At 42.6% G+C, this 461,373-nt stretch carries 468 protein-coding genes, 5 tRNA genes and 1 pseudogene (2 of these 474 only partly in view); 307 read left to right on the top strand and 167 right to left on the bottom strand.

From position 1 onward, the window contains the following. The 14 genes from B649_RS09300 to dxs all read left to right on the top strand — a co-directional run. Positions 1–1,349 carry the 3' portion of a DUF4105 domain-containing protein gene (locus tag B649_RS09300; protein WP_015654272.1) on the top strand. The gene continues 445 nt to the left of window position 1, outside the view, so 1,349 of the gene's 1,794 nt are visible here — the last part of the coding sequence; its start codon lies beyond the left edge, outside the window; it ends in the stop codon at positions 1,347–1,349. Positions 1,350–1,397: 48 nt separating this feature from the next. Next, positions 1,398–2,375, top strand: coding sequence for a transaldolase (locus tag B649_RS09295; protein WP_015654271.1), 978 nt, complete (start codon positions 1,398–1,400; stop codon positions 2,373–2,375). Between the two features lie 3 nt (positions 2,376–2,378). Next, positions 2,379–3,584: a PilT/PilU family type 4a pilus ATPase gene (locus tag B649_RS09290; protein WP_015654270.1), complete on the top strand. Its 1,206-nt coding sequence runs from the start codon at positions 2,379–2,381 to the stop codon at positions 3,582–3,584. 71 nt (positions 3,585–3,655) lie between these two features. Continuing rightward, positions 3,656–4,192: a 50S ribosomal protein L25/general stress protein Ctc gene (locus tag B649_RS09285; protein WP_015654269.1), complete on the top strand. Its 537-nt coding sequence runs from the start codon at positions 3,656–3,658 to the stop codon at positions 4,190–4,192. A 2-nt stretch (positions 4,193–4,194) separates the two neighbouring features. Beyond that, positions 4,195–4,743 (top strand): aminoacyl-tRNA hydrolase, encoded by a 549-nt coding sequence (gene pth / locus B649_RS09280; RefSeq protein WP_015654268.1) that lies wholly within the window; start codon positions 4,195–4,197, stop codon positions 4,741–4,743. 58 nt (positions 4,744–4,801) lie between these two features. Further along, entirely contained in the window at positions 4,802–5,890 is a 1,089-nt protein-coding gene (locus B649_RS09275) for an LptF/LptG family permease (protein WP_015654267.1), read from the top strand. Positions 5,891–5,906: 16 nt separating this feature from the next. Then, positions 5,907–7,109 carry a diaminopimelate decarboxylase gene (gene lysA, locus B649_RS09270; protein ID WP_015654266.1) on the top strand — a complete coding sequence of 401 codons (1,203 nt, stop codon included), beginning with the start codon at positions 5,907–5,909 and terminating at the stop codon, positions 7,107–7,109. 9 nt (positions 7,110–7,118) lie between these two features. Beyond that, the gene (locus B649_RS09265; RefSeq protein ID WP_015654265.1) at positions 7,119–7,898 is read left to right on the top strand and encodes an HAD-IIA family hydrolase; all 780 of its coding nucleotides are present in this window, start codon (positions 7,119–7,121) and stop codon (positions 7,896–7,898) included. Then, the gene (gene pheA / locus B649_RS09260; protein WP_015654264.1) at positions 7,895–8,977 is read left to right on the top strand and encodes a prephenate dehydratase; all 1,083 of its coding nucleotides are present in this window, start codon (positions 7,895–7,897) and stop codon (positions 8,975–8,977) included. The genes B649_RS09265 and pheA overlap by 4 nt, the downstream gene beginning before the upstream one ends. Next, entirely contained in the window at positions 8,974–10,068 is a 1,095-nt protein-coding gene (gene hisC, locus B649_RS09255) for a histidinol-phosphate transaminase (protein WP_015654263.1), read from the top strand. The genes pheA and hisC overlap by 4 nt, the downstream gene beginning before the upstream one ends. 12 nt (positions 10,069–10,080) lie before the next feature. Continuing rightward, a complete protein-coding gene (gene fliF / locus B649_RS09250) occupies positions 10,081–11,802 on the top strand; it encodes a flagellar basal-body MS-ring/collar protein FliF (RefSeq protein ID WP_015654262.1) in 1,722 nt (573 codons plus the stop codon). A gap of 9 nt (positions 11,803–11,811) precedes the next feature. After that, positions 11,812–12,837, top strand: coding sequence for a flagellar motor switch protein FliG (gene fliG / locus B649_RS09245; protein ID WP_015654261.1), 1,026 nt, complete (start codon positions 11,812–11,814; stop codon positions 12,835–12,837). A 5-nt stretch (positions 12,838–12,842) separates the two neighbouring features. Continuing rightward, a complete protein-coding gene (gene fliH, locus B649_RS09240) occupies positions 12,843–13,619 on the top strand; it encodes a flagellar assembly protein FliH (RefSeq protein WP_015654260.1) in 777 nt (258 codons plus the stop codon). A 73-nt stretch (positions 13,620–13,692) separates the two neighbouring features. Further along, a complete protein-coding gene (dxs, locus tag B649_RS09235) occupies positions 13,693–15,510 on the top strand; it encodes a 1-deoxy-D-xylulose-5-phosphate synthase (protein WP_015654259.1) in 1,818 nt (605 codons plus the stop codon). On the opposite strand, the gene pgeF is transcribed toward dxs, so the two are convergent. After that, positions 15,497–16,252 (bottom strand): peptidoglycan editing factor PgeF, encoded by a 756-nt coding sequence (gene pgeF, locus B649_RS09230; protein WP_015654258.1) that lies wholly within the window; start codon positions 16,250–16,252, stop codon positions 15,497–15,499. The genes dxs and pgeF overlap by 14 nt on opposite strands. Before the next feature lie 132 nt (positions 16,253–16,384). On the opposite strand from pgeF, the gene B649_RS09225 reads away from it, so the two are divergent. The 5 genes from B649_RS09225 to B649_RS09205 all read left to right on the top strand — a co-directional run bounded on the left by B649_RS09225 (position 16,385) and on the right by B649_RS09205 (position 22,080). Further along, positions 16,385–17,389, top strand: a complete 1,005-nt coding sequence (locus B649_RS09225) for a DUF4760 domain-containing protein (protein ID WP_015654257.1) — start codon at positions 16,385–16,387, stop codon at positions 17,387–17,389. Positions 17,390–17,520: 131 nt separating this feature from the next. Then, positions 17,521–19,005: a sensor domain-containing diguanylate cyclase gene (locus tag B649_RS12310; RefSeq protein ID WP_291750885.1), complete on the top strand. Its 1,485-nt coding sequence runs from the start codon at positions 17,521–17,523 to the stop codon at positions 19,003–19,005. A 100-nt stretch (positions 19,006–19,105) separates the two neighbouring features. Further along, positions 19,106–20,524: a 5-histidylcysteine sulfoxide synthase gene (gene ovoA / locus B649_RS09215; RefSeq protein ID WP_291750884.1), complete on the top strand. Its 1,419-nt coding sequence runs from the start codon at positions 19,106–19,108 to the stop codon at positions 20,522–20,524. Continuing rightward, on the top strand, positions 20,517–21,680 hold the full coding sequence (locus tag B649_RS09210; protein ID WP_015654254.1) for a pyridoxal phosphate-dependent aminotransferase: 1,164 nt from the start codon (positions 20,517–20,519) through the stop codon (positions 21,678–21,680). The genes ovoA and B649_RS09210 overlap by 8 nt, the downstream gene beginning before the upstream one ends. Then, positions 21,673–22,080, top strand: coding sequence for a pyridoxamine 5'-phosphate oxidase-like protein (locus tag B649_RS09205; protein ID WP_015654253.1), 408 nt, complete (start codon positions 21,673–21,675; stop codon positions 22,078–22,080). Before B649_RS09210 ends, B649_RS09205 begins: the two co-directional genes overlap by 8 nt. On the opposite strand, the gene B649_RS12620 is transcribed toward B649_RS09205, so the two are convergent. Further along, entirely contained in the window at positions 22,058–22,234 is a 177-nt protein-coding gene (locus B649_RS12620; protein WP_291750883.1) for a uracil-DNA glycosylase, read from the bottom strand. The two genes, B649_RS09205 and B649_RS12620, sit on opposite strands and share 23 nt — an antisense overlap. A gap of 45 nt (positions 22,235–22,279) precedes the next feature. Between B649_RS12620 and B649_RS09200 the strand changes: the two genes are divergently transcribed. Beyond that, positions 22,280–22,966, top strand: coding sequence for a dUTP diphosphatase (locus tag B649_RS09200; RefSeq protein ID WP_015654252.1), 687 nt, complete (start codon positions 22,280–22,282; stop codon positions 22,964–22,966). Here B649_RS09200 and B649_RS09195 read toward each other — a convergent pair. Together B649_RS09195 and waaC are read right to left on the bottom strand one after the other, a co-directional pair. After that, positions 22,954–23,835 carry a lipid A biosynthesis lauroyl acyltransferase gene (locus B649_RS09195; protein WP_015654251.1) on the bottom strand — a complete coding sequence of 294 codons (882 nt, stop codon included), beginning with the start codon at positions 23,833–23,835 and terminating at the stop codon, positions 22,954–22,956. The two genes, B649_RS09200 and B649_RS09195, sit on opposite strands and share 13 nt — an antisense overlap. Further along, positions 23,835–24,827, bottom strand: a complete 993-nt coding sequence (waaC, locus tag B649_RS09190) for a lipopolysaccharide heptosyltransferase I (protein ID WP_015654250.1) — start codon at positions 24,825–24,827, stop codon at positions 23,835–23,837. The genes B649_RS09195 and waaC overlap by 1 nt, the downstream gene beginning before the upstream one ends. A 140-nt stretch (positions 24,828–24,967) precedes the next feature. Between waaC and B649_RS09185 the strand changes: the two genes are divergently transcribed. The 8 genes from B649_RS09185 to pssA all read left to right on the top strand — a co-directional run bounded on the left by B649_RS09185 (position 24,968) and on the right by pssA (position 31,820). Then, entirely contained in the window at positions 24,968–25,876 is a 909-nt protein-coding gene (locus tag B649_RS09185) for a PDC sensor domain-containing protein (protein WP_015654249.1), read from the top strand. After that, positions 25,873–26,484: an imidazole glycerol phosphate synthase subunit HisH gene (hisH, locus tag B649_RS09180; protein ID WP_015654248.1), complete on the top strand. Its 612-nt coding sequence runs from the start codon at positions 25,873–25,875 to the stop codon at positions 26,482–26,484. The genes B649_RS09185 and hisH (B649_RS09180) overlap by 4 nt, the downstream gene beginning before the upstream one ends. Positions 26,485–26,497: 13 nt before the next feature. Further along, positions 26,498–27,196 (top strand): 1-(5-phosphoribosyl)-5-[(5-phosphoribosylamino)methylideneamino]imidazole-4-carboxamide isomerase, encoded by a 699-nt coding sequence (gene hisA, locus B649_RS09175; RefSeq protein WP_015654247.1) that lies wholly within the window; start codon positions 26,498–26,500, stop codon positions 27,194–27,196. Between the two features lie 74 nt (positions 27,197–27,270). Next, positions 27,271–27,645, top strand: a complete 375-nt coding sequence (locus B649_RS09170) for a chemotaxis response regulator CheY (protein ID WP_015654246.1) — start codon at positions 27,271–27,273, stop codon at positions 27,643–27,645. Next, positions 27,645–28,481 carry a 50S ribosomal protein L11 methyltransferase gene (locus B649_RS09165; protein ID WP_015654245.1) on the top strand — a complete coding sequence of 279 codons (837 nt, stop codon included), beginning with the start codon at positions 27,645–27,647 and terminating at the stop codon, positions 28,479–28,481. Before B649_RS09170 ends, B649_RS09165 begins: the two co-directional genes overlap by 1 nt. 1 nt (position 28,482) lies before the next feature. Then, positions 28,483–30,435 carry an ATP-dependent zinc metalloprotease FtsH gene (ftsH, locus tag B649_RS09160; RefSeq protein WP_015654244.1) on the top strand — a complete coding sequence of 651 codons (1,953 nt, stop codon included), beginning with the start codon at positions 28,483–28,485 and terminating at the stop codon, positions 30,433–30,435. A gap of 10 nt (positions 30,436–30,445) precedes the next feature. Continuing rightward, positions 30,446–31,093 carry a phosphatidylserine decarboxylase gene (locus B649_RS09155; protein WP_015654243.1) on the top strand — a complete coding sequence of 216 codons (648 nt, stop codon included), beginning with the start codon at positions 30,446–30,448 and terminating at the stop codon, positions 31,091–31,093. A gap of 4 nt (positions 31,094–31,097) precedes the next feature. Continuing rightward, a complete protein-coding gene (gene pssA, locus B649_RS09150; protein ID WP_015654242.1) occupies positions 31,098–31,820 on the top strand; it encodes a CDP-diacylglycerol--serine O-phosphatidyltransferase in 723 nt (240 codons plus the stop codon). On the opposite strand, the gene B649_RS09145 is transcribed toward pssA, so the two are convergent. After that, entirely contained in the window at positions 31,808–34,156 is a 2,349-nt protein-coding gene (locus B649_RS09145) for a tetratricopeptide repeat protein (RefSeq protein WP_015654241.1), read from the bottom strand. The genes pssA and B649_RS09145 overlap by 13 nt on opposite strands. 18 nt (positions 34,157–34,174) lie before the next feature. Beyond that, complete coding sequence (gene serS, locus B649_RS09140) at positions 34,175–35,419, bottom strand: serine--tRNA ligase (RefSeq protein WP_015654240.1); 1,245 nt, start codon at positions 35,417–35,419, stop codon at positions 34,175–34,177. 222 nt (positions 35,420–35,641) lie between these two features. Here serS and B649_RS09135 point away from each other — a divergent pair, with 222 nt between their 5' ends. From B649_RS09135 to B649_RS09125, 3 genes are all read left to right on the top strand, one after another. Further along, the gene (locus tag B649_RS09135) at positions 35,642–36,046 is read left to right on the top strand and encodes a hypothetical protein (protein ID WP_015654239.1); all 405 of its coding nucleotides are present in this window, start codon (positions 35,642–35,644) and stop codon (positions 36,044–36,046) included. A gap of 81 nt (positions 36,047–36,127) precedes the next feature. Beyond that, entirely contained in the window at positions 36,128–36,379 is a 252-nt protein-coding gene (locus B649_RS09130) for a type II toxin-antitoxin system prevent-host-death family antitoxin (RefSeq protein ID WP_015654238.1), read from the top strand. Continuing rightward, positions 36,379–36,630 (top strand): Txe/YoeB family addiction module toxin, encoded by a 252-nt coding sequence (locus tag B649_RS09125; RefSeq protein WP_015654237.1) that lies wholly within the window; start codon positions 36,379–36,381, stop codon positions 36,628–36,630. The genes B649_RS09130 and B649_RS09125 overlap by 1 nt, the downstream gene beginning before the upstream one ends. Here B649_RS09125 and B649_RS12615 read toward each other — a convergent pair. Further along, positions 36,599–36,772 (bottom strand): hypothetical protein, encoded by a 174-nt coding sequence (locus B649_RS12615; RefSeq protein WP_291750882.1) that lies wholly within the window; start codon positions 36,770–36,772, stop codon positions 36,599–36,601. The two genes, B649_RS09125 and B649_RS12615, sit on opposite strands and share 32 nt — an antisense overlap. Before the next feature lie 79 nt (positions 36,773–36,851). After that, positions 36,852–37,754, bottom strand: coding sequence for a methylenetetrahydrofolate reductase (locus tag B649_RS09120; RefSeq protein ID WP_015654236.1), 903 nt, complete (start codon positions 37,752–37,754; stop codon positions 36,852–36,854). 53 nt (positions 37,755–37,807) lie between these two features. Between B649_RS09120 and serB the strand changes: the two genes are divergently transcribed. The 3 genes from serB (at position 37,808) to B649_RS09105 (ending at position 39,163) form a co-directional block, all read left to right on the top strand. Continuing rightward, positions 37,808–38,434 carry a phosphoserine phosphatase SerB gene (gene serB, locus B649_RS09115; protein ID WP_015654235.1) on the top strand — a complete coding sequence of 209 codons (627 nt, stop codon included), beginning with the start codon at positions 37,808–37,810 and terminating at the stop codon, positions 38,432–38,434. Further along, the gene (locus tag B649_RS09110) at positions 38,434–38,769 is read left to right on the top strand and encodes a hypothetical protein (protein ID WP_015654234.1); all 336 of its coding nucleotides are present in this window, start codon (positions 38,434–38,436) and stop codon (positions 38,767–38,769) included. Before serB ends, B649_RS09110 begins: the two co-directional genes overlap by 1 nt. Positions 38,770–38,833: 64 nt before the next feature. Continuing rightward, the gene (locus tag B649_RS09105; protein ID WP_015654233.1) at positions 38,834–39,163 is read left to right on the top strand and encodes a c-type cytochrome; all 330 of its coding nucleotides are present in this window, start codon (positions 38,834–38,836) and stop codon (positions 39,161–39,163) included. A 37-nt stretch (positions 39,164–39,200) separates the two neighbouring features. On the opposite strand, the gene B649_RS09100 is transcribed toward B649_RS09105, so the two are convergent. Further along, the gene (locus tag B649_RS09100; protein WP_015654232.1) at positions 39,201–39,524 is read right to left on the bottom strand and encodes a hypothetical protein; all 324 of its coding nucleotides are present in this window, start codon (positions 39,522–39,524) and stop codon (positions 39,201–39,203) included. Positions 39,525–39,628: 104 nt separating this feature from the next. Between B649_RS09100 and B649_RS09095 the strand changes: the two genes are divergently transcribed. Next, a complete protein-coding gene (locus B649_RS09095; RefSeq protein ID WP_015654231.1) occupies positions 39,629–40,492 on the top strand; it encodes a TIGR01777 family oxidoreductase in 864 nt (287 codons plus the stop codon). Here the strand turns inward: B649_RS09095 and B649_RS09090 are convergent. From B649_RS09090 to B649_RS12610, 9 genes are all read right to left on the bottom strand, one after another. After that, positions 40,446–41,450: a 6-phosphofructokinase gene (locus B649_RS09090; protein ID WP_291750881.1), complete on the bottom strand. Its 1,005-nt coding sequence runs from the start codon at positions 41,448–41,450 to the stop codon at positions 40,446–40,448. The two genes, B649_RS09095 and B649_RS09090, sit on opposite strands and share 47 nt — an antisense overlap. Continuing rightward, positions 41,423–42,019: an ABC-type transport auxiliary lipoprotein family protein gene (locus B649_RS09085; RefSeq protein ID WP_015654229.1), complete on the bottom strand. Its 597-nt coding sequence runs from the start codon at positions 42,017–42,019 to the stop codon at positions 41,423–41,425. Before B649_RS09085 ends, B649_RS09090 begins: the two co-directional genes overlap by 28 nt. Positions 42,020–42,021: 2 nt before the next feature. Beyond that, positions 42,022–42,990, bottom strand: a complete 969-nt coding sequence (locus B649_RS12305) for an MlaD family protein (protein ID WP_015654228.1) — start codon at positions 42,988–42,990, stop codon at positions 42,022–42,024. Continuing rightward, a complete protein-coding gene (locus B649_RS09075; protein ID WP_015654227.1) occupies positions 42,974–43,729 on the bottom strand; it encodes an ATP-binding cassette domain-containing protein in 756 nt (251 codons plus the stop codon). The genes B649_RS12305 and B649_RS09075 overlap by 17 nt, the downstream gene beginning before the upstream one ends. After that, positions 43,726–44,844 (bottom strand): MlaE family lipid ABC transporter permease subunit, encoded by a 1,119-nt coding sequence (locus B649_RS09070; RefSeq protein WP_015654226.1) that lies wholly within the window; start codon positions 44,842–44,844, stop codon positions 43,726–43,728. Before B649_RS09070 ends, B649_RS09075 begins: the two co-directional genes overlap by 4 nt. Positions 44,845–44,850: 6 nt before the next feature. Further along, on the bottom strand, positions 44,851–45,606 hold the full coding sequence (locus tag B649_RS09065) for a metal ABC transporter permease (RefSeq protein WP_015654225.1): 756 nt from the start codon (positions 45,604–45,606) through the stop codon (positions 44,851–44,853). Beyond that, positions 45,603–46,475, bottom strand: a complete 873-nt coding sequence (locus B649_RS09060) for a zinc ABC transporter substrate-binding protein (RefSeq protein ID WP_015654224.1) — start codon at positions 46,473–46,475, stop codon at positions 45,603–45,605. Before B649_RS09060 ends, B649_RS09065 begins: the two co-directional genes overlap by 4 nt. A gap of 115 nt (positions 46,476–46,590) precedes the next feature. Continuing rightward, complete coding sequence (locus tag B649_RS09055) at positions 46,591–48,018, bottom strand: hypothetical protein (protein WP_015654223.1); 1,428 nt, start codon at positions 48,016–48,018, stop codon at positions 46,591–46,593. Positions 48,019–48,067: 49 nt separating this feature from the next. Further along, positions 48,068–48,325, bottom strand: coding sequence for a hypothetical protein (locus B649_RS12610; protein WP_291750880.1), 258 nt, complete (start codon positions 48,323–48,325; stop codon positions 48,068–48,070). Between the two features lie 102 nt (positions 48,326–48,427). On the opposite strand from B649_RS12610, the gene B649_RS09045 reads away from it, so the two are divergent. Next, positions 48,428–49,228, top strand: coding sequence for a serine hydrolase (locus tag B649_RS09045; protein WP_015654221.1), 801 nt, complete (start codon positions 48,428–48,430; stop codon positions 49,226–49,228). A 3-nt stretch (positions 49,229–49,231) separates the two neighbouring features. Here B649_RS09045 and B649_RS09040 read toward each other — a convergent pair whose 3' ends face one another. The 4 genes from B649_RS09040 to B649_RS12300 all read right to left on the bottom strand — a co-directional run bounded on the left by B649_RS09040 (position 49,232) and on the right by B649_RS12300 (position 52,415). After that, positions 49,232–49,747 carry a DNA-deoxyinosine glycosylase gene (locus tag B649_RS09040; RefSeq protein WP_015654220.1) on the bottom strand — a complete coding sequence of 172 codons (516 nt, stop codon included), beginning with the start codon at positions 49,745–49,747 and terminating at the stop codon, positions 49,232–49,234. Between the two features lie 89 nt (positions 49,748–49,836). Continuing rightward, a complete protein-coding gene (locus tag B649_RS09035) occupies positions 49,837–50,208 on the bottom strand; it encodes a DUF1987 domain-containing protein (protein WP_015654219.1) in 372 nt (123 codons plus the stop codon). An 18-nt stretch (positions 50,209–50,226) separates the two neighbouring features. Continuing rightward, on the bottom strand, positions 50,227–50,772 hold the full coding sequence (locus B649_RS09030) for a SiaB family protein kinase (protein WP_015654218.1): 546 nt from the start codon (positions 50,770–50,772) through the stop codon (positions 50,227–50,229). 23 nt (positions 50,773–50,795) lie between these two features. Further along, positions 50,796–52,415 carry a SpoIIE family protein phosphatase gene (locus tag B649_RS12300; protein WP_015654217.1) on the bottom strand — a complete coding sequence of 540 codons (1,620 nt, stop codon included), beginning with the start codon at positions 52,413–52,415 and terminating at the stop codon, positions 50,796–50,798. A gap of 211 nt (positions 52,416–52,626) precedes the next feature. Here B649_RS12300 and purH point away from each other — a divergent pair, with 211 nt between their 5' ends. From purH to ung, 4 genes are all read left to right on the top strand, one after another. After that, positions 52,627–54,162: a bifunctional phosphoribosylaminoimidazolecarboxamide formyltransferase/IMP cyclohydrolase gene (purH, locus tag B649_RS09020; RefSeq protein WP_015654216.1), complete on the top strand. Its 1,536-nt coding sequence runs from the start codon at positions 52,627–52,629 to the stop codon at positions 54,160–54,162. A 147-nt stretch (positions 54,163–54,309) separates the two neighbouring features. Continuing rightward, complete coding sequence (locus B649_RS09015) at positions 54,310–55,194, top strand: DnaJ C-terminal domain-containing protein (RefSeq protein ID WP_015654215.1); 885 nt, start codon at positions 54,310–54,312, stop codon at positions 55,192–55,194. Positions 55,195–55,197: 3 nt separating this feature from the next. Next, positions 55,198–55,584: a helix-turn-helix transcriptional regulator gene (locus tag B649_RS09010; RefSeq protein WP_015654214.1), complete on the top strand. Its 387-nt coding sequence runs from the start codon at positions 55,198–55,200 to the stop codon at positions 55,582–55,584. A 4-nt stretch (positions 55,585–55,588) separates the two neighbouring features. Beyond that, on the top strand, positions 55,589–56,263 hold the full coding sequence (gene ung, locus B649_RS09005) for a uracil-DNA glycosylase (protein WP_015654213.1): 675 nt from the start codon (positions 55,589–55,591) through the stop codon (positions 56,261–56,263). On the opposite strand, the gene B649_RS09000 is transcribed toward ung, so the two are convergent. The 3 genes from B649_RS09000 to B649_RS08990 are packed head-to-tail and all read right to left on the bottom strand — an operon-like array spanning position 56,223 to position 59,968. After that, complete coding sequence (locus B649_RS09000) at positions 56,223–56,984, bottom strand: CHAD domain-containing protein (RefSeq protein ID WP_015654212.1); 762 nt, start codon at positions 56,982–56,984, stop codon at positions 56,223–56,225. The genes ung and B649_RS09000 overlap by 41 nt on opposite strands. A 23-nt stretch (positions 56,985–57,007) precedes the next feature. Beyond that, the gene (locus B649_RS08995) at positions 57,008–58,015 is read right to left on the bottom strand and encodes an endonuclease/exonuclease/phosphatase family protein (protein WP_015654211.1); all 1,008 of its coding nucleotides are present in this window, start codon (positions 58,013–58,015) and stop codon (positions 57,008–57,010) included. Further along, positions 58,016–59,968 (bottom strand): M3 family metallopeptidase, encoded by a 1,953-nt coding sequence (locus B649_RS08990; RefSeq protein ID WP_015654210.1) that lies wholly within the window; start codon positions 59,966–59,968, stop codon positions 58,016–58,018. A 90-nt stretch (positions 59,969–60,058) separates the two neighbouring features. On the opposite strand from B649_RS08990, the gene B649_RS08985 reads away from it, so the two are divergent. Then, on the top strand, positions 60,059–60,676 hold the full coding sequence (locus tag B649_RS08985; RefSeq protein WP_015654209.1) for a DUF502 domain-containing protein: 618 nt from the start codon (positions 60,059–60,061) through the stop codon (positions 60,674–60,676). A gap of 52 nt (positions 60,677–60,728) precedes the next feature. On the opposite strand, the gene B649_RS08980 is transcribed toward B649_RS08985, so the two are convergent. Both B649_RS08980 and B649_RS08975 read right to left on the bottom strand, forming a co-directional pair. After that, a complete protein-coding gene (locus tag B649_RS08980) occupies positions 60,729–61,826 on the bottom strand; it encodes a trypsin-like peptidase domain-containing protein (RefSeq protein ID WP_015654208.1) in 1,098 nt (365 codons plus the stop codon). Between the two features lie 2 nt (positions 61,827–61,828). After that, complete coding sequence (locus B649_RS08975; protein ID WP_041192434.1) at positions 61,829–63,151, bottom strand: hypothetical protein; 1,323 nt, start codon at positions 63,149–63,151, stop codon at positions 61,829–61,831. A gap of 123 nt (positions 63,152–63,274) precedes the next feature. Between B649_RS08975 and pyrH the strand changes: the two genes are divergently transcribed. The 7 genes from pyrH (at position 63,275) to B649_RS08940 (ending at position 71,033) form a co-directional block, all read left to right on the top strand. Next, positions 63,275–63,985 (top strand): UMP kinase, encoded by a 711-nt coding sequence (pyrH, locus tag B649_RS08970; protein ID WP_015654206.1) that lies wholly within the window; start codon positions 63,275–63,277, stop codon positions 63,983–63,985. 19 nt (positions 63,986–64,004) lie between these two features. Beyond that, a complete protein-coding gene (locus B649_RS08965; RefSeq protein ID WP_015654205.1) occupies positions 64,005–64,220 on the top strand; it encodes a DNA-directed RNA polymerase subunit omega in 216 nt (71 codons plus the stop codon). A 21-nt stretch (positions 64,221–64,241) separates the two neighbouring features. Next, a complete protein-coding gene (locus B649_RS08960) occupies positions 64,242–66,401 on the top strand; it encodes a RelA/SpoT family protein (RefSeq protein WP_015654204.1) in 2,160 nt (719 codons plus the stop codon). Between the two features lie 3 nt (positions 66,402–66,404). Further along, the gene (tyrS, locus tag B649_RS08955; RefSeq protein ID WP_015654203.1) at positions 66,405–67,607 is read left to right on the top strand and encodes a tyrosine--tRNA ligase; all 1,203 of its coding nucleotides are present in this window, start codon (positions 66,405–66,407) and stop codon (positions 67,605–67,607) included. Further along, positions 67,604–68,695, top strand: coding sequence for a nitronate monooxygenase family protein (locus tag B649_RS08950; protein ID WP_015654202.1), 1,092 nt, complete (start codon positions 67,604–67,606; stop codon positions 68,693–68,695). The genes tyrS and B649_RS08950 overlap by 4 nt, the downstream gene beginning before the upstream one ends. A gap of 8 nt (positions 68,696–68,703) precedes the next feature. Next, positions 68,704–70,281 (top strand): N-acetylmuramoyl-L-alanine amidase, encoded by a 1,578-nt coding sequence (locus B649_RS08945; RefSeq protein WP_015654201.1) that lies wholly within the window; start codon positions 68,704–68,706, stop codon positions 70,279–70,281. Between the two features lie 86 nt (positions 70,282–70,367). After that, positions 70,368–71,033, top strand: a complete 666-nt coding sequence (locus B649_RS08940) for a hypothetical protein (RefSeq protein WP_015654200.1) — start codon at positions 70,368–70,370, stop codon at positions 71,031–71,033. A gap of 6 nt (positions 71,034–71,039) precedes the next feature. Here the strand turns inward: B649_RS08940 and B649_RS08935 are convergent, their stop codons facing one another. After that, positions 71,040–71,567 carry a hypothetical protein gene (locus B649_RS08935; protein WP_015654199.1) on the bottom strand — a complete coding sequence of 176 codons (528 nt, stop codon included), beginning with the start codon at positions 71,565–71,567 and terminating at the stop codon, positions 71,040–71,042. A gap of 20 nt (positions 71,568–71,587) precedes the next feature. Further along, positions 71,588–71,998: a hypothetical protein gene (locus B649_RS08930; protein WP_015654198.1), complete on the bottom strand. Its 411-nt coding sequence runs from the start codon at positions 71,996–71,998 to the stop codon at positions 71,588–71,590. Between the two features lie 573 nt (positions 71,999–72,571). Here B649_RS08930 and B649_RS12295 point away from each other — a divergent pair. Next, entirely contained in the window at positions 72,572–73,897 is a 1,326-nt protein-coding gene (locus tag B649_RS12295; protein WP_015654197.1) for a helix-hairpin-helix domain-containing protein, read from the top strand. A gap of 594 nt (positions 73,898–74,491) precedes the next feature. Here B649_RS12295 and B649_RS08915 read toward each other — a convergent pair. The 9 genes from B649_RS08915 to pyrF form a co-directional block, all read right to left on the bottom strand. Then, positions 74,492–74,911 carry a hypothetical protein gene (locus B649_RS08915; protein ID WP_015654195.1) on the bottom strand — a complete coding sequence of 140 codons (420 nt, stop codon included), beginning with the start codon at positions 74,909–74,911 and terminating at the stop codon, positions 74,492–74,494. Further along, on the bottom strand, positions 74,901–75,038 hold the full coding sequence (locus tag B649_RS12605) for a hypothetical protein (RefSeq protein WP_291750878.1): 138 nt from the start codon (positions 75,036–75,038) through the stop codon (positions 74,901–74,903). Before B649_RS12605 ends, B649_RS08915 begins: the two co-directional genes overlap by 11 nt. Beyond that, positions 75,031–75,684, bottom strand: coding sequence for a hypothetical protein (locus tag B649_RS08910; RefSeq protein ID WP_015654194.1), 654 nt, complete (start codon positions 75,682–75,684; stop codon positions 75,031–75,033). Before B649_RS08910 ends, B649_RS12605 begins: the two co-directional genes overlap by 8 nt. 515 nt (positions 75,685–76,199) lie before the next feature. Further along, on the bottom strand, positions 76,200–76,391 hold the full coding sequence (locus B649_RS08900; RefSeq protein ID WP_015654192.1) for a helix-turn-helix domain-containing protein: 192 nt from the start codon (positions 76,389–76,391) through the stop codon (positions 76,200–76,202). Positions 76,392–76,515: 124 nt separating this feature from the next. Further along, positions 76,516–77,094, bottom strand: coding sequence for a hypothetical protein (locus B649_RS08895; RefSeq protein WP_015654191.1), 579 nt, complete (start codon positions 77,092–77,094; stop codon positions 76,516–76,518). Then, positions 77,091–78,341 carry an integrase arm-type DNA-binding domain-containing protein gene (locus B649_RS08890; RefSeq protein ID WP_015654190.1) on the bottom strand — a complete coding sequence of 417 codons (1,251 nt, stop codon included), beginning with the start codon at positions 78,339–78,341 and terminating at the stop codon, positions 77,091–77,093. The genes B649_RS08895 and B649_RS08890 overlap by 4 nt, the downstream gene beginning before the upstream one ends. 200 nt (positions 78,342–78,541) lie before the next feature. Then, positions 78,542–78,631, bottom strand: a tRNA-Ser gene (locus B649_RS08885). Positions 78,632–78,699: 68 nt separating this feature from the next. Then, a complete protein-coding gene (locus B649_RS12600; RefSeq protein ID WP_291750876.1) occupies positions 78,700–78,846 on the bottom strand; it encodes a hypothetical protein in 147 nt (48 codons plus the stop codon). 49 nt (positions 78,847–78,895) lie between these two features. Continuing rightward, on the bottom strand, positions 78,896–79,579 hold the full coding sequence (gene pyrF, locus B649_RS08880) for an orotidine-5'-phosphate decarboxylase (protein WP_015654189.1): 684 nt from the start codon (positions 79,577–79,579) through the stop codon (positions 78,896–78,898). Between the two features lie 123 nt (positions 79,580–79,702). On the opposite strand from pyrF, the gene B649_RS08875 reads away from it, so the two are divergent. Beyond that, positions 79,703–80,269, top strand: coding sequence for a YceI family protein (locus B649_RS08875; protein ID WP_015654188.1), 567 nt, complete (start codon positions 79,703–79,705; stop codon positions 80,267–80,269). On the opposite strand, the gene B649_RS08870 is transcribed toward B649_RS08875, so the two are convergent. Together B649_RS08870 and B649_RS08865 are read right to left on the bottom strand one after the other, a co-directional pair. Next, complete coding sequence (locus B649_RS08870) at positions 80,270–80,671, bottom strand: hypothetical protein (protein ID WP_015654187.1); 402 nt, start codon at positions 80,669–80,671, stop codon at positions 80,270–80,272. Position 80,672: 1 nt separating this feature from the next. Next, positions 80,673–83,291 (bottom strand): valine--tRNA ligase, encoded by a 2,619-nt coding sequence (locus B649_RS08865; protein ID WP_015654186.1) that lies wholly within the window; start codon positions 83,289–83,291, stop codon positions 80,673–80,675. Positions 83,292–83,391: 100 nt separating this feature from the next. On the opposite strand from B649_RS08865, the gene fliW reads away from it, so the two are divergent. Together fliW and B649_RS08855 are read left to right on the top strand one after the other, a co-directional pair. Beyond that, a complete protein-coding gene (fliW, locus tag B649_RS08860) occupies positions 83,392–83,772 on the top strand; it encodes a flagellar assembly protein FliW (protein WP_015654185.1) in 381 nt (126 codons plus the stop codon). Between the two features lie 34 nt (positions 83,773–83,806). Further along, on the top strand, positions 83,807–85,885 hold the full coding sequence (locus tag B649_RS08855; protein WP_015654184.1) for an ATP-dependent helicase: 2,079 nt from the start codon (positions 83,807–83,809) through the stop codon (positions 85,883–85,885). Positions 85,886–85,894: 9 nt separating this feature from the next. On the opposite strand, the gene B649_RS08850 is transcribed toward B649_RS08855, so the two are convergent. The 18 genes from B649_RS08850 to B649_RS08765 all read right to left on the bottom strand — a co-directional run bounded on the left by B649_RS08850 (position 85,895) and on the right by B649_RS08765 (position 101,941). Then, the gene (locus B649_RS08850) at positions 85,895–87,142 is read right to left on the bottom strand and encodes a type II secretion system F family protein (RefSeq protein WP_015654183.1); all 1,248 of its coding nucleotides are present in this window, start codon (positions 87,140–87,142) and stop codon (positions 85,895–85,897) included. Further along, complete coding sequence (locus B649_RS08845; protein ID WP_015654182.1) at positions 87,139–88,875, bottom strand: GspE/PulE family protein; 1,737 nt, start codon at positions 88,873–88,875, stop codon at positions 87,139–87,141. Before B649_RS08845 ends, B649_RS08850 begins: the two co-directional genes overlap by 4 nt. Before the next feature lie 14 nt (positions 88,876–88,889). After that, the gene (locus B649_RS08840) at positions 88,890–89,429 is read right to left on the bottom strand and encodes a hypothetical protein (protein WP_015654181.1); all 540 of its coding nucleotides are present in this window, start codon (positions 89,427–89,429) and stop codon (positions 88,890–88,892) included. Continuing rightward, positions 89,426–90,172: a CDC27 family protein gene (locus B649_RS08835; protein ID WP_015654180.1), complete on the bottom strand. Its 747-nt coding sequence runs from the start codon at positions 90,170–90,172 to the stop codon at positions 89,426–89,428. Before B649_RS08835 ends, B649_RS08840 begins: the two co-directional genes overlap by 4 nt. Continuing rightward, the gene (locus B649_RS08830; protein WP_015654179.1) at positions 90,165–90,974 is read right to left on the bottom strand and encodes an ATP-binding protein; all 810 of its coding nucleotides are present in this window, start codon (positions 90,972–90,974) and stop codon (positions 90,165–90,167) included. Before B649_RS08830 ends, B649_RS08835 begins: the two co-directional genes overlap by 8 nt. A gap of 3 nt (positions 90,975–90,977) precedes the next feature. Next, the gene (mshL, locus tag B649_RS08825) at positions 90,978–92,552 is read right to left on the bottom strand and encodes a pilus (MSHA type) biogenesis protein MshL (RefSeq protein WP_015654178.1); all 1,575 of its coding nucleotides are present in this window, start codon (positions 92,550–92,552) and stop codon (positions 90,978–90,980) included. Positions 92,553–92,561: 9 nt separating this feature from the next. Next, on the bottom strand, positions 92,562–93,068 hold the full coding sequence (locus B649_RS08820) for a hypothetical protein (RefSeq protein WP_015654177.1): 507 nt from the start codon (positions 93,066–93,068) through the stop codon (positions 92,562–92,564). Continuing rightward, a complete protein-coding gene (locus B649_RS08815) occupies positions 93,065–93,700 on the bottom strand; it encodes a hypothetical protein (RefSeq protein ID WP_015654176.1) in 636 nt (211 codons plus the stop codon). Before B649_RS08815 ends, B649_RS08820 begins: the two co-directional genes overlap by 4 nt. Next, positions 93,697–95,232 (bottom strand): hypothetical protein, encoded by a 1,536-nt coding sequence (locus B649_RS08810; protein WP_015654175.1) that lies wholly within the window; start codon positions 95,230–95,232, stop codon positions 93,697–93,699. The genes B649_RS08815 and B649_RS08810 overlap by 4 nt, the downstream gene beginning before the upstream one ends. 8 nt (positions 95,233–95,240) lie before the next feature. Further along, positions 95,241–96,491 (bottom strand): M99 family carboxypeptidase catalytic domain-containing protein, encoded by a 1,251-nt coding sequence (locus B649_RS08805; protein ID WP_291750875.1) that lies wholly within the window; start codon positions 96,489–96,491, stop codon positions 95,241–95,243. A 48-nt stretch (positions 96,492–96,539) separates the two neighbouring features. Then, positions 96,540–97,493, bottom strand: a complete 954-nt coding sequence (locus B649_RS08800; RefSeq protein ID WP_015654173.1) for a L,D-transpeptidase family protein — start codon at positions 97,491–97,493, stop codon at positions 96,540–96,542. After that, positions 97,487–98,365: a GTPase Era gene (gene era / locus B649_RS08795; protein ID WP_015654172.1), complete on the bottom strand. Its 879-nt coding sequence runs from the start codon at positions 98,363–98,365 to the stop codon at positions 97,487–97,489. The genes B649_RS08800 and era overlap by 7 nt, the downstream gene beginning before the upstream one ends. Further along, positions 98,358–98,804 (bottom strand): 50S ribosomal protein L9, encoded by a 447-nt coding sequence (gene rplI, locus B649_RS08790; RefSeq protein ID WP_015654171.1) that lies wholly within the window; start codon positions 98,802–98,804, stop codon positions 98,358–98,360. The genes era and rplI overlap by 8 nt, the downstream gene beginning before the upstream one ends. Positions 98,805–98,817: 13 nt before the next feature. Next, positions 98,818–99,558, bottom strand: a complete 741-nt coding sequence (locus tag B649_RS08785) for a ferredoxin-thioredoxin reductase catalytic domain-containing protein (RefSeq protein WP_015654170.1) — start codon at positions 99,556–99,558, stop codon at positions 98,818–98,820. Between the two features lie 12 nt (positions 99,559–99,570). Next, complete coding sequence (locus B649_RS08780) at positions 99,571–100,788, bottom strand: argininosuccinate synthase (protein ID WP_015654169.1); 1,218 nt, start codon at positions 100,786–100,788, stop codon at positions 99,571–99,573. Between the two features lie 86 nt (positions 100,789–100,874). Next, positions 100,875–101,129 carry a hypothetical protein gene (locus B649_RS08775; protein ID WP_015654168.1) on the bottom strand — a complete coding sequence of 85 codons (255 nt, stop codon included), beginning with the start codon at positions 101,127–101,129 and terminating at the stop codon, positions 100,875–100,877. Next, complete coding sequence (gene fliS, locus B649_RS08770) at positions 101,110–101,490, bottom strand: flagellar export chaperone FliS (protein WP_015654167.1); 381 nt, start codon at positions 101,488–101,490, stop codon at positions 101,110–101,112. The genes B649_RS08775 and fliS overlap by 20 nt, the downstream gene beginning before the upstream one ends. 55 nt (positions 101,491–101,545) lie before the next feature. Continuing rightward, positions 101,546–101,941: a flagellar protein FlaG gene (locus B649_RS08765; protein ID WP_015654166.1), complete on the bottom strand. Its 396-nt coding sequence runs from the start codon at positions 101,939–101,941 to the stop codon at positions 101,546–101,548. Between the two features lie 95 nt (positions 101,942–102,036). On the opposite strand from B649_RS08765, the gene B649_RS08760 reads away from it, so the two are divergent. The 3 genes from B649_RS08760 to B649_RS08750 are packed head-to-tail and all read left to right on the top strand — an operon-like array spanning position 102,037 to position 104,840. Then, a complete protein-coding gene (locus B649_RS08760) occupies positions 102,037–103,239 on the top strand; it encodes an MFS transporter (protein ID WP_015654165.1) in 1,203 nt (400 codons plus the stop codon). After that, on the top strand, positions 103,240–103,524 hold the full coding sequence (locus B649_RS08755; RefSeq protein WP_015654164.1) for a hypothetical protein: 285 nt from the start codon (positions 103,240–103,242) through the stop codon (positions 103,522–103,524). Between the two features lie 5 nt (positions 103,525–103,529). Then, positions 103,530–104,840 carry an MATE family efflux transporter gene (locus tag B649_RS08750; RefSeq protein ID WP_291750873.1) on the top strand — a complete coding sequence of 437 codons (1,311 nt, stop codon included), beginning with the start codon at positions 103,530–103,532 and terminating at the stop codon, positions 104,838–104,840. On the opposite strand, the gene B649_RS08745 is transcribed toward B649_RS08750, so the two are convergent. Continuing rightward, positions 104,837–105,256, bottom strand: coding sequence for a PAS sensor domain-containing protein (locus tag B649_RS08745; RefSeq protein ID WP_015654162.1), 420 nt, complete (start codon positions 105,254–105,256; stop codon positions 104,837–104,839). The two genes, B649_RS08750 and B649_RS08745, sit on opposite strands and share 4 nt — an antisense overlap. 137 nt (positions 105,257–105,393) lie before the next feature. Here B649_RS08745 and B649_RS12290 point away from each other — a divergent pair, with 137 nt between their 5' ends. The 57 genes and pseudogenes from B649_RS12290 to B649_RS08460 all read left to right on the top strand — a co-directional run bounded on the left by B649_RS12290 (position 105,394) and on the right by B649_RS08460 (position 158,824). Further along, a complete protein-coding gene (locus B649_RS12290) occupies positions 105,394–107,424 on the top strand; it encodes a DNA mismatch repair protein muts domain-containing protein (protein ID WP_015654161.1) in 2,031 nt (676 codons plus the stop codon). After that, positions 107,425–108,522, top strand: a complete 1,098-nt coding sequence (gene dapE / locus B649_RS08735) for a succinyl-diaminopimelate desuccinylase (protein WP_015654160.1) — start codon at positions 107,425–107,427, stop codon at positions 108,520–108,522. It abuts the gene before it with no gap. A 26-nt stretch (positions 108,523–108,548) separates the two neighbouring features. After that, positions 108,549–108,944, top strand: coding sequence for a thioredoxin family protein (locus B649_RS12285; RefSeq protein ID WP_015654159.1), 396 nt, complete (start codon positions 108,549–108,551; stop codon positions 108,942–108,944). Between the two features lie 21 nt (positions 108,945–108,965). Further along, on the top strand, positions 108,966–109,337 hold the full coding sequence (locus B649_RS08725; protein ID WP_041192694.1) for a RidA family protein: 372 nt from the start codon (positions 108,966–108,968) through the stop codon (positions 109,335–109,337). 50 nt (positions 109,338–109,387) lie between these two features. Then, positions 109,388–110,074, top strand: a complete 687-nt coding sequence (gene uppS, locus B649_RS08720) for a polyprenyl diphosphate synthase (RefSeq protein ID WP_041192432.1) — start codon at positions 109,388–109,390, stop codon at positions 110,072–110,074. After that, a complete protein-coding gene (gene galE, locus B649_RS08715) occupies positions 110,071–111,084 on the top strand; it encodes a UDP-glucose 4-epimerase GalE (protein ID WP_015654156.1) in 1,014 nt (337 codons plus the stop codon). Before uppS ends, galE begins: the two co-directional genes overlap by 4 nt. A 47-nt stretch (positions 111,085–111,131) precedes the next feature. Further along, a pseudogene (locus B649_RS08710) lies at positions 111,132–111,452 on the top strand (sugar phosphate nucleotidyltransferase); the annotation flags it as partial. Positions 111,453–111,509: 57 nt separating this feature from the next. Continuing rightward, the gene (locus B649_RS08705; RefSeq protein ID WP_051013658.1) at positions 111,510–111,962 is read left to right on the top strand and encodes a GDP-mannose mannosyl hydrolase; all 453 of its coding nucleotides are present in this window, start codon (positions 111,510–111,512) and stop codon (positions 111,960–111,962) included. Beyond that, a complete protein-coding gene (gene gmd / locus B649_RS08700; RefSeq protein ID WP_041192431.1) occupies positions 111,962–113,083 on the top strand; it encodes a GDP-mannose 4,6-dehydratase in 1,122 nt (373 codons plus the stop codon). The genes B649_RS08705 and gmd overlap by 1 nt, the downstream gene beginning before the upstream one ends. Before the next feature lie 2 nt (positions 113,084–113,085). Next, positions 113,086–114,132, top strand: a complete 1,047-nt coding sequence (locus tag B649_RS08695; protein WP_015654152.1) for a GDP-L-fucose synthase — start codon at positions 113,086–113,088, stop codon at positions 114,130–114,132. After that, positions 114,129–115,040, top strand: a complete 912-nt coding sequence (cysD, locus tag B649_RS08690) for a sulfate adenylyltransferase subunit CysD (protein ID WP_015654151.1) — start codon at positions 114,129–114,131, stop codon at positions 115,038–115,040. Before B649_RS08695 ends, cysD begins: the two co-directional genes overlap by 4 nt. Beyond that, positions 115,040–116,452, top strand: coding sequence for a sulfate adenylyltransferase subunit CysN (gene cysN, locus B649_RS08685; protein WP_015654150.1), 1,413 nt, complete (start codon positions 115,040–115,042; stop codon positions 116,450–116,452). Before cysD ends, cysN begins: the two co-directional genes overlap by 1 nt. A 17-nt stretch (positions 116,453–116,469) precedes the next feature. Beyond that, positions 116,470–117,261 (top strand): sulfite exporter TauE/SafE family protein, encoded by a 792-nt coding sequence (locus B649_RS08680; RefSeq protein ID WP_015654149.1) that lies wholly within the window; start codon positions 116,470–116,472, stop codon positions 117,259–117,261. A gap of 9 nt (positions 117,262–117,270) precedes the next feature. Further along, the gene (gene cysC, locus B649_RS08675; protein ID WP_015654148.1) at positions 117,271–117,879 is read left to right on the top strand and encodes an adenylyl-sulfate kinase; all 609 of its coding nucleotides are present in this window, start codon (positions 117,271–117,273) and stop codon (positions 117,877–117,879) included. After that, the gene (gene cysQ / locus B649_RS08670; RefSeq protein WP_015654147.1) at positions 117,863–118,636 is read left to right on the top strand and encodes a 3'(2'),5'-bisphosphate nucleotidase CysQ; all 774 of its coding nucleotides are present in this window, start codon (positions 117,863–117,865) and stop codon (positions 118,634–118,636) included. Before cysC ends, cysQ begins: the two co-directional genes overlap by 17 nt. Then, the gene (locus tag B649_RS08665; protein WP_015654146.1) at positions 118,633–119,823 is read left to right on the top strand and encodes a UDP-N-acetylglucosamine 4,6-dehydratase; all 1,191 of its coding nucleotides are present in this window, start codon (positions 118,633–118,635) and stop codon (positions 119,821–119,823) included. The genes cysQ and B649_RS08665 overlap by 4 nt, the downstream gene beginning before the upstream one ends. Further along, positions 119,824–120,963: a LegC family aminotransferase gene (locus B649_RS08660; RefSeq protein ID WP_015654145.1), complete on the top strand. Its 1,140-nt coding sequence runs from the start codon at positions 119,824–119,826 to the stop codon at positions 120,961–120,963. Next, positions 120,960–121,541: a NeuD/PglB/VioB family sugar acetyltransferase gene (locus B649_RS08655; RefSeq protein WP_015654144.1), complete on the top strand. Its 582-nt coding sequence runs from the start codon at positions 120,960–120,962 to the stop codon at positions 121,539–121,541. Before B649_RS08660 ends, B649_RS08655 begins: the two co-directional genes overlap by 4 nt. Continuing rightward, a complete protein-coding gene (gene neuB, locus B649_RS08650; RefSeq protein WP_015654143.1) occupies positions 121,538–122,533 on the top strand; it encodes an N-acetylneuraminate synthase in 996 nt (331 codons plus the stop codon). Before B649_RS08655 ends, neuB begins: the two co-directional genes overlap by 4 nt. A 23-nt stretch (positions 122,534–122,556) precedes the next feature. Beyond that, positions 122,557–122,850, top strand: coding sequence for a nucleotidyltransferase family protein (locus tag B649_RS08645; RefSeq protein ID WP_015654142.1), 294 nt, complete (start codon positions 122,557–122,559; stop codon positions 122,848–122,850). Then, complete coding sequence (locus B649_RS08640) at positions 122,843–123,193, top strand: DUF86 domain-containing protein (RefSeq protein WP_015654141.1); 351 nt, start codon at positions 122,843–122,845, stop codon at positions 123,191–123,193. Before B649_RS08645 ends, B649_RS08640 begins: the two co-directional genes overlap by 8 nt. Continuing rightward, the gene (gene neuC, locus B649_RS08635) at positions 123,186–124,355 is read left to right on the top strand and encodes a UDP-N-acetylglucosamine 2-epimerase (RefSeq protein WP_015654140.1); all 1,170 of its coding nucleotides are present in this window, start codon (positions 123,186–123,188) and stop codon (positions 124,353–124,355) included. Before B649_RS08640 ends, neuC begins: the two co-directional genes overlap by 8 nt. Positions 124,356–124,494: 139 nt before the next feature. Then, positions 124,495–125,163, top strand: a complete 669-nt coding sequence (locus B649_RS08630; protein ID WP_291750871.1) for a DUF1016 N-terminal domain-containing protein — start codon at positions 124,495–124,497, stop codon at positions 125,161–125,163. Further along, on the top strand, positions 125,076–125,489 hold the full coding sequence (locus B649_RS12595) for a PDDEXK nuclease domain-containing protein (protein WP_291750870.1): 414 nt from the start codon (positions 125,076–125,078) through the stop codon (positions 125,487–125,489). The genes B649_RS08630 and B649_RS12595 overlap by 88 nt, the downstream gene beginning before the upstream one ends. Before the next feature lie 103 nt (positions 125,490–125,592). After that, positions 125,593–126,642 carry a nucleotidyltransferase family protein gene (locus B649_RS08625; protein WP_015654137.1) on the top strand — a complete coding sequence of 350 codons (1,050 nt, stop codon included), beginning with the start codon at positions 125,593–125,595 and terminating at the stop codon, positions 126,640–126,642. Beyond that, complete coding sequence (locus tag B649_RS08620) at positions 126,639–127,550, top strand: Gfo/Idh/MocA family oxidoreductase (protein ID WP_015654136.1); 912 nt, start codon at positions 126,639–126,641, stop codon at positions 127,548–127,550. Before B649_RS08625 ends, B649_RS08620 begins: the two co-directional genes overlap by 4 nt. After that, positions 127,543–128,244 carry an acylneuraminate cytidylyltransferase family protein gene (locus B649_RS08615; RefSeq protein ID WP_015654135.1) on the top strand — a complete coding sequence of 234 codons (702 nt, stop codon included), beginning with the start codon at positions 127,543–127,545 and terminating at the stop codon, positions 128,242–128,244. Before B649_RS08620 ends, B649_RS08615 begins: the two co-directional genes overlap by 8 nt. Further along, complete coding sequence (locus B649_RS08610; protein ID WP_015654134.1) at positions 128,237–129,007, top strand: oxidoreductase; 771 nt, start codon at positions 128,237–128,239, stop codon at positions 129,005–129,007. The genes B649_RS08615 and B649_RS08610 overlap by 8 nt, the downstream gene beginning before the upstream one ends. 9 nt (positions 129,008–129,016) lie before the next feature. Then, a complete protein-coding gene (locus B649_RS08605; RefSeq protein WP_015654133.1) occupies positions 129,017–130,162 on the top strand; it encodes an N-acetyl sugar amidotransferase in 1,146 nt (381 codons plus the stop codon). After that, positions 130,159–130,770, top strand: coding sequence for an imidazole glycerol phosphate synthase subunit HisH (gene hisH / locus B649_RS08600; protein ID WP_015654132.1), 612 nt, complete (start codon positions 130,159–130,161; stop codon positions 130,768–130,770). Before B649_RS08605 ends, hisH (B649_RS08600) begins: the two co-directional genes overlap by 4 nt. After that, complete coding sequence (locus tag B649_RS08595) at positions 130,770–131,534, top strand: HisA/HisF-related TIM barrel protein (protein WP_015654131.1); 765 nt, start codon at positions 130,770–130,772, stop codon at positions 131,532–131,534. The genes hisH (B649_RS08600) and B649_RS08595 overlap by 1 nt, the downstream gene beginning before the upstream one ends. Positions 131,535–131,538: 4 nt before the next feature. Then, complete coding sequence (locus B649_RS08590) at positions 131,539–132,081, top strand: acyltransferase (protein WP_041192691.1); 543 nt, start codon at positions 131,539–131,541, stop codon at positions 132,079–132,081. Continuing rightward, positions 132,078–133,268: a hypothetical protein gene (locus B649_RS08585; protein WP_015654129.1), complete on the top strand. Its 1,191-nt coding sequence runs from the start codon at positions 132,078–132,080 to the stop codon at positions 133,266–133,268. The genes B649_RS08590 and B649_RS08585 overlap by 4 nt, the downstream gene beginning before the upstream one ends. Next, positions 133,255–134,325, top strand: a complete 1,071-nt coding sequence (locus B649_RS08580) for a glycosyltransferase family 4 protein (protein ID WP_015654128.1) — start codon at positions 133,255–133,257, stop codon at positions 134,323–134,325. The genes B649_RS08585 and B649_RS08580 overlap by 14 nt, the downstream gene beginning before the upstream one ends. 26 nt (positions 134,326–134,351) lie before the next feature. Further along, positions 134,352–135,275, top strand: coding sequence for a glycosyltransferase family 2 protein (locus B649_RS08575; RefSeq protein ID WP_041192690.1), 924 nt, complete (start codon positions 134,352–134,354; stop codon positions 135,273–135,275). Next, entirely contained in the window at positions 135,272–136,147 is an 876-nt protein-coding gene (locus B649_RS08570; RefSeq protein ID WP_015654126.1) for a formyltransferase family protein, read from the top strand. The genes B649_RS08575 and B649_RS08570 overlap by 4 nt, the downstream gene beginning before the upstream one ends. Continuing rightward, on the top strand, positions 136,144–136,512 hold the full coding sequence (locus tag B649_RS08565) for an EamA family transporter (RefSeq protein ID WP_015654125.1): 369 nt from the start codon (positions 136,144–136,146) through the stop codon (positions 136,510–136,512). The genes B649_RS08570 and B649_RS08565 overlap by 4 nt, the downstream gene beginning before the upstream one ends. After that, the gene (gene rffA, locus B649_RS08560; RefSeq protein WP_015654124.1) at positions 136,513–137,643 is read left to right on the top strand and encodes a dTDP-4-amino-4,6-dideoxygalactose transaminase; all 1,131 of its coding nucleotides are present in this window, start codon (positions 136,513–136,515) and stop codon (positions 137,641–137,643) included. Continuing rightward, positions 137,636–139,348 (top strand): DUF6044 family protein, encoded by a 1,713-nt coding sequence (locus B649_RS08555; RefSeq protein ID WP_015654123.1) that lies wholly within the window; start codon positions 137,636–137,638, stop codon positions 139,346–139,348. Before rffA ends, B649_RS08555 begins: the two co-directional genes overlap by 8 nt. A 12-nt stretch (positions 139,349–139,360) precedes the next feature. Beyond that, entirely contained in the window at positions 139,361–140,080 is a 720-nt protein-coding gene (locus B649_RS08550; RefSeq protein ID WP_291750868.1) for a sulfotransferase family 2 domain-containing protein, read from the top strand. A 37-nt stretch (positions 140,081–140,117) separates the two neighbouring features. After that, positions 140,118–141,584: a polysaccharide biosynthesis C-terminal domain-containing protein gene (locus B649_RS08545; RefSeq protein WP_015654121.1), complete on the top strand. Its 1,467-nt coding sequence runs from the start codon at positions 140,118–140,120 to the stop codon at positions 141,582–141,584. 69 nt (positions 141,585–141,653) lie between these two features. Next, entirely contained in the window at positions 141,654–142,298 is a 645-nt protein-coding gene (locus B649_RS08540; protein WP_015654120.1) for an SGNH/GDSL hydrolase family protein, read from the top strand. A 24-nt stretch (positions 142,299–142,322) separates the two neighbouring features. Then, positions 142,323–143,474, top strand: a complete 1,152-nt coding sequence (locus B649_RS08535) for a glycosyltransferase (RefSeq protein ID WP_015654119.1) — start codon at positions 142,323–142,325, stop codon at positions 143,472–143,474. After that, positions 143,471–144,622: an O-antigen ligase family protein gene (locus tag B649_RS08530; protein WP_015654118.1), complete on the top strand. Its 1,152-nt coding sequence runs from the start codon at positions 143,471–143,473 to the stop codon at positions 144,620–144,622. The genes B649_RS08535 and B649_RS08530 overlap by 4 nt, the downstream gene beginning before the upstream one ends. Beyond that, positions 144,612–145,763 carry a glycosyltransferase family 4 protein gene (locus B649_RS08525; protein ID WP_015654117.1) on the top strand — a complete coding sequence of 384 codons (1,152 nt, stop codon included), beginning with the start codon at positions 144,612–144,614 and terminating at the stop codon, positions 145,761–145,763. Before B649_RS08530 ends, B649_RS08525 begins: the two co-directional genes overlap by 11 nt. 5 nt (positions 145,764–145,768) lie before the next feature. Continuing rightward, positions 145,769–146,497 carry a polysaccharide deacetylase family protein gene (locus B649_RS08520; RefSeq protein ID WP_015654116.1) on the top strand — a complete coding sequence of 243 codons (729 nt, stop codon included), beginning with the start codon at positions 145,769–145,771 and terminating at the stop codon, positions 146,495–146,497. Position 146,498: 1 nt separating this feature from the next. After that, positions 146,499–147,662 carry a glycosyltransferase gene (locus B649_RS08515; RefSeq protein ID WP_015654115.1) on the top strand — a complete coding sequence of 388 codons (1,164 nt, stop codon included), beginning with the start codon at positions 146,499–146,501 and terminating at the stop codon, positions 147,660–147,662. Next, positions 147,659–148,576, top strand: a complete 918-nt coding sequence (locus tag B649_RS08510; RefSeq protein WP_015654114.1) for a glycosyltransferase — start codon at positions 147,659–147,661, stop codon at positions 148,574–148,576. Before B649_RS08515 ends, B649_RS08510 begins: the two co-directional genes overlap by 4 nt. Continuing rightward, the gene (locus B649_RS08505) at positions 148,563–149,111 is read left to right on the top strand and encodes a WcaF family extracellular polysaccharide biosynthesis acetyltransferase (protein ID WP_041192687.1); all 549 of its coding nucleotides are present in this window, start codon (positions 148,563–148,565) and stop codon (positions 149,109–149,111) included. Before B649_RS08510 ends, B649_RS08505 begins: the two co-directional genes overlap by 14 nt. Further along, a complete protein-coding gene (locus B649_RS08500) occupies positions 149,108–149,854 on the top strand; it encodes a glycosyltransferase family 2 protein (RefSeq protein ID WP_015654112.1) in 747 nt (248 codons plus the stop codon). The genes B649_RS08505 and B649_RS08500 overlap by 4 nt, the downstream gene beginning before the upstream one ends. A 24-nt stretch (positions 149,855–149,878) precedes the next feature. Further along, the gene (locus tag B649_RS08495; protein WP_015654111.1) at positions 149,879–151,438 is read left to right on the top strand and encodes a hypothetical protein; all 1,560 of its coding nucleotides are present in this window, start codon (positions 149,879–149,881) and stop codon (positions 151,436–151,438) included. A 309-nt stretch (positions 151,439–151,747) separates the two neighbouring features. Then, positions 151,748–152,910, top strand: a protein-coding gene (locus B649_RS08485; protein WP_291750865.1) for an IS3 family transposase whose coding sequence is annotated in 2 segments (ribosomal slippage) — positions 151,748–151,985 and positions 151,985–152,910 — 1,164 coding nt in all. Because the reading frame shifts where the segments join, the coding sequence is not laid out codon by codon here. Positions 152,911–153,155: 245 nt separating this feature from the next. Then, positions 153,156–153,842 carry a polysaccharide biosynthesis/export family protein gene (locus B649_RS12280; protein ID WP_291750863.1) on the top strand — a complete coding sequence of 229 codons (687 nt, stop codon included), beginning with the start codon at positions 153,156–153,158 and terminating at the stop codon, positions 153,840–153,842. Between the two features lie 14 nt (positions 153,843–153,856). Further along, complete coding sequence (locus B649_RS08475; RefSeq protein ID WP_015654109.1) at positions 153,857–156,256, top strand: polysaccharide biosynthesis tyrosine autokinase; 2,400 nt, start codon at positions 153,857–153,859, stop codon at positions 156,254–156,256. Continuing rightward, a complete protein-coding gene (locus tag B649_RS08470; RefSeq protein WP_051013656.1) occupies positions 156,241–156,999 on the top strand; it encodes a CpsB/CapC family capsule biosynthesis tyrosine phosphatase in 759 nt (252 codons plus the stop codon). The genes B649_RS08475 and B649_RS08470 overlap by 16 nt, the downstream gene beginning before the upstream one ends. 84 nt (positions 157,000–157,083) lie before the next feature. Continuing rightward, entirely contained in the window at positions 157,084–158,187 is a 1,104-nt protein-coding gene (locus B649_RS08465) for an NAD(P)/FAD-dependent oxidoreductase (RefSeq protein WP_015654107.1), read from the top strand. A 22-nt stretch (positions 158,188–158,209) separates the two neighbouring features. Further along, entirely contained in the window at positions 158,210–158,824 is a 615-nt protein-coding gene (locus B649_RS08460) for a hypothetical protein (protein WP_015654106.1), read from the top strand. 58 nt (positions 158,825–158,882) lie between these two features. Here the strand turns inward: B649_RS08460 and B649_RS08455 are convergent, their stop codons facing one another. Continuing rightward, positions 158,883–159,938, bottom strand: a complete 1,056-nt coding sequence (locus B649_RS08455; RefSeq protein ID WP_015654105.1) for an MraY family glycosyltransferase — start codon at positions 159,936–159,938, stop codon at positions 158,883–158,885. 252 nt (positions 159,939–160,190) lie between these two features. On the opposite strand from B649_RS08455, the gene rplU reads away from it, so the two are divergent. The 27 genes from rplU to B649_RS08320 all read left to right on the top strand — a co-directional run bounded on the left by rplU (position 160,191) and on the right by B649_RS08320 (position 180,773). Next, the gene (rplU, locus tag B649_RS08450; protein WP_015654104.1) at positions 160,191–160,499 is read left to right on the top strand and encodes a 50S ribosomal protein L21; all 309 of its coding nucleotides are present in this window, start codon (positions 160,191–160,193) and stop codon (positions 160,497–160,499) included. A 23-nt stretch (positions 160,500–160,522) separates the two neighbouring features. Next, positions 160,523–160,780: a 50S ribosomal protein L27 gene (gene rpmA / locus B649_RS08445; RefSeq protein WP_015654103.1), complete on the top strand. Its 258-nt coding sequence runs from the start codon at positions 160,523–160,525 to the stop codon at positions 160,778–160,780. 148 nt (positions 160,781–160,928) lie between these two features. Beyond that, complete coding sequence (gene obgE, locus B649_RS08440) at positions 160,929–162,026, top strand: GTPase ObgE (RefSeq protein ID WP_015654102.1); 1,098 nt, start codon at positions 160,929–160,931, stop codon at positions 162,024–162,026. Further along, on the top strand, positions 162,023–162,793 hold the full coding sequence (gene proB / locus B649_RS08435; RefSeq protein ID WP_015654101.1) for a glutamate 5-kinase: 771 nt from the start codon (positions 162,023–162,025) through the stop codon (positions 162,791–162,793). Before obgE ends, proB begins: the two co-directional genes overlap by 4 nt. Beyond that, positions 162,793–163,704, top strand: coding sequence for a methionyl-tRNA formyltransferase (fmt, locus tag B649_RS08430; RefSeq protein WP_015654100.1), 912 nt, complete (start codon positions 162,793–162,795; stop codon positions 163,702–163,704). Before proB ends, fmt begins: the two co-directional genes overlap by 1 nt. Further along, entirely contained in the window at positions 163,685–164,320 is a 636-nt protein-coding gene (locus tag B649_RS08425) for a biotin--[acetyl-CoA-carboxylase] ligase (protein ID WP_015654099.1), read from the top strand. Before fmt ends, B649_RS08425 begins: the two co-directional genes overlap by 20 nt. Continuing rightward, positions 164,317–165,102, top strand: a complete 786-nt coding sequence (locus B649_RS08420) for an AAA family ATPase (protein ID WP_015654098.1) — start codon at positions 164,317–164,319, stop codon at positions 165,100–165,102. Before B649_RS08425 ends, B649_RS08420 begins: the two co-directional genes overlap by 4 nt. 9 nt (positions 165,103–165,111) lie before the next feature. Next, a complete protein-coding gene (locus B649_RS08415; RefSeq protein ID WP_015654097.1) occupies positions 165,112–165,954 on the top strand; it encodes a ParB/RepB/Spo0J family partition protein in 843 nt (280 codons plus the stop codon). Positions 165,955–166,022: 68 nt separating this feature from the next. Further along, positions 166,023–166,445, top strand: coding sequence for a hypothetical protein (locus B649_RS08410; RefSeq protein ID WP_015654096.1), 423 nt, complete (start codon positions 166,023–166,025; stop codon positions 166,443–166,445). 8 nt (positions 166,446–166,453) lie between these two features. After that, a complete protein-coding gene (locus B649_RS08405) occupies positions 166,454–166,969 on the top strand; it encodes a F0F1 ATP synthase subunit B (RefSeq protein ID WP_015654095.1) in 516 nt (171 codons plus the stop codon). Further along, positions 166,970–167,506, top strand: a complete 537-nt coding sequence (locus tag B649_RS08400) for a F0F1 ATP synthase subunit delta (protein WP_015654094.1) — start codon at positions 166,970–166,972, stop codon at positions 167,504–167,506. Between the two features lie 20 nt (positions 167,507–167,526). Then, positions 167,527–169,044, top strand: a complete 1,518-nt coding sequence (gene atpA, locus B649_RS08395) for a F0F1 ATP synthase subunit alpha (protein ID WP_015654093.1) — start codon at positions 167,527–167,529, stop codon at positions 169,042–169,044. Between the two features lie 8 nt (positions 169,045–169,052). Next, entirely contained in the window at positions 169,053–169,940 is an 888-nt protein-coding gene (gene atpG, locus B649_RS08390) for an ATP synthase F1 subunit gamma (RefSeq protein ID WP_015654092.1), read from the top strand. A 14-nt stretch (positions 169,941–169,954) separates the two neighbouring features. After that, positions 169,955–171,355: a F0F1 ATP synthase subunit beta gene (gene atpD, locus B649_RS08385; protein ID WP_015654091.1), complete on the top strand. Its 1,401-nt coding sequence runs from the start codon at positions 169,955–169,957 to the stop codon at positions 171,353–171,355. Positions 171,356–171,382: 27 nt separating this feature from the next. Continuing rightward, positions 171,383–171,775 (top strand): ATP synthase F1 subunit epsilon, encoded by a 393-nt coding sequence (atpC, locus tag B649_RS08380; RefSeq protein WP_015654090.1) that lies wholly within the window; start codon positions 171,383–171,385, stop codon positions 171,773–171,775. A gap of 3 nt (positions 171,776–171,778) precedes the next feature. After that, entirely contained in the window at positions 171,779–172,345 is a 567-nt protein-coding gene (locus tag B649_RS08375) for a MotA/TolQ/ExbB proton channel family protein (RefSeq protein ID WP_015654089.1), read from the top strand. A gap of 2 nt (positions 172,346–172,347) precedes the next feature. Beyond that, the gene (locus B649_RS08370; RefSeq protein ID WP_015654088.1) at positions 172,348–172,737 is read left to right on the top strand and encodes a biopolymer transporter ExbD; all 390 of its coding nucleotides are present in this window, start codon (positions 172,348–172,350) and stop codon (positions 172,735–172,737) included. A gap of 40 nt (positions 172,738–172,777) precedes the next feature. Next, a complete protein-coding gene (locus tag B649_RS08365; RefSeq protein ID WP_015654087.1) occupies positions 172,778–173,524 on the top strand; it encodes a TonB C-terminal domain-containing protein in 747 nt (248 codons plus the stop codon). A gap of 4 nt (positions 173,525–173,528) precedes the next feature. Next, on the top strand, positions 173,529–174,776 hold the full coding sequence (tolB, locus tag B649_RS08360; RefSeq protein WP_015654086.1) for a Tol-Pal system protein TolB: 1,248 nt from the start codon (positions 173,529–173,531) through the stop codon (positions 174,774–174,776). Positions 174,777–174,830: 54 nt separating this feature from the next. Further along, the gene (locus B649_RS08355) at positions 174,831–175,382 is read left to right on the top strand and encodes an OmpA family protein (RefSeq protein WP_015654085.1); all 552 of its coding nucleotides are present in this window, start codon (positions 174,831–174,833) and stop codon (positions 175,380–175,382) included. Continuing rightward, positions 175,383–176,264, top strand: a complete 882-nt coding sequence (locus tag B649_RS08350; RefSeq protein ID WP_015654084.1) for a tetratricopeptide repeat protein — start codon at positions 175,383–175,385, stop codon at positions 176,262–176,264. A gap of 84 nt (positions 176,265–176,348) precedes the next feature. Further along, positions 176,349–176,870: a peptidylprolyl isomerase gene (locus B649_RS08345; protein ID WP_015654083.1), complete on the top strand. Its 522-nt coding sequence runs from the start codon at positions 176,349–176,351 to the stop codon at positions 176,868–176,870. After that, entirely contained in the window at positions 176,818–177,627 is an 810-nt protein-coding gene (locus B649_RS08340; RefSeq protein ID WP_291750861.1) for a helix-turn-helix domain-containing protein, read from the top strand. The genes B649_RS08345 and B649_RS08340 overlap by 53 nt, the downstream gene beginning before the upstream one ends. Then, complete coding sequence (gene fabD / locus B649_RS08335; protein ID WP_015654081.1) at positions 177,627–178,562, top strand: ACP S-malonyltransferase; 936 nt, start codon at positions 177,627–177,629, stop codon at positions 178,560–178,562. Before B649_RS08340 ends, fabD begins: the two co-directional genes overlap by 1 nt. After that, a complete protein-coding gene (locus tag B649_RS08330) occupies positions 178,559–179,317 on the top strand; it encodes a nitrilase-related carbon-nitrogen hydrolase (RefSeq protein ID WP_015654080.1) in 759 nt (252 codons plus the stop codon). The genes fabD and B649_RS08330 overlap by 4 nt, the downstream gene beginning before the upstream one ends. 15 nt (positions 179,318–179,332) lie before the next feature. Next, positions 179,333–180,025, top strand: coding sequence for a 5'-methylthioadenosine/adenosylhomocysteine nucleosidase (locus tag B649_RS08325; RefSeq protein WP_015654079.1), 693 nt, complete (start codon positions 179,333–179,335; stop codon positions 180,023–180,025). 16 nt (positions 180,026–180,041) lie between these two features. Next, positions 180,042–180,773, top strand: coding sequence for an ATP-binding protein (locus B649_RS08320; RefSeq protein WP_015654078.1), 732 nt, complete (start codon positions 180,042–180,044; stop codon positions 180,771–180,773). Here B649_RS08320 and B649_RS08315 read toward each other — a convergent pair. Together B649_RS08315 and B649_RS12590 are read right to left on the bottom strand one after the other, a co-directional pair. Continuing rightward, the gene (locus B649_RS08315) at positions 180,754–181,710 is read right to left on the bottom strand and encodes an A/G-specific adenine glycosylase (protein ID WP_015654077.1); all 957 of its coding nucleotides are present in this window, start codon (positions 181,708–181,710) and stop codon (positions 180,754–180,756) included. The two genes, B649_RS08320 and B649_RS08315, sit on opposite strands and share 20 nt — an antisense overlap. A gap of 7 nt (positions 181,711–181,717) precedes the next feature. Further along, complete coding sequence (locus tag B649_RS12590; RefSeq protein ID WP_291750860.1) at positions 181,718–181,885, bottom strand: hypothetical protein; 168 nt, start codon at positions 181,883–181,885, stop codon at positions 181,718–181,720. Positions 181,886–181,936: 51 nt separating this feature from the next. On the opposite strand from B649_RS12590, the gene B649_RS08310 reads away from it, so the two are divergent. From B649_RS08310 to B649_RS08300, 3 genes are all read left to right on the top strand, one after another. Then, a complete protein-coding gene (locus B649_RS08310; RefSeq protein ID WP_015654076.1) occupies positions 181,937–182,512 on the top strand; it encodes a YigZ family protein in 576 nt (191 codons plus the stop codon). A 64-nt stretch (positions 182,513–182,576) separates the two neighbouring features. Then, entirely contained in the window at positions 182,577–182,804 is a 228-nt protein-coding gene (locus tag B649_RS08305) for a type II toxin-antitoxin system Phd/YefM family antitoxin (protein WP_015654075.1), read from the top strand. Further along, positions 182,786–183,172 carry a PIN domain-containing protein gene (locus tag B649_RS08300; protein ID WP_015654074.1) on the top strand — a complete coding sequence of 129 codons (387 nt, stop codon included), beginning with the start codon at positions 182,786–182,788 and terminating at the stop codon, positions 183,170–183,172. The genes B649_RS08305 and B649_RS08300 overlap by 19 nt, the downstream gene beginning before the upstream one ends. On the opposite strand, the gene B649_RS08295 is transcribed toward B649_RS08300, so the two are convergent. The 3 genes from B649_RS08295 to B649_RS08285 are packed head-to-tail and all read right to left on the bottom strand — an operon-like array spanning position 183,169 to position 185,440. Then, a complete protein-coding gene (locus tag B649_RS08295) occupies positions 183,169–183,918 on the bottom strand; it encodes a hypothetical protein (RefSeq protein WP_015654073.1) in 750 nt (249 codons plus the stop codon). The two genes, B649_RS08300 and B649_RS08295, sit on opposite strands and share 4 nt — an antisense overlap. A gap of 2 nt (positions 183,919–183,920) precedes the next feature. Further along, positions 183,921–184,886 (bottom strand): DUF3137 domain-containing protein, encoded by a 966-nt coding sequence (locus tag B649_RS08290; RefSeq protein ID WP_015654072.1) that lies wholly within the window; start codon positions 184,884–184,886, stop codon positions 183,921–183,923. Further along, a complete protein-coding gene (locus B649_RS08285; protein ID WP_015654071.1) occupies positions 184,883–185,440 on the bottom strand; it encodes a LemA family protein in 558 nt (185 codons plus the stop codon). The genes B649_RS08290 and B649_RS08285 overlap by 4 nt, the downstream gene beginning before the upstream one ends. Before the next feature lie 109 nt (positions 185,441–185,549). Between B649_RS08285 and B649_RS08280 the strand changes: the two genes are divergently transcribed. Both B649_RS08280 and B649_RS08275 read left to right on the top strand, forming a co-directional pair. Continuing rightward, complete coding sequence (locus B649_RS08280) at positions 185,550–185,984, top strand: glycine zipper 2TM domain-containing protein (protein WP_015654070.1); 435 nt, start codon at positions 185,550–185,552, stop codon at positions 185,982–185,984. Between the two features lie 14 nt (positions 185,985–185,998). Continuing rightward, positions 185,999–186,361 (top strand): hypothetical protein, encoded by a 363-nt coding sequence (locus tag B649_RS08275; protein ID WP_015654069.1) that lies wholly within the window; start codon positions 185,999–186,001, stop codon positions 186,359–186,361. On the opposite strand, the gene B649_RS08270 is transcribed toward B649_RS08275, so the two are convergent. The 6 genes from B649_RS08270 to B649_RS08245 all read right to left on the bottom strand — a co-directional run bounded on the left by B649_RS08270 (position 186,358) and on the right by B649_RS08245 (position 188,542). After that, positions 186,358–186,942, bottom strand: a complete 585-nt coding sequence (locus B649_RS08270) for a DUF2238 domain-containing protein (protein WP_015654068.1) — start codon at positions 186,940–186,942, stop codon at positions 186,358–186,360. The two genes, B649_RS08275 and B649_RS08270, sit on opposite strands and share 4 nt — an antisense overlap. Positions 186,943–187,000: 58 nt before the next feature. Then, positions 187,001–187,077, bottom strand: a tRNA-Asp gene (locus tag B649_RS08265). Positions 187,078–187,091: 14 nt separating this feature from the next. Continuing rightward, positions 187,092–187,167: transfer RNA gene (locus tag B649_RS08260), tRNA-Val, on the bottom strand. A gap of 37 nt (positions 187,168–187,204) precedes the next feature. Beyond that, positions 187,205–187,280: transfer RNA gene (locus B649_RS08255), tRNA-Glu, on the bottom strand. A gap of 13 nt (positions 187,281–187,293) precedes the next feature. Then, positions 187,294–187,369 (bottom strand) — tRNA-Lys (locus B649_RS08250). An 81-nt stretch (positions 187,370–187,450) separates the two neighbouring features. After that, entirely contained in the window at positions 187,451–188,542 is a 1,092-nt protein-coding gene (locus tag B649_RS08245) for a CinA family protein (RefSeq protein ID WP_041192428.1), read from the bottom strand. 98 nt (positions 188,543–188,640) lie between these two features. Here B649_RS08245 and ileS point away from each other — a divergent pair, with 98 nt between their 5' ends. From ileS to B649_RS08200, 10 genes are all read left to right on the top strand, one after another. Continuing rightward, positions 188,641–191,397: an isoleucine--tRNA ligase gene (gene ileS, locus B649_RS08240; protein WP_015654066.1), complete on the top strand. Its 2,757-nt coding sequence runs from the start codon at positions 188,641–188,643 to the stop codon at positions 191,395–191,397. Next, on the top strand, positions 191,397–191,522 hold the full coding sequence (locus tag B649_RS12585; protein WP_291750858.1) for a hypothetical protein: 126 nt from the start codon (positions 191,397–191,399) through the stop codon (positions 191,520–191,522). Before ileS ends, B649_RS12585 begins: the two co-directional genes overlap by 1 nt. Then, the gene (gene gatA, locus B649_RS08235) at positions 191,519–192,859 is read left to right on the top strand and encodes an Asp-tRNA(Asn)/Glu-tRNA(Gln) amidotransferase subunit GatA (RefSeq protein WP_015654065.1); all 1,341 of its coding nucleotides are present in this window, start codon (positions 191,519–191,521) and stop codon (positions 192,857–192,859) included. Before B649_RS12585 ends, gatA begins: the two co-directional genes overlap by 4 nt. Before the next feature lie 5 nt (positions 192,860–192,864). After that, positions 192,865–194,310: an IMP dehydrogenase gene (gene guaB, locus B649_RS08230; protein WP_015654064.1), complete on the top strand. Its 1,446-nt coding sequence runs from the start codon at positions 192,865–192,867 to the stop codon at positions 194,308–194,310. A 101-nt stretch (positions 194,311–194,411) separates the two neighbouring features. Next, entirely contained in the window at positions 194,412–195,677 is a 1,266-nt protein-coding gene (locus B649_RS08225; protein WP_015654063.1) for an O-acetylhomoserine aminocarboxypropyltransferase/cysteine synthase family protein, read from the top strand. A gap of 8 nt (positions 195,678–195,685) precedes the next feature. After that, the gene (locus tag B649_RS08220) at positions 195,686–196,783 is read left to right on the top strand and encodes a homoserine O-acetyltransferase (RefSeq protein ID WP_015654062.1); all 1,098 of its coding nucleotides are present in this window, start codon (positions 195,686–195,688) and stop codon (positions 196,781–196,783) included. Next, on the top strand, positions 196,780–196,974 hold the full coding sequence (gene xseB, locus B649_RS08215) for an exodeoxyribonuclease VII small subunit (protein WP_015654061.1): 195 nt from the start codon (positions 196,780–196,782) through the stop codon (positions 196,972–196,974). The genes B649_RS08220 and xseB overlap by 4 nt, the downstream gene beginning before the upstream one ends. Beyond that, positions 196,974–197,765, top strand: a complete 792-nt coding sequence (locus B649_RS08210; RefSeq protein WP_015654060.1) for a carbon-nitrogen hydrolase family protein — start codon at positions 196,974–196,976, stop codon at positions 197,763–197,765. The genes xseB and B649_RS08210 overlap by 1 nt, the downstream gene beginning before the upstream one ends. Position 197,766: 1 nt before the next feature. Further along, positions 197,767–199,740: a sensor histidine kinase gene (locus B649_RS08205; RefSeq protein ID WP_015654059.1), complete on the top strand. Its 1,974-nt coding sequence runs from the start codon at positions 197,767–197,769 to the stop codon at positions 199,738–199,740. 57 nt (positions 199,741–199,797) lie between these two features. Continuing rightward, positions 199,798–200,475 carry a ThiF family adenylyltransferase gene (locus B649_RS08200; RefSeq protein ID WP_015654058.1) on the top strand — a complete coding sequence of 226 codons (678 nt, stop codon included), beginning with the start codon at positions 199,798–199,800 and terminating at the stop codon, positions 200,473–200,475. Here B649_RS08200 and B649_RS12580 read toward each other — a convergent pair. The 6 genes from B649_RS12580 to B649_RS08170 form a co-directional block, all read right to left on the bottom strand. Further along, positions 200,472–200,963, bottom strand: a complete 492-nt coding sequence (locus B649_RS12580; RefSeq protein WP_015654057.1) for a c-type cytochrome — start codon at positions 200,961–200,963, stop codon at positions 200,472–200,474. The two genes, B649_RS08200 and B649_RS12580, sit on opposite strands and share 4 nt — an antisense overlap. Before the next feature lie 125 nt (positions 200,964–201,088). Beyond that, the gene (locus B649_RS08190) at positions 201,089–201,295 is read right to left on the bottom strand and encodes a hypothetical protein (RefSeq protein ID WP_015654056.1); all 207 of its coding nucleotides are present in this window, start codon (positions 201,293–201,295) and stop codon (positions 201,089–201,091) included. 285 nt (positions 201,296–201,580) lie between these two features. Continuing rightward, positions 201,581–203,020, bottom strand: coding sequence for an efflux transporter outer membrane subunit (locus tag B649_RS08185; protein WP_015654055.1), 1,440 nt, complete (start codon positions 203,018–203,020; stop codon positions 201,581–201,583). Continuing rightward, positions 203,013–206,144, bottom strand: coding sequence for a multidrug efflux RND transporter permease subunit (locus B649_RS08180; protein ID WP_015654054.1), 3,132 nt, complete (start codon positions 206,142–206,144; stop codon positions 203,013–203,015). Before B649_RS08180 ends, B649_RS08185 begins: the two co-directional genes overlap by 8 nt. After that, the gene (locus tag B649_RS08175; protein ID WP_015654053.1) at positions 206,144–207,274 is read right to left on the bottom strand and encodes an efflux RND transporter periplasmic adaptor subunit; all 1,131 of its coding nucleotides are present in this window, start codon (positions 207,272–207,274) and stop codon (positions 206,144–206,146) included. Before B649_RS08175 ends, B649_RS08180 begins: the two co-directional genes overlap by 1 nt. Beyond that, positions 207,271–207,732 carry a MarR family winged helix-turn-helix transcriptional regulator gene (locus tag B649_RS08170; protein ID WP_015654052.1) on the bottom strand — a complete coding sequence of 154 codons (462 nt, stop codon included), beginning with the start codon at positions 207,730–207,732 and terminating at the stop codon, positions 207,271–207,273. Before B649_RS08170 ends, B649_RS08175 begins: the two co-directional genes overlap by 4 nt. A gap of 153 nt (positions 207,733–207,885) precedes the next feature. Here B649_RS08170 and B649_RS08165 point away from each other — a divergent pair, with 153 nt between their 5' ends. The 13 genes from B649_RS08165 to ligA all read left to right on the top strand — a co-directional run bounded on the left by B649_RS08165 (position 207,886) and on the right by ligA (position 222,581). Continuing rightward, positions 207,886–208,680, top strand: coding sequence for a polysaccharide deacetylase family protein (locus B649_RS08165; protein ID WP_015654051.1), 795 nt, complete (start codon positions 207,886–207,888; stop codon positions 208,678–208,680). 68 nt (positions 208,681–208,748) lie between these two features. Beyond that, positions 208,749–209,132: a helix-turn-helix domain-containing protein gene (locus tag B649_RS12275; RefSeq protein WP_015654050.1), complete on the top strand. Its 384-nt coding sequence runs from the start codon at positions 208,749–208,751 to the stop codon at positions 209,130–209,132. Beyond that, complete coding sequence (locus tag B649_RS08155) at positions 209,125–209,826, top strand: nucleotidyl transferase AbiEii/AbiGii toxin family protein (protein ID WP_015654049.1); 702 nt, start codon at positions 209,125–209,127, stop codon at positions 209,824–209,826. Before B649_RS12275 ends, B649_RS08155 begins: the two co-directional genes overlap by 8 nt. Before the next feature lie 141 nt (positions 209,827–209,967). Beyond that, positions 209,968–210,837, top strand: coding sequence for a hypothetical protein (locus tag B649_RS08150; RefSeq protein ID WP_015654048.1), 870 nt, complete (start codon positions 209,968–209,970; stop codon positions 210,835–210,837). A 229-nt stretch (positions 210,838–211,066) separates the two neighbouring features. Further along, positions 211,067–213,037: a bifunctional diguanylate cyclase/phosphodiesterase gene (locus B649_RS12270; protein WP_015654047.1), complete on the top strand. Its 1,971-nt coding sequence runs from the start codon at positions 211,067–211,069 to the stop codon at positions 213,035–213,037. Between the two features lie 104 nt (positions 213,038–213,141). Further along, positions 213,142–214,278, top strand: coding sequence for a succinyldiaminopimelate transaminase (locus B649_RS08140; protein ID WP_015654046.1), 1,137 nt, complete (start codon positions 213,142–213,144; stop codon positions 214,276–214,278). Next, positions 214,275–214,739, top strand: a complete 465-nt coding sequence (locus B649_RS08135; RefSeq protein WP_015654045.1) for a hypothetical protein — start codon at positions 214,275–214,277, stop codon at positions 214,737–214,739. Before B649_RS08140 ends, B649_RS08135 begins: the two co-directional genes overlap by 4 nt. Next, a complete protein-coding gene (murC, locus tag B649_RS08130) occupies positions 214,736–216,046 on the top strand; it encodes a UDP-N-acetylmuramate--L-alanine ligase (protein WP_015654044.1) in 1,311 nt (436 codons plus the stop codon). Before B649_RS08135 ends, murC begins: the two co-directional genes overlap by 4 nt. 3 nt (positions 216,047–216,049) lie before the next feature. Further along, a complete protein-coding gene (locus B649_RS08125; RefSeq protein ID WP_015654043.1) occupies positions 216,050–216,379 on the top strand; it encodes a hypothetical protein in 330 nt (109 codons plus the stop codon). Then, positions 216,376–218,595 (top strand): endonuclease MutS2, encoded by a 2,220-nt coding sequence (locus B649_RS08120; RefSeq protein WP_015654042.1) that lies wholly within the window; start codon positions 216,376–216,378, stop codon positions 218,593–218,595. The genes B649_RS08125 and B649_RS08120 overlap by 4 nt, the downstream gene beginning before the upstream one ends. A 30-nt stretch (positions 218,596–218,625) precedes the next feature. Next, complete coding sequence (locus B649_RS08115) at positions 218,626–219,630, top strand: hypothetical protein (protein WP_015654041.1); 1,005 nt, start codon at positions 218,626–218,628, stop codon at positions 219,628–219,630. Positions 219,631–219,860: 230 nt separating this feature from the next. After that, positions 219,861–220,289 carry a hypothetical protein gene (locus tag B649_RS08110; protein ID WP_015654040.1) on the top strand — a complete coding sequence of 143 codons (429 nt, stop codon included), beginning with the start codon at positions 219,861–219,863 and terminating at the stop codon, positions 220,287–220,289. Positions 220,290–220,568: 279 nt separating this feature from the next. Continuing rightward, on the top strand, positions 220,569–222,581 hold the full coding sequence (gene ligA, locus B649_RS08105; protein ID WP_015654039.1) for an NAD-dependent DNA ligase LigA: 2,013 nt from the start codon (positions 220,569–220,571) through the stop codon (positions 222,579–222,581). Here ligA and B649_RS08100 read toward each other — a convergent pair. Further along, positions 222,507–223,700, bottom strand: a complete 1,194-nt coding sequence (locus B649_RS08100) for an FAD-dependent oxidoreductase (protein ID WP_015654038.1) — start codon at positions 223,698–223,700, stop codon at positions 222,507–222,509. The two genes, ligA and B649_RS08100, sit on opposite strands and share 75 nt — an antisense overlap. Positions 223,701–223,786: 86 nt before the next feature. Between B649_RS08100 and B649_RS08095 the strand changes: the two genes are divergently transcribed. From B649_RS08095 to B649_RS08040, 12 genes are all read left to right on the top strand, one after another. Next, positions 223,787–224,497 (top strand): TlyA family RNA methyltransferase, encoded by a 711-nt coding sequence (locus B649_RS08095; protein WP_015654037.1) that lies wholly within the window; start codon positions 223,787–223,789, stop codon positions 224,495–224,497. Then, entirely contained in the window at positions 224,478–225,305 is an 828-nt protein-coding gene (locus B649_RS08090) for a bifunctional riboflavin kinase/FAD synthetase (protein ID WP_015654036.1), read from the top strand. The genes B649_RS08095 and B649_RS08090 overlap by 20 nt, the downstream gene beginning before the upstream one ends. 63 nt (positions 225,306–225,368) lie before the next feature. After that, positions 225,369–225,785, top strand: a complete 417-nt coding sequence (locus B649_RS08085) for a c-type cytochrome (RefSeq protein WP_015654035.1) — start codon at positions 225,369–225,371, stop codon at positions 225,783–225,785. A gap of 202 nt (positions 225,786–225,987) precedes the next feature. Beyond that, positions 225,988–226,665: a F0F1 ATP synthase subunit A gene (locus B649_RS08080; protein ID WP_015654034.1), complete on the top strand. Its 678-nt coding sequence runs from the start codon at positions 225,988–225,990 to the stop codon at positions 226,663–226,665. A gap of 132 nt (positions 226,666–226,797) precedes the next feature. Beyond that, positions 226,798–226,953 carry a hypothetical protein gene (locus B649_RS12575; protein ID WP_291750857.1) on the top strand — a complete coding sequence of 52 codons (156 nt, stop codon included), beginning with the start codon at positions 226,798–226,800 and terminating at the stop codon, positions 226,951–226,953. Beyond that, the gene (locus B649_RS08070; RefSeq protein ID WP_015654032.1) at positions 226,950–227,501 is read left to right on the top strand and encodes a thiamine phosphate synthase; all 552 of its coding nucleotides are present in this window, start codon (positions 226,950–226,952) and stop codon (positions 227,499–227,501) included. Before B649_RS12575 ends, B649_RS08070 begins: the two co-directional genes overlap by 4 nt. Before the next feature lie 17 nt (positions 227,502–227,518). After that, entirely contained in the window at positions 227,519–228,949 is a 1,431-nt protein-coding gene (gatB, locus tag B649_RS08065; RefSeq protein WP_015654031.1) for an Asp-tRNA(Asn)/Glu-tRNA(Gln) amidotransferase subunit GatB, read from the top strand. Between the two features lie 9 nt (positions 228,950–228,958). Continuing rightward, positions 228,959–230,515, top strand: a complete 1,557-nt coding sequence (locus tag B649_RS08060) for an ion transporter (RefSeq protein ID WP_015654030.1) — start codon at positions 228,959–228,961, stop codon at positions 230,513–230,515. Beyond that, positions 230,515–231,210, top strand: coding sequence for an NAD-binding protein (locus B649_RS08055; RefSeq protein WP_015654029.1), 696 nt, complete (start codon positions 230,515–230,517; stop codon positions 231,208–231,210). The genes B649_RS08060 and B649_RS08055 overlap by 1 nt, the downstream gene beginning before the upstream one ends. A 5-nt stretch (positions 231,211–231,215) precedes the next feature. Next, a complete protein-coding gene (locus B649_RS08050) occupies positions 231,216–232,103 on the top strand; it encodes an NAD(P)H-dependent glycerol-3-phosphate dehydrogenase (RefSeq protein ID WP_015654028.1) in 888 nt (295 codons plus the stop codon). Between the two features lie 7 nt (positions 232,104–232,110). Beyond that, complete coding sequence (locus B649_RS08045; protein WP_015654027.1) at positions 232,111–232,401, top strand: Dabb family protein; 291 nt, start codon at positions 232,111–232,113, stop codon at positions 232,399–232,401. Between the two features lie 8 nt (positions 232,402–232,409). Continuing rightward, the gene (locus tag B649_RS08040; RefSeq protein WP_015654026.1) at positions 232,410–233,468 is read left to right on the top strand and encodes a hypothetical protein; all 1,059 of its coding nucleotides are present in this window, start codon (positions 232,410–232,412) and stop codon (positions 233,466–233,468) included. Positions 233,469–233,487: 19 nt separating this feature from the next. Here the strand turns inward: B649_RS08040 and B649_RS08035 are convergent, their stop codons facing one another. Both B649_RS08035 and B649_RS08030 read right to left on the bottom strand, forming a co-directional pair. Next, positions 233,488–234,915 carry a methyl-accepting chemotaxis protein gene (locus B649_RS08035; RefSeq protein WP_015654025.1) on the bottom strand — a complete coding sequence of 476 codons (1,428 nt, stop codon included), beginning with the start codon at positions 234,913–234,915 and terminating at the stop codon, positions 233,488–233,490. After that, the gene (locus B649_RS08030) at positions 234,890–235,372 is read right to left on the bottom strand and encodes a PAS domain-containing protein (protein WP_015654024.1); all 483 of its coding nucleotides are present in this window, start codon (positions 235,370–235,372) and stop codon (positions 234,890–234,892) included. Before B649_RS08030 ends, B649_RS08035 begins: the two co-directional genes overlap by 26 nt. 112 nt (positions 235,373–235,484) lie before the next feature. Between B649_RS08030 and B649_RS08025 the strand changes: the two genes are divergently transcribed. The 3 genes from B649_RS08025 (at position 235,485) to B649_RS08015 (ending at position 237,785) form a co-directional block, all read left to right on the top strand. Continuing rightward, positions 235,485–236,159, top strand: a complete 675-nt coding sequence (locus B649_RS08025; protein ID WP_015654023.1) for a response regulator transcription factor — start codon at positions 235,485–235,487, stop codon at positions 236,157–236,159. Further along, a complete protein-coding gene (locus B649_RS08020) occupies positions 236,156–237,256 on the top strand; it encodes an ATP-binding protein (RefSeq protein ID WP_015654022.1) in 1,101 nt (366 codons plus the stop codon). The genes B649_RS08025 and B649_RS08020 overlap by 4 nt, the downstream gene beginning before the upstream one ends. A gap of 91 nt (positions 237,257–237,347) precedes the next feature. After that, positions 237,348–237,785, top strand: a complete 438-nt coding sequence (locus B649_RS08015) for a hypothetical protein (RefSeq protein ID WP_015654021.1) — start codon at positions 237,348–237,350, stop codon at positions 237,783–237,785. A gap of 31 nt (positions 237,786–237,816) precedes the next feature. On the opposite strand, the gene abc-f is transcribed toward B649_RS08015, so the two are convergent. Genes abc-f through B649_RS08000 form a run of 3 tightly spaced genes read right to left on the bottom strand, consistent with a single transcriptional unit; the run spans position 237,817 to position 240,956 of the window. Continuing rightward, positions 237,817–239,775, bottom strand: a complete 1,959-nt coding sequence (gene abc-f, locus B649_RS08010; RefSeq protein WP_015654020.1) for a ribosomal protection-like ABC-F family protein — start codon at positions 239,773–239,775, stop codon at positions 237,817–237,819. 6 nt (positions 239,776–239,781) lie between these two features. Next, the gene (locus B649_RS08005; protein ID WP_041192427.1) at positions 239,782–240,099 is read right to left on the bottom strand and encodes a hypothetical protein; all 318 of its coding nucleotides are present in this window, start codon (positions 240,097–240,099) and stop codon (positions 239,782–239,784) included. 26 nt (positions 240,100–240,125) lie between these two features. Continuing rightward, on the bottom strand, positions 240,126–240,956 hold the full coding sequence (locus tag B649_RS08000) for a serine hydrolase (RefSeq protein ID WP_015654018.1): 831 nt from the start codon (positions 240,954–240,956) through the stop codon (positions 240,126–240,128). Between the two features lie 204 nt (positions 240,957–241,160). On the opposite strand from B649_RS08000, the gene mscL reads away from it, so the two are divergent. Beyond that, complete coding sequence (gene mscL, locus B649_RS07995; RefSeq protein ID WP_015654017.1) at positions 241,161–241,598, top strand: large conductance mechanosensitive channel protein MscL; 438 nt, start codon at positions 241,161–241,163, stop codon at positions 241,596–241,598. Between the two features lie 30 nt (positions 241,599–241,628). On the opposite strand, the gene B649_RS07990 is transcribed toward mscL, so the two are convergent. Genes B649_RS07990 through B649_RS07970 form a run of 5 tightly spaced genes read right to left on the bottom strand, consistent with a single transcriptional unit; the run spans position 241,629 to position 246,557 of the window. Further along, positions 241,629–242,192 (bottom strand): hypothetical protein, encoded by a 564-nt coding sequence (locus B649_RS07990; RefSeq protein ID WP_015654016.1) that lies wholly within the window; start codon positions 242,190–242,192, stop codon positions 241,629–241,631. Positions 242,193–242,231: 39 nt separating this feature from the next. Beyond that, positions 242,232–243,443 (bottom strand): ABC transporter permease, encoded by a 1,212-nt coding sequence (locus tag B649_RS07985; RefSeq protein WP_015654015.1) that lies wholly within the window; start codon positions 243,441–243,443, stop codon positions 242,232–242,234. Then, the gene (locus B649_RS07980; protein WP_291750855.1) at positions 243,440–244,129 is read right to left on the bottom strand and encodes an ABC transporter ATP-binding protein; all 690 of its coding nucleotides are present in this window, start codon (positions 244,127–244,129) and stop codon (positions 243,440–243,442) included. Before B649_RS07980 ends, B649_RS07985 begins: the two co-directional genes overlap by 4 nt. Before the next feature lie 2 nt (positions 244,130–244,131). After that, complete coding sequence (locus B649_RS07975) at positions 244,132–245,352, bottom strand: efflux RND transporter periplasmic adaptor subunit (protein ID WP_015654013.1); 1,221 nt, start codon at positions 245,350–245,352, stop codon at positions 244,132–244,134. After that, positions 245,349–246,557, bottom strand: a complete 1,209-nt coding sequence (locus B649_RS07970; RefSeq protein ID WP_015654012.1) for a TolC family protein — start codon at positions 246,555–246,557, stop codon at positions 245,349–245,351. Before B649_RS07970 ends, B649_RS07975 begins: the two co-directional genes overlap by 4 nt. 137 nt (positions 246,558–246,694) lie before the next feature. Between B649_RS07970 and B649_RS07965 the strand changes: the two genes are divergently transcribed. Both B649_RS07965 and B649_RS07960 read left to right on the top strand, forming a co-directional pair. Further along, on the top strand, positions 246,695–247,579 hold the full coding sequence (locus B649_RS07965) for a rhodanese-like domain-containing protein (RefSeq protein WP_015654011.1): 885 nt from the start codon (positions 246,695–246,697) through the stop codon (positions 247,577–247,579). A gap of 272 nt (positions 247,580–247,851) precedes the next feature. Then, entirely contained in the window at positions 247,852–249,180 is a 1,329-nt protein-coding gene (locus B649_RS07960) for a hypothetical protein (RefSeq protein WP_015654010.1), read from the top strand. Between the two features lie 324 nt (positions 249,181–249,504). Here the strand turns inward: B649_RS07960 and B649_RS07955 are convergent, their stop codons facing one another. From B649_RS07955 to B649_RS07945, 4 genes are all read right to left on the bottom strand, one after another. Then, on the bottom strand, positions 249,505–249,771 hold the full coding sequence (locus tag B649_RS07955; RefSeq protein WP_015654009.1) for a type II toxin-antitoxin system YafQ family toxin: 267 nt from the start codon (positions 249,769–249,771) through the stop codon (positions 249,505–249,507). Further along, entirely contained in the window at positions 249,752–250,012 is a 261-nt protein-coding gene (locus B649_RS07950; RefSeq protein ID WP_015654008.1) for a type II toxin-antitoxin system RelB/DinJ family antitoxin, read from the bottom strand. Before B649_RS07950 ends, B649_RS07955 begins: the two co-directional genes overlap by 20 nt. Positions 250,013–250,062: 50 nt before the next feature. Then, a complete protein-coding gene (locus B649_RS12570) occupies positions 250,063–250,227 on the bottom strand; it encodes a hypothetical protein (protein WP_291750853.1) in 165 nt (54 codons plus the stop codon). A gap of 100 nt (positions 250,228–250,327) precedes the next feature. Continuing rightward, complete coding sequence (locus tag B649_RS07945; protein WP_015654007.1) at positions 250,328–250,975, bottom strand: ferritin family protein; 648 nt, start codon at positions 250,973–250,975, stop codon at positions 250,328–250,330. 153 nt (positions 250,976–251,128) lie between these two features. On the opposite strand from B649_RS07945, the gene B649_RS07940 reads away from it, so the two are divergent. The 16 genes from B649_RS07940 (at position 251,129) to B649_RS07870 (ending at position 264,450) form a co-directional block, all read left to right on the top strand. Further along, positions 251,129–251,461, top strand: coding sequence for a DUF2325 domain-containing protein (locus B649_RS07940; RefSeq protein ID WP_015654006.1), 333 nt, complete (start codon positions 251,129–251,131; stop codon positions 251,459–251,461). A 79-nt stretch (positions 251,462–251,540) separates the two neighbouring features. Beyond that, a complete protein-coding gene (gene ftnA / locus B649_RS07935; protein ID WP_015654005.1) occupies positions 251,541–252,038 on the top strand; it encodes a non-heme ferritin in 498 nt (165 codons plus the stop codon). A 381-nt stretch (positions 252,039–252,419) separates the two neighbouring features. Continuing rightward, positions 252,420–253,202, top strand: coding sequence for a hypothetical protein (locus B649_RS07930; protein ID WP_015654004.1), 783 nt, complete (start codon positions 252,420–252,422; stop codon positions 253,200–253,202). Then, positions 253,195–253,701 carry a flavodoxin gene (locus B649_RS07925; protein WP_015654003.1) on the top strand — a complete coding sequence of 169 codons (507 nt, stop codon included), beginning with the start codon at positions 253,195–253,197 and terminating at the stop codon, positions 253,699–253,701. Before B649_RS07930 ends, B649_RS07925 begins: the two co-directional genes overlap by 8 nt. A gap of 81 nt (positions 253,702–253,782) precedes the next feature. After that, the gene (locus B649_RS12685) at positions 253,783–253,953 is read left to right on the top strand and encodes a hemin uptake protein HemP (RefSeq protein ID WP_015654002.1); all 171 of its coding nucleotides are present in this window, start codon (positions 253,783–253,785) and stop codon (positions 253,951–253,953) included. Between the two features lie 76 nt (positions 253,954–254,029). Beyond that, positions 254,030–256,015: a TonB-dependent receptor gene (locus B649_RS07920; RefSeq protein ID WP_291750852.1), complete on the top strand. Its 1,986-nt coding sequence runs from the start codon at positions 254,030–254,032 to the stop codon at positions 256,013–256,015. A gap of 222 nt (positions 256,016–256,237) precedes the next feature. Then, positions 256,238–258,535: a TonB-dependent siderophore receptor gene (locus tag B649_RS07915; protein ID WP_015654000.1), complete on the top strand. Its 2,298-nt coding sequence runs from the start codon at positions 256,238–256,240 to the stop codon at positions 258,533–258,535. Positions 258,536–258,615: 80 nt separating this feature from the next. Next, positions 258,616–259,299 carry a Fe2+-dependent dioxygenase gene (locus B649_RS07910; RefSeq protein ID WP_015653999.1) on the top strand — a complete coding sequence of 228 codons (684 nt, stop codon included), beginning with the start codon at positions 258,616–258,618 and terminating at the stop codon, positions 259,297–259,299. 28 nt (positions 259,300–259,327) lie between these two features. Further along, the gene (exbB, locus tag B649_RS07905) at positions 259,328–259,750 is read left to right on the top strand and encodes a TonB-system energizer ExbB (protein ID WP_015653998.1); all 423 of its coding nucleotides are present in this window, start codon (positions 259,328–259,330) and stop codon (positions 259,748–259,750) included. After that, a complete protein-coding gene (locus B649_RS07900; protein WP_015653997.1) occupies positions 259,737–260,120 on the top strand; it encodes a biopolymer transporter ExbD in 384 nt (127 codons plus the stop codon). Before exbB ends, B649_RS07900 begins: the two co-directional genes overlap by 14 nt. After that, the gene (locus B649_RS07895; RefSeq protein ID WP_015653996.1) at positions 260,117–260,794 is read left to right on the top strand and encodes a TonB family protein; all 678 of its coding nucleotides are present in this window, start codon (positions 260,117–260,119) and stop codon (positions 260,792–260,794) included. Before B649_RS07900 ends, B649_RS07895 begins: the two co-directional genes overlap by 4 nt. A 107-nt stretch (positions 260,795–260,901) precedes the next feature. After that, on the top strand, positions 260,902–261,099 hold the full coding sequence (locus B649_RS07890; protein WP_015653995.1) for a hypothetical protein: 198 nt from the start codon (positions 260,902–260,904) through the stop codon (positions 261,097–261,099). A 67-nt stretch (positions 261,100–261,166) separates the two neighbouring features. After that, complete coding sequence (locus tag B649_RS07885; RefSeq protein ID WP_015653994.1) at positions 261,167–262,411, top strand: M48 family metallopeptidase; 1,245 nt, start codon at positions 261,167–261,169, stop codon at positions 262,409–262,411. Then, positions 262,396–263,229: a peptide chain release factor N(5)-glutamine methyltransferase gene (gene prmC, locus B649_RS07880; protein WP_015653993.1), complete on the top strand. Its 834-nt coding sequence runs from the start codon at positions 262,396–262,398 to the stop codon at positions 263,227–263,229. The genes B649_RS07885 and prmC overlap by 16 nt, the downstream gene beginning before the upstream one ends. After that, complete coding sequence (locus B649_RS07875) at positions 263,222–263,701, top strand: DUF4149 domain-containing protein (RefSeq protein WP_015653992.1); 480 nt, start codon at positions 263,222–263,224, stop codon at positions 263,699–263,701. Before prmC ends, B649_RS07875 begins: the two co-directional genes overlap by 8 nt. Then, the gene (locus B649_RS07870) at positions 263,698–264,450 is read left to right on the top strand and encodes an ABC transporter ATP-binding protein (protein WP_015653991.1); all 753 of its coding nucleotides are present in this window, start codon (positions 263,698–263,700) and stop codon (positions 264,448–264,450) included. The genes B649_RS07875 and B649_RS07870 overlap by 4 nt, the downstream gene beginning before the upstream one ends. Here B649_RS07870 and B649_RS07865 read toward each other — a convergent pair. The 4 genes from B649_RS07865 to B649_RS07850 are packed head-to-tail and all read right to left on the bottom strand — an operon-like array spanning position 264,447 to position 268,787. Further along, positions 264,447–264,737: a J domain-containing protein gene (locus tag B649_RS07865; protein WP_015653990.1), complete on the bottom strand. Its 291-nt coding sequence runs from the start codon at positions 264,735–264,737 to the stop codon at positions 264,447–264,449. The genes B649_RS07870 and B649_RS07865 overlap by 4 nt on opposite strands. A gap of 11 nt (positions 264,738–264,748) precedes the next feature. Then, positions 264,749–265,885: a cell division protein FtsZ gene (gene ftsZ / locus B649_RS07860; protein WP_015653989.1), complete on the bottom strand. Its 1,137-nt coding sequence runs from the start codon at positions 265,883–265,885 to the stop codon at positions 264,749–264,751. An 18-nt stretch (positions 265,886–265,903) separates the two neighbouring features. Further along, a complete protein-coding gene (gene ftsA, locus B649_RS07855; protein ID WP_015653988.1) occupies positions 265,904–267,319 on the bottom strand; it encodes a cell division protein FtsA in 1,416 nt (471 codons plus the stop codon). A gap of 1 nt (position 267,320) precedes the next feature. Next, a complete protein-coding gene (locus B649_RS07850; protein ID WP_015653987.1) occupies positions 267,321–268,787 on the bottom strand; it encodes a peptidylprolyl isomerase in 1,467 nt (488 codons plus the stop codon). 118 nt (positions 268,788–268,905) lie between these two features. Between B649_RS07850 and B649_RS07845 the strand changes: the two genes are divergently transcribed. From B649_RS07845 to B649_RS07780, 14 genes are all read left to right on the top strand, one after another. Then, complete coding sequence (locus tag B649_RS07845; RefSeq protein ID WP_015653986.1) at positions 268,906–270,201, top strand: adenosylmethionine--8-amino-7-oxononanoate transaminase; 1,296 nt, start codon at positions 268,906–268,908, stop codon at positions 270,199–270,201. Between the two features lie 56 nt (positions 270,202–270,257). Beyond that, positions 270,258–271,181: a 16S rRNA (cytosine(1402)-N(4))-methyltransferase RsmH gene (rsmH, locus tag B649_RS07840; RefSeq protein ID WP_015653985.1), complete on the top strand. Its 924-nt coding sequence runs from the start codon at positions 270,258–270,260 to the stop codon at positions 271,179–271,181. Next, the gene (locus tag B649_RS07835) at positions 271,144–271,464 is read left to right on the top strand and encodes a hypothetical protein (RefSeq protein ID WP_291750850.1); all 321 of its coding nucleotides are present in this window, start codon (positions 271,144–271,146) and stop codon (positions 271,462–271,464) included. The genes rsmH and B649_RS07835 overlap by 38 nt, the downstream gene beginning before the upstream one ends. Before the next feature lie 155 nt (positions 271,465–271,619). Then, entirely contained in the window at positions 271,620–272,030 is a 411-nt protein-coding gene (locus B649_RS07830; RefSeq protein ID WP_015653983.1) for a hypothetical protein, read from the top strand. Beyond that, positions 272,030–272,929, top strand: a complete 900-nt coding sequence (locus B649_RS07825) for a polyprenyl synthetase family protein (RefSeq protein WP_291750849.1) — start codon at positions 272,030–272,032, stop codon at positions 272,927–272,929. The genes B649_RS07830 and B649_RS07825 overlap by 1 nt, the downstream gene beginning before the upstream one ends. Then, positions 272,929–274,221, top strand: coding sequence for a glutamyl-tRNA reductase (gene hemA / locus B649_RS07820; RefSeq protein WP_015653981.1), 1,293 nt, complete (start codon positions 272,929–272,931; stop codon positions 274,219–274,221). The genes B649_RS07825 and hemA overlap by 1 nt, the downstream gene beginning before the upstream one ends. Beyond that, positions 274,221–275,924, top strand: a complete 1,704-nt coding sequence (locus B649_RS07815; protein WP_015653980.1) for a proline--tRNA ligase — start codon at positions 274,221–274,223, stop codon at positions 275,922–275,924. Before hemA ends, B649_RS07815 begins: the two co-directional genes overlap by 1 nt. Continuing rightward, on the top strand, positions 275,921–276,340 hold the full coding sequence (locus B649_RS07810; RefSeq protein WP_015653979.1) for an FxsA family protein: 420 nt from the start codon (positions 275,921–275,923) through the stop codon (positions 276,338–276,340). The genes B649_RS07815 and B649_RS07810 overlap by 4 nt, the downstream gene beginning before the upstream one ends. Next, entirely contained in the window at positions 276,294–277,130 is an 837-nt protein-coding gene (locus B649_RS07805) for a DsbA family protein (RefSeq protein WP_015653978.1), read from the top strand. Before B649_RS07810 ends, B649_RS07805 begins: the two co-directional genes overlap by 47 nt. 3 nt (positions 277,131–277,133) lie before the next feature. Then, positions 277,134–278,075 (top strand): hydroxymethylbilane synthase, encoded by a 942-nt coding sequence (hemC, locus tag B649_RS07800; protein WP_015653977.1) that lies wholly within the window; start codon positions 277,134–277,136, stop codon positions 278,073–278,075. Between the two features lie 3 nt (positions 278,076–278,078). Beyond that, positions 278,079–279,902 carry a menaquinone biosynthesis decarboxylase gene (locus tag B649_RS07795; protein ID WP_015653976.1) on the top strand — a complete coding sequence of 608 codons (1,824 nt, stop codon included), beginning with the start codon at positions 278,079–278,081 and terminating at the stop codon, positions 279,900–279,902. 104 nt (positions 279,903–280,006) lie between these two features. Next, positions 280,007–280,342, top strand: a complete 336-nt coding sequence (locus B649_RS07790) for a hypothetical protein (RefSeq protein WP_015653975.1) — start codon at positions 280,007–280,009, stop codon at positions 280,340–280,342. A 179-nt stretch (positions 280,343–280,521) separates the two neighbouring features. After that, positions 280,522–281,907, top strand: coding sequence for an argininosuccinate lyase (gene argH, locus B649_RS07785; protein WP_015653974.1), 1,386 nt, complete (start codon positions 280,522–280,524; stop codon positions 281,905–281,907). Further along, the gene (locus tag B649_RS07780) at positions 281,904–282,368 is read left to right on the top strand and encodes an OsmC family protein (protein WP_015653973.1); all 465 of its coding nucleotides are present in this window, start codon (positions 281,904–281,906) and stop codon (positions 282,366–282,368) included. The genes argH and B649_RS07780 overlap by 4 nt, the downstream gene beginning before the upstream one ends. A gap of 113 nt (positions 282,369–282,481) precedes the next feature. Here B649_RS07780 and B649_RS07775 read toward each other — a convergent pair whose 3' ends face one another. Further along, on the bottom strand, positions 282,482–282,838 hold the full coding sequence (locus B649_RS07775) for a histidine triad nucleotide-binding protein (RefSeq protein WP_015653972.1): 357 nt from the start codon (positions 282,836–282,838) through the stop codon (positions 282,482–282,484). 160 nt (positions 282,839–282,998) lie between these two features. On the opposite strand from B649_RS07775, the gene pheS reads away from it, so the two are divergent. The 13 genes from pheS to B649_RS07710 all read left to right on the top strand — a co-directional run bounded on the left by pheS (position 282,999) and on the right by B649_RS07710 (position 299,067). Continuing rightward, on the top strand, positions 282,999–283,991 hold the full coding sequence (gene pheS, locus B649_RS07770) for a phenylalanine--tRNA ligase subunit alpha (protein WP_015653971.1): 993 nt from the start codon (positions 282,999–283,001) through the stop codon (positions 283,989–283,991). Then, positions 283,988–286,318, top strand: a complete 2,331-nt coding sequence (pheT, locus tag B649_RS07765; RefSeq protein WP_015653970.1) for a phenylalanine--tRNA ligase subunit beta — start codon at positions 283,988–283,990, stop codon at positions 286,316–286,318. Before pheS ends, pheT begins: the two co-directional genes overlap by 4 nt. Then, on the top strand, positions 286,315–287,592 hold the full coding sequence (aroA, locus tag B649_RS07760; protein ID WP_015653969.1) for a 3-phosphoshikimate 1-carboxyvinyltransferase: 1,278 nt from the start codon (positions 286,315–286,317) through the stop codon (positions 287,590–287,592). Before pheT ends, aroA begins: the two co-directional genes overlap by 4 nt. Further along, positions 287,589–288,422, top strand: coding sequence for a 4-hydroxy-3-methylbut-2-enyl diphosphate reductase (locus B649_RS07755; protein WP_015653968.1), 834 nt, complete (start codon positions 287,589–287,591; stop codon positions 288,420–288,422). The genes aroA and B649_RS07755 overlap by 4 nt, the downstream gene beginning before the upstream one ends. A gap of 73 nt (positions 288,423–288,495) precedes the next feature. Further along, complete coding sequence (locus tag B649_RS07750) at positions 288,496–290,151, top strand: 30S ribosomal protein S1 (RefSeq protein ID WP_015653967.1); 1,656 nt, start codon at positions 288,496–288,498, stop codon at positions 290,149–290,151. Positions 290,152–290,156: 5 nt separating this feature from the next. Beyond that, the gene (locus B649_RS07745) at positions 290,157–290,456 is read left to right on the top strand and encodes a hypothetical protein (protein WP_015653966.1); all 300 of its coding nucleotides are present in this window, start codon (positions 290,157–290,159) and stop codon (positions 290,454–290,456) included. A gap of 58 nt (positions 290,457–290,514) precedes the next feature. Next, complete coding sequence (gene serA / locus B649_RS07740; protein WP_015653965.1) at positions 290,515–292,104, top strand: phosphoglycerate dehydrogenase; 1,590 nt, start codon at positions 290,515–290,517, stop codon at positions 292,102–292,104. A gap of 402 nt (positions 292,105–292,506) precedes the next feature. Continuing rightward, a complete protein-coding gene (locus tag B649_RS07735) occupies positions 292,507–293,466 on the top strand; it encodes an Abi family protein (RefSeq protein WP_291750847.1) in 960 nt (319 codons plus the stop codon). A 381-nt stretch (positions 293,467–293,847) separates the two neighbouring features. Next, positions 293,848–294,297, top strand: a complete 450-nt coding sequence (locus B649_RS07730; protein WP_015653963.1) for a MarR family transcriptional regulator — start codon at positions 293,848–293,850, stop codon at positions 294,295–294,297. A 120-nt stretch (positions 294,298–294,417) separates the two neighbouring features. Then, on the top strand, positions 294,418–295,125 hold the full coding sequence (locus B649_RS07725) for a pirin family protein (protein ID WP_015653962.1): 708 nt from the start codon (positions 294,418–294,420) through the stop codon (positions 295,123–295,125). A gap of 31 nt (positions 295,126–295,156) precedes the next feature. Continuing rightward, positions 295,157–295,729 carry a YceI family protein gene (locus tag B649_RS07720; RefSeq protein WP_015653961.1) on the top strand — a complete coding sequence of 191 codons (573 nt, stop codon included), beginning with the start codon at positions 295,157–295,159 and terminating at the stop codon, positions 295,727–295,729. 34 nt (positions 295,730–295,763) lie between these two features. Further along, positions 295,764–295,979: a CDGSH iron-sulfur domain-containing protein gene (locus tag B649_RS07715; RefSeq protein ID WP_015653960.1), complete on the top strand. Its 216-nt coding sequence runs from the start codon at positions 295,764–295,766 to the stop codon at positions 295,977–295,979. Positions 295,980–296,136: 157 nt separating this feature from the next. Further along, positions 296,137–299,067, top strand: a complete 2,931-nt coding sequence (locus tag B649_RS07710) for an HNH endonuclease (RefSeq protein ID WP_015653959.1) — start codon at positions 296,137–296,139, stop codon at positions 299,065–299,067. A 3-nt stretch (positions 299,068–299,070) separates the two neighbouring features. Here B649_RS07710 and B649_RS07705 read toward each other — a convergent pair whose 3' ends face one another. The 7 genes from B649_RS07705 to B649_RS07675 all read right to left on the bottom strand — a co-directional run bounded on the left by B649_RS07705 (position 299,071) and on the right by B649_RS07675 (position 310,604). Next, positions 299,071–301,650, bottom strand: a complete 2,580-nt coding sequence (locus tag B649_RS07705) for a chemotaxis protein CheW (RefSeq protein ID WP_015653958.1) — start codon at positions 301,648–301,650, stop codon at positions 299,071–299,073. A 175-nt stretch (positions 301,651–301,825) separates the two neighbouring features. After that, positions 301,826–303,262, bottom strand: coding sequence for a protein adenylyltransferase SelO (locus B649_RS07700; protein ID WP_015653957.1), 1,437 nt, complete (start codon positions 303,260–303,262; stop codon positions 301,826–301,828). A gap of 61 nt (positions 303,263–303,323) precedes the next feature. Continuing rightward, positions 303,324–305,093 (bottom strand): flagellar assembly protein A, encoded by a 1,770-nt coding sequence (locus B649_RS07695; protein ID WP_291750845.1) that lies wholly within the window; start codon positions 305,091–305,093, stop codon positions 303,324–303,326. Between the two features lie 42 nt (positions 305,094–305,135). Next, positions 305,136–306,845, bottom strand: coding sequence for an efflux RND transporter permease subunit (locus B649_RS07690; RefSeq protein ID WP_015653955.1), 1,710 nt, complete (start codon positions 306,843–306,845; stop codon positions 305,136–305,138). Next, positions 306,845–308,434: an efflux RND transporter permease subunit gene (locus tag B649_RS07685; protein ID WP_015653954.1), complete on the bottom strand. Its 1,590-nt coding sequence runs from the start codon at positions 308,432–308,434 to the stop codon at positions 306,845–306,847. The genes B649_RS07690 and B649_RS07685 overlap by 1 nt, the downstream gene beginning before the upstream one ends. 8 nt (positions 308,435–308,442) lie before the next feature. Further along, entirely contained in the window at positions 308,443–309,228 is a 786-nt protein-coding gene (locus B649_RS07680) for an efflux RND transporter periplasmic adaptor subunit (RefSeq protein ID WP_015653953.1), read from the bottom strand. Continuing rightward, the gene (locus tag B649_RS07675) at positions 309,228–310,604 is read right to left on the bottom strand and encodes a TolC family protein (RefSeq protein ID WP_015653952.1); all 1,377 of its coding nucleotides are present in this window, start codon (positions 310,602–310,604) and stop codon (positions 309,228–309,230) included. Before B649_RS07675 ends, B649_RS07680 begins: the two co-directional genes overlap by 1 nt. Before the next feature lie 202 nt (positions 310,605–310,806). Here B649_RS07675 and efp point away from each other — a divergent pair, with 202 nt between their 5' ends. From efp to B649_RS07595, 16 genes are all read left to right on the top strand, one after another. Then, positions 310,807–311,373 (top strand): elongation factor P, encoded by a 567-nt coding sequence (gene efp / locus B649_RS07670; protein WP_015653951.1) that lies wholly within the window; start codon positions 310,807–310,809, stop codon positions 311,371–311,373. Between the two features lie 127 nt (positions 311,374–311,500). Then, positions 311,501–312,067, top strand: coding sequence for a DJ-1 family glyoxalase III (locus B649_RS07665; RefSeq protein ID WP_015653950.1), 567 nt, complete (start codon positions 311,501–311,503; stop codon positions 312,065–312,067). Then, positions 312,033–312,803, top strand: a complete 771-nt coding sequence (locus tag B649_RS07660) for a DUF1566 domain-containing protein (RefSeq protein ID WP_291750843.1) — start codon at positions 312,033–312,035, stop codon at positions 312,801–312,803. Before B649_RS07665 ends, B649_RS07660 begins: the two co-directional genes overlap by 35 nt. Continuing rightward, the gene (locus B649_RS07655) at positions 312,804–313,250 is read left to right on the top strand and encodes a YaiI/YqxD family protein (protein ID WP_015653948.1); all 447 of its coding nucleotides are present in this window, start codon (positions 312,804–312,806) and stop codon (positions 313,248–313,250) included. Positions 313,251–313,310: 60 nt separating this feature from the next. Continuing rightward, positions 313,311–316,850 carry a DNA polymerase III subunit alpha gene (dnaE, locus tag B649_RS07650; protein ID WP_015653947.1) on the top strand — a complete coding sequence of 1,180 codons (3,540 nt, stop codon included), beginning with the start codon at positions 313,311–313,313 and terminating at the stop codon, positions 316,848–316,850. A gap of 3 nt (positions 316,851–316,853) precedes the next feature. Then, positions 316,854–317,267, top strand: coding sequence for a hypothetical protein (locus B649_RS07645; protein ID WP_015653946.1), 414 nt, complete (start codon positions 316,854–316,856; stop codon positions 317,265–317,267). Between the two features lie 273 nt (positions 317,268–317,540). Beyond that, a complete protein-coding gene (locus B649_RS07640) occupies positions 317,541–317,837 on the top strand; it encodes a chorismate mutase (RefSeq protein WP_015653945.1) in 297 nt (98 codons plus the stop codon). Then, the gene (locus tag B649_RS07635; protein ID WP_015653944.1) at positions 317,821–318,978 is read left to right on the top strand and encodes a DNA adenine methylase; all 1,158 of its coding nucleotides are present in this window, start codon (positions 317,821–317,823) and stop codon (positions 318,976–318,978) included. Before B649_RS07640 ends, B649_RS07635 begins: the two co-directional genes overlap by 17 nt. Then, a complete protein-coding gene (locus B649_RS07630; RefSeq protein WP_015653943.1) occupies positions 318,975–319,703 on the top strand; it encodes a hypothetical protein in 729 nt (242 codons plus the stop codon). Before B649_RS07635 ends, B649_RS07630 begins: the two co-directional genes overlap by 4 nt. Further along, positions 319,687–320,664 (top strand): beta-ribofuranosylaminobenzene 5'-phosphate synthase family protein, encoded by a 978-nt coding sequence (locus B649_RS07625; RefSeq protein WP_015653942.1) that lies wholly within the window; start codon positions 319,687–319,689, stop codon positions 320,662–320,664. Before B649_RS07630 ends, B649_RS07625 begins: the two co-directional genes overlap by 17 nt. Continuing rightward, entirely contained in the window at positions 320,657–322,228 is a 1,572-nt protein-coding gene (locus B649_RS07620; protein WP_015653941.1) for a non-canonical purine NTP pyrophosphatase, read from the top strand. Before B649_RS07625 ends, B649_RS07620 begins: the two co-directional genes overlap by 8 nt. Before the next feature lie 59 nt (positions 322,229–322,287). After that, entirely contained in the window at positions 322,288–322,533 is a 246-nt protein-coding gene (locus B649_RS07615; protein ID WP_015653940.1) for a type II toxin-antitoxin system Phd/YefM family antitoxin, read from the top strand. Beyond that, complete coding sequence (locus B649_RS07610; protein ID WP_015653939.1) at positions 322,527–322,796, top strand: Txe/YoeB family addiction module toxin; 270 nt, start codon at positions 322,527–322,529, stop codon at positions 322,794–322,796. Before B649_RS07615 ends, B649_RS07610 begins: the two co-directional genes overlap by 7 nt. A 77-nt stretch (positions 322,797–322,873) precedes the next feature. Next, complete coding sequence (locus B649_RS07605; protein ID WP_015653938.1) at positions 322,874–323,872, top strand: virulence RhuM family protein; 999 nt, start codon at positions 322,874–322,876, stop codon at positions 323,870–323,872. Positions 323,873–323,874: 2 nt separating this feature from the next. After that, on the top strand, positions 323,875–325,113 hold the full coding sequence (locus tag B649_RS07600; protein WP_015653937.1) for a M18 family aminopeptidase: 1,239 nt from the start codon (positions 323,875–323,877) through the stop codon (positions 325,111–325,113). Beyond that, entirely contained in the window at positions 325,113–326,099 is a 987-nt protein-coding gene (locus tag B649_RS07595) for a HAMP domain-containing sensor histidine kinase (RefSeq protein WP_015653936.1), read from the top strand. The genes B649_RS07600 and B649_RS07595 overlap by 1 nt, the downstream gene beginning before the upstream one ends. Here the strand turns inward: B649_RS07595 and B649_RS12265 are convergent. From B649_RS12265 to murJ, 11 genes are all read right to left on the bottom strand, one after another. Continuing rightward, positions 326,096–328,318: an EAL domain-containing protein gene (locus B649_RS12265; protein ID WP_015653935.1), complete on the bottom strand. Its 2,223-nt coding sequence runs from the start codon at positions 328,316–328,318 to the stop codon at positions 326,096–326,098. The genes B649_RS07595 and B649_RS12265 overlap by 4 nt on opposite strands. Before the next feature lie 83 nt (positions 328,319–328,401). Continuing rightward, the gene (locus tag B649_RS07585) at positions 328,402–329,079 is read right to left on the bottom strand and encodes a YggS family pyridoxal phosphate-dependent enzyme (protein WP_015653934.1); all 678 of its coding nucleotides are present in this window, start codon (positions 329,077–329,079) and stop codon (positions 328,402–328,404) included. Continuing rightward, positions 329,076–330,128 carry an RIP metalloprotease RseP gene (gene rseP / locus B649_RS07580; protein WP_015653933.1) on the bottom strand — a complete coding sequence of 351 codons (1,053 nt, stop codon included), beginning with the start codon at positions 330,126–330,128 and terminating at the stop codon, positions 329,076–329,078. Before rseP ends, B649_RS07585 begins: the two co-directional genes overlap by 4 nt. Position 330,129: 1 nt before the next feature. Next, positions 330,130–330,678, bottom strand: coding sequence for a CDP-diacylglycerol--glycerol-3-phosphate 3-phosphatidyltransferase (pgsA, locus tag B649_RS07575; RefSeq protein ID WP_015653932.1), 549 nt, complete (start codon positions 330,676–330,678; stop codon positions 330,130–330,132). Continuing rightward, the gene (locus B649_RS07570) at positions 330,675–331,451 is read right to left on the bottom strand and encodes an enoyl-ACP reductase (RefSeq protein ID WP_015653931.1); all 777 of its coding nucleotides are present in this window, start codon (positions 331,449–331,451) and stop codon (positions 330,675–330,677) included. The genes pgsA and B649_RS07570 overlap by 4 nt, the downstream gene beginning before the upstream one ends. A 3-nt stretch (positions 331,452–331,454) precedes the next feature. Further along, entirely contained in the window at positions 331,455–332,348 is an 894-nt protein-coding gene (gene dapA, locus B649_RS07565) for a 4-hydroxy-tetrahydrodipicolinate synthase (RefSeq protein ID WP_015653930.1), read from the bottom strand. After that, positions 332,345–333,646 (bottom strand): pitrilysin family protein, encoded by a 1,302-nt coding sequence (locus B649_RS07560; protein WP_291750842.1) that lies wholly within the window; start codon positions 333,644–333,646, stop codon positions 332,345–332,347. Before B649_RS07560 ends, dapA begins: the two co-directional genes overlap by 4 nt. Then, complete coding sequence (locus B649_RS07555; protein WP_015653928.1) at positions 333,643–334,701, bottom strand: quinone-dependent dihydroorotate dehydrogenase; 1,059 nt, start codon at positions 334,699–334,701, stop codon at positions 333,643–333,645. Before B649_RS07555 ends, B649_RS07560 begins: the two co-directional genes overlap by 4 nt. A gap of 62 nt (positions 334,702–334,763) precedes the next feature. Further along, the gene (locus B649_RS07550; protein ID WP_015653927.1) at positions 334,764–336,479 is read right to left on the bottom strand and encodes an ABC transporter transmembrane domain-containing protein; all 1,716 of its coding nucleotides are present in this window, start codon (positions 336,477–336,479) and stop codon (positions 334,764–334,766) included. Beyond that, positions 336,476–337,873: a cysteine--tRNA ligase gene (gene cysS / locus B649_RS07545; RefSeq protein WP_015653926.1), complete on the bottom strand. Its 1,398-nt coding sequence runs from the start codon at positions 337,871–337,873 to the stop codon at positions 336,476–336,478. The genes B649_RS07550 and cysS overlap by 4 nt, the downstream gene beginning before the upstream one ends. 15 nt (positions 337,874–337,888) lie before the next feature. Then, the gene (gene murJ, locus B649_RS07540) at positions 337,889–339,292 is read right to left on the bottom strand and encodes a murein biosynthesis integral membrane protein MurJ (RefSeq protein WP_015653925.1); all 1,404 of its coding nucleotides are present in this window, start codon (positions 339,290–339,292) and stop codon (positions 337,889–337,891) included. A gap of 83 nt (positions 339,293–339,375) precedes the next feature. Between murJ and B649_RS07535 the strand changes: the two genes are divergently transcribed. The 6 genes from B649_RS07535 to B649_RS07510 all read left to right on the top strand — a co-directional run bounded on the left by B649_RS07535 (position 339,376) and on the right by B649_RS07510 (position 345,659). Next, positions 339,376–341,277: a flagellar assembly protein A gene (locus B649_RS07535; protein ID WP_015653924.1), complete on the top strand. Its 1,902-nt coding sequence runs from the start codon at positions 339,376–339,378 to the stop codon at positions 341,275–341,277. Then, positions 341,274–341,837, top strand: coding sequence for a Holliday junction branch migration protein RuvA (gene ruvA / locus B649_RS07530; protein ID WP_015653923.1), 564 nt, complete (start codon positions 341,274–341,276; stop codon positions 341,835–341,837). The genes B649_RS07535 and ruvA overlap by 4 nt, the downstream gene beginning before the upstream one ends. A gap of 11 nt (positions 341,838–341,848) precedes the next feature. Beyond that, on the top strand, positions 341,849–342,889 hold the full coding sequence (locus B649_RS07525) for a D-alanine--D-alanine ligase (RefSeq protein WP_015653922.1): 1,041 nt from the start codon (positions 341,849–341,851) through the stop codon (positions 342,887–342,889). A gap of 2 nt (positions 342,890–342,891) precedes the next feature. Further along, entirely contained in the window at positions 342,892–343,626 is a 735-nt protein-coding gene (locus B649_RS07520) for an alpha/beta hydrolase (RefSeq protein ID WP_015653921.1), read from the top strand. Between the two features lie 9 nt (positions 343,627–343,635). Beyond that, positions 343,636–345,075, top strand: coding sequence for a UDP-N-acetylmuramoyl-tripeptide--D-alanyl-D-alanine ligase (murF, locus tag B649_RS07515; RefSeq protein WP_015653920.1), 1,440 nt, complete (start codon positions 343,636–343,638; stop codon positions 345,073–345,075). An 86-nt stretch (positions 345,076–345,161) separates the two neighbouring features. Continuing rightward, entirely contained in the window at positions 345,162–345,659 is a 498-nt protein-coding gene (locus B649_RS07510; RefSeq protein WP_015653919.1) for an HIT domain-containing protein, read from the top strand. 33 nt (positions 345,660–345,692) lie between these two features. Here B649_RS07510 and B649_RS12260 read toward each other — a convergent pair whose 3' ends face one another. Next, positions 345,693–346,343, bottom strand: a complete 651-nt coding sequence (locus B649_RS12260) for an OmpA family protein (RefSeq protein ID WP_015653918.1) — start codon at positions 346,341–346,343, stop codon at positions 345,693–345,695. Between the two features lie 186 nt (positions 346,344–346,529). Here B649_RS12260 and B649_RS07500 point away from each other — a divergent pair, with 186 nt between their 5' ends. After that, positions 346,530–347,207, top strand: a complete 678-nt coding sequence (locus tag B649_RS07500; RefSeq protein ID WP_015653917.1) for a response regulator — start codon at positions 346,530–346,532, stop codon at positions 347,205–347,207. 3 nt (positions 347,208–347,210) lie between these two features. On the opposite strand, the gene B649_RS07495 is transcribed toward B649_RS07500, so the two are convergent. After that, entirely contained in the window at positions 347,211–349,643 is a 2,433-nt protein-coding gene (locus B649_RS07495) for an ABC transporter substrate-binding protein (protein WP_015653916.1), read from the bottom strand. A 348-nt stretch (positions 349,644–349,991) separates the two neighbouring features. Between B649_RS07495 and B649_RS07490 the strand changes: the two genes are divergently transcribed. From B649_RS07490 to B649_RS07425, 14 genes are all read left to right on the top strand, one after another. Then, positions 349,992–351,407, top strand: coding sequence for a TolC family outer membrane protein (locus B649_RS07490; protein ID WP_015653915.1), 1,416 nt, complete (start codon positions 349,992–349,994; stop codon positions 351,405–351,407). A 64-nt stretch (positions 351,408–351,471) separates the two neighbouring features. Continuing rightward, the gene (locus tag B649_RS07485; protein WP_015653914.1) at positions 351,472–353,652 is read left to right on the top strand and encodes a type I secretion system permease/ATPase; all 2,181 of its coding nucleotides are present in this window, start codon (positions 351,472–351,474) and stop codon (positions 353,650–353,652) included. After that, a complete protein-coding gene (locus tag B649_RS07480) occupies positions 353,649–354,986 on the top strand; it encodes an HlyD family type I secretion periplasmic adaptor subunit (protein WP_015653913.1) in 1,338 nt (445 codons plus the stop codon). The genes B649_RS07485 and B649_RS07480 overlap by 4 nt, the downstream gene beginning before the upstream one ends. Then, positions 354,987–355,577: a LuxR C-terminal-related transcriptional regulator gene (locus B649_RS07475; RefSeq protein WP_015653912.1), complete on the top strand. Its 591-nt coding sequence runs from the start codon at positions 354,987–354,989 to the stop codon at positions 355,575–355,577. Between the two features lie 95 nt (positions 355,578–355,672). Then, complete coding sequence (locus B649_RS07470) at positions 355,673–363,433, top strand: Calx-beta domain-containing protein (protein WP_015653911.1); 7,761 nt, start codon at positions 355,673–355,675, stop codon at positions 363,431–363,433. Positions 363,434–363,451: 18 nt separating this feature from the next. Continuing rightward, positions 363,452–364,087 (top strand): transglutaminase-like cysteine peptidase, encoded by a 636-nt coding sequence (locus B649_RS07465; protein ID WP_015653910.1) that lies wholly within the window; start codon positions 363,452–363,454, stop codon positions 364,085–364,087. A gap of 11 nt (positions 364,088–364,098) precedes the next feature. After that, positions 364,099–366,060, top strand: a complete 1,962-nt coding sequence (locus B649_RS07460) for a LapD/MoxY N-terminal periplasmic domain-containing protein (protein ID WP_015653909.1) — start codon at positions 364,099–364,101, stop codon at positions 366,058–366,060. A gap of 327 nt (positions 366,061–366,387) precedes the next feature. Then, positions 366,388–368,127: a YgiQ family radical SAM protein gene (locus B649_RS07455; RefSeq protein ID WP_291750840.1), complete on the top strand. Its 1,740-nt coding sequence runs from the start codon at positions 366,388–366,390 to the stop codon at positions 368,125–368,127. Positions 368,128–368,354: 227 nt separating this feature from the next. After that, positions 368,355–368,603, top strand: a complete 249-nt coding sequence (locus tag B649_RS07450; RefSeq protein WP_015653907.1) for an RNA-binding S4 domain-containing protein — start codon at positions 368,355–368,357, stop codon at positions 368,601–368,603. Next, positions 368,600–369,580, top strand: a complete 981-nt coding sequence (gene trpD, locus B649_RS07445) for an anthranilate phosphoribosyltransferase (protein WP_015653906.1) — start codon at positions 368,600–368,602, stop codon at positions 369,578–369,580. Before B649_RS07450 ends, trpD begins: the two co-directional genes overlap by 4 nt. After that, the gene (gene tsaE / locus B649_RS07440) at positions 369,577–369,987 is read left to right on the top strand and encodes a tRNA (adenosine(37)-N6)-threonylcarbamoyltransferase complex ATPase subunit type 1 TsaE (protein WP_015653905.1); all 411 of its coding nucleotides are present in this window, start codon (positions 369,577–369,579) and stop codon (positions 369,985–369,987) included. The genes trpD and tsaE overlap by 4 nt, the downstream gene beginning before the upstream one ends. Beyond that, positions 369,980–370,702 (top strand): LPS export ABC transporter ATP-binding protein, encoded by a 723-nt coding sequence (gene lptB / locus B649_RS07435; protein WP_015653904.1) that lies wholly within the window; start codon positions 369,980–369,982, stop codon positions 370,700–370,702. The genes tsaE and lptB overlap by 8 nt, the downstream gene beginning before the upstream one ends. A 6-nt stretch (positions 370,703–370,708) precedes the next feature. Then, a complete protein-coding gene (locus B649_RS07430) occupies positions 370,709–371,974 on the top strand; it encodes an RNA polymerase factor sigma-54 (protein ID WP_015653903.1) in 1,266 nt (421 codons plus the stop codon). Beyond that, positions 371,974–372,717, top strand: a complete 744-nt coding sequence (locus tag B649_RS07425) for a TIGR02757 family protein (protein WP_015653902.1) — start codon at positions 371,974–371,976, stop codon at positions 372,715–372,717. The genes B649_RS07430 and B649_RS07425 overlap by 1 nt, the downstream gene beginning before the upstream one ends. On the opposite strand, the gene B649_RS07420 is transcribed toward B649_RS07425, so the two are convergent. Further along, entirely contained in the window at positions 372,714–374,711 is a 1,998-nt protein-coding gene (locus tag B649_RS07420) for a GGDEF domain-containing phosphodiesterase (protein WP_291750839.1), read from the bottom strand. The two genes, B649_RS07425 and B649_RS07420, sit on opposite strands and share 4 nt — an antisense overlap. A 111-nt stretch (positions 374,712–374,822) precedes the next feature. Here B649_RS07420 and B649_RS07415 point away from each other — a divergent pair, with 111 nt between their 5' ends. The 8 genes from B649_RS07415 (at position 374,823) to B649_RS12255 (ending at position 384,122) form a co-directional block, all read left to right on the top strand. Beyond that, positions 374,823–376,229: a TrkA C-terminal domain-containing protein gene (locus B649_RS07415; protein WP_015653900.1), complete on the top strand. Its 1,407-nt coding sequence runs from the start codon at positions 374,823–374,825 to the stop codon at positions 376,227–376,229. A gap of 92 nt (positions 376,230–376,321) precedes the next feature. After that, positions 376,322–377,377, top strand: coding sequence for a 3-dehydroquinate synthase (gene aroB, locus B649_RS07410; protein ID WP_015653899.1), 1,056 nt, complete (start codon positions 376,322–376,324; stop codon positions 377,375–377,377). Next, complete coding sequence (locus B649_RS07405) at positions 377,374–378,996, top strand: mechanosensitive ion channel domain-containing protein (protein ID WP_015653898.1); 1,623 nt, start codon at positions 377,374–377,376, stop codon at positions 378,994–378,996. The genes aroB and B649_RS07405 overlap by 4 nt, the downstream gene beginning before the upstream one ends. Then, entirely contained in the window at positions 378,993–380,240 is a 1,248-nt protein-coding gene (mtaB, locus tag B649_RS07400; protein WP_015653897.1) for a tRNA (N(6)-L-threonylcarbamoyladenosine(37)-C(2))-methylthiotransferase MtaB, read from the top strand. The genes B649_RS07405 and mtaB overlap by 4 nt, the downstream gene beginning before the upstream one ends. Then, positions 380,215–381,882, top strand: coding sequence for an AAA family ATPase (locus B649_RS07395; RefSeq protein WP_015653896.1), 1,668 nt, complete (start codon positions 380,215–380,217; stop codon positions 381,880–381,882). The genes mtaB and B649_RS07395 overlap by 26 nt, the downstream gene beginning before the upstream one ends. Further along, positions 381,869–382,387, top strand: coding sequence for a pimelyl-ACP methyl ester esterase BioV (gene bioV, locus B649_RS07390; protein ID WP_015653895.1), 519 nt, complete (start codon positions 381,869–381,871; stop codon positions 382,385–382,387). Before B649_RS07395 ends, bioV begins: the two co-directional genes overlap by 14 nt. Further along, a complete protein-coding gene (mog, locus tag B649_RS07385) occupies positions 382,384–382,908 on the top strand; it encodes a molybdopterin adenylyltransferase (RefSeq protein WP_015653894.1) in 525 nt (174 codons plus the stop codon). Before bioV ends, mog begins: the two co-directional genes overlap by 4 nt. 131 nt (positions 382,909–383,039) lie before the next feature. Beyond that, positions 383,040–384,122 carry a GGDEF domain-containing protein gene (locus tag B649_RS12255; protein ID WP_015653893.1) on the top strand — a complete coding sequence of 361 codons (1,083 nt, stop codon included), beginning with the start codon at positions 383,040–383,042 and terminating at the stop codon, positions 384,120–384,122. A 27-nt stretch (positions 384,123–384,149) separates the two neighbouring features. Here the strand turns inward: B649_RS12255 and B649_RS07375 are convergent, their stop codons facing one another. From B649_RS07375 to B649_RS07360, 4 genes are all read right to left on the bottom strand, one after another. Next, complete coding sequence (locus B649_RS07375) at positions 384,150–385,028, bottom strand: heterodisulfide reductase-related iron-sulfur binding cluster (RefSeq protein ID WP_015653892.1); 879 nt, start codon at positions 385,026–385,028, stop codon at positions 384,150–384,152. Positions 385,029–385,037: 9 nt separating this feature from the next. Then, positions 385,038–386,015 carry a succinate dehydrogenase iron-sulfur subunit gene (sdhB, locus tag B649_RS07370; RefSeq protein ID WP_015653891.1) on the bottom strand — a complete coding sequence of 326 codons (978 nt, stop codon included), beginning with the start codon at positions 386,013–386,015 and terminating at the stop codon, positions 385,038–385,040. Positions 386,016–386,025: 10 nt separating this feature from the next. Beyond that, on the bottom strand, positions 386,026–387,738 hold the full coding sequence (locus B649_RS07365; protein ID WP_015653890.1) for an FAD-dependent oxidoreductase: 1,713 nt from the start codon (positions 387,736–387,738) through the stop codon (positions 386,026–386,028). A gap of 177 nt (positions 387,739–387,915) precedes the next feature. Beyond that, positions 387,916–389,109 (bottom strand): diguanylate cyclase, encoded by a 1,194-nt coding sequence (locus B649_RS07360; protein ID WP_015653889.1) that lies wholly within the window; start codon positions 389,107–389,109, stop codon positions 387,916–387,918. A gap of 133 nt (positions 389,110–389,242) precedes the next feature. On the opposite strand from B649_RS07360, the gene B649_RS07355 reads away from it, so the two are divergent. The 3 genes from B649_RS07355 to B649_RS07345 are packed head-to-tail and all read left to right on the top strand — an operon-like array spanning position 389,243 to position 392,005. After that, positions 389,243–390,085, top strand: a complete 843-nt coding sequence (locus B649_RS07355; protein WP_015653888.1) for a thiamine-phosphate kinase — start codon at positions 389,243–389,245, stop codon at positions 390,083–390,085. A gap of 7 nt (positions 390,086–390,092) precedes the next feature. Beyond that, entirely contained in the window at positions 390,093–391,184 is a 1,092-nt protein-coding gene (truD, locus tag B649_RS07350; RefSeq protein ID WP_015653887.1) for a tRNA pseudouridine(13) synthase TruD, read from the top strand. A gap of 2 nt (positions 391,185–391,186) precedes the next feature. Next, the gene (locus tag B649_RS07345) at positions 391,187–392,005 is read left to right on the top strand and encodes a phosphatidylserine decarboxylase (protein WP_015653886.1); all 819 of its coding nucleotides are present in this window, start codon (positions 391,187–391,189) and stop codon (positions 392,003–392,005) included. Here B649_RS07345 and B649_RS07340 read toward each other — a convergent pair. The 11 genes from B649_RS07340 to folD form a co-directional block, all read right to left on the bottom strand. Beyond that, positions 391,995–392,597, bottom strand: coding sequence for a hypothetical protein (locus tag B649_RS07340; protein ID WP_015653885.1), 603 nt, complete (start codon positions 392,595–392,597; stop codon positions 391,995–391,997). The two genes, B649_RS07345 and B649_RS07340, sit on opposite strands and share 11 nt — an antisense overlap. 53 nt (positions 392,598–392,650) lie before the next feature. Further along, complete coding sequence (ychF, locus tag B649_RS07335) at positions 392,651–393,751, bottom strand: redox-regulated ATPase YchF (protein WP_015653884.1); 1,101 nt, start codon at positions 393,749–393,751, stop codon at positions 392,651–392,653. A 169-nt stretch (positions 393,752–393,920) separates the two neighbouring features. After that, entirely contained in the window at positions 393,921–395,357 is a 1,437-nt protein-coding gene (locus tag B649_RS07330; protein WP_015653883.1) for a leucyl aminopeptidase, read from the bottom strand. After that, positions 395,338–395,931: a DedA family protein gene (locus tag B649_RS07325; protein ID WP_015653882.1), complete on the bottom strand. Its 594-nt coding sequence runs from the start codon at positions 395,929–395,931 to the stop codon at positions 395,338–395,340. The genes B649_RS07330 and B649_RS07325 overlap by 20 nt, the downstream gene beginning before the upstream one ends. Positions 395,932–395,939: 8 nt before the next feature. After that, positions 395,940–397,139 (bottom strand): tryptophan synthase subunit beta, encoded by a 1,200-nt coding sequence (gene trpB / locus B649_RS07320; RefSeq protein ID WP_015653881.1) that lies wholly within the window; start codon positions 397,137–397,139, stop codon positions 395,940–395,942. Further along, entirely contained in the window at positions 397,139–397,687 is a 549-nt protein-coding gene (locus B649_RS07315; RefSeq protein ID WP_015653880.1) for an adenine phosphoribosyltransferase, read from the bottom strand. The genes trpB and B649_RS07315 overlap by 1 nt, the downstream gene beginning before the upstream one ends. Positions 397,688–397,707: 20 nt before the next feature. Beyond that, positions 397,708–398,040, bottom strand: coding sequence for a membrane protein (locus B649_RS07310; protein WP_013460422.1), 333 nt, complete (start codon positions 398,038–398,040; stop codon positions 397,708–397,710). Between the two features lie 3 nt (positions 398,041–398,043). Next, positions 398,044–398,481 (bottom strand): ribose 5-phosphate isomerase B, encoded by a 438-nt coding sequence (rpiB, locus tag B649_RS07305; protein WP_015653879.1) that lies wholly within the window; start codon positions 398,479–398,481, stop codon positions 398,044–398,046. An 8-nt stretch (positions 398,482–398,489) separates the two neighbouring features. Beyond that, complete coding sequence (locus B649_RS07300; protein WP_015653878.1) at positions 398,490–399,167, bottom strand: site-2 protease family protein; 678 nt, start codon at positions 399,165–399,167, stop codon at positions 398,490–398,492. After that, a complete protein-coding gene (gene lepB / locus B649_RS07295; RefSeq protein ID WP_291750971.1) occupies positions 399,154–399,978 on the bottom strand; it encodes a signal peptidase I in 825 nt (274 codons plus the stop codon). The genes B649_RS07300 and lepB overlap by 14 nt, the downstream gene beginning before the upstream one ends. Next, a complete protein-coding gene (gene folD / locus B649_RS07290; protein ID WP_015653876.1) occupies positions 399,975–400,832 on the bottom strand; it encodes a bifunctional methylenetetrahydrofolate dehydrogenase/methenyltetrahydrofolate cyclohydrolase FolD in 858 nt (285 codons plus the stop codon). The genes lepB and folD overlap by 4 nt, the downstream gene beginning before the upstream one ends. Before the next feature lie 68 nt (positions 400,833–400,900). Here folD and B649_RS07285 point away from each other — a divergent pair, with 68 nt between their 5' ends. The 3 genes from B649_RS07285 (at position 400,901) to dinD (ending at position 403,093) form a co-directional block, all read left to right on the top strand. Further along, positions 400,901–401,263, top strand: a complete 363-nt coding sequence (locus B649_RS07285; protein WP_015653875.1) for a hypothetical protein — start codon at positions 400,901–400,903, stop codon at positions 401,261–401,263. Beyond that, positions 401,232–402,164 carry an aldolase/citrate lyase family protein gene (locus B649_RS07280; RefSeq protein WP_015653874.1) on the top strand — a complete coding sequence of 311 codons (933 nt, stop codon included), beginning with the start codon at positions 401,232–401,234 and terminating at the stop codon, positions 402,162–402,164. Before B649_RS07285 ends, B649_RS07280 begins: the two co-directional genes overlap by 32 nt. A gap of 74 nt (positions 402,165–402,238) precedes the next feature. After that, on the top strand, positions 402,239–403,093 hold the full coding sequence (gene dinD / locus B649_RS07275) for a DNA damage-inducible protein D (protein WP_015653873.1): 855 nt from the start codon (positions 402,239–402,241) through the stop codon (positions 403,091–403,093). Between the two features lie 162 nt (positions 403,094–403,255). On the opposite strand, the gene B649_RS07270 is transcribed toward dinD, so the two are convergent. Together B649_RS07270 and B649_RS07265 are read right to left on the bottom strand one after the other, a co-directional pair. After that, a complete protein-coding gene (locus tag B649_RS07270; protein ID WP_015653872.1) occupies positions 403,256–403,924 on the bottom strand; it encodes an energy transducer TonB in 669 nt (222 codons plus the stop codon). 60 nt (positions 403,925–403,984) lie between these two features. Next, positions 403,985–404,767 carry a TonB C-terminal domain-containing protein gene (locus B649_RS07265; RefSeq protein ID WP_041192652.1) on the bottom strand — a complete coding sequence of 261 codons (783 nt, stop codon included), beginning with the start codon at positions 404,765–404,767 and terminating at the stop codon, positions 403,985–403,987. Positions 404,768–405,016: 249 nt separating this feature from the next. Here B649_RS07265 and B649_RS07260 point away from each other — a divergent pair, with 249 nt between their 5' ends. Further along, positions 405,017–405,286 carry a hypothetical protein gene (locus tag B649_RS07260; RefSeq protein ID WP_015653870.1) on the top strand — a complete coding sequence of 90 codons (270 nt, stop codon included), beginning with the start codon at positions 405,017–405,019 and terminating at the stop codon, positions 405,284–405,286. A 7-nt stretch (positions 405,287–405,293) separates the two neighbouring features. Here B649_RS07260 and B649_RS07255 read toward each other — a convergent pair whose 3' ends face one another. The 3 genes from B649_RS07255 to B649_RS07245 form a co-directional block, all read right to left on the bottom strand. Continuing rightward, positions 405,294–406,169, bottom strand: coding sequence for a DMT family transporter (locus B649_RS07255; RefSeq protein WP_041192424.1), 876 nt, complete (start codon positions 406,167–406,169; stop codon positions 405,294–405,296). 14 nt (positions 406,170–406,183) lie between these two features. Next, a complete protein-coding gene (locus B649_RS07250) occupies positions 406,184–406,954 on the bottom strand; it encodes a GGDEF domain-containing protein (protein WP_015653868.1) in 771 nt (256 codons plus the stop codon). A gap of 149 nt (positions 406,955–407,103) precedes the next feature. After that, positions 407,104–408,678: an EAL domain-containing protein gene (locus B649_RS07245; protein ID WP_015653867.1), complete on the bottom strand. Its 1,575-nt coding sequence runs from the start codon at positions 408,676–408,678 to the stop codon at positions 407,104–407,106. A gap of 138 nt (positions 408,679–408,816) precedes the next feature. On the opposite strand from B649_RS07245, the gene B649_RS07240 reads away from it, so the two are divergent. Next, positions 408,817–409,047, top strand: a complete 231-nt coding sequence (locus tag B649_RS07240) for a hypothetical protein (RefSeq protein ID WP_015653866.1) — start codon at positions 408,817–408,819, stop codon at positions 409,045–409,047. Between the two features lie 12 nt (positions 409,048–409,059). Continuing rightward, positions 409,060–409,272 (top strand): hypothetical protein, encoded by a 213-nt coding sequence (locus B649_RS07235; protein WP_015653865.1) that lies wholly within the window; start codon positions 409,060–409,062, stop codon positions 409,270–409,272. A 6-nt stretch (positions 409,273–409,278) separates the two neighbouring features. Here the strand turns inward: B649_RS07235 and B649_RS07230 are convergent, their stop codons facing one another. The 3 genes from B649_RS07230 to B649_RS07220 are packed head-to-tail and all read right to left on the bottom strand — an operon-like array spanning position 409,279 to position 410,728. Beyond that, entirely contained in the window at positions 409,279–410,037 is a 759-nt protein-coding gene (locus tag B649_RS07230; protein WP_015653864.1) for a TerB family tellurite resistance protein, read from the bottom strand. Between the two features lie 58 nt (positions 410,038–410,095). After that, complete coding sequence (locus B649_RS07225) at positions 410,096–410,353, bottom strand: GIY-YIG nuclease family protein (RefSeq protein ID WP_291750837.1); 258 nt, start codon at positions 410,351–410,353, stop codon at positions 410,096–410,098. A gap of 6 nt (positions 410,354–410,359) precedes the next feature. Further along, positions 410,360–410,728: a hypothetical protein gene (locus tag B649_RS07220; RefSeq protein WP_015653862.1), complete on the bottom strand. Its 369-nt coding sequence runs from the start codon at positions 410,726–410,728 to the stop codon at positions 410,360–410,362. Between the two features lie 151 nt (positions 410,729–410,879). Here B649_RS07220 and B649_RS07215 point away from each other — a divergent pair, with 151 nt between their 5' ends. Beyond that, entirely contained in the window at positions 410,880–411,503 is a 624-nt protein-coding gene (locus B649_RS07215; RefSeq protein WP_015653861.1) for a hypothetical protein, read from the top strand. Beyond that, on the top strand, positions 411,500–411,907 hold the full coding sequence (locus B649_RS12250; protein ID WP_015653860.1) for a c-type cytochrome: 408 nt from the start codon (positions 411,500–411,502) through the stop codon (positions 411,905–411,907). Before B649_RS07215 ends, B649_RS12250 begins: the two co-directional genes overlap by 4 nt. On the opposite strand, the gene B649_RS07205 is transcribed toward B649_RS12250, so the two are convergent. From B649_RS07205 to cobA, 4 genes are all read right to left on the bottom strand, one after another. Continuing rightward, the gene (locus B649_RS07205) at positions 411,900–414,194 is read right to left on the bottom strand and encodes a nitrate reductase (protein WP_015653859.1); all 2,295 of its coding nucleotides are present in this window, start codon (positions 414,192–414,194) and stop codon (positions 411,900–411,902) included. The genes B649_RS12250 and B649_RS07205 overlap by 8 nt on opposite strands. A gap of 86 nt (positions 414,195–414,280) precedes the next feature. Then, complete coding sequence (locus B649_RS07200) at positions 414,281–415,846, bottom strand: DmsC/YnfH family molybdoenzyme membrane anchor subunit (protein ID WP_015653858.1); 1,566 nt, start codon at positions 415,844–415,846, stop codon at positions 414,281–414,283. Then, entirely contained in the window at positions 415,846–417,753 is a 1,908-nt protein-coding gene (locus tag B649_RS07195) for a hypothetical protein (protein WP_015653857.1), read from the bottom strand. The genes B649_RS07200 and B649_RS07195 overlap by 1 nt, the downstream gene beginning before the upstream one ends. Continuing rightward, the gene (gene cobA / locus B649_RS07190) at positions 417,731–418,507 is read right to left on the bottom strand and encodes a uroporphyrinogen-III C-methyltransferase (RefSeq protein ID WP_015653856.1); all 777 of its coding nucleotides are present in this window, start codon (positions 418,505–418,507) and stop codon (positions 417,731–417,733) included. The genes B649_RS07195 and cobA overlap by 23 nt, the downstream gene beginning before the upstream one ends. A gap of 110 nt (positions 418,508–418,617) precedes the next feature. Between cobA and B649_RS07185 the strand changes: the two genes are divergently transcribed. Further along, positions 418,618–419,193, top strand: coding sequence for a bifunctional precorrin-2 dehydrogenase/sirohydrochlorin ferrochelatase (locus tag B649_RS07185; RefSeq protein WP_015653855.1), 576 nt, complete (start codon positions 418,618–418,620; stop codon positions 419,191–419,193). 92 nt (positions 419,194–419,285) lie between these two features. Here B649_RS07185 and B649_RS07180 read toward each other — a convergent pair whose 3' ends face one another. From B649_RS07180 to B649_RS07160, 6 genes are all read right to left on the bottom strand, one after another. Further along, positions 419,286–420,578: a hypothetical protein gene (locus tag B649_RS07180; protein WP_015653854.1), complete on the bottom strand. Its 1,293-nt coding sequence runs from the start codon at positions 420,576–420,578 to the stop codon at positions 419,286–419,288. Between the two features lie 52 nt (positions 420,579–420,630). Beyond that, positions 420,631–421,431, bottom strand: a complete 801-nt coding sequence (locus B649_RS07175; protein WP_015653853.1) for an ABC transporter ATP-binding protein — start codon at positions 421,429–421,431, stop codon at positions 420,631–420,633. After that, entirely contained in the window at positions 421,428–422,210 is a 783-nt protein-coding gene (gene ntrB, locus B649_RS07170; RefSeq protein WP_015653852.1) for a nitrate ABC transporter permease, read from the bottom strand. The genes B649_RS07175 and ntrB overlap by 4 nt, the downstream gene beginning before the upstream one ends. A 93-nt stretch (positions 422,211–422,303) precedes the next feature. Beyond that, positions 422,304–423,581, bottom strand: coding sequence for a CmpA/NrtA family ABC transporter substrate-binding protein (locus B649_RS07165; protein WP_015653851.1), 1,278 nt, complete (start codon positions 423,579–423,581; stop codon positions 422,304–422,306). Between the two features lie 549 nt (positions 423,582–424,130). Next, a complete protein-coding gene (locus B649_RS12565; protein WP_015653850.1) occupies positions 424,131–424,583 on the bottom strand; it encodes a hypothetical protein in 453 nt (150 codons plus the stop codon). Beyond that, on the bottom strand, positions 424,576–426,018 hold the full coding sequence (locus B649_RS07160) for a DUF255 domain-containing protein (protein WP_015653849.1): 1,443 nt from the start codon (positions 426,016–426,018) through the stop codon (positions 424,576–424,578). The genes B649_RS12565 and B649_RS07160 overlap by 8 nt, the downstream gene beginning before the upstream one ends. Positions 426,019–426,088: 70 nt before the next feature. Between B649_RS07160 and B649_RS07150 the strand changes: the two genes are divergently transcribed. Beyond that, positions 426,089–427,257, top strand: a protein-coding gene (locus tag B649_RS07150; protein WP_291750835.1) for an IS3 family transposase whose coding sequence is annotated in 2 segments (ribosomal slippage) — positions 426,089–426,323 and positions 426,323–427,257 — 1,170 coding nt in all. Because the reading frame shifts where the segments join, the coding sequence is not laid out codon by codon here. Positions 427,258–427,330: 73 nt separating this feature from the next. On the opposite strand, the gene B649_RS07145 is transcribed toward B649_RS07150, so the two are convergent. The 9 genes from B649_RS07145 to B649_RS07115 all read right to left on the bottom strand — a co-directional run bounded on the left by B649_RS07145 (position 427,331) and on the right by B649_RS07115 (position 438,595). Further along, positions 427,331–427,756, bottom strand: a complete 426-nt coding sequence (locus B649_RS07145; RefSeq protein ID WP_015653846.1) for an Rrf2 family transcriptional regulator — start codon at positions 427,754–427,756, stop codon at positions 427,331–427,333. Positions 427,757–427,759: 3 nt separating this feature from the next. Next, positions 427,760–427,945: a hypothetical protein gene (locus tag B649_RS07140; protein WP_015653845.1), complete on the bottom strand. Its 186-nt coding sequence runs from the start codon at positions 427,943–427,945 to the stop codon at positions 427,760–427,762. Further along, positions 427,942–428,091: a hypothetical protein gene (locus B649_RS12560; protein ID WP_291750833.1), complete on the bottom strand. Its 150-nt coding sequence runs from the start codon at positions 428,089–428,091 to the stop codon at positions 427,942–427,944. Before B649_RS12560 ends, B649_RS07140 begins: the two co-directional genes overlap by 4 nt. Next, on the bottom strand, positions 428,088–428,648 hold the full coding sequence (locus tag B649_RS07135) for an AAA family ATPase (protein ID WP_015653844.1): 561 nt from the start codon (positions 428,646–428,648) through the stop codon (positions 428,088–428,090). The genes B649_RS12560 and B649_RS07135 overlap by 4 nt, the downstream gene beginning before the upstream one ends. Next, positions 428,648–432,196, bottom strand: a complete 3,549-nt coding sequence (locus B649_RS07130; RefSeq protein ID WP_366216287.1) for a hypothetical protein — start codon at positions 432,194–432,196, stop codon at positions 428,648–428,650. The genes B649_RS07135 and B649_RS07130 overlap by 1 nt, the downstream gene beginning before the upstream one ends. Positions 432,197–432,469: 273 nt before the next feature. Continuing rightward, a complete protein-coding gene (locus B649_RS12245) occupies positions 432,470–432,766 on the bottom strand; it encodes an EAL domain-containing protein (protein ID WP_015653842.1) in 297 nt (98 codons plus the stop codon). Continuing rightward, positions 432,708–435,428, bottom strand: a complete 2,721-nt coding sequence (locus B649_RS12240) for a diguanylate cyclase (protein ID WP_015653841.1) — start codon at positions 435,426–435,428, stop codon at positions 432,708–432,710. Before B649_RS12240 ends, B649_RS12245 begins: the two co-directional genes overlap by 59 nt. Positions 435,429–435,708: 280 nt before the next feature. Beyond that, entirely contained in the window at positions 435,709–437,193 is a 1,485-nt protein-coding gene (locus B649_RS07120; RefSeq protein ID WP_051013654.1) for a bifunctional protein-serine/threonine kinase/phosphatase, read from the bottom strand. A 124-nt stretch (positions 437,194–437,317) separates the two neighbouring features. Further along, positions 437,318–438,595, bottom strand: coding sequence for a nitrate/nitrite transporter (locus B649_RS07115; RefSeq protein ID WP_015653840.1), 1,278 nt, complete (start codon positions 438,593–438,595; stop codon positions 437,318–437,320). A gap of 145 nt (positions 438,596–438,740) precedes the next feature. Here B649_RS07115 and nifE point away from each other — a divergent pair, with 145 nt between their 5' ends. Together nifE and B649_RS07105 are read left to right on the top strand one after the other, a co-directional pair. After that, positions 438,741–440,099 carry a nitrogenase iron-molybdenum cofactor biosynthesis protein NifE gene (gene nifE, locus B649_RS07110; RefSeq protein WP_015653839.1) on the top strand — a complete coding sequence of 453 codons (1,359 nt, stop codon included), beginning with the start codon at positions 438,741–438,743 and terminating at the stop codon, positions 440,097–440,099. 40 nt (positions 440,100–440,139) lie between these two features. Further along, a complete protein-coding gene (locus B649_RS07105) occupies positions 440,140–440,964 on the top strand; it encodes a mechanosensitive ion channel family protein (protein WP_015653838.1) in 825 nt (274 codons plus the stop codon). A 129-nt stretch (positions 440,965–441,093) separates the two neighbouring features. On the opposite strand, the gene B649_RS12235 is transcribed toward B649_RS07105, so the two are convergent. Together B649_RS12235 and B649_RS07095 are read right to left on the bottom strand one after the other, a co-directional pair. Next, entirely contained in the window at positions 441,094–441,519 is a 426-nt protein-coding gene (locus B649_RS12235) for a HepT-like ribonuclease domain-containing protein (RefSeq protein ID WP_015653837.1), read from the bottom strand. Next, entirely contained in the window at positions 441,512–441,808 is a 297-nt protein-coding gene (locus B649_RS07095; RefSeq protein WP_015653836.1) for a nucleotidyltransferase domain-containing protein, read from the bottom strand. Before B649_RS07095 ends, B649_RS12235 begins: the two co-directional genes overlap by 8 nt. Positions 441,809–441,930: 122 nt before the next feature. Between B649_RS07095 and nifN the strand changes: the two genes are divergently transcribed. The 8 genes from nifN to rpoN all read left to right on the top strand — a co-directional run bounded on the left by nifN (position 441,931) and on the right by rpoN (position 447,424). Then, the gene (gene nifN, locus B649_RS07090) at positions 441,931–443,229 is read left to right on the top strand and encodes a nitrogenase iron-molybdenum cofactor biosynthesis protein NifN (protein ID WP_015653835.1); all 1,299 of its coding nucleotides are present in this window, start codon (positions 441,931–441,933) and stop codon (positions 443,227–443,229) included. Positions 443,230–443,331: 102 nt separating this feature from the next. After that, the gene (gene nifX, locus B649_RS07085; RefSeq protein ID WP_015653834.1) at positions 443,332–443,784 is read left to right on the top strand and encodes a nitrogen fixation protein NifX; all 453 of its coding nucleotides are present in this window, start codon (positions 443,332–443,334) and stop codon (positions 443,782–443,784) included. A gap of 5 nt (positions 443,785–443,789) precedes the next feature. Beyond that, positions 443,790–444,236: a NifX-associated nitrogen fixation protein gene (locus tag B649_RS07080; RefSeq protein WP_015653833.1), complete on the top strand. Its 447-nt coding sequence runs from the start codon at positions 443,790–443,792 to the stop codon at positions 444,234–444,236. 17 nt (positions 444,237–444,253) lie between these two features. Continuing rightward, a complete protein-coding gene (locus tag B649_RS07075; RefSeq protein WP_015653832.1) occupies positions 444,254–444,769 on the top strand; it encodes a flavodoxin in 516 nt (171 codons plus the stop codon). A 38-nt stretch (positions 444,770–444,807) separates the two neighbouring features. Continuing rightward, entirely contained in the window at positions 444,808–445,182 is a 375-nt protein-coding gene (locus tag B649_RS07070) for a nitrogenase-stabilizing/protective protein NifW (RefSeq protein WP_015653831.1), read from the top strand. Then, the gene (locus B649_RS12555) at positions 445,139–445,585 is read left to right on the top strand and encodes a nitrogen fixation protein NifZ (RefSeq protein ID WP_291750831.1); all 447 of its coding nucleotides are present in this window, start codon (positions 445,139–445,141) and stop codon (positions 445,583–445,585) included. The genes B649_RS07070 and B649_RS12555 overlap by 44 nt, the downstream gene beginning before the upstream one ends. 82 nt (positions 445,586–445,667) lie before the next feature. After that, positions 445,668–445,958, top strand: a complete 291-nt coding sequence (locus tag B649_RS07060) for a 2Fe-2S iron-sulfur cluster binding domain-containing protein (RefSeq protein ID WP_015653829.1) — start codon at positions 445,668–445,670, stop codon at positions 445,956–445,958. A 200-nt stretch (positions 445,959–446,158) separates the two neighbouring features. After that, a complete protein-coding gene (gene rpoN / locus B649_RS07055; protein WP_015653828.1) occupies positions 446,159–447,424 on the top strand; it encodes an RNA polymerase factor sigma-54 in 1,266 nt (421 codons plus the stop codon). Positions 447,425–447,426: 2 nt separating this feature from the next. Here the strand turns inward: rpoN and B649_RS07050 are convergent, their stop codons facing one another. Together B649_RS07050 and B649_RS07045 are read right to left on the bottom strand one after the other, a co-directional pair. Further along, positions 447,427–448,350: a 5'-nucleotidase gene (locus tag B649_RS07050; protein WP_015653827.1), complete on the bottom strand. Its 924-nt coding sequence runs from the start codon at positions 448,348–448,350 to the stop codon at positions 447,427–447,429. A 43-nt stretch (positions 448,351–448,393) separates the two neighbouring features. Continuing rightward, positions 448,394–448,789, bottom strand: coding sequence for a P-II family nitrogen regulator (locus tag B649_RS07045; protein ID WP_015653826.1), 396 nt, complete (start codon positions 448,787–448,789; stop codon positions 448,394–448,396). Positions 448,790–448,995: 206 nt separating this feature from the next. Between B649_RS07045 and B649_RS07040 the strand changes: the two genes are divergently transcribed. The 6 genes from B649_RS07040 (at position 448,996) to B649_RS12230 (ending at position 454,970) form a co-directional block, all read left to right on the top strand. Then, positions 448,996–449,973, top strand: a complete 978-nt coding sequence (locus B649_RS07040) for an iron-sulfur cluster assembly scaffold protein (protein ID WP_015653825.1) — start codon at positions 448,996–448,998, stop codon at positions 449,971–449,973. 2 nt (positions 449,974–449,975) lie between these two features. Then, the gene (locus B649_RS07035; RefSeq protein ID WP_015653824.1) at positions 449,976–451,097 is read left to right on the top strand and encodes an aldo/keto reductase; all 1,122 of its coding nucleotides are present in this window, start codon (positions 449,976–449,978) and stop codon (positions 451,095–451,097) included. Beyond that, positions 451,087–452,745, top strand: a complete 1,659-nt coding sequence (locus B649_RS07030) for an FAD-dependent oxidoreductase (protein WP_015653823.1) — start codon at positions 451,087–451,089, stop codon at positions 452,743–452,745. The genes B649_RS07035 and B649_RS07030 overlap by 11 nt, the downstream gene beginning before the upstream one ends. A gap of 38 nt (positions 452,746–452,783) precedes the next feature. After that, a complete protein-coding gene (gene nifT / locus B649_RS07025; RefSeq protein ID WP_015653822.1) occupies positions 452,784–452,996 on the top strand; it encodes a putative nitrogen fixation protein NifT in 213 nt (70 codons plus the stop codon). Positions 452,997–453,161: 165 nt separating this feature from the next. Then, the gene (locus B649_RS07020; protein WP_015653821.1) at positions 453,162–453,986 is read left to right on the top strand and encodes an AraC family transcriptional regulator; all 825 of its coding nucleotides are present in this window, start codon (positions 453,162–453,164) and stop codon (positions 453,984–453,986) included. Between the two features lie 9 nt (positions 453,987–453,995). Next, positions 453,996–454,970, top strand: a complete 975-nt coding sequence (locus B649_RS12230) for a diguanylate cyclase (RefSeq protein WP_015653820.1) — start codon at positions 453,996–453,998, stop codon at positions 454,968–454,970. Here the strand turns inward: B649_RS12230 and nifA are convergent. Further along, a complete protein-coding gene (gene nifA, locus B649_RS07010; protein WP_015653819.1) occupies positions 454,967–456,601 on the bottom strand; it encodes a nif-specific transcriptional activator NifA in 1,635 nt (544 codons plus the stop codon). The two genes, B649_RS12230 and nifA, sit on opposite strands and share 4 nt — an antisense overlap. A gap of 140 nt (positions 456,602–456,741) precedes the next feature. Between nifA and B649_RS07005 the strand changes: the two genes are divergently transcribed. From B649_RS07005 to B649_RS06985, 5 genes are read left to right on the top strand one after another with little or no spacing between them, the layout of a single operon-like run. Next, positions 456,742–457,290: a redoxin family protein gene (locus B649_RS07005; RefSeq protein WP_015653818.1), complete on the top strand. Its 549-nt coding sequence runs from the start codon at positions 456,742–456,744 to the stop codon at positions 457,288–457,290. A gap of 23 nt (positions 457,291–457,313) precedes the next feature. Then, positions 457,314–457,748: an ankyrin repeat domain-containing protein gene (locus tag B649_RS07000; RefSeq protein ID WP_015653817.1), complete on the top strand. Its 435-nt coding sequence runs from the start codon at positions 457,314–457,316 to the stop codon at positions 457,746–457,748. After that, on the top strand, positions 457,741–458,943 hold the full coding sequence (locus B649_RS06995) for a nitroreductase family protein (protein ID WP_015653816.1): 1,203 nt from the start codon (positions 457,741–457,743) through the stop codon (positions 458,941–458,943). The genes B649_RS07000 and B649_RS06995 overlap by 8 nt, the downstream gene beginning before the upstream one ends. Beyond that, the gene (gene ald, locus B649_RS06990; protein WP_015653815.1) at positions 458,940–460,037 is read left to right on the top strand and encodes an alanine dehydrogenase; all 1,098 of its coding nucleotides are present in this window, start codon (positions 458,940–458,942) and stop codon (positions 460,035–460,037) included. Before B649_RS06995 ends, ald begins: the two co-directional genes overlap by 4 nt. Beyond that, positions 460,034–460,351, top strand: coding sequence for a hypothetical protein (locus tag B649_RS06985; protein ID WP_015653814.1), 318 nt, complete (start codon positions 460,034–460,036; stop codon positions 460,349–460,351). The genes ald and B649_RS06985 overlap by 4 nt, the downstream gene beginning before the upstream one ends. 18 nt (positions 460,352–460,369) lie before the next feature. On the opposite strand, the gene B649_RS06980 is transcribed toward B649_RS06985, so the two are convergent. After that, on the bottom strand, positions 460,370–460,678 hold the full coding sequence (locus B649_RS06980) for a nucleotidyltransferase domain-containing protein (RefSeq protein WP_015653813.1): 309 nt from the start codon (positions 460,676–460,678) through the stop codon (positions 460,370–460,372). 54 nt (positions 460,679–460,732) lie between these two features. After that, a protein-coding gene (locus B649_RS06975) for a hypothetical protein (protein WP_015653812.1) crosses the window boundary here: on the bottom strand, positions 460,733–461,373 show its 3' portion. The gene runs 391 nt beyond the window's last position; the window shows 641 of its 1,032 coding nt (coding positions 392–1,032); its start codon lies off the right edge, out of view — the gene reads right to left on this strand; its stop codon occupies positions 460,733–460,735.

Here is a 461,373-nt window from a genome sequence, read left to right as displayed (position 1 = left end):
ATTCATCCATGGAATCAAAATTGATGTCCTATGCGATCAATTATGCGGCGCATACGGATGAGACCAATGGGTTACTTTTTGCCTATAAAGGTTTATTCGGCGGGTATTACGGATATTACTCGATGCTCCCTTATTATGAGAAACTTAAAGAGTACCGTGACAGTGAATCCCGAGATGTATGGGAATATGATCTGAACCTCACCCATGATGAGGTGATGGCAATGGTGCGCCATATCTGGGAATTGCAGCGGATTAACTCGTGGTACTACTTTTTCGATGAAAATTGCTCCTATCACATGTTGTGGCTCACCGAGATTGCCCGTCCGAGTGTTCACTTGAGGGATCATTTTTTCTACTACGTCATTCCTCCCGATACGGTACGAGCTTTTGAGGAGGAAGATTTGGTGGTGCAAAAACACTACCGACCCTCTAAACGGACGAAATTATTGGCGTATGAAGGGCAGCTTTCTCCTCAAGCACTCCATGCGGTTAAATCGCTGAGTGCAGGGGAGATAAATTCTGCCTCATTGAATAGCATGAATTTATCAGACCAAGAACGTCGTTTTACACTTGAAGCAGCAGCAGAATTGGCGGAATATGACTACATTGAAGGAAAAATCACTAAAGACGTTTATGCCGAGCGTTATCATTCTCTCCTTTCCGGTCGTGCTGCTTTAGGTTCAGGCGAGACGCTCAATGTGCCCTCAAAATCCAATCCCGATTCTGCTCATCGTTCTGCGAGGATCGATGTATCTCAAGGGTGGTTTGAAAATCGTGCTCCTTTGCTGATCGGGTGGCGACCTGCTTTTCATGATTTGAGAGAAAATGATACAGGGCATCTCTCCGGAGCCCAGATTGAGTTTTTGGATACTCTTGTCGGGGTTGATCATGACAACGTTACGCTTGAAAAATTGACCATTCTCTCCTTGGCCTCCATTGCTCCGGTGAGCCATTTTTTTAAACCCTTTTCTTGGCGAATGAAAAGCGGTTGGGATCGCGAGTACGAAGGAGACAGACTAAGCTTTGTTACCCGCGTGGGAGCAGGTGCATCTATCGGAGATGAACGGATGTACGGATATATTTTGAGTGAGCCTGAGGTGAGATTCGGATTTAATGCCGATGTTGGATTGGGGTTCACTGCAGGTACTGCGATCAACTGGGGTAATCGGATGAAGAGCCATATAGAAACAGGTCATATCTTCTATTTGGATGGTAGCGATCGAAGCCGAGTCATGGTTTCTCAAGGGTGGCAATGGAGTCCTCTGGGGGGAGTGCAGTGCAGTTATGAAGGAATTGATCAGGATTACAGAGAAGATCGCTACAAACTTGGGGTGAACCTCTATTTTTAATTATTTTTTGGCATAATAGTTACACTTTTTAGGACGGAGTTTTTACCAATGTATATAGCGGAAGCGCGTTTTGCCCTTTGGGCCGATTTTATTGAACGGACATTTTTGGATGAGGGATTTAAAGAACTTATTGCGAAAGGGATTATTAACGGTGCTACCTCGAATCCCGCAATTTTTAAAAATGCCATTTTGACCTCTCCTGCCTATAAAGAACAACTCTCAACACTGAGTGGATTGTCACCCAAAGAAAAATATGAAGCATTGGCTATTTACGATATCCAAAAAGCCGCTGATATCTTGCGCCCGTTATTTGAAGCGGGAGATGACGGATATGTGAGTATCGAAGTGGATCCTTATTTATGCGATGATGCAGAGGCGACGATTAGTGAGGGGGTAGGGCTTCATGCCTCGATCAACCGTCCCAATGTTATGATCAAAGTCCCGGCTACGGAAGCAGGATACATCGCGATGGAAGCACTGGCATCTGAGGGGATCGCAGTTAATGCGACATTGATCTTTTCGGTTGAGCAGGCTCTTAAATGTGCGGAAGCATTTGAACGTGCGTCGAAAAAATCATCTGTAGATACTGTAATCAGTGTATTTGTCAGTCGAATTGATCGTGCAATCGATGAAACACTTCGCACTAACGGGGTTGAAACGGGTAAAATGGGTATTCTTAATGCCGCTGATATTTATAACAGAGTTGAAGCGCTTAATGTTCCAAAATGCCGTGTTTTGTTTGCCAGTACGGGTGTGAAAGGTGATGAATTCCGAGGATCGTATTATATCGATGAGCTTTTAGCACCGAACAGTGTTAATACGGCTCCGATCGCTACGATTGACGCTTTTGTACAAGGCGGAGATACGGTATTGAAACTACCGATAGGAAGTGATATCATCGAAGATCACCAAACTAAAGTTGCAAATGCGGGGATTGATATGGAAATGATTATTGATCAACAGATTCGTGAAGGATTGGAAGCGTTTAAGGTCGCTTTTGGCGAAATTTTGAGTGAATTGGAGTAAAAAATGAATTCAAATATTCAGCAAAGTATTCAGCAACCTGATTTGGGAGACCTCAATTTTGAGGTATTGAAAAAAATTCGCGGTTATCTTCGGCGCATGATCGATGCGGGAGGAAGTGACTTGCATATCAAAGCCAATGCGGTTGTTCGTGCACGAATCAATGGAGAAATTATTCCCCTTTCAGGTGAAATCTTTTCTAAGGATGATGCCCTTGTTTTTGCCAAAGAACTCCTTCGTACCCGTTTTCCTGAATTGGTCGAGAAAAAAGAGTTGGACTTGGTTTATCCGTTTGATGAAAATACCCGTTTTCGTATCAACATTTTTTTCCAAATGGAGGGGATATCAGCTGTTTTCCGTCTGATCCCCGTCAAAATCTTAACGGTAGATGAATTACTATTACCCGAAATCGTCCATAGTTTTGCGGAGATGGAGCGGGGATTGGTTCTCGTGACCGGTGTTACCGGAAGCGGTAAATCAACCACCTTGGCCGCATTGATCAATGAGATTAATTGGAAACGGCGTAAGCATATTATTACTATTGAAGATCCGATTGAGTTTGTCCATAAAGACCGTAAATGCATCGTCAATCAGCGCAGTATCGGTCAAGATACGCATACCTTCGGATCAGCATTGCGTGCAGCATTGCGAGAAGACCCTGATATTATTTTGGTTGGAGAGATGCGGGACATGGAGACAATCGAAATTGCGCTTCATGCGGCAGATACCGGGCATTTGGTTTTCTCAACACTTCATACGCTTGATGCAAAAGAGACGGTTAACCGGATTATCTCCGTATTTCCGACGGGTGAACAGAATCGTGTCCGTATGACTCTGTCCTCTGTCCTCAAAGGGGTGATTTCACAGCGGCTGATTCCAACCGTGGATGGAAAACGGACTGCTGCACTGGAAATTCTGATTCGCACCCCCCGTATTGAACAGTTAATCGCAGAAAATAGAGATATTGAGATCCCTGATACAATCGCAGAAGGGAAAGAACTCTATAAATCCCAGACGTTTGATCAGGGAATTTTAGATTTATATCTTAATGGGCGTATTTCTCGGGAGGATGCCTTGGCCTTTGCAACGTCACCATCGGATTTAAAACTTAAAATGGAAGGGCTCAGTGCTACCATTGATAAAGGAAAATTGGGAGTGGATGACGGTCCGAAAGAGTTTAAAGAAGAAGAGTTCATCGGCTTGAAAGGATAAAGTGGGTTTAGAATAGTTTAAACTATTTTTAAGTATAATTCGCCCCATTTTATTTACGAAGGACATGACACATGTTAGAAGGTATTTTAAGAGAGAGTATTGGCAAACGTTCAACAAAAGCGTACCGCCGTGATGGTTATCTTATTGCTAACATCTACGGAAAAGGGCTTGAAAATATTCACGCTGCGTTCAAAATGAACGATTTTATCCGTACTGTGCGCAACAAAGAAACCGTAGCATTTGCTGTAAACGTAGCGGGTAACGAGATGAACCTTGTTGTTCAAGGGTATGAGTCTCATCCAGTTTCAGGCAACTTGTTGCACGTTGATTTGATGGTTGCACAAGCAGGTGTTGTCACTCACTATCATGTACCGGTTAATACGGTAGGAACTCCTGTCGGTTTGAAAAACAAAGGTATGTTGTTCGTTGCTAAAAAACGTCTTCGCGTTAAAGCGGCAATTGAAAACTTGCCGGCAAATATCACTGTTGATGTTGCTCCACTCGATTTGGGTGATTCTGTATTGGTTCGTGATCTTCCACGTGTTGAAAACGTTACGTTTACTGATTCAGACCGTGTATCGGTTCTTAGTATCATTAAAGCGAAATAAGGATGCTGATCGTCGGACTGGGAAACCCCGGCTCGGCGTATGCATCAACCCGTCACAATGTCGGGTTTATGGTGATCGATGAACTTTGTCACCGTCGCAGTGTTCAAAACATTTCAAAGAGCTCCTTCGAAGGGGAGTTGTTTAAAATGGGGTCACACTTCCTGCTCAAACCTACAACCTTTATGAATCTTTCCGGTCGCTCTGTCCTTGCCGTTAAAAATTTTTATAAAATCGATGAGGTCATTGTTATTCATGATGATTTGGACCTTCCTTTTGGGGCATTACGCTTTAAAAGCGGAGGCGGTCATGGCGGACATAACGGACTCAAATCAACCGATGCCGCGATAACGCCTGAGTATATTCGTGTTCGTATGGGGATCGGAAAACCGGAACATAAATCGCAGGTGGCCGATTATGTATTGCACCCCTTTAGTGCAGAAGAACAATCTAAACTATCCAACTGGATTTCTGCCGCAGCGGATGCGGTAGAAATGCTTTTAACGCAAAGTTGCAGTGATGTTGCCGCGAAATGCTCCGTAAAAGGGGTGTAAAAATCTCGCAGGTTTAATTGGGTACAATAAACTTCAATATTTTTTATTTTAGGCTCTTATGCTCGCATTTAATACTTTATCATTCACGTATCTACGCTATTTCTCGATCGTATTGATTGCGTTAACCAGCTTTATGGTCGGATTCGATCTGATGGACAATGCCTCAGAACTTCCAAACTCCGCTAACCTTGTTTTGATTTATATCATGTATAAATATTTTTATGCGGTTGATATGATGTTGCCGATCTCCTTGATTTTTGCAATCATAGCTTCTTTGGTAGAACTGATCCGCTCCAATGCGTTGGCGGCATATTACGCACTCGGGTACTCAAAAATACGTATTATGGCCCCTTTTCTGAGTGTGGCTAGCGGGCTGATAATTATCTATATTTCCCTTCATGCGACCAATTTTGCCCGTTCAAACGAATTTGCCAACAACTTACGTGAAACCTCTCAGTTTATCCGTCCGACCAGTAATCTTTTTTTTACCCATGAAGGAAATTACATCTATTTCGGAAATCTTTATCCTTTGAGTAAGCGGGCGGAAGATATTCGAATCTTTACCTTTGAACAAGGCCATTTAAAAGAGGCTTTGAGTGCCAAAGAAGCAGTGTACGAGAATGGTTATTGGAATATTCAAAAAGCTCATTTAATACGTCCTCCCGAAGGGTTTGATCTACACGCTTCAGGGATCGTAACGGAAGATCGAAATAATCTTAAAGTACTGCGTGATTTTAAACCCAAAATTTTGGATCAGGTATATGAGGGGAAAGCCAACTTTACGATTGGCGACGGATTGGACGCGCTTAAGCTGCTTGAAAATCAAAATGTCGATGTGGCTAAAATTACGAGTGCCATGTACCGTATTTTTGTTTCACCATGGTTTGCACCGGTTTTGATGGTGATTTTTTTCACGTACGCCCCGGTGAGTGCCCGTTTCTTAAATCTCTCCTTATTTAGTTTTAGTGCCATTTTGGTAACCCTGATTGTATGGGGAGTGCTCTTTATGATGGGAGAGCTCTCAAACAATAAAACCTTATCACCTGAAATCGGGATAATCGTTCCGATTATGGTACTCGGCGGAGTAATGTTATGGCGACTTGGAAATCCCCTAAGGAGAGTTAGGGTAAAATCGCGACAAAACTAATCAATGAGGATTATGAGTGATCGATTTTAAAGCTCTGGCGCAGACCTACGGAACACCTTTGTATGTTTATGATTTTGATGCGATGAAAACGCAATTTGAATCTTTAAAAGAGGCGTTTCGCGGGCGTAAATCTATTTTAGCGTATGCCGTCAAAGCCAACTCAAATCTCAGCGTTGTAAAACATTTTGCGCAGCAAGGCTCAGGTGCGGATTGCGTATCGATTGGCGAGGTGCGTCGTGCTCTCATGGCGGGAGTACCAAAATATCGTGTTATTTTCAGCGGTGTCGGTAAACGTGATGATGAGATTCGTGAAGCGATCGAATCGGATATTCTCTACATCAACGTGGAGAGTGAAGCAGAACTTGGGCGAGTTGAAATGATCGCTCGGGAGCTGGGTGCCAAAGCCCGTATCAGTGTCCGTGTCAATCCGAATATCGATCCGAAAACTCATCCGTATATTTCAACCGGTTTACATGATAATAAATTCGGTGTGGAGATTGTTGCGGCAAAACGGATGTACATCCAAGCGAAAAACTCGCCTAATCTTGACCCCGTAGGTATCCATTTTCATATCGGAAGTCAGTTGACCGATTTGGAGCCGATTTACGAAGCGGCAGTCATCGTAGCCGATTTATTACGCTCCCTTCAAGCAATCGATATCGAGCTAAAATTCTTTGATATCGGCGGAGGGTTAGGGGTTCGTTACGACAATGAGACAACGATTGAGCCTTACGATTACGCACAAGCGATTCTTTCTGCACTCAAAGGAATCGATGTTACGATTATCATGGAGCCGGGACGATTTTTGACGGCGAATGCGGGATACTTTTTGACCAAAGTACTCTACGAGAAAAACAATGGTGAAAAACGTTTCGTAATGGTAGATGGGGCCATGAACGATCTTATCCGTCCGAGTTTGTACAAAGCGTATCACCGTGTTGAAGCGTTGGATAAAACGGGTGATGCAACTCCAGCCGATGTGGTTGGACCGGTATGTGAGAGCGGTGACTTTTTAGCCAAAAACTACCCGCTTCCACCGATGGAACACAATGATTTATTGGTTATTCACAGTGCAGGAGCCTACGGTTTCGGGATGGGAAGTAACTACAATACCCGTGGTCGCTCAGCCGAGATTGCCATCGAAGCAGCTAATGTACGTCTGATTCGACGTCGCGAAACGTTTGATGATGTTATCGCGTTAGAACGCGACTATCTGTAGGCTATAAACATGTATTTTGTGGATGTGCAAGGGACGCTAATCGAAGATAATACCAAACTTCCCACTCGTGGGGCGGTTGCTTTTATCGATTACCTTAATGCGCATCAGATTCCTTATATGGTCATTACCAACAGTACCAAAAATCCGAGTGATGAGTTCTTGGGATATCTTAATAGTATCGGGTTGAATATTCCTCGGGAACATTATCTCGATCCGTTGATGATGTTGGAGAGTCATATTGACAAAACCCGTAAAGTTGCGGCGTATGGATCTGCTCCTTTTTTACATGTTTTACAGGCGATGGGCTATACGTTGGATTTTTTAAATCCTGATGTTGTTTTAGTGGCCATCAAAGATGATTTCGTGAGCGATGAATATGCACAAATAATCGAATTTCTCCTTGGTGGTGCACAACTGATCGGGATGCATGAAACCACGCTGTATGCCAAGAATCACAAACGTTATCCCGGCGTGGGGGCAATTTTAAAAATGTTGGAATTTGCTACCTCGGTTTCCTATACGGTGGTCGGTAAACCGAGCATCGCTTTTTTCGAAGAAGCTTTATCTCGTCTTTCCCTGCAAAAAGCCGGGATAAAGTTCAGTGATATTACGATTATCAGTGATGATGTCAAAGGGGATCTTATCGGCGCGCAATCGTTGGGGATGAAAGGGGTATTCGTCCTTAGCGGCAAATATCGATCAGCGGATGAGATTATCCCCTCGCTAAAACCTCACGAGCGACCGGCGGAAATTTATGCCGATATGCAAGCAATATTGGAGCGTTTATGAATACTTTAGAAGAGTGCAGAGCACGAATTGATGAGATCGATAATGAGATCGTCGGCCTTTTGAACCGCCGCATGGAAGTGGTGCGTCGTGTCGGTGAGATTAAGCATGAAAGTAACACGGCAATTTATCGTCCAGAGAGAGAAAAATCCATTATTGATCGGTTGACTCAGATCAGTGAATCTTCCGGCGGACTTTTGAATACGGCTGCAATCGAAGCAGTATTTTTAGAGATTTTTGCGGTTGCCCGTAATCTTGAACTCCCTGAACGGATTGCCTATTTGGGGCCGGAGGGGAGTTTCACCCATCAGGCGGCAGAATCACGTTTTGGGGCAATGAGCGATTATCTTTCTCTTGGTTCGATCGAAGCTGTATTTAAAACGCTCGAAGCATCGCGTGCAAAATTCGGTGTAGTACCGATCGAAAATAGCCGTGATGGCGTCGTGGGAGAAACCCTTGATCTATTGGGCAAAAGCAGCGTTAAAATTGTTGCCGAACTTTATATGCCGATTCATATGGCATTTGCCACCAAAGCGGAGAAAATTCACCATATCAAGCGGATCTATTCGAAAGACAAAGGGTTTGGGCAATGTCGGGAATTTTTAGCGGAACACGGCTTGGATACGATCGAACACATACCGGTTGAATCGACTGCAAAAGCGGCTATTTTGGCTTCTAAAGATCCTGAAGCGGCCGCTATCTGCTCCCATATCGCGGCAAAACTGTACGGTGTTCCGACATTGTTTGAAAACATCGAAGATGCCCATAACAATGCAACGAGATTTTTTATCCTCAGCGATTTTAAAAACGGTATCAGCGGTGAGGATAAAACCTCGATTCTGGTACGCTTAAAAGATGCTCAGAAAGCGGGAGCCTTGGTTCATTTCTTGGAAGATTTTAACAATGCCGACATCAATCTTAGCAAAATCGAAAGTCGGCCGTCGCGGGATAATGATGGTTTCGGATATTGGTTTTTTATCGATTTCTTCGGTCATATTGATGAACCTAAAATTCAATCATTGGTCCAGAAACATGTCGATGAAGTGACATGGTTGGGAAGTTACGTAAAGGGAGAATTATGAAATTTAATGAAGCGTTAGAGTCTATTAAAACCTACGAAGCAGGTAAGCCGATCGAGTTGGTTGTCCGTGAGTATGGGATCGATAAAGATTCGATCGTGAAACTTGCCAGTAATGAGAATCCGTTTGGATGTTCACCGAAAGTAAAAGATGCCGTTCGCTTAATCATCGATAATATGGCCCTTTATCCTGATGACTCGATGGTCAAACTTAAAACCGCTTTATCGGGTAAATACGGCATTAAAAGTAACGAATTGGTAATTGGTGCCGGAAGTGATCAAGTGATCGAATTCGCAATCCATGCGAAAGCGCATGGCGGTTCGAAAGTGCTTATGAACAGTGTCACTTTTGCGATGTATGAGATTTATGCGAAGCAAGTGGGGGCGCACATCATCCGAACCGCATCGCGCGAGCATGATATGGACGAATTTTATGCACTTTATTGTGAACACAAACCCTCGATCATCTTTTTGTGTACGCCGAACAATCCGACCGGGGATGCTCTCAATGCAGCATCGATGCTCGCTTTTATCGAAAAAATTGATAATGACACCCTTGTGATCGTCGATGGTGCTTACATGGAGTATGCCCGTTTCAAAGACCCTTCCTATGCGGTTGAACCGCGTGAATTGATTGAACGGTTTGAGAATGTCCTTTTCTTGGGGACTTTTTCAAAAGCGTATGGATTGGGAGGAATGCGCGTCGGGTATGGAATTGCTCAGGCACCTATTATTGAAGCTCTTTATAAAGTACGCCCGCCGTTTAATATTACGACGCTCTCCTTGGAAGCGGCATCGGTAGCATTGGAAGATGAACCGTTTGTTCAAGAATGTATTCGTGATAATTTTGCGCAGATGAGCCGTTATGAGGAATTTGCACGCGCTAAGGGGATCGATGTGATTGACAGTTATACCAATTTCGTCACTTTATCGCTTCCTGAAGAAAAAAATTCATCAAAAATTGCGCAAGAACTCTTAAAAAAGGGTATGATTGTACGTGATTTAAGCAGTTACGGATTGAACGCGATTCGTGTTACAATCGGAACCCGAATTCAAAATGATCGTTTCTTTGAACTCACCGATCCTTTATTATAAAAATAGGTAACAATGGATTTTAAGGCCCTTTTTTCGCAACTTGTCGTTTTTTTCGGAAAGCTCACTCAGGCACAAAAAACTATTATCGGTGCAGCAGTTGCTGGAATTGTCGCATTTTTAGTATTTTTGGTTGTTTATACCTCTGATGGGACTGCCGGCGGTGACAAAAGTTATCAAGTTCTTTTTGATCAACTAAGCAGCGAAGATGCCGCAAAAGTGGTGGAACAGCTCGAAAAAGACAAAATTCCCTACCGTATTCCCCGTGATAATGTTATTGAAGTTCCGAAAGATGTCGTCTATAAAGAGCGTATTACAATCGCTTCTATGGGGATACCGAAAGAGGGGCATGTCGGATTTGAACTTTTTGACAAACAAGAATTCGGTTCGACCAATTTTGACCAAGAGATTAAGTTTCGTCGAGCGTTAGAAGGGGAACTTGCCCGATCAATTGACTCACTTGGACCGGTCGAAAAATCAAGTGTTTCTCTTGCTCTTCCTAAAGAAACCCTTTTTGTCTCCGAAGCGGTACCCCCGTCTGCTTCCGTTATGGTTCAGCTCTCCGAGGGTGGAAAACTTTCCCCTAAACAAATACGCGGGATCAAAAAGCTGGTTGCAGCAGCTGTGCCGAAATTGACTCCAGAAAATGTGACATTGATTGATTCAGAGGGCGAGGCCCTTGGAGATGATGATGCGGCGGCGGCGATGGGTGAGCTCTCATCCATGCAACAGCAATACAAAAGCAAAGAAGAGAAAAAGCAAGAAGAGAAAATTGTTAATGTACTTGCCCCATTTATCGGCGGTAAAGATCGAATCGTTGCCAAAGTAACGATTGAGTACGATTTCTCTGAGCAAAGCTCTACGTCTGAAAAGTTTGATCCTGAAAGTGTTGTTCGCAGTGAACAGTCCTCGGAAGAAAAACGTGAAGGGGGTGCTCCCGCAGCGGCTCCCGGAGGTGTTCCGGGTGCTGTCAGTAACGTAGGACCGGTTGAGGGCCTTGCAAGCGGCGGAAGCGGAGAGAAATACGAGAAAACCACCGGAACCACAAATTACGAAATTTCCAAAACGGTTTCAACGACCAAAATGGAGTTTGCCCGTATTAAACGTATGACAGCAGCAGTCGTTGTGGATGGTAAATATGAACCGAAAAAAGATGCGGCAGGCGAAGCGACGGAAGAAGTAGAATACATCGCTTTGGATGAAACACAATTGCAGGCAATTGATGCATTGGTTAAACAATCTATCGGAGTGGATGAACAGCGCGGAGATCAGGTCAGTATCCGTAATTTTGAGTTTCAAACCACAAAAGCGGGAATGGAACCAAAAGATGCCGCATCCAAAACCACGGCGTTCGTAGATACCTATCTTGCTCCGTTTGCTCCGTTGTTTAAATATCTTTTTGTCGCGCTTATTCTCTTTATTGCCTACAAAAAAATCATTATCCCTTTTGCCGAGCGGATGCTTGAATTCAGCCGTGAAGAAGAGGCGTTTGAAAAACCGAATCTTGAAATTGCCGATGATGAAGATGAAGATTTGGTGGAAAAAGTACAGCAGATGCGTAAAAAAGTGGAAAATCAACTTGGGCTTGGGGATAATTTCAACGAAGACGAGCTTAAATATGATGTATTGCTTGAAAAAGTGCGTGAGATAGCAGAAGAACACCCTGAAGAGATTGCTTCGTTAATCCAGACCTTGATTGATGAAGAGAGTACTCCGAACGATGCAAACAAGCGATAGGAGAGAGGTATGAACTTATCACCTTCCCAGCAATCCAATTTCGAAGAAATGAGCATGACCCAAAAGATTGCCATTCTTTTGGTGCAGCTTGGGGAAGAGGTTACAGCGACTATTTTTTCACGAATGAATGTAGAAGCGATTACGGAAATATCCAAATACATTGCCAACAACCGCTCCATTGAGAAAAATCTCGGTGCGGCAGTTTTAGAAGAGTTTTACGCGATTGTCCAATCCAATCAATACTTAAACACAGGCGGTCTTGAATACGCCCGGGAGATTTTGTACAAAGCGCTGGGGCCGGATGAAGCGAAAAAAGTATTGGAACGTCTCAATAAAACGATGCAAAATACTCAGAATTTTTCTTATTTGGCCAAAATCAAGCCTCAGCAACTGGCCGATTTTATTATGACGGAACATCCGCAGACGGTTGCATTGATCTTAGCCCATATGGACCCTTCCGCTGCGGCTGAAACACTCTATATCTTCCCCGATGAACTGCGCGCTGAAGTGGCAATGCGTATGGCAAAACTGGGGGATATTTCTCCCTCTATCATCAAGCGCGTCAGTGCCGTACTCGAATCCAAACTTGAAGCGCTCGCTTCTTACAAAGTCGAGGTGGGCGGGCCGCGTTCTGTTGCCGACGTATTCAACCGTTTGGGTACGAAAGTCTCCAAAGCGACCTTGTCACAAATCGAGCAGTTGGATCAAGAACTGGCTTCATCGATCAAAGAGATGATGTTTACCTTCGAAGATATTGTCGACCTCGACGGTGCCGGTATTCGCGAGATCCTCAAATCATCCGATAAAAATGATCTGATGCTGGCTCTGAAAAATGCGGCCGAAGAGCTCAAAGAGAAATTCTTTGCCAATATGTCCCAACGTGCCAAAGACGCTTTTATCGAAGAACTCCAATTTTTAGGTGCAGTTAAAATGAAAGAGGTTGAATCTGCTCAGCGCAAAATTGTCGATGTGGTACAAGCCTTGGCGGAACAAGGTGTCTTGCAACTCGGTGAATCTGAAGAGATGGTGGAATAATTACTATGGATGTGGTCATTCAAAACAATTCACACGGTGCCCACGCCATTAGCAAGTACCAGTTTAAAATTCTTTCTTCTCTTTCGGGGATGAGTGTCGGTGATGCGACGCATGAAATACATCATACCCTTCAAGAAGAGCCTGTTGTTGAACGTCGCAGGGAGAGCGGTACATCGTCCAAAGATGAGTTGATTGAATCATTGCTTAAAAAAGCAGACGAGATGAGTTCCAATGTGATTAAGATGCAAATGCGGATCGAATCAATGCAAGAAGAGCATCTAGCTGCACTTGAAGAGGCTAAGAGAGTTGGATTTGAGGAAGGGGTAGAGGCAGGTGTCGCACAAGAACAGGCTAAAAATTCGGGCCAGAGTGCACAATCGCATGAACAACTTTCGCAGTCGGTTAAAACCCTTGAAAAAGCAGCGGCTGACTTTGTCGTTGCACTAGAGTCGATTCAAAAAGAGCTTACCCATACGGCTTTGGATATTGCCAAAGAGGTCATTGGCATTGAGACCGGAGAACATAGTTCCAAAATAGCGGCTAAACTCTCGAATGATTTGATCGAAGAGCTTAAAGATGCCTCTAAAATTACCCTTCGAGTGAATCCTGCCGATCATGGATTTATCTCTGAAAAAGTAGGTTCCCTAACGCATGTAGAAGTATTGTCCGATCGTGCTATCAGCCCCGGCGGTGTTGTTGCCATCAGTGATGCGGGAAATATCGATTCAGAAATTAAAAAGCGCTATGAGCGACTTAAACGTTCACTTTTACTTGAATCGTAAAGCATTTTCGCAAACATTCACTTTTATACTATAGTATTCGTACAATAATAATTTTTTAGGACAGTGCATTATAATGGATATCAAAAATTTTACTTTGCCTCAATTGGAAGATCTTTCTCAAAAAATACGAGACCGTATTTTAGAGGTAGTGAGTACCAACGGAGGGCATTTGAGTTCTACTTTGGGAGCGACAGAAATTATTGTTGCGATGCACAAAGTATTTAACTCCACCAAAGACCCTTTTATTTTTGATGTTTCTCATCAGTCTTATGCCCATAAACTTCTAACCGATCGATGGGAAGAATTTGCAACACTGCGTCAGTTTAATGGATTAAGTGGTTACACAAAGCCCTCAGAGTCGAAAAGCGATTATTTTGTGGCAGGGCACAGTTCCACCTCTATTTCCCTCGGCGTCGGTGCGGCAAAAGCGATAGCCCTTAAAAATGAGCAGGAGAGCCGTATCCCCGTTGTGGTGATCGGGGATGGGGCAATGTCAGCGGGGATGGCATATGAGGCGATGAATGAGCTGGGGGATCGCAAATATCCGATGGTGATTATTCTCAATGACAATGAGATGAGCATCGCCAAACCGATCGGCGCGATTAGCCGTATGCTGAGTTCCGCAATGGCAAGCCCCTTTTATCAACGGTTTAAACGTAAAACGGAGCAGTTTGTTGATAACTTCGGTGAAGGGGCCCATTATCTTGCCAAACGGTTTGAGGAGTCGTTTAAACTGATTACTCCCGGGATTATGTTCGAAGAGATGGGTATTGAGTACATTGGACCCATTGACGGACATGATCTAAAATCGCTGATCGAGACGTTTGAGATTGCTAAAGGGATGGGTAAGCCGGTTTTAGTCCATATTCAGACGATTAAAGGCAAAGGGTATGAGATCGCTGAGGGGAAACACGAAAAATGGCATGGGGTCTCACCGTTTGATCTCAAAAGCGGAACGGCAAATAGTAAAAGTTCCCTTATAAGTGCCACGCAAATTTACGCGGATGCCCTGATGAATCAAGCCGACAAGAATGAAAAAATTGTAGGGGTTACGGCTGCGATGCCAAGCGGAACAGGCTTAAGCGCATTAATGGAAAAATACCCGGAACGTTTTTGGGATGTGGCAATCGCAGAACAGCATGCCGTTACGTCGATGGGGGCATTGGCAAAAGAGGGGTTTAAACCGTTTTGTACGATTTACTCCACTTTCTTGCAACGAGGATTTGACCAAGTGATCCACGATGTATGTTTGATGGATTTACCGGTGGTCTTTGCCCTCGATCGTGCCGGAATCGTCGGAGAAGACGGTGAAACCCATCAAGGGGCGTACGATATCAGCTTTTTACGGCTGATCCCCAACATGACCCTCTGTGCTCCACGTGATGAACTCTCTTTTCATCAGATTGTCGATTTTGCGTCGACGTATGCACATCCATGTGCCATTCGTTACCCAAGGGGTGCGTTTGCAGAAGCGGATCTCCCCTCATCGATCCCTTATGAGAGAGGAAAAGCTCAATTGCTTATTTCCAACGACTCCAATCGGCTCTTTATCGGATACGGCAACGGGGTCGGACGTGCGGCGCAAACGATGGCATTTATGGAGGAGAAACCTTCATTGCTCGATTTACGCTTTGTAAAACCTCTGGATTCTGAGATGTTACGCCAAATGGCACAAAAGCATAAGCAATGGTATGTTTTTAGTGATTCATCCCGTATGGGCGGGGTAGGAAGTGCATTGCTGGAATGGTTGTCGGAAGCGAAAATTACCGATGTAGGGGTGGTGAGTTTCGAATACGATGATGAATTTATCAAGCACGGTAATACCAAGCTCGTCGAAGAGTCTTTGGGATTGCTCCCTGAACAATTAGCCCTACGCGTTATCGGAGAATAATTACCCCGGCGATACGTCCCGTCTGCTGTAAATCAGCACGATAGGAAAAATACTCTTCATGAGAGCATGAGGTGCAGTGATTACTCACTTCAATGTGTTCGCTCATGATCCCCAATACCTCTAATTGTTTCAAAAGAATCGTATTCACCTCTAAAAATACTCTCTCTTCGATTCTTTTCAGCGCACTAAGATACCCTTGTTCTTCTGTCTCTTTTGCAATCTTTTGGTTGATTTCATAGCAGCATCCGTGGATGGATGGACCTAACACTACCCGCAGATTTTCACAATCACAGCCAAATTGTTCTTTCATCGTTTGAATCGTTTTGGGCAAGATTTCATTGAATGCTCCCGCCCGACCTGCATGGACTGCCGCAGCAACATGACGGATAGGGTCGTAGATCAGTATGGGAGTACAATCGGCACTCATAACCATAAGAGGTGTATTGAGGCGGTTGGTGATCAGAGCATCGCATTCGGGCGGTGTATCAAAGGTTAACTCCTCATGGACGATGATGATCCGATCTGAGTGAATTTGACGCATGTGGACGAGAGCATGACGATTGTAATTGAGTGTCTGGGCTAGAGCATCGTGATTGGCTACAACATGATCGGGGTTGTCCCCGACATGAAATGCGAGATTCGCACTGGTGTAGGGGATAGTAGAGCTACCGCCATGGCGCGTGGTAAAACAGGCGGTGATCGTCGGATACGATGATAAGAGCATTGATGATACGGTTTTCATGTCGGTGAGTATACCGCTGAAGCGTTTTAGTTGAAATTAAACGGCTGGAATGACCCAATTCTACTGCACATTTTCAGTATTCTCTGATTATACTACTTCTGATTTTTACCTATATTTAGTCAAAGGGTTTGAATGGATACAGATACATTAGGGGTTGTCGTATCATTGATAGGGGCGGCATTCGTTGCTCGCCAGACATACGCCCATTTTATCCGAAATCGGGCGTTTGCTTATATCGAACGGTTTAATCATAAAGATTTTATGGAGCTTCGAATCGCTATCGAACAGTGGATTAGTGAAAATCCAAATCCATCCAGTCTTTCGACATTGTTAAAATCAAAAGCTTTAGAGGATATTGCGATGTCGGTACAGATACGTACCTATTTGAATCTATTTCAGGAACTTGCCGTCGCATTTGAGAAAGGGATGGTCGATAAACATATTTTTTACCGAAATTTTGACTTTCTGATCGTTTCAAACTGGGAGCGATTTGCCGATTTTATTTATACCATACGGGCATTGAGCGGTGATTTTACCATCTATAAACGGTTTGAACTGATGGCAAAAGAGGTTAAATCGGCTAAAAAAACGGACAGTGTAGAGGGTAAAATTTATGTGTTTGGGTACGGTTCTTTGATGCTTGAGGAGAGTATTCATAAAACACTTCAGCGTCCAGACGGAAGATACCCTCTTTTTGATGCAACGTTACAAGGATACATACGGGGATGGGATATTGTAATCGATATCTTTTCCGATACGCTTCAACGACCGCTCAAGGCATTGTTTTTAAATGTACGCAAGCAGCCTGAGGGGTCAGCGGACGGTATGATTTTCAGTGTCACGTTGGACGAATTGAATCGCCTCAAAGAGCGTGAAGTCAATTATGATTGTATCGAAGTGACGCCGCGTGTCTCGTCATTAATTCTTCAATCTTCCGATGTGGTTGTGACCTTTGTCGGACAAAGCGAACATTTGCTGGATCAGTGCCGTGAAACGTGCTATGTGATGCAACGCTATCTCAATGTTTTGGAAAAAATCAAACCGCTGTATCCCCGACAATATCAACTCATGCAAGAATCTGCCTCATTTGAAGCGGAAGTGTTGGAGGGGACCTATTCATTTCCGGCTAAGGGATGAGAGCAATTTGCTGCATTTTTTGTGCTATGAAGTGATTTTATAATAGTTTTGACATTTTTATCGTATATAATGCTTAATTAAAGGTAAACTGGAGAGCGATCAATATGTATGCCAAACTCATAAAAGTAAAGATGCTTTGGACATTATTGGTTGTAGCTTTAATACCGATGGCACTTATTTCTCTGTACAGTTATTACAATATAAAGCAACAAATTATCTCTTCGCAGCTATCGCATTTGGAAGCAATCTCCCAGCTGAAATCGCTACAGATTGAACATTTTTATAATGACATCACAAATGATCTCCATATCATTCATGCTTCACCCTATACTAAAAATTTAATTCTAAATAAATCGTCTGATTTGGCGGGAGCGAAAAAATTATTTGAACAACAACTGAGTCAATATATGTTTGATGATGAAATTAATAAAATCTATATCATAGGATTGGACGGAAATATTATTGCAAGCTCACAAAAGCGAGCCAGTGATAACGTTGCTGCCTATAATAAAATCGCATTTGAAGAAGGTAAGCGAACAATGTACTTTTCCGATATTTACCTATCGGATGTGTCATTAGGGAAAGACAAAAGGTATCTGTTTAATGCGTCTGTCCCTATTTTTGACTATGAAAATAAAGTGATCGGGGTAGTCGTCGGTGAATTTACGGCAGATGCTTTTTTTAATCAAATACAAGATTATTCAGGATTGGGAGAGAGCGGCGAAACACTGTTGGGTAAGAAATCGAAAGATAAAGTCATTTTTTTGAATCCGTTAAGGCATGATCAGAATGCTGGAATGAAAAGAAGTGCACGTATAGACGGTCATATAGGGAGACCTGCTGTTTTGGGCGCAACGGGGCACAACGGAAATGGACTATCGATTGATTATCGGGGGGTAGAAGTTCTTGCCGCATGGAAATATGTTCCGACAACCGGTTGGGGGATAGTGGCCAAAATCGATCAAACTGAAGCGTTTAAACCTTTGGAAGCCATCAGAAACAGTATTGCCCTTACGGCCCTTATATTATTGATCCTTGGTGTGAGTGTTTCGTTAAAAATGAGTGACGACATCGCAGCTCCTGTGGATAATCTGGAAGAGGAAGCGCATCGGGATGCATTGACGGGATTGCCGAACAGAATGATGTTGATGGAACTTTTGGAACAGGTTATCAATAAGGCAAAACTAAAAGATACGATTGTCGCTGTTATGTTTTTAGACCTTGACGGCTTCAAATGTGTCAATGATACCTACGGGCATGAAGTTGGAGATATATTGCTGAAAAATGTCGCTTTGAGACTTACCAATTGCATTAGACAAAGCGATACAGTAGCGAGATTGGGCGGTGATGAATTTGTCATATTACTGTGCGGTGCTCAGGATATAAAAAATATAGAAAAAATAGCGGCAAATATCATCCAAGCATTGAGTAAAGAATTTTCAATCGGAGGATCGATAGCAAGGATCGGAGTGAGTATCGGCATAAGTATTTTTCCCATAAATACAATAAATGCAGATGAAATAATCAAACAAGCGGATAAGGCGATGTACGAAGCAAAAAAATCGGGAAAAAATAATTTTAAATTCACGGATGAATTTCACAGCGTGATAATTTAAAGCATTTTGATTTGAAGCAGTAGTTGAGTACTATTCTAATGATTTGCATAAGGCAATAAATAGGATAAAATACCTCAAAAATGGGACGAAGGATAGTGTGGTGCTGCAAAGACAAATGAAATCGGTACGATTGGACGGAGTGGATACAACCCTAAAACGCTCCGAGCTTCAAGTGTATTTCCATCAAAGTTTCAATCTTTTTGAGTCATTGTTTGAACTGTTGAAAAGCGATGATGTTTATTATCTTCAATCCGAACCGACACGTCATCCGATGATTTTTTATTTTGGACATACGGCGATTTTTTATATTAATAAACTGGTGGCATCGGGTGCGTTAAAAGAGCGGATTAATCCCCATTTCGAAGAGCTGTTTGCTGTCGGTGTCGATGAAATGACGTGGGATGCCAGTAGTGATTCACTCAAATGGCCGAGTGTCGATGAGGTGAGGGGGTATCGGCAAAAAGTTCGCCTTCTTGTGGATGAGATGATTATGACGTTACCGATGAAGCTTCCAATAATGAAAGAAGATCCATTATGGGCAATATGGATGGGGATCGAGCACGAGCGTATCCACATTGAAACTTCTAGTGTTCTGCATCGTCAAATGGCGTTGGAATTTATCCTTCCTCACGAAGATTTTCTGCTGTGTCCCGTTCAGGGGGATACTCCTGAAAATGCTCTGGTCTCTTTTTCCGCATCAAAAGTGTCAATGGGGAAAGGCTCAGCGGATCAGGGGCTTTACGGGTGGGATAATGAATACGGACATGCACAGGTGAGCGTAGAAGCGTTTCAAGCCTCCCGCTATCTGGTCAGTAACGGCGAGTTTATGGATTTTGTGATGGCAAATGGATACAAAGTGAGTCGATGGTGGGATGAAGAGGGGCTTCGCTATCTCCAAATCCGTAAAGCGACGTGTCCTCCGTTTTGGATTCCGCAAGAGGAGGGCACCTATAAATACCGCTCACTCACTCACGAGATCGATATGCCCTATAATTGGCCGGTAGAGGTAAATGCCCTCGAAGCGGAAGCGTTTTGCCGCTGGAAAAGTGCTCAAGAGGGGATGGCCTATCGTCTCCCAACGGAGGCAGAGTGGAGGGTGATGGTAGAAGCGGGTGGTATAGATGAAGAGATATTTGATGATGAGCGTGCCAACATCAATCTTGCCCATTTTGCCTCTTCTGTCCCTGTAGATACGTTCGCCCACGGTGAGCTCTATGATGTCGCGGGAAATGTGTGGCAATGGACCCAAACGCAGATGGATGGATTTGATGGGTTTGTGACCCATCCGTGGTACGATGATTTTTCAGAACCGACGTTTGATGGAAGACACAACCTTATCAAAGGGGGATCATGGATATCTACCGGTAATGAGATACTCCTAGAGTCTCGTTACGCATTTCGCCGCCATTTTATCCAACATGCCGGATTTCGATACGTGGTCGGTGAGGGTGCAAACGAGAGTGATAAATACGCCAACATCGATCAGATGTATGCGCGATGGGTAAAACGGTATGGATGAGTTTCGCTTTATTGACCGCAGTGACTCAAATGCCGAAAAATATACCCTTCGGCAAAAGCTTTTTCATACCCAAGAGGTTCAGCCCCTTTGGGTCGCCGATATGGACATCGCTACCCCTGAGTGTGTTATCCACGCGGTTCAAAAGAGACTTCTTCATCCGATACTCGGGTATGAGATCATGAGCGATAGCGCCTACGAAGCGCAGATCGAGTGGGTGCGGGAGCATCACGGCTTTACGATACAACGTGAATGGCTGAGCTACTCCCCCTCGGTCGTCGCCTCGATCGGGTGTGCGATCCGTGCATTCAGTGAAGAAGGCGATGAGGTGATCGTCATGGACCCCGTCTATCCTCCGTTTTATGGCATGGTGAGGGATAATAGCCGCTCTTTGCTTCTTCATCCGTTGAAACAAGACAATACAGGAGTCTACCGTTTTAATATCGAGCGCCTTTGTACTCAAATTACACCGAAAACTAAACTGCTATTGCTCTGCTCTCCCCACAATCCGATCGGGCGGGTATGGAGCCGTGATGAGCTTTTAGCGTTGGGGGAATTGTGTTTGGAACACGGTATTGTGATTATCAGCGATGAGATTCACTCTGATATTGTTTTTGCCCCTCATGCGCATATCCCGACCGCATCATTATCTTTGGAATTGTTAAACAATACGGTGACACTGATAGGACCGGGGAAAACCTTTAATATGGCGGGATTTTCGATTTCTACCGTTTGTATCGCTTCGGATGAACTACGCGCACTCTATGAAAAAGAGGCGCATCGTGTCCACTTCGGTGATGGTGCGGCGCTCTCTCATGTAGCGTTTGAAACCGCTTACACCGAGGGTGGCGGGTGGCATAAAAAACTTTTAGCACATCTAAACGCGAATGCTCAACTCATTGAGACGTGGGTGGCAGAACACCCTGTGATTCAATGTCGAATTCCAGAAGCAACCTATTTGGCATGGCTCGATTGCAGAGCTTTAGGGTTGAGTGATCGAGAGCTACGGGAGTTTTTTGTCCAAAAAGCGGGACTTGGGCTTAGCCCGGGACTCAGCTTTGGTAAAGAGGGATCAGGGTTTATGCGGCTCAATTTTGCCGTCTCTTCATCGGTACTCATGGATGCGTTGGATCAGTTGGATAAGGCTTTGAATGATTGAAAAAATCGAGCGTTTTATCCACGAGCATCACCTCCTGTCCTTGGCGAGTATGGGGGATCGGCTATGGTGCTGTTCGATGTTTTATGCGTATGACCCGCAGAGTATCTCATTGATCGTGGCCTCAGATGAGACGAGTGAGCATATGAAAAACGTGGCTCAAAATTTCCATGTCGCCGGAACGGTAGCGCTGGAGACCAAAACGGTAGGGAAAATACAGGGGATACAGTTTGTCGGGGTAATGGATAAAGCGGAAAAAAAAGCGCATGAACTTTATTTCGAAGCGTTCCCGTATGCGCGGATTATGAACCCGACCTTATGGGTTATACGCCTCGATGCGGTCAAAATGACCGATAACACCTTGGGCTTCGGAAAAAAGGTTACTTGGAAACGGGAGTTTTAGGGGTAAAATAACTGCACGGCGCTCCGCTGGAGTTTTGAACGACCATTGAGGGGATCATCTTTGCTTTAAAGCCATACGCTTTGCACCCGTGCGGTTGATGGGCTTCCCATGTGACAAAATAGTAGATACATCGATGACAGTTAATCTTTTGCATAGGTGGAATATTAGCGTATAATTGCACAGATTAAAAAGGATAACGATGAATAAACTGCTTTCAATGTTACAGCTTCAACAACAGCTAAATGATGCCACCAACGGAATCGGATGGGAACGCGGGACGACTAAAGAGGGAAAACGGATTAATTGGCGTCGTTGTATTTATATGGAGAGCGCTGAGATGATCGATTCGTTCGGTTGGAAACATTGGAAAAGTATTGCTCAGCCGACTGATTATGCAAACCTTCAAATCGAGATTGTCGATGTGTGGCATTTTGTGATGAGTTTGGTACTCGAAGACGGTATTTACCGTGAAAATGAAACGCATGAGCAGATGGTAACTTGGATGGCTGAAACCAAAGGGTATGAAATGCTTTGTACACAAAGTGCACCTGCTTTTGCATCGGATGAAGCGTTGATGTTGAAAATCGAGACCATTATGCGACGCTCACTGGAACCGGCGATCAATGGAGATTTGGAAAAAATGGTCGATGATTTTTTCCGTCTTTCGGTGATGGGTGCGTTGAATCTCGATGAGTTGTACCGTCTTTATGTCGGAAAAAATATCCTCAACCAATTCCGTCAGGATCATGGGTACAAAGAGGGGAGCTATATCAAAATCTGGAATGGCTTAGAGGATAATGCGGTGATGAAAAGTGCGTGGGAAACGAATCCCGATATGTCACCTTCTGAGCTGTACAGTGTTCTAAAAGAATCCTATCCTTCATAAATTTCTTTATATTCACCTTTCCACCGTTTATGGCACCAGAACCAAAGTTTCGGGTGCTCTTTAATCACCCGCTCCATTGCATTGACTTGTTGGATTGTCGCTTCTAAAATTGCCTCTTCATTAATCCCCTCAACGTCGATCGGGTCTTCAAATGAAACGGTGTAATGCTTTTCATCCTCACTGATGATATAAACCCCGACGATGGGGACTTGAAATTTACTGGCTAAATGGGCTGCTGTGGAAGAGTGATAAGCGCTATGGCTGAAGAAATCACCTTTCACCCCGTATTTCGCGTTACTGGCCTGATCGATCATCAGTAAAACGGAACCGTTCTTTTTGAGGGTTTTGGCCATATGTTTGAGCGCACCGTTTTTTTCTGCCAATTCCATCCGATGGTGGGAACGTGCTTCAAACAAATAGGGATCGAACTCACGACGGCTGAACCCTTTGTAAATCGAAGCAACGGGGGTGATAAGTGAGGAGAGTGCGGCACCGCCGAGCTCCCAATTTCCAAAATGGGCAGAGACAAAAATAATCCCTCTCCCTTGCGCTAAAACAGCATCCACTTTTTCGCGATTTTTGAACGTGACAACGGAAGCGATATCTTCGGCACTGTTTCGGCGATTCTCCATGGTTTGGAGCAGATTTAGAGCAAGATTTCGATAGCAATATCGCTCAATTTCCCCTTTTTCCGTATCGCTCAGGTTGTTGTTAAAGGCAAAGGCAAGATTTTGTTGAATAACTTGATTGCGTTTTGGTGCGAGTCGATGGGCGAGCGCGGACAAAGAGGTAAATACCCCTTTTCGCCATGACCTTGGTAATGCCATCAAAAAACTGTCCAAGAGTAGAAAGAGACGATATAGGAGCATTACAACAGTTCCTTGGCTTTTTGAAGTATGATCGAGGGGTCAATCTCTCGGATCGAAAAATCGTTGCGGTTAATCTTTAAAATATTGACCGATGAGGGGGATTTGATTCCGATATTGAGTGCGGTCGGGAAAATCATCCGTTCATTCGTAGGGCCGAAGAGGGTAATGGAGGCTTTGTTCATTCCCCAAGCCATATGGGTCGGACCCGTATCGTTTCCGATCGTGAGATCGCAATGTCCGATGAAGCTAACCAGCTCACGCAGTGACATTTTTGGAGCTATGAACGCATTCGTGGAATTCGCAGCGATCCATTGGGCATCATGGTATTCTGCTTCACTCCCCCAAATCAGATGACATGGATAGGGTAAGTTCTCACAGAGGGTTAAAAAATGCTCTTTGGGGTAACATTTACTCGGCCAGGAAGCTCCGATAACGCAGGCGATGTTTTTTTCACCCTTTAGGCACTCAGGTTTACCCTGGAGGGCGAAAAGGGGCTTTTTATCCAAAATGTCGTTTTCATCGTAAGTAATCTTGAGTGCTTCCGTAATGACGAGTACATTGCGTTTGATAACATTCATCTCATAAGCGATTGCAGAGGTTGTATCGTAAAAACTTGTGGCAAATTTTTCTCGTACACTGTTGCGATCGAAGCCGTGTACCCTCCCTTGGATAAAAGAGGTCACAATGGCCGATTTTAGGAGTCCCTGCGCATCGATGATATGATCATAGGTTTGACGTGATCGAAGGTTGCGGATGGTCTCTCTAAGGAGTAAAAAACTTTTTGTTTTTTTGATCCGTTTTATGGGAACACTGATCACTTCATGGAGAAGGGGATGGTTGTTTAAAATGGGTGCAAATGCCTCTTCGATGTACCAATCGATAAGCGCATCGGGATAATGTTTATGGATGATTTGTAAGACTACTGCAGTGTTGACAATATCGCCAAGCGCGCTAAGTCGAACAATAGCGATACGGATTTGAGGTGAATTCATAAGCGTAACTATAGCGCAACTAAGCTACAATATACTCTATTTTATACACTAAATGGAACAAAGCCTCCTTTGGTTACGCATGAGAGTATGGCACTAAAGTTGCCTCAAATGAGGCACGATTTTTAAGAGGAGATTAGAGTATGGTCATACAAGATATTCAGCAATATGCAGAAATCCGCCCGAAAGCGCGAGCCTATTTTTGTTATCTGTTTCACAAAAATCTTCCCAATCATCTCCCCTCCGTTTCGGTTGAGACATTAACGGCACGTTTACTTAAAATCCGAGGTGATTTAAAAGGGCTTGAAGCAGCCTATTTGCTAGATGCCAAAGGGAATCAAGTTTCTCCTACCTATCTCAAAAATGGGAAAACAGAGGAAGATATTGGAGAAAATCGCTCAACCCGTGCCTATTATTACCGTGCGATGCATGAGCGCCGATGTACGATTACTGATCCTTATCCATCCCTTTTAAACGATGAACTTACGGTTACTGCGTCTGAACCGATTTTTGATGAGAATGGTGAAATTGTTTATGTCGCCTGTATCGATCTTCCTCTTTCGGAAGTGCTTCGTATCGCCCATCCGCTTGCTTCTGAAACGGCTGCAGGGCGATTTTTTAAAATTGTTTACGCTATTTTCTCAATCGCATTGGCGTTTGTTGCATTGCTTCTTTTTGTCAAAGGGATTGAAGGATTTTTAGCGTATGGTTTGGGTCACTATGAGAGAATCGAAATAAAAGATATTTTTGAAGCGACTATTCTCTTGACCCTTTCGTTAGCGATATTTGATTTGGTCAAAACTCTTTTTGAAGAAGAGGTTCTGGGGAGAAGCAAAAAAGATCCTGCATCCGACATTCATAAAACGATGGTGCGGTTCTTGGGTTCGATCATCATCGCCCTCTCCATTGAGGCATTGATGCTGGTTTTTAAATTTGCGATGACTGCACCGGAGATGCTCATTAATGCAATTTATATTATTGGAGGGGTAGCTATTCTTATCATCAGTTTAGCGATTTATATCCGCTTTACCCACGAAAAGGAGCGTTTATGATAGCCATTGTTGACTACAACATGGGAAATTTAGCGAGTGTTAAAAATGCATTCAATCTTCTCGGAGAAGAAGTGGTCGTTGAATCCGATCCACACAAACTTAAAAATTACGATCGGATTATTCTCCCGGGTGTCGGAGCCTTTGGGGATGCTATGGAACATCTCAAAGATCGCGGGATGGATCAGGCCGTGAGCGAATATGCACAAAGCGGCAAATATTTATTGGGCATTTGTCTGGGGATGCAGTTATTGTTTGAATCGAGTGAAGAGTTCGGTATCTCTGAGGGGCTAGGGCTGATAGAAGGTCGCGTCGTTGCTTTTGATACCAGCCGTTTTCATACACCGCTGAAAGTTCCCCACATGGGATGGAATCGGATGTTTACTCAAGAGCATCCTCTTTTTCAAGGGTTGGATGAAGCTCATTATCTTTATTTCGTTCACTCCTATCATGCATTATGTTCGAATGAAGCGGATAGTATCGGGGAATCGGTTTACGGATACCGTTTCAGTAGTGCAGTTGCTCATGATAATGTGATGGGGATACAGCCTCACCCTGAAAAAAGCCATCAAAACGGCTTGAATATTCTCAAAAATTTTATTAACCTCTAAAGGATTTTATTTTATGACTATTTTTCCGGCAATTGATCTTAAAGACGGCAAAGCGGTACGTTTGACCAAAGGGCTTATGGAGAGTGCAAAAATCTACTCCGACACACCATGGGAATTGGTGAAAACATTTGAAGAGATGGGTGCCACATGGGTTCATCTGGTCGATCTTAATGGCGCATTTGCGGGAGAACCGAAAAATTTGGATCAAATTCGTGCCATTCGCGAAAATTGTAATGTGAAACTTCAGCTCGGCGGCGGTATTCGTGATGAGGCAACCATACAACGTTATTTGGATTTGGGGATCGATCGTCTTATTTTAGGCTCTATCGCGTTGCGTGATCCCGAATTCGTTAAATCAATGGCGGCTAAATATCCTATCGTTGTCGGGATCGATGCGATCGATGGGTATGTAGCGGTTGAAGGATGGGGTGAAGTGAGCACCATGAAAGCGACCGATTTAGCCCGTGCTTTTGCGGATGCGGGTGTGGAAGCGATTATTTGCACCGATGTCGGACGGGACGGGACCCTGAGCGGGGTGAACGTTGAATTTACTCTTGAGATAGCGAGAGCTTCAGGAATACCGACGATTGCCAGCGGCGGGGTTAAAGACGGCAGTGATATTGAAGCGTTGCTTCAAAGCGGTGAAGTTGCGGGCGTGATTATTGGAAAGGCCTTTTATGAGGGGAGAATAGACCTCAAAAAATTTCTTTAAACTTACCGCAAAGATGGATAGGTTATCATTGGGATATTTATTCTGTTTAGTAAGAATTGACAAAAGGACGTACTTTGAAATTATTGGTTGTAGATGATAGTTCGACAATGCGCCGTATCATCAAAAATACACTTTCACGACTTGGTTATGAAGATGTTTTGGAAGGTGAAGACGGACTTCAGGGATGGGGTGTTCTTGATGCTAACGCTGATATAGGAATGTTGATTACCGACTGGAATATGCCAGAGATGAATGGATTGGAATTGGTTAAGAAAGTACGTGCTGATTCACGTTTCGCAGACCTTCCGATTATTATGGTTACCACAGAAGGGGGGAAAGCAGAAGTTATTACTGCCCTTAAAGCAGGGGTTAACAACTATATTGTTAAACCGTTCACTCCTCAAGTTTTGAAAGAGAAACTTGCAGCTGTTCTTGGTACTGAGGGTTAATGCAAGATCACTATTACATGTTGGTGGTGAAGCCATCATCGCATATAGAACTTTTTAGCGATTTTTTAGTTGACGTTCTTCCGGTTGGTTTTGAAGAGATTGATGAGGGATTTATCATCCGTAGCGAAGAAGACCTTGAAACGGTTATGTGGGGAATCGGGCAGTTCGCTGAAGCCCTCCAGCGGGCATTAGGTGAAGTTATTGATGTCGAAATGGAACTCAGCAAAGAGAAAAACGATGATTGGATCGCGCAATATCAGCAAGGGATTACTCCGATCGAAATAGAACCGTTTTATATCCATCCAACATGGGAAGAGCCTCGTGAGGGGATGTTGAACATCGCAATCGATCCGGCTTTGGCATTTGGAACCGGTCATCACCCGACTACCGCTTCGTGCCTGCGAGGAGTTGCTAAATACGTCAAAGAAGGCGATATCGTTATGGATGTCGGATGCGGCAGCGGGATTTTAGCGATTGCGGCGATTAAAAAAGGTGCCGTTGTCGATGCGTGTGATACCGATCCTTTATCCGTTGAAAATGCCATCGTCAATGCCGAACAAAACTCTATTGCTTACCGCCGTTTGTGGGAAGGTCCAGTCCAAGAGAGTGATGAAAAATATGATGTTATAATCGCTAATATCGTTGCAGATGTCCTCGTTTTTATTGCGAGTGATCTTAAAAAACGGTTACGCGAAGGGGGAGTTTTGATTCTCTCAGGGATAATGGACAAATATGAAGATAAAGTTTTACGTGCATACAAAAGCTTTGATTTGACAGAGCGTCTTGTGGAAAACGAATGGGTAACGCTTGTCGTAACCCAAAAAGGAAATGAATAATATGGCTCAAAACGAATCGAATCCGAATCCCGATAAAAACGGTAATTTTTTTAACAAAAATCCTTTAATCACTTTTGCTATTTTTTCAATTGCGGTTATTATCCTTTTTAAAGCGGTTATTGGGGATGAAAATGAATTGGCCGGGAAAATTAACGGTCAAAACGTTACCCGTACTCAAGAGATAAGTTATGCTGATCTCAAACGTCTTATCCAAGACAAACAAGTTGAGAAAGTATCGATCGGACAAACCTATATCCGAGCTATCGGCAGTGACGGAGAAGGAAAAGTCGCCTATACGACCCGTATTGTCGGGCCGGATACGACGCTTATTCCGCTTCTTGATGAAAAACAGATCAACTATGTCGGATTTTCGGAGAGCAATTGGTTTACCGAGATGTTCGGATGGTTATTCCCCTTTTTAATCATCATTGCTATTTGGATGTTTTTTGCGGGACGAATGCAAAAGAGCATGGGTGGCGGCATTTTGGGTATGGGTAATTCCAAAAAATTGATTAATTCTGAAAAGCCTAAAACCAAATTTGATGATGTTGCGGGCGCTCAAGAAGCAAAAGAAGAGGTGTTGGAAATCGTTGATTTCTTGAAGTCACCGGATCGCTACGTTGAGCTCGGAGCTAAAATCCCTAAAGGGGTATTGCTCGTCGGTAGTCCGGGTACGGGTAAAACATTATTGGCCAAAGCGGTAGCGGGAGAAGCGGAAGTACCGTTTTTCTCTGTATCGGGATCAAGCTTTATCGAAATGTTTGTGGGTGTCGGTGCGGCGCGTGTTCGTGATTTGTTTGAACAGGCGAAAAAAGATGCGCCCTCTATTATCTTTATCGATGAGATTGATGCCATCGGTAAAAGCCGTGCGGCCGGAGGAATGATGGGGGGAAATGATGAGCGTGAACAAACCCTCAATCAACTTCTTGCCGAGATGGACGGTTTTGGAACCGATACACCGATCATTATTTTAGCGGCTACGAACCGTCCTGAGATTCTCGACCCTGCATTGCTGCGTCCGGGTCGATTTGACCGACAGGTTTTGGTCGATAAACCCGATTTCCAAGGGCGTATTGATATCCTCAATGTCCATGCAAAAGGGGTTAAGCAAGACGCCGATGTCGATCTCGAAGAGATTGCCCGGTTAACCGCAGGTCTTGCCGGAGCTGATTTAGCCAATATCATCAATGAAGCGGCATTGTTAGCCGGACGTAAAAGCCAAAAAACGGTACGTCAAGCCGATATGCGTGAAGCGGTAGAACGTGCGATTGCAGGACTGTCGAAAAAGAGCCGCCGTATTGATGAAAAAGAGAAACGTATCGTTGCTTATCATGAAAGCGGACATGCGTTGCTGGCTGAGACGACGAGAGGAGCCAAAAAGGTTTCTAAAGTTTCGATCGTCCCTCGTGGTTTAGCGGCATTAGGCTATACGCTCAATACTCCGGAAGAGAACAAATATCTCATGCAACGTCATGAACTAATCGCTGAAATCGACGTATTGCTCGGAGGACGTGCGGCAGAAGAGGTCTTTATCGGTGAAATCTCTACGGGTGCTGCAAACGATTTGGAGCGTGCTACGGACATTCTCAAAGCAATGGTACAGATGTACGGTATGAGCGATGTTGCAGGATTGATGGTATTAGAACGTCAACGCAGTACTTTCTTGGGCGGCGGAATGACTCAGGCCAAAGAATACAGTGATAAAATGGCTGAAGAGATGGATAACTTCATCAAAACAACATTGGCTGAGCGTTACATTGCGGTCAAAAATCGCTTGGAAGAGTATCATGATGCCATCGAGAAAATCGTGGAACTTTTGTATGCAAAAGAGAATATTAGCGGTGATCAAGTTCGTGCAATAATTGAAACTTTTGAAATCGAGCATAATGTCGAAACGAAACTCGAACCGCGTAAAGAGATACCTTCGAGTAAAAAAATTGTTATTGACGAATAAGGAGTACTAGATGAGCGTTCAAACCGATACCTTTATCCTCTCAAGCCGAGGTTGGCTACTTACCGGCGTAATTGGCGCTCTTTTTTTATTCTTTACGATGACTGCTTTACACTTGTTCCAATTTATTACCGGGGGCTTACTGCTTGCAGTCTTGGTAATTTTTCGTAATCCTGAGCGCAATACGTCTGAAACAGAACAAGACAGTGTTATCAGCAGCGTTGATGGTATTGTGCTATCGATTGAAGAGACAATTGTTGATGAGCAAAAGATGACGAAAGTAACCATTATGAATTCGTTGTGGGACGTCTCGATGCTTCGTGCTCCGTTTGATGGTGTGGTGGAAGGTTTTAAGATTCGTCACGGTGCTTCTTTACCGCTTTATAATCCCCTTTCCGATACGCTGAATGAAAAAGCGGTCATCTCATTTCGATCCACAAAAGGGGACGAAATCTATATTGAGCATCTTAGTGAGCAAAGCTGTTTCCCTATCGGGATTGAGTTGGAAAAAAGCCAAAAATTCAAAGAGGGTGCTCGTTATGGTTTTTTAGCCAAAGGGCGCAGCGTTATTTATCTTCCTGAAAATACCCGTATCTCGGTGAATGCCGGTACTTCTGTTCGAGCCGGTGAGAGTGTTATCGGATATCTAAACGCCGCGTAATCCGATGCGCCAAGCTCCTCCGCCCATCGCCTATCTTCTCCCGAATCTTTTTACCGCTGCTTCTATTTTTACCGGATTTTATGCGATTGCATTAGGGCTTGAAGGCTCTTTTGTTTCTGCCGCCTGGTTTATCTTTTTAGCGTTGATTTTTGACGGTCTAGACGGACGTGTAGCGAGAATGACGAATACGGCAAGCCATTTCGGTGTCGAATTTGATTCGTTGGCGGATATTGTCGCATTTGGGGTTGCCCCTGCATTGCTCCTTTACTTGTACGTTGGTGAGAGTTATGGAAGAACAGGGATAGTTGTCAGTGCACTGTTTATTATTTTCGGTGCGGTGCGTCTTGCCCGATTTAACGTAACAACCTCACGAATTGAACCGAGTGTTTTTATCGGTCTTCCGATCCCGACAGCTGCCATTATGATTTCTATTGCTGTTATATTATTAGAACAATACCCTGCTTTTGTTGGATTGAAAGTTTTTACTCTGCCGTTAGCTGTTGTTTTATCGATTTTGATGGTGAGTAATATCCGCTATCCCAGCTTTAAAAAAATGAATTTTAAAACATTTCATTTCATGCGCTTTCTTGTAGGTTTGATTGTTGTCGCTTTGGGGGTATTTATCTATCCGATTGAGGCTTTGGCAATATTAGCGGCAGGGTATTTGATGTATGGCCCGCTGCGCGCCTCTTTTTATCTGCTAAGACGTCTTATTTACAGAGGGTGATATTTAAGGGGCTCATTTGCGAGTTTTTCGGTATCAATCCCAAAATCAAAATAGCGAGAGACAAATCCCGTATTTCCCATTTTACTGAGATGGACGATTGCTCCGGGGTTGTTTCGGATTTGCATGTATAAAATTGAGAGGGCATAGCGGCTCTCTAAATAGGCAGGATTTTTCATTTTAGCGAGTTCCAGAAGGGTGATCGCATTTTCATAATGTTCTGCTCCGATAGAAGCACATGCACCCATAAAGAAAATATGTTCATCGCGGATTTTATGGGTATCGATTAACTGATTGTACAGGGTGTAAGATTTTTCAAAATCTTGATTGTAGAAATAGGCTTGAGCAAGGGCTTCTATAATATCAACCGTATGATCGGTCGTGGTTTGAAGTTTATCTTCAAGGCGTTGAATAAGAGGGGTTAGTTGACCGGTCATGGCGGCCATAAGAACAGCTTTGTCACGGGTTATTTGCGGGCCGAAATAGAGATCATCATAACGAAATGACTGCTTTTTTAGATAGTTCATTGCCGATGATGCGAATGCTTTTGGTTTTTGTTCTTTAAAATGGGTATCGATTACCATAAGGTGAGGGAGAATATCATGCGGTTGGAGAATAGCTAGCCGTTTGGCATCCTTACGGGCAATATCGTCTCTTCCGACTTCGGGTGCGATTGCGATTTGAAGCGCAAGATAAAGAGGGCGTTCTTTATAGGTGTTCTCTAGCCATTTACCGGCTCCTTGGAAATTATTCTGGGTAATTTCGAGCATGGTACGATAGAGTGTAAACTCTTCCTTTTCCGGTTCTTGTGCCAGATTATCTTTCAGGATAGCAATGAGCTTTGGATTGCTTTTTCCGATCATTTCTGCACTCATAATTGCAAAAAGACCGGACATATAATTGTTTGCATCGAGATGATAAGAACGTAGAAAGTGCTCATACGCTTTTGCATTATTACCAAGCTGTGCATAGGTTAAAGCCAAATTGTAGTGTAAAATCGAGTGCTGAGGATTACGTTTTAAGAGTTCTTGAAGTTGTTCATTGGAGTCACGAAGACGAGAACTGAGCGCTTTTTGGATTGCAAGGGCAATGCCGTAATCGACGCTCGAAGCACGGCTGCTTTTTTGGAGGTACTCTTTGGCACTGCTAATGTCATCGATATAAATATTGGCATTCCCTTTACGGATATAGTTGATGGTTTGATCTGCATTGTATATTTTATAAGGGGCAAAATAAAAGAGATTTTGATAGATTTTAGCGCGATTACTCTGTGTGCGATCGCGATAAAAGTGCTGAATATCGTCGGGATTAAAGAGAGATGATTTTAGGAATACATGGAGGGGATAAGGGGTATAAACCTCTTTAGGGTAGGTATCGGTAGTTTGTCTGATCAAGTTCCCGGCACTTTCATGTTGACCGGATTTTAGATAAACAAAGGACAAAGCAAGCTGTTCTTGAATCGGCTTATTGCTCTGAATAATCGCATCACTCAAATATTTTTGAGCCGAGGCTAAATCACCGATATTGGCATACATAAGCCCTAAAGAAAAAGAGTCATCTTCTTCAAATGAATTTCTTACGGAATTGATCGCATCTTCAAAACTTCCAAAAAGAGCATTGATCTTAGCGCGTAATTTGTTTTGTGTCCCGATATATTCATCGGTCGTCGGATGTTTTAGAGAACTCAGTGCTTCGAGGTAATTGCCTTTGTAATAGTTGATAAGAGAATAATAATACGAATACATCGGCGAATTGCTCTCTTGCGGGAGATACGTTTGTGCCATATTGATGTAGGTATTGAAATCAGATTCTTGTTTTAGATAGAGACAACATACTGCGGCATTGATCGCACTGACACATCGGTTTTCACCGTTCTCAATCGAGCGTTTGAAATTTTCCAGAGCCCCTTCAAATTCCCCCTCTTTGAGTTGGACAACACCGAGATTGTATTGGGAGATAGCTTCGGAATAAAGGGCGATTTTTTCATACAGTTTGAGTGCTTCATTTTGATTGCCGTTGGCGTAGAGATAGTTAGCCCGTTCAATCATATTTTCAAGTTCACTGGGTTCCATAAGAGGTTCTTCTTCCGGAATATGTCCGGCAATAGGCTTTTCGAGAGTGGCATTGGTATCCTCCGAATGTCCGGAGAAGACAAAAACCAATCCCCCCCCGATTGAGAGGAGGAGAACTAGAGCACCTGCGGCAATAATGATAAGCTTTTTATTTTTTAAAAAACTTGGTTTTTCATCCGAAGGTGTTTCAGACGCATCAGACGTTTTTTCGACGCCGGCAGCATCCGATTCTTCGATGATGATTATCTCTTCTTGCTCTTCAGCCATAGCCTCTCTTTGTTTCGGTTAGAGATATTTTTGGAGTACAGCAGGGATGATGATACTGCCGTCTTCTTGTTGGAAATTTTCCATGATAGCTATCATCGTCCGTCCGACCGCTAAACTTGAACCGTTGAGGGTATGGGCGAGGATATTTTTCCCCTCTTCTTTGTAGCGGATCTTCGCACGGCGGGCTTGGAAGTCCCGTGTGTTGGAAACAGAGCTGATTTCACGGTAGGTATTTTGTCCCGGAAGCCATACTTCGAGATCCACGGTACGCGCCGCACCGAAACCGAGATCACCGGTACAGAGGGTAACGAGACGGTGAGGAAGACCGAGCGCCGCGAGAAGATCAGAGGCACACGCCACCATCTCTTCAAACACCGCGTCACTTTGATCGGCGCGGGTGATGGAGACAAGTTCGACTTTGTGAAACTGATGCTGACGGATCATCCCACGCACGTCGCGTCCGCCGCTTCCCGCTTCTTTACGGAAACATGAGGTGTATCCCGTCATTTTGATTGGCAACTCGGCACCGTTTAGGATTTCGTCTTGGTAGAGGTTGGTGAGAGGTACTTCCGCCGTCGGGATCAAATACAACTCTTCATCCTCGACTTTGAACAAATCATCTTCGAATTTCGGAAGCTGACCCGTCCCCTCCAACGCACGGCGATTCACGAGCATCGGAACGCTGTACTCTTCAAATCCGCGCTCGCGGTTGAAATCGAGCATAAAGTTGATAAGGGCACGCTCTAAACGGGCACCCATCCCCCCAACAACGCTGAAACGGCTTTTGGCGAGTTTGACACCTTTCTCGAAATCGATCCAGCCGTTAGCTTCGGCGAGTTCCCAGTGCTCTTTTGGGGTAAAGGTAAAGGTCGGAGGAGTGAGTACTTTGCGAATTTCGATATTATCGTTTTCGTCTTCACCGTCGGGAACATCCGCATCGGGGATATTCGGGACGCGCATGATGATCGCATCGAGAGCTTCTTCGGCGGAGCGTTGCGTATCGAGAAGATCGTTAAGGGTTACTTTGTTCGCATCGACTTCGATTTTCAACTCGTCGGTGCTTTTTCCCTCTTTTTTGTATTGACCGAAAAGGCGGCTCAATTCGTTTTGTTTGGCTTGCAGCGTTTCGTAAGCGAGTTTGGCACTTTTGAGGGTTTCGTTAGCGGATTTGAGTTCAGCAATTATTTCAGATGATACTTTTTTGCGCATCAGCGCTGTTGCGGTTTCGTCAAAATTTTTCTGGAGAAGTTTTACATCGATCATAAAGGGTCATTCCTGCGATTAAATAATGATCGATTATAGCCAAAAGAGGCTGAAATTAGGTCAAAATCATACTCTAGCTACCTCCGTTCGCCCTGAGCCTGTCGAAGGGTGAGTTCATGGTTCGACAAGCTCACCACGAACGGAAAAAATATTGCATAAATTGACTAGGAATAGCTATGATTAGTTGTAAAATAACTAAATTTAATGAGATTAAGGTGAAAAATGCAAGTTCTTATAGTACCAAAAGAGGTGATATGGGCAACAAGGCTTTTGTGGTTAAGTGTCATTATCCCTTTAATATTGATATTTATCGTAGCTGGAATGTACGGGACAGAAAGTTTCTTTATTCTTGATATTATTTATGCTATTGGGCGTAAAATAGTAACAATTTTAACTGGGCTATTTTTGATTTTTGGAATAAATTATTTTTTATTGAAAGGGAATAAATGGGCGATGTGGTTAGTAGTCATCATATTTGGTTTCACAGCTTTTATGAATACAATTACAATAACCGCCTATTTTGCAGAAAATAGTGCAATATTGGAGAGAATAATCTATCTGCTCAAGATAGTCTTTTATATTCCAATTATATATTTACTTCTAAAGCAGAGGGCTTTTTTTAAATAAGATTTCTAATATGACAATATCTTGACAAAATTAGTTTTATCCGATATTATGACAACATATTGACAAAATAAGGAGTTTGCGATGCAAGCCATGTTTTATTCTGCGGCACGTAATAATCTGCGAAGTATGATTGACAGCGTGTGCAACGACTGTGAAGAGTACATCATCACGACCAAAGATAACCAAAGCGCCGTGTTGATCTCCTATGAAGAGTATGCGTCGATGAAAGAGACGATGTATCTGCTCTCGTCTAAAACAAATCGTGATCGTTTGATGGATTCAATCGAAGAGATCGAAAAAGGGGAATTCACCATTCGAGAGATAGCGAGTTGATGATCGCGTTTTCGACAAAGGGATGGGAAGACTATCTCTATTGGCAACACAACGACAAAAAGATTCTAAAGAGGATCAATACACTCTTAGAAGACATCCGCCGAAATCCTGATGAGGGGTTGGGAAAACCTGAGCGGTTGAAAGAGAATTTATCGGGGTATCTGTCCCGACGGATTACCGCTGAACATCGCCTCATCTATACGATCAAAAATGATCTTATTATTGTGGCGCAGTGTCGGTATCATTATTAAGATTTATCGTTTCGGTTGCAGCAGTATTTAGTAATTGTTTGAAGGGTTCTAACTCATCTTTCGGGAGTGAAACATATTCACCGTTTTCCACCGCGTTTACGATGGCTAGCTCTTCATCGGTATCGATTATTTTAGTAGTCATCGCTTACTCCTTAGATGGGGATGGATCCCGTATCAAGTACGGGATGACGGGAATGACGAGCGAGTGAAAGAATCTGAAATTAACTCAAAATCGCCTTGGCTAACTCGAACTGATTGGCGGTCATGATATGAATTTTCGGATGGAGGGCCTTGAGCTCTTCGAAAAGGGTTTTACTCAGCTCAAATCCGACGCGATACTCCTCCTCAGGGCTGATAAGGGATGCGGCTTCGAGGGCTTCGACCCATGCAATCGGAACATAAATTCCCGGGACATTTTCATCCAAAAAGCGGGCGGTACGGAGTTTGGTAATCGGGAAATAGCCCAAAACCAGTACACAAGAGCCATTATTTTCACGGTTGGCTTCGCTCATCATATCCAGCAGTTTTTTAGCATTTTCGAGATCATAAACGGGTTGAGAGATGATACTGATTGCTCCGTGAGCCACTTTTTTGGTCATTTTTTTCTGTAATGTCGCGGCGCTTTTGGCATACGCATCAATGACCGCAAATGGGAAAATTTCCTGCACAGGTGCGATCAGTTTTTGCTCCGCCAAATCGGTTCCGTTGTTTAGTGTCGTGATAATATCGAGGAGGAGTTTGCTGTTCCCCTCGAATACCCCTTTGGCATGAGGCTGATCGGAATAGTGGGCGCTGTCACCTGTGAGGGCGAGGATCGCTCGTACATTGGCTTCGTTGGCACCGAGGAGATCGGATTGGAGTGCGATACGGTTACGGTCGCGCATACTCATCGTCGCTAACGTCGGGAGTCCGAAGCGGTCTTGGAGTTTCATCGCGGCGAAGAGGGCGTTGTATTTGAGTTTGGCGAGAGGATTGTCAGTCGTGCTGAATCCGTCGACGAGTTTATCAAGACCTAATGCCGCGATTTTTTCAATCGTCGGCGCAAACTGGGCAGAGCGAGAGGGGGTGGTCTCTAGGGTGATATAGGTTCCGTGACGGAGTTTATGAATAAATGATTCGAACAAAAGCTACCCTTGGATATAATTGCGTCATTATAACAAAATGTGGGAAATCTATTTTGATAAAATTAGCAGTATTTGATTTTGATTCAACTCTAATGGATGGGGAGACAATCGATTTTTTCGCGGAAGCGCTCGGAATCGGTGCGCAGGTGAGTGCGATCACCGAGAGGGCGATGAATGGGGAACTCGATTTTTTCGAGTCTTTACAACAACGTGTTACTCTTTTAAAAGGGCTTGAGTTTGGTTTGGTCGAAGAGATTTGCCAAAACTTGCCATACATGAACGGTGCGGTGGAGACGATTGCGGCATTGAAAGAACGGGGAATTAAAGTGGTCTGCTTCAGCGGCGGATTTCGCACGGCGACCTCGTATGCGAAAGATATCCTCGGATACGATGCCGATTTCTCGAATGTGCTTCATGCAAAAGAGGGAAAACTCACGGGGCTTGTCGGCGGCGATATGATGTTCGATTTCTCGAAAGGGGATATGCTGTTGCGTCTGCAAGGACTGTTTGGTATCTCTGAAGAAGAGACGATGGTAGTCGGAGACGGAGCAAATGATCGATCGATGTTTGCTCATGCCGGAACCCGTGTCGCTTTTTGCGCGAAAGAGATTCTTAAAAAAGAGGCAAACGTTATTGTAGATACGAAAGACCTCACACAGATTATTACAAAGGTGTTTTAATGTTAGAAAATTCATTGTGGCTTCGCTACAACCCGACGAAAACCATTCGCGAAGTATTGGCACGGCTTTATGAGTGCAGTGCGGTAGAGATCGGTGATGATGAGCGTGAATTATACGCATCTCTCAAGCGGCATTTGACGAAAAAAGAGTTTCGTATGGTTATGATGAACGAAGCGGGACTCTCTCCGCAAGAGATTGGTGCAGAAGTAGGCCTTGAGGGTGAAGAACTCACCAAGGCACAATACAAGGCATATCGTAAAGTTCGTCAAGATAAAATTCGTTTAGAAGTTCGTGCGAGCAAAGCAAAAGAAGTCGTTGAAGAAGCTATAGATTAATAGACCCTTCATCAAACTTAAGATAGTATTATTAGATTTTTAAATAGTAAGGAAACAGTATAGGATGAAGTCAGTTTCATTTTTTCTTTCAATGGTTGTATTTGCAGGAATCAGCTCGACTACATTGTCAGCAGATGTCGCAAGCGGACAAAAGTGGTACACTAAAGGGTGTAAAAGTTGTCATGGTAACGGTACTAAAGGTGCTGCGATGCATACGCAAGACGAGTGGGATGAGCTTTTTGCGGACGGCGGGGCCGGAATGATCAAAAAACATGCCGGAACCCCAGCAGAACCGTATTTTAATAGTGATAATTTTAAAAGTAAGTCAAAAGATATCCGAGATTTCTTGTTTGAATACGGTTCAGATTCAGGCAACGTCCCTTCTTGCGGCTAATGCAATAATACCTCTTTCGGAGGTATTTCCTCTTTTGTTAAAAATCTTCAATCGTTTTAATTTCTATTACCCCATATGCCGGTTCTTCGTACGGATGGACTTCTTTTAATCGTTTCAATACCTCTTTGATTTTGTGGCATTCGCAGATCATCTCAATTTTTATCTCTTCAACTTTTTCCAGTGTATCGAGTGATCCCACAAAAGGGTTTGAGTGTTCAAGCGGTCTAAATTGTCCTATTCCACTACTCTCCCAACTGCATTGATCATACTTTTCATAGTGACCGGCACCGGCCTCAAAAAGGGCACTTTTTATTTTTTCAGAAGCACTGAGGGGAACATACACAAAAAGGTGGTAAAGCATTTGATCTCCTCTATTAGATTTGGATTAAAGATGCGTATCAATTATATCTTTAATCCTCATATGCGCCCTTTAAGCTACAATTAACCCGAATTAAAGGGATGAGCATGAAAATAGTAATATGCGGAATAAGTGGTTTTGTCGGAAGTGCATTGAAGCGTTTTTTTGAAGAGCGAGGGGATGTTGTGATCTCTTTGAGTATACGCAGTGGCTTTGGAGTTGAATCGATTGCTCAAAGGTTAAATGGATGCGATGTTTTGATTAATCTTGCCGGTGCTAATATTTTGGGACGATGGAGTAAAAGCTATAAAGCGTTTTTACGTCAAAGCCGTTTGGAAACGACCGATAAGATTGTGGCTGCATTAACCCTCTGCGATGAACCTCCTCATATTCTTTTGAATGCCTCTGCCGTAGGTATTTATGATGCGTATCATCAGCATGATGAGTTTTCCCGCCATTTTGGAGACGATTTTTTAGCTGCCTTGGTTCAAGATTGGGAGCATGCGGCAAATCGTGCCCAATCCGAGCTTACCCGTGTGTGTACAATGCGCTTTGGTGTGGTATACGGTAAAGGCGGTGGTGCGATGGCTAAAATGCTACCACCCTTCAAACTCGGTTTTGGGGGGAAAATGGGTGACGGATTTCAGATGATTTCCTGGATTCATTTGGAAGATTTGGTACGTGCGGCTGCATTTTTAATCGATCATTCTGAGATTCGAGGTGCACTGAATTTTACCTCTCCTGAACCGATCACGAACTTGGAGCAGACCAAAGCAATGGGGCGTATTTTAGATCGCCCTACATTTTTTGATCTCCCGGACTGGATGGTGAAACTTGCATTCGGTGAAGGTTCTATCGCGATGCTCGAATCCAAAGAGGTTTATCCGAGAATCTTACAAGAAGCAGGGTTCGAGTTTCGTTACCCTACATTTGACAGTGCGATGGAAGAAATTGCTCACGGCCAAGTTTGAGAAGTTCTTCATCAAGACGGTAAGGATGCAATGCCACCTCGTCGATGGTTTTAACGTTAAAATGGCTTTTCGTGTAACAGATAACGGAGTGACTTTTCCCCTCTAACAAAGCATCTATGGCATACGTTACGAACTTATAGGCCATTAATCGGTCGTATACGCTGGGATTTCCTCCTCTTTGGATATGTCCTAAGACGGAAACACGTGATTCAAATCCAAGCTCGCTCTCAAACCACTCGGCCACTTCAGTACTGTTGAGTGCTTCAGAGACGACCGCGATAAAATAGTCACGCCCTTTAGTGATTTGGGATTGAAAACACCCCTTGTACTCATGTATATCCATCGGTATCTCAGGAATTAAACACACCTCGGCACCTGATGTGATAGCAGAGACAAGTGCGAGATAACCGCAATTGCGGCCCATCGTCTCAATCACAAATGCCCGCCGAAACGAGGATGCGGTATCGCGTATCTGATCGATGGCATCTTTGATCACACCCAATGCCGTGTCTACTCCCAGACAATAGTCGGTACCGTTGATGTCATTATCAATCGTAGAGGGGATGCCGCAAAAGGCGATCCCGCTCTCATAATAAAACCGCTCCATTCCGCGAAAGCTTCCATCTCCCCCCAATACAATGAGTCTGTCTATCTCCAACGCTTTTAAATTCTCAGCAGCGATAGCGCGAAAAGAGGGTTCCATAAATCTTTTTGATCGGGAAGAGCCGATTTTGGTCCCTCCTCGGGTTATGATACCTGCGACATCATGATAATCAGCGGGCGCAATATGATTGTCGATGAGCCCTTCATAGCCGTTTCGGACAAAGTAGGGCTGCATACCGTTCGCATACGTATACTCGACAAATCGCTTTAAGGCGGGATTCATTCCCGAAACATCTCCTCCTGAGCAGAGGATGGCAATATTTTTACTCATTGTACGACCTTCTCTTGTATCCATAGTGTGCATTGTTTACTCAGCTCTTGTGTTGCTTCGGTGAGGGCTTTTATTCCCCCCATCCCATCTTCGCTCGGGGCATCTTTGGTCATTAAAAACCGTTTGGAAGCGATTGGGAGTTTTGTATGGGTATCAATCAGGCGGTACGTGATCTCAATTATCCCTTTGCTTTTTTCTCCCGGTTCAAAACGGTGATAGAACGCGTGCAGGTCCGATTCGAGGAGTATATCTGCTTGCGCGGAGGAGGTTGACGTAATTACAGCGCTGAAGAGTCCCTGCTCTTGGAGGGAATGATTAAGTGAGCGTTCGATTAACAGACTCGGGGTATCACTCCAACGGGTGTAAAGATAGTTGCCGCTTTCGCCGTCTAAACGGAGATAGGTGAGACTCTTAGACTCCAATGAGGGTATCGTCCGTGTGGACGCTAAACGGAGCGCTTTTGATGAATGCACTGGCGAGACTTTCATCGATGCTGAGGGATAAATCGTGTATTCATTGACCGCTGGGGCCGTAGCGGAAGAACATCCCGCTATTATCAATGCTACAGGGATGATGAGGGTATAGAAACGCATCGTTATTCTCCTGGTCCGGATTTAGGGGTGGTTTTTTTAAACAACAAGTCAGATGGGCTTTCCCGAAGTGTTTTCAGGGTATTTTCCATCTCCAGAGTAAGCCCTTGGCTGCGTTGAATGAGATTACTCAGTTCAGCTGTTGTAGGTTGTACCATGGTATGGACATCATAATCGCCGCGATCAAGCGAGGCTTCGAGCTTACGGATAAGGGTATGGCTCTCTTTGGATGTTTCGGCGAGTGATGCGAGGGTAGAGGCCATTTTGGTTTGTACAAGGGTGTTGAAATTCCCAGAGGTATTTTTAACGCTTCCTGCGGCTTCCTTCATGGCGCTGAGTGATTCGGTGGCATTGGCCTCAAGCGCTATACTTCGATCTAATAAGGTTTGAATTTCATTTTGATAGCCATCGATTTGGGCGGTGAGTGAGCGTAAGTTTTCCAACGATTGGGCGATATTATCGACATTTTTATCACTGAAAATCCGATCGGCACGATCAAGAGTGGTCGAGAGTTTGGAAGCAACGTTGCTCAACGATTCATCGAGCCGTTTAATCAGCGAGGGGGAAGAGGGAATGGTGCTGAATGTATGAGCGTTCGTAGTCAGTAACGGTGCATCTTTGGAGCCGCCGATGATTTCGATAAAGGCCAGACCGGTGATTCCGTAGAATTTGAGCACGGCACTGGAGTCGGTTTTAATCGGGGTCTCTTTTTCAATTTTGAGGGTGAGCTCTACCTCTTCACTATTTTTTGGATTGATGCGGATGGATTCAACTTTTCCGACATCGACACCGTTAAATTTGACTGCCGCTTCGGGAGATAGCCCGGAGACCGATTCGGTGATGTAAAGATGATAGTTATGGTAATTGCCATCATCTTGGTTGTATTTGCCGAGCCAAAATGCAAAGGCTATCAGCGATGAAGCAAAGATAAGGACAAAGATACCTACGGCGGTATAGTTAACCTTGGATTCCATGAGACCCCTTTTGGAAGAAATAATCGACAAGCGGATGATCGATTTGGAGCACTTCATTTAGCGTCCCCTCGGCGATGACCTTTTTGTCACCCAGCAGTGCAAACCGATCGATACTGTGATGTATAGTATCTAAATCATGGGTTACCATCACGATAGTAAGTCCAAGTAAATCACGTAATTGTTGTATCAGGGCATCGAACTGTCGTGAACTGAGCGGATCGAGCCCCGATGTCGGTTCATCCAAAAAAAGGAGTTTTGGATCAAGGGCGAGAGCACGGGCAAGTGCGGCACGTTTAATCATACCGCCGCTGAGCTCGCTTGGGTAGAGATATCGTGCATGTTGAGGCAAACCGACGAGATCGATTTTCAGCGCGACGAGCTCGTCGATCAGCTTCGGAGAGAGATCGGTATATTCACGGTAGAGCATAGCGATATTTTCCCCCACACTCAGCGAAGAGTAGAGTGCCCCGGATTGAAATAACACTCCCCATTGACGCCGAAGATTTTGCGCATCGAGGGGGGTAATGGATTTTAGATCATATCCGAGGAGATTGAGGCTGCCGCTTTGGAAAGATTGCAGAAGAATCATTTCTCGAAGAAGGGTAGATTTACCCGATCCGCTTCCCCCTAAAAGAGCATAGATTTCGTTTTTATACACGGTACAGCTGACGTGATCGTGGATGAGGTTATCGCCGAACGCAGTCACAATATCGCGTGCCTCGATGATAATAGGGTTCATAATTTCAGCTCGGTCAGGAGGATTGAGAATAACGCGTCACATGCGATGACCAAGAAAATCGCATTCACGACACTTTTGGTAGTATAGTGCCCGATACTTTCGGTATTGGAGGATACTTGAAATCCTCGGTAGGTACTTACCATCGCGATTAAAAAGGCAAAAAACGGCCCCTTGATAATCCCTATGAGGTAGTGCTTAATCTCCAATGCTCCCTGAAGGCGGTGAGTAAATTCACTGAAACTCAGATGCGACTGTGCATTCGCAATGACCATTCCTCCAAATATCCCCACGAGATCGGCAAAAAAGATCAGTAGCGGCATAACAATCATAAGGGCAAAAACACGGGGCCAGACTAAAAAGATGAACGGATCAAAGCCCATTGTTTTCATGGCATCGATCTCTTGGGTCATTTTCATCGCACCGATTTGGGCGGTAAATGCCGAACCGCTTCGTCCGGCAACGACGATGGCTGTAATGAGAGGAGCAAGTTCACGGGTGAGAGATATCCCGATCGTATCGACAATAAAAATATCAGCTCCGAATTTTTGGAGTTGAACGATGCTCTGATACGCGATGACAACCCCGATTAGAAAGGCACTGATAGCGATGATCGGCAGTGCCTGTGCTCCACTGGTAAAGATATGGGAAACGATAGAGCGATATCGGATTGTTGAGGGGTGAAAGAGGGTATAAAATAATAAAACAAACGCTTCTCCCAAAAAAGCTAAAAAGTGTCCAATTCCTTGAATGTTTTGATGTGTATCTTCTCCTAGGGTATATAGCCATGAGGGGCGAGCGGGAGGAGAGAAGGTGTTATGTCTGCCGGAATAAAGGAGAGCATAGAGTTTCGAGTGGTTTTCATTGACACCGATGAGTTCAGAGGAGATTCCATCTTTTTCGAAGGTACGATGGTAAAGCTGCCACAATGCTATCCCTGCCGAATCGATTTCAGTTACGTGTGAAATATCCCAAATGATAGAAGATTTGGGATGAAGTGTTTTGAGATTCGATTCAATTTCAGCCAGATTTGGAATTGTCCAAGAACCGCTGCATTGAAGCAGTGTATGGAAGCGTTCACTAATGATGTCAAGATGGGCTGTAGATGAACTTTGCATCCTTTATTATAACGAGATTGCATCTTTTTTGGGAGACAAAATGAGAATACAGCTCAGTGATATCAAGCCTCCAAAGGCCGAGATTGTATATCCAGTCGGTAAATCAGCCCAAAAGGAGATTAGGATTGCGATAATGGAAAAACTCCATCCGAAGGCAAGCGCAAAAGGGTATAAAGGGAATTTTTTTTGCATTGATGCTATGAGGGCAGGAGCGACAAGGAGAACAAAAACAACCAAAACGCCGGCAAGTTGAACGGATGAGGTCACGGTAAGTGATAGGAGACTAAAAAAGAGTATTTCTCGAATCAATCCAGAGGTTTTTGGGTAAATTTTCCATGCTATCAATCCAATAAAAGAATAAAGGGCAAGCGTTTGAAAAAATAACTCTTGTGTCGTAAACAGCAGATCATTGGCAAGTAGCGATTTAAAATGTTCCATCCCCTCAGCACTGTGCGCTAGAACCATCAAAATACCGCTTGCTCCTAGCACATAAATGAGCCCGATAAATGCCTCCAGCTGTAATGTGCGAGTAGTAGCATAGGCAATCAGAAGCCCAGTGAATAGAGCAAATACAAGGGCAAAAAGATAGAGGTATTCCCCATGAAAATACCCTAGACTAATTGCCGAACCCAGTGCTGCCATTTGGGCGATAGCCAGATCGGTAAAAATAATGCCTCGAGACAAAATTCCTATACCAAACCATGCGTGAATCAGGACTAAAAGCAACGAAAGTGCTATCGGAATAAGGAATAAATCAATCATCTTAGAGCCTGAATGATTGATGCAAAGAGACTGTAAAGCTCAGTCGCGCTAGAGGTAGCTCCCACATCATGGGGAAGTATCGCCAACTTTATGCCCGTCTTATCCGATATAAACTCACCTGTTTTGGTAGGGTGATAGACATCGTGCATAATACAAAACGGTTTTTTCTCATTCATCAAAGCAATGAGTTGCATCGTATGCGAAGACGAAGGGGGAATCCCAGCCAACGGTTCGATTGTCCCGATGCTTTTCATCCCATATGCACGGATAAAATAGTTGAATACGGGATGATACTGAACAATATTTTTACCTCTAAGCGGTGCCATCTGACTGTCCCAATGTTTGAGATGGATTGTCCATTGCTGTTTAAACACCGTGAGATTTTTGCGATATTGGGATGCGTTGAGAGGATCTTTTTGACTCAAAAATACGGAAACAGCCTCCGCAAGAAGGGGAATGTTGTGGGGATCGAGATGAAAATGCGGGTTACCGTCAGCGTGGACATCACCATTTTCTCGCCCCATACTTTTGGGCACATCGATCAGTGCCACTTTACGAGAAAGATCCAGCACATTAGCTGATTGATTTAAACGGCTATTGCTCGCTTTTTCAAGAAGTGGCGGCAACCATCCGATTTCAAGATCACCTCCATTGATAATCAGCGCATCCGCATTGCGTAATTTGACAATCAACGAAGGTTTGGGAGAGACGAAATGGGGATCCCAATTACCTTGTGCCAAGGTGTTAATATCAACGTTATCGCCCCCGATACTATCAACAAGCGAGGCGATATAGGGATAGCTCACGGCAACCGTTATTTTGGCGTACGAAAACGTAAAAATAAGTGTTAAAAAAAGTAAAAATTTCATCATTATTCCTTGTGTTTTTAATTCTCCAGCATATATGCTGGTCGCTTTAGGGGGTTGCAAGGGAGCAATTTGTCCCTGCCACTAAAAGGGGCTTTGCTCATTTTAGTGTATAGCATCAAAATGAGTGTGCGCCGTGTTTGCCGAGGGCAAGATTAATCGAAAACATTATTGAATCGAGGTTTTGGCGTTCAAGCGCTTCATTAAACAAAGCATTGGAATGGAGATATTCTAAGCGTAATCGTGCAAATTCGCTACTATGAAATTCTACCATAGCGGTATATTGGTCAAAGTTATCAGGCAAATCCTGTTTTACATCGCCTGTGAAGACATCGTTTTGATACATATTTTCATAGCGGATTCCCGTACGCCATGTTTGGTTTGGGGCGTAGACGAGCTCTGTATAATATCCGGCTTGTTTTTTGCGTGATCCATTTGATGTGATCGTATCCAATGCATTATCCGGGTCTGCAATTAAATTTTCATTATTAAATTGAGTCCCTTTCATATCACGATAGAGCCATTCGCTTTGCCATGTGAGAGAACTATAGCTATCAAAAGCGTGTTTTAGCGTCATATCAATACCGTACAACGTGCTTTTTCCACTAAACGCATACGGTGTTTCATCACTAAAATGGTCAAGTCGACTGTGACCGCTAGCGATACTTGCACCCGCCAAAAGTGTGGTGTCACCAAAATCAACAGAAGTTTTGACGTATCCGACATAAAGTGAGGGTTGAGCAGCGGAACCCACCAAAGAGCTTTCTTCATCGTAAGGATCGCCAATCGCTGCTTCTCCAAACATCGCCTCATTTTTTCCTTGTAATGCTTCGATTCCGAACATCAGATAGGTATCTGTTGGAGCAACCCATTGTGTCTGTACCCCTATTTCTTGTATCCCATGATCTCCTAAAAAAGCGCTGTAAAGCAAAGGGGTGGTGGAAAAATTACGAAAATGTTGATGTTGAGCGTTGATACGGCCAAAATCACTCAAAAATTTCCCCCCTTTAATTCGAATATTATAGGGAATTTCTCGTGTGGTGAAATAGGCCTCTTCGATTTCAAAGCCCTCGTTGGTCAGATGAAAGATAGCGGTGGCATCAAACATCGGATCAACCGTGGCACTAAATCCAAGCTCAGCATAGTTGAGATTAAAACCGTTTTGAGCATTGTATCCAGGCTCACTTTGCCCGCCATGATCGTGAACCCCAAATACCGTTTCAGTAATTCCGGGAAGTCCCATATGGGCGATTTTTTCATCGGCAATGTTGCGATTGACATACGACATATCGATCATCAATGAAGGGTTAAGGATAGAAGCGGTTTTATTGATTTTATCCACAATGGTTGGATTGGCAACAATGAGTGTTTCGTTTGCTGGTGCAGAGACTACAGGCATTGTTGTTTTTTCAAGAGTCTCTATTTTTTCTTGCATACTTCGCATCATCTGCGACATTTGTTCCATTTGTGTTTTGAGCATTTGAAGCTCAGAATCGTTGGCATAAAGGGATGCGGCAGCCATGGTTGATAATAATAATTTTTTCATAGAAATATCCTAATTGTTTAAAATAAAATGGTTTGTTTTATGGTAAAAATTAGACTAGAGGAGGGGAACGGCTTTGTGCGGGGATAAAGGATACAAAGTGCAACGGTGGGATGCGAATATCAAAAATAACAGTTGCACAATCAATCTTTGGCAAAGTAAAAGTGTCATTCAAAATGAGTGGAGAATGGGCAAACAAACATATTTCACACGAACTGTCTTGATGATAGGAATGCTCTATTTCATGAACAGCACCCACAAAAATCGAGAGGATAAACAGCAGTGAAAAAAAACGTCTAAATCGTTGCATCATTCCCCTTTCTATTAAGACGAATTTTACCATAATAAAGGTGTTTTGGCATAAGATTTGCTTTGTTCCGACATAGTGATGAAATTAAAATGAGGTAGCTTTATGATAAAAAAACTAATTGCATTATGTTTAATAGGTTCCGTAAGTTTATTTGCCGAGATCAATAAAACAGAGCTGGGCAAACTGGAAGTAGAAGCATTGATCGTTAAAGACCTTACCGCAAAGCAGACGCTCTATTCCAAAGAACCGTTCAAAGAGGTTCAACCCGCCAGCCTCACCAAAGTAATGACCGTTATGCTGGCGATTGAGCGAGGGAATCTGGGTGAACCGATTACAATTACTCGGGAAATGACAAAAGTTGAACCTACGATAGCCGGGTATCGCAGGGGTGATGTCATCCGCCTCGAAGATCTTCTCAAAGCCGCAATGATCAAGTCGGATAACGATGCGGCTAAAGCGATCGCAATTACCGTTGGGGGGAGTGAAGAACGCTTTATTCAAATGATGAATGCCAAAGCCAAAGCCATCGGGATGGGGCATACTCATTTCACCAATCCATGCGGATACGATGATAAACAACATTATTCTACCCCAAAAGACCTCCTGAAAATGACCGAATATGCGATCAAAAACCGTAAATTCAATGAGATTAGTAGGATCAATGAATACCGATACCGTGCTTTGAACAAAAATCGCGAATTCTATGCCTACACCCATAACCGTCTACTCAATCGTTATGAATATGCGGTCGGGGTAAAAACAGGTTATACCGCTAAAGCAGGTGCGTGTCTGATCGCACGGGCTAAAAAAGATGGGAAAGATTGCGTCATCGTGATGATGAACGCCAAAGGGGATCGCTGGAAGACGGCGAAGAATATTTTTGAGCAGGTTTTAAACAGTTAGATACTATCTCTTCTCCGTCATTCCCGCGTAGGCAGGAATCCAGCTTTTCAAAATTTTTTCGTAAATCTCTTTTTTCTCCTCAAATTTCATCGCCGCATAAGCCGGCGAGGTGGAGGGTAGAAGCACTTTTTCCACCTTCAAATTCTTATAAAATTTCATAAAAAGATCATGACTTTTTTTCCCCGTAAAGCCGAGAACCCGGATATTGGGATAATCCCGCAATAGCTTTTCAAAATCATTCGGTATACAGTTTTTGAGATTAGTATCGCTCGAATTGCTCCGCTCGCAACTACCTATCACATCCCACAACCCGATCCCATTTTCGATACAAAACGCTTTTTTCGCGTCATTCGATTCCAATCGCACCTCGAAAATTGATTCGATGATTGGCCAGAATGCATTTCGGGGATGGGCATAGTAAAAAGCTTGTTCGAATGACGCGATACTGGGGAAACTGCCCAAAAAGAGGATGCGGGTGTTTTGGTTGAGGATAGGGGGGAATGGGTGTGAAAAGAGCATCTGTACTACCTCCCCTGTAGTTTTGAGGGGATAGTGTTCCCCCCTTTTAATCCGTATGATAGTATGAAGGGGAGCGCAGTGTCAAGATCTCAAATGGCAATAAAGTTGAAGCGGACATTATCAAGATCTTCTTTGAACTCCTGACCAAATTCTTCAGCCGTATCGTCTTCTTCATGATGTTTCCAGTTTACGGTAACACTGTTAAATTCACTAATTTCTTCAAGAAGAGCAAAAAGGTTAAAAAAAACTTTGGTGCTGGCGCTGTTGAAATAGGTCAAAAAGAAATCAAACTGAATATCGCTATCTTGCAGATTATTCAAATGAGTTTTCAGAGGAGTTATAATGGGATCAAAAAACGCATTAACATCTTCGGGATAGGACTCCCCTTCGAAACTGAAGAGATTATTTTGGGTGTCCAAAACGATTTTTGGTGTGGTTACTGTTGCTGGGATGGTTGTCATCGGGTTTTCCTTTATATATTAAATTACGACTTTGAGTGTAAAAGTGTCGTATGTTTCATCGTCTTCAAGAAAATCAAATTCGATAGGTTCGCTTGATTTTCGTGCCATTTCTATAAATCCTACACTTGCCCCTTTGCTCCCCTCTTCAGCCTCTGATCGCATTTTCTCTTTGTACAGAGCTTTCAGTTCATCGGGGCTCATGGAGGAGATCACATCAAGCTTTTCTTTGAGTGCGGCAACTTTGGTTTTTTCGATTCGGTTGGAACACATGATGTAAAATTTATCATCTTCTGTCCCGATAGCAACCGATCCGTAACTCATACTGGCTTGGTCCGGATTTTGTATTTGATCGGGAGAGTAACGGGTGATGTTTTGGGCCTGCTCTACAAACATGTACAAAACTTTTTGGCTTATCCCCATTTTTGTTTCATCGGAACTCAATTTTCCTTTAATCATCGAGCTAACCGCTACAATGATCTCTTGCGATAAATATCCGTTGTAACAAAAAATAACATTTTTGGATTCAATCATCTCTTTCAATGTTCGAAAGTCGTTGAAAGTCATCTCTTTTTCCTTGTAATTAAAATTTAGATTTGAAAAGCAATCATCGTATTGTCATCGCGCTGTGATTCGTCTCCCTTGTAATGGTTGTATTTTTCTAAAATGATGGCTTGTTGTTCGTGCATCGGTTTTTGATGGTTGTCAAAAATAATTTCCATAAGCCGTTTTTTACCGAACGCAATTCGTTTACTGCCGCCGATCTGGTCAATGATTCCATCGGTTGTGAGATAAAAATGCATCCCCTCTTTGAGTTGTAACGTCTGATTGGTAAAGGTCAGATCCAGATCACTGTGAACATAGCCGATACTGTGTTTATCGGGTTTGACATGATGCATGTGATTGTCCTCAACATACAGAAGCGGCGTATTGGCTCCGGCGAAGGTTAATTGTTTATTTTCAAGATCGACGTAACAAAATGCTCCGTCCATCCCATCATTGGATTCGCTTGTTTCATCGTATTGCCCTAAGGTCTCTTTTACCAGACGGTTCATTTGGCTTAAGAGTGCGGCAGGATCGTCCAGGTGTCTTTGTTGAGACAGCAACCGGTCAAGAATCGAAATCACGACAAAAGTCATTAAGGCACCCGGAACACCATGTCCCGTACAATCGATGATGGCAACAAAGAACCCTTTGTCGGTTTTATCGATCCAATAGCAGTCTCCGCCGATAACGTCTTTCGGTTTCCAAATAACAAAAGCGTCATTGGTAAAACGATCGAGCATATCCGGCTCCGGCAAAAAGGAACGCTGAATACGGCTGGCGTAATTAATGCTGCTGCGAACCAATGTATTGATCTGCTCTAATTCTTTATTATTATCTTGGATCAGTTGAAATGAGTGATGGAGTGCTTGTCGGGAGAGTTCAAAACTTTTTCCGACTTGTCCTATCTCATCGGTACGTTTCCACACAAACGGTTCGTCAAATTTTTGGTTTGCCAACGCTTTGGATTGGGACAAGAGTTCGCCAAAGGGGTGCGTAATGTCGGAAACCACCCTTTTAACCATCTTTGCCACATAGATTGCGCCGGCAATACTGATGAGAATAACGAGTGCCAAAATGGCAAAAAACTGAATTTGCGTGGTGGAATAAATATTTTGGGCGTTGAGAATTTGTACCTGCATGAGCTTATTGAGCAAAGGGGTCAGCTCGATAATGGTGTAGGGGGCATCATCCGTCGTCCAGGCGATGATATCCATCAACTTTTTCTCTTTGACGAGGAGAATCAAATTATCCAAACTTCGGACAGATAAATTAAAATATTTTTCGGTATCGGGTAATAATGCCGTTTCCTCTTCGGTTAAATGACCGTTTTTATAGGCGTTCCACTCGGTCACGATACTCTCTTTTTCACGGTTGAGCGTGGTGTACGCCTGTGTGTAATCCGTGACTTCACCGTGAGCGATGTTTTGAGCCGTAACCAGTACTTTTTGTTCGTAGGATTCTTTGATTAATCGCAGGTGACCCAGAGGCTCCAGAGCATTTTCATTGAGCGCCCGAATGGAAAAATTGGAGATAAGCATCCCGATGATACCGGCAATAATAGCACTTATGGCAAGCAGTTGCGTTAGCTTGACTAAATAGTTTACCTTATCGTTTACGCTTGTGTTTTCGAGTACTTCCGGCATAAACTTTGTCATTAATCCCATTGTTTTCCTTTGTAAAATCGGTATGAAAGGTGCGACTTTGCAGAAGTATATAGACGTTTTATTACGAATACGAAACGAAATAATGGCCGTTTTTAGTCGTAATAAGAGGTTCGTCATTCTCTCAAACGAAGCGATTTACCTTCCCCTAAAGCACTTTTTGTTACAATTCCACCATTAATTTATGGGCATACGACCCAATCAAAGGAACTGCATGAAGCGTGCATTGCTCAGTGTCAGCGATAAAAGCAACATCGTTGAGTTTGCCAAATCTCTTATCGGTTTGGATTATCAGATTATCTCTACGGGCGGAACATACAAAATGCTCACGGATGCGGGTGTGAGTGCCATCGAGATCGATGAAGTGACTAAATTCCCTGAGTGTTTTGAAGGGCGTGTTAAAACTCTCAATCCGTACATCCACGGCGGGATTTTACACCGACGCGACAAACAATCTCACCTCGACCAAGCGGTAGAACTCGGTGTTGAAGCGATTGATTTGGTATGTGTCAACCTCTATCCGTTTAAAGCGACGATTGAGAAAACCGATGATTTCGAAGAGATCATCGAAAACATCGACATCGGCGGCCCTGCGATGGTTCGCTCTGCGGCGAAAAACTTTGACAGCGTTATCATCCTTACCGATCCATCGGATTATTCCCTCGTTCTCAATGCAATTGCTAACGGTGAAAACACAATGGAGTTCCGCCGTGATCTGATGATTAAAGCGTATGAGCACACTGCGGCGTATGATTCTATGATCGCCAACTACATGAACAAACGGTTCAACAACTGTATGGGCTCTAAACAGTTCATCGTCGGCAATAAGGTAATGGATACCCGTTACGGCGAAAACCCGCACCAAAAGGGCGGTTTATATGAGTTTGACACTTTCTTCAGCAAAAACTTTAAAACCCTCAAAGGGGAAGCGAGTTTCAACAACCTCACCGACATCAGCGGTGCGGTGAAAATCGCGGCGGCATTTGGGGATGAGAATGCAATCTGTATCGTCAAACACGGTAATCCGTGTGGTTTCGCGATTCGTGAAAATCTCCTCGATGCATACACTGAAGCGCTCAAATGTGATCCAATCTCCGCGTTCGGCGGTGTCGTTGCGGTAAACGGTGTCGTGACCAAAGAGCTTGCCGAGAAAATGAACGAGATGTTCCTCGAAGTGATTATTGCCGGACGTATCGATGAGGAAGCACGCGCCGTGTTCGAGCCGAAAAAACGTCTCAAACTTTTCGAATACGGAAGTGATCGTATTGCTCTTAGCAACGACGCGATCGATTTCAAACACATCGACGGCGGATTCGTATTCCAAGACGCTGACCGTGTAACTCACGAGGAAGTTGCTAATGCTGCGCTCGTCACCAAACACGTTGCGAGTGATGCCGCTTTGAGAGATGCGGAAATCGCTTATAAGGTCGCTTCCCTCACTAAATCAAACTGTGTTGTCTACGTCAAAGATGCGGCGATGGTAGCGGTCGGTATGGGGATGACCTCACGTGTCGATGCGGCGCGCTGTGCATTGCGCAAAGCTGAAGAGATGGGTCTGGATGTCAGCGGTTCTGCATTGGCGTCTGAAGCATTCTTCCCATTCCGTGATTCTATCGACGCGGCGGCGGGTGCGGGTGTTAAAACGGTTATTCAGCCGGGCGGTTCGGTACGTGATGAAGAGGTCATTGCCGCCGCTGATGAACACGGTATGGCACTTTACTTCACCGGAGTTCGTCACTTCCTTCACTAAGAATAGTTGCGTCTTCCAGGCGCAATTCTAAAAACTTCTTATTCCCCTGTTTTACGAGTTCTTCTTTTTAACCTTGATTGACATTGACTCAAACTTAGTGCTATAATTTTGTAAAATATTTAACGATAATTTTAATAGGATACAACTATGTCAAAAAGTTTATACACTACTCTCGAAATAGCCCCCGGAGCCAGCGAAGCGGAGATCAAAAAAGCGTATCGAAAACTGGCGCGCCAATATCACCCGGATGTGAACAAAGATCCCGCAGCCGAAGAGAAATTTAAAGAGATCAATGCGGCGTATGAAGTGCTTAGTGACAAAGAGAAACGGGCAAAATACGATCAGTACGGGGATTCGATGTTCGGCGGTCAGAATTTCCATGATTTTGCCCGTGGTCAGGGTGGAAATGTCGATTTGGATGAAATTTTACGCAGTATGTTCGGTGGCGGAGGTTCTGGCGGATTCGGCGGGGGCGGTTTCGGCGGCTTCGGAGGCGGATCAGGCTTCGGCGGTGGTTTTGGCGGAGGGATGAACCTCGATATCGATGCTAATGTTACCGTTCCGTTTGCCGTTGCGGTATTGGGTGGAAAACACTCGATCAGCCTCTCGGGGGAGAGTTTTGACATTAAAATTCCTGCCGGGATAAAAAGCGGTGAAAAACTTCGTGTTCGAGGCAAAGGGAAACGTGCCGGAAATCAAGCGGGTGATTTGTATTTACGAATCGATGTGGCCGCTAACCCTGAATATGAGCGTGAGGGAGACAACCTCGTCAAAACGTTTAATGTTCCTCTCTATGCCGCACTCTTCGGCGGCAAAGTGGCTATTCAAACACTGGAAAAAGAGGTGACGCTAAAGGTGCCTGAAAACACCAAAAACGGCCAACGTTTCCGTCTCAAAGAGATGGGGGTGATGAACCGACAAACCTCCGTTCGCGGTGATTTGTATCTCAAAGCGAATATTGTATTGCCTGCTGTTGAGAAACTGGATTCTGATTTAGTCGATGTGATGAAAAAATCACTTCCACAGGAGTAAGAGATGCACCATTTTGACGAACCGGTTTATATGATCAGTATTGTTGCCAAAATTTTGGATATTCATCCACAAACCCTTCGTCAATATGAGCGGGAAAATCTAATCGCACCTTCGCGTTCGGACGGGCGTATCCGTCTTTATTCTCAGCGGGATATTGAGAAAATTAAAATGATTTTGCGTCTTACCCGTGAAGTGGGAGTAAATCTTGCCGGTGTCGATGTGGTGATGCGTCTTAAAGAAAAAATGGAGGCGATGGAGCAAGAGATGATCGAACTTCGTGCTGAAATCTCTCGTATGCGAAATTCCAGCGGTGTACCTCCCGAAAAATCGCTTGTAACCAAACGTAGTATTTATGAAATGGTTATTTTTGACGATGATATTTTAAAGTAGCCCGATGAGTGTTTCTCCGGTTATTCATGAAAGTTGGAAAGAGGCATTAAAGGCTGAATTTACCCATCCCTATATGGAAGAACTCAAAGCTTTTTTGGTCGAAGAGAAGAAAAATTATACAATTTTTCCCCATGGAAGCCATATTTTTAATGCATTTAACTCCACCCCGTTTGAAAAGGTCAAAGTCGTCATCTTAGGGCAAGATCCTTATCACGGAGCAGGTCAGGCACACGGTTTATCATTTTCGGTACAACACGGTGTAGCGCTTCCCCCATCGCTCCAAAATATTTTTAAAGAGCTGGTATCTGATATCGGGTGTGATTATCCTAAAAGCGGTGATTTGAGCCACTGGGCGCAGGAAGGTGTATTGCTACTGAACACCCTTCTCACCGTCCGTTCCGGAGAGCCGTTTTCCCATAAAGAGCGTGGATGGGAACGGTTTAGTGATCAAGTGATTAAAACACTCAGTGAACAGCGTGAGCATATTATCTTTATCCTCTGGGGCGCTCCGGCGGGGAAGAAAGCTTCATTGATAGACGGAACTAAACACCTGATCCTCAAAGCACCCCATCCCTCACCCCTTTCATCGTATCGAGGGTTTTTCGGGTCGAAGCCGTTTAGTCAAACGAATGATTACCTTATATCGATGAAGATAACTCCGATCGAGTGGTGTCTTTGAGTTTTTGAAGTACTTTTTTTTGTTTTTGCAAAAGCTCTTTTGTTTCCGATAAAGGGTATTGTTGATAGATTTTTTTGAGCAGATCGATTTGATTGACGGTGTCTTGAATCGCTCCTAAAGTATTTTGGAGCTGTTTACAATGAGCGATAACTTCTTTGCAGTGATGCAGATCTGAAATCTCCAAAAATTCAAAACCGTAACGAGCATCTTTGAACTCAATGCGTAGACGATGAAGTGTTTTAGAATCGGCATCGTTTTCAAGGGCTAGATAGGAATCTAAGCAATGTTGGTAGTGGGTAAGCACTTTTTGTATCAGAATTTCGGAGAGAAAATCAGGATTACTGTGAGAAAGAAGATGTGAATAATCATCAATCAGTGCGAGTGTTTTATCTCTATACTTGGGTGTAAAAAGGGTTTTAACCCGCTCTTTTCGGAGTTTGAAGAGATATTTGTAAAGTTTAGGATATTTGGAGCGTGAGAGCGAACGGATAAGTACATCGAGCTCGCGAATCGAATTGCTCTCTTGCATGGCGGCCTTGAGCGGTTTTGGAAAAGGGAGTGACCCGACTAAAAAGAGTTTAACGAGTGAGCGGATCCGGCGAAGGGTGACTCGGAATTCATGGATTTCCTCCTCTTTCGCACTGTAGTGGAGCGAATGGAGAAGCACTCGTGCATGATAGAGCTGATAGCATAAATATTGGGTTAGTTTGCTTGGTTCCATTTGGTCATTATAGCCAATCTGCATTACATTCGAAACAGGGCATAAATTGGAAGGTGATCGGAATATCCTTCACCTAAATGGTGTTTGGGATGCTTACGACTTTGTTGCCAGCGGTATACTTTTCCTTTGTAAAACAAAAAATCGGGATCATATCGGTTAAAACTTCCCCGAACGTATTCTAGTCCCTCTCCATCGGCAAGTGCGGGAGAGATAATGATATTATCCAATCCTTCCCCTTTTCCTCGATACTGATGACTCCATCGTTTCTCAGGACTCACTTCATACCAAAGGTTGTAGAGGTGTTCATTGTTTTCTTTAAGTGATGCATACGTGATTGGATTCCCCTCATCATCAATGGTATGCAGGATATGATTGATCCCTGTAATACCTTCTGTATCATTGTGCTTACGGCTTTTGAGGAAGGTTTTATACTCTTCATAGTGGGAATTAAAGTCCCCCAACAGTACGTACGGTTCATTTTCTGAGAGCTCAGCCAAGCGCTGAGATAGACGTTTGGCACTTAGGATTCGCTTACTTTCAGGACCGCTTTTCGATTTCCAGTGATTGACAAATACCCGTAAAGATTGACCGTTGATATCGATTTTTGCTTCGAGAATATCACGATAACGTCCATTATACGTGATTGGATGTCTAAGTCCACTTTGGATGGGGTATCGGCTCAGTAATGCGGTATTGACCGAAGAGTTTTTATTTCGTGCAAATACATAATATCGATAATAGAGCCCTTGGCGTTTGAGCTCGGTCTTGAGGGCTTTGAGGGCAGTTTCAGATTCAATCTCCTGCAAACCGATAATATCGGCATTGATTCCACGGATAACAGCAGCGGTATTGTTGAGCTTAATCTTATACATTGTCTCAGTCCACCCCCAATCGCCGTTGGGGATATACTCTTCATATTCGTTGCCATCACGGTTCATATCAAAAAGGTTTTCGACGTTATAGCTTGCAATTTTCACTTCCACCCCTCCCAAAAATGAGATTAGTAATCCCAAAATCAACGCAATACGCATTTATTCGATCCCGCTAAGACGGAGGAGATTTTTAGATTCACATTCTCGTCCCATCATCTCCACAAACAGCTCCTGCATACTCTGTGATCCACCTTTGGCTAAAACGATCTCTTTGTATTTACGAGCAAGTTCAGAGCCAAATACACCCTCATCAACGATAGCATAATAGGCATCGGCACTCAATACTTCTGCCCACTTATAGCTGTAATATCCTGCACTGTACCCGCCGCTGAAAATGTGGCTAAATCCATTTTGAAATTTATTGTAAGCAGGCGGCTTAATCAAAGCAGTACGCTCACGGATCGAATCTAAAAGGTTCTGAAGCTCATCGCCTTGATAGAGTTTAGAGTGAAGCTCGAAATCAAAGAGAGAAAACTCGATTTGTCGAAGCATAAACATACCGCTTTGGAAATTTTTGGCACGGATCAGTTTGGCAATCATTTCATCGCTTAACACCTCTGCGCTCTCAAAATGTTTGGCGAAAAGTTTTAGCACTTTTGGCTCATAAGCGAAGTTTTCCAAAAATTGGGATGGGAATTCTACCGCATCCCACTCGACACCGTTCACGCCGCTTACGCCGTGCTCTTTTACACGACTGAGCAAATGGTGAATGGTATGTCCCATCTCATGAAAGAGGGTGACGACATCATCGTGTCGAAGCAATGAGGGTGAACTCTCCGAGGATGGGGGAAAGTTACAGACGACAAAGGCACTGGAGAGATGAGTACACCCTGCCGTATCTTCGCAATGGGTTTGGAAATTGTGCATCCAAGCACCGCCTCGTTTGTTTTTACGGGCTTCGAGATCGAAGTAGACACGCGCAGTGAGTTTTTCATCCTCATAGATGTCATAAACGCTTGCTTTTTCATCCCAAAGATCAATGTTTTGGCGGACAAATTGAATACCAAAGAGCTCATACAAAAACGTAAACATCCCCTCCATCACGCTGTGTTGTTCGAAGTAGGGACGATATTCCTCTTCGTCGATATCGTATTGGTCTTTTTTGAGGATTTCTCCATAGTAGGCGCTGTCATAACTTTGCAGGTCGATATTTGGAGCGATGGCACGAAGCTCTTCGAGTTCACGCATCCCTTGTTTACGAGAAGCTTCGATAAGTTCATCCAGAAATTTTAAAACGCTTTCCGTACTCGGTGCCATTTTGGAAGCGAGGGAATATTCGGCGTAATTTTCAAAGCCTAGAAGTACGGCACTCTCTTGACGCAGACGCATCAGTTCATCGATGATAGCTCCGTTTTGAGGCGCTCGGGTGGTGTAGGCACGATATATCTCCTCACGGATACTTCGGTTCGGACCATAGGTCATGTAGGCGATGTAGGATGGCATTTGTAGAGTAAAACGGTATTTTGTGATACCATCTTCTTCGAAACGGGCATTTTCCAAATCGCTTTCGGGAATCCCTTCGACATCGATTTCATTGGTAATGATTTTCTCATAAGCGTTGGTAGCGTCCAGGACATTTTGCGAAAAGTCGTTGGTGAGGGTGCTTTTTCGAAGATTGATTTCCGATAGCCGTTGTTTTGACATTTCATCCAGATGGGCTCCCGCGAGTTCAAAATGGAGGATGTTGAGATCCAGAATACGGCATTGTTCGGTATTCAATGAATCGTATTCGTTGGTTTTGACAGCTTTAAATGCTTCGTAGATCTCAAGATTTTGTCCGACAAAAGTCGAGTAATCGGTGAGAATAGGGAGGGCATCGGCGTACACTTTTTGAGATTCTTCGGAGTTTTTAACGGCGTTAATATGGGATAACGGAGTAAACAAAAGCTCTAAATCTTCTTCCATTAGATCAAAGGGACGGACAAAGTTGGCATAGGTTTTGTTGGGTGTGGCTAACAAATCGGTAATAGTTTTGTGGTTAATTTCGATAAGGGCATTCAGATCAGAGATAAAAGTCTCTAAATTCAGTTTAAAATCGGCAAATGGCTGCATGGTCTCTCCTCTAGTTGTGTTATTGTAGTAAAGTGTTTCAAAAAGTATTCTATAATTGCGCAATTTGTTATAATAAAAAGGTTTTACTCAATGGCTACAAAAATCAGATTTTTACTTCGTTATATTTTTGTCGGGGCATTGTCTCTTTTTCCCCTGATTTTGGTCATCGTTGTGGTTAATTATTTGAAAAACCTTGGGGTAAGTGCTTATTCTTCACTTCATGATTACACGAATTCTTTTGGGGTGACATTGGCGCTGATGGCAGGTGTTATCGCCATTTTTGCACTACTTGGGTTTTCGATCGAGAAATACGGACGCTCTATTTTTGTCTCGATGATTGACAGTACCTTTGAGAAAATCCCCGCTATTCGTTCTGTCTATTCGGTTTCTAAAAAACTCGCGGCAATGCTAAGCGGCGGAGAAGACGGGACAAAAAAAGAGGTGGTGTTGGTCGAGTATCCCAAAGAGGGGTTATGGGTACCGGCTTATTTACTGAATCGACACGAAAATATTTGTGTCGTATTTATCCCGACTTCTCCCAATCCTACGAGCGGTTATACAGTACTAGTGGATGAATCACTGATTAAAAAAACCTCTTTGAGTCTTCAGGAAGCATCGTCCTTTATCATCAGCATGGGGGCCGATTTCCCTCAAAAAGAGGCAGTTTCCATGTTGATTCAGAACGCAAATGAAATAAAATCCCATTAGCTACGCTTGCCGCTTTGGCACTAAAGCTTGCCTCATTCGAGGCATAATTGGCTTATTCAAACTCATCAAACTTCGGTTCCAGCGCTTTAAACTGACTAAGCAATAGAGCTTGATATCGGGGTGCATTGTCAAAAAGTTTGCGTAATGCAGCAGTGCCGTATTCTTCGCTCAAAGAAGAATCGACGATGATGTAGGAGAGATAGACCGTATTTTCGTTGATCGAGAATTGGAGCCGCTCTAGAACACTGTTCTCAGAGAGTAAAAAATCGTATAGCTCTTCGATATTTTCCTGCGGGATACGGCAGAGGGCTGAATCGGCGATGATGATTCCGTTATCGTAGTAGTTGATATCGATTCGGGTAGTCCCCATCTCAAATCGCCAGCTTCTTTGACTCCGTCGAGCAAGTGTAACATTGATCTCCAAAGCTTTCAGAATCTTCTCAATCAACGCTACGACACCGGAGGGTTTATACCCTTCGCGTCGGCGTTTGGCTACTTCGAGTTTTGTGCCGCATTTAGGGCAATAATCATTTTTGATAGAGGTTTCATGGATCAAATTTTTGCACGAACCGCATCGAATAACATCTTCGGTTTTTAGAGCATTAAACTGATTGAGGGCTTCTTTGAGGGTATATGCGGGGAGGGCAAATCCCAAATTGTTCGAATTTTGGATGATAAACGTATTGACTCCGATCACCTCTGCTGATTCATTCAGAAGCGGTCCACCGCTGTTTCCGGGATTAATCGCCGCGTCAAATTGGATGTATTCCACTTCTCCTTGCAGCCTTGTAGCTTTGGACACAATCCCCTCGGTTGTGGAGTAGTTGAGACCATAGGGGTGCCCGATGGCGATAACGTTGTCTCCATCTTGTACACTTTGCGAGGAGAGGATCAACGGATTTTTATGCTCAATCAGGATTGGGGATCGGATAAAGGCCAAATCGAAAGCGGGATCGTCATAGATAACGGTTCCGATTGTTTTCGGGAGTGTTTTGGTACTGATAAGCACCTCTTTAAGACCGCTTACTACGTGGGAATTGGTGATGATAAGACCGTCAATGAGAAATCCGCTTCCGCTTCCGTAAGGATTGGTAATTTGGACGATACTCTCGATCGTTTGTTCGACCATTTTTTGGGTGGCACTGTTCACATTTACACTTCCGTATAATCGAGATTTTTGATTTGGAGATAAAAACTTTGGCTGAAATGGTTTAAATCACTGTAATTGAGATGTTCGGCAAAACTCTGAAGCCCTTTGTAGCGGTCGGCATACGGCTCTATCGATTCACGGACACGTTGCGCAATCAGATTTTGTTTGAACGTTTGGGTACGCGGATCGTACAACGGCGTTTCTCCTGCAGTTTTGAAAAAATCAGAGGCGTAGATTTCGACATGCAAATGAAACAGTGCACGCAGTGAGGGGTGCAGACCGTAGTTGTAGAGAATATAGAGGGAGATATAACGATAAATGACGGTTATAACGTAGTTGGATCGGTTATTTTTGTACCAGCGGACTTTGTTTAGCGATTCGTCTATAAAGGCGGCAATCTCATCGTGCATCGCTTGATCGAACGGGGAAAAGGTGTAGGCACAATGGTAAAACTGGGTTGTGAAAGATTCAATATCCATTGATTCAAGCTCGCTCAAATATTGTTCCAAATCAGCATTTTTATCTTCGGTCAGCTTCTCATCATCCATAAAGTAGCCGTTTATTCTTTCACTGATATTTTTGGCCATTTTTTTATGAGGGAGGAAGAGATAATCGATTTGAAGCAATAAGGCAAGATAGCTAAAGGAGACCATGCCCGTATTATCATTCGATAAAAGACCTATCAGACTTTGTCTTGTTTCTTTGATCCACTGGTGCATAAAAGTATAATTCGATTTGATTCTATTCTGCGAGATCGGGAGGAGATGTTCGGTGTCCAACAGTGCGGACTCATCAAATTCACCGGCAATAAACTCTTTTTCAAAATCGGCATTCAAGGCAATTTCTCGAAGCGGAAAAAAGATTTTTTGGGGAGTGATTGTACCATTGTCGAGACGAATGGAGAGTTTTATGATCCCCTCGCTGTGACTAAAACGGCAGTAAGTAAGTTGAAAATCACGTTCTAAAAAACGGCGTTTAATCGCTACATGCAGTTTCTCGCTCAGAGCAATATCGGCATACGCTTCCAGCGAGGTCGGAGTAACGGTTCCTTTGATCAGTGCATATCCTTGATAAAGGCTAAAACGGATCATTTCATCGGTACGCTCAATACTTAGGTGCGGTATGGAAAAAGGATCATTTTGGTGGATCAAGGAAGAGAGAAAAAATGTATATCCGCTCAAAATATCACCCTGAATAAACGCTTCAGACGCCCGATCAAACAGCTCTTTTTCATTGTGATTAGGGAGAGCATGCGTCCCTCGTCCATACTGTGGTGCGCGATGCATCCGGGTTGGACTTAACCATGCTCTAATCGTATCGAACACCTTCACCCCTATTTTTCCTTCTCTTATGATTTGCTTAGTGTAATCAAAGCAACCTTAAAGCGACAATAAAGTATAATACGCGTAATTTAAAGGGCACATCTGAGATGCTTTGTAGGGAGTTGTATGGGCTATAAACGTGTTTTGGTAAAATTCTCCGGTGAGGCATTGGCGGGTGAGAACGGTCACGGTATCGATACGAAAATTCTCAAATTTATTGCGGGTGAGATTAAAACACTCGTTGATGCAGGGATAGAAGTAGGGATCGTTATCGGTGGCGGTAATATCATTCGCGGTGTTACGGCAGCAGCAGATGGAATTATCCGTAGAACTTCAGGTGATTATATGGGAATGCTGGCAACGGTAATCAATGCAATCGCTATGCAAGAAGCATGTGAACATGAAGGGATGCTGGTTCGTGTTCAAAGCGCGATCAAGATGGAACAAATTGCCGAAGCGTTTATCGTCCGTCGTGCAACCCGTCATTTGGAACGCGGTCGTGTGGTGATTTTCGCCGCAGGAACCGGGAATCCGTTTTTTACTACCGATACTGCCGCGACTCTTCGTGCGATTGAAATTGGAGCTGAAGTTATTATCAAAGCGACCAAAGTAGACGGTGTTTATAACAAAGATCCTAAGAAGTTTGATGATGCGATCAAACTTCCTGCTCTAGGATATGAGGAAGCATTACAAGATCATATCAAAGTAATGGACGATACCTCTATCGCATTGGCGAAAGAAAACAAGTTGCCGATCATCGTATGTGATATGTTCACACCGGGCAATCTTCTCGAAATTAGTCAGGGTAACTTGTCACGTTGCTCTATCGTAAAATAAACCTAAAAGGACATCAACCATGAGACTCGAACAACTCACTGCAAAAGCACTTGAAACTGCTAATATCGACCGTTACCAATTGGCTATCGCTGTCGCAAAACGCTCCGAAGAACTTCTAAACGGAGCGACGACAAAATTAAACGTGGATGTTAAAAAAGCTAAAACAGCGGATATCGCTTTGATGGAAATTGCTGAAGGGCTTATTTCTATCAAAGGTTTCGTACCACGAGACTAATTTTCACTTAAAGCGGCATCATTGAATACCATCGACATAGAAAAAGTAACCGGAATCAATGATGTTGAGGGTGCAGTAGCACACCTCTATAAACATATCAACCCCTCTATTGCGATTCAAAACGCACTCACCTTTTCAAAACAAGCTCATCATAATCAATTTCGTAAAAGCGGTGAGCCCTACATTGTCCATCCGGTTTTAGTCGCCTCAATAGTTGCCAATATGACCGGTGATGAAGCGATGGTCATCGCTGCGCTGCTGCATGACGTGGTGGAAGACACCCATATTACGATCGAAGAAATCTCACGTGATTATGGGGACGATGTTGCCCATTTGGTAGAGGGATTGACGAAGATCGATACGATTCGTGATGCCCAGCTGATTCCGTCGAACTCTGATGAAAAACTGGTCGTTTCGGCACTGTCGTTTCGAAAAATGCTCATCGCATCGATCGAAGATGTTCGTGTATTGGTCGTAAAGTTGTGCGATCGCCTTCACAACATGCTGACTTTAGGGGCTTTGGCTCCAGCGAAACAGCATCGTATCGCCGAAGAAACTCTTGTTGTTTACTCCCCGATTGCGAGCCGTTTAGGAATCTCTTTTCTCAAAAATTTGTTGGAAGATTTGAGTTTTCAGTATCTTTTTAGCGAAGAAAAACAGGCTATTGATATGTATATGGAGGAGAACTTCCGCTCTATCAATACGCGTTTGAGTGATTTTTGCGAAAAACTGACCAAGATGATGCTGGAAAACGGGTTTAATGAAGACGATTTTGAGATAATAAGCCGTGTCAAACACCACTACTCGATTTATCTTAAAATGCAGCGTAAAGGGATCAGTATCGATGAAATTCTTGATCTCTTGGCGATCCGTATATTGGTCAAAAAGCCGATTGACTGCTACCGTGTTTTAGGATTGGTTCATCTGAATTTTCAGCCGCTATCTTCACGTTTTAAAGACTATATTTCGATTCCAAAAGAGAACGGATATCAGACATTGCATACGAGTGTATTTGACTCGACCGCAATTTTCGAAGTGCAGATTCGTACGTACGAGATGCATAAAACGGCAGAACTCGGTGTTGCGGCACACTGGAAGTACAAAAGTGGCGGGAACAACCCGATCAGTCTCGATTGGCTCCATAATCTTCAGTATCAAAACGAATCGGTCGAAGCGTTCTACGAACTGATCAAAAATGATCTTTTCAGCGAAGATATCAGTGTTTTTTCTCCGAAAGGAAAACCCTTTACTCTTCCTCGCGGAGCGGTGGCACTCGATTTTGCGTATGCGGTACATACCGAGATCGGTGATAGTGCCGAGGGGTGTTTGATCAATAAAGAAAAAGCATCGCTTCTGAGTGAATTGCATAACGGCGATATCGTTAAAATTACGACGGGATCGAAAAAAATCAACCGATGCAGTTGGATCGATGCCGTTAAAACCTCTCGAGCCAAAGCAAGTATGCGGGCCAATTGCAATCAGCGTATTCGTGCGATTGATACTGAATCGGGGATCAATATTTTGAGCACTATTTTTAATATGGATCCTGTTCGTATTGAGGAGTTGTTCAGTGAAACGCATTTGGAAGAACAGCGTCATCGTATCCCGAGCGAGCTCGATTTACTCAAAGAGACGGTGAACCGTTTTACCCAAGAATTGGGTGAAAACAACCGCTTTAGTGCCTTTTTATCCCGTAATCGCTTTAGAGTTAAACCGTATGTGTTTGCATCATTGGAAGTCTACTCTAACAATAACGTAAGTGACGCAGTATTTGATTATTGCTGTCATCCAAAAACAGGGGATGAAATTGTTGCATTTTTGCAAGATGGAAAAGCCCATATTCACCATAAAATGTGTAAAAATGCCGCAGGGATGATCGATCGCAGAGAGCCGATGGTGTTTGTGCGCTGGAAGGCACAGCATTATTTTCGTTACCACCTTATTATAAGCATGCAAAGTGCAAAAGGGGTCCTCGCCGATTTGCTCACCTATATGGCAAAAATGGGGGCGGATATCAACAGTATCGAACTGGGTAAGGAAAAATCGGAACATACGCAGTACTGTGAAATGGAATTCCAAACCCTTGAGGCAGATATCAATCGCCTGCGCTCCAAATTGGAGAAAAAAGGGAAAATCATACAATTTTTTCGGACGGATGATGCGTACCGAAGCCAAGGATAAATCATGATTCAAACAGCATTACGAGAAATTAGACGCGGCACTGCCGAAATTATCGATGAAGTACGACTCGAAACACTCCTCAAAAACTATTTTGAAAAAGGGGAAACCTATACGGTCAAAGCAGGATTTGATCCGACCGCACCCGATTTGCATTTGGGACATACGGTTCTTCTTCAAAAACTCGCGGCGTTTCAAAAATTTGGAGGGCATATTCAGTTTTTGATCGGTGATTTTACGGCGCAGATCGGTGACCCAACGGGGAAAAGTGAAACCCGAAAGAAACTGCTTCCGGCTCAGATTCAAGAAAATGCCCAAAGCTATAAAACTCAAGTGTTTAAAATTCTCGATCCTGAAAAAACGACGGTTGTTTTTAACGCTGATTGGATTAATCCTCTCGGTGCGGCGGGAATGTTGGAACTCACTACCACCTATAACGTTGCACGGATGTTGGAACGCGATGATTTTGACAAACGCCACAAAGCAGGAATTTCGATCTCCATTAGCGAATTTTTATATCCGTTGCTCCAAGGGTATGACAGTGTTCATCTGCGCAGTGACATCGAGATCGGTGGAACAGATCAGAAATTCAACTTGCTTATGGGCCGCCATTTGCAACGGGTGTATGAGATCGGTAAAGAACAAGCGGTACTCATGATGCCGATTTTAGAAGGTCTTGACGGTGTTCAAAAGATGTCTAAATCACTGGGGAACTACATTGCGGTAGCGGATGAACCGAATGAGATGTTTGGAAAAATACTCAGTGTTAGCGATACATTAATGTGGCGTTATTATGAACTTTTGAGTACTCAAAGCCTTGATGAGATTGAAGCGCTTAAAACCGGAGTAGAAAACGGCTCGCTTCATCCGAAAAAAGTGAAAGAGGCGTTGGCTCTGGAAATTACGGAGCGTTTCCACTCTAACGAAGCCGCTTTGGGTGCTCAAGCTGAGTTTGAACGGGTTCATGCACAGAGCGAAATTCCGAGTGAAATGGATGAATTTACTCTTCAAGGGCCGATTTGGATTGCAAAAGCTTTGGTCGATTGTGCTCTAAGTCCATCTACTTCTCAAGCCCGTCGGGAGATTAAGCAAGGCTCTGTTAAAATCGATCAAAACAAACTAAGCGATGAGCAATACCAACTTGAACTGGGTGAGTACATCCTTCAAGTCGGAAAACGAAAATTTGCGCGATTAAAGGTAACCCAATGAGCTTCAAACCAATTCAAATCGGCAAGCACACCATTAAAATTCCTATCGTTCAAGGTGGAATGGGTGTCGGTATCAGCTGGGATAAACTTGCCGGAGCCGTCTCTTTTGAAGGGGGGCTTGGGGTAATCAGTTCGGTTGGAACAGGATATTATGAAAATAAAGTACATGCGGATAAATTAATTGCTAATCGTCCGTTGGATGCCGAGAATTTTTATTCCAAAAAAGGGCTGCATGCAATTGTTAAAAATGCCCGTAAAATCTGCGGAGATGCTCCGTTGGCATGCAATATTTTGTATGCGATCAACGATTACGGCCGTGTGGTAACCGATGCGTGTGAAGCAGGAGTCGATATCATTATTACCGGTGCCGGTCTTCCGACCAATATGCCTGAGTTTACAGCCGATTATCCCGATGTTGCATTGGTTCCGATCGTCTCCTCTCCAAAAGCACTTTCGATTATCTGTAAACGTTGGCAAAAGCGTTATAACCGTCTTCCTGATGCGGTTATTCTTGAAGGTCCTCTCAGCGGCGGACACCAAGGTTTTACGTATGAGCAATGTGCAATGGAAGAGTATCAACTCGAAAACCTTGTCGCTCCAGTAGTGGAAGAAGCGGCTTTATGGGGCGGTATGCCGGTTATTGCTGCCGGTGGAATCTGGGATAAGAACGATATTGATGCAATGATGGCATTGGGTGCAGCGGGTGTTCAAATGGGGACTCGTTTTATCGGAACCTTTGAGTGCGATGCCCATGAGAATTTCAAAGAGGTTCTCCTCGCTGCTAAAAAAGAGGATATCACTTTAATGAAATCCCCGGTCGGATATCCAGCACGCGGCGTTCGTACTCATTTACGCGATCTTATTGATACTCGAACCGGTCCTTCTATCAAATGTATCTCTAACTGTGTCGCACCGTGTAATCGCGGTGTTGAAGCTAAAGAGGTAGGGTTTTGTATTGCAGACCGTTTGAGTGACGCCTATTTGGGAGATAAAGAGCTTGGATTGTTCTTCTCGGGAAGCAATGGATATCGTATCGATAAAATCATCTCCGTCAAAGAATTGATGGAAAAACTTACTCACGGGGAGTAAGTGAGCGCGTGCTGAGTCGTATTGTTTTTCTCGCTTTATTGATTTTTACTTTGCTGGGTGCAAACGATAATGCACGTCTGGAATCGGCCAAAAAGGCACTTCAAAGCAGTGATGAGATTGAACAGTTCCGAGGGTACAATGAGTTTAAAACCATTTATCTTCGAGCGACGTTGGATAAAAACAGTGTGGTAGCCAATGAAGCTTTAGAGGGGATTGTTGCGGGGGGAGAAAAGCTTGGCATTGATGTGAGCAAATACCAAACGGATTTGGCGAAGATTAAAAAGTCAGTCAAAAAAGCTGAGCCTCTTATAAAAACACAAGCTATTGCCGAAATTCCGAAACACTCGGTAGACGTTCCTTCGGTGATTTATGACAAAACATTCAAACCCGCATTGGTAGCGAGTAAATTCAATACCCCTGAACCTGAAAAAATGATCAAGCTTGAACCGATTCAGCGCACAGATGAAATATCTCTCACCATGCGTCACCGCCTTTTGAATGCGCAGTGGAAAGACAAAGGGCTGGAGCTTCTTTTTGATACTCCGATACAATCGTCGGAAGTTCGAATGTCCAAAATCATCGAAGCCGATAAACAGCGGTTCCGATACATTATCGATATCGATTCATCTACGCTCTCCAAAACTCAAACGCTAGAACACCAAAGTATTAATCGCATTAAGATGGCTCAGTTTGATTCTAAAACACTACGTCTGGTTATTGAACATAATCAAGCGATTTCGATCAAACCTATCGCTAAAGGGACGTCCCTTTATATCGATCTCTCCGTAGAGACTTCTAAAACGACTCCTCCTCTTGCAACGCCTGTTGTTGCTAAACCTGAGGTACAAGAACCTCCATTGGTTGCCGCACTTCCTCCATTGATCAGTGTAACTCCGAGAGACCGAAGCAAAAAAATTATTGTCATTGATCCAGGGCATGGTGGAAAAGACAGCGGAGCTATCGGAAACGGTTTTATGGAAAAAGAGGTTGTTTTGCAGATATCGAACCAGCTCAGTGAAAAACTTCGTGCACTTGGTTATACCGTTTATATGACTCGGACAAATGATACGTTTATTGAACTCAAAGACCGTACAAAATTTGCAAACAACAAAGAAGCGGATCTCTTTATCTCGGTTCATGCCAATTCTATTCCTAAAACGTCTGATCCAAACGGAGCACAAGGAATTGAAACCTACTTTCTTTCACCGACACGAAGTGAGCGCTCCATGCGGGTTGCGGCGCTCGAGAACTCCGAAGAGATGGAAGAGATGGGTCAATATGGAAAACTCAGCTTTTTGAGTTTTTTGAACAAAGAAAAAATTATTGCTTCGAATAAAATGGCGATAGACTTACAAAAAGGGATGCTTGGCAGTTTGAGAAAGCAGTTTCCTTATGTTCACGACAACGGTGTCCGTGAAGCCCCTTTTTGGGTTTTGGTCGGTGCACAAATGCCGGCAGTACTGTTGGAAGTGGGTTATATAAGTCATCCTGATGAATCCGCACGCATTGCGGATGAAAAATATCAACGTTGGATGGTTGATGGTTTGGTGGAAGGCGTTGGCCGCTATTTTGTCAACAATATTTAAAATCCATCGCTCTACAACTCTTTAGTATTCACTATTAATACACAAATAACTGTTACAATACTCCTATTACACTCAAAGGAGTCATTATGAAAACAACAGCGTATGCTTTTATGTTAGCCGGAACCCTTCTTTTCGGAGCAAATTTTGATATAGGGGTTTCAGGTTCGGATAGAGGAATTGATGGATTTTCCCTTTCCATTGGAGACTATTACCGTGTCCCTTATCAGGAGGTGATCGTAGTTGAACGACGAATTCCGCGAGAAGAGGTAGGGGTAGCCTATTATCTTGCACGGCATGCGCATCGGGATGTTGGATTTATCATTGATTTACGATTACGAGGTCAGAGTTGGTGGGATATTACCATTCGTCTTGGGCTTGATCCTCGAAGTATTTATGTTGTAGATACCCGTCGAGCGTACGGTCCACCATACGGTAAAGCCTATGGATATCATAAAAAACACCGTTTACATGACCGTGAGATTGTAGATTTGGTCAATGTCCACTTTCTCTCCGATTATCATCGTATCAGCCCTGATGAGGTGATTGAGCGTCGTCGTGGCGGCGATCATTATGATCGTATCGATCGACATTACCGTGACAATCGCAAAGAGATTCGTGAAGACCGCAGAGAGATTCGTGAGGATCGACGTGAACTGAAAGAGGATCGCAGAGAATTGAGAGAAGATCGTAAAGATTCACGGGACGATCGTGGAAATGGAAACAAAGGCCACGGTAATCCGCACGATCGTTAATGATTTTTAAATATCTTCGATCAAACGTAATGATGCGGGATTTTCCCGCACAAAAGTTTGCGCTTCTTCCGTAATAGGACGGTTGGTAGCGTAGATACGTATAACTGATCGGCTTTTTAACATTGGATTATGATCGATATATACGCTGCATTCTGAAATAAATAGTTGCAAATCGAGTTTTTTTACCTCTTTGAGAATATTTTCACTTCGTATAAGCAATAGCTCTTTCTCTTTTACTCCGATTAGATCTATCCCTTTCGCTTTCGGTGATTCTGTTAGTGAATAACCTTGCTCCATGAAATACGTACTCACTTTTTGACGGAAATCTTCATGCGCTATGGGCTGGAATGTTTGCGATTTTAGGGGTGATACAACAGAAGGTGTTTCAGCTTTTAGGAGGGATTGGGTCTCTTTTAGAAATTGTTCTTTTTGCAGGAATTCTTTATTCGCTAATTCCCGCTTTTTACGAGAAATGATCATCATGACCCAATACCCTACAGCGACAATGACGAAGAGGGCAAGCAGGTTAGCCATGATTTCTCTTTATACCCTTTTTATCGGTCGAGGATATCTTCAGTTTCGATTCGAATAAAAGGATTCTTACGGGTTTCAGCTAAAATCTGCATCAATCGGTTTATAACGCTTAACGGAGATTTTGTCGGATTAAACGTATCGAGTGCAATGCAGGTAGTGGCAGCATTAAAATGGTTATCCAAATTGTGAATGATATTTTGAGATGCTTTGTATGCATTGTCTTGCGTGGTAAATGCAAAAATAATAAAGTAGTGATTCTCATCTAACTGTATCAAGTGATCAGAAATTCTAACATAGTTTGACAGTTCTACAAGACTTAAAGAGTTTGCATGGTAGAGAATTGCAAACGTTGAATTGACTTGAAATCGTTCATAATGATAGTAAGTTTTTTTTATGAGTACGTTGATTCGATTGGTTATAGGATCGCTCATAGTTGTCCAGAAAATAATTTTTGTTAGTATAGCTTACTTTTAGAACGTTATTAATCTATTGTTTAAAAAGAGGAATATGAGTGATATGAATGTGATAGGATGAAAGTTCTTCTCGTGTGAAGTTTGTTATAGAGGATCTCTGTGGCCGAGGAGAGATTCGTAATATCCCTATTTTACGATGTTTTAAAGGTGTCAATAAAAAATAGGTACATTAAAAGGTACATTAGCTAAAAAGCGACTCTAAAAATTCACCCTTTTGATAGTCTCATTATATCGGCTCATAACTTAATCATATCACCTCAATACTTCTTTTTTGCCGTTCTCAATTTTGTGATTCGTTCCCCGCTTCCCTCTAAGGAATACTTTAGGCTCAAATTTGAGCGCATCATCATGATATTAATATTCTAATATTTTGCTATTGAACGGATTTAAAAATCAATGTTTTACTTACCTCCATAACGACGGTGTAGTATTTAATAAAAAATACACCTTTCACCTCATCGATAACAATTTTACACTTATCAAATCATTAGTAAGATATGATTGTTAGACTACTTAGAAAAAGGTTTATCCATGAGCTATGTTCTCTTAACGGCTTTTCTTCTATTCATCATATTCCTATTTGTGAAATTTCAAAATAAAAATACCAATAGTACCGCCTCTAATAATCTGAATGACAATACAATCATCAAAGCACAAAAAAATATTAACCCAAATGCTTTTAAGATGAATGATAAAGTCTTAGCTCCTCATAATTTTGTGCCTATAAAAATCATCGATAATGACAATGAGTTAGAAAAGATAGTTCCCGATTTTGAGCATCGAAAGGAAGACGTAACCAGTGAATTAATTTCTCGGTTAGGTGGTGCATTGCCTAATGATGTGATTTGGGGTCTTTTACAACAATTATATTTAGAGTTTTTTATTAAGGATCATAAAATATTTTTGAACACTGCATATCAAGAAGGTTTACTTCTACAAAAAGAAAAAAAATATAAACAAGCAATATCTCATTATTCATACGGTTTATATTATCTTATGAATTTTTATAATGCTCCACTTAACCCTACTGCCCACTTAATCGATTTTGTCTCAAATGAAACTCAATTAATAGAAATGGCACAACAAAAGTTTATCAATAAAATACAACTTTGCATGGAATATGAAAATCTCAATCTTGAGGAAGTTAAGGATTTGTCTCTCAGTTTAATAAATAGAAGTCCGTTGCCAAATTTATCTTCTCAGCAGTTCATTATGAAAATTCAGACTCACTTTCATATCAGAGGGAAGAATGAAAATAAGGGTGTACAAGCTCAAGGATTTCAAGATTTAGTTACTTCTTCAAACTATTCTGACCTTTTTAAAGGATTAGAATTTAATGCAACCATACAGTTTAGGACTCCGTTGGAAGTACTAAAACATCATGGAGAAATTTATAAAGGTAGTGGAGAGCCTCCAAAATATGCTAAAGAACAATGGCATGGTATGTGGTTGCCAGTGTTAAAAGAAAAATATGACCTATTCACTCATACAACTATATCTACAGATTTAGGTGCTTTATCTTTCGATGAAGTTAATCTTTACTTAGATTTTTTAATCAAATTTCATACAATTGCTGAAAGCGAATTAGACGTAGAAGAAAAAATAGTGCAGATTAATAAACTCAATAAAAATGATTCAAATTTTAACAAATATTATAAATTTTTTGATAGTAAAGAATTTTTAGAGTCATATTTCAATCTATTAATCAAGAATATCCTCCCTGCTAAAGCTACAAAAAGCTTAAATGATGCAGGTTATAGAACATTGAAAGATTTAAAAGGAGCTAATCCTAAAGAGCTGTTAAAATTAGATGGTGTAGGGAAAGCAACAATTGATAAGTTATCTAATTATCTTTAAAGTTTTGTATAAATTTTAATATCATGGAAATAGACGTTTCGCGGGTATTGAATTGTTTTAACGTAGTATTGAATTTAAAGCGATACATCCCCATGATGTTGGGGCATTGTCGGGGTGTGTCCAAACTTGGACGGACTATTGATCTATCTTTGAATGTTAAGTTTTATTAAGTTTTCTATGGGATTTTTAGGGGATTTTTTAGTGTGTCCTTTTATCGACAAAGTACCGTATCAAGGGGGTTTTACTGTGTCCTTTTTGCTTCCTTTTTCTCTCAAATTTTACCCACTTTATTTAAGTCACTTTATCCTCATTGATTGCTTGATAGCTTTGTATTCCCTTTTAGAGATAAAGACGTGATTATCCATTGTCTTAAAGAGTTTCCCCACCATACTCAAACGATGATCTACAATAGCGTTTAATTGAGCACTTGGGGGATTATCTTCAAGTAGTAAGAACGACTTATAGTTTATGTCTGCTATAAGACATAAAATATCAATATCACTCACCCCTATCTCTATTTTAGTTTTGGAGCGATTGAGAGACTTTAACGGTTTAATCTTGGGTACGCTTTGGAGTAAAGAGAGTGTTTCCAGTTTATTCAATCTCATTGAGTTTGACCGTTACCGCTTCTTTTTTACCCGTGTATTCGCACGTAGAAACTAAACCCGTATCAATGAATGAGGTTTGTTTCTCTATCCGCTCCAGTTGTCCTATGATGTCGTTTCTTACTGTTGCAAGGTCTTTGAGTGTCGCACCAGTAAAGTCAAAATTCTCTATCGCTTCATCGATCTTGGAGAGGTGTTTGAGTAGTTGTTCATATTTTGCCCGTGTCGTGTATTGATACTCTTCTTTGAGTGATGCAAGGGATTGAAATCTCATATCACTTAAATCATCTTTGAACAGTCGTCCCCATTGTATCAATGTCTTTTTAGTCGTCTTTAGCTCAATGGCTATTTTGTCGAAACTCATCCCCGACGCTCTGAGCTGTAAAAACTTCTTTTGTTTATCGTTCATTTTCTCCCCTTGGATTTTTAAACGTGATTGTTATCGCCGTATCTTTTAATAATGGATATTGTCTCATTATCGCCTTGATCTTCTTTTTCGCTTTTGCTTCGAGTGCTTTGCGTTGCTTCTTATCCATGTGTCCCTCTTGTTAGGTCTATGATCTCTTTCATATTGTGAAGCGGTATCGCTAAATATCGGGCGTTGGGTATTGTCACCTTAAACTCTATGCGCCATAATGGAGTATTTAAACCGTTCTTTAGTGCCTTATTGTAGATGATGACTTTTTCGATCATTTGAATGTTTGGCGTGTTGATGTAACGGCTGTCTTTGTAAGGTGTGAGGTTAAACCGCTTTGATAGCTCCTCAAGGTTTGGCGGTGTCGGTGTATCGTAACATACGTCAATCTCTGAAACGTCCTTGAGAATGCTTAAAATGCTTTTTACGGTGTGATTGTTTGGAGCGGATGAGGTGTATTGCTTCATTCCGAAAATGACCATAACGGCACGGCGATATTTCGGCGGTGTTGATGAATTGAAATAATAAATGTTTTCACGCTCAAACTGATAGGCACTTGTTATCTCATCATCATTGAGCCTCTTTTTCAGTTTTGCCGAAATGTTAGAGGAGGGTGTAATTTTATTCCAGTGACCCAAACAATCCAAAGCCTCTTTTTTGTGTTGCTTTGAGAACTCTATCCGTATGGTGTCAATCGCAAAATCTGTTCCGTGATCTTGGTTAAAATCATCGAGATAATTTTCAATCTTTTCGAGTAATTCGTTCATAATCAACCCGCTTTTTTTCTTGGCTCATTTATTAGATTTTAGAATAGTAATACCACTACACTACGGGGGCGATTTCTTAAAGTGCATCATTTAGGCACTTTTACCAAACCAAACAAAGCCCCGCCCCGCTGTGGATTGAGGCTTGTTTTTGTGTATCTCTTTACCCCTTTGACCTCATCGCCTCATTAGACGGTATTAGTCTCTATGGTAAGGGGTGTTTTTTTCAACCTTAAGAGGCGTTTTTCACATTTTTAAGTGCGTTTTTTTTGGCTTGTATTTCTTCCTACAATCATATTGTGGATTATCTTCGAGTAGCTGATTTTTAATTCTACTTACCGTAGAGAGAACACTATAAAATCTTGGCTCTAACTGTATAACGTGACTGTCCGCATGAAACTCATTTGCGTATTCGTGCATGATGTTTGCGTTACTATTGTCACTACCAAACTTTTGAGGGTTTGATTTAATTTTCTCAAGCGTCCAAACGTCGAGTTGTTTTTTAAAGAACTTATCCATTACACTACCGCCATACGTGAAGCGATAAACGCATCTAAATCGGACTTCGCCCATACCGTCACACGGTCGCTTAACTTGATTGCTTTGATCTTCCCTTGCTTGGTAAATAACCAAACAGTTGAGACACCTATCCCCATGTATTGAGCCGTTTGTTTTGCTCTTTTGTATTCTTCGAATTGTGATGTATCCATTGTGATAATCCTTGGAAAAAGATTACCGCCACGCGCTTTGGTATGTGTTATTGTATGGGCTTAGAGGGTTTTAGTCCAACACAGAAAAATACAATAATCAGCATTTTTATGGGAGGGTGATCTATTAAAATTTGGCTATAAACTCTCTAACAGATAAAAAATCAATGGGAAGAGAATGACGTCTTAGTATTTCGATAACCATATTTTCAATATCTTTTTTTGTAGTTTCATTGTCAAAATATGCTCTTTTTCTAACTAAAATCATTTTATCTTTATCTGTTGCTTTTTTCATATTATTTAAATCGTGTAATATGCTTTCGGAGGTGCCTATAAATGTTTTTACATTTTCTTTGAAAATATCATTAAGCTCATCGCTGTCAGGTTCACCAACGTGTTTAAAATTATCTCTATCTCTCAATCTATTTATAAACTCTAAAAATCTTTCAACCGTCTCAATGTCCCTTTTGATAACGCGTTTAGGCGTTTTTGATTGGGTGGTATAGTCATAAGTATTACAATTTATGAATGCATAAATTTGATGAAAAATATTGAATGTCTCCATATTTTTATAATCATCGGGGATACCGTCTAAAAAACTGGTATGGTGTTGTAGTGTATCTGAGTGATGCAATATAAATCTTTGCATCCATGAACCTTGATTGCTTTCTTTTTCAAACTTTTTTATATGTTCCCAAAACGTCATTTTTTCACCTCATCGAGATAATCCGCCCACCATTGCATAAGCCCTAAACGCTCTTGAGCGTATTGAGCATGATTGTATGCCCCCTTAACCTTGTTTCCCTCGACGTGTGCTAAACATCGCTCTATTACGTCGGTGTGGTAGCCGTGTACGGTTATGTTTTCGTTTGCTATGGTGCTAAACATTGCTCTAAACCCGTGAGATACTATCTCCTCTTTAGTGTACCCCAAACGTCTTAATGCTTGATTCATTGTGTTTTCGCTGATAGGTTTAATAGAGGTGTGGAGAGAATGAAACAAGTATTTACTTTTGTGTTGAGTGTGTGGGCGTAGGGTTTCTATTACTTCTTTTACTTGCTTCGTGATCGGTACGATATGGGGGCGTTTCATTTTCATTTTTTCAGCGGGGATAATCCACTCATTTTTTTCTAAATCAAATTCGTCCCATTCAGCAAAGCGGATATTATAGGGGCGTTGAGCGGTGAGGGTTGCTAACTGTAAAGCACTCTTTACGATTATTTCCCCGTGGTAGTCGTCTATCGCATTTAAAAGTATTCCTACCTTTTTAGGGTCGGTGATTGTCGCCATATTTTTACGCTCTATTTTTCCGATTACAAAGCGTTTATCAATATCGGCGGTGATGTTGTGCGGGGTGATTTCACGGGTTACGGCGTAGCGGTACACTTGGGAAATAATATTGAGGGTTCTTAGTGCCGTATCGGCTTTGTTTACAGCTTTTAATCTATCCAAACACTCGATTATCATCATACGGGTTACGTCGTTGATCGGTTTGTCTCCTATGTAGGGGAAGATATGATTTTCAAGTCGTGCCAGTTTAAGAGAGTGATAGCGGGGTACAAGTTCGCCCGTGATACTGTCGATAAACTCCCGTGATACTTTTTCAAAGGTGTTTAACAATATGGTGGTTTCGGCTTTGGCTTCTTCCGCTTCGATACGCTTTTGTTCTTTTTGCGCTTGTTTCTCTTTGATCGGGTCGATACCGTTTATAACTTTCGCTTTGAGTTCGTCACGCTTTGCTCTTGCTTTGGATAATGACGTGGCGGGGTAGGCTCCCCCCGTTGTCTTTTTCGCTTTCCCCTCAACGGTGTAACGTATCTCCCAAACTTTTCTGCCATCGGGTTTTATATTCAGCTGTAAGCCGTTTCCATCGGGTAGGGTGTACTCTTTATCTTTGGGTTTAGCGTTCTTTATAGCGGTATCGGTGAGTGATGTAACCTGTCTATTCGCCATAATGTACCCCTCGTTAATGTACCTTTTTTAGGTATTGATAAGGTACATTATACGAAAGTACATTAAAAGGTACATTAAGAACGTAGATGTTGTTAGATTGAATAAAGATGTATTAGAGGCTAAATAGTGTTAAAAGTGCCTATTTAAGGGGTTTTAGTTTGTCTTTTTGGATTGTATTAGAGGGGATTAAATTGATGTGGTGGCGGACGAGGAGAGATTCGAACTCTCGGTACCGTTGCCAGTACGTCTCCTTAGCAGGGAGGTGGATTCAGCCGCTTTCCTACTCGTCCATTTACAAAGAGGGCGTAATTATAAGCAGGTGTAGATAACAAGCACCTTAAATTGGTGCTTGTTTAGGTTAAATTGCCGGGGAGTTTTTTGGATTAGAGATTATTTGATCCAAAAGGGATTGTAATTGAATGGCAAGAGCTTCATTGGAAGCTTTTGCTTCAGCAATTTTTTCTTTTAATTTCACAATTAACTCGATTTTATCCATAAATTTCATACGGTCTCCTTGCAAGTATTTAAAGAAATAAAGCAAAGAATATGCCAATTTATAAAACAGCGAGTATTTTTTCCACTACTTCAGCAGGATTTTCAGCAGTATAAATCGGGCGACCGACGACGATAAAATCAACTTTTTCATTTTGTGCTACTTCTATTGTCGCAACACGCTCCTGATCTCCCGCATCTTCACCAAACGGGCGGATGCCCGGTGTTAGAGTGATGAATCCTTTTGAGGTAAGAGATTTGATCGAAGCACTTTCGTAAGCACTGCATACGACACCGTCCAATCCCGCTTCATGCGCATCTTTTGCAAAACAATCCGCTTTGGTTGCTATATTTTCATTATAGACATGGTTGAACTCACTTTCTTCGAACGATGTGAGGGCAGTAACGGCAAGGACTAAAGGGCGATTTTCATACGGTTCGAGGCGCTTCATCACTTCTCGCATTGCTTTTCGGCCGGCGGAAGCGTGAACATTGAACATATCAACACCTAAGCCCATGATCGATTCCGCAGCGTCAGCCATCGTATTAGGGATATCATAAAGTTTGAGATCCAAAAAGATTTTAAAATCGGGATTGATGGTTTTGATTGCATCTATAAAGGGTTTTCCGTCACGAATGTAAGAGCGCAAACCTACTTTGAGCCAAATAGGATAGTCTTTGATTTTTGTAACGAGAGCTAAATTGTCTTCCTGATTTGGAAGATCAAGTGCAACGCATAAGTGCATGAGAAACCTTTGGAAATTGATAGCAAAAGTATAGCTTAAAAAGTATCATCATTATTCTTACGTTAATAATTCATTGAGAAAAACAATCTACAATATGCACAGATTAACCCAAAAGGATAGACGATGAAAAAGAATATTTTAGCAACAGTAATGGTAGGCTTATTGCTCGGTTCAACGGCGCTCTCGGCTGCTCTCTATAAAGTGGATCCATCCCATTCAAACGTAGGGTTTAAAGTCAAACATATGATGATCAGTACAGTAAGCGGAAAATTCACTAATTTCAGCGGGATTTATGATTTAGAGAAGGGGCAGTTTAAATCATTGAGCGGTTCAATGAAAGCGGATTCTATCGATACGGGGATTGTGAAGCGTGATGATCATTTACGAAGCTCGGATTTCTTTGATGCGGCAAAATTTGGGGATATTTCATTTGTGATGACAAGTACATCAAAAAGTAAAATGACGGGAAATTTGACGATTCGAGGCATTACGAAAAAAGTTGTTTTGGATATCGACATGGGCGGAGTTGTGGAAGATCCGTGGGGTAATCAACGTTCTGGATTTGTGTTGAGTGGTCAAGTTAACCGTAAAGATTATGGTTTGAATTGGAACAAAGCGATAGAAGCTGGCGGTGTGGTTGTCGGAGATGAAGTGAAACTTATTGTAGAAATCGAAGGGATCGCGGAATAATTAAAAGGTTTTGATAAATCCGTCTCGTTTGGGACGGAACCCTCCCAAATGATTGATTGACAACCCCTGTTGTTTTCCCCAGATTAAAATACTTTGACAGTTGTGCATTTTGGCGTAATCACCCAAATAATCGATCATCTCTAGACTCAGATACTCATACCCAAGATGGGTAATAAAATCATCAACGATTAAGTGCCGTCCTAACTCTAAATTCTCCCGTATACTCACACCTGCATATATCCGTAACGCTCCCCTCTCATAGGCGCCGATAGGACGGTAATCTTTGGGATAGTGAGACGTGATAAACGTTTCAAATTGATCATTTGAGAGTTCGGTGCGGAGTGCTGAGAGGAGAGTGTACCCCTCGCTCAGCTCAGTTGAGGAGAGTTCCCGAAATTGCACGTTAGTTGCCTAACGCACCGAGCTGAGCATCGATTTTGGATACTTTATCTTCCGCATCGGCTAATCCTTCACGGTTTTGGATGATGACCGCTTCAGGAGCATTGGCTACAAAACGCTCATTGGAGAGCATCCCTTGTAGTTTGTCAGCCTCTTTTTGGAGTTTTTCACGCTGTTTCGTGAGTCGGTCGATGATCGGGCTCAAATCAATCGCGTCGGTTGGAAGGTAAACCTCAACCGATTCTCCGATATCGCTAATCGCATTGTCGATTTTAGAATCGGTAAAATGAAGTGTTTCTACTTTGGCTAGGCGGATAATGAATGGTGCCATCGTCTCTTGATCGCCATTGCATTTAAGGTAAGCGAGATCGATTTTTTGGTTCCCCAAATCAACAAGGGTTTTAGCCCGGCGAATAGTTACAATGGCATCCATGATGATGGCAAATTCTGCTTCGATCGCTTCATTCACCGTCACCTCTTCAGGATACGACATTACCATAATCGAATTACCCTCTTCGAGCGAGGTGCCGGAGAGTTCATGATAAAGGTACTCGGTGATAAAAGGCATAAACGGATGGAGAAGTTTCATTGACTCTTTGAAGATGCTTCCCAGTTCGTTAACGCTCTCTTTGGACGCTTTCCCTAACTCGATACCCCAGTCGCAGAACTCATTCCACAAGAAGCGGTAAAGTACCGTTGCCGCATCGTTAAAACGGTATTCGTCTAAGAATGCTCTCGTCTCAGCTGTCGCGCGGTGAAAACGGCTCAACATATAGCGGCCCAGCGGAGTGGTGATTTCCTGATCCGCTAAATCTTTGAATGTAGACACGTTCATTTGCAAGAATTTTGAAGCATTAAAAAGTTTGTTGGTAAAGTTTCGACTTTGCTCTAATCGGTCGTTACTGAGCCGAATGTCGCGTCCTTGAACTGCAAGGACAGCTAAGGTGAAACGCAATGCATCGGCACTGTATTTTTCGACCATATCGAGCGGATCGATGACATTCCCTTTGGATTTGGACATTTTTTGACCGTGCTCATCCCGTACCAATGCATGAAGGTAGATATGTTTAAACGGTAACTCTCCCGTAAAACTCTCACCCATCATCATCATACGCGCAACCCAGAAGAAAAGAATATCAAATCCGGTGATAAGAAGAGTGTTAGGATAGAAACGAGCCATATCTTCGCTTTGGAAGAGTTGATCTTGAGCGGTATCGCCGTTCCCCCATCCGAGTGTTGAGAACGGCCAGAGTGCGGAGCTGAACCATGTATCGAGAACATCAGGGTCTTGAGTGAAATTTTTACTCGCACAATGAGGGCATGAAGACGGATGTTCTTCCAAACTAGCCCACTCATGAGCGCAAGAGTCGCAGTAAAATACCGGAATACGATGTCCCCACCAAAGCTGGCGTGAGATACACCAATCGCGTAATTCACCCATCCAAGCATTGTAGCTGTTGATCCAGTGAGGAGGGAAAAATTGGGTCAATCCCTCATTGGTTTTATCAATAGAACCGCGTGCAACCTCTTTGCGGACAAACCACTGTTTGGAAATATACGGTTCAACGATATTTTTACAGCGGTAACAATGCCCCACTTGGTGGGTGTGCTCTTCGATTTTCTCGATAAATCCCGCCTCTTCGAGACGTTTGACGATAACAGCGCGTGCTTCGAGACGCTCTAATCCTTCAAACTCTCCGGCGTGCTGGTTCAATATCCCTTTTTCGTCAAACACGGTGATGAATTCCAGATCGTGTCGTTTTCCCACTTCGTAGTCATTCGTATCATGCGCAGGAGTGACTTTTACGACACCGGTTCCAAACTCACGATCGACATGACTGTCGGCAATGATTTTAATGTCGCGGTTTATAAGCGGAAGGGTGACACTTTGTCCGATGAGGTGAAGGTAACGCTCATCATCAGGATGAACCATAATGGCAGTATCACCGAAGTAGGTTTCAGGACGGGTGGTAGCAACAACAATATGACCGCTGCCGTCACTGAACGGATAGCGCATGTGGTAGAAATTGCCCTGGTGTTCTTCGTGCTCTACTTCGATATCGCTCAATGCACCATCATGAGTACACCAGTTGACCATGTAGTTGCCGCGTACGATGAGATTTTGGTTGTAGAGGTGGACGAATGCCTCTTTAACGGAGGACTTTAGCCCCTCATCCATCGTAAAGCGTTCACGACTCCATGCGGGAGAGACACCGAGTTTCCGGAGTTGTCCGACCATAATCCCGCCGCTCTCCTCTTTCCACTCCCAAACACGCTCTAAAAACGCTTCGCGTCCGAGTTCTTCTTTGGTTTTCCCCTCAGCAAGGAGCTGTTTTTCCACGACGTTTTGAGTAGCAATTCCGGCATGGTCGGTTCCCGGTTGCCAAAGGGTCATATAACCGTCCATCCGTTTGTAGCGGACGATAATGTCTTGGAGGGTGAAGGTTAGACCGTGTCCGATATGAAGCCTACCCGTGACATTCGGCGGAGGCATCATAATGGCAAAATGTTTATCCGGCTTTGTAATCGATTTATTTCCGTCGATTTCAAAATAACCCCGCTCTTCCCAAATGGGATAGTAAGTCTCTTCAATATTTTTGGGATCGTAATGGGTAGCTGACATAACAAGGCCTTGGGTACAAAAAATATCGCGAATTATACCAAAATTCGGAGGAACGCGATTTGCTTTTAGTGAGGAAATACTGTAGTTTAAAGGATCATTAATGCAATTTCAAGTTAAATCGACAATATTAGGATTTGAAAGTATTGGATGTGTAGAGTTGCATGAGATTGATGAATTGTTTTCAACGCTTCAAAGTTGTGACGGGAGTATTAGTTTTACCTTGGCAAATCCATATGTTTTGCGTGAATATTCATTTGATTTGCCAACAGCAATACGAGTATTACTCGACATTAATGAAGATTCAAAGGTAGTGGTATATAATATCGCCGTAATTCAAGACCCGCTCGATGAATCGTGCATAAACTTCCTAGCCCCGCTTATTTTTAATCAAGACAATGCGACCATGGCGCAAGCGGTATTAGATGTGAAAAATCATCCCGGTTTAGGCTTGGCTGAACCTATCAAAAATTTTAAATCATAATGTAGCTCCTATACTTGGGGCTTCAAGGAGCCTCTTGCCACTTTCCCGCCTCAACGTTCAACAATATACTGCCGCAACTGCTCCGTATGGACATAATCTTATTATAGCTTCAGCCGGTACGGGAAAAACTTCGACGATTGTTGGGCGTATTGCTTATCTTATCTCTCAAAATGTAAAACCTGAAGAGATTTTACTCCTTACTTTTACCAACAAAGCCGCCGCTGAGATGGTGGAGAGGGTAGCGGCATTTTTCGGTCGGGAGATCGCTTCTAAGATCGATGCCGGGACATTTCATGCGGTGAGTTATCGCTGGCTCAAACGCAAAGAGGGAAAAGTCGTTCTCAAACAGCCCAGAGAACTCAAAACTCTTTTCCGCAGTGTGTATGAAAAACGGACATTCAGCCACATTGATTGTGCGACATCGGCATACGGTGCCAATTATCTGTATGATGTGTATTCTTTTTACCAAAATACAGAACTGAACGTTAATTTTGAAGAGTGGATTTTAACAAGGCAAGATGAACACGCTGTGTATGCGGCGATTTATGCCGATATTATTGATGAATTTGAAGCGCTGAAAAAAGAGTATGGCTTCGTAAATTTTAATGATTTGCTTCTTCATATGCGTGATCTTGCACAGCAGAGTGATTTGGGGTATAAAGAGGTATTGATTGACGAGTACCAAGATACGAATGCCCTTCAGGGGACGCTGATCAACGCTATGCGCCCTCCGTCACTTTTTTGTGTGGGAGATTATGATCAGAGTATTTATGCTTTTAACGGGGCTGATATCTCTATTATTGGGTCATTTACGACCAATTTCCCCGATGCTGAGGTCTATACTCTTAATAAAAACTACCGTTCAACCGTTCCGATCCTCTCTTTGGCCAATACGGTTATCGCCTATAATGAACGGATATACCCAAAAGCTTTGGAAGTAACCCGAACGGCAGAAGCGCAAAGCCCCTCCTTGCTTATCTATGATGAACTGTTTGACCAGTATCATGGTATTGCTCAAAAAATCGGTGATTCTTCTACGAATCGAGAAGAAATCGCTGTAATCTTTCGAAATAATGCCTCGGCAGATGGTATTGAAGCGACCTTACGTGAAATGGGAATAGCGTGTCGGCGGCGCGGGGGAACCAGTTTTTTTGATTCGAAAGAGATCAAAGCCCTTTTGGATATGTATACTCTGCTTGTCAATGAATCGGATATGATGGCCTTTATCCATTTGTTTGATTATGCCAAAGGGGTAGGAAGTGCAATTGCAAAAGAGCTGTTTGTGGCATTGCAAAAACTGGGTCGCGGTTCGTTTTTGCGTGGATTGTATTCACCGGATTCTGAAATCTCTAACCCGTTTGAAAAACGGCGTCTTAATCATCAGTTAGGGCTGTTCGATGATTATGCTGAGCTTGGGAGTGCAGGGCGATTTGCAAAGCTTGGATTGGACCCTAACTTTATGGGGAATCCGATTCTGAAGCACGCTAAACTCACAAAAGATTCGGCTACCTTTTTGCATGATCTATTTATTTTATTCCGTCAATTGAGAGATATCAAAGAACCAAAAGCTGCGGTTCAAAAGATTGCACTTTCAGCGTTATACGGGCACGTTGTTGAGATGCTTTCCACAAGGCGGGCTATGACCGAAAATGGATCGATTGATGAGCGGGCTAAAAGTGAATCACAAGAGAGAATTCGTCGAAAATGCACTCTTTTGTTTGAACTTTCACGCCCGTATAAAGATCATGAACGTTTCTTGAATGCCATGGTTTTGGGCTCACAGGATTTGACGCAGGGGGAAGGGGTTCATCTGCTCAGTATTCATGCCTCCAAAGGGTTGGAATACCAAGAAGTGTATGTCATTGATTTAATGGATGGACGGTTTCCAAACCGAAAACTGATGTCTCGAAGCGGAAGTATTGAAGAGGAGAGACGACTTTTCTATGTATCGGTAACACGGGCAAAAGATCGTCTCTTTCTGAGCTATGCTAAATATGACAAAATCAAGAAAACCAATTTTGTCCCGTCGCAATTTTTATTTGAGGCTGGGCTGATTCCTAAAGATGAAACGTATAATGCTTTAGTCTCAAAAGGGTCAAGTGAAGAGGCTTAAAGCCTCTTTTTAGCGGCGGCCTTGGACCGCATTCCCCATTTCCCACATTGGTAAGAAAATACCCAGTGCCAATAATACAACCATACAAGCGATCAGTAAAAGCATAACCGGTTCAATCGCTTCGGAAAGACCGTCGATAATTGCATCGAACTTCATTTTATAATATTCCATGACTTTTTGCATCATGGCATCGAGCTGACCACTTGCTTCCCCTGCAGAGATCATTTGGATGATCATATTTTCAAAAAGCCCTGTTTCGGCTAAACCGTTATGGAGGGTTCCCCCTTTTTCAACGGTTTGCCGTACCGTCAGCAACTTTTCTTGAAGCGGGAGATTATCAATCATTGCAATAGATGTTTCCAGCGCTTCTGCAATGGGAATACCGGCACGTACAAGTTCGGAAAAGACAAGGGTAAACCGGTTAAGTGTTGCATACATAATGATATTTTTGATAAGGTAGGTTTTAAGAAGAAATTGATGCCATTTGTAACGAAATTCTCGATTGTGATTAAGCATATAGCGAAAAGCAACAACAAAAACAAAAATTCCTGCTAATACATATAAACCGTAAGTATTAAATAGATGTTCTAAAAACAATAAAATTTTTGTTGGCATAGGAAGCTCAGCATCTAGCTGTTCGAAGATCGTTTTAAATTGAGGTACAACGTAAGAGATAAGAACCGTAAATGCGATGGCCATGGCAATCATAACATTACGCGGATAAGCCATCGCCTTTTTGAATTTGATAATATTACGGCGGATCTCTTCGAGCATGTCCGCAAGCTTATGGAGGGCTTCAGCCATATTACCGGTTTTTTCACCGAGTTCAATCATTGCTAAAGAGAGATTTCCAAGCTCGTAGGAAAATTTTGCCGCAGATTGAGAAAGGCTGTGCCCGGCATTGATATCCTCTGCTATTGTTCCTAAAACCAATTGCAATGTTTTATCCGTTGTAGCATCGGCAATTTCTTTGAGTGAATCATGAATCGAAATTCCTGCATTGGTCATAACGGCCAGTTGGCGTATGGCTGCAATAAGGGCATCTTGTTTAAGCTTTCGTTTTTGTATGTTAGAGAATAGGCTCTCTTTTAATCGGCGAAGCTGATCCTCAATCGGCGCTGAAGTCTCATTGACTTTTAATATCATCCCGGAAAATTTGATTTTAGCCAAATAATGGGCTTCTTTTTTATTTTCGGCATACAAACCTTGTTCCGTTTTTTTCCCTTTGGTGAGAATTGTTACTATAAAATATTTCATCCTTTTGCCACCCTTAGTATTTCATCTAATGTTGTAACTCCATGCACGGCTTTTGCCATACCATTTTCAAACATACCTACAAACCCTTCACGCTTTGCTTCTTTGAGAAGGTCATCTTTTGATGCCCCTCTTGCAATCATACTGGAAATATTTTCAGTCATAGGGAGCACTTCACAAATCATTTCACGCCCCATATAACCGGATCCATTGCACTCTTTACATCCAGCTCCTTCATAAAAAACCGTATGAGGTGGAATGAGTGCACTGTACTCTTGAAGCAGTGTCTGCGGTATATCAACCTCTTTTTTACAGTGGGTACAAATCCTTCGTACAAGTCGCTGTGCTTGAACTGCAACTAAAGCACCGCTAATCAGATAAGGCTCAATCCCCATGTCAGACATACGGGGAATAGCGCTGATTGCATCATTGGTATGAAGCGTTGATATTACCAAGTGCCCTGTAAGAGCTGCTTTAATAGCAATTTCCAGAGTCTCATGGTCACGAATCTCTCCAATCATGATTTTATCCGGGTCTTGACGGAGAATGGAGCGTAGAGCGTCGGCGAAAGAGAGCCCAACCTTTGGATTGACTTGAACCTGTTGAATCAAATTCATACGATACTCAACCGGATCTTCTACGGTGATGACTTTATCTTCAACATTACGGAGTTCGTTTAACGCACCGTAAAGAGTCGTTGTTTTACCGCTTCCGGTAGGACCGGTAACTAAGATAATACCAAAAGGAGACTGAAGCCCTTTAATGAGTTTTTGGTAACTTGCACTGTCCATCCCTGAATCTTCAAGCTTGACCAACGCTTTGGTTTTATCCAAAATACGCATTACGATGGACTCTCCATAAATAATCGGGAGAGTAGAGAGACGAAAATCAAATTCGGCGTCCATAACCATCGCAGAAAAACGACCATCTTGAGGTTTACGGCGTTCTGCGATATCAAGATTGGCTAAGAGTTTAATTCGTGACGCCAAAGGGGGATAAATATCACGGTCGAAAATAAAGATTTCAGCCAATTTTCCATCCACCCGTCCACGTACAACACAGTTACGCTCGGTCGGTTCAATATGGATGTCACTGGCACGTCCTTTTATGCAGGCTTTTAGAATAACATCAATAAGTTGGAGAATGGAGGAAGCTTCTTGCTGTTCTTCAATGGTTCCGATATTGCGTAATTCGTTGCGAATATTGCTAACGAGTTCTTTAACACTGTCTTTCAGCTCCATTTTGAATAAATAGGCTTGAATCTGCTTCTCTGTGGCAACGGAAATTTTGAGTGATTTACGAGGGAAAAGACGTTGAATCGACTCTTGCGCTTCCATATTTAAAGGGTCAGAAAACGCAACAACAACGTACATGTCATCTTGAGAAATAGGGAGGGCATTGTAACGTTTAAGTTGCGCCGTCGGTATTTTTTCAACGAGTCGATAATCCATATCAATGGAGTCAAGATCGATAAACGGAACTTCGATAACTTCAGCTAAATGGGATAGTATCGATGCTTCATCTAAAAAATGGTAATTTTTGATAATGGAGAATTCATATCGGCCGAGTCGGATTTGTTCAACAATAAATCGTTTGATAAAATTGATCGATACAGCACCCACTTTCGTAAGTGTCTCTAAAACGGTATCGTCCTGAACTCCTCTGGATGTGAGACGATCAATTTGCTGTTGGGTGATATGGCGTTTTTCAAGTAAATCGTGGGTAATCCGATCCATATCCTAATCCTTATTCAATATACGTGATGAATAGTTAATATTTTATCATAATATTCATCTATCGCTATACTCTTTTTCCCATTTACCTGCGTTGTGTAGAGTTTAAAACTTTGTCTTGGAGCAGCAGGGTCTTGATATTCTTTAATGATATCATTGTTCTTTGGATTTTTGACATAAAGATCAAAGATTTTTGAAAGTAAATGACCGCTGGTAGGAAAATTCATATTACGGATAGGTTTATTATCATACAACGCTTGCATTAAGAGTTTTTTTTGCATAACAATAAGTGCAAAATAAGCACTGTTGGCACGTGCATCTGCAGTCTCTGATAAAGCTGACATCACTGGTGAAAGGCGATCAATATGATCGGCTTTTAAACAGGAAAATCCAATCAAAGAGATAAAGGAATCATTGGAAGAATTGCGTGAAAAATACGTGTATCCAAATGTACAAGCTTCTGAATACATACCTTTCTGATATAAGTCAAAAAGTTTTTGGTTTACCTCTGCAGATAAACTACAGGAAAAAAAAATTAAAACAGCAATGATTTTCATTTAAAATTTCCTCTTTCAATAGTGTCTAACAGAGCTCTTGCTGCTTCTGAATTGGATTGCGAAATATAAAGCTGAAGGGTTTTTTTTGCTTGATCGGTTCTACCAAGTTTTACCAATGATTTTGAAAAAAGGATCCAGCTTTCATCGATTCGATTATTAAGATTATTGGTTTTTAAAGCATAGTTATAAGCTTCATCGTAATTTCCATGATCATAATAATAGCGGGCAATAAAAAGACCAAGATTAGCATTAGAAGTCTCTTTAAATCGACGTTGTAGATCATTTATATCGAGTTTAGACTCATTATTTCGATTGATCGAAAGTGATCCTTCATGATTATTGGATTTCATAACGGGAGGAGGAACATACTCTGGTATATTCAAGGTTTTTGGTGTCGATGTTACAGACAGCGGGATAGATTTGGTTTTTGCCGAAGTGGAGGTTAGTGATGTTTGATTAGGACTTGGAGTGTTCTGAAAGGATTGAATAAAATCCATGGATGGTTCTAAAACAGTAGTGTTGTCTTCAACTGTCGGAGTAAGAGGCGATAGGGCAGTTGTTTTTTTAGAGGAAATACTAATTGGATTTTTTACAATAGCGATCTGGATAGGTTTTTCAGCTTTAAGCCATAAAAAAGTACCAACAATCAATGATATCAATAGAAAAAAAACAATAAAATAAGGGGCAAAAGATTTGAGTTTGTATTTTAACCAGCGACGTTCCAATTTTTTAATATCAAGCATGTATTAATCCTGTATGAATAGCGGCCATTTCAATCCATTTAGGTTTGATCGTATTGTATTTAATAAGTGTTGGATTATTTTCTTCATACCAACAATACAAGCTAAAAAGAGAAAAGAGCAATTTATTGGTCTCACGATAGTTCCCTCTTGTTAAGGAGGCAATTAATTTCATATTTTTATCATTAAACATATTGGCAACATCAAAACAGTTAGCTTTGAGAAGCTTTTTTTGAACGTATATTTTGAGTTCTTCAGCTGAGGCATTTTGTAATTCAATACTCTCCCATATACGCGTTTGAAAATGTTCTTTTGCAATAATGTCTTCTTGATCTGTTTTATGAAGAGTAATCACAAATTTGATGGCTCTCGCATCGGATATAAGACGAATTTTTTCCATTAATGCAGGGGAATACAACTGCGCTTCATCTAATAAAACAATGGGTATCGTACTCAGCGAGAGAGCCGAAGAGATTTCCAAAAAACGGTTAAGAGTCATTACTTCACGAGGTGCATGGCCAAAAATATTTTGGGCAAGAACACGTAAAAAATCATCTTCATCCACTATCGGAGTTGAAACCATTAAAACTTTTTGATGCTTGGAGAGGTCGTGATGTAATTTATGCAACAGCATACTTTTGCCGGTCCCTGGTCTGCCATACAACAAGATCATTTTTAATGGCTTTTGAACCGAATTTTTCAATGATTGATACATATGTGAAACACTGTCAATTTGAACATAATCTCTTGGATTGACAATGTCTAAAAAAAGGTCACGCGGCTTCGAGAAAAGGGAGTTCTCCATCCGCTATTTACTTTCTTTCTTTACTTCTTCTTCAATTTGTTTTCCGAGACGCGTATAGCCTAAGTCGCCTAAACTAAGTGAATCTTTTTCTTTTTTTACAATATGCGGCTCAATAATAATTACAATTTCTTCGGTTCGTTTACTCATACCTTCGCGTTTGAAGAGATATCCAAGAACTGGGATATCCCCTAATAAAGGTACTTTATTGTCATCTTGAATATTTTTAGTATTTATGAGTCCTCCAAGAATAACTCGGCTACCATCTTTCACGCTAATTACTGATGACATTTGACGACGACTTAGATCGGGCGGCATACTCCGTGTTGCATTATCGACAGATAATTGGCTTGCTGTTTCAGAAATAGAAGGATTGATTCGTAACGTAATACTGCCATCATTCGAAATTTCAGGAGTGATGTCCAGTAAAACCCCAGAAAAAACGGAGCTGACTACTTCAGTAGTCGCCTGTTCTCCTGTCGTTCCACCTGCCAATGTTGAAGTGTTTTTGGTTTTGTAAAAATATTCAGTACCTGCTGTAATTAAGGCAGGTTGATTATTTAAAGTTAAAATTTTTGGATTTGAGATGGAGTAGACATCACCTTGCGTTTTCAAGAATTTGATAACTTCATTAAGACTGCCTTGTGCCCCAAGCTGGAAAATGCTTCCGATATTACGAGGATTTGTGCCTCCCGTCACTGTTTCAATCTCACCGATGATATTATTTTTGGCCGTACCGGTAAACGTATCAATGTTTTTTGTATTGTAAACGTTAAAGCCTAGTCCAATATTTTGTAATGCATAGAGTTGAGACCAGTCAATACCCGTTGACGTTGCATCGCTGAATACGACACTGTACATTTTTACATCCATTAAAACTTGTGTCTGCATTTTCTTTTGAAGGTCGTCTAAATAAGTATCCAGACGTTTTAATTGAGAACTGGTTGCCGTTACAGTAATTAAACCTGCATTTTTGTTGATCAGTGGCAGTTTTGCAGTATAGGCATCTTCAGGACGGTTAAGAATACCTTCTATTTCCTTATCAAGAATTTCCCAAAATTGTACTTCATCACTTGACGTTATTTTTATCCCTGATTCAGAAGATGCACCACTTTGCTGCCCGCTTGCAGATGTTGCAGATGATGTAGTAGCTGAAGTGCTAGTATTTGAACTTAACGTGATATTTGCACTTCCGGTGCCTTTACGTTGTGAAATAATATAATCAATATTATATGTTTTAGTTGCTAGATATGAAATCTTCAAAACATTATTATTTAATGTATATTGAAGACTATTTTCTTTAATGATCAAATCAAGCACTTCATTGATTGTAAGATTTTTTAAAAAGGTTTTATTCATCCCTTTTGTAAGAATTTTTTCTGCTTCACTGTCTGTTACAATGATGCTTATTCCACATTCATCACTGAGTTGGTCAACGAATTCTCCTACACTTGTCCCTTTTACGGAAGAGATATTGAAAAGCTCATAGCTACAATCTGCCTGTAAAGTTGGAGATAGAAGGGCAGCCGTGGCAACGGATAACATAAACGCTCGTGCATGGTGTTTAATTACAGATGTCATGATACTTTCCTATTTGGTGATGATTTTAATATTATTATTTTGTTTGGTTAAAAACAAAATAAGTTTTTGATCTTTTTTCCCGGTTAGTAAAACAGAGTTTTGTTTTACTTCAGAAAGGGTAAAGTTTCGAACACTATCCCCTATTTTATACCATTTACCAGTGATTAAGACACTTTTGTTCATAACAGCTAAAAGGCGTAGAGGTTCTTCCACAACTTTTGGTTGGCTTAGAACGGCGATACTACTTCCTAATCTTGGAGGAGCAAGGAGTTTTGAGCCATTAGTTGCAAGCGAAAGAGGCTTTTTCATTTTCATTGGATCACGCAATGAATTGATAAAACCCTCCGGTACACCCACACGAGAGGGTAAAATAGCTTGAATTTGTTCATCTACCCATGCCAGTTCTTTATCATCATGCGGTTGAACTGTAGTGATATTCTCCGTGCTTGTGGGGATAATTACAGCGCCATTCAGTGCAAAAGCACTGATTAATCCTAAAAGTAGGTATTTTTTCATTGTCGTACAATCCCCCATACTGAGATATTGAGGTCACTTTTTAGCTTCTCATCAGCGGAAACATTAAAATTGTGAAGATCAACGACCAAGTGGCTTTGTTCAAGGGCATTAATAAATTTAAGGGTGTTTTTATAGGGTCCTTCAGATGCAATCCTAATATCTAAAACGTGCCCGAAAGAGCTATTGTCCGTTTGAAGCGTATTGCCAAATTGTGCTAATTTCACATTGTAAGTCCGTGCATAACGAGATACAGAATCAAGATATGCTCCCCATACTCTTTCATCATAATACAAAGATGAGATTTGCTCTAACTGCTCTTTAATATAAGTATTATATTGAATGTATAGGGTATGCTGTCTCTCAATTTCCATGGTCTCTTGTTCAATTTGAGTAATCCGTTCTGGTGGGTTTGCCGCCAAATATTGCTTATCTATGTTGAGGTCATTTTCCACTTTGAGCGCTTTTTCATGAGAAACTTTAAAGCTTGCTTCTGAGCTTTCCCAAAACAATAAGTAGGAAAATGCAAACAAAGAAGCAAAAATCATGACATAAAGCATCATTTTATCACGATCGCTCTTTTGTGCAAGGGATTGATCTAGGGAATAAAGGTAGTCTTCGATTTGTAATTTCATTTGATTACCGCCTTGAGCTCACTGAGATAAGATTTCTCTTCTTCATTGTAAGAAATCAATTCAAGATTAAAATCGTATTGATTACGTTTAGAATCGGTTAAATGTTTTAAGAGCGCAGTAATGTCTTGAGTTTTTGTTGATGTAAGCCCAAAAGTAAAAGTTTTACTGATGTTGTCTTCACTATAGGCTATTGTTTTTAACTGTACACGATACTGATTGAAACTGCGCGTAAAATCAGCCATGATTTTAGCTTTCATAGGGTAATCCACTTTTTTCTCGTGAACTTGTACAAGAGTATCTTGTTTTTGCTTGTAAGCCGTTTTCTGTTCATCTAAAAGGGCTTGAGCCGCGTTTTTATTGGCTGTTTTAAGATTGATAATTGCTTCTCTCTCATTTCTGTCTATGTGCACTTGTGCATACTCGTCTGTTAATACGGCATGGTGAAACTCTTCAACATAGGATAATCCCCAATACACACCGGGATAGAGAAGTGCTCCGGCTAGTGAAGCCGCAACCACTAAAATTAATTTTCCGCTTTCACGTTTTGCAAATGGCGGAGGCCGATGAAATATCGTAAAATTACAATTGTACCGCTCTTCCGCCTGAAGACGTCCATACAAGTGCATCAATTGATGAATCTGATCTACGTTCGCCCCATTGGTATTGAAACCGTACTCAAAATTGAAGGGAGCTGTTTTTAGTCCTAAATAGGTTTGTGCGTATTCATCTAAGCCGAGGATACTTCCTATACTTGTGCCGATGAAAATTTCATCAAATCGTTTGATATCATAAGCTCTTTTCGCATAAGCCATAATATCGCTGATATGAAGAAAAATTTCCCCAAACAACTTGATAAGATTTTTCTGGTAATCAGGGGTAGAGATATTTAGCCCGTCACTCGCGAGCATTGTCGTAAATGTATTGAAGTCAATTTGTTCACCTAAGAGCTCACAAAATCGTTCATGCATCTGTAAAAGAGAAAATTTTAACGATTTTGCATAGATAAACTCTTGCTCATTATAAATACAGAAAAATGCATCATTGTCTTGAAAATAAATGAAACAATGCACATCGGAAGAATCAATCAACTCTTTGACATAAAGTGATTTTAATAACAATGGTACTGGAATAATCTGGTCAATGTATTTTATGGTATCAATTACTTTGACATACTCCTGCTCTAGCGTTAACGGATCAACGACAAAAACATGAAAATAGCGGTCTCCTTCTGTACTCCTGTGGATCGCTTCAACATAGTGTATATGGTATTCAACGGCCATATCCAACGCTAGTTCTTCATATACTTTATTTTCTAGGGCATCATAAACATCATCATCCGGGATATTTTTACTAATACCGATGAGAGCTGATATAAATCCTTTGGTATTTAAAAAAGAGACAGTGTATTGCTCTTTTGAAAAAGAAGGAGAAGTAGTACTCGATATCGTATTAAATGTTCCACTGTAGTAGTCCCCTTTGTAAGGGTTTGCTGATACGATGGTTGAATAGGTTTGTTGTTGGTTGTTACTCATCCTCTTTCCTATTTAAAATGTACAAGAACCATTCCGCAGAAGCAGTTTTGCCGGTAAAACTCTATTCGATAACTTTTACGAAAAGTATCAATAGCGTATTTTGAATCCAAATCTTTTAATGTAATACGTACGTTACTTTCATCCTTGGCTCCTTTTTTCGTAAAGCCAATGATATTAACCCTCGTATTAGGATCATGATTAACGATTTTAAAATCGGCCGTTGCAAAAAAATCTTTAGCAAATGTCATCTGCTCATATTTTCCGTCAATTAAAACAGTAATAAGATCAGAACACTTCTCTTTCGGATAATAACTTGGAATAAGAGTACTTATCTTTTGGTTACCGATAAAAAGATCATAATGTTGCTGATTTCTCCGAACACTCCCAAGCGGATGGGAAAACTCAAAATCGTTCTGTTTCGATTGTAGCGGAATGAAACTTAAACTGTTTTTTAAATCTTTCAAATTTAAATAAAGATTATTGTTAATGGTTAAAGACCCATGATTTTGAAGAATCTTCTCGATGATATCAGGGTTTAATTCGAGAGAAGACTCGAATTCAATTCCCATGATTTTCATATAGCCTTCAATAGCCTGCAGCTGATAAAAAACTTTATGATGAAGGGTCGGTAGGTTTTTACTGGTTTCAATAGCAAATGCGGGTTTATTATGGGTAACGGCAAAGTAGGTCAGAGAGTGTTTCATGGCTTCATCATCGAAACGGGTATTGGTATTACGGACATCAAATAAATGGTAGTTCTCTATTAAATTTCCATTGAGTCTATGACGCACCTTGGAAGCAATTTCATTGAGATTGCCAAATGGATGAGTGTCATCGAGAGTATTTTGATCAATGACGCATGTTTGTCCCCATGCATTAGGATTAAAAATGGTATTTTGGTACTCTTTACGGTAAAACCCATGTCCATCATGAAGATTTAAAATAAGTCCGACTTGAGGTTCTCTGATGATAGTTTGAATCTCTTTGACGATGCTATAATCAGGATCACGTGGATCAATCTCGGCGAATTTTCGGTTCAAATCACCATTTACGCCACGGCTATTGTTTTGGATGCTCAGTTGATTTAGGTCGGGGACGATCCAAAGGTTCCCTTTTTTGATCGTATAATATTGTGAGAGTAATGCGGTTGCGAAATAACTTCCGGGCTCATTTCCATGAATACCTCCTATAACCAGAAGGGTAGGTGTGTGAAGAATATCCGTTTCTTTTTTGATAAGGGTGAAAGGGTATGCATTCAAGTTACACCACAAAAAAACAGCAATGACTATTTTGCCAAAAGTCATAATCTATTCTTCGGTTAAAATAGATACGGATTGATCACCGTTTAATCGGATTAAAAGAGATTTTTCTCCCTCATATCGGTGGCTTTCACTAAGATAGAGTTGATTAAATGTCACCCAAAAAAGATTTCGTTTTTCTCCGGGGTAGGGGATAATGTTGATATCATTGAAAACGATACTTTTGCTTTCATCTTTGGCAAAGATACGCTCTTTGTAGGATCTGAATTGATTGAAATTCATCCCGTCAGCACGTCGAAAAGAAGAATCATAAAAAGAAAGGTAAGTGTCAAGATCGTTATATGCCCATGCCGATTTCCATTGATAGAGTGACGCTAAAATAGCAGAATATGCAGTAGGGCTTACCCATTGCTTCAAAGAAGAGTCGATTATTAACAGGGTATTTGAGGGATTAATACTTTTATCAAGTTGTAAAAGATCATTATTGTTGATAGCTATGCATCCCTTGGTAAATGGATCACGTGAGCCATTCAAGGGAACGCCGTGTACCCAGATGCCATCCCCGCTCTTACCACGGATACGGTCATACAAATTAGGATATGAAGTTACAAATGCCATGGGCCCATAAAAAGGATCAACGGTTTTTTTCTTTTCGGTAAGGGTATAAATACCGATAGGCGTTTTTAAATCACCTTCAATGTATTTATCTCCTCCATTTTTACCCGTGAAGGCACTGTAGCGTTTTTTTAGTGAAAATTGTTGTCGTGTATTTGGGGTATAGAGTTCCAAAGAACCTTTTTCTTTGCTAACGGTTAAGAGTGAGAAAGCACGTTCAAAATAGCCGAAGCGAAGGTCTTTATTAAAAAGAGAGCCTGCCCAATAAGATGGGCTGTTCATCTCATTTTCGAGTAGTTTTTTCCCACCGCTTTTATAGAGCATAAGCGCATCTGCTGAAAAGAGCAGGGTGGTGGATACTATCGAAATGAGAATTGCTTTTACCATTCGTATCCTAGATCACTTAAGAATTTTTTATCGGTGGTCCATCCCTTTTTAACTGAAACAAAAAGTTCAAGGTAAACCGGTTTGGAGGCTAAGCGTTCAATTTTCTCTCGGGCATTTTGTCCGATCCGTTTGATGGCTGCTCCCCCTTTGCCGATGATGATCCCTTTTTGGGAATCTTTTTCGACAATAATAGTTGCACGAATATGTTCTACCGGAGCATCTTCATCAATTTTATCGATTATAACATCCGACTCATAAGGGATTTCGTCACTGATATTGTCAAAAATTGCTTCACGTATGAACTCTTTATAGATGGTACGTATCATTTCGGTTGTAATGTTTTCAGGATCGTATAGATAAGGAGATTCATCGAGATGTTTGACAATGGTGTCGAGCAGGTCTTTTTTTCCGACATTTTTATTGACAGACATCGGAATAAGGGCTAGAAAATGGTCACTAAAACGGTTGTACTCACCGATTTTTTTGAGGAGTTCAGCTTGCGAAATTTGATCAATTTTACTCAAAACAATAATATGCTTACGTTTATCGGAGTTGATTTCCAAAAATTTTTCATAATGGATTGTTTTATCGGATGCCGGTGCCAGATAAACGACAACGTCACAATCCCCGATGGCTTTAAGTGCCTCTTCAAGCATGTACTGATTGAGGAGCTTTTCAGCCTGATGGAGCCCGGGAGTATCAACAAAAATAATCTGATCGTCATTGTGCATAACGATAGCGTTGGAACGTTTACGGGTTGCATTGGCTTTTTGGCTGACAAGAGCAATTTTTTCACCCAAAATCCAGTTCATGAGAGTGCTTTTTCCCGCATTTGGGCGCCCTACGAGAGCAACAAAGCCAGCTTTACTCACCTTTGATCTCAAGATGAAGTGTTGCATGAATACCGTGACCGAGTTTTAGATCAAGTTCATGTAATCCGGTTGTTTTAATTCCGTGTTTTGCATCAAGCTCTTTCTTGTCGATTTGGATATGGTGTTGAGAATTTAATGCGTCTGCAATTTCATCTTTAGTGACTGAACCAAAAATATGACCGGTATTGCCAAGTTTTTTGGTGATAACCACTTTAATATCAGCCAACTGAGTTTTAATTGTGTTAAGACGTTCAATTTCAGCCGCTTCATGGGCAGCTTTTTTCTTTTGATCCGACTCATATTTTTTTAAAACTTCATTGGTAGCGGCAAGGGCGAGCCCTTTTCCGATTAAAAAGTTTTTACCGTATCCGTCGGCTACATCTTTGATCTCACCGGTTTTTCCGACCCCTTTGACATCTTTGGTCAATAATACTTTCATTTATAATCCTTAATTAACCGCGAACGATTACGCCGCCGTAAGAGACGATACCGTGTGCAAGATTGGAAACTTTGCTATAGCCCATATCGTGCAATATACGTTGACAGTGAGCACTTCGGCTACCAACGTGACAATAAACAATAATATTTTCATCTTTTTCTAATTTAGATTCTGTGAGTGTTTGGAAGAAACTGCTGGTTGGAACCAATACATCGGCACCGGCAATACGTCCCATTTTCCACTCCATCCATTCGCGAACGTCAACCACTTTAAATTTGACCATACCAAGCTCACGTGCTTCGAAAAGAGAAGTGAGTTCATCGCTGTCAATATCACTTTTGGTCAATAGCATTTCACACTCTTCTTTCGTCAAGCCGCGTGAATGTTGATGGGTAACCTCTTCGATTCCCATTTCCATACGTTTTGCTGCCGCATATTCAGGCGTACAAAAAATTTGACAGTGGCATACCCCTTCTTCAGGCAGCTCTTTTTCAATAGCCGTTGTACAAGGACAGAGTCTATTATCGGTACTTTGATATTTCCCATCCACTTCTTCAACCATATAACAAGGACAAAAACGTTTGCTGTACATCATTTTATTACGAGCAAGCCCAAGTTGTACCCCTTCGTTGATCTCTTCTTGAGGATTGTAAGCCCAATTGAATTGGCTGATTACTTTATCGGTAAATTTGATCGTTTTTTCGAGTTCCGCTTGGAATTCATCGGAATTCATATCTATTTTAATGATGCTCATACTCGAATTTCCTTATTTGTTTTTTCGTGCTTTACCGGCAATGATAAAGCGTAGAGCGTTGAGTTTGATAAATCCACCCGCATCTTTTTGATCATAAACAGAGTCTTCTTCAAAGGTACAATATTCAGGGTTGAATAATGAGAGGTCTGAACTGCGTCCGACAACCATTATGTTTCCTTTATAGAGTTTCAATCGAACACTGCCGCGAACATTTTGCTGCGTTTTATCGATAGCCGCTTGCAACATTTCACGCTCAGGTGCAAACCAAAAACCGTTATAAATAAGTTTCGCGTAGCGCGGCATCAACTCATCTTTTAGATGAGCTTCTTCACGGTCAAGTGTGAGTGATTCGATGGCACGGTGAGCTTTAATCATGATGGTTCCACCCGGAGTTTCGTAACATCCACGGCTTTTCATTCCGACAAAGCGGTTTTCAACGATATCGGCACGTCCGATACCGTGGCGTCCTGCAATGATATTGAGCTGTTCTAGCATTACGGCAGGTGAAAGTGCTTTACCGTTTAAGCTGACAGGATCCCCTTTTTCATAGCCGATTTCGATGTATTCAGCCTCATCCGGTGCATTTTGAGGAGATACCGTCCAGCGCCACATACTCTCTTCCGGCTCAGATGCCGGATCTTCAAGAATCCCCCCCTCATACGAGATATGAAGAAGATTGGCATCCATTGAATACGGGGATTTTTTACCGCTCATTTCAATTTTGATCCCATGTTCGGCAGCATATGCAAGGAGCTTTTCTCGTGAGTTCAAATCCCATTCTCTCCATGGGGCAATAATGGTCAACGCACTGTTTTGACCTAAATATCCCATCTCAAAGCGGACTTGGTCGTTTCCTTTCCCTGTTGCACCGTGACTGACTGCATCGGCACCTGTAATACGAGCAATTTCGGCTTGGCGTTTTGCAATCAAAGGACGTGCAATAGAAGTTCCTAAAAGATATTCTCCTTCATAAATCGCATTGGCACGGAACATTGGGAATACATAGTCACGTACAAATTCTTCACGTAAATCTTCGATATAGATATTTTCAGGTTTAATTCCAAGACTGATCGCTTTGGCACGAGCAGGTTCTACCTCTTCGCCTTGACCGATATCGGCGGTAAAAGTGACAACTTCACATTTGTACTCATCTTGGAGCCATTTTAAAATAACACTTGTGTCCAATCCGCCGGAATAGGCGAGAACTACTTTTTTAACCTCTTTTTTCATACATGCATCCTTATCATTGATACCCATACTCCACTATGGTGTAGAGTGAATGACGCGATTTTATCAAAAAAAGGGTGAGAAAAGGGTTAAAATTTGAGATTTAGGGAAGATGGAGGTTCTTCTTGGGTAGATTTGAGAAAATCAAGTGCATTTTTGAGTTGTTGAAGTGTTTGAGCTGTTTGCATTTTCTTTTCTTCCAAGAGCGTTTTACTTTGTTGAAGAAGGAATGCCGCCTCTTCCATTTGTTCAATAGTGTCAAATTGAGGCATCTCATCAAGCAAAGTTGAGATGCGATCAGTCTCTTCAAGAACCAAAGCTGTTTTAAGCTTGGTTAACCACATTGGTACTCTCTTTCCATGCTTCTAAAAGCCCTTTGAATACTTGATTAACTTCATCTAGTTTAGTGCTGTCATTGTAGAGATTCGCTTCAGTTAGAAGACGAAGCTGATAGGTATAAAGAGCTGAAAGATAATGAGAAATTTCACCTTGATTGTAATCCAAAATATTTATTAATTCTGTTAGAACGGCATTGGATCGGTTGATCCAGTATGTACGTCTCTCAATATCATGATCGCTGATAGAGCGTTTAGCCTGCATGTTGAAGCGTAATACTCCCTCATACATCATTTGAATCAATTTTTCAGGTGACTCAACCCCGATATTGTTTTGAGTATAAGCATTGTAAGCAAGATTGGTATGCATAAAAATCCCTTTGATTTAATCGAATAAATAATTAATAAATAGAGTTTGAGGCTGATTAGCCTTTTTGATCAAACAATAATCCGTTAACTTCTTGCATTTTTGGTAAGAGTTGCTCTGCCTGTTCAATCGGAAATCGTCTGAGCATACGGTTACTTTTAGTTTCAATAACGGAGACATAAAAATCTTCCGATGAGTTGTCAAAACCAAATTTTAAAGAGGTATTGAACGGATCAAGTGAACGATTCAGTTGATCAATCAGTTTATCCATTTGTTCTTGAGAATCAACTTTTGTTGTTTTCTCATTAGTGTTGATTTCAGCAACTTTGTCTTGATTAATTTGTGCTTTCTGTATTTGCTGAATACTTTGAGTACTTTGCAACTCTGTTGCGGCAGGTTTTGGCATGGAGGTTTGACTTTGCTGCATTTTGGCAGTTGTTTGTAAAATTTCCATTTGAATTCTCCTAATGAAAGATATGAGACAATTACTACCCCTAAATCGTCAACGAAAATAAAAACTTTAATGACTCGCATGATAATCTTGCGATTATGAAACGCTATTTAACCCTTTTGCGCCATGAACCGCTTTTACGACGTCTCTCTTTAATCCAATTGCTTGCATATTTTGGAGCGTGGTTTAGTAACGTTGCTATCTATACCCTCTTGATCGAAATGGGTGCTGACGCAGCGACGATAGCATTGGTGGCAGCTCTGCATTTTTTACCCGGAGTCTTTCAAGCACCCTTAAGCGGTGTTATTCTCGATCGCATTCACCCCAAACGATTAATGATCATTTTGACTATAATAGAGATTGTATGTACTCTTTCGTTGATTAGCATCGATAATGTAGAGATGTTATGGTTTCTTTATGCTTTAGTATTTATTCGAATGGGGGCTTCGAGTTTTCATTTTACCGTTGAAATGTCGTTATTGCCACGTATTTTGGAAGGAAAATCACTTCAAACTGCCAATGAAATCCACTCGATTATTTGGTCTTTGTCCTACACGTTTGGGATGGCTTTAAGCGGATTAGTTGTTTATTGGGTGGGGACAACCACCGCTTTTTTACTTGATGCCGGATTATTCGCTATAGTACTTATTTTGGCTTCTACGATTAAGATAGAGATTGAATTGTCGAAAAATAGTGACAAATTAAGTGCCATGATGAAAGAAGCATTTATCTATATACGTGCTCATCCTATTGTTTTGCATTTGATGATACTTCATGCTATTCTCGGGGTTACTGCTTTTGATGCTTTGGTGGCATTGGCCGCGAAACATTTCTATTCTCAAATCATAGCAGTATCTTTAGGGATCGGTTTGCTTAATGCTGCTCGTGCATTGGGATTGGTGATCGGTCCGATGGTATTGGGGCATTGGATTAATAATAGACGTTTGGGATGGCTATTTGTCGCTGAAGCAGTTGCCATTATTTTTTGGGCTATCGTCATTGACAATTTTTATCTCTCGATCATTGCTTCCGTCGGTGTCGGATTCGTGACGACAACACTGTGGTCGTATACGTATACTTTATTGCAACACCATACCCATAGTGATTTTTATGGGCGTGTTATTGCGTATAACGACATGATTTTTTTAGGGGTAGGGGCTTTTGTATCCTTGTTAATCGGTTATTTAGCTGTTTTAGGTCTCTCTTTAGGGATGATTACAACTCTTTTAGGTTCTGTTTTTGCATTAGCCGCTCTATATTACAGATGGATACGACGTACGTATATTTTAAAGGATATCTAGATGAAAAATGAGATGATATTTGAATCAAACAATTATAAAATTGATTTAAAGAAAATTACCCGTCTTTATCCTGCCGCCTTGATCCATGCTGGAGGTGAATCCGCATCAGTATCCTTGGAATGGGCAGAATTGAAAGCGGATCAAATAACGCTTGAATCGTACGTCTTGATTTGCGATTTTGATCCTGTAGGAGAAGTTCCAATTAACCGCATTGAACTTCGTTATTCTACCAAAGAAGAGTTATTTACGGTGATGCAAGAGATTGCCCAAAAGCTTCAAAACTGAGAACCATGATGATGAAACAGCGAGTGTTGCGGCTGGCAATTCCTGCTGCATTAAAACATCTTCTGGATATTGTTCAAATTCTCATTGACATGTTGATGGTGGGGGTATTGGGTGTTGCAGCCTTAGCAGCGGTTGGATTGTCGATGCAGTTTATGATGGTAATCCAAGCATTTATGAGTGTTTATGCTATCGGCTCAAGTGCATTGATTTCCCGTTATATTGGAAGCGGAAGACGACATCGTGCGTCTGCGGTAGTCTTTGTCGGGTTATGGGTCGCTTTAGCGGGTTCCTTGATTATCGGTATGATTGGATGGACATTTTCGGCTGACTTTTTTCGCTGGATGGGATCAAGTGATGAGGTCGTGATTCTCGGAAGCGGGTATTTTGGGATACTTTCGTTAGGGATGGGATTGATCTTTCTCGATACTTTGGCTTATAGTGCCCTCTCTGCTGCCGGTGACACACGAAGTTCGCTTGTCATAAAAATCGCTTCGGCATTTCTAAACGGTGGTTTAAATTATCTTTTTATTTTCGGTCATGGCGGATTTGAGGCTATGGGAGTAGGGGGAGCAGCGTATGCGACGGTGTGTGCCTATGGGTTCAGTGTTCTGATCTATGGGTGGCTTTTAATCCGAAAAGGGGGAGTGCTGGGGATCTATCCGATCTTTACTCGGGTTGATCTGAAAAAAATGCTTTCCATCGGTACGCCTGCCGCAATTGAGAAAGTGCTAGGGGTTGGATCATTTTTACTGTTTGTTATGATGATCGCTTCACAAGGGACAGAGGCATTGGCAGGATATCAAATCGGACTCCGGATAGAAGCGTTAGCGTTTATGCCGGGATTTGGATTCTCGGTTGCAGCAATGGTATTAGCCGGACAGTATATTGGTGCCAAACAATATGATGATGCGTATGAATCGGGGATTCTCAGCGCAAAAATCGCGATGATTTTTATGGGAAGCGTCGGGATTGTTTTGGTTGCTTTTCCAGAACTAATGATCCGATTTTTTACTCAAGATCCTGAGACAATTGAACAAGCTGCACTTTATCTTCGTCTTGTCGGTATTGCACAAATTCCACTGGCTTTAACCTTTGTTTTGAGTGGTGCATTACGAGGTGCCGGAGCTACAAACTTAAGCATGCGAATTTCGATCGGTTCCCTTTGGCTTTTTAGAATTGTACCATCCTATATTGTTCTGATACTAGGAGGTGGAATTGTTGGGATTTATATCGCTATGACGATAGAAACATTTATTAAGGGATGGTGGTTTTGGAGAGTGTATCGGAAAAAGATATGGTTAAACCAAAAGGTTTAACCCTTTTTTTCTGCAGCCAGTAATTCGGCGTATTGCTGCTCAACAATTTTCAGACGATTTCGATCCGGCATTTTACGTGAAGCAATATATCCGATGATCTCTCCTGCCTCATTGAGTTTCGGGACAATATGGACAACAACCCAATAAAATTTTCCGTCTTTACGAAGGTTTTTGACGTAACCTTCCCAAATTTTCCCGCTTTCGATTATTTTCCACATCCCCTCGAAGCCTGCTTTAGGCATATCGGGATGGCGTAAGAGACTATGGGGCTGTCCGACGGCTTCGACTGCCGTGTATCCTGTCATCTCCGTAAATTTGCGGTTGACATAGGTGATAATACCTTTGGTATCGGTTTCAGAAATCAAACTTCGTCCATCGAATAAAACTTCTTCATTTACCGGGGTAGGGCGTTTCATTTAGCATGTCCTAAACTTAGATTAGAATATAAGCTTGCGATTATAACCCGATTATTACTAAAATAAAAGTTAAATTTTTTATTTTTGTCCCTTATAGATATAATATATTTGATGAATTTGAAAAGTGTGGTACAAAAATGATTAGAAACGCGCAAGCATCTATTTTTATTAGCCGTAATCGCAGTGGATACTCAATCGGCTTGGCTATGTTTGAGCCTTATGGTTTAAAAGGGTGGATTTGCGAAATTGAAGCCGAACCGTCGCATCCTTATAGCGCTATTGATCGTTTATTGCATTTACTGTTTGTGACAAATAGTACACACTTGATTATCGGGGCATCTTCAAAAGAAGTTTTTGATGAAATAGCGAGTAATTTTACAACCTTTACGGTCACTTATGATGATCGAAAGTTCGAGCTCGCCGAACAAAATAGGCTCTTTCAAACGATGTTCAATATGCATTCGCTTTTAAGTCCCATTGAACATTTAAGTTTGGAGATGCGACCCTTTTGTGCTCAGGCTTTGGCATTGATGGCGGATTATCTAAATGACCAAGAAATAACCATTAGATATTCTCTTCCTACACTTTTGGAAACGGGAGAGTTGATGGAACTTGGTAATAACGCATTAGAACAGCTTGAAATTATGAGTACTGATTCACGCGCTCCAAGTATTGCAAAACTTTTTTTAACGATGTCTACCCCGATGGGGAAGCGGTTGGGCCGTTTTCGACTTTTTTTGCCCATTAGAGACTCGCAGGAAATTTTACAACGCTTTGAATGGATTGAAAGAGTTAATCCTCATGCTCTGTGGCTTCAGGAGAGATTGCTCCGTATTGGAGATATAGAGTTTTTATGGTGGACGCTTCAAAATCGTCAAAAAGATGCATTTAACGATTTTTTTAATGCACTTGCGTCTATTATTGAAATTCAATCGTATTGTGTGCAACATAAACTGAATTCTATTCTCCCATCAGATACGCTTTTAGAAGGGTGGGAGATTGAACTTAAAAACAATTTTCATAATCGTCAATGGCTGCAGCATCAAACCCTTTTTGTTCACCGTACCATGGATTGGATCGCTCAAGTCGATGTGGCAGTATCCTCTGCGATCAATGCCCAAAAATATGCTCTTACACGTCCGGTTCTTGTGGAATCAAGTGAAGAAAACTTCTTGCAGATGAGCGGTTTACGCCATTTGTTAGTGGAAGCACAAGGTATCATGTATGTCCCCAATGATATTGTAATGGGGAATCGTGATTATCTCGATTTACCTTATCCCGACACGGTTATGTTAGATTCCAAAGTGCATGATGGAGCCAATATCCGGGGTGTATTACTTTATGGAATTAACTCCAGCGGGAAATCTTCACTGATGAAAAGTATCGGTATCGCTGTAACTTTGGCCCAAGCTGGCTTTTTTATTCCGGCGAAGGCAATGAAATTTTCACTGTTTGATGGGGTCTATACCCGTATCCAATCGCGTGATAATGTGGCGAAGTCACTCTCCACATTCGGAGTAGAGATGTTGGAACTTAACACGATTTTTAGCCGAGCAACTTCCCGTTCACTTGTTCTGGGTGATGAGATCAGTCACGGTACCGAAACTCTCTCTGCGGTTGCTATTGTTGCAAGTACTATTATGGAACTCTCACAAAAAGGGTGTCTATTCTTAATGACGACCCACCTGCATCAGCTCTCTATGATTAGTGAGCTTAGCCGTTTGCGTGAAGTCGTACATCTGCATTTGAGCGTCCGGTATGATGAGGGAAGGGATCGGTTGGTTTATGATCGAATCCTAAAATCCGGGCGGGGAAGCAGTGTTTATGGGTTGGAATTCGCCGAATCACTGCATATGAACCCCCACTTTTTACACAATGCTGCGCGGTTACGAGAAAATTTGGCAAAAGAGTATGATGTACTGGAGCTGGGAAATCAAAAAGAGTACATTAAACGCTACCGTGAAGTAGTCGCTTCTGAATGTGTGATATGCGGAGCGCTGGTACGAAATCTCCAAAAAAGTCCTATTTCAAAAGAACATCACCATCTTATAGCTTTATGTGAAATACATTCTCAGGCTATTTCACAAGGCAAAATCAAACTCAGAGGTTTTATAATGACGCCTCAAGGTTTACGTCTGGAATATGAGACGCAGTTGGAAGGAAAATAATTGAACGTTATTGAATTATTTAAAAAGCTTTTGGAATCACCCAGTGTCACACCGGAAGATGGTGGTATATTTGATTATTTGGAAGATTATTTGGAAGGATTTACCACCGTTCGCATTGACTGTGAAGGGGTAAAAAATCTTTTTGCTTATCGCCGTTTTGGAGAAGGAAAACATCTTTGTTTTGCGGGACATGTGGATGTCGTCCCAGCCGGGGAAGGGTGGCAGACCGATCCTTTTGTTGCGACTGAAATAGACGGATATATCTATGCACGCGGCGCACAGGATATGAAAAGCGGTGTAGCAGCATTTACCCAAGCACTTAAAGAAGTACGTGAATTTGAGGGGACACTGTCAATTTTACTCACTTCCGATGAAGAGGGGCCGGCGAAATTCGGGACGGTTGAAGTGTTAGCGTATCTCAAAGAGCATCATCTCCTCCCCGATGCCGTTGTCGTTGCCGAACCGACGTGCGAACAACAATTCGGCGATGCGATTAAAGTAGGCCGTCGTGGGTCGATTAACGGTATTATCGAAATCATCGGGAAACAAGGGCATGCCGCTTATCCCGAAAAAGCGATCAATCCGGTCCATCAAATTGCCCCGGTATTATCAAATATCGCCGGTGCATTTTTGGACGAGGGGGATGAATATTTTGCCCCGAGTCAGCTGGTAATTACCGATATCCGCGCAGGGATCGAGACGACCAATGTTTCACCGGGTAAGCTCAAAATGATGTTCAATGTCCGAAATTCAACTCGTACCGATAAAGAGACAATTGCTTCATTTATAGCCAAACAGTTGGAGGGCTTGGATTACACGCTGAATCTTGATCAATCGGCCTATCCGTTTGTCACTGATGCTAATACCCCTATTGTCCAAACACTTTCAAATACCATTCATGAAATATGTGGAATTACACCTAAAAACTCTACAGCAGGGGGCACATCCGATGCCCGTTTTATAGCCTTATACGGAATCGATGTAATCGAGTTTGGAGTCATTAATGATACGATTCATGCTCCGAATGAGCGGACATCGATTGATGAGGTCAATCATCTTTATGCTGTTTTTATAAAGTTGATCGATAATTTTCGGTAAAATTCCGTTTTACTAAAAGGTTAAGAATGAAAAAAACAGTTTTGCTGGTATTGTTAATGGCTAATCTTTTTGGCGCTGAGATTATATGGCAGGATACATTTGCTCACGCGCAAGCCAAAGCAAAAAAAGAGTCTAAGCCTATGTTGGTAATTATTACGACAGAGCAGTGCCGATGGTGCCGAAAGTTAGAGGCTACAACTCTTTCAGATGATGATATTATCTCTAAAATCAATAGCTCTTTCATTCCTGTTCATGTAACCCGTGATAAAAGTGTCTATCCGAAAACACTTTCAGCGAATATGGTACCGATGAGCTATTTTTTAGACGGTAATGGAAAAGTACTTTATGCGATGCCTGGATATTGGCCTACAGAGGACTATCAATCGATTCTTGACGATGCATTGCGAAAAGCTAAGAAATAAATTCTATAAGGAAAAACAGTGATTAAAAACGTACAAACGCCTAATGCTCCCGCAGCTATTGGGCCTTATTCTCAAGCAATGATCGCAAACGGTATGGTATTTACTTCAGGGCAAATTGCGCTAACTCCTGCGGGTGAAATGAACAATGGAACCGTAAGTGAACAATGTGCTCAAGTGATCGTAAATCTCAAAGCTGTATTAGAAGCATCCGGAAGCTCATTCGATAAAGTGATCAAAACGACTATCTTTTTGGCGGATATGGAGGATTTCTCAGCAGTCAATGCGATTTATGGTGAAGCGTTTGGTAACCACAAGCCTGCACGTTCTACAGTAGCCGTGAAAACATTGCCAAAAAATGCACTTGTTGAGATTGATGCTATCGCTTTAGCATGATTTAATCGATTAAATACTACAATAGAATTAAAATCGTGTAAAGCTGTTAAATGAAATCATCCTGTCGGCATATTGGTATTATTATGGACGGAAATGGCCGATGGGCAGCGCAGCGCGGACAAAATCGCTCTGCCGGACATGAAGCGGGAGCGATCAAAGTCCGTGAAACAACCCGCCTTTGCTTTGATTACGGGCTCACTCATCTGACTCTCTACGCATTCAGTACTGAGAACTGGAAACGTCCCGCTCTTGAAATCGCTTTTTTGATGAAACTGATGACGAAATATATGAAAAACGAGCTCTCTCATATGATCGAAAACAACATCCGTTTTGAAACGATTGGTGATTTAACTCCATTCTCAGCATCTCTGAAAAAGCAGATCCGAGTGACTAAAGAGGCAACTGCACATCATACTGGACTGACACAGGTACTTGCTCTCAACTACGGAGCACATGATGAGATGATTCGTGCCATCAACCGACTTCGAGAATATGATATTACGCCTACACCTGAACAGCTAGAAAAGCATCTTGATACCGCAGCATTTCCAAGTGTGGATATGATTATTCGTACTGGTGGGGATATGCGACTTTCGAACTTTTTGTTATGGCAAGCCGCCTATGCGGAGCTTTTTTTTACACCGACACTATGGCCTGATTTTTCAGCTGAGGAATTTGATACGATATTAAAAGAATTTGAAAAACGAGAACGCCGTTTCGGGGGATTAAACGGATGAGTAAGAGAGGCCGTATTTTTGTAGCGGGTGGAGCCGGATATATTGGAACCCACACCTGTGTTGAGCTTTTGAATGAGGGATATGAGGTAGTCGTCTATGATAACTTCTCCAACAGCAGCGCCGAAGCACTCAAGCGTGTTGAGACCATTACGGGTAAAGTAATCACATTGATTGTTGGAGATATACGGGATGAGGGAGCGATGCGTGAGGCGATGGCCGGCTGTGATGTGGTGATACATTTTGCAGGGCTAAAAGCGGTGGGGGAATCGGTTGCTAAACCGCTCGATTATTATGATAACAACGTTCATGGGACATTGTGCTTATTACGTGCCATGGATACGAATAACATGAAAACACTTGTATTCAGCTCATCGGCTACGGTCTACGGCGATCCGGAGTATCTTCCCCTAAACGAATCACATCCTTTACGAACCACCAACCCCTACGGTCGAACTAAACTCGTTATCGAAGAGATTTTACGTGATCTGTACACCTCTGATCCCACATGGAAGATTATGATTTTACGCTATTTTAACCCAGTAGGGGCACATAAGAGCGGACTGATAGGCGAAGATCCACAGGGGATTCCGAATAATTTGATGCCGTTTGTCGCTCAGACAGCGGTTGGGCGAAGAGAGAAGTTGCGTGTGTTCGGTGCCGACTACTCGACCCATGATGGGACGGGGGTACGTGATTACATCCATGTCGTTGATCTGGCTCAGGGGCATCTTAAAGCGCTCCAGGCATTAAATACCCCCCAATGCACCGCACTTAATCTCGGGACAGGAATAGGATACAGTGTTATGGATGTGGTGAAGGCGTTTGAGAAAGCATCGGAACGCCGTGTTCCTTATACGATCGCCCCTCGTCGGGAGGGTGATATCGCCGTATGCTATGCCGATTCTCTCTTCTCTAACTCTCTTCTAGGATGGAGAGCCTCTCGGACGTTAGAGGATATGTGCCGTGATACATGGCATTTCCAATCCAAAAATCCGAATGGATATCTGTAAATGTATAGAGTGGTTATCGGTTCGAGAATAATTACCAAGGGATCGAAATGACAAACATCATTTTATGCGGAGGAAGCGGTACCCTTCTTTGGCCGATAAGTCGTACCCTTATACCAAAACAGTTTGTAAAACTATTTGATGCCTCAGGGCAACCTCTCTTTCCAAGTAATTTACCTTCTAATAAATCACTTTTTCAGCTTACCGTCGAGAGAAATACAAAAATGTGCGATACCCATTTTATCGTCTCCAATGCGGAACAATATTTTTTAGCGCTCGACCAATTAGAAGAAAATCCACGCTTGGATATGCAGCATGTGAAATTTCTGTTGGAGCCTGTAGGGCGTAACACAGCTCCTGCAATTGCACTGTACATCGTCCATGGGGAACCTATACAATACTCGAAGATGATATTGTGCGGATAGATGATGATTTCAGACAATAAGTTTAAAATGGTCGTGGAAAATGCTCCCCTTATCTCGATTGATTTTATCATCAAAAACACGCAAGGCAATTTTTTACTCGGTAAGCGAGTTAACAAACCGGCACGAGGCTTTTGGTTTACTCTGGGTGGTCGGATCTTTAAAAATGAGACCTTGGATGAGGCGATCAAACGCCTCTCAAAAAAAGAGTTTAATCTTGAAACAACACAAGAGATGTTAGTATTTCACGGAGTATATGAGCATTTTTATGATGACAGCTTTTTTGAGGATACCATCAGTACCCATTATGTAGTATTGGTGTACCGTTTAAAAATCAATCATGAGCTCACATTGCCCCAAAAGGAGCATACTGAATATCGCTATTTTTCAAAAGAGGAACTTTTGGAGAATAGCAATGTTCACGCGTATGTAAAAAACTATTTCAAAGGATCACTCTAATGTTGGAACAGAAAGTTGCACTTATAACCGGTATCACAGGACAGGATGGGAGCTATCTCGCCGAATTTCTCCTCAAAAAAGGGTACATTGTCCACGGGATTAAGCGACGGACTTCTCTTTTTAACACCGATCGTATCGATCATCTGTACCAAGACCCCCATGTTGATAACCGCAACCTCTTTTTACATTATGGGGATATGACTGATTCGATGAACCTTACCCGTATTATCCAAGAGGTACAACCGGATGAGATCTATAACCTCGCCGCGATGAGCCATGTTGCCGTCTCATTTGAAACACCTGAGTATGTAGCCAATGCCGATGGGACAGGAACACTTCGTATTCTCGAAGCCGTAAAACTTTTGGGACTTGCCCACAAAACGAAAATCTATCAGGCTTCCACCAGCGAACTATACGGTAAAGTCCAAGAGACTCCTCAATCTGAAACCACACCGTTTTATCCGCGTTCTCCGTATGCAGTGGCTAAAATGTATGCTTACTGGATCACCGTCAACTACCGTGAAGCCTATGGGATGTTTGCGTGTAACGGAATCCTTTTCAACCACGAAAGCCCTGTACGCGGTGAAACGTTTGTTACCCGTAAAATCACCCGTGCGGCTTCTAAAATCGCCCTTGGATTACAAGATAAACTCTACCTCGGTAACCTCGATGCCAAACGTGACTGGGGTCATGCAAAAGACTATGTACGGATGATGTGGATGATCCTCCAAGCCGAACAGCCAGAAGACTGGGTTATTGCAACAGGACAAACCACTACAGTACGTGACTTTGTCCGTATGGCATTTACCTATGCCGGAATTACGTTAGAGTTCCGTGGAGAAGGCGTCGATGAAAAAGGATACGTCATATTCTGCAGTAATTCTGAGTATCAAGTCGACATCGGCCGTGAAGTCGTTGCCGTCGATCCTCGCTACTTCCGTCCGACTGAAGTTGATCTCTTGTTAGGTGATCCGACCAAAGCAGAACAAAAACTGGGTTGGACTAGAGAATACCGACTCCAAGAGCTAGTTGACGATATGATGAAATCGGACCTCAAGCTAATGACAAAAGATGTCTATCTCCAAGAGGGCGGCTATAAAACAATGAGCTATTACGAGTAAACATGGATAAAAATAGCAAAATTTATGTAGCCGGTCACCGTGGACTTGTCGGCAGTGCCATCATCAAAAACCTTCACTTCAAAGGGTACAGCAATATCATGACCCGTACCCATAGTGAACTTGACTTAACAAGTCAGCAAGCTGTTGCTGACTTCTTTTTAGCCGAAAAACCGGAATACGTCTTTTTGGCTGCAGCCAAAGTAGGCGGGATCGTAGCCAATAACACTTACCGGGGTGAGTTTATTTATGAAAACGTGATGATCCAGAACAACATCATCCATCAGAGCTTTCTCAACGGTGTCAAAAAACTGATGTTTTTGGGAAGTACCTGCATCTACCCGAAAAATGCCCCTCAGCCGATGCCGGAGCATTGTCTCCTCACAGATACATTGGAATATACCAACGAACCTTACGCGATTGCCAAAATCGCCGGTATTAAAATGTGTGAGAGCTATAATCTACAGTACGGCACCAACTATATCAGTGTTATGCCGACCAATCTCTATGGACCTAACGATAACTTCGATTTGGAAAAATCGCACGTCCTCCCTGCCATGATTCGTAAAATCCATTTGGCCAAACTCCTGAGTGAAAATAATACTCAAGCAGTATTGGATGATTTAAAAATGGATGACATTGAAACCGCATTGGGGTATCTCAAAGGTTTCGGTGTGAGCGGTGAACGGGTAGAAATTTGGGGGAGCGGTAAACCGATGCGTGAATTTCTCTGGTCCGAGGACATGGCAGATGCCTGTGTATTTCTAATGGAAAATCGTGATTTCAAAGACACTTTTAGCACGACAAACGAAATCCGTAATACTCACATAAACATCGGAACCGGAATCGATATCAGCATCCATGACCTAGCACATCTGATACGTGAAATCGTTGGATTTAGCGGTGAGCTTTATTTCAATGTCGATAAACCTGACGGAACGATGAAAAAGCTTACAAATGTTTCTAAGCTACATGCCCTCGGTTGGAAACATACGGTAGAGTTAAAAAGTGGAATAGAAATGATATACAATTGGTATAAGGAAGTACATTGATAGCGCAAGAACGATTAACTCACCTTAAACAACTTGAAGCCGAATCGATTCACATTTTACGTGAAGTAGCTGCTGAATTTAGTAATCCTGTAATGATGTACTCTGTAGGCAAAGATTCATCTGTAATGTTGCATTTAGCTATAAAAGCATTTGCCCCGAGCAAACTCCCTTTTCCTCTTTTGCATGTTGATACCCTTTGGAAGTTTAAAGAGATGATAGAGTTTCGTGACCAACGTGCTAAAGATCTCGGATTTGATCTTATCGTGTACTCCAATCCTGAAGGGGTGGCAATGGATATATCTCCATTTGAACATGGCAGTAAAGTACATACAGATATCATGAAAACTGAAGGGCTGAAACAAGCACTCAATAAAGGGGGCTATGATGCCATTATCGGAGGAGCGCGCCGTGATGAGGAAAAAAGCCGTGCCAAAGAGCGTATCTTTTCATTTCGAGATAAACATCACCGATGGAATCCAAAAAATCAGCGTCCTGAACTCTGGAACCTTTATAATACAGCTATTCAAAAGGGGGAAAGTGTTCGTGTCTTTCCTATCTCTAACTGGACAGAACTTGATATTTGGCAATACATTTATTTGGAAGGGATTTCTATCCCTTCTCTGTACTTTGCTAAAGAACAGTCGGTAGTCGAGATAGACGGTGTCAAGATTATGGTGGATGATGAGCGTATGCCAGATGAGCTTCGCCGTACTGCTAAAAAAGAGATGGTACGATTTCGTACGCTCGGGTGCTACCCACTGACTGGAGCGATTAATTCAACCGCAACAACATTACCAGAGATAATTAAGGAGATGATTCTTTCAACAAGTAGCGAACGTGAAGGGCGTCTGATCGATAAAGACCAAGAGGGTGCTATGGAATTGAAAAAAGTAGAGGGATACTTTTAATGGATATACTCAACTATTTAAAAGAACACGAAAACAAAGATATGCTCCGTTTTTTAACCTGTGGATCTGTTGATGATGGTAAAAGCACACTGATTGGACGAATGTTGTATGACTCAAAAATGATATTTGACGATCAGCTTTCAGCCGCTGAAAGTGAAAGTAAAAAGTACGGTACTACCGGTGAAAAAATTGATATGGCACTTTTGGTGGATGGTCTTCAGAGTGAAAGAGAACAGGGTATTACTATCGATGTAGCCTACCGTTTTTTTGCTACGGATAACCGTAAGTTTATTATCGCAGATACACCAGGACATGAACAATACACTCGGAATATGGTTACCGGCGCATCTACTGCTGATGTAGCTATCATCCTCATCGATGCTCGTAAGGGTATTTTGACACAAACCCGCCGTCATAGTTTTATAGTTTCATTATTAGGTATAGAGCATGTCATAGTCGCTATTAACAAGATGGATCTGGTAGATTTTTGTGAAGATACATACACCGAGATTAGCAAGGCTTATGGAGCTTTAGCAGATGAATTAGGTATCAAAAATACCTATTATATCCCTTTGAGTGCATTAGATGGTGATAATGTCGTAATGGTGAGCAAACATACTCCTTGGTATGATGGGGAAACTCTTTTAAGTTTACTGGATACGATGGATATTTCAAAAGAACAAAAATCGGAAAGTTTTAGATTTCCTGTACAGTATGTAAACCGTCCAAACCTTGACTTTAGAGGATTTTGCGGGACTATAGCAGCTGGCAGTGTAAAAGTTGGTGATGAGATTATGGTTTTACCATCAGGAAAGACGACGAAGGTCAAGAGTATCATTAATGCTGGAGATATCACAGAAGCCGACCGAGGTGTAACGACTGAAGAAGCGTATGCACAAATGGCTATAACGATTATAACAGAAGATGAAGTTGATATTAGCCGTGGCGATATGATTGTTCATACACATTCTCTCCCGAGTGTCTCAAATAATCTTAATGTTATGTTGGTTTGGATGGATGAAAAATTAATGATTTTGGGACGCACGTATGATATTAAATGTGCAACATCCATGATCTCTGGAAGTTTTGAAAAGATAAATTACAAAGTAGATGTTAATAGCTTTGAACGAACACAGGTTGAAGTATTGGCGCTTAATGATATCGCCTCATGCAGAATGATTCTTACCCGACCAATGGCCTCAGATACTTATACTGTAAATCGTCTAACAGGTAGTTTTATCGTGGTAGATCGTATGACAAATAATACGGTGGGTGCTGGAATGATCATGGGATCAAGCCAAAGCAATCAAGGAGCACTAGCGAAAAAGTATACTAAGGCTGAAATGGAACTTAATGTCTATATCCGTAACAATTTCCCCGAATGGGGATGCATTAAGATAGATACAATTTAAGAGAACGGAGAACTCGAATGGATTTTATGTTGGTGGTCGCAGGAGCCTTAACTGGGTTACTCGTCGGCCTGAGCGGTGTGGGTGGAGGTGCTTTAATGACACCGATGCTGTTACTGATATTCGGTGTTGCACCATTAGCGGCGATTGGAACCGATCTGTGGTTTGCCGCTATTACAAAAACATTTGCTAGTAGAGTACATCAAAGGCACGGTTTGATTGATTGGCAAGTGGTTAAGCGATTGTGGATCGGAAGCTTGAGTGCTTCAGTTTTAACAATAGCATGGATGAAAATTCATCCTGTTAATGACACATCGGTCGAGTTGTTGAAAATATCGATTGCGATTGCGGTATTGATTACAGCCGTTGGGATGATTTTTCAAAACCCTTTACATTCTTTAGGCAGACGATTGCGTATAACCGAAGGGGAGAACTTCAAGATTTGGCAAATGCCTCTGACAATTTTAGCGGGAGCATTGTTAGGTTTTTTGGTCTCGTTAACATCAGTCGGAGCGGGGGCGCTAGGCGCCGTATTTTTAGCTTATTTATACCCTTTAAGATTGACTCCTTCTCGTCTTATTGCAACAGATATAGCTCATGCAATCCCTTTGGCATTGTTTGCTGGAATAGGGCACCTTTTGATCGGGAATGTGAATTTTGGATTGTTAGGAAACTTATTAATCGGTTCTATTCCTGCTGTTATTTTGGGAGCTTTTTTGTCATCGCGTCTACCACATGCACTGTTACGGGGGATTTTATCGTTCGTATTATTGGCGATAGGGATAAAACTGTGGCTCTCTGTGGTTACTTAAGGGGAAAGAATGCGTAAGAATATTGTATGGCATGGACATAATATATCAAAAAAAGTGCGTGGGGATGGAAAGGAACAATATCCTTGTATCATTTGGTTTACCGGTTTGAGTGGTTCAGGAAAATCTACGATAGCTAATGCTCTAGAAAGTAAACTAAGCGAAATAGGCAAACATACCTATTTACTTGATGGGGATAACATTCGTCACGGGTTAAATAAAGACTTAGGGTTTAGTGATAATGATCGGATGGAAAATATTCGTCGGATCGGAGAAGTTAGCAAGCTGTTTATTGATGCAGGATTGATTGTGATCAGTGCATTCATTTCACCATTTCGTTTGGATCGGAAGCAAGCTCGCATGTTGGTTGAAGAGAGGGAATTTATCGAAGTCTTCATTGATACACCGTTAGAAATTTGTGAACAACGGGATCCTAAAGGGCTTTACAAAAAAGCTCGAAAAGGGGAGGTTCCTACATTTACCGGTATAAGTTCTCCATATGAAATCCCTGAAACTCCTGAAATTCATATTCAAACAGATAAGCTGAGTATTGAAGAATCGGTGAACGTTATTCTCAAGTATTTACATCAAAAAGGATATTTTCATGCTTCAACACATTGATATTAATGACATTATCACTGTTGCCCAAAGGGCTGGCGAAGGGATTATGGAGATTTACGCAAAAGATTTTAATGTCGAATACAAAGATGATAAAAGTCCACTTACTGAAGCTGATCAGAGGGCTAATGAAATTATTATTGATGGGTTAAACGCACTATCGGTCCAATTTCCTATCCTTTCTGAAGAAGGGAAAGAGATACCCTACGAAGAACGGAAGGACTGGGAATACTTTTGGATAGTTGATCCTCTAGACGGAACCAAAGAATTTATCAAAAAAAATGACGAGTTTACGGTCAATATTGCTTTAATTTACAAAAATACTCCCATACTCGGGGTAGTTTATGCCCCTGCTTTGGATGAAATGTATTGGGCAAAACGAGGAGAAGGCGCGTTTAAAAATGGAGAGCGTTTGCCTCTGAAAATGAATAATACACCAGACAAAATACTTACCGTTGTAGCATCAAAGTCTCATCTTTCAGAAGAAACAAAAGTGTTTATCGATCATTTAAAATCCACTACCCAACATTTGATATTCGTATCGAAAGGTAGTTCTTTAAAACTTTGTATGGTAGCAGATGGAAGTGCCGATATCTATCCGCGTTTAGCACCTACTATGGAATGGGATACGGCAGCTGCACAGGTTATTGTGACAGAAGCAGAAAAAGCGGTTATTCACAATATTACCGGTGAAATATTAGTATATAATAAAAGAAATCTTACAAATCCATACTTTATTGTACAAGGGACACGTGTATGAGTCGAATATTGAATTTTATTGGACGTGAAAAAGAACTTTTTTTCCAAGATATCAACCAACATGAAATTAAGTTGTCTAATATCGTTTCATCTTCTACCTTTTTAGTGATTGGCGGAGCCGGTTCGATCGGGCAGGCCGTTACCAAAGAGATATTTAAACGTAACCCGAAAAAATTGCACGTTGTTGATATCAGCGAAAATAATATGGTCGAATTGGTACGGGATATCCGAAGCTCGTTCGGCTACATCGACGGAGATTTTCAAACGTTTGCGCTCGATATTGGGTCTATAGAATACGATGCGTTTATCGAGGCAGATGGGAAATACGATTACGTCCTTAATCTTTCGGCGCTCAAGCATGTTCGAAGTGAAAAAGATCCATTTACCCTTATGCGCATGATTGATGTTAATGTTTTTAATACGGATAAAACACTACAGCAATCGATCCGAAATGGGACGAAAAAATATTTTTGCGTATCCACCGACAAAGCAGCCAATCCGGTCAATATGATGGGAGCTAGCAAACGGATTATGGAGATGTTTTTAATGCGAAGAAGTAAAGATATCTCTATTTCAACGGCACGTTTTGCCAACGTTGCATTTAGCGACGGCTCACTGTTGCATGGGTTCAACCAGCGTATTCAAAAACGCCAGCCGATCGTGGCCCCCAATGATATCAAACGCTATTTTGTTACACCGCAGGAATCGGGAGAATTGTGTCTGATGTCGTGTATTTTCGGCGAAAACCGCGACATCTTTTTTCCGAAACTTAGTGAGGCACTTCATCTGATTACGTTTGCCGATATCGCTGTGAAATATCTCGAAAATCTGGGATACCAACCTTATCTGTGTGAAAGCGAAGATGAAGCGAGAGCCTTAGCCGCGACATTACCGGCTCAGGGAGAATGGCCGTGCCTCTTTACCGCCAGCGATACGACAGGTGAAAAAGATTTTGAGGAGTTTTTTACCGACAATGAGACGCTTGATATGGAGCGGTTCCATAATCTCGGAGTGATAAAAAACGAACCGGTCTATGACGAATCGAAGCTTAACCACTTTAGGGAAACGATTGATCGGATGAAAGCGGCGCGTGCATGGACAAAAGATCAGATAGTCGAGTTGTTTTTTGAGATGATCCCCAATTTCGGTCACAAAGAGACCGGAAAATATCTCGACGGGAAAATGTAAATGATCAGTGAAACCGTAAAATTTATCCAAAACCTTTATCGGACAGAAGAATTTATCCCTCTGCATGAGCCTCGTTTTAACGGCAATGAAAAAGCGTATCTAAACGAGTGTATCGACAGTACGTTCGTTTCGAGCGTAGGCAAGTTTGTCGACCGGTTTGAAGCGGAATTTGCGCGCACCGTCGGAGCCAAATATGCCGTTGCTACGGTCAATGGAACGGCAGCATTGCATATTTCCCTCATTTTGGCAGGGGTAGAACGGGATGATGAAGTGATCACTCAGCCGCTTACGTTTATCGCCACGGCGAACGCGATCAGCTATATCGGGGCAAAACCGGTCTTTCTGGATGTGGATTTGGAGACGATGGGGTTAAGTCCGGATGCGCTTAAGTACTTTTTGGAACAAGAATGTGTACTTAGCGATGGCCGATGCCTGAATCGTTCCACCGGAAAAACGATCAAAGCGTGCGTACCGATGCACACGTTCGGTCATCCCTGCCGCATCGATGAGATCAAAGTGGTATGTGATGCATGGCATATTGTATTAGTCGAAGATGCGGCAGAGTCTCTGGGCAGTTACTACAAAGCAAAACACACCGGAACTTTTGGAACTCTCGGTGTATTTAGTTTCAACGGCAACAAGATCATCACGAGCGGCGGCGGCGGTGTTATTGTCACCGATGATGAGGTTTTGGCTAAACGAGCCAAACATATCACGACGACTGCGAAGATCCCTCATAAATGGGAATACGTCCATGATGAAATTGGTTATAACTATCGTCTCCCGAATCTTAATGCAGCACTGTTATGCGCACAGCTTGAACAACTGGAAAGTTTTTTGGAGAACAAACGGTTGTTGGCTAATGAGTACAAAGAGTTTCTTGCATCTCAAAATATTCTATTCATAGAAGAACCGGAAAACGCCCGATCCAACTACTGGCTGAATGCTGTCTTGTTAGACGATTTACAACAGCGTGACGAATTTTTAGACTATACAAATAATAACGGTGTTATGACACGACCGATTTGGGCATTGATGAATAAACTTGAAATTTTTAAATCGTGTCAGCACGATGCACTCACAAACTCCCTCTTTTTGGAAGAGCGTGTCGTCAATATTCCAAGCAGTGTCCGGCTATGAAACCGAAAATCCTCTTGATCGGTGGCGGTGGACACTGCAAATCGGTGATAGATGTGATTGAGATGGAAGGTTCGTTTTCGATTGCAGGAATTATCGATCAAAAAGAACTAGTTGGGAAAAAAGTGCTTGGATACGAGGTGGTCGGTTGTGATGACGATTTAGAAGAGCTTTTTGCAGGTTTTACACATGCGATCATAACCGTCGGGCAAATTAAATCTCCTGATGTGCGGATAAAGCTTTTTAATCGATTGAAAACGATCGGTTATGAAATTCCGTCGATCATTTCTCCAAAGGCGTATGTATCCAAACATGCTACGGTTGATGAGGGAACCGTTGTGATGCACGATGCCCTTATTAATGCCAATGCAACGGTAGGAAAAAATTGCATTATCAACTCTAAAGCATTGATAGAACATGACAGTATTGTCGGCGATCATTGTCATATCTCGACGGGAGCCATCCTCAACGGAGGAACAGTTGTGAGTGAGGGGACATTTTTTGGAAGCAATACCGTATCCAAAGAGTACGCAATTATTGCGGAGAAATCGTTTATCAAAGCGGGGAGTGTGGTGAAATGAGTGTTTTTATTATCGCTGAAGCAGGGGTAAATCACAATGGCAGTCTCGAATTGGCTAAACGATTGATTGACATTGCCGCCGTAGCTGGGGCTGATGCCGTTAAATTTCAAACCTTCAGAGCCGATAAGCTCGTCTCTAAAACCGCTCAAAAAGCCGAGTACCAGCAACAGACAACCGATGCTAAAGAATCTCAGTATGAGATGATTAAAAGATTGGAGCTGGATGAAACCGCCCATCATGAATTGATTAGTTATTGCAAAACTAAAAATATCCTTTTTCTTTCTACCCCTTTCGACCATGATAGTATTGAATTACTCAATAATTTAGGAATGAATATTTTTAAAATTCCCAGCGGAGAAATTACCAATCTCCCCTATCTTTGCCACATTGGGTCGTTTCGAAAAGAGGTCATTCTCTCGACTGGAATGGCAGATCTGGGCGAAATCGAAGATGCCTTGGATATTTTAATCGCATCGGGAACACCGAAAGAGCAGATCACTGTTTTGCATGCGACGACGGAGTACCCATGTCCTATAGAAGATGTTAATCTGCGGGCGATGCAGACCATAGCGGTAGCCTTCGGGGTAAAGGCAGGTTATTCGGATCATACCAACGGTATCGAAGTACCTATTGCCGCTGTAGCGATGGGAGCATCAGTGATTGAAAAACATTTTACTCTGGATTGTACGATGGATGGACCTGATCATAAAGCGAGCTTGGAACCAGATGAGCTGATAGCTATGGTTAAAGCAATCCGAAATATCGAAAAAGCATTAGGAACAGGGATTAAAAAACCAAGCCCAAGTGAAGCAAAAAACATGAGCGTTGCTCGTAAAAGTATCGTTGCATCACGATCAATTGTAAAAGGTGAGCGTTTATGTGCTGAAAACATCACTGTAAAACGTCCAGGGAATGGTATCAATCCGATGCGATGGGATGAGATTATCGGAACGATTGCACTTCAAGATTATCAGGAAGACGAGTTGATATAATACATTATAGAGAGGGACTCAAAATGACTAAGGCTTTTATACTAGACTTTTTAACGCAACATAAAAAAGAGCTAAATGAAAAATATGGTGTTGTTAAAATAGGTTTATTTGGCAGTTATGCCAGAGATGAGCAAAGAGAAGATAGTGATATTGATATAGCTGTTGAAATAGTAAAAGAAAGAAAAAATATCCATACTTTTTTAAATCTCAAGCGAGAGATGGAAAAAGCATTTGAGAAAAAAGTTGATCTAGGCATAGAAAGCACCCTTAAACCGTTGGCAAAAATTTATATTGCAAAAGAAATCATCTATGTCTAAACGAGACGAAAAACTTTTTATTAATGATATTAAAGAATCAGTAGATGCGATTTTGGAGTATGTTGAGGGAATGAGCTTTGATGAGTTTATCACTGATCGAAAAACCTACAGTGCTGTTATTAGAGAATTTGAGATAATAGGAGAGGCAAGTAAGCATTTATCGAATGAACTGCTTGAAAAATATTATGATGTTGATTGGAGAGATATTAAAGATTTTAGAAATTTGTTAATTCATGAATACTTTGGCGTAGATTTTGAAATTGTCTGGAATACGTTGCATCAGGATTTGCCTAGTTTAAAGTCTGTAATTGAAGAGATGTCAAAAGAGCAGCCTAATGACTAACCGTAAAGTCTGTATTGTTACCGGAACCCGAGCTGAGTATGGGCTTTTGTATTGGTTAATGAAAGAGATAGAAGCCGATAGTGATTTAGACCTTCAAATCATAGTAACAGGAATGCACTTAAGCCCTGAATTTGGTTTGACATATAAAGAGATTGAAAAAGATTTTACGATTACTAAAAAAATCGAAATGCTCCTTTCCAGCGATACCTCTGTAGGGATTTCCAAATCGATGGGACTTGCACAGATCTCTTTTGCGGAAGCCTATGAAGAGTTAAAACCAGACATAGTTGTAGTACTTGGAGATCGATATGAGATATTCAGTGCCGTGAGTGCTGCTATGATAGCCCGTATCCCTATCGCGCATCTACACGGTGGTGAAACGACGGAGGGGGCGTTTGATGAGTCGATACGCCACAGCATAACCAAAATGGCCCATCTGCATTTTACCGCTGCCGAAGAGTACCGAAACCGTGTGATACAGCTGGGCGAACATCCTGAGCGTGTGTATAATGTCGGAGGGATGGGGATAGAAAATATCAAACGGCTCAAACTCTTGGATAGAGAAGCGTTTGAAGAAAGTATCGGTTTCACGCTTGGCAAAAAAAATCTACTCGTTACTTTTCACCCTGTAACATTGGAAAGTTCTACATCCTCGTCACAGTTTCAAGAACTTCTTAATGCTATCGATGAATTAGGGGAAACTCATATCATTTTTACCAAAGCCAACAGTGATACGGACGGCCGTATTATCAATGAGATGATCGATGAATACGTTTCCAAAAATCCTTATAAATCCGTAAGCTTTGCCTCCTTGGGGCAGTTACGCTACCTCAGTGCGTTGCAATACGTCGATGCGGTATTAGGTAACAGTTCCAGCGGTCTTGCAGAAGCCCCAAGTTTTAAGATTGGAACCATCAATATCGGTGATCGTCAAAAAGGGCGCTTAAAAGCTGTAAGTGTCATTGATTGTGAGCCGAACAAAAATGATATCAAAAAAGCATTTGAAAAACTTTATTCACAAGAGTTTCAAGCAAATTTAAAAGATGTACAAAATCCTTATGGTAATGGATGTGCGAGTCTTAAAATAATTGAGGTTTTGAAAAAGATTGATTTAAATAATATCTTAAAAAAATCGTTTTTTGATTTGGAGTTCCAATTATGAACATCTTCAAAAGTGAAATGGCCCAGCACCACTTTCCTAGAAGCGAAAGAAATATAAGAGCCTTAGCAATACTCAGAGGTGTAACTTGTGGGGTTGAATATGCTGAGAGTTTTATGCTTTTGAAGGAAATCTTGTGAGCATGGAAATAGCTGTAGAAAAAAACTATACAGAACTTATCGATCAAATAGGTGATTTGCTTGTTCTGGGTAGACAAAAAGCGGTTCAAAATGTCAATACTATTTTGGTGCAAACATACTGGGAAATAGGTAGATATATTGTAGAATTTGAGCAAAATGGAAATGAGAAAGCCGAGTACGGCACGGCACTTTTTGAGAAGCTCTCAAAAGATTTGACTACGGCTTATGGAAAAGGTTTTGGTCGGTCAAATTTACTTTATATGAGAAAGCTTTATTTGACATTTCAAATAAGTGGGACACTGTCCCACAAATTGACGTGGAGTCATTATTATGAGATATTAAAAGCAGATTCGGATCTTGAAATCGGCTTTTATGCCAAGCAAACTGAAAAAGAGAAATGGAGTGTGCGAGAGTTAAAACGACAAATGAAAAGTATGTTATTTCACCGTTTGGCACTAAGTACTGATAAAGAAGGTGTGCTAAGATTAGCTAGTGAGGGTCATGAAATAGAACAGCCCGAAGATTTGATAAAAGACCCTTTTGTGTTAGAGTTTTTAAACAATACCAATACCTTGAAAGTGATTTGGAAGAGCGACTCATCTCAAATCTTCAACAATTTTTACTTGAACTTGGGAAAGGCTGTGCATTTATTGGCAGACAATATCGTATGAGTATCGGTGGAAAACATTTTAGGGTTGATTTGCTTTTTTACCATCGAATCTTAAAATGTTTTGTGCTGATTGATTTAAAACGAGGTGAAATAGACCATCAAGATGTAGGGCAAATGAATCTGTATCTCAACTATTTCAAAAAAAAGGAAGCAACAGAGGGTGATAATGAGCCAGTGGACATTATTTTGGGGGCATATAAAAATCATATTTTGGTAGAATATGCAACAGATAGCATTGCAAATAAAATACTCCTCGCAAAATATCAGCTTTATCTTCCGGATAAACAACAACTTGAAAATGCATTAAATAGGTTATTAGAGCTATGAAGCATTTGAAAAATTGTATTCCGATGAATTTCAAAAGAGTCTTAAAAAGTATCGATTTGTCAAATATCTTAAAAAAATCATTTTATGATTTAGGAAATGTCTTATGAAATCAGTAGACAACATCAAAATAACCTCCCTATCAACCATACGTGAAGCCCTTAAAATCATCGATACCGGAGCGATGCAGATCGCTATCGTCGTCGATGAGAACGACAGATTGGTCGGTACACTTACCGATGGTGATATTCGCAGAGGATTGTTAAACAATCTCACCTTAGATGATTGCATCGAAAGTATCATTTTTAAGACACCCACCATTGCGACGCTGAGCGATACCAAAGAAGATATTTTTAAAAAAGCATTGGGAAAAAAACTCCATCAGATACCGATCGTGGATGATGAATATCGGGTAATCGGTATCAAAGAGATCGAGGAACTGATCAGGCCTCGTGTTAAATCGAATAAAGTAGTCCTGATGGTGGGCGGATTGGGCACGAGACTTTATCCTCTTACGGAAAATACCCCCAAACCGATGCTAAAAGTGGGCAACAAACCGATCCTGCAGACCATTGTCGAAAAATTCGCAGAGTATGGATTTGTAAATATCGTGATGTGTGTAAACTATAAATCACATATTATTCAGGACTATTTCGGAGACGGAAGTGCATTTGGCATCAATATCGAGTATATTTTAGAAGAGCAGCGGATGGGGACGGCAGGAGCACTGAGTTTGCTCCGTTCCGTTCCCTCTGAGCCCATTTTTGTGATGAACGGGGATCTGCTTACCAATGTCAACTTTGAACATCTTTTGGATTACCATATTTCTCAAAATTCTATGGCTACAATGGGTGTGCGTGAGTATGATTTTCAGGTTCCTTATGGCGTTGTCAATATCGAAGGGAGCCGTATCCTTTCGATCCAGGAAAAGCCTATTCACAAGTTTTTTGTCAGTGCCGGAATTTATATGCTCAGCCCCGAAACACTCAGTATGATTCCACAAAACGAATTTTACGATATGCCGACCTTGTTTGAGGTACTGATTAAAAATGATAAAAGAACGATCTCTTTTCCGATCCGTGAGTATTGGCTCGACATCGGACGGATGGAAGAGTATGAACGGGCAAATAGCGAGTATAGCGGAGTATTTAGTTGAAAGTATTGTTAATCGGATACGGATCGATCGGTAAGCGCCATTATGAAGTACTCAGTGAGATTGATCGGGTCACACAAATTGATATAGTAACCGCTCAGACACTTTCAGAACTGACAACGTATAAGACGATTGATCAAGTCGAAAATTTGGAGAGTTACGACTACATAGTCATTGCATCAGAGACGTACAAACATTTTGATCAAATCGACTATTTGGAAAAAAATACAAAAAATAAAATTATTTTGTGCGAAAAACCGCTCTTTGATACGTATCGGAATATTGAAGTTAAAAACAACTCTGTGTATGTAGGCTATGTTTTGCGATTTCATCTTCTTCTTCAAAAAATACGTGTTCTTTTGAAAGGAGAAGAACTTTTATTTGCGCAAATAAAATGCGGTTCTTATCTGCCATCTTGGAGACCCGGAATTGACTATAGAAAAAGTTACAGTGCTTCAAAAGAGCAAGGAGGAGGGGTATTGCTGGACTTGAGCCATGAAATCGATTATACGCAATGGCTCTTTGGAACGGTGAATACCATTTCCTCCATTCAGTCAAAAATATCAGATTTGGAAATTGATTCGGATGATATAGTTATGGCAGTTGGGAAAACGGATAAAAATGCAGCTTTTAGCATCTCTATGGATTATATTAGTAAAATTTCAATGCGAGAAATAACTGTTCATACAAATGAAAAAACCATACAAGCAGATTTAATCAAAAATACATTGCAGGTCGGTACAAAAGAAGGTGGTGTCGAAACGGTTGAAATCGAAAGTTTTGATCGAAATGATCTTTTCCGGAAAATGCACCTTTCGGCTTTAGGGGAAAAAGAAAATTTGTGTACGCTGGAAGAGGGCTTATCCGTGATGAAAACGATATCTATGATTCAGGAACAAAATAATGGTTAAAGTATTGTGCACGATTTGTGCTCGGGGCGGCTCAAAAGGGGTCAAAAACAAGAATGTCAGACTGCTTCACGGGAAACCTTTGATTGCTTATACTATCGAGCAGGCAAAAGAGTCCGGTTTGTTTGAACACATCGTCATCAGTACCGATTCGGATCTGATTGCGACGGTTGCACAGGAATATGGGGCAGAGGTATTTTTCAAACGTTCCGAAGAGATGGCATCCGATACCGCCGGAAAATTGGACGTTATCAAAGATGCCTTTCTCCGATCCGAAGCCCATTATCAAACAACCTTTGATTATCTGATCGATTTGGATGCCACGGCACCGCTGCGAAATGTTCAGGATATTATTGACTCGTATCAGCAGTTTTTAAAAGATGACAATGACAACCTGATTACCGCGATGCCCTCACGCCGAAGCCCCTATTTTAATTTGGTCGAAGTGGATGGTGCGGGTAAAGTAGCATTGTCCAAAAAATTGGAGAGCGGGATCGTACGAAGACAGGATGCCCCCAAAAGCTATGATATGAATGCATCGATTTATATTTGGAAGCGTAATACCCTTTTGGATGAAAGTACCCTTTTTCTCGAAAAAACAGGTCTTTATGTAATGCCGGAAGAACGCTCCATTGATATCGATACAGAACTTGATTTTGAATTTGTAGAGTTTTTGATGAGGAAACAAAATGCTTAAAAACAAAGTAGTCGTTATCACCGGCGGAGCAGGGTTGATCGGTAAAGAGTTCGTCAGTGCCGTCGTTGAACAGAACGGTATCGCTGTTATTGCAGATATCCATGAGGAAACAGGCAATACGGTAAAAAATCTTTTGTCGAAAGAGTTAGAGACGCAAAATATCGATTTTGTAAAGTTGGATATCACATCTAAAGAGTCTTTACTGCAAGTAATCGCATATTTGGATCAAAAATATGGGAAAATTGACGCTCTGGTCAATAATGCCTATCCCCGTAATAAAAATTATGGGAAACATTTTTTTGATGTTGAGTATGCTGATTTTGCGGAAAATGTGAGTCTGAATCTCGGAGGATACTTTTTAGCTTCCCAGCAATTTGCACAGTATTTTCATACGCAAGGATATGGCAATATTGTAAATATTTCCTCTATCTATGGTGTTATAGCTCCAAAATTTGAGATTTACGCAGATACCCCTATGACAATGCCGGTAGAGTATGCCGCGATCAAATCCGGATTGCTTCGTTTAACACAATATATGGCAAAATATTTTAAAGGGATGAATATTCGGGTTAATGCTCTTAGTCCGGGGGGGATTTTTGATCATCAACCTGAACTTTTTTTAGAAAGTTACAAAAAGCAGTGCCTTAATAAAGGGATGCTGGATAAAAGCGACCTCAAAGGCACTTTGGTTTATTTGCTGAGCGATATGAGCCAATATGTCAACGGACAAAATATCATCATAGATGATGGGTTTAGTATATAAGGAGATAAAATGGTTAAAAAAAAGATTTTTTGGTGCAAAAATTGTTTAAATATGTCGACAAGACCTCGGATCGATTTTGATGAAAGAGGCTGGTGTAACGCATGCCAATGGATGGAAGAGAAAAAAGTGATGGATTGGGCTCCAAGAGAAAAAGAGCTGGTTGAATTGCTGGATAAATACCGTTCAAACAATGGCAATTTTGATTGTATCGTCCCCGTAAGCGGAGGTAAAGACGGGTCCTATGTTGCTCATACTTTAAAGCATAAATACAAAATGAATCCATTGGCAATTACGGTGAGACCTGCGTTAGCACTGGAAATAGGGGATACTAATCTTTATAATTTTATCCATTCCGGATACAATCATATTCATATATCGACTAATCCAATAGTTTTGGATCGATTAAATAAATATGGATTTATCGAAAAAGGGTTTCCTTATTATGGCTGGTTGATTGCAATCATGACAGCAGTCATTAAAACAGCGGCAAACTTTAAAATCCCCCTTATTTTTTATGGTGAAGATGGTGAGACGGAGTACGGCGGATCGACAGAGAGTAAAAATAAAGCACTGTATAATATCGAATATATGAAAAGGGTCTATCTAGAAGGTGGGCATGAAAAAGTATTTGAGCGAATCAAACAAGATGGTGACATTAGTGAGTCCGATCTCTCATTTTTCACTTTTCCTTCAGATGATGAGATTTCAGAAGTGGGATTATCTTTTACCCATTGGTCCTACTTTGAAGCATGGGATTCGTATCGAAACTATATTGTTGCAAAAGAACATTGCGGTTTGATTGAAAAAGAAGAGGGTAATCTGGATACTTTTACAAACTTTGCCCAAAATGATCAAGCGTTATATGCACTTCATGCTTATCTTATGTATTTAAAATTTGGGTTTGGACGAGCTACGCAAGATGCCGGTATCGAGATTAGAAGAGGTGCTATGACACGGGATCAGGCACTAAATTTGGTCCGTATGTATGATAATGCTTACCCTTATGAACTTATTGATACGTATTTAGAATACTATCAAATGACGAAAGAAGAATTTGATGCCGTATTGGATAAATATGCGAATCAGGATCTTTTTGAAAAAATCGATGGAATTTGGCAACCTAAATTTGAAGCAGGGACAGAGTTTACTGTATGAATGTAGCTATTATTGATTACGGAATGGGGAATATAAAATCGGTAGTGAGTGCTTTGAAATACATCGGAGTCACAAATATAACTCTTTCCAATCAATATGACGTTTTAGATACAGCTGATAAACTCATATTACCCGGAGTAGGTTCGTTCAAGCAAGCTATGGAGACGATCAAAAGAATAGGGTTGGATCAATCTTTGCATGAGTTGGTAATCAACCGGCAAAAACCTATTCTGGGGATATGTTTAGGGATGCAATTAATGACCCGATCGAGCACTGAAGAAGCATTTACGGCAGGACTTGGTTTTATTGATGCAGAGGTAACCCGATTCGAACAGCATTCAGTCAGAATTCCGCATGTCGGTTTTAATCAAGTACGTGTCAATCCGGCTCTTAATCTTTACCATGAGATGGAAGGTGAGATTGATTTTTATTTTACGCACAGTTATAAAGCTTTAAGTGCACAACAAATCAATCAGTGTATGTGTGATTATGATGGTGAATTTATCGCCAGTTATGAACAAAACAATATTGCCGGTGTCCAATTCCACCCTGAATTAAGCCAAAATAACGGTTTGAAGTTATTGCAAAACTTCATCGAGAGGTTTTAATGTTAAGAAAACGGATCATTTTTACCTTGATTTACAGTAACGGTCATTTTATGCAAAGCCGTAATTTTAGATTGCAAAAAGTCGGCGACATTAATTGGCTCGAAAAAAATTATAAATTTCAGTCAATTGCTTTTGCTCTGGATGAATTAATCGTTTTAGATGCTACAAAAACTGAAAAATCAATAGCAACGTTCGCGCAAATTGTCAACCGCTTGGTCGATGATGTCTTTATCCCCATCGCGGCAGGTGGGGGGATCCGAAGTATCGAAGATGCTGAACTGCTTTTTAACAACGGTGCAGATAAAATTGTACTCAACACGCCTCTCGTAGAAGATCAATTGCTGGTTCGGGAACTGGTAAAAAAGTATGGGTCTCAAAGTATCATTGCATCGGTAGATTATAAAAAAGTGAATGGCATTTGTGAAGTTTACATTAAAAATGGAACCGAACGGATAGAGCACTCTCTCGTCGATTACCTCAAATATCTTGAAACTCTACAAGTTGGCGAAATCTATCTTAACTCCATTAATCAAGACGGGACCGGATTCGGATACGACTTTGAAACGATCTGCGAGGTTGTGGATACGATTAATACTCCATTAATCATAGCCGGTGGCGCCGGTAATGAAAAACATTTGAATGAAGGTTTGGAGATGAGTGGGATCAGTGCGGTTGCCACGGCAAATTTGTTCAACTTTATTGGGGATGGACTACCGCAAGCAAGGGGTAAAATCTTTAATAATGGTAAAAATATACGAAAGTAGTGCAATGATATTTGAAATAATCAATAAAATAAAATTTTGTATTTATGCTGACCGTATCGGACCGGATATGCCGTTTACACACTGGTTATTGCATTACAAATCCTCAATGAAGAAACTGTGTAAAAAGAAATTTTTACATTTTGGCGACAATGCTGAATTTCGGGTAGGGGGATATGCGGTTTTTTGTTCTCAAATAGAAATTGGCAATAATGTTATTATCCGGCCTAATACAATGTTGTTTGCAGATGAATACGCAAAAATTATCATAAGCGATAATGTTATGATTGGCTCAGGTGCCCACTTTTATGTCAATAATCATAAATATGATGATACCACTATCCCGATAATAGAGCAGGGTTATTACCCGTCGAAAGATATTCTTGTAAAAGAAGGGGCTTGGATAGGGGCTAATGCCATTATTTTGCCCGGTGTAATTATCGGTAAAAACAGTGTCATCGGGGCCGGAAGTATTGTGACAAAATCTCTTCCGGATGGGGTTGTCGCCGCAGGAAATCCAGCCAGAATTATTAAGACCATAGCTGTATGAAATTAATCTATTTATTTCGGTCCTTTTTCTTTTTTCTTTTTCTCAAAAAAAAGCATTATGATATTATTTTTTATTATCCTGCCCATTTTAATCGGGGAGAGGGTGGAAAAAATGTTTTTTTCGAGCCCTTATACGCTTTGTGTAAAAAAAACAATCTTTGCTTCCTGATACTGGAAGAGCCGGAACTTTTTCAAAACAGCTCTCTCCGCAATGCAGAAGCTGTTCCCTTTGATGCTATCCTCATTCTTATCCTGATTTTACGGAAGTTGATACCTCTGAGACTGTTTCACACCTTTGAACACAGAGAATGGTTTATTGCAAAAATCCTCAAGCCTTTATTTTTCCGAAAAATAAGTTTTAGCAACTACATTGTTTTATCCAACAGTATGCTGGGTTTTTTCAGAGGGTTGAATCCTGATGCAAAATTGTACGATTATCAGCATGGTTTGATTATGTCTGAACATTTGGGGTATGTTGACAATGATCATATGACCGCACCCTGGATAAAACTCAATGAAGCGAATGTTTTAGTCTATGGAAAAGGATTTCAGGAGCTGTTAAAACACGCAACAGCCGATCGATATTATCAGGAACATTGTTTTGTTCTTGGTCAAAATCTGACAAGCTGTTTACGCCATAATTATGGAAAACGGACGATTTTATTTTCGTTGCAGTTCGCAGATCCCGATCCCGTTTTTAATACGAAAATACGTGACATAATCGAAGGTTTTTTCAAAAAATACCAGAACTTTTTTCGCACAAATAATATAAAAATTTTACTGAAACATCATCCGAGATTTCAGAATGATATTGATCCTAGCCCTTTATTTTGTTTTGACTTTACCGAGCTGTATACGGGAGATTTGCAAACAGCCATGGAGCAATGTGATGTTCATATGACATTTGACTCCACAACGACTTTTGAAATGGCATCGGCCGGGATACCGACATTATTAATAAAAAATGAGCTGATGAGTCCTGAATATTATGTCAGAGACTATCACTATCCGCTCGGCACCCAAAGTGACGAGGGGATGATTGAAGTGCTAACCCAATACCTCAATACTCCTGCTGCGTATCATGAAGATTCCCATAATGTTTACCGTTGGTATAAGTCGTATTATGAAGAGATCGACGATCGTTTATTTATATCATTAATGAAAGAGACTATCAGTGAAGAAGATTAGGATATTTTTAGGCGCTTACATCAACAGTACAAATGCACAAAATCTGAATTGTCTCGCGTTGGCCAGACATCTTGATAAAGAAAAATTTGATGTTTATGCACTCGAGCTCTATTCGGGAAATCTCGACAATCCCCCTATATATGGTGTGAAAACATTTCGCTGTTTTTATCCTCACAAGATTTCAAAATATCTTGGGTATCTGTGGGGAATTTATCATTGCGATGTGGCATATCTGCCAAAGGGAGAAGTCGATTTATGGAACCATTTTTGGCTAAAACGGCTTGGCAAAAAAAGTTTCAACACCGTGGAAGGAATTTTGGACTCCTTGGCTATTGAAAGTGCCGGCGGGGAAAAAGTTGCGGTGAATCGGTATAAAGCATTTGAAAAACTCTATTCGATAACAAATTTCATGCGTACCTATAATCAGCAAAAATACAGCATTGCTTCTGAAGAAAAGATCCTTTATTTGGGAACAGATATCGACACTTTTTTAAATGAAACGAAACAAGCCAGCCAGCTTAAGCATATCGTTTTGATCGGTAACGACTTGATTCGCAAAGGGATCAGCGATTATTTGACATTGGCGCACTGTTTTCCAATGCTAACGTTCCATATCGTTGGTACCGGAAACGGGCAGATTGATGTTACGCAGGAAATCCGAAAAAGGAATCTTGAAAATATCGTTTACCATGGAGGATTGACACACGCCAGTCTTGTGGAACTATTGAAAACCATCGATCTTCATCTTTTTCCGTCTCGTTCAGAAGGATTTCCGAAAGTCACGCTGGAAACGGCTGCGGCAGGTGTCCCCTCATTGGTGTATTCCGATTACGGTGCAAGCGAATGGATTACACATCGGCATGATGGATTCGTGGTCGACACGATAGATCAAATGCAAGAGATAATCGATGAACTCATACATTCTCCCGCGCTCTTACAGACAACTTCTCGTAACGCTATTGAATTGGCCAAAAGATTTGACTGGAAAGTCCTGATCAAGGATTGGGAACATATCATAGAAAAATTGGCGGAAGAGGGACTTTTAGATGAAGAATGAAATTAAATGTAATTCGGAGAAAAATAATGGATAATATACATATTTCTATTGTCACACCTGTTTATGGATGTTGTGGAAGTTTGAATGATCTCTATTTAAGACTGGAAAAAACATTATCATCCATTACAAATGATTTTGAAATCATTATGATTAATGATGCAAGTCCTGATAATGCATGGAAGGGTATAAAAGAGTTGGCAAGTAAAGATTCGCGGGTAAAAGGGATCGATCTATCCCGCAATTTTGGTCAGCATTATGCGATAACAGCCGGCTTGGATTATGCAAAAGGTGATTGGGTAGTTGTAATGGATTGTGACCTTCAAGATCAACCCGAAGAGATCATCAAATTGTATAATAAAGCGCAAGAGGGCTATGATATTGTTTTTGCCAGTAGAGTTGAAAGGCAAGATAATTATTTTAAAAGATTAGGGTCAAAATTTTTCTATAATCTATTGAGTTATTTAACAGATACACAACAAGATGCATCTGTGGCAAATTTTGGAGTTTATAGCAGGCAATCAATCGATGCTATTTTGTCAATGAAAGACCAAATAAAATATTTCCCAGTTATGACAAAATGGGTAGGATTCAATACGGTAACAATTCCAATTAAACATGCGAAAAGAACTTTTGGCACTTCTTCTTATTCACTTCGTAAACTTTTATCCTTATCTATAGATATTATGTTGTCATTTTCTGATAAACCTTTAAAAATAACAGTAAAAACAGGCTTCTTTATTTCAAGTATATCTTTTATGATCGCCTGTATAGTGTTAATGAAATCACTACTAACTGGATATCAAGTGCCAGGGTGGGCAAGTATGATGATGTCACTATGGTTTTTAGGAGGATTAATAATCATGGTATTGGGTATTATTGGTATTTATATCGGTAAAACATTCGATCAAACAAAAAATAGACCTGTATATATTATAAAAGATGTAATATGAAAATAATATTGTTTTTAATGAATGAAAAAGGAAAAAAAGTTTTAGAAGCGATATGTACAAGATATGCTCCTGCAATGGTAGAATACGTGGTAGGCAGTAAAGACCAAAATGTACAAAACGATTACTACGAAGATATTGTATCTATTTGTAAACAAAACAATATTGTTTTGTTTGACCGAAATGAATATGATGAAAATAATAAAACGAATTTGTACAAATTTGCTATCGGTTGGCGTTGGCTAATCAAAGATAGTGAAAATTTAATTGTATTACATGATTCTATTTTGCCTAAGTACAGAGGTTTCGCCCCTTTGGTTAATGCACTGATCAATCAAGAAAATGAGGTAGGGGTTTCTGCTATATTTGCTAATTCGGAATTTGATAAAGGTGACATATTAGGACAAAAAAAAATAACGATTACCTATCCACTAACGATAGGTGAAGCTATAGCTGAAGTTTCAAAATTATATCAACAACTGGTAATTGAAGTAATTGACAATATTGATAACCATACATTTGTCCCCTTGGTGCAAACTGAAAGTGAAGCAAGCTATAGTATATGGAGAGATGAAGAAGATTATCATATAGAGTGGAATAATCATGCAAGTGATATCATACGCTTTATTAATGCAGTCGGATTTCCTTATTCGGGGGCATTTTCCATTATTGATAATAAAAAAGTTAGAATATTAGAAGTTTCTGAATTTGGTGATGTTGTTATAGAAAACAGAGATGTCGGGAAAATGATTTTCATTGATCAAGGGAGCCCAGTGGTTATATGTAAAAACGGATTAATAAAAGTTGAAAAAATGGTAAGTGAAGAAGGCGATAATTTATTACCAATGACAAAATATAGGGTTAGATTTAAATGATAGGTTATTTATATATTGTAGGAACTATTTTTTTTACTGTTTACGGACAGTTGATACTTAAATGGCGAATTACTACCTACGGAGCATTGCCTGAGCTTTTTTCCGATAAATTGATTTTTTTGATTAAGCTGCTTTTTGATCCTTGGATATTCAGCGGTTTTGCATCAGCATTTATTGCTTCTTTTTTTTGGATGGCGACGATGACAAAATTTGAGCTGAGTTTTGCCTATCCTTTTATGAGCGGTGCATTTGTATTAGTTTTTTTATTTTCGGTTTTTTTCTTGAATGAACCTGCAACTTGGCAAAAAGTTGCAGGTTTAATTTTAATTGTTACTGGAATTATTGTGACGAGCAGGAGTATTTAAATGGTCCCATTCAATAAACCGCCTTTAACCGGCAACGAAGAACAGTATGTATTAGAAGCTATGAAAAGCTTTAAAATATCGGGAGATGGTCCTTTTACAAAAAAATGTCATACTTGGTTCGAAGAGAACTTGAAGTGTCAAAAAGCACTCTTAACTACCTCGTGTACACACGCTCTTGAAATGGCTGCGATTTTGATTGATATACAGCCTGGAGACGAAGTCATTATGCCAAGTTATACTTTTGTATCTACCGCAAATGCCTTTGTCCTTAGGGGAGCTAAAATTGTCTTTGTCGATATTCGGCCAGATACCATGAACATAAATGAAACCCTTATCGAAGCTGCTATAACCAAGCAGACAAAAGCGATCGTTCCTGTCCATTATGCAGGGGTGGCTTGTGAGATGGACACCATAATGGAACTAGCAGACAAATACAATCTCTATGTTATTGAAGATGCTGCCCAAGGAATGATGAGCAGTTATAAGGGCAAAGCACTTGGAACCATTGGACACTTGGGATCCTTTAGTTTTCATGAAACAAAAAACTATACCAGTGGCGGCGAAGGAGGCTTGTTAATTATCAATGATAAATGCTTTAGCGAACGCGCAGAGGTTATTCGTGAGAAAGGGACAAATCGTAGTCAGTTTTTTCGCGGAATGGTTGATAAATACAGCTGGGTAGATATAGGCAGCAGTTATTTGCCAAATGAGTTAAGTGCTGCTTATCTTTGGGGGCAACTCGAAAAAGTTGATGAGATACATAGTAATAGACTCCATTCTTGGGAATTATATTATTCCGGTTTAAAAGAGCTGGAAAATAAAGGCTTCATTGAACTACCAAAAATGCCAGATGAATGTACTCACAATGCACATATGTTCTATATTAAAGTTCAAGATTTAGAAAAGAGAACTGAGATTCTGGAACATTTAAAACAAAATGGTATTTTGGCTGTTTTTCATTATATTCCACTCCATAGCGCTGTAGCGGGCTTGACGTTTGGAGAGTTTATAGGCAATGATGATTTTACAACACAAGAAAGTGAACGGCTGATACGATTGCCTATCTACTATGGTTTGACAATAGAAGATTTGGAATTAATCATCAAATCAATAGTGGATTTTTATGAATAAATTAGGATTCTTACATCTAATTTCAAGTATGAAGTTTCATATTGTTTCTTTACTTGTAATCATTTTATATATCGCGCCATGGTTCATATTTGGGGAAGATGCTTATATGCGGATTGGCGATCATTTAGATTCCAATGTTATTTGGCACAAAATATTGATAGATAATAATCTCATATTCGCCTCTTCGTCCACAATAATTAATACTATGATGAATGGGATTCCACGCATAGCATTCGGAAATGAATTAGATATGGTACTGTGGCTAAATGTTTGGTTCGGAGTTGTCTATGCTCATGCTATCAATCAATTGCTTATGCGCGTAGTTGCGTATGTCGGTATGTTTTTTTTATTAAAAAAATATATTATTGTCGATCAATTATCCACTGCAAATAAAATAATTATACACGGTGTTGCACTGTCATTTGCTCTATTGCCTTTTTGGCCTTCAGCCGGCTTGTCTGTCGCTGGTCTGCCTTTGGTGTTATTCGCATTTTTAAATATTTATAAAAATAGAGACACATGGATTGAGTGGCTCATCATCGCATTTATCCCTTTTTACAGTTCTCTTGTTTTAGTTCATTTCTTTTTTCTATTATTGGCCTTTTCTTTTTTTATTTATGATCTAATACAAACCAGAACACTGCATCGCAAATTATTTTTTGCCATTACTTTTTTAACATTTATTTCTTTAATCATCAATTATCGATTGGTATTTGGCATGTTATTACCCAGTGATTTTGTATCCCATAGGAGCGAGATGTCAATTGCAAAAGCAATGAATGGTGATGTAAATAATATTTATTTATACTTAAAATCAATTTCCACCTATTTGGTTTATGGACATCATGCTCATGTTGAAACTTTTCATACCTATTTTATAGGTTTATCACTTTTTTTAGCAACGATGATCACACTAAAAAAATGGGATAAAGATTATCTTTTAATCCTAAAATTGATCATATTGCTTATCATATTTTCTTTTATTTTAAAATTGTGGTATTACCCTCCCTTTGATTATGTTAAAGAACAGGTTCTATTATTCAAAGAGTTTAATATGAGTAGAATCGCATGGCTTAATCCAATGCTATGGTATATTGTTTTCGCTCTGGCTTTAAGTATTATTGCCAGATATTTTAAATATTCCATTTATATTGTATCGATTTTACTACTATTGCAGATAGGCTATCTCTTTTCTAAGAGTGATTATTATGTTGGACAAAAGGCTGATCAGCCCTCATTTCAAGAATTTTATTCGCCAGAATTATTCTATGACATAAAAACGTATTTGAATTACGATGCAAACAAATCAACGGTGGCTTGTTTAGGATTTTTCCCTGCTGTTGCCCAATACAATGGAATGCAAACAATCGGAGGATATAGCGCAAATTATCCCTTAAGCTATAAATATGAATTTAGAAAAATTATTGAAAAAACTTTGAGTAGTAATTCTGATTTAAAAAAGGAATTTGATTATTGGGGAAGCAATTGTTATTTGCAAGTTTCACAATTGAAATCTGTATATATGGGAAATAAGCCTGAAGCCAAAATCATAAATGTGTCAGAACTTAATTTTCAGCAAATGAAAAAACTGAGTGTCACGTATCTGCTTTCTGCTTATGAACTGGAAAAGAATCCAGAAATCAGATTGCTGAAGGTCTTCCAAAATAAAGAGTATTTTTGGAAAATTTATGTGTATGAAATATAAAATTATTGTGGGATGGAAAAATTAATGAAAAGATTATATAGGGGATTAGTGCCAGAATTCGTCCGTCGAACTATAAAAGATCGTGAGACTTACCGTGAGTACGAAAATCTCAGAAAAACCCCTAAGCATACCTATTATCGATTTGATGAAACAAAAAGTATTTTTATACATATTCCCAAAGCTGGCGGAATTTCTATTATTAAAAGTCTTTATGGCGAAGAAGCAAACGGATTTGGCCATCCAACCTATGAAAGATTTTTACGCATGTATGGAAAGAGACGGTACGAAAGTTATTTTAAATTTACATTTGTACGAAATCCATGGGATAGATTGCTATCGGCCTATAATTTTTTAAAAAATGGGGGGATGAACCATTTGGATAAACAGTTTTCAGACGATGTGCTGAAAAACTATGATTCGTTTGAATCCTTTGTAATGGAGGGTATGAATGAAGCCAATATCGAAACATGGACTCATTTTATCCCCCAATATCGTTATATTTATGATGCACAGATGAATCTTGTTGTTGATTATGTCGGACGTTTTGAACATTTTGAGTTTGATTTTGAACATATCCGTTCGGTCCTGCAGCAAGGGTCATCACTGCAACACCGGAATAAAACAGGTGAGAGTAAAGAGGAAAATTACCGTGCGGCCTACACCCCTGAAATGATACAAAAGGTCGCAGAGTTGTATCAAAATGACATCCGGATGTTTGGATATGAGTTTTGATGAGATACTTTAAGGTGTTTAAGGAGCAAGGCTTTTTATGCTGACCAAGGTGATTAACCAAGCTAGCTGGAGCATGCTGGGATCGATATTCGGTTTTGCCGTCGGGTTTTTCGTAAAAATGTATCTGATCCGGGCTGTAGGAATGGATGATTTTGGAAAATATATCATTGGTCAGACCGTCGTTAGCACTGTCACGGTATTCATCGCCCTGGCCGTACCTCAGATATTGCTACGGTATTTGCCGGCGCTGCTCGCAAAAGGAAAACAGGAACAAGCTGATCATCTGGCGTCGTTTGGTCTGCAATATTCATTGGGGATCGGTGCTCTGTCTGCCGTAGTAGTAATGTTATTTCACTATCAGATTGCAGGTATATTTGCTGAGGCTGATCAAACGCTGAAAGAGATAGTGTTCTATTCAGCATTGTATATTCCTCTGACATTATACATGTCTACTCTCTATGCTGCCTACCGTTCTTTGTTAAAGATCAGGGAAATTGTATTTTACGGAACATTTGTCATTATTTCTGTCCGGGCGATTTTGACCTTTGTTGTTTTTACCTTTACGGATGATATCCGTTATTTTGTATGGATTGAAGTATTGACGCTTATATTTGTCGTCATTATTATGACCTTCAAATTTGACCGCTCAAAACTCTCTATATTGGTTCCGTTTCCTATTCGGCAGGTGTTTGAACATTTGGAAACCATACGGTTTGGAAAAAAAATGTATTTTTACGCTTTGGTCGGGTTTGGCGAAGGGTATGCGATTCTCCTGATTATGAGCACTTCGCTTCCGGCTTCGGATATCGGCGTTTATACGATTTTGACGACTATCGCAGGATTATCGGCATTTTTACTGGTAAATCTAAATTCTGTTTTTGCCCCTCTCATCTCAAAACTGAGTGCCGTGGGGGAGATGGAGAAACTCGAGTACCTCTTTAAAGACTCGACGTTTATCGTTAATATCATCACTGCTCCATTCATCGTTTTGCTGATGTTGTTTGCAAAAGATATTTTAGCCTTGTACGGGGATAATGTTGCGATGTTTGTCACCCCTCTTGCTATTTTGGTTTTTGGCAGTTATATCAATTTATTTGTTGGTAATTCCGGTATGCTGTTATTGATGGGAGGTAGGGAGAATGATGAAATCTATATTAAAGTAGGCAATGTTATTTTGATGCTGGGGTTGTCTCTTTGGCTGATCCCGCGCTTTGGACTGGAAGCGGCTGTTTGGCTTAATACCTCTTCTCTGATTTTGATCAATCTTCTGCATGTTTTTTTTGTGAAAAAAAGGTACGGATTCACACCGTGGACGGTGTCATCATTGTGGCTCTTGGTCATGACGCTTGGAGTGATCGGTGTGACGGGGTATTATAGACCGGACTATGTCGGGCAAGTCAGCGATTATCTTTTATACACTGTTATTATTCTGGCCGTTTACTGGTTGCCATTTTATAAAAAAATCATGTCGGTCGTGCAGATGATCAAGCATGAACGACAGTAGGAGCTTGGGATGGTGTCACTTCGTAGTAGCATAACAAATTTTTTCAGGGACTTCCATCAAAGGTTCTCGTTGGAGAAAATTCTGGTGATAGGCGATTCGCATGTCGAAGTCTTTTCCCATCGAAATTTTATCCAGGCTTTTCCGTTGACCTACTTTCGAGTTTGTTCTGTAGGCGGGGCAACCGCGTCCGGTCTTGAAAACCCGAATTCGACGACACAGGCATTCAAAAAATTTGATGAGGCTCTTCATCAAAAAGATTATGATAAAATCCTTGTGATGCTTGGAGAAGTTGATACAGGGTTTGTCATCTGGTATCGAGCCAAAAAGTATCAGGCTGATGTGAATGAGATGTTGAAAGAAACTGTCGATACGTACATCGGATTTATCAAAACATTACAAGCTTTTGGTCCGGTAGTGGTGATTAGTACCCCTTTGCCGACCATTGATGATAGCTCCAGAGGTGAGGTGGCTAATGCGCGGAGAGAAGTTGAAGCGACTCAAAGGGAAAGGACAGTGCTAACGCTTGAATTTAACCGTCAAATTTTGCAATTTTGCCAAGACCAAAATATCAATTACCTCGATTTGGATGAAGAGTGTCTGGGAGAAGATGATCTTGTCCGTTCAGATCTGAAACATAAGGATCCTGGGGATCATCATTATGATATTGGTAAATATTCAAAGATGCTAATTGATCGTTTAAAAGCATGTATTTAAGATAATTATATTTTATGGATGATGATGAAAAAAAAATATCTGCAACTGACCCCATTTTTTCCTACAGAAGAGAGCTTCCGAGGGCCTTATATTTTTGATCAGGTCAAAGCGATCACGAGAAACAGTGATTATGACGTTATCGTGATAAAATTGATGTCATTTTACGATAAAAACAGTGTCGTTAATTATGAGTATCAGGGTGTGAAGGTTTATAACTTTAAAGTGTTAGATTTTCCATCGTCTGTATTGCCTGGGTTATTTCAGGCTATCAACCTTTATAGATTAAAAGAGTTTATTCAAAAGACAATCGGTATTTCCATGTCTGATGTAGCCATAATACATTCACATGTTATCTATCCAGCGGGTGTTTTGAGCGTAGCTCTTGGTAATGAGTTTGGCATCAAAAATTTTATTCAGCATCATGGTTTGGATGTTTTTCAAACAGAGAACGGCAGGATATTAAAGGGTAAACTACGAGAACTTAATAGGAGCTATATGCATCGCAAGTTCATTGATATCGTCAATACAACAGATCTTAATGTCGGGGTGAGTCAAAAAGTGATCGATGCATTAGGGGCAATCAAAGGTTTTTGCAATCCTAATGCTTATATTTTGTATAATGGTGTTGATACGGGGAAATTTTATGAATTGGAAGAAGTGGAGCAATCCGATATTTTTACAATCGGGTGTATCGGCAACTTTTGGCCGCTAAAAGATCATCTAACACTGTTGAAAGCATTGAAAATAGTGGTGGAAAGCGGTAAAACACTTATAATCAAATTTATCGGGAGCGGACCGACACTGATTGAAGCAAAGGCTTTTATTGCAAAGCATAAGCTTGAGTCTTATGTTGAGTTTCATGCGGAAATTGATCATACTGAACTAAATATATTTTACAACTCGTTGGATTTGTTTGTCCTTCCCTCATATTATGAGGCATTGGGGTGTGTTTATACCGAAGCACTGCAAGTGGGCATACCGGTTATTGCCGTTAAAGGACAAGGAATTGAAGAATTGATCAAAAAAGAAGAACGAACATATTCTCTGATAGAACCGCACGATGAGAGAAGACTGGCTGAATTGATACATTTTAGAATGACAGAACGTAGAACATCGGTTTATCATTTGGATATTGATCTATTTGTCCTTGACTTTATGCAAAAGAGTTTATTATGAAACACAGATTACTAAAAACGATCATTCTCCTACTTACGCTTTTAATGCTGTTTTCACTGATGAATAGATTTCATTTTATTACCGACTATGTGCTGTACACTTTCTATATTATAACAATCTTCTATGGCTTTTTTTTGGTAGTGATCAAACCGAGGCTCTATACATATAAAGCTTTTCTCCCTTATGTTGTAATCTTATGTGCAAATTTTGTCGCTTTGATCGCAAATCCTTCTTTTAGTGCGTTGCAATATATGATCGTCAAATTCGGTCTATTATCAATTTCCATGGGTGGAATCTATTATTATCGGGATTACTTTATAGATCAATTTCCAAAGATATTAAAAAACGGTTTGCTTTTGACTCTTGCTTTGAGTGTTATATTGGAACCAAGTTTGCTCGGAGTTGCTGAAGGATATGCGGGTATTTTCGGGACTCGAAATGAATTGGGGCTTGTGGCTGCAATGGCGTTTGGGCTTATACTGATAGAAAAAAGCTTTTCCAAAAGAAATATTTTATTACTGATTTTTACCATTATTTTGGTATTGCTCAGTACTTCCCGAGCTGCAGTTGTTGGTGTGCTAGTTGGATTTTTAATTGCCGGTTTCTCGTGGCGAAAGATTTTGGCTCTCGGGATTGTGGCTTTGGCAAGTCTATATATCGTTTCAGATCTTCATATTATAAGCGGTTTGGACCGATTGTCTGCAGAATCGGCAACAGCAGGGAGGGATCAGGAATTTTTTTATGGGCTTGCTACCTTTCAGCAGTACCCTTGGTTCGGCTGGGGATTGGACAAGTATGCTTTTATCGATGAGAGCGTTGTACCGCTATTTTTATTGGAGCAGCATTTTGTTTTAAATCCGCATAATTCTTACCTTGCCATGTATATCCAATACGGCGCTGTTTTGGCAACATTGATTTTTATTATGTTGCTCTATTTTTCAGGAAAAGTTCTTTTTAATACCAAGATAGATAAAAATATCAGATTTATGCTTTCGTTTATACTGGTGAATGCCATTGTTGAATCTTATCTTTTCTCGATTAGCGGGTTACCTGGCTTTTTGTTTTGGTTTTATCTCGGTTTGGGGCTAACGGTATTAAGTGATCTAAAAAAAGAACAACACAAGGCATACAATCACAATGCTAAATAAGAGAGAGACGATTCCTGTAAAAATTTGTATTTGGGAGAATATTGCATCTCCTCACCAAAGTTATTTTTTTCAAGCGCTAACTGATCATCCGAAAATTGACCTTCAAGTTCGTTATTTTGAGCGCTTCCATGATGAAAGAACTGCTCTTGGTTGGAAAGATAATGACAATCTTCCTGAAAATGAACAATATGTGATTGCTGAGGTTGATGATGCCTTGGATACTGTTGAAGCGTGGGAAGAAAGGATTCATATTGTTCCCGGATTATCATACGAATTCACAAAAGAACTTTTAAATAAATTGATAAAATATGATCTCAAATGGATTCACTGGAGCGAAAGAAGCGGCATTGGCCTGGCGCGAAAACTTCATTATAATGTTTGGATGTTTAATCTATTGCAACCATTTGCCTCTAGAATCTTAAAAAGTGATTACGCCAATAAAATAAACAAGTATGCAATGGGTGTTTTTGCACAGGGTCATTTGGCTAAACAGGATTTTATAGGTTGGGGAGTTCAAAAAAACAAGATTGAGCACCTGTTTTATACAATAGATAAAATGAGAAAGTCTGAAAAATTACCTGATGATCTTAAAAAGCATGAAAAAAAATTGATGTTCTTATATGCTGGTTCTTTGGATGACCGCAAAGGGATAACCGTATTATTAAATGCATTTTCAAAACTACAAAATAGTCACAATTGGCTTTTAATTCTTGTTGGACAGGACAAATCTGATGGAGGCTATGTGCGTATGGCTATAAATCTTGGGATTAACGTTGTTTTTACCGGATCGAAGTCTATTGAGATAGTACCTCAATATATATGTTCTGCTGATGTATTTGTGTTGCCTACATTATTTGATGGTTGGGGGGCTGTTATAAATGAAGCGGCTGCATTGGGAAAACCGATGATTTCAACTGATCAATGTGGCGCGGCTTTTCATCTTATTCAAGAAAATAAAAATGGTTTTAGGGTTCAAGCCGGTAATAGCAAGGCACTTGCTAAAGCAATGCAGTTCTATATTGACAATCCTAATATGATAGATGAACATGGAAAGAACTCTGAAAAAATTTATCATGATGAATTTACGCCGGAAAAAAATGTTCAGCGGTTTTTAGATGCGCTGCAAAAATGGCAAAGGTAGTGGAAATGGCGCTGAAACAAATCATTAAATCAACTCTCATGAAGTGTTCGTCGGTTATTTACCGTAATGATGAAAGTAAGGTCATCTATTATCACGATGTCCATAGTAATGACTCCTATACCTCTATGTCAACGCCTTTAGAACTGTTTAAAAAGCATATTGATATCATACAGGAGCAAGGGTATAAGATTGTCGATAAAATAACACATCCTGAGCGAGAGGTGTTGATTACTTTTGATGATGGTTTTCGTGGATTATATGAAAATTTTTCTTATTTTGTAGAAAATCAAATCCCTGTTAAAATTTTCTTAATTGTAGAATACATGGGTGGAAAAAATTATTTATCAAAAGCTGAAGTGTTTGAACTGTTAAATACAGGATTGGTCACTATCGGCTCGCATACTCTCACTCACCGTAATCTGGATGAATTAACAGATGATGAAATTGCTAAAGAGCTCAAAGAATCCAAACAACGTCTCGAAGAGATGTTTGGTATAGAAATAAATGAGTTTTGTTATCCACGGGGACGATTTAACGATAAAGTAGTCGAACTAAGTAGAAAAAGTGGTTATACATTACAGTATTCTTGTCTCCCCGGAAGCTTTTCAGAATCTAATGATATTGTAAAACGGAATTTTGTCCAACATGAAAGCTCCAAAGATTTTTTATATCATCTTCAAGGTGGCGGAGAAATTTTTTATCGTCGATATTTGAAACAACAGGTCCGGGGATAAGATGCGTCTTAGTGTCGTGATCCCCTCCTTTTATCCGGCTGTAAAATACGGCGGTCCTATCTATGCAACTTTAAACCTATCAGAAGCATTGGCAGTGCTCGGGATCGACGTTTATGTTTCAACGACTAATGCGCATGTGGATCAGAAATTGGATGTTATTCCCAACAAATTTATTGCTATGCAAAAGCATTTTAGTGTTAAATATTACAATGAAACAAGGATCAACCGCTTTTCTTTATCCTTATTATTGAACCTTTGGAAGGATATTTTAGCGGCGGATTTGGTTCATATTCAGTCGATATTTTCGGTATCTACCCCGATTGCATTGCTGTACTCGAGATTGTTTGGGAAAAAGATACTCCTCTCGCCTAGAGGGAGTTTATGCGAGTGGTGTTTAAAAGAGCGTGAAAGCTTTAAACGAGGCTGGATTAAATGGTTCATACGTCCTTTTGTCGGGTCTGTTGTGTGGCATGTAACCTCCGAAAAAGAAGCTGATGAAGTCAAAATTCTTTTTACCGGTGCCCAAACGGTTCTAATCACAGATGGCATTAATCTGAACGAATTTAGCAATCCGAAAAGATTTACTAAGAATGAATATGTCAAAAAATTTACCTCTCTAGACCTTCAGGTTAGTCATACAATCATCTCATTGGGGCGGCTTCATAAAGTCAAAGGGTTTGATATTTTGATTGAAGCTTTTAGTCTCCTCGTTCAAGAAGATTCCGATGCCGTTTTGATGATAGCTGGGAATGATGAAGGGGAAAGAGATAATCTTGTACGGCAGATTGCGGCAAAAGGGCTTGAAAAAAGAGTTTTCCTGATTGGTCCGATCTACGGCGAAGATAAAGTAACCTTTCTCGCCAATGCTGATTTATTTGTAATGCCCTCCCATACGGAAAATTTTGGGATTGCGTTTGCCGAAAGTTTAGCGGCAGGGACACCGGGGATAGCCAGTAATCAAACACCATGGGAAGGGATAGAAGAAGCAGGTTGCGGTAAATGGGTTGCTAATGAGCAGGACTCTATCGTCAATGCGATGAGATACATACTGCAGCAGGATAAAGCAACGATGAGCGCAAATGCAATCTCATTCGTGTCACAATACGATTGGTCAAAGATCGCATATGAGTTTTATAAATTATTTCGAAAGATGAGTGACAAATGAAATCCTGTATATCCGTGATTATCCTGACCTTTAACGAGGAAAAGCATATAGGCCGCTGTATCGAGTCTCTTTTGCCAATCACTCAAAATATTTTTATTGTTGACTCATTTTCGACCGATCGTACGGTAGAAATTGCTACAGCTTTGGGAGCAAAAGTATTTCAAAACAGATGGCCCGGAAATCATGCTATTCAGTTCCAGTGGGGATTGGAACATTGCCCTATCACAACGGAGTGGGTCATGAAAATGGACTCGGATGAATATTTACTGCCCGAATTAGCCAATGAAATAAATGAAAAAATGAACATGCTGAGTGATGATGTGTCGGGTATTTACATCAAACGGCGTGTTTATTTTATGGAAAGATGGATTAAGCATGGTGGGTATTACCCAATATGGCTGTTACGTATTTGGAAATATGACAAAGGTATGATGGAACAGCGCTGGATGGATGAACATATCAAACTTAGTTCCGGAACAACCGTACAATTTGAGCATGATCTTGTTGATGATAACAAAAACAATCTCACATGGTGGACAGAGAAGCACAACAACTATGCCACCAGAGAGGCAGTCGATATACTCAATATTATTCACGGGTTTAGTAAATATGATGAAGTAGAAGCAAATATTTTTGGCACACAGGAACAGCGTAAACGATGGCTTAAAATACGCTATGCTTCACTACCTCTGTTTGTGCGTCCACTTCTTTACTTCCATTGGCGTTATTTCGTTAAACTCGGTTTATTAGACGGAAGGCAGGGGATTATCTGGCATTTTTTGCAGGGATTTTGGTACCGGTTTTTGGTCGATGCCAAGATTTATCAGATGAATCATATCGCCCGTAAAGAGAATAAATCTCTTAAACAGGTTATTAAAGATACTTTTGGGATTGATCTCGATGCAGCACGTTAATTTATCCTTGTATACCAATACTCGTTACTCTCCCGGTAAGCCACTTAATCGGATGGTGTGGTATTTTATTGACATGATATTTTTTAAAACGCTTCTTCCCTTTCCGTCAGGATTTAAAATGTCACTATTGCGCTTTTTTGGATCGAAAATAGGAACGGGGGTTGTCATTAAACCCAATGTTCATATTAAATACCCATGGTTTTTAACTATCGGTGATCATTGCTGGATCGGTGAGGGTGTGTGGATCGATAATCTTGCACAGGTCACGATCGGTGCAAACGTTTGTCTTTCTCAGGGATCCTATCTGCTCACGGGAAGCCATGATTATAAAAAAAATACTTTTGATTTGATTACCCGTCCGATAACAGTCGAAGAAGGGACATGGATCGGAGCAAAAGCGATCGTTTGTCCCGGTGTTACATGTCATAATCACAGTGTTCTTGCCGTTGGTTCGGTTGCGGTATCCAATCTCGAAGCGTATGGTATCTATCAAGGTAATCCGGCAGTCAAAAAACGAAAAAGAGCCATTGAATGAAAATTTCTATTATCACATCTGTCTACAATAATCATGATACCATCGCTGAGGCAATAGAATCAGTTCTATCGCAAACCTATGATAACATCGAGTATATTATTGTAGATGGTGGCAGTAGTGATGGAACTGTCGATATAGTACGAAGTTATGGTGAGCGGATTACGAAGTTCGTTAGTGAACCGGATAAAGGGATTTATGATGGTCTCAATAAAGGGGTTTCCCTCTCTTCTGGTGATGTGGTGGCATTTTTACACAGTGATGATATCTATTCGGATGAACGTGTTGTTGAATATATTGTAGAATTTTTTCTTTCAAAAGGATCGGATGGCGTGTATGGGGATCTGATTTACACCCCTAAAAATGATACCTCAAAAGTACTCCGATACTGGAAAAGTCAACCGTTTGAGATGAAAATGCTTAAGTTAGGTTGGATGCCGGCGCATCCAACACTGTTTTTAAAACGATCCATATATGAAAAATTTGGTGAGTTTGATTTGAGCTTTAAGATTGCGGCAGATTATGATTTTATGTTGAGAGTGTTAAGTGGTGGTACAAAAGTATCTTATATTCCGCGTGTGCTCTACAAAATGCGTATCGGTGGTGAAAGTAATAAAAGTATCCGTAATATTATCCGAAAAAGCAGGGAAGATTGGAGAGCTTTACGGAAAAATAAGATCGGCGGTATCAGTACGTTAGCATTAAAAAATTTGAGTAAAATTACTCAGTTTATTCAAAAAAAATAATTTGATGAGAAAGGACTAAAAGCAATGATACGAAAACAACCCGTTGCCATCTCAATAGTATGTAGTATCGCACTTACCGTGTGGGCTGATCCGATACCGGTAAGTCTCGATCAAAATAATCTTCGCATGACTTATGAGACACTTGCAATGCCGGGTAATGAATCGATGGGGTTGATTGGGTTGAATTATCAGCAGATGTTTGGCTCGTACTGGTATGGTGGGTTGGGTATTTATGGTGCAGCCGCCGGAGAGAGAGGAGGATTTTTTACCGGAGGATTCGAAGGGGGACTTCGGTATCCATTGATAGGAGGTCTCGAAGCTGAGGGGGGAGTGTTTATTGGCGGAGGTGGCGGAGGTGCAGCGCATCAGGGGGGAGGACTCATGCTCCGCCCTCATGTTGGGGTAACCTACGGAAATTCGGATATACGTGCAGGCTTACAGCTCTCTAGAATCGAATTCCCCAATGGAGAGATACGTAGTACGCAAATCGCCGGTGTTGTCGATATTCCGTTCGAGTCGTTTCGATTAGATGGAGGATATGGGGGATCATTGGATTCTCTTCCGTATGATGTCGCGGGGATTTTTCAGCGCTCATTGGAGCTAAAAGAGGGTGCATTTGGAGTCGAAATACAGCATTACACCCAAATAAGCGATTCTTTAAAAACCGATGGCACGCTTTTGATCGAACCGTTTGAGACGGTAGGCATTCGATACACGAACTTCTTGTCACGTAATGTCGCGTGGTATATCACGACTGCTGGGGCGATGGGTGGCGGCGCAGACGGGTATGCGGAAATCTTTGCAGGAATGGGATGGCGATACGGAGTGTTAGACAACATAAAAACGAAAAGTAGAGTCTTTTTGAATCTTGAAGGTGCCGTAGGTATGGGCGGAGGAGGAGAGGTTGCTACGGGTGGAGGTGCTATGGGTAAAGTATCTGCGGGGTTGTCGTATCAGCTTAGCCCCGAATGGTCGCTGGATGCCCGAAGTGGGTATACGCAGGCAGTCGATGGAGATTTCAAAGCTCGTACGTTAATCTTTTCACTCAATCATACGCTTGTAACGCTCAGCCCGTCTAAGGGAATGTCCGTGGGCAACATCAACGGCGAAACATTGATTCGTCGAGTTTGGCGAGTACGTCCACTTCATGAGACTTATATCTCGGCACAGCGTAAATCGGCAGATGCAGAGGAAATATCTTTGGTGGGGATGCAGATTGATGCTCTTTCCTCGGGCGCGGGATATTTGTACGCTAGAGCTTTAGGGGCCTATAGCGGTGGTGCAGGAGGTTATGCTTCTGGTACGTTGGGATTGGGGGTAAATTACCCATTGCCGCTTCAAATTCCATTAGAATTATACGTTCAAGCAGGTGTTGGTGCCGGCGGTGGTGGTGGAATAGATGTTGGTACGGGGGCTATTGTGGAGGTTGAAACTGGAGTCTTATACAAGATCGCTCCTAATACTGATGCGATATTGGGTGTGGGCACCACGCGAAGTCTATCGGATGGATTGGAAACACCGACGCTACAACTAGGTCTTTCCTACCGTTTTGGGACGTTTGGAAGCAGACACACAAGCTATTGAGGTAATAGCCGATGTTTATTTTCTGGACCGTTGTCACCCATAAAAATCTTTGCTGGATTCTAGTTAAAGAGGATAAATGTGCAATAAAACAAGGTCGTTCAAGACAAGCAGATCTGACACCATAATACTTACTAAGTATTAATTTTAGAATTAAGACGGTATCCATATATTATTACTTTCTTGATTGGAATATAATGATAGGAATTATATTTAAGACGTATGCCTGGAATGACCCCAAAACAGTAGACACTTTTTTATTCGTTAATTTCGTCGATAATAATCGACAAGGAATACGATTAGGAGAGAAAAATGCCCCCAAGATACACAGATGAGTTCAAAGAAGAAGCTGCAAAGCAGGTAATCAATAACAATTACCCGATCAAAGAGGTTGCTGATCGGCTGGGAGTACATCCTGATTCATTGAAAAAGTGGGTGAGCCAGTATAAAAGTCCCAAGGAGTTTGGACAGCAACAAGCATCTAATGATGAGATACGACGGCTAAAGTCAGAACTCAAGCGCGTTACCGAGGAGCGTGACATCCTAAAAAAGGCCGCCGCGTACTTTGCCAGAAACCAAGGATAAAGTACGCATTTATTCAGGTTCATGAACCCCTATATGGGATTAGACGATTGTGCAAAGCAATGCAAGTTCATCCGAGCGGATATTACGCTTGGGTGAAAGCGCCATTGTCTGATCGGGCAAAGGCAAATGAAGTGCTGAGTGTTCAGATCAAAGAGGCGTATGCACAGAGTCACAATGCCTACGGCTATCGGAATATCCACAAAGACCTAATCGAATCGGGAATCACCGTCAATCGCAAACGTGTGGCACGATTGATGAAGATTATTGGATTGTACGGTGCCGGAACTCTCAAGAAGAAACCTCGCCATAAAGCTGGCAGTATCCATAAAGCCCATCCGAATCATCTCAAGCAGTGCTTTAACGTCGAGAAACCTAATGAAGCATGGGTGACCGATATCACCTATATCCGAACTTATGAGGGATGGCTCTATTTGGCGGTGGTGCTCGATCTCTTCAGCCGTAAAGTGATTGGATGGGGGATGAGCCATCGGATGACAACATCCGTGGCTATGGATGCACTAAGAATGGCTACAATGCGGCAGCGTCCGAAACAAAGCGTGATACTTCATTCCGATCAAGGATCGCAGTTTAGCTCCTATGAATGGCAAAGTATGCTAAAACACTCCAACATCATCCCCAGTATGAGCAGACGAGGGAACTGTTATGACAATGCCGTCGTGGAAAGCTTCTTTAAAACCTTGAAACGTGAATGTGTCAGGAAAGAGATATTTGTAACGAGAGAGTATGCAAAATCCAAAATATTTCACTATATAGAGATGTTCTATAACCCTAAAAGACGGCATAGTTATCTGGGTTATCTATCTCCAAACGAATTTGAGGTACGATACTTTTTGGAATCAACGAAAAATGAGGTGTTAGCGGAAAACTAATGTGTCTATAAAACGGGGGTCATTCCAGCCATATGTAAACTTTAAGTTATGAAAAACTGTTTTAAGATATTACAAGCCATTCCTACACAATAAAAATTTTGCTTTTGAACACATTGGTTACTCGTGAAACCCCGTGATTCTGTGCTATAATCCAAATTTTAAATATCATAAAAATACAACATGAAAATCAGACTCGTAAAAGATGGAGATACTTAATGATAAAGAAAATTTTAATACTGCCGGTGGTGTTACTATTGTCTGGATGTGCAACCAAGCAGGATATGTCGTTATTTCAGGAAAATTCTGTTAAAACTCAGCCGGTTTATCAGCAACCGGTTCAAATTGAATATAAAATTTCGCCTCGGGATAAACTCTCTGTTCAGGTGTTTAATCATCCGGAACTCACTACCCGTGCTGAGGCAGGGTTGTCGGTTTCAGCAGACGGAACTGTGATGCTGGCATTGCTCGGACGTGTTAAGATGAGTGGTCTGACGAAAGAAGAAGCCTCAGAGCTACTTCGAGAAAAATATGCCAAGTATCTTAAAGAACCGCAGGTAACTGTTGAGCTTGTGAATCAGAGAATATATGTGATGGGAGAGGTAAACCGCCCAGGCATAGTGCCCCTCACCAATGATACTATGAGTCTCATAGAAGCGATTGCACAAGCAGGTGATTTTAATGTTTATGGCGAAAGAACATCGGTTAAAATTTTGCGTGGTGATCACAATAATCCAACCATCTCTACGGTTGATATGACGAATCTTGCCTCACTTAATACCAGCGATCTTATACTGCATCAGGGAAATGTTGTCTATGTTGAGCCAAATACCATGAGAGTAACCAATGTTAATGTTAATGAATACCTTCCTGTGCTCCAGTTGATCAACTCGCTGATTTCACCGTTCGTATCTATTCAATATTTGACCAAATAAGGAGCAATGTATATATGGCACGTGATATCAATAATACTATTTCTGAAGACGAAATCAATATAAAACAGATTTTTGAACGCCTCATTGAGAGAAAAGTTTCCATCATTATTGTCTTTTTAATTACATTCAGTGTTGGGATTGTCAATACGTATTTTATGCCGCCTGTTTATGAGACCTCTACCACATTGCGGATTAAAAAAGAAGCTAAAAATGGGCAAAATGATATGCTTCAAATGGCTATGGGAGGAGTTTCCAATAATGAAATCGAAACAGAAATCGGTGTTTTGAAATCGTATTCATTAATTGAAGATGCTCTTCGGGAAGTCCCATTTTCGGTGCGTTATTTTGTTAAATCCAATTTGAAAACACAAGAGCTATTCCACAGTGAAGCACCGTTTATCGTTAGCGATTTCAACATTCTTGATAAACGATTTATGGGGCGTCAATTTATAGTTAAACCGGAAAATGATGGTACTTTTGTGTTGAACATTAATTTGTCATGGAAAGAGAAAATCGGTTTAGGTGATGGAGTCAGATATAGTGGGCGTCATCGCTATGGTGAGATGATACAGACAAAATACTTTGTTATGAAAATTACAAAACGTAGTGGCTATGAGTCTGATAAATGTATGTTTTCGATAACGGATACACGTTCGCTTATTGAAGGAATGATTTTACCGAATATTCAAATTAAGCAACCTGAAAAGACCAGTTCCCTGGTCAATATTGTGTATCAAGACAATGTTCCTCAGCGAGCACAGATATTTACCGATACTTTGGCCAATGCATATATTCAGCAAAATATTAATTTTAATACGGAAGAAGCATCCAAAACACTTGAATTTATTGAAAAACAGCTTGATGAGGTTAAGAAAAATCTTGAAACCTCTGCAGTGAATGTCGAAAATTTCAAACAAACTCATGAGATGATGGATATTGCAGCTGAAACAGAGTCTTCCATTCAAAAACTTTCTGTATACGATCAGCAGCTTGCTCAAATCGAGATTGAAGAAGACCAGGCTAAACGGGTTACCGAATTGGTAAAAAAAGGAGATTTTACGGCACTTTCGATCGCTCCTCTGGAAATTTCAGATTCATTGATTAGCTCTTTAATCCTATCATTGAGTGAAGCAGAACGAAAGAAAAAAGCGTTGATGGTAGAATACACGGATAACCATCCAGAAGTACTTCAGCAAGCAGTTCAGATCGATAAACTAAAAAAAGAGATTAATTCAAATCTAATGAGTCTTCGGCAGGGGATCAGTCAGCGAAAAAGTTCCATTCAAAAAGTGATTGATAGAAATGAAGCACATTTTCAAAAACTTCCTGCGACGGAACGTCAATACATAGATTTAGAACGAAGTTTTGTGGTCAACGAAAAAATATATTCGTATTTACTCGAAAAACAATCCGAAGCATCGATTGTAAAAGCATCTACGGTTTCAAATAATCGTATTGTCGATAAAGCATTGCCTCCGTTGGCCCCGATCAAACCGAATAAATCGTTATTATTAATGATATGGGCTTTGGTGGGTGCAATCATTGGAATTATGATAGCGTTTCTACGTGATTTCTTTGATGATACAATCAAAGGATTCGATGATGTAAGCAAAGAGACCAATATCCCGGTTATCGGGTCAATCCCTTTTATTAAAGAAGCAATCGATAGCCGTCACTTAGTGATGGATAATCCCAAATCGGTTTATGCAGAGTCATTTCGTTCTATGCGGACAAATTTACAGTTTATGGCAACCTATGCCAACCATAAAGTGATCATGGTTACTTCCACGATTCCGGGTGAGGGGAAAACAACGACTGCATCAAATCTCGGGTCAATCCTTGCGTTGAGTGACAAAAAAGTTATTATCATCAATCTTGACCTTCGTTTGCCGACACTTCATCAGGTATTCGGTTTGAAAAATGAAAAAGGAATGAGTAATTACCTCTCCGGACATGCCGAATTGGAAGAAATTATCCAGCACTCATCGATTGATAATCTGGATATTATCTCATCGGGTGCCGTGCCTCCGAACCCTTCAGAATTGATTATGTCCGAACGGATGAAAGAGGTACTTGCAACGCTGAAAACAAACTATGATTATGTCATTCTGGATACTCCACCGGTAGGTCTGGTCACAGATGGATTGATTCTCGCTAATGAAGCCGATATTACGCTCTTTGTTCTTCGGGTGAATTATGCAAAACGAGGGTTTGCCGTCCGTTTTGACCGAACGGTGAGTGCGCATAACATCAAAAATACAGGGATTATCCTCAGTGCAGTTCCGCCGAAAAAATCCTCAGGCGGATACGGATATGGATATGGATATGGATATGGATATGGATATGGATATGGTGGATACGGTAATGAGGAAGTGGAAGTCAAAGCATGGTACAAACGATGGCTTGGTCGCTAAAAGATCTTTTCTCCCAATCGGCGGCTGAGCCGATCACTAAAGCGACTTTTGCTGACCTAACGGTCGATCTTCATTCCCATCTTATTCCCGGAATCGATGACGGTTCCAAGAGTATGGAAGAATCGATTGAACTGATACAGGCTCTTAAGGATCTAGGATATCAAAAGCTTATCACTACCCCGCATATTATGCATGATGCTTATCGCAATACACCAGAAATCATCCTTAACGGGCTAAATGATGTACGTACGCAACTCCAAAACAGAGGAATTACGATAGAAATTGAAGCGGCTGCCGAATATTATTTGGATGAATATTTTCTTACGTTGCTGGAAGCAAAGGAGATTCTGACGTTCGGTGAGAATTATGTTTTATTTGAAACCTCTTATAATATACGCCCATATGCTTTTCATGATCATATTTATGCGATTAAAGCTCACGGCTATCAGCCTATACTTGCGCATCCTGAGCGATATAGTTATCTGCATGATAACATGGGAGAGTATCAGCAGATTAAACAAATGGGCGTATTGTTCCAGATCAATATCAATTCCCTTGCAGGTTATTATTCGAATCCAGTAAAAAAAGCGGCTGAATGGATAATCGATCATGGTTTGGTTGATTTTGTAGGGAGTGATACCCATAAAATGCGCCATATCGATTCGCTATCAAAAGCAAAACACTCCCCCCATTTTCAAAAACTCTTCGAGAAAAATAGGCTCCTCAACGCTGATTTGCACTAAGAAAGAGGCAAGAGTGGGCGTTTATTGTTTCCAAAGGATGCACTTTATATCATAGAAGTTGTAACGATAAAGATAATTTATTGTATGGTTCCATTTATGGTAAAAAATTATGATGTATTAATTGTTGGTGGTGGTCCAGCGGGAGCAACAGCAGCACGATTTTTAGCACAAAAAAAATACAAGGTATTATTGGTACAAAAAAGTTTTACTTTTGAAAAACCGTGTGGCGGTGGTATGGTATTAAAAGCTTTTGATGAATTTGCCTTAGATAAAGCGAAAATTTCTCATTACGTAAATACTATAAAGTTTGTAACACCAAGTCTTTTCGGTGTTGATGTGAGTCTTGAAAAAGAACCTTTGGCCATTGTAAATCGATTAGAATTTGATACTTACTTGCGAACATTGGCTCAAAATGAAGGTGCAGAAGTAATAGAAGGTTATTTTAAATCGTATGATGGTCTATTTGCTTACATAAAATCCAATTCCTTAGAGTTTCGTATACAAGCAAAATACATTATAGCTGCTGATGGTGTGAATTCTACTGTCCGAAAAGCAGTAACAGGAACTTTGCCAAGAAGAGTATTGACACTCTACGCTAAAGTACAACAGCCATTAACCAGTAAATGTGAATTTTGGTTTGGTAAGGATATTGCTCAAGGTTATTATGCATGGTCTTTTATTCACAACGAAGGAACACATATTGGACTTGCGTGTGAAGATGAATCAAATGTCCATAAGTGTTTTGGACTCTTTTGTGAAAAATTAGGATTAAATTATGTACCAAAAGCGAGAGGGTACTATATCCCTGTCTGGAAAGATGACCTCTATCGTAAAGATAATATTTTGTTTGTCGGAGATGCTGCCGGACAAGTTTCCCCTTTCACGTATGAAGGAATTTATTATGCCATGTGTTCAGCACGCTATGCCGTTGAAGCAATCGTGGATGGTGATCTTGATCAATATAAACAGCTATGGCAAAAGAATTTACAAAAACGTTTTAAAGCGATGGAACTACTACAAAAACTTTTGCTACGATGGGATTGGATCATTGAGCGAGTTGTTAAACTGCTAACGAATACAACAGTACATCAGGCTGCATTGCGTTTTTGGAGTGGCAAAAGTACTCCAAAATCTGCACTGCAAATAATACGAAAAATTTTAAAGCTTCTTAGTCAAAAGACGTTATAAGCCAATAGAGGGAACACAACAAATGTTTGAGATCAATGTTTTAAATACTATTCTGTATAGTGTTGGAGTAATCGTACTCTTTTATGCTTTCTTCTGTATTGTTACTAAACGGTTATTACGCCCTGATTGGAAAAAATTAGTTTACATTGTCTTTGTATTTTCATTATTGGGTGTAATAGGGGAAGACTTTGTCAATACCCTGTATTCCATAATCTTTGGGGCTCCTTTATGGGAGTACCGTCTCTACCCGGTTCACGGTGGGAATATTAGTTATTTTTTCCCGTTTGTATGGGGTACGCTTGGTTTTTATACCTATTGGCGGAGTGTTGTTTTTTTGCACAATTCACAAATGAGTACATTAAGATTAGGATTATTACTGGGCACCGAAGCAATTTTTATCGAATTGATTGTCAACATCCCTTACCATATGTTATTCGGTGATTACATTTTTTACTATTTACCGGCGAATCTTGGCCCATTTTCACACTTTTCGTGTTTACAGGTCATACCTTTTTATATGCTTGTAGGAATTACTACTGCCAATATGCTTGAACAACAAGAAAAAATGGATTACAAACATTTTCGTACAACTATATTTTTGTATTTGATGATTATGGTGACGTTTGTTTATTTGTAAAAAAATGACCCCCGCTTATTTATGAAAAAAGGGTTGATGCTCGTGAAAATAGCATCAATTATTTGAAGGATTTGTTTTTTTTATGACGTTTGCGAAGTGCAAAGGGGTGTTGTTTGCTGATCATGGCATTGAGCAAAATGTAGAGAATCGCCAAATTTAGTAGAAAAAAGATGATGATATAGCGTTGATTCGGGTAATTGCTGAGATTATATCCCAGAATTGAATAGAAGGCTTGTAGCAAAACGATAAAGATAACGGTTTTTTTGACGTTGCCGTTGAAAAAGCCCAGAAGAAGATGGTGCATGTGGAATTTGTCCGCAGAAAACATCGATTTGCCGTTCCGTTTGCGCCGAATCATGACGATGAGGGTATCCATTACAGGAATAGCAGCCAGAAACAAGATGACGGTAGGTTGAATATACGGAAGCGCTTTGATCCATAAAACACCGATCACAAAGCCCAGTGTCAGTGAGCCGCTATCGCCCATAAAAATTTTTGCCGGGTTCCAGTTGAACAGCAAAAATGCACTCATAGCGGTCATGAACGACAGCGACAGATAGATCAAAAAAGGATCGTGGTTTTCGAATCCGATCACTGCAAATGCTGAGAGAATGACGATCCCCATCCCTGCGGCTAAACCATCCAGCCCATCGGCCAGATTCATCGCGTTGGTCAATCCCGCTATCGCAAAGATCGTATAAGGAATTGCAAACCATCCCAAATCAAAATCAATACCGAAAATAGTCCCCAGCGAATCGATGCACAGACCGTCCATGTAGAGGAGTAAAATTGCGACGATGATGACGAAGAATTTCGTTTTCGGGGTGGTGTCTCGGTGGTCGTCCAGTACACCGACGGCAAAAATCAAAAAGATAGCGATGAACGAGATAAGATGGGTAAAAACGATTTCGTTCCAAAGGAGAACATCTGAGAGGATGATGGCCAGCATCATCGCGATACCTGCTCCTCTAGGGGTGACATTTTGATGGACGCTGCGGTGATTTGGGATATCGACCAATCCCAGTGTCGGAGCGTAGCGGATGAGGAGTTTGATTAAAAAGAGTGATGCCCCAAAGACGATCACTAATTTGATAAGGAGAAGCGTATCAATCACAAAAACATACCTATATAATAAAATCAGAAGAATTATGACTGTTTATCACTTAAAAACACCTATAGTTGTTATATATTAACGAATAAGGTGTGGTGTAGGTTGGTGCAATTTTCCGATCAAGATAAAAATAAACGGCAGTTATTGTCAGGCATTGTACGAGATTCCACTCTCAACTCTACATTTTAAACCAAGCTTAAATATACGTTGGCTATAATTCGCCACTTTTTGTAGACTTGTAAGTAAGGAACGCTAATGTACGCAATTATCAAAAACGGCGGAAAACAGTATAAAGTTCAAGAGGGTGATATCCTTTTGTTCGATAAAATGGGACTAGATCCTAAAACCACCGTCGAAATCAAAGAAGTTCTTGCCGTTAATAACGGTGAACTTAAAACCGGTACTCCATTCGTAGAGGGTGCTGTTGTTACTGCTGAGGTTATCAATGAAGGTCGTGACCGTAAAGTCGTGATCTACAAAAAACGTCGTCGTAAAGACAGTAAATTGAAGCGTGGTTTCAGAAGAGATCACACACGCGTTCGCATCGTTAAGATCGCTGCGTAATTATTTAAAAGTAGGAGGACAGCATGGCTCATAAGAAAGGTCAGGGTAGTACACAGAATAACCGCGACTCAGCGGGACGTAGACTCGGTGTCAAGAAATACGGTGGTGAATTCGTAAGAGCGGGTAATATCGTTATCCGTCAACGCGGAACAAAAGTTCACCCGGGTAAAAACATGGGAATGGGTAAAGACCATACTTTGTATGCTTTAGTTGACGGTGTCGTTGCATTCGAACGTAAAGACAAAAAACGTAAACAAGTCTCTATCATCCCTGCCGCTTAATTTTCACTTACATCGGGCTTTCGCCCGATTTTGAATCCATTTCCTAAATTATCTTTTTAATCGTGTACTTGAGAATCGAAGTGCAGAGTTAAGCAAATAATAGTTGTCTCATTAGAGGCAAATGTTCAAAATAACTTTAAGGACATCCATGTTTAGTGATAGTGTAGAAATTACCGTCTCCTCTGGAAAAGGGGGAGCAGGGTGTGTTGCTTTTAGACGGGAGAAATATGTCCTTCAAGGTGGTCCAAACGGTGGCGATGGCGGTCGCGGTGGTGATGTTTATTTCAAAGTAGACAACAACACCCATACGCTTGCACACTTTCAAGGGAACAAAAACCTCAAAGCCGATAAAGGTCAACCGGGTGCTGGCTCCAATATGGCGGGTAAAGCCGGTAAACGCCTTGTTGTCGTTGTCCCTCCGGGAACGCAAGTTGTGGATGTCGAAACAGGCGATATTTTACTGGATCTATTAGAAGACGGTAAAGAGGTTCTCTTTTTAGAGGGGGGACGAGGTGGTCTTGGAAACGTTCACTTTAAGTCCTCTACCAATCAAAAACCGATGTATGCTCAACCAGGTGAACCTGCGATTACCCGCGTTCTCCGACTTGATCTTAAACTCATCGCGGATGTTGGTTTGGTCGGATTTCCGAATGTCGGTAAATCAACATTGATCTCTACCGTTTCGAATGCACGTCCTGAAGTAGCAAACTACGAGTTTACAACATTGACTCCGAAGCTTGGGCAAATCAATATTGGTGAGTTTGATTCGTATATCATGGCGGATATCCCGGGTATTATCGGTGGAGCATCTGAGGGAAAAGGGCTTGGGCTTAAATTCCTTCGTCATATTGAGCGGACGAAAACATTATTATTTATGATCGATTTGGCATCATACCATGAGCTTGAATATCAATACGAAACTCTCAAACAAGAGCTTGAAAAATTCTCACCTCTTTTAGCGGAACGTAATTTTGCGATCGCATTGACCCGTGCGGATGCGATGAGTCCTGAAGAAGCGATAGAAAAAACGAATGCATTTTTGAAATTGGTCAATCTTGATCCCGTTAAAAAAAGCCGCTTTGCTTTTAGCGAAGAGTATCCGGTCTATGAGCAAGCTGATTTTGATAAAGCATTTTATGAGCGGTCTAAACCGGCATTTATCGCACCGATTTCATCAGCGATCAATCTTAATATCAAACCATTAACGTATGCACTCTATCAAATGGTCGTAACGGAGCGCGCATGAAGCGGATCGTCGTCAAAGTCGGAAGTGCGGTTCTAAGCGACCATGACCGGATCGCAAAAGATCGGATGCAGCGTTTGGTCGATTTTATTGCAGAACTCAAAAAAAGTTATGAAGTTATCCTTGTCTCTTCGGGGGCAGTTGCAGCAGGATATACCGAACTCAAACTCGATAAAAAGATTTTGGCGAACAAACAAGCCCTTGCTTCCATCGGTCAGCCAATTTTGATGAATAAATACCGCAAGATGTTCGAACAGCATAATATCCTCCCCTCGCAAGTTTTAGTAACAGCGGCTAATTTTAATACGGCAGAAGAGTCTCAAAAAGCAAAAGATACGATTGAAACACTCCTCAAACACAATGTTGTCCCGATTATCAATGAAAACGATGCAACGGCGACGGAAGAGTTGATTTTGGGAGATAACGATCAGCTTTCAGCGTACGCAGCATACCATTTCGGAGCAGATCTTTTGGTGATTTTATCGGATATCGATGCGTATTATGATAAAGACCCACGTAGTCATGATGACGCGAAAGTTCGTGCTCGGATTGAGAATATTACTCCGGAAGAACTTTCTTTGGAAGTGACTCCAAATCATAATTTTGCGACGGGAGGGATCGTGACGAAACTCAAAGCGGCCGATTTTCTCCTCAAACGCGGCGGAGCGATGTTTTTAGCCAGCGGATTTGATCTTAGCGATGCAAAAAGTTTTTTGATCGAAGGTTCACATCGCGGAGGCAGTTTTTTTAAAGCTGTAGAGACACTTTAATGACCCGTATTATTTTTATGGGGACACCTGATTATGCGGCATCTATTTTAGAGGCATTGATTACGGCTACTGATATTGAGGTTGTTTCGGTTTACACTCAACCCGACAAACCGGTAGGCCGAAAAGCTCTTTTGACCCCTCCCATTGTAAAAGTAATAGCGGAAAAAGGCAATATTCCCGTGATACAGCCTCCTCGCTTACGAGATGAAGCCGTGGTAGATGGGATATTAGAAACTTCGTGCGATATGATTATTGTTGCGGCATATGGTCAGATTCTCCCTAAAGCAATTTTGGATCATGCCCCGTGTGTCAATCTCCATGCCTCTATCCTTCCACAATATCGCGGTGCCAGTCCGATTCAACAAAGTCTATTGAACAATGACCCCCAAAGCGGCGTTACTGCCATGTGGATGGATGAGGGACTTGATACCGGAGCCATTATTAAAATTGAAACACTCCCTATCGGTGCAGACGAAATGGTAGAGTCATTGTATGCGCGACTCACCGATACAGCGGTACATTTGACACTTGACATTATCCGAAGTTGGGATCGAAAAAATGCACTCAAGCAAAATGATCCTGAGGCTACCCACTGTAAAAAGATACTTAAATCCGACGGTTTGATTGATTTTTCCGATGCACGTGAAATGTATAACCGCTATCGAGCTTACACTCCATGGCCGGGGATATTCACTGAATCGGGATTAAAAATTAAATCAATGCTGTTAGAAGAAGAGAACAGCAACGGAGAAGCGGGAATAATCACCCAAATTGAGAAAGAGAGTATTCTTATTCAGTGTAAAAAAGGTTCACTTCGTATAATAAAGGTTCAGGCTCCTTCCAAGCAAGAGACTTCAGTCGTTGATTATCTCAACGGAAAACGGATCGGGTGTGGACATCCATTGGTTTGAGTCGCTTGAGTCGACTCAAAGCTACCTCTTGGACGAACTGAAAGCTTCAAGGTTACACACTCCCGTCTGTGTCGGTGCGCTCACTCAAACGACGGGTAAAGGTTCACGAGGAAATAACTGGATAGGGGTAGAGGGGAACCTTTTTATCTCGGTGGGCGTGGAACGCTCAATGTTGCCTTCTGATTTAAAACTTGAATCGTCATCGATCTATTTGGCTTTTTTAATGAAAGAACTTTTAGGTTCTATCGGCTCGAAGGTATGGCTCAAATGGCCGAATGATTTTTATTTAGGTAATAAAAAAATCGGCGGTGTTATCACGAATCTTGTCGGTGAAACACTGGTATGCGGGATTGGCATTAATTTGGTTTCTGCACCTGAATATTTTGAAAAAATCGATATTGAAATCAATGCATATGATTTAACGAAATCTTATAGTGAATTGTTTAAAAATTTACCATCGTGGAAGCTGATTTTTAGTAATTACCAGATAGAATTTGAAAACAGTAGAGAATTTTTTACCCACAACAATAATGAAAAAGTTGCATTAGAAAAGGCCGTTTTGCTTGAAGACGGATCGTTAGAATGCGACGGCCAAAGGATATTTAGTTTACGATGAGTGAAGTTATTGTTATCGCCAATCAAAAAGGGGGAGTGGGTAAAACCACAACCGCCGTCAATTTAGCCGCATCTTTGGCCGTTGCTGAAAAAAAAGTATTGTTGATCGATGCCGATCCACAAGCCAACGCAACAACCTCATTAGGGTATCATCGCAATAACTATGAGTTTAATATCTATCATGTATTGATCGGCGCGAAAAAATTACGAGAAATAATCTTAAAAACATCCTTGCCGAAACTTTTTCTGGCTCCATCCAATATTGGTCTTGTCGGAGTTGAAAAAGAGTATTACGATACAGATAATGCAAAAGGGCGTGAGCTTATTTTGAAACGTGCCATTGCTCAGGTTAAAGATGAATATGATTATGTCATTATTGATTCTCCTCCGGCACTTGGACCGATGACTATCAATGCACTTTCTGCATCTAATTCAGTTATTATCCCTATTCAATGTGAGTTTTTTGCTTTGGAAGGGTTGGCACAGTTACTTAATACCGTCAAATTGGTACGCAAAACGATTAATCCGAAATTGACAATCAAAGGTTTCTTGCCGACGATGTACAGTGCTCAAAACAACCTTTCTCGTCAAGTATTTGCCGATTTACGTCAACATTTTCCGGCTAAGTTGTTTAAATCAGGAGGGAGTGATGATTATATTGTCATCCCACGTAACGTTAAATTGGCAGAATCTCCGAGTTTTGGAAAACCGGCCATTTTGTATGATGTAAAATCAAGCGGCTCCATGGCGTACCAAGATTTGGCACACGCTATTATCGCCTAAAGGAAAAATATGGCGAAAGCATCTGCATTAGGTCGAGGTCTTGGCGCACTGTTAAGCGAAATCGAAGAGGCATATGATAATGAGCTTCCCAAGAAAGGGGGAGTCGAAGAAATTGCTGTTAGTAAAATCCGTCCTAACCCGTATCAACCCCGTAAGCATTTTGATCCTGAATCTTTAGCTGAACTTTCTGAGTCCATTAAAGTACATGGTTTACTGCAACCAATCGTTATCAAAGAAGATTTAGACGGTTATATCCTTATTGCAGGAGAACGACGCCTTCGTGCGAGTAAACTGGCTAAAAATAAAACGATCAAAGCGATTGTTGTGTCAGTAAGTGACGAGCAGATGCGTGAGCAGGCCTTGATCGAAAATATTCAGCGTGATGAACTAAATGTTATTGATTTAGCACAAGCCTATCAAGAATTGATTGATATTCATGAGCTTACGCATGAACAACTTTCTCAAACCGTTCATAAAAGCCGTACTCAGATCACTAATACCTTACGCCTTTTGCAACTGAGTGAAAAAGGGCGAAAAGCTCTTGTCGATGGAAAAATCAGTGCGGGTCATGCGAAGGTGATTTTGGGGCTTGAAGCGGGTGAACAAGCGATGATGATCGATTCGATTATCGGCCAAAAGTTGAGTGTTCGTGATGTGGAAAGTATGGTTAAAAAAATTAAACTTCCTTCAACGCTTCACACAGCCTCTCATGAAGTTGATGAATTAAATTTTACTCTATTGAAAAAACATTTGTCTTCTCTTGGTTATAAATGTAGCACAAAAGGTTACAAATTAACCCTTGAATTTGAAGATAATGGACAAATTGAATCATTTTTAGACCTACTTTCTTAATATCTCTTGACGTTTAACTGTCCCTTCAATTTATAAGTTGTATAATCACGCAACTTTTAGGAGGTGGTATGTTAGATATAAGTCCGATGCTGCTTGGCAGCACACTGATTGTCTTCCTTGTCCTTATTGCCCTACTAAACAGTTTGCTTTACAAACCTCTTTTCAGTTACATGGAAAAACGGGATGCGGATATTAAAAAAGATTTGGAACAAGTTGGCAACAACGATTCTGAAATCGCCGCGTTTCACGCCAAAGCTGAGAAGATTATGAGTGATGCTAAACTGGAAGCAGCGGCATTAAGAGAAAAAGTTATTGCTGAGGCCAAAGCGCTGGCAAATAGCAGAATAGAGACAAAACGTGCTGAATTAGCACTTGAGTACGCAACGTTCGAAGGCGAACTGTCGCAAGAGAGAACACGGTTGATTGCTGCGCTTCAAGATGAAGTGCCTGCATTCCAAACGGCTGTATCAGCAAAACTAAGTCAGATATAAGGGACGCAATGAGTAAAATAATCGTTACAGTATTACTGCTCAGCGCGTATCTATTTGGATCGGATGCTGGTGCAGAGGGCTCTACGGACATCGTTCAACGAACGATTAACTTCCTGATTTTTGCCGGAATTTTGTTTTATATTTTGGCTGAACCGGTTAAGAGCTATTTTAACGGAAGAAGTACGGGTATTGCCGATGAACTTGAAAAAGTTCAAGAGCGTCTTCGTGAGTCAAAACGTCTAAAAGAAGCGGCCGAGCACAAAATCGAAGAAGCGGAACATTTTGCGAATGAATTGAGTGAATCAAGTAAAAAAGAAAACAAAATTTTGTCTGACAAAATTTTGGCTCAATCTGAACAAGATCTTGAGATTATTACAAAGCAAAATGTTGCATTAATGGAACTTGAGAAACGTAAAATGGTTCGTGAAGTGGTTTCTGAAGTAATGAATGATGTTATGAACAGTAGCAATGATGCTTTAGGTAAAGAAGCGATGACCGAAATCTTGAAAAAGAAGGTGGCCTAAATGCGACATGAACTAATTGCAAAACGTTACATTAAACCTTTGATGGATACATGTGATCAATCATCATTAGATAATTTAGCGCTACTTCTCAACAGTGTTGCTAAAGCTTATGAAAATGAAAAATTCATTCTTATTATGAACAACAATGAGATCACTCTCGATGCTAAACGCCAACTAATCTTAGATATGGTTGCTTCGGCAAACAGCTCTACGGTTAACAATCTTATTAAACTATTGGCTGAAAATGGGCGTCTTTTATTGATTCCTACCCTTGCAGACCAATTGACACGTGAGATCGCACGGGCAAAACGTACTTTTAGTGGACGTATTTATAGCAACAGTGTTGTCGATCAGGCATCAGTCGAAACGATTGGACGTGATTTGGGTACAAAAATGGGAGCAACGATCTCTTTGAGTTATGTTGCTTCTGATTTTGACGGAGTCCGTGTTGAAGTTGATGATTTGAATGTTGAAATCAATTTTTCAAAAAGCCGCCTCAATGCTCAATTAGTTGAGCACATTTTAAAAGCAATTTAACCCTCGGGAAAGGAGAAATAGTGGTAGCAAAAGTACAAGCAGACGAAATCAGTTCAATCATTAAAGAACGAATTGAAAATTTCGAACTTAATGTAGATATTAATGAAACCGGAAAAATCGTCTCATACGGAGATGGAATCGCTCAAGTTTATGGCTTGAACAATGTTATGGCCGGAGAGATGGTAGAATTTGAAGACGGTTCACGCGGTCTGGTTATGAACCTTGAGGAGAGCAGCGTCGGTGTTGTTATTCTTGGTAAAGGTAAAGATCTTCGCGAAGGTATGTCAGTAAAACGTCTTGGACGTCTTTTACGTGTTCCTGTCGGTAATGCACTTCTTGGGCGTGTTGTAAACGCTCTTGGTGAGCCAATTGATGGAAAAGGACCAATCGAAACAACAGAAATCCGTTTTGTTGAAGAGAAAGCTCCAGGGATTATGGCTCGTAAGTCGGTTCATGAACCGATGGCAACCGGTATTAAAGCGATTGACGCTCTTGTTCCGATCGGACGTGGTCAACGTGAACTTATCATCGGTGACCGTCAAACCGGTAAAACTACCGTTGCTTTGGATACGATCATCAACCAAAAAGGGAACGGTGTAGTCTGTGTTTACGTTGCGATTGGTCAAAAAGAATCGACGGTAGCACAAGTTATCCGTCGTCTTGAAGAACACGGTGCGCTTGAATACACTATTATCGTTTCTGCTCCTGCTTCTGAAGCGGCAGCTCTCCAATTCCTTGCTCCGTATACCGGTGTAACGATGGGTGAGTATTTCCGTGACAACGCGCGTCATGGTTTGATCGTTTATGATGATCTCTCTAAACACGCGGTAGCTTACCGTGAAATGTCATTGATCCTTCGCCGTCCTCCGGGCCGTGAAGCATATCCGGGTGACGTTTTCTATCTACACTCTCGTCTTTTAGAGCGTGCAGCGAAATTGAACGATGAGTTGGGTGCGGGTTCATTGACAGCACTTCCGATCATCGAAACTCAAGCGGGTGACGTTGCGGCGTATATCCCAACTAACGTTATTTCGATCACTGACGGTCAAATTTTCTTGGAAACTGACTTGTTCAACTCAGGTATCCGCCCTGCGATCAACGTAGGTCTTTCTGTATCACGTGTCGGTGGTGCTGCACAAATCAAAGCAACAAAACAAGTTGCAGGAACATTGCGTCTTGATTTGGCACAATACCGTGAGCTTCAAGCGTTTGCCCAATTTGCTTCTGATTTGGATGAAGTAAGCCGCAAACAACTTGAGCGTGGTCAACGTATGGTTGAAGTATTGAAACAGCCTCCATATTCACCACTCGGTGCTGAAAAACAAGCATTGGTTATTTTCGCGGGTAATGAAGGGTATCTTGATGATATTTCTGCAGATTCAGTCGTTAAATTTGAAGCGGATTTGTATCCGTTTATTGAAGCGTCTTATCCACAAATTCTTGAAAACATCCGTAGTACATCAAAAATCGATGATGAAACGATGGCAATGATGAAAAAAGCACTCGAAGAGTTTAAATCTACTTTCGTTGCTGAATAAGGATCTTTATGGCTAACTTGAAAGAGATTCAAAGACAGATCAAAAGTGTTTCGAACACGCAAAAAACTACGCGTGCAATGAAGCTTGTTTCAACGGCGAAACTTCGCCGTGCGGAAGAGCTTGCGAAACGCTCACGTCTGTTTGCACAAAAAACGAATCAAGTGATAGCTGAAATCGCAGGACGTATTAAATGCAATAAAGTGGGCGGGATTGAAAACCGCTGCTTCATTGAGAATGATGCACCTGAAATGATCGACATTATTTTTGTAACAGCGGACAAAGGGCTCTGCGGCGGTTTCAACATGCAAACCATCAAAGCGGTTAAACGTCTAATGAGTGAATACAAAAATAAAAAAGTCAAAATCCGCCTTCGCGGTATCGGGAAAAAAGGGATTGAGTTTTTCAATTATAATGAAGTAGAGATGCTTGATGCAGTGAAAAACTTGAGTTCTGCTCCTGATATGCAACGCTCCAGCGAGTTTATGACGAGATCAATTAATGATTTCAAAGAGGGTAAAATTGATGCGGTTTATCTTGTGTACAACGGATATAAAAACGTCATTACCCAAGAGTTGCATGTTAATCGTGTATTGCCGGTCAATGTAGAGAGTTACGATTGTGAAAAAGCTCAAAACACTATGTTAGAGCTTGAAGCACAAGATGAAGAGAAAATGCTTGATTCATTAGTAACAAAATACGCTGAATACAATATGTATTATGCTCTGATCGATTCTGTTGCGGCAGAGCACAGTGCACGTATGCAGGCAATGGATGCTGCAACCAACAACGCTAAAGAGATGGTTAACTCGTTGAAAGTCAAGTTTAACAAAGCGAGACAAGAATCGATTACAACCGAACTTATCGAGATTATCAGCGGCGTCGAGTCGATGAAATAATTATGGAGGAAAGAATGATTGGTAAAATTGCTCAAGTAATTGGTCCGGTTGTTGACGTTGATTTTGAAGGGTATTTACCTGCAATCAATGATGCAATCGAAGTAAATGTAAGTGTAGAAGGGAATACGACTCGTCTTATTCTTGAAGTAGCATCTCACCTTGGAAACGGTCGTGTACGTACGATCGCTATGGATATGTCAGAAGGTCTTGTTCGCGGAATGGCGGCTCGTGCAACTGGTGCTCCGATCAAAGTTCCGGTTGGAGAAAAAGTTCTCGGACGTATCTTCAACGTAATCGGTGAAACTATCGATGGCGGCGATCAAGTAACAGATTGTGATACATGGTCAATTCACCGTGATCCTCCACCACTTGTTGACCAAAGTACAAAAACTGAGATGTTCGAAACGGGTATCAAAGTTGTTGACCTTTTGGCTCCATACGCTAAGGGTGGTAAAGTTGGTCTTTTCGGTGGTGCCGGTGTCGGTAAAACCGTTATTATCATGGAACTTATCCATAACGTCGCACACGGGCATGACGGTCTATCTGTTTTCGCCGGTGTCGGTGAGCGTACTCGTGAGGGGAATGACCTTTACCACGAGATGAAAGAATCAAGCGTTTTGGACAAAGTAGCACTGTGCTACGGTCAAATGTCTGAACCGCCGGGAGCACGTAACCGTATCGCTCTTACAGGTCTTACTATGGCGGAGTACTTCCGTGATGAAAAAGGACTTGACGTATTGATGTTTATCGATAACATCTTCCGTTTTGCACAATCGGGTTCTGAGATGTCAGCACTTCTTGGACGTATCCCATCAGCCGTTGGTTACCAACCGACATTGGCTCGTGAAATGGGTGCTCTCCAAGACCGTATTACATCAACCAAAAAAGGTTCAATCACTTCGGTTCAAGCGGTATACGTACCTGCGGATGACTTGACTGACCCGGCTCCGGCTTCGGTATTTGCTCACCTTGATGCGACTACGGTTCTTAACCGTAAAATCGCTGAAAAAGGGATCTATCCTGCGGTTGACCCATTGGATTCAACCTCTCGTTTGCTTGATCCGCAAATCATCGGTGAAGAGCACTACGGTGTTGCTCGCGGTGTTCAAAAAACATTGCAAAAATACAAAGACTTGCAAGATATCATTGCAATTCTCGGTATGGATGAGCTTTCAGAAGATGATAAATCAACTGTTGAGCGCGCACGTAAAATCGAGAAATTCCTTTCTCAACCGTTCTTCGTTGCGGAAGTATTTACCGGTTCTCCAGGAAAATACGTTTCACTTGAAAACACTATCAAAGGGTTCAAAGGAATTCTTGAGGGTGAATTCGACCATATGCCAGAAGGCGCGTTCTACATGGTTGGTGATATGAATGAGGCGATTGAAAAAGCTGCTAAAATGAAAAGCAAGTAATTGCTTCTCGCCTTATAAGGAAACACGATGGAAACACTCCTCTTAGAAGTGCTAACCCCAAGCGGTCCGATTTATAACGGGCCGGCTAAAAGCGTCACCCTTCCGGGTGAAGAGGGAGAATTTGGTGTTCTCCCTGAACACGTCTCTTTGACTACATTGCTCCAAGCTGGAGTAATAGATATTCAAAAAGAGAACGGTAAAACAGAATCAATCGTCGTGAATTGGGGTGTAGTCCAAATCACCCAAAACAAAGTAGTTGTTTTGGTAGACGGTGCGGTTGCTATTCGTGGAGATAATGAAGGAGATATCGCTAAGGCACTTGATGAAGCGAAATCTTTGATCAGCAGTGTTGGCGATTCCAATGCTATGATCGCATCAGTATCCGCACGTATCGAATCTGCGGCACATCATTTAGTCTAAAAAATGTTTCAGACATTTGCCGATTTTTATGACAAAAGCCATCCGGTAACACTCATTGTGTTACTGGTTCTCTCTTTCTACTTTATTGCCGTTAATTGGGTCTTTTTTTACCGTTTCTTTTCACTAAATCAATGGATTGGTACTGAAAATCAATCGCTTGAGTCCTTGTTATTAGGGTCTAAGCAGATTCCAGACTATGCCTATTTAAGCCATTTTATTAAATCTTCATCCCGTCTTTCTGTTTCACTGTTTGATATGGCTTCTTACGCTGCTACCAAAGAGTCGACAAAAGGGTTGATGTTTCTTTCCGTTGTTGCATCAACTACCCCGTTTATAGGCCTTTTTGGTACGGTTGTTTCTATCTTGGATACGTTTGATCATATCGGTCAGGCCAGTGGGACGATGAGCATTATAGCTTCGGGTGTATCGGATGCTCTTGTCGCAACGGCGTCAGGTATCTTTGTCGCAATATTCGCTTATACCTATCATCAAATTCTTAAACGTAAAGCGTTTGAATTATCAGGTCTGATTCGTATGCAAGGCGATGCACTCCTTTCAAAAGAAGTGTAAGCGTGTTTGATTGGGATGAAAAACCGGAACTGAACATTACTCCGCTAGTGGATGTAATGCTCGTTTTGCTGGCCATTTTAATGGTTATTTCTCCCAATATTGTTTATGAAGAGTTGATCCGTCTCCCGAAAGGTTCTGCTCAAAAAGAGATCACAGAAAAAAAAGAGATTGAAATTATAATTTCTGATGAGCGAAAAATCAACATTGGTCAAGATCAATTTCAACTTGAAACTTTTGCCGATAATTTTATCCGTTTGGCTCCTTCTTACCCAGCTGATTCTACGGTACGTATTAGTGCTGACGGACGTTTGAATTACAGTGAAGTTATGAATGTTTTAGCCGTCGTTAAAAAAGCCGGTTTTCAAAATGTCTCTCTTGTCACTGCACCATAAACAATCTATTTTCAAAGTTTTTAGTATGAGGACTTTGTAAATGGGTTCGAATCAAGAACGCTACTTTTTTTTGAGCGGGTTAATCTCATTTTCTCTTTTCATCGCTCTAGTCGTTTTAGCAGGGTATTCTCTTCTCCTCACCCCTAAAATCGAACAGTTTGCTATGATGCAAAGTAATGTGATCAATGTTTCTATTGCAATTTCCGAGACAAAAGCTACGGAACAAAGTGATCCTGAACCCTCCGTGACCCCTACAGAACCTGAAGTTGCTCAAGAACCAAATGAGGTTGTAAAATCCGAACCCATACCTGAAATATCCGATCTTTTTTCTCAGGTCAAAACTGAAAAGTCTCCTAAAAAAAGGGAGGATGATAGTAAGCGCCGAGATGATTTGAATGCATTGGAAAAAGAGCTTTTAGAAAAAAAAGAGACGCCCCGTTTTTCGGATAAAGTGAATAAAGTTACCCTTGCTAAACCTTTTGTAAAAGTGATTCCGCAAGGGGGATCGACGGGGCCGCTCGTTAACGAATACCATGCTAAGATTCAAGGTTTGGTTTATACCTATTTTCGTCCACCCTCAGGGAGTGCAGGTGAAGTGGCACGGGTACGCATGAGTATCAGTGCATCGGGGAAACTGATCTCTTACCGTATTCTCAGTTATTCAAGAAACAGTTCTTTTAACAGTGAAATTGATTGGCTGAAAGAGCGCCTTAATTCGATCCATTTTCCCGAACATCCAGATGGCAAAGATGCAGTATTGGAATTTATTTTAACGGCTAAGGAGTAGTCATTTGAAAATTATCTTTTTTTGGTTATGTTTGATTCAACTTTTATGGGGTGCGGATGCGACCATAGAAGTGGTTAAAGGGGTAGCGAGATTAACACCGTTAGCCATTGAAGACTCATCGCCCCAAAGCACGGAGATGTCTCAAAAATTCTCACAAATGTTAGCGGCAGATATGAATGTCGTTTCGATGTTTAGTGTCGATGAGAGCTATGCTATGGCTGGATTTGATGCAACTTCCCCTGCACCTGCGCATAAAGAGGCTCGTTATCTTTTGCGTTATCGTTTAGTCAATGATGGAATGGGCGGAGTAAAAGCGGATGTAAAACTTCTTCAAGACGGCAATACTCTTTTTCTGAAAAGCTATATTTTGAAACAAAGTGAAATGCTGGTTTTTCTCTCTCACTCCGTAGCGTATGATATTAATGCCAAAATCGGAGGATCCCCGATTGATTGGATTAAACGAAAAGTTTTATTTGTCCGTTTAACCAGTCCAAGACACTCTGAAATTGTCGCTTCAGACTATACCCTTTCGTATCAAAAAGTGATTTTAAAAGGGGGGATATATGGATTTGCAAAATGGGCTAATCGTGAGCAGAGTGATTTGTACTACACTTCACTTTCCGATTTTAAACCGACAATTTATAAGATGAATCTTTTGAGCGGAAAAAAAGAGAAAGTGATCAGCTCAGATGGGATGGCGGTATGTTCCGATGTCAGCGAAGACAGCACCCGTCTTTTGCTCACATTGGCCCCTACGGGGCAGCCTGATATTTATCAGTACGATTTGAATTCTAATACTAAAACACGTATAACCGATTATTCCGGGATCGATGTAAACGGCCAGTTTATGGGAGATGGTTCCATCGCTTTTGTTTCGAATCGTTTTGGCTACCCCAATGTTTTTTCAACGCGCATTAACAGTAATGCTGTTTCGCAACTTGTGTATCAAGGTAAAAATAACTCATCCCTCAGTTCATATAAAAATTTCTTGGTCTATAAAGCACGTGAAAGTACTTCCGGATACGGTGGAAATGCTTTTAACTTGCATTTACTCTCCTTAAATTCTGGGAATATAAAACGCTTAACGGCCAGTGGAGAGAATGATTATCCACGATTTTCTCCTGATGGAGAAGCGATTTTGTATATTAAACAAGAGGGATCGCGCAGTTCTATCGGTCTTATCCGTTTCGGGATTAATAAAAGCTTTGCATTTCCCCTCAAAATAGGGAGAATTCAATCGATAGACTGGTAATGTTAATGTTTTTTTCGGTAACATTCCTTTATCAACAATCATGAGGTGACGACAATGATGAAAAACATAGCTTTTTTAAGCGCAACAGTAGCGATGCTCGTTTTGAGCGGATGTAGTACAAAAGAGCCTGCAATTGATGCAACAGCATCTACTGCCGGAAGTTCAGTAGGAACAGGTGTAAATCCTAATGCTACGACATCAACCGATTCCAATGCTGTAATCGCTCCGATTACGAATGCAAATGCGAATGATACAGCAGCGGCAAACGGTACCAATGGCTCAGATGCTCAATTGGTGAGTATTTTGTTTGATTATGATAAATTTGATATTCGTGAAGACATGCAAGCAGCAATGACGAAAAACACCTTGTTGGTTAAAGAAAAAACGATTAAACTCGAAGGTAATTGTGACGAATTCGGTAGTGATGAGTACAATTTTGCCCTTGGTCTTAAGCGTGCAAATGCGGTTAAAACAGCTTTGGTAAACAGTGGCGCAAATGCAGATTCTATCAGCATGGTCAGTTTTGGCGAAAGCAATCCCGTTTGTTTGGAAAAAACACAAGAGTGCTGGGCTAAAAATCGTCGTGTAGACTTTAAACTTCCATAAATGCGTTCGTTAGTAACTTTCTCCTTTTTATTCTCTATTCTTGCCTCAGCCTCGGAGCCTTCGGTCTTCGGTGCGGGTGATCTGAATTCCCCCAATCCTTACGGTCTTACCCATGAAGAAAAGCTGATTCTTGAAAATAAAAAAGAGCTCCAGACGGTTATTCAAAAAAATAATGCCCAAAGTGCCAAAGTTGAGAGTGTGACTGAACGTTTAGACGGTATGCAAGGGATTATCGAGGGGCTTGCTCAGAGATCGAATGAACAAGCGTTAATGCTTCAAAAGATCCAAGAGAAAGCAACCGCAGAGAGCAATAACAGTGTGAGTATGGAAGATCTCGGCAAACAAATTTCCGCCAATACGGAAAATATTGCCCAGTTCAAAACCCTTCTCGAAGAACTCTCTTTACTCGTGGATGGAATCAACAGCAATTACGTAACAAAAGATCAGTTCGCCGCGTTGATTAAACAGCTCAAAGTCAGTGTTCCTAGCAGTGAGAAATCTGCAACTCCGGCAAAAATGGATAATAGTGCGATTGAGAAAGAGGCGAATAAACTTTTTTCTCAAAGAAAATACAGTGAAGCACAAATCTATTTTGAACAGATGGTTCAAAAAAAGCACAAGTCAGCCGAAGCGTTGTTTATGATCGGTGAGACACATTTTGAGCGTAAAAACTACAAAGAAGCGGTAGCTACTTATAAAGAGTCTGCTTCTCGTAACGAAAAAGCAGGATATATGCCTACCCTTTTGCTCCACTCTGGTTTATCGATGGAAAAAATAGGGGATAGCACAACCGCAAAAGCATTTTATCAGGCGACTATCTCTAAATATAGCGGCAGCGGAGCAGCAAAAGAAGCACAAGAGCAATTATCTAAGTTGAAATAAGCAGAGACGTTCTAAGTGAGCGTTTTCAGCATCACCATAGGTAAATGTGCTAAAATCGCATCATCTAAAGTTAAGGCACTACAAATGGCAATCGAAAACAATCAAATCGTATCGATCGAATACGAAGTACGTGATGGCGGAAACGTCGTAGACAGCAATGTTGGCGGGCATCCGTTGACGTTTATGTTCGGAAAAGGACAAATCATTCCTGGTCTTGAAGCAGGGATTGCTAATATGAACATGGGTGATAAAGGTGATGTTCTTGTAAAAGCTGCTGATGCATATGGCGATTACAATGAAGAGGCACAACAAGAACTTCCACGTGAACAATTTGCAGGGATCGATTTGAATGTCGGTATGACATTGTACGGTCAAGGTGAAGATGGCGGAACCGTTCAAGTTATGGTTAAAGAGATCAAGGATGATATTGTAATCATCGATTTTAATCACCCGCTTGCAGGGAAAGATTTGGTATTTACGGTAACCATCAGCAGTGTTCGTGATGCATCGGCTGAAGAAGCGATGAGCGGAATTCCTGCTGAGAACAAAGTGGATGAGAGCGGATGTTGTGGAAGCGGCGGTAATCACGGCTGTGGATGTCACTAATTTTTTAACCGCTTCAAGCGCTTCTATCGAAGCGTTTAAAACCGCTAATTTACTCAAAGGTTTAGGGGTAAATGCTATTATTTTAGGAGAGCGCGGAACGGGTAAACTTACCCTAGCGCGCTATATCCTTCCTCATGCGCCCATCATTGATGCCAGTCATTTTGATGAACTTCTGGATGCGATTGAATCTCATAGTGATGTTATTATTCATCGTCTTGATAATGTTGCAAATCTCAAACGTCTTATTGAAACCATCCAAAAAACACGTACCCGTGTAATTGCTACCGGCGGTGGACGTTATTCCCAAGATCAGCTGGATGAGATTTTTACCATTCGCCTTGCATTACCCCCTTTAAGTGAACGTAATGAAGATGTCACGGTATTGATTGATGCTTTTGTTAAAGAGGCGAGAGATACTCTCGGAAAATCTGAGCCATTTGATCTTGAAGGCTTTGTCCCGGATCTAAGCGAAAATGCCATATCGCTGCGACGTCAGGTCTATCTGCATTATCTGTTTGACAGTATCAATGAGAATGATTTGATGGAAATTATGGAACATTATTTAGAAGTAAAGCTCGGAAGCAACAATGATTATCGAGCTTTTTTGCATCTGTATGAAGTTCCGCTTATCCGTGCAGGTATCAAGCGGTTTAAATCTCAGTTGCAATTAGCTGAGCGGCTTGGACTGAACCGTAATACATTACGGAAAAAAATTGCAGATCATGCAGAGTATAATTTAGAAACCAAGGAGCATTAATGTCCAAAAAAATCGCGATGATTTTCCCGGGTCAGGGATCCCAAACTATTGGTATGGGTAAATCATTTTATGAAAATTCTCCATTAGCGCGTGAGATGTTTGAAAAAGCGGGTGAGCGTATCGGTGTTGATTTTACCCAACTTTTGTTTGAAACAAATGAACAGCTTGATAAAACCGAGTATACACAACCTGCGATTTTATTGATTTCAATGATTGCGTATAAACTCTTTCAAGAGACTCATCCAACAACGGCAGTGATGTTTTTGGGTCACTCTTTGGGTGAATTCAGTGCTCTATGCGCATCGGGCGCAATTGATTATGTTGATGCGGTAGAATTAGTACACAAGCGCGGGAAACTTATGAGCCAAGCGTGCGAGAGTATCAATGCGGGAATGATGGCGATTTTAGGTTTGGATGATGCGGTTGTTGAAGAACTTTGTATCAAGGCCGAGAGTGAAGGCAAACGAGTTTGGCCGGCTAACTATAACCAAGCGGGTCAGCTCGTCGTAGCGGGAATCAAAGAAGATCTTCAAGCGATGGAGAGTGTATTCAAAGAAGCGGGAGCGAAGAGAGCATTGCTTTTGAATATGTCAATCGCTAGCCATTGTCCACTTCTTGAGTCTGCGATGGATCCGCTAGGCGAAGCGATGGAAGCGATGGTTAATGATTCTTTTAGTGCTCCGATCGTCTCAAATGCTTCGATGGAGCGTTATGCAACCAAAGAAGATGCAATAAAATGGCTCAAAGTTCAGTTGATTCAGCCGGTTAAATACAAACAATCGATTGAAGCTATCAGTGGTGAAATTGAGATGATGATTGAATTTGGAAACGGTGCAGTTCTCAAAGGGCTGAATAAGCGTAATGCTCCTGATGTTGAGACCGTGGGGATTTCGGATATGGAATCACTTGCAAAGGTATGTGAAGCCCTCTCATGAAGCTAGCATTGATTCAATCTTCACCAAAACTCAATCGTTCCAACCTCAGTGATGTTTTAGGGCTGATTGAAGCGAATTCAGATGCGGATGTTGTCATTTTCCCTGAACTCTCTCTCAGCGGGTATCTGCTGCAGGATAAGCTTTATGAAGATGCATGGAAGATTGAAGAGTTATCCACTCTCGCAGAGGCCAGTATTGCGTGTGATATTGCGATCGGTGCCGCATTGTGGGATGAGGGAAAAGTGTATAACAGTGCCTTGTACTTTTCACAAGGAAAATTAGTCCACATCCATCACAAAAATCACCTTCCGACGTACGGAATGTTTGAAGAGGGGCGTTATTTCATTGCCGGTGATACGATAGAACCGTTTGAAACTCCATACGGAAATGCTATCATGGTTATTTGCGAGGATTTATGGCGTGCAGAGACGATAACTGCGATTGCGGCAAGTGATGCTGAAATAGTTTACGTCCTTTCTGCTTCGCCTGCACGGGGGTTTGAAGAAAATGCGTTGGTGATTGAATCCCAATGGGATGCTCTTTTAAAGGCTACGGCATTGCTAAGCCATAACTATGTTGTTTTTGTCAACCGTGTAGGATTTGAAGATGGTCTTGGATTTTGGGGTGGTAGCCGGGTGATTACCCCAATGGGACTATGTGAGCATGTATTGGAGAGGTTTGAAACTCAAAGTGTAGTGGTTGAACTGAACCATTCCCTTCAAAAACTGGGACGTTACCTGTCTCGTAATTCATAAAAAAGTAGGTATAGGATGCAAATAGCCATTATGGGCGCAATGCGTGAAGAGATCGATCCGATTTTAGCTGCACTCGGTGATTACACGAGCGAAGAACATGCCGGAAATATATTTTACCGTGCACAGTACGCAGGGCATGATCTTGTCATTGCCTATTCAAAAATCGGGAAAGTCTTTTCGGCGATTACCGCTTCGGTAATGCTGGAGCGTTACGGTTGCAAAGCACTTCTATTTAGCGGTGTCGCCGGTGGCATATCTAAAGATTTGAAAATCGGCGATTTGATTATGGCGAGCCAATTGTGCCAACATGATGTCGACATCACCGCATTCGGTCATCCTGATGGATTTATCCCCGAGAGTTCGGTAATGATTGAATCGGATGCTGATCTACGCTCTTTGGCATCAGAGATTGCGATTGATATGGGTGTTGATTTGTATGAGGGGATTATTGCGACGGGAGATCAGTTTGTTGCATCGCCAGAGCGTAAAGCATGGATTGAAAAAACCTTTAATGCCGATGCCTTAGAGATGGAAGGGGCAAGTGTCGCTTGTGTCTGTCATAACTTTGGAGTTCCGTTTTTTGTTCTTCGTTCTATCAGTGACAGTGCTGATGGGGATGCCGGTGTTGATTTCGATACCTTTTTGCAAAGTTCGGCACAGGTGAGTGCCAAATTCATTTTAGAGATGGTAAAACGCATTGGCGATTAAATTAAGTAAAAAGATAATGCGCCAAATCGGGCGTACAAATGGTGAATTCGGTCTTATCGAAGAGGGTGATAAAATTCTGGTTGCTCTTAGCGGCGGTAAAGATTCCCTTACGATGGTACATGCGATGCGCGAACAGCAACGTCGTGCCCCATTTAAATTTGAGATACTGGCCGTGACAGTGACGTATGGGATGGGGGAAGATCTCTCTGCCCTAATCGCACATTGTGCCGAGCATGGGATTCCTCATGAAATTCATGAGACCAATACGTATGAGATCGCGGGTGAGAAAATTCGCCAGAACTCTTCGTTTTGCAGTTTCTTTTCACGTATGCGCAGAGGTGCATTGTACAGTGCGGCAGAGAAATTCGGATGCAATAAAGTAGCCCTTGGCCATCATCTCGATGATAGTGCAGAGAGCTTTTTTATGAATCTAATTTACAACGGTCAGATGAGAGCGCTTGCTCCCAAATACAAAGCAGGCAACGGGCTAATCGTTATCCGTCCTTTGATACAGCTGCGTGAACGTCAGCTTGCTGCCTGTGCCTTGGAAAATGAGATGCCGACCATCGGTGATGAAGCATGTCCAGCCATGCGGTTTGATGTCAAAATGCCTCATGCCAGAGCAAGTATGAAAAAAATGCTCTTTGAGATGGAAGAGAAATATCCTGATCTATTTGTTTCGATCAACTCCGCATTCGGTCATATCAGCGATGAAACTTTTTTTGATCCTAAGCGTTTTGCTTTATAAATTCAAGCACTTTATGATCGGCTCGGCTGAGTGATAGCTGTGCGATCTCTCTAAGATCGAACCATTCAAGCCCTTCTTCATTCATATCCTCAAAACTTAGATAAACGTCCGCTTCGAGGGTAAAATGGCTGTAGCTTTGGGTGATATGTCCTAAATGTTTAAATGGTGTACGAAGCGGCTTTTCAGACTCATAAAATCCCCATAAACCGTGTAAAAATCGCTCCGTACGTTGTGTTAGTGCGTATAACTCTTCTTTTTTATTGACAATGATATTGCGGAATCGGATCGGTTTGATCGTTTTTATTTTTGGTTCGGGATAGGAGAGGGGATCGAACTTTCCTTGGCATGTTTGTTCAAATGGACAGAGATCGCAGAGCGGCTTTTTCGGCAAACAAAGTGATGAACCGAGATCCATCATCGCCTGATTGTATTCAAAGGGATGAAGAGGATCAAAAAGGGTGTAAGCATATTCCCAGAGCTTTTTTTCATGGCGTTCGCAAAGAGCGAAATAGCGGTGCAGTATCCTCTTTACGTTGGCATCGAGGATAGGTAACGCTTCATCAAAAGCAAAGGCGGCAATAGCGTGGGCAGTGGATCGCCCTATACCGCTAAGCTGCATTAAATCGTGAGCATTAGTCGGGAGTGTACCGTTGCACGTCCTAGCGGCATTATGGAGGTTTTTAGCCCTAGTATAATATCCAAGTCCCTCCCACATTTTTAGAACATCATCCAGCTCGGAATCTGCTACATTTTGCAATGTCGGGAACCTTTGTAAAAACGGGAAATAAAACCGCTCTAACACCGTTTTGACCTGCGTTTGCTGAAGCATGATTTCACTGAGGTAGATGTGATAGGGATTATCCGTGGTTCGCCATGGGAGATCATGACGGCCATTGATTTTATACCATGCTAGAAGCAATTGTTGCGGGGTAGACATTTAGAACTTATCCAAGGGTAGGGGGATTAAAATACCAAAAGGCTCCGAGTGCTATGATGCCAAAAATTGCAATTTTAAAAACCCATTTCATTAGTTTGAGATAGACTAAAAAGAGGATAATACCGACTAGACCCATTGAACCTAATCCGTATCCGCTCATCAAAAAATCGATCATTTGAACTCCAAAAGTAAATGTGCCATTATAGCAAATGGTATAATCGCATGTATGAAAACTGTAGAGAAACTATTTAGTGATTCGATTGAGATAAAAGGATCGAAATTTATCGCTCATTTAATACCAAATACGATGTTTGATGAGCAAATGGCACGGTTACGCGCCGAACATCCTAAAGCGGTTCATTGGGTGAGCGCATCTCGTAGTCTTAATGAATTTGATCAGATTATTGAATCATCCAGTGATGACGGCGAGCCTAAAGGGACATCGGGTAAACCGACATTAGCGGTTTTACAAGGGCATGAACTGATTAATGCTGCGATTATCACCGTCCGCTATTTCGGTGGAACTAAACTGGGACCCGGAGGGTTGGTACGAGCTTATGCCGATGCCGCAAATGCCGTCTATGCCCAAGCACAACTACACACGTATGAAAAACTTGTTGATCAGAGTTTTACGTGTGAGTATTCAAGTGTTTCGATCGTTGAATATGAGATAACTCAAAAAGGTATTCGTTGCGTTAGTAAAATATTTGGAGAAAAAGGGGCTGAGTTTAGTGTCGAAGCAACAGCAGAGAAACTGGAACAGTTCTATACGGCAGTAGGGCGTACGATTCAAAAACTCTAATAACGTACGATGTAATAATAAAACGTACGTTTATGATATAATACTTTTATTCAGGAGGTAAATCATGACCATTACACCCTCAAAATTGAGAGAAAATCTCTATAATATACTTGATTCTGTGATTGAAACCAAAGAACCGTTGGAAGTGAAACGAAACGGGCAAATTTTAATGATTGTTCCAGAACATAAAAAAAGCCGGCTTAAGGCGATTCAACCTAAAAAAATTACTTCATGCAGTGACGATGAACTCATGAATACGTCTTGGGAGGGTGAATGGAAACCCTTTATTTAGACACCCATATCGTCGTATGGCTTCGGCAGAAAGAGTTGGAGAAATTTTCAAAAAGAGCATTGGATGCGATAGAAAATGCTCATACATTATTGATCTCTCCGATGGTGATGATGGAGCTGAAATATTTGCAGGAGATCGGTCGCCTCACCGATACCCCGTATAATATTCTCGGTGATCTAAATGCAATGATCGATTTACGGGTCGATGAGGTGGAAATGTTTGACGTTATCAAAAAGAGTCTCTCATTGGAATGGACACGTGACCCGTTTGATCGTATTATCGTTGCAAATGCAATGGCACGAGATTATCCACTGCTTACGAAAGATGAGAAGATTTTGACCCATTTTGAGGGGGCATTTTTCGACTAATCTAATGGTTTGTTATGCTTTCTATTATATGCTTCCCACATCTTGGCTACATTAGCATCGATTTCTTCTTTATGTAAATCGATATGTTTGTTTTTCAAAATTAATATAAAACCTGTTAAAGTAAAAAGTAAAAATCCGATTGCCGTAATAATATTATCTTCATGAAAAGGGTCACTTATTTTGCTTTTCAATGATTCTTTAATGACTTTCACTTGAATATCATAGGGATAGGTTTTATGCTGTAAAACGATTTGAACAGCTTTATCTCTCACATAAGAGTTGGGGCTATTTGTAGGCAATAAATCATTATAGAACCATATTTTCCCAATTTGTCCGTTTAATTCTCGATATGCGATGTCATCATTTCCACATGGTATCGCATTGTATTTTAGCCATTTTTCTTTAGCACCATAGCATTCAAGAGCTTTCACAGAACCGTTATTTTGATAAACTACAATTAAAGATCCGGTATCCATAGGTGTCCTACCTGAAGCAATATATTGTATTTTTCCTTCTACAACATTATTTTGATTGAAAGATATTGGTGGGTATCGGATTGTAAAGTAACGTATAGGAAATAATATAAACCATCCAAGTGCAAAACCGGCGAAGACCCCTAACACTATGATTTTTTTTGGAGGTGTCGGTACTGCAAAAGTAGTTGGGAGAATTTTTACAAGCCCTAAAATCATGATTATGGCAAGAAGGTGAATACAAACAATGAAGATATAGACTTCGGTGCTCATTTTTACTCTTTACTCCACAACTTTTCATTGAGTTTTAATTCTTTTACCAATCCAATCGTATTTTGAAGTGTGTTAACGTATTCCATCGCCTGTTTATAATCGAGCAACGAGGTAAAAACCGCTGGTTCAAACAGATCTTTTTCTGTGCCGATTCCGACATGGATATGATTATGGACAAAAGAGACAAACAGCGGATGTGAAACACGACGTTGAAAATCCAAGAGCCGTTTCATCATCGAGTGGGTGAGGATATAACGGGCTTCGATGGGATCACTTCCATACACAACAAAATGTTTCTCAAATTCAGGATCATCCATACGGATAAGATCATTACGGGAAAAATTGATTGATTGAAGCCATCCTCCGATAAGGGAACCGAAACTTTTTTCAGCTTGGTCGGGGAGGATAATCGTTTTAGCTTTGAAGTGTTTGTTGAATTCGGCAACGAGAAAGAGCCCCCGGAAGAGGGTGTGCCATTGGGTACGCCCTTTGGAATCTCGAGTTTGGTATTCGGCATGGACATCGGAAAATTCAAGCGGTACTCCGTCAATCGAGCCTTTGACGTAATCGTTTCCGCTGTAACGGTCTATGGAGTGTTGGAACAGATCACTCCGTTCAAACAGGTGTCGGGAAATCATAAAACCGGGATTGTAGAGGAGATGCGGATCGATGGCATGGATTAGGGGGGTGATGATGCGAGTTTTAAAGTCTTGGGCATATCCCGATGTCATAGCACGGTAGGTGATCGATGCAAGTATGATAAAACCAAAGACGACGGCTATCGAGAGAGGATGCAAAAGACCGAAACTTTTCCCCATCCACAAAGCAACGACGGCAAAAGCGACGATTCCCATTCCTCCATACCATTTGAGCTGAGATATGATCCGTTTTCGGGTCTCTTCAAGCTCATTAGTAGAGGGGTATAGCTCTTTGTAATAAAAATCGGTCAGTTCCGAAACGGATTTCATCGATTAAAAAGGGCATTAACATCAACATTTTGTCGCTCAGTAACGGTGATTTCAAATACCGCTCGTCGTTGTAGATTCATCCATCCTGCCACAATATTGGTTGGGAACATTTCGATAGCATTATTGAGATCGGTGACCGCTTGGTTATAAGCACGTCGTGCAGCGGAGATCTGCTCTTCGATTTCATTGAGTGAGCGTTGCAAGTGCATGACGTTTTCGTTGGCTTTGAGATCGGGATAGGCTTCCATCGCGATATTGATCGCGCCGAGGGCAGAGGTGAGTTTGGCATCGAGAGCAATTTTTTGATCATCACTGATTCCCGGCTTCATCGCCTGTGCACGGTATTCGGTCACTTTTTCCAACGTCCCTTTTTCATGTTCCATATATTGTGAAACCGATGCAACGAGATTCGGGATGAGGTCGAACCGTTTTTTGAGTACCGCATCGACTCCGGCGAAAATGTTTTCAACCTGATTTTTTTTACCGATGAGAGAGTTGTACATCAAAATAGCGATAAGGGCTACGACGCCCAGAATAATGAGAAATATTTGCATACGCTACCTACCTTTTGTGGTGTTTAGATTAGATGATAACATAATTGAGGTATTGAATACAAATGCCTTATTTATAAAAGAGTGATACAATTGGAAAAAAGGGGATAGTATGAAAACGTTAGCAGCAGTAGCATTTACGAGCATGATTATTTTAGGCGGTTGTGCACAATCAGGTGTTGCAGAAGTTGATGCGGATGCGTCAAAATATATGTTGTCATCACAATCGGGTGTCATAACGGATGTCAAACCAGTAGTTGTGAAAGATTCCGGTGGCGGTGGAGCCATAGGAGGTATTAGCGGAGCGGTGATCGGTTCTACCATGGGAGGTGGAAGAGGTTCTGTTTTAACAATGTTAGCGGGTGGATTGGTCGGTTTATATGCCGGAAATGAAATCGGAAAATCGAATGCACAGGAACTATCGGTCACTTTGGATGATAAACAAGAGGTTATTGTGATCTCAAAAGGGACGGAATTCGGAGTTGGTCAACGGGTAAAAATTATTAAGCGAAACGGCCAAATTTATAATGTAGAGTTGGCAAAATAAAGTCGGGGGATTTGATGAAGAAATGGGTCGTAATTGCATTATTGGCTTCACTTTCACTGGTTGAAGCAGAAGCGTCTGTGGATATGACGAATCAGCAAAGACAAGATCTTTTTCAAAAACATAAAGCACTTGAAGAGAAAAGTCATCAAGAACGGATCAAAATTTTGCAAGAGGCGGATGAATGTGTGAAACATGCAGCGACACCTCAATCGTATAAAGAATGTGAACGCCGTGAACAAGCGGCCAGACTTGAATTTAAAAAACATCATCATCCGCAAAAAGAGGCTTTAAGACACGAAAGAGAGATGATCAAAGAGAAATCAATGCATCAGATAAAAAATCAGCAATATCCACGAGGTACGATTGAGACTCATTAGTGTTTTGGGATAATTTTGCGGTAATAAATGGCTGCTGAAATCAAAACCCCAAGATATCCGCATGCCATATCTTTTTGTGCATCCCATTCATCTCCTTGTATACCTAAAAAAGCTGTTCCAAGATCAGCATGAGTCATTTGTGTAGCGATCCATTCTATCACTTCATAGAAACCGGATGCAGCGATCAGAAAAACAAGAGTAAAAGTAAACGTATTTTTAACCGATTTTTCGAATGAGAAAAACAGTTCTAAGAAGGGTAAAAAGAGTAAGAACCCGAATAAAAAGTGGATTACACGGTCGTAATGATTTCGTTCAAATCCGAAAAATTCAGTAAATGGGGTAAAAAAAGGCATTTCACTGTAGGTATAGTGTGCACCTATTCCATGCAAAACAAAAAAGATAAAGAGCATCCAAACACTTGGCTCAGAAAAACCAAACCGCTTCTCACACCAAAGAATAATCGGCAGAGCAATAAATACCAAAAGATTTTCCAACAGCCAATCATCACGATACCATGGATCAATAGCTAAAATTAGCCATACAGCAATGTAAAGGGTAAAAAGTGCAGATTTGAGTTTCATGCAAATATAATAACATAGATAAAGGATATTGTGATGGTAAATAAAAGAAGAGTAAATATGGCGCAGCGGACGGGACTCGAACCCGCGACCCCCTGCGTGACAGGCAGGTATTCTAACCAACTGAACTACCGCTGCAGCGCCAAAAAAAATGGTGGGAATTACAGGACTCGAACCTGTGACATCTACCTTGTAAGGGTAGCGCTCTACCAACTGAGCTAAACTCCCAAGAGTTTAAAAAATAAATCGAAACAACTCGAACAAGTGGCGACCCCTAAAGGATTTGAACCTCTGTTCCTACCATGAAGTGATAGTGTCCTTGGCCACTAGACGAAAGGGTCACTGAACCGCACATGGTGTCTCGTGATGGATTCGAACCATCGGCCCCCTCATTAAAAGTGAGATGCTCTACCGGCTGAGCTAACGAGACCTCTTCAATCATCAAAACTGGACGATTGTGAGGGCGAAATTATAGGGGAAAGATGTCGTTTTGTCAAGGCGAAAGAATGATTTAGGCAAAAAATAATTCTTTGTCTATATTCAGGAGCATTTTTACCGCCATAAGAACACTTTGCTCTTGGATGTAGTTACGATCTCCCTCGAAATGAAATCGTTCCGTATGAACCGATGTTTTAGACCTTGCGCTGATATAAACGGTTCCGACCGGCTTGGTATCGCTCCCTCCGGTAGGCCCTGCGACACCGCTGATGGCCAAGGAATAATCGGCAAAACTAACATTCATCGCCCCCTCTGACATCTCTACAACCACTTCGGCACTTACCGCACCATGATGTTCAAGCGCATAATCATCAACTGCCAGCCAATTGGCTTTTAGAGTATTGGAATAAGTGATTAAAGAACCTTCAAACACATTGGACGCACCACTTTGAGAGGTAAAAAAATGGGCAAGTGACCCTCCGCTGCAGCTTTCGGCAAATGAGAGTTTTTTGTGGTGAGTCCCCAGACGTTCAATAATAAATGCGGCGATATTGGTCGCGGCAATGACTTTATGATGCATGAGCCCGCGTGCGGATGCAATAAATTGAGAAAGGTTTCCGTGTTTACGGGTGTGGATACGTATTTTAAGCCATCCCTCGACTAATTCGCTGAATTCAAGTTTAACATCGAAGTTTTGGGCTAACGGTTCGAGAAGCGTTTGCGCACTGAGAAGTTCTTCGTTGAAAAGGTGGATAGTGGCAAGACGTGACTCATCATCGATGAGAATCGGAGGGAGTTCTTTCCCCTCTGTTGCCAGAATAACGTTGATTTCAGAACTGTTGTGGGTGAGAAGATAGCTACCGTTTTCGAGGATACTGGCACGTGATGGAATAAGCATTTGTTCTTTTAAAATCTGGTTATCGGCGGTGACAGTGCTGAGAAGTTTTCCGACGATGGTAAAGGTGCTTTTTGTGGTGACAATGATGAGCTTGGATTCATTCTTTAAGAGACCTTCAAGGTGTAAAAAGAGCCCTTTGTCCGATTCTTCGAAATAATTGATGGAGTCGATTGAAGCGAGGCGATTTTTGATACTTCGGAGGATATAACGCTCATACGCTTCATTCAAAATCAGCCGATTTCCTACGAAAATAACATCACGTTTCATGGAGTTCCCGAGTATAAATTTCGGATAGTATAGCATAGTGACAGCAAAATTTAATCACCTGAACGCTATAATGCACCACTTTTTCTATAAGGTAACAGATGGATTATAAAGAGACCCTCCTTCTACCTCAGACCGAGTTTCCGATGCGCGGAAATTTGGTTCAAAATGAGCCTGCACGCTATAGCGCGTGGATTGCGAACGATGTTTACGGCAAGATGAAAGCCAATCGTAAAGGTGCCGAGAGCTTCACATTGCATGATGGACCTCCGTATGCCAACGGCCATACACATATCGGTCACGCCCTCAATAAAGTACTTAAAGATATTATTGTCAAATACCATTACTTCAACGGTAAATCGGTTCGTTTTACTCCGGGATGGGACTGTCACGGATTGCCGATCGAGCAGCAAGTGGAGAAAAAGCTGGGCGGAAAGCAGAAAAAAGAGCTTCTCAGCACCGCAGAAGTACGCCAGATGTGTCGCGATCATGCGAGTGAATTTGTCGATATTCAACGCGCGGAGTTTAAAAAACTGGGTGTTATTGCGGACTGGGATAATCCGTATTTGACCATGGACTCGAAGTTTGAAGCGAACATCTACCGTACTTTGTGCGCTGTAGCGAAAAAAGGGCTATTGATCGAGCGTTCTAAACCGGTGTATTGGAGCTGGGCGGAGCGGACGGCACTTGCCGAAGCGGAAGTAGAATACGAAGATAAAGAGGACTATTCGATCTATGTCGCGTTTGAACTCAGCGATGAGGCTAAGGTACGAGCAGGGATCGAGGGGAACGCCGCCATCATTATCTGGACGACGACTCCGTGGACACTGCCTGCGAATACGGGGATCTCTCTCAATCCTGATGAGATCTATGTGCGGACCAGTGACGGTTACATCGTTGCCGAGAAACGGTACAACGCCCTTATCGAAGAGGGTGTATTTTCAGGGAGTGTCGTTCAAAAAATCGAAGCGAAAAAATTTGAAAACCTTTATGCGATCAACCCTCTAAACGGTCGCGGTTCTCATTTGGTTCTCGGCGAGCATGTTTTGATGGAGAACGGTTCAGGATGTGTTCACACTGCACCGGGACATGGGGAAGATGACTATCGTATCGGTCTTCGTTATAACCTCGAAGTCGTAATGCCGGTTGATGAGACAGGGTGTTACGATCAGAGCGTGGTTCGCGAAAAACTTCTCCCGAATCCCGAAGAGTTCGTCGGTAAACACATCTTTAAATGCAATGAACCGATCATCGAATTGCTCGGAGATAAAGCACTTAAAGTATCGAAATTTCGTCACTCCTATCCGCACTGCTGGCGTTCTCATACTCCGCTCATTTACCGTGCGACGAAGCAATGGTTTATCAGTGTAGACGGCACACCTCTGGGCGAGACAAAAACACTTCGTGAAATCGCACAGGCTGAAGTCGCTAAAACAGCGTTTTATCCGGAATCCGGACGTAACCGCTTAGGATCAATGGTTGAAAACCGTCCTGACTGGTGTATCTCTCGCCAGCGTGATTGGGGAGTTCCTATCGCATTTTTCCGTGTCAAAGCGACGGGGGAAGTGATTTTAGAAGAGAAAGTGCTTAACTTTATCGCGATGATTTTCGAGATGCACAGCACCGATGCGTGGTACTCGATGAGTATCGAAGAGCTTCTCTATCCGGGATGCTCGTACAAAGCGGATGAACTTGAAAAAGTGTCCGACATTCTCGATGTTTGGTTTGACAGCGGTTCGACATGGAATGCGGTGCTTAAATCACGTAACTATGATGCGGGAGAATATCCGGCTGATTTGTACATCGAAGGCTCTGACCAGCATCGCGGATGGTTCCAATCCTCTCTCTTTTTAAGTACGGCAGTGGAACATATTGCTCCGTACAAAGCACTTTTGACTCACGGTTTCACCGTCGATGAGAAGGGTGAGAAGATGTCAAAATCCAAAGGGAATGTCGTTGCTCCCGAATCGGTTCTCAAAGAATACGGGTCAGAAATTTTGCGTCTATGGGTTGCAATGAGTGACTATCAAGGTGATTTAAAAATCTCCGGTAATATCCTCAAGCAGACAGCCGATCAATACCGAAAACTGCGCAATACGTTCCGTATTATGTTGGCGAATCTTGATGGATTGGAAACCATCGTTCCCTACAGTGAAATGGGTGAGATCGATAAATGGATCGTGGCAAAAGCTAAAGAGGTATTTGACGAGACGCATCGACTTTTCGGGGAATATAACTTCGTTCACGGGATGAGCGGATTGAACTATTTTATTGTCAATGAACTCAGCGGTGTTTACATCGATATTACCAAAGACCGTATGTATTGTGACGCTTCCTCTTCTGCTGAGCGTCGCTCGACACAGAGTGCTATGGCGATCATTTCCCGTTCTATGCTCGGACTTATCGCTCCGATTTTGACTTATACCGCTGATGAGATTTTTGAGAATGCTCCATCGGTTATTAAGGGATCATGCACGGATATTTTTGATATCACTTATAGATCAATCGAAGCAGTTGATAGCAACTGGGACGAAGCGACCATGAAAGTGATCCGTGAAAAGTTCAATGAGATTGTGGACGGATTGAAAAAAGAGAAAGTGATTAAAAACACCCTTGAACTCGTAATATCAACGACTTCTACAGTGGCAAAAGCGATGAAAAAAGCCGATATTGAAGAGTATCTGGTTATCTCTAAATGGTGTGCCTGTGAACTCAAAGATGTTTTAGGGACGTTTGACTACGAAGGGGACACATTCAATATTGCCCTAGCATCCAAAGCTAAATGTCCAAGATGCTGGAAATATCATAGTGAAGACGAACAGTCATTATGTCCACGTTGTGCGCAGGTAGTTGCGTAATGATCGATTTCACTCAACCCGTTCCAATGAGTTTTATTGCTGAAACAGTCGGGGTTATTTTTGTCGTAATTGGTTTAGGGATTATGATGGTAAAACAAGCAAAACGTAGAAAGGAACGTGCATGATAACACTGAAAGAGGCGTTAAAACTCTCGAAAGAAGAACTGAGCTCTCTCAAAGAAGAGTTGAAAGCCAAGATTGCAGCCAATCCTGAGCTTAATGCATATATCGATGTTTTGAATGTCGGTGAAGGGATTCCGATTGCGATTAAAGACAATATTCAAGTGACAGGTTGGTCGGTAACATCAGGTTCCAATATTCTAAAAGGGTATATTGCTCCGTACAATGCAACTGTAATTGAGAAACTTTTGGCCGCTAATATGTCACCGTTCGGACGTACCAATATGGATGAATTCGCGATGGGTTCTACTACCGAGAGCAGTTGTTACGGTAAAACGCTCAACCCTTTGAATCATAATTGTGTTCCGGGAGGAAGTTCGGGCGGTTCGGCTGCGGCAGTTGCGGCAGGGTTAGCGGTAGCGGCACTTGGAAGCGATACGGGTGGATCGATCCGTCAGCCTGCGGCATTTTGCGGTATCGTCGGGATGAAACCGACGTATGGTCGTGTTAGCCGTTACGGTTTGGGTGCGTATGCCAGTTCACTCGATCAGATCGGGCCGATGACCCAAAACGTCGAAGATGCGGCGATTCTTTACGATATTATCCAAGGATATGATCCGAAAGATTCAACCTCTGCGAATCGCAATGACGGCACCGTAAGTGATAAACTCGATGGCAATATAAAACTAAAAATTGCTATCGTACCTGACTATGTCAAAGATGCTTCCGAAGATGTCCGCAAAGCGTATGCCAAAGCGGTAGAAGCATTGAAAAATGCGGGGCACACCATCGTCGAAAAAAGCCTGATGGATCCGAAATACGACATCTCAGCGTACTACATCACGGCGACGGCGGAAGCGACGACTAACCTTGCGCGCTATGACGGTATCCGCTACGGTAACCGTGTAGAGGGAGATAACCTCAAAGATACCTTTTTGCAAACCCGTTCGCAAGGGTTCGGTGCCGAAGTACAACGCCGTATTATGCTCGGTAACTTCGTACTCTCTTCTGGATATTACGATGCGTATTACGTTAAAGCACAAAAAGTACGCCGATTGATTCAAGAGGAGTATAATAAGATTTTCGAAGAAGTTGATCTTATTTTGACTCCGGTTGCTCCCCGCACTGCTTATGAATTTGGAGCCCTTAGTGATCCGCTTGAGATGTATTTGAGTGATATTTACACCATTTCGGTCAACCTCGCAGGTTTACCGGCGATTTCGATTCCGATTGATACAGCGGATAACGGCATGCCTGTAGGTCTTCAACTCATAGCCGCTCCGTATGCGGAGCAAACCTTATTTAACGGGGCATTTAGCCTCGAAACTCAACTCAAAGGATAATTACCATGAATATTCGTAAACGCGCCCTCACTTTTGAAGATGTATTGCTCATCCCTAAATACTCAGAGGTTCTCCCTAGAGAAGTGAGCTTGAAAACGATGTTGACCCGTAATATTCCCCTCAATATCCCAATGGTTTCTGCGGCTATGGATACGGTTACGGAATATCGTGCGGCAATTGCGATGGCTCATTTGGGTGGTATCGGGATAATTCATAAAAACATGGACATTGAGACCCAAGTCAAACAGATTAAAAAAGTAAAAAAATCCGAAAGTGGTATCATCATCGATCCGATTTTTGTCCATCCAAACGCTACACTCGAAGATGCCGAAGCGTTGATGAACGAATTTAAAATCTCCGGTGTTCCGGTTGTTGATAACCATAACAAACTACTCGGCATTTTGACCAATCGTGATATGCGTTTTGAAAAAGATTTGTCGAAGTTGGCCATCGACGCGATGACTCCTATGCCGCTTATTACTGCAAAAGCAGGGATCACTTTGGCGGATGCTGAGCAAATGATGCACGTTAATAAAATCGAAAAGCTCCCGATCATCGATGATAACGGATTGCTCAAAGGTTTGGTAACGATCAAAGATATCAAAAAGCGTATTGAATATCCTAATGCTAACAAAGATGATTTCGGTCGTCTTCGTGTCGGCGCGGCAATCGGTGTTGGACAGCTTGACCGCGCTCGCGCACTTGTCGATGCAGGTGTGGATGTTTTGGTTTTGGACTCTGCTCACGGTCACTCGAAAGGAATTTTGGATACGGTTAAAGCGATCAAAAAAGAGATGGTGGTCGATATCATTGCCGGAAACGTTGCAACGGGTGAAGCAACATTGGCCCTCATTGAAGCAGGTGCTGATGGGGTCAAAGTAGGTATCGGACCGGGATCGATCTGTACGACGCGTATCGTTGCGGGTGTCGGTGTTCCTCAAATTTCGGCTATTGATGAGTGTGCCGCAGTCGGACGCCAACATGGAGTACCGATTATCGCTGATGGCGGCATCCGCTATTCGGGTGACATTGCAAAAGCCCTTGCTGTAGGGGCAAGCGTTATTATGGCAGGATCACTCCTTGCCGGAACGGAAGAGTCACCGGGTGATACCATCATGTACCAAGGGCGTCAATACAAATCGTACCGCGGAATGGGTTCTATCGGAGCGATGACGAAAGGTTCAACTGATCGTTATTTCCAAGAGGGGACGGCTGCGGATAAACTCGTTCCTGAGGGGATTGAAGGACGTGTGCCATTTCGTGGAAGTATTGCTGCAGTTGTACATCAAATGATGGGTGGTCTACGCTCTTCTATGGGATATTGCGGATCTGAGAGTATTGAAGCTTTCTGGGACAAAGCAGAATTTGTTGAAATTACCAGTGCAGGGCTTAAAGAGTCACACGTTCATGATGTTATTATTACCCAGGAAGCACCAAACTACCACGTATAAATTTCATTTATACGGTTTTAATCCTACTAAATTAGTAGGATTACTTGGGAAAAATGTAAAATCACGATACAATAATTTACAAAACAATGTAAAGGATGATTATGCAACTTCAAACTGAAGCGCTTCACGCGGGATACAACAAAGACTCTCAAAGTACGATGGCAGTACCCATCTATCAAACGACTGCATACGAGTTTCGTGATGTTGAGCATGCGGCAAATTTATTTGCTCTTAAAGAGTTGGGAAATATCTATACCCGTCTGAACAACCCGACAACCGATGTCTTTGAAAAACGGTTTGCGCAACTTGAAGGGGGCGCTGCAGCTTTAGCCGGTGCAAGCGGTATGGCCTCTATCTTTTATGCAATTGCTAATGCGGCTGAATCGGGAGATAATATTATTTGTGCCCGTCAGCTCTACGGCGGAACATTGACCCAAGCGTCGTACACGTTAAAACGTTTCGGTATACAAGCCCGTTATTTCGATGTGCAAAATCCAATCGAGATCGAAGCACTGGTTGATGATAAAACCAAAGCGATTTTCTTTGAATCATTAACCAACCCTAGCATCGATGTGGCCGATATTGCTGCAATTACCGCGATTGCGAAAAAACACGGCATCCTCACTATCGTCGATAATACGGTAGCGACTCCGGTCCTTTGCCGTCCGTTCGAACATGGTGTCGATGTAGTGGTTCACAGTGCGAGTAAATATACGACGGGACAAGGATTGGCCATTGGCGGGATTATGGTTGAGCGTAACGGTTTGATTGATTTGATCAAAGGGAATGCGCGCTATCCGCAGTTCAATGAGCCGGATGAGAGTTATCACGGGTTAGTTTATGTTGATGTACCGTTGCCTCTCTTTACCCTTCGTGCACGTCTTTCACTTTTGCGTGATTTGGGTGCGGTGGTGTCTCCGTTTAATTCATGGCTCTTTATCCAAGGGATAGAAACTCTTTCGCTCCGTATGCGTGAACACTCACGCAATGCTCAAGTGGTTGCAGAGTTTTTAGAATCTCACCCGATGGTTAAAAAAGTGAACTATCCGGGATTAAAAAGCAATAGTAACTATGCCAATGCACAACGTTATTTTGAAAACGGTATGGCAAGCGGCTTGCTCAGTTTTGAAGTTGAGAGTTTTGAAGCGGCGAAAAAAATTGTGGATGCTACAAAGCTATTTTCACTTGTTGTGAATATCGGCGATTCTAAATCAATCATTACCCATCCGGCATCGACAACCCATCAACAATTATCTCAAGAAGAGTTAGTGGCATGCGGTGTCCCATCAGGGCTGATTCGTCTAAGTATCGGACTCGAAGCATCGACCGATTTGATTGATGATTTAACTCAGGCATTAAACGCGTAAAGGGTCTCATGTTAAATCTGCAAATTCACAGTGAACATTTTACGAACCCTCTCTATTTAGAGAGTGGGCGTATTCTTGAACCGTACGATATCGTCTATGAAACGTACGGAGAACTGAATGAAGCGCGGGATAATGTAATCGTCATCTGCCATGCCCTCACGGGATCTCATCATGCGGCAGGGACGTATGAGGGGGATAACAAGAACGGATGGTGGGATGGACTTATAGGTCAGGGAAAAGCGGTCGATACTGACAAATTTTTCGTGATCTGTACCAATGTGATCGGGAGCTGTTTCGGCTCAACCGGTCCTATGTCACCTCGTTACCCGTACAATGAACCATACCGTTATAAATTTCCGGTTGTGACAATTCTGGATATGGTTAAAGCACAGCGAATTTTGTTTGATCGTTTGGGAATCCATCAGGTGCATGCCGTGATCGGCGGATCGATGGGGGGGATGCAAGCCCTCGCATTTGGTGTCTATTTTCCGAATTTCGCCAAAAAAATTATTGCTATGGCAACGACGTCTGCGACGCAAGCATGGGCGATAGCATTTAATAAAGTTGCCCAAGAGGCAATTCTTAAAGATCCTGAGTTTAAAAACGGCTATTATGATCCAGAAATTATCCGAGAAAACGGTCTTTCGGGTATGGCAATCGGGCGCATGGCGGGACATATCAGCTTTTTATCCCATCAGTCAATGACAAAGAAATTTGGTCGTGAATACAAACGAACCGATGGATTATATGAGCTGTTCGGCAAGTTTCAGGTTGAATCGTATTTAGAGTACAATGGCTATAATTTTACAAAATGGTTTGATCCTCTTTCGTATCTCTATATTACTAAAGCGATCAATATCTATGACCTGTCGCGGGGATTTGATTCGCTTGAAGAAGCATTAGGGAAAATCAATGCGGAACTCTATCTGGTCGGATTTGAAAAAGATATTCTTTTTCTCCCTTCCGAGATGGAGAGTATCCATACCGCAATGAAAGTACTCGGAAAAACGAACAGCGATTATCTTGAAGTTACGAGTGATTATGGACATGATGCTTTTTTAGTAGAAATTGATAAAATAGAGAATTATGTTCGGGAGGCACTATGAGTCAGAATGAGAGTTTTGAAACCAAGATTACCAATGCCAAAGCGATTCTAGAGAAATTAATGGATCCTGCATTGCCAATGAATGAAAGTGTTAAAGCTTACGAAGAGGGGATGAAAGAGCTGCGTATCGCTGAAACAATGCTTCAAAATGCACAGTTACAGATTCAAATTATCAAAAATCAGGAGCAATAATGCGTGTTGCCATACTCCAACTCCCTTCCATTGGTATGGGGAGCAATAAACTCGAAAGTTATGCCCGTATTGCGAATCAAAAAGGGGTAAAGCTTATGTTAATGGGGGAATATCTCCTGAACCCTTTTTTCAAAGAGCTGATTCAAACGCCTGTCAGTATGATTGCAGAACAAAGTACTCATCAAATCGAAACACTCAAAGTATTGGCTCTCAAATATGATCTTACTTTTGTTGCCCCTATCGTAACGGTGAAAAAGAGAGAGTGTACGAAAATGATTGCAAAAATTAATGCCCGTAGTGTTACCTATTATCCGCAGCAATTTTTGATTAATTATCCACATTGGAATGAAGAGAAATTTTTTAATAATCCTATCGAAGCGGTAAAACCTCCGATGATTTTTGCAGTGGATGGATTTAAATTTGCCGTAATGGGAGGTTATGAGACCCATTTTGATCCTATGTGGGATGCTGTGAGTTCTAAAGTTGTTGACGCAGTTTTAATCCCAAGCGCTTCTACTTTTGAATCGCATAATCGATGGCGTGAGCTGATTAAAACCAGAGCTTTTACCCACAACTGCTATATCCTCCGTGCCAATCGTGTCGGAGAATATTGTGATGAAAAACATGCATGGAAGTTTTACGGTGATTCGATGGTTGTATCTCCCGATGGAGAAATAGAAGCAGATCTTGGTAACACTGAAGAGCTGTTGATCGTTGATTTGGATCGAAAAAGCCTCATAGAATCACGAAAAGGGTGGGGGTTTAAAGAGGCATTACGAAAGCGAAAATAAAGTGAAAAAACTTTTTTTCCTTTTTTTTACCCTCTTTTTTTCACTTCAAGCCGCAGTTTTACAACTTCATGATAATACTTCCCCTTCGATAGAAGCTTCTATCGAATATTTGGAAGATCGTGACGGAAATACCTCTCTTCAAGAGGTACAACAAAGTTCTTTTATCCCTTATACAAAAGAACGCAGTGTCAATTTCGGTTTTACACAATCGGTGTATTGGTTTAAAATTGATCTGAAGAATTTCAATCCAAGCCTTAACAAAAAATGGTGGGTAAAAATTGATTATCCTTTATTGGAGTCGATTGATCTTTATTTGATTAAGAATGATGGAAAAATACTCAAATATCAACGTATGGGTACCTCTCAACCTTTTCATTCGAGAGAAGTGGATTCACACCATTTTATTTCCGAACTTCCTCTTAATAATGTGGCTGATTCAACATTATTATTGAAAATTAAAACACAAAGCTCGATGCAGCTTCCTCTCTCTATCCTCTCATCGGAAGATCTTTTTGCAGAGATGGAGCAGAATAATCTTTTTGTGGGTATCTATTACGGTTTTTTTATTATTATCTTGCTTTACAATATTGTTTTATTTATTTATACCAGAGATCCTAATTATCTCCGTTATATTCTCTTTTTGGCCTCTTTTATTTTGTGGCAGCTCTCATTTGACGGGTTAGGAATTAAATACGTATGGGGAGATGCGCGGTGGTTAATTGAACACGGGTCGAGTGCCTTTATTGCATTGAGTTCTTTTTCTGCCCTTTATTTTAGCCGCCATTTTCTCAATACGCGACGTTATACCCCTCGTCTGGACAAAATAATTGTCGGTATGATGAGTATTAGCATCGTTATGGCACTTGCATCATCCGTACTCCCTTATGGAAAGGTAATTCCCATTAATGCATTATTGGCATCGATTATGCCGATTGTATTACTGATTGCAGGTTTATTGGTCATGCGTCACGAATATCGAGCCGCTCGTTTTTATGTTGCCGGATGGAGCTCTTTTCTGATTGCTACGATTATTTTTGCTTTCAATAAATTTGATCTGATCCCCAGCTTTTACGGTATCAATCATGTTCAGCAGATAGGGTCGGCTATAGAGATGATTTTTCTCTCACTGGCACTTGCCCATAGGGTATATCTGTTACAGCGTGAATACATTGGAAAACTCAATCATTTGAATGACACATTGAGTGACAAAGTAAAAGTTGCACTGGATGAAGCACGGATTAAAGACCGTTTGTTCGTCCAACAATCCAGATTAGCTGCGATGGGTGAGATGATTGAACAAATTGCCCATCAATGGCGACAGCCACTTCATACATTGGCACTGATTAACCAAGATATGTACGTAAAACAAAAGCTTGGTTTATGCGATGAAGCTTATTTTGATCAGAGTCATACGAGGATTGATGAATATCTGCAATATCTCTCTAAAACCATTGATGATTTTCGTAACTTTTACAAAACGGACAAATCCATAGCCCCTGAGGATATTGGTGATTTAGTCGTAGATGCGTTGAGACTTAGTGATGTATTTTTGAAATATGCAAAAATAAAAACGGATATTGATATATCTTCAGCACGAAAAGTTAATATTTCTAAAAATGAGATGATTCAAGTATTGATGAATTTAATCAAAAATGCTCATGATGCGATTGTCGAGCAAAAAATATCGAATGGGATGATTACGATTCGTGTCGAAGCTTATGAGGATGGGGTGAAGGTCAGTATCGAAGATAATGCCGGAGGGATTGCTCCTAATGTGATGGAAAAAGTATTTGATATCTATTTTACGACTAAAGATCCTGATAAAGGGACAGGGTTAGGGCTGCATATGTCGAAATATATTATTGAAGAGAGTTTTGGAGGGAAAATCTGGGTTGAAAACACCAGTGTCGGTGCCCGATTTATTATCCTTTTACCAGCTGAAAATATGAATACCTTAGTACTCAAGTCAGAATAAGGGAGCAATTTAGCGAAACGATGTTAAGCTAAAGCAAATATCTGCAGGAGAATGAATATGATGCACTATTTCCACCGTCAGGTGCAGTTGTGGGGAGAAGAGACGCAACGTTCACTTCAATCGAAGCGAATTGCCATTATTGGAAGTGGAGGACTAGGGAGCTCGTTAGCATTCGCTCTGGGCTCATCAGGAATCGGCGAGATTCATATGGTCGACTTTGATACGGTTAGTTTGCATAATATTCATCGTCAGATCGCATTTAAAATGGGAGATGAGGAAAAGTTCAAAGCCGAGGTAGTAGCAGAACTTATCGAAGCACGTTGTCCACATGTTACAGCCTATCCCCATATTTGTCGTTTTGAAGACTTTATTCAAAAAGAGATCGAGGTAGATCTCATTATTGATGCGACGGATAATCTCCCCTCTCGCGGTGCCATCAACACGTACGCTAAATCCAAAGGATTACCTTGGGTTTATGGATCGGTGGAGGCGTTTAACGGTCAGGTATGTTTTTTTGAAGAAGCATCGTTTAACGAAGTATTTAAAATTACCCAAAAAGCACCTGCTGGTATTGCCGCACCGATTGTGATGCATATTGCATCGTTACAGGCAAATTTAGCGTTACGCTTTCTTGCTGGGCTAAGTGTGAAGAAAGACAAACTTTATTATCTCTTTTTTAATGATGAAGGGGAATTGATAACGCAAAAATTTGCGCTACCAAAGAGTGAGCGTTAAAGGTTAGAGATGTATTTCGCGAGTGCGTCAATCTGCGCATCGTTAAGCGCTTTAGTCTGTCCTTGCATTAATGCTTTCATATCTTTTCCATAGGTGCCTGCTTGATACCCTTTGAGCGCTTCTTTTATTTGAGTTTCACTAAACTGTGCAATAATTTGTGATTTGTTTAATGCTGCTTTTTCCGCTTTTGCGCCATGGCATGAAGCACATTTCTGACCAAACAAGGCTGTAGCGTCTACAGAAGCCGTAATAGGTGCTTTAGTGGCTGTAGGCTCAGGCATCGGGATAACTGTTTGTGCAGGTGTTGGGATGATTTTCTCAACAGGAATAGTGTTTTCTACAACTGCTTCTGAAGCTGTTGACACTTCTGTATTCGTAATGTTTTCTTCAACGATGGCAGGAACAGGTGCTGTGGTTTCGGTTTGTGTGGAATCATTGCTGCATCCTAAAATATAAAGGGCACAAACGACACTGAGTAATGATTTCATAAAGAATTCTCCTAATAGGTTTAGGATATTTTAACAAAGTTTTGATAATTTTGGGATTTGAAAAAAAGGAAAGGATAAAAAGGGTGTTTCACACCGAGGTGTGAAACGTGCTAAGTAAGTTAAACTTATTTAGCTTCAGCAGCAGGAGCAACTTCAGCATCAGCAGCAGGTGCAACTTCTTCAGTAACATTAGCTTCTTCAGCAACAGGTGCAGCAGCTTCTTCAGCTACTGGTGCAGCTTCTTCAGTAGCAGCAGGTGCTTCAGTTGTTGCAGACTCGCTGCATCCGATAAACATTGCAGCCAAAAGCAACGCAGAAATGATTTTCATCATGGTAAGGCTCCTTAAAAAAATATGGCGGAAGTATACCACTACTCCCCCCATACTTGTCAAGCGTTTTTCGATTTATTTTGAAATATTTTTTGAAAACGCCTATTATAGGGCTTTCCAAGAGATTGCAATTTTATCAAATTTACAAAAATTTAGTAAAAAATGCTTATAACATAAAATTGTTTTTTTGATTTTTTGATTTGTTTACTAATGATTGTCTATTACAAGGCATTTAAAGAGGAAGAATAACACTGCTATTTGCAGTGTGTAATAGCAGTGTTATAGAGGTTATCGTCCTGCTGGGAGAAGGTTTGGCAATGGAGGAGTTTGATCTTCACTCCATCCCCCTCCTAATGCTTTGTAAAGTGAAATAGTGGCAATCAGAAGATTTTGTTTTGTAATCAGCAGCTGTTGAGACGCTTGGAGCCATTGTTGTTGTACAAGAAGCATATCGCTGTAGGTAATTGTGCCGACTTGATAGCGCAGTTTACTTTGCATGAGAGCTTTTTGAATTGCATTGGATCGTGCAGTTTGATAGGTGATTTGCTCTTTTGCTTTGGCGGTTTGTCCTAGGGCATTATCGGTGTCATTAAACGCACTGATAATACTTTTTTTATACGCAGCTAGGCTTTGATTCCGATCGGCTTCCGCACTTTTAATCTCACCTTCAATCCGTCCTGCAGAGAAAATAGGGATGCTGATGGCTGGAGCGATTTCCCATATTCGTGCCGGGTTGGAGACAAAACTGCTCAGTTCCAAACTTTGTACTCCTAACATCCCTGTTAGCTTTATACTCGGAAAGTAAGCGGCTCGCGCAACACCGATTCGTGCATTTGCTGCAATCAAATTTTGTTCTGCCGCTGCAATGTCTGGGCGTTTATTTAAAAGATTTGCACTCAAGTTTGCAGGTATTTCAGGAATGGTAATGGTGCCTAACACAGAAGTGCTAACGGAGGTCGGATTTCGTCCTAAAAGGAGATTATAAGAGGACTCTTCGGTAATTTTAGAAGCTTCAAGCTGTGAGAGTGTCGCTTTGGCACTCTCATGCTCGGATAACGATTGTAACAAAACCGGCTCGGCAATAACACCGTGTTTGTATTTGAGCTCATTGAGTTTAACAATTTCATCGGTGAGCATGAGGTTCTCTTTCGCTAAATCAATCTGCCCTTGTAAGGACGAGAGTTTGATATAAGATGCCGCCACATTGGATACTACGGAGAGTTGGAGTGTCTGGGATGAATATTCACTGGAGAGGAGTGCTGCACGAGCAGACTCATTCGCACGACGCACTTTTCCAAACAGATCAATTTCGTAACTTGCGAGTGATAACGATCCGGCATACGTTGATGTAATCCCCTCACGTAGCTGATAACCTCCGTTAGAGGCATTATCAACTGCTTTTCGGTCCAATGAAGCGGAAGCATTGATTTGAGGGTAGAGATACGATTTTGCCTGATCGAATTTACCCAGAAGTGCATCAACGGAAGCCTGGGAAGATTGCAGGTCGTAGTTTGTACGAAGGGCCTCTTCGATGGCATGGTTAAGTGATTCGTCTTGAAAGCTTTTCCACCATTGGATATTTATACTTTGTTGAACCGTCTTATTTTTATCCTGCTCTAAAAAGTTTTCCGGTATAGCCACATTGGGACGAACGTAATCGGGCCCGATGGCGCATCCTCCCAGTAGAAAGGCAGTCAGAATGCTAAGACTTAATGATGTGTTATTCATGATCGGCTCCTTTGGCAGGTGAAAATTTTTCTTGTGCTGTTGCAACCCAATAATAGAGGAACGGAATAAAGTACCGTTCGATAAACGTTGCCGCCAGCATACCGCCGAACATGGCTACTCCAATCGAGAAACGCCCTGCCGCTCCGGCACCTGAACTGAAGATCAGCGGCAGCATCCCGGCTAAAAAGGCAAAAGAAGTCATCATCATCGGACGGTAACGAAGACGAGCCGCTTCCATGGCTGAATCGTAAATAGTTTTACCCATTTGGCGCTGTTCTTCGGCAAATTCGACGACCAGAATCGCATTTTTTGCCGAGAGGGCGATGAGGGTGAGCAACCCAATCTGGAAGAAAACATTGTTATTCAAGAACGGAATCAGCCATACAACGGTGTACGCCCCCATAATACCATAGGGTACGGCGAGCATAATAGAGATCGGCAATGTCCAGCGTTCATACAATGCTGAGAGAATCAAATAGACCATCACCAAGGCAAAAGCCATAATCATGAGTGCTTTGGAACCGACGAGTTTCTCTTGGAGATATAACCCCTCCCAGTCGTAACTTACAGAGGAGGGCAGTATGCTGTCCCCTTTTGCTTCTAAAATTTTGATCAAGTCGCCTGAACTGTATCCGGGAGAAGGGGAGCCCATGACTGTGGTACAGAGGACACCGTTAAAGTGCTCGATCGAAGAGGGTGCACTGGACATTTTGGCCGTAACAACGGAAGAGAGAGGGACGAGTTGACCGCTTGATGATCGAACCCATGCACGTCCGATATCCTCGGGCTTGGCACGATAGGGTGAATCGGCTTGCATCTGTACCCAATAGGTTTTACCGTTTTTATCGAATTGATTGATGTACATTGTTCCGATGGTTGCTTGGAGTGTTTGAAAAATATCGCTGATGGCAAGTCCCATCATTTTGGCTTTTTCACGATCCACTTCAATGGATAGTGTCGGGGTAGTAATGTTCATTGTTGTCATCGGGTTCTTGATGCTCGGATCTTGACGCAAATCAGAAACGAACGCATTGGTCGTATTGGCAAGCTTATTAAAATCGTTATCACCCGGTTGCAATAAGCGTAGGCTAAACATATCCGATGGCCCCATACCACGAATCGGCGGCGGAGGCATTGCAAATACTTTTGCTTCTTTGATACTGCCCAGTTTCGGTCCTAAAGAGTCCAGAATACCGAATACTTTGAGCTCTTTTGTGGTTCGCTCATCCCATGATTTGAGTCGGGTAAAAATAACGGCGGAATTCGGTTCTTGGGAGAACGTGAGGATATTCAAACCGGTAATTGCGGTGTATTTGTAGACCCCTTCTTGTTTGCCAAGAATAGCTTCCACTTGTTTAACGACCTCCAAAGTACGGTTAGCAGTGGCACCTTCGGGAAGGTTGACGCTGGTGATAAAGTACCCCTGATCTTCCATCGGTAAAAAAGCGCTTGGGAGTGTTTTGTGAAAAAATCCGATAAAGAAATAGGTGGAGAGATAAATCACCAAAAAGATCAACGATTTACGAATCATAAAACCGGATCGGCGAACATAGTTTTCAGTCATATTCGCAAATTTACGGTTAAACCAGCGGAAAAAGCGAGCCGGTTCTTTCTCATGATGTTTTAAAATCAGAGCACCGATAGCCGGTGCAAAAGTGAGTGCCATAAATCCTGAGAATACGACTGAAATTGCAATAGTTGCTGCAAATTGCTTGTACAGCTGTCCCGTCATACCCCCTAAAAAGGTAGCAGGGATAAAGACGGCACACATGACCAGCACGATGGCGATAACGGGACCGGAAATTTGAGCCATAGCTTTTGTAGCCGCTTCTCGTGGGGAAAGTTTTTCACTTTGTAGAATCCGCTCCATATTTTCAATAACGACAATGGCATCATCGACAACAATCCCTATGGCGAGAACCAATCCGAAGAGGGTGAGGGTGTTGATCGAATAGCCTAACAGATACATACCGATAAAAGCACCCGTGAGCGAGATCGGGATCGAGAGAATCGGGATCATAGCGGCACGGAAACTTTGTAAAAAGAGGTAAATAACCAAACTAACCAATATTATGGATGCGAGGAGGGTAAAAGCAACCTCTTCGATTGAAATTTTGACGAAATCGGTGGTGTCATAGGGGATGTTATACTCAATCCCTTTCGGGAATTTTTTAGCGAGTTTTTCCATTTTAGCGGCAACGGCGGCGGAAGTATCGAGGGCGTTGGCATTGGTATCGGCAAAAATACCGATCATGGCCGCCGGTTTACCGTTGACCCGTCCGAAAAATTCGTAGTTTTGGCTGCCGAGTTCAACCCGTGCAACATCACGTAAACGGATCATAGAACCATCATTTTTGGAACGGATAATGATGTTTTGGAACTCTTCGGGAGTCGAGAAACGCCCTTTTGAAGTGAGTTGCATCGTCCACATTTGCTCATCAGTCGTCGGTGCTTGTCCTAAACGTCCCGGTGAGACTTGGAGATTCTGATCTCTGATCGCCGCAGCGATTTCAGAGGTGCTGACACCCAGTGATGCCATACGGTCAGGATTCAGCCAGACACGCATCGCATAGTCGCGTTGACCGAAAATTTGGCTTCTCCCCGCACCGGGGATTTTTTTGATTTCGTCGAGGAGATTGGCGGAGATGTAGTTACTGATCCCTGTCGCATCGTAGCTTCCATCGGGAGAGGTAATGGCCACGATTAGCAAAATATCGGAGGTTTTTTTCTGGACGGTGACACCCAAATCACGGGTTGTTTGAGGAAGTTGCGCGATAACGGAGTTGATTCGGTTTTGAACATCAACTGCTGCTAAATCTTGATTGACCCCGATGTTGAATGTACACGTAATCGTTGCACTTCCCGGTAGGGCTGCCGCTTTGGACGACATATACATGAGGCCATCCGCTCCCGAGATCTGAGATTCGAGAGGGGTGAGGATATTGTTCGCGATGGTTTGTGCATCGGCACCCGGATACTGTGCGCTGACGACAACGGTAGGCGGGGTGAGATTCGGCAACTGCGAGATCGGGAGCGTTTTAATCGCTACAAATCCGAGCAGCATAATAATCATCGCGATAACAGTTGATAAAATAGGGCGGTTAATAAAGTATTTACTAAACATTATTTTGAATTCGGAATGACTTCCGCTCCTGGTTTGAGTTTAGGCAGGGCGTCTGCGGCAATTTTATCACCGGCATTGACACCGCTCTCGATCAGGATATTTTCACCGACCCATTCTCCTACTACGACGGGTTTAGGGGTAACGGTATTGTTAGCTTCGATGGCGTAGACGAATTTCCCTTTTTCGCCCGTGAGCAGTGTTTTTTGAGGAACGTAGAGGGCATTTTTCCATTCCATCCCTTTGACTTTGACTTGGACAAACTGTCCTGGGAGGAGTTTATGGTCGCTGTTATCGATAAGCGCACGATAGGTGATATTTCCGGTGGTCGAATCGACGAACGGTGCGATAAAATTGATCTCCCCTTTGCGCGCTAATGTCGTTCCATCGCTTAGGGTGAGTTCAACGAGGTATTTTCCGTCTTTCGGAGCGGTGAGTTTACCTGATGCAATCGCATTTTGTCGGGTAAGTTTTTCGTTTTCGCTAAAGGTAAAATTGACGTACATCGGGTCAGTCTGATAGATTGTTGTGAGCAGTCCGTTGGCTCCGGCCGCAACGTAGGTACCGACATCGATTTTGGATTTATCGACAAATCCGCTGATAGGAGCTTTGATCACGGTATAGCTGAGGTTCAGTTTGGCTTGTTCCAGTGATGCTTTTGCCGCCATAACGGCAGCGGCACTGTTTCGTTCATTGGCGGTTGCGGTGTCGAGCTCCTGTCGGCTTGCGGCATTGGCTTCGGCAAGAGGTTTGATACGGTTTAAGACAGCTTTGGCATTGGTGTAGTTGGCGGATGCAAGTTCATACGCGGCTTTGGCACTTTCAAGAGAATTTTTTAAATCCGATGGATCGATAACAAATAATGTTTCTCCTTTGTTGAGGGCTGAACCCTCAGTGTAGGAGCGTTTTTGGAGGTATCCGTTTACGCGGGCGAAAACTTGTACGGTATTAAAGGCTTGCGTTTGACCTGTTGCTCGGAGAACTGCCGGGAAATGACCCGTTTTGACTTCGGTTGTCGTCACAGGAACAGGACCCTCCGGCGGTTTTTCCATCCCTTTGGCTTTGGGACGTTCGCATCCGCTCATAGCGAGGATGAGGGCGCTTGATAAAGCAATAGTAGTTAAACGATTCATTCGGATTCCTTTGAGGTGTAATTTAGAGAGAGGCACATTTGTTTTAAAACACGCAGAGTAATAGCAAGTTCTTCGGGATTAAAGTGTTTTTGCAAAGATTCATTAGCTTGTTGCAACACTTCCATTGTCGGTTTTTCGAGGGCAATTCCCTGGGGGGTGAGGGTGACAAGATTGCATCGTTTATCGTTTTCGTCAGTAGCACGTCCAATAAGTGAACGTTTTTCCAATCCTGCAATCAGGCGTGTGATAGAGGTTTTATCTTTTCCGACGAAATCCGCGATGTTTTGTTGTGTTGAAGTCCCTTCTTTCCACAAAACGACCATTACTTTGAATTGCTCAATCGTCATATCGATTCCATGCAAAGAGAGCTGACGGGTGAGATAGTTACGTGCCGCCATTGCGGAGAGGTTGGTAAGACACCCTAACGATTCTTGTGTCGGGCATTCACATCGATTCATATAAACTCCTAAATAGTTGAATATGCAACTAATTAAACGAATTCTATTTTATTTAGGTGTTGAAAGTCAAGGGGAATTTGTTAATAATATTAATGCTTAAGCTAATGATATGCGCTATAATCCGCCGATTTTTATTTCAGAGGGTTTTAAAATATGTTTCGATTGTTTTTGCTGGTTATGGTTTTGATGGGTTCGTTGTGGGGTGCAGTAGCAGAAAAAAAAGTCCCCGTATTGTGTTACCACCGTTTCGCTCCCGAAGCAGTTGATTCAATGACGATCAAAAATTCTGCGTTTACGGAGCAGATGGAGTGGCTTAAAATACACGGCTATAGCGTTATCCCTCTTGATACGGCAATGGGGTATGTAAACGGTAAAGTGAAAACAATTCCTGCCAAATCGGTTGTTATCACCGTCGATGACGGGCACAAAAGCGTCTACAGCGATATGGCTCCGATCGTTAAAAAATACAAAATACCTGTCACACTGTTCATCTATCCGAGTGCGATCTCGAACGCTAAATATGCGATGACATGGGAACAACTCCGTGATTTGGAAACAACGAAACTCTTTCACGTCGAATCTCATACTTATTGGCACCCGAATTTCAAAAAAGAGAAGAAAACACTATCTCCAGAGGAGTACGCTAAATCGGTTGATAAACAGCTAAACGGATCGAAGAAAAAACTCGAAGAGAAAATGGGACATGAGATCAAATACCTCGCATGGGTGTTCGGTATTTACGATGATGCGCTTCTTGTCGATGCAAAAAAATCGGGATATACGGCGGCATTTACAATCGATCGACAACATGCCTCTTCGGGTGATCATGTGATGGCATTGGGGCGTTATATGGTGGTGAGCAAACACACGATCAAAGAGTTTGTGAGAATGGTGGATGGAACCGAAGATCGGATGAGCAAAGATAAAAAAGAAGTGGTACAGTATTGATGTCCTAAATATTTGACATTTTTATCCGATATTCGTATAATTTGTTAAATATCAAAAAGGAGACCATCATGAAAACCAAAGAGATCGCGTTATTGCTCGGCGTACCTCCTTCAACGTTGCATGATTGGAAAAAAAATCCTGAAAAGAAAAATCTTGCGGCGATGCTCACTGCAATGCCAAAAGAGGTTGCATTAGGGTTCATAAAAGATGCAACAAAGAAGCAAGCACCTAAGATGCTTTTGGCGACAGTGAACTGCTCCATCGGAAATGTTAAAAAACACCTCAAAGCCTCAGATATAAAAAAGCTTCTTGTAGGGGATAAACCTGAAACATCGGTTGAAAAATACGCGCTCGATGTGATCAAAACTGAAGCCACTCACGAAGAGATTATTGCATTTGCAACTTACTATCGCATTCCGAAAAAAAGTCTCAGTAAGATTTTAAATGGATAAGCTTGATTTTATTCGAGAGCATTACGGAGAGCAGATTAACGCATTTAGATGGCTGATCGAAGAGCGATTCGGGTATCTGCCGAATCAAAATAGTTCTCTTTTACGTTTTGGAGGGGGAACGGCGCTTGCTATTTACTATTTTCAACACCGTAAAAGTTTTGATATCGATTTGTTCGCTACCGATCAGCAGGTTTTGAACTATCTAAGTCCGAAAACATGGATCGAGGAATCACGCCACTTTAATAGCAGTGAATATATCGATCAAGCACACCATGTCGGTCTTTTATCTAACAATAATATCAAAGTTGATATTCTCGTCTCGGCAGATTTTATCGAGCCTCCTTTGATCGATTCATCGCTGGAACTTTTCCCTATCAACCTTTACGTTGAAAGCATCTCCGACATCATTGCAAAAAAAATCGTTTTTCGAAATGCTCAAAATAAAACAAGGGATATTATCGACATAGCGGTAGCCCTTTCAAAAGATCCAAATATATTGGCTTCTATTGTAGAAAAAGGTGCGGTAAGTATTGAAAATATCAAAATACTTCAAAGTGCTATCAATGGATTAAATAGGGAAAAATATGTCTATGAAACAGAGATAGTCGAGCCTTTTGCGCAATACATTGATATTGCTAAATCCGCTCCGGAAATAATTTTGGAAGAGTGTTCAAGGTTGATTGAAAATTTTTAAAGTTCCGTTCGTGGTGAGCTTGTCGAACCATGAAGAAATTTCCCTTCGACAGGCTCAGGGTGAACGTTCGGAAAATCAGAATAAATTTTGCTACAATATTTGGTGTTAAATATTAAAAAATAACTAAATAATGAGAATTTGATGGAAAAAAATATAGAGTTAAAAAGACCGTGGACAATTAAAGTTTTCGTGATTATTTTTGGAGTCCTATTCGGGATCAAACTGATTTCCTTTTTGACGGATACAACTCAGACGTGGGCTTTCATATATTTTTTGATCATTTCGATATCGATCTTCGGTATCTGGCAAGGACGTAACTGGGCAAGAAATTTGTTTTTGGTGCTCATGATGCCATTTTTTTTATTGACATTTTTTCTTGTTCTGTATGCTTTGTTGAATTTAAGCAATACAAGTGAATTTCGAGAAAATCTGTATTTAATCTTGAGTAGTATTCTGTCCCTTGTTCTTATGGTAATTCCTTTTTTAAAACGATCGGCAGAGTGGTTTGATCGTGAGTTAAAAACATCGAGCGAAAAGGCAAAAGGAATTCCTTGGCAGTATCAGTTGATGCTTACCGTTGCCTCGATTGGAGTTGGTTTTTTAGCAATCTCGATGAGCCCTCAATTTGGATTTTTTTCATCTTTTATCAAAGAATGGATTCAGATTAATCACCCTTCGTATTGGGGAAAATTTGCGATACTTTTGTTTTCTGTCAATCTTAGTACACTGATCGGTGCTTTTATTGTTGAATTCCCGTTTAGTTTGGTTTTGGGATATCTAAAAAGGGAGTATCGTTTTTTATTATGGCGTTTGATAACATTAGGGGGATTTTTTCCAGTGTATACGACTTATTTCGTACTAGGTAATAGAACAGAAAATTTCACTTTTTTTATTTCTATTGCATTATTGAATTTAATTACAATCAGTCTTGTTGCTTTATTCGGATTGGCAATGGGTGAGAAGATGGCACGTTATGTCGACACACTGCGTGTGCCGATAGAGATAAAATAAATTACAGCCCCGTCACGCTATAATATAACAACAAATTCCATTACAAAGACCGTTCATCGCATTGTGAACGCTATCCATTTGAAAAACTCATCGCTTTAGTAGAAGGAATAGCTTCTCAACTATTTTACAAATATATCTTATAAAAAGTTATGATACTATGCGTTTAAATGAAAGCAAGAAAATATTATTCATTTATTCATATTGTTGATTTGTTGGAGAAAGAGTATTGATGAAATACACTACAAAATTAAAGATCAAAATTACATTGGCTATCTCTTTTTTTTTAGTGTGGGTTGTCATTATAGGTTTTTCTCAATATTATAGAGAAATTGAAAAAATCGACAAAGATTGTAACGAAAAGCTTTTAACCGCAGCACAACTTGCACGTCATATTGTTGGAGATGACTTTCACAATCAAATCAAATCCGGAAAAGTTGTTTCCGAAAGGGAAGATATGAAAAATATCCTTGCCCTTTCAAATTTTGCCCAAGAGGCTCACGTTAAATATATCTACACCATTATTTTAGATGCGAACGATACTCTCCGATTTACTTCCAGCAGTGCCTTGGAAAAGGAACTTCTTACCGGTGAGAAGCTCACCCGTTATTTTGATTCGTATGAGTACTATCCTAAAATGATCACCGCATTGGAAAGTGGGAATATTGTCTATGACCTTGATAATGATACGGATGAATGGGGGAGTTTTCGAAGTATTTTTGTCCCCTACACCACAAAATCAGGAATGCGATATCTGATGGGTGTCGATATAGACAATAAGTCAATGGAGATTAGAGCTAGAGAGACGATCATTAGTGAAGCGATTAAAAGCATAGTTTTGTTTTTTGCTTTATTGCCGCTCTTGCTTCTGTATCGGGCACATTTTTATAAAACCAATCGAAGGCTGCGTCTATTGGTCGATAAGGCAACGCACCAGCTTCGTTATATGAATAAAAATCTCGAAAGGCTTGTGGATGAAAAAAGTGCCCAAATACTCAGTCAAGCACTCATTGATCCTCTAACAGAACTACCGAACCGAATGCAATTACAGCAAGACCTTATGATTGATGGGTTTAAAGGAATTGCTATTGTCAATATAGATGATTTCAAAGAGGTAAATGATTTTTTTGGTATTGCGATCGGCGACAAGATTCTTCGAGAATTTGCGAAGGAACTTCAAAGTTTTAGGTTAAAAGTCTATCGCCTTAACGGTGATGAATTTGTCATCTTTAAAGCTGTTGCGGATGAAGGCGACCAGATAGAAGCAGATTTTCGTTCAATGGTTCAAGCGCTTCATGAGAAAGTATATATCATTGATGGAGAGACTCTAAATCTGAATGTTACCGTAGGAATTGCGATCGGACAAAAAGATCTTCTTGGGCAAGCAGACATTGCGTTGCACCTCGCTAAACAAACAGAACAATCCATTGTTGTTTACAAAAAAGAATACTCTACCGAACAAAAAGCAAAACACTATCTCTCTCTTTCTCAAGCAATACGCCAAGCTTTACTTTCCTCACGAATCATATGCTATTATCAGCCGATTGTCGAAGCGGCCTCGGGAAAAATAAAAAAATACGAAACGTTAGTACGCATGGTGATGGAAGATGGAACGATACTCCTTCCCGGTGATTTTTTGATGGTTGCTCAAAAGACAAAACTTTATACTGAAATCACAAAAGAAGTTATCCGACAGGCATGCGAAACCTTTCGTTTACGACCCGAAGGATTTTCAGTCAATTTATCTGCTCGCGATATTTTATCGTCGGATACGGTAGATTTTATTTTGGACACTATCCGAAGAACGGATACTGCAAATCGGATCGTATTTGAAATTTTGGAATCAGAGGGGATAGAAAACTACAAGGAAGTCTCTTTGTTTATTCAAAAGATGCAAAATGAAGGGGCAAAAATTGCAATTGACGATTTCGGATCAGGATATTCCAGTTTCGAAAATATTTTGATGCTCAATGTAGATTACATCAAAATAGACGGCTCTTTAATCCGGAACATAGATCACGAGCAGCGTCATGCTATAGTAGTTCAAACCATTATTGAGTTTTCCCAGAAAATCGGTGCCAAAACAATCGCCGAATTTGTTTCTTCTGAACCCATTGCGGATAAAGTTAAAGAACTTGGAATCGATTATTCACAAGGATATTTTTTCGGAAAACCGGAACCTTTGCCAGCCTACAAAACATAGTGAGGGAATGGCATTCATCGTGTCACATTCCTTCATGATATAATTTAAATACAGCCTTGGGACGCTATAATATATCCATTAAATTCCATTACAAAGACCGTCCTTTGCATTTTGAACCGTACCCATTTGAAAAACTCTCCGCTTTATTAGACGGGATAACTCCCAATTCTGCCTATTCACCGATCGCTTTGACCATCGGTGAACCGCAGTTCGAAACCCCCGCCTTTATTCAAAAGTCAATCGCCAAACATTCCGAAGAGCTGCGCCGCTATCCGAAAACGGCAGGGGAAGCGTATCTGAACGACTCCATGCGCGGTTTCGTCGAACGCCGTTTCGGGGTGAAGCTGAAAGTTGATGAGTTGGTGAGTTCGTTTGGGACGCGGGAAGTGCTCTTTAATTTTCCCCAATATTATCTCTTCGATAAACAAAGCCCCGTCATGGCGTATACTAATCCGTTTTATCAGATTTACGAGGGTGCGGCAATCGCTTCTCGATCGAAAGTGATTCACCTCAATCTGACCGAGCAAAACGGGTTTAAACCGATCATCAACGAAGCGGAACTTTCTGAGTGTGATTTGGTCATATTGAATTTTCCGAACAATCCGACGGCATCGGTATTATCACTTGATGAGTTAGGAGAATGGGTGAAACTTGCGCTCAAACATAACTTCTGCCTCATCAACGACGAGTGCTACAGCGAGATTTACACGGATCAAAAAGTGCCGTCGCTTCTCGAAGCCTCGGTTTATGTGGGGAATACGTCGTTTAAAAATGTCCTCGTCATTAACTCGATCTCCAAACGCTCGTCAGCACCGGGGCTTCGCAGCGGGTTTATCGCCGGAGACGCAGAAATTTTAAAAGGGTACGCGCAGTATCGTACCTATGTCGGATGTGCTTCACCTTTGCCGTTACAAGCGGCAGCGGCGATGGCGTGGGCGGATGAGTACCATGTCGAACGGACACGTACTGTCTATGCGGAGAATTTCAAAGCGGCGCAGGAGATTCTGGGCATTGAAACGTCCGATGCGACCTTTTACGTTTGGCTCAAAGTACCTAATGCTCTCGAATTTACCCAAAGACTCTATCGCGACTATAACGTGAAAGTGTTGCCGGGAGAGTTCTTGGCACGCAATGATGCATCAGGGGAAAATCCCGGCATCGGCTATATCCGCATCGCCCTCGTCGAAGAGACGGTTCGTACGATCCAAGCACTTAATCGCCTGAAGGAGGCACTCTCATGAATCAGTTAAAAGATAAAATTTTCCAAGCACAGAGTGAGGGGGATATCGCCTCGTTGTACGTTCTTGAATCCAAAGCCCATGAGAGTTTTGATGAAGATACGTTGATGGCCTATTACGCCAATATCCTCGATCTTGCACTGGAGCGTCTCACCAATGCGCTGGAGAATCTCGAAAAACTCGATATGAGCGAAGTACAGGATTTCGCGACGCTTCGAGCCTTGTACGAATACGCGATTGAGCATTACAGTGCGGGATCTGTAACCGATGCCAGTGCGCTTTTTGAAGTGCTTGGCGGGATCAGCAATGATGAGGAATTCGGCGCGGCGATGAGCGTCCACCGTGCGCTCTGCGATGCACAAATTCCGTTTGATGATTTTATTGATGAGTATGTCGATATGGCCGCAACGCAGGATGGTGGGAAATTTTATATCAGTTTTTTTAAAAAGGAGATCGGCGCATGAAAATCCATTTTATCGGGATCGGCGGGATCGGGATTTCGGGTCTGGCCAAATACATGCGTTTCAGCGGTCATGAGGTGAGCGGTTCGGATATGAAAGCAACCCATATCACGCAGCGTCTCCTTGATCGCGGGATCAAAGTTTTCATCGGACACGATGCGGCCAATATCCCGCAAGGGTGTGATCTAGTGATCCATTCAGCGATCATTCGTGACACGAATGTTGAAGTAGTTGAAGCCAAAAACAGAGGAATCGAAGTACTTCACCGCCGTGATGCGCTGCTTCGTATCCTCAAAGAGAAAAAAGTGTACGCGGTGTGCGGTGCACACGGTAAAAGTACGACGACGGCGATTTTGGCGTCGATCATGAGCGGAAGTGCGATCATCGGTGCGGAGTCCAAAGATTTCGGCTCCAACGTCCGCTATGACGGAAGTACCGATGTAATGCTGTTCGAAGCGGATGAGTCTGATGGAAGTTTTCTCAACTCAAATCCGTACTGCTCGATTGTCACGAACGCTGAACCGGAACACATGGAGTATTACCATTACAACATCGATGAATTTCATAACGCCTACAGCCGTTTTGTTGAGATGGCACCCCTTCGTATTATCAATGCGGAAGACCCTTTTATGTCGACATTGACGTACGATGCGATTCGTCTTTATCCGAGTCAGGATATTACTAATATCCGTTATATCCTCCTCGATGATGAACCTTACACCCATTTCACCCTCAAAAATATGGGAGAGTTCGAAGTGTGGGGATTCGGTGAGCACATCGCGATGGATGCGAGTTTGGCGATTTTGGCGGCGGCTCAGACGATGAGTCTTGCGGCGATCCGTGCGAATATTCTCCATTTTAAAGGGATCAAGAAACGGTTTGACGTCATTTTTAAAGGCTCTGACCGTGTTATCATCGACGATTACGCCCACCATCCGACCGAGATCAAAGCGACGATGGAATCGCTTAAAATCTATGCGGAACTCAAAGGTTTCAAACGGATTATCGCTATCTGGCAGCCGCACAAATACTCTCGTACCATCGATAATCTCGATGCATTTGTAGCGTGTTTCGAAGGGTGTGCCGAACTGGTTATCCTCCCCGTATGGGCGGCGAGCGAAGAGGTGCGTGAGATCGATTTCACAGGACGTTTCGGACACTATAACCTTACGATGAGTGATAAACTTCACCGCGCGGGGGATACGATCGAATCGATTATCGGTGATACCGTGGTTCAAACCTATGATCACGATCTTATTGTCGGATTTGGGGCAGGGGATTTGACCTATCAACTACGGGGAACCAAGTAAATTATGGGTTATTTAGTATGGTTCGGGATCGTCGCCCTTGTATTTGCGTTGTTGCACTATTTTACGGAGCTTAGCGGAAAACAAAAAGGGATTATTTCTCTCGTAGTAACATTGATTATTACTGCGGCCATAATGTATAACGTATCGATGGATCGTGACCGTGCAAAAGTAAGCGAAGTCGAGCTTAAATATCAGCAGGGTGAAACGCTGGTATGTCGAGGGATTGAGGTGAACAACTCAACGTTCGGGTACAGTGTAGGGACTCAAAGTTTTGTCGGCAATCGCGGAAGTAAACATTATCAGCAAATTATCAATGCACGTGAGTGTCAATGAGTGCTCTCTCCTCTAACCTCGCCGAGCTTTTCGGCAAGCTCGATCTTCTCCCTCATATCGCCTCATTAGAGCATTTCTTCTCCCGTGAGCAAAACATTGCAATGCAGGGAGATCAGGAACGCCATTACCGCTATATCCAAGCTCTCGATGCGTTAGAGTTTAAAGCCCCGCCGAAGAGTGTCGGGTTTGAGAGCATCATCAACCACCTCAAAAAGCAGGGGGTTTTACGGTTCGAAGAGATCCATGAACTCCTCAAAGTCGTCCGCTACTTTAGATTGATGCGTAACCACGAGTTCGGAGGCCTTATCGGCGAATGGATGGGGACGATCATCATCCCCGAACCCTTTAATGAGATCGATGATTATTTCGATTATGAGGGGAACTTTATCGAGTCGCGTGATGAGGAGCTCCATAAAATCGCACAGCGGATCAAAGCGATCAAAACAGAGATCAACGACTCCATCAAACGGCTCTTTCACACCCAAAAACTCACCCCCTACCTCGTCGATACCCAAATCCACTACATCAACGACGAAGAGACCCTCTTGGTGCGCGGCGGGTTCAACCATGTCCTAAAAGGCTCCGTCGTCGGACGGACAGGAGCGGGGTTTTTCTATGTTGCCCCCGATTCGGTGCTCCGTTCCAAAGAGCAGTTGCGTTATGTGTTGCAGGAGCGGGAAAGCAAGCTCTACGAGTATGCGAAACGATTTAGTGCGAAACTCTCCAATCTCGTCCCTTTTATCGGATTTATTGACCGCGAGTTTGATCGGTACGACCACTATCAAGCGCGGGTACTCTTTGCTCGTGCGAGAGATTTCGCGATTCTCAAGCCTCAAAATAACGGCGATATCGTTCTCAAAGAGTTCTCCCATCCCGCTATCCATAAACCCAAACCGATCAGCGTCGATTTTCGCTCCAATCTCCTGATGATTACGGGGGTCAATGCGGGGGGTAAAACGATGCTCCTCAAATCGCTCCTCTCGGTGGCTTTGATGGCGAAATATCTTATCCCGATGAAGATCAATCCTCACAAATCACGGATCGGGAGTTTCAAACGGATCGAAGCGGTGATCGACGATCCCCAAAGCGTCAGCAACGACATCTCCACCTTTGCGGGGCGGATGGTACAGTTTAGCTATCTGTTCGAGCATAAAAGCGCTCTGGTCGGGGTGGATGAGATCGAACTTGGAACCGACAGTGACGAAGCAGCGGCACTTTTTGCCATCGTCCTCGATGAGCTGATCAAACGGGGTCAGAAGATCATCGTCACCACCCACCACAAACGGCTCGCCGCATTGATGGCGGATCGGGACGATGTAGAGCTGATGGCGGCATTGTACGATGAAGAGCGCCGTTTACCGACCTATGAATTTTTACAAGGGGTGATCGGTAAGAGCTACGCGTTCGAGACCGCCACCCGTTACGGAATCAACCCTGCCATCATCACCCGTGCTAAATCGCTCTACGGTGAAAACCACGAGAAACTGAGCGTCCTCATCGAGCGGGGGAGTGAGTTAGAACGTGAGCTGAAGCGAAAGAACCGCGAGGTCGATGAACGGCTTGAATCCCTCAAAACCCAAGAGAGCGCACTCAAAGAGGCGCGGGAACACCTACGGGTAGAACTCGATGCCGAAAAAGCGAAACTCCGAACGGGATACGATGAAGCGATCCGCGAAGCGAAAGAGGCGGCAAAAGGGATGGATATGGCGGCAATCCACCGTCAGCTGAACAAAGCGCAGGCGAAATTGCCAAAACCCGAACCGATCAAAATCGCGGAACCCGAACCGATCAAGTACGAAGTGGGGCAGACAGTCAAATACCGCGCCCAGCGCGGAACCGTCGTGAGCGTCGGAGCCAAAGATGCGATGATTGAGGTGGAAGGGATGCGCTTACGTGTCAAACTGACCGATCTAAAACCCAGCGGCAACCTCCCGAAGAAGCCTAAAGTAACCGTTACCTCTGAAATCGATCAAAAAAGCGGTCTCAAACTCGATCTTCACGGATTGCGAGGAGAAGAGGCGTGTGAGCGGATGGATAAATTCCTCTCCGATGCACTGTTGCAGGGATTTGATGAGGTGATTATCTATCACGGGATCGGAACGGGGAAACTTTCCTTTGCCGTCAAAGAGTTTCTAAAAGAGCATCCGAGTGTTAAAAGCTTTAGTGATGCGCCACAGCATTTGGGTGGATTCGGGGCGAAGATTGTACGGCTGTAAAAGTTCCCCTTTAATGATGTGGAAAATCCTATGGCAATAAGAACATTTCAAAATGATGGAAAAACTCTATTGAGGTTTGTTGCATTTTCTTCATTCTCAATAAAAGGCTCTTACCGTTATAAAGATGTGCTTCAAATAATGTCCCTGCCTGAGGAAGCACCAAAGCCACAATATGCTATTGGTGAGTACCCTCTTGTTATTGAGTATATGTATAATCCAATTGGTAAAAAAGAGCTTGAAAGGACACTTTCTGAATATCCTAACCCAGATAGCTTTGATGAAAGGATTCTTGAGTCACGATATGATTTTACAAAGCAGGATGAAATCCTGTGTGTATTATCTGTAATTACAAAATATGTCATTAGCAAAGAAGAAAATGGTCGAAGATGGGTTTTATGTGATACAGATAGGGATTGGATTTCAGTTGAACGTAATGTGGGTTATTTCTGGAAAGGGCTAAGTCAATTCGGTGGAGAACTGACAGATATTGATATTGATTGTATTCCTGAGATTCAATTTGAACAATACTATAGTAAAGAAGCGTTTTTAGGTGAGCCATTTATGATTAGTGACTCTACTTCTTTGCTGTTGGATAAATATTTTTTGTTGGATGAAGCTAGAAAAGAAGCATTTTTATCTGCATGTGTTTTGTTTGAACGCTCATCCCGCACTTGGGCAATATCCCATAGTCTTGCATATATTGGTTTTGTTTCAGGTATTGAAGCTTTAATCGTGTATGAAAATAAGGATGTAAAAATCGAGAAGTGTGATGATTGTGGTCAAGAGAAATATAAAGTAACGCAAAAATTTCTCGCATTTTCAAGGGACTATGGTAATGATAGTCCTGAGTTTAAAAAGTATGTGAAGAAACTTTACGAACGCAGATCGTTGATCGGTCATGCGGGGAAGCTTCTTTCCCATGATATGGTCGGGAGAATTTCTGGTCCTGTTGTAGAAATGAATGATGGAATAGAATTAAGAAATTTGCAGCGTGTTGTAAGAATCATGATGATTAATTGGCTTGCTAAGGTTTAGCGGATATATTCCTCGTTTCCACTTTTCACGCATTCCCACTTTCCAAGTGGGAATGCAGACTGACAATATACACTCCTACTCCGGAGAGTGGGAGCGAGAAATAAATATCTTAGCTGTAAATCCATCCCCTTTTCTTGCAACCTTTCTCATTTCCTAGCAGAATCTATAAAATATGTCATTTTATATCATTTTATGTTATAGTAAAAATATTACAGAAAAAAGGGGTCATCATGAAGCGTTTTCTCCTATCAGCGGCAATTGCCGCTGCCACTCTCACTGTCCCGGCACTCGCTACCGACGTCGGTGTTTCGGTTAGCATCGGTCAGCCTGGATTCTATGGCCAAATCGACATTGGCAATTTCCCGCAACCAAGGGTGCTCTACGCTCAACCGATAATTGTTGAACGGGGAGTATCGATGCATCGCCCGCCACTCTATCTGCGCGTCCCGCCTGGGCATGCCAAAAACTGGAAGAAGCACTGTCACGAATACCGCGCTTGCGGCGAGCGGGTCTTATTTGTGCGCGATGACTGGTACGAGCGCGAGTATGTTCCGCGTTATCAGGAAAGACACTCTGATCGCGGGTATGACAATCGGGACAATGGCCGAGGTAATGATCATGGGAACAAAGGTCACGGCAATAAGCATGATAGAGACTAAACAATAAAGGGGCAGGATGCTTTTAGCCTATGCCGGAAAGGCCGAGTGCTGATTGTTTTCGCGGAACGCGAAAATATTTACATAAAAGATTCCCGTGATCCATCACCTAGAGCCGCTCCGGAGGCAGTAGTGCCGGGAGGAACGAGCGTTCTTGGATCGCGGTATGCTCTTTTGTGTACTTTTCTGGCTAAACAGAAAAGGACATCCGCTTCTTATTTATCTAGTTTTGCGTAAAATCATAAAAAAATTTACATTGCCGATTAAAAGACGAGAAGCTTAATGACCCAAACCGAATACAAAACTGCCGTAAAACAGCTCCAAAAATACTCCTATCACTATTACGTCCTCGATGATCCGATCACGACCGACGAGGAGTACGACATCCTCTACCACAAAGTCGTGGCGTATGAGGGTGAACATCCCGATCAGATTATCCCCGATTCTCCGACACAGCGGGTCGGAGACGTACCGCAGGACAAGTTTGACAAGGCACAGCATCTTAGCCGTATGTGGAGCCTCGAAGACCTCTTTAACCGCGAGGAGTTGGAGACGTGGGTGAATCGTATCGTAAAAGGATACGGTGATGTCCGCTTTTACTGTGAGCCGAAGTTTGACGGGGCGAGTTTGAACCTCATTTATGACAACGGTGTACTGACTCAGGCGATCACGCGCGGGGATGGTGTCGAGGGGGAAGATGTGACCCAAAACGCCAAAACGATTCAGAGTATCCCCCTCACAATCCCCTATACGGGGCGGATAGAGATTCGGGGTGAAGTGGTGATTTTCAAAGAGGATTTTGAGAAGATCAATCTGGAACGTTCCCGTAACGGCGAGTCTCTTTTTGCCAATCCGCGAAATGCGGCGGCGGGAAGCCTCCGTCAGCTCGATACCCGCATCACCGCGTCACGCCGTTTGGTCTTTATGCCTTACGGTATTGGAGCCAATAACTTGGAGATCAAAAACCTCTCCGAGCGGATGGAGTGGGTCTATGCTCTGGGATTTCGTAATCCTCATATGACCCATTTGTGTGAGAGTGCGGATCAGATCGAGACGTTTTACCATGAGATGCGGGTTGAGCGGGATAATTTCGCGATGTTGCTCGATGGGATGGTGATCAAGGTTGATGCTATCGCGGTGCAAGATGAACTGGGCTATACGGTCAAAAATCCCCGATGGGCGGCGGCGTATAAATTCCCTGCCATCGAGAAACTCACAACTTTGCGCGAGGTAATCATGCAGGTGGGGCGCAGCGGTGTTGTCACCCCTGTCGCCATCGTCGAGCCGGTGGACATCGAGGGGGTAACGGTAGAGCGTTCGACGCTTCATAATTTCGATGAGATCGAGCGCAAAGATATTCGGATCGGGGACAAAGTCATTATTTTACGAAGCGGTGATGTGATCCCGAAAATCGTCAAGGTGATCGCGAGTGAGCGTAACGGTAGTGAGCAGATCATCCACCGACCGAAGCATTGCCCCGTCTGTCATTCAGAACTACTCGATGAGGGGGCGTTGATCAAATGCCAGAACCTCTCATGCGAAGCGCGGGTGGTGAACTCAATCATCTATTTTGCCTCCAAACAATGTCTCAATATCGACGGGTTAGGGGATAAAATCGTCGAAGCGCTCCACAGTGCGGGTATGGTGCGTGAACTCAGTGATCTCTTCGGTCTCACGATGGATCAGCTACTTTCATTGGAAGGGTTCAAAGAGAAAAAAAGCCGTAATCTCATCGAGGCGATTGCGGCGGTCAAAGGGTGCGATTGCTGGCGTTTTATCAATGCGTTGGGGATCGAGCATATCGGTGAAGTTGCATCGAAAACATTGTGCGGTGCATTCGGGACGGCGTTTGATCGTGCGAGCCGTGAAGAGATTTTAGCGTTGGAAGGTTTCGGCGGTGAGATGGTCGAATCGATCCTCGAATTTTCCCGTGTTAATAGTGAGAAGATTGAAACATTGCGCACACTTTTAAATCCCGTAGCCCCTATCAAAGTGGAAGCGGCAGAGAACCCGTTTAAAGGGAAAAGCGTCGTGATTACGGGATCGATGTCGGTGCCGCGCGATAGTATCAAAGCCATATTAGAGGGATTAGGGGCGAAAGTCGCTTCGTCCGTGTCGAAAAAGACCGATTATGTGGTGTACGGAGAAGATGCGGGGAGTAAGTACGATAAAGCGGTCGAGTTGGGAGTAACATTGCTCACCGAGAGCGAGTTTCGAGAGTTATCGTCGCTTTCCGATAGCACTACGACGACGCAAGGGGTTAGTGTAAAGGCGAAAAATAGTCTTTTTGATTAAATAGGCGATATACCCTTTGACCTTGATCCCTCCGGGGAGCAAGCCCGCTCCGTATTCACCCCCTAATGCAATCATTACCCCTTGATTTTTAAACCGAAACGGCTGTTTGCTTTTTCCCCTCAGTGAGAGAATAATATTTCGAGCAACGCTCTCACCTCCACGTTCGGCAAGCTGAGCGGTCGGAGGGATAAATTTCCCCTCTTCATTCAGAGCTTGTGTGATATCGCCGATAGCGTAAATATTCGGATGGTTTGGGATATTGAGGTTTTCATCGACGATCAAATGCCCTTTGGTGTTTGTCTCAAATCCGAGATATTGGGTGAGGGTCGATGCGGCAATACCCCCTGTGAAAATCATAAATTCGAAATCCAGTATTTTGCCGTTATCGAGGAGAATTTGGTTGGCACGTACTTCGCTGATACGGTTGTTGTGCCAGACGTGAACACCCAGTTTGATAAGGCGCTCATACGCACTCTCAATCAAAAACGGGTCCATCCCAAAGAGGATACTCTCATACGCATCGATGAGGTAGACATCTACCCCTCGGCACCCGAAATTTCCGTTTTGATAAAAACTATTGGCGTATGCCGCCATCTCTGCGGCGATCTCTACTCCGGAAAGCCCTGCTCCTCCGATCACGATATTAAAAGGTTTTACTTCACACTCGCGACTTTGTGCTTCGATACGGTTAAGGAGGGAGCGTTCAAACTGCTGTTTGAAATCGAGTGCGGAGGGGATACTTTTGACTCCGTGGGAATGTTGGCGAAGCCCTTTGATGAAATCGGGAAAATAGGTTCGGCTTCCGGTGGCGATAATGAGATAATCGTATTGGATACTTTGTGTCGCTGTTGAAACGGTAGAGGAGAGAGGATCGATGCCGCTCACTTCGTCACAGATAAATTGGACCAACCCGAAACTTTTGCAGAGTGAGGGAAGATCGATCATCACGTGGGACATATCTACTTTGTTGGCGATGAAATCATAGACTTCAGCCTGCATATAATGGTAAGGATTTTTATCGATAAGTGTGATCGTAATATGTGTGTTATTGGCTAAATGTTCGATTGCACGAATGCCGCCGTATCCTCCTCCGATGACTACCACATGAACTGATTGCATAAAAAATCCTTACCTGAAAACATTCGCGCAATGGTATCCTAAACAAAGTTATGTCACGATAACGAATTAAAAGATAATGGAACACTATGAGACTTGATAGTTATTTGGTAGAAAATGGACTCGTTGAGAGCCGTAATAAAGCGCAGCAGCTGATTAAAGAGCACGCGATCAGTGTTGATGGCAAGATTGTCGATAAAGTGTCGTTTGATGTAGCGGAGGGGATGAGCGTTACGATTGCCGATACGGAACTCTACGTCAGCCGTGCCGCCATCAAACTAAAAGGGTTTCTCCCCTATACGGAGTGGGAGTTGAACGGACTTCGCGCCCTTGATATCGGTTCCTCTACGGGTGGATTTACCCAAGTTCTTTTGGAAAAGGATGTCGCGAGTGTCACGTGTGTGGATGTCGGAAGCGATCAGCTTCATCCGAGTTTGCGCAGTGAGCCGCGTGTCAGTGTTCATGAAAATACCGATATTCGAGTTTTCAGCGCTGAAATCCCTTACGAGATCGTCACGTGTGATGTGGCGTTTATCCCCCTCGAACTGATCCTCGAATCGATCGATCGACTCGCATCGAAATACATCGTTCTCCTTTTCAAACCGCAGTTTCAAGTGGGACGTGAAGTGAAACGGGATAAAAACGGCGTCGTAAAAGACGACAAGGCGATAGGCAAAGCGATGATCCGTCTCGAAGATGCGTGTGCACTGATGGGATGGAAACTGGTCGCTAAAGAGGTTGCCCATATAGCTGGAAAAGAGGGAAATCAGGAGACATGCTATGGCTTTGTCAAAGGTTGACTCCATTGCCATCGGCGGATTTGACGGGATGCACATCGGGCATCAGCAGTTGTTTGAACAGCTAGGGGAAAAAGGGGCGATTGTCGTTATTGAGACGGGATACGCCAACCTAACACCCGGAAATGAGCGGGAACACTATAGTCACTATCCGATTGTTTATTATTCCCTTGATGATATTCGTCATTTGGAAGGGGCAGAATTCGTTGCTATGCTCAAAGAGCGTTTTCCCCATTTGAATAAAATCGTTGTTGGATACGATTTTCACTTTGGAAAAAACCGCCGTTATTCGCATAGCAATTTAGGTGAATTATTTTCAGGCGAAGTCAAAGTTGTGGATCAAGTAAGCATTGATAACGATTCCGTTCATTCGCATAAAATACGAACCAAAATCCAAATCGGAGATATCACCGGAGCCAACCGCTTTTTGGGACATAATTATTGCGTAAAAGGTTCGGTGATTAAAGGGCAGGGGATCGGGAAAACCGATCTCGTTCCTACGATTAATCTCGAATGTCCGGGTTTTCTTCTTCCGTATGAAGGGGTCTATGCCGCATTGACACGTATCGATGATGAGGAACATTTTCACCCCTCTGTCGTTTTTGTAGGGCATCGTGTCACTACGGATGGAAGTTATGCGATCGAGAGCCATATACTAGGTGAAACGATTGAGAGTTGTGAGAGGGCATCGATCAGTTTTGTAAAGTTTTTGCGTAAAAATGAGAAATTCGATTCCCTTGATTCTTTGAAACAGGCGATTGAGAATGATATTACTACCGCTAAGAGAGAATTACGTCACCTGAGTTTATAGAAATTATAAGACTTTTTTAAATCTAAAGTGTTATTATTAACTATATCGATTAAGGAGCTGTTGATGAAAACACGGGGTTTACTTATGATCGGGCTTGCGTCATTATTGATGACGAATGTGTATGCTGCTAAAGCGGCAAATAAAATGGGAAATATATATAAAGAGCGATGTGCCAACTGTCACGGGATTAAGGCAAACGGAGTTCCGAAGCTTAAAGAACAAGCGGGAACAACGGTCGAAGAAGCAACGGCGCAAGGTACATCTTCTCAAGAAAAAAGCAATATTTACGGTCCTCCGCTCAATGTCTATACTCAAGATGAGGTTTATCGTAAGTTGATGGATCTAAGAAGCAAAGATTTTGATAGTCAATCGTATCACTCGGTAATGCGTAAAAATTTGAAAGTCATTGAAGATCGTGAAGGTAAAATTTCCGATGAAAAAATGGCAGAGTACATTTTTACGACATTTGGCCCTAAATAAATTTCTTTCCCCCAGTTCATCTGGGGTCTTCACAAAATATGCCTCTTTTTTCCTCATACATACTGCTTGTCGAGTGCTTCAAAAATAGATTGATGATGATAATATAAGCGCAAATAGGGAAGTACGTTATATGGGTTTATAGGAATTTAATCTGGGTTACGGTAAAATCCCGTTAATATTTCTATTGCAAAGGACGCTACCTATGGGTGAGTTGTTTACCTTCTTTGGCCTTTATAGCCACGATCATAGCTTCATTTTCCTCACACACATGTTGCTTACAGCAGCAATCGTGTTGATTATCGCGAAATTGGCTACGTCAAATCTTCGTCTTGTTCCATCAGGGACACAAAACGTTATGGAAGCTTATCTTAGCGGCGTTCTTGCTATGGGTGCGGATGTTATGGGTAAAGCGGAAGCTCGCCGTTATCTTCCACTCGTTGCAACGATCGGTCTTTTCGTCGGTATCGCAAACATTATCGGAGTTATTCCCGGTTTTGAAGCACCGAGTGCATTTTTGGATTTCACCCTTGCATTGGCATTGGTTGTTTTCGTGTACTATAACTTTGAAGGTATCCGCCGTAACGGTATCATCAGCTACTTCAAACACTTTATGGGTCCTGTATGGTGGTTAGCATGGTTGATGTTCCCGATCGAGATTGTTTCTCATATCTCACGTATCATCTCTTTGAGCTTCCGATTGTTCGGTAACGTCAAAGGGGACGACATGTTCTTGATGGTAATCTTGATGTTGGCTCCTTGGTTGCTTCCGATGATCCCGTTTGCATTGTTGACATTTATGGCTTTCTTGCAAGCGTTCATTTTCATGATGCTCACCTACGTTTACCTCGGCGGTGCAGTTCTTCTTCACGACGACCACTAAGCCCTCTATATGAAGCGAAGTACGTTCGACGCACTTTTAAGCTTCCTCGGAGGCGTATCCTGGGCTTTTGTTATTATCGGAGCCTGGGTTACTTTCCAATCTTTCGTTTTCCTCGGTATCGTTCCCGCGTTAATGTTTACTTTCATCTTTATCTTTTTGGCAGTATTTTTACTCTTGGTGTTAGAGACGATGTCGATGGCACGGGAACGTAATGATATGATTGCGAAACAAAACGAACTTCTCGAAGAGATTCGGGAAAGTGTAAAACGTTCCTCTACGGACGCGTGAAAACCTATCTAATTACCGACCCCTCTTACTACGGCAGCAGTGTCGATTCTCTTGAATCATCGCTAAATGCTGTGTTTTCACAAGCTCTTCCCGATTTTGCCCTTTTCAGAGACAAACAAGCTCCTGATTATGCAGCACTCGCACATGTCTTTGTAACAATCTCACGGGAATATAAAGTCCCTCATGTTTTGCTTCATAGCGATTATGTACTGGCTCAGAAATTAAATGCCGATGGTGTACATCTAACATCGTCGCAATTTGAAGATATTGCCGAAGCAAAAAAGCGGGGGCTATACGTCATTATCAGCACTCATACTCATGGTGAAGCATTAAAAGCACAAGTGTTGGGTGCCGATGCGATCACCTACAGCCCGATTTTCACCTCTCCGAACAAAGGAGAACCCAAGGGTTTAGAGGATTTAAAAGAAATAGTGGCTAAAATAAGAGTACCTATTTTTGCGTTGGGCGGAATTACGACCCAAGAGCAGATAAAAGCGGTTGAAGAGTGCACTCCCTATGGTTTTGCCTCTATCCGATATTTTATATAAACCAAGGAATTTTTCGTATGTTTGAAACCATTATCGGTTTGGAAGTTCACGTCCAGCTTAATACCCAGTCCAAACTTTTTTGCTCATGCCCTACCAGCTTTAATCACACCCAAAATACCAACACGTGTCCGACCTGTTTAGCTCTTCCGGGTGCATTGCCGGTACTCAACAAAGAAGCAGTTCGTAAAGCGGGGATGTTTGGAACGGCAGTCGGTGCGACGATCAACCGTACGTCGTTCTTTGACCGTAAAAGCTATTTTTATCCCGACAGTCCAAGTGCGTACCAAATTACACAGCTTTATACTCCGATTGTCGAACACGGAACATTGGTGATCGATTTTGAAGACGGGAGTCACAAAACGATCCGTATCAACCGTGCCCATATCGAAGCGGATGCAGGGAAAAATATCCATGATGGCGCTATTTCAAAAGTGGATCTAAACCGTGCGGGAACACCGTTACTCGAAATCGTCTCTGAACCCGATATGCGTTCGGCGGAAGATGCGATTTTGTATCTCAAAAAGCTCCACTCAATCGTCCGTTATATCGATATCTCGGATGCGAACATGCAAGAGGGATCATTTCGTGTTGACGTCAACGTCTCTATCCGTCCCAAGGGTGATGAGAAGCTTTATACCCGCGTCGAGATCAAAAACATCAACAGTTTCCGCTTTATTCAACGGGCAATCGAACTCGAAGTAGCCCGTCAGAAAGAGGCGTGGGAAGACGGTATCTATGAGAGCGAGATCGTTCAAGAGACACGATTGTTTGACCAAGTAAAACAAGAGACCCGCTCAATGCGCGGTAAAGAAGAAGCGGCCGATTATCGCTATTTCCCTGAACCGGATTTGCTCAAAGTGATCGTGGACGATGCGATGTATGCCGATGTCTGCAATATTCCAGAACTTCCCGATGCGAAAAAAGAGCGTTTTGTGAATGCGTTTGGTCTTCGTGAGTACGATGCGGCAGTTATTACGGCGGAACTCGAAAATGCCCATTATTTCGAATCGATGTTAGAGTGCGGTATTAGTGCTAAAAATGCTGTTACGTGGCTCACAGTAGAGCTACAAGGACGTCTAAAAGGGGGGATGGGTGCATTTGAATCTCCAATAAGTGCTGTAATGCTCGGAACCCTCGTAAAGCGGATCGAAGAGTCTGTTATCAGCGGTAAAGCAGCCAAAGAGGTTCTCGACTATCTTTTAGAAAACAATGGCGGCGATATCGATGAAGCGATTGAAAAACTGGGGCTTAAGCAAGTGAGTGACACGGGTGCCCTCGAAGCGCTTATCGATGAGATTCTAGCCGCAAACGGCGATAAAGTAGCCGAATATAAATCGGGTAAAGATAAACTGTTCGGTTTCTTCGTCGGTCAAGCGATGAAAGCCTCTAAAGGTTCAGCAAATCCGAATACGCTGAACGAAATCCTCCAAGCTAAACTTTCTCAGTAAAGGGAACGGATGTTGGGAAAATGGGTCGTCGATGCAGCTTATTTTCTCCAAACTTGCCATCCCTATCGTAAAGTAAAAAACAACGTTTATAATCTTTTAGAAAACCATCAGTATCACTACAAAAAAATCTTTGATCTTTTCATGATCGCACTTATTTTTATAAGTGTTTATATCCTGATACGTCAGGTTAAAAATGAGCTCTCTTCCGGATGGCTTTTCTTTAATAACTATATTATTTCGGTTATCTTTTTATTGGAATATCTCTTACGATTGTGGGTTTATAGTGACTCCTCTAAATCGATTATCGAGCAATACGAACAAGATCTTTTTCTCCATCGACAGTTTTCTTTGAGAAAAGCGATTGGACTGGCGATGTCGCGTAAATTCGAGTTTATCCGATCTCCTTCGGCGATTATCGATTTATTGGCCGTTATGCCATTTTTCCATGAATTGCGAATGTTGCGGGTGTTTATTTTGTTCCGTGTTCTCAAACTTTTCCGTTACGCGAAGAGTCTCCGTCGGCTTCTCTCAATTCTCTCCTCGAAAAAGTTTGAATTTTTTACCTTGATTATTTTTACGATGATCGTTACGATGATCGCATCGGTACTTATTTATGTTATGGAAGCGAACAATCCCGAGTCACCGGTTAATACCCTTTTTGATGCGGTCTATTGGGCAGTGGTAACGATTTTTACCGTTGGATACGGAGATATTATTCCGGTAACCTCAGAAGGCCGTGTCGTTGCAATGGTGGTCATTGTACTGGGGATTGCGGTTATCTCTTTTGCCACTTCAATCGTTGTTTCGGCTTTTACTGAAAAACTCGATGAGATCAAAGAGGAAAAATTGATCGATGATGTGAATCGATTAAAGCGGTTCTATCTGATTTGCGGTTTTTCGATGCTGAGTTTTGAAGTGATTAAAAAACTCCATAAGCGTCAAATTCCTATCGTAATCCTCGAAAAAGATCCGCTTCTTTTGGCGCAGGCCCGATCACACGGCTTTTTAGCGCTACAGTATGATTCTGCATCGATGGAGACCTACAGTCATCTTAAAATCAATTTTGCCCATCAAATCGAAGCGATTCTTTTACTCCATGAGAGTGATGTTGCCAATATTTTTACGGCATTGACGATTCGTGAAATGACAAAACATGTCCCTTTGTATTCGATATTACACCATTTAGAACATCGTCGAAAACTTCAGATGGCGGGAATTGACGTAATTATCAATCCACAAGAACTGATCGGTTTGATGGGAAAAATTCTTTCAGTTCAACCGGTAGCATTTGAAGCGATACATGCGCTTCGTTCGGAGCATACTTCGACGGTTATCGATGAAGTCGTAGTTCAAGAAGGGATGGAAAAAGTCTTTTTTACGTTGCTTGAAGAGCCGTTGTTTGTACGTCGTCTGAGTGTTTTGGGAATTTTTCATAAAGAGGATAAGGCATTTTGTTTTAACCCCGATGCATCGGAATGTTTCAAAGAAGGGGATGTCGCTATCTTATTGGCCAATCCTGTTTTGTTGAACGAATTTAAAACCAAACTACATCGTAGGAGCGTATGATGCAACGAACCTATGCTGCAATTTTCGGATACAACGAATACTCAAAACAGATTCTCAAACAAATTCAGAGTATTTACCGCGAAATCACTCTGTTCGTCTCAACGACTGCTGAAATGAATGCGGCACACAATGATGGGTTAGATGCTGAGCTTTTTGATTTAGGCGATGAATGGAATGTGATTGAAAAACGATTCGATGTTCGGCGATTGAGCGTTTTTTGTGCGTTAAATAATGACGCAGAGAATGTTTTTTTAACGATCTCGCTTCGTGCTTCATTTGAATCGATTTTTATCATTGCATTGGCCCAAAACAATGAGAGTATGCTCAAGATGAAAAGCGCCGGAGCGGACAAAGTGATGCCGGTATTACAGATCGCGGCGAATGTCATTGGAGATATCATCTCTAAACCAAACGTTACTCAGGTCTTGCATGAGATATTGTACGAAGATGATGGAATGGGCGTACTGGAAGTAAAGATAGCAAAAATGTCACCTTTGGTTGGTACGTATCTGTTTGATACCGATTTTAGAGGAGACTTTGATCTGATTTTACTGGCGATGGTGGATCATGAGAGAGAAAACAGCTTTAGCTTCGCGGTGGAAGGACACAATCATCATATTGATGCAGGAGATGTTTTAGTATTGCTCGGAGATAAAAAAAAGCTTGCCATATTTCAGCAGTGGGCGAGAGGATAAAGGGTATGAAAGTAGGGGTAATCGGTGCGGGAAAATGGGGCGAAGCGCTCGCGTTTGCCATGGGTGAAAAAAATGAGGTTATCATTACGTCACGTACTCCGCGTGATTGGGATAATTTTAAATCGCTTGAAGAGGTACTGGGGTGTGAGTATCTGATTATCACGGTACCGGCACAGCAAATCGGGAAATGGCTGGAAGAGAATTTTATTTTTAAAGGGCAAAAGGTTCTCGTTGCGGCGAAAGGGATTGAAGCCTCCAGCGGGAAATTTTTAAATGAAATCTATGCTCAGTATGTTCCCGAAGAGAATCTCTGTTTTTTATCCGGTCCATCGTTTGCTGCGGAGGTGATTCAATCGCTTCCAACCGCGCTCGTTATTAACTCAAGCTCAGAATCTACCGCAAAAGAGTTTGCCGCTCTTTTTCCTAGCTTTATCCGTACCTATGTGAGCAGTGACGTCATTGGAGCGGAGATTACAGGGGCTTATAAGAATGTTATTGCGATTGCCGCAGGGATATGTGAGGGATTGGGCCTTGGGCACAATGCCGCAGCGAGTTTGATTTCACGCGGCTTAGTGGAGATGGAGCGTTTCGGACGCTCTTATGGCGCAACGCAGGAGAGCTTTTTAGGTCTTAGCGGTGCAGGGGATTTGTTTTTGACTGCGAGTTCCTCTATGTCACGCAATTATCGGGTAGGGCTTGGGTTGTCTCAGGGTAAAACCAAAGAAGTGGTATGCCAAGAGATCGGTGAAGTGAGCGAAGGGATCGGGACGGCATACGCGCTTCATGAGATAGCCATTGCACGCGGAATCTATCTTCCCATCGCAGCGGAAGTGTATGCGATTTTAGAGGGGAAATCCCCGAGGCAGAGTTTAAAAGATTTGATAGAGAGGTAGAAAAAAAATGCTAGTGCACATTGTGATGTTTCAATTTAGTGATGAAAATAAAGAGGCCAATTTGGAACGGGTTAAAGAGATGTTAGAATCTTTACCGTCGAAAATCGATACCTTGCGTTCTATGGAAGTTGGGATAGATATCAGCCGAAGCGAGCGTTCATTTGACTTGGTACTTACGTCGACGTTTGATGATCAAGAGGGACTCAACGTGTACGTTCCACATCCGGCACACCAAGAAGTTGTCAGTGTTATCAAAGAGGTTACAACCCTCTCAAAAGTTGTCGATTATATACAATAAGGAAATTTGTGAACGAAGAATTAAGTGTAGAGAATAGTAACGAACCATTTTATAAAAAATATAAAATCCATCTCTCGGTCGCTGCGGCGATAGTCGTTGTTGGTGTAAGTGCATTGAGTCATTATAAAAATGAGAAGGTCAAAGAAGAACTGGCCAAATCACTGAGCGAATATCAAAATACCCTTGTTTTGATGGGTGGAGAGATGAAATACGATGGTATCGATTGCAGCGGGATTATTACAACGGATTGTGAAATCGAAGCCCTTAAGTTCTCTATGTTGGGACAAGAACAGCTCTCCATCGGATCACTTCGTTTAGGTGATGTGGAATCATTATCGGAGTTTAAAGCATTTTCAAAAGGGGAGAGTGTGAAAGCTTCAATCGATATCGAAGCCGATAAAGTGGCACTTCCCAAACCGATTATCGCACAAATGATTGCTCAAAATGTGAGTGATGCATTTCAGCAAAATACCCTCAGCAAACTCAGTTCGATCAATCTTGCATTCAAAGGGGAAGTTGAGGGGACACAGATGCATTTAAAGCATCTCGAAATCGAACAGTTCCGTATTGATAATGCCATTATGCCGTTAGAATTTTCGATGAGTGCACGGGAAATTTCGAGCAGTGCACCTGATTCTATGATCTTGGACGAGTTTTCTCTCAGTATCGAAAATCGCGCTATTGCGGATGTCACATATGAATCGGTTAAAAGTTTTATTGATACCTTGAAAGAGGAAGAAAAAGGGATTTTTCTCAAAGAGTTTGCTCTCTCTTCGCACGATATAAATGACCGTAAAAAAGCGTCAATTGCTATCAATAATGCTATTGCAAAACGCTTTGAAGCCGATTTGCCGATGACTCCAGGAGTTGTTGAGAAAGAGCTTATTCGAGCAATGGTTAAAATGCTCAAAGGTGAGACCGATACGATTGTACTCGAAGGCAAAAATAAAAACGATTTAACGATGGTTCGAATCCAAAATGCATTGCAGCAATCCTCGACAATGAGTGAACAAGAAGCTGAAAAATATATGGCGGATAAATTTAAGATTACGGTAGAGGCGGATTAAACCTCCTCCACTGGAGGTTTCATCGGTGATTTTCTTCAATCATTGCTTCAGCAAGGCCGAAAAGCTCGCTGCTCGCTATTTCCATCGCTTTAAAGTCGTTTAAGATAAGATCGCGGTTTACGACACAGGTATCTTCCCCTTCAAGACATTTCATAGATTCCATCACATTATCATGCACTATTGCGTGCGGTTTGTCCATTTTTGCATAACTAGGAGTATTACCAAAGCGTTTTTTACCTTCGTCCACATACCATTTGCCCAATCGGCAGTGGGTATGTGTTCCGAATTCAGAAACTTTTTTTCCTAAATTGATCGATGTATAGGCATTGGTTTTGAAGACGATATGATCGATCATTATGAGGTTGATGAAAATACGGTCTTGAATACCGGAGAGTTCATTATCGATCACTTCAGTACTATGGCGTAAATGATTCATACTATCTTGGAACGTACGCATAAGGGCTGTAAAATCACCGACTACATGACGCATTTCGACGGAGTTAGCGGTATTTTCTATACTTTCTTGTTGAAGAACTTGTACAGTAGCGCGGATCTCACCTGTTGCTTTTTGGGTACTTTCCGCAAGTTTACGTACTTCATCGGCAACTACAGCGAAACCGCGTCCGTGTTCTCCGGCACGTGCTGCTTCGATTGCGGCATTAAGGGCTAAGAGATTAGTTTGGTCGGATATATCGCTGATCAGGTTAATAATCGCGGTGATCTCTTTGGAACGGTCTTCAAGCAGGGCAGTAGAGGTGGCATTTTGATCAATGAGAATATTCAACCCTTCGAGTTTGTTTCCGACTTTTTCAGCATCGTCGGCGCGTTCTATCGACATAGATGCTGCTTCTTTAACATTGGTTGATATTATTTCGAGTTTCGATGTATTGTTCATAAAACTTTTTTGGAGACCGATCAATTGTTCGTTATTTTTGTTGATGGTTGCCAAGTCCGCATTGAGCTCGGTGCGTAGTTGATGATGGAAATTTTCCTGCATGGACATGATACTGGCATTTATTTTATCGCCGGCATACGCTAAAATGGGATTGATCCCTTGTGTATTAAATTTTCTGAAATACTCGTTATTGGATGCGTAATCGACTGAGGCCCGCATCTCCCTCATAAAGGTTTCCATCTGATCGATTAAGTTATTGACACCGTGACAGATTCTTCCTGCCTCTCCGTGATCGACGATATTGGTGGCCCGCGCTTCAAAATTTCCTTCTACCGCATCTTCTAAAACATTAAGAGATTTTCGCAGATGAACTCTTAGTCCTTTGAGTTGAGCGTTGAACAGAAATGCAATAGTGATATAGACAATAAGTAAGATTGTATCAACCAAGCTGAATCCGTCAACAAAAAATTTAATGCCGTATCCGAATGCGAATAACCCTAAAAATAGAGATGCGATAAGTTGCAGTTTAGAGAGATAGGATGAATTTGTCATAGCGGCCTCCGAAATTTTTTAGTAACTCATCCAGTATCTTTTGTGATTGTGTGACTCCGCCTGAGCGTTCGGCATTTATGAGTCGCTGATAGAGCGGTTTGACGTGTGCGAGTGCTTTTTGGGAAGGTTTTCGGCGGACGGAATAATATCCCGCTACTCTGCCAGTTTTGTCCAAGGAAGGGGTAATGTTTGCATACACCCAATAGAAGTCACCGTTTTTGGCTTGGTTAATAACGTAGGCATTAACTTCACGACCCGATCTGATCGTATCCCATAAATGTTTAAAGATTAGTTTCGGCATATCCGGATGACGGACAATGTTATGTGGTGCACCGATGATCTCATGTTCTTCGTAACCGGCAAGGCGTAAAAAAAGTTCGTTACCGTAGATTATTTTTCCATGGGTATCGGTTTTAGAGACAATAATCTCATGTTCACCAAAAGTAAGTTCTTGCATTCAACTCCTTCATTTCCAATTTGTAACTTATAATAATATTTTTAGGTTTGCAAAAGGTTTCGTTAAACTTATTTTGGGTTAAAATAAGGAAAATTAATTCATAAAGAGAATCATGTATATTAGAAATAGTGATAAAAAAATCTTGGTTGTTGAAGACGATATAGAAAGCAATGACAATATATCATATTTATTAGAATCTAAATTTCGTGAAGTGATTAGTGCGTATGATGGAGTGGAAGGGTGGAAAAAGTATCAGGAAAAAACTCCGGATATTATTTTAACTGATATCGAAATGCCAAAAATGGATGGACTGGAGTTCATCCGCCGTATTCGTGCCGATAACTCGGAAATACCTATTGTTGTATTAAGCTCTTATTCCCATCAACACTATCTTCTTGGTGCTATTCCTTTGAAGCTTGAAGACTATTTACTTAAGCCTATTACATTGAAGAAATTGGATCAATTGCTCCAAATATTGGAACGTCACAAGAAAGATAAAATTTTAAAAAATATTGATATTAGTGAAAATATACATTATGACTTTCAAAGCAAAGCCATTTTCCAAAATGGAAAAATGTTACGATTGTCTCATTTGGAGATTTCATTAATGGAGCTTTTACTCAAACATCGAGGAAAGATTGTCAGTTATGAAGAGATAGAGTATACACTCTATGGTTCGCAGGAGATAAGTCGTAATGCCCTTAAAATTGTTGTGAGTAATCTGCGTAAAAAAGTTGTCGGTCTCAATATCCAATCAACACCGAAATTAGGATACCGTCTTTCATGAACCAATTTACCGAATATACCTCTAAAACGCATCTGTTTAATCTCGTCGATCAAACGGACAACAGGCTTTCCTTTGTGGATATACATTATATTTATCGTGCTGTCAATAAAATATATGTGAAAGCCCTTAACCGCGCTTATTGCGAGATTGTAGGGCACCATGTAGAAGAAGTATTGGGAAAAGAGGTCTTTTATAATGTAATCAAGCCCTATCTGGATCGAGCATTAGCGGGAGAAGAAGTCAGTTACGAATCATGGTTTACTTTTGCTCATGCAAAGAGAGTTTATTTACTGGTGCGCTATCATCCGGTTTATGATGAGGATAACATTATCGGTGTCGTTGTTACCGGTACCGATATTACGGAACGTAAAAAGCTTGAAGACGAAAAAGCTTTACAAGATAAATTGTTTTTGCAACAAGCACGTATGGCACAAATCGGAGAGATGGTCGCTTTTGTCGCCCATCAGTGGCGCCGTCCTTTACATACTCTCTCCACTTATTTGCTTCGAATGCGTCGCAGATTGGTAGAACAATCGTGCGAATGCATTGATGATGAATTGGGGCGGAGTGAAGAAATTTTGGAGCATCTTTCCCACAGTTTAGAGAGTTTGTATCACTTTCACAGTGATAAAGCCGGAGTTGTAAATGTGAAAATCTCTGTTGAAGAGGTAAAACGTCTTTTGGAACCTCATTTAAATACTGCCAATATCACGCTTGAGATTGATCTTTCCGGAGAGATGACAATCGATACCAAAGTACCCAGTAGTCGGTTGCTTCACCTTTATTCGGTATTTATAGAAAATGCGATTGAAGCTCTTGAAAAATCAGATCGGATCGACAAGAAAATCACGCTAAGCGGATGGGAAGACGGGGAGGTTGTGAGTGTTGATATCCACGACAACGGTGATGGGATGACACATGAACAGGCAAGGATGATTTTTGAAGCAGGTATAAGTACAAAGAGAAATGACGGTCATGGATATGGGCTTTATTTTGCCCGTAAAATCCTGAGTGAACAGTTTGGCGGATCGGTTAAGCTGATTCAAAACGAAGCGGGGGCATGTTTTCGGCTAAATTTTCCGAAGAATATCGAATAAGTGATACATATTTTTAATAGGAGTCAAACTTAATTAATACACTTTTAACAATTTTGCATTACAATAGTTGAAATTATTCAAGGAGTATCTCATGAAAGTATTACTAAGTGTGTTGTCGGCTACGGCGTTACTCTCTACTTTTGTTTTTGCAGAACCGGCAATGATGCAGAATCAAAAAGGTCAAATGAATCACGGGATGATGCATGGGAAAGAGAAGATGATGAATGCCCCTGAAAAAGTTTCACAAGAGATGGGTAAGCAAGAAAAAGGGATGGGTTACGGTCAAGGTCAAGGGATGATGCAGGGTAATGCTCCCGAAAAAGTCTCACAAGAGATGGGTAAGCAGGAAAAAGGGATGGGTTACGGTCAAGGTCAGGGGATGATGCAGGGAAAACAAAAAGGGATGGATGAAAGCGGAGGAATGATGGGTTCAGGAAAGAGCAAAGGAAAAGGTATGATGCAGGGGATGCAACAAGACCAAAATAGCACAATGGGCTCAGGCATGGGAAAAGGTAAAGGAAGGTATTAATCCTTTCCTTACATTAAAAAGAAGTACTTAACTAGCTGTTTTTGAGTGCTTCGATCTCTTCTGCTTTTTCTTCAATCGTTAAGAGTTCATCCACTTTTTCTTCATAGATCGCTTTTGTTTTTTCCAATTCTTCTGCCAAAACACTGATTCCGATTTTCTCGTATTTTTTTGGATCGGCGAGAGAGGCGTTTAGTTCATCAATCTTGGCTTCAAGCGCTTCGATCTCAAGTGGGAGTGTTGAGAGGGCACGCTGTTCGTTAAAGGTGAGTTTGAATACTTTCGGCTTTTCGCTCTGCATTACAGCTGTTGGTGTTAAAGACTTGGAAAACTCGGCCTCCATCGCATCTATTTCGTTGAGTTCTTTTTCATCTTCGAGGTATTCGCTGTAAGGCTTGTAGCTCTCTTCGATGGTTCCGTCTCCTTTGAAGATGAAGAGCTTTTTGGCGATTTTATCGACGAAATATCTATCGTGGCTGACAAGGATAACGGCTCCGGGGAAGTTTTGGAGCTTCTCTTCGAGGATATTGATAGTGGGGATATCAAGGTCGTTGGTCGGCTCATCGAGAATGAGAATGTCCACTTTTTTCGTAAACAGCAGGGCGAGGGCAACACGGTTTTTTTCTCCGCCGCTGAGAACTCCCACTTTTTTATCGAGAAACTCTCGCGGGAAGAGGAAGTTTTTTAGATAGCCGTACACATGATAATCCTGCCCCTGCGCATCGACACGATCGCCTCCATGGGGACAAAAGGTTTCGATGAGGTTGAGATTATCATCGAGCATTTCACGGTGCTGATCGAAATAACCGATCGTTAGCTCTCCTTGTTTAATAATCCCTGATGTCGGTTTTAGACGTCCTAGGAGTGCCTTGAGAAGTGTCGATTTACCACTTCCGTTAGGGCCTACGACGGCAATAACGTCTTTTTGGAGGATTCGGGTGGAGAAGTCTTTGATAAGGAGTTTATTGCCTAACGTGAGTCCGAGATGCTCGACTTCAAAGAGCATTTTTTGGCGATTGACTCCCTCTCCACGATTAAAGTGTTTCGCTTCGCGCTCCAACTCCAGTTTCATTTTTCGGATACGGCTTGGGTTATTTTTGGCATCTTCACGCAGTTGTAATACCCGCTGTTTTCGTCCTTCATTCCGTTTTAATCGTGCTTTGACCCCACGGCGAAGCCATTCGTTCTCAGATTTGAGAAGCTTGAGGAGGTTGTCGTGCTGTTGCGCCATGGTGCGCAATAACTCTTGTTTTTGCTCCAAATAGTTACTGTAGCCGCCGCTAAACTCCCTCAGGGTGCAATCTTCCACTTCGATGGTTTTCGTCGCTACCTGATCGATAAAGTAACGGTCATGCGAGATGAAAAGGAGGGTGAATTTCTCTTTGAGGATCAACTCTTCGAGAAATTCCACCATGTAGACATCGAGATGGTTGGTCGGCTCATCAAGGAGGAGAATATCGGGCTTGAGCAGTAACAATGAGGCAAGGGCAACACGGCGCTGCTCCCCTCCGCTAAGGAGTTCAACATTTTTTGTCTCATACTCTTTGAGCATAAAGTGGTGCATAATCCGCTCGATCTTATCATCGAGATTCCACGCATTGTGATGATCGAGAAAGGTGGTGAGGTGTGATTGCTCTTGAAGGAGCGTTTCATTATCGAATTCCATAGAGAGGAGGGTGGAAATCTCATCGAAACGCACCCGTGCCGCTTTGAGCTCTCCCAGCCCCGCTTCGATCGCTTCGCGGACGTTGTGGCTTGGATCAAACTTCGGCACTTGGGAGAGCATTTTGATCTCAATCCCTTGGCGGTTTATCCGCTCACCCGCATCGGTATCGAGTGATCCGTGGACGATTTTCATCAGCGTCGATTTGCCGCTTCCATTTTTTCCGACGATAACGACCCTCTCACCCTCATCGATGTGGAAGTTGATATTCTCTAAAATTTTTTGGGCTTCGTAGTGTTTGCTAACATTCAGGAGGTCGACTAATGCCATATTTATTTATTCCTTTGGAAGTGTGAAGCAGGTTATACGCGATAAATACCATGTTGCGATTGCATAGTCATTGTAAGGTGTTTCGCGTTGAGCGGGGGGAATTGAGTCATTTCGGAGTTTGGATCGGATGATCCCGAAAACAATAAACCCAAGCAATAAAGCTCCAATGGCGATAAACCAATCACTTTTCCACCATATCAGCAAAGCGATAGCGTAGTGACCGTAGCTAAGTGAGTACCCCATAACACGAGCCATAAATCGGCATTGGCGTGTCGGCAAGGTAGGGGTTGGGTCAATGTGGAAGATGGGGTGTTCGCTATTCATGTTGCGAATTATATCATGCTATCTGTCTATACCTCTTCCCAATATTCGATGACAGGTAATAAAAACACTTGTTCAAAAATCTGTTGAGCTACACTCCAGCGATTTTCTTTCGAGTTGAGCATCACGATTAGGCAGTCATTCCCCTCTTTTTTGGCACGTGCGATGAGACAAGGGCCTGCTTTAGAGGTGTAACCGGTTTTAACTCCTACCGCATATTCGTAGCGATTCAAAAGATAGTTATGGGTTTTGGCAACAAATTTACGATTCGTATTGAGTGAGTAATAAATATGTTGATTCTGTCGGGTGATATCGTTAAAAAGAGAGTTTTGAATGGCATATTCTGCAAGGTGCAGAAGGTCTATCGGGGTTGAATGGTGGTTAGCGATATCAAAGCCGCAAGGATTGGTGAAAAAAGTATTGTCCATACCGATTTGAGCAGCTTTGAGGTTCATCATCTGGACAAACGTATTTAGATCTCCCCCCACGCTGATCGCAATCGCCATTGCCGCATCGTTATCGGATTTGATCATGGCTGCTTTGATCAGATCTTCGAGACGAATAACCTCTCCCTCTTTGTAGCCCGCTTTGGTCGGTTCGACGGCTATCATCTCTGCGGTGATCGTCACCGGACGATCCAAATTCCCCTGTTCAATCGCCAGCATAGCAGTCATAATCTTGGTAAGACTGGCCGGTTTGACCTCCTTGAGGGCTTCTTTGGAATAAATCACTTCACCGGATGTGAGCTCTTTGACCAGCAGTGCTTCGACATTGAGTTTATCAAGTCCGTTTTTATCGATTTCTGCGTGTGAAGATAGGGTGAGAAGTAAACATATAAGAGTTAAATATCGATATATCATAGGCTTAGGTAACTTGTATCGGGATAGAAAATAAATTCATAATCTATCATTCCCAAAAAATGTAAACAATGGATTGATTGAGACAAACATTTGGAATTTTTTTGTTGAAGTGTAGGGAATTGGAACGTATTGATAGGTGCAAAGCACATGTTTCACAAACATTTCTATGTTAGAATCTTTCAAAATATGCAAAAGGAGTTTCCCATGTTCAAAGAGTTTAAACAGTTTCTCCTCACCGGAAATGTTGTAGATATGGCAGTCGGATTTATCTTTGGAGCGGCATTTGCAACCGTGGTTAAGTCACTGGTTGCCAATATTATTATGCCTCCGGTCGGATTGCTGATGGGAGGAGTTGATTTTTCATCTCTCTTTATTGCATTGGATGGCAAAGAGTATGTTTCATTAGCAGCTTTGGATGCAGCGGGAGCTCCTGCAATCAAATTGGGTGTATTTATTAACGACACGATCTCATTTTTGATTTTGGGATGGGTCATGTTCATGATGGTGAAAGCATATAACAAACTCAAAGCCGCAGAACCTGCTTCTGAGCCGGTAGCTCCTACCACTAAAGTTTGTCCTGAATGCGCGATGGAAATTCCTCTTGCCGCTAAAACTTGCCCTCATTGTCGTAGTGCTCAATAAAGAAAATAAAAAGGGATTAATCCCTTTAGCTTAGGCGGTAGTATCGAGAACATTTCCACCCAGAGCAGTAATCTTCTCATCAATTTTAGCGAGAGTCTTTTCGAGGGTTTCATAGGAGATCTCGGGAAGCTTTCCTCCCCACATCTCTTCTGCCTCGTTAAATCCGCGAATAACTCCCTCCCGACCTGCTTTCAAACGTTCCAAATCATCACCGCCCCCACTTAGAACGAAATCCGCTAAACGCTCTGATGTTTTGGTTACCCCGAAATAACCCTCTTCACTCACCAGTTCTTTGGCTTCATCGGGGCTCATATCGGCGATCGGTTTGCCGGTATAACCGATCGCTTCAAAATCGATGGAGCTTAAAATATCCCGTACTTTATTCAGATCAAACGGAGCGCTTTGGGCTTGGAGATTATTCGAAGAATAACTCTCAATTTTGAGGCTGTATTCGACAAGATAGGCTTGGGAGAGGGTTTTACCTGAAATCTCTCCACTTTTGATTTTTTCTTTAAACTCTTCACTCTCTTTTTCTTTCAATCCCAGAGCACTTTGGCTGTAAGGGTTGATCGATGTTCCGGTTCCAATTTGCATAGTAGCTCCTTTTGGACTGTTGTAAATAATATCGGCACATTACTCATATCGTAAAGCGTCGATGGGGTTGAGCCGTGCCGCTTTTCGAGCGGGAAAATAACCAAATACGACCCCGACGAGGGTAGAAAATAAAAAAGCGATAATAACGATCGAAGTATTAAAGACCAGTGGCAGATCGAAAAAGATACTGATCCCCACCCCAAAACCAATCCCCAAGATAACACCGATCACACCGCCCAAAGATGAGAGGACGATGGCTTCGACCAAAAACTGGAGTAATACTTCCCTCTCCAATGCCCCGATGGCGAGCCGTATTCCGATCTCACGAGTACGCTCTGTGACGGAGACGAGCATAATGTTCATAATTCCGATCCCCCCGACGAGGAGGCTGATGGTAGCAACCGCACCAAGGAGGAGGGTGAGCATTTTAGTGGTAGAGGTGAGGGTCTGTACCATTTCTCGCATATCACGGACACTGAAATCATTTTCCTCGCCCAGCTTGATACGACGGCGCTCTTGGAAAAGGGCGGTGAGGGAGGCTTTGACATTTTCGATTACGGCTGGAGATGATGCCGAGACGAGAATCATTGAGATTTCTTGATTACCGCTCACCCGTCGCTGTAGCAGACGGATCGGGACAATGATGATATCGTCTTGATCCATCCCGAACATCGAAGCCCCTTTAGGTTTGAGTAACCCGATTACTTGCGCGGAGAAGGTTCCCAGTCGTATGGAAGCGCCGATGGGATCTTGATCCCCGAAAAGCTCTTTACGGACACTTTCACCGATGACACAAACTGCTTTTCCCCCTTGCAGCTCTGCGGGGGCAAATATCCGCCCCGATTCGAATACCCAGTCTTTAACGGTGAAATAGTCGTTATCGCTCCCATCGATTGTAGTGGAGTAGTTTTGATTGCCATAGACGGCTTGAACCCCTTTGGAGCCTATCGGTGCGGCTCCTCGGATATCGGTAATCTCACGATGAATCGCTTGGAGATCATCGTGGTTAAAACGTTTGGCGGTAGTATCCTCGCTTCTGGGACCTCGGCGATCCTGACCCGGACGGAGGATCAGCATGTTGGTTCCCAGTTTGGAGATGCTGTTGGAGACATAGGCGGTGGTGGCATCTCCGAGCATCACCATAGCGATAACCGAAGCGACCCCGATAACGATCCCCAGTGTGGTGAGGATCGAGCGCATAGCACTTCGGCGAATTTCACGTAGAGCTAAAATAAAAGCGTTCCAGATCATCGGGTCCCCCTGTCGATGAGTCCGTCACGAAAATGGATTGTCCGCTCTGAATAGGCTGCCATGTCGATTTCATGGGTGACCATAATGATCGTAATCCCTTTATCACGGTTAAACGATCGGAGCAGTTCCATGATTTCGATACTTTTTGCGGTGTCAAGATTTCCGGTCGGCTCATCGGCGAGGAGGACGAGCGGATCGGTAACGATCGCGCGGGCGATAGCGACACGCTGCTGCTGGCCTCCTGAGAGTTCACCCGGAGTGTGGTGGGCGACGTGTTCTAGCCCGACACTTTTAAGGGCTTCAAGGGCTTTTACTCTGCGAACATCAGCAGGGAATCCTCGATAGAGCAGCGGCAGTTCGACGTTTTCAACGGCTGAGGTTTTTCCCAGCAGATTGAACCCTTGAAAGATAAATCCGATGTAGTTGCGACGAAGAAGAGCTCGTTGATCGCGTGAGAGGCCGCCGACATCGATTCCCTCAAAAAGATATTGTCCCTGTGATGGGGTATCAAGACATCCTATGATATTCATCGCCGTCGATTTCCCCGATCCGCTGGGTCCCATAATCGCGACGAATTCACCGCTTTTAATCTCCAAATCAACACCGCGCAGAGCATAGGCGGTTGCTTCGCCCTCCCCGTAAGATTTGGTGACACCACTAAAGCTGATGACGCAAGAAGGGATCACCGTCATTCTCCATTTTCTTTTAGACCGATGATAACCCTGTCACCTACTTTGAGCTGTGAAGAGTTGATGGCAGTTGAGATGCCGTCGCTTTTGCCGACTTTGACGTTGAGTGGCGAGGGTTGTTTCTCTTTGAGTATCCATACTGATTTTTCGTTTTGTTTTTTCGTCTCTTGAGATGATTCTGTCTTCTCCTCTTTCGATTTTGGAGGGGTGAAACGTAGTGCTGCATTAGGTACGACGAGGACATTCGGTAAAACGCCGGTGATGATCTGTGCCGTTGCCGTCATACCCGGGCGGAGTTTTAAATCCGTATTGGGTACTTCGACGACTGCATCGTAGGTAACTACGCCATTAACCATCTGAGAGTTCAATCTCAGCTGAGTAATGACACCTTTAAACAGGTGGTTTGGATAGGCATCGACGCTAAAGGTTACATTTTGCTCCTCTTTGACCTCACCGATGTCGGCTTCATCGACACTGACGATCACTTTCATAGTACTCAGATTTTTTGCCATTTTAAATAAAACAGGTGTTTGCATCGAGGCAACAACCGTTTGTCCCGGTTCCACTTTTCGCTCCAAAATAATTCCATCTACTGGTGAGACGATGATGGCTTTACGAAGATTGTCTTCATCGGCTTCAAGTTCTGCATGGGCTTGTGCTGATTGGGCTATTGCGGCATCTAAACCGGCTTTTGCTGAAAGTAGCGCATTGTCGGCTTCATCGACCTCTTTTTTAGACGGATAGTTTCCTCCTGTAGAGGCGTACATTTTGTGGACACGCTCAAACTCGTTTTTGGCATTCGCTAGAGATGCCTTCGCCGCTGATATATTGGCTTGATAACGGAGCAGGGCAGCTTTGGAACTGGTAACTTTAGAAGAGAGTTTTGTGGTATCTAAACGGGCCATTAACTGACCTACTTTTACCCGATCATTATAATCAACGAGGACGTCAGTAACGGTTCCTGAAACTTCAATCCCCACATCGATGGTATTGGTTGGTTCCAGATTCCCCGTTGCCGAGACGGTGGTGGTTAATTCTTTTATTTGTACAGGGGTTGTGATGTATACGGTTTTAGAGGATGCAGAACTTTTTATACCAAACCATACGGCACCGATTAAAAGGGCTAGTGCCCCTCCAATCAGGAGATATTTTTTGAGGGATGATTGTTTTGGAGTATTCAGTCCGAGGGTTTGTTCAATCGAGTCAGTCGTAGAGTTCATAAAAGTTCCTTCGAAGGATTAAGGGAAAAATGGAGTTTGGCAAGCTCGATTTGGATATTAATCTCATTGATTTTGATCTCCAACTCTTCAATTGCCTTGGTATTTTTGAGAGTTTGTAAATCGTATCCTGTTTTCGTTCCGGCATTGACTCCGGCTTGGAGCGCGTGGATCAATTCATCGTAGAGGATAAGGTTTTGAGACGTGATCGTGATGTACTCCTCATAATTTTTGATTTTTTCAATCACTTGGGCATATTCGGCACCCAGTTCTCTTTTTTTATCGGCCTCTTTGGCTGCTTCTTGGAGATAGGTGGCTTGGGCTTCTTGGATTGTAGCTGAGGCATTATAGGTGAGTGGCAGTGTGAGCTGTAAACCTGCACTGTAATAATCTCCACTGTAGGCTCCGCTGAGTTCTTTGGGGTCATAATTACGGTATCCGACGGAGCTATTGAGGGCAACACTGGGGAGGTAATTCGTGGCCGTTACCTCATAGAGATTTTTGAGCGTTGTACTTTGTGCCTGCGCATATTGCAGATCAAACTGCCCTGATAAATACTCCTCTTTATCGATCACTTCAAATCGAGGGATCTGAAATTTTTCAGGAGAAATATCACTGACCTTTGCCATCTCAAAACGCTGTTCGCTGAGGGCATATTTGAGGGAAGCAATCGTTTTTAGTTCACTACTTTTTTCCATAAACGCATTGTTTAGCTCGGTTATATCGACTTTCCCCGCATCGTAGAGCTGACGTTTGATAAAGATTTCGATCTCTTTGTTATCGAGCCGTTTTTGACTTTGTTCCAGTAAAACACTGTTTTTTTGGTAGGTGAGGAATGCCAAAAAGAGCTGTTGATTCAATATCGCGATTTGTTGTTGGTACGCTATCTGGGCACTTTGCTTTTTGGCGTCGGCATAACGTATTTGATAGGTGATTCCGCCGGATCGAAAAATATCTTGGGAGATCGAAGCGGAGAGATTTTCGGTATCACTGTGATAATCGCCAAGTGCACTTTTGTCATAGCTGTAGGAGGCATTGAGATTGAGAGGCGCTATCCAGTTCGTGCGAAGCTTTTCATGTTCGGATTCGAGTAGAGTGCGTTGCTGACGCAGTATCTCTTGTTTTTGGGGTGAGAGGAGAATATCATCACCACTCCAGAGATTCGCCAAGAGAAAAAATGGGAGCATTACTAATGAATGTTTTTTCATACCATCATAGTATTCCTTTTTCGGTAACAAAAAAGTAAACAAAGTTTAAATATTTGCTAATGAATTTAGTAAAGGAAAAAAATTATCCTTTAAGAGAAACTTCTCTATGATTGTCAAAATTGTTATAAGGAATCACAATGAAAATATTCACCGCTATTTTAATGAGTGCTGTATCACTTTTGGCCATCGAGCCGTTGGTAACTCCGCAATGGCTGAATGAGCATAAAAACGATAGTAATCTTCGTATTATCGAGGTATCGGAAGGGGATGTATACGGTTTAGAACATATTCCCAATGCGGCACATACCGCAATTGGAAAATGGCGATTCGATAACGGTACTTTTCTCTCCATCCGTCCGGTAGCGGAGATCGAAAAAGAGATTTCAGCGTTGGGAATCGATGAAAAAACAGATGTCGTCCTCTATGCACCGATCAGCGATCCCAAAGATGTATTGAAAACCAGTTATATCTATTGGGCACTCAACTATCACGGGATTAAAAACGTTGCATTATTGGATGGTGGATTGAAAACATGGAAAAACGGTAAACTCGAATTGACCCAAGCCGAACCGATCATCAAACCGACGGCATATAAAGCATCGATCGATAAAAGCAAGATTGCCGATATCGGTTATGTCAAAAGTAAACTGGGAAAACTCCCTATGATCGATGCACGTCCGTCTGATATGTACTTAGGGGTTACTCCAACACCTACGGTTAAACGTAACGGTCATATCAAAGGGGGGATGAGCTACTCATGGAATTACTCCGTGGATAAAGAGTATATTCTTAAACCTAAAGCGATGTTGGAGAGTGTTTTCAAAGAGGGGTACGGTTTAGATAAAAACAAAGAGGTACTTGTCTATTGTACCGGAGGGTTGGAGACGTCATTCAACTATTTCGTCCTCAGTGGCGTACTCGGATATAAAAACATCCGATTGTACGATGCATCGATGAAAGAGTGGGGAAACCGTGAAGATACCCCGATGAACCAATATCGCTATGAGATGTTTAAGAAGTAGATTTGGTCATTCCGTGCTTGATCCTCTCCGTCATTGCGGACTTGATCCGCAATCTTAGATCCTGAATCAAGTTCAGGATGACATAACTTCACGTGCCCTTTAGGGTAGATCGGGCGAAGTGCCCTTTGGGTAAATCCAGCTCTCTTTTGTAATTTAATCTTAGAAAAGTGAAGATTGAATAGATGACCCCTCATTCTCGGATATAATCTAAAAAAACAATGCCTAGGTTTTATGATGAAACAGCATGGTATTAATGAAGTGAAGAGTGTGTCATGAGTTTGTTTGAAATAGAATTAAATAAAGAGTTCAAAATCTTGGACACTATTGTCTTTCTTAAAGAAGATGAGTTTAAAAAATACTATAAATTAAATAATCTAAATGATGGATATGATGACAATATAGAACAATATGTCAATAATTATCTTCTCTATGCAAAAAATAATACTCTTGTTGTTAAAAGAGGTAATTTTGTAGAAGATAAATACAGTATTGAAGAAATTGCAGACTATATTGAACAAAAGATTGTTTTTATCGATGTGGAGGAAGCACATACTGTTCGTTTATATCCTGAATGGTTGTTATTTTGGGTAGCTGTCACGAAACGATATACTTCGTTTATTAGTGAGCATGACTTCAATGCATATTTTGATGGATTTAAATATATCAGTGAGATACGATACAAGCGATATGTCATTAGAAATTTACATAACTTTATTCCTTTTCAGGATCATGATAAATTGGAGGAATACAAAACGCATTTGAATAGTCCATTCTCAAATTTTTTGGATGTGACGAAGTTTGATCAGGAATACCTCTTTGCTTTTTTGAACTTTTTATACAGTATGCATTATGCTCTGAAAGAAAATGAAAAATATAAATTGATGTGGAATCTTGAAACCTACATCATTGAAGCAATCAGGCTGCTAGTGGATCAAAATATCGATTTGAAAGATATTTATTTGAAGGTAGCCAGTGGAATAAGAGGCACTTATTCTCCATTACATGAGGTATACCTGCATAAACCGCTTTATATTGAAGAGAGCAAACACTATTTTAATTTATTTTTACCATTGATCAAAACGTTATTCAATGATGAGATTTCAACTGATGAACTTGTACTGATACTAAGAGAAGATGAACGGTTTGATGATATCCTTTTTTCCTTTCTTGAACTTACAAAAAGGTTTAATGCTGATAAACGGAATGAAGTTGTTATGGGGGCTATGATTAAAGGTATTGTACTTGGTCTTGAAGAATTAATCAGAGATGAATTAGATTGTAGTGGGGCAGATAAATTCTATTTTTATGAAAAATGTATTAAAAAATTAGCATTAGGTTCCCATCTGCTAAAACCTTACTATGTATTAATTGAACCACACATAGCCAACAGTGATTTTTTCACAAAACTTGAGGTTTTATGTCACGAGAATGAAAGTTTAGAAAAACTGCTAATGGTGTATTACCATGCAAGAAATTATTTAGCCCACAATAATATTGATATGGATAAGTTTTTTTGGGGAGATGATGGAAGAAGAAACATAATTTCCAATGTCTTAAATGCAATTATCGTTATTTTGTATAGACTCCGAAAGAGGGGATAAAGATTAAAGGGTCATGTATTCAATCTTCACTTTTGCGTAAAAGTGCAGGATACCTTTTCCCCTTTTTGAAATTAGTTAAACAGTTGTGCATGACTTCCAATGCGGGTCAACTTCCAAGATAGGGGTCGTGTATTCAATCTTCACTTTTCTAAGATTAAATAACAAAAGAGAGCTGGATTCCCAATCGAGTTGGGAATGACGGAGAGTGTTTTGTTCGCGGTGAGCCAGTCGAACCATGAAGTTTTTACCCTTCGACAAGCTCAGGGCGAACGGGTAAATACGTAAAAGTGTCAAAGTGCCGGACACCTTTTCACCTTTTTATAATCAGTTAAATAGCTGTGAATGTGATCCGATGCGGGTCAACTTCAAAATGTCATCTTCGATACAGTAGATAATCAACAGATCACCCGAAATATGAAATTCACGAAAACTGTCATAGTCTCCGATAAGGGGATGATCTTTTGCTTCGGGGGGAAGAGGGCGTTCTTCTAGTAGCATAGCTACAAATTTCAGATATTTGGCGTACTGGGCATCTGAGATTTTAATTTTGGCATACTCTTTGAGAAACGTTTTAGTGCGAAACAGCTGCATGTTCTCTCTCAAGATCACTCAGCGTTACAAACTCCCCTTTTAACTCTTTGGCTTCTTTCATCGCGGCTATCGTCTTTTTGTTTGGGATTTTTGCCTCAAAAGGGAGTCCGTGATTGAGTACGACCATGCGGTTAAACATATTGATCGCTTGCGCGTAGCTCATGCCGACAAACTCCAATATTTCACGTGCTTGTTTATAATCATCTTCTTCGAGCCGTATGGTTGTTTGCATTTTTGACATAGCGTCTCCTTTTTATTGAATTGTATCCCATTTGGGATGCGAATGTCAATTTAATCGCTTTTCCCTTTTATATTCTTCGGAGCACACAAATATTTTTTATCTTTGGCAACCCGCGCGCATTTCTCACAGATAAATTTCGGTTTTTTAACAATTTTGAGTATTTTTTTGAAATCGGCAGTCAATTCGTTTTTTTTGAGTTTGCATAGTGTTGTCATGATAGTCTCCTCTATTTTTCGTCATTCCATCCTATGACACGTAGATACCAAAGATAGATCCCGTATCAAGTACGGGATGACGAAGCAAAAACTAACTAAATTACAGGATATGTTCCCGTTTAAAATACTCGCGTCCTACTTTGCACAGAGGACATGCTGCCGGTGCTTTTTTCCCTCGGTGGATATGTCCGCACACTTCACAGACCCAAATCTCCTCTTCTTCGCTGGCAAAGAATCCATCCGCGATGAGAGCTTCTTTGAGAGCGGCGTATTCACGTTCGTGTTCCACTTCGACTTTACCGATCGCGGTAAACAGACGGGCTAAATCTTTATGCCCCTCAGCAGTTGCGATTTCGGCAAATCCGGGATACATGACCGTGTGCTCGTAGTTCTCTCCACCCATCGCACTGTCGAGATTTTCAGCCGTTGCATCCACTTCGCAGCCGTGTATGAGTTTATGATACGCTTTATACTGTGCACGGGCATGGTACATCTCGTTAAACGCCGATTCACGGAAATGGCGCTCTACCGCATGCCACCCCTCATCATGGGCGATATCGGCAAACAACTCGTATTTGTTGCGTGCCATACTCTCTCCGCCGAACGCTTTCATCAGGTTTACTGCGGTGAGACTCAGGGTTATCATCTCCATCTCATTGCCGCAGCAGACGAGGGTTCCCCCTCCGACATTTTGGACTTCGACTTCGTTGCCGCAGGTATTACAGTGGTAAGTTTCATATTGACGCATCATGACTCCTTGAATTAATAGTAATGGTAAATAGTAGCACAAAATGGAAGATAAAGAAGTGAAGAGATATTTGATATCACTTATCAATATCATAAAACTTTAAGGATAATAGAGATAGTATTTTGATATAAATTATCAATAAAGGATTTTCTGATGTCAGTACTCGTTATCGGCGGAGATAAAATCACTCGTCTTCAATCTCTTTTGCTCTCTTTAGGTGCAACCAAAACTCATCACTGGGACAGTCGTCGCAACTCAACGTCCCATAAACAGCTTCCTCTGCAAACTGATATGATTATTATGTTGACCGATTTTTTAAAACATAACTCGATGGATCATTTCAAACGTCAAGCGAAAAAATCCGATATCCCTTTTATTTGTGTAAAAGGGATGAGCGGATGCAGCGAGTGCCAAATCACCCAAATGGTGGAGGGTATTCGCCAAAATAAGTGTAACAGTGTTTCGTGTAGCGGAGGTTGCAAGTAAATAATTTTGTGTTATACTTATTTTACGCAAGCCAATGCATTAGCTATTAGCCAGCAAATCTTGATTTCAGGAGCTGTATATGTTAAAGCCTAATATCCTCAAACTTCTCAACGAACAAATCGCCCTCGAAGATTACTCTGCCAATCTGTATCTTGCAATGAGTTCATGGTGTGGACATCAAAAGCTCGCCGGTTCGGCAAAATTTCTCGAAGCACACAGTGATGATGAACACTCTCACATGCGTAAACTCTTCACCTATGTTAATGAAACAGGTGCAATGGCACGTATCGGCGCATTGGATGAGCCGCCGTATGAGTTTGGATCGATCAAAGATGTATTTGAAAAAACGTTTGAACATGAAAAATTCATTACGGCTAAAATTAATGCGCTAGTAGAAGCGTGTTTGGCGGAGAAAGATTATTCGACGTTCAATTTTCTCCAATGGTATGTTTCTGAACAGCATGAAGAGGAACATTTGTTCCGCTCAATCCTCGATTTGATGGATATTGTCGGACTGGACGGTCGCGGATTGTATCTCGTTGATAAAGAGATCGGAAAGATGTCTCAAAGAGCGTAATATCTTTAATTTCGGGGTAAAGCCCCGGAGAACAAATTACTTCCATCCGCTTCTATAAATAATAATGCTTATCACTATTGACAGAACAATCTTCTCTTGCTACACTTCCATAGAGTTAGCTCGCGTCAGCGAATCATCAATTGAATTCTCCTCAAGTACGACCTCCTGTTTTCTTTCGCGAGCGCTCATCTTTCAACGAAATAGGGGAGGAAATGTCAAATAATCTGATGACCATTGATACCATTGTTCAAATCTTGGCAACAAACTCTATTAATCAAAATAGACATGCTAATCCTTTATAATGATAATGCTTATTACTATTGACAAGTGAAGGCTATTTCTGATAAAATGATATCAGTTATCAAAAATAGGAGCTACGCCATGCGAAAGATCGGTTTTGTACGACAAGACGGTCGGGTCAAAGAGATTCTGCCCCACAGCTACCATATTCATTCCTTGAGCAATCGGAGAAAGATGTTTTTGTCGATGCTTAATGCTGTGTTGCCAAAAGAGGCTCATTTTGAGTTTTCTCGTTGTTCGAAGGTGAAAGAGGATGTCTATACATTGTTGCAAGATAAGGTAATGTCCTTTTTACCGATGCATCGTTTGCGTCCTGAAACTTCCCAACCGATTGTGACGATTCTCATTCATGAGAGCGGAGTGATTAACCGATTTCTTCAGCGTATCGATACTCCGTTAGGGGATTATCTCTCATCCGGGGGATACAAAGGGATTTTGTATTCAACACCCGGATTTACTCATCCCTCAGCGGCTTTGGCTTCATTGATGATGCGGGATGGGAAAATTGAGATGATGCTTGATCTGGATGAGTTGTTTACCCAAACGGTCTTTAAACGTATTAAGCCTCAAGAAGGGACGATCGTAACGCGAGATGAGAGTTTTATCCATATCTCTTCGGGAGGGCAGGTGACGCGTTTGCATCCGCGATGGAAACGGATGAATTCAGATTCATTGAATTTGCGCAAAGGAGATATCAATACGGCATTTGATGAACTGCGCCGTGAATCGATCAACGCTTATTATCTTGTTTACCCCAAAATGGATGATTTTACCCGTCATATTTTGATCAAAAACAGCGATGAAAATCCGGTCAAAATTATCCCCTATTCATTTACATTCTGCACAAAGGAAAAACATGTCTAAAATTGCTCTCGTTTACGGAAGCTCAACCGGAAATACCGAAAAAGTCGCGGTCTCTATTCAAAATACGCTGAGTGATCACCAAGTCGATCTCTATAATGTACAAGAATGCGGTGTCGATTTTTACGGCGAATACAATAATTTTATTTTTGGTGTCTCAACATGGGGTGAGGGTGATCTCCAAGATGATTGGGACAGTTATGAAAACAAGTTTGCAAAACTCGATTTGACAGGTAAGCGCGTAGCGCTTTTCGGTCTAGGTGATCAAGAGGAATATTCGGATAACTATCTAGATGCTATGGGAACAGTGTATGATATTGTTACGAAAAATGGTGCGACAGTTATCGGTGTGTGGGAAAACATAGGATATAAATTCGATGAATCAACCGCGCTTCGTGATGGAAAATTTGTTGGGCTAGCCCTTGATGAAGACAACCAAAGTAAATTGACCGATGGCCGAATTACGATGTGGTTGGAACAAATTATCCCTTCATTTCAATAAGGAGTTTTGAATGAAAACCAAAAAAGAACAAAAATGCTTGTCTGACGCTTCGATACATCGTCTTATACGGAGCGGACGAGCGTGTTAAAAGAAGATAGAGTAATAGAACCGTCATCTTCATCTGAGTATAATGGCATCGTTATAGAGTCTAAATCATTGTTTAATAACGATAATGCAATCCGTATCGTTCACGGCAATGAAGTCTATACCTTGAGAATTACCAAAGGCAATAAGCTGATTCTCACCAAATAATCGGTGCTTTTGCGCCGAATTCCCGAGGCATATTTTGTTTTATCGTCCCCTTATACTTTTTACCTGTACCCTCTCGTTGTCCTGTGCACAGGAGATCATTCAACTCGATAAAATCGAAGTCGAAGAGACCTATAACGTGATCGAAGAGCGCAAAGAAAATTCGATAGCCAAACGTATCATCAAAGGCGAAGAATTAACCCAATACGGTGATATGAATGCTTTAGAAATGCTCAAACGGACACCGGGTGTGACGATCAGTGAGGGCAAAGGGAAAAAAGGATCGCCTGGCAAAGGGTATACGAAAGTTATGATCGACGGAGAGGAAGTTTCATCTACCAAGCGGGGAAATCCGCTCGAACACATCTCTCCCGATATGATTGAGCGTTTGGAGGTGATGACCAACGGTTCGGCTGAATACAGTGCTGAATCAATGGGAGGGATTGTTAATATCGTTCTGAAAAAACCCTCATCTGAGGGAAAAACGATCGCCAAACTCACCGCCGGAGCGTATGCAGGGGAACCGATGGTTTCTGTGTTTGCTCAGCAGGAGGGGAAAAAAGGGAAACTTTCTTATCTTATTAATACAACGCTCTCGGATAATTCGCAGGATGATTCTTCTTCAACTCATACTGATACGAGAGATGACTATAATGACAATGAGTCACGCTACCGCTCCCTCAGCCTCAATACCAAATTGATTTACACCCCATCGTCCAAAGATAAATATATGTTTGATGGAGCTTTGAATCGAAGTGATTATGTTAAAGAGAGTGTAGAAGATAGAGTGGGAAGTGTGAATGAAACGCTCCTTCAACACGATGCGGGGGATGCCTTGATGCTTTGGGCAAAACTTTCAGGAATACACAACCTCTCGGGAACAGAACTGATCGAGTGGAAACTCAAATACCATGAAAACACTTCAGATGGAATCACGCGTACCGATAATGCCACAACACTCAATGAACAGAATGATGAAGGATCCTTTCGAGTTTTTGGAGCTGAGGGGAGCTATTCGATCGCTTTGGATGAGCACTTTATCAAAACAGGTGCCGAAATCAAGCGCCTCCACCAAAAAGATGATGTTATCGGATACACCAATGGAACGCTTAATACCGATGAGCATCAGCGTTTGAAAGAGGATAAAGGATCATGGTATATCCAAGATGAAATTGCATTGAATGAAAAAATAGTGCTAACTCCGGGGATTCGGTTCGAGAGATCGGTACGTCAGTTCGATCAGAATATCGATATCGACTATTTCGCTCCATCCTTTCATGCTCTTTACAAACTGAGTGAGAATGATAATCTGCGTGCAAGCGTTGCCAAAACGGTAAAGCTTCCCCGTCTTGATGAACTCTCTTCCTCACTAGACAGCTCGCTCGATGAAAATGATCTTAACCACCCTGATATCACCGGAAATCCGAATCTCAAAGAAGAATCCGCTCTCAGTTACGAAGTCCGTTATGAGCATTTCTTTGAGGATAAAGGGATTATGAGTATCGGCGGTTTTTATCGGGATATCAACGATAAAATTGAAAAACTGACAACCTTTGAATCGGGTCGATATGTCGAACGTCCAAGAAATGCGGGTGAAGGGAAGCTTTGGAGTTTGGAGTTAGAACTCAAAAAATCATTGGAATCGTATGTCAGCGGCTTAGGTATATTCGCGAATGCAACTTTTCAAAATTCCTCTCTCGTTACCGATGGAGTCAAGCGGACAATCAAAGGGACACATGATTATATCTATAACATCGGAATCGATCATCGGCTGCAAGCGTATCGCTTGACGTATGGTGCTGCGTATCGTTATGTGAGCGGATACGATGATCCGATTGATCTTAGCGGCATCGCAGAATCCCAAGAGGGGCACGGAGCACTCGACCTCTATGCATCCAAACGGCTTGATTCCACCTATAAAGTAGGGTTAAATCTCAAAAATATTACCCAAGAGAGCATTACTACAACCTCAAAACGTTATAGCTCTGGGGTTCTGAGTGAAACTCAAATCGATCATGAAAACTCCCGCTTCCATTTCCTCGTTACTCTAGAAGGGAGCTGGTAAAACTTCTTCTTTCTGTTAAGGGATTTATCCCTTAAGATGATCTTAACGTTCATAATTGATTTACTTAATAATGCTTATCACTATTGACATCTCTCTTTAGATGAGTTATATTTCTACAAATGAAAGTAATTATCATTTGCTTTCAAATTATTTAGCCAGCCAACGCTTTTCATTCTCCTTTTAAGCCTATAGCCAGCCACTTCCATAACTTAAGGAGTGCCTATGGCCTATCATAACCGTTTTTTACATTCGCAAATGCTCCCAATCGGAGCTATGCTTCTTAGTATGAGTGCGAGCTCATTATTGGCCTCTACTGCTGATTCTAATGCTACTATTGAAGCCATTGATATTCAAGAGGCGGTAGAAATAGAACTTCCTCGCTATCAGCCGGGCATTTCTAAAACTGCCAAAACTGGGCAATTAGCTCATGATGTACCTCAGGCAATTACGGTGGTAACGAAAGAGTTGTTACACGACAAATCGGAATTTACCCTAAAAGAAGCGCTTAGTAATGTATCCGGGCTCACTTTCAATGCTGCAGAAGGTGGACGTATCGGGGATAATATGAATCTTCGCGGATTCTATACTTTCGGGGATTTATATCTTGACGGTATCCGTGATGTCGCTCAGTATAACCGTGATACATTTAATCTCGAATCCGTTGACGTTCTGCGCGGCGGTGCGGCGATGTTATTCGGTCGTGGTCAAGCGGGTGGCGTTATCAATCAGGTGAGTAAAGATGCGGAAGCTGAAAATTTTGGCAAACTCTCTATCACTGTCGGTACGGATGAATATAAACGTGCTTCAGCTGATGTGAACGTGATGCTAAACGATACGACAGCATTTCGTCTCAATGCGATGGGGATGGATTCTGGAAGTACCCGCGATGATGTTTATAATGAAACCGTTGGTATTGCTCCGACAATGACGTTTGGACTTAATACCGATAATGAGTTCAGTTTATCCCATTATTATCTGAAAACACATATTACTCCCGATTATGGTGTTCCGTTTGACAGTGCTACCAAAAGACCTGCCGATGTAGGGAACGAAGTGTTTTATGGATTCACCGATGACTATGAAGATAATCGTGTCAATATTACAACGGCCAGTTATACCCATAAATTCTCTAAAGATACACAGCTTCGTTCCGTGATACGTCATGCCGATTATTTACGTGATAACTGGGCAACTGCACCGGGTGGGTATGATACGACCAGTGGCCCAGACACTACAATTACCAGAGGTACAAAAGGAAACGGTGCGAAAGAGAAAACCGATACATGGCAAAATGATTTCACGACGCAGTTTGAAGCCCTTGGACTGAAACATGAAGCATTGGTCGGGACTGAGTTTTTACGAGAAGAACAAGTGCGGTGGGGGCATGACGGGTTATCAGCCTATTATCCAAATATATCTTTGGCTAACGGAGCGACTAATGGACTTCCGGCGGCTCCATCCAATGGGCAACGTGCACTGGCAAGCAATGGAATCTGGTATCAGTATGCAACGACAGGTACACGATGGGCCGCTTCTATGCCAACCACAGCGGAATCAGGTTCAATGCTTCCCGATGCTTATAAAGCAGTCTATGGCAATAAAGAACGCAATATCAGCGGTGGGTATAAAGGACGTACGTGGGCACTCTACGCACAGGACATTGTCGAGGTGGCTCCTAAGTGGAAAGTAATGGCAGGTTTTCGTAAAGATTGGTTAAATATGGATTACTACACCGGAGCGGATATGGTGCAAAATGGGGAGCTCCATTTTAATGAGATGAGTTACCGTGCCGGATTATCGTATCAGCTGAGTAAACAACAACATTATTATCTTGCTTGGAATAATTCATTTAATACGACAGGGGATCTTTACTCGTTTTCCAATGCCTATGATCCTGAACGCAGTAAAACGTATGAACTTGGTGCAAAATTTGAACTCTTTGAAGGTGATCTTTCCTTACGCACAGCAATTTACCGTACGATCAAAGAGTGGGAACGCAACACTGACGTAGCAAGTGCATCAAGCAATCCGATACTCTCAAAAGAGCGCCATACGGACGGTATCGAACTCGAAGTTGCGGGTCGCATCACTGATAATTGGGATGTATTTGCAGGTGTTGCGCTTATGGACCCGGAAGTGGATGCCGTTACACCGGGTAAAGATGATATGTACATCGGTCAAAAACCGCCGAATTCAACGGATTACACTTTTAATCTCTGGACAACGTACAAACTTGGCAGCGGATGGAAAATCGGTGGTGGAATTGAGGGTAAAGGGGATCGTGCTGTTTACAGTTATGCAAATGAAAGTCCGACAAATGTTTTTAATCCGAATACCGCACCAAGTTATATCCGTTATGATGGGATGATCGCGTATGTTCAGAAAAACTATGCTGTTCAGCTTAATGTAAAAAACCTTTTGGACATGACATATTATGAATCGGCCTATATCAATGGAGGATTCGTTGTTCCGGGAACCGGACGGACGGCTCAGATTACACTGGACTACAAATTCTTTTAAAACCTTACTCCCCCTGCGGGAGTTTTAAAGTTAGAGGATTTGAGTCTTTTAACTTCAAAACTTAGGCAAAGGAAATAAACATGTTACTCTATATACCGGGCGTACTCACCTCTGAGCAGGTGGCACAATGCCGTGAAATTCTGACATCCTCGACGTGGGTGGACGGTAATGTTACCAGCGGTACACAGGCGGCAAAAGCGAAAAATAATTTGCAGCTTCCCGAAGAGTCAGAAGCGGCTGTAGCGTTGCAAAAAATTGTGTTAGATGCCCTGAGTAATAACGCGCTATTTTTTACGGCGGCATTACCGAAAAAGATTTTCCCTCCGTTATTCAACTGTTATACGGGTGAATTTAATACGTTCGGCAACCATGTTGATAATGCGGTTCGTACCATGCGAGGCGGTGGTAAACGGGTACGGAGTGACCTCTCTTTTACCCTCTTTTTCTCTGATCCTGAGGAATATGATGGGGGAGAATTAGTGATCGAGGATACCTTCGGATCACAAGTTGTCAAACTTCCGGCAGGGGATTTAGTGCTTTATCCCTCATCAAGTGTTCATCGGGTTGAACCGGTGACTCGCGGAGCGCGTATTTCCTGCTTTACGTGGTTAGAGAGTATGATTCGTGAGACAGACCGACGCCGATTATTGTTTGATTTGGATATGTCGATCATGGCATTTCGTGAGCGGTTGGGGGATGATGAGGATACGGTCAAACTTACGAGTATTTATCATAATCTACTCCGTACGTGGGCAGATACATAATCAATAAAATGACATAAAGGAAGAAGAAATGGAAGCGTTAAAGTTAGTGGTCGATTATGCGACATTGAGTATATTAGGTGTAATGAGTGTTATCGCGTTCGCGTATGGAATTGAGCGATTTTTTTACTATCGTTCCGTCAATTTAGAAAGTTATGAAACAAAAAATCGTGCTGAAGCTGAACTCTCTAAAAACTTGACTACGATTTCAGTGATCGGGTCAAACGCACCCTACGTGGGATTGCTCGGGACCGTTGCAGGGATTATGGTGGTATTTTACGAAATCGGACAAAGCGGGGGAATGGAACCCTCCACTGTCGTCATTGGACTATCACTGGCACTCAAAGCGACGGCGTTAGGATTGTTAGTAGCGATTCCGTCCATGATGATCTACAGTGCATGTCTGCGTAAGATGGATCTATTGATGGGGAAATGGGAAGATGCGCGCGCTTAAACGAGTGGAAGGAATCAATGTCGTTCCATTGATTGATGTGGTATTGGTTCTTCTGGCGATTGTTCTGACAATCTCGACGTTTGTTGCTTCGGGAGCGATCAAACTCGATCTTCCGAAAGCGGCAAGTGCCAAAGAAACTCCGCCGCAGAAGATTGAAATTGCTATCAGTGAAAATGGGGTGTTGTACTGGAATGGAAAAGAGATGAGCCAAAGTGAGTTGAGCCAAGTAATCACCACTCTGGGCAGTGATGCGAGTGTCAGTGTATTGGGGGATAAAAAAGCCTTTTTCAATGATTTTATTTTTATTCTTGATCAGCTAAAACTTCAAAATATTGAGAAAATTTCGATTGTGACCAAGAGGGAATCATGAAAACGAAACGTTCCTTTCTCCTCTCTATAGTTCTGCATGCCGGAATTATTACGGGTGCGGTTGCTTTGAGCACACTGCCAAAAGAGGAAAAAGAAGAAGAAATTGTTTTAGAGTTGGCTTTGAAGGAATCTTCACCTGCTAATCAAGTGCAGCCGATAGTAAAATCAACTTTGCCGATACCACAAAAAATAGAACCTGTAGAAGCGAAACCTATTGTTCCTAGAATACCAGAACCAATTGTGAAAGCACAAGAACCTGAACCAAAGGTTCAAGAGGTTGTTGTTCCATCTCAGCCGGTTGCAGTGGCTCAAGTGGCTCAGCCTGAGCCAAAAATAATACCTGTTGTTAAACTTATGCCGGTTACACCGCCGGTTAATATGGAAGAGCAATATTTAGATGATCACCTCTCGACTATACGGGAGTTATTGGTTAAATATCGTAAATATCCATCGCAAGCTGTCCGTTTAAAACAAGAAGGAGCGGTAAAAGTGACGTTTCGGCTTAAACAAAACGGTGATGTAGAAGATATCCGAATTATGGGAAGTTCAGGTTATGAACTTTTGGATGATGATGCGATGGCATTGGTACAGAAAGTATCAGAATATTTCCCACAACCGCCTCAAACGGTTCGTATTACCGTCCCTTTAAATTACGCATTGAAAGTCCGTACATAAGTGACGTCTAAATAAACAAACTTAAAGCGTTGTTTTAGCGGTTATTCATTAACCGTTTGTAGGTTAATATTGTTACGATTCTTATCACTATATTAGAGGAGAACCTAATGAAAGACAATGAACCAACACTCAGTTCTATCGAGGACTATAATACCCTTAAAGGGCCAAAAAAACGGATTGTTTGGGCGGTTATTATCAGCGGTTTGTTGATTGGTGCCATTTTTGTTGCCGCAAAAATGTATTACGGCAGTACAGAAGACACAATCACTGTTAATGAGAGTATCGGGAAAGTTCCAGTTAAATAATGGTAAAATCTTACCACGTCATTCCCGACTCCGATCGGGAATCCAGCTTCTAATTCTAAGGCTTTAAATGATCGCAACCGTTATCGGAGTTTATACCCTTTACATCATTATCCGCTTGTATGTCAGTGTGATGCAGATTGGTTATATCAATCAGATTAAGCGCAAAGGTGCCGTACTGATGGGTGAGCGTGAGTATCTTGATGCCGCTAACTATGCAGTCGCCAAAGAGAAACTCGGGATGATGGAGACGTTTGTTGAATACGGACTCTTTCTTATTTGGATCGGCGGAATGATGGCATGGCTCGATTCGGCGTTAGTCGCTCAAAGTCCACTAACACAAACGATCATTGCCGTGATGGGGCTTATTGTCATTAATGGTCTTGTTATGTTGCCGTTTGGTTGGATCGCAAAATTCAAAATTGATGCCAAGTACGGATTTAACCGTTCATCTACCGCTCAGTTTGTCAAAGATACCTTTATCAGTACCCTTTTAACCCTTGTTATCGGTAGTTTTATGGTTTGGATTGTATCGATGATTATCACTTCCAGTGAGCTATGGTGGTTGTGGAGTTTTACCTTTATTATGGCAGTTGTTATTGCCATTAATATGTTTTTTCCGACCATCCGTGCTCTCTTTTTTGACAAAGTGACTCCGCTGGAAGACCCTACGCTTCGGGAACAGATTGAAGCGTTGATGGCGAAAACGGGCTTCATCAGCAGCGGTGTCTTTATCAGTGACGCAAGTAAACGCGATGCCAGACTGAATGCCTATTTCGGCGGTTTAGGAAAGTCTAAACGGGTTGTCTTGTTCGATACGCTGATCCAAAAACTCTCTCCCAGTGAGCTAATCGCTGTTTTAGGGCATGAGTTGGGGCACTTCGCTCACGGTGATTTGTACAAAAATATTGCGATAGTCGGGGCGATGCTGTTTGGGATGTTTGCCCTTTTCGGAAATCTTCCCGAAACACTTTATATGGAACTTGGAGTTTCACAGAGTCCGCACATTATTATGATGCTCTTTATCCTTCTCCTTCCGGTAGTCAGTTTTGTCATGATGCCGTTGATGGGCCTTATGAGCCGACATAATGAATATGAAGCTGATCGTACCGGCGCTGAACTCGGCGGTGCGGAGCATTTGGTCAATGCCCTCAAAAAACTGGTGGCAGAGAACAAAAGCTTCCCCCTTTCTCACCCGCTCTATCGCTTTTTTCACACGACCCATCCACCGGTCGTGGATCGGCTCCGTGCGTTAGGGTATGATATCCGCATTGAAAAAGATGAAGGATATGCCGACCCATGTCCAAACGACTAAAAGAGCTTCACGAAGAGATTACACTCCGATTGAACGGTGTTGTTGAATCTCCCCGCCGTGAGGCGGAACTTCTCCTTATGGCGTATCTAAATAAAGATCAGCTCTACTTTATCACACACCAAGAGGATGTGCTCGATGAAAGTGATCCGAGATTAGTGCAATGGGTTGAAAAGCGTTCCGCGAATGTTCCTCTCGAATATTTGACGAATCGCGTCAGTTTTTACAGCCGTGAGTTTTACATCGATGAGGGGGCTTTAATCCCCCGTCCCGAGACGGAACATTTGATTGATGAAGTCTTAGCGTCTGTTTCACTCGATGATACGATGACGGTTGTCGAAGTGGGGGTAGGGAGCGGAATCATTTCGATACTTCTTGCATTGCATCTGCCAAATGCCCGTTTTATTGCTGTTGATATTTCACCGCGTGCATTGGCAGTTGCGCGCCGCAATATTGAAATGTTCGGTCTGAGTGAGCGAATCGAATTGCGCGAGGGGGATTTGCTCTCACCTATCATCGAAAAAATCGATTTTCTCGTCTCTAATCCTCCCTATATCGCACATGATGCTCCGCTGGAGTCTAATCTCTCGTATGAGCCGCAAAACGCACTGTTCGGTGGTGAAATCGGGGATGAAATGATTCGTGCATTGCTGGATGAAGTGTACACTCGCCGTATTCCTTCCTTTGCGTGCGAGATGGGTTACGACCAGCGCTCAAAGGTGCAAGAATATCTTAAAAATTTTGCGGTACAATCGTTGGATTTTTATACCGATTATGCCTCGTTTGATCGGGGATTTGTGTTAAAGGCTATTCATGAATAAAAAAGCTTTGGTTGATGTTACTTATCTTCTTTTGATTGCTATGAGTGCGGGGGCTGTTTTGGTACTTGGTGTGTTTGTTGCCGCCGTAGTCTTCCACTCAGAAGTCTATCTTAGTGTAGCGCTTTTGTCCCGCTACGAAGAGGGGAAAATTATGGGAGAAATCTTCCACCGTTTTACCTATTGGGCCTATTTTATGTCAGTCGTGATTGCTGTGTATGAAGTTTCTCACTATAAAGTGATGCAAATTGATAAAGTGGCTATTTTGAGCGCATTAGGTTCTATCGGGACACTGCTGCTTTTTAGTGCCGTTTATACCCCTAAAATTTTAGAATACCAAGCGCGTGGAGAAGCGGCTATTGATCCATCCTTTGAAGCACTTCACAAAGCAAGTGAGATCGACTTTAAAATACTGTTATTGATGTTATTAATCCTTTTTTCTCGTAGAGCTTATCTTTTGGCGGTAAAAAAATGATCCGTTTTGAGAATGTCACCAAAAGTTTTGGAAAACGGGAGATTCTGCGCGGAGTCAATCTAGAGATCGAAAAAGGAAAAACAACGGTTATTTTTGGAGTTTCGGGCGGCGGAAAATCAACGATTATCAAACATATCGTTGGATTACTAAAACCCGATTCGGGAACCATCACCGTCGATGGGACACGGGTTGATAATGCCGATGAGACAACATTGCGTTCTATCCGTACAAAAGTGGGTTTTTTGTTTCAAAGCGGGGCTCTTTTTGACAGTATGAACATTCGCGAAAATGTTGCATTCCCGATGCTGGAACATCAACAACTCTCTTCAAAAGAACTTGAGTATAAAATTGATGAAAAGCTCACGATGGTGGGGCTTGATCCCAAAATCGTAAAATCGCTCTATCCTGAGGAATTAAGCGGAGGGATGCGTAAACGTGTCGGTTTGGCACGCACCCTCGCCCTGGAGCCTGAGGTTATTTTGTACGATGAACCGACATCGGGCTTAGACCCTGTGACCAGTGACTTTATTACGCAAATGATCTGTCGTTTACGAGAAGAGATTGGAATGACCTCGATTCTGATCAGCCACGATATAGCAGAGAGTTTTAAAGCAGGGGATAATTATGCGATGCTTTTTGATGGTGTAATTGTCGAAGCAGGGGATAAAGAGGCGTTTCGAAATTCATCTAATGCCGTGGTTCAGCAATTCATTCACGCACGCGCTGAGGGGCCGATCGCGTTTCATTAACGCCCCCCAAACTTCTTCGTCCACCACTCCTGCGGGGTGAGAGTTTTTTCTCTCAGATGTTCTTCATCAAAATTAAATTCGTATTTTGAACAATACTCAAGTAAGATAGCATACGCATCATTGATTTTGGTGCTCATCGCATGAGCCGTTTCGGTATCATCGGGGTGTTTGTCAGGATGCCATGTGCGCATCATATTTTTATAGCGGATTTTGATATCGGAGAGGGTGGCTTTGTCGCTCAGACCAAGGAGCGTTTTGGCCTTTATGAGCGTGTCAAAAGAGAGCATGGAAAGAGGGTTTAGTCTCTTTGTTGACGCATAAACGTCGGTACATCGAGGAAGTCTTCCGTATAGTCACCGTTGGCAACCATAGCAGGGCGTACAACAACACGAGGCTTAGCCGCAGCAGCAGCCACCACTTCTTTGTTTTCAAATTCATGGTTATTGATTCCCATTGCCGCTTTTTTCTCAAAACCGGTTGCAACGAGAGTGATACGGATAAAATCTTTTGCCAATGTTTCATCGGTAGTAGTACCGAAGATAACGTCTGCCGCTTCATCAACACTGTTGTGGACAACATCCATTGCAGCAGAGAGTTCCATAAATGGAAACTCAGGGTGCATGCTAAAGTGTACCAAAACCCCAAGAGCCCCGTTAACCGACATGTTGTCAAGCAATGGAGACTCGATAGCGTTTTTGATTGCTTCGTAGGCCGCGTTTTCACCTTTGTATTCGCCTACACCCATAAGAGCCAAACCACGGTGGCTCATAACGGTTTGCAAGTCGGCGAAGTCAAGGTTGATGTCGTTGTCACCGCTGGCTAGAATCACACCAGATGTTCCACTAACAGCGCGAGCAAGTACGCTGTCAACGATTTTGAAGCTCTCTTTGATTCCGAGTTTCGGGTCAATAATTGAGAGAAGTTTGTCATTTGGGATGACAACGATACAATCAGATTCATTTTTCAATTCATTCAACCCGTCTTCGGCAAGTTTAAGACGTTTTTTCCCTTCGAAAGAGAAAGGTTTGGTAACAACTGCGATCGTTAAAGCACCCACTTCTTTAGCGATTTTAGCGATGATTGGAGCGGCACCTGTTCCGGTTCCTCCGCCAAGACCTGCTGCTACGAATACGATATCCGCACCCTCTAATGCACGAGAAAGATCTTCATAGCTCTCTAAAGCGGATTCTTTACCCACTTCAGGTTTCATCCCCGCACCCAAACCTTTGGTCAGTTTTGCACCGAGTTGGATTTTGGTTGCCGCAGAACCATGTTCTAGCACTTGAGCATCCGTATTTGCAATGATAAGTTCAATACCGGGAATAGCTTCTTTAAGCATATATCCGATCATGTTTCCACCGCCGCCGCCGACACCGACTGCTACAATACGTGCTCCTGTGAGAGTTGTTGATTCTTCAATTGAAAATGGTTCCATGCTTGCTCCTTGACGTGATTAAAATAGTTGAGTTGCCCAATTCCAAAACTTGGCAATTGGATTTGGTTGATCGGTTTGAACAGGTTTATTAGACCCGATATTAACCATTTTTTGAGCTTCCGCTTTTTTCTCTTCCTTCACTGGCGGTGGCGTTGCAGCTGCCGTCGGTGATGGAGTAGGTATTGCTGTGGAAGTTTCAAATTTTGGCGCCTCTTCGTGGATTTGATGACTCATTTGCGCGGCTGTCGGTTCTTCACTGCTATGGCGCATACGTCGATTTACGTCGATTTCGTACGGAGTATAATCACCGGCGAGGTATTTGACCAATCCGACAGCTCCTGAGTAAGAAGGATCTCTGAGGGTATCAAATAGACCGCCGACATCGGTCGGTTTAGCAAGACGCACCGGCATATTGTCTAAAATAGCAACGGCGAGTTCGCGGAGACCTTCGATTTTAGTAAATCCTCCGGTGAGAACAACACCGGCACCCATGTGTTCTTTGAGCCCGCTTTTTTCAATCGATTGAGCGATAATCATTAATGTCTCTTCTACACGGGCATAAATGACGTTATGAACCACTTCGAGAGAAACTTCATGCGTTGATGTTTCATCACCGATTACAGGGAGTTCGATCAAATCATTACTTGGAGCATAGAGCGAGCCGTAATTGATTTTGACATTATCCGCAGTGTGCAGAGGCGTGTGCAAAGCCATTGATAAATCGTTAGTAATATGATTTGAACCGACACCCAAAAAGTCGTTGTATCGGATTGCATGACCCGAATGGATAACGATGTTGCTCGTATTACCACCCATGTCGACAACGGCAGCTCCCAACTCTTTTTCATCCGCGTTGAGAACAGCGATGGCTGAAGCGTATCCGCTGAGCACAACACTCTCAACATCAACACCGGCAGCTTTTACCGCTTTGCGCAAATTGTTAAGATTGCTTTTTTGGGTTGTGATGATATGGGTTTCAACTTCCAAGCGTGAAGCGTTCATCCCTAATGGGTCTTCGATAAAATCTTGGTCATCAACTTTGAAGTTATACGGCAGGGCATGTAAAACTTCAAACTCATTCGGGATGTTGGCATTATACAAAGAGGTATGCATAACACGTTGAATCTCATTGAGGGTGATCTCTTTGTTCGGGATATTAACGATGCCGCTGGAGTTTAGACTTTTTGTATAGGCACCGGAGATGGTGACGACTGCACTTCGAAGTTCGGTTCCTGCAACACGTTTAGCATCATTGAGTGCGCTTTTGATCGATTTAGATGCAAGCTCAATGTTGGTGATGCTCCCTTTGCGAAGGCCTTGTGCTTTTGCAATACCGGCTCCAATGATTTGCGCGTGGTTGTCATCATCGATTTCCGCGATGAGCGCACAAACTTTAGTTGAGCCGATATCAATGGCTAAAACGGTTCGTTTCAAATCAAATCCCCTCTACATAGATTTCAACAGGATACTTGCCCTCAAGCGCTTTAATCAGCCCTTGATCCAACAAGCTTCCTTTGAGCTTCAGTACGACATTTTCATCCGCTATTGTTTTGTCTTGAAGCAACTTTTGTTCCAAAACGTTATAAAGAATAACATTTCCACTTTCCAAAGTAATAAAACCTTGTTTTTGTTTGGAAGCAAACAGTTTATTTAGAAATTCTGATCCCTCAGGTGCACTCAATCCACCTATTTTAGCGCTATCACTGCGTGTGAGGAAATCAGTCGATGTTCCGGCAAATGTTTTATAACTGTTTTGAGCTAACTCTTGGAGTTTGGTTTTTTTCGCTTCACCCAGATAAAGAGCACTAACATCCGTTTTGGCTTCTTCATACGTTTTCGTACGGGCCGGATTCATTTTAACAAGTTTTACGATGATATAGTCATTACCTGCTTTGCGTGGCTTAAGAAAAGGTTTTTGATCATTTAATGCCATAATCTCTTTGGTAAGCTCAGGACTAAAGGGAGACGATTCAGAAGTTAGGGTTGCTGTCTGAGTAGCTGTAGTTGCTTTAAGAGCACCTTTTTTGTAATCGATGTAGAGACGAAGCGCCTCTTTTTCAGTCGCTTTATCATTGAGGGCTGCTACGATAGTCGCTTGTGCTTCCCCTAATGAAAGAATTTTGCCAGTGGTGTCTTTGAATGATTGGCGATTCATCTCATAAAATTCATTAATTTCGTTGGCTGCCGGAGTTGCCGTAATCGGAGCTTGGGCTACGTAAGAAATTTCGTAGCTCGGAGAAGTTTTAAACTCTTTTTGGTGTTTTTCCCAAAATACTTTGAGTTCTCCTTCATTCGGCGTGAGGGTAATCATATTCGGCGTGAGCAGTTTATAGCTGATTTTGTCTGAAACACCCAATGCACTGCCAAGCGCTTTTGATTCACTTGCTTTAGCACCCGATGCGAGAAGGTAAAGAGTTTTTTGGATTAAGAGCTCTTTTTTCATCGACTCTTCGTACTCTTTGATCGTTAAACGGTTTTGTTTTAATGCTTCAGCATAAACGGTTTTGTCAAACGTTCCGTCTTTTGAAAATACGCTTTGTGATTTGATGATATTTAAAAGTTCTTCATCGGTAACGACCAATCCGTAGCTGTTCGCTAGATTGAGAACGAGAGCTTGATTCACCAGTTGGCGAAGTGCTTGGCGTTGGAGGCCGAATTGCTGCGCTTGTTTTTCGTCAAATTTTCCTTGGAAAAGCTGATTGTATTGATTAAAAAGGTTAGAGTAGCTTTTTTGCAGTTCAGCGGATGTAATCGAAACATCACCTACTTTAGCGACGGCTCCCGCTTTGTCTCCATAGCTGTATTGACCCCATCCGACGAATCCGGCTCCGATAAAAGCGATCGTGGAGATCCAAATCGTAATGACCAAGTATTTCCGATGGCGTTGCATCCAAGTAATCATATTAAACGATCCTATTGTAAAATTCAGATATTCTATTCAGTTTACCATTAAACTTGGATGAAAATAGTGCACGACTAACAAATGTTATCATATTATAACTCAGATTTAGAGGCTTTTCATGAATAATTTAGAGATATCCAAGCGTGACTTGAGTGTATTATGGCATCCGTGTACTCAAATGAAAGATCACGAGACGATTCCTCTCGTTCCTATTTCCAAAGGAGAAGGGGTATATCTGTACGATTTTGAAGGGAACCGCACTATCGATGCTATCAGTAGTTGGTGGGTGAACCTTTTTGGCCATTGCAACCCCTATATCAACCAAAAAATTAAAGAGCAGCTGGATACACTGGAACATGTTATTTTGGCTGGATTTACTCATGAGGGGATCGTGCGACTCTCTGAGAGATTGGTTAAACTCTCACCCGATGGGCTAACACGCTGTTTTTATGCCGATAACGGTTCGAGTGCGATTGAAGTAGCTCTAAAAATGTCGTATCACTCTCATAAAAACGGCGGAAAAGAGAAAGGGTTGTTTGTCTCACTCTCGGAGAGTTACCATGGTGAGACATTGGGAGCGCTGTCAGTCGGGGATGTAGCTCTGTATAAAGAGACGTATGAGCCGTTGCTGATCCGCTCTATTCAAACACCGTCCCCGCTCAATCAGAGTATCGAGGCGGCTTTGGAAGCGGCCAAATTGTTTGAAATATTGCTCATAGAACGAAGCCATGAGATAGCGGCATTGATAGTTGAACCGTTAGTGCAAGGGGCAGGGGGAATGAAAATGTATCATCCTCTCTTTTTGAGTGAAACAAAACGGTTGTGTGAAGTTTATGACGTCCATTTTATTGCAGATGAGATTTTGGTCGGTTTTGGACGGACGGGCACTATGTTCGCGTGTGAGCAAGCAGGTATAACACCCGATTTTTTAATTCTCTCAAAAGGGCTTACAGGGGGATATTTGCCTCTGTCGGTTGTACTAACAACGGAGGCGGTCTATGATTCGTTTTATTGTGAATACAACCCCGCGCGGTCCTTTTTACACTCACACAGTTATACGGGAAATGCACTGGCGTGTGCGGCGGCCAATGCTACTCTTGATATTTTCGAATCGGAGAAAGTGATTGAAAACAATCAACGAACGATTGCCTTTATAAGCGATGAATTAAAGCGTTTTAAGTCATTGCCGAGAGTCAAAGAAGTACGTCAGTGCGGAATGATAGCGGCGATTGAGTTGGAGGGATTCGATCCATCAGAGCGGATTGGATTGAAAATTCATCAGTATTGTATGGCACAGGGGGTATTGATTCGGCCGCTGGGAAGTGTAATTTATGTAATGACACCGTATGTGATTTCTTTTGATGAGCTAAAAAGGGTGTTTGATGCAATAGAAGCGGCACTGGGTAACATTTAAATCTGTTATTAGTGAGGTTAAGCTATCATTAGGGCAATAAATTTAAAGGCAGCTACGTGCAAGAAACTCCCCATATCCCTGTCCTTTATCGCGAAGTGATTGAAGCATTCTCTGAGTGTAAAGAGGGAAATGTTATTGATTGTACGATGGGATACGGAGGACACTCTTCATTATTGCTTGATAATAACGGTGCTTTAACACTGATCGGAATCGATCAAGATCCTACCGCAATTGCCTTCTCCTCAAAACGTCTTGAACCCTATGGTAACCGCGTAGAGATTCGTAGAGGCCGTTTCTCTGAGGTTGCTTCGGAGGTGTTAGGTGAAAAAGGGGATAAAATTTGCGGTATTTTGGCCGATATCGGGGTTTCATCCCTTCAACTCGATCAACGGGAACGGGGATTCTCATACGAGAGCGATACCCTCGATATGCGGATGAATCCTGATGCCCCCCTGAGTGCTTATGAAGTTGTTAATGAATATTCGCAAAGTGCATTGGAAACCATACTGCGAGAATACGGTGAAGTGACCAACTCCCGTAAAGTGGCGGAAGTGATTGTTCAGCGTCGCCCGTTTAATTCTGCAAAAGAACTCTCCAACGCAATTTTTCATCTGATGCCGAAGGGTAAAAAAATCCACCCCTCAACACTGGTGATGCAGGCGATTCGGATTGAAGTCAACGATGAACTGGGTGAATTGACCCGTTTGCTCGATGCGATTGAATCTTCGGCTATTAAGCATCTGCGCGTTGCGATCATCACGTTTCATTCACTTGAAGACCGTATTGTGAAAAACCGGTTCAGTAAATGGGCAAAAAATTGTATTTGTCCTGATGATGCGATGCGATGCACCTGTGGCAATAAAAATGCGATCGGCAAAATTATTACGAAAAAACCGCTGAGCGCTCAGGATGATGAATTACGGGCAAATTCCAGAAGCCGTAGTGCGAAACTGCGAATATTTGAAATACGAAGAGATTGATACGATGAGTGAAAAACACGATATCTTAGAAGAGACGCAGCAGATTATCAGCCCTGATGATTCGATGGGACCGATTTTCTTACGAAATGTATTTGTGGGGATTTTTCTAATCTTGATGTTGGTGTTTCCGAAAATATTTATCAATACACAAATCTATTTTAAAAGCCGCGAAATCTCAACACTCAGTCATGAACATGATGCATTAAAAGAAGAAAATCGACTGATTAAAGCAAAAGTCGAAACAATGAAATACAAAAATCAGGTTTTGGATACCCTTTTTTAAAAATAGCTCTTTTTTTTAGATCTCCTTCATTTTTCATACACCTAAGAATTGTGGTGGTATAATCACCGACTTAAATTGATCCTATGCCGAGTCGATGTATAATCTGCCTTAAAGATAGAAATCGTACGTTCCAAAATTTTCAGAAATGAGTTTGTATGAGCCGTATTTTCATATTTTTACTCGTTGGTGTGTTGAGCCTTTTGGATGCGGCCGCTTGGAGAGAGACAAAAAGCTTTGCCCTCAAAAAAGATGAGTTGGTTAAAGTGCTCGTTAAGAGTGAGGGGCAAGAGAGGGTACTCAATTTCAGGTGGACTCTCTATACGGACAAAGCGTTAGTCGTGCATGAGAGTTTTGATCGGTTTGTCGGACAGCATATGTTGTATACCGGACATGCCAATCAAAGTTTTCGTAAACGTCTTTTACCTCCTAAGCGGAGTCAAAAAGATGTCCCGTATGTCGTTGTCGTGTTTAAAAAATTTGACGAAGCTAATGCAACGGCACAGATGGATCTTTTTCTGATTGATAAAGAGAAGCGAATTGTGCTGGATTATTTAACTAAGAAGTGATGATAGGAATGTTGGAAACCGTAGAAACCATTATTGCACGTTTGATTGATGAGGTTGATTATCCTCATGCCACAGAATTGTTCCAAAAGCTCTCCGGTGGTAAACGTCTTCGTGCGCGTCTTATTTTGACCATTGCCCCATCCGATCCGAGTGCCCCTTTGCTGGGAGCGATCGTTGAGTTGATCCATGCGGCGAGTCTGCTCCATGATGATGTTATCGATGAGGCACAACTGCGTCGAGGAACACCTTCGGTGAATGCCACGGAGGGATCTAAAACGGCTATTATGCTCGGTGATATCCTTTATTCTAAAGCGTTTAGTGAATTGACATCGTTTGATCCCCGTATTTCCCGAGCTGTTGCCGAATCGGTTACCCGTCTCTCGATCGGAGAGATGATGGACGTAGGGATGGCGGCGAGTTTCAATACCGATCGTGCACTCTACCTTAAAATGCTTTATCTCAAAACGGCTACCTTGATCGAAGCGTGTGCTTACAGTGCGGCGGTATTGGTCGGTAAAGATCATGAAGCGCATGCAACGTACGGGAAAAACTTGGGGTTGGCATTTCAAATTGTCGATGATATTCTCGATATTACTGCCGATGAAGCGACTCTGGGGAAACCTTCACTCAACGATTTTTCTGAGGGGAAAGTGACACTCCCTTATATCGATTTGTATGAGCGTCTCGATGAAAATGAAAAGCAGCGGCTTATCAGCAATCATGCTAAAGTTCTGGATGAGAATGAGAAAAAATGGATTCGCTCTAAAATGGATGAATTCAAAATTATTGAGAGCTCCTACGCACATGCCAGCGCATTATGTGAGGAAGCGATCGGTGCTATCGGAGATGATATCGCCTTGCGTTCCATCATCGAAACCGTCATCAAAAGAAGTCATTAATGCACTATTTGATTGTTAGCTTTTCGCACAAAAACTCGACGCTTGGGATACGGGAGAAGCTTGCTTTTGTGGATGAAACGGCGCAATTAAATGCTATGAAGCAACTCAATGCAACCCTTTGTATCAGTGAATCGATGGTTCTTTCCACCTGTAATCGTGTTGAAATTTTCTGCAGTTGTAACGATACAGAGGCGGCAACAGAGACACTGTTTTCTCTTTTAGCCAAACATTCAGGACTCACTGCACACGAGCTGCACGAACGGGCCGATATTTTCGATGATGAAGGGGGGATTCACCACCTTTTTAGTGTTGCCAGTTCGCTTGACTCAATGGTTGTGGGAGAGACACAAATCTCCGGACAGCTCAAAGATGCCTTTAAACTCTCTCAGGACAACGGGTATTCTGCCCAAAAGATTGCTCGTGCAATGAGCTATGCGTTTAAATGTGCCGCTGAGGTACGCAATGCGACCAATATCTCCTCTAAACCGGTTTCGGTTGCGAGTGTTGCGATCGCGAAAGTCAAAGAATCGGTTGGAGAGGTAAGGGATAAAAAAGCGCTCGTGATCGGTTCGGGCGAGATGTCGGTGATTACCTGTAAACATCTTAGTGCCCAAGGGGTCGATGTGACGGTGATGAATCGCACGTTCGAGAAAGCCGAAGCGATAGCACGGGAGTGCAATGCACGCGTACGATCGTATGATGAAATCGCTTATGCGATTAATGAAAACGAGCTTCTCTTTACTGCTACAGGGTCATTGACCCCTATTATTACCGACGAGATGATTAAACCGACTCCGTTTGATCGATATTGGTTCGATATGGCAGTTCCGAGAGATATCGAATGCGATAGCGATCTTTGGTCGATTCGTCTTTTTTATGTGGATGATCTCAAAGAGATTGTCTCAGAAAATATTGCTTTGCGTGAAGATGAAGCGAAACTCTCTTACGTTATCATCCGTCGTCATGTGATCGGTTTTTTCGAATGGCTTAAAACTCTCTCGGTTGAGCCGTTGATCAAAAATATGTATCTCAGAGCTTCCGATGCCGCATTTCAAGAATCGACGCGCGTACTCGAAAATGGCTATATCCCTAAAGAGTATGAGCAAGCCGTCCACAAAGCAACTCTTCAGGCGTTAAAGCGGTTTTTACACCCGTTTGCCGAACGGATGCGTGATGGTTCCGATCCGATGCGTGTTGATGCTCTGATCGAATCGATGAGTTTTTTAATGAACCAGGAAGAGGGAGATGATTTATCTCAAAACTCCTGTACCTATTACCCTAAAGGAAAATAATGCGTTTTAGTAAAGCCTATATCCCAACCACCAAAGAAGCGCCGAAAGATGCTCAACTCCCGAGCCATATCTTTCTCTCACGCGCCGGATTTGTCACGCAGGTAGCTGCAGGATTGTATAATTTTTTACCTATGGGAAAACGGGTACTTCGTAAAATCGAAAACATTATTAACGAAGAGATGGCCTCATGCGATGCCCAAGAGGTTGATCTTAGTTTTGTCACCCCTGCAGAGCTATGGGAAGAGAGCGGACGGATTGAAAAATTCGGCAAAGAGCTCCTCCGTTTTCGTGACCGTAAAGAGAACCTTTTTGTCCTTGGACCGACCCATGAAGAGATGATGGTAAACATTGTCCGTAACCGAGTTAATAGTTACAAACAACTCCCGATTAATCTTTATCAAATCAAAACGAAATTCCGTGATGAAGCGCGTCCGAGATTCGGGTTAATGCGCGGACGTGAATTTGTGATGAAAGACGGCTACAGCTTTCACTCCAGTACGGAAGATTTGGATCGTGAATTCGATGCGATGGAAGCGGCATACAAACGTATTTTGGAGCGTTTAGGTTTGGAGTTTCGTATTGTTGAAGCCGACAGCGGAGCCATCGGCGGTACGGGTTCAAAAGAGCTGATGGTGTTAGCCGGAAGCGGTGAAGATACTCTCGCTGTGTGTGATACGTGTGAATACGGTGCGAATGTCGAAGCCGCTCGCCGAGCACCGCGAAGTATTATCCCTGAAGCGCCGAGCGCCGATTTTGCCCGTTTTAAAACACCGGATATCAAATCGATCGAAGATTTGAGCAATTTCTTCCATGTCGATCCTTACTATACCCTCAAAGCGGTAGTACAACGTGCGGTGTATACCGAGGGGAGTGAACTGGTTTGTTTCTTTATCCGAGGATGTGATGAACTCCAAGAGGTAAAAGCACGTAACAGTGTTGCTGCAATTGATTTGGTCGATGCTACCGAGGCAGAATTGATCGAAATCGGATTGGTTCCGGGATTTATCGGACCGTTGGATCAAGACAAGATCCGTATTGTCATGGATAATGACACGCGGGGTGCAACCACAATGATTTGCGGTGCGAATGACGTAGATTACCATTTCGTCGGCGTTGATTTGAGTGTAATGAACGAAGCTCATTTCGCCGATCTCGCAAGCGTACAAGAGGGGGATGGATGTCCTCACTGCGGAGGGAAGATTCTCCATACGAAAGGGATTGAAGTAGGACATATTTTTAAACTCGGGACCGTTTACTCCGCACCGCTCAAAGCGGAGTTTTTGGATGAAAACGGGCGTTCTCAACCCTTTATTATGGGAACGTATGGGATGGGTGTCAGCCGTCTCGTTGCTGCCGTGATCGAACAGCACCATGATGAAAAAGGGTGTATCTGGACCCAGGCAACAGCTCCGTATACGGTGAATGTGATGGTTTCTAATATCAAAGAAGAAGCGCACATGGCGTATGGCGAAGAGCTTTATGCTTCATTGCAAGCACGTGGAATCGAGACAATGCTGGATGATCGTAAAGAGCGTTTCGGATTTAAAATGTCGGATGCGGAATTGATCGGGTTCCCGTTCACTGTTGTCGTCGGAAAAGAACTTGATAACGGTTCGGTTCAGATTATGGTACGTGCAACCCGCGAAATGATTACCGTGAATGCGGCGGATGTCCTCAGTAAAATTGAGGAACTCATCCAATGATTTATTTCCTGATCTACCTTTTTTTGGAAGTGACCCTCACGATTGAGATTGCTTCACATATCGGTGGATTGGCTACTTTTTTTGAGATTGTCGGAAGCGCATTTTTAGGCATTTTTATCTTAATGAATTTTCGCCATACCCTGAGTGAAAATCTCGATGCCCTCCGTACGCGCCAGATTGATATGCAAGGGTTCTCTAACCGCAATTTAATGGGCTTATTTGGAGCAATTCTCCTTATTCTCCCTGGATTTTTATGCGATATCATCGGTGTTTTAATGCAGTTTTCCCTCATAGGAGTACTAATCATTAACCGTTTTACGCGAAAATATTCTCCAGAAAACCACACTTACACCACACAAAAGGATGACCATGTCATTGATGCCGAAATTATCGACGATACTCCTGCTCTCCGCTAGCCTTTTTGGAGCGACCGACGCTGAAGTTGTCTCATTTTTGAAAAAGGGAATAGGGGGAAATCCTAATGTTACCAATTTACAGATTGAGGTTAATGGTAAAAAAAATCTTGCTGCGGTGAGCGGATGGCAAGCCTATTTTGTTACGATTGAGGCTGATGTAAAACAAGGCAGTGAAACTCGACGTATCAATCAAAACGGGACCTATTTTGTTAATGGCAATATTATCGCACCCGAACTGGTTAATCTTAAAACAGGTGAGCGTTATAACGATATCGTTGCCCCTGATTTTAACAATGCGTTTTATACCGCTGCCAATCGCATCAGCGGTGATGCAAATGCAACGCATAAAATAGCGATTTTCTCCGATCCACTTTGTCCGTTTTGCCGTCGTTATGTCCCTGAAGCACTCTCTTATATGGAAAAATTTCCCAAAACGTTTGCCGTTTATTATTATCATTTCCCTCTTTCCGGTCTCCATCCTGCAGCTGTAACGTTGACAAAAGCGGCAATAGCGGCAGAACAAAACGGCACTAAAGATGCAGTCTTAAAGCTTTATAACGTAGATATTAATGCCAATGAAAAAGATGAGCAAAAGATTCTAAATGCGTTTAATAAAACTTTTGGAACAAAAATCGGTGTGAATGATATTCGACGTTCCTCGGTAGTCAAACAATTCGAATTTGACCAACAAGTAGCACAAACAATGATGGTAGCCGGAACACCGACCGTCTTTTTCAACGGACAGAAAGACACTTCAAAAAATAAATACAAAGAGATTAAGGTTAAGTAATACATGAAAAAACTCACCATCGCAACACGTGGAAGCAAACTTGCCCTTTGGCAATCGAATCATATTAAATCGGTTATTGAATCGAATTTCAGTGATGTCGAGGTAGAACTGAAAATTATTATTACTTCAGGGGATAAGATTTTGGATGTACCTTTGGCAAAAATCGGAGGAAAAGGGCTGTTTCTTAAAGAGATCGAAGAGTCGATGCTTCGCGGTGAGGCACAAATGGCGGTTCATTCACTGAAAGACGTTCCTACCCTCATGCCGGAGGGGTTATTGCTTTCGGCGATCACTCTGCGTGAAGATGTCCGTGATGCGATGCTCAGTGAAAAATATCCTGATATTACTTCATTGCCTCAGGGTGCGGTTGTGGGTACTTCTTCATTGCGCCGCCGTATGCAGCTTGTAAAGCAGCGTCCTGATCTGGTGATCAAAGATTTACGCGGGAATGTCGATACCCGTATCCGTAAGCTCAAAGAGGGTGAATTCGATGCGATTATCTTAGCCGCAGCAGGAATTAACCGTTTGGGCTTTAGTGATTTAGTAGAATACTTTTATCCAATTTCCCTCGATGAGATGCTTCCGGCTATGGGGCAGGGGGCTCTTGGGATTGAGACGGTCAATGAGCCGTGGGTTTTGGAGATCGCGTCATTCCTCGAAGATGAGAACAGCCGTATCGAAACGACGATTGAACGCGGGTTTGTGGATACCCTTAACGGTGGATGTCAGGTTCCGATCGGTGTGAGTGCACGGGTTCAACCCAACGGTGAAGTCATCGTCCGCTCAACGCTCGGTATGCCTGATGGCTCTGAAATGATGGGGGATGAAATCATAGTATCAAAAGAGCATCTCTCACGTGTCGGTGAAGCGATGGCGGAGCGTTTGATTTCTCAGGGTGCAATGGAATTATTGCATCGTGCTGAAGTCATGGCGAACAAGGGATAATCTGTGACATTAAAAAAAACGATTGATCTGCTAAAATCCAAAGATGAACTTCGTGTCATCGATACCCCTTTAGATATTTATCTTGAGATTCCCCATCTAGCCTATGCTGAAGTGAAAAAAGAGGGGGGAGGAAAAGCACTTCTCTTTACCCACCCGATCGATCGTAAAAGCGGTAAAACATTCGAAACTCCGGTTGTTATGAATCTTTTTGGTTCTTATGCCCGGACCGAGCTTCTTTTTGGACGCAAAGTAGAAGGGGTAGCCAGCGAAATCGAAAAGCTTCTCCACATGAAACCGCCGCAAGGGTTCAAAGAAAAAATCGGAATGCTCGGCGATTTGTTTGCCATGAAAGATATTTTCCCTAAAAAACTCAAAACACGCGGCAGCTGCCAAGAGATTGTGAAGCAGGGCAATGAAGTGAATCTGTATGATCTGCCGATTTTGACGACATGGGAAGAGGACGGCGGACCGTTTATTACGATGGGGCAGGTTTATACTCAGAGTTTGGACGGTGCTTTGGTCAATCTTGGAATGTATCGTTTGCAAGTCTATGATAACAATCATTTGGGGATGCACTGGCAGATTCATAAAGATTCGTCGCACTTTTTCGATCAGTATCAGCGTGCCGGTAAGAAAATGCCGGTATCGATTGCGATTGGAGGAGATCCTCTGTACACGTGGTGTGCAACAGCTCCATTACCCTACGGTGTGAATGAATTGTTACTCTATGGACTGATCAAAAAAGAGTCCCCAAAGCTGGTTGAATCCCTTACGACTCCCCTTTATATTCCTGAGGATGTTGATTTCGTCATCGAGGGATGGGTAGATACCGAAAAACTTCAACTTGAGGGGCCGTTTGGAGATCATACCGGATATTATACCCTTGCAGAACATTATCCGGTGTTGGAAGTGAGTGCTATCACACACCGCAAAACCCCTTATTATCTTGCAACCGTTGTCGGGAAACCACCATTGGAAGATAAATATATGGGTTGGGCAACCGAGAGGGTGTTTTTACCGCTGTTGAAAACGAATGCGGCGGATTTGATCGATTACCATATGCCGGAGAACGGTGTTTTTCATAACCTTATTTTGGCAAAAATGAAACCGTTGTACAAAGGGCACGCCAAACAGTTTATGCATATTTTTTGGGGATCAGGACAGATGAGTTTTGTCAAACATGCCCTGTTTTTTGGGGAAGATGCTCCGAAATTGACCAATTATGAAGCGCTAATAACGTATGCACTAAACCGATTTATCCCAAAATGCCTTTTTGTCTCCGAAGGGATTACCGATGCGTTGGATCACTCCAGTCCTGAATCGCTCGTAGGGGGGAAATTAGGGATAGATTTTACGGCTTCGTATTCACCGAGTGCACCTGAATCGATTGAGAGTACACTCTTATTGGAAAAAGTACACTCCTTCATTTCCGAAGCGGTTGGATTAACGCAGTATATGCGTCATACGGCTAATCCGATTACGGTTGTAAGTGTGCGTAAAGAAAGTCGCTCAATCAAAGATTGTTTCTCCCTTTTGGAACCATTAAAAGAGTATTTACGTATTGTTATTTTTGTCGATGAAGCGAAAAATGATATCCATAACCCTTATATGCTCCTTTGGCGCGTAACCAATAATATGGATGCAGCTCGTGATCTTTATACGTCTGATGTTATCGTTGCGATTGACGGTACTACCAAAACAAAAGTCGATGGATTTGAACGTGAATGGCCCGGTGATGTTGAATGTACCTCTTCTGTGGTTGAACGTCTTAAATCACTTTCATTATGGGATTTAGATCTTAAATTAGAGAAGAAATACCGGCTATAACACGCTGTTTCCCCGTTTTTAGGGGAATCAACTTAAGCACTTTATTAGAATTACTAATGTAATATTGACAACTTAAATATTTTAAAAGAGGGAAATTTAATTCCATGCGCATGTTTTATGCTACAGTAGCAATTACACTTTTAGCCGGTTCAACTCTTCTTAATGCGGCCACGTATAAAGGGCAAAAAATTTATATTGACTCTTGTAAAGAGTGTCATGGCGGCGGGCAAGAGTTGGCTGCATCTAAAAAACAGCGCGGCTGGGAAAAACTGATGGATAATAAAGGGGAAAAGCTCGCGGATATCCACCTCTCTTCGAAAAAAGCTGCTGCTTCATGGGATTATTTCAAAGATCGAAGTTATACACGCGGCGCTAAACACTTGGAAGATTTTTTAGTTGAATACGCATCTGATAGCGGCAACGTCCCTGCCTGTAATTAATATTTTTTTAACGCCTACGGAGCAAAAGCCCCGCTTGGCTACGCTAGCCGCTGAGGCACTAAAGCTTGCCTCTGAAGAGGCAGAATCTATTTAAATGAGAATGTTATCGAGTAACGGTAATGTTTTCTAAACCAAACTTCGCTAAAATCCCCTAAATACTTAATATACTCGGAGATACCATGGAAAAGATGTGGTCCGGACGTTTCACGCAAGATGCGTCAACCCTTTTGGAAAAATTTAATGCCTCGATCATGTTTGATCAAAAACTTTACCGTGAGGATATCGAAGGCTCCATCGCACACGCTAAAATGCTGGCACATCAGGGTATTCTAACGAATGATGAGGCTGCTTTGATCGAATCCGGGATGGCTCAGGTTTTGAGTGAAATCGAATCCGGTAATTTTGAATGGAAAATCGGTGATGAAGATTTGCACATGGCGATCGAGAAGCGGTTAACTTCGATTATCGGAGAAGCAGGTAAAAAGCTTCATACTGCCCGCAGCCGCAACGATCAGGTAGCCCTCGATTTCCGTCGTTTTGTACTCCGTAAAAATCGTGAGATTGTTGCACAGATCAAAGCGTTGATGGACGTGGTTGTTGATATTGCACGGGATCATACGACGACGTTGTTGCCGGGTATGACTCATTTACAGCACGCTCAGCCGATTAATTTTGCATTTCACCTTCTAGCCTATGCCTCAATGTTTAAACGTGATTGTGAGCGTTTTGAGAGCTCTGTGGAACGAAATAATATCTCTCCGATCGGATGTGCCGCGTTAGCGGGGACTCCGCATAATATTAACCGCGAAATGACCGCAAAAACACTTGGATTTGATTCTGTGAGCATTAACTGTCTCGATACGGTAAGTGATCGCGATTTTGCCCTTGAAATCTTGTTTAATATTTCGACGTTGATGATGCACATCTCCCGTTTGGCGGAAGAGATTATTTTGTGGTCGAGCTACGAATTTCGATTCGTGGAACTCTCCGATCAGTATTCGACCGGAAGCTCAATCATGCCGCAAAAGAAAAATCCCGATGTTCCTGAGTTACTTCGCGGAAAAACGGGACGTGTTTTTGGAAACTTGATGGGACTTTTGACGGTGATGAAAGGGTTGCCGTTAGCGTATAACAAAGACACCCAAGAGGATAAGGAGGGGGTGTTTGACAGCGTTGAAACGGCTGAACTCTCTCTTGAAATTCTTCGTGAAGCACTCCGTACTATGACGATCAAGCCTCATAATATGGCTCGTGCGTGTAAGCTAGGACATCTTTCCGCGACTGATTTGGCCGATTATCTGGTTGAGCATTGCGGAGTACCTTTTCGTGAAGCGCATCACATCACCGGACGCGCCGTTGCTCGTGCCGAAGTGCTCGGAATCGATTTGAGCGATATCGATTATTCAGAACTCAAGGCTATTGATGATCGTATCAAAGAAGATGTCATCCCCTATTTGGCGATTGAACATTCGATGAATGCCCGTACTTCCCAAGGGGGAACGGCTGAAGTGCGAACATTGGAGCAGATTATCTATTTTGACCATTATCTTAAGGACATAAAATGAAAATTACCGTTGCTCATCAGAGTGAAATGAAGTTTGAAGCCAAAACTGAAAAAAGCAGTTTTATCATCGATTGCCCTCAAATTTCTCCGATCGAATATTTTTTAAGCGGGATTATCGGATGCAGTGCAACCGATGTGGTGATGCTCCCTAAACAGCAGGGGTATGAGGTTAAAAATCTTGAAGTATCCGGCGAAGTGGTTCGTAACGAGTCTGCACCGCGCAAGTTCAATACTCTTCACCTTGAATACCGTTTTGACTCCAATGCAGACGATACCCTTGCGGCACGCTGGGTGATGGCGAGTTTGGAGACCTATTGTTCAACGATTAACACGATTCGTGACAGTACGGTGATTACCTACACGATCATCCATAACGGTAATGTCATTCGTGAAAATGAATCAATGATCAGCGGTGGCGGAAGTGCCGTTGATTTCGGTGCGTTGCAAGGGTGTAATGCGTAAAAAGTGATTGGGGTATAGTATTTAAAGTGCGGTTTACTGCACGTGGGCTTCCCGCCGAGGGAAACCCAGTGTTAACGTAACTGAGTGGGGCTTTGCTCCGCCAGCGTTTTTAATTAAAAAAAATCTTTTGGATCCGCATCCGCAAAATGGCCCCATTTGAGCTTCGCTCCGCCGAGGATATGAAAGTGTAGATGCCCTACCTCTTGCCCTCCGTTTTCTCCGATATTGCTGATGATACGGTAGCCGCTCTCCTCAATTCCGCACGCTTTGGCAACCTCTTGCATAAATGTCGACATTCTTCCCATAACATCGCCAGGGACATCGTTAAAACTATTATAATGGGCTTTTGGAATCGCCAATATATGAACGGGTGCTTTAGGATTAATGTCATGAAAGGCATAAAATTCTTCGTTTTCGGCAACGGTATTGGAAGGGATTTCTTTATTGATTATTTTGCAGAAAATGCACATTTTAAACCTCTTTTTTTGTGTTATTGTAGCACATGGAAGATCGCTTGAAGCTATTTATAAAAGAGATTTGACTACAATATCCTCTAAATTGAAAGCCCTTTTCACCAAATTGTAAAGATCTATTTTAAAGCTTTCAGAAAATCACAATGGAGACTCTATTTTGCAAGAGTGGTATGACGCTATAAAATCGGCCGATTCGATTGATAAAATCGAAGAGATACGAATCGCCGTTTTCGGAAAAAAAGGGATTATGAACGCTGAGTTTGCCCGTATGAAAGATATTCCTGATGCTGAAAAAGGGATATTTGCCAAAGAACTGAATATCCACAAAGAGGGATTGAATGCGCTTCTTTTAGACCGTAAACTTTTCTTGGCAATGGAGCATTTACAAGCAACAATGAAATCCGAAGCCATCGATGTGAGTCTGTACTCTGCTACCACAGAACGCGGATCATTGCATCCGGTAATGGAGACAATGGACCGGATCGTAGAGTATTTTATTGCCATGAATTTCTCGGTACAAACGGGACCGATGGTTGAAGATGATTTCCACAATTTTGAAGCGCTGAATCTTCCTAAATATCATCCTGCGCGTGATATGCAGGATACTTTTTATTTTAAAGATGCGATGTTATTGCGTACCCATACCTCTCCGGTACAAATTCGCACAATGCTCTCAACCAAGCCTCCGATTCGTATGATCGCGCCGGGTGCGGTATTCCGTCGTGATTATGATATTACCCATACTCCGATGTTTCATCAAGTAGAGGGATTGGTCGTTGAAGAGGCGGGGAAAGTCTCGTTTGCCAATCTTAAATTTATCCTTGAAGACTTCCTTAAAACAATGTTCGGAGACGTCGAAGTTCGTTTCCGTCCGAGTTTTTTCCCGTTTACGGAACCTTCAGCCGAAGTGGATATCAGCTGTATTTTCTGCGGTGGAGATGGTTGCCGCGTTTGTTCGAAAACCGGATGGCTTGAAGTCCTCGGATGCGGTATTGTTGATCCGAATGTCTTTAAAGCTGTCGGCTATGAGAATGTCAGCGGATATGCGTTCGGTTTAGGTGTTGAGCGGTTTGCGATGTTGATCCACCGAATCGGTGATTTACGCTCTTTGTTTGAGGGAGATACGAGATTATTGGAGCAGTTTAGATGATCGTTACAAAAAATTGGTTAAATGAGTGGATCGATCTAGACGGTATCAATGCGGATACATTGTGCAAAACGTTTAATGCGATCGGATTAGAAGTTGATCGACATGAAGCCATCCGTGTTGCGGATGGTGTTGTCATCGGGTATGTCGAGAAGTGTGAAAAACATCCCGACGCCGATAAACTCAATGTATGTCAGGTTAATGTCGGAAATGAAGTACGCCAAATCGTGTGCGGCGCTTCCAATGTCCGTGAGGGAATTCATATCGCATTGGCTACTGTCGGAGCCGAACTTCCGGGCGGGCTCAAGATCAAAGAAGCTGTGCTGCGCGGTGTTGATTCACACGGTATGATTTGTTCATCCAAAGAGATTGGTTTACCAAGTATGGGTGAGGGGATTATGATCCTCGATCCAAGTATCGGTGAATTAGTTCTTGGGAAAAATCTGAATGAATACGGTGCATTTAATGACGATGTGATTGAGATTGAACTGACCGCCAATCGCGGAGATTGTTTGAGTATTCATGGGATTGCACGTGATTTACGTGCGGCACTTTCACGTGAACTTCGAGAAATCAACTACAAAGAGAAGCAAGACGGACGTTTGGGTATCGGGCGTATTTTGCAACTGCAACATACTGATACCTTTCATGCTGATTTGTTATTCGGTGCGGTTGATGTTAAAGAGTTCAGTGTCCCTTTTGCGATAGCATTGCGTTTAGCCATTATTGAAGAGGTTTACACTACCGCTGTAGATGCATTGCTACTGTATACAACCCAAAGTACCGGAGTTATTTTACGCGCCTATCCGTTTGAAAAATTTGGTGATCTTGAAACAAAAGGGATTATTACTTTTGAGAACGATGAGAATGGGTATGCAGCGCTTTATGGCAAAGAAAAAGTCTCCGTTATCGGTGTTTCTCAAGAAAAAGAGGCCCATTTTACTGCGAATGAAGGGTTGGCCGTTATCGAAGCGAGTTATATTGCCCCTGATATCATCGCTAAAAAAATGGGAGATAAAAAAATCCCAAGCTGTCCACATTATTACCGTTCTTCTCGTGGAAGTGAACCGAAAATTGAAATGGGAATCCGTTATGCCGGTAGTTTATTTGAAAAATATTCAGCTTCGCAAGTGTATGGCGGAAATATCGAACTGACCACCTCGTATGAACCGCCGATCATTAGTATGGGTGAGGAAGAATTCGAGTCGTTTATCGGACTGAAAATCGATAAAACCCGTATTACACAGATTTTTAAAAATCTTGGAATGGAAATCGGAAAGCCTAATGGGTCGACATTCGCTATTTCAGTCCCTAAATTCCGACATGATATCGTGAATAAACAAGATATTATCGAAGAAGTCGTTCGTATCGTCGGGATTGATAATATCCCTTCAAAGCCGTTTGTTTTTGCGGAAGCAAATCAGATGAGCAATGATTTGAATGACTATAAAAAGACACGTATGTATCGTCATCGTGCGGCTCAAAGCGGATTTTATGAATCGGTTCATTTCGTGTTTAATGAGCGCCTTCAGGTAGAAAAATACGGCTTTGTCTGTACCGATAGCGATAAAGAGCTATTGAACCCTATTACGGCGACGTTTGACACTCTTCGTCCGACACTGTTGGTGGGACTGTTAAATTCTGCTTCTGCCAATGTGAAAGTGAATCAAAAGAAAATCGCTCTCTTTGAAGCAGGGATGGTTTTTGATACTAACCGTCAAGAATCCAAACGTCTTGGGTTTATCGTATCCGGTGCAATGGAAAGTGAAAAAATTGCCAATGCCGGAAAACCTGCGGTTATCGATTTCGCCGCATTTACAAAATTGATCGCCGATGTTGTCGGATCATTTGAATTGGTTTCTCATACTCCAAGCCACTCTTTGGCTCACCCATACGTGTGTGCAAAAGTAATGATTAACGGCGTGGAAGCGGGAGAGATTTTCCGACTTCACCCAAGTATCGAAGAAGATCATGACCTCGCTCAAACTTTTATGTGTGAGATTAAAACCGATGCGCTTGCGTATGGGTTGGTTGAAGCACGTGCGTATTCAAAATATCAAGCATCTTTTAGGGATTTGAGTATTCTGATTTCCAAAGAGGTGAGTTATGAGAGTATTAAAGAGGTCATTGAAAAACACCGATCCTCTCAAGTACGACGTTTTTATCCGGTTGATCGTTATGTTTCAGAGACTTTGGGAGAACAGATGAGTTTGACACTCCGTTTTGTTTTACAATCCGAGGAAAAAACACTTGAAGATGAAGATATTACGATGGCGATGGAATCTATTTTGAATGGATTAAAAGAAGAACTCGGAGTGAATTTGAGATGATGTCTGCCAAGGTTTATCCCGCACCGCCGTTCGGGTTTAGAAGTGACGCAATTGCACCGGATAAATCAATTTCGCACCGCTGTGCTATGTTTGCGGTTTTAGCGGAAGGTGAGAGTAGAATCGAGAATTTTCTCCGCGCGGAAGATACCCTCAATACCCTTAAAATCGTTGGTCATCTCGGTGCAGAAATTACCGATGATGGTGACGTTATTACCATTCGCTCACATGGGATACAAGAGACTTCTGAAATTCTCGATTGCGGTAATTCCGGTACGGGAATGCGTCTGTTTTGCGGATTACTCAGCTCTGCTGAGGGGCATTTTGTTCTGAGCGGTGATGAGTATCTCAAGCGTCGTCCGATGAAACGGGTTACTCAGCCACTTCGTTCCATCGGAGCAAAACTAGATGGTCGCAATAACGGTGATTTAGCACCATTATCGATTCGTGGAGCTTCGCTTAAGGCCTTTGATTATGTTTCACCGATCGCTTCGGCGCAGGTTAAAAGTGCGATGATGTTAGCGGCTCTCCGCTCCGATGGCGTATGTACCTTTCGTGAACCGGAGCTGAGTCGTGATCATACGGAACGGATGCTTCGCGGTATGGGTGCACAGGTTGAAATAAATGGCTTGGAGACGAAGATCTGGCCGCTGGAAAAACCTCTGCAACCTCTGAATATTCGTGTTCCTGCTGATCCCTCCAGTGCCTTTTTCTTTGCGGTAGCCGCAGCGATCATTCCTAACTCTTCTGCTACTATCGAAGGGGTTACTCTTAATCCGACCCGTATCGAAGCCTTCAAAGTATTGGAACGTATGGGGGCAAAAATTACCTATACGCTGAATGATGAACGGTATGAACCGATTGGGACGATTCGGGTAGAATATGCCCCATTGAAAGCGGTGAGCGTTGAAGAAAATATAGCATGGCTCATCGATGAGCTCCCGGCACTTTCTATTGCAATGGCGTGTGCAGAGGGAAAAAGCATTATCAAAAATGCCGAAGAGCTGCGGGTCAAAGAATCGGATCGGATCAAAACAGTTGTCGACAATCTGAATCTTTGCGGTATTGAGACGGAAGAATATCCTGATGGTTACGCCGTTATCGGCGGTGAGCTTAAACCCGCACGAGTGAACAGTTACGGTGATCACCGTATTGCAATGAGTTTTTGCGTTGCAGGATTGAAATGCGCAATGGAAGTCGAAGATATTGAATGCATCAACACCTCATTTCCGAACTTTTTTGAATTATTGGGAAATTGTACAAAGGTTGAACGATGAAAATCGAGTTGGCGGAGAGCTACGGATTTTGTTTCGGTGTGAAACGGGCAATTAAAATTGCGGAAGAAAACCGCAATTCGTCAACGTACGGTCCGCTTATCCACAATGCCAATGAAATCGATCGACTTAAAAACGATTTCAATGTCGCGCTCAGCGAAAATCTTGATTCGTTTAAGGTGGGTGAGACGGCGGTCATTCGTACGCACGGTATTCCAAAACAAGAACTTTCCACTTTGCATGAACGACAAGTTAATGTGGTGGATGCAACCTGTCCGTATGTGACCAAACCGCAGCAAATTTGCGAAGAGATGTCGGCGCAAGGGTATGACATTGTGATCTTTGGCGATGAGGCTCATCCTGAAATCAAAGGGGTTAAAAGTTATGCAGATGATCATGTTTATGTCGTTAATAGCCTAGATGAACTCGATGCACTGAAACTTCGAGAAAAAGTAGCTACCGTAGCGCAGACTACCCGAAAGATCGAAGAATATCAGCAAATTGTCAGAAAATTGATGGCAAAACATAAAGAAGTCCGTGTGTTTAACACGATTTGTAATGCAACCTTTGATAATCAAGATGCTGTACGCGATTTGGCTCAAAAAGCCGATGTGATGATTGTTATCGGCGGTAAAAACTCATCAAATACCAAACAATTGCACTCTATTGCCAAAGAATATTGTTCTGACAGTTATCATATCGAAAGTCAAGATGATCTTCAGGAAAATTGGTTTGATACTAAAACTTTTTGCGGGATCAGTGCCGGAGCATCGACTCCCGATTGGATTATTGATGAAGTTGTTGCTAAAATCAAGAGCTTGACACGCGCCTAAATTCTCCCTCCTAATCTCAAAACAAGCATTTTTTCGCTATAATCAGCCAATTTTTAGTTACAAGGGAATAGGCATGGCTTTCGATAACGAAGCATTTGAAGAAGAAAATTTTGCTGAAATGCTGGAGGCATCGTTCAAAGAGCAAGAATCCACACGCATTACAGAAGGTGAAGTCGTAGAGATCCAAGAGAGTGACAACCGTGCGTTGGTAGGCGTCGGTGAAAAACTTGAAGGTATTCTTTCATTGGATGAAATCCGTGATACAGAGGGAAATCTTCTTTTTAACGTCGGCGATAAAATCATGGTAATGGTGATGGGACACTACAACGAGCGTCCAAAAATCTCCTATAAAAAAGTGCTCGAGCAAGAGAAAACATTAGCGTTTATCAATGCACATAAAGAAGATTTCGAGTCAGTGGTCATCGAAGCTTTAGTGACCAAGAAAAACAAAGGTGGATACCTTTTGGAAGCGGACGATGTCCACTTCTTCCTTCCTCGTTCACTTGCGGCGTTCAAAGAGACCGATCAAGTTGTCGGTAAAACCATCAAAGCACAAGTGGTTAAAGTTGATGCTGCTGAGGCTTCAATCGTGGTTTCTCGTCGTAAGCTTTTCAATGATGAGCGTAAGCGTAAGAAAGAAGTGATTGACGCGTTGATGGAAGAGGATAAAGTTATCCAAGGTACTGTCAAAAAGATCACCAGCTATGGTATGTTCGTTGATGTCGGAGGAATCGACGGGTTGGTTCATTACAATGAAATCAGCTACAAAGGGCCGGTTAATCCATCTAAACTTTACAAAGAGGGTGATATTGTCAACGTAAAAGCGATTGCGTACGATAAAGACAAGCGTCACCTTTCACTCTCAATCAAAGCGGTACAATCCGATCCGTGGCAAGAGGTTGAAGAAGCATTGGAAGAGGGTGATACTATCACGGTTACTGTCAGCAACATCGAGCCGTACGGTATTTTCGTTGACCTTGGTAACGACATCGAAGGGTTCCTTCACATCTCTGAAATCACATGGGATAAAAACATCAAACATCCTAAAGACTACCTCACAGTGGGTCAAGAGATTGATGTTGAAGTTATCGAAATTAACTCTAAAACCCATAAATTACGTGTATCGTACAAACGTCTTCAACCAAAACCGTTTGAAGAATTTACCAAAAAATTCAAAGAGGGTGATACTGTTACCGGTACCGTTACCTCTTTGACCGATTTCGGTGCATTTGTCAAAGTTGGCGGAGTAGAGGGATTGTTACACAATCAAGATCTTTCATGGGACAAAAACGTCAAATGTAAAGATACTCTCAAAGTAGGTGAAGAGATCGAAGTAAAAATTGCGAAAATCAATGGTGATGATGAAAAAATCTCATTGAACCGTAAATCTCTCGAAGAGAGCCCAATCGACCAATTCGCAACAAGCCATAAAATGAACGAAGTAGTGAAAGCTACGGTTCGTGATGTGAAAGATTTCGGTGTATTCGTTTCATTGGAAGGTGGAGTTGATGCCCTTATCCGTAACGAAGATCTTTATCCTCTTGTACCTGAAGAGCTTGAAATCGGTCAAACAATCGAAGCGGCTATTTTAGTCATCGATGCAAAACGTGATCGTATCCGTCTTTCAGTTAAAAAACTGGAGCGTATTAAAGATCAAAAAATGTTGGATGAGATCAATGATAACGATTCACACAGTCTTGGTGATTTGATTAAAGATCAATTGAAATAAATAGAATGCGACGCGCTGCATATTGGCTGTTTCCCCTTATAGCCCTGGCAGTGGCGGTGTTTATTACTATTTTCTTGATCCAAATAAATCCTTCGGCACCAAAAGTTGAGATCTCCGATATTGAAGAGGTTCTCCCTGCCGAAGCTTCACGTGATGAAAAGAGCTGGATAAGCCGTTTTTCCGGTAACGATGAGAAAGAGTATTTTTACCCTGTTAATGAAATAACATTAAATCTGGACATTTCAGAGGGAACTGATCTTCCAGAACCGAATCAAATTAAAAAATCGAACGCGCATCCCTTGTAACAAAACTAAAAACCTACCAAATCATGGCGACTGTACCGCCGTTCACAGAGGAAAAGTAATGGAAAAATATAAAATTGTTGTATGTGATCATATCCATGAAGAGGGATTGAATCTTCTCCGTCGTGATGATCAAGTAGAGATGATTTTTGCGGCTGATATGGATAAAACGGCTCTTTTGGATCTCATTAAAGAGGCAGACGTTGCAATTACCCGCAGTTCTACCGATGTTGATGATAAATTCATCGAAGCAGCCAAAGGTAGACTAAAAGCGGTTGTCCGCGCCGGTGTCGGTGTCGATAACGTTGATATTCCGGGATGTTCAAAAGAGGGGATTATCGTCATGAACGTTCCGACGGCGAATACCATCGCTGCCGTTGAACTCACGATGACGCACATGCTCTCATGTATGCGAATGTTCCCGTATTCACACGATCATTTGAAAAATCAGCGTGTATGGAAACGTGAAAAATGGTACGGATACGAGCTTAAAGGCAAAAAACTCGGTGTCATCGGTTTCGGTAATATCGGTAGCCGAGTCGGTATTCGATCCAAAGCATTTGAGATGGACGTAATTGCTTATGATCCATATATCCACCCATCAAAAGCGACGGATGTCGGTGTTAAATATACGACGAATTTTGAAGATATTTTGGCGTGTGATATCATCACTATCCACACTCCGAAAAACAAAGAGACCGTTGGTATGATCGGAAGCGATGAAATTTCGAAGATGAAAGACGGTGTGGTTCTTATCAACTGTGCACGCGGTGGATTGTACGACGAAGATGCCCTCTATGACGGTCTTAAATCAGGTAAAGTACGCTTTGCCGGTATCGACGTATTTAACAAAGAACCTGCAACCGATCATAAACTCCTTGATCTTGACAACATTTGTGTCTCTCCACACTTGGGTGCCAATACGTTTGAATCTCAACTGGGGATTGCTCTTGAAGCGGCACAGCAGGCAATCGAAGCGGCAAAAGGGATTGCGTATCCACACGCTTTGAACTTACCGATTGATGAGACTAAAATTCCATCATTTGTTAAGCCATTTTTGGAAATGAGTCAGAAGATAGGGTTTCTAGCGTCTCAAATTAATAAAGCCTCAATCGTCTCAATCAAAGTAAGCGGTCGCGGTGATATTGCGGAGTACGTTAACTCATTGGCTACTTTTGTCACTGTCGGTGCATTAGCCGATATCTCAGGGGATACAATCAACTACGTAAATGCTGATTTCGTAGCCAAAGAGCGCGGTATCAAAATCGAAACCGAAGAGCTTCCAGGCAGCCCTGTTTACAAAAATCTTGTAACCGTTAAACTTACTACCGATAAAGACGTGATTGAGATCAGTGCGACCATGTTCAATGACGACGTTCAGCGTATCGTTGACATCAACGGTTTCGGCGTCGATGTTGAACCGAAAGGGAACATGATCCTTTTCAAAAATACTGACGTTCCGGGTGTTATCGGTCAAGTCGGTACGTTGCTGGCGGCACATGAAGTGAATATCGCCGATTTCCGTCTCGGACGCAACAAAAGCAGTGAAGCTCTTGCGGTAATTATCGTTGATTCTGCTGTTAATGATAAAACCATTAAAGAACTCTCTGCCCTTAACGCTTGTATCAGCGTCTCTTACGCTCGTATCTAAATTTCTCTTCTCTTCCCGCTTAGGCGGGAATCCAGCAATCTTTTTTTTGAATAGACTTCTTGTATAATCCTAACTTAACTATATGATCCCGTTCGCCCTGAGCCTGTCGAAGGGTGTTTCATTCATGGTTCGATATACCCAAAGGGCACGTGAGCTCACCATGAACGAAAAAACAGGTTATGCAAGAAGCCTAATATATATTTGCATTCCATCTCATCTTTAACATTTAACGCCTGACCCATTTTTATTTTTGAATTCTGAATTGAAAAATGTAATTTTAAAAAAATACACCAAAGATTCAATTGGTAAAATTTATAAAGAGTACGGCAAACGCATTTGTCGCATAAATCTAAATTTTAGGGGTTTGAGCTAAAATATCGGCTAATGGATAAAGGGGCAACTTTGAAATATGACTATAAACGGCTTGATGTTGCCTCCTATCTCCAATCCCTTTATAACGATGGTTTGCAAAAAACGGTGACTCAAAGTGATGCGAATATCGAAGAGACGGTTTTAGATATTGGAATTTTTCGATTCAAAGGCTATGTTAAAGCATTCCGAAACAATCTATCCGATTATTCGATTGACGATATCATCTTCATCCACGATTTTGATAAGCGGTTATCGTCGAAACTGTTTTTTATGACTTCCACGATTGAAATTAGGATGAAAGCCTATCTCATTGAAATCGTTTACGCTATCACCAATAATCCGTTTTGTTATCTCCTTGCCAAAAATTACAAGGAGCCTTTCATCCTGCCACTCGAATCGGTTCAAGATTGGGAGGTGCAGCAGCCTAATCCGAAAAAGAAGAAAGAAATTTATCTTCACTATCGTGATTATTATCTCAACACGTATGATTTCCAATCGAACCAAATCGATTACATTAAAAGCGAGCCGATGGTAGCTGTCAATACGACGAAAGATATCAATTACCCACCATTTCACTATTTCATTGAAAATGCGACGCTTGGGACGTTGATAAATATCATCTCGAAGCTACAAATCGACGGTAATGACATCCTCAAATTATTGGGAAAAAAATTCGGCTTCTACAGCCATGAACTGTTTTTAAACTATCTGCTGAGACTCAAAGAGCTTCGTAACCGATGTGCTCATAATGGTAGAATTTTCAATCGAAATTTCAGAGGGTTGAAAGCGTTTGGCGCACACACGGCATTTAGAAAAACAATTTACGAGCATAAAATACTAGATGTCTATTATTCGCTTCATGTGTTATTAGGAGATGCGAATGACTTCAAAACGGTCGATGATTTAATCAATCTGTTTGCATCGGATAATTTGGATGGATTGAGAAGTAAATTGGAAGATTTTGTCTTGGGGTTTATCAGAACAAGGTAAGCGTGCGTGCAGAGGCTCACCGTAAGTAGAGAAATTATAACAAATCAACTTTAAACAAAGCGGTGTGTAAAATGATTAAATAGAGCTGGTTTAGGGATTGTGAGTGAAAATGTAACGATTTGCTAAATATTACAACTTAAACACAAACTCTTTCCTACCCTGCGCAATCTCATCGGGAATACCGAATTTTCTATCAAAGCTATCAATTTTTCTCTCGCTCCCGTTTTCTAAGTGGGAGTGTATAGTGTCAGTCTGCATTCCACCTCATATTTAACATTTAACGCCTGACCCATTTTTAATATATAAGAAAAAAAATATTTCCTTGACATTAATACTAATTAGTAGTAATATTCTCTTATCAAATTTATTTTGGAGGCTTAGATGAAACGTCCAAAAGGTTATGGCATTCATGAAGACAAAGTTTTGCGTTCGCACATTGAACTCTCTCGAACTTTTTTGAAAATACGTGCAAAAGAGACGGCGTGGATGGAAGCGCAAGGGCTTACCTTGCCGCAATTTGCAATTCTTGAAGCTTTGTATCATCTCGGGAATCTTAACGTAGGACAAATTACCAAACTTATTTTGAGTACACCCGGGAACATCACCGTTGTGGTCAAAAACCTCGCGTCCAAGAAGCTGATCCGGGTAGCTCCATCAGAAGAAGATCGTCGCGTCAAAATGCTTGAGATTACCGAAGAGGGAAGTGATCTCATCGCGTCGATTTTTCCTACTCATGTGAGCAATTTAAGCTGTTGGTATGACCTTGGGCTAAACGAAGAAGAGCTTGAAATCGTCTCAAAGCTGTTGCGTAAACTCGAAAAAGCGCAATAAAAATTTACCCAAATACTACTAGTTAGTAATAGTTAGGTTGCCATGAACAGAAGAGATCTATTAAAAGTATTATTTCTTACGTATCCAATGATACTTTTAGCACAACAGAAGGAGAAAAAAATGTCATTTATCATTCATCGCGCACATGAGCGTGGAACAGCCGAACACGGATGGCTTCACAGTCGGTTTAGTTTTTCATTTGCTGAATATTTTAATCCTGAACGGATGGGGTTTGGGGTATTGAGAGTTATCAATGATGACATCATTGAAGCGGGAATGGGGTTTGGAATGCATCCCCATAAAGATATGGAAATCGTATCCATTGTTACCAAAGGAGCATTGGAACACAAAGACTCTGAAGGAAATCACGAAATTACCAAAGCGGGTGAGATTCAGTATATGAGTGCCGGTACAGGAATTAAGCATTCTGAATATGCAACTATGGAAGCGGATGCGGCGCTGTATCAGATCTGGATTCATCCAAGCTATAAAAATGCCATACCGACGTATGACAAAAGGGATCTTGCAAATATCGATCAATCGAACGGCTGGGCAGTTTTGGTTTCAAGTGATGGGAGAGAAGGTTCTATGGTAATTCGCCAAGATGCAGCAATCCATTCAACCCATCTGGATAAAGACGCACAAATCGTTGTTGCCCCAGTCAAGTCTGAGCATGGACGGCTTATTTTTGTGATGGAAGGTTCTATTGAAATTGCTGGTCACACTCTAAATGAACGAGATGAGATACAAATCAAAGATGAGGAGGAATATACGCTTTTAGCACTAGCGGAGTCTAAGGTTCTATTGTTTGATGTGCCGATGCACTAACATTACTAATTTAAAACACAAAGGAAATACCATGAAAAAAACATTCTCTTCCCTTATCGCATTCGGAATACTAAGTACTGCGTCTTTGTTCGCAGGAACATACAACGTCGATACGGATCACTCAACTGTCGGCTTCAAAATCAAGCATATGATGATCTCGGATGTGAACGGTAAATTTGATAAATTTAGCGGTTCAATCAGCTACGATGAAAAAACAAAAACAATCAAAGCATTAACGGGGAAAATCGATGTCAACTCGATCAATACCGCAAACCAAAAACGTGACGATCACTTAAGAACACCGGACTTGTTTGATGCAAAAAAATATCCAGAGATTACATTTGCTCTTAATAACGTGAAAGGGGAAAAAGCTTACGGAAATCTCACAATGCACGGCGTTACAAAAAATGTTATTCTTGACCTTGAGAATAACGGTGTTATAAAAGATCCATGGGGAAATCAGCGTATTGGTCTGGGTCTTAGCGGTAAAATAAACCGTAAAGATTACGGTATCACATGGAATACTGCCCTCGAAGCCGGTGGTGTAGCAGTTGGAGAAGACGTTAAACTCGATATTCAGCTTGAAGGGATTTTGGCTAAATAAGGTCAGAGGTTATACAAATACAAAAGGAATAAGAATGTCAACACCTGTAAAAATGGAATTGGAAGCTAATAAAAAATATTTTTTCTGCACATGCGGAAAAAGCAAGGACGGCGTATTGTGTGATGGCGCTCATAAAGGGACAGACTTTACTCCTAGTGTTTTTTCAGTAGAAGAAAGTAAAGAGTATTATTTGTGCAGTTGCAAGAAAAGTAAAAATGGGCCGTTTTGTGACGGAAGTCATACGAAATAGTATTTCACTATACGTGTCGGGCGTTAAATGTTAAGACTTGTCTTAGGTGAGAGGCGGAACGAGAGAAAGATTTAGCCCCGCTTCGCTATAATCAAATCATTAAATTTGAGCTGGATTCCCGATCAGGTCGGGAATGACGAGATGATGCGGAGATAGGATGAGTACAGAAGAGATCGGAGCACTGTTACAAGATAAAAGTAAGCTCCTCTCTGAAATTTATTTCGAACTCCAATCTGTATGTGAGGCCAAATACGGTCCTGATACCCTCGTCATCATCGAAGTGGGATCGTTTTTTGAGGTATATGAAGTCAATAACGAATCAATGAAGATCGGCAAAGCGAAGGAAGTTGCCGAGTTCCTCAACATTCAGCTTACCCGTAAAAACAAAACGATTTTAGAAAACTCCATCCAAAACCCTCTATTAGCAGGGGTTCCGACCGTCTCCATCGAGCGGTATCTATCACGTCTCGTGCAGTCGAAAAAATACACCATCGTCCTCGTTCGTCAGCAGGGGGAAGTTCCTCATATCCGCCGCTATATCTCCAATATCATCTCTCCGGGGACGAATTTCGATTACATCGCCGAAGCGAGCGAGAACTATATCGCCTCACTGCTGATCGATCAGAACAACGGGGTTTATTCGATCGGTTACTCTGCGATCGATGTGGGGACGGGGAAAACCCTGATCAATGAAATCCACGGAACCCGTGAAGACAAAACGTATGCTCTCGATGAAGTGTTTACCCTCTTGCAGAGCTACCAAACCTCCGAGGTGGTGGTGACGTTCTGTGCGGGGGATATCGACCGTGAGGAAGTGAACCGTTATCTGGAGATCAAAAATCACCATCGTACCTCGATGAACGAGAAGCGTCTGCGGATCGATTACCAAAACGAACTCTTCGAGCGGATTTATCAGATACGCTCACTTCTCAGCCCCATCGAGTATCTCGATTTGGAGCGCTACCCTTATGCCTCCGAATCGCTGTGTATTCTTATCAACGTCATTATCGACCACGATGCGGGGATTATCGAGAAGATGAACCGTCCGACCTTTTTAGGGACGAATCGCTATATGTATCTGGGGAATAATGCGGCGGAGCAGTTGGGGATCATATCCCGCGATCATGATGAGATGACCCTTCTCAAACTGATCGATAAAACCTCCACGGCGATGGGGAAACGGCTGTTGCGTGAGCGACTTTTGAACCCTATCTGTGATGTGAAACTCCTCGAAGAGCGGTACGATTTGATCGATAAAATGGCTGAGCACATTGCGCCGTTGGAGACGAAGCTCAAAGAGGTTTACGATTTGGAGCGAATCTTGCGCCGTCTTAAACTGGGGAAACTTCATCCGTTTGAGCTGGCCTATTTTTACGCATCGCTGAGTGCGGCGGAATCATTATTTGCCGATGCCGACCGACTCAAAATTATTTATGATAAATCGAGTGCGCAGGAATGCGCTCATTGTGCTTCTGAACTCCGACGCATCTTCAATATCGAAGCGTGTGCGAAGTTTCGGCGGGATCAGATCGATGAGAACCTTTTTAATGAGGGGATTGATCCTTCCATCGATGCGCTCGAAGTGCTCCAAAATAATAACCTCACTAAGCTCAATACGATTATCGGACATATTGATACCTTTTTTGAGTCAGGGGGATCATACGCTTCTATCGGATGGCTGGAGAGCGAGGGGTATCATCTCCTTATGACCCGTAACCGCTATGTGAACGTCGAAGAGGCACTTCATAACAGCTTTTTTACGCTGGACAATCAGCATTACTTTTTTCGTGATTTTCAGGTGCGTAAACTCAAAACGGCGGTTAAACTCTCCTCTAGCCTCCTCGATGAACTCTCCATCGAAAATGCGGGGGCGAAATCGCGGATGATTGCGCAGGTCAAGGAGCGTTATCGTGAACACCTCGAAGAGATTGAACGGCGTTTTTCCCATGCGATAGAGCATTTGATTTCCTTTCTTGCCGTGGTGGATGTCAGTTTAAGCGGTGCAAAATGTGCGAAGCAATACCGCTATATCCGCCCTTCCATCGTTCCATCTCCTAAAGCGTTTATCGAGACGGTCGGGCTACGTCATCCTCTTATCGAATCGCGCGAAGAGAACGGTATTTTTATCCCGAACGATCTTTTCTTGGGAGCGGTAAGTCAGCATACCTATGAGGAGCATTCGACGATCGAGAACGGCGAGGATATCAAAGGGGTATTGTTGTACGGGATCAACTCCAGCGGGAAGTCGTCGTTGATGAAAAGTATCGGGCTATCCGTTGTGATGGCGCAGGGGGGATTTTTTGTTCCGTGCGCCATGATGCGTTTTTCTCCCGTCGATAAGCTTCTCACCCGTATCGTCTCCAAAGACAATCTTTACAAAGGGCTTTCGACATTTGCCGTAGAGATGCTGGAACTGCGTAATATCTTCAACCGTGCCACTGAGAATACCCTTGTTTTAGGGGATGAGATCAGTCACGGTACCGAAACCGAATCGGCGCTGGCTATCGTCGCGAGTGCCATTCTCAAACTCCGTGAGATCGGGAGTATGTTTATCTTTGCAACCCACCTTCATCAGCTCTCCTCTCTCGAAGAGATCAAAAAAGCGCAGGAAATCGTGCTGCTCCATCTGGGAGTCTATTACGATGAGGCGAGCGATAAGCTGGTGTATGACCGCAAGCTTAAAAGCGGAAGCGGCTCAACGCTGTACGGGTTGGAATTTGCCAAATCACTTCATATGGACGAGACTTTTTTGAAAAAGGCCTACGAGATCCGAGGACGGATTACCGACAAAGCGCATGATGCCTCGATGCTGAAACGGGAGAAAAAGAGCCGTTACAATAATAAACTCTTTTTGACCAAATGCGCATTGTGTGACGAAGCGGTTGATGAGGTGCACCATATCGTCCCTCAAGCCAATGCGGACGATGGCGGATCGATCGGACATTACGGGATGAATCACCGCTACAACCTCATTCCGCTGTGTTCCAAGCACCATCGCCTCGTCCATGAGGGGAAAATTGCCGTTCATGGATTTGTGATGAGTGAGGACGGTTTACGGCTCAGCTACAGTGAGGCTCCTGAACAATAACGCTTACGCCATCACTTTGTGAAGCGGGCGGGAGTAGGGCTGTATCAGCTGTCCGTAGATTTTCGGGATATCAAGGATCGAGATCATCTCGTTACCGAAATCTTCGGCATTATCGGGGATAATGACCGCTTTGGTCAGCGAGTTCTCATTTTTCAAAACGTTGCTGTAGTGGCTGATTGAACGCAATGGAATTTCAGGACTGCTGAAAATCGCATCGACGGCGAGCCCGAGATAAACGACTTGTTTTTCGATAACCGCTTTGACCAGAATGATTGTATCGCTCTCTTTATCGTATTTTTTCTCCATTCCGAGCAATTTTGCTAATGAAATCACACTCACCATCCGCTTATCGTAACTGATGACTCCCAGATTGTATTCACTGGCGTGCAGTATGGAGGTCAGCTCTTGATGTACGAGAGAACAGACGACATTTTTCGATTCGATTGCAAAAAGCGATCCGCTGACGAAAAAGGTTGAAATTTCGGATGTCTCTTCCGTTCCATTAGCCTTTGGATAGGTGTAAATGCGTTGAACCGGAGCTTCGGATTCAACGGCTTGGATCTCACCGACAGGGCGGTAGAGGAGGGCGATAATATCATCTTTATAACCGTCGCTTTGTTTGTACTCGCGGTATCCGTTTGAACAGGTAGCTCCGAGTGCGTAGTAGATTCCGTTATGAGGAAGAATTTGCGCATCGCTTTGCCCTGAACCAAGGTTTAAGAGTGAGTCAGGGAGGGTAAGAATCTCGCCGACGTGTATCTCATCGGTTGTTGAGGAGATGACACGTCCGTTGCGATCGATGAAAAGGGCAAACATCCCCTCGGGGATTTGGTGGTTTTCATCTTTGGGGAGCGTATCGTGTAACATCGCTGCAAATTGAGATTCTGAATCGAAAACGATACCGATTCCACCGACATTCTCTTCGTTAAAATTTCGGATACAGGCATTATAAATGTACGTCGAGCGGGTGTCATAATAGGGGCTTGGTTCAAACGGTGATACGACATACTCTTGCGTAGTATTGAGATTTAGGGTTTGGGATGCCCACGAATACCCGATTTTCTTTCCGATCATAGAGCTGTTATCAGGATTGGAAACAGAGACGATGTTCCCCTCGCGATCATAGAGAAAGATAGCGCTGTAAACGGTGTAGAGACCGTTGATGTAACCCAAGATCGAATTCATCTTATTTCGATTTTCATCGCTGATATTGGGGTGTGATAAACATTCACGAAAGGTCGTTGTCAATGCCCACCAGCGGCAGTCATTCGCCCGCTCATAAAGGTTGCGATCCATAATATCAATCGCGAGTGAGGACTGGAATTTTAACGCTTCAAGGTACTGGATCATCATAGCCGTATTGAGATTGGCGACCGTATGATCAAAAATCCGTTTGGTCTCTTCACCTGTTTTCGATATTTCAGAGAGAAGTGCTTTGGTAAAGGGGCTTTCATGTCCGATTGCATTGGCGATTTTGACATTGCCGTTCCAGACGGTGATATCGAGCTCGCTTTGGATTTTTTTGGCTTTGTTCAATATCTCTTTGAGCTCTTGCGGGAAAAAGGCTTTTGCATTTGTTACCGAATCAAAGAGGGTGTTCTTTTGAAATGAGGGGCGTGAAGAGGAACGAAAAGCCAAATGGATCGGTACCATTGCATGTCCGATCCACCCTGAACCGTTATACCCCTGATAGCCTGTGGTTTTTACCGATTTGTAGAGGTATTCAAAACCGGCGTAATAGGTTTGATGATCTTCATTATTACGTGGATTCAAATACGATCCTACCGGCACATGATGCGTAGATGTGGAGGCGATTACCTCGCCGTTAGAGCCTAGAAGTTCAAGGGCAATGTAGGGATTCTCACGGGTAAGCTTTTGAAAAATGCTTTGCAGCTCATTTTCGAACCGAAAAATCAGGCACAACACACCCATAGGTTCTTCGTTCTGCGGGTTACAGACGCGGTAAGAGTAGATGAGGGAGGGTTTGTGATGGGTGAGATCACTTGGTCGGTAGGTTTCGACATACCCTTGATAGGTACGCAGCGATTCTTGGAGCAGGGGATCTTTGGAAAAGGTAACCGGATTGGTATGATCGAGTTGTACGAGCACTTTTCCTTTGGTATCGAGGAGAATAATATTCTCATAGACGCTGTATTTGGCTACGTATTCTCTAAAGCGTTCGGTGAGGGCCTCTTTTTTCTTGATTTTAATTTCACGTATCTCCTCGGATGTGGAGAGATCGGTTGTCTGTAAAAAAAGAAGGTAGTCGCGAATGTCATCATCCGTTGCCAGAAAACCGATGTCGGCAGTACGCTCGAAAAGATTTCGGATCAGGATATCAATCGCTGTTTGGGCTTTGGATTCAAGTTCATTGAGGCTTTTGTTAAAGGTCTCTTCGATCAGACGTAACAGAGGCTCATCCAGTAAGTCTTCAAATGCTTTACGTGTTTCGCTGGTATCCATACCGATATTGGACATAGACCCCAGAAGGGTTAGTAAGTCCCATTTTCCTGAGAGGGTGTTCATGTTTTTTTCAAAATTTTGAACATCGCTCATATAGCTGATGAGGTGGTTGTGTTGCATAACGGTTCTTCTCCGAAAAAGGTTTTAGGTTGCACGGTGACAGTATAAAGAGCAATGAAAAAAAAATAGCCGGAGGATTGATCAAAAAATAATCACTTTTTATTACGTTGCAGAATGATTACAAAAGAGGTGATTACTTAATAGACTTTTTTGGAAATACGACTCAGGTTGTTCGTTACGATGAACAGCTGAGTTTGAGATTTTTATGTTCTGGAGGTGTAATGCCTGCATAACGGTCAAATAGTTCATGCTCGTCATACGGATTTTGAGCTAACTTCAAAAGATCATTCACAAGGCTAAAATCCCCTTTTTCTGCCGCCTCAATCGCTTCTTGGAGAATATAGTTTTTCAATATATATTTCGGATTGGTGCGGAGCATTTGTTGGTGGCGTTTTTCAACGGACGAGCTATTTAAGCTTAGCCGTTCATCGTACTGATCGAGCCATTCATTCAGCTGGTTCGGTGCGAGCGTGAGCGAAAGCAGTGTGTCACGATTTCCATCGTATCGGCTGAGGGTACGGAAAAACGGGGTCATGTCGATTCGTCCGTTTTCCATAAGGGTAAACAACGCTCTGAGCAGATCACTGTCATTTTTATGCGGTGTATCAAGCCCGAGCTTGGCAAGTAAAAGCTCCATAAGTCGGGTGGTAAAATAATCGCCGTAACGGTCAAGTTCGGTTTTAAGTTTTTCGGGAGTGACGAGCGGTGAAAGAGCGTGGGCGAGACGCTCCAGATTCCAATAACCGATTCGGGGTTGATTGTTATAGCTGTATCTGCCTTGCGTATCGGTATGGTTGCAGATGTAATCGCTCTCAAAGGTATCCATAAAGGCAAAAGGACCATAATCGATAGTGATTCCGATAGCGGACATATTATCGGTGTTCATCACCCCGTGGTTAAACCCGACCGATTGCCACTGCGCTATCAGTTCTGCGGTTCGTTTGACGATTGAACCAAACATTGTGAGATAAGGATCTTCAACTCCGACAAACTCCGGAAACGATTCGTGAAGTAAAAAATCGGCTAATGTTTCGAGTTCTTTGTGCCGATTGGTATGAAAGAAATACTCAAAACTTCCAAACCGTATCCATGAGGGAGCGAGACGTAGAACAATGGCTCCGTATTCCCATCTCTCACGTGCCACTTTCTCATCGGAACTGATAATTGCTAATGCTCGGCTGGTCGGAATTCCAAGCCCGTACATCGCTTCACTCATCAAATACTCGCGAATTGAAGAACGCAATACGGCACGTCCGTCGCCTTGACGGGAGTAGCGGGTCTGCCCTGAACCTTTAAGTTGAAGATTCCACCCTTTTACAGAGCCTAGATTAATGGCACGTCCGTCTCCGAGACGCTGTACGTAATAGCCGAACTGATGGCCTGCATAGCACATGGCGTAGGGTCGTGAGCCTTTGAACTGGAGCGTTCCGTTGAGAAGTTTTTCAAGCTCTGTAAGATTGAGATCGTTGGGATCAAGCCCCAAAAGCTTTAACGCTTCAAGATTGTGGCTGACAAGTTTTGGGTTTTTGAGAGGAGCCGGAGCGACTTCATGATAGAAAATCGGATCAAGGGATAAATAGGGAGTGCTAAGGGTTAGGTTTGATAATTTCATGAGAGAGTTTTACCGCAAAAAGGTAAAACTCTCTCATGAAGAGAAAAGCAATTTAATTTTTTTAGGATTCTAATAGTATTTTTTTCTCATCACCCTCTTGGCGAAGTCGAATATGCGTTACTTTTCCCTCCGGAGTTATACCGTATTCTTGACGGGTTTTAGGATCGATAAAAACGATCCGATTTTTTCCGTTATAGATACCGTGATGCGTTACTACGGCATGTAAATCGGCTGCGTAAAGTTTATTCAGTTCATCTTTCAGGGCAATGAGATGTTCTTCGGAGAGCTTAATATCCTCATGCGATTTTTTAAGAGTTTCTGCTTCGATTTTGTACTGTTGCAGACGGATAAGATCGGCCTTCATCGATTCAGCTCCGCTTTTCTGTGCATTGATAACGCGTTGCTGTATCTGTTTGATGCGGCTGTTTTTTTCTTTAAATGAGAGTTGACGATTCGCAAACTCTTTACTCTCCATCTGAATACGGGAGACTTTGTCCCGAATATCAATCTCTAGGGCAGAAATCTTATCCTGATAACATTCGATACTGTGGGGATCGATGATGAGCTTATTTCCTTCCCCTTCAATCGTCCCGATAGTGATCGATTCGAGAGCCGTAATACGGGCATTGGAATAGAGGATATCGATATGAATTTCACGAGCAGTAAGTTCTCCTCCTACCATTTTTTTTACCCGTACGATATCGGCTTCGACTTTTCCGCTTTCTAAGATATCAATGTTGGCTTCTTTGGCGGTAAGATTGCCGCGATGAAGATGGATATTGGCCACTTCGGTAACATTGATATGAGAATTGCGATGGGTTTGCGCTCCGATATTCACTTCGCAAGCCTGAATTTTTGAATTTCCGCCGACGGTACCGCTCACATCGAGTTTTTGAACATCGATTGTAACGCCAGAACCGATCGAATCTTCGTTGGATTCATTACGTTTGATTTTTAGAGAAATCTCTTTTTCTAAGCCTGTTTCAATGGAACCGGTTTTTTTGAAACTTGCACTTTCGATATGGAGCTCTTGGGAAACGGTAAAAGTGCCTTTTTTACGTTCTACAAAACCTGAAACACTGGCGTAAAAACGGATACTGCTTGCATCCTCTTCGCTGTAGATCGTCTCTTCATTGATAACGATATACGAGGCGTATTTAACTTTCGGTTCGGGTACTTCGATGAAACTTCCATCACATCCCCGTCCGTCGCGTCCATGTTTAGGGAAAATATATTCAAAAATCAATTCTCCCGGCTGAACCCCTTCAATAAAACTTTTTGATTCTTTGTTTTGTTTAAAATGGAGAATAATTTTATCGTCAATCGGGAGAACAGGAGGGAAGAATTCTCCGATGGGAAGTTTATAGTGAGCGCTCAGCGGTCCCTCTTTTTGGATTTTTAACAGAAGACGATTGATCTCACGATCAAGATTACCATCATAGAGTCCGACAAGAAACTCATGACGGAGCATTTTAGCTCTTATTGCCTCTTTCAGCCACTCTTGAACCCCTTTTTTTAGGGGAATTTTGGAAGAGGGCTCGATGATGGCAACAACTTTGGATTTGGATTTGTCGCTTGCGAGAGAAAAACGTAAATCGAGATAAGGGTGCGCTTTGTATTCATGAATGCGGATTTGATACTCTTGTCGAATGATAAAAATCTTTGAACGGATTTCACTTTCAGTGGTACGATCTAAAAGAATACAATCACGAAGATTTTGCCAATCTTCGTCAATGGTCCCTTTGAAATAGGTTTCATAGGAGAGGAGATCAAAGTCAAGATCATCCGCAGGGATACCCTGAGCATTCGCAGTCTGAAGCAAATCAGCCATAACATTAGTAGATGTCTGAATGATTGGGGTAAACACGGTTTCTCAGGGCTCCATTATCGAGACCGCTTTACGCTCATGAAAATTGAAATGACGTTCCAATTCAGAGTTATGAATCAGAACCGGTACAACAATGAGCGACGCGATGACTGCTGCTATTGTACCAAAAATAAGAGAAACTCCAAGCCCTCCAAATACGGCATCACTGGCTAAAAGGGTCGATGCGAGGATAATGGCGGCTGCGGTCAGGAAAATCGGTTTTGCACGCGTTGCGGTAGCATAGGCGATCGCCTCTTTTTTATGCATCCCTTTATCAACCATCAGCGATTTGGTAAAATCGATCAATAGTAGTGAATTCCGAGAACTGATACCGATCAAGGCAATAAAGCCGATGAGTGACGTCGCCGTGAGGAAGAAGGTATCCGCCGTAAAGATATCCATAATCAAGTGACCGAAAAGAACGCCGATGATGGAGAGGAAACTTCCGAGCAATACGATACCGCTGAGGATAAAACTTTTGTAGTAAATCACCATCAGCAAGAAAATAAGGATCAGTGCCGCGATGAAAGCACCGCCGAGATCGACAAACGTATCGAGGGTGACTTCCATTTCGCCATCCCACAACAACTCATAGCGCTCTTTGCTTTTTTTATCAATCAGTTCTAGATTGAAGAGACCGATTTTATGAATTTCGTATTCATCGCTAAACGTGTCCAAAATCATGTTGCGGGCATCCATCAAAGGATAGACTTGTGAAACCATGTCGGTTTCAGCGACGACATTGGTCATTTGATGAAGATCTTTTGACATAATCATCGGATTGGATTTAACCGCAACGATATCGACAACCTCGGTGATCGGTACCATCATCCCCATGCCGTTGAGGAGGGTGAGAGAGGAGAGTTTCATCTCAATGGCACGTTGATCACGTGATGCGAATTTCTTTCCCTCAGGGGTCAAGGTCAAGAAAATCGGGATTTGATCGGTTGCATTTTGGGAGTTCTTAACCGCTATTCCCATCCCCTCAAAGGCTAGATAGAGGATGTCGTTGACGTGTTTGACATCAAGGGCTGAACGGGTGATTTTGTCACTGTTTACACGAACCTCAAATTTATCGTAAATCTCATCTTGCATAATATCGATATCCACTAAACCTTCGGTTTTTTGGAATACCCCTTCGATACGTGTACTTAAATGACGTACACCGGCAGTGTTGTTCCCGTACACTTCGGCAACGATAGCCGCCATTGTCGGAGGACCGGCCGGTGGTTCGACAAATTTAATATTGGTCTGAGGATAGAGATTGCCGCACTCTTTTTGGACTATCGGGCGTAGACGCTGAACCATCATATAAGAGGGTTCGTCACGGTCATGTTTTTTGGTAAGATTGATAACGATTTCGGCAACATTTTCACTGTTTTTGAAATGCGATCCTTTGATGAGTCCTGCAAAATCCAGAGGTGACCCTGTTCCTAAAAAGACCTCGGCGTCAAGTGCTTCTTTCTCATGCTGTAAAATACCGATTGTACAATCGGTCACACTGCGGGTTTGTTCGATTGAGCTTCCGTTGGCCAAATCGACATAGATACTGTAGGTATCATTGTTTTTACCCGGCAGCATTTTGGCTAAAACCAGTTCGCTCGGGATGAGCGCAACGGCGAGGATGAATGCGATCAATGTACCCCATAAAACCTGCTTTTTCTTCGATGGTGAAGAGAGAAGGGCGAGGAGATAGTTTTCAAATTTTTTATACATCAGTGAGTCTCTCCGTGGTGTTCGGGTTTTTTGAGCAATCGTATTGCTAAATACGGGGTAAAGATATAGGCAACAAAAAGTGATGCGACGAGAGCAACAGGGACATTGGCCGGAATCGGTTTCATAAACTGACCCATCATTTGTCCCACAAACGCCATCGGTACCATCGTAAGGATAATGGCCAGTGTCGCGATATTCGTCGGTGCTCCGATCTCATCGGTTGCTTCGATCATCAACTCATCGGCATCTCTCTCATGCGCTCCCGGTGCATGAAAATGGCGGTGAATATTTTCGATAACGATGATCGCCGCATCGACGAGAAGCCCAAGACTCAGTAAAAATGCAAAGAGGGTGATACGATTGACGGTTTGTCCTGTGATGTAAGCGATAAAGAGGGTGATTGCCAAGATCGCCGGAACCGTAAAAGTTACGATCAACGATTCACGCCATCCCAATACAAAGATGAGCAAAATTGCGATAATGACGATGGATAGGAGGAGGTGAAAAACGAGTTCATTAACCGCTTCATTGGCACGTTCACCGTCATTTCGGGTAATAACGTAGTTGATCCCCTGCGCGGCCATTTGCTCTTTGTATTTTTCGAGTTCTTCTTTAACCGCGTCGGCGATAATCACCGCATTGGTCCCTTGGAGTTTGGAGACGGTGAGGGTGATTTGATCTTTGAGCGGTGAGAATTTGCCATCTTCCCCTTTTACGGTGACGAGAGCTGATTTGAAATTTTGGATATCGCTTCCGGCAGTAATCGTCGCAACATCCCGCAGATAGATCGCCGATCCGCCGTATTGGGCAACGATGATATTGCCGACGTCTTCGACACTCTCTATCGCGTTGCGCACACCGATCATGACGATTTCATTGCTTTGCGTTTTCCCTTTGATCTCAGGTACGTTATAGGCAAGGGACTGTGTTGCCATGACGATTTGTCCGAGTGATAGGTTATAGCCGCTGAGACGGTTCATATCGACCAATACGTTGTATTGATGTTTTTTGGCTCCCCGAATATCGGTAACGGCGACGTTAGGGAGTCCATTAATGTGGTGTTGAATCTCTTTGACGTGATCGTAAAGGAGCGTCGGGTCCATTTTCGGATTATTGGAATAAAAAGCGACGGAGACAATCGGGATATCAACATCGATATCGAGCGGTTTAATGATGGGCTGCATGGCACCTTTTGGGAGGATGCTCATGTTTTGCATAATTTTGTCATAGATTTTGAGGTTGGAGTTTTCTTTGGCTTCACCGATATAAAACGCGGCGTTGATGACGGCTACATTATCCATCGCCATACCGTGAATATGTTCGATCCCCTTAACCTCTTTGAGTTTGCGCTCTAATGGTTTGACAATGACATTTTCGACTTCACTGGCGGTAGCACCCGGGAGGGCGATAATAACGGTGGAACCGCTGACGACCATTTGCGGGTTCTCTTCACGAGGCATGAGCATAAGGGCCATATAACCGATAATAAGGAGAAAAATCCCCAAAATCGGGGTGAGGGGATTACGTAAAAATCCCTTGGCGAGTTTTCCGGCAGAATCGGTAGGTTGGTAGGAGTGAGGGGTGTGCATCAGGATTCCTATTCGATTTCAATGGTGGCGTACATTCCGGGATAAACCGTTTGTCTAGCACTGAACGATACTTTAATTTTAAACGTGTGCGTCATCGGATTGGAGCTTGGGATGATGGCACTCACTTTTCCGATTCCGATGAAACCTACCGATGGGACGGATACTTTGACTCTTTTTCCAACAGGAACAAGTTTGAGATTATTTTCGGCGACTTCGACTTCGATTTTGAGAGCGTTCAAATCAGAGAGTACGATTGCCGGCATTCCCGGCATTGCCATTTCACCCACTTTGATATTTTTGGCAACGACGACACCGCTGTTGGGTGCGGTGATACGGAGATAGTTGTATTGGTTATCGACCTCTTTGAGACGTGCTTTGGCCTGATTGACTTGACGTTCACCGATATGGATCATGTTCTGGAGATTCTTTTTCGAGAGTTCGAGGTTTTCGACCTCGAATTTGCTCACCATATCCTGAGCCAAAAGACGTTTGTTACGCTCTAAGTTCAGTTCCAAATTGGCGTATTGGTTTTGGTACATCTGAAGGGAAAGTTCCGCTTGGGCAATTCCGAGTTCCACTTGGGTTTTTGCCGAATCGATCTCTTTGGAATCGATGGTATAGAGGAGCTGTCCTTTGGAAACGCGTGAACCCTCAGAGACATTAACACTGGTGACAAATCCCATATTACGGCTGGTGATCATTTTTTGGTTATCGCTGATAACACTTCCTGAGAGGCTAAGTCCTGCGGCACTAAGGGTGGCTGAGAGTGCGAGTGTCGTGATCCAAAATTTCATTATTTTACTCCGTTACTAAGTTTTTCGAGGGCGAAGATGCGCTCGTTTCGTTTGTTTTTGACCATTTGAAGGTTGAGAACTTTTTCAATCTGTTGCGATTGTTTAATAATTACATCGGACATTGATGCGAGGTGTTCATGGTAACGCCCCTCATAGTTTTTATAGATTTGATCGGCCAATTCCTGCTCTTTTTCCAAGCTTTTGACTTGTGTATTTAAGCTTTCGATTTCGGTACGGATTTTGTCATATTGTAACGCAATTCCTTTTTTAGCGAGTTCAACCTGCGTAGAGGTTTTAAGCTTTTCAATTCGGGCTTTCTCTAGGGAGTATTTATCTACTCCTCCGTTAAAGAGATTCCAGCTGAGGCGTGCACCGATTGTGTAGCCTTTGTGATCGCTAAAATCACCTAAAAAAGTATTATCAGCAGTTGAAGCTTCGGCAAAAGCCCCGATTACGGGGAGAAACGGTGCGTAGGCGAGATCAACCATCTTTTCACGTATCTCTAAGCCGTTGTTTGCTTTTTGCAAATCGGTATTGTTGGCCAAAATGTCCGCTTCACTGAGCGCTGACGTAGGATAATCGTTTCGAGGAAGTTCAATTTCGCTAACATGTTCGTTAAGGAGAAAACTGAGATAGTGATAGAGGAGTTTTTTGTTGGCTTCCATCTCTATGATACTGCGATCTACGTTTGCTTTACGCGCTTCCACTTCGAGAAGATCGACTTTTTTGGCATATCCCTCTTGGATCATCATATTTGTTGTGCGCTCTAACGTCGAGATATTTTTATGGATTGTTTGCATATGGTCGATGGAGTTTTGCAAGAGTGCCATATCGTAATAGCTTTTACGCAATTCGTACCGTTTCTCGGTTTTCATCTGATCAGCATCGAGTTTTTTGATGCTTTCCATTTTTTCGCTGATATCGCTATACGCACTTAGTTTGCCGCCGGTGTAGAGGGGAACCATATAGGTGAGTTTGCTTTGAAAATAGTTTTGATAGCCGGGGTAGTTAAGGTCTTTAGGTTGAATTGCTAATAATTGAGCATTGTTAGAACCTATTAATCCCATATTATTTAAGAAATCGTTAAATCCGAAATCTCCAAAATCCGCTTCCCGTGAACTGAGTTTGAATCCGAATACATTTCCCGCATCGTTTGAACGCATAGCATTTTGGGTAAAGTCCAAAGAGCCGTAGTTGTACCCTTTTGCGATGGAAGTATCGCTCTGTGCACTTTGCAGATCGAGATTTGCCGTTTTGATTTCAAGGTTGTTATTGTCTAAAATTTCCAGTGCTGCAGGGAGCGATAGCCCAGCTGCCATGAGGTGGCATGAACCAATGAAGAGCGAAGCGCTGAAAATACGTGAAAGGTTTGTCATAAACAGGATTCCTTATGATGTATTTGTAGTTATAATCAATCGTATAAGGTTTATTATACACTTGAACGAATTTAATAGAGCTAAAAACCCTCAAAACAAAGCGGATTTACAAGTAAAGATCATACCATAAGTTACATCGGGTTTGAATTTCGTTCCACTTTCGGGTAAAATTCGGACAAATAAAGATTCAAAAGGTTTCCTGATGGCAACAATCGGTATGGGTGATATCAAAAAAGGTGTACGTTTGGAGATTACGGGTGTTCCGTATAAAGTAGTTGAGTTCCAACACGTTAAACCGGGCAAAGGGGCGGCGTTTGTCCGTTGTAAAGTAAAGAGTTTTATCAACGGTAAAGTGATCGAAAAAACGATCCATGCGGGGGATAAATTCGAAGTACCGAATCTTGTTCATACTACGATGCAATTTTTGTATGACGATGGCGAAATGCTTCAGTTTATGGATAACGAAAGCTATGAGCAACTCGGTCTTACGTACGATCAATGTGAAGATGCAATGAAATGGATCAAAGACGGTACCAGCGTTCAAATGATCTTCCATAACGGTAACGCGATCAGTGTTGAAGCACCGGAAATTATGGAACTCAAAATCGTAGAAACTCCACCGAACTTTAAAGGTGATACTTCGAGCGGTTCTAAAAAACCGGCTACTTTGGAAACGGGCGCCGTGGTTCAAGTTCCTTACCATGTACTTGAAGGTGATATTATCCGTGTTAACACCGTTGAGGGTGAATACATGGAGAAAGTAAAATAATCTTTTTCTCTCCCGATTTTTCGGGAGCAAACTTCTTTTTTTCTTTTTTCTAAGTCAAATCATTAATTCTTATTTTTATATTAGAAGGTACAATGATTACATTAATTCTCACTATCTGGAGTTACCTATGCTAAAAGTTTTAGTCCCTATTGCGACAGGTTTTGAAGAGATCGAGGCGATCAGTATTATCGATGTTTTGCGCCGTGCGGGAATTGAGGTAATTATGGGGGCTTTGGATGAGGTTCTTCACGTCAAAGGTGCCCACGATATCATTGTCGAGTGTAACCGATCCATCACAGGCTTAAGTGCTGATGAACTCGATATGATCGTACTTCCCGGCGGATGGGGTGGAACGAAAGCTCTTGCGCAGGATGCAGGGGTTCAAAATCTCCTCAAAGCGATGGACGCAAAAGGTAAAAATATCGGAGCGATTTGTGCTGCACCGTTTGCTCTGGAGAGTGCAGGGGTACTTAAAGAGGGGTACACCTGCTATCCGAGTATTGAAAATGAGATAAAAACAGGCGGGTTTAGAGGTGCGGAGCATGCAGTTGTCGAAAGTGGTAATATTATGACCTCACGCGGACCGGGAACAGCTATCTGTTTTGGTCTTGCTATCGTTAAAAAACTGGTTGGAAATGAAACCTATGAAGGGTTGAAGAGTGGATTGCTCGCCGATTACTGTGCGACAATTTAGTTTTTTACTCCCGTTACTCTCCACTTTGGCATGGGGTGAGGTTCATGTCTCTAAGAGTGAGTCCTATATTCAAGAACAAGCCCATGAATATTGCCGAAATTTAGGTTCTTCTTGGCGGCAGATGTCGATACAAGAGCTTTTTTCTCTCCCTGAACCTGCTCCCTTTGGTGAAAACTTTAGTTATTGGTCATCCAATCGAGCTCCTTCGGACAATACGGAAATAGGGACGGGAAGTGAAGGGGATGGAGGGATTATCGCGATGGTTGGGTACAGCTTTTATCCCAAAGAGCGTAATATTACCCTCTCACCCCCGAGTAAAAAAATTGCCGCTGCGTGTACGAACACACTTGAAAAGAAACCCTCTCAAAATTATCGGATAACATCGAAGGGGGTAGAAGATAAAAATTCTGCTCTTTTATGGCATTTACTGGAAACTACCGACAAACGAGCTAAATATACGTATGAGTTAGCACAAGAGCAGTGTAAAAACCTCACTTTGAGCGCTCGAACATGGCGTTTGCCGACTACGGATGAACTTTATGGTATCGTCGATTACACCTATTTTCGTCCGAGTGTGGATATGAAATATTTTGGGGCGATGATGCATCGTTACTATTGGACAAGCGATACGTTGAATGAGCGTGAAGCATATGTCGTAGGGTTTAAGCTCGGTTCCGTCGCTACGGTTAGCAAAACAGAATCGGCATACGTGCGATGTGTAAGTGATTTGAATTAGATGAAAATACTTGTCGATGCCGATGCTTTCCCGAATGCCCTTAAAGAGATACTCCTTCGCGCCGTATTGAAACGGCAAATCACGACGATTTTTATTGCCAATAAACAGATCGGAATCCCTAATGTTCATCATATCACGATGGAAGTGGTGGCACAGGGACCCGATGAAGCCGATCACCGTATCGCCGAGCTGTGCGAAGCGTGTGATATCGTCATCACCGCCGATATTCCTCTCGCCGATCGTATCGTTACGAAAGGTTCAGTCGGACTCGATCCGCGCGGAACGATTTACGATGAGAACAACATAAAACACCTCCTCGCGATGCGTAACCTGATGGAAGAACTGCGCAATAACGGAGAGATCACCGGAGGGCCTAGTGCTATCGGGGAAAAAACGGTTCGAGCGTTTGCCGACGGGTTGAATAAGCTGCTCTCTAAACGGCTGTAAAAGCTCCCTTTTACCCTTTAGACATTATAATCTACTACTTTTTTTCAAGGCACTTTTTTTATGAGCACAGTCCCCCCTTTTACCCATCTCCATCTCCATACCGAATACTCTCTTCTGGATGGTGCGAACAAAATTTCAGCGTTAGCCTCTCGCGTTAAAGAGCTGGGGATGACCTCGGTCGCGATGAGCGATCACGGCAATATGTTCGGGGCGATCGATTTTTATCAGCAGATGCGCGGAGCGGGGCTTAAACCGATCATCGGGATGGAAGCCTACATCCATAACGGTGAAGAGCTGGGGGACAAAACGATCAAACAACGTTTTCACGTTTGTTTGTTTGCCAAAAACGAAGCAGGTTATAAAAACCTCATGTACCTCTCTTCCCAAGCCTATATCAACGGCTTTTACTACTTTCCCCGTATCAACAAACAGCTCCTTCGCGAGAACTGCGAGGGGATCATTTGTACCTCGGCGTGTTTGCAGGGGGAAGTAAACTGGCATCTCAATACCATCAATGAGCGGAATGTCAAAAACGGGGCGTTAGGATACGATGAAGCGAAGCGGATCGCGTTAGAGTACAAGGAAATTTTTGGCGATGATTTCTACATGGAGATCATGCGCCATGGGATTAGCGATCAGCTTTTTATCGATGAGCAGGTGATTAAAATCTCCCAAGAGACGAATATTAAGCTTATCGCCACCAACGACACCCACTACACCTATGCAGGTGATGCGCAGTACCACGAAGCGTTCATGTGTATCGGGATGAATAAACTCTACGATGACCCCAAGCGGATGCGCCACTCCGTCCATGAGTTTTACATCAAATCTCCTGAGCAGATGGCACGACTGTTTGCCGATATCCCCGAAGCGCTTTATAACACCCAAGAGATCGTCGATAAGTGCCAGTTGGAACTCAAACTGGGGAATCCTACCCCGCCGAATTTTAAATTTACGACCGAATACGCCCTCGAAGAGGGGATGAATATCGAAGAAGATTCGGAGTATTTTATCCACCGTTGCCGTATCGGTCTCGAAGAGCGTTTGATCCACGTTCCCTCAGCGCGTCATACCGAGTATCGTGAGCGGCTTGAGTTCGAGATGCAGGTAATCAACCAGATGAAATTCCCCGGCTATATGCTCATCGTTTGGGATTTCGTCCGTGAAGCAAAACGGATGGGGATTGCCGTAGGACCCGGGCGGGGATCGGCGGCGGGAAGTCTTGTTGCTTACAGCTTAGAGATCACCGACATCGACCCGATGAAATACGATCTCCTTTTTGAGCGTTTTCTCAATCCTGAACGGGTATCGATGCCCGATATCGATATGGACTTCATGCAGGCGCGTCGCGGCGAGATCATCGATTACGTCGTCCGCAAATACGGGCGGGAGCAGGTGGCGCAGATCATCACCTTCGGTTCACTTCTCGCCAAAGGGGTTATCCGCGACGTTGCGCGTGTTTTGGAAATGCCGCTCTCCCAAGCCGACATGATGGCAAAACTGATCCCTGATGAGCTGGGAATCACCCTCAACGGTAAAACCAAAGGGGGAGAGTTCAAACCCGGAGCCTTCCAAAAAGAGCCGAAGATTGCGGAACTGATTGAAAGCGATGCGGCAGCCATGCGTGTATGGGAATTCAGCAAAAAACTCGAAGGGCTGAAACGCAATGCAGGGATGCACGCGGCGGGAGTCGTTATCTCGAATGAGCCGCTCTGGAAAAAAACTCCGATTTATAAGCCCTCCGGCGAGGAGACATTCGTCACCCAGTACTCCCTTAACTACCTCGAAGATATCGACTTGATCAAATTCGACTTCTTGGGACTTAAAACCCTCGACGTTATCGATAATGCGATCAAACTGATCAAAAAGCGGTACGACGTAGTGGTCAACTGGCACACCATCGATGAGAATGACCCGAAAGTCTACGAGATTATCCAAAGCGGTGACACCATCGGGATGTTCCAGATCGAGAGTTCGGGGATGCAGGATTTGAACAAACGGCTCAAACCCAGCGTGTTCGAGGATTTGATTGCGGTACTCGCCCTCTATCGACCGGGACCGATGGAATCGGGGATGTTGGATGACTTTATCGAGCGTAAACACGGGCGTCAGGCGATTACCTACGTTTTCCCTGCCCTTGAGCCGATCCTAAAACCCACCTATGGGGTTATCGTCTACCAAGAGCAGGTTATGCAGATCGTTCAAACCATCGGGGGGATGAGCCTCGGCGGTGCGGACATCGTTCGTCGTGCGATGGGTAAGAAAAAACTCGAAGAGATGCAAAAATACAACCGTGAGTTCAGTGAAGGGGCGCAAAAGCAGGGGTTGGATTATCAAAAAGCCTCGGAACTTTTCGATCTGATTGAGAAATTCGCCGGATACGGGTTCAACAAATCCCACTCGGCGGCGTATGCGATGGTCACCTTCCAAACCGCATGGCTTAAAACCTATTATCCGCAAGAATTTATGGCGGCATTGCTCACGTCTGAGAAAGACAACACCGACAAAGTCGTCAAATACATCGACGAAGCCAAACGGATGAAAATCTTCCTCGGCGCTCCCGATATCAACCACTCACAGCTCGAATTTTCCGCAATCAACAAAGACGATCAGGATCAAATCCTCTTCGGTCTGGGGGCGATCAAAGGGGTTGGGGAAGCGGCGGTCGAATCGATCCTCGAAGCACGATCCGAGGGTGAGTTCAAAGATATCCAAGACTTCATCAACCGCATCGAGCCTCAAAAAGTGAACAAACGGGTGATCGAGTGCATCATCAAAGCAGGGGGATTGGATCACTTCGGCTACTCACGCCGCGCATTGCTAGAGCAAGTCGAAACCCTCGTCGAAACGGCTAAAAAAGGCTCATCTCTGAAAAAAGATGCCCAATTCAGCCTTTTCGGAGATGACGAAGAGGTGACGGCGGTCGAACTCAACCTCAAAAACATGGAGGAGTTTGATCTCAAAACCCTCCTCGATTTCGAGAAAGACACCCTCGGTTTCTACGTCTCCGGTCACCCCCTCGACAACTTCCGCGACCAAATCGACGCGATCAACTATACTCTCTCCTCTGAGGTAGAAAACATCGAAGACGGTTCCACTGCCATCTTCATCGGTAAAGTCGAAACAATCACGAAAAAGATGTCGAAAAAAGGGTCGATGTTCGGACTTGTGAGTCTGATGGACTTCCACGGCAATATCGAAGTGATGCTCTTTAGCGACAGGGTTGATCAACTCGAAGCAATGGATCTCGATGAGCCGATTGCGTTCAAGGTCAAAGTAACCCATACTGAGATGTTCACCCGCATCAGCGTCACGAAGATTATGACCCTCAACGAAGCGAAGAAAGAGGCGAAAAAGGTAGAGACCAAAATCGTCGAAAACCTTCCGCCGCAAGAGCCGTTGCAGTTACGCATCCGCCTCAGCGACAATCTCGAAACGTTAGAGAAACTCTACACCCTCGTCCGCCGTCATCCGGGACGCCGTGAGATCAAGCTTACCATCGTCTCGAAACTTGCCGATGTCGTGATCGATTCGGCGATAAGAGTGGATAACAAGGTGATTGAAGAATTAAGTGCGTTGGAAGATGTGGATGTGATTTAATCCATGAGAGAGCTTGAGAAACTTGAAGCCGAGATTTGTAATCTCGTAGAATTATCACTTTTGGATAAAACGTATTGTGGTCAAGTCTCTTTTTTATTATCCCAAAATACCGTAGATAAAGCATGGAAACTTTCTTTCATCGATATTCGGGATTATACATGTGTTATTCACAGTGATGAAATCCGGCATATTAAAAATGAGCACCATGATGACGTTTATCTTATCTGTAAAATTCCTTATTATCTTGAAAAGTTTGTAAATTTGGAGCGTAGTATCGTTCCAGATAGAAAAACGGGCAAGCCTGTAACGTCTTTGATTTTTATCAAACAAAATGAAAATAATAGTGTAAAAATGGTCAAAACAAATCTGAGCAGAGAGAAAGTTGTGAGATTGAAAACGCTTTTTGAAGTGGTGTAGCAGACCAAAAACTGCTACGATTTTACGGTTGTTAGCTAGTGCCTAGCCGAAGCTATCCTTTGCCTTACGTCCTAAACGAACTCCGATGGTCTTTAACAATGACAGAGGCTATCTGTTGACCAAAATTATACGCCTTATTGACGATGATGTCAATAGGTAGTGATACAGTGATAGAAGAGTTAGGTGCATTGGAAGATGTGGATTTGATTTAGAGATAAAATACGGTATTATATTAAGAAATATAATTAATTTAAGTGATTTAATGAGGGTTTGATGACGAGTTTGCCAGATATTCGGAGTGCTATTGATAAAATCGATAGCAAAATTATTGCTCTCATCGCCGACCGTCGCTCTCTTGTCCTCTCTGCCGCACCGTTTAAAGATTCTCCTGTAGGAGAAACCGGAGTTCGTGTTCCCGAACGGATAACCTCTATGCTTTTATCGATACGACTTCAAGCAGATGAAAAGGGTTTAGACCCTGATTTTATGGAAAAATTGTTTTCGGAGTTGATCGAGCATAGTATTGGGCTTGAACATGAGGAGTGGCTTTCTCTTGCTGAAAACAAATAATATTAATAAACTTAAAAATTATGGGATAGAGTTTGGTGAAGAAGAGTGTTTGGATAAGTCTTTTTATCCTCAATCCTCACAAACAAATACTACTATTCATGAATATTTGACACTTTTTCCAAAAACACGTTATTACGGTAGTAAAAAGCGAATTCTCGGTTGGATATATGAAAATTTAAAAGATTTAGAATATCAAACAGTTTTAGACTGTTTCGGTGGAACGGCAAGCGTATCTTTGCTTTTTCAAGCAATGGGCAAAAACGTAACTTTTCATGATGCATTACAATCCAATACAATATCGGCTAACGTCCTTTTACGCGGTGGAATCAGTAGTAAACAACTGATCAAATTTGAAAACTTTTTTAATAATATTACGCCTATCCAAACGGGGTTTATCTCTCAAACATTTCAAACTATTTATTTTACAGATGAAGAAAATCATTGGCTTGATGGAGCTATCGAAGCAATAAAAAGTCTTAAAAATAAATCTGATAGAGAATTATGTTTATATGTACTATTTCAGGCTTCCATGATGAAACGTCCATATAATTTATTTCATCGTGCTAATTTATATCTTCGGAATGCAGATGTTAAACGTAGTTTTGGCAATCTCACAACATGGAATACACCATTTCCTGAAACAGCAAAAAAAATTCTTTATGAATTACATAAACTACCAAATCGTCATGAACATGATTTTTGTATTTTATCTCCGTCGAGTGCTGAAGAAATACCGGCTAAATATGATTTAATTTACATTGATCCTCCGTATATTTCGGATACTACAAAAAATGATGGTTATTGGAAAAAATATCATTTTTTAGAGGGGATAGCTCAATATGATAAGTGGCATTTGATGATAGATGATAGTCATAAGACGAAGATGCTTCATATGAATCCACATATTAAAAAATGGGAATCAAAACATCAATTCACCCAAAGACTTTTTAATCTTATAGAACAGCATAAAAATTCTATTGTTGTACTTTCATATATGACAAATGCCATTCCAAGTGTAAAAGAGCTAGAAGTTTTTTTCCATTTACATTTTAAAAAAGTAATTCTGAATCTTCAACCACTCAGCCATGCATTGGCAAAAGCAAAACGCACTGAAATCTTGTTAATAGGGATACCAAAATGATAATTTTTTCCGAAAAAGTTAATTTTCCAATGCGATGGATTATATTACTTTTGTTTTTATTTGTTGTAGGTTTGTTATCAATGTATTTATTTGTATGGAGTTCAAATTCAAAAACTAATATTGATGCGAATATATCATCAATTATAAGTGGTTTGACTGTGGGTTTTATTGTGGCATGCACTCAATTTTTGCTGTCATGGTATGAACATAAAAAATATGATAAATTTGAAAAATTGGGTGTTATTAATATTTTGAGTAATAAGTATAATGAAGATACTTATCGAGAAACTATAAATAATCTTAAAACTAGACTTTGGATTATGGGAAATACAGTGGATGATTTTTTAAAAGATTTTGCTGATGAAGATAACTCAGTAGCAGAAAAAAAGATTTTATTATCTAAACTGGCTCAAGGTATCGAAGTAAAAATTTTAGTAGCAAATAAACTCAATCTGAATGATGAAAAGGCAAAAAACAAATATGACAATGCACAGCCAACATTAAATAAATTAAAAGCTCAATATTCAAATTTTCAAGTTGAATATTATGATCATATTCCAACTCAAAGTATATTCGTTTATGACAATCAATGTTTTATTGGTCCTGTTTTTTCGGGGATTACAAGTAGACAAACTCCTGCACTACATATGATTACTGAAAGTCTATTTGCAAAAAAATATATAGAATATTTTGAAAATGAATGGGCTAATGCTCGTGCAGATTAAAATTAATAGCCGTATTCATACCACTCTTATATCTCTCCACAGTAATGGTTACCGCCAAAACGGTGGTTTTGGTTTTGCGATTGAAGAACCGTCATTGAACATACGTGGCGAGAATTTTCAAAGTTTCGAGATTATCGATCATCGTGTACGTGGTTTCAGTATGGATGAGAAACAACGGTTACTGAACGTCCTCGAACAAACAGCCGATCAAAAAAACTTTGTCCAAAAATGTATCATTGAAATTTCCGGCGATGTGGCATCTCATATGGGATTTGGAACAGGGACAGCGATTCGTCTTGCATCATTGGAACTTCTCTATCTTATCAATGGTTCAGAGTATACAGAACAAGAGATCATCAATGCTTCAGGTAGAGGCGGGACATCGGGTATCGGTATCCATACCTATTTCAATGGCGGTTATGTATTTGATATCGGACGGGGAGATCAGGGGGAAAACTTTCTCCCCTCATGTGCGACTGAGAAACATCCATCATCTCCTTTGGCTCTTTTACACGAGCCAATGCCCGATTGGGAAATTGGTCTTTGCATACCAAAATACATAATGTCTAAAAATGAAGTAGAAGAAAAAGCTTTTTTTAGTCAAACCTGCCCGATAGAACCCTCCGAATCGTATGAAACTCTTTATCATGTCGTTTATGGGGTATTGGGCGGGATTAAAGAAGATAATAGGGCAACATTCAGCGAAGCGATCAAAAATATTCAGGCATGTCGATGGAAAAGTGCTGAACGACACCTCTATGGGGATAGCATCAAACAAATGGAGCAGGTGCTATACAAAGCGGGTGCAACTGCCATAGGGATGTCTAGTCTTGGCGCATCGCTTTTTTTTATCGCGGAGGATATGCAAAACGTTATTAAAAATGCTAAAAAACTCTTACCCGAATGTGATCTGAGTGTGACTCGACCTAATAATATTGGACGCATCATTATCCATGACTAACCTCGAAATAATCTTTATCACATCAAGCCGTATTAAACTTGCCCATGTGCAGTATTTGGCGCGTGAATATCCGATTACTATTGCGAAACAAAAAAACTACGGCATTGGATATGTAGAACCCCGTATTTACGTTAGAGAAGAGCTTTTAAGCGAAAGTTATAAAGATGCACTTGAACGGTTTAGTAAAAATGTTTCCAATCCTGATGAGAAGTTTTTTATTATCGAAGATACCTCAGTTATGATTGAAGCTCTCAGTGAAAACGGGGAAGAAGTGCCGGGACTTGACATCAAGTATTGGATGAAAGAACATACCTTTGAGATGCTTGATGAGATGTTAATAGCTAAGGGAAACAATCGAAAAAGCTTTGTTCGCTCTGACATAATTTTACATCTACCAAAAAAGTTACGGGATAAATACAGTATAGATTACAAACAGTTTACGGGGACAGTAGAGGGTAATATTGTCACCACTGAGTATGAATATGCGACAAATCCATCCTATCCTTGGCTTGATAATAAAACATTTAACAAATGGTTTACTCCAGAAAATAATACTCCACTTGGTGCCATGACAGTTCAAAGATCAGAAGTTTATGATTTTAGGAAAAAAGCTTTTGATCAAGTTCTTTTGTTTCTAAAAGAAGAAGGTTTTATCAAGGAAAAAACTGCTCCCTTGATTAAGCAACATGTATTACCACTCTATTTCGATCATCTGATTTTAGTTGGACCTACATGTGCAGGTAAAAGTACACTTGCAAGTCATCTCGCTGAAAAATACGGTTATTTCCATCTTGAAGCCAGTGATTTTATGCATCAGAAATTTTATGAGTTGCACGGGGTCAATACTGATTTAAAAATTGGAGATTTTGCACAGGAAGCTCTTTTGGAAAATCCCTGTATTGTTGCTGATTTGATCGTTGAACACATGAATCGATTAAAAGATACTCCTGTCATTATTAGCGGTTTTCGTAACCCTCAAGAAATTCAGTGTTTTTTGGAAAAATATAAATGTGATATTAATATTGTGTATATTGATGCAGATATTGAAATACGGTATGAGCGTAATAAGAACCGAAAACGCAAAGATGACGAAATTACTTTTGAAAAATTTGAAGAAAAAGATCGTCAGCAAGCCGATATGGGTTTGAAAGAGATGCGTGTAATATATCAAGAAAACGAATTATTAAATGAACAAAGTCGTGATGATTTCTATTTAAAATTTGAAAATAAGTATAAAGATATTTTGCCTGATAGCCAGATGGAAAAATCAGAGCATAAAATAGCATCGCAAGGTTTGAAACTCGAAGAATCGATTCTTATTACTTTATATTTAGATGATAATAGATGCCTAGAGAATAATGAAGAAAAAGTTTATACTACCACAGAACTGTCAGTATTAATAGAAAAGATACTGAATATTAAAAAGCATAAAGATAACATAAGTCGCTATTTTAATCAAAATTTTCATCCATATTATGATGCTAAAAAAGGTAATCCGGTTAAATACAAAATAAATAGTACGGGCATTAGCATGGCACGGTATTTGATAAAAAAATATCAGTAAATTGGTTTCATTTGACAAAACGTACGCTTTTAGGTACGATTTGTTACTAAGGAGCACCTATGACCAAAGTTATAACCGCCAGTCAAGCTCGATCTGATATTTATAATCTTATAGATGAGACGGCACAGAGCCACGAACCGATCATTATCACAGGCAAACGCCACAACGCCGTTATGGTTTCCCAAGAGGACTGGAGGGCGATAGAAGAGACGTTGTACCTCACCACAATCTCGAATATGGCACAATCGATTACGGATGCCATGAATGCACCTGATAGCGAATTTAGTGAAACGGTCGAATGGTAAAATATACGATCCTCTACAGCAAAGAGGCACAAAAAGATGCCAAAAATCTCTCTGCTCACGGATTAGCTGATAAGGCAAAAGAGTTGATCGAAATTATCAAAGTTAACCCGTTCCAAAACCCGCCCAGTTATGAAAAGCTCGTCGGAAATCTCAGCGGAGCCTACTCTCGCCGTATCAATATCAAGCACCGTTTGGTCTATCAGGTGATCGAAGAGAGTAAAACGGTGAGGGTATTGCGGATGTGGAGCCATTATGGAGAATGATTGCATTTTGCCATATTTTAGTAGTGATACAATGTCGAGAGCTATAATATAAGAATTTTGTAGAGAGGGAAAAGTAGATGAAAAACCAACTCCAACCAACACAGTTTTTACTCTACAAATCCGAAAACGGAAAAATCAAAGTCGATGTGCTGCTGCAAGATGAGACAGTATGGCTGACACAAGAACAGATGGCAGGGCTTTTTGGGCGAGACAGAACCGTCATCACAAAACATATTAATAATATCTTTAAAGAGGGTGAACTGGAAGAAAAAAGCAATGTGCAAAATTTGCACATTGCTCATTCAGACAAGCCTATAAAGTTTTATAATCTTGATATTATAATTTCCGTAGGCTATAGGGTAAAATCACTCCAAGGGACAAGGTTCCGTCAATGGGCTACTCAACACCTAAAAGAGTTTATCATCAAAGGTTTTACGATGGATGATGAACGGCTCAAAGACCCGAGGCAGATATTTGGCAAAGACTATTTTGATGAGCAGTTGGAGCGAATCCGAGATGTACGAAGCAGTGAGCGGCGGCTTTATCAGAAGATTACCGATATTTATGCGCAGTGCAGTGCGGACTATGACCCAAATCACGAAACGAGTAGAGAGTTTTTTGCGACCGTGCAAAATAAACTCCATTGGGCGATAGTAGGCGAGACAGCTGCTGAAATCATCTATAATCGAGTGGGTAGCAATAAAGACAACATTGGACTTACAAGCTGGAAAAACTCACCCGATGGCAAAATTAGAAGAGCCGATGTGGTAGTAGCCAAAAACTATCTCACACTAGAAGAGTTGGATTTTTTCAATCGGATTGTCACAATGTATCTTGATTATGCAGAGTTTCAAGCCAAAAATAAACAAGTGATGAGTATGAAAGATTGGGTGGCAAAACTCGATGCTTTTTTACAGTTCAATGAAAAAGAGGTATTGGATCATAAAGGCAAAATTTCTCATGAAATTGCCATTGCATTGGCTTTGGATGAATATGAAAAATTTAGAGTGGTTCAAGACAAGGAGTATGTGAGCGATTTTGATAGATTGTTTTTAAAAACAGAAAAGAAAGGGTAATTATGCGCGAATTTAACGAAGAACTTATCAATTTTATCGATGCTTCTCCGACACCGTTTCATGCGGTGGCATGGATTAAAAAAGCATTGGAGTGTCGCGGATTTATCGGTCTTGAAGAGGATCAGGTCTGGAATCTCGAAGAGGATAAAGACTACTACGTTACCCGTAACGACTCTTCGATTATCGCGTTTACCTATCCGCCATGTAATGAAAAAGGGTACACCATCGTAGGGGCTCATACCGATTCTCCTCATCTGCGCCTCAAACCCAATCCTCTGACAACCTCCGCAGGGGTAAAACGACTCGGAGTCGAACCCTATGGTGGAGTGCTTCTTAATCCGTGGTTTGATCGTGATTTGGGGTTAGCCGGACGTGTTGTTTATCTCGATGGAGAGGTGCGTAAAGAGGCTCTGATCACTATCGATTATCCTATCGCTTTTATCCCCTCGCTTGCTATCCATCTTGACCGTGAAGCGAACAGTTCCCGCTCTATCAACGCCCAGAGTGACATCGTCCCCATCATCGCGACGGGGGATGTCGATTTCGAAACCTTTATTCTCTCACAGATTCAAGAAGATACTGCCTCTCTTACCCTTTTAGCCCATGAACTCAGTTTCTATGATCTGCAAAAAGGCTCTTTTGTCGGGGTCAACGGGGAATTTATCACCTCGGCACGTTTGGATAATCTCCTCAGCTGTTATGTCGGGATGAATGCTTTGCTCGAAACCTCGTATCCGATGATGTTAGCGTGTATGGATCATGAAGAGGTGGGGAGTGACTCTCATGTCGGGGCAGGGGGGACGTTTGTGGAAGAGACCCTTCGCCGTATCGCAGGTGAAAATTTTACCACATTGATGCGCCGTTCTTTGATGGTATCGTGTGATAATGCCCATGCACAGCATCCCAATTTTCCAACCAAACATGAGTCAGAACACGCTCCAATTTTGAACCAAGGGGTTGCTATCAAGATCAACTCCAATCAACGTTACGCGACTTCCGCTCGAACGCAGGGGCGGTTTGTACAATGTGCCAGAGCGCTGCATATTCCGATTCAAACCTTTATCACCCGCAGTGATATGGGATGTGGCAGTACGATCGGTCCGATCACTGCAACCCGTTTGGGGATTGAGACGATCGATGTGGGGGTTCCGACGCTCGGTATGCACTCTATTCGTGAACTTTCCGGTATCAGTGATGCTTATGGACTCTACCGTATTTTGATGCATGTGGGCGATTTTTAATGTCTGAGGTTATTTCTCCCGCAGAACTTAAATCCCTTATCGATCAAACCTACAAGGTTGAAGAGGAGTATGTCGCCCTTCGCCAATCGTATGATTATCTTCAAAGTACGATTGAGCAGGTGATCGAGTTTCTTCCCAATGCGATTTGGATCGTTGAGACGGACGGGACGATATTTCTACAAAACTCTCAGGCTAAATCTTTGAGCTCCTTGTTTGAAACACTCCGATTCGTGGAAGAGGATTATGAGGTACATTTTGAAGAGCGCTCTTATCTGATTAAATCGGTTCACCACAACGAAAAGCACCTTTTTAGTGCGACCGATATCACCGAACAAAAGCGTAAAGAGAACCTCGCGACCATGGGGCAGATGGCGGCACATCTGAGTCATGAAATCCGCAATCCTGTCGGCTCGATCGCTCTTCTCGCATCGACGTTGATCAAAAGGGTTATCCCTGAAAATCGTCCTATTGTGGAAGAGATTCAAAAATCGCTCTATCGGATCGAACGGATCATCAAAGCGACATTGATGTTCTCCAAAGGGGTGAGCGCTCAGAAAAACAGGCTTCATTGGAATCAAATACGCGAAGCGTTGATGAGTGCTATCGGGTATTACAGTTATGCCAAAAATATTGAGTTTGTATTTCCCCAAGAGGATTTTGAACTTTTTGGGGATTTGGATTTATTAACGATGTTGTTCTCGAATTTCGTGTTTAATGCGATTGATGCAATAGAACTGGACGAAGAGGATGAGGGAAAAATCGAAATACTCCACTCCAAAGTGGGACAGTTTCATCTTTTTGAAGTCTATGACAGCGGAATCGCCATCGAGAACAAGAAGTGGCTTTTTGAAGCGTTTAAAAGTACGAAAGAACGGGGTAATGGTTTGGGACTGGTATTGGCTAAAAATATCGTCGAATCACATGGCGGAGAGATTGGGGTGTGTGAGGGAGAACGTAAAGGGTTCCGCTTTACCCTCTCATTTTAATCCAATGGCTTAGGCTCTCCGAGATAATATCCTTGGAGATAATCCACCCCTAACTCTTTACATTTATCATAGACCGCTTCGGAGTGGACAAATTCGGCTACCGTTTTTAGATTCAGCCGTTTGGAGAATTCGGTAACGGCGGTTAGAATCGTTTGCGCATTGGTATCGGTATCGATGTTACGGATCAATGAACCGTCGATTTTAAGGATATCGACATCAAGCCGTAAAATATGGGCAAAATTGGAATACCCTGTGCCGAAATCATCGATAGCGATGCGACAGCCAAACTCTTTAACTTCGGCGATAAATGAAGAAACTTCCTGATAGTTTTCAATCCCTTCACTCTCTAAAAGTTCAAAAATAAGCCGTTTTGCATGAGCGGTAGAATGGAGCTTGCTTATTAAAAAGTGTTTGGTAGGCTTATCAAAAATATCATCAACAGAGAGATTAATGGAGTAGCGGTGAGGAGTCGTTTCGAGCATCTTAAAGACTTCATCAATGACGAACTGTGAAATAAGCGGGTAGAGACGCGATTGCTTCGCAGCCGGGAGAAAATAGCCCGGAGCAATGGTTGAACCATTGGTATCGATCATACGGATGAGCGCTTCATACTCGACCAATTCTCCGGTTTTAGAGTCAAGAATTGGTTGATAATAGAGAACAAACCGTTTCTCTTCGATTGCCTCTTTGACTTTTTTGCTCCATAAAATATTGTTTTGGTACTCTTGTTTGATTTGCATTGTCTCATCGTAGAGCAAGTAGCTAAGGTGTCGTTTTTTAGCGGCTTTTAACGCCATATCGGCATTGGTGAGGAGATTGGTTGAATTGGTTATTCGATTGCGCAGAGCGATATCCATCCCCATCGTTAGGGTGACATAGATACTGGCTCCATGAATATTGTAGTACTTGGATTCCAGATGATGGATGATGGTGAGGCGTGACGCTTCAAGCTGGGTTGAGTCCATCGGTTCAATGAGGGCGATTGCATACTCATCTGAGGGCATCTTGTAGAGCTTCATTGGAAGATTTTGAATCGCTTCTTGGATAGAGTGTGTGAGTGCTAGAATCGTCTCATCTCCGATGGCATGACCGTAAAAATCGTTGATCTCTTTGAAATTATCGATATTTAAAAGGATAAGGGCATAAAAGCGGCTGGAATGGATATCGCGGATGAGTGCATTTCGATTAGGGAGAGAGGTGAGATGATCACTATGAAGCTGATGGGATAGTTTTTGATTCAGTTCTCGGGTAACTTGAGCATCACGATCGATTCGGCGGATGAAGATTTGAAAACCGTAATGTAAGACGATCCCGATAACCGCTAACAATACAAAGCTGATTATGAGTAGATTTCGAAGTTCTCTTTCATATTCACGGACATCTGCTGTAATGTCAAATGCGCAGGTCATCATGGCTATGACTTCATTTTTATAGTTGGTTAGAGAACGTGAAGCGATCACATACTCATGAATATCGATAGTATAGCGATTGCTTTGCTCAAAGTTGAAATTGGAAGGAAGATGATCGAAAAGGGTGTCATTTGAAGAGACAAGTGAATAACTGTGATAGGTAATATGGTTTGCATCGGGTAAAAGATTTTTAAGTTTTTTGGTATCAAAAGCTATGGCACTTTTTATCCCTGAATGGGCATCCAGACGTTTTTGAACGCGGTCGATTTTAGCAACGGTTTGGATGATACCGATAAATGTCTTACCTTTAAAAATCGGGACAATGGTTACAACGGAAACATCGTAGATAGTCACATCTAAAGTAGTAACCCTTTGCCGGGTGTTAATGGCATGGGCCAACACAGGCCGTTTGTGTAAAATGTTATCCCCGTATTTCTTTGGCTCTTGAAGGCGGAGAAAATGAGCACCGTCAGCCCCGACAAATCCGCTCATATCCACTTCGCCACGTCCCTTGGCTTCATTAAAATAGGGGAGGGAAAGCTGATAAAGCTTTTCACGATCTCTTGCAGCAAACGCATCGACAATCTCTCGGTTTCCGGCAAGTTTGCACGCTAATTCGTTGAGCCCTTTTTGGGTATCGAGCATTGCCAAATCATACGAGTTACGGAGTAGGGCACGGTGTGCGGAGGTTTTTTCTTCGAGTACTTTTTTCTTATCTTGGACAATTGTGACAATAAAAACGATAATGAGCAATACTACAATACTCATAGCATAGAGTATTGCGCGTTGTTTCGTTTGTGTCACAATCATAACCTTTTCTTTACCTGTTCATTATCATTATAACATAGGAAAAAGCCTCTTGTGACGAAAAAAATCGTAAATGGCTAAGCAATCTAATTTTTTGGGAAAAGAACAGAGCCTAAACGGACCATAGTGGAACCGCATTCGACAGCCATTTCAAAATCACCGCTCATTCCCATAGAACAAATGCTAGCTTGCGGAAGGGTTTCAAAAATACGGCGGGTTGTTTCAAAACTTTTACGGACAATAGCCGGATCTTCCACGTGTGCTCCGATAGACATGAGCCCTTGTAGCTGTAATCTTGGGCACTCTTGCATGATTTGAGCGTATTTTTCATTGATCTCTTCGGGGGTAAACCCACTTTTGGACTCTTCATAGGCCGAATTGATCTGGACTAAAGCACGGAGTGTCATATTCTCCCGTTCTAAACGCTCATCAAGGGCATGTGCCAGTTCTATCGAATCGATGGAATGGAGCAGGTGAGGGCGTACACTTAGAAGATGGTTGATCTTGTTTTTTTGCAACGTTCCGATGAAATGCCATTCGATGGGGAGTTCATTCAATGCTTCGCTTTTAGTCACGAGGTCTTGTACTTTATTTTCTCCAAAAGCTCTTTGCCCGATAGCATAGAGACTACGGATCGCCTCCGCATCGACGTATTTGCTGGCGGCAACAATTTTGACAATGTGATGATCGTTTACCCGTAAACGGGCTTTTTCAACACGCTCGATAATGCGGTCAAATGAGAGTTTTTGCTCCAAAGTTGTCATTGCATTAACCTCGTAATATCGTTATAGAGCCCCAAACTCATGAGTCCGAGCAGTATAACCCATCCTCCGATTGTGAGTTGGGTAATAACTGCTTCACTCGGAGCTTTACGGCGGATCATTTCGTAGAGATTAAACATGATATGCCCACCATCGAGTGCGGGGATAGGGAGGAGATTGAGGACTCCGAGATTGACGGAAATCAAAGCGGCAAAGAAACAGAGACTCATCCATCCGTACGCCGTTGCGTCGGCGGTGATTTGAACGATACTGACAACTCCTCCGACCTCTTTAGCCGGGACAACTCCCGTGAGGAGTTTTTGGACGCTTTGAAAAATGAGAAAGGAAGTCTCATACGTTTGTTTGGATGCGTAAGAGAGCGTTTCGGTGAAACTCAGATCGAGCGTATGGGTGACACCTGCGGGGGCGATACCAACCATACGTTGCTGGATTTTTTCTTTGAAAAGATTGGTTGTCTCGCTAATACGAGGAGTGAGAGTGATAAAGTGGCGGCTATCGTTGCGATCGATCACCAATGTCATTGTACCCTGAGAGGTTTTGATCGATTCAGAGAGCTCATCCCATGCACTAATAGCATCACCATTAATTGAAAGTACTTTGTCCCCGTTTAGCAAACCGGCTTCCTGTGCAGGCGAATCTTTAACAATTTTACCAATGACAGGAGAGAGCGCTTGAGGACCACCTAACGCGATGGCATAAAAAAAGACCCAGGCTAAGGCAAAGTTTGCCAGAGGCCCTGCGAGTAGGATTATGATCCGTTGCCACGGTTTTTTAGTAGTGTAGCTGTCATTATCACTGCTGATGGCAGTGGGATCGGAATCATCTTGCCCTTTCATCTTGACATAACCGCCTAAGGGTATTGCGGAGATTTGCCATTGCGTTCCGATCCATTGAAAGGAGAAGAGTTTTTTACCGAAACCGATGCTGAAGACTTCGACGTAGACACCGAAAAAACGGGCGGCACTGTAATGCCCGAGTTCATGGAAAAAAATGAGGGCAGAGAGGACGAGAAGAGCTACTAACCAAGACATATTAGAGTTTTCCTTTATAGGCTTTAGCAAATCCGACGAGGTATTCAGCTCCCGAATAGATCGTAAGTGTGACCGCTATCCAGAGTAAAACATTCGCAAAAGGCCAATGCATGAGTAAAAATCCGATCGCGATCATCTGAGCGACAGTTTTGACTTTACCCGCCATCGATGCGCTGACATCGATTCCCTCAGAGACAGAGAGGGTACGAAGCCCGGTGATAAACAGCTCACGAACGATGATGATGTAGATCGCCCACGCCGATGCCGCTCCACTCATCATCAGTCCTAAAAACGCGGCGAGGGTGAGCATCTTATCGGCGAGTGGATCGAGAATTTGACCGACAATGGTGATCTGATCGAGTTCACGTGCGACATAACCGTCGAAAAAATCGGTTACCGACGCGATGACAAATAAGAATGAAGCGATGTAGTAGCTCCAACTGATATGCCATCCCATGTCGGTGAACATTTGGGGATTGAGGATGATCCAAAACATCACCGGAGCGATGAGAAGGCGGATAAATGCTAAGATATTGGGGATATTAATCATCTAAACGTGGTGCCGCCATCAACGATAATCGTTTGTCCGGTGATCCAGCTCGCTTCTTCGGTGCAGAGGAAATAAACCGCTCCCGCGATGTCGTTCGGGCTGCCCATACGATTCAGAGCTGAGCGTTTGATGGTTTCGGCTTTGACCTCTTCGTAGTTAGTGAACGCTTTTAACGCATCGGTATCGATCGGTCCGCCGGATACGGCATTGACACGGATGTTCATCTCTCCGAGCTCTACGGCCGCGTAACGGCTCATCGCTTCGACCGCTGCCTTATTGGTTCCGTGACCGGCATAGTTTTCAATGTAGATTAGGTTTCCGGTACTTGACATCGTAACGACGGCACCGCCACCCACTTTTTCCATCCGTTTTGCCGCTTCTTGGGTTCCGACGACAAATGCGTTGACGGTTGCGGTGTAGATATTGTTCAAACCGCGTGGTTTGAGACGCATAAACTTACCGTATCCGCCGACAACCGGACGGCCGTAGATCATTGCGTTACTAACAAAAAAGTCAACACGGTCGAAATCGGCATCAATTGCTTCAAAAAGAGGCTTAAACTCATCGGTCTCCAAGATATTGAGAGGATAAGCGCGAGCTTTAATGGCGTATTTACTCTCCCAATCTTGGGCTAAAATAGCGGCTGTTTCACCGTTAGAGTTGTAGGTAAATGCGATGTTAACACCCTGTTGTGCAAATTTTTCAGCGATGGCTTGTCCGATCCCTTTGGTTGCTCCCGTAATTACGAGTGTTTTGCCCTTCATATTTGACATTCTTTATGCTCCTGCAATAGTATAATTTTTCATAACGTTTTCAAGCTGTTTTAGATTGGCGCTGCTTGGTGCGACGAGAGGGAGGCGATACTCTAACGTATCGATTAGCCCAGCAACGTACATTGCAGCTTTGATCATCACCGGATTGGACTCTAAAAAGAGGGCTTTGTTGATCGGGAATAATGCATCATTGAGTGCTTTAGCTCCACCCAAATCCCCCGAAAGGGCTTTGGCTACAAGCTGGCTTTTTAGATCAGGAAGAAGGTTAGAGGTGACCGAAGTGATCCCCGCTCCTCCACAAGCTAAAATAGCGTAATCGATAGCATCATCTCCGCTGAAGACTTTAAGCTCAGGTCGGCGGGAGAGGAGCTCGATGGTACGCTCAATACTTCCCGTTGCCTCTTTGATTCCGTAAATATTTTTCACATCATCAAAAAGACGGATAACGGTATCGGCGCTGATGTCCACGACGGTGCGTCCCGGAACGTTATAGAGCATAAACGGCAATTCCGGTACCGATTCGGCGATAGCTTTATAGTGCTGATAGAGACCCTCTTGGGAAGGTTTGTTGTAGTACGGTGCGACGGAGAATATTGCATCGACACCACATTTTTGTGCCGTTAATGCCGCTTCGATTGCTTCGGCGGTGGAGTTGCTCCCCGCACCTGCGAGGACTTTGGTCTTGGTCCCTTTGCAGATGCTTACGGCAATCTCCATGCAGATACGGTCTTCATCGTAACTCAGCGTTGCACTCTCTCCCGTTGTCCCTACCGGACAAACCGCATTAATCCCATTTTTGATTTGTCTTCGGATTAGATCAGCGTATTTTTGCTCATCGAGTTTTCCGTTTTTAAAAGGGGTTATCAAGGCTGTCGTTGAGCCTGTTACTAGATTCATTTTTGTCCTTTTCGTAGGATTAGCGTTGTCGATTTTTCAGAGGTAAGGTATTGTTGTGCAACTTTTTGGATCTCTTCAGGGTTTAATGCCTCAATCGCAGCCTCATAATGCATCAATGGAGCAATATCACCGCGAGCGAGGTAGCTTCCGAATAACTCAGCAACCGATGTTGAACTCTCTAAAGAGTAGATAAAATCGGCTTTGGTATTGATTTTGACTTTGTCAAGTTCTGCTTTTTCCACCGGTTTTTTTTGAAGCCCACGGATAACATTCCAAATCTCTTTTTCAACCTCTTCCGCTTTGATTCCATTATTACAAACGGCGAGAAATAAAAAGACGCCCGGATCACTATTTTCCATGTTGTAAGCGTAAATTTGATTGACAAGACGTTTTTCATCGACCAATACACGGTTCAGGCGTGAGCTTTTGCCCGAACTGAGCATTTCGCTGAGTGCTGAGAGTTTCGGTTGATCGGCGTGTTGAAAATTCGGGATAGGAAAGCTGATAGCCAGCATCTCCACTTCGCTCTCTTTGTGTATCTCTACGCGGCGTGCACCGTCTTGTTCCGGCTCAATAATTTTTTTCTCTGGGATATCAACGGTATTGTTGAGCGTACCAAACTGTTTTTGTACCTCTTCAAAAACACGAGCGGGTTTAATATCGCCTGTTACGATCAAAATGGCATTGCGCGGTTGATAGTAGGTTTTGTGAAAAGAGCGAATATCCTCTAACGTCCAGGTTTGAATATCATTCATAAAACCGATCGGCGTCCAATGGTAGGGGTGATAAACATAGGCACTGTTAAAGAGACGGAAATAGAGATAACCCATTGGATTGTTATCGGTTCTCCAACGGCGCTCTTCCGCAACAACGTTGCGCTCTGGCTGGAATTCTTCATCTTTAAGATTAAGATTTTGCATCAATTCTGAAAACAGAGAAAGAGATTTAGGAAGATTCTCACTGCTTGATTTGATGTAATAATGAGTGAAATCAAATCCGGTTGATGCGTTGTTCATCCCTCCGACACTTTTGACCTCTTCGTCAAACTCACCCGCTTTGAGGTTTTTGGTCGATTTGAAATTCATGTGTTCAAGCATATGGGCAATGCCGCTTTTACCCATTACTTCATTGCGGCTTCCCACCTGATAAAAAATATCGGTTGAGATAACCTGTGAACCGTTATCCATCGGGATGGCAACGACTTGCAATCCATTGGAGAGGGTTTTGGTTTCATACTGAGGAAGTGAAGAGGCCATGAGGGTTCCTAGAGACAAAATTGTTGCAATGAAGATTTTCATTGCCGATCTGCGCCGATTGCTTCAGTGATCGAGGTAAAACCATCCGATGCTAAAAGATCGATCAACCCGCTGTTGATCTCTTCAATTACTTCAGGCCCTTTGAAAATCAATGAGGTATAGATTTGGACGAGTGAGGCACCTGCTCGAATACGGCGATAAGCCTCTTCCGGAGTACTAATGCCCCCAACGCTGATCAGCGTTGTTTTACCGTAAAGCTCACGTGCAATTGCGTCAAAAATATAGAAGCTGCGTTCACGTAATACTTCACCGCTGAGGCCCCCTATATCTTCGGGTTCGGAGACGAGGGAATAATCGATGGTCGTATTGGTCGCGATGATCCCATCGGCTCCGCTTTCCACCGCGTGGACACAAAGGGCAACCGCCTGATCTTCGCTCATATCGGGGGCAATTTTGAGCAATATCGGTTTATCGGTAAGCGCTTTGGCTTCACTGAAAAGCTGAGCGATAAATGCTTCGTTTTGAAGATCACGTAACCCCGGAGTATTCGGAGAAGAGATATTGATAACCATATAGTCCGCATACTCGTGGAGCGCTTTGATGAGGGTGGTATAGTCTTTGATCGCTTTATCATCGGGGGTGATTTTGTTTTTACCGATGTTGACACCGATAGGGGTGCTGAAGGGATAGATGTTTTTGAGTCGATGAGAAATACGGAAGAGTCCGTCATTGTTAAATCCCATTGCATTTTGGAGGCTTTCTTCTTCAATATGTCTCCACAAACGGGGGCGTGGATTCCCCTCTTGCGGTTTTGGGGTAAGGGTTCCGATCTCAGTGAAACCGAATCCCATCGACATGACACCGTGAAACATCGTCGCATTTTTGTCAAATCCTGCAGCAAGACCCACAGGGTTTAGGAAAGTGCGTCCGAAAAGCTCTTGGGTGAGAGAAGGGTGACTTACAAAGTGTTTTGCCATCCAGCCGTTAAAGAGAGGGGGACAATAGCTTGCAGATGATAAGAGTCCGGCCGCAAGGGTATGAGCGCTTTCGGGTTGAAGTTTAAAAAGCCAGGGTTTTAAAGATTCGTAATCAAACATACCATCCGCCTCATCGTGATTAAAGTTGCCGCGATTATACTCAAAAAAGGATTAATAGGGGATTATTCTCCCAGTATTCCCGCAAGACGACGGTAGCTTTCGGAGGTTTCGAGAAGCTCATTGTGAGTTCCGCGAGCGATAATTTGCCCCTCTTCGAAATACAAAATAACATCGGCATGCTCAATCGTGCTGAGTCGATGGGCGATGATCAGGGTTATCTTATCCTGCGCATAAGCGTTTAGCGCCCCTTGGATACGTTTTTCACTTTCGTTGTCCAGAGCACTGGTCGCTTCATCCAAAATGAGGAGAGATGCGTGTTTGTAGATCGCACGGGCGATGGCGATACGTTGACGTTGACCGCCGGAGAGGTTGGCACCGAACTCTTGCATTACGGTGTAGATCCCCTCGCTCAGTGCGGAAGTAAACTCGAGAGCATCGGCTTTTCGGAGGGCGTCTTTTACTCTTGCTTCATCAATTTCACTGCCGTAAGCGACATTAGCCGCTAAAGTATCTTGGAGGATATAAACTCGTTGTGATACGGCGGCAATTTGGTTACGCAGAGAATTTTGGGTGTACGATTTTAGATTCTGATGATTGAGTGAAATAGCCCCCTCGGTGGGATCATAAAAACGCAATAAAAGATTGATGAGAGAGCTTTTCCCTCCGCCGCTTTGTCCGACAAGGGCGACTGTTTGACCTCGATCTATCGTAAGGTCGATATGCGAAAGGGCTGTTTTTTCCCCGAAGTTAAGGCTAACATTGTTAAATTGAAGATAATTAATCGGCTCATCCAGTGTGATGGAACCATCCTTGATCTCATTTTCGATATCAAAAACATGAAATACCCGTTCACTGGCCGCTTGGGCATCTTGGATGCGGCTGTAAATTGCACTGACACGGCGAAGAGGTTGAAAAACCAATCCGATAGCCGTTAAAAATGCGGTAAATTCTCCGACGCTCATGGCACCGGAGTAAACTTGTTGTCCTCCGATGAAGATTACGGCAGCCAGACCGATTGCAGCGATGATTTCCATCAATGGAGAGACCAATTCACTGGTATAGGTGGTTTTCATATTGAGTTTGAAAAAGTGCTCATTTTCATTTTTGAATCGTGTCACTTCATAGTTTTCGGTCGCATTGGCTTTGATAATTTCACTGTTGTTAAATACTTCGGTTAATCGAGTCATCAAATCAGCATTTTTCTCCTGAGAGCGATGAGAGAGGCGTTTAAGTCGGCGGGTGATTTTCAGGAGAGGAAATATAATTACGGGCATCACAAACAATGCCCAAAAAGCGAGTGTTGCATTGAGGTAAATGACATAACCGATCAGTGCAATAACGGTGAGGCTTTCGCGGATGAGTTCGGGCATCATCGTCGAGACGAAATACTGAATACGTGCAATATCGTTGGTGATACGAGAGATAAGTTCTCCGCTGCGATTGGTATAGAGAAATTGCATATCCATATGGACAATTTTGTCCAGAAGATTCTCGCGTAAACGAGAGACAATATGCATTCCGATATAGGTATTGTAAACCGATTGAAGATAGCGTCCGATGGATTTGATAATGTAAATCCCTACCAGCAGGGTAGGAATAATATAGAGCATATTTTCTTCTTTTTTGATGAACATATTATCCATCAACGGCTGCATAATATGCGCCGTTCCTGCTGTGGCGGTAACGGTGAGAAGTATTCCGATAAGAACCATCGCGTATTGAAATTTATACCCTTTTATATAGGGCCAGTATCGTTGATAGATTTCGCTGAATTTCAATCCCGTATCTCCCAAAAAGTTCCGTTCGCGGTATCCATGATTGAGATTCCCATTGCACTGAGTTCATCACGGACAGCGTCGGAAGTGGCAAAATCTTTGGCTTTTTTGGCTTCGGAGCGTTTTTCTACCAAATCATCAATTTTCGCTTTGCTAGCATCATCCAATCCGAATTGGAAATATTTGAACGGATTTTGCCCCCCGAATCCTAACACCGTTTCTATGGTGGATAAAGATGAGAGGAGATTTTGACGAAACGCTTTATCTTTTGGATTTGCGTCGAGTGTTTCATTGGCAGAGGTGATGAGCTCATCGATGAGGGCATAGCCTTGTGAAACATTGAGATCGTCTCCCAGCACTTTGAGGAGGGAGGTTTTAAATTCGGTGTCGATACTCTCGGCGGTGAGTCCGAAAAGCCGTTTTTTGAGGCGGTAGAGTTTATCGAGCCGTTTTTTAGAGGCGATCAAATCCTCTTCGTTAAAGTTAAAATCCCCACGGTAATGGGTGCTGAGGAGATAAAAACGGAGAACCTCTCCATCGTAGCTTTTGAGGGCGTCTTTGAGGAAAAAACTGTTTCCCAAACTCTTCGACATTTTTTCGCCGTCGATGGTGACAAAGCCGTTGTGCATCCAGTAACGTGCGAGTTCATGATTTGTCGCACATCGGGTCTGTGCCGCTTCATTTTCATGGTGGGGAAAGAGGAGGTCGGCTCCACCGCCGTGGATATCGATTGCATATTTTCCCTCGCCTTGGCGGACGTAGCGCTCAATCATTGCCGAACACTCCAAATGCCATCCCGGACGTCCTCGTCCGAATGGGGAATCAAACGCAACACCCTCATCATGAACCGCTTTCCAAAGGGCAAAATCGGCTTCATTGCGTTTCTCAGATACTTTTTCGACACGGCTGACATTTTCATTGCTTTGGCGATTGGAGAGGCTAAGGTACCCTTTATCGCTTGCGGTGTCGAAATAGATATCGCCGTTGCTGATCGAATAGGCGTGCTTTTTTTCCAAAAGTTTTTGGATCATTTCAACCATAGCGTCGATCGATTCGGTCGCTTTGGGTTCCAGTGTCGGAGGTCGTACTCCGATGGCACTCATATCACGGCGGTATGCAGCCGTATAGCGTTCAGCAATCTCGGTGGTGCTGATCCCTAATTCCCGCGCTTTGTTGATGATTTTATCGTCGATATCGGTGATGTTGCGGGCAAAGAGGACGTCATACCCCTCGGCTTCCAAAACACGGAGAAGGAGATCGAACACCAACGCACTTTTGGCATGTCCCAAATGGGCATCGTCATAGACGGTGGGTCCGCAGACGTAGAGGGAGACTTTCCCTTCGATCAGAGGTTCAAATGGTAGTTTGGTTTTTTGTACGCTGTCGTAAATGGTCATAGTATTCCTAATAAATTATCGTATCAAGTGTATCAAAAATTGATTTAAAGTAGTAAACGCCACACCAAATCCGAGCGTTCCCAGGATAAAATAGAGGCTAAAACGGGTTTTGAGAAGATCAAAAAAGATCTTCCAACCCACCTCTTTGATGGTGAGGATAAACTGTACCGCTCCGCCGATACTCCCCGCAAGTGCCAAACCTGCCGCCCCCATCGATTGCATCAGGATTACGGAGAAAATGAGATTGATAACGAGTGAAATGATAGCGATTTTAGCCGCTTTGAGATGTTTGTGCTGTGCATAGAGGTACATCGAGAAGAGCTTTGCCAGTCCGAAAGGGATCAGCCCCACCATGTACATCATCAATACATCGGCGGTATTGCGGGTGTCTTGAGCGGTAAATGCCCCTCTCTCAAACAACAACCAAATGATCGGTTCGGATAAGAGTATTCCTCCAAGTACGGATACCCCCAACAGTGCGCTAAGAAGCCAAAATGATTTAAAGAGATTTTTATAGGCAAGGGCATCATTGCCGTTATTGATCGCTTTAGCGATGGTGGGGAAAAGGGCAGTGGTAATCGCCAGCGCGATAATGGCAAAGGGGAGCTGAAAAATACGGTTGGCGTAAAAGAGATACGACACCGAACCCGCCGCCAAAAACGACGCGAGCGACGTATCGATAAACGAGGCGATTTGGGCGGTAGAGTTTCCGATAACGGAGGGGATAAAGAGGGATTTAAATTTGGATTCTTCGACTTTGACATCTTTGGTGTGGCGGTATTTCCATCCGCCGACGAGGATTTTCATCAGCCCCTGCTGACGGATAGCATAAAGGTGGGTAGCCACTTGAAGCAATCCCCCGATAAGAATCGAAAAACTGAGGGCATAGACGATTGTCTGCGGATCGGAGTTGGTAAAGAGGATCAGGGCGACGATCATCGCAATATTGAGCCAAACGGTTGAAAATGCGGTGGTGAAAAAATGCTCTTTATGTTGTAGTAGTGTCCCTAAAAACGTGACGATAAAGATTAAATCCAAGTACCAAAAGTTGATCGCCGTTAAGGGTGCAGTTTTGGAGATAAGGTCGTGTCCCCAGTCCCACGCCAGCATTTTGGTAAAAAATCCGGGAAAGAGGGTGACGAGAAAGGAGAGGGCGACGATAAACACCATAAATCGGATGAAAATAGCGACGGCAAAGACACTTTTTTGGTTTGAAGCGATGTAGGAGGGCATAAAACTTTGGGTAAAAGAGCCCTCTGCGAAGATGCGGCGGAAAAGGTTGGGGAATTTAAACGCCATTAAAAAGATATCACTCCATACGTTCGCACCCAACACGGACGTCATTAAAATATCGCGCCCCAAGCCCGTTACACGGGAGATGAGGATACCAAACGAATTGGAGAATATCGATTTAAACATAGTTTATATCAAGCCCTGAAATAAATTTTACGCAATTTTAACCGATATGTGATTAAAATAGGGGCAATTATAAAGGATACCTAATGGGGCTGTTGAGCAAAGAGGATGAGAAAGAAGCGATAACAACGCAGATTAGGCCTATTGTTGTTCGTACTTCCAATGTTGCCAAAGAATTATTACAAGCTGCCGCAAATTTTAAAGTATCTGTTCACACGCTTGATTTTAATCTTCTTGATACCCAAACGTTCAGCCGAACCATTGTTAACGGTCCTTCCGATGACTGGGTTGAGCTCTCTTCGGACGAAGCAAGAGATTTAACAGAGGATCTTTTATTAAATCCTAAATTTGAACTCAAACAGATTTATGAAATCGAAATTTTTCTGATTAGCAAACCTTCACTGCTGGATACGATTGATATTTCCATCGGTGGAAATACGACATTGTGTAAAATTTATTTAACCATAAAAGCGGGGAGTGACGCCGTATACTACGATCAATTCCAACAAGACTTTCTCCACCTGGTCAATAAGAAAAAACTTCGGGCCAATATGATGATCAATCTTTTTGACTCGATGATGCTTTCAAATCTTGAGGCACTTTTAGCGAAAATCCGTGTTTTGGGCGAATACCGTTTTGAAGAACAGGAACGTTATCTGATAGCCCAAGGACATGAGCCGATTGAAACGATCAACGACAAGCTGATTCTCCATTTTGAAGCCAAACGAAAAAAACAGGAAGAACATGACCGGATTGACTATTCAAAACGGGGCTTTGTGATCAGTGTGGTCAAAGATGAACTGTTGATAGAGTACGTTAAGGCACGTAAGGGTGAAAACGGGCGAAATTGTCGTGGGGAATTTATTGTTCCTAAAGAACCGATTATTAAATTTGAGCCAACCTTCGGTACAGGTGAAAAGATCGCAGTGATCGATACTCAAAATTCGATTGAATACCGAGCGGCTGCTGGGGGGTACGTCACTTTTGAGGGGGGTATTTACGATATCAAAACCGAAGTGGACGTTAAAGAGATCAGTTTTAGAACGACAGGATCGATCGATACACAGCTCGATGCCGATGTCTCCATCAATGTAAGTGAAAAAGATTCGATGAAAGATGCTATCGGTATGGGGATGGAAGTGACGGTTAATGTCATCAATATCGATGGAAATATCGGTTCTAATGCGAAAGTTACCGCCAAAAAAGCAACCGTAGAGGGGCAAGTCCATCAGAGTGCCACGATCACTGCCGATGAACTAAGTATCAATATTCACAAAGGGACGGCGTACGGTAAAACGGTCAATATCACTCGACTTGAACACGGTATCGTTGACGCAGAAACGGTCTTTATTCGTCAAGCAACGGGTGGAAAAATCCGTGCGCGTGAGATTACGATTGAACTTTTGGGTTCCCACGTCAAAATGACGGCATCGAATAAAATCGAGATCAAAGCTTTGCAGGGGGGAGAAAACCAATTTATCATCGATCCTCTGCTGAATGAATCGATTGATAACCTCTCAGAACAATCCAAAAAAATGGAACTGGCAAAAAAATCGATTAAAGATATTAAACGAGAGCTTGCCGGATACGAGCAAACATGGCGTGAAAATACTCCGGCGATGGAGGAGCTTAAACACAAATTGGTTCACTATAAACAAAACGGTATTAAAATGCCGAGCGCTTTTGTCGAAAAGTACCAACAGCATCAGCAGTTTAAAGGAAAAATGGACGAACTCCGTAGTGAATTAAAAACAAAAGAAGATCAGTATGCGTGGCTGAGTGAAAAACATACGGCACTCCAAAGCGGAATATTCGATGCTCGGATTATCAACCATGATCGTTGGAAAAATCATAATGAGATTATTTTTAAACTGATTGATCCCCCTATTGAAGTGATGTACGTTCCAAGTCACAATTCGGATGAGACGATACTGGGATTGCATGAGGATGAAGATGGAGAATTTACCATTAAGGTGTTATCGTCATGATCGTCGGATTAGAAGGAATTATTGATTACAAAGAGCCCTCATCGGTTCATCTCAATGTCAACAGTGTCATTTATGAGGTTTTTATCTCATTGCATACCTATAGCACGATCGGCTCTTCAAAAACACGATTGCATATTCATCATGTCATCCGTGAAGACGCTCAACAGCTCTATGGATTTGCCGAAAAAAGTGAAAAAATCCTCTTCGAGGGGATGCTAAAAATCAATGGAATCGGGCCAAAAGCAGCGTTAGCAATCTGCAGCACCTTTACGCCGGAGCAGTTTGCGGGTATTATTTCATCTAAAGATGTGAATGCGTTGAAAAAAGTTCCGGGGATCGGGCCTAAAAGTGCAGCACGGATTATGGTTGAATTAGCCGGTTTCGATGCCGTTCTTCTAAATACGGCTCCATCGGTAAATTCTGCTACAACGGAAGCCATGATGGCGTTAGAGTCACTTGGATTCAAAAAAGAGCAGATTGCCAAGGCTTTAAGTCAGTCACATGCAACGGACACACCGACGTTAGTCAAAGAAGCGTTAAAACAACTCCAAAAACTCTAAAAGGATACACATTGAAATTAGCCATTTTATTCGGCGGAGCAAGTTATGAACATGAAATCAGCATTGTAAGTGCGATTACGGTAAAAGAAAAATTAGAGAAGCGTTTTGAACTCAGTTTTATTTTTTGTGATCAAGATCATAAATTTTATCTTATTGACGGCGCAAAAATGAAAGCGATCACCTTCTCACGCGGTGAACATCGCAAGATGCCACAAATTTTCCTCACCAACGGCGGGTTTGAACAGCGCGGAATGTTCGGAAGCAAAAAACATGAGATGCCTATCCTCAACCTGATCCACGGCGGCGACGGTGAAGACGGCTCTATCGCCTCATTGATGGACTTTTTTCATATCCCTTTCATCGGTCCTCGCAAAGAGGCGTCCATGCTCAGTTTTGACAAACATTATACTAAGTGGTTCGCCGCTTCACTCGGTGTCAAAACATTGCCGTATGAGGTCCTTCATAAAGAGGATAAAAGAGTTATTACCACTGAGTATCCGTTTATCGTTAAACCTGCCCGTTTGGGAAGCTCAATTGGGGTGAGTATCGTTCGTGAAGCATCAGAACTCGATTACGCGCTTGATGTGGCGTTTGAATTTGATAATGTCCTTTTGATCGAGCCGTTTATTTCGGGTGTTAAAGAGTACAATCTTGCCGGTTTCAGCGCACGCGGAGAGATTACCTACTCGATCGTTGAAGAGCCTCAAAAAGCTGAGTTCCTAGACTTTGAGAAAAAATACCTCGATTTTTCCCGCTCAGGAAACGTTGCCGAAGCAGCGGTAAGTGATACGTTGGTTCAGCAATTGCGTGATGCATTTAAAACGATTTACCTGCCGTTATTCGAAGGAGCTCTTATCCGATGCGATTTCTTTGAGATCGAGGGTGAAGTTTATCTTAACGAAGTGAACCCGATCCCGGGGTCAATGGCAAATTATCTCTTTGAAGATTTTAGCAGCTCTATCCACAAACTGCTTGGATCATTGCCGGATAAAAAAGCGATTCGGGTCAATTACGATTATATCCATTCTATTTCTCAAGCCAAAGGGAAATAAGCGTGGCAGTTAAGAGCGTTCAATACAAACAGCATACGTTTTCCATCAGCTATGAGATCCTCAATCCGAGTGCCCATTACGATATTATTTTTCTGCACGGATGGGGTTCTCATAAAAATCTGATGAAACACGCTTTCGGTGCTCATCTCAAGCAGTTTCGCCATATTTACATCGATATGCCCGGTTTTGGAAACTCAACGTGCAATATGTCCTTGACTACTGAAGATTATGCAACGATTCTGGAATCTTTTATTTCGTTAATCGAAGCGGATAAAATGATTATTTTAGGTCACTCTTTCGGCGGTAAAGTGGCTACACTTTTGAACCCGGAATATTTAGTATTGGTCGGTTCTGCGGGGATACTTGTCCCTAAACCGTTCAAAATTCGGGCGAAAATTGCCCTCTTCAAACTGCTGAAACTGACTGGTCTTACACAGCTACGCCGCTTTTTCGTTGCCCCTGATGCGCAAGGATTATCGCAACCGATGTATGAGACGTTTAAAAGCGTTGTGAACGAAGATTTCAGCGAAAAATTTCGTGCTTACAAAGGGAAAGCTTTGCTTTGTTTCGGACATCAGGATACGGCAACACCGATGTGGACAGCGCATAAAATTGCCGAGTTAATCTCCGATTCAAAAGTGGTTGAGTTTGACGGGGATCACTACTTCTTTTTGGAACAAGGTGCTACCGTTGCCAAGGAGATCGAAAAAATCGTTTTAAAAAGTTTAGAGCACTAAGGAGAGAGTATGGAATTGACACAAATGGTCCCGTTTATCGCTAATATCATTTTTGTAATGGCATTGGGTTGGTATCTCATTACCAACTTACAATGGTACGATTATCGGATTGAGCGGGTGGTATTGCGTCACCATAAAAGTTCTTGGCATTTTATCTATTTTATTGTCCCTTTTATCCTCTATTATATGGCAGGAGAATACTCTCTCTACGTTGTTTTAGCGTATCTTCCCCTCCTTGGTGTGTGGATTAAACGTCTTGATAAAAAACTGATTTTGACATGGCGTGTCAAACGATTTCTCATCCTTTTGGGCTCGATAGCGGTTTTATTGAATCTTCTTATCATGTTCAAAGGATACTCAAGCAGTTACAGTGTTATTTTTCCGCTTCTTTTGACCTATCTCCTTTCATGGGGAGTTGAGAAGTTTTTATTTTTGGCCTATAAGCGTGAAGCATCGCGTAAAATTGCTTCGATGTCTGATTTAACCATTATCTGCGTTACCGGAAGCTACGGTAAGACTTCGATGAAAAACTTTATTGCTCAGGTGTTGGGTCAAAAATTTAATGTCTATGCAACCCCGCGTAGTGTTAATACGCTCGGCGGTATCATTCGTGATGTTAACGAATCGCTCCCGTCCAATACCCAAGTCTATATTTGTGAAGCGGGAGCGCGTGAGATCGGCGATATCTATGCCATTGCACAGCTTCTTAATCCTCAGATTGTTGTCGTGGGGAAAGTGGGGCCTCAACATTTGGAGTATTTTAAAACGTTGGAGCGTATTCAGCGTACCAAACTTGAAATTATTCAGTCAAACCGTCTCAAACGGGCCTTTATCCACACCTCGGTGACGGATGAGCCGCATGAAAAGGTCACCTTTTTCGGGGATGACATCCATAATCTTGAGGCAACCTTGGAGGGGATTGATTTTGATGTGAGCGTAGAGGGCGAGGAGCGACATTTCCATACCTCGGTTCTTGGCGGATTTCAGACGATCAACATCAATGCGGCAATTTTGATTGCGCAGGAGATGGGGATGAACTCGGATGAAATTGTCTCAGCCGTTGAAAAACTCAAAAGTGTCGAACACCGTCTTGAGCGGATCGATGCGGGGGGTAAAATCATTCTTGATGACGGTTACAACGGCAATATTGACGGAATGTTGGAAGGGGTGCGCCTCTGCTCGCTGCATAATGGGCGCAAAGTAATCGTGACACCGGGATTGGTTGAGAGCACCGAAGAGCTTAACAGCGAGCTTATCCGTGCAATTAACGGTGTATTTGATATTGCGATCATCACAGGGGCACTCAATGCGGCGCAATTTGATAAAGAGCTCAATGTCCCTCAAAAAATTATGCTCTCTGATAAATCGCAAATGGTAAAAACTTTAGGTGAAGTGACCCGTGCAGGTGATATCATTTTGTTCGCCAATGACGCACCGAATTTTATTTAAACCACTTCCGTTCGTGGTGAGCTTGTCGAACCACGGGTTAGCTACCCTTCGACAGGCTCAGGGCGAACGGACTTAAAAGGTCTAGTATGGACAATATTTTATATGCCCCTTGGCGCGACGAATATGTAACGGGTGAAAAGAGTGAAGGGTGTGTATTTTGTCATATCAGCACACATGCAGACCATGATGAATCGCTTCATGTTCTTTATCGGGATGAGCACTGTTTTATCGTCATGAACCGCTACCCTTATACCCCCGGCCATTTTATGATTATCCCCCATCATCATACCGATTCCCTAGAAGCACTTGAGCCAAAAGTATGGCTGCATATCACCGCTTTGGCGCAGCGCGGTGTAAAAATGCTCAAAGAGAGCTTTGGCTCACACGGTGTCAATATCGGGATGAATTTAGGGAGTGCAGGGGGAGCAGGGATTGCTGAACATATCCATCTGCATTTGGTTCCGAGGTGGGAGAAAGACACAAACTTTATCACCTCAATAGCCGAAACACGAGTTTATTCGACCGATTTTGAGAAAATTTATCAACGATTAAAAGAAGTATCAGAAAACTATTTTAAAGAGTAATTTCCCATCAAGGGAAATTATGAGGCAGATAAATTAACGAATTTCGACTTCGATACGGCGGTTTTGTGCACGGCCTGCATCGGTATCATTGGTAGCGATCGGTTCATGCGATCCTTTACCCGAGGTTTTGATACGATTGGCATCGATACCGTTTACGATCAATTTATCACCTAATGCACGTGCGCGAGCTTCGGAACGGGGCTGATTTCGTTCATCATTTCCGATAATATCAGTATGTCCTACAATCGTAATATTTGAAGCGGGATTGTTTTTCATAAAATTTGTGAGATCAATAACATCTTGAGCGGCAGACGTAGGGATTAGGTTGGAGGCAAATGCAAAGTTCAGGTGTAGCGTGACACTTTTTGGACACCCTTGGATATCAACTTGATATCCTTTTGGGGTATCAGGACATTGATCTTTTGAATCAACGACACCGTCTCCATCTGCATCCCCTTCACTTTTAACAACTGGAACCGCCGCTGCAACAGGAAGCGTTTTTTTCTCTAAACAGCAATCAGGGTGTGTTGGAGCAAAATTTGCGCTCTCTACCGACATGGTACGATTTTCCTTACCGTCGAAATAAGAGACTTTTTGCTCTGCCGCCTGTGCATGAACGGCAAATCCCATCAATAACGCTGTTAGAGCTATTGAAGATTGCAAATTTGAAGGTATAGTTTTCATTAGAGGAATAGTTCCTTTTTACTTTTAATTGCCAATATTGTAACATACAAATGTAGTTCAAAAGTGCAAACATAGGTGTAAAAATAGTTTATTTTGGTAAGTGCTAATAAAACCTTCAATTTTGAGATATTCTTGCGATGCGTATGGGATAAAATCAGTAAATTAAAATTAAAACGGAGATAAGGGATGCTTGAACGTCTCAAAGATAAAGCGATCCTCTTTCTTGAAGATAATATTGAATTTGCCACCAATAGTATTGATCTATTGCACGTGTTTGTCCAAGACGTTTATCATGCACAAAGCATATCGGAAGCCAATGTAATTCTCGATTCTAATCTTATTGATATTATTATTTGCGATATTAAACTTAAAAATGAAAACGGGCTCGATTTTATACGAGATTTTCGAAAGAAAAATACCAAAATACCGATAATTGTTATTAGCGGGCATAAAGATGAAGAATTTTTGTTTCGTGCCATTCCCCTCGGACTTACAGCTTATCTGCTTAAACCAATTAAATATGAGATGCTGATCAATGTGTTAAAGCAGTGTCTAGAGATGATTGAAATTCACCAAATGGAAAAAATTGAGTTAAAAGAGGGATGGTTTTATAACATTGAGAATAAATGTTTGGAGAAAGAGGGTATTACCCATACCCTTAATAAAAAAGAAGCTCTTTTCATGGAACTTCTCTCCCAAAATCGTGACCGTCTTATTACTAAAGAGATGATTAACGGATCAGTTTGGCAGTTTGATGAGATGTCCAATTCGGCCATTACCAATTTTATATTGCGAATCCGCCGCCGTTTTGGTAAAAATTTTGTCTTTACAATTCCCGATATCGGATATCGTCTTAAAACGTAAATTTTATCTTAAAATAATTCGTGCACATAATCCTGAATCGTTGTTTTCGAGTAGCAGTTTTGCATGATATTTTGAGGTGATTTCATAGCACATTTGAAGTCCTAACCCATTCATAGAAGTATTCAACTCCATCCCTCCGCCATTATCACAAAATAATATTTCGTTATCGGTAATTCGAATAGTGATTAAAGGAATTGGTACCTGCCGAGTTTTTAATGCTTCGATGGCGTTATTCATCAGATTAAGCCAAACCTGCATCCACTCATTCTTTATCCCTGAAATCACAACATTCTCATCGCCTTCTATTGTGATCTGTATCAAGTTATCCAACAGTTTCGTTTCGATAATAAAGAGGGAAGCGTGAATGGATTCCATCAGATTAAAAGGGGCGGAAACATCGTTCTTTTTGTAAAATTCGAGGAAACTTTGCATTGTATGGGACATAAAATCGATGGTTTTTTCGATCTCATCGCATTGTTTGAGGAGGGTTGGTTCATCAATACTTTGTGCTGCTTTGAGTTTTGCCATGGTAAGTAGATTGATGGAACTTAATTTTGAGAGCGGTTCGCGCCATTGGTGGGATATATTGGCAATCATATTACCCAGTTCCGCCTGTTTGGCTTTTTGAAACAATAGTTTCTCTTGTTCAGTGTTTTTTGTGACGTGTTCAGTGACTTTTTTTTGTAACAGCCAGTTCCACAGCATGACAATAATACTTAATCCCCCCGTTGCCACAAGAAGATAAAGAAGCGGCCAAAAATAGCGATTGGTTTCATGTACAACTGCAGTGTATCGATTATAAATCATTTGCATCATCGGTTCATTAACACTGTGTACCAATTTCTCAAAAATATCATGCAGTATCGGTTCGTCATTTCGGGTTCCTATTCCAAGGTTAGTTTCCTCATTGAGTTTGGAAGATACTTTTAAAACGCCGTTATATTCCTTTTGAATCGATGCTGATACAACGCTAAGGGTATCGATATACCCATATAGCTCTCCACTTTCGACTCTTTTGAGCCCCTCTTTCATGGAAGCTACTTCAACAATGGTGAGATTCGGATAGAGTGATTTGAGTTTATCTGTAATGGCATACCCTTTGACCGCTCCCAGTTTTTTTCCTTCGAGTGTTCCGATCTCATCAATAAAGAGTTTATCCAAGGTTGTCACCATCACAATCGGAAGGGTCATATAAGCAGAGGTGAAGTTCATGTATTTCAGACGATCCGGTGTGCTGGAAGCGAGAGAAAATATATCGCATTCACGATTTTTGGCATGATTGATCGACTCTTGCCATGATGTTACAGGGACAAGCTCGAAAGGGATGTGAAGTTTATGTTCAAAATCTTTCATCACATCCGCAGCAATACCGATATGCTTGCCTTCTTCTACGGCTTCAAGCGGAAACCAGTAAGGATCAACACAGACACGGATAGTTTTCTTTTGGAGTAAATACTCTTTTTCTTTTTGGGTTAAATCGATACCGTTTTTAAATGCTGATTGAATATCGTTGAACATAAAATTGCCCAGTTTTTGTTCTGAGTTCAAAGTTCCTGAATACATCAACTGCTTATAGGCACGTAAGACTAATTCTTCATTGGTCTGACCAATCGAATAAAAATCGGTCATCATCAGCCTCTTGGTCTCTTGTGCTTCGAAACGAAGGGCTTCACGCGATTTCCCGCAATGATATTTTTCAATCAGGAGGCTGATGATTTCATCTTGGTGGGTTAGCGCATATTTCCACCCCTCATTCGATGCTTTGATAAATTTCTCTGTTTGAACAGGGTGTGCAACCGCTTCTTGAGGTGAGGTAAAAAGGTTAACGGCACTCATAACAAAACCATAGTCTGTAGGATCGATTATCTCATATTGCATACCGATTTTATCAAGCTGATAAAGCTGGTTGGAGCGAAATGCGCTCATGACATCCACTTTCCCGTGGATAAAGTCATCGATCTTAAAAGTATGATCGACAAAACGGGCATTTTTGGAGGAGATATCGAAATGATTGAAGAGAAGGGCTAGGTTACTGTACTTCAACTCATCTTTGGTCCCCATAACGGTTTTACCTATGATATCCGAGGGGTGCTTTATCCCTTTTTTAGCAACAAAAATGAGAGGAGATTGCTGAAAATAGGTAGCCAGTAATACCAATGGTTTTATCTGAGAATTTTCGATAACGATACTGGAATTATAGGTTCCATACGTTGCTTTTTGTGTCAATACATCTGAAATAATATCAATATTAGGTTGGTATTCTCGCAATTCGACATTTAAACCGGCATCACGGTAAAATCCCTTCTCTTTGGCAGCTATAAAACCTGCGAATTGAAATTGGTATTTCCAATCCAGTTGAATAGAGACTTTATTGAGATTTCTTTGTGACCAAAGCGGAATGGAAAGAATGATAAGAAAGAGCAATATAAACCGCATCAAATCCCTTTCTTAAATTTTTTACTTATATGTACAGTATAATGGCTTTTAACTCTTATTTCGCTTTGTATATTGAAAAATATGCTTTGAGGACATTTGAACCACATTTAGGTGATAATATACAGTTTGAAAACAGTGGATGTGGAACTGTTTTACGGATATTGTTTTAAATTTGCGATGTGAATGAGATAGGTAAGGTATACAATTCTGACCGTGACGATGAAAATCAGAGTTTTGTATACATTGAAGATAACTCTTTAAGTGGTTTTTCATGAATCAGTTGCTACTCTAATCATTGAGATTTAATATGAACTTATTTTAAACAATCGTAGTGGAGATTACTAAGTTATGAAGTATCACAATAATACCTTTTCAAAAGTAGCCGTAACGTTATCGTTGTGTGCATTCTCATCCTTAAATGCATTAACATTGCAAGAAGGGGTTGATGAAGTTCTCTCATCCCATCCGGTTGTCTTGGAACGTTTGCATAACTACCGTGCAACCCTTGAAGATTTACGAACAACAGAAGCACAATACCTTCCGACGCTCGATTATTCCGGTTCAATTGCACGTGAGAGAACCAAATCTCCGAGTACAGGCTTTGCAAGTCGTTCTTTAACAACCTATGAACATTCATTGCAACTGACTCAAAATCTTTTCAACGGTTTTGGCACGATGTATGAAGCTGATTATAACAAAGCACGTATTTTGTCTGCGGCAAACCACTATATCGAAAATGCGAATGATGCGGCTTATAACTTTACCAATACCTACATCAATGCGTTAAAAGCACGTGATTTACTCTGTATCGCTAAAGCAAATGTTGATTTTAACACTGATATCTATACAAAAGTCAATAAGCTTTATGAAGCAGGGATGACAACTCGTTCTGAATCGGAAAAAGCCGATACTTCTCTCTCCTTGGCAAAGTCTAATTATGTCGTGGCTAAAAATAATGTGGATGATGCATTGTTTAATTTGGAACGTGTATTGGGCCGATCCGTTAAAGTTGAAGAGCTTCAAGACGGCAAATTTCAAGGTTCTATGCCCTCAACTCTCAGTGATATGAAAGAGTATGCACGTGCACACAACCCATCAGTATTGGTTAGTGAATATAATATCAAAGCATCTCGTGCTCAGCGTGAAGCGTCGTATAAAAATTATTATCCGACGATTGATGCATATGCTCGTCAAAGTTGGGCAAACGATGCAGGTGGATTAGAGGGGAATGATGATCGCCGTGCTTTTGGATTGACGCTTAAATACAATCTTTATCGCGGTGGTGCGGATGAGTCTCAAATCCAGAAAAATCTGAGCAAAATTTATCAAGAGTCTGAAAATAAGCGGGAAACTGTCCGAAAGCTGGATGAGCAGGGTGAACTTTCATGGTCGGCACGTCATTATCTAACAGAACAGCTTGATCATCTGAAACGTTACGAAGCGACCAGTGCTAAAACCCTTGAACTCTATCAAAAAGAGTATGATTTGGGTCGCCGAACCTTACTCGATCTGTTGGTTGCACAAAACGATCATGTAGCGGCACAATCACAAATCGTACGTGCTGAAAATGACCTTTTATTTGCCCATTATCGTATTTTAGATGCGATGGGATCAATGGTTCAAAATGTTTTGGGTTCAAAAGCCGAAGCCAATACGCAAAAAGTAGGATTGGTCGTATTGGATAATCATCTCGATAACGATGATAAAATCGAAAATCTTATATTTGCGGATCGTAAGATTGACAAATACAAACGAGATAATTGAATAATTCTAGTAATCATTTTGCTATCGTGCGCGTGGTTATATTTTTATATTAAGGTTAATGTGAATGAATGAGGAAATAGAAGGGCGGATTGCAGATCCGGAAGGGGCAGCATTCGGCGTTGATCCATTGTTGCAATGTCTGGTATTGTTTACGCAGCTTTATCATAAACCTTTTACCGCAGAAGCTCTCATGGCAGGTTTGCCAAGTGCACCATGGGGTGGAGCCCTTCGTCTTTTTAGTTTAAAATCTTCCAAAGGTATGTTTTCCCGTGCCGCAAGCCGAGCCGGTTTAAAAAGTACCTTGGTCAACCGCAAAATTTCTGATATTTCTGCTCTTCAGCTTCCAATGATTTTGTTATTGGAAAATTCCCATGCGTGTATTTTAGATTCTATTTCTCACGATCGAAAAAAATGCAAAATTATTCTTCCGGCAGAAGAGGCTATCGAAGAGACGATTCCTATGGAAATGCTCGAAGAAGAGTATACAGGGTTTGCCTTCCTCGTCAAAAAGCCATTTGTCTATAACGAAGATGATTCTTTAACCCTCAATGTCAAGCATAAACATTGGTTTTGGGATACGTTGAAACTTTCCAAAAATATTTATCGTGATGTGATTTATGCGACGGTTTTGGTCAATCTTTTTGTCTTGGCAAGTCCTCTCTTTACAATGAGTGTGTATGACCGTGTTATTCCGAATAATGCGACTGAAACTCTTTGGGTTTTTGCCATCGGAGTGTTGGTCGTTTATGTTTTAGATACGTTTTTAAAATTTACCCGTGCAATGCTTTTGGAGAGTGCCGGTAAAAAAAGTGACATTATTATGTCGTCAATTATTTTTGAAAAAGTACTCGATTTGAAAATGATCTCCCATCCGAAATCGGTCGGTTCGTTTGCGAGTAATTTAAAAGATTTTGACTCCATTCGTTCTTTTTTGACCAATGCTACCTTGACGGCATTGGTTGATTTTCCGTTTGCTCTACTGTTCTTATTGGTTATCGGCTACATCGGCGGATGGATGGTTGTGGTCCCAATCGTGATGATGCTTCTTATTTTGGGATACGCGATTTTTATGCGTAATCCACTGCGTGAGAGCATTGAAGAGACCCATAAAGCCTCCGCAGCCAAAAGTTCCATTTTGATTGAAGCGTTGCAAAACATCGAAACCCTAAAAACATTAGGGGCTACGGGTCAAGTACAATGGGCATGGGAAGAGGCTACCGGAGAGATTGCTCAAAGAAGTTTGAAATCACGTTTGATTTCTACTTCCATCTCTACCGTGACCGGTTTTTTAACGCAGCTTACTACCGTTTTATTGGTTATTGTCGGCGTTTATCTCATTGGTGAACATGAACTGACAATGGGTGGTCTTATTGCTATTATTATTATCGCCGGACGCACAGTTGCTCCGATGGGGCAAGCAGCGGCATTGATCGCTAATTATTCGGATGCTAAAGCAGCGTATGATGCAATTGAAGGAATTATTTCTCAGCCATCCGAACGCCCGCATGGGAAAAAATTCATTACCCGTCCCCAACTTAAAGGGGAAATTGAATTTAAAAACGTCAGTTTTGCGTATGATGAATCGTCCCATAGTGCATTAAAAAATATTTCATTTTCAGTGAAGCCGGGTGAAAAAGTAGCAATCATCGGTCGTATCGGGTCAGGGAAAAGTACAATTTCAAAATTGTTACTCCATCTTTATGAACCAAATGAAGGGTCTATCTTACTGGATGGTATTGATATTAAACAGATTGATCCAGCGGATTTACGTAAAAATATTTCGTATGTTTCCCAAGATATTGCCCTGTTCAAAGGATCTGTCAAAGACAACATTGCATATCGTTCAACCCGCTCCAGTGATGAGCAGATGATTCGTGCTTCCGTGATTTCGGGTGCAGATGAATTTATCCGTAAACACCCTAAAGGGTATGAAATGCCAATTGGTGAGAGAGGGATGGGCCTATCAGGTGGTCAGCGCCAAAGTATCGGTATCGCTCGTGCATTGTTGTTTGAATCACCGATTATTATTATGGATGAACCGACAAATGCGATGGATCAGTTGAGTGAAAATCGTCTTATTGCGAATTTAAAAAGCTATTTGGAGGATAAAACCGCTATTTTGATTACACAGAAAAATACGATTCTCCCATTAGTTGATCGTATTATCGTGATGAACGAGGGGCAAGTATATCTGGATGGCCCACGAGAGCAGGTAATCGCTAAACTTTCAGGAGGTGTCGTATGAGTGAAAAAAAACGGTTCTCTTTTGATGCCAATGATTATCAGTTTATGCGCAGTGTTTCCGCCGCAGTATTGGAAGACACTCCATCACGTCTTCGTTCTGTCCTCCTTTTTTGGATTGTAACGATTATTTTCGTATTATTATGGGCGGCACTTTCTCCGATCGATGAAATTGTACGTGGGGATGGCAAGGTTATTCCCGGCGGTGAAAATCAAATGATTCAACATCTCGAAGGGGGGATGGTGAGTGCGATTATGGTTAAAGAGGGGCAAAAAGTTAAAGCAGATGATACTTTGCTTCGAGTTGACAATTTAAAATCCTCTTCTAACTATGAGAGTTCCCAGTTTAAATCGGTTGAACTGAGAGCCAAAATTGTACGTCTTCGTGCTGAATCTTCCGGTGGGGCTTTTTCTCCTACAGCAGATGATATGGCAAAAATTCCGATGCAGATTATGCAAGAGAGAAGTGTCTACAGCTCAAATCAAGAGCGTCTCCGTTCTCAAATTTCGGCATTGAATGATCAACTTGCCCAAAAGAAAAATGAAAAGATCGAAGCCCAAGGACGTATTATGGAGCAAAAACGCGCTCTTGCACTGATACGTGAAGAGGTGGCGATTTCTGAGCCAATGGTGGCGCAAGGGATTAAGCCTCGTGTTGAATTTTTGAAACTTCAACGTGAATTGAGTGATGTGAGTGAGCGTTATAATGCGGTTCTCTCTTCTATCCCAAGACTCAATGCGGCAATCAATGAGATGAGCAGTAAAATGCGTGAAGTACGCTCTGAATTTACAATGAAAGCACAGATGGAACTGAATGAAGCTGAAACGGAGTACAGTCGTGTCGGTGCTGAGAGTTCCGCTTTGGCCGACCAAGTGACCCGTACCGTGATTAAATCTCCTATTAACGGTATCGTTCAAAAACTCTACGTTAATACGGTAGGCGGAGTTATTAAACCGGGTGATAATCTAATCGAAATCGTCCCAACCGAAGGGGGATTGCTGGCGGAAGCGAAAGTTAAACCTGCAGATATCGCTTTTATCTATCCGGGGCAGGATGCGATTGTAAAAGTGACAGCGTATGATTTCTCACTTTATGGATCATTGCATGGAAAAGTGGTTACGATCAGTCCGGATACGGTAACGGATAAAAATGACAATGTTTATTATGTCGTCAAAATTCAAACGGATAAAAAATATCTCGGAAGCAAAGAAAAACCCCTCAAAATCATCCCCGGGATGATGATCAATGTTGATATTATTACCGGCGAAAAAACGATTTTAGAGTACATTTTAAAACCGATTTTAAAAGCCAAACAATATACGTTTACGGAGCGATAAGTGAAGTTGTATTTAATCTCGAATGATATCACGTTGCGTGCACGATGGATCGGAATTTTGAGTGCTTTGCAGCCTAAAACTCTTTCTGTATTTTCATCGGATATAGAAGCCTCATCGATTGTTATGGTATTGGATCGTGTATTAGACAATATGTCGGATGAAGTGTTGAGAGAATTTTTCAAACATCGTGTCATGATTCTCTCTATTACCCCTAATTTTCACGAATCACAAAAGTTTTTGTCACTTGGGGCAATGGGCTATGGTAATGCGATGATGCATGAATCTCATTTGTACTCTGTTTATCAAGCCCTTGAAGAGGGAAAAATATGGCTTCATCCTGATTTTATTACGATGATGATTTCGCAAATTCGCGAGCACAATATCCCAAAAGAAAAATCCTTGAAAATACTGGATGTTCTAAGCCATCGTGAACGTGAAGTTGCCCTTATGCTCGGTGATGGAGCTACCCACCAAGAAATTTCGGATTCACTGGATATTACGGTTCGAACAGTCAAAGCACACGCAACTTCGATCTACCAAAAACTCGATCTAAAAGATCGTCTTGCCCTCTCTCTTCTCCTGCACGCCTAACTTTATCCGCAATTAGTACCTAAGTACAATAGTATTGCTTTTTATTCTACGGTAGAATCTACAATTATAAAAATTTCTCATCGTAGGGGATAGTCATGGCACGAGTAATCGGATACGTAAAATCATTGGAACACGGCAATTTTTTTGTCAAAGATGCAAAAGGGAATATTCATCAGTTAAAAGCGGGTGAAGCTATTCACGAAGGTGAACTTGTCTATGGTTCAAAAAGTAATCCTAGTAATGCTCAAATCATTATCGACGTAACACTTCAAGGGGCCGGAGATCTCGTAATCGCCGGAAATGGAGCTCTTAATTTCGATACATCTTTGCTCAAAGGTATCTTTAGCCATGACGATGCCGTTGTTTATGTGAACTCTGTCAAAGATGCATTAGCACTTGCCGGTGGAAATATTACCAATGTTGAGACAGACCTACGTGACGGTCAACCTACGAATGGAGATGATGAAACAGCAGCCGGTCAGACTCTGAGTAACCAAGAACATGCAAGTGATACTTTTAATGATCGTGATGGATTGGTTAAAGATGTACGAACGGATCTCAATTTTACTGATTTTACCCGTACAACGCCTTCAAATGATGAGCAGCTATTTAGACCGGTAGTTTTGGAGGAAATTCCTACTGTAATAGTGACGGTAGCGAGTATTACATCCGATACACAAACGGAGGGGACTGCAAATAATAACTTGGTCCATACTGTAACCATGAGCGGAATATCGGTGAACAATGAGACGTACAGTTTCTCCCTCACTGATACAACAACCCAGACAGTAGACCACGGAACTCCAACCTTCAGTGATGGTGTTACCTACGATGCAGGTACAGGATTGATTACCGTTCCAGCAGGTGTTACAACCTTTACCGTTACAACAACCGTTACCGATGATGCCCTTGCAGATAGCGGTGAGTACTATACACTTAATATTGGTGGTCAAACTGCAACAGGTACAATTCTTGATGAGACAAACCCTGTTGATCTAGATACAGGAGCAACCGTAAGTATCACAGGTGACAGCGCAGTATGGGAAGGGAACACCGCAACCTATACCGTGACCACCGATACCCTCTCTACCAGCCCGATTTCAGTCGTCGTACAAACAACCCAAGCGACACTCAATCCGGCTACCGGAGGGGTGGATTACACCACTGTCAACACAACCGTAATCATCCCGGCAAATACAAACTCAGTAACCTTTAGCGTACAAACAACGGATGACGCTCTTGCCGATTCAGGTGAGAACTTCGTAGCGCAGATCGTATCGGCTTCAAGTGCTCAGTACGAAGCGGTAGCCGTAAGCCCAACCGCTTCTTCCGTTACCACTCAGATCGTAGATAACAGCCAACCTGGCACACCTGAAGGTCCGAATGGTCCAGAGGACACCGTGTACGCGATCATCAGCGGACCGGGAGCAACAACCGAGGGTGACGTTACCGGCAACTTCACCGTGAGTCTCGTAGACATGAACGGCAATCCGGTCACACCGACCCAAGATACCGACGTCACCGTTGTCTTCTCTAACGGCACGGCAGAGACAGGAGATTACGTCGCAACGACCCAAATCGTCACCATCTTGGCTAACAGCGCCAACGCGACGTTCACCGTCCAAACCAACGAAGACGTCGATTACGACAACGAGACCTTCGTTGCCACTATTCAAAGCGTCGAGGACACCGGCGAGTTCGAAGCGGTAGCGGTCCATGCGACCTCCGGAAACGTCACGGCGACCATCACCGACGATGACACTGCACCAAGTATCAGCATCAACGACGTCACCGTGAACGAAGACGCGGGAACCATGAGCTTCACCGTAAGCCTCAGCCACGCGACAACGGCACCGGTGAGCTTCAACTACGCATCGGCGAATAATGCTCCGATCAGCGCGGCAGCGGGATCGGATTACACGGCGGTCAGCGGCAGCGGAAGTATTGCGACGGGTGCTACGACCACCACAATCACGGTACCGATCAGCGATGACTTCCTCAAAGAAGGGAACGAGACGTTCTTGATGAACCTCTCGAACGTTTCGGCGAACGTGGCAAGCAGCGGTAACGACCTCCAAGGTGTGGGAACCATCACCGACGCGGGCAGCATCAATCCTCCGACACCGGAAGTACCGACAAGCAACGATACGGTCTACGTACGTTTGGTTAATAGCGATACGGTGACTGAAACCGGTGGTGACGGTGCATTGAATCATAGAATTGAATTGGTAGATAGTAACGGGAATCTCGTAACGGTACCGACAGGCGGAAGTGTAACCGTGAGTTTGTTATACAGTGTAGATACAACTACATCAGGTGACTATAGTGCTGCACGTACGACGAGTGTCACAATCACTGCCGGTTCAAGCGGTGTTGATATTTCGAATGCAATTTTGAACGATTTGGTTTATGAGGGAAGTGAAGGATATACTCTTCGTATAGGGACAATTACCCAAAGCGGCGATAAATTTGAAGCGGTTGCCCAACATACAACATCCAACAGTGTAACAGGTACGATTACCGATGCTGAAGATATGCCGGTACTCTCTGTCAACAATGTATCGGTAGCCGAAAACGGCGGTTATGCTGTCTTTACGGTTTCTTTGTCGAATCAATCGGCAAGTGCTACGACAGTTAATCTGTCATTGACCAACGGAACCGCTGTATCACCGCAGGATTATACGACGAATTTACAGGTATCTACTGACGGTGGTACGACATGGATGTCAGCTACAAGTGCTACGATCGCCGCAGGAAGCACTTCGGTTCTGGTCCGTGTACCGGTTGTCGATGATACGCTGGATGAAAACAGTGAAACATTTACCCTCACTGCAACACGAACAGCGGGATCAACCAGCAATGCAAGCGCGACGGGTACCGCCACTATTACCGATAACGATTCTGCACCGATTGTTTCCAGTGTTATTTCAGACGATGATTACGTCAATGAAAACACAGATGCCAACAGCACAAATAATATTGTTCAAAACGGAACGATTCAGAATGTCGGAGCGGCGGATACGGTTGTTCTTTCCGGTAATGCAAGCGGTATAACGTCAAACAATCAAGCTGTAACGTATACATGGAATGCGGCAACAAAAACGTTGACTGCTTCTTCGAGTGAAGGAACCGTCTTTACCGTAACGGTAAATGCGGATAATACAGGATATACCTTTACACAGCTTCGCGGAATCGATCATTTGCCGACAGTTCAAGGAGAGGGTGAATCGAAAGTCTTGAATTTTGATATGAGTGTGGTCGGTGGTATCAGTACTGCTCCGTTTACCGTAACAGTATACGATGATGCACCGAGCGTGTCGGGTGATCGAACGATTACGACCGAAAATGACGGCGATTATAGTGAGATCGGATATTTGTCTCAAGCAACCGTTTCGAACGATATCACGAGCGTGGTTTGGAATACATCGACATTGCCTGATTTAGTATTTGACGGAAAACCGGTCTATTATGTCGATCAAGGTAACGGTACTTTGAGTGGGCAGCTTGCCGATGGCACGTTGATCTTCCGTGTAACGATCGATCCAAATACGGTCGATGCGAACAATCACCCGCAATACAGCTTCGAATTGCTCAATACGCTTGGACGTTTGGGACAAGAAGGTGCCGCTTCAACTTATACCGTTATCAGTGGGGGGAATATCGATCATCTCGATCTGGCATTCGGTAATTTCCTGATCGACAGTATGAACGCTACAATATCCGATGGCAGTGTGTCAACCGTTAACACGAATAATAATTGGATCGGGGTCGGCGGAAACTGGTTCAATACGGGTGACAAACTTGAGATGACGTTTACCGATCCATCGGGTGCATATGGACAGGTTCGCGGCATGGATATGGTTGTTGAAGGACAAGGTAGTGCCGCTTATACTCTTTCATGGACGGTCACGGCGGCGATCAATGCGGCGGGCGATACGATAACCTATTCGGGAAGTATGAATGGAACCGGAAATACGGATGTACCGTTTACGATTCCGCTTCAAAACGGTGCACTGTATTTTACGAGTCTTGAGATCAGTGATGCATCATCCGGTGATTTCCGTATTGCATTCTCTGCAATTACAGCGAACGACTATTATTCGGACATCCCGATGAGTTTCGATTATTCACTGGTTGATGCAGACGGTGATACGGCAGCAGGGCAGATTGATGTTACATTGACTGCTCCTACAACTGATTCGGCTCCGAAAGCGGTGAATGATACGGCAACAACCAATGAAGATACTCCGATTGTTACCGGAGATCTTAAAACAAACGACACGATTTCTTTGGATGGCGGAAACGTTTGGTCGTTGGCAACACAGGCTGTCCATGGCACAGCGGTAGTCAATGCGGATGGAACGTATACCTATACACCTGTGGCAAACTGGAATGGAACCGATAGTTTCACCTATACGATTACCGATCTTGATGGGGATACCTCTTCGGCCACGGTGACGATTACGGTTGCCCCTGTAAACGATGCACCGACTTCGACCAACGATGCGATTACGATTCTGGAAGATTTGAACAATACGACAAATGTGTATACCGTATCGGTAAATGATTTTGGAACGTATAATGATGCGGACAATAACAGCTTGTCATCAATCCGAATCGATTCATTGCCAACGAACGGTACGCTTTATCTAAACGGTACAGCCGTATTGGTAGGTACGGTGATTCCGGTAGCATCGATTACGAGCGGATTATTGACCTTCGATCCGATCAACCACACGGATGCGGACAGTTCGTTTACCTTTAGCGTCAACGACGGAACTGTATGGAGTGCAAGCTCTTATACGACCACTGTGGCAATTACAGCGATTGCAGATACGCCGATCGTTGATATTGCAGGAACAGGAGTTGTGACGCAAGTTATAAATATTGCGAATGTTTCAACAAATACGAATGGATTTACCATTAGCGCATTGAATCCTGATGGCTCAACAGGAGTGATCAGTACCCATACGACTCCTGATGGTTTCGGTGTTACCGGTGTTGCATCAGGTGATAATACTGAAATTGGTTATCTCAATGGTACCGGTTCGGAAAAATTGGTAGTTCAGTTTGATAATGCAGTTTCTTCCGTCGACGTTTCATTTGCGTGGAAACACTCATATGGTACGGGAGAAACGGCACTGATCGAGTTTTATAACAACGGTGTATTGGTCGGAACCCGCACGTACAATGGTGGAACTGACTCTGTTGATCCTGCTATTACGTTACAACCAAATGAAGGTGGCGTATTTGATGAGATTCGATTTGGAGCGGTAGGTTCCGGAGATGATTATCTGATTCACTCCATCAGCTTTGAGAAAACAGCGAGTTCAACGACAACAATTACGACAGATGACAATCGTTCGGTTGATTTAGATGCTTCATCGGCACTTGTCGATACCGATGGATCAGAGACACTGAATACAACAATCAGTGGAATACCTGCTGGTTATACCCTTACTGACGGCACCAATACGTTTACCGCATCGGCAGGTTCGACCGTAGCGAATGTAACAGGTTGGAACTTGGCCGCAGTGAGTTTGGAAGTACCGACGGTCACAGTACAGACAACGGTGACATTGACCATTACGGCAACTGCTACCGAGACTTCGAACGGTTCGAGTGCTTCTGCGTCCGATACCATTGCCATCGTTGTCGTACCGCATAACGATGCTCCGGTATTCGCTAATGCTGCCGTTAGCGTCAATGTATCGGAAGAGGGGCTTGCAGGAGGATTGGCTGATACGACGGGTACGTCCGATACGACCAATGCTACAACGGCAACCGGAACGTTTAATATTACCGATGTCGATAGTGCATCGGTAAGTGTTACATTAACCGCTCCGACAACGACATTGACTTCAGATGGAGTGACAATCACTTGGAGTGGTGCAGGAACCAATACGTTGGTAGGTAGTGCCAACGGTTCTAATGTGATGACGATTAGTATCGACAATAGCGGCAACTATACGGTAAATCTGAGTGGTCCGGTTGATCATGCGACGGTTGGAGTTGAAGATGTTAACTCCTTTAGTGTAGGTGTTACGGCATCGGATGGATCAGCGTTATCTACCGGAGCATTGACCATTAATATCGAAGATGATGCTCCGGTGACTTCGGCACAAACCAATACGGTCAACGTAGCTCAAATCGATACGAATGTGATGATCGTTCTTGATGTATCGGGCAGTATGACGAGCGGAAGTGTTGACCGTCTCGCTGCAGCGAAAACAGCGATTTCAAATTTGATCAATGCATATGATAATTATGGAGATGTGGCGGTTAAAATCGTGACTTTCTCAACAACGGCGACCGATCGTTACAGTGTATGGATGAGTGCATCGGATGCTATCGCATTACTTGCCGGCATTACAGCAGGAGGAATGACAAACTACGATTCTTCATTGGCACAGGCGATGGATGCGTGGAAAACCGCCGGCAAGCTGACGATTGACAGCGGACATACGGTTCAAAACGTCGTTTATTTCATGTCGGACGGACAGCCGAATGAAAATGACGGTAATACTTCAGTATTGGCGAATAATGCCAACGGAACGAGTGGCGGTGCCGATGCCGGTATCCAAACTGCGGAAGAGACGACTTGGACAACGTTCCTCAATAACGGCGATATTAAAGCCTATGCATTGGGTATCGGGGATGGTTTGAGTGCAACCGATATGGCATATCTCGATCCGATTGCCTATAATGGCGTAACGGGAACGAATGATTCATCTTTGGCAATTCTTGTACCGGATGTATCGCAATTGACACAGGTACTTTTGAGTACGATCGATCCGATCGCAACGGGTAACGTTCTTACCAGCGCGACACCGGGTGCTGTCGGTGCGGATGGAGGGTATGTCGGTGTGATTACCGTCGGAACCGGAGCGGCTCAAACAACGTTTACATGGAATACAACAGCCAATACGGTTGCTTCTTCCGGTAGCGGTACCAATACCGCCACGTATAATTCGACGACTCACGTATTGAGTGTGACGACGGCGAATGGCGGTTTGTATGTGATCGATCTGGACTCTGGAGATTATACGTATACGCCTCCGATGAGCATTTCAGGTACCGTAACCGAAGTATTTGGCTTTACGCTCATCGACAACGACGGAGACAGCTCAACCGGACAAATTACGCTCAATGTCAATGTCAATCCGGGAACGGCCACAACGACCGGAACGGCCAATGCCGATACAACTCTCAGTGGTTCGGGTAATGATGATATTATCAGTGGACTTGCCGGAAACGACACGATCAGCGGTAATGCAGGAAACGATTGGATATCCGGCGGAGCAGGTACGGATGTACTCAACGGTGGTGATGGCAATGATAAACTCGATGGCGGTGCAGGGGCAGATGCTCTCTATGGCGGTGCAGGAAATGATCTTCTGATCAGTGATTTGCAGACGGACAGTGCAACCGGAACGACTTTGAGTGGGGATACGGGACTTGGAAAAGTTGATGGTGGTGACGGATTCGATACCTTCTTGATGAGTATGGACGGTTCAGCGATCAATTTTGCAGCATTAAATAGTACCAATAACCCTATTAAAAATATCGAAGTGATCGATTTAGGGGCAAATGGAGCGGCAGACAATCATCAGTTGACCAATATTCGATTACAGGACGTTATTGATATGACCGATGTAGATAATGATCTTTACATTTTGGGTGACAGTAGTGATTCTGTTTCCTTGGATAGCATAAGCGGTCAGCCATGGAGCCTTTCTGGTACATCTAGCGAAATGATCAACGGACAGCAACATATGTTTAATGTGTATTCAAACAGCGGCGATTCGACGGTAGTCGTAAAAGTCGAAGATAGCGTTTCTGTCAGTATCGTATAATTACGCTACAATAAGAGCATGAAAAAAACGGTTGCTCTTTTCTTCATAACGGCGGCACTTGCCGCCATTCTCCTCAGTTCCCCCGAATTTTCTATTTCCAAAGCTTTTATGGACAAAATCGAGCGTGAATACGGTCCGATTGCCAAAAAAAGAGCATTCTATCTCATTCAAATGATGAATGAAGCGCGGGATTTGGACGATATGGGAAAAATGGAAAAGGTGAATGATTTTTTCAATCAAACCCCTTATGCATCCGATAAAACGACATGGGGAATCAGCGATTACTGGGCAACACGCTATGAATTTATCGGTAAAGACAGAGCCGATTGTGAAGATTATGTTATTGCCAAATATTTTACCCTTAAAGAGCTGGGTGTTCCGACCTCTAAACTCTTTATGACCTATGCGAAATCGATTCGCTATAAGAGTGCTCATCTAGTTCTGACCTATTACGAAACCCCCAAATCGATACCACTCGTTTTGGACAACTACAATTTTAAAATTCTCCCCGCATCCGTACGGGACGATTTGATACCTATTTACAGTTTCAGCGGGGATGAGCTCTTTAATGCCAAGCAAGCGCAAATCGGGAAAATGGTCCCGGCTGCAACCAAACAAAAACGTCCATGGGACGAGCTAGTTATAACACGATAAAAGGATTAGTGATGAGTTTATTTAAACAGTTGGTGATAATGCTAACCCTCTTTTTAGGGGTGATATTGGTGTCGGTGATGTTACTGAACTTTAAATCGGCAACCGAGTTCGTCCAAAATCAGCTCTATACCGACGCTAAAAATACGGCACACTCGTTGGGCCTTTCACTCTCGAAAGTAGCGGATACTTCGGACTCTTCGAGTATGGAAACAATGATCAATGCGATCTATGACAGCGGGTATTACCAACGTATCCGATTGGTCGATATCGATGGCAAAGAGGTTTATAACCGGGAAAGTGATGTCCGTGTTAGTGATGTTCCTCAATGGTTTATCGAGATGGTGCCGATTCATAATGTGAGTGTAACGAGTGATATTATGATCGGATGGAGCCGCTTTGGTACGTTGGAAGTGAGCGGACATACGGGAAATGCCTATCGTCAACTCTATAGTACATTGATCGATTTGATCCAAACATTTTTAATGATCGGTATTGTCGTTTTTATGACGTTGTATCTTTTACTTTCACTAAGTCTTAAATCGTTGAAACGGATCCGTGATCAAGCTAAAGCAATTATTGATAACGAATTTATTATTGAGAAAAAAATCCCCTTCACGACCGAATTTCGCTCTGTTACAACAGCCATGAATGCAATGGTAGAAAAAGTCAAAGATATTTTTGAACGGGAGAACGAAACATTACGACGTTATCACGAACTTCTCTATAAAGATAGCGAGACGAAACTTCATAACCGTCGTTATCTCACCGCTAAACTACCCGATTATCTCCAATCGGATGCATCCTTTTCTTCGGGTATTTATGTCATGATGAGTATCAATGAACTTGACCGATTGAAGCGTGAAAAAGGGTATGAGCGTTATACCCAATTGGTCAATACTCTGGCCGAAGCATTGAACACTCAGCTAGGTTCGTTTCGTCATTCTCTGATTGCACGATTGAATGAAAGCGATTTTTTTGCGGCGATTCCGGCCTATGAGATAGATCAGGTATACCATCAAATTGAACTGATTATGATTCATATGCGTAACGTTATTGATGAGATGGATAAAGATCTTTTGGAATATTTGATTATTGGATGCGGAATCGGTACCTACAGTGAAAAAGACACCCTTAAATCACTTTTTTCACGCGCCGATCATGCGGTAACTCAGGCCAAACTTCGCGGTAATTTTATGATAGACAAGAACCTCGAAGAAGATGAGCCGCTAGTTTTGGGGCGTGAAGAGTGGCGCAGTGAATTACTCAAAAGTTTAGAGGAATCTCGTATGTTGTTGGCATTTCAAAGTGCGGTTGAACAACGTTCTGATGAACTTAATGTACTCCATGAAGAGATCTTTTTGCGATTGTTGGATCGGGAGGGAATTATTCACTCAGCAGGCTATTTTATCCCTGTTGCGACGAGTCTGGGGCTTATCGATACTCTGGATCGTTATATGATCGAAAAAGTCTTTAAACACATCAAAGAGCATAATCCGATAACACCGTTAGCGTTGAATCTCAGCGGCGATTTTGTGAAAAAATATGCCAATATTCAATGGCTAAGAGCTCAATTGGAAGTATTCCATCGTCAGAGTGACTTAGTGTTATGGTTTGAAGTGAGCAACACAATAGCATTAAATGAACTCGAAGCGGTATCTACTATCAGTTCAATGATTAAAATGTTCGGATACCGTTTCGGAATCGATCATTTTGCGATTCCTGAAGCAGGTGCCCATTATCTTCAAGCAATTCGTCCGGATTATATCAAAGCAAACAGTGCCTATTTGCAAGATATGATGTTCGATAAAGAGACGGGTAAGAGTCGTGAGAGTTTTAATAACGTTATCCGAAGTCTGGGGATTTCGATCATAGCGATTAATATCGAAGATGCAAAAGAGGTTGAAAACTTAAAAGCGCTCGGTATTGAACGATTTCAAGGCTCTCATATCGCGCCGGTAGCATTGCTACAATAGTGTATGCGGATTTTCTGTCATTCCCGTGAAAACGGCCATTGTGCCCCCTGCGGGTATGGCGTATGCTATTGTCTTTTTTTGCGTGTCAACACGAAAGCAAAAGCAGCTACAACTGCCAGTAAAATGAATAGATTTCCTTGTTCTTCCATTTAATGTTCCTTTAGTAATTTTTTCATGTCTACTTACCTTCATTTAGGTTATTTTTCATAGAAAATATTATACCGCAGGTTTACGGTGGGAATCCAGCCAAAGAAAAATAATCTTAAGTGCAAAAGATGGATTCTTGGATCAAGTCCGAGGATGATGACGTTGTGGTACAATCGCGTTATGAAAACTATTACCCCTGAAACCCTCCGATATTTACCCGCCACCCGTGCTGAAATGCAGGCACACGGATGGGATCAGTGTGACGTTATCCTCATCTCCGGGGATGCCTATATTGATTCTCCGTTTATCGGTGTCGCAGTGGTAGGACGGATACTGGAGCGTGAGGGGTATCGGGTCGGGATCATAGCTCAGCCTGATATTAATACGGATGATGTGATGCGTTTAGGCGAACCGAAACTCTTTTGGGGGGTGAGCGGCGGAAGTGTCGATTCGATGGTCTCCAACTATACCGCAACCAAAAAATTTCGTAACAGCGACGACTACACCCCCGGCGGTGTCAATAATGCCAGACCCGATCGTGCGACACTCGTTTACACCAATCTTATCCGCAAACATTTCAAAAATACCGTCCCTATCGTCCTGGGAGGAATCGAGGCAAGTTTGCGTCGCGTGAGCCATTATGATTACTGGACGAACAAACTCCGTAAGCCTATTTTGTTCGATTCCAAAGCCGATTATCTCATTTACGGAATGGGGGAGGGGGCGATCATCGCTCTGCCAAAAGCGTTAGAGAGAGGTGAATCTCCTCATAACATTCGAGGGGTGTGTTATATCGCCAAAGAGCCGCGTGAGGGGTATTTGACCCTCCCCTCCCATCAAGAGTGTTTGGATAACAAAGAGAAATATATCGATCTGTTTGATGCGTTTTACAACCATAACGACCCCATCTCTGCAAAGGGGCTATGTCAAGAGGTGGATGGACGATACGCTATCCAAAACCCTCCTGCTGATTATCTGGATGAAAACGAGATGGATGCGGTAAGCTCATTGCCCTTTACCCGTGAGCTTCATCCGTACCATCGTCCCAAAGGTGCGGTAAAGTGTCTGGAAACGATCAAGTTTTCCATTATGACCCATCAGGGGTGCTGGGGAGAGTGTAATTTCTGCGCGATTGGTGTGCATCAGGGACGTACTATCCGTACCCGCAGCGAAGCATCGATTTTAGCGGAAGCAACGCAATTTACCGAGTACAAAGATTTCAAAGGGATTATCAGCGACGTCGGAGGCCCCACGGCAAATATGTACGGCTATGAGTGTAACAAAAAACTTAAACACGGTACGTGTGACCATCAACGGTGCGTCGATGATACCCATCTGTGCAAATCGATGAAAGTGGATCACACCCGTGTTATTAATCTCCTCCGCCGACTTCGGGAAGTGCGGGGAATCAAAAAAGCGTTTGTCGCTTCGGGGGTGCGCTACGATCTCATCAACGAGGACAAACGTCAAGGGTATGAGTATCTCAAAGAGATGGTAAAACATCACATCTCCGGTCAGATGAAGGTCGCACCTGAACATACCTCAGATCATGTATTGCATCTGATGAACAAACCGGGGAAACAGACCCTTGTCGAGTTTAAAAAGCTTTATGATAAATTGAACAAAGAAGAGGGGAAAAAGCAGTTTTTGACCTACTATCTCATCGCCGCCCATCCGGGATGCACCGAGAAAGATATGCACGATCTGAAACGTTTTACCACGGATGAACTAAAGATGAACCCTGAACAAGCGCAGGTATTTACCCCGACACCGGGAACGTACTCTGCGGTGATGTATTACACCGAAATGGACCCTGCCACCCGTAAAAAAATCTTCGTCGAAAAAGATACGGCACGTAAAGAGAAACAAAAGCAGATAGTGGTTGCCAAGGACTCTTTTAAGAGCGGATTTGCGAGTTAAAATCTTATATCCCGTTTACTCGTTCCCAACGTCCTCGTTGGGAATGCAGACTTATAATTAATAAATATTACACACTCCCAAGCTGGAGCTTGGGAGCGAGAAATACACCCTTCGACAGGCTCAGGGCGAACGGGATAAAATAAGTGGAACAATTTTTGCGCTCTTACCTCTCTTTTAGCTTCATTTACCTACAATAAACACTTATAAATCAATACTACGGAACCTCTTTGCGAATCGATAAATTTTTAAATGCGGTCAATCTGACCAAACGTCGCACCGTTGCTCAGGATATGATCGGCGAGGGTGTTGTCTACATCAACGACAAAGCGGTGAAACCGGCAAAAAACGTGGCCGTAGGGGATATCATCACCCTCGTATACCTCGAAAAACAGATGCGCTACGAAGTGCTCGCTATACCTACCCTCAAATCGACCCCGAAATCCCAACAAAACCTCTATATCAAGGAGCTTTCATGAACGCCACCAAAACGGATTTTGAAGCACTTTTTGAACATAGAATGAATGATGAGGAGATGAGGGAGTTTTTATCGACTCTTCCTCTGAATGAATCGACTTCCTCCTCGATGATCGCAACGGCGGCGGAGGTGATGCGTAGTCATTCGATTATTCTCGAAGTTCCCGCTGAACTGAAACCAAAGCTGATTGACGTTGTCGGTACGGGGGGAGATAAGAGCGGAAGTTTCAACGTCAGCTCCACCGTCGCGCTCGTCCTCGCCGCTTCGGGTGCTTATGTTGCCAAACATGGCAACCGCTCTATCACCTCCAAATCGGGGAGTGCCGATGTCCTCGAATATCTGGGGGTGAAACTCGATCTCTCTCTGGAGCAAAGTTCGACACTCCTCCAAGAGTGCGGATTTACGTTTTTATTCGCCCAATACCACCATCCGGCGATGAAATTTATCATGCCGATCCGCCGCTCGATCCCTGAGAAAACGATCTTTAATATCCTCGGACCGCTCACCAATCCGGTGGGGCTCTCTAAAATTCTCCTCGGGGTTTTCGATGAGGTATTTGTCCCTAAAATGGCCGAAGCGGCACGTGAACTCGGGATGCAATCGGCAATCGTGGTAAGTTCACGCGAAAAGATGGATGAGATCAGTATTAGCGATATCACCTATGCGGGACATTTGAAAAACGGCCTGATAGAGTATTTTGAGATCGATCCGCAGATGCTGGGGATCAAAAAAGCTCCATTTGAAGCGATTCTCGGCGGAGAAGCGGCACAAAATGCTCAGATTCTTACCGATATTTTAAACAACCGTGCCACTGAAGCACAACGGGATATGGTCCTTATCAATGCGGCATACGCACTCGTAGCAGAGGGGATGGCGCGAGATGCGCAAGAGGGATTGGAGATTGCTCGTGATACTTTGCTCAGCGGTAAAGCGGCACAAAAATTAGATCAGATTATTTCGGTATCCTCTAAGCTATGAACAAACTTACTTTAGATGAGTTGCCTCAACTCTGTTCAGATATGACTGAATTACTGCCACAAGGGGGAGTTGTTATCCTGCAAGGCGATTTAGCCAGTGGTAAAACAACTTTTACACAGGCTTTTGCACGTTTTTTAGGGGTGGGGGATTCTGTGACTTCCCCTACGTTCTCTCTTCAACAACGCTACGGTGAGAAACTTTACCATTATGATCTTTACAATTACGGTTTTGAGAAATTTTTGAGTTTAGGGATGATGGAAGAGTTGGAGCACGAGGGGTATCACCTGATCGAATGGGGAGATGAGCCTTTGATTAATTTACTTAAACGTTCCGGGATTGAGACACTTATTGTGAAAATTATTAAATGCGATGAAACTTCGCGATGGTATGAGGTGCAGCGTGCATGAATTAAAAATTGAGAATTTGGTCAAGACCATTAAAAAGCATGAAATCGTTCGCGGTATCAGTATGGAACTCCGTACCGGAGAGGTCGTTGGACTGCTTGGACCTAACGGTGCCGGAAAAACAACAACATTTTACATGATATGCGGTCTGATCGAAGCAACGGATGGGAAAGTATTTATTGATGGGGTTGATGTGTCATCTTTGCCTCTGCACAAACGTTCCAGATTGGGGATAGGGTACTTACCTCAGGAAGCCTCGATTTTTAAAGACCTCACCGTTGAAGAGAATCTCGTGATTGCAGCACAAGCGGGGAAATTGAGTAAAGAGATGGCGGAACAGCGGATTGAAGAGTTGTTGGAGATGTTTAATATCGAACCGATCCGAAACCGTCGCGGGATCAATCTCAGCGGCGGAGAGCGTCGTCGTGCCGAGATTGCACGGGCATTGGTGAACAAACCCCGTTTTTTACTTCTCGATGAGCCGTTTGCCGGAGTTGACCCGATTGCCGTAATGGATATCCAAAGTGTTATCTCGCAGCTCGTAGAGTACGGGATCGGTGTTTTGATTACCGATCATAATGTACGAGAAACGCTAGCGGTGTGTGATCGAGCCTATGTTATTAAAAGCGGTCAGCTTCTAGCATCGGGAACAAGTGATGAAATTGCTCATAATGCCGATGTGCGTCAACACTATCTCGGTGAATCGTTCAAGTTTTAGCATCAGATGTTACGGGTAAAAACCAGCGTCGAGCTCAAAAACAAGCTTTCTAACACTCTTCGTAACTGGCTGCCGATTTTGCAGTCGAGTCTCAGTGATCTGGGTGAAGCGATGGCTCCGTTTGTTGAGGGAAACCCTCTGATTGATGTCAAATCGGGATATGAGGAGTCTTTTGAAGCAAGAATCCCGAAAAAAATTCAATTTGGCTATGTTCAGAACTCTCACAGCGAAGCGATTGAAGCACTCACAATCCAGCACAAGAGTTTGTATGAAGTGCTCGAAGAGCAGATAGACAGCTCTTTATTTCCCACGCCGATTTCTCGTCTTATTGCTACCCATATCATCGAAAATCTCGACGAAGGGGGATATTATGAGGGGGAATCGGAAGTTTTTTGTGCTCAAAACGCTCTGACGATGGAACAATTTGAAAAAATCCGTCTCCGTTTTATCCATGTAGAACCGGTCGGTATCGGCGCACGAAATGTGAGTGAATCTTTTTTATTTCAACTGGATTCCTCGTCAATCAGTGATTCGGGATACACCCTAGCATCGGATATGATCAATCATCTCGATGAATTAGGGCGCTACCGAAAAGAGCCGTTTTTTGACGAAGCGATGCGGGTTATCGGGAGTTTTAAAAATCCTCCGGCAATCGATTACATGGAGGACTCAATGCAGGTTATCCCCGATTTGATGATCTATACGGATCCAGAAGAGGGAATCGAAGTAAAATTGAACGATCAATATTATCCCTCAATTTCCATCGATGCAGCGTACGGAGTCGATCATACTTTTGTTCGTGACAAGCTCAAAGAGGCCAAAAGTCTTGTGGATGCGTTAGAGATGCGTAAAGCGACCTTGTACAAAGTAGGGCTGATGATCGTTGAATATCAGTATGATTTCTTTACGGGAGGGGCGATTAAACCGCTAACCCTTAAAACGCTGGCGGATGAGTTCGGTCATAACCCTTCTACTATTTCTCGTGCGATTGCCAACAAATATATTGCGTGTAATCGTGGTATTTATCCGATGAAAGAGTTTTTCACGACAGCGATCGATGAAGATGTCTCCAATGCCGCAATTAAAGAGTATGTCTCTGAATTGGTCAAAAATGAGTCGCATAAAAAACCGCTCAGTGATATGAAACTGCTTGAGATGATCCAAGAAAAATTCAAGATTACGATGGTTCGCCGAACGATCGCTAAATACCGTAAACAGCTCAATATCGCGGGATCAAGTGAACGTAAACAACTTTATCTGCTAGGGCGCTAGTGAAAAACCTCAAAGCGTATCTCGATGAGCAGGTAGCTGCACGTAATAATCGAGATGAATTGTGCGAAGCACGCCCCGATCCGCTGATGATCGCGCGTCGGAGCATGGATCAACATCATGCACTTACGTGTGCCTTGTTTGCTTATGGGAGCGCAAAAGCCATTGTTGTCTTTTTAGCCACTTTGGAAGAGGATTTAGTGGATTTGGCTGAATCCGATTTACGTTTCAAATTAGAGGGGAAATATTATCGTTTTCAAAGTAGCGAAGATATAATCCAATGGTTCTGTACCCTTGGGAGATTAAAAGCTTCCGGCGGGGCTGAAAAGGCTTTTAAAGACGGGTATTCTTCGGATGGACTCATTGGTGGAGTATCGACATTGATTACATCTCTTTATGACCTTAACCCGTATCGCTCAAAGGGGTATGAATTTTTGATCGGAAAACCGATTGTATCGATAACAAAAGCGTCGGCAATGAAACGGTGGATGATGTATTTACGTTGGATGGTTCGTAAAAACGAACTTGACATGGGATTGTGGAGCGGTGTATCGATGAGTGACTTGATAATGCCTCTGGATACCCATACGTTTAATGTTTCTCACCGATTAGGGCTTTTAACGCGGTCTGTATGCGATATGCGTTCCGCCATTGAGCTGACGGAAAGACTCAAAAAGTTTGATCCGCATGATCCGCTTAAATACGATTTTGCCCTTTATCGGATTGGTCAGGAAAAATTGCTTTAAATGGTAAGGATGCTCGGCTTACCGGTGTAATATCCTTGTGAATAGGTGATTCCGATTGCTTTTACATGTTGATAGATATCTTCCGAACTGACAAACTCAGCAATCGTTTTAATGCCGAGATTTGCGCTAAAATCTGCAATATGTTGGACAACAACGGCATATTTTGGATCACTGTTAATATTACGGATGAGTGATCCGTCAATTTTAATGTAGTCAACGTCGAGTCGAAGGATATTTTCCAAACTGGAATATCCGGTTCCGTAATCGTCAATGGCAATTTTTGCACCTAAGCTTTTCATGATCTGAACAAATTCTATAACTGCATCAAAATTATCAATTCCCTCGGATTCTAAAATTTCAAATACGATGCGGTGAGCCGTATCGGTTGCAACAATCATCTCTTCGATAAATCGAACCGTTCCTTGGTCTAAAATATCACGGATAGAGAGGTTCACGGAGAATTCTTCATTTCGATTTTTGAAAGTATTACAAGCTTGTTCGATAACAGTTCGGGTAATTTGGGGATACAAACGTGTTTTTTTGGCAGTTTGGAGAAAATCGAGTGGCGGAATAATATGCGCGGATTCATCAATCATTCGAACAAGTGTTTCATATTTTTCAATTCGTCCGCTTTGATTGGAGACAATCGGCTGATAAAAACAGATAATCCGACCTGAGGATAGTGCATTGTGGATGGTTGACGTAAGGGCAATATTAGCTTGATATTGTTCTTCAACATGCGATTCACTGTTATAAAACGCGATATGTTGACTGCTCTCTTTGGCTTGATGGAGGGCTATATCGGCATGTGCCAAAGAGATGTCAGGTCCTTGATCAATCCCGATGGTAACATTAAGAGAGATACTTTCTGTACCCACTCTGAACGGATAATCGTGAAGGCGATTGAGTAATTTCAAGCAGAGATCTTCGAGCTGTCTTTCACTCAACTCTTCATCAAACAATACGGCAAATTCATCCCCGCTAAGACGATACGGGTACAAATCAAGGGTTATCAGCCAGTGCCCCATCTGCCGCAAGAGATCATCACCGGCGCTAAATCCGAAAAAATCATTGATTTCTCTAAAATTATACATATTTAATATGACCAATGCACTATAGCGGGTCCGGTCCATATCGTATTGCAGTCGATGACGATTCGGTAAACCGGTCAGAGTGTCTTCAAAGGTTTGGGAGATCAGCTGTTTGGTTTTTTCTTCAACTTTTGTTTCTAATATTTCGTTTACTTCTCGGAGCTCATCGGTTGCATTAAGGACTTGGGAACGTAAAAAGTTTGCGGTACCATGCATGGTATTTCGATAGACGAGTAAAAATGGCAATGCACCTAAAAAAATGATCAGAGAGGTTGAAATGGCTTTGAAAGCTGCGGCATTGGAAAGTCTTTGAATGGAGCCCACTTCGATATCCGCTCCAATAATGTAGCGATAGCCCGATGGTGTGGTTCCTGGGAGATATACGCTTCTAAATTGTCCCCATTGATCTGATTCTTCTTTAAGATCCCAAACCATTTGATTCGTTTTAAGGGCTTTAATCATATCGGGATTATTGGGATAAATATCGAAAAATCGGGTAAGGTTTTGACCGGTTCGGAGTTCATGATTACGGGCACTGCTGGAGGTAAAATGGAGTTGCCCTTTGTTATCCATTACTAAAGAATAAATATACTCGACCCCTTGTGCGTGTGCCAGAGCGGTGAGGGTTTTGATAGTATCGGCATCTTCAACCGTGGTCGGCGTACTCGTTAAAACTTTAGAATGATAATTGTCACCGACCACTACTTGTGCCGATTCAACGGCACGTTGCAAATTGGCGTTTATATTGTGATTGATAAATTTTTTTTCATGATCAAAATGGTAATAGCCCAATAGTATGAGTGTTGCAATAAAAAAGAAAAAGGCGAAGAAAAACTTTTTGGCATCAAGATGCATCAATGCTCCTCCTCCAATGTCTCGGTTCAGATGAATATAGTGTATCATACTTTAATCAAAAAAAACGATACTACACATATGAATTTAATTTTTACCCTATAAACGAATTGTGCTACAATCACGTCTTAAATTTAACGATCATAAGTAGTTTGCAGGACAATGAAAAAAATATTAATCGTCAGTGACGGAGCTATCGGTCATCACTATATAGAGCGTGTTATCGGCACTTATACCAGTGAAAACCTCTATTATGTTGTCCAAACGCATGAGAATGATTTCCAGGGTTACAATCCGGCACGTTACAAATTTTTTCAATTTGATCCTACCAGTTTTTACAAAATTTCCAATCTTTTAAAAATGGATTTCTGGCAAATCATTTTAGTGATGGAAAATGCAAATGATTTAGAACAGACGATTAAAAATATTCGTATGTACAAACCTTCTATTCGGATCATTGCACTTGACTTATGGAATGCAGTAAGTCCATGTGATGATATTGAATGGGTTAATATGCAAGAACTGATTGCCGCAAACTTGATCGATTATCTCCCCAATATTCCTGTTCTTGCGAAAAATATCGGGTTGGGTTCGGGTGAAATCATGGAAGTTCTCGTCCCTTTTGGAAGTTCGTTTGTGTATCGCCATATCGGATCGATTGAACAGAAAAACTGGAAAATAGCGGCAATTTACCGAAACCGTCAACTCATTATTCCGAGTGATAATAAAATGATTCAGCCCAATGATACATTGGTTTTGGTCGGTGATCCTGCCGTATTACGCTCTATTTATCGGGCAATCAAACGAGAACTGGGGCAATTTCCTGCCCCTTTCGGGTCTAAAATTTACCTCTATATTGATATGAGTATCGAAAAACCATCCGCTATTATGGCACTGGTCAGACGAAGTGTTTTTATTCAGAAAAAGCTTCGTCAGCCCCTCATTATCAAAGTCGTAAATCCCGGTGATATTGATGTTTTGAGAATGATTAAGGCCTCCGTTCAAGGCGGAGTAACCATCGATATTTCTTATGATGCAAAGCCCGATGAGGGGATCATTTTGGACGATATCAAAAAATACCATATTGGTCTTTTTGTGGTTTCTCATACCGCTTTTTCGAGGAAGAGCATTCGTAAAAAACTTTATGCCGGAAATGTGCCGGTGTTAAAACTCTCCGAACGCTCTTTTTCATCGCTCAAAGAGAGTGTCGTGATTTTGAGTGAAGAGGGATATATTGAAAATATTTCTACCACCATATTTGACGTTTCATCACAGTTTGGTTTTAATCTGGAACTGATTGATTACGCGAATGAAGAGGGGTCTCATAAAAAAGAGGTAATAGAACATTTTAATAATCTTGCCACGATCTTTTCCAAATCCATTCATGTTTCTGCACAAGAAGAGAACCCGATTCGAACCCTGCGTGAGCGGGAAAACTTTCTTCATGTTCTCCCGTTCACCTCTAAAATGTTTATGAACCCGTTTAATGCCTATTTTTCTACCGATCCTGAAGTGTTGTACCATAAGCTGGGTCGTTACCATCAACTGTTTATCCCGACTCAAATTTAAGAACTCGCTTCAGCCCTGTCCAAGAGGGTTTTAAGTGATGTTTCTGTAATATATAACTCATTACGCAATAACTTAATCCATCAGGTTTTTCTATGACAATCTCTATTAATCTCAAACGTATTATCGATGACTCATACCCTATTCACATTGGTTCTTTGCCGGAGATAAACTTCGAGGGTAAAGTGGCTGTTTTGACCAATCCGAAAGTTGCGGGTTTACATCTGCAAACGCTACTCTCCACTCTTAAAGCCAAAGAGGTGTATGTCATTACGATCCCCGATGGCGAGCAGTATAAAACGCTTGATACAATTGAGAGTATCTTAGACCGGATGTTTGATCATCGCTTGAACCGCAAATCACTCTTGATTGCTTTTGGCGGCGGTGTGATCGGAGATATGGGCGGATTTGCTGCGAGTCTCTATAATCGCGGGATCGATTTTATCCAGATCCCTACGACGCTCCTTTCCCAAGTCGATGCCAGTGTCGGTGGTAAAACAGGGGTGAACAACCGTTTCGGTAAAAACCTGATCGGTGCGTTTCATCAACCTCGCGCCGTCTATATCGACCCGAGTTTTTTATCCACCCTTGCACCGCGTGAGTTTGGTGCCGGTGTAGCCGAGATCGTCAAAATGGCGGTAACGTTTAATCTCTCATTTTTTGAATGGTTAGAAAATAATGATTTGCGCGAAGGGGATAATCTTCAACATGCTATAAAAATGGCGGTTGAAACGAAGGCGCGCGTGGTGGAAGCGGATGAAAAAGAACAGGGGCTTCGTGCGGCACTCAATTACGGTCATACCTTCGGTCATGTCATCGAAAATGAGACACACTACGAAACCTATCTTCATGGGGAAAGTGTCGCTATCGGTATGGTAATGGCCAACGATTTGGCCTGTGAAATGGGACTGATGAGCTTTGAAGAAGCGATGCGTATCAAGACGTTGTTAGGTCGTTACGATTTGCCGCTTACGTATCCGATTCATGATGTTGAGAAATTTTACCAAACCTTTTTCTTGGATAAAAAAAGTGCTGATAGCACTATTACCTTCATCCTCCCTCGCGGAATCGGCGGCGTTGAGATTACCGATGCAATCGATGCGGCAACCGTGAAAAAGAGTTTATCAAAATTTCAAGGAATGAGCGCGTGAGAGGCTATCGATTTCTTTTAGCGCTGTTTTTTGTTAGTGCTTTAACCCTCAATGCCGCCCAAAAAGAGGAAAAAGCGGTTGAAGAGCAGCCGATTGAGGTTCCGCAAGAGGTTCAAATTCAAAATGCTCAGGATGAACTCGCAAAAATCCAAAAAGAGCTTTCTCACGGCAACAGTATTTGGCTTAAAAGTTATAACTCCTATATGGCGTATCAAGAGGCACGAAAAAGTCTTCGGGACGTTAAATATCGGATTGAACAGCTGCAAAACAGGTCCTCTAACGTTGAACGCAAACTAGAAATTGAAGCGCTTCAAGCGAAACAAAAAGTATTGACCGAGCAGATTGATTTGCTCAAAGCACAAGGGGCCTCTCCGTTCGTTTCATTGCTCAAACCGGATGAAGCGGGTGAACTTCCCTCTATCACCAACCCTCTTGATATTTTTACAGGACTTTCCTATGTGAAACGGCTCAACAGCCAGTATCGCGATTATGTGTTGCGTGAAGAGGAACTCCAGGAACTGATAGCGCTTTTAGAACACCAAGTCGGATTGTATAAAGATTTAATGCACCTCAATCCCAAAGCCGATTACGAAGTTGAGCTTGAGGCAACATTGCTGCAAGTGGAAAAGTTTAAATTAGCCCTTGAGACCCTAATCTCTACTGCGGATGTGTACGAAAAACGGATTGAATCAACCGAAGCGAAAATCAACAAAGAGATAAAAGATCAGATTTTTAAACTTCTCAATATCGGAATGATCGTTGTTGTTCTGTTTTTAATCTCCTTTTTGTTCAAGCGGGTGATTAAACGCTACATCGTCGATAACGAGCGGTTCTATATGGCCAATAAAATCGTTACGTTTATCAATGTGACGCTGATTATTTTGATTCTCCTCTTTAGTTACATCGATAATGTGGGCTATTTCGCTACCGTTCTCGGATTCGCATCTGCCGGTTTGGCGATTGCGATGCGTGACTGGTTTATGTCACTTTTGGGATGGTTGGTTATTGTGGTCGGCGGGTCGATTCACGTGGGTGATCGTGTCCGTTTCATGAAAGACGGGATGGAATACGTCGGAGACGTGTTGGATATTTCAATGCAGCGTATCACGATCATGGAAGACGTAACACTTACGACCGTCGAAGTAAACCGACGGGCGGGACGGATTGTTTTTGTTCCGAATAACTACATTTTCACCTCGATGATTGCCAATTATTCGCATGGGTCACTGAAAACGGTGTGGGATGGGATCGATATTGTTATCACCTTTGATTCTAACCACAAAAAAGCGGCCCATTTGGTGAAAGAGATTTGCCGAAAATACTCCAAAGGCTACACCGATATCACCCGAAAACAGATCAACAAACTGCGAGACAAATACAGCCTCAAAAACAGTAATGTTGAGCCGCGTGTCTTTACGTTTATCGAATCCAATGGACTCAAAGTGAGTGCGTGGTATCTTACCAATGCGTATGCGACTTTAACATTACGAAGTACAATTTCTGCCGATATCGTCGATGCGTTTAACGCCGAGCATGATATTACGATCGCCTATCCGACGCAGACCTTTTATACCGCCCCGATACCACCGAAATCTCCTCCTCCGATGGACGCTCAATGAAGCCGAAAGTCTATTTCAAAACCTTCGGCTGCCGTACCAATCTTTTTGATTCCCAAGTGATGATGAGTGCGTTGAACGATTATGAAGTGACAGAGGATGAGGATAACGCGGATATCGTTGTCGTTAACTCCTGTACGGTAACGAATGGAGCCGATGTCAGTGTCCGAGGTTATATCAACCAGATGGATAAGCAGGGCAAAAAACTCTTTTTGACCGGATGCGGTGCCCATACCAAAGGGGAATCTCTTTTCGGTGCAGGAAAGATCCAAGGGGTGTTCGGCCCTTCGGAAAAAATGAAGATCAATACACTTCTCTCCTCAGAGAGCCGTTTTTATGAAATTGGCGATTTGAACTACATTGATGATGCAATTGTCGATGAGTTTGTCGGAAAATCACGCGCGTTTATCAAGATACAAGAGGGGTGCAATTTCCGTTGCAGTTATTGTATTATCCCATATGTGCGCGGTGATGCTCGCAGTATGGATGAAGCTAAGATTTTAGAGCAGGTATCGCGTTTAGCTTCGAACGGTTTCGGTGAATTTGTCCTTACGGGAACGAATGTCGGCAGTTACGGTCAGGGTGAGGGGCGAAATATCGCGGAACTGATGAAAAAAATGTCGCTGATCCGAGGAGTTCGACGTATACGTGTAGGTTCGTTGGAACCGATACAGATCAATGAAGCATTTCGGGAGATTTTGGATGAACCGTGGTTGGAACGCCATCTTCATATCGCGATTCAGCACAGCAGTGATGAGATGCTTCGTCTGATGAACCGCCGCAACCGCCATAAAAGTGATGTGGAATTATTCGGAATGCTGAATGCCAAAGGGTTTGCTCTCGGAACCGATTTTATCGTTGGACATCCGGGTGAAAGTGATCTGCTTTGGCAGGAAGCGATGGAAAATATCAAACATCTGCACCTAACTCATATCCACCCTTTTACCTATTCCAAGCGTGACGGTACACCGAGTGCGACCATGAAACCGGAAGTCAACGGTGCCCTTTCTGCTCAAAGAATGGCTGAACTCAATGCCTTGATCACCGCCAACAATTATGCATTTCGAGAAAAAACGATGACAATTCCTTTGGAAGTATTAGTCGAATCGGGTGATGGTAAACACTATAGTGGGTATGATCAGTTTTTTAATAAAGTGATCATTGAATCGAATGAAGATATCAGCGGTGATTGGATCACACTGGAGCACTATGAGGTACACGATGAATATAACATGGCCAAATTTTAACCGTAATCAGCTCATTCTTATCCTATCAGGAGGGATTGTTCTCCTTTTACTCCTTTTTGCATTATTGCGTGATAGCGGAGACACGGTAACCCTTGCAGAAGCGACCAAATTGATTGAAAATAATCAAATTGAAAAAGCGTTTAGCGATGATGGATATACCTATTTTGCTACCAAAGAGAATGGGGTTGTTAAAATTGCTTCGTCACAACTCCCTTCCGAATTGACAGCGAATCTTGTGATTGAGCCAAAAGGGGGAAATGGGTGGATTTGGTTTTTCGTCTTTTTTGGCCTTATCGGGGGTGCAGGATTTTGGGCATGGAAAAGTAAACTCGGCTTTGAAGATGATGCACCAGTGATAGAAACACCCGTGACAAAAACTGCCGTAGCGGAATCTGAAGCTCCATCTTCCAATGTAACCGCTGTCAAATCGACGGTCAGATTTAGTGACATCGGCGGTATCGGTGATGTTAAAGAGGAACTCGAAGAGATCATTGACTTTTTACGAAATCCGAAACGCTACTATAGTTTCGGCGCACGTATGCCACGCGGTGTACTTCTCGTAGGCCCTCCGGGTGTCGGTAAAACGATGATCGCCAAAGCGGTTGCTGCCGAAGCGGATGTCCCATTTTTCTACCAAAGCGGTGCCTCCTTTGTACAAATTTATGTCGGTATGGGGGCGAAAAGGGTCTCAGAACTCTTTTCTGCTGCCAAGAAAAATGCCCCCGCCATTATCTTTATTGATGAGATTGATGCGGTAGGTAAAAAGCGTGAAGGGGGACGAAACGACGAGCGAGAGGGGACTCTCAATCAGCTTCTCACCGAGATGGACGGATTTGAAGAGACGAGCGGCATCGTAGTGATCGCCGCGACCAATAATATTGATGTGATGGATGCGGCTTTGCTTCGTGCAGGACGGTTTGATCGCCGTATTTTTGTTGAGCTTCCTACGGCAAGTGAACGTGAAGCGATTTTACAGAAATATCTTCGCCATATTCCGAATGATCTTTCTATCGCCGAAATTGCCAAAATGACGGTCGGATTTAACGGAGCATCATTAGCGGCTTTGGTGAATGAAGCGGCGTTGCTCTGTATGCGTCAAAATGAGATTCAGGTTAAAGCGGAACACTTTATTGCGGTCAAAGATAAAGTGATGTTCGGGAAAAAGAAAATTGCGATGCTCAGTGATGAACAGCGTCGTTATCAAGTGCGTTACCAAGCAGGAAAAGTTTTTGCCGCTACATGGTTTGATTTGCCGTATGAGAAGATTACCCTGACCAATGATTCGATCACTCCCCCTACTGCCGAGCCGCAGCTTCGTCATGAGATCGAAGCGCATATACGGGTTCATCTTGCAGGGATCGCTGCGTCACATCTTCGTTTCGGTGAACACGCCAGCAATGCGTCGCATGATTTGGGGGTTGCCAAAGAGTTGGCTCATGCAATGGTATATGAATACGGGATGGGAAGCACGATCCAGCCCTCAGCTGAGGATGAAGCTAAACTTACCGATCGTCTCTACCGTGAGATGAGCGCACTCTTAGAACGTCATGAAAAAATTCTTGCTAAATTCGAAACGATTCTCGATGAATACGAACATATTTCCAAAGCACTTGCCAAAGCAACGATGAATGAGATTTTATAGCGGTTTTGCACTCACTGGGGATCAGTGTTTTTTTGATCCTTATTTAAAGCGCGGTGAGTATACGGTAGCAGGATTTAGTTACGGTGCGATCAAAGCAGCACAGTATGTCCGTGATTCGTCTGAGCGTATCGATACCCTCCAACTCTTTTCTCCCGCTTTTTTTCAGACGAAAAAAGAGTCTTTCCGACGACTTCAGATGGGTGGATATTTCAAAGATGCCGAGCGGTATCTGGATAATTTTTTGACGAGTTGCTTTTCCCCATTACCCGTAGCTCCCGTTTCATTGGGAAGCAATGATGCCGAGTCTTTGCAAGAACTCCTCTATTTTGAATGGACGAGTGAGTTGATGGAGTCTATATGCTCCAAAGGGACACGTATCGAGGTCTATCTTGGGTTAGACGATCAAGTGATCGATGTCTCAGGGGCGAGGGAGTTTTTTCTCCCCTATGCCACCGTTATCTCTATCCGAAGAGGAAACCATTTTTTACAGGAGAATTTACAATGATTAAAATAGGTGTTATAACTGCATCAGACCGTGCGAGTGCGGGGATTTATGAAGATATATCAGGGGTTGCGATTCAAGATACCATGAAAGATTATTTAAAATCAGAACATGAGATTGTGTACCGTTGTATCCCAGACAATCAAGATACGATTGAAGAGACGATGATGGAGTTGTGTGACCGTGAGGGGTGCTGTCTAGTCGTTACGACGGGGGGGACAGGTCCTGCAAAACGTGACGTGACCCCTGAAGCGACCGAAAACGTCTGCGAGAAGATGATGCCGGGGTTCGGTGAGTTGATGCGTCAGGTAAGCCTTAAATACGTTCCTACCGCTATCCTATCACGACAGACAGCGGGAATCCGAGGTAAATCTCTGATTATCAATCTTCCGGGTAAGCCTAAATCGATCCGCGAGTGTTTGGATGCCGTGTTCCCAGCCGTACCGTACTGTATCGATTTGATCGAGGGGCCGTATTTAGAGTGCAACGAAGAAGTTATAAAAGCGTTTCGACCAAAGCAATAAATTAAAAAAAAATTATTTAATAAACAAAAATGTCGATATAGATATATATAGAGAAATCTTAATAATCTTTTAATCCTGAGTGTGACATTCTAGAAGTCTTTGGATTGTTATTGCAGGAAAAGGAGCGGACGATGATCGATAAATCGATATCATCTTTAAGTACACTTTCGCATCGTGTTTACCGCTTTTTTTGCCCTAAGTCCGAAGAAGATATTTTACATACGACAATCCAGTCTCAAGGGAAAGTGACCGCATTTTTCTTAAGTCAGATTTTGGCTTTTTTAGCCGCTTCATGTGTCTTGATCATTTCTCCTCAAAATACATTTATCATTGTGATGATGTTCTTGAGCATTGTCATGATTTTGATGAATTTTATGTATTTACGTCTGCAAATTCTCTCATTTTACTCGGCAACGGTCATTTTTGCGATTAATGTTTATCTCTCGCAAATCACTATATTATTTGAAACAGAAATAAAATCCATTACTATTTATGGATTTTTTCCTGCTGTTATCGGAGGGCTCCTTTTTTTAGGGGCCCGTTTAGGAACATTGTACGCTTTTTCGTATTTGATGGCATTATGGCTTTATCATTGGTACTTTCATACGTCTCACATAGAGTTTTTTATGCAATTCTTGGCACTTATGGCTACTTTTTTGATTGCGCTTTTTTATGAGATAGTTTCAACGTATCATTCTCAGATACTCTCTAAAACGTTAGAAGAGGTTAAATCTCTTGCCCAAACCGATCAGCTAACCGGTATTTTAAATCGGCGTGAGTTTTTGTATCAAGTGGGGAATTTGGAGGGAAAATATCAAGCATACTCTATGGTAATGATTGATATTGATGATTTTAAAGCCATTAACGATACTTACGGCCATGCTATCGGTGATAGCACATTGAAACTGATTACCCAAACAATTAAATTACACATTCGTGATAGTGAACCCTTTGGCAGGATAGGGGGGGAAGAATTTGCCATCATGTTTCCCCTGCCACTCTCTCAAGCATATGAGCGAAGTGAAATAATTCGTCGTGCTGTCGAAGAGAGCCGGTTGTTACGTGAAAAAAGTGATCTACGCATGACAATAAGCATTGGCATAGCATCGCAGAAAGATGTTTCAAATATCGATGAGTTGCTTTGTCAAGCAGATAAGGCTCTTTATGATGCTAAAAAACGGGGAAAAAATCAGGTAAGAATCTGGAATGAATAGTGTTCCCCGATGCGGGGAGAAGAAAGATTAGACGAAGTCGACTTTGGTAACGTGGTGGTTAAGTCCGAGTTCCGTTGGAGTACATCCGAGTGCGAGACCAACCATCTGCGGCATATGAAGTACCGGAAGATGGACATCGCGTCCAAGGGCTTTTGAAGCTCCATGATTCTGTACATCGAGTTTAAGGTGACACAAGGGACACGGAGTAACCATCCAGTCTGCATTTGCATCCATGGCACCGGCAATCGCATTTCCTGTTAGGATTGCTGCTGTGCGCGGTGATTGAAGCTCAGCATGGAAACCGCAGCATTTATTTTTCTCTTCATAATCGACATTCACACCGCCGCACGCGATGATCAAATCATCCAAAGAGGTTGGAGTATACGGATTTTCACCGCCGTTACTGAGGTTTTGAAGCTCAGATGGGCGGATATTATGGCATCCGTAGAATGGTGCGATATTAAACTGGCTAAGAGGTACTTGGACACGTGCAGCCAATTTTTCCAAACCGTAATCTTGGATGATGGCATAAAGGAAGTGAGTTACTTCTGAAGTCCCTTTGTACTCCAATCCCACTTCGGCCAATTTCGCATTGACTTTGGCTTTAAGTTCAGGGTTTGTGTCAAGTCGGTGCTTGGTCATCGCCGTATTAAGCTGACACGTATTACAGATGGTGACCATGGTAAGTCCGAGTTTTTCAGCGTAACAGATATTACGGGCATTCAAAACCAATGAGAGGAAATCATCGTAATCTTGAAGGTGTGATGCACCGCAACATGAAGCTTCGTCTAACAACACAAGCTCAATCCCGAGTTTATCGGCAATTGCCATGGTTGATTTTAGAAGCTCGGGCGTACTTTCACGCGCCGTACATCCAGTATAGAGGGCGTATTTTAGTTTTTCCATAATCAGCTCCTAAAATTTCACGGTGGATGAAGATTTAATCAATTTTTTGATTTCATCCAGATTTTTTGATTTCGGCATGTTCCATGGCATCACGATTTTGCCGTTTTTAAACATGGCGATTGCTTCCGGGATATGTTTCATAACGCCGAAATTTCCCTCGGAGTAACGGACAAGTTCACCTTCATCGAGTAGACCGTGTTTTTGAATCGAATGGGCAAATCCGACGGCATGGCGGGTTGCGACATTGTTTTTCGCTATGCCTGCTTCAAATACCATGTTATGAAGTTTGGTGATTTTTTCGATAGGATTGACCTCTTTAGGACATACCTCGGCACACTCCATACATTTGACACAATCCCAAACACCCTGAGCTTCTTCGTTGACAACATGTAAACGTTCAATTGAAGCATCATCACGAACATCGGCAGAAAATCGGTAAGCCGCAGCAAATGCCGCAGGCCCGATAAACTCCTCGTTGATTGCGAGGGCAGGGCATGAATAGTGACATGCACCGCATTGGATACAGTAGTCGGCTTCGAGAAGTTTTTCGGCATCATGCGGGCTGACGAGGTGCTCAAGTGCCGGATGCTCTTCGATTTCACTGACGAGATACGGTTTAACCTGAGCATGTTTATCCCAGAAATCTTTTTTATCAATAATCAAGTCTTTGATAGCGCGTTTGGTGCTAAGCGGCTCAAGAATGATTTCATTTCCGAATGTTTCGACGAGGTCAAACAAACGGGTTTTACAGGCTAGAATCCCTTTGCCGTTGGCTTTGATTGAACAAACACCACAGATTCCGTGGCGGCAGCTTCGGCGGTAGGAGAGGCTGCCGTCGTGATCCCATTTGATACGGTTGAGGATGTCAAGGACAACCTCTTCGTGAGTTACGTCGAGAGTATAAGTGTTATAGTAAGGAAGGTAATCGGTCTCTTCGTTGAAACGGAAAACTTTAAACGTTACTTGTTGCGATTTTATCGTATCCATATTCTCTTCCTTAATATGATCGTGCTTTGAGTTCATGGCGCCCGAGGGTTACATCCATGTAATCAAGCTTGATTTCACCGTTTTCATCCATGTATGCCATGGTGTGCTTCAAGAACTGTTCATCGTCACGTGTCGGGAAATCTTCACGAAAATGTGCCCCACGGCTCTCTTTACGATCCAATGCGCTTGCGACGATAAAGAGTGAATAATCGAGCATATGGCCGAATTCGATCGCTTCTTGAAGTTCCGTATTGAAGATTTTCGATTTATCCGAAATACGGATATTGTTATAACGGTTGCGTAAATCTTTTAGAATTTCCATTTGAGCGGAAAGTGTTTCGGCGCTTCGGAAAACACCTGCATTATCGGTCATCGATTGTTGCAGTTCATCACGAAGTACGGATACGGATTCTTGACCGTTATTGGTCAATACCCAGTTCATCTCATTAATCATACGTTCCGCATCTGCTTCAGTCGCCGAGTGCAACGTAATTCCATCAACTTCATCTACCATTGTTTTACCGACGAAACGGCCGAATAGCAAGGCTTCAAGAACTGAATTGGCACCAAGACGGTTTGCCCCGTGAACAGACGAACATGAACACTCACCTGCTGCGTAGAAACCTTCAACGAATTCCGTGTTGTTTTTACGAACATGTCCCTCTTTATCCATAGGAATACCGCCCATAGAGTAGTGGGCAGTTGCTGAGATCAAAATCGGCTCTTTAATCATATCAAGTCCGAGGAACGTGATCGCGAGGTCACGGAGTTCCGGTAGGCGTTCCATGATTTTCTCTTTTCCTAAATGGACGAGGTCGATGTATACGGCATCTTTGCGGGGACCGACACCGCGTCCTTCACGGATCTCTTGAATAATAGCGCGGGCAACAACGTCACGAGATGCAAGTTCCATTGCATTGGGTGCGTATTTTTCCATAAAACGCTCACCGAGTGAGTTAAGGAGTTTCCCACCCTCACCACGAGCCGCTTCAGAGATCAAAACACCGTTACCCGAAAGCCCTGAGGGATGGAATTGTACGAATTCCATATCTTCGAGAGGAAGACCGTGACGGGCTACGAGTGAAAGACCATCACCTGTGTTCGCATGAGCGTTTGAGTTGATTTTAAATGCACGAGCGTATCCGCCGGTTGCGAACATAACGGCTTTTGCATTGAAAATTGCTTTTTCAGAGTTGCGGATGTTATACGCGCTTACTCCGTATACTTTACCTTCGTTATACAACAAGTCGGCTACATACCACTCATCCCAAAACTCGACACCCTCACGAAATGCTTGTTCGTAAATGGTTTGAAGGAGGGTAAGACCCGTACGGTCTTTCGCAAAACAGGCGCGTGGAGATGATTGTCCGCCGAATGGGCGTTGAGCAATGGTACCGTCTTCGTTACGGCTGAATGCCGCTCCCATACGCTCTACCCAACGGATCGTTTCCGGTGCTTTTTCACACATAAACTGAACAACGTCCTGATCCGCAAGATAATCGGACCCTTTGACGGTATCGAACTCATGAAGCTCAACGCTGTCAGCATCACTAAACGCTGCATTAATCCCCCCCTGTGCTGCACCGGAGTGACTACGCAACGGGTGAAGTTTTGTGACGACGGCAACTTTTTTACCGGCTTTTTGCAACTCGCGAGCTGCAGCACATCCGGCTAAACCAGCTCCGACAATAACCGCATCATAAGTATAAATGGGAATACTCATACGCCTTCCTTGTTGATAAAATCTAGGGATGATTATAGCGTGCCGCTCCTTGGGTAAGATTAAAAAGGGTTATGGATCGGCGTTGCTCATGAAAGTGGAGTATGTTGTCCAAAATTGTAACAATATAGAGAAAAGTACCACCCTGTATGGGTGGAATAGTTACATCATCAGGGGGAATTAGTTATGTGAATTATGACGATTGCGTTGTTGAGCGATGCGATTCCCGCCTGTTTCTTTTGCTTTTTCAATCAATTTTAGAGCTTCTTCTACCCCTTCATCGATTGATTTTGCAGGGGGTTTGAGTAAAAATCCTCCACTTAGTGTGATTTTAATAGGGCCTTGTGCCGTCGTAAAATTCGATTCTTCCACGGTATGGATAATTTTTTCCGATTCTTCAAGTGCAAGTTGTTTAGTGTTACGGGACATGAGAAAAACAAGGTGGTTGTCATCCGTATGGGCTATCACATCCAGCGGTTGCTCATACATATTCAAAATATCACCGAGTTTTTTGAAAATATTGCCCATATCTTCTTTGGAGAGAGTATTAAGCAATGAGGTATAGTGGTCAATTTCAAATAAAGAGAGAAAAACGTTATGACCGGATTTCCCCGCTTTTTTGGCATTAAAAGCATTGATGAGACCTTTTTCGTTATTGAGGCCGCTCAATGGGTTGATTAGATTAGGATTGAGGGGATTTTGAGAAGACCTGCGAATTAAGCGCTTGAGAAGAAAATCAATTTCTTGGGTTAAAACAAGTTTCGCTGAACCGTCAGTATCAACCGAACACGCTTTGTCGATATCGCTATAAATTTGATTAAGACGATATCGATAGAGAAGAAATACGATAAAACCGGCGATGAAGAGAAAAATAGCGACCATTTTAGCCGTTGCAATCGATTCTTGGATGATGTGGACCTGATAATCCATCATGCGGTCAATATCGGCAAGGAATGCTGTTCGTGCATTCATCATACGTAGGTGTGCAGAATCTTTAGAGATACTTAGAGCTTCAGACCAGAACAGTGCATTATCTTGAAATGCTTGAGACGATATCTCTAAAGAGCGTAAGAGAGAAGCTTGCTCTTCGTTGGAATTGACAAAAGCATCTAAAAGAGCCTCTTCTCCGGAAAGTTTGACAGAAAGTGAAATCTCGGATACGGCACCGTTGATGAGGATATCTGCCATTTTTGGATCACTTAAATCGGTATGAACAATTTTCTCGATTAAAAGATGCTGGTTTTTTAGAGCCCCTAAACGTTCGGAATATTTGGCTATATGAAAAAGCTGAGCCGTCAGTATCATCCCTCCTATACCGAGGATCAAGAGTGCAGTTTTAAGATTGAAAAAAACTTTTCGAATTGAAATGAGCATGTATTCTCCATTTAGGAATTATTATTTATAAAAATTAATTAAACATATTATATCACGATGACACTGATCTTATTGGCGTTTAACACTACCATAATAGGATTTTGTCTATAATAATACCACTTAAATAATAGTTATGGAATGGGTACTGGGCGTGAACGGAGAAAACTATTTTATTTCTACTTTTAAGACGCATAAAAGCCGTATCGGTGACGATGGCGCATGTGTCGGAGAGTGGGTATACAGCAAAGATGTTTTTTTCGAAAATGTCCATTTTAAGCGGGAGTGGCTAAGTCCCTATCAAATCGGCTATAAAGCGATGATCGTTAACATCTCCGATGCCATTGCTATGAATGCGATTCCGCATTATGCATTGCTTGGGATCGCTATGCCGCGCTCCATGAGCCTTCATCAGATGGATGAGCTTTCACGAGGGTTGCGTGCTGCAGCATCAGAGTACGGCATCGAGATTATCGGCGGAGATACGATCAGCAACTCTAAACTCGATCTCTCGATAACCATCATTTCCAAAACGGCTCGTCCGCTGTTACGCAGGGGATTGAAAAAAGGCGATATCATTGCGTATACCGGAGAGATCGGAAGATCGGTGAGAGATTTGCACTATCTATTAAGCGGTGGAGCGGTCCATACGAAAAGCCGTTTCGTTGCGCCGAAACTGCGCCAATCTTTTGTAAGCAAATCACGGCGTTATGTGCGATGCGGTCTGGATATCTCCGATGGACTTTTCAGTGATCTTGAAAAACTTTGCCAAGCAAACCGCATGGGTGTTCAATTTACCAAAAAAGTTCCCAAAAAAATCGGATGCAGCGGTGAAGAGTATGAGATGCTGATAGCCTTTTCACCCTCAAAGCTAAAAACGATTCGACATGTCGGGAAGCAGACCCGAACAAAAATCACACCCGTGGCTCGCGTAGTACGCGGAAGCTATACCAATCGCTGTAAGCGTCATCATTTTTAGGAGTTTCATGGAACGTCAATATTATCTCCCTCATAGCCCTATCGAATTTCATTTTCGTCAATCCCCTCGCGATTTTGTGGTGGATGAAATCCCCCTTTATCCTTTTAGCGGCGAGGGGGAACATTTGGTTCTTCATGTTCGTAAAAAGAACCTCTCTACCTGGCAGATGATCGATGTTTTCAGTAATCATCTGGGAATCAAAGGACGTGATATCGGTTATGCCGGATTGAAAGACAAAAATGCCCAAACCAAACAGTATATTTCACTCCCGCGTAAATTTGAGAGTGTGTTGGAGACTTTTGAGCATGAGGGGATCAAAATCCTTGAAAAAACCTATCACAATAATAAAATTCGTGTCGGACATCTTAAAGGGAACCGTTTTTTTATTCGTCTCAAAAAAGTGAATCCGACGGCTGCAGTGAAAATTAAAGAGGCTCTTAAAATGATTAAGCAGCAGGGGATGCCGAATTATTTCGGATTTCAGAGGTTCGGGATTGACGGCGAAAACTATAAAAAAGGGCAAGCGATTTTAGCCGGGGAGCTGAAAGAACGTAATAAAAAATTGGCTCAGTTTTATGTGAATTCATATCAGAGCTATCTTTTCAACGATTGGCTTAGCCGTCGTATTCAAATATCTAAACTCGTAGAGAGTTTCGGAATCGATGAACTGTGCAGCGTACTGCCCCTTCCCAAAGAAGAACTTGTCGCGATGAAAGCTCAAAAACATCCGCTTAAACTGATTCACGGGGATGTAATGATGCACTATCCGTATGGGAAAATATTTCATTATGAGAGTGATGAAGAGGTAGAACGCTTTTCAAAGCGGGATATTTCGGTAAGCGGTCTGCTCAGCGGTAAACGTGCAACACGTGCTGTGGGATTGGCGGAGATAATCGAGCAAGAGTATGATACGATTCATAGCGGCATTGATGGCGCACGCCGTTATGGCTGGATTTTCCCCGAAGAGATTGAAGGGGAATACAAAGAAAATGATGCATGGTTTGAGCTTCATTTTACCCTCCCAAAAGGGTGTTATGCTACCGTATTGATTGAAGAGATTGCCAAACGTCCAATTCAAACCGATGAAACTCAGGAGTAACCATGAAACAACACTTCACTTCAGCAATTTCCCAACGTTTTGGCCGTTTTGCCTCTAAAGAGCATGGTAGAAGATTCCAAACGGCTATTAACCGAGCTTATGTTAAAGCGATGGGGTTGGATATGAGCGATTTTGACGCTCCCGAAACGTATCCGAGTCTCAATGCCCTGTTTACCCGAAAATTTCTCCATAAACGCACTTTTTCCCACGATACTCTCGATGTAATCAGTCCGTGTGATTCATTGATTACTGAGTGCGGTACGATTCATGAAAACCTGGCCCTTCAAATTAAAGGGATGTCTTACAGCATCGACGGTGTGTTGGGTGATGGAATCTCGAGCGATTCGAAAAAAAGTGTCCATAACGGCACTTTTGTCAACTTTTATCTCTCTCCACGTGACTATCATCGTTACCATGCACCCATCGATATGCAAGTGCTTCATGCCGTTCATATTCCCGGGAAACTCTATCCGGTTAATATCCCTTCCCTTAAAAAACAAGTTAATCTTTTTATTGAAAATGAACGGGTTGTTTTAGAGTGTTTGAGTGCGGAAGGGAAACGATTTTTCTTGATTTTAGTGGGTGCTTTGAATGTTGGCGAGATGGAAGTGAGTTTCGAACCTCGTATTCGAACCAATACGACACTCACTCCGAGCCAATACAGCTATAAGGATCTCTATTTGAGCAAGGGAGATGATTTCGGATGTTTCCGAATGGGTTCTACGATTGTGATGTTGTGCGAAAAAGAGATGGTAGAGTTTGGGATTTCGACAGGCCATACCGTCCGCTTTGCGCAGACGATCGGACGGCTTAGTGTTTAGAGAGTATCTCTAAACGAACTTGAAGATGCCCCTCATGTTCTCGAATGTCGATGTTGCTGTCAATCGGGGGATGGAGTTTGCTTAAAGCCCCTTGTACTGAGTGCAGAACGTGTAAAAACTTCGGAAACATCGGTGTATTGATATAGTCGATATGCCCTTTTTTGATCTCTTCCGCAATCACATTAATACCGGCATAATAGAGTGTTTTATTGATTGCTCGATTGATCTGATACGTACGTAATAATTCAATATTACAAATCAGAACATTACACTCTTCTTCACAGAGGGTTTTATTCTCATGCGCGCGAACCAATTCATCCGAAATATCATTTTCTGCAATTAAACGGCGTTCTTCGATTTGAGAGAGGAGGGCAGGATCTTTGCTTTTAATAAGATCAAATATTATGTCGGCTTTCAGCGGTTCGGCTTTAGCAAGGTAGGTATATCGCTCATCGGCTTGATAGTTATGATCAAGTGCTTGAATTAATTCCGCCACAATACTGAGATAAGCAAACTTATCTTCTTTGTTGAGATCAAACGTAATCCCGTGTGCGGATATAAGAGGTTTTGGCCCAGCGTATTTAAGATCCATTCTCCACTCCTTAATAACAATCTCTTACCTCTTGGAAGAGGTGAATAGACTAATTATACATTAAATCTGAAGTGCATGATGTCACCATCGGCGACAATATACTCTTTACCTTCCAAACGCATTTTCCCCGCCTCTTTGGATTTGGCTTCGCCGCCGCAGGTAACGAAATCTTCATACCCGATTACTTCGGCGCGGATAAACCCTTTTTCGAAATCGTTATGGATAACGGCGGCCGCTTTTGGAGCCGTTGTATTTTTGTGGATTGTCCATGCACGAACTTCTTTAACACCGGCGGTGAAGTAGCTCATAAGACCCAGTTTATCGAACCCTTTTCGGATGATTTGCTCCAATCCAGACTCTGCAACACCTAAATCGTGGAGCATTTCATTACGCTCATCATCCTCTAATTCAACGAGTTCTTCTTCGATTTTTGCGCAGAGTTTGACCACCTCGCATCCGTTTTTCGCCGCATGTTCTACCAGCGCTTTGACGTAATCGTTATCCGTCGTTAATCCGTCTTCATCGACGTTTGCACCGTACATAATCTCTTTGGCACTGAGTAGACGCACTTCTCGGTTAAGCTGATCAAACATCTCAGTATTGGCTTTTGGGAAGTTACGGGCAAGATTGCCATCCGCCAAGAACTCGGCAAGTTCTTCGGCAAATTCAGCCATAACAGCAGAATCTTTATCGTTTTTTGCCTGTTTTTTGAGACGTTCGATACGGTTGGTCAGCACTTCAATATCGGCTAAAATCAGCTCATTTTCGATGATTTCGACATCGAGCAACGGATCGATACGCCCCTCTGTGTGAACAATATTGTCATCTTCGAAACAACGGACGATTTGCAAGATTACTTCGGTTTCGCGGATATTAGAGAGGAACTTATTCCCCAACCCTTCCCCTTTGCTTGCGCCCTTAACGAGACCGGCGATGTCGACGAAATCGAGAGTCGAATATTGAATACGCTCAGGGTTTACGATTTTAGCGAGGGCATCGAGACGGATATCCGGCACTGGTACGGTCGCTTTGTTCGGTTCGATTGTACAGAACGGATAGTTTGCCGCTTCGGCATTTTGTGCTTTGGTAAGTGCGTTAAAGGTGGTTGATTTTCCGACGTTTGGTAGTCCTACGAGTCCGATTGATAAGCCCATGTGCTATTTCCTTAGTGTGTTTCGATGCGTAAAATATTGGTGCAATTATAATACAGTGTTGTTGAGTGGGGACTGAGGGGATGGGCAAGGTGTTTTTTTTATCCGTTCGCCCTGAGCTTGTCGAAGGGTGTGTTGTTCATGGTTCGACTGGCTCACCACGAACGGGAGATTATTTACACTGCTCCATAAGCCAGTTGAGGCTCATTCGCACACCCGCACCCGTTCCGCCGTAAGTATGGACATCCCATGCGCTCTCGGTATAGGCAGAACCTGCGATGTCGAAGTGTACCCATTTCTCTTTCATATCCTCATCGATGAAGTTATCGAGGAACAATGCGGCGGTGATCGCTCCGCCGTAAGGTTTGCTCGAGACGTTGCACACATCGGCAAGGTCGCTTTTGATCAGTTTTTTGAGGTGGCGGTTGAACGGTAAAATACCGCAGTATTCACCGCTCGCTTCTGCCGCACTCAGCCACTCTTGTTTGAGTGATTCATTATGTCCCATGACACCTGTGGTGTAAGGTCCGAGGGCTACCATACACGCACCTGTCAGGGTGGCATAATCGAAGATGTAGTCCGCTTTTACTTTTTCTTGGGCATACCCTAGAACATCGGCGAGGACGAGGCGTCCTTCGGCATCGGTATTGCGCACTTCGATTGTTTTTCCGTTTTTGGCACGGAGGACGTCATCGGGTTTGTAGGCGTTCCCGCTGATCATGTTTTCGACTGCACCGACAAAAGCGTGGACTTCGATATCGAGGTTAAGCTCGCTCACCGCTTTGATGATCCCCATTACGGCACATCCGCCTGCTTTGTCCATTTTCATTGTCACCATCGATGCAGCTGCTTTGAGACTAAGCCCGCCGCTGTCATACGTGAGCCCTTTTCCGACAAGGGTTATGACACGTTTCGGATTTTTGGGTTTGTAGGCGAGGTGAATCAGGCGGGGAGGGTGGGCTGAACCGCGTCCGACAGAGAGCATAGCAAACATTTTTTCATCTTCGAGACCGTTGACATCGAGGATAGTGCATTCGAGATTATTGTTTTGTGCCAGAGTATCTGCGGTGATAGCCATCTGCTGCGGTGTCATATCATCCGGCGTTTGATTGACTAAACTGCGGACGAAGTTGGTCGCTTTGGCAATGATCGTCGTTTGTGCGAGGATTGCTTCCAATTCTTCGAGTGGATTAACACTGCCGTCATGATTTTCATTACTGAAGATAACGTCTGTCAAAGAAGAGGGTTTAGGCTCCGATTTATAGGCTTCAAATCGGTAACTCCCTAGTAATGCCCCCTCGATGAGTGCTTTAAAATATTTCGGTGTATATTGTGCGACTTTTAGGGAGCTATAGCCGTAGTTCATTGCGGTTTTGATCGCTGAGGCCATAGCGGATCGGTAAAGTTCATCGCTCGCATCGTTGTCGATACCGCATACCAGCAAACGGTGTTCATGCAAAGCACACAGCTGCTCATGGTCGGCTTTAAACCCTGCTTGGGTTAAAAGGGCTTTATGGGGGTGTGATTCAAATTGTGCGGGTGTAACAAACTCCAATGTCAAATCGGCATTGAGTAAGGATAGTGATTGATTATAAAGGGCGACGTTCACGGCGTTTCTCCAAAAGATTTTTTTCGATGCGATTAAAGACCAAAGCGATGCTGCCGAAGATGCTCAGCGCAAACGGTATCGCAAAGTACCAGTGGCCTTTAATCCAAGCGAGAAGCTTGAGTAACTCTTCTCCAAAATAATAAGCGGGGATGATTGTCAATGAAGCCCAAAAAACGGCACTGACAAAATTGATAATGGCAAATTGCCGTCCTGAATATTTGGTCAAACCTATTGCCATCGGAATGACGGTACGCATACCGTACATATAGCGTTGGACAAAAATCAGTGGCCATCCGTATTTTTTGAGAAGCAGATGGGCAATGGCAAATTTACGGCGTTGTGAACGAAGTTTATTATGAATGTACGATTTATTGAACCGTCCGATGTAAAAATAGATTTGATCTCCGACAAATCCACCCAAAGCTCCGACGATGATTGCAATCGGCAAAATCATATCTCCGGTATGGGACATAATTCCCGCCATAACCAAACCCAGTTCACCCTCTAAAATACTCCATGCAAAGAGGACGATGTATCCGTATTCTTTGAGCCACTCTAAAAAAAGATGTTCCACAAATCGCCTTAATTATCGAAATTCAAAATTTGTTTTGCCTGCATCATATCTTTGTCCCCGCGACCGGAGAGGTTGACAATAATGAGTTTGTCTTTAATATCAGTCATTTTTTTCAAATAAGCGACGGCATGGGAACTTTCAAAAGCGGGGATAATCCCTTCGGCACGGCTAAGCCATACAAATGCATCGAGTGCTTCTTGGTCAGTAATATTGTCATAACTGACATTATCGTTATCTTTGTGAAATGAGTGTTCCGGTCCGATTCCCGGGTAATCCAGACCTGCTGAGATCGAGTGCGCTTCGAGGATTTGGCCGTCTTCATCTTGGAGAAGGTAGCTCATTTGTCCGTGCAGCACCCCCGGCCGTCCTTTGAGCAAAGAACAACCGTGTTTATCGGTTTCGACACCCAGTCCTCCCGCTTCGATTCCGATGCAGCGAACCTCTTTGTCTTCGAGGAAGTGTTGAAAGGTTCCGATCGCGTTGGAGCCTCCGCCGATGCAGGCGATGACGTAATCGGGAAGACGGTTCTCTTTTTCTAAAATCTGAGCGCGGGCTTCACATCCGATAATCGCTTGAAAATCGCGTACCATCATCGGATAAGGGTGCGGTCCTGCGACGGTGCCGATAATGTAGAAGGTGTCGCGTGCATGGGTCACCCAGTGACGAATAGCATCGTTCATGGCATCTTTGAGAGTTTTAGAACCGCTTTGTACCGCATGGACTTTCGCTCCGAGAAGTTTCATACGAAAGACGTTGAGTTCTTGACGTGCGACGTCTTTGGCTCCCATAAAGATTTCACACTCTAATCCCAGCAGTGCGGCGATGGTTGCCGTTGCTACACCGTGCTGTCCCGCACCCGTTTCGGCGATCACTTTTTTCTTGTCCAAACGTTTTGCCATCAGCCCTTGGGCGATAACGTTGTTCACTTTATGGGCACCGGTATGGTTCAAGTCTTCCCGTTTGAGATAAATTTTAGCTCCGAGTTCTTCGGAGAGATTAGCGGCATAGTAAAGGGGACTTGGACGGCCGACATAATCGGTGAGATAACCGTCTACCTCGCTCCAGAACGCTTCGTCAAAGCGAATCTCTTTATAAGCGGCTTCGAGTTCCAAAAGGGCAGGCATAAGGGTTTCAGGAACATAACGTCCTCCGAAGATACCGAAATGGCCGTCAACCGGATCAAATTTTGAGGGTGAGGGGATATACATTAGTCAACTCCGATTACAGTATAAACTTCGACAAGATCGCGCAGCTTGCTTTGCCCGCTTAAAAAATCAAGTCCCATGACAAAACAGGCTTCGATACACTCTGCGCCCACTTTGTTGATGAGGTTTGCAGCAGCGTAAGCTGTTCCCCCTGTTGCGATTAAATCATCGATCAAGAGGACACGAGGCTTTTCGACACCACTAAATGCGTCGATATGAATTTCAACTTCATCGACACCGTATTCAAGGGAGTATTTTTCCGATACGGTGGTGTAGGGAAGTTTCCCTTTTTTACGAATAGGGACAAAACCGACACCGAGCATCTGTGCCAAAGCGGCACCGAAGATAAATCCCCGCGCATCAATTCCGGCAACGTGGGTAAGATCGTAGGTACTGTAGCGCTCATGCAGATGGCGCATAAGAACACCGAAAGCTTCTTTGTCCGAGAGAAGGGTAGTAATGTCTTTAAAAATAATTCCCGGTTTTGGAAAATCGGGAATATCGCGAATAGCATTGATTAAAATGGCTCGGTCACTTATGCTAAGATTCATGGTATTCCTTGAAAAATTGGTTAAATTAGCGCGTCGATACGCCCTTCAAGCTCTTTTATTTTATTTTGGAGGCGGTCGGTTTCCGAACGGTGTTTCGAGTTGCGCTGTTTGAGCGATTTGACTTCATTGCGAAGGTTATTAAGCTCTTCGCTGAGAATATCAACATTCCCGAGTGCACGTTGGAGTTGGATTTGATATTTTCGGATCAATACTTCCGCCTCTTTGAGGGTCAGTTTCATCATTTCACTGGAACGCTGTTCTTTTACCGTAATACTGCGAAAATAGAACATTTTGACTAAAAAGAAAAGTGCTCCAAGTGTTACTATCGTGAGCAATGACCACTCTAAAAACATCATTTATCCTTTGATAGCTTCTATTTTATCCACTCGCCCGCAATGACGGCCACCTTCGAATACTCCTGCAATCCATGCATCGAGAATCGATTCGGCAACCCCTTGTCCAATAATACGCTCACCGAAGCATAGGACGTTTGCATCGTTGTGTCCGCGTGCAACGGTTGCGGTATAAGCATCATGGCACAGTGCCGCGCGGATACCGTGATGGCGGTTTGCCGCCATTGACATTCCGATTCCCGAACCGCAGATCAAAATCCCCTGCGAAGTTGGATCGGAAAGGACATTTTCACATACTTTGACGGCATAATCGGGATAATCAACGCGATCTTTGGAAAATGGCCCTAAATCAATAACTTCATGCCCTTTAGAACGGAGGTTTTCAACAGTAAAGTCTTTCAGATCGATTCCGGCGTGATCGGTAGCAACGTAAAATTTCATAACTCTCCTTAGTTCAATAACAAATTTAATACCGCTTGAATCGGCCACATTACGAGTGGAATTTTAAGCGGTGTAACCAATATGATGATGATAACAATCATTCCATAAGGTTCGGCTTTGACGAAAAATTCGGCAATGGCACGTATTTTGTATTTTAGACTCAAATAGGTGAGAAAATGGGCACCGTCGAAACTTGGAATCGGAAGGAGGTTGAACACGGCTAAAACGACATTGATCAACAGAAGCTTCATAACGAAGAGGTAACCAAAGATATAGGCGATACTGTCTGCCTCAGTCGGTTGCGCAAGTGAAACAAGAATGACCGAAGAGAGGGTTGCGAGAAAAAGGTTATAGGCTATGCCTGCTAAACTTACCTGCATCGCCGCATTGTATCCTCCGTTGCGGAGTACGGTCTGAGTATTGATCGGAACCGGTTTGGCCCAACCGAATAAAAATCCGCTCGGAGCACCGAGGAGCATCGGAATAAAATAGGTCATGAGAGGGACGAGGATCGAGCCGAAAGGATCGATATGAATGAGAGGATTGATGCTGAGGCGACCTTGGTTTTTGGCGGTAGTATCGCCGTATTTATAGGCGACCCAGCCATGCATGATCTCATGGCCGATAATGGCGATGAGAAGAGCGAGTATCGCCGCAGCGATTTCGAGCGGTTCAATAAAGCTCATGGTCATTGGCATCTTCGAGAATTCGTTCGGCTATGGCACGATCCAAATGCTCTTTTTGTTCTAAATCGCTCGGTGTTTGTCCGATACGATCCCAACGCACTTCATAATTCGCGTCCATACTAAAGTAAACAAACCATGGTGTTCCCTCGATTAAACCGTACGGAACAGATCCCCAAAAACGGCTGTCATTGGAGTGGTCGCGATTATCACCCATCATAAAGTATTCCCCTTCAGGAACCTGGATCGGAGCAAAATTGAAAAGTTCGACGGGGAAAATTCCGTTATCGACCATTTTTTCATCGTTATGAATACCCGGATGCTCTTTAGCATAAGGATTTTTGACCCACAGTTTGCCCTCAACTTCTACGAGTTCATAGTCTGCAAATGCTTTACGGGCGTATTCATCCCCTTCACGCGGGTGGAGATAGAGAACTTTATCTTGTAAAAAGAGCTCATCCCCCGGTAGTGCGACACATCGTTTGACGTAGTGAAGCTGTGTATTGTTCGGATAGCGGAAAATAACGATATCACCACGTGCAGGTTCATCGCCATCAAGAATATGTCCGTCGGTTCCCGGAATGAGAGGGATTTCGAGAAATGGGATATGAGGGGTCGAAATCCCGTAGGCAAATTTTTTGGCAAACAGATGATCCCCCACCAAAAGAGAGTCTTTCATTGATCCGCTGGGGATACGAAACGCTTGTGCCACGAAGAAAATAATAAACAGAACAATGATAATCGTTCCTGTCCATGTATTGGAAAAACGGTAAGCGCTGTGCGCTGCAGTAAATATTTTTTTCTTCAAAATCAGTTCTCTTCTTGTGCGTGAATTTTGGCGGCTTTGAGGGTATTGGATAGAAGCATCGCGATGGTCATAGGACCCACTCCGCCCGGTACCGGAGTGATGTAGGATGTTTTAGGAGCAACAGCATCGTAATCAACATCACCGACGAGACGGCCATCCGGGGCTCGGTTGATTCCAATATCGATGACAATGGCATCAGCTTTGACCATATCCTCTTTGATGAGATTAATGACACCTGCTCCTACGAGGATAACATCAGCAGAGAGGGTATGCTTTTTCAGATCATCGGTAAAAATATGACAGATTTCAACCGTTGCATTGGCGTTTAGTAAAAGTGCCGCCATCGGTTTTCCGACGATGTTCGATGCACCGACGACGCAACAGTTTTTACCCTTTGGATCGATGTGGTACTCTGCCAAAAGCTCCATTACCCCTAGCGGTGTGCAGGGGACAAAACCGTCCAACCCTGTTGCAAGACGACCGACATTATAGGGGTGGAATCCGTCGACGTCTTTGGTCGGGGCGACTACTTCGAGGATTTTTGTGGTATCGATATGTTTTGGAAGGGGAAGCTGGATCAAAATTCCGTCAATATTGGGATTTAGATTCATCATTTCGATGGTTTTGACGATTGCATCTTGGGAAATGTCATCGGGCATTTCGTGGGTAACCGAATAAAATCCGGCGCGGTCACACGCTTTTTTCTTCATACCGACGTACGCTTGGCTCGCAGGATCATGACCGACCAAAATCACCGCTAAACCGGGAACTCTGCCTGTTTTAACTTTAAGTTCTTTGGCTCCGAGAGAGACTTTTTCTTCGATTTTTTGTGCGAGTGCTTTACCGTCAAGAATTTGCATTTAATCACCGTCAAATTGTTTTTAGGTATGATAGCGATAAAAGACTAATAAACGGTTAAAGGGATCAGGTGCGCGGGGTTATTCTATTATTTTTGGCATTCACATTCTCTCATGCTGAATCGTTTATTACGAAAGAAGAGTATGCTGCCGGGCTCTATCATAATCCCAGAGGGGTAGGGTGCCATTTGTGTCACGGAGAAAAAGGTGAGGGAAAACTGATCGCCCGTTATCGTGACAAAGGTGAAAATAAAATTTTTGCCGGCAAACCGATTCATAAACTCTCTTTTCGTGAGTTTTATGACAAAGTAAACAGCCGTATCGTCGGGATGCCCCGTTATTATCTCACGGATACTGAGATACAGACACTCTATTATTATCTCCATCGTGAGGAGTTTAAACGTGCCGCTCAACAACCCCGAAAAGCTCAATAATCTTGTTGATTCAGAAGATATAACAGCCCTTAGAGCACTCGCAATTCCAGTCAAAAGAGAGCTGAACCGCTCCTTGTCGTTTCGATCCGCCATGATGGTTTCTACCCATAATATCAAACATCTTGCCAAAATTCCGGGCCTCGAAGCAGAGTGTTTAATGCTGAATCTTGAAGACGGTGTCAGCAGTGAACAAAAACCGTATGCATTAGCATTGTGTGCCATGGTGTTGGCTTCTAATCCCCAAAGCGATAAAAAGCTCATCGTTCGGGTTAATCCTCTGGATGAAGGGGGTGCCGAGGAGATATTGTTTCTCAACCCTTTTATGCCCGATGCGATCCGTGTCCCGAAAATACGGAGTGTAGCCGATGTGAAAAGGGTTTTAACGTTGGTGGATGAAGAGATTGAAATTCATCTCTCCATCGAAACCAAAGAGGCGTGGCTGGCATTGGCGGATCTCAATATTGATTCACGGATAAAAGCCTATTATTTAGGGATTTTGGATCTCTTTGCCGATTTGGGTCTCTCTCAGAGCCTTCTTACCCCTGATAACCCTGCGGTTCACTATCTATTGTCCCATTTTTTGATCACCTGCCGAGCCTGTGAGATTAAACCGGTCTCTTTTGTCTATCAAGATTACAAAAACAGTGACGGATTGCGCAATTGGCTGGAGTTGGAAAAAATGATGGGATTTGATGCGAAAGGGTGTATTTCCCCTGCACAGGTAGAACTGATTCATGAGAATTTTGGACACACTGATGCGGAGATAAGCCGATGCCGTGAGATTGTAAGATTGTTTGAAGAACACAGTGCGCGGGGAATCAGCGGTTTCACGGATGAGCGGTATGGATTTATTGACGAGCCGATTTATAAGGGTGCATTGGCAGTATTGAATGTGCGGTAATTTTTCATATTGTCATATTTCTACATCATTTTCTTGCGACGGGGTACAATGAAGAAAACCATCAAAGGTGACCTATGAAAAAAGAGATCATAGAAACGTTACAGAGTGAGTTTAACGCTATCGCCAATATATTAGACGATGGACGAACCGAATACTGGTATGCGCGGGATTTGCAAAAAATGCTGGGATACCAAGGTTGGGATAAATTTCAAAATGTCATCGATAAAGCAAAAGATGCATGTGAAAATTCCAATGTTGATGTATCAGACCATTTTCGCCACGTGGGAAAAATGGTCTCTATCGGATCAGAAGCTACAAGAAATATAGAAGACATAATGCTCACACGCTATGCCTGCTATCTCATCGCCCAAAACGGTGATAGCAGAAAAGAGCAAATCGCTTTTGCACAAACCTATTTTGCGATCCAAACACGTAAACAAGAGATTTTAGAACAACGCCTAGAGTTGGAAGATCGTTTGCAAGCACGCGCAAAACTTCGTGAGTCAGAAACCGAACTCTCAAAAAATATCTATGAACGGGGTGTGGATGATAAAGGGTTTGCTCGAATTCGTTCTAAAGGAGATAGTGCGCTGTTTGGAGGATACGCAACACAGGCGATGAAAGATAAACTCGAAGTACCCGATAACCGATCATTAGCGGATTTTCTTCCGACGATTACCATCACAGCGAAAAATCTTGCGACCGAAATCACCAATCATAATGTCAAGCAAAATGATCTCTATGGTGAAAATGCCATTACCAATGAGCATATTCAAAATAATGAAAGTATACGAGGATTATTGGTGGAACGTGGGATTAAACCCGAAGAATTACCGAGAGCGGAAGATTTGAAAAAACTCGAACGTAAAGTCAAATCCGATGAGAAAAAACTGATCAAAGAGAGTGCACTTCCCAAAGAGAAGAAGTGAGCGACTACAATGAAGAGCGATTCTAACTGTGGTGAATTCGCCATAGTTGAAGATAGTTCAGAAAAGAATTATAAAACTACATGGGGACAATTTGTCCCTAGGCACTGTAGGAATAGCGTGAATGACAAAACCTTTGTTACCTCCGAAAAGAAAGCATAAAAATCACTCTTTGACAATAATATAAACCCTTATCCGTATATGGGTCGGTTGGTCGGGCTTGGGATATTTGGGATGGGCGAGGTTGATGGTTTGGAGCGTTAGCTCATCGAGCGGTGTGCCGATACGGTTTTTCTCCAATGAGAGATCACTGATTCTTCCATCAGGGTTGAGGATGAACTCGACCACGTTATTATCCATCGGATCGACATCATCGGGGCGTTCACGCAGTAATCGTGTACCGACCATCTCATTGATTTTACGTATTTTTTGGAGATTATCGATGATATAGTGCTGTTCACCTGCACTCAGGGCGAAAAATTCATCACCGTAGTGGTGGAGGACAGAGAATGGAAGGCTCTCTCGGTCCGCTTCGGTTATATGTTTCAGTGAAATTTGGGATGAAGGTTCTTGCAGTTTTATAGGTGTAGTTGAAGCGCTCAGAGCCTTGGATGGTTCAGATTCGGTGATTTGTGTGGGTGATTGGCTCGCTGAGGGGATCGTATCCATAATTTCAGTCTCTTCACTGAGGGTGATACCAAAGCGCTTTTCTTTGTAAAATGGTTTTTGATCGGATATCTCTTCGTACAATACCAAAAACCAAAACAACCCCAATAACAGCGTATGAATAAAGATTGCAATGAAAAGCGCTAACAAAAATCGGTTTGCTTTCATACGTTGATTATAACCACTGAAGTTCCGATGTTATTAAAAACTTCACATTAGAAGAGAGATTTAATACCCTGTAAGATTGTAAAAAACACGGTAGCGAATCAGTGTTTTTTGTTGCGGTTTTGGATATTGGCCGTAGGCCAGTTCGATCACCTCTTTGGTCGTATCGTCCAAAATGGAGAGTTGGCTGTTTTTAAGAAAACGTATATCAGAAATACTTCCATTGGGGTGGAGATAAAATTCGATCATATTGGTATCGTTTATACGAATATTATCGGGAATACGAGATCGGCCGTAACGATCTAAGACTCCTTGGGTGATACGGCGCATCACTTCTTGGTTATCAAGGATATAGCGTTGTTCCCCTTCGGAGAGTTCATTAAATTTATCACCGTAGAGACGTTGGATACTATCACTGACTTTGGTAAAACTTTTTGGGCGCTCTTGGGCTGATGAATCGGCTTTGGAGAGAATGTCGTACAGCCCTTGCTCTTTTTTGGGTTGAGGCTGCCGCTGAATCTCGGCAACCGTTTTAGCAACATGGCGCTCGAATGCTTTTTTAGGCTCTACAATCGGTTCAGAAACCGGAGGTATTGGTTTAGTGGCAGGCGTTACCGGAGGTGTCGGCTTGATGGTTTGCGGCTTCGGTATAGGTTGGGTGTTTTTGATAAGCTGTTCACCGCGTGGGATGGGAAGGGTAGGGGAAATTTTAGGAATATCGTTTTTGACAATGGCTTCGGGTCTGTTGTTCGGCATCTCTTTGAGTGAGAGTCTAAAACGTTCCTCTTTAGGCTCTGGAGGCTTCGTTTCGGGCGGGATAGAAGGTTTCAATTGATTCATCATCATAAGTAACAATATGATAATAAGGTGCACCAGTAAAGCGATTAACAGTGCATAGAAAGAAAAAGATTGGGTTCGCTTCATAGTCTCAAAAAGTATTTAGATAAGGCACGAAGTGCACAATGAGGGAAATTGTACCTCGTATTAGCTAATGAAATGGAAAAGGCTAAGGAATACGTGACGGTTATTTACTTCTTGCAATAGTTGTTAAACAATTTGTGCTATGATATTTGAAGATGAAAGTGGAGAAAATAGATGCGGCGTATTGTCTATATTATACTTTTTGCCATTGTTGTTTTGATTTTTAAAGCATTTTTTTTGGATGATTATTTAAAAGAGCGTGCCAGTGAAAATAACGAAACAGCGCCGGTAGAAGAGGTCAAAACCGAAGAAACAATCAAAGATAAGCCCACAGTCACTAAGAGTGTTAAAGAGAAAAAAGTACAACATTCAAACAAAAATGAGGGTATGCCAATCGATCAGCTCGGTGATAGCATCGCTGAAAAACTGGACGATAAACTATAAGTTATTTTTACCGAGAGAGAATTACTCCGCTAAGAACAATTAACACTCCCCCTCCAATCACCATTGGTGTCGGGAAGAGATCTCCCAACATCACTCCGAACAACGTGGCAAAAAGTACCACTGAATAGCTCACCGTACTAATAACCCCTGCTTTAGCGTAAAAATAGGCACGGGTCATGTAAATTTGCCCGTAAGCGGCAGTAACTCCCATCAATGCAATCCAAATCCAGTCATAACCGGAAGGCTCAATAAACGGGGTTAGGGCAAAGGCGAAAAATTCTGACGTTATGTATTGCGCGGTAAACATCAAAAATACGGGGATAAGCACTCCCGATAGCATAAAAGAGAGGACAACGGTTCGTTCGTCATAGTAGGCTTTGAGGCTTCGGACACTGGTGTAAGCCAACGCCGAGAGAAAGCCGGTCAATATCCCCATAACATGAAGATATCCCAGATTCATTCCGCTGAGCATCGCTACACCGGCAAAACCTATGAATATAGCGAAAATAGCACCGGATTGAAGTTTTTCTCTAAGGAGTAAAAAGGCGAGTAAAGCGGTAAAAATCGGTTCGGTTTTCGCGTAAACGATAGCATTGGAGAGGGTAGTAGCACTGATGGTATAAAAAAAGGTAAGGAGGGCTATGGTTCCGATAACACCGCGAAAAATAAGGGTGAAGGGTTTTCCGCCGATATTTCGGATGGGTTTGTTCAGGCTGAAAAGGGCTATAACGATCAATCCGATCGCATTACGCCAAAAGGTCACTTCGACCGAGCCCATCGAACCCGATAGAAGTTTTGCGAATAACATCGTAAGGGCAAATAAAAAAGAGGCCATCAACATATAAACTATGCCTCGGCGTGTATCGCTCAGGTGTGAAATCATGATGCGATTATAGTCTATGCTCCCTTTTTATGTCGATACATTGATTTATCTGCGGCCTCCACAACGTGGAGGACATCTGCACCACGGGTAAAGGGTGCCATTCCGTAGGCAAAACTGACTTTAAACGATTTATCCTCAACCTTGAAATGGATTTTTTCAAAATAGCGGAGAATATTTTCGATTTTCGCTTTAATATCAGAGGTGGAAACTTTAGCATCAAAAACGACGATAAACTCATCTCCGCCATAGCGTACTACCCGTCCTCCGCTCTCTTTGAGTTTTGCTGTAACATGGATGAGTACTTTATCGCCGACGAGATGACCGTAGGTGTCATTGATCTCTTTAAATTTATTCAAATCAATCATCACGATTGTACCGCTGTCACGTAATGAGAGTTTATCCTGAGTCAAGATGGTGTCGTCGAACCATTTTCGATTATAACTTTTGGTCAGACCATCTTCGTAAACGATTTTTTGGAGTTCTTGGATCTCTTGTTGGAGTTGTTTGGTTTTCTCTAAAATGGAGGTTAAAAGCGATTTGTCTTCAGTCTCTATGGCTGTGATAGCGTGGTCGGCACATTCAGAGAGGGTGATAATGTGACGAACGATTTTTTCATCAAGCATCTCATAGGTTAACAGCTCATCGGGTTTGAGATGAATATCACGAGATTGTGAGGCTTCGTAGTAGAGTTTCCCATACTGAGCCGGAAATACAATGGGTACGTTATGAATAGCTTGTTTGACTTGATTCGTGATTTCAATGTGCTCTTGATGTAAATCAGCCATATTTTTCCATTTTAATATCAATTATAGTTAATGATTATACTTTTTACTCCCTGCCAGTATACTGAATTTTAGGATAATAATCACAATAAATTCAATCTCAGTAACAGCAGGCAGAACACGTTTTTATAAAGCTTCTGAAAGGTTGTCTTTTAAGGTAAAAACAATTTTTCAATTGCTGTTATGGACAATGGTTTATGAAAATAGAACCCTTGTACGGAATCGACTCCATTTGTTTGTAGAAACTCAAGTTCTTCATAGGTTTCTACCCCTTCTGCAAGGACTTCCATCCCAAGTCCTTTTGCCAGAGCGATAATGGTTTTGACAATGGTTTGGTTTTTGGGTTCTGAGGTGATATTGCGAATAAACGAGATATCGATTTTAAGTTTGTCGATGGGAAGATGTTTGAGATAGGAGAGGGAGGAATATCCGGTTCCGAAATCATCGATAGAGATGTAAAATCCTTTGGATTTCAGGATTTCCAGTAATACGATCATCTTTTCAGGATTTTCGAGGATTGAACTTTCGGTAATTTCGAGCTCTATGCAAGAGGGTGGACATTGCGTCTCATGGATAATGTTATCGAGGGTAGAGATAAAATCGGGGTGTGCGAGTTGTCGAGCTGAGACATTGATCGCAATAAGCCCGTTTAAAATACCTAATTTTTGCCATTGAAGTGCGGTTTTACACCCTTCAATCAAGACAAATTTGCCGATATCGAGGATGAATCCGCTCTCTTCGCAGATCGGGATAAAAGTAGAAGGGGGGATAAAACCTTCGGGAGTTTCCCAACGCAGCAGTGCTTCATAGCCGATAATCTTTTCAATATAAGGGTCCACTTGAGGTTGATAGAAAAGTTTTAGCTCCCCGTTTTCGAGAGCCTTTTTCAAATTACCGGTCATAGTGGTCCGCTGCAATGCATTTTCGATGAGGTCTGTGCTGTAGAAATAAAAGGTATTTTTTCCCATTTTTTTGGCTTTATACATTGCGGCATCGGCACATTGGAGCAAGTTTTCGGTTGTTATGGCATCTTTGGGAAAATGGGCGATTCCGATACTGGCCGAGGTGTATACATCGATATTATCGATATGAAAAGGGTGATTTAGCCCGTCAATTAGGTGTGTCAGTTGGGTTCGGAGTGAAGGGTCATTGTCATGACACGGGGTGATCACGAGAAACTCATCACCGCCGGTACGGGCGATATAGGTATTTGGAGGAAAAATACTTCGGAGTAGATGTGCTACTTCGATGAGAAGATTATCCCCAAAACGGTGTCCGTAAGAATCATTGATTTGTTGAAACTCGTCTAAATCCAAAAAGAGCAAAGCAAAGGGACTTTGATCCGTTTCTGCCATTTTGAGATTCAACGTTTCGATGAGACTGAGTTGGTTTGGTAAATTGGTCAAAGGATCGTGATGAGCGAGGCGATCAAATCTCTCTTTTGCGTCTAAAATAGTTTTTTGGTATCGGATCTGTTCGGCGATGTTTTTGGAATATTGAAGAAATTGTGTGTACAAAAATTGATAGGTAAGGAGATAAAGTAATATGGAAGTGATCAGAATAAAAAACCACCCTTTGTAGGTTTGCAGTAAGCTAAGCTGATGATGGTTGGTTGCAATCGCTTCGACCGCTGAATCGGAGAAATAGATCCAAAGAAATCCGAAAATAAGATAAAGAATAGAGACCCAGAAGGCACTTTTAATGCTTTGGTGATTATTGATCTCCATGGTTCTCTTTCAAAGATGCGGTATGGAAGATTATAACACAATAAAATAGCATGAATATTCTTTTTTTAACTATCGATAAAAGCTCATCTGGAACACTCTATGCAGAGGTAATAACAATCAACTCATAAGGATTAGACTATGGAACATCACGTTGTTATCGAAAAATTGTGCAGCTGTGCCAAAAAAGAGGGATTGGCTCAAATTACTACTTTTGAGGCGAAAGATACGGCCTTGGAAGCTGCGGAAACACAAATGGCATATATGAATGGACACTTTTGCGGCAAACATGAGTTTCAGCTGGTGGAAGTGAATGACAATTTTGTCATCGGTATGGTCGGTGGCGGCTGTGGATGCAAGTCCGATCACTAATAGGAGGAAATTATGGAACATCATGTAGTGGTTGAAAAACTGTGTAAATGTGCAATACGGAAAAAAATGCCTCAAATCAAAACATTGGATGATAAAGAAAATGCGATGAGAATCGCTCGTGCATGGGCGCAAGAGATGAATGAGAGCTTTTGCGGTCAACATTCATTCGGCGTTGTGGAAGTGGATGACAATTATGTCATCACGGTAGGAGAAGGGAGCTATTAGCCCTTTCTAGATACCGCGAGATTTTTTAATCATCTCATAGGCGGCGTTGATATCCTGCACTTTCTCTGTGGCTTCTTTGAGATATTCCTCCGAAGCCCCTTGAGATTTAATAATGTCAGGATGATATTCTCGAACCAGTGCGCGGTAGGCTTTTTTCACTTCATCATTCGTCGCTTCGGCGGTAACCCCTAAGAGTGCATAGGCTTGATCGATCGAACTCTCTTTGACACTGTTGCGGTGGTAGGAACCAAAACGCTCCATCATCGCTTTTAGATCCAGCTCACTAAACCCTAAATGGTACGCGATACGGTGAAGCATATCTTCTTCGCTCTGAGAGAGGGTTCCGTCGATGTAGGTGAGATTGACGAGAAACTCCACCATTTTTTGACGTTTGTGAACATCTTTTTCCAATGTTTTGTAGAGTGCCTGAGCTACGAGATCGAGATTGTGCGGAGCATTTTTCTCTTCATCAAAAATCTCTTTGAGCAGTTTTTTGGTTGCTTCGGGATCAGGGAATAGGGCGCTGATATCGGTGAACATATTGCTCACGAGTTCCGCTTCGAGCTCATCGACACGACCATCGGCTTTGGCGACTTTGGCGGAGAGGGCGACAAACAGTCCGAGTTCACTGTGTGCAAGGGCGTCTTTATTGAGCTTAAAACCTGCGAACTGATTGCGGGTATAGGTATGCTGGTTTTGGGAAAAACTGCGGGAAAGCCAGTAAAAAATGGCAACAACGACAATAAGGATGAGTATTTGGGTCATGAAAAATCCTGCAATAATTTAGATGTGGAAGTGTAGCTTTAAATCGATAATGAAAAATTTATAACAGCTTCTCTTTTTTGGATCGGGGCATTTTTTTAATAGCAATTTCTCGTTTTAGTGCTTCGCTTTTATTTTCATGTGCTTCATGGTAGACCAAGGTTACCGGACGGCGATAGCGGGTATATTTGGCTCCGCGATCCGAGGTATTGTGCTCCATTATCCTTTTTTCCAGATTGTTGGTGATTCCGGTATAGAGAGTGCTATCACTGCATCTGAGGATATAAACACTATACGCAAGGTCAGAAATCATAAGCATTCAAATTTATAAGGTAATTTTCAAGGCATCCAGTAATCTTTTTTTGGAGCCTTCAGGGTCATCGAAAAAACCGCTTTTGACATCTTCTTCGAGTACGGCAATATCATCAAAGAGTTCTGAATCGTCCTTATGTGGGAAGTAGCGGGAGACTTCTTCTCCCAGTGCTTCCATGTAACTCTCTTCCATCTCTTCCGCATCGAGCAGTCCGATACGGTTGCAGTGTTGTATCGTGGAGATCGCACGGAGGTAGTAAAGCATGTCGAGACGATTGTCATCGGATTCTTGGTGAATCAGCGTATTAAGCGTAGTCACTTCGTGTTTGTAGATTTCGGTCGATTCTTTGATTTGTTGTAATTTTGCCGGAGGGAAAGTCATGGGCATCTCTTTTGTATGGGGTTACTTTTTTATAAAAGCAATTGTACACATAATTAGTAACGCATAGGATTAAGAGAGACAAATTGATATATATCAATATCCATACGCTTATGAAACATTATAATCTCCTAAATTAAAAGGAGTTATGCGTATGTCTTTTCCTATTTTTTTTAACAATGTTCCCGTAATCACAATGGCTGATCCCCTCGCAGATATTCTGGGTGCCGCTTCAGGCGGGATCATGGAATATAGCTATGCCGATGCGGTTAAATTAGCGGGGCACTCCTGTCCCACGGTTGCAGGGGCCTATCGTATGCTGCAGCAAGGGCTTGCCCTTTTATACCCTGAAAGCGTCCCTGTTCGGGGAGAGATTCGCGTTACGATCAAAGGAAAGCTTGGCGATGGCGTTATCGGGGTAATCGCCAATGTTGCATCCATGATTACCGGAGCGACTGAATCGAGTGGATTTCATGGTTTGGGCGGACGATTTGATCGACGAAATCTCCTCTATTTTGATGAGGGATTAGAGGGCGATATGGTGTTGGAGCGGATCGATACCGATCGAAGTGTTTGCTTAAGTTACAATCCAAAGATCGTTTCAGCTCATCCGCAGATGCAAGAATGGCTTGGAATGATTTTGAGCGGAAAAGGTGATATGAAGACACGTGAAGCCTTTCAATCTGCATGGCAGGATCGGGTTAAACGGATTTTAATCGATCATCGCGATGATGGTGTTATCAAATTAAAAATGTTAGAAGAAGGGAGAATTATATGATTAAAATGGGGATGATACTGGGGGTTGCTCTTTCGCTATACGGGGCAGACGGGTATAGTGTCTATCAAAAAAACTGTATGCAATGTCACGTTGAAATGATGGAGAAAAAAGAGGTGATAAAAGTACTTCACACTCTCAAGGCTCCTCCTATGGTAGAAGTTTCCAATCGACTCAAAGAGAATATTATTATTGCCGATGAGGATGAGGATGTGAAGCGTCGTGTGACGATTGCATTTATCAAAGACTACATCGAAAATCCTAGTGTGCAATATAGTATGTGTCACCCGATGGCGATTGAAAAATTTGGAATTATGCCCTCCCTCAAAGGGAAGTTGAATGAGGATGAAAAACAAGCGGTTGCTGAATGGATTATCGATCGGTATGCAAAAGTCTCGTTTAAATAACCGCCTGTTCTAACGTTTTTTCCTCTATTCGCAGATCAGCATCCGTTCTTTGGAATGTGATTTCACCGCTGATCTGTGGAGACTTCATTTTGATCCCCTCCGGTACTTTCTGCGAGTGGAGCTGAACGGCGGTTTGTTTAAAATTCGGTTCTCCCGATTTAGGGCAAAATAGACTCGGAGTGAGGGTATTAATGAGCTGGGTGTTAAAATGAAACGGGACAAAGACATTTCCCTCCCGTACCGTCTGTGTCACCCGTACCACGATATTATCGACCCGTCCGCGCGGTGAGCTGATGGAGAGACGATCTCCGCTTTTGACCTCCAATTGTTCGGCATCGGCAGGATTAATATCGACCCACGCTTCGGGAGCCAAATCGTTGAGGATACCGATTTCTCGTGTTTTGGTACGGGTGTGCCACTGCTCGACGGTGCGGCCTGTATTGAGAATAACGGGGAACTGCTCGACTGTCGGCTCTTGGAGCGGTATCCATTCCAAGCTCAGGAGTTTGGCTTTGCCATCAAGGGTGCGAAAACCGATTTCAGGGGTATAAAGTCTCGGCGTACCGAGGGGGAATTGTTCGTTACACGGCCACTGTATTCCTCCGCTACGTTCCATCATTTCATAGCTCATACCCGAATAGTCGCACAGCTGTCCCTGCGTGACCCGTTTCCACTCCTCGAACGCATCGGCCGGTGTTTCCCAGTTGGGATAGATTAACTCTTTGACCCCCTCGAAATAACCGCTGAACTCAAGAAAAATATCAAAATCGCTTTTGGCTTCGCCCGGAGGGTTGATCGCCTTGTTCGCGCGGTTACAGCGGCGCTCGGAGTTGGTGTAGGTTCCCTCTTTCTCTCCCCATGTTGCGGCAGAGAAGACGACATCGGCAAGTTCTGCCGTATCGGACATAAACGCATCCTGTACGACGAGGAGATCAAGTTTGGCAAGGGCGGCACGTAAGCGTCTCTGATCGACGAAACTGACCAGCGGATTAGTCGCAACAACCCACAGCGCTTTGATCTCACCACGCTCGATTGCTCCGATGATCTCACCGTATTTGTAGCCCCGTGAGGTCGGGATCAGCTCAAGCGGTACATGGACGATATCAGCGTACTCTTGTGCCGCTTTTTCATCACCGTAGTTACGGTATCCCGGAAGGGAAGAGGTAAAACCGCTCTCACGCGTTCCCATGGCGTTGCATTGCCCCGTGATCGAAAAGGGGGAGGCTCCCGGACGTCCGATCTGCCCCGTGAGGAGGTGGAGGTTGATGATAGCGCTGACGGTATCGGTTCCCATGTAGGATTGATTGACTCCCATTGTCCATGCGGTAAGTGCCGCCGGTGCTCCGGCGATGAGACGGGCGAGTTCATAGAGGGTTTTGACATCGACTCCCGTGATATTGGCAACTTCCTGCGGAGGGTAGTTTTGGAGATGGCGGCGCAAATCGCCTAACCCCGTGACGTTGGCTTTGAGGTATTCGCTGTTTTCCCACCCCTGTTCCAAAACGATGTAGGCCAGGCCGTTGAAAAGGGCGAGATCGGTACGAGGTTTGAGGGGGACGAAAATATCGGCCATCTGCGCCGTTTTTGAGGCTCGCGGATCGATCACGATGATTTTGGGCTTTTTGGTGTTTTTGGCGATATGGAGTTTGAGGATCGGATGGTTGTCGGCGATGTTCGCCCCCACGAGTACGATCACGTCGGCACACTCAAAATCTTCATACGATCCGGTAGGACCGTCGGAGCCGAGGGATTGTTTGTATCCTGCCACCGCCGAAGCCATGCAGAGGGTTGTATTTCCGTCGTAATTGTTGGTACGAAGCCCCAGCTGAACCAGTTTGCCGAGGGTATAGAACTCTTCGGTCAAAAGCTGTCCGGTCGAGAGGACGCCGATGGCGCGCGAACCGTATTTTTCGCTGATGGATTTGAATGTCTCGGAAACTTTGGTAAACGCTTCGTCCCACGATGCTTTTTCCAGTGTCTCCCCCTTGCGAATGAGCGGGGAGAGGAGGCGGTTGGAGGAGGTGAGCATCTCGTGTTCGCTTAGACCTTTTGGGCAGAGGGTTCCCATGTTGACACTATGACAGGCGTTGCCTTTGGTATAAACGGCTTTTCCATCCTTGACCCCGATGTAGAGACCGCACCCCACGCCGCAGTAGCCGCAGGTGGAGAAGACCCATTTATCCGGTTTTTTCGCATCTGCTATGCGTCCGAACATCGGATCATCACTCAGAGCGTATTTGGAGGCTTTGATATCCAGACCGAGGAAGTTTTTGAGTGAATTTAGCATCGTAAAGCCTTTCGTTTTATCTATTCTGTTCGTGGTGAGCTTGTCGAACCATGAATGCACCCTTCGACAGGCTCAGGGCGAACGGGTTAATGTCGTTGTGTGCCAACGAAGAAACCGCCGGCCATAGAGAGGGGAACCGTTGTTGTATAAAATAAAAATCGATCCATAAGCTCACTAAGCACTAAAAGGATAAGCGCGATTCCCAAAGTGAGTATGGATGCGAGGTTCACCCCTGACGCGATAAACAAAGTGGTAAGCAGTGGCAGTGCAAAGGCACCCACGGCAAACATACCCCATCGGAGCGTATGGAATGTTAAGAAATATTCGCGGTACAACCGGAGCGTTTTTTGTAACTGCGGTATCGATGAACTTTTGAGTTCATTGTAGGCATCAAATGTAAAAAATCCGTGCATGAGTGCCAGTAACATTGCCGCACTGAGCAACGGTGTTGCCGAATCGTTTTGTCCGAAAATGAGGAGGGCAAGGGCGACTAAAAAAAGTCCGCTATAGGCAGTGGTAAAGAACTTTCGGTTGGTGCTTACTCTATCCCATGAAGGGCGGGCAGGTATACGATAAATCATCGCTTGGGCATAGATACCGTAAAGTCCGACCATCAGTGTCATCGCTTCAAAAACAAGGCGTATCGCCGTCGTAATCTCAAAATAATAGAGAGCGACATTGAGACTCATCAGTGTTGCAAATGCACCTAATGCGGCGGCTTCTCGGCTGAGCCAGCTGGTGCGGAGATTTTTCATCGCGCTGAGTGCCTTAAGTGGACGCCCAAGATGCAGAGCTGAGAGGGGGAGTCCTAGTGCGGCAGGAGCAAGGGTGAGGAGGGCAAGTATCCAGTTGGGCTCAAAAAATCCGAACAGGGAAAGAATATCTCCGACGAACAATGCGCCGAAAGCCCCCAACGACATTTGAGTGAGAACCGTCATAAACACGAGCGGAATCTCGGAATGAGCAGGGTGCAGATGATGTTCATCGGCTTTACTCATCGTTTCGGGGAGATCGTTTGGGAGGGTAAAGCGGGTCGTGGAATGGGTGAGGCGCGCGTTTGCCAGATGAGGCATATTGCCCTGCGTGTCGATAGCACTCTCTTTCCATTCGCTGACATTGACGGTTTCGATTTCGATGGCACCGGAGGGGCACGCTTGGACACAGGCGGGGCTTTGGCCGATGGCGAGACGTTCGTGACACATATGGCATTTGGTAACGATATGGCGCTCTTCGTGGTAGGTCGGGACACCGTAGGGGCAGTTCCAGGTACAGTATTGGCATCCGATACAGCTGGGATCATCGTGAAAGACGATACCGTTATCGAATTTGATGTAGCTGTTGGTGGGACAGCCGATGAGACAGGCGGGATCAATGCAGTGGTTACAGCTCATGGAGTTAAAGAGCAAGAGGGTGTCTGGGAAGCTTCCCCCCTCCATCTCGCCCACGCGACGCCATTTGATGTCGCTAGGGTTATTGTTTTGCTCATTGCACGCCACTTCACAGCAGCGGCATCCGATGCATTTGGTGGCATCGAAATGGAAACGGTACTGTTCCCCCACACCCAGAGGCGGAACATCGATACTGTAGTTTCCACATTGCATTCCGGTAGCGGCTTTATACCCGATAAAGCTCTCCAGTGGTGTTGATTCCATTATAGGCTCGATTCCAGTGTCGTAAGATCATTCGTGATTTCGGTAAAAACTTGATACCGATTCAAAGGATTGGGATGGATCATTTTCTCAATAATTGCCTTAAAAGGCAGATAGTGTTTATCCAATACTTTTAAATCAAAAGCAAACGGTTTTTTCCCTTCTAAAAATGGGTCTTCGACATCATAGGCTTTTGTTCCTGTGATCGACTGAACGAGGGACAAACCGAAGAGATAGATTTCATCACTCTCTTTGTGGCTTCCACCGTGGGTTTTGAGATTAAAATGGAGCGTGGATTCGAGTGATTGAAGATTCATAAATCGGTTCCATCGCATTAAAAAACCGATAGCATAGTTGCTATAACGGATGTGAAGACGCTGAATAAAATGTTCTAAACTCTCTTTAGCAACTCGTAGATCACGGTATTGCCGCATCAATTCGGCCACAAATTCACGAGCCTCTTCGAGGACGATCCCCTTCAGCAATAGATGAGCCTCTTCCCCCTCACCGCTCAAACTTCCGCCGATGAAAATATCGACTCCGAGTACTGTTTTACCGTTGCGCGGTACTTTACATCCGACAAAGCCCAAATCTCCGGCACCGTGCACTCCGCACCCTTTGATACATGCCGACCAGTAAAGGCGTACTTTTGCATCCTCTAAAGGGACTTCACGACTTAAATACTCACCCATATCAATCGCATCGGGTTTACCGGGTATGACGCCGAAAGGACAATGCTCGCTCCCTGCACAGGCGATGAGGTTCGCCATGTACGGTGAGGGGCGGTTAGGATATTTGACAAAGAGCGGTGACTGAAGTGCCGCTATTTCATCGCGAATTCCGGTGACAATAAGATTTTGCTCGATCGTAAGACGGAGTGCTCCCCCTTGTGACTGGGCAATATGGGCTGCATGGAAGAGATCGGTGCCGCTAAAAACACCGGATGGGACAGCGGCATAGAGGGCGAATGAGCCATCATTCAGAGCGATTTTTCCGTAATGATCTCCCCCTTCCAGCTGGGCAAGACTTATCCCCGCTTTAGGCATCGCATGCCCTAACTGCTCTTCAATCGCAGCTCTAAATTCACTCATTCCGACGGCTTCGATCAGAAACTTCAAACGGTTTTTATTACGGTTATCGCGGAATCCATAGGTTTTAAAGAGGGTTGCCACCGCTTCAAAGACACGTACCGCTTCGGAAGGGGCAACGAACATATCGGCATCGTGTGCCAAACTTCCCACACGACCGCCCAGATAGAGGTTAAATCCGTATTCCCCCTCTTTTTCTGCAAGGGAGAGTGCAAAATCCTGACCGAAAATATTACATCGATTGCTGAGTGAACCGTTGACTCCGATATTGAATTTACGGGGCAGGGTAGTGATCCAGTCGGGATTTTTCAAAAAGACGGATTGAATCTGCTCCATGATCGCTTTAGTGGAGATGATATTATCCATTGCCAGCCCATCGAGCGGATCGATGAGGATATTTCGGAAGTTATCCACTCCGGTTTGATAGCTTGTGAGTCCGACATCTTCTAAAAGTTTCAACGCTTCCGGGAGATCTTCGATGCGCAGATAACGCAGCTCGATTTGCTGACGGGTGGTGATATCGATGTAGTCTTGACCGAACGATTTTGCCACATACGCAACGACGAGTGCTTGTTCAACGCTGAGTCCGCCTCCGGCAATCCGTACCCGTATCATAAACCGTTCAGGTGTAGCGGGACGATCGAAAATACCGAAACTTTTGAGGACAAAATCTTTGTCATCGTCACTGATCGACGCGTATCCGGTTTTGGAATAACCGATCAGTCGTTCCCACGCTTCGGTTGCACTAAAAGCATCTTTGATCGATTCGGTTTTGTGCCGTTTGGCACTGCGCTCGGCATTAGCTTGAGAGAGCGATGTCATTACATTCCTCCTTGATTTCATAACGGTAGGTTGGGAGAACCTGTGCTAAATTGACAACATTGCCGAACACCAAAATAGCCGGTTTCGGTGCTCCTTTGGCGGCAGTAATCAGCTCGCCGAGCGTAGTGATAACAGAGCTTTGAATCGCCGTTGTGGCATTAGAGATGATAGCAACAGGCAATGAAGCATCAATCCCTTTATCCAAGGCCTCTTTCACAATCTGACGTGTACGGCTTAACCCCATGAGTACAACCGTGGTGTGATCTTCGACACTTAACATAGGTATCCATGAAAGATTTACACGATCCCCTGAGAGATGGGCAGAAACCACGGAAACCCCTGTGCTGACACCGCGCGCAGTGGGGGCAATTCCAGCGGAGAGCGGGCCGGAAAAGGCAGATGAAATTCCCGGGATGACTTCGGTCTCAATATTGTTTTGAGAAGCGTAAATCGCTTCTTCCGTACCACGACCAAAGATGTAGGGATCACCGCATTTTAGGCGTCCTACCGTGAATCCTTGCAGAGCATATTCACTAATCATTGCATTGATCTGATCCTGAGGAAAACTGTGCTTCCCTTTCTCTTTTCCCACAAACACTACTTTGGCTCGTGAAGGGATCAGTGCAATGATTTCATCGGTGAGAAGATGATCAATAAGTGCAATATCAAGTTTCTCAATCGTTTTAAGTGCTTTAAGGGTTAGTAGATCGGCATCGCCGGGTCCACACCCGATTAAATATAATTTTCCGTTCATAGGATATTCCTTATTAGGACTTTTTTGTCTTTAAAATAATAGTGTAAAATGTCAATAAGAAAAACAAATTTTTGTTTATTTTTTAATCAGTTTGTTGAGAAGGATTTTAAATGGCACTTTTCCCTATGTTTGTCGATTTAAAAGGTCAAGATTGCTTGGTCATTGGAGCAGGGGAAGTGGCTTTGCGAAAAATTGAGCAATTGGTAAAATTCTCACCAACCTTGAGTGTCATTGCCCCCGATATCCATGAAGAGATTCGCTCTCTTGCTCTTCAATACCCAATTATACTCCTAGAAAGAGAATATGAATCCAGCGATTTAGAGGGGCGTTTTTTGGTCATCGGTGCATTGGATGATATGGATGAGCAAGAAAAGATCTTTCATACCTGTATGTCGACTAAAACACCCGTTAATTGTGTCGATTCTCCGGCATTGTGCAGCTTCATCTTCCCTGCACTGATCGTTGAAGGGGATTTATCTATTGGGATCAATACGGCTGGGAGGGCTCCTGCGGTCAGTTCAGCGTTACGTAAATTTTTAACGTCGGTTATTCCTGATGGGATTCATAATCTGATCGATCAAGTTCATGCGATTCGTCAAAGCGAGCCGGTAGGCAAGGCTCGTCAAGAGAAGATTATTGGGATTTGTCGAACATTTTTTGAAAGCTTTATCACACCCAAGCAGTAGAGAACGAAGTGGGCGAAACATAAGGAGGAGATCGTAATCCTCTACTGCTTGAATCTGATCACCCGCGAGGGGTGAATGGAAAAAAAGATCGCTTAGAATTTCAAAGAGGCGATAAGACGGAAGAGCGCATTGTCGAGAGTTTTCACACCCGAAGCATTTTCTCTATCAAATTCCGTATAGATCGCGGTGAGATCGATGGGACCTGCTTTGGTACTGGCAACAACATCCCAAGCGGAATAGTCATTATCCTGAAGACTTGCACCGGCAACCGCTGCTGCAGTCCCGCCATTATTTCCGGTTTCCGCTTCACCGTAACTCGCAGCGAGAGTGACACCCGGAACCATTTTAGTCGATGCACCGATTTTCCATGCATCGGTATCGGGTGCAGCAACGATTTCACCGTCGAAGTAAACACTTGCAAGTCCGGTATACATCATCGTTTTATCCCCCGTTGCCACGTTTGAAAATCCAAGAGTACCATCATTCACCGATGAGAATGCTCCATACACATTGACTCCTGCACCGTCCCCAGCCGCTTTAAGCGCATACATCTCCGTACTGCGATCGGTAGTACCGCCGCCCAATGCAGAGTCCGGATTCATCCCGGCAAACTGTGCACCGAGAGTTACCATACCAAGAACCTTTGCATCGGCTTGCAACCAATACGCATCGGCGATTTGACCTACATTGTAATACCATGCCTGTACAGTTGTATTCGGGATGGATTTGTTAATGGCCGCTACGGCATACGCACCATCCGCTCCAAACGTACTAAATTCACCGTTATACGCGATAGTGGTTCCGCGACCGGTTGTCGGTTTCAATAATCCCACACCGTTATGCTTGCCGACCCATGCACCAACTAACGTCGTATCAGGAAGATCGTTGTTCAGCAATACTGCCGCTTCAAACGTATTTTCGGTAATGTTCCAGTTTTCGGTAAATGCCAATGGAGTAGAAAGCGCTTGGCGACCGATTTTAGCGGTCGTTTTACCTACGCTATAGGCCAAATAGAGCTCTTCTACCCATGACTGGTCATCAAGCTTAGCTGTTCCTACACTGTTGCCCTGCGCATCAAATTTAGTGGTAGAGACATCCCCGACGAGATTATTTTCCAAACCGAGTGTTGTAAGAGCTGAAGCTTTTACCCCTGCACTGAGATTTTGAAGCAAATCAGCGGTAGCTCCGACACTCAGTTTTACATTGGCCATAGAATTTACATCGTGATCAAAAAAATCAAGACCGTTGGTTGATTGACCGACCCCTTCTGTTTCAAACGTTTGATACCAAACTTTCGCCTCTCCGTTCACTTTTACGTTATCGATCGCGTATACGCTTGTTCCTAATGCCATTACAGCCACTAAACTTAGTTTCGTCAGTTTCATTATGCTTTCCTTATGATGTTTTGTTTGTCCCCCAAACGGGGGTAAAAAAGAGCTATTCGTCTTCTTTGGCGAATTTAGAATAGAGAAATTCGATGATCGCTTCGCGGCATCGGAGATACTCAGGGTTTTGTTGCAATTCCAAACGATTACGGGGACGTGGAAGGTTCACCTCCAGTATCTCTCCGATGGTCGCCTCAGGACCGTTGGTCATCATGATGACTCGGTCACTGAGAAGGACTGCTTCATCGACATCATGGGTGATGATGATGACGGTGTTGCCTGTTTGCATTTGGATCCGCATCAAATGATCTTGGAGATTGGCACGGGTCAGCGAATCGAGCGCACCGAAGGGCTCATCCATCAGCAAGACTTTCGGCTGGATGGAGAGGGCACGGGCGATACCGACACGCTGTTTCATCCCTCCGCTGATCTCACCGGGATATTTGTCTTTGGCATGATCAAGATTGACCATACTGATGTATTTCATCACATGATCGCGGATTTCGCTGTTACTGAGATCTTCACCGAGAACTTTGCGTACCGCCATTTCGATGTTTTGGTAGACACTCAGCCACGGTAAGAGCGAATGGTTTTGAAACACCACCGCACGTTCGGGTCCGGGAGCGAGGATATGTTTGTCTTCGAGCAAAATTGTCCCGTTACTGATCGTATCCAATCCGGCAATGAGGTTCAGAATCGTCGATTTCCCGCATCCGGAGTGACCGATGATCGAGACGATTTCATTCTCTTGTATATCCAGTTGGATATCTCGAAGGGCAACATACTCTTTGCCTCCCCCTAAAGGGAAGATTTTATCGACATGATCGATTTTTAAAAAAGGTTTTGCGCTCATTTGAGTCCTCGCTTACGATAATCAAAGAAATCGGCGATAATCCCCATCAGAGCATCGAGAATATACCCGATAATCCCGATAAGGATGATTCCGATAATAATATGGGAGTAGTTGAGATTGTTGTACTCATCCCAAATCCAAAAGCCGATCCCGACACCGCCTGTGAGCATCTCTGCTGCGACGATAACCAGCCATGCGATCCCTAATGATAGACGCATACCCGTAAAAATAAACGGTACGGCAACGGGGAGGATAATTTGAAATACTTTCTCAAACGGACTCAACTGAAGTACACGTGCAACGTTTAGATAATCCTCGCTGACACTTCGAACTCCCAGTGCCGTATTAATAATAATCGGCCAGATAGAAGTAACGAAAATGACGAAGATAGCCGTCGTATTGACCTCTTTAAACACGAACAATGCGAGTGGAAGCCACGCAAGGGGTGAAACGGGTTTGAGTATTTGGATATACGGGTTGAACGCCGTATAAGCACTTTTAGACATCCCGATCAATAACCCCACCGGAACACCCACGGCGATAGCAAGGGCAAATCCTCCGAATACGCGGGCAAGAGAATTACCCAGTTGAAGTGCGATCCCCTGATCTCCCGCACCGTTGTTGTAGAACGGATCGGAGAGGACGACGAGAAGTTCACTCCATACTTCGCCCGGAGGAGGAAATCCCGGTATCTGAGCTGCAATGGCCGACCAAATCGCGATGACTACTCCAAAGAGCAGCAGCGGCAAAAGGACGGCATTGATATATTTTGAAACCATTGGGTCTCCTTGTAAATTTTTATTGTCATGCTAAACTTGATTCAGCATCTCTAAGATTAGATCCCGAATCAAGTTCGGGATGACAGAGCCGTATTACTTCACACTCCACTTATTCACTTTCATAAGTGCTTCTTTGGTGATTTTCGGCGATTTGATCGGTGCGTTATAGATATAATCTACTGATTTATTCGGATCAAACGTTACACCGTCGATGAATTTTTTCTCCACTTTCCATCCAGATGATGGGAGAGCGTAATTGACCTCTTTAGCCGCTTTAGCAAACAGATCGGGGCGATAGACGCTCTCAACGGTTTTTTTCATGTCGATTGCATGATCGAGTTGTCCCCAGCGGATCATTTGGGTGACCTGCCATAGGCCATGACTGTAATACGGATAAAGAGCCTGTTTTTTACCGAATACGTTGAAGTTCGGCATCGGTGTATTGACACCGTTAGTGAACATATAGGTTCCGGTCATCGAGTTATCGATAACATCTTTCGGGGCATTGACATACGATTTACTAGAGAGAATCGCAGAAGCTTCTTTACGGTTTTCCCACGACGCATCAAGCCACATTCCCGCTTCGATCACCGCTTTGATCATCGCTTTGGTCGTTTCGGGATTTTGATCGGCAAACGCTTTTTGGACTCCGAGGACTTTCTCCGGTCCATCTTGCCAGAGTTGATATCCGGTCACGACGGTTTTACCGATATTTCCCATAACGGCACGTTGATTCCACGGTTCACCCACACAGTAGCCGTCGATATTTCCGGCGGTCATGTTGGCAACCATTTGGGGTGGCGGAACGACTTTGAGAGCGACATCGGTATCGGGATTTACACCCCCCGCTGCCATCCAGTATCGAACATGGTAGTTATGGGTTCCGGTAGGAAATGTCATCCCGAATTCCGGAACTCCCATCGTTTTGGAAGCGATTACTTTTTTGAGAGCACTCGCTGAGCCTTTTTTGGTAGCGACCGGATCAGCGGCCATCATTGCATCATACATTTTATTCGAGACGGTGATAGCATCGCCGTTTTGACCCAGTGCCATGAGGGCAACCATATCTTTTTTCGCACTTCCGACACCGAGTGTTGTCGCGATCGGCATTGCCGCGAGCATATGAGACGCATCGAGTTCACCGACGGTCATTTTGTCACGGACATTCGCCCATGAAGCCTCTTTGCTTAGCTCAACATTGAGACCGTGTTTGGCAAAGAACCCTTTTTCTTTTGCGATAACCAGTGCCGCACAATCGGTTAATGGGATGAATCCGATTTTGAGATCTTTTTTCTCTGGAGCTGCCATCGCCACCGAAGCGGCTAATGAGAGCATTAGAGCACCTTTTGCAAATACATTCAAGCTTTTCATGTGAACTCCTTATTAAAGACTATTTTGTCTGATATAATTGTAGGGGAAAAAGTTCAAGTATGTATACAGTTTTATGATTAAAAAATAATCAACGTACTGTATATTTATGTAAAAATTAAAACATTTCTATGGATATCATCCGAAATCAATAATAGGTAAGGGGAAAAAGGGGTGAAACGGATAGCGTTGTTACGAATAAGAAAGCGCGTCTAAAGTTCCCAATACCAATTTGAAAAGAACCATGTCAAAAGATTCAAAATATTTAACAAAGCAAGAGCGTATAACGTAGTGCCTGTTGTCACATAAAGTGTACAACGTAATAGTTTATTATCAGAACGATACATGGTACTTTTCCTTTAAAATTGGTATATCTACGCAATGAAAAGAAAGAATATACTCCGCTATCTATTAAATTATAATTAATTTTTTATGTTATTTTTTGACAATATAAAGTGTGATAGGGTCAACAATCATACAAATATTGGGCGATTTCTCCTACATTAGTGTTGTGCTATTTTTTTAGCTCACTAATCGCTTTTTTAACCACATCTAAATTCTTATCATTACTAAACATCCATTCACGGTACATGCTCCGAAATCATCCCTCACTTCCGGATGAAGATAGAGATAGGGATAAGCAATTTTTGCAATGCTTTGGCGATTTTGATTCAGAATCGTGCGTTGGTGCGAAAGGGATATTACCCCGTAACGTCCCATGAGCCACGCAATCATACTGGACGGTGCGTTGAGGGAGGGATCAAGATATGGGGTCTGTTCCAGCGACTTTTTGGCAAGCCGCTCATAGCGGGTCTCTTCACTAAGAACAGAGAGAATACGAAGATTTTGCATCATCCTCCCATAAGCAGAGGTGGTATATTTATCGAGCAAGTCCACTTTTACTTTATGAGGATCACTATTTTGTACCCATCCTTCTTTGGTGTAAAAGTGTGTTATCGCTTCATCGCACAATTTTTGGGCGAGTTGTAATTTTTCTTCATCCAAGGTGGCTTGGTATCCGACTAGGAGTGCCGAGATGAGAAAAGCATAATCCTCTAAAAGGGCTTTTTTGGGTGATCGGATACCCTTGAACTCTTTGATGGTATAACGTCCCCTCGACTTGGAGCGTTTTGAGAAGGATATTGAGCGAAGTATCTCCCATTTGTGTATAGGCGGGATCAATCGCACCCGCTTTGTAAAGCGCTTCGATCATCATCGCATTCCACGAGGTGATGATTTTGGTATCGATAAAGGGATAATGACGATTTTTGCGAAGTTCTTGCAGCCTAGTTTGAAGTTCACGAAACTCTTTGGGGCGTGTGGGTGTTGCAAGGTGAAGATGGTATTTCCCCTCGAAATTTGCGCCATCTTCCAGCTCCAATGCCGCATTGAGTGATGCGGAGAGATTGAGCTGTTTTAATTCCTGCTCAGTGTAGATAAAATAGCCTCCCTCCTCATGGTCGCTGTCCGCATCACTGGCACTGTAAAACACTCCATTGCTTCCAAATCGGTGTTGCATCATGGCTATTGTTTCTCGAACGACATCCGCATACAGTGGATTATGGGTCATTTGATAAGCGCGAACGTAAAGCGGTATCAATTCGGCTTGATTGTAGAGCATCTTCTCAAAATGGGGAATCTCCCATCCGGCATCGGTACTGTAACGGAAAAATCCCCCTTCGCTTTGATCATACAGACCGCTCAGTGCCATGGTGTGGAGTATCTCTAAAGCCATTTTTTTGGCTTGGGGATTACCGAGTTCCGCAAGATCGAGCAATAACGCTATTTTGGAGGCTTCCGGAAATTTAGGGGCAATTCCAAATCCGTGATAGAGTGCGTCATAGTTAGAGGTGACGGATTCAAAAAGTGCTTTGGCAGAAATGTTCCCATCCGCTACAACAGTCGGAGAGATCTTTTCGATATTCATGGCAAGAGCACGGTATTTTTCTTTATCACGTGCATACCCCTCGCCGAAGCGTTTCATCATCGAGTCCATCCCCTCCACCCCTTCTTCGCTGTGCGGCGGTACATACGTTCCGATCCAAAACACTTTTCCCTCTTCGGTCAGTATCGCATTTAGCGGCCATCCTCCTGAGCGTCCATAGAGTTGTCGATGGAGCTGTTGGTAGTGACTGTCGAGATGGCTGAGTTCTTCACGGTCGATTTTTACGGGGATAAAATAGGTGTTGATAATTTCGGCGATGGTTTCATTTTCGAACGATTCATGCGCCATGACATGACACCAATGACAGGTACTGTACCCGATGGAGATGAAAATCGGTTTATGCTCTTCTTTGGCACGCTCCAGTACGTTCTCATCCCATGCAATCCAGTCGACAGGATTTTGTGCGTGTTGTTGCAGATACGGGGAAGAAGAGTGAATGAGGGAGTTGGAGGCGAAAAGAGAAGATATAAAAAAGAGGCTTGGAATGACCCCCAAAAACTAGACACTTTTTAATTCGTTAATTTCGTCGATAATAATCGGCATGGAATACGATTAGGAGAGATAAATGGCAAGATATACAGACGAGTTCAAACAAGAAGCAGTAAAGCAAGTCACCAACAACAATTATGCGATCAAAGATGTAGCAGAGAGATTGGGGATTCATCCAGATTCTCTAAAAACTTGGGTCAGCCGATACAAAGATCCTCAATCTACAGCTGAGTATGCTCAATTAAAAACGGTACACGATGAGATGAAGAAGCTCAAATCGGAGCTCAAGCGTGTTACCGAGGAGCGTGATATCTTAAAAAAGGCCGCCGCGTACTTTGCCAGAAACCAAGGATAAAGTACGCATTTATTCAGGTTCATGAGCCCTTATATGGGATTCGACGCTTGTGCAAAGCGATGCAAGTTCATCCGAGCGGATATTACGCTTGGGTGAAAGAGCCTATGTCTGATCGGGCAAAGGCAAATGAAGTGCTAAGTGTTCAGATCAAAGAAGCGTATGTACAGAGTAATAACGCCTACGGCTATCGAAATATCCACAAAGACCTAATCGAGTCGGGAATCACCGTCAACCGGAAACGAGTTGCACGCTTGATGATTACCAACGGACTCTACGGTGCGGGGACTCTCAAAAAGAAGCCTCGTCATAAAGCGGGCAGTATCCATAAAGCCCATCCGAATCATCTCAAGCAGTGCTTTAACGTAGAGAAACCTAATGAAGCATGGGTAACGGATATCACCTATATTCGAACCTACGAGGGATGGTTGTATCTTGCGGTCGTATTAGACCTTTTCAGCCGCAAAGTGATTGGATGGGGGATGAGCCATCGGATGACGACATCGCTCGCTATGGATGCACTGAGAATGGCAACGATGCGGCAGGGGGCGAAACACAGTGTGATACTTCACTCCGATCAAGGATCGCAGTTTAGCTCCTATGAATGGCAAAGTATGCTCAAACACTCCAACATCATCCCAAGTATGAGCAGACGGGGTAACTGCTATGACAATGCCGTCGTGGAAAGCTTCTTTAAAACCTTGAAACGTGAATGCGTCAGGAAAGAGATATTTGTGACGAGAGAGTATGCAAAATCAAAAATATTCCATTATATCGAGATGTTCTATAACCCTAAAAGACGGCATAGCTATCTGGGATATTTATCTCCAAACGAATTTGAGGTAAGATACTTTTTGGAATCAACAAAAAATGAGGTGTTGGCGGAAAACTAATGTGTCTATAAAACGGGGGTCATTCCAGCTTACCATTAGAATCGGTTTCATTATTTTTCTTCTTTATAAATTTCTAAATCCGTTTGACTTTTCGCAGCATGACATCTTCGGTGATTTCACTCAGACGCATAGCCGAATACATTTCCAGCATCTCTTGACGCCATACATCCCACTGGGCATGAAGAGCACACGGTTTTTCAGCTTCGCAGTCTCCGAGTCCCAGTACACACGCATCAAAAAACGTTGATCCGTCAACCGCTTCGATGATCGAGAGGAGAGTGATTTCAGATGCTTTGCGTGAGAGGGTGACACCTCCTGCTGCTCCGCGCTGCGAGATCAGTATCTTTGCATGAACGAGTTTTTGGAGTGATTTTGCCATAAAATGAAAAGGGAGTTCCAATGCCTCGCTGATCTTTTGTATCCGATGAAATTCACCGGTGGGTTGGGTAGAGAGCCATACAGCGGCTCGGATAGTATCTTGGCAAGCGGAGGAGAGCATTCTTTAAATGCCTTTGTTTAAAGGGTCAGTTGTGGTGATGGTGCCATCTGGTAGTTGCCAGTACAACACACCATTTTTACTGTAAACATTGGGAAAACCTTTTTTATGGTTTTCTTCCTGTGCTTTATGAACAGCACGATTACCAATTTTACGGATTTCATCAAATTGTCTTAGCGTTGATTCATTCATTCTATATCTCCTAAAAAATCATCCATTTTTTGTTCATCAATAACTCCAGATTGACTATTGATGACTTCTTCAAAATCATCATCGGAATTATAGTATATACCAATTTTACGGATTTCATCAAATTGTCTTAGCGTTGATTCATTCATTCTATATCTCCTAAAAAATCATCCATTTTTTGTTCATCAATAACTCCAGATTGACTATTGATGACTTCTTCAAAATCATCATCGGAATTATAGTATATTGCCCATTCATCCACGATAAATCGGTATTTTTGCCAAAATAATTTTTTACTACGATAAAAACGGCGTTTTACATCTTCATCAGGGACTGCGTGACCACCGTTTAAAACTCTAATTTTAATACGATCAATGGAAACCTGCGGTGATTCAACGAGTAAATAAACAATAGTGATGATGTAATCATGTTCTTTTGCTAAACGTATCAGTTTTTCGAGATAACCGCCAGACAATGTGCTCTCAACGGCAAAGGATCTTCCTTCATTAACATATTTAATGAAACGGAAAAAAAACTCTTTTCCTGCACTGATTTTTTTAGCCGTTATATCATCGGGATCCAGCATCTTAGCAATTTCATCCGCATTAATAAACTCGATATCTTTGGCTTTGATATATTCTAAGGCAAAGGTTGTTTTTCCGCTGCCATTAGCTCCAGCGATAATAGTAAGAGATTTTGTTGACATTATTTTTGCTTTTTATTGATTTTGAATTTTTTCTCTTTCGGATTAAATGAAGAGACAAAGTATTTTAGTTCTTTTAAATTAGATAGTAACTTTTCATTATAATAGTTAATTGGAAGCTCTGATCCTTTGGAGGAAATGATATCTGCATAATCCCCTTCTAAGTCACATAGAATAGACATAATTTCATCTTTCGATAAAAATAGTATTTGTGAATTTAAAAGATTGATTTGCAACTCTAAATTATGGTTGTTGATTCCTAAATTGTCTATAAGTGCATTTAAAACTAAAAGCTCTAATTTTTCATGTTTATTCTTCCATATTTTGTAAAAAAGTTTTGCTAGTTTTTCACTTTCATCAAGAGTATTTACATCAAAAGTTTGAATGATTTTACTTTTATGTTCATCTGCAATTGATTGTGATTCAACTAATGCAATAGCTTCTGTTGTATCAATAGGAAATTTTTCATAGTTTTCAATAAAAAAATTGATGTTTTTCTCAATAAGGGTAGTGCGTGCTTTACGTTCATTTAGCGCATTGAAATTTTGAGGAGTTAGGTATAGAATATTGTGATTGAGAAGAGCATTTACTTTTTTAGTTGATAAATTATTCATAGTTAATTCAAAATGTCGTTCAATGATACTTTCGACTATTTTTTCATATGCTTCATCAGTAACATCATTGTTTTCTAATAAATGAGTTTCAAACTCTTTATGAACTAATGAATATTTAGAAAGCTCACTGTAGTTTTTCTTTAAATTTATGAAATTTATTAATACTGAATCAAATGTATTTGTTTTTTCGAAGTAAGTAGTTAAATTGTCCCATATAGGCTCGATTTTAGAGTGTTCAAATACACTTGTCCATAGTTCTTGTGAGATACTGGTTATATCACTGATTTTTGTTTCTGTTTTAGCAATAATCGCGTGTTTATTTTCTAGCTCAATAGATTCATTATTGAGTAATTCAATGATAGTTTCTTCAGATTCTTTGGTATTTTCTTTGATTATCAAGAATACGTTTGCAACGTATTCATTAAGATTTTCATTGATATACTCTAATAATCTAAGACAAGATGATTGTTTGATTGTTGTGAAATTGGAAGTTTTTAAATCAGTAGACTTTGATAACCAAGCATCACCTAATTGTTCGATTATTAGTTCAATCATTTCTGGGTTGATTGTATAGCTATTCGTCTCGTATATAGTTTGCAATAAAGGACTAGGTTCGGATGGAATTTCAAGTCTAGCAAATTTTATTTTTAACGAAGTAATAAGTGATGTTTTTTTACTTTCATCATTGATTTCATCAAATTGTGGTTTCCAATATAGATAATAGGTTTTTTGACTAATAAAATTTGATAATATAGATGATTTATCCATTGAGACAATATCATCAATATCTGCATGTCTAATAATATTATCTAAAAAAATAGTTTTCTTTTCATCTGAATAGTCAGATTCTTTATCGATAAAGATTGCAAAATCACTCCATTTTTTTGAAAGAATTCTAATAAAATCCGGTACTAATGTAGAACTACCGATAAAATCACCTAAAAATTCTATAGCTCTTTGGTTCTTTTTGATAATTTGTTCTAAAATCTTGTCCAATTCGGATTTCATATTATGTTTTATTATATAATTAACAAGAAATATATTCAATATTTCAGGTCTATCAAAATAGCCATCTAATCTTTTGATTACATTGTCAATCTTTAGAAGAGGATATGTAAAGTATAAAGATGACCCGTCTTTGATTTGTAATACAAAATTCATATCTTCTTTAGATAAGCTACCTTCATGAAAATGAGAAATAGCAAGGGGGTATAGCTCGTCGATATAACCATGTTTTATAAAATATTTTAAGAGTAGTTGATCTTTTAGGTGATTTGTGAAAATTTGCGCTGAATAGCCATTCTGAATAATTTCGACTAATGTCATAGTGGATAATTTTTGATTTATCTCTTCTAAATGTTCTATTTCATGTTGAAGTGTATTAATACGGCTACTTCTATTAGGAATTAATTTTTCTCTTTCATGATAAGTTAGATTGGAACCAACTATTTTTTCAATATCTGAAAATGATTTATTGATATAGTTATTATTTATTATGATGTTTGTTTGTTTGATAAAGCTATTGAAATATTTATCTCCATCTAACGAATTGATAGAGACTCGCTCATTCTCTATTGTTATCGTACGATCGTAATGATAAGGAATTACCAAGAGCAGCTCTTTAATATATAATGCACGAAGTTCTTTTATATTTTGTAAATGCTCTTTCTCAATTTGAGCGAGTTCGATTTGTAAATCATCAATTTTTTCATTGTTTTGATTAATTATAGTAATGACAAGGTTGCTTTTGTTTTTAAAAACATCATAAAGCATGCCTTCTTTCTGATTGAGTTTAGCAAAATCTTCGGGATAAAGATTTTTATAAATAATCATTCCTAAGATTTTGTCTCTTTTGATACTTTTAATTTCGATTTGATCGGAATAGATGACATACTCGTTATATATGTTATTCAGGGTACGCATATCATCGATATAAAGAGATATATCCTCGATGAATTTTTTTGAAATTTCTTTTATATTTCCAAATTTATCTAGGAGGAATGTTTCAGAATTGCTAGAATCAATGATCGGAATGACAGGGATAATCAGATCAAAAAATTTCGTACGGGTTTTATCATCTTTGAACATATCGTCTTTGATAGCATATATAAAAATAATATGTCTATTAATTTGTTTGGAGTTATTTAGAAGGGTGTTGATTTCTCTTAATTTTGTGAGAATTGCTTGTGCATATTTTTGGAATCTATCTAAATCTTCGAAAATGACTACTTTATAAGTGGTATCTTCAAAAAAGTATAAAATTTCATCTAAATGTTTATTGAGGAATGAAATCTCTGAATTAAATTGTCTTTTAGCTATTTCACCGCCTTTGGCATCCAATTTACTCACTTCCATTTTATTTAGTATCTTTAGGAATTGGAAGATAGTTACAAATAGTATTCCAGTGAAGACTAAGAACATTAAATTAGTGAACAATCCAACATTAAAGTGTTCATAAATAAATGGTTTCCATGAATCTAAAATGGATAGTTGAATGATATGTTCATTTTGTAAGAGCCATACAATCGAAAATAGCCATAGCGTAGTGAGTAACGTGCGGATTAAAAGAGGAATGGTTTTATGATTTTTAATTTTTTCAAAACGTGAATGTTGAAGATTTTTGGACTTTTCACGATAAAACATCTGCTGTAAGATGCTTTTTTCAATAGAGTCATATTTTATGTCTTTTTGTTCTTCATCATCACCAAATGCAGCTAATGAAATATTCAAGTATTTAAACTCAGGATGCTTCTTTTCAAGTGTTCGTAATATGGTACTTTTTCCTGATCCGTATGAACCTGTTAGTGCTAAGTTTTTGATTCGCTGATTTTTAATTGCCCATACTAATGAATCTACATAAACTTCTTTGTCATGGTCATCTTTTGGAGCTAAGTCCTCGAGTTCATACGGATTTGGATTAAAGGAATGTGTAGTGATTCGAGTGTTTAACTGATTTAATACTTGAATAATATAAACTAGGATTTTACTGATAGTTATATATAAACTAGGATTTTACTGATAGTTATCAATATTTTACATTCCTCAATAGTTGGCAGTTTTTTCACAAAATATATCTAATTTTTCAGATAGAAGTTAAGAAAAAGTATTTACTATAATATCACAGAATATTTATTTCATAGTTATATTCGTCTATTCATCTAACCAAAATAGCAGCATTGGATAAAATAATGTCGTAGTACAAAAGTATGATTACAACAAAGAGTGGTAATGTTCAAATTCCGGAGCAGGGAGGGGTTTGCTGAAATAATACCCCTGTACCTCGTTACATCCGCTTTTACGGAGTAAATCAAGTTGTTCGAGTGTTTCAACACCTTCGGCTATGGTGATCATGTTGAGACTGTGTGCCATATTGATAATTGTCTTGACGATGGTTTTGTCTTCGGGATTATCGGTAATATCACGGATGAATGATTGATCGATTTTGAGTTTATAAAACCCGAAAATTTTTGAGGTAGTTGAGGGAAGAATAACCGGTTCCGAAATCATCGATTGACATACGTATACCGTGATCGTAGAGGGTATTCATTATTTTGATGGCTTGGAGAGGATTCTCCGAAGCGATTCTCTCCGTGAGTTCCAGTTCGAGATATTGCGGAGGGAGGTGAAAGTCTTCGAGAATCCCTAACACCAGTGAAACCAACTTTGGATGTCGAAATTGGATAGCTGAGAGATTGACGGCCATGATAAACGGTTCCATCCCCTCATTGATCCATGCTCTTAATTGTCCGAGTGCATGGTAGAGAACCCACTCTCCGATCGCAATAATTTGACCGCTCTCTTCGGCAATAGGGATAAATTCTGCCGGAGAGATCATCCCCATCGTCGGATGATTCCAGCGTAAAAGTGCTTCAACTCCAATAAGTTTCCCATTCTCAAGGGCGACTTGAGGTTGATAGTGAAGCGTAAGCTCATTTCGTATTAGTGCATGACGGAGGGCATTTTCAAGTTCGAGATTTCGCGCAGAACGTTCCTGAAACTCCGGGGTGAAAAAACGGTAACAGTTGCGTCCGTCGTGTTTTGCGCGATACATTGCGGTATCAGCTGATTGGGATAGAGCCGTGAGATTAATTCCATCGATTGGATAAATCGCTATCCCGATAGAGGGGGTGATGGAGAGTTCGTGATGGTGGATTTTGTACGGCTGTGAAACACTTTCTATCAATTTTTCGGCAACGTGTGCTGCGTTATCGGCATCCGCACCGGAGAGGAGAATCAAAAATTCATCCCCCCCCTGACGGGCAAGTGTATCGGCTTCTCGGATGACAGATTGGATCCGTGAAGCGACATAAACCAGCAATTCATCGCCGATATTATGGCCGAGGGTATCGTTAATATTTTTAAAATGGTCCAGGTCCACATAGAGCAATGCTATGGAATCTTGGGTACGATAGGCATGATGTATGGCGTAATTAAGGCGGTCATTGAGCAGTATTCTGTTCGGTAATCCGGTGAGGGGATCAAAATGGGCGAGCCAATGTACTTTTTCTTCCGCTGTTTTTTGAGCGGTAATATCTTGCATTGTACCGCGAATACGAATAACCTGACCTTCTTCAAGCACCGGGGCACCGATGGTTCGGACCCATTTTTTCTCCCCTTTTGGGGTACTCATCTGAAGTTCCAGATCAAACGGCAGGGCTTTGTTAATGGCATCCGCAAGTGCCATTTCCATTTTTTCCAGCCATTCTTTTTCATAAACGCTCAAGCCCACGCTTTTGGTCACCGTTATGGTACTGGGCATGTCGTAAATTCGGGACACTTCGGAGGTCCATACTCCTGTATTATCTCTTGGATCAAGTTCCCACCCGCCGACATGGGCCATTGCACTCATCTCTTCGAGGAGTTGTTCGGTTTGGAGCAAGTGTGCTTCCGTCATGTGCCGTTGCGTGATATCGCGTGCGATACCCAAAACACCGATCAAAGCACCGGATTCATCCCTCATAGGCATTTTGATCGTTTCCAAAAGTGCGCGATGGCCGTCATCAGCAAAGCTAATCCACTCTTCATTGATACTTGGAGCGTTGATTTCCATCGCTAAACGGTCTTTTTGCCGGAAAAAATCGGCCAGCTCTTTATCGACAAAGTCATAATCACTTTTACCGATGATATCTTTTTCTTTTGCACCGAAAAAACGTTCAAACATTGGATTGCAGAGGAGATAGATTCCATCTTTGTTTTTAAGCCATATCAAATCGGGAATGGTATCGAGCAGGGTATGAAGCTGAATTTTGGTTTCCGAAATTTCGGCCGTACGTTCTTCAACCTGTTTTTCGAGGAGACGTCGATAGTTTTTGAGTTCGGCGTATTGTTTCGCGATATATCCCATTAAAAGACTGATAAAGGTACTGACCGCTATGCCGAGTGCCAAAAGCCAGTAATCGTGCCATCCAGCGGTGGGTGCAATACTCAGTGTCCAGGTCGTGTTTTGGAGTTGAATAAGGGTTTTCACGGGATGATCAAGAGGTTTGTCGGTTGATGCTGCAATGATCTGCAACTGTTGCGTTTTTGGGTGGATGCGGGTGAGTGTATACTGATAGCCGTTGTTGGTGAGCTCATGCATCGTATTAGTATAGAGAATATCAGGGAAGCGGATGATGATAATAACAAATCCCCAGAATTTTTTCTCTTTTCCTCTAAAAATGGGCATACGTCCTATAATCCCATCTCCACCTTGTATCAGATGTATCGGTCCCGCAAGTGTCAGTTTTTTGCTGTCGCGTGCCAAAAGTGCTTCAGCTTTTTGGTTAGGATCGGTTAAGAGGTTGAATCCTATCGCTTTTTCATTTTCCCTCAGGGGGACGACATGTTTGATTATCCCCTCAGGGGCAAGCGCTATTTCGGAAATAAGAGGATAATGGGAGGTGATTTTTTGGGCGATAAATTCAAAATCGTTAATGCTTCCGTCTTCATGAACTGTTGTGGCAATCGGATAGATTAATGCCATCATTTGATCGATATTTTTATCTAAATGGAAAGCATTTTCATCCGAAATATTTCGAATTTTATATTTTATTTCATTGACATGCATATCATCAAGATGCCAAATGATGTTTCCTGAAATGGTGGCGGAGATGAGAAAAATCAATATCCCGATTTTCCATTCTTTTGTTCGATAACGTTCGAATGGAAAAGAAGAGAAAAAATTAGACATTGTAAAACAACCTTCTTCTTTCTTTGAAATCATGTATAAAATATTATAACATCGTTTGTGTAAAACCCATTTATTTCCCGTTTATTTTAAGTTATTGTTAATAATACGACTTTGATACTAAAATTACTTGGATACATACAGTCCAAAAGTCCATATTTCAAGGGCTAAGAGGATAAAAAACCCGATTTTGTAAAAGGTGGCGGGCGAGCGTTCGATCAGAGGTGTTGTTTTGCAAAAAAACGGCTTTACTTTTTCAGGGGCTTTAAGTTCATAAAAAAATTCAGAGTAATGTGGCATAGCGCTGATCGGGAGAGATCGCGATGGAACGCATAATGACGGAATCGAGCCAGAGAGGAATATTTTTATTGATTACTGAGGGACGTTTTGGTGATTTAAACGTTGGCGTTTGAAACGGTTCAATCTCTCCGTAGGGAAATTTACCCGTTAGTGCCCAATAGAGTGTTACTCCGATGGAGAAGATTTCAGTTGATTCGTTGATAGCACTTTCGCTAAAACGTTCGGGGGCGAGATAGGTAGGGGTACCTGCTCGTGAATTGGTGGAAAATATCTCGACGATGGAGCCGAAATCAACCATTTTAAACTCCACTCCCGCTTCACCGTCTCGTTGGTAGACGAGGATATTCTCGGGTTTTATATCGCCGTGAACGAGCCCCAAATGGAGTAGATGGGCCTCGGCACGGTGGAGAAATTTTCCTAAACTGATGGCATTGTCTATGGAGAGAGGGCGGTTTTTGAGATATTTTTGGAGATTTACCCCTTCCACCAGCTCCATCAGATAATAGCGCATGCTCCGCTCCTGCGGAACCCACGCATGACCGAAGGCTTTGTGGGTTATCTGTTTTGCGTACCATGCTTCACGAACAAAGGCATCGAGTGCTTCGTCATCATCCGCTTTGAGCGGAAATTTCATAACATACAGTTCAGAGTCTTTGAGTACTTTCCAAATACGTTTGTGTTCCATCATAGGGGAGAGCAGGGTATAGCCGTCGATAATTTGCCCCTCACTCAGTGTTTCAGGGATGATGAGCGGAGCATGTTTCATTGCATAAAGTGGATCGAGCTTTTCGATACGAAAAATCTGGAGGCTCATATCATCTCGATCTTTAGGATCGCAATTTTGGGTAGCACTCTGGATGATGGTCGAGGCACCTAACCCTTTTTGGAGCATATCGGCAAAGATTTTTTCCTCTAAGAGGTTGTAAACACCGTCACTGCACAGTATGAGAGTGTCACCGACACCAATAGGTGTCGAGAGGATAGTTAGATCGATGTTTTCACTCAAACCGCACGCAGAGGTCAAGACATGGGACATATACTCATCATCCATCGTGTGATCGATACTGAGTTGTACAAAGGTGCCATCTTTTTTGAGTAGATAGATACGTGAATCACCGAGATTGAGAGTGTAGAGGTTCTCTCCCTCGATTACGGCAAGGCAGAGTGTTGTGAGGAGTTCGATTTTTCCGTATTGCGTCATCGACTCTTTAAATAACAAAGAATTGATATGGCGGGTAAAGACCTCCATTGTTTTGGGAATATCCCATGCTTTGGGGCGATTTTTGAATTGATCGATAAAAAACTTTACACATTGGCGTGCCGCAGTCCCTCCGCGTGCCGCACTTCCGACTCCATCACACAAAACACTTACCAGCAGAGCGTTATCGATGATAGTATAGGCACAGGCATCATCGCCAGTGGTAGCGTCTTTGGAGAGGATGAATTCGGACGATTGGAGTGTGAGCATGGGCAAACCCTTACGGTGAATTTACTATTTCGTCATTCCGTGCTGTGACACGGAATATTCTCGCTCCCACTCTTCTGAGTGGGAGCGAGCAAGAAAACCCTTACAGGCTCAGGGTGAATAGGGGTTAAATTCTTGCTCCTGATTCCGCGCCCCATGTCGTACGCCAGCGTGTTTTGACCAGACTGATCCCGCTGATAGCAATCATCGTCATGACGGCAAAGATGACAAACCCGGCAGTGTAGCCATCGAATGCTCCCTGTGACCATCCGAATGTTTTGATCAGAGCCGTTCCGCCCAGACCTCCGGCCATACCGATAAGTCCGGTCATCACACCGATGTCTTTACCGAAACGCTGCGGTACGAGCTGAAACACCGAACCGTTCGCCATTCCCAGATTCGCCATGATCAAAAACATCACGACAATCGCTGCCCAAAACGGTAATGCGACAAATGCGCTGATCAATGCAAGAATGATTATACTGCCATAAAAGACATAAAGCGATTTAATCCCACCCATTTTATCGGCGACGGCTCCCCCCACCGGACGAAGCAATGCACCGGCGAAGATACACAACGCTCCGAAATATCCGGCGATAACTTTGACATTTCCCTCATCCATGACATCCAGACCAAAAGCTGACATATCGGCTTGATAGGTATTCATCAAATAGACTTTCATGTAGTTGGCAAACCCGATAAATCCGCCGAAACTGACGGCATAAAAGAGGTTAAACCACCACGTATCACGGTCACGCATCAGTTTCATATAGTCACCGAGTTTTTTCGGATTGGCTTTATAAACCGATGATGGGGCATCTTTGGCCATAAACATATACGCAATCAAAACGATAAACGACAATACTCCACCGACGAGAAAGACCGACGGCCAACCCCAAATCTCGGCGATTTTAGGGGCAAACAAAAAGTCGATGACGACACCGATATTTCCGGCACCCGCGATCCCCAATACCGTCCCTTGCAGACGCGGCGGATACCATTGACCCGCTTGAGGCAGTGCGACGGCGAACGATGCACCCGCAAATCCCAGACCGAGAGCCACAAACAAGAGCTGATCATACGTGATGGTTTCAGCCGCTATGTATCCGTAAAACAGTGTCGCGATAACAATCACCTGAGAAACCAATGCCGTCTTTTTCGGCCCGAATTTATCGACGAAAATCCCTAGTACAAGGCGTAAAATCGCCCCCGCAAGTACAGGAACAGCGAGGAGTGTTGCTGTCTGATCATCATTCATCGTAAAACCGCGTGAGGTAAGAGACTCATTAATCTCGGTAGCGAGAGGTCCCAACATTGTCCACATCATAAAACTAAAGTCGAAATACAAAAAGGCGGCAAACAGTGTCGGCCAGTGTCCCTCTTTTTTTAAATCTCCAAATTTCATCTTCTCTCCTAATTAGGATTTTTTTATCTGAAATAATTGTATCAATTAAATATCACTCTTTAATGCAATATAGTGATTAAAAAATAATCACTTAGCTCGTATGGTTCTTGCATTTGTTCTAGAACATCATCCTTAGGAGTCACCTATGGTCAGCCGTGCTAAAATCAAAGAACTTATGAACGAGAGTGCCTGCTCTCACAGTAAAGATAAAAAACCCGGAGAAGGGTGTGACAAGCCCAAGCCGGGGTTAGCCGCAGGGGGATGCGCTTTTGACGGTGCTCAAATTTCGCTGTTTCCCTACGCAGATGCCGTACACCTCGTTCATGGCCCTCAAACCTGTCTGGGTTCTTCATGGGAGACCCGTGAGACAAAAACGTCGTACAATGGAATGGACCATACGCAGATGGGGTTCACGACCGGAATCAATACCAACGATGTCATCTTCGGCGGAGACAAACGACTGGGTGAATCGATCGATTATATCATGGAACATTATAAACCCGAAGCGATTTTTGTCTATTCGACATGCGTTACGGCGTTGATGGGGGATGATATCGATATGACCTGTAAGCTGGGAGCCGAAAAACACGGTGTTCCTGTTGTTCCGGTCCATGCCGCAGGTTTTGTCGGAAGTAAAAATCTCGGATCTCGTTTAGCCGGGGAAGCGGTTTTAGAGCATTTGATTGGTACAAAAGAGCCTGAATTCACAACCCCTTACGATATCAATTTGATCGGCGATTACAACGTCACGGGGGATATGTGGCAGTATCTTCCGCTGTTTGAGAAAATCGGTATCCGCGTTCTGAGTTCTATGAGCGGAGACGGGCGTGTCGGAGATATCCGTACGGCCCATCGGGCAAAGCTTAACGTTATTGTCTGTGCCAAATCACTTATTACGTTGACTCGTAAGATGCAGGAACAGTACGGCATCCCATGGATTTCGGTCTCCTTTTACGGTAAACGGGATACGACTTTTGCCATTCGTGAGATCGTGAACGCATTGGGCGATCCTGAGCTGATAGCACGAGCCGAAGCGGTGATCGCAGAAGCCGAGGCGGAATTAGAGTTGGCATTAGAGCCTTATCGTGCAATGTTTGCAGGTAAAAAAGCGGTGCTCAATACCGGAGGGAACAAAGCGTGGTCGATTGCTTCGGGATTGCAGGATTTGGGGATTGAAGTCGTGGCAACGAGTGTCGCTAAATCGACACAGGATGACATTGACAAAGCACGAGAATATTTGGGTGAAAACGGTGTTTTGATGACGAAGCCCGCGTCTGAGCAGGGAAAAATAATCGATTCTACGGGAGCCCATATCCTCCTCGCGGGAGGGAGAAGTCTCTACACCGCGATCAAGAAAAAAATCTCGTTTATCGATGTCAATCAGGAGAAGAAAACGAGCTACGGCGGCTACGGCGGATTACTCAATCTCGCGGAAGATTTGAAATACGCATTTCGCAATCCCGTCTTTGCCAATGTTGGAAAACCCGCGCCGTGGGAGATGTAGAATAGGGCATAATATTCTTTTTAATTGCTAAGGAGAGAGCATGAATCAAGAATTGCATTATGTGCAGGAATTTTATGATCAAACGATCGCTTTTTTGACCAATTACAGTTTCCAAATTATCGGTGCGGTCATTATTATCGTTATCGGCTGGTTTGTCTCCAAGTACGCATATAAGACGTTGGTAACGTTTTTTGATAAGCATGATTTCGATGTAACGTTAGGAAAATTTGCGGCAAATGTTGTTCGGATACTGATATTCGGTGCGATGTTCATTGTTGCTATCGGAAAACTGGGGATTTCGATAGCTCCGTTTATCGCAGCTGTCGGTGCTATTTTTTTAACCGCCGGTTTGGCATTGCAAGGGACGGTGGCAAACTTCGCTGCCGGTATTTCACTGGTGATTACCCGACCGTTTAAAATCGGAGATACCATTTTGGTCAATAAAGTCTACGGTGTCGTCGAAGAGATCAAACTAGGATACACGACGCTGCGAACGGAAGATGAAGAGATTATTACCGTTCCCAATAAAAACATGATCGGCGAGGTGATCGTTAACTCGTTCAACTACCGTATTGTTGAATCGAGTGTCGGAATATCCTACAGCGATAATGCGGATCAAGCGATTGCATTGATTCGAGAGGTTATCGATAACTTTGAGAGTTTATCGACTGAAAACAAATCGATTGTCGGAATACAAAAATTCGGCGATTATGCAATTGAAATCGGGATGCGCTACTGGGTTCCGACTCAGAATTATTATAAGATACAGTACGAAGTTAATTCGGCTATCTATAAGGCCCTCCAAAACGCAAACATTACAATCCCTTTTCCACAGAGAGAAATTCATATTTACGAGCAGAAATAGAGGAAAAACATCCTTAATAGAATCATTTTTCACGATAAAATAAAATTAATTATTATTATGCCAAACCATAAATAAATTACCCTTCGACAAGCTCAGGGCGAACGAAAACAAGGTTATCAGAGAAGTTTATTATTTCCGTAAATACTGCAAATGCTGATAATAGGGAGAGTCTAAAAACTCGTTGAGCAGTTCTGCCGAAGGGTTGATCAACTCGATCATTTCGATAAGAGCTTGTTTGAGCAAATATAACTCTTTATGTATCGTATTCCATAAAATAGCTTCATCAACTCCTCGGTAATCATGAGAAATTTTATCTCGTATTCCCGCCACGTCCGACCAATCGAGTTTTGTAGCAATATCATTTTTCAATACTTGGTCTATTTTCTTGGATTCTTCACCGATAGCGATAAACATGGAGATTACGGCATTGAGATGAATTTGTGCATCTGCCCAAATAAAATCTCGTGGATTATCAAAGCCAGTAGAATAAATCCAGCATTTTTCGGTACATCCGAGCATCGTAAAAATATAGATTAAATTTTCGTCGTTATACATAGATGAAATCTTTTTTCGCGTAATGCTTGATAATCGGATTCATAGAATTTAATCGTACAAAATCAACTTTTGAGTGCAAATCAGCTTCAATTTGACGTAAAAATTTAGAAAACTCTAAAAATCCCATTGAAAAAGTCTCATTGCTGTCATAGAATATATCCACATCGCTACTTTCTTTTGCCTCATTACGGGCATAGCTTCCATACAGTCCAAGCGTCGTAATCCCGTACTTTTGGCGGAATTCCTCTTTTTTACTTTTGAGATAATCGATGATGTACTGTTGAGTCATAGCAACCTATCCGATTTTAAATTGTGGTTATTATACACCAACCCAAAAAAATCATCGATAAACTGCATTCAATCCTCTTCTCGCACACTTCTTGCATAATCTATGATAACTAAGGAGTTGTCATGGAATTCTCCCTTTCTCGTCATGAACACAAACCGCTTCAAGTCAACCCGATCAAACACTCTCAGCCGATGGGTGCAACCCTCGCATTTTTAGGGGTTAAAGATTGTATGCCGTTGATGCACGGTGCGCAGGGGTGTGCTTCGTATACCAAGGTTTTTTTTACCCGCCATTTCAATGAACCGATCGCGATCAACAACACTTCGGTAAGCGATATTACCGCTGTTCTCGATGGTGGAGACTACTCGATACTTATGGCGATTGAGAATATCCAGAACAAAGAGAAAAATATCAAACCGAGCATGATCGGTCTGCACACGACGGGTCTGACCGAGACCAAAGGGGATGATGTTCGCGGTGTGGGGATGCACATCGAAATCCCCTATGTGTTTGTCAATACTCCCGATTACGAGGGGGGGATGGAGAGCGGATGGTCACTGACAGTCACCGCGATGATCGAACAGCTTACCGAGGCTGCTACCGAGCTAAAAACCAATAAACTCGTTTTTTTACCCCACCTGAGTATGCAGCCTATCGAGGTGGAGAAGATCAAAGCTCTCTGCGAGGATTTCGGGTTTGAAACCTATGCACTCCCCGATCTCTCTACCTCACTGGACGGGTATTGGGAAGCGGGGCAGGGGAAACTCGCCAACGGCGGAATAACGGTGGATCAAATCCGTGATTTGGCGACCTCTTCGGTGGTGGTTTCACTCGGAGCTTCGATGAAAAAAGCGGCATTGGCACTGCAAAAAAAGAACCCCGCGATAGAGCATCTCCATTTCGATCATTTGATGGGATTGGATGGATGCGACAATTTTGTAAGTGCACTTATGAAAATACGACAACGTGAGCCAAAACCGCTGATGAAACGATGGCGATCCCGTCTGCAAGATGCGATGTTGGATTCGCATTTTCTGATCGGGAGTTCCCATTTTGTCGTGATGGGTGAGCCGGATATGCTGGTCGGAATTTGTGCATTACTCCGCAGTGTCGGTGGAACCATTGATGCGGCAATATCTACGACGTTTAGCGACTCTTTGCATTTGATCGAAGCAGAAAAAGTATTTGTCGGGGATTTGGAAGATGCCCGGCAGTTTTTCGAGGGGGCTGATATGGTGATCAGCAATTTTCATGCAGAACGAATCTTGCATACGTATACTCATACGGCACTCGTGATCCGAGGATTCCCTAATTATGAAGAGTTAGGGAACCAGCTCAAAAACGATCAGTTGTATGAGGGAAGCACTTACTTTTTATTTGAGATAGCAAATGCTTTGCGTCATGTTAAACATGCAGAGTAAAAAGTCTGCTCCGAATGGAGCAAGCTTTAGTGCCATAGCGGCTAGCGAAAGAATTCCGGGCTTTGCTCGGATTGCGGCAAAATTTGAGTAAAGGGGTAGAACATGAACACTAAAATCACAGTAGAGGGGAATGGGACAATGAATAGCGCTTTACGAGTTGCATTTGCAACCAAAGATATGGAAGAGGTTAATGCCCATTTCGGCGGAGCCAAAGAGTTTGTGGTGTACAACGTCTCTCAAAATGGCTACGAGGTCTCAGAAGTGATTAAAACCGATACCTCTGAACTCGAAGACGATGACAAAACGGATTTCCGTGTTCGTGCGCTGAAAGGTGTGAATATCATGTATTGTGAGAGTATCGGCGGAACGGCAGCCGCAAAAGTAATCCGAGCGGGAATCCATCCTATGAAGGTGAATGAACCGACATTGATCGAAGATCTTTTGAAAAGTTTGGTAGCCATGATCAACGGTAATCCTCCACCGTGGGTTAAAAATATCATTCAAATGAAAACGGAACACGACGTGCGACAAGATCGATGGGCAGAAGGGGAATAATTATTATGGAAGCAGAAAAAACAATGAATGAATTTGGAACAGAGTTAATACGTCAAATCCGGGCACTTGATCAGTTTGGAAATTGGTCACGAATCAGTGATGATGAGTTGTTAATCAAAAAGTATGTTAAGACCAAAGAGGATTTAAAAACGATCCCTTTGATCGCAGACATTGATGAGATGCTTATCAATGATATCAAAATGATTTATAAAGCCCTTGCATTGGCATTTGAGCGCAAAACAGGTGTAGTGTGCAACGTCATCATGGAAATGAGTCATGAAGGTTTCGGTCGCTGCGCGGTTATCGCTGATCGTATCTGTATTGTGGATAAATATTTCAAAGATGCTCACCGTTTCGGTTTCCGTACACTAGAAGCATTGTTTGAAGACGGTGATAAACATTTAGTCAACGCTATTGCTGTTTATGAGCAATATCAACCAAATAAAAATTAAGAACAAGGGGTTTTAACATGTCAAAAGTCGGTATTTTTTTCGGTAGCAGCAGCGGTGTCACACGGGGTGCGGCAGAACTTTTAGCGGATGAGATCAAAGGTGCAGAATTGATCGATATGGAAGAAGATTTCGATGGAATCGATCAGTTTGACGATTTCGACGTATTGATTCTTGGTTCTTCTACGTGGGGTCAAGGTGATCCTCAACGTGACTGGGTCGATCCATTGTATGAATTGGACAATGATCGTCCTGATCTGGAGGGGAAAAAAGTAGCGTTTTTCGGTGCCGGTGATCAAAAAACACACGGTGAGCATTTCCTGAGCGCTTTGGGAAAAATGCATGATTTGTTTACCTCTCTTGGGGCAAGTGCATACGGATTTACGTCAACAGCGGGATATGAGTACGAGTTCTCTCTTGCAGAACGTGACGGAAAGTTTTGCGGATTGGGGATCGATGACATTAATCAGGAAGATTTGACCGAAGATCGTGTTAAAGAGTGGGCCACTCAACTTAAAAGTGAAATAGGGCTGTAGAGTCAAAATTGCATTATCAGATATACAAGGAGCATACGATGGGAACATTAAGCGAATTTCAACAAATTACCGATACCGAAGATTTCTTTGACTTTTTCGATTTGGAATACGATGAGCGTCTTGTGAACGCAAAACGGTTTCATATCATGAAAAAGTTTGGTGAATTGGTCGAGAAAGCAAATGGCCATGATATGGGTGGTGAGACGAAATTGCTCGAATATTACCGATTTGCTCTTATTACGGTCTATAAAAATTTTGAAAACGGCTATAGTCCATCTGCCGCTGATGTTTGGGCTATGTTCGATAAGCCGAGTGCTTGCGGTACCTGCTCAACATCGAGCAGTTGTAATGATGTAGAGGAGGTCAGTCATGGAGTCCACGCCTGCACAAGCCAAACCACTATCAGCTTCTGAAGAGGATATGCCGATTAATGATGAGGCACGTAAAACCAACCTTTACAAGATGTCCACCAAAGACGAGATTCTTTCTCTGTACAGAGTGGGGCAGAGGGTTCGACTGACTAAATCGATCCGAAATGATGGAACGTATCCGCATGCACGAGTCGGTGATGTGTTGATCGAAGCAGGTTCGGAAGGATACGTCCGAAAAATCGGTGATTTTTTACAGACAATACGTGTTTATGAAGTCAATTTCATCGAAGAAGGGTTGGTATTCGGATGCCGCGAAGCGGAACTGGAAAGCGCTCTTGAAGATGACGGTTATGATGAAGTGGCGGAAGAATTGAAATGGCTCAAAGAACACCGTGCTGCGCGAGCTGCTGAAAAAGCGGCGCAATCTCAAGAAGAGGGGGAATAAACCACACCTTTCTGAGATTTTTGCATACCGTATCAAATTGGTGCCCTAGTGGCTAAATATCGTAATCAACAAAGGAGTTGGGATGACAACACGTGTAGAAATTATGAATGACTTTTTGGCGATCAACGTCATACCGGGCAAAACGATCCAAGATATCGTTGAAGCTTCAGGGAGTGCACTTCCATTCGGGTGCCGTGACGGTGAGTGTGGTACCTGTGTCGTAATGATCGAATCAGGTATGGAGTACATGAGCGAAATCAATGAAAAAGAGAAAGCGGTACTTAAAACGCTGAATGAAAGTAACCCAAAAGCTCGTCTTGCTTGTCAAATGAAAGTTATTGCACCAAACGGATTGGTACGTATTAAATACTAAGCCCATTTATGAAGAACGCCATCGGAATACATTCCGATTGGCTTCGCCAATGTTTCTCTGAAACGCTTGCCTCATTCGAGGCAGATTTATCAACTGCCTATTTTTTAACCACCTATCTGCCTAAAAAAGTCCTATAATTTTCATAAGAACACAATATGCATTTGATCTTATAAAAGTGTATATTTTTTAGGAGGTGTATCATGCAAACAACATTATCGTATAAGCAAAAGCAACTCCCGCGACTCTCGATGCAAACGTGGTTGCCGCTGTTGCAATGCTCCCTGAATGATCTCGAAAAACATCTGCAAGTAATTACAAATGAAAATCCTTGTTTAGAGGTGAAATCAGGCTTTGAAGAGTCAAATTCCGGGGCAGGGGGGAATACAGCGTATGGCGCATTTCAGAACTATGTCTCTAATGCATCAAGCGATCAAATCGAGTGGCTCAGTATCTCTTCGACATCACTGTACGAAAAACTCGATGAACAGATTGTAGCCCCTCTTTTTCCGACACCGATATCGCAAAAGATCGCTCGTCAAATTATCTATTACATTAATGACGAAGGGTATTTTGAAGGATCGGTCGAAGAGGTAGCTCAGCAGTGTGATACCGATGCTCATACTGTGGAACGAGTACGCCAGCGATTTGCCCATTTGGAGCCTTCCGGCGTCGGTGCTGCGGATTACAAAGAGTCATTTTTGTTTCAGCTCAGTGATCATGATTTGGATGATGAACTCTCTATTTTGCTCGGTGCGATGATTTTACAGTTCGATAAGATGGAAAAATTTATCAATCACCCACGACTGCATGATGCCAAACATGTATTGCAACATTTGAGAAATCCTCCGGCGTTGGAATACATGGAGCCAGAATCACAGATTACTCCCGATTTGTTTGTCGAATTTGCAGGATCGGAGCTCAATATTCGTATCAACCATGCGTTTTATCCCGATTTACAGGTCAACATGATCGACAAATACGACAATTTTGCGAAACAAAAGTTCAAAGAAGCGCGTGAGCTGGTCAAACTTCTCGATTTGCGCAAGGCGACACTTTATAACGTTGCGTTGGTATTGCTCGAAAAACAATACGCCTTTTTTATGGGGGGAGAACTCAAACCGCTCCGACTCCAAGACGTTGCCGATGAACTGGGATTTAACGAATCGACGATTTCACGAGCGATTGCCGATAAATATATTCAAACGGAGCGGGGATTGTATGCGTTTAAAGACTTTTTTTCGAACTCGATCGGCGAAGTTTCTACTTCAGAGATCAAACATTTCCTGAAACGGCTTGTGGGAAGTGAAAACAAAGACGATCCGTTTAGCGATAAAACACTTCATGAGATGATCGAAGAGCGTTTCGGGGTCAAAATGGTACGTCGTGTTATCGCGAAATACCGTCAAGAACTGGATATCCCATCGTACAAAGAACGATTGTTCTTGTACAAGTTGGAATTGCTTTAAAATTAGCTGTTTTGCGCAAGCGGTGAAGAAGAGCTATACGGCACTTTTGCGCTGGGGGTCTCTTTGGAGGTTTTTTCGAGATGAACGTCTTGGTCATCGAAGAAAATATCGGCTTGAAACGCTTTTACAATCTCGTATTTGTCCACACCGCCTAGAAAAAAGGCTTCATCGATACGAACTCCCCACTCATTGAGGGTTCGTATTACACGCTCGTGTGCAGGAGAGTTGCGCGCGGTAATCAATGCGGTTCGGATCGGTGCAGAGATATCGTCGGGAAAATGGGTTTGGATCTTTGAAATGATCCGTAATAATTTGGCAAACGGCCCATCGGGCAGTGATTTGGCGACGTTCTCTTTTTCGTGGGCGATAAAAGCGTTTAGCCCTTGCAGTTTGTAAATTTGTTCCGATTCGTCTGAGAATAAAACCGCATCTCCGTCAAATGCGATCCGAACTTGATGGGAAATCGGCTCATTTTGATTCCCCTCAAACGGTAAAATCCTCGCAGCGGCTATCCCTGCATCGATCGCATCGCGGACATCGTCTTCGTAGGCCGACAAAAAGAGATCCACTTTGAAGGGTAATAGGTATTTTGATATCTTTTCCCCACCCGTCCATGCAGAGCGGACGATATCGAGATTATACGCTTCGATCGATTTAGTTATTCGTAGGCTGGTGGCGGCATTGTTGCGTGAGATAATGATGACTTCGATGTGTTTTCCATCATCAAACAAAGTATTGATGGCTAAAAAGTTGTTGACAAGACCAAAAGCCGTCCCCGGTTGGAGAACGTCGAGCTCTTTTTCCAGTTGATGCTGATAATACTCTTTGAGCCCTTTTTCCTCAAAAATGCTATTTTCTTCTTCAAGTGAGAACAATGCTCTGGAAGAGATGGCAATAACAAGCTTATTTTCTAAATCATATCCCATTCATGCTCCGCAACAGAAAGTCATTGCGGATATTATAGCACTATTAGCTCGATGGGGTGTCGACAGCGGTAAAGAAGGTGTTGCTTTTATGTGTAGCGCGAGGGATCGGTTGCGTCAGTGCCGATTCGTCTCTTTCCCCTGTACGGATACGCTCTACTTCGAGTACCGGAGTGACCCATATTTTACCTGCACCGTGGCCTAAATCCTGAGTATGTGCACGGATCGCTTCCATCGTAATCTCTTTTGTTTTTTCATTTGATACTACGACAATAATCATAACTTTCGGATACAAATCGGGGGCATTGTTTTTTTCGGCAATACCGAGAGAACCTTTTCCGATGACATCTGTAACGGTTACACCTTCGATTTCGTTATCAAATAATTCACGAAGAACATCGTTGAGACAGTGTTTGTTAAATACAGCAGTAATCTGGACCATTTTGGACCCCTTTATGTGGTTTGTTGATAAGTCATTATAAATTGAAAATGAGTGAGTATTCACTGTATAACTGCTTATAAATTAATCAACTTTGAATAATTGCATGCATAGAGTGTTCTCGAAAAATAATACTACAAAATTGTTATATCCAAATAAGAACAGCTCTTGCAATGGTTAAAAATATAATCCATTTACAGGAGCTAGTTATGGCACGTGACACACTGATCGGCGGAGCATTATGGGAAGAGTATTCAACTGAAGTACAACGACGGATGAACGATCCGATCAATATGGGTGAGATTACTCAAGAAGAAGCCGATGCAGCTGATAAAAAGTTGATTATTGCCGATTTCGGTGCGGAGAGCTGCGGGGATGCCGTACGTCTTTACTGGATGATCGATCCTAAAAATGATGTGATCGTAAAAAGCCGATTTAAAAGTTTCGGATGCGGTACGGCGATTGCCAGTTCAGACATGATGGCAGAACTATGTATGGAAAAAACGGTTGATGAAGCACTTAAGATCACTAACATCGATGTGGAAAAAGCACTTCGTGACGAGGAAGATATTCCGGCAGTTCCCGGGCAGAAAATGCACTGTTCCGTTATGGCGTATGACGTAATCAAAAAAGCGGCATCAATCTATAAAGGGGTTGATATGTCCGAGTTTGAGACCGAATTTATCGTCTGCGAATGTGCCCGTGTCAGTCTCGACACCCTTAAAGAGGTGATTCGTCTCAACAAACTTGAATCGATTGAACAAATTACCGATTACACTAAAGCGGGCGGTTTCTGTAAATCGTGTATTAAACCGGGCGGACATGAGAAAAAAGATGTCTATCTCGTCGATATGCTTGCAGAAATCACCGCTGAGCTTCAAAAAGAGGCAATCAGTAAAAAGATCAAAGAGGCAAAAGGAGACGGAAACTTCAATGCGATGAGTTTGGTACAAAAACTCCGCAGTATTGAATCGATTCTCGAAGAATACATTCGTCCTACTCTCAAAGCCGACCATGGAGATGTTGAAGTGATCGATCTCAAAGAGGTAGACGGAGAACACGAACTCTATATCCAGTACAAAGGTGAGTGTATGAGTTGTTCTATGAACACGACAACAACCCTCGCAGGAATGCAAGATATGCTAAACTTTAAACTCAAATCTAACTTGCGAGTGATGGTGGTTTAAGAATGTTATGTGCCACAAAAGAGGGAACTTTTTCGTATCTCAAAAAATTCGGTAATTACTCGAAAGATTTTTACCGTTTTAACGGAGAACTCTTTTTCCCATCTCTCGGGATCGGAACCTATAAAGCCGAACCGTACAAAGAAGATAATTATATTATCAACTACGCAGAGGCCATAAAAATGGCACTTCGTCGTGGAATTAATATGATCGATACGGCGATCAACTACCGCTATCAAATGAGCGAGCGTGAGATTGCCGAAGCGTTGAATGCAATGTTTCAAGAGGGTGAAATAAAACGTCAAGAGGTGATCATCGCTTCCAAAGCAGGTTTCATCCCTCTGGATTTCCCGTTTCCAGAGAATCCCTACGGATGGATACAAGAGAATATCATTCAGACGGGATTAGCGACCAAAGAAGAGATCGTTATCGATCAGCACTGTATGAGCCCTAAATATTTACGTTGGAGCTGTGAGCAGTCGTTACGCAATTTGGAGTTGGAAACGATCGATATTTTCTATCTCCATAATCCCGAAACACAGCTCGGATACGTCGATCAAGAAACGTTTTATGGCCGTATCGAAACAGCATTTAAGCTTTTTGAAGAGCTAAGAGCGGAGGGTAAAATCGTCTCTTACGGGATAGCGGCTTGGAACGGATTTTTGTATGAAGCGGATCATACCGAGTACATCGCCCTCTCAAAAGTAGTAGAAATTGCTCGTCGTGCGGGTGGGATAAACCATGGGTTTAAATACCTCCAAAGTCCGTTTAATCTGGCAAAACCGCATGCCTACGGTTATGCAAATCAGCAAGCTGAAGATGGGATGTATTATCCTCTTATGCATGCGTGCGCTAGCTATGGGATAACGTATATCGGTTCCTCTCCTCTGCTGCAAAAAAATCTCTTTAAAAGAGCGTTTGCACCGGATGTCGCTGAACTTATGAATACGAATGAACTGAGCGACATTGCCAGTGCATTACAATTTGCGCGTAGTGCAGGGGGGATCTGTGCAGTATTTGGTGCCGTTGATCCTGCCCATGTCATAGATAATGCGGTTTTGTGTTATCTCCCTGAAGCTTCCGCCAAGGCAGTAAATACGCTTATGAAGGGTGCTTATGCTGTATGATGTAATTGTTGTCGGCAGCGGTATCTCCGGATTATATGCCGCACTTAGTGCCAAACGTGCCGGACTCAAGGTTGCTTTAGTCAGCAAAAGCAATCCTCTGCGTTCCAATTCTGCCGTAGCATCTGGGGGAATCAATGCCGTACTTAAAACAACGCGTCACGATTCATGCCGTGATCATATCGCCGATACGTTAAAGGGAGCCGACAAGCTCGGTCGTCTTGCCGTTGTCAGTGCTATGGTAACCGGTGCAGAAGAGATCATTAATGATCTGCAATCGATGGGAGTTGCCTTTGATACCAACGAAGAGGGACACGTTGCTCAACGCCCATTTGGGGGAACAAAAGCAAAGCGTACATGCTATATCGCTGATAAAACGGGCGCTTCAATTACCCAAACCCTTCTCGTACAGTGCCGTAAAGAAGGGGTAAAAATATTTCCTAATCATCTTATGCTCTCGATTGCTACTTTTAAGGAACAACTTTCCGGTATTACGCTCCTTAGACGTCGAGATTCACAAGTAATCGCCTTTGCGTGCAAATCGCTTGTACTGGCTGGAGGAGGGTTTGCCGGAATATATCGCGGTCACTCTACTAATTCCCAAGAATCAAGCGGAGATGTCATCGCTATAGCACTCAGAGCCAAGATGCGTTTAGCCAATCTGGAATTTGTTCAGTTTCACCCAACAACACTAGCCAACAGCGGTACTTTAATCAGTGAAGCAGCACGGGGAGAAGGTGCGTATATCGTTGATGAAATGGGGGAACGCTTTACCGATGAGCTACAAACACGCGATAAACTCTCTCGTGATATCGTTCTTCATCAGTTGAATGGTCATACCGTTTATCTTGACTTCCGCCATTTGGGTGAAGAGTTGATCGACAAAAAACTCCCATCCGCGCGTAAACATGCCCTCAACGGCTCAGGAATTGATATCCTCACTGAATTGCTCCCTATCACGCCATCCGCTCACTATACCATGGGCGGAATTTGGAGCCGCAACGATACCTCTACGGATATTGCAAATGTTTTTGCCTGTGGTGAATGTGCCCATAACGGTGTACACGGAGCAAACCGTTTGGGCGGTAACAGCCTGCTTGAAGCCGCTTATTTTGGTAAGGTCGCCGGTACAGAAGCGGCCAAAGCGGCTAAAAAAGGGGTGTTCCATCCTATCGATTATGCACAGGTTGCACAAGAACTACGCTACGTTGATAGTATCATCGAAGGCGAAAGTCGATTTAATATCAACACGATGCGTCGTAACCTCGGCAATAATCTTTATAAAAATGCAGGGGTTTTCCGCACCCATGATTCGCTTGCCAATGCATTGGAATACGTCCATTATCTGATGAAGATGTCATCAGGATTGTGTTGTGTTAATAAAGAACGGACCGATAACGTCGAGCTGATGTCGATTATCGAGTTTCGTAATGCTCTCACCGTGGCAGAAGCAATGCTCATGTCGGCATTAGCGCGTGAAGAGAGCCGTGGTGTCCATTATCGGGATGATTTTCCCCAACATGATGGTAAAAATTATGAGGTCAATACGATTATTCGCCGCCTCGCAGCAACTTTTTTACGCATAACATTCGAAGGGCATCTCTCATCGGATTGGTGGCATCGGATACGAAAGTTTTTTCATGCACAGTAGTGCGATGAATTTAATACATACAATACAAAGGATACACAATGGCAAAAGTTATGTTACGTTACGACTCTAAGGGAGCGATCTCTTTTTATGTTGCAAAAAAAGATATGGAAGAGACGATTCTCACGTCAGAGTTTGACAGTGAAGAAAAATGGGGCGGTGAGGTAAAACTCAGCAACGGCGAAACATGGTTTATCGAACCGGGCGTAAAAAAATTCCCTTCAGAAGTTGTCGCTGTACGTCGCGGCGACTGATATTTTCTCCACCCATTCACTTCTTGAATGGGTATTTTCTCCGATTTTTTCATAAAACTATCCTAAAAATTCTCATAAGACATTTTTTTTCGTTTAATTGGCGGAATTTTACAAGACATTTTTCTCTCCGTAGCTTATCATTAGCGCTGTTAAAGGATTTTATGTATGAATATTATTTGCCACCAAAGCCCTTTTATCGATTCTATTTATCACATTCCAACTTACCACTATAAAAAAGAGCAAGATTTTCAATTTATCGGTGCCCCTTCTGTCCATGAACATATTATTTTAAATAATGGGTGTGCCGTTCTCACATTTGAAATAGACGGCAAAAAATATGAATTTGACGGTGATTTAGTGTGCGGTAAATTTACCCATGCCCCAAAAATAAAAATAGTATTTAAAGACACGTGTCAAGAATTGACGATTATCCGTCTGAGTGCATGCGGTATGTTTAGACTCACCGATACTCCGATCGTTTCGATGGTCAACCATATCGCTCCGGGATCAATGATTAATATTAACGTTCCAGCAGAGGATCGGGCAGTAAAATACATTCAATCGGTCGAAGAAATGATGAATGGGGAATCCCAGCATCGTTCTTATACCATTACACGTGAGATTATCCGCTATGTCAATGCCAATTTTACGCAACTGCCGACCAATGCGACAAAAGAGGTTGCCAAACATTTCGGTATTTCTGAGAGTTCGCTGCGGCGTTATTTTAAAAAATATCTGGGGATCAATCTCTCTACCTACATCATCACGATTAAACGCAAAAAGATGATTCAAGCATTGTACGAAAACAATTACGACTCTATGAGTGTGAGGGAAAACGGTTACTACGATCAGTCCCATTTTTTGAATGACTTCAAACGTCTTTACGGTGTACCGCTCAAACAGTATTTTAATGATATTCAAATACTGAAAGATCAAGCCCCGGATTTAATGCATTTTTTATATCACTGCAATATAGAAAATACGATTTAAGGGGAATATGTGATAGTAGAAGCATTGGCTCTAACGCATTCGACCCCGATCGGTAAACTTTTTGATTATGAAAGCAAGGTACGGACGTTTGATGCTGATGTGATGATGCGTGAGGTATTTGAATACTTTACAGCATATACTACCGATGTTGTTATCATCACAGAGAGAGCACTGTCAGTTGGGATTATAACGCTCAAAGATATGGTGAGAGTCCTAAGTGATTGGGACAATTTAATGCTGCCGGTTAAAACCTTTATGACCGCACCGCTTAAGACGTTTCATTCGACGATGAGCATTGCCGAGGTTCTTGATGAGATGAAGCATGCACGGTTTGATAAAATCGTCGTTACCCACTTGGACGATTTGGTTGGCGTTATGGATCAACGTCATCTTCTTTCTCTGTGTTACAATCAATTGACCCCCTTTATCAAGCACGAATACAATATGCTCACTTCTCTCATGGGGATGGTAAACGAAGGGGAAAAAGGGTTGCTTAAAATGGCAACAACCGATACGCTGACCGGGATCGGAAATCGCCGATTACTCGAAGAGGTCTTTCAAGCCCATCAAAGCCTCAAAGAGCGCTATAGCATTACGCTGTTTTTATTGATGTTCGATATTGACGGATTTAAAGGTATTAACGATACCTACGGTCATAATATCGGTGATTTGGTCCTTAAAGAATTGACTTCACTGGTCAGCCGTTCGATTCGTAAATCCGATTTGTTTGTACGCTGGGGTGGCGAAGAATTCGCAATATTGCTCCGATACACGGATCCATTAACGGTGATGAAAATTGCAGAACAGATTCGTAAGCGGATTGATGAACACCCGTTTAAAACGATTACCCATCTCACGTGCAGTTTCGGATTGACATTGGTACAGCCGGGTGAAACGTTGGAGATGGTAATGGACCGAGCGGATAAAGCCCTCTATTGCGCTAAAGAAGAGGGGAAAAACAGTGTTCACCTAGAGATACGTTAGAGGTTGATCTCATACTGTTTGATTTTATATCCGATCTGACGGGCACTCATTCCCAATGCACGAGCCGCTTTGGTCTGAATACCGTGTGAATCGATCAGTGCTTGGATAATCGACTCTTTTTCCAACTCTTGAAGACTTTTACGGGTTACCGGTCCTGATGTCTGTGGCGCTGGTGTCGGCATGGCAGATGGATTCGATGTCGGCATCGATTGAGGTTGAGCAACTGATTCAGGCTGCATGTAAAGCTTTTGGTAATTAAACGGCAATACATGGCTCAGCATTTCCGGTTGGATTTCACCATCAGGACAGATGAGTACAATCCGCTCCATGGTATTTTGGAGTTCACGGATATTTCCCGGCCATGGATAATCGAGTAACAGCTCCATTGCCGGTTTAGAAATATGCATGTTTTTACGGTGCTCTTTCATAAATCGGTGGAGATAGTGCTCGATGAGGAGTTTCACATCCTCGTATCGCTCACGAAGCGGCGGAAGGTTGATCGGAATAACGTTGAGACGATAAAACAGGTCCTCACGAAATTCTCCTTTACGCACCATCTCTTCAAGATTACGGTTGGTCGCCGCGACGAGGCGGACATTGGTTTTGATCGTTTTATTTCCCCCGACTCGCTCAAACTCCTGCTCTTGTAAAATTCGGAGCAGTTTAACTTGGAGGGATGGGGTGATGTCTCCGATCTCATCGAGAAACAAGGTTCCGCCGTCAGCGAGTTCAAAACGCCCTTTGCGCATCTCTCTCGCATCGGTAAAGGCCCCTTTTTCATGACCGAAGAGTTCCGATTCGAGGAGTGTTTCACTGATAGCGGCGCAGTTTAGTTTGATAAACGGGCCATTTTGGCGGCGGCTGAGATTATGGACCGCCGTTGCAATCAACTCTTTCCCTGTCCCCGTTTCTCCACGAATCAAGATCGTAGCATCGGTCGGAGCAACGGTATTGATCATTCCGAATACTTGTTGCATACGGGTAGAACGTCCGACGATATTTTCGAATTTATAATCTTTTTGCATCTCCTCTTTGTAATACGTTTTGAGTTCGGTGAGAGACTCTTTCTCTTCGGTAATGGTTTGTTGTGCTTTGAGTGATCCTACGAAGAGTGAACCGACAATAGTAAGCATACGGACAATTTCGTCGAAGTTTAGAGGGCTGCTCTTTCCGATGTTGGCAGAAATAACTCCGATGACCTCTTCGTCTTGGAGGAGCGGAACCGCAACATAGGAGACCATTTGGGTGGAAATATTTCCCATTTTGTTGAGATAGTTGATGTTATTATGGATATTTTCGATGACGATCGGTTCACGGCTTTTTGCTGCCAAACCTGTTGCACCTTCCCCGAAACGATACGTTGCCACTTTTTTCTGATAGGGTTCCAAATCGATCGATGCTAAAAGCTCAAGTTCCTCGGTATCCTCTTTTTTACGGAAGAGGGCACAGCGTTCCAAATATCCGTGTTGTTTAAGACGACGCATCGCTTTTTCGATACTTGTTGTGATCTCAGTCGTGCTGGTGAGCATAACGGCGACTTCATAAAGGAGGTTAATCTCTTTATACGCAAAAGTCAGTGCACAGGTGCGGCACTCTTCACGATCTGGGATATTGGCTTCATAGGTCATCATGTCATCATCTTTTGTATAAGTTATTCACTAATTGTAATACAAAATAAAACAATGAACCTGTATTCACATGGATAAAAAATAGGCAGTTTGTAGAACTGATTTTGCACTACATTCTCAAAATGATCCAAAAAGGAGAGACGATGCAAATTACCGTTCATGGAACACCAACCCCTTTAGAGGGAAAAGAGATGAGTATTTGGCGTGAAGCTCCGGCTGCACGTGTTACAAACCTCGATGGAAGTCAAAACGTTATCGGAATGATTGCTCCGAGCGCACAATTGCTCATTGCGATCCCTTCACTGAAAACCGAAGTGTGTTCATTGGGTGCAAAGAAATTCAATGATCTTATCAAGCAGTTTAAAAAGCTCAAAACAGTAATGATTACGACAGACGATGCCGAATTTGTCAACGATTTTGTCACACGAGAGTGTATTGACAGTGCCGATATTGTAATCGATACCAATCGTGATTTTGCAAAAAAATTCGGAATTTTGATTACCGAGGGGAAACTTAAAGATCGTCTGGCGCGTGCCGTATTCGTTATCGACCAAGAGGGGATGATCAGCTATTTTGAGGTGGTTCCTGAGATTACGGATGAAGTCGATTATGATAAATGTATTGAAGCGGTTGATAAAGCAGCCAACTTCAAGAAAAAAGGACACGACCATGAAAACTGGATGGGTGTATAAAAAATTCTGCTAAGGAGTTTGTGATGGTAGAACAGTATATTACATGGTTAAATGAAAGAGGCTTTCACCCGGATGATCTCGAGTACCGTGGGTTTAACGGTAATACTCCGCTGATGCTGGCCGCATTGGAAGGTAATGCCATGATGGTATCGCGCCTTATCGAAGCCGGTTCGGATTTGTACGCGATTAACGATGACTTTAACGGAGTTCTCTTTAATGCCTGTTATGCGGCGTCACCTGAAGTGATACGTTTACTTGTAGAGGCAGGTGCCGATATCAATGATACCAATGAAGAGGGGACGACGGCACTGATGTACGCCGCATCCGCTTCACGCTTGGAATGCGTTAAAATGCTTTTATCGCTCGGTGCGAATGCCGGAATGCATAATGAAGACGGTTTCAGTGCCATCGAACTCACCAGTAACCGCGACGTGTTTAACCAACTGCGCAGTGCGTGAATCAACCCTCCTCACCCGTGAGTGGGTTGCTAATCAACAATCGTTTTTGGATTGGGAGTCGCAACCTTCATCGTTTAAACAGTACCCCCATTTTTGCTATCGTGTCCCTCTGAGGGATCACCCTTCGTTAGAATGGCTCGTACAAACACGATGCATTACCGATGAGCATATCATTGCCAAAAAGCCCTACCGCCGTCTCAATGTCCCCTCCGCCGGAAATCTTCACCCAATAGAGATCTATGTTCAGCTCCGCAATGTCGCAGGATTGCTCAGCGGTATTTATCATCTCGATGTTTTACATGAAGAGCTGGTTATGATCGCTGAGATTGCAGGGGAGGGGATAGAACCGTATGTCGGGTTGGATAAACGCTTTAGCGGGGTTATCGCGGTCCTATCTTTGGTGCCGTTTCGATCATCATGGAAATACGGCTTACGCGCTTGGCGCTATCTGTATCTCGATTTAGGGCATCAAATCCATGCACTTTGTGCTTCAGTACGACATTTTGGGCTTAGTTTAACAAAAATGTCAGTAAACGAACAACTCAAGAGTATACTGGGAATGGGTGAGGATGAGGTGATCGGGGCGGTTTATGGAATAGGCGAGATAAGTGAGCGTAGTGTAAAGCATTTAAGCAAACCGCTTATGTGTGTACAACCGACCGATTACAGTGAGAATTTAGAAGCACTTATCGAGACTGTGATGAGTACTCCCGTCTATAACGAAATCCCCGATACGCTTTTCTATGAAGATTTTCTTTCCATTAATGCATTACGCCGCAGCGCACGGGAATTTTTCCCGAATGCTATGAGTGATACGGTTATTCAAGCACTTATGTCGATACCTTCCCCCCCTTCTCTTGAGATTGTACCGTTTCTCTTTCAGGCACACGCTATGCATCCGGGTTTGTATCGTAACGGGAAATGTGCCGTGAGTGGAAATTTTAATTCTGAAATACTCCATCTGCTTTTAGATCAGCGTTTTATTTCAGGATCAAATATGGTAGTATTGATTTTTGCGGAAATTTTTTGTGCAGACTCTCACATCGAAGCGGGAATCTATGCGCAAGAACTCTATAGGACGTGTGAACATCACAATGCGATCTGCAGCGGGATCGGAGCTTTCTATGATGAAGAAGCATCCCGCTGGTCAGAAAAGCCACTGCTCTATGCAGTAGCAATAGGGGGGAAAGTATGATTATCGGAGTACCAAAAGAGATTAAAACGGACGAGTTCCGTGTCGGTATGACTCCATCTGGGGTTATGGAGTTGATTAAAGCCGGTCATAGTGTTATGGTTGAGCGGGGTGCGGGTTTGGGCAGCGGTTTTGAGGATGCGCAGTACCTAAATACCGGGGCTGTATTAATAGAGAGCGCCAATGATCTCTATGCGGCTGCCGATATGATTGTAAAGGTTAAAGAGCCGATAGAGGTCGAATACAACCGGTTAAAAGAAAATCAGATCCTTTTTACCTATCTTCATCTTGCCGCAGATAAAAAACTAACCGAAGTTTTGTGTGCAAAAAAAATCACTGCGCTGGCGTATGAGACACTTCGCGTAGGGCGACGATTACCGCTGTTAGAACCGATGAGCGAGATTGCCGGACGGATGGCAACGCTGTTTGGTGCCGTGCATTTGGGACGCTACAATGGCGGAAGCGGACGACTTCTCGGCGGTGCGGTTGGGGTGGAGCGCAACCGTGTTGTGGTACTGGGAGCAGGGGTAGCGGGTAAATCGGCGGCGGATGCGGCAGCAGGTCTGGGATCAGAAGTAGTGATGCTCGATATTAACACCGAACGACTCACCTATCTGCGCGATGTGATGGCACCCAATGTGACAATGCTATACTCTACCTACGATACGATATTGGAGTGTATTAAAACGGCTGATTTGATTATCGGAACGGTATTGCTTCCGGGGGCAAAGGCCCCTAAACTCATCACCAACGATATGCTGAGTTTGATGAAAAAAGGCTCTGTTCTAGTCGATGTCTCTATCGATCAGGGGGGCTGTTTTGAAACGTCTCATGCGACGACTCATTCACATCCGACGTTCGAGATTGAAGGTATCGTTCACTACTGTGTTGCCAATATGCCCGGAATGTATCCGCGTACTTCGACGGTTGCCCTGACCAATGCAACACTGCCGTACGCGATTAAAATCGCTTCAACCCCGTTGGAAGTACTGTTGCACGATGAAATCTATAGAGGGGCATTAAATACTTATGACGGAAACGTTACCAATGAAGCGGTAGCCATTGCCCACGCAATGCCATACAAAGGGATACTATGAGTGAAATTGACAAAGCTCACGAGATATTGGGGATCTACCGTTTTTACAAAATGGACGGCAAACTTTACCACTACGACGAAGATGATCGTCTCGATGAGCTGTTTGAGGCGGTTGTTTATGCGATCAATGATTGCGGTATGCTCAAACCGCTTCTGCCGCGCGAAGAGTTTGTTATCCCCTGTCGCGGGATACTGAACAAAGAGCGTGCATGGTTGCAACGGTTCGAACATCAGGATACGAAGGCTTTTTTCCTGAGCGATATATACGATTTTTTGAAGTTGTTTACGGGACGGACGAAGTTGCGGGTGAATTAGGCTAATTTGATCGACTCTTTAGACATAAATAGCCCGATCAATGATAAATTTTTTAGCCGTTTTTCCCATCCCCGTGCGATCTGCTAGATCGACTTTAGCACCGAGGGCACTACTGAGCTCATTTTGGATTTGACGGATGCGCTCAAAGGCTTGAAAACCGTATTTTGAGGCAAATTGCGGCGTTGCTTCGACGAGAATATCGATGTCACTTTTCGCGTCCGCATCATCACGTGAGTATGATCCGAAAAGGGCTTCTATCAAAAATCCTTCTTGCGCATACGTGCTTTTGACATTTCTAAGATAATCTAAGATTTGTTCTTTATTCATAATAACGATTATAGCAAATAATCTGTTTGAAACGATGCAAGTGATATTAATACCTTAAATTACAAACGCCCCGTCTCTATAAATCACTTCATCCCCAAGAGAAAACGTATGGGTATCGGCAAAGACATCGACATGATAGAGTCCGTCACGGCGTTTAAAACCGGGTTTACCGTAAGTGCCGTGTTTCGCCCCCAGTGATATATGAACCCCGCACATCCGCTCATAGGTTCCTGTATCAGCGACGGTGCGCGTTTTGCTAAAGGCTCGGTTGAGTCCGAAACCGAGTTCCCGTATCCAAACGACTCCCCCCTCATCTCGGCGTATATTAGATAATATTAGATCAAACGCAGGAGTCGAATTTTCACACGCCACGACTTGCCCCTCTTCGATGATGAGGGTGATAGGGGTTTCAGGGGTATTGATTTTATACGTTACATCCCCGAAACAATAAATTTTGACCCGTCCGTGAACGGCGCTGAGTTCTTGCGCTTCGGTAAACACCTCCCCCAGAGGGAACTGACCGCCCCAGTTGGGTAATCCCGTGTAATCGCCGATGTTGACTTTGGCAGACTCGAACGGAGAACCATAGATCAGCAGTTCTCCGCCAGTGTCGAGCACCCCCATGGGTGCTTGATCTATTTTAGACTGGAGGGTACGACCTAGATGTCGGTAATACGTTTTGTCGTATTCCAGCG

The sequence above is a fragment of the Candidatus Sulfuricurvum sp. RIFRC-1 genome, from assembly GCF_000310245.1.
Classification (GTDB): Bacteria; Campylobacterota; Campylobacteria; order Campylobacterales; family Sulfurimonadaceae; genus Sulfuricurvum.
The sequence above is the reverse complement of the archived record's forward strand: the minus strand, read 5'-3'. Positions and strand labels throughout refer to the sequence as shown.

Bases quoted from the DNA above. Each gene is read 5' to 3' on its own strand.
- B649_RS09295 (WP_015654271.1), top strand. From the start codon at position 1,398: ATGTATATAGCGGAAGCGCGTTTTGCCCTTTGGGCCGATTTTATTGAA.
- B649_RS09290 (WP_015654270.1), top strand. From the start codon at position 2,379: ATGAATTCAAATATTCAGCAAAGTATTCAGCAACCTGATTTGGGAGAC.
- B649_RS09285 (WP_015654269.1), top strand. From the start codon at position 3,656: ATGTTAGAAGGTATTTTAAGAGAGAGTATTGGCAAACGTTCAACAAAA.
- pth (WP_015654268.1), top strand. From the start codon at position 4,195: ATGCTGATCGTCGGACTGGGAAACCCCGGCTCGGCGTATGCATCAACC.
- B649_RS09275 (WP_015654267.1), top strand. From the start codon at position 4,802: ATGCTCGCATTTAATACTTTATCATTCACGTATCTACGCTATTTCTCG.
- B649_RS09265 (WP_015654265.1), top strand. From the start codon at position 7,119: ATGTATTTTGTGGATGTGCAAGGGACGCTAATCGAAGATAATACCAAA.
- pheA (WP_015654264.1), top strand. From the start codon at position 7,895: ATGAATACTTTAGAAGAGTGCAGAGCACGAATTGATGAGATCGATAAT.
- hisC (WP_015654263.1), top strand. From the start codon at position 8,974: ATGAAATTTAATGAAGCGTTAGAGTCTATTAAAACCTACGAAGCAGGT.
- fliF (WP_015654262.1), top strand. From the start codon at position 10,081: ATGGATTTTAAGGCCCTTTTTTCGCAACTTGTCGTTTTTTTCGGAAAG.
- fliG (WP_015654261.1), top strand. From the start codon at position 11,812: ATGAACTTATCACCTTCCCAGCAATCCAATTTCGAAGAAATGAGCATG.
- fliH (WP_015654260.1), top strand. From the start codon at position 12,843: ATGGATGTGGTCATTCAAAACAATTCACACGGTGCCCACGCCATTAGC.
- dxs (WP_015654259.1), top strand. From the start codon at position 13,693: ATGGATATCAAAAATTTTACTTTGCCTCAATTGGAAGATCTTTCTCAA.
- pgeF (WP_015654258.1), bottom strand. From the start codon at position 16,252: ATGAAAACCGTATCATCAATGCTCTTATCATCGTATCCGACGATCACC.
- B649_RS09225 (WP_015654257.1), top strand. From the start codon at position 16,385: ATGGATACAGATACATTAGGGGTTGTCGTATCATTGATAGGGGCGGCA.
- B649_RS12310 (WP_291750885.1), top strand. From the start codon at position 17,521: ATGCTTTGGACATTATTGGTTGTAGCTTTAATACCGATGGCACTTATT.
- B649_RS09210 (WP_015654254.1), top strand. From the start codon at position 20,517: ATGGATGAGTTTCGCTTTATTGACCGCAGTGACTCAAATGCCGAAAAA.
- B649_RS09205 (WP_015654253.1), top strand. From the start codon at position 21,673: ATGATTGAAAAAATCGAGCGTTTTATCCACGAGCATCACCTCCTGTCC.
- B649_RS12620 (WP_291750883.1), bottom strand. From the start codon at position 22,234: ATGCAAAAGATTAACTGTCATCGATGTATCTACTATTTTGTCACATGG.
- B649_RS09200 (WP_015654252.1), top strand. From the start codon at position 22,280: ATGAATAAACTGCTTTCAATGTTACAGCTTCAACAACAGCTAAATGAT.
- B649_RS09195 (WP_015654251.1), bottom strand. From the start codon at position 23,835: ATGCTCCTATATCGTCTCTTTCTACTCTTGGACAGTTTTTTGATGGCA.
- waaC (WP_015654250.1), bottom strand. From the start codon at position 24,827: ATGAATTCACCTCAAATCCGTATCGCTATTGTTCGACTTAGCGCGCTT.
- B649_RS09185 (WP_015654249.1), top strand. From the start codon at position 24,968: ATGGTCATACAAGATATTCAGCAATATGCAGAAATCCGCCCGAAAGCG.
- hisH (WP_015654248.1), top strand. From the start codon at position 25,873: ATGATAGCCATTGTTGACTACAACATGGGAAATTTAGCGAGTGTTAAA.
- hisA (WP_015654247.1), top strand. From the start codon at position 26,498: ATGACTATTTTTCCGGCAATTGATCTTAAAGACGGCAAAGCGGTACGT.
- B649_RS09165 (WP_015654245.1), top strand. From the start codon at position 27,645: ATGCAAGATCACTATTACATGTTGGTGGTGAAGCCATCATCGCATATA.
- ftsH (WP_015654244.1), top strand. From the start codon at position 28,483: ATGGCTCAAAACGAATCGAATCCGAATCCCGATAAAAACGGTAATTTT.
- B649_RS09155 (WP_015654243.1), top strand. From the start codon at position 30,446: ATGAGCGTTCAAACCGATACCTTTATCCTCTCAAGCCGAGGTTGGCTA.
- pssA (WP_015654242.1), top strand. From the start codon at position 31,098: ATGCGCCAAGCTCCTCCGCCCATCGCCTATCTTCTCCCGAATCTTTTT.
- B649_RS09145 (WP_015654241.1), bottom strand. From the start codon at position 34,156: ATGGCTGAAGAGCAAGAAGAGATAATCATCATCGAAGAATCGGATGCT.
- serS (WP_015654240.1), bottom strand. From the start codon at position 35,419: ATGATCGATGTAAAACTTCTCCAGAAAAATTTTGACGAAACCGCAACA.
- B649_RS09135 (WP_015654239.1), top strand. From the start codon at position 35,642: ATGCAAGTTCTTATAGTACCAAAAGAGGTGATATGGGCAACAAGGCTT.
- B649_RS09130 (WP_015654238.1), top strand. From the start codon at position 36,128: ATGCAAGCCATGTTTTATTCTGCGGCACGTAATAATCTGCGAAGTATG.
- B649_RS09125 (WP_015654237.1), top strand. From the start codon at position 36,379: ATGATCGCGTTTTCGACAAAGGGATGGGAAGACTATCTCTATTGGCAA.
- B649_RS12615 (WP_291750882.1), bottom strand. From the start codon at position 36,772: ATGACTACTAAAATAATCGATACCGATGAAGAGCTAGCCATCGTAAAC.
- B649_RS09110 (WP_015654234.1), top strand. From the start codon at position 38,434: ATGTTAGAAAATTCATTGTGGCTTCGCTACAACCCGACGAAAACCATT.
- B649_RS09105 (WP_015654233.1), top strand. From the start codon at position 38,834: ATGAAGTCAGTTTCATTTTTTCTTTCAATGGTTGTATTTGCAGGAATC.
- B649_RS09100 (WP_015654232.1), bottom strand. From the start codon at position 39,524: ATGCTTTACCACCTTTTTGTGTATGTTCCCCTCAGTGCTTCTGAAAAA.
- B649_RS09095 (WP_015654231.1), top strand. From the start codon at position 39,629: ATGAAAATAGTAATATGCGGAATAAGTGGTTTTGTCGGAAGTGCATTG.
- B649_RS09090 (WP_291750881.1), bottom strand. From the start codon at position 41,450: ATGGATACAAGAGAAGGTCGTACAATGAGTAAAAATATTGCCATCCTC.
- B649_RS09085 (WP_015654229.1), bottom strand. From the start codon at position 42,019: ATGCGTTTCTATACCCTCATCATCCCTGTAGCATTGATAATAGCGGGA.
- B649_RS12305 (WP_015654228.1), bottom strand. From the start codon at position 42,990: ATGGAATCCAAGGTTAACTATACCGCCGTAGGTATCTTTGTCCTTATC.
- B649_RS09075 (WP_015654227.1), bottom strand. From the start codon at position 43,729: ATGAACCCTATTATCATCGAGGCACGCGATATTGTGACTGCGTTCGGC.
- B649_RS09070 (WP_015654226.1), bottom strand. From the start codon at position 44,844: ATGCAAAGTTCATCTACAGCCCATCTTGACATCATTAGTGAACGCTTC.
- B649_RS09065 (WP_015654225.1), bottom strand. From the start codon at position 45,606: ATGATTGATTTATTCCTTATTCCGATAGCACTTTCGTTGCTTTTAGTC.
- B649_RS09060 (WP_015654224.1), bottom strand. From the start codon at position 46,475: ATGAAATTTTTACTTTTTTTAACACTTATTTTTACGTTTTCGTACGCC.
- B649_RS09055 (WP_015654223.1), bottom strand. From the start codon at position 48,018: ATGAAAAAATTATTATTATCAACCATGGCTGCCGCATCCCTTTATGCC.
- B649_RS12610 (WP_291750880.1), bottom strand. From the start codon at position 48,325: ATGCAACGATTTAGACGTTTTTTTTCACTGCTGTTTATCCTCTCGATT.
- B649_RS09045 (WP_015654221.1), top strand. From the start codon at position 48,428: ATGATAAAAAAACTAATTGCATTATGTTTAATAGGTTCCGTAAGTTTA.
- B649_RS09040 (WP_015654220.1), bottom strand. From the start codon at position 49,747: ATGCTCTTTTCACACCCATTCCCCCCTATCCTCAACCAAAACACCCGC.
- B649_RS09035 (WP_015654219.1), bottom strand. From the start codon at position 50,208: ATGACAACCATCCCAGCAACAGTAACCACACCAAAAATCGTTTTGGAC.
- B649_RS09030 (WP_015654218.1), bottom strand. From the start codon at position 50,772: ATGACTTTCAACGACTTTCGAACATTGAAAGAGATGATTGAATCCAAA.
- B649_RS12300 (WP_015654217.1), bottom strand. From the start codon at position 52,415: ATGGGATTAATGACAAAGTTTATGCCGGAAGTACTCGAAAACACAAGC.
- purH (WP_015654216.1), top strand. From the start codon at position 52,627: ATGAAGCGTGCATTGCTCAGTGTCAGCGATAAAAGCAACATCGTTGAG.
- B649_RS09015 (WP_015654215.1), top strand. From the start codon at position 54,310: ATGTCAAAAAGTTTATACACTACTCTCGAAATAGCCCCCGGAGCCAGC.
- B649_RS09010 (WP_015654214.1), top strand. From the start codon at position 55,198: ATGCACCATTTTGACGAACCGGTTTATATGATCAGTATTGTTGCCAAA.
- ung (WP_015654213.1), top strand. From the start codon at position 55,589: ATGAGTGTTTCTCCGGTTATTCATGAAAGTTGGAAAGAGGCATTAAAG.
- B649_RS09000 (WP_015654212.1), bottom strand. From the start codon at position 56,984: ATGGAACCAAGCAAACTAACCCAATATTTATGCTATCAGCTCTATCAT.
- B649_RS08995 (WP_015654211.1), bottom strand. From the start codon at position 58,015: ATGCGTATTGCGTTGATTTTGGGATTACTAATCTCATTTTTGGGAGGG.
- B649_RS08990 (WP_015654210.1), bottom strand. From the start codon at position 59,968: ATGCAGCCATTTGCCGATTTTAAACTGAATTTAGAGACTTTTATCTCT.
- B649_RS08985 (WP_015654209.1), top strand. From the start codon at position 60,059: ATGGCTACAAAAATCAGATTTTTACTTCGTTATATTTTTGTCGGGGCA.
- pyrH (WP_015654206.1), top strand. From the start codon at position 63,275: ATGGGCTATAAACGTGTTTTGGTAAAATTCTCCGGTGAGGCATTGGCG.
- B649_RS08965 (WP_015654205.1), top strand. From the start codon at position 64,005: ATGAGACTCGAACAACTCACTGCAAAAGCACTTGAAACTGCTAATATC.
- tyrS (WP_015654203.1), top strand. From the start codon at position 66,405: ATGATTCAAACAGCATTACGAGAAATTAGACGCGGCACTGCCGAAATT.
- B649_RS08950 (WP_015654202.1), top strand. From the start codon at position 67,604: ATGAGCTTCAAACCAATTCAAATCGGCAAGCACACCATTAAAATTCCT.
- B649_RS08940 (WP_015654200.1), top strand. From the start codon at position 70,368: ATGAAAACAACAGCGTATGCTTTTATGTTAGCCGGAACCCTTCTTTTC.
- B649_RS08935 (WP_015654199.1), bottom strand. From the start codon at position 71,567: ATGGCTAACCTGCTTGCCCTCTTCGTCATTGTCGCTGTAGGGTATTGG.
- B649_RS08930 (WP_015654198.1), bottom strand. From the start codon at position 71,998: ATGAGCGATCCTATAACCAATCGAATCAACGTACTCATAAAAAAAACT.
- B649_RS12295 (WP_015654197.1), top strand. From the start codon at position 72,572: ATGAGCTATGTTCTCTTAACGGCTTTTCTTCTATTCATCATATTCCTA.
- B649_RS08915 (WP_015654195.1), bottom strand. From the start codon at position 74,911: ATGAACGATAAACAAAAGAAGTTTTTACAGCTCAGAGCGTCGGGGATG.
- B649_RS12605 (WP_291750878.1), bottom strand. From the start codon at position 75,038: ATGGATAAGAAGCAACGCAAAGCACTCGAAGCAAAAGCGAAAAAGAAG.
- B649_RS08910 (WP_015654194.1), bottom strand. From the start codon at position 75,684: ATGAACGAATTACTCGAAAAGATTGAAAATTATCTCGATGATTTTAAC.
- B649_RS08900 (WP_015654192.1), bottom strand. From the start codon at position 76,391: ATGGATACATCACAATTCGAAGAATACAAAAGAGCAAAACAAACGGCT.
- B649_RS08895 (WP_015654191.1), bottom strand. From the start codon at position 77,094: ATGACGTTTTGGGAACATATAAAAAAGTTTGAAAAAGAAAGCAATCAA.
- B649_RS08890 (WP_015654190.1), bottom strand. From the start codon at position 78,341: ATGGCGAATAGACAGGTTACATCACTCACCGATACCGCTATAAAGAAC.
- B649_RS12600 (WP_291750876.1), bottom strand. From the start codon at position 78,846: ATGAAATTTATGGATAAAATCGAGTTAATTGTGAAATTAAAAGAAAAA.
- pyrF (WP_015654189.1), bottom strand. From the start codon at position 79,579: ATGCACTTATGCGTTGCACTTGATCTTCCAAATCAGGAAGACAATTTA.
- B649_RS08875 (WP_015654188.1), top strand. From the start codon at position 79,703: ATGAAAAAGAATATTTTAGCAACAGTAATGGTAGGCTTATTGCTCGGT.
- B649_RS08865 (WP_015654186.1), bottom strand. From the start codon at position 83,291: ATGTCAGCTACCCATTACGATCCCAAAAATATTGAAGAGACTTACTAT.
- fliW (WP_015654185.1), top strand. From the start codon at position 83,392: ATGCAATTTCAAGTTAAATCGACAATATTAGGATTTGAAAGTATTGGA.
- B649_RS08850 (WP_015654183.1), bottom strand. From the start codon at position 87,142: ATGAAATATTTTATAGTAACAATTCTCACCAAAGGGAAAAAAACGGAA.
- B649_RS08845 (WP_015654182.1), bottom strand. From the start codon at position 88,875: ATGGATCGGATTACCCACGATTTACTTGAAAAACGCCATATCACCCAA.
- B649_RS08840 (WP_015654181.1), bottom strand. From the start codon at position 89,429: ATGAAAATCATTGCTGTTTTAATTTTTTTTTCCTGTAGTTTATCTGCA.
- B649_RS08835 (WP_015654180.1), bottom strand. From the start codon at position 90,172: ATGCTTGATATTAAAAAATTGGAACGTCGCTGGTTAAAATACAAACTC.
- B649_RS08830 (WP_015654179.1), bottom strand. From the start codon at position 90,974: ATGGAGAACTCCCTTTTCTCGAAGCCGCGTGACCTTTTTTTAGACATT.
- mshL (WP_015654178.1), bottom strand. From the start codon at position 92,552: ATGACATCTGTAATTAAACACCATGCACGAGCGTTTATGTTATCCGTT.
- B649_RS08820 (WP_015654177.1), bottom strand. From the start codon at position 93,068: ATGAAAAAATACCTACTTTTAGGATTAATCAGTGCTTTTGCACTGAAT.
- B649_RS08815 (WP_015654176.1), bottom strand. From the start codon at position 93,700: ATGAAATTACAAATCGAAGACTACCTTTATTCCCTAGATCAATCCCTT.
- B649_RS08810 (WP_015654175.1), bottom strand. From the start codon at position 95,232: ATGAGTAACAACCAACAACAAACCTATTCAACCATCGTATCAGCAAAC.
- B649_RS08800 (WP_015654173.1), bottom strand. From the start codon at position 97,493: ATGGTAAAAGCAATTCTCATTTCGATAGTATCCACCACCCTGCTCTTT.
- rplI (WP_015654171.1), bottom strand. From the start codon at position 98,804: ATGAAAGTATTATTGACCAAAGATGTCAAAGGGGTCGGAAAAACCGGT.
- B649_RS08785 (WP_015654170.1), bottom strand. From the start codon at position 99,558: ATGAGCATCATTAAAATAGATATGAATTCCGATGAATTCCAAGCGGAA.
- B649_RS08780 (WP_015654169.1), bottom strand. From the start codon at position 100,788: ATGAAAAAAGAGGTTAAAAAAGTAGTTCTCGCCTATTCCGGCGGATTG.
- B649_RS08775 (WP_015654168.1), bottom strand. From the start codon at position 101,129: ATGTGGTTAACCAAGCTTAAAACAGCTTTGGTTCTTGAAGAGACTGAT.
- fliS (WP_015654167.1), bottom strand. From the start codon at position 101,490: ATGCATACCAATCTTGCTTACAATGCTTATACTCAAAACAATATCGGG.
- B649_RS08765 (WP_015654166.1), bottom strand. From the start codon at position 101,941: ATGGAAATTTTACAAACAACTGCCAAAATGCAGCAAAGTCAAACCTCC.
- B649_RS08760 (WP_015654165.1), top strand. From the start codon at position 102,037: ATGAAACGCTATTTAACCCTTTTGCGCCATGAACCGCTTTTACGACGT.
- B649_RS08755 (WP_015654164.1), top strand. From the start codon at position 103,240: ATGAAAAATGAGATGATATTTGAATCAAACAATTATAAAATTGATTTA.
- B649_RS08750 (WP_291750873.1), top strand. From the start codon at position 103,530: ATGATGATGAAACAGCGAGTGTTGCGGCTGGCAATTCCTGCTGCATTA.
- B649_RS08745 (WP_015654162.1), bottom strand. From the start codon at position 105,256: ATGAAACGCCCTACCCCGGTAAATGAAGAAGTTTTATTCGATGGACGA.
- B649_RS12290 (WP_015654161.1), top strand. From the start codon at position 105,394: ATGATTAGAAACGCGCAAGCATCTATTTTTATTAGCCGTAATCGCAGT.
- B649_RS12285 (WP_015654159.1), top strand. From the start codon at position 108,549: ATGAAAAAAACAGTTTTGCTGGTATTGTTAATGGCTAATCTTTTTGGC.
- uppS (WP_041192432.1), top strand. From the start codon at position 109,388: ATGAAATCATCCTGTCGGCATATTGGTATTATTATGGACGGAAATGGC.
- galE (WP_015654156.1), top strand. From the start codon at position 110,071: ATGAGTAAGAGAGGCCGTATTTTTGTAGCGGGTGGAGCCGGATATATT.
- B649_RS08705 (WP_051013658.1), top strand. From the start codon at position 111,510: ATGATTTCAGACAATAAGTTTAAAATGGTCGTGGAAAATGCTCCCCTT.
- gmd (WP_041192431.1), top strand. From the start codon at position 111,962: ATGTTGGAACAGAAAGTTGCACTTATAACCGGTATCACAGGACAGGAT.
- B649_RS08695 (WP_015654152.1), top strand. From the start codon at position 113,086: ATGGATAAAAATAGCAAAATTTATGTAGCCGGTCACCGTGGACTTGTC.
- cysN (WP_015654150.1), top strand. From the start codon at position 115,040: ATGGATATACTCAACTATTTAAAAGAACACGAAAACAAAGATATGCTC.
- B649_RS08680 (WP_015654149.1), top strand. From the start codon at position 116,470: ATGGATTTTATGTTGGTGGTCGCAGGAGCCTTAACTGGGTTACTCGTC.
- cysC (WP_015654148.1), top strand. From the start codon at position 117,271: ATGCGTAAGAATATTGTATGGCATGGACATAATATATCAAAAAAAGTG.
- cysQ (WP_015654147.1), top strand. From the start codon at position 117,863: ATGCTTCAACACATTGATATTAATGACATTATCACTGTTGCCCAAAGG.
- B649_RS08665 (WP_015654146.1), top strand. From the start codon at position 118,633: ATGAGTCGAATATTGAATTTTATTGGACGTGAAAAAGAACTTTTTTTC.
- B649_RS08660 (WP_015654145.1), top strand. From the start codon at position 119,824: ATGATCAGTGAAACCGTAAAATTTATCCAAAACCTTTATCGGACAGAA.
- B649_RS08655 (WP_015654144.1), top strand. From the start codon at position 120,960: ATGAAACCGAAAATCCTCTTGATCGGTGGCGGTGGACACTGCAAATCG.
- neuB (WP_015654143.1), top strand. From the start codon at position 121,538: ATGAGTGTTTTTATTATCGCTGAAGCAGGGGTAAATCACAATGGCAGT.
- B649_RS08645 (WP_015654142.1), top strand. From the start codon at position 122,557: ATGACTAAGGCTTTTATACTAGACTTTTTAACGCAACATAAAAAAGAG.
- B649_RS08640 (WP_015654141.1), top strand. From the start codon at position 122,843: ATGTCTAAACGAGACGAAAAACTTTTTATTAATGATATTAAAGAATCA.
- neuC (WP_015654140.1), top strand. From the start codon at position 123,186: ATGACTAACCGTAAAGTCTGTATTGTTACCGGAACCCGAGCTGAGTAT.
- B649_RS08630 (WP_291750871.1), top strand. From the start codon at position 124,495: ATGGAAATAGCTGTAGAAAAAAACTATACAGAACTTATCGATCAAATA.
- B649_RS08625 (WP_015654137.1), top strand. From the start codon at position 125,593: ATGAAATCAGTAGACAACATCAAAATAACCTCCCTATCAACCATACGT.
- B649_RS08615 (WP_015654135.1), top strand. From the start codon at position 127,543: ATGGTTAAAGTATTGTGCACGATTTGTGCTCGGGGCGGCTCAAAAGGG.
- B649_RS08610 (WP_015654134.1), top strand. From the start codon at position 128,237: ATGCTTAAAAACAAAGTAGTCGTTATCACCGGCGGAGCAGGGTTGATC.
- B649_RS08605 (WP_015654133.1), top strand. From the start codon at position 129,017: ATGGTTAAAAAAAAGATTTTTTGGTGCAAAAATTGTTTAAATATGTCG.
- hisH (WP_015654132.1), top strand. From the start codon at position 130,159: ATGAATGTAGCTATTATTGATTACGGAATGGGGAATATAAAATCGGTA.
- B649_RS08595 (WP_015654131.1), top strand. From the start codon at position 130,770: ATGTTAAGAAAACGGATCATTTTTACCTTGATTTACAGTAACGGTCAT.
- B649_RS08590 (WP_041192691.1), top strand. From the start codon at position 131,539: ATGATATTTGAAATAATCAATAAAATAAAATTTTGTATTTATGCTGAC.
- B649_RS08585 (WP_015654129.1), top strand. From the start codon at position 132,078: ATGAAATTAATCTATTTATTTCGGTCCTTTTTCTTTTTTCTTTTTCTC.
- B649_RS08575 (WP_041192690.1), top strand. From the start codon at position 134,352: ATGGATAATATACATATTTCTATTGTCACACCTGTTTATGGATGTTGT.
- B649_RS08570 (WP_015654126.1), top strand. From the start codon at position 135,272: ATGAAAATAATATTGTTTTTAATGAATGAAAAAGGAAAAAAAGTTTTA.
- B649_RS08565 (WP_015654125.1), top strand. From the start codon at position 136,144: ATGATAGGTTATTTATATATTGTAGGAACTATTTTTTTTACTGTTTAC.
- rffA (WP_015654124.1), top strand. From the start codon at position 136,513: ATGGTCCCATTCAATAAACCGCCTTTAACCGGCAACGAAGAACAGTAT.
- B649_RS08555 (WP_015654123.1), top strand. From the start codon at position 137,636: ATGAATAAATTAGGATTCTTACATCTAATTTCAAGTATGAAGTTTCAT.
- B649_RS08550 (WP_291750868.1), top strand. From the start codon at position 139,361: ATGGAAAAATTAATGAAAAGATTATATAGGGGATTAGTGCCAGAATTC.
- B649_RS08545 (WP_015654121.1), top strand. From the start codon at position 140,118: ATGCTGACCAAGGTGATTAACCAAGCTAGCTGGAGCATGCTGGGATCG.
- B649_RS08535 (WP_015654119.1), top strand. From the start codon at position 142,323: ATGAAAAAAAAATATCTGCAACTGACCCCATTTTTTCCTACAGAAGAG.
- B649_RS08530 (WP_015654118.1), top strand. From the start codon at position 143,471: ATGAAACACAGATTACTAAAAACGATCATTCTCCTACTTACGCTTTTA.
- B649_RS08525 (WP_015654117.1), top strand. From the start codon at position 144,612: ATGCTAAATAAGAGAGAGACGATTCCTGTAAAAATTTGTATTTGGGAG.
- B649_RS08520 (WP_015654116.1), top strand. From the start codon at position 145,769: ATGGCGCTGAAACAAATCATTAAATCAACTCTCATGAAGTGTTCGTCG.
- B649_RS08515 (WP_015654115.1), top strand. From the start codon at position 146,499: ATGCGTCTTAGTGTCGTGATCCCCTCCTTTTATCCGGCTGTAAAATAC.
- B649_RS08510 (WP_015654114.1), top strand. From the start codon at position 147,659: ATGAAATCCTGTATATCCGTGATTATCCTGACCTTTAACGAGGAAAAG.
- B649_RS08505 (WP_041192687.1), top strand. From the start codon at position 148,563: ATGCAGCACGTTAATTTATCCTTGTATACCAATACTCGTTACTCTCCC.
- B649_RS08500 (WP_015654112.1), top strand. From the start codon at position 149,108: ATGAAAATTTCTATTATCACATCTGTCTACAATAATCATGATACCATC.
- B649_RS08495 (WP_015654111.1), top strand. From the start codon at position 149,879: ATGATACGAAAACAACCCGTTGCCATCTCAATAGTATGTAGTATCGCA.
- B649_RS08475 (WP_015654109.1), top strand. From the start codon at position 153,857: ATGGCACGTGATATCAATAATACTATTTCTGAAGACGAAATCAATATA.
- B649_RS08470 (WP_051013656.1), top strand. From the start codon at position 156,241: ATGGCTTGGTCGCTAAAAGATCTTTTCTCCCAATCGGCGGCTGAGCCG.
- B649_RS08465 (WP_015654107.1), top strand. From the start codon at position 157,084: ATGGTTCCATTTATGGTAAAAAATTATGATGTATTAATTGTTGGTGGT.
- B649_RS08460 (WP_015654106.1), top strand. From the start codon at position 158,210: ATGTTTGAGATCAATGTTTTAAATACTATTCTGTATAGTGTTGGAGTA.
- rplU (WP_015654104.1), top strand. From the start codon at position 160,191: ATGTACGCAATTATCAAAAACGGCGGAAAACAGTATAAAGTTCAAGAG.
- rpmA (WP_015654103.1), top strand. From the start codon at position 160,523: ATGGCTCATAAGAAAGGTCAGGGTAGTACACAGAATAACCGCGACTCA.
- obgE (WP_015654102.1), top strand. From the start codon at position 160,929: ATGTTTAGTGATAGTGTAGAAATTACCGTCTCCTCTGGAAAAGGGGGA.
- proB (WP_015654101.1), top strand. From the start codon at position 162,023: ATGAAGCGGATCGTCGTCAAAGTCGGAAGTGCGGTTCTAAGCGACCAT.
- fmt (WP_015654100.1), top strand. From the start codon at position 162,793: ATGACCCGTATTATTTTTATGGGGACACCTGATTATGCGGCATCTATT.
- B649_RS08420 (WP_015654098.1), top strand. From the start codon at position 164,317: ATGAGTGAAGTTATTGTTATCGCCAATCAAAAAGGGGGAGTGGGTAAA.
- B649_RS08415 (WP_015654097.1), top strand. From the start codon at position 165,112: ATGGCGAAAGCATCTGCATTAGGTCGAGGTCTTGGCGCACTGTTAAGC.
- B649_RS08410 (WP_015654096.1), top strand. From the start codon at position 166,023: ATGTTAGATATAAGTCCGATGCTGCTTGGCAGCACACTGATTGTCTTC.
- B649_RS08405 (WP_015654095.1), top strand. From the start codon at position 166,454: ATGAGTAAAATAATCGTTACAGTATTACTGCTCAGCGCGTATCTATTT.
- B649_RS08400 (WP_015654094.1), top strand. From the start codon at position 166,970: ATGCGACATGAACTAATTGCAAAACGTTACATTAAACCTTTGATGGAT.
- atpG (WP_015654092.1), top strand. From the start codon at position 169,053: ATGGCTAACTTGAAAGAGATTCAAAGACAGATCAAAAGTGTTTCGAAC.
- atpD (WP_015654091.1), top strand. From the start codon at position 169,955: ATGATTGGTAAAATTGCTCAAGTAATTGGTCCGGTTGTTGACGTTGAT.
- atpC (WP_015654090.1), top strand. From the start codon at position 171,383: ATGGAAACACTCCTCTTAGAAGTGCTAACCCCAAGCGGTCCGATTTAT.
- B649_RS08375 (WP_015654089.1), top strand. From the start codon at position 171,779: ATGTTTCAGACATTTGCCGATTTTTATGACAAAAGCCATCCGGTAACA.
- B649_RS08365 (WP_015654087.1), top strand. From the start codon at position 172,778: ATGGGTTCGAATCAAGAACGCTACTTTTTTTTGAGCGGGTTAATCTCA.
- B649_RS08355 (WP_015654085.1), top strand. From the start codon at position 174,831: ATGATGAAAAACATAGCTTTTTTAAGCGCAACAGTAGCGATGCTCGTT.
- B649_RS08350 (WP_015654084.1), top strand. From the start codon at position 175,383: ATGCGTTCGTTAGTAACTTTCTCCTTTTTATTCTCTATTCTTGCCTCA.
- B649_RS08345 (WP_015654083.1), top strand. From the start codon at position 176,349: ATGGCAATCGAAAACAATCAAATCGTATCGATCGAATACGAAGTACGT.
- B649_RS08340 (WP_291750861.1), top strand. From the start codon at position 176,818: ATGAGAGCGGATGTTGTGGAAGCGGCGGTAATCACGGCTGTGGATGTC.
- fabD (WP_015654081.1), top strand. From the start codon at position 177,627: ATGTCCAAAAAAATCGCGATGATTTTCCCGGGTCAGGGATCCCAAACT.
- B649_RS08330 (WP_015654080.1), top strand. From the start codon at position 178,559: ATGAAGCTAGCATTGATTCAATCTTCACCAAAACTCAATCGTTCCAAC.
- B649_RS08325 (WP_015654079.1), top strand. From the start codon at position 179,333: ATGCAAATAGCCATTATGGGCGCAATGCGTGAAGAGATCGATCCGATT.
- B649_RS08320 (WP_015654078.1), top strand. From the start codon at position 180,042: ATGCGCCAAATCGGGCGTACAAATGGTGAATTCGGTCTTATCGAAGAG.
- B649_RS08315 (WP_015654077.1), bottom strand. From the start codon at position 181,710: ATGTCTACCCCGCAACAATTGCTTCTAGCATGGTATAAAATCAATGGC.
- B649_RS12590 (WP_291750860.1), bottom strand. From the start codon at position 181,885: ATGATCGATTTTTTGATGAGCGGATACGGATTAGGTTCAATGGGTCTA.
- B649_RS08310 (WP_015654076.1), top strand. From the start codon at position 181,937: ATGAAAACTGTAGAGAAACTATTTAGTGATTCGATTGAGATAAAAGGA.
- B649_RS08305 (WP_015654075.1), top strand. From the start codon at position 182,577: ATGACCATTACACCCTCAAAATTGAGAGAAAATCTCTATAATATACTT.
- B649_RS08300 (WP_015654074.1), top strand. From the start codon at position 182,786: ATGGAAACCCTTTATTTAGACACCCATATCGTCGTATGGCTTCGGCAG.
- B649_RS08295 (WP_015654073.1), bottom strand. From the start codon at position 183,918: ATGAGCACCGAAGTCTATATCTTCATTGTTTGTATTCACCTTCTTGCC.
- B649_RS08290 (WP_015654072.1), bottom strand. From the start codon at position 184,886: ATGAAATCCGTTTCGGAACTGACCGATTTTTATTACAAAGAGCTATAC.
- B649_RS08285 (WP_015654071.1), bottom strand. From the start codon at position 185,440: ATGCAAATATTTCTCATTATTCTGGGCGTCGTAGCCCTTATCGCTATT.
- B649_RS08280 (WP_015654070.1), top strand. From the start codon at position 185,550: ATGAAAACGTTAGCAGCAGTAGCATTTACGAGCATGATTATTTTAGGC.
- B649_RS08275 (WP_015654069.1), top strand. From the start codon at position 185,999: ATGAAGAAATGGGTCGTAATTGCATTATTGGCTTCACTTTCACTGGTT.
- B649_RS08270 (WP_015654068.1), bottom strand. From the start codon at position 186,942: ATGAAACTCAAATCTGCACTTTTTACCCTTTACATTGCTGTATGGCTA.
- B649_RS08245 (WP_041192428.1), bottom strand. From the start codon at position 188,542: ATGAAACGTGATGTTATTTTCGTAGGAAATCGGCTGATTTTGAATGAA.
- ileS (WP_015654066.1), top strand. From the start codon at position 188,641: ATGGATTATAAAGAGACCCTCCTTCTACCTCAGACCGAGTTTCCGATG.
- B649_RS12585 (WP_291750858.1), top strand. From the start codon at position 191,397: ATGATCGATTTCACTCAACCCGTTCCAATGAGTTTTATTGCTGAAACA.
- gatA (WP_015654065.1), top strand. From the start codon at position 191,519: ATGATAACACTGAAAGAGGCGTTAAAACTCTCGAAAGAAGAACTGAGC.
- guaB (WP_015654064.1), top strand. From the start codon at position 192,865: ATGAATATTCGTAAACGCGCCCTCACTTTTGAAGATGTATTGCTCATC.
- B649_RS08225 (WP_015654063.1), top strand. From the start codon at position 194,412: ATGCAACTTCAAACTGAAGCGCTTCACGCGGGATACAACAAAGACTCT.
- B649_RS08220 (WP_015654062.1), top strand. From the start codon at position 195,686: ATGTTAAATCTGCAAATTCACAGTGAACATTTTACGAACCCTCTCTAT.
- xseB (WP_015654061.1), top strand. From the start codon at position 196,780: ATGAGTCAGAATGAGAGTTTTGAAACCAAGATTACCAATGCCAAAGCG.
- B649_RS08210 (WP_015654060.1), top strand. From the start codon at position 196,974: ATGCGTGTTGCCATACTCCAACTCCCTTCCATTGGTATGGGGAGCAAT.
- B649_RS08200 (WP_015654058.1), top strand. From the start codon at position 199,798: ATGATGCACTATTTCCACCGTCAGGTGCAGTTGTGGGGAGAAGAGACG.
- B649_RS12580 (WP_015654057.1), bottom strand. From the start codon at position 200,963: ATGAAATCATTACTCAGTGTCGTTTGTGCCCTTTATATTTTAGGATGC.
- B649_RS08190 (WP_015654056.1), bottom strand. From the start codon at position 201,295: ATGATGAAAATCATTTCTGCGTTGCTTTTGGCTGCAATGTTTATCGGA.
- B649_RS08185 (WP_015654055.1), bottom strand. From the start codon at position 203,020: ATGAATAACACATCATTAAGTCTTAGCATTCTGACTGCCTTTCTACTG.
- B649_RS08180 (WP_015654054.1), bottom strand. From the start codon at position 206,144: ATGTTTAGTAAATACTTTATTAACCGCCCTATTTTATCAACTGTTATC.
- B649_RS08175 (WP_015654053.1), bottom strand. From the start codon at position 207,274: ATGAATCGTTTAACTACTATTGCTTTATCAAGCGCCCTCATCCTCGCT.
- B649_RS08170 (WP_015654052.1), bottom strand. From the start codon at position 207,732: ATGAATCGATGTGAATGCCCGACACAAGAATCGTTAGGGTGTCTTACC.
- B649_RS08165 (WP_015654051.1), top strand. From the start codon at position 207,886: ATGTTTCGATTGTTTTTGCTGGTTATGGTTTTGATGGGTTCGTTGTGG.
- B649_RS12275 (WP_015654050.1), top strand. From the start codon at position 208,749: ATGAAAACCAAAGAGATCGCGTTATTGCTCGGCGTACCTCCTTCAACG.
- B649_RS08155 (WP_015654049.1), top strand. From the start codon at position 209,125: ATGGATAAGCTTGATTTTATTCGAGAGCATTACGGAGAGCAGATTAAC.
- B649_RS08150 (WP_015654048.1), top strand. From the start codon at position 209,968: ATGGAAAAAAATATAGAGTTAAAAAGACCGTGGACAATTAAAGTTTTC.
- B649_RS12270 (WP_015654047.1), top strand. From the start codon at position 211,067: ATGAAATACACTACAAAATTAAAGATCAAAATTACATTGGCTATCTCT.
- B649_RS08135 (WP_015654045.1), top strand. From the start codon at position 214,275: ATGAATCAGTTAAAAGATAAAATTTTCCAAGCACAGAGTGAGGGGGAT.
- murC (WP_015654044.1), top strand. From the start codon at position 214,736: ATGAAAATCCATTTTATCGGGATCGGCGGGATCGGGATTTCGGGTCTG.
- B649_RS08125 (WP_015654043.1), top strand. From the start codon at position 216,050: ATGGGTTATTTAGTATGGTTCGGGATCGTCGCCCTTGTATTTGCGTTG.
- B649_RS08120 (WP_015654042.1), top strand. From the start codon at position 216,376: ATGAGTGCTCTCTCCTCTAACCTCGCCGAGCTTTTCGGCAAGCTCGAT.
- B649_RS08115 (WP_015654041.1), top strand. From the start codon at position 218,626: ATGGCAATAAGAACATTTCAAAATGATGGAAAAACTCTATTGAGGTTT.
- B649_RS08110 (WP_015654040.1), top strand. From the start codon at position 219,861: ATGAAGCGTTTTCTCCTATCAGCGGCAATTGCCGCTGCCACTCTCACT.
- ligA (WP_015654039.1), top strand. From the start codon at position 220,569: ATGACCCAAACCGAATACAAAACTGCCGTAAAACAGCTCCAAAAATAC.
- B649_RS08100 (WP_015654038.1), bottom strand. From the start codon at position 223,700: ATGCAATCAGTTCATGTGGTAGTCATCGGAGGAGGATACGGCGGCATT.
- B649_RS08095 (WP_015654037.1), top strand. From the start codon at position 223,787: ATGAGACTTGATAGTTATTTGGTAGAAAATGGACTCGTTGAGAGCCGT.
- B649_RS08090 (WP_015654036.1), top strand. From the start codon at position 224,478: ATGGCTTTGTCAAAGGTTGACTCCATTGCCATCGGCGGATTTGACGGG.
- B649_RS08085 (WP_015654035.1), top strand. From the start codon at position 225,369: ATGAAAACACGGGGTTTACTTATGATCGGGCTTGCGTCATTATTGATG.
- B649_RS08080 (WP_015654034.1), top strand. From the start codon at position 225,988: ATGGGTGAGTTGTTTACCTTCTTTGGCCTTTATAGCCACGATCATAGC.
- B649_RS12575 (WP_291750857.1), top strand. From the start codon at position 226,798: ATGTTTACTTTCATCTTTATCTTTTTGGCAGTATTTTTACTCTTGGTG.
- gatB (WP_015654031.1), top strand. From the start codon at position 227,519: ATGTTTGAAACCATTATCGGTTTGGAAGTTCACGTCCAGCTTAATACC.
- B649_RS08060 (WP_015654030.1), top strand. From the start codon at position 228,959: ATGTTGGGAAAATGGGTCGTCGATGCAGCTTATTTTCTCCAAACTTGC.
- B649_RS08055 (WP_015654029.1), top strand. From the start codon at position 230,515: ATGCAACGAACCTATGCTGCAATTTTCGGATACAACGAATACTCAAAA.
- B649_RS08050 (WP_015654028.1), top strand. From the start codon at position 231,216: ATGAAAGTAGGGGTAATCGGTGCGGGAAAATGGGGCGAAGCGCTCGCG.
- B649_RS08045 (WP_015654027.1), top strand. From the start codon at position 232,111: ATGCTAGTGCACATTGTGATGTTTCAATTTAGTGATGAAAATAAAGAG.
- B649_RS08035 (WP_015654025.1), bottom strand. From the start codon at position 234,915: ATGACAAATTCATCCTATCTCTCTAAACTGCAACTTATCGCATCTCTA.
- B649_RS08030 (WP_015654024.1), bottom strand. From the start codon at position 235,372: ATGCAAGAACTTACTTTTGGTGAACATGAGATTATTGTCTCTAAAACC.
- B649_RS08025 (WP_015654023.1), top strand. From the start codon at position 235,485: ATGTATATTAGAAATAGTGATAAAAAAATCTTGGTTGTTGAAGACGAT.
- B649_RS08020 (WP_015654022.1), top strand. From the start codon at position 236,156: ATGAACCAATTTACCGAATATACCTCTAAAACGCATCTGTTTAATCTC.
- B649_RS08015 (WP_015654021.1), top strand. From the start codon at position 237,348: ATGAAAGTATTACTAAGTGTGTTGTCGGCTACGGCGTTACTCTCTACT.
- abc-f (WP_015654020.1), bottom strand. From the start codon at position 239,775: ATGGCATTAGTCGACCTCCTGAATGTTAGCAAACACTACGAAGCCCAA.
- B649_RS08005 (WP_041192427.1), bottom strand. From the start codon at position 240,099: ATGAATAGCGAACACCCCATCTTCCACATTGACCCAACCCCTACCTTG.
- B649_RS08000 (WP_015654018.1), bottom strand. From the start codon at position 240,956: ATGATATATCGATATTTAACTCTTATATGTTTACTTCTCACCCTATCT.
- mscL (WP_015654017.1), top strand. From the start codon at position 241,161: ATGTTCAAAGAGTTTAAACAGTTTCTCCTCACCGGAAATGTTGTAGAT.
- B649_RS07990 (WP_015654016.1), bottom strand. From the start codon at position 242,192: ATGCAAATTGGAACCGGAACATCGATCAACCCTTACAGCCAAAGTGCT.
- B649_RS07985 (WP_015654015.1), bottom strand. From the start codon at position 243,443: ATGATCTGGAACGCTTTTATTTTAGCTCTACGTGAAATTCGCCGAAGT.
- B649_RS07975 (WP_015654013.1), bottom strand. From the start codon at position 245,352: ATGAACTCTACGACTGACTCGATTGAACAAACCCTCGGACTGAATACT.
- B649_RS07970 (WP_015654012.1), bottom strand. From the start codon at position 246,557: ATGAAAAAACATTCATTAGTAATGCTCCCATTTTTTCTCTTGGCGAAT.
- B649_RS07965 (WP_015654011.1), top strand. From the start codon at position 246,695: ATGAAAATATTCACCGCTATTTTAATGAGTGCTGTATCACTTTTGGCC.
- B649_RS07960 (WP_015654010.1), top strand. From the start codon at position 247,852: ATGAGTTTGTTTGAAATAGAATTAAATAAAGAGTTCAAAATCTTGGAC.
- B649_RS07955 (WP_015654009.1), bottom strand. From the start codon at position 249,771: ATGCAGCTGTTTCGCACTAAAACGTTTCTCAAAGAGTATGCCAAAATT.
- B649_RS07950 (WP_015654008.1), bottom strand. From the start codon at position 250,012: ATGTCAAAAATGCAAACAACCATACGGCTCGAAGAAGATGATTATAAA.
- B649_RS12570 (WP_291750853.1), bottom strand. From the start codon at position 250,227: ATGACAACACTATGCAAACTCAAAAAAAACGAATTGACTGCCGATTTC.
- B649_RS07945 (WP_015654007.1), bottom strand. From the start codon at position 250,975: ATGCGTCAATATGAAACTTACCACTGTAATACCTGCGGCAACGAAGTC.
- B649_RS07940 (WP_015654006.1), top strand. From the start codon at position 251,129: ATGTCAGTACTCGTTATCGGCGGAGATAAAATCACTCGTCTTCAATCT.
- ftnA (WP_015654005.1), top strand. From the start codon at position 251,541: ATGTTAAAGCCTAATATCCTCAAACTTCTCAACGAACAAATCGCCCTC.
- B649_RS07930 (WP_015654004.1), top strand. From the start codon at position 252,420: ATGCGAAAGATCGGTTTTGTACGACAAGACGGTCGGGTCAAAGAGATT.
- B649_RS07925 (WP_015654003.1), top strand. From the start codon at position 253,195: ATGTCTAAAATTGCTCTCGTTTACGGAAGCTCAACCGGAAATACCGAA.
- B649_RS07915 (WP_015654000.1), top strand. From the start codon at position 256,238: ATGGCCTATCATAACCGTTTTTTACATTCGCAAATGCTCCCAATCGGA.
- B649_RS07910 (WP_015653999.1), top strand. From the start codon at position 258,616: ATGTTACTCTATATACCGGGCGTACTCACCTCTGAGCAGGTGGCACAA.
- exbB (WP_015653998.1), top strand. From the start codon at position 259,328: ATGGAAGCGTTAAAGTTAGTGGTCGATTATGCGACATTGAGTATATTA.
- B649_RS07900 (WP_015653997.1), top strand. From the start codon at position 259,737: ATGCGCGCGCTTAAACGAGTGGAAGGAATCAATGTCGTTCCATTGATT.
- B649_RS07895 (WP_015653996.1), top strand. From the start codon at position 260,117: ATGAAAACGAAACGTTCCTTTCTCCTCTCTATAGTTCTGCATGCCGGA.
- B649_RS07890 (WP_015653995.1), top strand. From the start codon at position 260,902: ATGAAAGACAATGAACCAACACTCAGTTCTATCGAGGACTATAATACC.
- B649_RS07885 (WP_015653994.1), top strand. From the start codon at position 261,167: ATGATCGCAACCGTTATCGGAGTTTATACCCTTTACATCATTATCCGC.
- prmC (WP_015653993.1), top strand. From the start codon at position 262,396: ATGTCCAAACGACTAAAAGAGCTTCACGAAGAGATTACACTCCGATTG.
- B649_RS07875 (WP_015653992.1), top strand. From the start codon at position 263,222: ATGAATAAAAAAGCTTTGGTTGATGTTACTTATCTTCTTTTGATTGCT.
- B649_RS07870 (WP_015653991.1), top strand. From the start codon at position 263,698: ATGATCCGTTTTGAGAATGTCACCAAAAGTTTTGGAAAACGGGAGATT.
- B649_RS07865 (WP_015653990.1), bottom strand. From the start codon at position 264,737: ATGCTCTCTTTTGACACGCTCATAAAGGCCAAAACGCTCCTTGGTCTG.
- ftsZ (WP_015653989.1), bottom strand. From the start codon at position 265,885: ATGGAACCATTTTCAATTGAAGAATCAACAACTCTCACAGGAGCACGT.
- B649_RS07850 (WP_015653987.1), bottom strand. From the start codon at position 268,787: ATGATTACTTGGATGCAACGCCATCGGAAATACTTGGTCATTACGATT.
- B649_RS07845 (WP_015653986.1), top strand. From the start codon at position 268,906: ATGAATAATTTAGAGATATCCAAGCGTGACTTGAGTGTATTATGGCAT.
- B649_RS07830 (WP_015653983.1), top strand. From the start codon at position 271,620: ATGAGCCGTATTTTCATATTTTTACTCGTTGGTGTGTTGAGCCTTTTG.
- B649_RS07825 (WP_291750849.1), top strand. From the start codon at position 272,030: ATGATAGGAATGTTGGAAACCGTAGAAACCATTATTGCACGTTTGATT.
- hemA (WP_015653981.1), top strand. From the start codon at position 272,929: ATGCACTATTTGATTGTTAGCTTTTCGCACAAAAACTCGACGCTTGGG.
- B649_RS07815 (WP_015653980.1), top strand. From the start codon at position 274,221: ATGCGTTTTAGTAAAGCCTATATCCCAACCACCAAAGAAGCGCCGAAA.
- B649_RS07810 (WP_015653979.1), top strand. From the start codon at position 275,921: ATGATTTATTTCCTGATCTACCTTTTTTTGGAAGTGACCCTCACGATT.
- B649_RS07805 (WP_015653978.1), top strand. From the start codon at position 276,294: ATGTCATTGATGCCGAAATTATCGACGATACTCCTGCTCTCCGCTAGC.
- hemC (WP_015653977.1), top strand. From the start codon at position 277,134: ATGAAAAAACTCACCATCGCAACACGTGGAAGCAAACTTGCCCTTTGG.
- B649_RS07790 (WP_015653975.1), top strand. From the start codon at position 280,007: ATGCGCATGTTTTATGCTACAGTAGCAATTACACTTTTAGCCGGTTCA.
- argH (WP_015653974.1), top strand. From the start codon at position 280,522: ATGGAAAAGATGTGGTCCGGACGTTTCACGCAAGATGCGTCAACCCTT.
- B649_RS07780 (WP_015653973.1), top strand. From the start codon at position 281,904: ATGAAAATTACCGTTGCTCATCAGAGTGAAATGAAGTTTGAAGCCAAA.
- B649_RS07775 (WP_015653972.1), bottom strand. From the start codon at position 282,838: ATGTGCATTTTCTGCAAAATAATCAATAAAGAAATCCCTTCCAATACC.
- pheT (WP_015653970.1), top strand. From the start codon at position 283,988: ATGATCGTTACAAAAAATTGGTTAAATGAGTGGATCGATCTAGACGGT.
- aroA (WP_015653969.1), top strand. From the start codon at position 286,315: ATGATGTCTGCCAAGGTTTATCCCGCACCGCCGTTCGGGTTTAGAAGT.
- B649_RS07755 (WP_015653968.1), top strand. From the start codon at position 287,589: ATGAAAATCGAGTTGGCGGAGAGCTACGGATTTTGTTTCGGTGTGAAA.
- B649_RS07750 (WP_015653967.1), top strand. From the start codon at position 288,496: ATGGCTTTCGATAACGAAGCATTTGAAGAAGAAAATTTTGCTGAAATG.
- B649_RS07745 (WP_015653966.1), top strand. From the start codon at position 290,157: ATGCGACGCGCTGCATATTGGCTGTTTCCCCTTATAGCCCTGGCAGTG.
- serA (WP_015653965.1), top strand. From the start codon at position 290,515: ATGGAAAAATATAAAATTGTTGTATGTGATCATATCCATGAAGAGGGA.
- B649_RS07730 (WP_015653963.1), top strand. From the start codon at position 293,848: ATGAAACGTCCAAAAGGTTATGGCATTCATGAAGACAAAGTTTTGCGT.
- B649_RS07725 (WP_015653962.1), top strand. From the start codon at position 294,418: ATGTCATTTATCATTCATCGCGCACATGAGCGTGGAACAGCCGAACAC.
- B649_RS07720 (WP_015653961.1), top strand. From the start codon at position 295,157: ATGAAAAAAACATTCTCTTCCCTTATCGCATTCGGAATACTAAGTACT.
- B649_RS07715 (WP_015653960.1), top strand. From the start codon at position 295,764: ATGTCAACACCTGTAAAAATGGAATTGGAAGCTAATAAAAAATATTTT.
- B649_RS07710 (WP_015653959.1), top strand. From the start codon at position 296,137: ATGAGTACAGAAGAGATCGGAGCACTGTTACAAGATAAAAGTAAGCTC.
- B649_RS07705 (WP_015653958.1), bottom strand. From the start codon at position 301,650: ATGCAACACAACCACCTCATCAGCTATATGAGCGATGTTCAAAATTTT.
- B649_RS07700 (WP_015653957.1), bottom strand. From the start codon at position 303,262: ATGAAATTATCAAACCTAACCCTTAGCACTCCCTATTTATCCCTTGAT.
- B649_RS07695 (WP_291750845.1), bottom strand. From the start codon at position 305,093: ATGGCTGATTTGCTTCAGACTGCGAATGCTCAGGGTATCCCTGCGGAT.
- B649_RS07690 (WP_015653955.1), bottom strand. From the start codon at position 306,845: ATGTATAAAAAATTTGAAAACTATCTCCTCGCCCTTCTCTCTTCACCA.
- B649_RS07685 (WP_015653954.1), bottom strand. From the start codon at position 308,434: ATGCACACCCCTCACTCCTACCAACCTACCGATTCTGCCGGAAAACTC.
- B649_RS07680 (WP_015653953.1), bottom strand. From the start codon at position 309,228: ATGAAATTTTGGATCACGACACTCGCACTCTCAGCCACCCTTAGTGCC.
- B649_RS07675 (WP_015653952.1), bottom strand. From the start codon at position 310,604: ATGACAAACCTTTCACGTATTTTCAGCGCTTCGCTCTTCATTGGTTCA.
- efp (WP_015653951.1), top strand. From the start codon at position 310,807: ATGGCAACAATCGGTATGGGTGATATCAAAAAAGGTGTACGTTTGGAG.
- B649_RS07665 (WP_015653950.1), top strand. From the start codon at position 311,501: ATGCTAAAAGTTTTAGTCCCTATTGCGACAGGTTTTGAAGAGATCGAG.
- B649_RS07655 (WP_015653948.1), top strand. From the start codon at position 312,804: ATGAAAATACTTGTCGATGCCGATGCTTTCCCGAATGCCCTTAAAGAG.
- dnaE (WP_015653947.1), top strand. From the start codon at position 313,311: ATGAGCACAGTCCCCCCTTTTACCCATCTCCATCTCCATACCGAATAC.
- B649_RS07645 (WP_015653946.1), top strand. From the start codon at position 316,854: ATGAGAGAGCTTGAGAAACTTGAAGCCGAGATTTGTAATCTCGTAGAA.
- B649_RS07640 (WP_015653945.1), top strand. From the start codon at position 317,541: ATGACGAGTTTGCCAGATATTCGGAGTGCTATTGATAAAATCGATAGC.
- B649_RS07630 (WP_015653943.1), top strand. From the start codon at position 318,975: ATGATAATTTTTTCCGAAAAAGTTAATTTTCCAATGCGATGGATTATA.
- B649_RS07625 (WP_015653942.1), top strand. From the start codon at position 319,687: ATGCTCGTGCAGATTAAAATTAATAGCCGTATTCATACCACTCTTATA.
- B649_RS07620 (WP_015653941.1), top strand. From the start codon at position 320,657: ATGACTAACCTCGAAATAATCTTTATCACATCAAGCCGTATTAAACTT.
- B649_RS07615 (WP_015653940.1), top strand. From the start codon at position 322,288: ATGACCAAAGTTATAACCGCCAGTCAAGCTCGATCTGATATTTATAAT.
- B649_RS07610 (WP_015653939.1), top strand. From the start codon at position 322,527: ATGGTAAAATATACGATCCTCTACAGCAAAGAGGCACAAAAAGATGCC.
- B649_RS07605 (WP_015653938.1), top strand. From the start codon at position 322,874: ATGAAAAACCAACTCCAACCAACACAGTTTTTACTCTACAAATCCGAA.
- B649_RS07600 (WP_015653937.1), top strand. From the start codon at position 323,875: ATGCGCGAATTTAACGAAGAACTTATCAATTTTATCGATGCTTCTCCG.
- B649_RS07595 (WP_015653936.1), top strand. From the start codon at position 325,113: ATGTCTGAGGTTATTTCTCCCGCAGAACTTAAATCCCTTATCGATCAA.
- B649_RS12265 (WP_015653935.1), bottom strand. From the start codon at position 328,318: ATGATTGTGACACAAACGAAACAACGCGCAATACTCTATGCTATGAGT.
- B649_RS07585 (WP_015653934.1), bottom strand. From the start codon at position 329,079: ATGACAACTTTGGAGCAAAAACTCTCATTTGACCGCATTATCGAGCGT.
- rseP (WP_015653933.1), bottom strand. From the start codon at position 330,128: ATGTCTTGGTTAGTAGCTCTTCTCGTCCTCTCTGCCCTCATTTTTTTC.
- pgsA (WP_015653932.1), bottom strand. From the start codon at position 330,678: ATGATTAATATCCCCAATATCTTAGCATTTATCCGCCTTCTCATCGCT.
- B649_RS07570 (WP_015653931.1), bottom strand. From the start codon at position 331,451: ATGTCAAATATGAAGGGCAAAACACTCGTAATTACGGGAGCAACCAAA.
- dapA (WP_015653930.1), bottom strand. From the start codon at position 332,348: ATGAATCTAGTAACAGGCTCAACGACAGCCTTGATAACCCCTTTTAAA.
- B649_RS07560 (WP_291750842.1), bottom strand. From the start codon at position 333,646: ATGAAAATCTTCATTGCAACAATTTTGTCTCTAGGAACCCTCATGGCC.
- B649_RS07555 (WP_015653928.1), bottom strand. From the start codon at position 334,701: ATGTTTGATTACGAATCTTTAAAACCCTGGCTTTTTAAACTTCAACCC.
- cysS (WP_015653926.1), bottom strand. From the start codon at position 337,873: ATGACCATTTACGACAGCGTACAAAAAACCAAACTACCATTTGAACCT.
- murJ (WP_015653925.1), bottom strand. From the start codon at position 339,292: ATGTTTAAATCGATATTCTCCAATTCGTTTGGTATCCTCATCTCCCGT.
- B649_RS07535 (WP_015653924.1), top strand. From the start codon at position 339,376: ATGGGGCTGTTGAGCAAAGAGGATGAGAAAGAAGCGATAACAACGCAG.
- ruvA (WP_015653923.1), top strand. From the start codon at position 341,274: ATGATCGTCGGATTAGAAGGAATTATTGATTACAAAGAGCCCTCATCG.
- murF (WP_015653920.1), top strand. From the start codon at position 343,636: ATGGAATTGACACAAATGGTCCCGTTTATCGCTAATATCATTTTTGTA.
- B649_RS07510 (WP_015653919.1), top strand. From the start codon at position 345,162: ATGGACAATATTTTATATGCCCCTTGGCGCGACGAATATGTAACGGGT.
- B649_RS12260 (WP_015653918.1), bottom strand. From the start codon at position 346,343: ATGAAAACTATACCTTCAAATTTGCAATCTTCAATAGCTCTAACAGCG.
- B649_RS07500 (WP_015653917.1), top strand. From the start codon at position 346,530: ATGCTTGAACGTCTCAAAGATAAAGCGATCCTCTTTCTTGAAGATAAT.
- B649_RS07495 (WP_015653916.1), bottom strand. From the start codon at position 349,643: ATGCGGTTTATATTGCTCTTTCTTATCATTCTTTCCATTCCGCTTTGG.
- B649_RS07490 (WP_015653915.1), top strand. From the start codon at position 349,992: ATGAAGTATCACAATAATACCTTTTCAAAAGTAGCCGTAACGTTATCG.
- B649_RS07485 (WP_015653914.1), top strand. From the start codon at position 351,472: ATGAATGAGGAAATAGAAGGGCGGATTGCAGATCCGGAAGGGGCAGCA.
- B649_RS07480 (WP_015653913.1), top strand. From the start codon at position 353,649: ATGAGTGAAAAAAAACGGTTCTCTTTTGATGCCAATGATTATCAGTTT.
- B649_RS07470 (WP_015653911.1), top strand. From the start codon at position 355,673: ATGGCACGAGTAATCGGATACGTAAAATCATTGGAACACGGCAATTTT.
- B649_RS07465 (WP_015653910.1), top strand. From the start codon at position 363,452: ATGAAAAAAACGGTTGCTCTTTTCTTCATAACGGCGGCACTTGCCGCC.
- B649_RS07460 (WP_015653909.1), top strand. From the start codon at position 364,099: ATGAGTTTATTTAAACAGTTGGTGATAATGCTAACCCTCTTTTTAGGG.
- B649_RS07455 (WP_291750840.1), top strand. From the start codon at position 366,388: ATGAAAACTATTACCCCTGAAACCCTCCGATATTTACCCGCCACCCGT.
- trpD (WP_015653906.1), top strand. From the start codon at position 368,600: ATGAACGCCACCAAAACGGATTTTGAAGCACTTTTTGAACATAGAATG.
- tsaE (WP_015653905.1), top strand. From the start codon at position 369,577: ATGAACAAACTTACTTTAGATGAGTTGCCTCAACTCTGTTCAGATATG.
- B649_RS07430 (WP_015653903.1), top strand. From the start codon at position 370,709: ATGTTACGGGTAAAAACCAGCGTCGAGCTCAAAAACAAGCTTTCTAAC.
- B649_RS07420 (WP_291750839.1), bottom strand. From the start codon at position 374,711: ATGATACACTATATTCATCTGAACCGAGACATTGGAGGAGGAGCATTG.
- B649_RS07415 (WP_015653900.1), top strand. From the start codon at position 374,823: ATGAAAAAAATATTAATCGTCAGTGACGGAGCTATCGGTCATCACTAT.
- aroB (WP_015653899.1), top strand. From the start codon at position 376,322: ATGACAATCTCTATTAATCTCAAACGTATTATCGATGACTCATACCCT.
- mtaB (WP_015653897.1), top strand. From the start codon at position 378,993: ATGAAGCCGAAAGTCTATTTCAAAACCTTCGGCTGCCGTACCAATCTT.
- B649_RS07395 (WP_015653896.1), top strand. From the start codon at position 380,215: ATGAATATAACATGGCCAAATTTTAACCGTAATCAGCTCATTCTTATC.
- bioV (WP_015653895.1), top strand. From the start codon at position 381,869: ATGAGATTTTATAGCGGTTTTGCACTCACTGGGGATCAGTGTTTTTTT.
- mog (WP_015653894.1), top strand. From the start codon at position 382,384: ATGATTAAAATAGGTGTTATAACTGCATCAGACCGTGCGAGTGCGGGG.
- B649_RS12255 (WP_015653893.1), top strand. From the start codon at position 383,040: ATGATCGATAAATCGATATCATCTTTAAGTACACTTTCGCATCGTGTT.
- B649_RS07375 (WP_015653892.1), bottom strand. From the start codon at position 385,028: ATGGAAAAACTAAAATACGCCCTCTATACTGGATGTACGGCGCGTGAA.
- sdhB (WP_015653891.1), bottom strand. From the start codon at position 386,015: ATGGATACGATAAAATCGCAACAAGTAACGTTTAAAGTTTTCCGTTTC.
- B649_RS07365 (WP_015653890.1), bottom strand. From the start codon at position 387,738: ATGAGTATTCCCATTTATACTTATGATGCGGTTATTGTCGGAGCTGGT.
- B649_RS07360 (WP_015653889.1), bottom strand. From the start codon at position 389,109: ATGCTCATTTCAATTCGAAAAGTTTTTTTCAATCTTAAAACTGCACTC.
- B649_RS07355 (WP_015653888.1), top strand. From the start codon at position 389,243: ATGGAATGGGTACTGGGCGTGAACGGAGAAAACTATTTTATTTCTACT.
- truD (WP_015653887.1), top strand. From the start codon at position 390,093: ATGGAACGTCAATATTATCTCCCTCATAGCCCTATCGAATTTCATTTT.
- B649_RS07345 (WP_015653886.1), top strand. From the start codon at position 391,187: ATGAAACAACACTTCACTTCAGCAATTTCCCAACGTTTTGGCCGTTTT.
- B649_RS07340 (WP_015653885.1), bottom strand. From the start codon at position 392,597: ATGGATCTTAAATACGCTGGGCCAAAACCTCTTATATCCGCACACGGG.
- ychF (WP_015653884.1), bottom strand. From the start codon at position 393,751: ATGGGCTTATCAATCGGACTCGTAGGACTACCAAACGTCGGAAAATCA.
- trpB (WP_015653881.1), bottom strand. From the start codon at position 397,139: ATGTATATCCCCTCACCCTCAAAATTTGATCCGGTTGACGGCCATTTC.
- B649_RS07315 (WP_015653880.1), bottom strand. From the start codon at position 397,687: ATGAATCTTAGCATAAGTGACCGAGCCATTTTAATCAATGCTATTCGC.
- B649_RS07310 (WP_013460422.1), bottom strand. From the start codon at position 398,040: ATGTTTTTAGAGTGGTCATTGCTCACGATAGTAACACTTGGAGCACTT.
- rpiB (WP_015653879.1), bottom strand. From the start codon at position 398,481: ATGAAATTTTACGTTGCTACCGATCACGCCGGAATCGATCTGAAAGAC.
- B649_RS07300 (WP_015653878.1), bottom strand. From the start codon at position 399,167: ATGAGCTTTATTGAACCGCTCGAAATCGCTGCGGCGATACTCGCTCTT.
- folD (WP_015653876.1), bottom strand. From the start codon at position 400,832: ATGCAAATTCTTGACGGTAAAGCACTCGCACAAAAAATCGAAGAAAAA.
- dinD (WP_015653873.1), top strand. From the start codon at position 402,239: ATGAAAAAAGAGATCATAGAAACGTTACAGAGTGAGTTTAACGCTATC.
- B649_RS07270 (WP_015653872.1), bottom strand. From the start codon at position 403,924: ATGAAAGCAAACCGATTTTTGTTAGCGCTTTTCATTGCAATCTTTATT.
- B649_RS07265 (WP_041192652.1), bottom strand. From the start codon at position 404,767: ATGATGATGAATCAATTGAAACCTTCTATCCCGCCCGAAACGAAGCCT.
- B649_RS07260 (WP_015653870.1), top strand. From the start codon at position 405,017: ATGCGGCGTATTGTCTATATTATACTTTTTGCCATTGTTGTTTTGATT.
- B649_RS07255 (WP_041192424.1), bottom strand. From the start codon at position 406,169: ATGATTTCACACCTGAGCGATACACGCCGAGGCATAGTTTATATGTTG.
- B649_RS07250 (WP_015653868.1), bottom strand. From the start codon at position 406,954: ATGGCTGATTTACATCAAGAGCACATTGAAATCACGAATCAAGTCAAA.
- B649_RS07245 (WP_015653867.1), bottom strand. From the start codon at position 408,678: ATGGAGATCAATAATCACCAAAGCATTAAAAGTGCCTTCTGGGTCTCT.
- B649_RS07240 (WP_015653866.1), top strand. From the start codon at position 408,817: ATGGAACATCACGTTGTTATCGAAAAATTGTGCAGCTGTGCCAAAAAA.
- B649_RS07235 (WP_015653865.1), top strand. From the start codon at position 409,060: ATGGAACATCATGTAGTGGTTGAAAAACTGTGTAAATGTGCAATACGG.
- B649_RS07230 (WP_015653864.1), bottom strand. From the start codon at position 410,037: ATGACCCAAATACTCATCCTTATTGTCGTTGTTGCCATTTTTTACTGG.
- B649_RS07225 (WP_291750837.1), bottom strand. From the start codon at position 410,353: ATGCTTATGATTTCTGACCTTGCGTATAGTGTTTATATCCTCAGATGC.
- B649_RS07220 (WP_015653862.1), bottom strand. From the start codon at position 410,728: ATGACTTTCCCTCCGGCAAAATTACAACAAATCAAAGAATCGACCGAA.
- B649_RS07215 (WP_015653861.1), top strand. From the start codon at position 410,880: ATGTCTTTTCCTATTTTTTTTAACAATGTTCCCGTAATCACAATGGCT.
- B649_RS12250 (WP_015653860.1), top strand. From the start codon at position 411,500: ATGATTAAAATGGGGATGATACTGGGGGTTGCTCTTTCGCTATACGGG.
- B649_RS07205 (WP_015653859.1), bottom strand. From the start codon at position 414,194: ATGCTAAATTCACTCAAAAACTTCCTCGGTCTGGATATCAAAGCCTCC.
- B649_RS07200 (WP_015653858.1), bottom strand. From the start codon at position 415,846: ATGGAATCAACACCACTGGAGAGCTTTATCGGGTATAAAGCCGCTACC.
- B649_RS07195 (WP_015653857.1), bottom strand. From the start codon at position 417,753: ATGACATCGCTCTCTCAAGCTAATGCCGAGCGCAGTGCCAAACGGCAC.
- cobA (WP_015653856.1), bottom strand. From the start codon at position 418,507: ATGAACGGAAAATTATATTTAATCGGGTGTGGACCCGGCGATGCCGAT.
- B649_RS07185 (WP_015653855.1), top strand. From the start codon at position 418,618: ATGGCACTTTTCCCTATGTTTGTCGATTTAAAAGGTCAAGATTGCTTG.
- B649_RS07180 (WP_015653854.1), bottom strand. From the start codon at position 420,578: ATGAAACTGACGAAACTAAGTTTAGTGGCTGTAATGGCATTAGGAACA.
- B649_RS07175 (WP_015653853.1), bottom strand. From the start codon at position 421,431: ATGAGCGCAAAACCTTTTTTAAAAATCGATCATGTCGATAAAATCTTC.
- ntrB (WP_015653852.1), bottom strand. From the start codon at position 422,210: ATGGTTTCAAAATATATCAATGCCGTCCTTTTGCCGCTGCTGCTCTTT.
- B649_RS07165 (WP_015653851.1), bottom strand. From the start codon at position 423,581: ATGAAAAGCTTGAATGTATTTGCAAAAGGTGCTCTAATGCTCTCATTA.
- B649_RS07145 (WP_015653846.1), bottom strand. From the start codon at position 427,756: ATGCTCTCCTCCGCTTGCCAAGATACTATCCGAGCCGCTGTATGGCTC.
- B649_RS07140 (WP_015653845.1), bottom strand. From the start codon at position 427,945: ATGAATGAATCAACGCTAAGACAATTTGATGAAATCCGTAAAATTGGT.
- B649_RS12560 (WP_291750833.1), bottom strand. From the start codon at position 428,091: ATGAATGAATCAACGCTAAGACAATTTGATGAAATCCGTAAAATTGGT.
- B649_RS07135 (WP_015653844.1), bottom strand. From the start codon at position 428,648: ATGTCAACAAAATCTCTTACTATTATCGCTGGAGCTAATGGCAGCGGA.
- B649_RS12245 (WP_015653842.1), bottom strand. From the start codon at position 432,766: ATGATTTCGGAACCGGTTATTCTTCCCTCAACTACCTCAAAAATTTTC.
- B649_RS12240 (WP_015653841.1), bottom strand. From the start codon at position 435,428: ATGTCTAATTTTTTCTCTTCTTTTCCATTCGAACGTTATCGAACAAAA.
- B649_RS07120 (WP_051013654.1), bottom strand. From the start codon at position 437,193: ATGCTCACACTCCAATCGTCCGAATTCATCCTCTCCAAAGACGCTACC.
- B649_RS07115 (WP_015653840.1), bottom strand. From the start codon at position 438,595: ATGAAATTTGGAGATTTAAAAAAAGAGGGACACTGGCCGACACTGTTT.
- nifE (WP_015653839.1), top strand. From the start codon at position 438,741: ATGGTCAGCCGTGCTAAAATCAAAGAACTTATGAACGAGAGTGCCTGC.
- B649_RS07105 (WP_015653838.1), top strand. From the start codon at position 440,140: ATGAATCAAGAATTGCATTATGTGCAGGAATTTTATGATCAAACGATC.
- B649_RS12235 (WP_015653837.1), bottom strand. From the start codon at position 441,519: ATGTATAACGACGAAAATTTAATCTATATTTTTACGATGCTCGGATGT.
- B649_RS07095 (WP_015653836.1), bottom strand. From the start codon at position 441,808: ATGACTCAACAGTACATCATCGATTATCTCAAAAGTAAAAAAGAGGAA.
- nifN (WP_015653835.1), top strand. From the start codon at position 441,931: ATGGAATTCTCCCTTTCTCGTCATGAACACAAACCGCTTCAAGTCAAC.
- nifX (WP_015653834.1), top strand. From the start codon at position 443,332: ATGAACACTAAAATCACAGTAGAGGGGAATGGGACAATGAATAGCGCT.
- B649_RS07080 (WP_015653833.1), top strand. From the start codon at position 443,790: ATGGAAGCAGAAAAAACAATGAATGAATTTGGAACAGAGTTAATACGT.
- B649_RS07075 (WP_015653832.1), top strand. From the start codon at position 444,254: ATGTCAAAAGTCGGTATTTTTTTCGGTAGCAGCAGCGGTGTCACACGG.
- B649_RS07070 (WP_015653831.1), top strand. From the start codon at position 444,808: ATGGGAACATTAAGCGAATTTCAACAAATTACCGATACCGAAGATTTC.
- B649_RS12555 (WP_291750831.1), top strand. From the start codon at position 445,139: ATGGAGTCCACGCCTGCACAAGCCAAACCACTATCAGCTTCTGAAGAG.
- B649_RS07060 (WP_015653829.1), top strand. From the start codon at position 445,668: ATGACAACACGTGTAGAAATTATGAATGACTTTTTGGCGATCAACGTC.
- rpoN (WP_015653828.1), top strand. From the start codon at position 446,159: ATGCAAACAACATTATCGTATAAGCAAAAGCAACTCCCGCGACTCTCG.
- B649_RS07050 (WP_015653827.1), bottom strand. From the start codon at position 448,350: ATGGGATATGATTTAGAAAATAAGCTTGTTATTGCCATCTCTTCCAGA.
- B649_RS07045 (WP_015653826.1), bottom strand. From the start codon at position 448,789: ATGGTCCAGATTACTGCTGTATTTAACAAACACTGTCTCAACGATGTT.
- B649_RS07040 (WP_015653825.1), top strand. From the start codon at position 448,996: ATGGCACGTGACACACTGATCGGCGGAGCATTATGGGAAGAGTATTCA.
- B649_RS07035 (WP_015653824.1), top strand. From the start codon at position 449,976: ATGTTATGTGCCACAAAAGAGGGAACTTTTTCGTATCTCAAAAAATTC.
- B649_RS07030 (WP_015653823.1), top strand. From the start codon at position 451,087: ATGCTGTATGATGTAATTGTTGTCGGCAGCGGTATCTCCGGATTATAT.
- nifT (WP_015653822.1), top strand. From the start codon at position 452,784: ATGGCAAAAGTTATGTTACGTTACGACTCTAAGGGAGCGATCTCTTTT.
- B649_RS07020 (WP_015653821.1), top strand. From the start codon at position 453,162: ATGAATATTATTTGCCACCAAAGCCCTTTTATCGATTCTATTTATCAC.
- nifA (WP_015653819.1), bottom strand. From the start codon at position 456,601: ATGATGACCTATGAAGCCAATATCCCAGATCGTGAAGAGTGCCGCACC.
- B649_RS07005 (WP_015653818.1), top strand. From the start codon at position 456,742: ATGCAAATTACCGTTCATGGAACACCAACCCCTTTAGAGGGAAAAGAG.
- B649_RS07000 (WP_015653817.1), top strand. From the start codon at position 457,314: ATGGTAGAACAGTATATTACATGGTTAAATGAAAGAGGCTTTCACCCG.
- ald (WP_015653815.1), top strand. From the start codon at position 458,940: ATGATTATCGGAGTACCAAAAGAGATTAAAACGGACGAGTTCCGTGTC.
- B649_RS06985 (WP_015653814.1), top strand. From the start codon at position 460,034: ATGAGTGAAATTGACAAAGCTCACGAGATATTGGGGATCTACCGTTTT.
- B649_RS06980 (WP_015653813.1), bottom strand. From the start codon at position 460,678: ATGAATAAAGAACAAATCTTAGATTATCTTAGAAATGTCAAAAGCACG.